Genomic DNA, 461373 nt, shown 5'->3' with positions numbered 1-461373 from the left:
TCGAAACCTTAGAGGATTATATCCAGTCCTTTGAGTTGCCAAGTCCTCCTTATTTTGGAGCAATAATTGGTCGATATGCCGGAAGAATTAAGGGTAGTAGCTTTGACTTAAACGGCAAAGCCATTAAGTTAAATCCCAATCATGGTGAGCATTTGCTGCATGGTGGAGCCTCTGGTTTTCATCAAAAGAACTGGAAAATTGAGAACACAAAGAAGGGTATCAACTCAGCAGTTACCTTGTCGTATACGAGTCCTTCTGGGGAAGAAAATTTCCCTGGTGAGTTGGCCGTAACAGTTACTTATAGTTTGACAGAGTCGAATGAATTGTTAGTGGAGTACAACGCAACTACCACAGAGGATACTGTATTGAATTTGACGCATCATAGTTATTTTAATCTGGATGGTCATCAACATGAGGTAACACAACAAGAATTATTCGTCAATGCCGGAAGAGTAATAGAGAAAAATCATCAAAATATACCAACTGGTAGGGTTTTGGATGTAGCCGAAAGTGCCTTCGATTTTTTGGAAGCTAAAAACTGTCCAACATCTATTGATGACACTTTCGTTTTAGGAAGTCAAGAAGAAATGGCGGCTTCGCTTTACAGTTCCAAAAACAACTTGCAATTATCGGTTTATACCAATCAACCTGGGGTGCATGTGTATGTGGGAGGTAATTGTTTTGATACCATTCCTGGGAAAGAAGGTGCGAACTACCATCCGTTAAGTGGTATTTGTTTTGAAACACAAAATTTTCCAGATGCACCCAATCACAATCATTTTCCTTCGGCTGTCTTAAAAAAAGGAGAAAATTATTATCATAAAACCATCTATAAATTCCAATCCAAATCAATTTAATTATCTAATTATGAAATCGCCATTAAAAACAGGTTTGTTGCAAACAAACACCTATAAATAAAGGCGATAACATATTTGACCTATAAAAAATAAATTTTAAAAATATGAAAAAAACCTTCTTAACCATAGTTATTCTTCTAAGTATTTTGTTGCAAACGGCATGCTCTAGCGATAGCGAAAAAAGCGATGGCGGAACCGTTACGCCACCTGTAGTAACAAGTGATTTTATCAAAGCGGCTGATATTTCTTTTTTACCAGAAATAGAAGCGGCAGGTGTCGTTTTTACCAACAACGGAAAAACCGAAGACATGTTGACTACATTAAAAACTGCTGGTTGTAATACCATCCGAATTCGTTTGTGGAAAGACCCTGCCAATGGACATTCTGGGTTGACTGAAGTAAAAACTCTAGCACAGCGAGTAAAAAAAGCAGGTTTAAAAGTTTGGTTAACGGTTCACTATTCTGACGATTGGGCAGATCCTGCGGTTCAAACCACTCCAGCTGCTTGGAAAAACTTATCGTTTACTGATTTAAAAGCTGCGGTAGCTTCATACACCACAACTATTTTGACCGAAATTAATCCAGATATTATTCAAATCGGGAACGAAATCAATACCGGATTGCTTTGGCCTCAAGGACATTTAATCAATCAAGAAGCACAATGTATAGATTTGTTAAAAACAATGAGTACTACCATTCGAAGCAAAGCGCCAAGTACCAAAATTATGATTCACTATGCAGGCGTTTCGGCTACAGATACTAATTGGTTTTTTACTAAAGTAAAAAGTGTTGATTATGATTATATCGGTTTGTCGTATTATCCTATTTGGCACGGGAAAGATTTGACTACGGTAAAAACCACTATCGATGCCTTAGGAAAAAACTTTTCTAAAAAAGTGGTGATAGCAGAAACTGCTTATCCATTTACTTTAGGATTCAATGATTGGACGAATAATATTGTGGGCTTAGATTCACAATTGGTTTCCGGTTATCCAGCCACTGCAGAAGGCCAAAAAAACTTTGTTTTGACGATTAAAGATTTAGTAAAATCATCTACTTACGGACAAGGTTTTGCGTATTGGGGAGGCGAATGGGTTTCTTTCAAAGGCAACCAAGCTACCAATGGATCTACCTTCGAAAACCAAGCATTCTATGATTTTTCAAATAAAGCATTGCCCGTTTTGCAAGCATTTACCAATTAGTTATGAATACTACAGTTAGCGTTTTTCAAAGAATAGTGTTACTGCTTCTTTTTATAAGTAGTACCACTGTCGCTTTGGCACAAAAGAAAAATAAATTGGCTTTCGCCAAAGGAGCCGACGTGAGTTGGTTGCCTCAAATGGAAGCCACTGGCTATCGTTTTTATGATACCGACGGAAAGGAAAAAGATTGTTTGCAATTGCTAAAAGAACGCGGAATGAATACCATTCGTTTGCGAGTATTTGTCAATCCAAGCCAAGACAAAGCAAGCGGTCATTGCAGTAAGGAAGAAACAGTAGCTATGGCTTTGCGTGCTCAAAAAGCCAAAATGCGCATTATGATCGATTTTCATTATAGCGATACTTGGGCCGATCCCGCCAAACAAGCCAAACCTGCTGCTTGGGCCAATTTATCATTCGATGCGTTACAGAAAAAAGTTTATGAACATACATTTGATGTGTTGACCGCTTTAAAAAAAGCAGGCGTTACTCCGGAATGGGTTCAGGTGGGGAATGAAATTCCAGGCGGAATGCTTTGGCCTGATGGGAGCACCAACAATTGGGCGCAACTGGCTCAATTGTTGAATAAAGGATACGAAGCGACCAAAGCTGTGAATGCCAAAATCAAAGTAATTGTGCACGTAGACGAAGGAAACAACAACGAAAAATTCCGTTGGTTTTTTGATAAAGCTACCGAGCATCAAGTAAAGTATGATGTTATTGGTCTGTCTTACTATCCGTTTTGGATTAAGAAAGACTATTCAGAAACCATAGCCGATTTACAAAACAACCTAAACGATATGGCTTCACGTTATCAGAAAGAAGTAATGGTGGTCGAAGTTGGCGGTGTTGATGAACAAGTACAAAACACCAAAGAACTTCTAGCTGCAACAATCAAAGCCGTAAAAGCTGTTCCTAATCATAAAGGCTTGGGCGTTTTGTATTGGGAGCCGCAAGGAGCCAAATCTTGGAGTGGTTATGCTTTAAGTGCTTGGCAACCAGATGGAAAACCTTCGCCAGCATTGGATGCTTTTAAAGAATAATGAATTGGACTAAAAATGTTACAACATATAAGTCATATAAGTTTTTGATTTTATTATAAGTGAAAATATCAGTTCGTTTAAGTAACTACTGTTAGCCTTAATGAGAATGGTTTTAACTTATATTCCCTTTTGAACAGTATTGGGCAAGCTAAATAACTTTCGCTTAAATGACTTAAATGTTTATGAATTGATTAGATAGTAAATAATTATACAGGTTTATAAATGAAAAAAATACCCTCTTTTTTGTTGGTTTTTATAGCCTTCACCACCATAGCTTTTTCTCAAGCCCGAGTGGTAAAGGTATTGGATACCCATTGGAAATTTCAAAAAGGAAATGTTGAAGACGCTTTCAAAACGAACTTCAACGACTCGAAATGGGAATCGGTTACTGTTCCGCACGATTGGGCAATTTATGGTCCTTTTGATAAAAAAGTAGACATACAAAATGTTGCCATCGTTCAAAATGGAGAAAATGTAGCTACCGAAAAAACGGGAAGAACAGGAGCTTTACCACATATTGGCACTGCTTGGTATCGCAATACTTTTACTTTGCCTAAAGATGCCAAAGGAAAAAAAATCCTACTACTTTTTGAAGGTGCTATGAGTGAACCTCAAGTGTATTTGAATGGAAAAAAAGTAGGAGAATGGGCGTATGGCTATAGTTATTTTTATTTTGATGTTTCTCAATTCATTCAAGAAGGCGCTAATACTGTAGCCGTAAAATTAACGAATAAAGAATTTGCTTCCCGTTGGTATCCTGGAGCGGGTTTGTACCGAAAAGTTAGTGTTATCATTAAGAACAAGGAAAGCATTGACCAATGGGGGCAATTTATAACGACACCTTTTATTAGTGAAGCCGTGGCCAAAGTGAATATTAAGACCAAAGCCTCTGGTGAAAATACACGTTTGGTGACCACTATTTTTGATGCAGAAGGTCAAAAAGTAAGTGTAGAGGAGTCTTCTTTGCGCTTCGGAAAAGAGTTTGACCAAAATTTAAAAGTAGAGAATCCAAAATTGTGGAGTCCAGAAACACCTTATTTGTACAAAGCAGTTTCTCAATTGTATGTTGGCAATGCACTAAAAGATGAGGTGGCCACCCGATTTGGAATCCGAGAAATTAAATATGAAGCCAATAAAGGATTTAGTCTTAATGGTAAGGTGACCAAATTCAAAGGGGTTTGTTTGCATCACGATTTGGGACCTCTTGGTGCTGCCGTTAACAAAGCGGCTTTGCGTAGACAGTTGACCATTTTAAAAGATATGGGATGCAATGCCATTCGCAGTTCGCACAATATGCCTTCTTTCGAACAATTGGAGTTGGCAGACGAAATGGGCTTTTTGTTTTTGGCAGAGAGTTTCGATGAATGGGTTTTACCAAAAGTAGAAAACGGTTACCATCGCTTTTTTGACGAGTATGCTGAAAAAGACATTGTGAATTTGGTGCAAGCCACACGAAATCATCCTTCTATTGTGATGTGGAGTTCAGGAAATGAAGTTCCAGATCAGTGGGGAGAAGCAGGGGTAAAACGAGCCAAATGGTTGCAGGAGATTTTTCATAGAGAAGATCCAACACGTCCTGTAACCGTAGGAATGGATCAAGTGAAAGCGACTATGGAATCTGGTTTTGGAGCTTTGTTGGATATTCCAGGATTGAATTATCGCGTGCATTTGTATGATGAGGCATTCAAAAAATTCCCGCAAGGATTCATTTTGGGTTCCGAAACGGCATCAACCGTGAGCTCTAGAGGGATTTATAAATTTCCTGTCGTGCAAGAAAAAATGAAGCAATATCCAGATTTACAATCTTCATCCTATGATTTAGAAGCCTGTAGTTGGTCCAATGTTCCCGATGAAGATTTTGTACTTCAGGATGATAAACCTTGGGTAATTGGTGAATTCGTTTGGACAGGTTTTGATTATTTGGGCGAACCGACACCTTATGACGAAAGCTGGCCGTCTCGTAGTTCTTATTTCGGAATTAACGATTTAGCAGGCTTACCGAAAGACCGTTATTATTTGTACCGAAGCCGTTGGAACACCAAGGCAACTACGCTACACATTTTACCTCATTGGAACTGGGAAGGTCGCGAAGGCCAAACAACTCCCGTTTTTGTGTACACCAGTTATAACAGTGCTGAACTTTTTATCAATGGTAAAAGTATGGGCGTACAAACTAAAAACAAAAATACTCCGCAAAACCGTTACCGCTTGATGTGGATGGATGTAAAATATGAACCAGGAACGGTAAAAGTCGTAGCTTATGATGACAATGGCAAAGTGGCTGAAGAGAAGGAAGTCCGAACCGCTGGTCAACCGTACCAAATTGTTTTGGATGCAGATCGAAAAACCATCACAGCCGATGGCGAGGATATTTCGTTTGTGACGGTTTCTGTAGTGGATAAAAATGGAGTTCCTTGTCCAACAGCAACGAACCAGTTGAAATTTAAAGTGTCTGGAGCGGGTACATATCGCGCCGCTTGTAATGGAGATGCGACTTCACTCGAAATGTTCCATAAAGACACGATGAAGTTGTTTAGCGGAAAATTGGTAGTACTTGTGAAATCGAAAACTACCGCAGGCGATATCAAATTGGAAGTAACCGGTGATGGGCTGAAGAGTGGTAAACTGAACCTGGTAACTGAGAAATAAAAACACAAAGAGTAAATATAAATTAAACCGAACAAACTCCCCTTTCCTTTAGAGAGGGGCTGGGAGTGAGGATAATATTCAAAATAATGAATGATTCATTACTACAAAAAACGACGGCTTTTTTTCAGGATGCATTTGGTAATGCACCCGAAAAAATAGTACTTTCTCCAGGAAGAATTAACATCATTGGGGAACATGTAGATTATAACGATGGCTATGTATTGCCTGCTGCTATAGATAAGATTATTTGCTTTGCTTTCGAAAAAAGTAATACGACTACTTCTCGAATCGTGGCTATCGATTTGAATCAAGAATTCGAAATCGATTTGTCGAAAGAGATTCAACTCAGCTCAACCGTTTGGCATAATTACATTTTAGGAGTTTTGAAACAGCTTCAAGACAATGGTTTTGATTTTAGTGGAGTTAATTGCGTATTTAGCAGCAACATTCCAGTAGGTTCTGGATTGTCGTCTTCGGCTGCTTTAGAATGTGGTTTTCTTTTCGGAATGCAATCACTTTTCAATCTAGACATTAGCCAACAAAATCGCGCTTTGATGAGCCAAAAGGCAGAACATTGGGTGGGAATCAATTGTGGTATTATGGACCAATTTGCTAGTGTGCACGGACTAGAAAATAAGGTCATTAAATTGGATTGCAATACCTTGGAATTTGAGTACCACAATGCTGATTTTAAAGACTATGCTTTGGTGTTGTTTGATAGCAATGTGAAGCATTCCTTGTTTACGTCGGCATACAACAAAAGAAGAGAAGAATGCGAGGAAGGTTTGGCGATTATAAAAGCTAATTTTCCTGAAATCAATAGTTTCAGAAATTGTACCGAAGCGCAATTGTTGACTTTGAAAGACAAAATGGATGCTGTTGTTTTTACACGTGTGCATTATGTCGTAAAAGAAATTGCTCGCGTGTCTAAAGCCTGCGAAGCTTTGGATGCTGGAAATATTGAACTTTTGGGACAATTACTTTTTGAAACACACGATGGCTTGTCTAGAGAATACGAAGTAAGCTGTCCTGAGTTGGATTATTTGGTCGAATTGGCCTTAGCCGATGATGCCGTAATAGGTTCCCGATTGATGGGCGGTGGTTTTGGCGGTTGCACCATTACTTTGATTAAAAAAGGAAAAGAAGAAGCGGTTAAACAAAAATTCGCTCAATTGTACCAAGAAAAATGGAACATTGAGTTGAAAATCTACGATGTTAAAATCGGAAACGGTACATCATTGTATGAACCTGTAGGGTAAATGGTAGCCACGAATGCACGAATAATTTAAAAACTTTTATGACCTTTTAAATCCAAAAATAAAAGCGTCATAAGCTTAAATGACTTATCTGTTTAATACACATTGCGACCCTTGCGGTAACAAACATAAAATGAATAGCATGAAAAATTTTGATATCAACGAAGACCCACATAGACGTTTTAATCCCTTAATCAACGAATGGGTTTTGGTTTCTCCTCACCGTTCCAAAAGACCTTGGCAAGGTCAAAAAGAAAGCATCTCAGGTACCCAATTGCCAGAGTACGACCCTGAATGTTACTTATGTCCAGGGAATGTACGTGCCAATGGTGAAGTGAATCCTGCTTATGATTCTTGTTATGTTTTCGAGAATGATTTTGCTGCGCTAAAACAAGAACCTATTGCTTTTGAAGAAAACAATACGCCTACTTTTTTTAAGGCAAAACCAGAACGAGGCATTTCTAGAGTGGTTTGTTTTTCACCAAGACACGATTTGACCTTACCTCAAATGGAGGTCGAGAATATAGAAAATATTGTAGCGACTTGGCAAAAAGAATACACCACTTTGGGCGCTATAGATTACATTAACCACGTTCAAATTTTTGAAAACAAAGGCAGTGTGATGGGCTGTAGTAATCCGCATCCGCACGGTCAAATTTGGGCACAATCGTCTTTACCTACGCAGGTCGAAAAAACGCATAATAGCTTGAAACAGTATTACGAACGACAAGGCCGAACCTTATTGCAAGATTATGTTCAAGAAGAATTGAAAGTGCAAGAGCGCATCGTTATCGAGAATGAGCATTTTGTAGCTTTGGTGCCTTTTTGGGCAATTTGGCCTTATGAAACCATGATTGTAAGCAAACGAAACGTGTCTAAAATCACAGACTTTAGTGCAGCGGAGGTTACAGATTTTGCTATTATTTTAAAACAATTAACCACCAAATACGATAACCTTTTTGAAACCTCATTTCCTTATTCTTCGGGGATTCATCAGGCACCTACAGATGGTCAAGAACATCCAGAATGGCATTTTCATATGCATTTTTATCCGCCTTTGTTGCGCTCAGCTTCGGTAAAGAAATTTATGGTAGGTTACGAAATGATGGGGGAGTCACAGCGTGATATTACTCCAGAGAAAAGTGCTGAGGTCTTGAGAGGATTATCAGTAGTTCATTATAAAAACAAATAAGATGCAAATAGTTGTCACAGGAGGTTTAGGATTTATAGGTTCGCATACGGTGGTTGAACTACAAAATGAAGGCTATGAGGTAATCGTGATTGATAATTTATCGAATTCGTCTATTGATGTTTTGGGTGGAATTGAAAGAATCACTGGAAAACAGCCTATTTTTGAACAGATTGATTTAAGAGAAAAAGCAGCCGTGCAAGCTTTTTTTGCCAAATATACTGAGGTTACAGGAGTGATTCATTTCGCTGCCTCCAAGGCGGTGGGCGAGAGTGTTCAAAATCCTTTATTGTATTACGAGAACAACATTGCTTCTTTGGTTTATCTTTTGCAAGAATTGCAAAAAAAGCCAGAAGCTCATTTTATTTTTAGTTCTTCTTGCACGGTTTATGGTCAAGCCGAAGTGATGCCTATTGCAGAAACTACGCCGATTCAAGCTGCGATGTCTCCTTATGGGAATACCAAACAAATAGGGGAAGAAATCATTTCCGATGTAACCAAAGTAAGTGGGCTCAATGCTATTTTGCTGCGTTATTTTAACCCAATTGGAGCGCATCCTTCTGCTGAAATTGGGGAATTACCTATTGGTGTTCCTCAAAATTTAGTCCCTTTTATTACACAAACCGGAATGGGCTTGCGCAAAGAGTTATCCGTCTATGGCAATGATTATCCTACGGTTGATGGGACTTGTGTGCGAGATTACATCCACGTTGTAGATTTGGCCAAGGCGCATGTAGTGGCTTTGCAACGTTTGTTGGATAAGAAAAATGAAACGGCATTAGAGGTCTTCAATTTAGGAACAGGCAAAGGAAGTTCTGTACTCGAAGTGATTACAGCTTTTGAAAAAGTGAGCGAACAAAAGCTACCGTATACCATCGTACCACGACGAGAAGGCGATGTCACCGAAGCCTATGCCAATACCGAAAAAGCCAATAAAATACTAGGATGGAAAACAGCAGCAACCCTAGAAGAAGCCATCGAAAGCGCTTGGAAATGGGAACAAAAGATTAGAAAATAAGTCCAACGGAATACCACAATAAAAAAAGTAATAACCAAATAATTATGAACCAATGAACACATTACAAATTTATGACTACCTCGTTTTTTTAATTTATTTTTTGATTGTTGCTGGCTACGGTTACTATGTTTATAGACGTAAGCAGGTTCAGTCAGTATCAGCATCACACGATTATTTTTTAGCAGAAGGCTCTCTTACATGGTGGGCAATAGGTACTTCTTTAATTGCTTCTAATATTTCTTCGGAACAATTTATTGCTATGTCTGGTAATGGATTCAAAATGGGTTTGGCTATCGCTACCTATGAATGGATGGCTGCTTTGACCTTGATTATTGTTGCAGTTTTCTTTATTCCTGTGTATCTCAAGAATAAAATTTATACGATGCCTCAATTTTTGAGTCAACGTTATAATGGTAATGTGGCCATGATTATGGCTGTTTTTTGGTTGTTGTTGTATGTAATTGTGAATTTAACTTCCATTTTATATCTAGGAGCTTTGGCTATTAATGGAATCTCAGGTATTCAATTGGATTTGTGTATGTATGGTTTGGCTTTTTTCGCAATCGTTATTGCTTTAGGAGGAATGAAAGTTATTGGGTACACCGATGTAATTCAAGTAGTTTTTTTGATTTTTGGAGGATTAGTAACTACTTATTTAGCTTTGAATAAAGTTGCAGAACTCAATGGACAAACTGGTATGGTCGAAGGTTTCAATTATATGTTCGATCAATCTGGAGATCATTTTCATATGATTTTGGACCGTAGTAATGCAAATTATCCAAGTTTGCCAGGTCTAACTGTCCTTTTGGGAGGAATGTGGATTGTAAATTTGAATTATTGGGGTTGTAATCAATATATCACCCAACGTGCTTTGGGGGCAGATTTGAAAACGGCTCGAAGCGGAATTTTATTTGCAGGTTTCTTGAAATTATTAATGCCTATTATTGTAGTACTTCCTGGTATAGCAGCTTATGTTATTCACATGAAAGGCGGATTACAAACGGAGATGTTAGATGCTGACGGTATTTTGAATCCAGACAAATCATATCCTGTATTGTTGAATTTATTGCCTGTAGGTCTTAAGGGATTGTCTTTTGCGGCTTTGACTGCTGCTGTGGTAGCATCATTAGCAGGAAAAGTAAATAGTATTTCTACCATTTTTACCTTAGATATTTTTAAGAAAAAAATAAACACGGAGGCTTCTGAAAAGCAATTGGTTCGTGTTGGGAAAATCACGGTTGTAGTAGCGATGCTTGTAGCCGCATTAATTGCTCCCTTTTTAGGTATTGATAAAAAAGGAGGTTTCGAGTTCATTCAAGAATACACTGGTTTTGTGAGTCCGGGTATTTTTGCCATGTTTATCTTAGGTTTCTTTTGGAAAAAAACAAGTTCTAATGCAGCTTTATTTGCCACAATTGGTGGCTTTGTATTGTCAGTGATTTTTAAGTTTTTACCTCAATTGATGAATTTGGAATTTCTATCCCAATACGGATTTGCAACTTTAGTGGAACAAAAAGACAAAACTATGGCATTTGAAATTCCTTTTCTAGATAGAATGGGATTTGTATTTGTAATATGCGTTTTGCTGATGGTAGTAATTAGTTTGTGGGATGAAAAACGAGGTGTCGTGGCTAAAGGTTTAGAAGTTGATACCAAAATGTTTAAAGTCTCCAATAGTTTTGCAGTTGGTACGCTTATAATTGTTGGTTTATTAGTGGCGCTGTATTCTATTTTCTGGTAGAGGTAAACATTAGTTAGTTTAAAAAAGGTGAAGCCATATGTACGGTTTCACCTTTTTTATTTGGTAACAGCATTACATTGTAATTTTTAAAATGGGTTTGTAGCCTATACTTTTTTAATCACATAAGTTACCATACCCCAAATGATCAATTGGTTTTCTTCAGTAACTAAAATGGGTTTATAGCTGGGATTTTCGGGCAGCAAATACATACAATCCTTCTCGACCTGAATGCGTTTAACGGTAAATTCACCATCAATACAACAAATCGCAATTTTATTGTTTTTGGGTTCCAAACTTCGGTCAACGACCAATACATCTTTGTCATTGATACCGGCATCAATCATAGAGTTGCCTTTGACTTTTATGTAAAATGTAGCCAATGGATTTTCGCTCAATTCTTTGTTCAAATCAATATTGGTTTCCATAAAATCTGCTGCCGGCGAAGGAAATCCTGCCGAAACGCCCTCATTGATATACGGTATTCGAAGTTCACTTTCGAAGTCTGGACGGAAGAAAGTGAGCTTTTGTTCTTTGTTTACAGACATTGTATTTCGAGTATTTCTTTAAACTTTGTGGTGTATTTTGGTGACAAATGATTTTGATTCATGTTCCAAGTCAGACTCAGATTTTGGGTAGCCAATTTGACTTTGGTCATTCCAATTTTACGATTCAGTTGGTCGATGGTTTGCATCAGAGCCAAATGTTTTGGGTTTTCTTCTTCGAATAAATGCAGTTGTTTTTTGTTTTCGTCAATCATTTCGGTGACAATTACCCCTGCTTTTTTGAACCTAATGCCTTCGTTGCCTTGGAGCAATTCTTTCAGTAAAGCGATGGCGGCGTTGGAAATGGTTAGTGTCGAATTGCTTGCATAAGGTAATGTTATGGCTTTATTGAAATAGTATTTTGAGCTAGTAACCGAATGTTTGTCAATGACCAACATCACGATAATGGTATGGCAACAGGAATGTTGTTTGCGTAATTTTTCGGTACAAACTGCGGCAAAAGTTGCGATGCGTTCTCTAAGTAAATCAAATTCCGCGATTTGTTTTGGAAAGCTTCTTGTGGTAGCAATGCTCTTTTTTTGAAGCACAACAGGTTCTAAATCTAATACTGATTTGCCTTCTAATTCTTGTTTTAATCTAAGGCCAATAACGCCCATTTCTTTCTTAATCCAAGCTTCGTGTTGGGGTTGTATAAAATCTAGTGCTGTTTGTATGTTGCGCAGTTTGGCTTTTTTGGTGGTGCGATACCCAATGCCCCAAACGTCTTCAATTTTGGTCCATTTTAGGGCTTTGATGCGTTTTTCTTCGGAGTCAATAACATAGACGCCTTGGGTGCGATCTTGAAATTTTTTAGCAATTTTATTAGCAACTTTAGAGAGCGCTTTGGTTTCGGCAAAGCCAATGCAAACCGGAATTCCCACCCATTTTTGCACTCGGGTTTTCATTTGAAGTCCGTAACTGTGGTAGTCCTCAATCGAAAGGCCATCAAAATTTAGGAAGGCTTCGTCTATACTGTAGATTTCAATATTCGGTGTGAACTGATTCAAGATATTCATTACTCGATTACTCAAATCACCGTACAAAGGATAATTGGAAGAAAAAACAGCAACTTCTTTCTCTTTTATCAAGTCTTTGATTTGAAAGGCAGGTGCGCCCATCGGAATCCCAACCGCTTTGGCTTCATTACTTCTAGAAATCACACAACCATCGTTATTGGATAATATCGCAACCGGTTTTCCGTTGAATTTCGGTTGAAAAACACGTTCACAAGAAGCATAGAAATTATTACAATCGACTAAAGCATACATAGCACAAATTTACAGCATTCGAACTGCAGTAAGTAGCTAACGATAGTTAATTTTTGTGGCTGTTGATAAGTTACAACCACTCCTTTTAGGCGTGAAAATTATCCAACCAATTGGGGTCGCTCATTTGTTTTTGAATCCTTTCGATGTCGCCAAACGTAGTCACCAAAGCGTCGTTGTTGTTGCTGTCGACCAAATCTTTCTGAAAAGCACCGCCTTTCTGGATAATATATTCGGCCATTTGTTGACCAATGACTTGCATCAAATCAAAACGATTAATATCGGCCATATCAATTGAGTTCAAGATGGAATAATCTACATCGTGCAACCATTTTGAAGGATATTTTTTGGGGTCTAATCCGTCGGTATTCGGTATTTTTTTGATAGAGAGAGGGTCTAATGAAATTTGGAATCGTCGAAAATCGATAATTTTATTGATTATTGGAGAGCGCAAGGTGTTTACTTGCATAGCGCTAGAATCTTGACCCATTTGTGTCATCAGCCATTCCAACCAAAATTTAATATCCAAACCTTTAATTTTGAGAGTAGCGTCGGGTTGTACAAATTGTCTGGAGATTCCGGTACCAAAACTGAAAATGCATAATTTGGTGATATCATAAGCAGAATCTTCTTCCTTGCCTTTGGGAAAGCTATAGGAAATGGCTTCCATAAATCCAGCAAGAACAGGATTGTTGTAGGTAGTCGTTCCACCATCTACAAAACGTTCAAGTGGATTGAAATAAGTAGGAGCACTCATCGTGGCTTCGAGTACGGCACGGAGTAATACGTCCTTGTAGGTGCCATAAAAACTACCGTCTTTTTGTTTGAAACAACTAAAAAAAGTCTCTTCAGAAGCAGTCATATCGTGCGCCGTAATCATCAAATCAATATCGGTTTTGGCACAACTTTCGGCTAGGGTAGTGTTTTGAATTTCTTCGAAAAGTAACTTTCGGTAATTGCCTTTTAGGTATTTTGGCGGATTTACAAAACGGTCTCCCAAAGGTTTTTTGTCAAATACTTCTTCGATTAGTGTACTGTATTTCTCTTCTATCGCTGCTGCGGTATAGCCAGAAGCTATGAGTCCCGCGATGATGCCTCCAGTAGAAGTTCCTGAAACCATATCAAACAATTCAAAACAAGGAATCCCAGCGGTTTCTTCTAATTTTTTGAGCAGTTGAAGGGTTAAAATTCCTCTCATCCCGCCACCATCTAGGCATAAAATAACTCTTTTGTTGGGGTTGATGTTGAGTTTTTCAAAAGCCTTTTTTCTTAAGGCTGGCATTTTTGATCCGTTTACTTTTGCCATTGTGGTTGGTTTGGTTAATAGATAGGATTAGAGCGATATAAAAATACTCAATACCGTTGTTTTATCAAAAGACAATGGTATTGAGTATAAATGTATGTATTTGGATTATGATTTAGAACTCAAAATTGAATCCTTTTTTGGTTAATTTGTCATAAATAGCTGGATCAAATTTGTACAATTTTGCTGCTCTATGCGATACATCTTGTTGCTTTTCGTCTAATGCCACAAGCAATTTCATATGCAATATTTTACGTCTAAAGTTGGATTTATCCATTTCTATCCCAAGAATTTCTTCGTAAAGATGCATAAGTTGGAGCAAGGTAAATTTTTCGGGGAGGAGGTTGAAACCTATTGGAGCTTGTCGTACTCGGTTGCGTAAATGAGTTAAGCTATAGTTTAGAATCTCGTTGTGGTCGTAAATTAAATTGGGGATTTCATTAATTCGGTACCATTTAGCGTCCGATGCTGTAAAACCGGCTTTAATGTTGTAATCTTCTTTTTTGATTAAGGCATAATAGCCAATGGTGATAACCCTTCTTAATGGAAAACGATTGGGTTCTCCAAACGCTTTTAGCTGTTCTAGGTAAATATTATCCAGTCCTGTGAGATCGGCTAGCAAACGGTGAGCCGCGTCATCAATGCTCTCTTTCTTTTTTATCCACCCTCCAGGCAACGCCCATTTTCCTTTACTAATCCCCTCAGCGTGTTCAACTAAAAGTACTTCGAGTATACCATTGTCAAAACCAAAGATAACACAGTCAATGGTAATGGCATTCATAGCGGCGTGTTCTGTTTTGGCTAATGCTTCTTCTCTTACCATTTCTTGTAGATTTTTTTACAAAATAAATAAATAAAAATGTAATCTGATGGGAACGCGTAATTATTTAGTAATGAATACAAAATAGAATATGCGGTTTTCTCTATAAAATGTAAGTAATAGATGATTTATACTGCTTTGGGTCCAATCAAGAAAACGATTTCTGAATTAAATATGTAGTGGTTTTTTTTCAGGTTTTTCAAGGGTTTTCAGTTCTTGTTTTGTTATATGTCTATTTTTTAATGCTTTAAATTATCTAATTCAAAAAAAACAACTTGTAAAATTTTGTTAATATCAAAATTTGAATTATACTTGTAGTCAAATTAACCATAAGCTTAAGGTTGATTTGACCAAAAGATTAAAAAAGGATGATTTATCATCGAAAAAAAAGAAGCATATGTACTTTTTAGGAATAGATTTGGGAAGCTCTTCGATAAAACTTTCGGTAGTGGATGCCGAAAAAGGAAAAGCCATTGCGGCAGTAAGTGTCCCAGAATTTGAAATGGATATTCACGCACCGCAATTTGGTTGGGCCGAGCAAGACCCTAATCTGTGGTGGCAGTATGTAAAAAATGGCATTCAGTTATTGTCGAGTCAACAAGGCATTGATTTAAAAAAAATAGAAGGAATTGGTATCGCGTACCAAATGCATGGATTGGTACTGACGGATGCAGCGTTGAATCCAGTTCGTTCTTCTATTATTTGGTGCGACAGTCGCGCGGCAGCTATTGGAAATTCCATTTATGATGAAATGGGACACGACTTTTGCCAGCAACAAATTTTAGGAAGTCCAGGCAATTTTACGGCTTCAAAGTTGAAATGGGTACAAACGCATCAACCAGAAGTTTTTGAAAAAGCAGTCTATATGATGCTACCTGGCGATTTTATAGCTGCAAAATTATCAGGGAAAGCACAAATAAGTACTTCGGGTTTGTCTGAAGCGGCTTTGTGGAATTTCTCTAAAGGTAGATTGGCTACAGAAGTACTTCAAGCCATGGGACTTCCTGATGCACTCATTCCGGAAATTGTTCCCAATTTTGGCCACCAAGCTACAATAGATCCAAGCGTTGCCTCAGAATTAGGATTGAATCCAACAGCAAAAATTACGTATCGAGCAGGAGATCAACCTAACAATGCTTTGTCGTTGAATGTACTTCGACCAGGTGAAGTTGCTACCACAGCGGGAACATCGGCGGTAGTTTATGCAGTAAGCAATCAAGATATTTATGACAAAGAAAACCGCATCAATACTTTTTTGCATGTAAATAATACCGAAGCCCAAAAAAATAATGGAGTAATGCTTTGTATCAATGGGTCAGGAATTTTGTACCAATGGTTGCGCAAAGTAATGTCGGTAGATCGTGACACACTCATAGCCTATGAACGATTAAATGCCGAGGCAGCCAAAGTAAAAGCAGGTAGCGAAGGCTTACGTTTTTATCCTTTTGGTAACGGTGTGGAGCGCATCTTTAATAACAAAAAGGCGACTTCGGGTATTCAAAATCTCAATTTCAACATCCATCAACCCAGCGATCTTGTTCGTTCAGCTTGCGAAGGAATTGTCTTTGCGATGAACTATGGTTTTGATGTAATGAAAGCTGTAGGTGCTTCAGGAGATGTGGTTCGTGCTGGAAAAGCCAACTTGTTTTTGAGTCCGGTGTTTAGAGAAATTTTTGTCAATACCACACAAACTACTTTAGAATTATACAATACTTCGGGGGCAGAGGGTGCTGCTCGTGGCGCCGCTTATGGCTTTGGCTTTTATGACTCTCTGGAACAAGCCTTTGAAGGGTTGCAATGTTTGGAACGAACAGAACCATCCAAAAGCGCATCCGACCAATACCAAGAGATTTATCAAGAATGGAAAAATAATATTAATACCGAAATATAATGAATACAACACAACAAGCTTATTTTAAAAATATGGATACCATCCGCTTTGAAGGCAGAGAAAGTGATAATCCTCTTGCTTTTAAATGGTATGATGAAAATAGAGTAGTGGCAGGAAAAACGTTAAAAGAACATTTGCGTTTTTCTATGGCCTATTGGCACACACTATGCAATACTGGAGGAGATCCTTTTGGTAGTTCGACAGAGAAATTCTCTTGGAATAAAAATGAAGATGCGATTTTGAAAGCCCAAGATAAAATGGACGCTGCTTTTGAATTTATGAGCAAATTAGGAATGCCTTTTTACTGTTTTCATGATGTAGATGTGGTAGATGAAGCACCTACATTGGCTGCATTTGAAAAGCGCATTCATACTATGGTGGACTATGCTAAACAAAAACAACAAGAATCTGGAATTAAATTGTTGTGGGGAACTTCAAACTTATTTAGCAATCCTCGTTATATGAACGGTGCTTCTACCAATCCTAATTTTGACGTGGTGGCTTATGCTGCGGGTCAAGCCAAAATAGCTATCGATGCTACTATTGCTTTAGGAGGTGAGAATTATGTTTTTTGGGGAGGACGCGAAGGATACATAAGTCTTTTGAATACCAATATGAAGCGTGAACTAGACCACATGGGACAGTTTTTGAACCTTTGTAAAGACTATGCGCGTAAACAAGGTTTCAAAGGTACTTTCTTAATCGAACCAAAACCTATGGAACCAATGAAACATCAATATGATTTTGATGCAGCTACTTCTTTAGGTTTCTTAAACAAATACGGTTTGCAAGATGATTTTAAACTAAATCTTGAAGTTAATCACGCTACGCTTGCGGGACACTCTTTTGAACACGAATTACAAGTTGCGGTAGATGCAGGAATGTTAGGAAGTATTGATGCCAATCGAGGAGATTATCAAAATGGTTGGGATACCGATCAATTTCCAGTTGATATTTATGAGATTACACAAGCTATGTTGGTCATCTTAGAAGGTGGCGGAATTCGTGGAGGCGGAATCAATTTTGATGCTAAAGTGCGAAGAAATTCAATCGATTTAGAGGACAAGTTTATTGCACACATAGCAGGAATGGACATTTTTGCCCGCGGACTTATTTGTGCTGATCATATACTACAAAACACCAATTACAAAAAACTACGCGCTCAGCGTTACGGATCATTTGACAGCGGAAATGGTGCCAAATTCGAAAAAGGAGAATTGTCTCTTGAAGAATTAAGCCAAATCGCTCGTGCAAACGGAGAACCTCAACCCATTAGTGGTAAACAAGAATTATTCGAGCAAATCGTATCGAATGCTTATTAGCTAAACACCTTTGAAAATTAAAAAATTAACCAATCACTCAAAAATCATGAAAAGAAATTATGGTATAGCGACAATGCTTTCCTTTTGTATGACGCTATTATTGAGCATTTTTATGCTACAATCTGGTTATGCACAAGACCGTACTATTTCTGTTACAGGAAAAGTATACACTTCAAACGATAATTTAGAAGTTTCTGGTGCAGGTATTACAATACAAGGTTCAAAAACTAGCACTAGTACTGGTTTTGATGGAACCTTTAAAATTAATGCCAAACCAAATGATGTCTTATTAGTAAGTTTTGTAGGGTATAGAACCCAACGAGTAAACATAAACAATCAAACCAATATCGATATTTATCTTCAGCAAGAAACTGCCGAACTAAAGGAGATTGTTGTTATTGGGTACGGTACTCAAAAGAAAAAAGTATCTACTGCTTCCACATCTGTAGTTGGCGCAAAAGATATTCAAAATGTAAACAGCTTAGATGTTGTTAATGCTTTGCAAGGGCAAAGTACAGGGGTGTCGATTACTTCTACTTCTGGTCAGCCCGGAGCAGGAATGGTAGTGAACATTCGTGGGGTAGGTACCGCAGGAAATAATTCTCCGCTTTATGTGGTAGATGGAGTGGTAATCGATAACGGAATTGGGTATTTGGATCCTTCTTCAATAGAAAGGGTAGATATTCTTAAAGATGCAGCAGCGGCTTCTATCTATGGAGCAAGAGCCGCAAATGGAGTAGTTTTGGTAACCACCAAAAAAGGAAAAGATGGAAAAATGAATGTGTCATTTAACAGTTACACAGGTTTCCAACAAATTGCCAAACGTTTGGATTTATTGAATACTAAAGAGTATACTACCATTATCAACGAAGGAAGAGTAAACTCAGGTATGGCGCCGTTGTATTCTCAATCACAAATTGCAGCTTTTCCAAATACAGATTGGCAAGACTATTTGTTCAATGAGGGAGCTATAAAACAAAATCACTCTTTGATGATAACAGGGGGAGACAAAAAATCAACTATTGCTACAGGTATTTCTTATTATGGTCAAGACGGTATAATTGGTAGTCAAACCAATCAGTCCAAATATGATCGTATCACTTTTAATGTAAACTCAACTTCAGAAATCATCGAAGGTCATTTGAAAATTGGTGAGAACTTCTCTTTTGCTAACATTAAAGGAAGCGGAATTTCAGATGACGGAATCTACAATAACAGTATTAGAGCGTTCTTGAATGCTGCACCTATTGATGCTGCTTATGATGCAAATGGAGGTTTTGCTAATTCTATAGTTTCAGCAGATGTTAGTAACCCGCTTGGTGCTTTATACTACAACAACTTCAACGAAAATAAAATTGACCGCTACGTAGGGAATATTTTTGCAGAAGCTAAATTTTTGAAAAACTTCACTTTCAGAACCAGCTTTGGGGTAGATATCACTAATAGCACCTACCGTTCTTATACTCCAATCTACCGTTTGTCATCGAACAATAACAACGATGTTTCTAGTGTAAATCAAAGTGCGAACAAAGGATTGGGTTGGATTTTCGAAAATACACTACAATACAAAGCTTCTATAAATGATGCACATCATTTTGACCTTTTGATTGGTACTTCAGCCAAAGACAACACTTCCGATTATGTAAGTGCAACGGGAAGAAACTTAACTCGCGAAGGATTTAAATATGCTTATTTGAGTAATGCAACGGATCAAACGTCTAATACAGTGGCGGGTAATAGAACAGATTATTCTATTCAATCGTATTTTGGTCGTTTCTTGTATGATTATCAAAACAAATATTTATTGTCAGCGACCATTCGTAGAGACGGATCTTCAGAATTTGGACCTAATAATAAATATGCAATTTTTCCCGCTTTTTCAGCAGGTTGGAATGTAGATAAAGAGAGCTTTTTCCCAGAAAACAAAGTATTGAAAAGCTTAAAAGTTAGAGCGAGCTGGGGACAAAACGGTAACGATCAATTTGCCAAACGATTTGCTTATATGTCAACGATTAGTACTTATGATAAAAACTACCATTTTGGAACTGGAGGAACAGCTTTAGAAGTTGGAGCGAGCCCAGATGCTTTAGAAAATCCAGACATCAAATGGGAAACTTCTGAGCAGTTAGATTTAGGATTCGACGCGACTTTGTTTTCTTCGCTTACGATATCGTTTGATTACTATGATAAAACTACAAAAGACTGGTTAGTACAAGCATCGGTACCAGATATTGCAGGAGCAGCAGCACCATTTATTAATGGTGGAGACGTGAGCAATAAAGGTTTTGAATTGGCATTAGGATACAGAACTTCTTTTGGTGATGGATGGAGTTTTTCAGTAAACGCCAATGGTTCATTCAATAAAAATGAAGTATTGCGAATTGCTAATACCGAAGGCATTATTCATGGAGAATCTAATTTGTTATTCCAAGGATTAGACGAAATGAATCGTGTAGAAGTAGGGCAACCTATCGGTTATTTTTATGGATTAAAAACCGACGGAATTTTTCAAAATACCTCAGAGTTGACTTCTGTTCAGCCTAATGCGGTACCTGGAGATGTTCGTTTTGTCGACTTGAACGGTGACGGAAAAATCGATGCTAATGATAAAACTAAAATTGGAGACCCTAACCCAGACTTTACTTATGGTTTGAGTATGGACTTATCGTACAAAGCGTTTGATTTTTCAATCTATACCTATGGAGTAGCGGGTGGTCAAAATGCTTTTGGAGTTCATGATTATACTCGTGCTTACAACAATTTTACTACTACTATCTTAGACCGTTGGACTACTGAAGGAACTTCAAACAAAATTCCAAGAATGACTTACGGAACAGATGCTAACGGGAATTACACTAAATTCTCTGATTTGTACATTCAAGATTCGGATTTCTTTAGAATCAAAAGTATAACTATTGGTTGCGATTTGACAAAATTGACCAAGAACTTAGGCTTCTTCAGCAAATTCAGAATTTATGGTTCGGCCAATAACCTTTTCACCTTTACCAAATATCAAGGAATGGATCCAGAGATTGGATTTGGAAATTCTAACCAATCATGGGCGAAAGGAATCGATGTTGGATTTTATCCTCAACCTAGAACATACATGTTAGGTCTTAATGTTAATTTTTAATTTTTAAAAGTCATGAAAAAATATATATATCTTTTCGCAGTATCAAGTTTGTTTGCACTGGGATCTTGTTCTGATGATTTCTTAGAGAATGAACCGTATACTGAATTAGTTACGGAGAATTTTTACTCCTCACCCAAAGATGCTTTTCAAGGATTAGTAGCGGTTTATGATATTCTACAAAGAGAAGGCTATGGTAATACGTTACTTACCAGCGAAATTGCTTCGGATAACTGTTTTGGAGGATACGGAATTGCCGATGGGCAAGGAGATTTAGAATGGGATCGTTTCTTGTTTGTTACGGATAAAGACATGAATGCTACAGCTTGGAAAACGGGTTACCAAGGAATTTATAGAGCCAATATTTTATTAGAAAATTTGGATAAAGTAAATTGGGGAACTGATACCGCATTAAAAACCAAATACGAAGCCGAAGCTAGATTTCTTAGAGCACATTTCCATTTTCAGTTGGCCAGAATGTTTGGAGACATCGTGGCTTTAGATCACACTTTAAAGACAGCCGAGTATTATTCTCCTAGAAGTTCTACAGAGGAAACCTATAAATTAATCGCTAGTGATTTGAAATTTGCTGCTGATAATTTAGGAACCGAAAATTATTCTCAAACTGGAAATGCCAATTATGGTCGTATCACCAAATGGGCGGCTGAGGCTTATCTTGCAAGAACGTTTTTATTCTACACAGGATATTATAAAAAAGCAGATTTAGCAGGTGTCGTTTCTAAAGCGCAAGCGGTTACCTACATCAATGATGCAGTAAACAATAGCGGACATGGTTTAGTAGCAGATTATGCTAAACTTTGGTTAGCAGCTTCTTTCGGTCAATTTGCTGGTGAAGACAATACGGAGATGGTTTTTGCTGTACGATTCAACGGATCAGGAAAAGGCGATTGGAACCTTCACGAAGGAAACCGTTTTCAAGTACTTATCGCTCCTCGTGGTGGAAACATAGGCCCTTACGGCACAGGTTGGGGAGGTGCAACAGTAAATAAAAAATTAGTTGATGCGTATGGCACTGGAGATACCAGAAAAGCCGCTTCGTTTATTGATTTTGCTGGCGAAGGGTTAAGTTTCGATCCTGTGGCTAGAGAACAACGTCAATACACAGGTTATGCTTGGAAAAAATATTGTCCTGTAACCAATGAACACGGAACAGGAAACTTCCAAATTGACAACGTACAAGATTATGCAGTAATTCGTTTTGCGGATGTGTTATTGATGGCTGCTGAGTTAAACTTGGATACCAATCTTGCTTTTGCCCAAACTTGTTTAGACAGAGTTCGCGACCGTGCTTACAAAGATACAACCCATCGAGTTCAGGCCACAAAAGCCAATATTATGGAAGAGCGTCGTTTAGAATTAGCTCTTGAAGGCCTTCGTTATTTCGACTTGCTTAGACAAGGTGTAGATGTAGCAAAAGCTGCTATCGATAATACAGGTGCAGGAACAACATTTAATGTTACGTTCAGAACAGAAACATTGGGTTGGTTTCCGTTGCCTCAATCTCAAATCCTACTTTCAAACGGTGCGATGACACAAAATCCAGGTTGGTAATTAACTCAAAAAACAAACGATTATGAAACGTATACTTCACATATTAGTAGCTATAATAACTTTAGGATCCGTGTTTTCTTGCGAGCCAGTAGAGGATAGAAATAGCTTGCCTGCCATAACCAAAACTGCGGCAGACTTAAAATTTACGGTAACTGCCAAAAGCAACTCCATGACCTTAGAGAATTTGGATATGGATGTTATTCCATATTGGAGTTATACCGATGCTTTAGGTAATGAATTGGGGCATTTTAATACGAACAAAGTAGCAGATATTGCTTTGCCATTTGCAGGAACTTATTATGTAAACTTCACAGCCTATACTCGTGGTGGAATTGTAGTGGCCGAACCTAAAAAAGTAGTGATTAGCCAAAATGATTTAACCTTATTTAGTGATCCAAAATGGGATTTACTAACCAATGGTGTGAAGGGTAAAACTTGGATACTAAAAATGTCGGCGCCTATGGAATTTGTAGGTCCTGGGTACATCAACAGCACAGTTGGTGGAGATTGGAATTGGTATCCTAATTTCTCAGATATTTCTTGGGCTGGAATCGAAGACAAAGATTGGGGAGAAATTACTTTTAATTTAAATGGAGGCTATAATGTTACCGTAGTACAAACGTCAACAGAGGTTAATTCTACTACTAAAACTACTAAAAAAGGAACCTTTAGCTATAACAGAACCGCCGATTTTACAAATGATAGAATTATTCTTAATGGAGGTTTAGAAATGTTACATCCGGGGCCAGCAAACAGTTGGAGTTCAGGCTTTAGTTTCTCAAATGTTCGATTGGTAGAGCTTACGGCTACAACCTTGAGTTATGCCGCCATCAGAGCCGATGGGCAAGTATTGATTTATCATTTAATTGCAAAATAATTATTTAAGTTAGTTACGTTTTTATTTGAATGAACAGCCGATAAGTGAATGAAACCACTTATCGGTATGTTTATATCAGTGATAAAACAATAATTTCATTACACATTCAGGTCATGAATAAAAGAAAATATAAAAGCAGTCCATTACTTGTCCTACTCATAGGTATGCTTTTGGTTGGAGCTTGTGGAAAAAAAAGCGAAGCTTTTAGCGATCGAAAGGTTTCTTTTAATTCGGATTGGAGTTTTCATTTAAACGATAGTTTCAAAGACAACGATACCATCAGTACTACTACTGCTTGGCGCAGTTTAGATTTGCCTCACGATTGGAGCATCGAAGGGAAATTTGACGAAAAAAGCCCAGCAGGATATGGTGGTGGAGCGCTTACCGGAGGTTTAGGCTGGTATAAAAAAACCTTTAAAGTCGCTGCTCAAGATAGCACCAAAATAACCACAATTACCTTTGATGGTGTGTACCGAAACAGCCAAGTCTGGATCAACGGGCATTATCTAGGAAAACGTCCCAACGGATACATTGGTTTTCAATATGAACTTACTCCTTATTTGAATTACGGAGATCAAAACAACGAAATTATTGTTAAGGTTGACAATTCAAAACAACCCAATTCCAGATGGTATTCTGGATCAGGAATATTCAGAAACGTTTGGTTAGAAACGACAGATAAATTGCACGTTGCACAATGGGGAACGTATATTACCACTCCAAAAGTAACCAATGAACAAGCTACGGTACAGCTTGAAACTACCGTGCAAAATCAAAATGGAACCGCTCAAAAAGCAACACTCACTACTACTATTTATAAGGAAGACACCAAAGTAACTTCGGTTACCCAAGATATCACGATTGCAGCAAATGGCCGACAAACTATCCAACAAAAAACAATTATTGATGCCCCAATTTTATGGTCTGTTGCCACTCCAGAATTGTACACCGCAATCACAGAAGTAGCCGTAGCCGATAAAATTGTGGATCAATATACCACCCAATTTGGGGTTAGGAGTTTTAAGTTTGATGCAAATAAAGGCTTTATTTTGAACGGCAAACAAGTAAAAATAAAAGGTGTTTGCATGCATCATGACTTAGGTCCTTTGGGCGCTGCTATCAACACACGCGCTATTGAACGCCAGTTAGAAATCTTAAAAAATATGGGAGTCAATGGTATCAGAACATCCCATAACCCTCCAGCTCCTGAGCTTTTAGATCTTTGTGACAAAATGGGATTTATTGTCATGGACGAAGCTTTTGATATGTGGAAGAAAACCAAAACCCCATTTGATTATGGCAATGATTGGGACCAATGGCACAAGCAAGACTTAATTGATCAATTGTTGCGTGATCGTAATCACGCCAGTATTTTTATGTGGAGTATCGGAAACGAGATTCCACAACAATGGGACGAAAGTGGAGCAACAATAGCCAAAGAACTAGCAGCCATTACCCGTCAGTACGACAAGACTCGCCCTATTACAGCGGCAATGAATCCACCTGTAAATATGAATATTGATGAGGTGACATTACAGTTTGATAAAGCAAAGGTGCAATACAATACGATTGCTGCTTCGGGAGCATTAGACATTATTGGATACAATTATGCCCATCAAACCTATGCATTTCATCAGAAGAATTTCCCAGGAATTCCTTTCATTGCTACCGAAACAACTTCGGCTTTAGCCACTAGAGGATATTATGATACTGTTTCGGATAGTCTAAAAAAATGGCCTGTACGATGGGATCTTAAATTTACGGAAGGAAATCCTGGAAATACCGTTTCATCGTATGACCAAGTTCAAGCTCCTTGGGGTTCTACACATGAAGCGACTTGGAAAATTATCAAAAAACATGACTTCCTATCTGGGATGTACATTTGGACCGGTTTTGATTATATCGGTGAACCAACGCCTTATGAGTGGCCATCAATCAGTTCTTATTTCGGAATTGTTGATTTGGCGGGTTTCCCCAAAGACGTGTATTATATGTACCAAAGCGAATGGACAGACCAAACCGTTTTGCATCTTTTTCCGCATTGGAACTGGAAAGTAGGACAAAAGGTTGATGTTTGGGCGTACTATAACAAAGCCGATGAGGTTGAATTGTTCTTAAATGGAAAATCTGTAGGGATTAGAAGTAAAAAAACAGACGATTTGCATGTTATGTGGAGGATTTCATATCTGCCAGGAACTTTAAAAGCGGTTTCGCGTAAAAACGGAAAAGTAGTCTTAGAAAAAGAAATCAAAACAGCAGGAAATCCCTATCAACTACAACTTGAAGCTGACCGAAGTACCATCAAAGCAGATAAAAACGATTTGTCATTTGTAACCGTTTCGATTTTGGACACAAAAGGAACATTGGCTCCAAATGCCAAAAATGAAATCCATTTTTCATTAAAAGGAAACGGAAAGATTGTTGGCGTTTGTAGTGGTGATCCCGTAAGTCATGAATCTTATAAAGGAACAAAACATACGGCTTTGGCTGGAAAATGCTTAGTGATTATTCAATCAGGTACTACATCCGATAAACTAGAATTGACTGCCAAAGCGAATGGACTTAAACAAGCGACAATAGTAATATCAACTGAATAAGCACAGTTCCTGCAAGGTTTTCTAAACCTTGTAGGTATTTATTAATTAGCAAAAGATAATAAAAATGCAAACCTACAAGGTTTTGAAAACCTCGCAGGAAAACTAACATCAAGAATTATTAACCAATGAAAAAAACATCACTAAAAGCATTGTTTTCGATGGCCGTGCTTGGATTTGTTTTGATGCCAAAAGCCTCAGCTCAAATTCAAAATGCGGACGTACTGAATGCACCAATAGACATCAGCAAAGATTTCCAGAATTATCTCAATACTTTTTATTTTGCTGATGAGCTGACCAATTTTGATCCAGCCACAGGAAAAGGAACCATTAAATACATCCGAAATACGTATCAAACGCGTCAGGCGTTTAATAACATGATGATGAAACCAGGAGTAGTTCCTGCTAATGAGTTTCCTGCAACAGAATATGAGGTGGCACCAGAATTACCGTTTCAAATTCAGTTTGTTTCAGACAGAACCTTGCGAATCAAAATGACTTCTGGACCACAATTTCATCCAGAAAAAGAGTCGTTGATGTTAATTAATGGCGTGGCTCCAAATCATCCGGAGTCATGGAAGTTTTCAAAAATTGAAGGCGGTTTCAAATACACCAGTCCTTATGGGGCTGTAGAAATTTTGTCTAAGCCTTGGCATGTGAAAATTTATGACCAAAAAGGGAAACTACTCACCAGTACACTACATGATACTGATTTTAAAAATACCTACACGCCAACACTTCCTTTTTCATATGTGCGCAGAAACAGCGATTATTCTAGAAGTATGGGCGCTGCTTTTAGCTTAGAGCCTGATGAAAAAATATTTGGCTGTGGAGAATCATTTACCCAATTCAATAAACGCGGACAAAAAGTTGTTTTATGGACAGATGATGCCAATGGAATTCAAAACGAAACCATGTACAAACCCGTTCCGTTTTATATGAGCAGCCGTGGATATGGAGTTTTTATGCATCATTCTACTCCCATTACTGTTGATTTTGGAAAATATTATGCTAGTGCCAACGAAATGTACATTGGTGATGACGAAGCGGATTTGTTTTTCTTCATTGGTGAACCAAAGGAAATCTTAGACGAATACACCAACCTGACAGGAAAAGCGGCAATGCCTCCACTATGGTCTTTTGGGTTTTGGATGAGTCGTATTACATATTTTTCAGAAAAAGAAGGCCGACAAGTAGCTAAGGATTTGCGTGCTTACAAAATACCTACCGATGTAATTCATTTTGATACGGGCTGGTTCGATGTTGATTGGAGAAACAATTATGAGTTTGCCAAAGCGCGTTTTCAAGATCCTGTAAAAATGATGAGCGATTTGAAAAAAGATGGTTTTCAGGTATGCTTGTGGCAATTGCCTTATTTTACACCAAAGAATACCTTGTTCAACGAAATTATGGATAAAAATCTTGCCGTTAGAGACCGTAAAGGCAATCTTCCTTATGAAGATGCGGTTTTAGATTTTTCTAATCCAGCAACGGTAACTTGGTATCAAGCCAAATTGAAACATTTGTTTGATCAAGGTGTGGGAGTGATAAAAGTTGATTTTGGAGAAGCAGCACCACCAGAGGGAATTTATCATTCAGGACGTACTGGTTTTTATGAACACAACTTGTATCCTTTGCGTTACAATAAAGCGGTGGCCGAGGTTACTCAAAAAGAAAAAGGATATACCTTAATCTGGGCCAGAAGCACTTGGGCTGGGAGCCAGCGCTATCCATTGCATTGGGGAGGTGATGCCGAAACTACAAATGGAGCGATGTCGGCTGAATTGAGAGGTGGATTGTCATTAGGATTAAGCGGATTCAGTTTTTGGAGTCACGACGTGGGTGGATTTGCGACCAAATCACCAGAAAATTTATACCGCCGTTGGGCACCATTCGGAATGTTTACCTCACATGTTAGAAGTCACGGCGAGCCTCCAAGAGAGCCGTGGTTGTACAGTAAAGAATTCTTAGAAGGATTTAGAAAAGCAGACAATATGCGTTACGAATTGATGCCTTACATTTATGCTCAAGCCAAAGAAAGTTCACAAAAAGGATTACCTATGATGCGCGCTTTATTTGTAGAATATCCAAATGATCCTGGAGCTTGGTTGGTCGATAATGAGTACTTATTTGGGTCAAGTATGTTGGTCGCTCCATTGTTTGAAGAAGTGACCGAAAGAGACGTATACTTACCAGCAGGAACTTGGATCGATTATCAAACCAAAAAAGTATACCAAGGAGGATGGCATAAGATTAAAGCGGGCGAAGTACCTATCGTAGTTTTGGTAAGAGACGGAGCCGCGATTCCTCATATTGCTTTGGCACAATCTACCAAAGATATGGATTGGAGCAAATTGACCTTAAAAGTATATGCCTCTGATGCTATTACAACGGCTACAGCCAAAGTTTTCTTACCAGGAACAGATGCCGTAGAAACGATAACAGTTGTTAAAAAAGGAAACGAGGGAGAAGTCACCTCAAATGCACTAAACGGAAAAACCACTTTCAAAACCGAGTGGATAAAATAAATAAGTTGGATTGGTTTTTAGATCGAGGGTGGTTCTTGGTTGCTACCACTCTCGATAATTTAACTGCTTAAAATAATGAAACAATGAAAAATAAATTGCTCCTATCTACCGTACTTCTATCCCTTAGTATGGGTTATGCACAAGGCAAAAAGACAACATCCTATGAATTGGCTTCGCCTGGAGGTCAAAACAAAATAAAATTTGAGTTAGTAAATAATGCTCCAAAATATACCGTTTCTCACGGAAAAACCGAAGTGATTTCACCATCAGCGATGGGGTTTTTATTGAAAGGGAATGAAGATTTCAGCTCTAATTTTGAAGTTAAAAATGTAAAAACATCCTCTTTTGATGAAACGTGGGAGCAAGTTTGGGGAGAAAAGAAAAATATCCGAAATCACTACAATCAGTTAGTAGTCGATTTACAACAAAAAACAGGGAACAAACGTAAATTACAAATTCAGTTTCGTGCTTTTGATGACGGAATCGCTTTCAGATACGTATATCCCAAACAAAAAGTGAAAGACAGTATTTTCATTATGGATGAAAAAACAACTTTCAATCTAAAAGAAGATGGAAAAGCTTGGTGGATTCCTGCCAACAGAGAAAACCGTGACGAATATTTGTTCAAAGATGCACCGGTAAGTACGTTAGACACGGTGTTAACGCCTTTAACTATCGAAAGTAAAAGTGGGTTGGCATTGAGTTTTCACGAAGCTAACCTGATAGATTTTGCGAGCATGACTTTGGTCAATACCAAAGGAACCGAGCTAAAATCGGATTTGGTGCCTTGGGCAGATGGGGTAAAAGTGCGCGTAAAAGACAGCTTTACTTCTTCATGGAGAACGATTCAAATTGGTGAACAACCTGGAGATTTGATTACGTCTTACTTGGTTTTGAATTTGAATGAACCCAACAAATTAAAAAATACCAATACCTATTTCAAACCCTATAAATATTTAGGAATATGGTGGGGAATGCACATCGGGAAATACACTTTTTGGGAAAGTGAGAAACAAGGAGCAACTACAAAACACGCCGAAGAATATATTGATTTTACCGCCAAAGAAGGCTTTCATCATTTATTGATTGAGGGTTGGAACAAAGGCTGGACGCCCGGTTGGTATGAAAACCGCATGCACATGTTCAGTTTTACAAAAAATGCAGACAATTTCGATTTAGAGAAAGTAGTGGCTTACGGAAAACAAAAGAACATTGAGTTAATAGGCTATCACGAAACAGGTTCTAACTTAATAAACTACTTAAAAGAAGTTGATGAAGGTTTTGCTTTGTATAAAAAGTTGGGCATTCACACGGTTAAAATTGGTCACGTAGGTTCTAAATTGAATATGAAACAAATGCACTTTGGCCAATTTGGAGTAAACTATTTCAGATACATTTTAGAAAAAGCGGCCAAGTATGATTTGGCTGTTTTGTATCATGAATCCATCAAAGATACTGGAGAGCGTCGTACGTATCCGAATATGGTTTCCAGAGAAGCCGCAAGAGGACAGGAATACAATGCGTGGAGCGAAGGGAATCCGCCTAATCATTTAAGTATTATTCCGTTTACGAGATTGCTTTCTGGACCAATGGATTTCACTCCCGGAATTTTTGATGTAGAAGTAAAACAAGGTTATCCAGGCAAAAGAATTCAAGGAACGGTGGGGCAGCAATTGGCTTTGTATGTTACCATTTATTCTCCAATTCAGATGCTGGCCGATCTTCCCGAAAACTACGAAGGAAAACCAGCTTTACAATTTTTAAAAGACGTTCCAACCGATTGGGAGGATACGAAGGTGCTAGAGGGAAAAATTGGAGAATACATCACAACTGTAAGAAAAGATAGAAACAGTGCCGATTGGTATTTGGGAACTTTAACCAATGAAAATCCAAGAAAAGTAGAAGTTTCATTATCATTCTTAGACCCAAATGCAACTTATGAAGCGCAGATTTATGTAGATGCTGAAGGAACCCATCAAAAAAACAATCCTGAAGGAGTAGCGATTTCAAAGAAAACCGTAAAAGCTTCGGATGTACTTACTTTGAATTTAGGTGGTGCAGGTGGTGGTGCCGTGCGTTTTAAAAAAATATAACTGAAAATTCAACCCGTTAGGTTTTTAAAAACGGTTGAGTTTATTGATACAACTATTGAAAAAATAATTTCATATGAAGCATTTTTCAGCAATAGCATTTATTCTTTTATTTCTAAACAATTGTAGTTTGTTTGGTCAAAATTCTGCTGTGATTCGAACCATAAAAGTCGATTATAATAAAACAGAAGGAGCAACGAATACCATGTTCAAAGAATGTATTGGAGCGGGTCGTGCCAATGAGGGTTTGCGTGCCGATTGGCAACAGCAATTGGCAATGGTAAAAAAAGAGTGCGATTTCAAGTACATTCGAATGCATGGTTTGTTAACCGATGATATGGGAGTGTATCGGGAAGATTCGAAAGGAAATCCAGAATACAATTATCAATATATCGATGCTTTGTATGATTTTCTTTTGAGTATCAAAATAAAACCTTTTGTCGAATTAGGTTTTATGCCATCGGCTTTGGCCAGTGGAAGTCAAACCATTTTTTGGTGGAAAGGCAATGTAACGCCTCCAAAAGATTATAAAAAATGGGAAGAGCTCATCCGCAACTTAACCCAACATTTTACAGATCGTTACGGTGTTGAGGAAGTAAAAACTTGGTATTTTGAAGTTTGGAATGAGCCTAATTTATCTCCTGGTTTTTGGTCAGGCACACAAGAGGAATATTTCAAATTGTATGAATACACGGCTCGCGCAGTAAAAAGTGTAAATCCAGCTTATAAAGTAGGTGGACCCGCTACAGCAGGTGCGGCTTGGGTTCCAGAAACAATTGAGTTTTGTGCCAAAAATAAAGTGCCATTAGATTTTATTTCGACCCATACTTATGGGGTAAAGCAAGGTTTTTTGGATGAATTTGGTACTTCAGGAACAGTGTTGAATAAAGAGGAATCGAGCATAAGTGGTGAAGTAATCACCTCTCGTCAGCAGATTGCTAGTTCGGCTATGCCAAAATTAGAGCTGCATTACACTGAATGGAGCTCGTCCTACACACCCGCCGATCCTATTCACGATAGTTATCACTCGGCGGCCTATATTCTTCAAAAATTAAAACAAGTGGGGAATGCTGCAAACTCCATGTCGTATTGGGTTTTTACCGATATTTTTGAAGAAGCGGGTCCTCGATTTACCCCTTTTCACGGAGGTTTTGGATTGTTGAACACACAAGGTATAAAAAAACCTGCCTACTTTTCGTATGCTTTTTTGAACCAATTAGGAACAACTACACTCCAAAATACTGATACTTCTTCATGGACTACCAAAAATGAAGCGGGAGATGTTCAAGTTTTATTTTGGGATTACACATATACACTTCCAGAAAATAGCATCAACAACCAACAATATTACATCAAAGATTTGCCTGCAAAATTGAAAGGTAAAGTAAAGGTGGAATTGACTGGATTGAAAGAAGGTAAATACGATTTAAAAGTCTATAAAGTGGGTTACAAGCAAAATGATGTCTTTACCGATTATTTGGCCATGAACCAACCCAAACAATTGACTACACAACAAGTCGATGTATTAAAGAAAAACAACAATGGAGCACCCATAGCAACGGCAACAGTTTCTGTTGATGCCAAAGGGATTTTAACGAGAGATTTTGAGCTTCGTGAGAATGATGTCTTCTTGCTAAAATTAGTGAAACGCTAATCATTAATTAGGATTAGAAACTAATTTTTAACTATCCAAAAACAAAAAAATAGACCTATGAAAAAGAAACTAATTCACTTATCAGCTGCAATTGCTTTTATGGCTGTTGTCTCTTGTAAAAATGAAGGAAATGTTGCTACAGCCGATACCAAAATCTATGAAGGAAAGGAAATCGGGACTGAGTATGATACAGAAATCAATGCATTACTATCGCAATTGACATTAGAAGAAAAAATAGGCATGCTTCACGGCAATAGTATGTTTTCTACAGGAGCCGTACCTCGTTTGGGTATTCCAGAACTGAAAATGGCCGATGGTCCATTGGGTGTGCGCGAAGAAATTTCACGAGATAATTGGGCTCCCGCTGGGTTGACGAATGATTTTGCAACGTACTATCCTGCTGCAGGTGGATTGGCCGCTACTTGGAATCAAGAAATGGCCTATACTTTCGGTAATAGTGTAGGGCAAGAATTGAGAGCTAGAGGCAAAGACATGCTGCTTTCGCCAGCCATAAACATTGTGCGAACACCCTTGGGAGGAAGAACGTATGAATACATGACCGAAGACCCTTTTTTGAATAAAAAAATGACGGTTCCTATGGTGGTAGGATTGCAAGATAATGATGTGATGGCTTGTGTTAAACATTTTGCTGCCAACAATCAAGAAACTAATCGTGATTTTGTAGACGTACAAATCGACGAGCGTACGCTTCGTGAAATTTATTTACCCGCTTTTGAAGCGGCTGTCAAAGAAGGAAAAGCATACAGCATTATGGGAGCTTACAACAAGTTCAGAGGCGAATACCTATGTGAAAACGACTATATGCTCAATAAAATTTTGCGTGATGAATGGGGTTTCAAAGGGATTGTAGTTTCAGATTGGGCGGCAGTTCACACTACAGTAAAATCTTTAAAGAGCGGTTTAGACATTGAGATGGGAACACCAAAACCGTTCAATGAATTTTTCTTAGCTGATAAATTAATAGCAGCTGTAAAAGCAGGCGAAATTTCTGAAGCAGAAATCGATATACATATCAAAAGAATTTTGCGCACTTTATTCCAAGTCAAAGCAATGGGTGGTAAAGACCGTGTAAAAGGAAGTATTGCAACCGAAGCGCATTATCAAGACGCTTACAAAATTGCTTCTGAGAATATAGTGTTGTTAAAGAACGAAAATAACGCTTTGCCATTACAACTAGATGGCGTTAAATCGATTGCTGTAATCGGAAACAATGCCACCAAGAAAAATGCTTTAGGAGGTTTTGGTGCTGGGGTAAAAACCAAAAGAGAAATTACACCTCTAGAAGGTTTGAAAAACCGATTGCCGTCTGCTATCCAAATCAATTATGCCGAAGGCTATTTGGAACGTTATGACGAAAAAAATAAAGGAAAATTAGGAGACATCACCTTGAATGGTCCTGTGACTATTGACCAATTAGACCCTGCCAAATTACAAGAAGCCATCGATGCTGCCAAAAAATCTGATATAGCCATCATTTTTGCCGGTTCTAACCGCGATTACGAAACTGAAGCTTCGGATAGAAGAAGTTTGAAACTGCCTTTTGGTCAAGAAGAATTGATTAAAAAAGTTTTAGCAGTGAATCCAAGAACAATTGTAGTTATGGTAGCTGGGGCACCGTTTGATATTCAGGAGGTAGCCAAAAATACCAAAGCATTAGTATGGAGTTGGTTCAATGGTTCTGAAGGTGGTAATGCTTTAGCCGATGTATTGTTAGGAAAAATTAACCCTTCTGGGAAATTACCTTGGACCATGCCAAAAAACATTATGGATTCTCCTGCACATGCTACGAATAGTTTCCCTGGAAACAAAACGGTGCAATATGCTGAAGGAATCTTGGTAGGGTATCGTTGGTTTGATACCAAAAAAATTGCACCACTTTATCCCTTTGGTTACGGATTGTCTTACACCACATTTGCTTTTGATTCGGCTAAAACCGATAAAAAAGAATACAAACCAACCGAAACAATTACAGTTTCAGTAACGGTAAAAAACACTGGAAAAGTCGACGGAAAAGAAGTCGTGCAAGTTTACGCAACTAAATCTGATTCTAAAATCAGTCGTGCTGCTCAAGAGCTAAAAGGATTCCAAAAAGTAGGGGTTAAAGCTGGAGGAGAGCAACTGGTTACAGTAAAAATTCCTGTAAAAGAATTGGCATACTACAATGTGACTAACAAAAAATGGACTGTTGAACCTGGAAAATATACGTTGCATGTAGGGAATTCTTCTAGAAATAATTCAAACGAAGTAATAATTACTATTAACTAAAAAGCACTTATAAAATCGTCAAGAACAATAGAGATTATAAGGAGATAACACATAACCACTAATTAAAACTATAGAACATATGAAAAATAATTTTATAAAAACCCTATTTACTTTATTTGTATTCATAGGAATTTCTTGTAGCAAAGACGATGCAGAGCCTACACCTACCAATCCAACGCCTGCTGAGACAACAATAAATTCTAGTGCAACCAGTGTTTCAATTGCGGAATCTAGTAGAAGTGCAGCCATTACCATTACTATGACTGGTAAAGATTGGGCTGTTGTTTCTGACCAAGCTTGGTGTACGCTATCGGTTACAAGTTCTTCTTTGCAAAGTCAAGAAGTTACAATCAATGTTACCGCCAATACGACAACTTCAGCACGCCAAGCCATTCTTACTTTTGTAATGGATGGTAATGCGCAAAAAAATGTTAAGGTTACTGTAACCCAAGCGGCAAGTTTGAGTTTGTATCCTAGTTATAATACCAATCCAATTGCAGCAGATGCAACGGGAATGAGTAGTAATGCAACAGAATTAGCTAGTAAAATGAAGCTAGGCTGGAACATCGGAAACACGTTGGAAGCAACGGGTGGCGAAACAGCTTGGGGCAATCCTAAAGTGACCAAAGCTTTGATTGATTTTGTAAAAGCTAATGGTTTTAATGCCATTAGAATACCTTGTTCTTGGAATCAGTATTTGGCGAATAGCACGAATGCACAGATTAAAGCAGATTGGTTGGCCAGAGTAAAAGAAGTCGTGCAGTATTGTGTAGACAATGATATGTATGTAATCGTTAATATCCATTGGGATGGCGGTTGGTTAGAAAACAACTGTACTGAGGCTAAAAAAGTTGAAAACAATGCGAAGCAAAAAGCATTTTGGGAACAAATTGCCACACATTTGAGAGGTTTTGATGAGCATTTACTTTTTGCTAGTGCCAATGAACCAAACGTTGAAAATGCTACTCAAATGGCAGTTTTAAACTCTTACCACCAAACATTTATTGATGCTGTTCGTTCTACAGGTGGGAAAAATGCTTATCGTAATTTAATCATTCAAGGACCATCAACAGATATCGAAAAAACCAATAAGTTGATGACGACTTTACCTACAGACAAGGTAGCGAATCGTATGATGGCCGAAGTTCATTTTTATCCTTACCAATTTACGTTGATGACTAAAGATGAATCTTGGGGTAAAATGTTTTACTATTGGGGAGCAGGAAATCATTCTACTACCGATACGGACCGTAATCCAACTTGGGGAGAAGAAGCCGATATAGACAAGCTTTTCAAATCGATGAAAACACAATTTGTAGACAAAGGAATTCCTGTGATTCTTGGTGAGTTTGGTGCCATCAAACGTGATTTAACGGGAGATGCGTTGACTTTACACCTTAAATCAAGAGCTGATTTCCTTAAATATGTAGTGAAACAATCCAGAGCCAATGGTATGATTCCATTCTATTGGGATGCCGGTTTTATGGGCGTTAACACTATGACGATATTCAATCGTACTAATAATACTGTATACGATACGCAGGCTTTAACAGCTTTGCAAGACGGATTAAAATAATTTTGAATAGCTAAGTTGTTGAGAGTTTATGATTTGCTTAAAAGACTTTCAATGGCTTAGCTGTTTTTTAAATCAAAAAAATGAAAAAATATATCTTTTTTCTTTTCTTCATTGCAGGTATAGCTGTAAATGCCAATGTCCGTATGCCGCTAATTTTTGCTGATGGAATGGTATTGCAACGTAACAAACCAATACCCGTTTGGGGTTGGGCCGATGCCAATGAAAAAATAGAGGTTCATTTTAAGCAACAAACCAAAACCATCACTGCTGATGCAACGGGTAAATGGATGGTAAAATTAGACGCTGAAAAAGCAGGAGGACCTTTTGTACTTTCTATAAAGGGTAAAAACCAAATAGTTCTCAAGGATGTTCTGGTAGGAGAAGTGTGGATTTGTAGCGGACAATCCAATATGGAATTTCAAATGTACAAATTGCCCGATTTTGAAACTCAAAAAGCCCAAGCTACTAACGTGATGATTCGTCAGTTTTTAGTGGCTCAAGACTTGAGTGGAACTCCCAAAGAAGAGCTTAAAGAAGGAAAATGGACAAATGCTAATGCTGAAAACATAAAAGATTTTACCGCAGTTGGATACTTTTTTGCCCAAAAAATATATGCTGAGTTGAAAATTCCCATCGGAATTGTCAATACGTCTTGGGGCGGAACTTGTGTTGAAACTTGGACCAGTCGTGAAGCGTTGGCCAACAACAACGAATTTAAAAACAGTGTTGACCATATACCCCAAGTTAATATGGACGCTGTTTTTGAAACCTACAAGAAATCTCTTTTAGACAATATTCAAAAAGTTCAAGGTTTTGAGGTGTCTTTGAATAATGAAAATCAATTTAAGACATCAGATTTCAATGATTCCAAATGGCCAGAAATTAAAATTCCTTCATTATGGGAAAATCAACAAATTGGCAATATTGATGGTGTAGTTTGGATGCGAAAATCCATTGTGCTAACAGCACAGCAAGCCCAACAAGGAGCTGTTTTACACTTGTCCAAAATAGATGACGAAGATGTAACCTATGTCAATGGGGTTCAGGTTGGAACCAATAAACTCTGGGATGCTCCAAGAAAGTATTCGATTCCTTCTGGAGTTTTAAAAGAAGGCATAAATGTGATTGCAGTGCGAATTACCGATTATACAGGTGGTGGTGGAATTTACGGTGATGCCTCTGATTTAAAGTTAACTTTCAATGATTCTGAAATTAAAATCGACGGCGCTTGGAAGTTTAATGTCGTTCAAGTAAAAATTGCCATTTCACCCAATTCTTTCCCCTCGTTATTATACAATGCGATGGTCAACCCATTAATTCCGTATGCTTTTCAAGGGGTACTTTGGTATCAGGGCGAAGCCAATGTTTGGAGAGCTCATCAATATAAAAAAGCGTTCCCTTTACTGATTCAGGATTGGCGAACCCAATGGGGACAAGGTGATTTTCCGTTTTATTATGTACAACTGTCCACTTTTGATGAGTTTGGCGGCAACAGTAACAAAGGAAGTAGATGGGCAGAATTGCGCGAAGCTCAATCCGAAACCTTACACATTAAAAATACAGGAATGGCGGTTACTACTGATATAGGTAATGCGAAAGACATTCATCCAACCAATAAAAAAGACGTTGGTTTGCGTCTAGCAGCTATTGCTTTGAATAATTTGTATGGTCAAAAAGGAGTTTTTGGAGGTCCAATTTATAAAGCACAGCAAATAAAAGGGAATCAGATTGTTTTAACTTTCGATGCTATTGGTGGTGGACTTGCAACACCAAACAACGTTCCACTAAAAGGATTTGAAATTGCGGGTGCCGACAAAGTTTTTTATTCAGCCAAAGCTTTTATTAAAGACAATAAAATTATGGTGTCTACCGATGAGGTGCTAAATCCTGTTGCAGTTCGTTACGGTTGGGCAGACGATGACACCGAAGTCAATCTTTTCAATAAAGAAAAATTTCCAGCTTCCCCATTCCGAACTGATAATTGGGAATTGATTACTGCCAATGAAAAATATAAAATAAATCCATAACGCAACAGACGGGTTTTAACCCGTCTCAACGTTATATTTGGATGACCCGCATCAGCATAAATTCAGATAAAAATATTTCTTTATGAAATACACCTACATCATTTTTATTATTTTTTCTTTTTTTGAAAAAGGCCAAGCCCAGTCCAATCACATTTTGTGGTACAACCAACCTGCAGAATTTTTTGAGGAAAGTTTGGTTTTAGGTAACGGAAAAATTGGGGCTACCGTTTTTGGAGGCGTCCTTTCAGATAAGATTTATTTGAATGATATTACTCTTTGGTCAGGCGAACCTGTAAATGCCAATATGAACCCCGATGCTTACAAAAATATTACAGCAATCCGTGCAGCATTGGCACAAGAAAACTACCCTTTGGCCGAAGAATTAAACAAAAAAATACAAGGCAAAAATTCGGAATCTTTTGCTCCTTTGGGAACACTTGAAATTAATTTTCATCATACAGAGAAGGCAACTAACTATTATCGTGAATTGAATCTTGCGACTGCTACTTCCAAGGTTAGTTATGTTAGTCAGGGAGTAACATATACCCGTGAGTATTTTGTTTCTGCGCCACATCAAGCTTTGATTATCAAAATAAAATCCAGTCAAAAAGGGGCTTTAGAGTTTGATATCAACAGCAATAGTTTATTACAACATCAAACAATTTGCAACAATAGAATTTTGGAAATGAATGGTAACGCACCCATTCATGAAAATGCTGGGTACACAGTTCCTGCTTCATTCTTAACTCAAAAAGAGAGAGGAACGCGATTTACTTCTTTAATAAAAATAAAAAGTACGGATGGGGTACTAACAACTACCGATACAACTTTGGGGGTAAAAAATGCTACCGAAGCGATACTTTATGTATCTATCGCTACCAGCTTCAATGGTTTTGATAAAAATCCCGCTTCAGAAGGGCTAGATGCGCATAAAATTGCAACTAAAAAGTTGAATCAAGCTTTTGCTCTTTCATTCGATAAATTAAAGCAAGCACACGTTGCAGATTATCAAAAATTTTACCAACGAGTACAATTTGATTTAGGGAAAACTACGGCACCCAATTTACCAACAGACGAACGTTTATTGCGCTATGCTGATGGTGCAGAAGATAAAAATCTAGAAATTCTCTACTTTAATTATGGTCGTTATTTACTCATTAGTAGTTCGAGAACTCTAGGGGTTCCTGCTAATTTACAAGGCTTATGGAATCCTTACTTGAATCCACCTTGGAGCAGTAATTATACGATGAACATCAATCTTGAAGAAAATTATTGGTTGGCCGAAAACTGCAATTTATCTGAAATGCATTTGCCTTTATTGGGTTTTATCAAGAATCTTTCGGTAACTGGAAAAGTTACTGCCAAGACTTTTTACGGAATCAATGAAGGTTGGACAGCAGCTCATAATTCCGATATTTGGGCGATGTCAAATCCAGTTGGTCAATTCGGAAAAGAAGACCCAATGTGGGCTTGTTGGCCTTTGGCGGGTGCTTGGCTAAGTACTCATATTTGGGAGCACTATATTTTTACTCAAGACAAAAAATATCTAGAAAAGGATGGTTATCCATTGATGAAAGGAGCAGCACAGTTTTGTAAAGCGTGGTTGGTTTCAGATAAAAAGGGTAATTTAATTACTTCGCCTGCAACTTCACCTGAAAATCAATACAAGCTTGAAAATGGTTTTGTAGGAGCAACGCTTTATGGCGGAACTGCCGATTTGGCAATGATTCGAGAATGTTTTGATAAAACAATAAAAGCTTCAAAAGTCCTAAATATTGATGCCGATTTTAGAGCTCAGCTCGAAAGAGTTTTAGCGAGATTGCATCCTTATCAAATTGGCAAAAAGGGGAATTTACAAGAATGGTATTTTGATTGGGAGGATAAAGATTCTAAACATCGTCATCAATCGCATTTATTCGGATTGTTTCCTGGTAATCATATTACACCTTCCAAAACTCCTGAATTGGCTTTAGCTTGTAAAAATACTTTAGAGATTAAAGGCGATGAAACTACTGGTTGGTCCAAAGGCTGGAGGATTAATCTTTGGGCGAGACTTTGGGATGGTAATCGTGCTTACAAGATGTTTAGAGAACTGCTTCGATATGTAGATCCAGATGGAAAGAAAAGCGAAAAACCAAGGAGAGGAGGGGGAACTTATCCAAATTTATTTGATGCGCATCCACCTTTCCAAATTGATGGTAATTTTGGTGGTACTGCTGCTGTAGTCGAGATGTTGGTGCAATCTGATGAAAACGAGATAAGACTATTGCCGGCCTTACCCGATGCTTGGGAAACTGGAACTATCAAAGGAATCTGTGCCAGAGGAGGCTTCGAACTCGAAATGCATTGGGATAAAAAGAGACTTAGTAAGCTAATTATTTCAAGTAAATTGGGCGGAAAGTCTACTCTTATTTATGAGAATCAAACCAAAGTGATACAGCTAAAGAAGGGTGAAATTCAAGAGATTTTATGGTAAAAAAAGCGACAAGTGTCGCTTTTTTTATAATTCATTTCCAACAATTTGATCCATAACCCAGTTGGTATGAGTTGCTGTTGCTCCCGTTGAGGGATGTTGTGAACGACCTAATAAGTGCTCTCTCATTTGTTGCACGTGATACAATTGAATGTTTTCTGGGTGTGCTATTTCGTGTGCTGTTGTGCCTTCTGATGTTGTGATTAGAATAGGTTCGTTTTCAAAAACGGAAAAAGTAATAGTACCCTCGCTACCATAAATAGTAACTTTGTCTTCTCGTTTTAAAGTGCCAAAATTCCAACAACCACTTCCAGTTATACCTGATTGATGTAGCCAGCAAGCTGTTGCGGCATCTTTTGCGGTGTATAACCCTTGTTGGTTGAGACTAATTCCCGAAACATTAGTTATGGTTCCAAAATAGTGCACAAACAAATCCAATCCGTGACTGGCCAAATCATCAAAATAGCCTCCTGTAGCAATTTTACTATCGGTTCTCCAATTGTATTCTCCTGAAAGGTCTTGTGCTGAGGTGGGTTTGCTCAAATGCCAATGAAGGTGTCTAATTGTGCCAATTTTATTTGTGTTAATCCATTCTCTTATTTGCTCAAATCTTGGCAAGGTACGTCTGTAATAGGCAACAAATAATGGAATGTTTTTAAAGGCAAATGCTTCGGAGATGGCAACACAATCTTTATAGTTGGGCGCTAATGGTTTTTCTATACAACAGGGTTTTCCAGCTTCGGCTACTTTTAGACCATAATATTTGTGAACATCTGGAGGCGTTGCAATATAAACCGCATCTATTTCAGCGTCGTTGATTAGGGCATCAGCATCGGTGTAGTATTTGGCTATGCCGTGTCTTTTGGCATAATCAGCCGCTTTTTCTTCATCACGACGCATCACAGCTCCGATGGTAAATCCTTCTGTTTTTTGATAGGCGGGTCCACTTTTGATTTCGGTTACATTTCCGCAACCAATAATTCCCCAGCGGATTGTTTTATTTTTTATATCCATTGGTTTTTAATTGCATCCGTCTATGCCACAACAAGAATTATCTGCTTCCGTGTTGATGCTAGTGTTTTCTACTTCTTCCCAAATTTGTTTCAAGGCATTCAAAAAAGTTTCAGGATATTGCGCTCCTGAAACGGCATATTTATTATTCAGAACAAAAAATGGAACTCCTTGCACGCCTATGGCTTGTGCTTCTTGTTGGTCTTTTCTAACGGCATCACCAAACCTATCTGAGGAAAGAACTGAGTTTACGCTTTCCTCTTCCAATCCAACTTCTTTTCCTATAGCAGTTAGCACGGCAATGTTGTTGATGTCTAATCCGTCGGTAAGATAGGCTTTGAATAATAACTCTTTTAACGAATCAGCGAGTTCTTTCTCTTTGGCCAAATGCAACAAACGATGTGCATTATAGGAATTCGCCATTTTAGCTTTTTCAAAGTGAAAATCCAGACCAACGTTTTTAGCATTCTGTGTCATATCATCGAGCATCTGTTGTGCCCAATCGGTATCTTTTCTATATTTTTCTGCTAAATGTTCAACCAAACTATCTTCTTTTGAAGCAACGAAGTTGGCATCTAATTGGAAACTTTTCCACTCGATAGTTACGGCATTTTTAAATTCGAATTGTGCAATGGCTGATTCTAGTCTTCGTTTTCCGATGTAGCAAAATGGACACATAATATCAGACCAAATTTGTATGTTTATTATTGATGACATTTTATTTTATTTAGTGATACAAAAATAACTGATTTCAAAGCAAAGCTTCGTTTTTAAAGTTTATATTATAAAAAAAACCGTCTCAAAAGTACATTGGAGACGGTTGTAATTTATATTGAATTCGGTTTTAAATCAAATCCATTACTAGGGAAGGGAAAAGTCCTAACGCTATGTTTAATAACAATGAAAGAATGGCTACAGCATAAATCAAGAATGGTTTTCCAGTTCTAGATTCGTTTGGCTCTTTACTGTACATCGCTAAAATTAATTTGAAGTAATACCCCACACTTATGATAGAGTTGATTACGGCAACAATTACGACAACTAAGTAGCCAGCATCAATTGTTTGGTTGAATAAAGCCAATTTAGCGAAGAAACCAGAAAATATAGGAATTCCTGCCATTGACAATAATGAACCCGTTAAAACAGCTGCCAATAGCGGATTGGTTTTGCCTAAACCTTGGAAATTGGTAATGTCTTCGTTGTTTTGGTTTTTGCATACGTAAAGTAGCACGCTAAAAGCACCAATACCAGCCAAAGAATAAGCAGTAGCATAGTACAATAAACTTCCAGCAGAAGTTCCGATGCTTAACAAAGTCATAATCATAAAACCAGCGTGAGATATACCTGAAAAGGCCAACATACGTTTTACATTGCTTTGTTTTAATGCCATAATATTACCCACTGTCATTGAAGCAATAGAAATAATAACAATCACCAATTGGAAGTTATAATTTAAATCGGCATTCAAAGCCGATAGTAATTTGAAAAATGTAGCCATTGCCACAACTTTTGCTAACGTACTCATCGTCGCTGTAGTCATTGATGGAGAACCTTCATAAACATCTGGTGCCCAAAAATGGAAAGGTACAGCAGCAATTTTAAATAACATACCAATGCTCAATAAAATAATACCAATTGGGAACCATATTGGTAATTCAGCCGATTGAGACATTTGACTTATTTCTGAAACATCAAAGCTTCCCATAGCACCATAAACAAGGCAGATACCAAAAAGAATGATTCCAGAAGCAAATGAACCCATCAAAAAGTATTTCATACCTGCTTCATTGCTTTTTAAGTTCATTCGGTTACTTGCAGCAAGAATGTATAATGAAATAGATAAAACTTCAATGCCTAAGAAGAACATAGCTAAGTTTCCAAAAGAAACCATCGCAACAGCTCCTGATAATAAGAATATTTTTATGGCAACAAAATCAGATAATTTTGACTGATGATTTTCGTAAAAGTTATGGCTTAATGCCACTAAAAATATGGTAAGTACAATAAATAAACTCGAAAAAGTAACAGAGAAATTATTGACCGAAATCATATTGTTGTAATAAGAAGCAGGTGCATTGTAATCGGCAACGGTTAAGCCAAGTACACCTAATAATCCAATGATGGTTACAGGAATAATTGCTTTTCTGAAATCAAGAATTTCAAATAAAAGGCATAAAACACCTAATCCTATTATAGCTATTAATGTATTCATTTTTGATTTTTTGATTCAGGATTTTTGATTTAGGATTTAAAAGTAACACTTAATTCACCATCTCAAAAGCCCTATTTTTTACTGTTATTTTTTTCTTTTATTGTTTTTATGGCAGCTGAAAAAATTGATACTAATTCATTTGCTTCTTTTATTAGTGAATCTAATACTGTTTTATCACAAGGTACTTCTAAACCCTTTATAAATTCTAACCAAAACAAACTTTCATCTGCTTCTTCATCTACAATTTTTAGTTTGTTTAAAAAATCAGCATCTGATTTTCCTCTACAAACAGCTCTGTAATTCGCTGCAACTGATGATGATGATTTAAAAAGTTGAAAAGAGACTACATCATTTGCTTTTGTTTTCTCTAGACTCATTAAAAATTTAAAAACATCCAAAGCAAATTGTTTGGTTCTATTTTTAAGTTCCTCTTTTGTCATTTTTAAAAAATCCTAATTCCTAATTATTAAATTCCTAAATCTTATTGATTTGATTTAAAATTTCTTCTAGACTTGGTGTGATTAAGTCTGTAATTGGTTTTGGATACAATCCAAAAAAGAACAGTACAGCAACTATACTTAGTAACGTTATGGTTTCGCTTAATGAAAGAGGGTAAAACGTTTTGGTATTTGTTTCACCAAGCATAACATATTGAAACATCTTAAGCATATAATAAGCCCCAAAAATAATGGTTGTACCGCCCAAGATGGCAAACCAAATATTGATTTGAGACAAGCTATACAAAACTGTAAATTCCCCAACAAAGTTGAATGTAGTTGGTAAAGCAACAGAGGCCAAAACTAAAATTAAAAACAAAGAGGTAAATTTTGGTGCTAATGCACGAATGCCTCCCATTTCTGAAATGGCTCTTGTTTCATATCTTCTGTAAATGATTTCAGCAGCAAAGAAAAGACCTACCACTACAAATCCGTGAGCAATCATTTGCAAAACAGCACCTCTAAATCCATCGATGGTTAAAGTGTAAGCTCCAGCAGCGATTAAACCAACGTGAGCTAAGGAAGAATAAGCCAGTAACTTTTTTAAATCCTTTTGTCTTAGCGCTACAATTGAGCCATAAACAACACCAGCAATACCGATAGCGATAAAAATTGGCATATATTCTTTAGCTGCAATTCTAGATAGAGGCAATTGCCAACGCAGAACGCTGTATAATCCCATTTTTAGCATAATACCTGAAAGTAACATGGTACCAACAGTTGGTGCTTTTTGGTATACATTCGCTTGCCAAGTATGAAAAGGAATTAATGGTATTTTGATAGCATAAGCTCCGAAGAAAGCTAGGAAAATCCATTTTTGTTCAGAAGCAGTTAAGTTTAATTTATATAAATCTTCTAGTAAAAAGCTTCCCGCTTGTTGGTACATATAAACAAAGGCAACCAACATAAACAAGGAACCTGCAAGTGTATAGATAAAGAATTTAACTACTGTTTTTTTGCGTTCCTCAGCATCACCATTACCCCATACTAAAGCAATAAAGTAAATAGGTAATAAAGCTAATTCCCAAAAGATGTAGTACAATAGTCCGTCTGAAGCTAAAAACGTACCTACCATTGCAAAAGCCATAAACAAAACTAAGGCATAAAATGACTTGGCATTTTTTAGGTCATTTCCAAAAGAAGAATAAATAATTATAGGAGTTAATGCTGTAGTTAATAATAGCATTGCTAATGATAATCCATCTGCCTTTAGAGCAAAAACCACTTTAGGTTGATTAATCCAGTTCGCTATTAAACTAATGTTTTCACCTGCATTATACTGATTCAAAAGCACAATAGAGGCTCCAAATGTACCTAGTCCAAACAACAAGGCTACCTTTGAAGCGAGTTTGTCACCAGCCAAATAAGTGACTAAAGCGCCAATTAAAAGTAATAGTAATATAAGAGATACGTTCATAGTATGTGTGTATTATTGTGCTAAAAATAAAAAGGAAATAATCGCGCAAAGCCCCAAAACAAAAGCAAAAAGGTATAAACCTACACTTCCATTTTGTACTTTTCTTCCATAAAATCCTAATTCGTTAGTTACTTTTCCAAGACCAAAAACAAAGCTAGAGATACCTGTTTCAACATAATCTCTAAAGAAGCGAGACAAAGTATTAGTTGTTTTTACAAAAAGCGTATCATACAACTCATCAACATAATATTTGTTGTATACGACTTTTGTAAATCCAGTGATTTCAGCATCCGCTGGCGGTACTGTATCATTTTTGATGTATTTGAAGTAAGCAATTGCAATACCTACAATTCCTCCAATCACTGCAATAGCCATTAATGCATATTCTGTTGTACCTAAATGATGTTCAGCAGTTGCTAATTTAGGTAGTATCGGAATTAAATAATGGTTCAACCAGCTATTTCCAGGTAAGCTTATCAATCCACCAAAAGTGGCCAAAATTGCTAAAATAATCAAAGGCACAGTAATCAAGGCTGGACTTTCGTGTAAGTGATGTTTTTGTTCTTCGGTTCCTCTAAACTCTTTGAAGAAAGTTAAGAAAAGCAAACGGAACATATAAAAAGCAGTCATAATAGACGCCACAGAACCAATTACCCATAAAGGAATGTTGTGGTGAAAAGCAGTTAACAAAATCTCATCTTTAGAGAAAAACCCTGAAAACAAAGGAACACCTGAAATTGCTAGAGAAGACACCAACATAGTGATGAAAGTTACTGGCATAACTTTACGTAAACCACCCATATTGCGCATGTCTTGTTCCCCGTGTAAAGCATGAATTACAGAACCAGAACCTAAGAACAAACAAGCTTTGAAAAAAGCATGAGTGATAACATGGAAAACGGCTACTTCATAAGCACCTAATCCCAAAGCCAAGAACATTAATCCCAATTGAGAAACGGTAGAATATGCCAATACTTTTTTGATATCATTTTGTGCTAATCCAATAGTTGCGGCTACAAGAGAAGTTATAGCACCCACTATTGCAATGATGTTTTGAACGTCTGGGGCTAAATCAAAGATGAAATTCAAACGAGTAATCATAAAGATACCCGCAGTTACCATCGTTGCAGCGTGAATCAAAGCCGAAACTGGTGTTGGTCCAGCCATCGCATCAGGTAACCAAGTGTACAACGGAATTTGTGCCGATTTACCACAAGCTCCAATAAATAAAGAAAATGCAGCTACTGCAACAGCGTATAAGTTAAGCTCTGAAGCACCAGAAATAATAGTTTTCAAAGAAGTGTAATCTAAAGTATTGAATTGTCTTCCTAAAATGAAGATACCAATCAATAACCCTAAGTCACCAATTCTGTTCATAATGAAAGCTTTTTTGGCAGCATCATTATAGTCTTGATTTTTATACCAAAAACCAATAAGTAAGTAAGAGCAAAGTCCAACGCCTTCCCATCCGATGAATAAAACCAATAAGTTACTTCCAATAACAAGAGTAATCATGAAAAACACAAACAGATTCAAATACGCAAAAAACTTGTGCATATTTTCATCATCATGCATATAACTAATAGAGTATAAGTGAATCAACGAACCAATACCCGTTACAAAAAGCAACCACAATACTGATAGTTGGTCAATTAAAAAACCTAAATCTATTTTAAATGTTCCTATCTGAATCCAATCAAATAATGAAATTTGTATCGCTTCTTTTGACGAAGAAACTGTACTGAAGAAAAAGCAAGTAGCGACAAACGATACTAAAACGGTCAAAGTTCCAAGAGCTCCCGAAACTGTTTTTCCTAAATTTTTTCCAAAAAACACATTGATTAAAAAGCCTACTAAAGGAGCTAGGACTAAGACTAATGCTATGTTGGTATTCATTTCCATTTATCCTTTTAAGTTTTTTAAATTATCGATACTAATCGACCCTAGATTTCTAAAAATAGAAACTAAAATCGCAAGTCCAACAGCTACTTCTGCTGCCGCTACCGCCATTGAGAAAAACACAAAAACTTGTCCTTGCGCATCTTGGTGATAAGTGGAGAAAGCTACAAAAAGTAAATTCACGGCATTCAACATAATCTCAATCGACATGAAAACAATGATGGCATTTCGTCTGTATAAAACTCCAAAGATGCCGATACAAAAAAGTATGACACTCAAAAAGATGTAGTTTTCGATCCCAATTTGGTTTAAAATATTATTCATCTTACTTTTCTAATTTTTCTTTTTTAGACAATAGAACCGTTCCTATCATAGCTGTCAATAACAAAATAGAGGCGAATTCAAACGGAACCATATATTCGTTTAATAGAATTTTACCCAAAACATTGATGGATTGGTAATCTTCACCAGTAGCTACATATTCTCCAACGATTGGTTTTGAATTGGTAAAAATTGCAATCAATACCAAGCATACTAAACAAAACGAAACAATGGCACCTAAACGTGTAATTCTTGGTTTATGTACTTCATCTTCCTTATTCAAATTCATTAACATGATTGTAAATAAGAACAAAATCATAATCGCACCAGAGTAAACAATGATATGAACTATGGCTAAAAATTGAGCATTCAATAATAAATAATGACCTGCAATCGAGAAGAAACAAATCACTAAGTAAATAGCACTGTGTATTGGATTTCGGCTAAAAACCGTTAGAAAGGCACTGGCCAATGTAATAAAGCCTAACAGGCAAAAAACGATGAGTACTGTAGACATTAGTTAGCGTTTTGAAGTTGAGTATTTTTAATCGCCATTTCTAAAGGCATTACCAATTTATCTTTTCCAAAAATAAAGTCTTCTCTATCGTAATTAGCAGGAACTAATTCTTTTGAAATAGTTAAATAAATAGCATCTTTAGGACAAGCCTCTTCGCACAAACCACAGAAAATACAACGCAACATATTGATTTCGTAGATTTCGGCATATTTTTCTTCGCGATACAAGTGTTTTTCATCTGCCTTACGCTCAGCTGCTTTCATCGTAATGGCTTCAGCAGGACATGACAACGCACATAATCCACACGCAGTACAGTTTTCTCTACCTTGTTCATCTCTTTTCAACATGTGCTGTCCTCTATAAACTGGACTCATAGTACGCACTTGTTCTGGGTAATGAATTGTGGCTTTCTTTTTAAAGAAGTGTTGGATTGTAATGATTAAACCCTTTACAATCGCCACAAGATACATACGCTCCAAAAAGGTCATCTCCTTATTGGAAACCATCTTTTTTCTACCCGATAATGATATAGTTTCTATTGACATTTTTTCTTTTTATTTAAAGCTAATCCTGCTATCCGCTATATCTTTTGTTTTTTAAAGAAAAAAACAAAAGGATGCCGCTACTATCAGGGCTAGGGCTCTTCGTAATTAAATTAGAATCCTAAATAAGCAGCAATATCTGCTCTCAAAATAACAATTCCAGTAATGATAATATTGATAATCGAAAGTGGAATCAAAATTCTCCAACCTAAATGCATCAATTGGTCGTATCTAAATCTAGGGATTGTCCATCTTACCCACATATAGAAAAAGATGAATCCGAATATTTTTGCAAATAAAACAACTATTCCGATAATATTACCAATATTCACTCCCCAGTTTTCAACAGCATACGCCATTCCTGGATAATTATACCCACCAAAGAATAAAATAGATAATATAGTCGACGAGATAAACATATTAGCATATTCAGCAAATAAGTAGAATCCCATTTTCATAGAAGAATATTCCGTATGGTAACCACCAATCAATTCACTTTCACATTCTGGTAAGTCAAATGGCGTACGGTTACTTTCTGCAAATGCACAAATCAAAAAGATTAAGAACGATAAGGGTTGATAAAATACATTCCAATTCATTCCAGCTTGTTGAGCCGAAATTTCTCTTAAACTCAAAGTTCCTGTCATCATCAATAAAGCAATCATGGATAATCCCATAGCCACCTCGTATGATACCATTTGAGAAGCCGCACGAACAGCTCCCATCAATGAGAATTTATTATTAGAAGCCCATCCACCAATCATGATTCCGTATACCCCAATTGAAACTACTCCAAAAAAGTATAAAAGGCCAATATTAATATCTGTAGCTTGTAGTAAAATGTCTTTTCCAAAAAGATGTAAACGGTCGCCCCAAGGAATAACAGCACTTGTCATTAAAGCAGTTCCCATTGCAATACCAGGACCTACAAAAAACAAAAAGCGGTTTGGCGTGTTAGGCTCAAACTCTTCTTTTGCAAAAAGTTTCAAACCATCTGCCAAAGGTTGAAATAAACCACCCCATCCAGCTCTGTTTGGTCCTACACGGTCTTGTAAAAATGCTGCAACTTTACGTTCTGCCCATGTAGAATACATAGCAACAAGCATAGTAATTGCAAATACTACTACGATTACAACACTTTTTTCTATTATAAAAGTACTATCCATTTTTGTTCGAATCTATTAAGTTGCCATCAATTTTTTCATTGTAATCAATCTCAGCCATACTGATTTTTTTACGGTCTTGAGCTCTACCTAATAAGATATTTTCTTCTGTATCGATGATTACTTTTTCTGTTTTGGTGTAATTGTTTTGGTTGATAACAGAATCTTTTTCAAAAACTCTTGGTCCTTCAATTACCCAATCATTTACATCTTTCTTATCAAAACGACAAGTGTTACAAATGAACTCTTCTACTTCGTGGTACTCGTCTTTTCTTCCAGTTACACGTTGAATTTCGCCACCAAACATCCAAACGGTAGTTTTACCACAACATCCTGGAGTAGTACATTCTCTATGTGCATTATAAGGTTTGTTAAACCAAACTCTCGATTTGAAACGGAAGGTTTTGTCAGTCAATGCTCCAACAGGACATACATCAATCATATTTCCTGAGAATTCATTGTCAATCGCTTTAGAAATACAAGTAGAGATATTAGCATGGTCTCCTCTGTCTAATACACCGTGTACGCGATTGTCTGTTAGTTGGTCGGCAACTTGTACACATCTTTGGCACAAAATGCAACGATTCATATGTAGTTGAATATTTGGACCAATATTTTCAGGTTCAAATGTTCTTTTTTCTTCAATATAACGAGTTTGAGATTTCCCGTGTTCAAAGCTTAAGTTCTGTAAATCACATTCTCCTGCTTGGTCACATATTGGACAATCTAATGGATGGTTGATGAGTAAAAACTCCGTTACTGCTTTTCTAGCTTCGGTAACTCTTTCAGAAGATTTGCTGTTTACTTCCATTCCGTCCATACAGCCTGTTACACAAGAGGCCATTAATTTTGGCATTGGTCTTGGGTCAGCTTCACTTCCTTTGGATACTTCAACTAAACAACAACGGCATTTACCACCGCTTCCTTTTAGTTTAGAATAATAACACATCGCTGGTGGAACTACATCTCCACCAATCATACGAGCGGCTTGTAGGATGGTTGTTCCTGGTTCTACTTCTATCGACTGACCGTCTATTGTTACTTTCATTTTTTATACTTTATTTCAAATCTCTATATGGAATTGATATTCTTTTTAAATGTTACTTTGTAAAGTACTCATTGTACAATTTCAAAACTTCTGTAATTTGATCTATTTTATAATAATTATTTGAATCCATCCATTTTTTATATAACTCAGGATAGTCTATTATTAATTCTCCAAAAGTCTTTCTTCTGCTAAATCCGTCTATGCTAACAAGTTTGTTTTCTTTTAGAATAAAAGGCTTCTCATAAGGAAATCCTCCTGAAAGATTAGCTTTATACAAAACGTAATATGATAAACGACCTACAATTATTTCATGATAAAAATGTTCATAATTGTCTGCTTTTAGGCTTACAAATTTATAATCTCCTTGTTTTGGACCTGTAATAAACACAGTCTTCAATTCCGAAGGTTTATATTTTACTTTTTCACCATTTTCTTTAAAAATTTTTGCTCTATTGCTTATTCCTGAATCATAAAATAGGGTTTTATCAAAAATATTCATTTCTAATGAAAATTTACACTTAATAGTATCGTTTGAATTTGTAACAACATAACCATTAAATCTTTGTTGAGCATAACTATTTAAACTAATAATTAAAGTTATAATAATTACTAAATTTTTTTTCATAGTAAAACTTTAGATTGTTACTTTACCAACTAAGTGTTTAACCTGTTCGAATGGTTCAGCAACAAAATGATCTCTGTTTTTTATTTTTTCTGGGAAACGAATATGGTATTCAAATTCGTCTCTAAAATGGCGAATAGCCGCAGCTACTGGCCATGAAGCCGCATCACCTAATGGACAAATAGTGTTTCCTTCGATTTTACTCTGAATACTCAACAACAAATCAATATCTTCTTCGCGTCCGTGTCCGTTTTCGATACGGTGCAATACTTTTTCTAACCAACCAGTACCTTCACGGCAAGGTGTACATTGACCGCAACTTTCATGGTGATAGAAACGAGAGAAATTCCAAGTGTTTCTAACAATACAGCTAGTGTCATTATACACGATGAATCCACCAGAACCTAACATCGATCCCGTAGCAAAACCACCATCGCTCAATGACTCATAAGTCATCAATCGGTCTTCACCTGCAGCGGTTTTATAGATTAAGTTAGCTGGCAAAATTGGCACCGAACTTCCTCCTGGCACAAATGCTTTCAAAGGACGGTCAGAACTCATTCCTCCTAAATATTCATCAGAATTCATGAATTCGTATACGCTTAATCCTAGTTCTATTTCATAAACTCCTGGGTTTTTGATATGTCCAGAAGCGGAGATTAATTTGGTTCCTGTAGATCTTCCTACACCTATTTTAGCATAATCAGCTCCAGAATTGTTTACAATCCAAGGCACTGCAGCAATAGTTTCCACATTGTTAACTACGGTTGGATTAGCCCAAAGACCAGAAACCGCAGGGAAAGGTGGTTTGATACGTGGATTACCACGTTTTCCTTCTAAAGATTCGATAAGAGCAGTTTCTTCTCCACAAATATAAGCTCCACCACCGCAGTGAACATGTAACTCTAAATCGTAACCTGTTCCTAATATATTTTTTCCTAACCATCCTGCAGCTTTTGCTTCAGCAATGGCTCTTTCTAAAATTTTGTAAACCCACATGTATTCACCACGAATGTAAATGTAAGAACGATTAGCGCCTAGTGCATAACTAGAAGTAATCATTCCTTCAATCAATAAATGCGGAATATATTCCATTAAGAAACGATCCTTAAAGGTTCCTGGTTCAGATTCGTCAGCATTACAAACTAAATGACGTGGTTTACCTGATTTTTTATCGATAAAACTCCACTTCATACCCGCTGGGAATCCTGCTCCACCACGACCTCTTAAACCAGACGTTTTTACTTCCTCTACTACTTCATCAGGTGTTAATGTTTTTAAAGCTTTCTCTACAGAAGCGTAGCCTCCATTTGCACGATAGACTTCGTAGGTTTTTATTCCTGGAATATTGATTTTGTCTAATAATATTTTTTGTGACATCTTATTTATCGTGTAATATTATTTTATTATCTCGGCAATCAGTAATGATTTGATCGATTTTTTCTTCAGTCAAATGTTCTTTGTAGAAGTCACCTAGTTGCATCATTGGCGCATAACCACAAGCACCTAAGCATTCCACTCCTCTTACTTCGAACAAGCCATCAGCAGTTGGTTCTCCAACTTTAACACCTAATTTATCACAAGTGTAGTCCATTAAATTTTCTACACCATTCAAGCAACAAGGCGAAGTTTGGCAAAATTCGAACATGTATTTCCCAATAGGTCTTTGGTTGAACATGGTGTAAAAAGTAACCACTTCATAGACTTCGATGGGTTTGATATGAAGAATTTCAGCTACTTTATTTTGTAGTTCAATGCTTAACCAGTTGTCATGAGCATCTTGAACTTCATGCAAAACAGGCAATAGCGCTGATTTTCTTTTGTCTTCAGGATAATGACTGATTAGTTCATTGATGCGTTCCATCAATGCTTCAGTCATGTTTATTTCTTGATTGTAATGTTTTCTTTCCATTTTTATATTGTTTGCCGCAAAGGCTCAAAGTCACAAAGTTTTTTTAAATCTTAAATCTAAAAAAGCACTGCTTTAAAATCGTTAAGCATCTAATTCTCCTGCGATAACATTTAAACTTGATAATATTACTATCGCATCTGAAAGCATAGAGCCTTTAATCATTTCTGGATAGGCTTGATAATAAATAAAACAAGGCCTACGGAAATGCAAACGATAAGGTGTTCTACTTCCGTCTGATACTAAATAGAATCCAATTTCTCCATTGGCTCCTTCAACCGGATGGTATACTTCTCCAACAGGAACTGGAACTTCACCCATAACAATCTTGAAATGATAAATCAAAGATTCCATAGTAGTGTATACATCTTCTTTTGGAGGCAAATAATATTCAGGAACATCAGCGTGGTATTCATTACCAGCTGGCATTTTAGCTAAGGCTTGTTTGATGATGCTTAAACTTTCCCAAACTTCTGCATTACGTACACAAAAACGGTCATAAGTATCACCTGATTTTCCAACTGGTACAATAAAGTCAAAGTCTTCGTAAGAAGAATAAGGTTGCGCCACACGAACATCATAATCAACACCTGCGGCACGTAAATTAGGACCCGTAAAGCCATAAGCCAAAGCTTTTTCGGCAGTAATTCCTCCAACATTTACGGTTCTATCTATAAAGATTCTATTTCTTTCGAATAAGTTTTCAAATTCTTTCCAAGCTACTGGGAAATCTTCTAGGAAAGTGTTTAGTAATTCAAAGGCTTTTGGTGACCAGTCTCTTTCAAAACCTCCAATTCTTCCCATATTGGTCGTTAAACGAGCTCCACATATTTCTTCGTAAATTTCGTATACTTTTTCTCTAAATTGGAAAACATACAAAAATCCAGTATAAGCACCAGTATCTACCCCTAGAATGGAGTTGCAAATAAGGTGATCGGTTATTCTGGCTAATTCCATTACAATTACACGAAGGTATTGTGCTCTTTTGGGAACTTCAACACCTAATAGTTTTTCTAATGTCATCCACCATCCCATATTATTGATCGGTGAAGAACAATAGTTCATTCGGTCTGTAAGTGGCGTGATTTGGTAAAACGGACGATTTTCGGCTATTTTTTCGAAGGCTCTATGGATGTATCCAATGGTAGGTTCTGCTTCTAATATTTTTTCTCCATCCATCAATAAGATGTTTTGAAAAATACCGTGTGTTGCAGGGTGAGTTGGTCCTAAATTCAGAATTGAAAGCTCACTTCCATCTTCATTATGACGCTCTTTGATTATTTTAGCATAGCGATGCTCTGGTGGTAATAATAGTTCTGACATTTATCTAATGTGAAAAATTATAAGTTCTTTTTTTAGCAATTCGAAGGTGTTCTTCCGAAGAATCGGTCATCTTTGTCTGTTCTTCCACTGTCTTCCATTGGGAATTCTTTACGCATTGGGAAAGAAACCATTTCGTCCATATTCAAAATTCGTTTCAATTGTGGATGACCGATGAAGTTGATTCCAAAGAAATCATAGGTTTCACGTTCCATCCAATTGGCACAAAGAAAAATATTAGCAATAGATTTTACTTCTGGTTGTGAACCGTTCAAAAAGGTTTTGATTCGGATGCGCTTGTTTTCGTACCAATTGTGCATGTGATATACTACACCAAATTGTCTTTCTTCCTCATTGTCTGGGTAATGTACTCCACATAAATCGGTTAAGAAATGAAAACGTAGGCTTGGGTCATTTTTTAAGAAAAGAATTACAGCAGTAATTACATCAGCTGAAACTTCAAATGAAAAAATGTCTCTATCTTGATTGAATTGAAAAACAGCGGTTCCAAAAGTGGCTACTAATTTTTCTTGTATTTCGGTTGTTTCTAATGCCATCTTTTATTTGATATTATAAGAAGCTAATAATTCTTGGTATTCTGGGGAGCTTCTTCTTCTAACCGATTCGTTTTTTACGATTTCTTGTAGTTTCATAACACCCTCAACTATTTGTTCTGGTCTTGGAGGACATCCTGGAACGTAAACATCAACTGGGATTACTTTGTCAATTCCTTGAAGTACTGAGTACGTGTCGAAGATTCCGCCAGAAGAGGCACAAGCACCAACAGCAATAACCCATCTTGGTTCAGACATTTGTTCGTATACTTGACGTAAAATTGGGCCCATTTTTTTTGAAATAGTTCCCATAACCATCAACATATCTGCTTGTCTTGGAGAGAAACTTACTCTTTCAGAGCCAAAACGTGCTAAGTCATAATGAGAAGCCATGGTAGCCATAAATTCGATACCACAACAAGAAGTAGCAAACGGTAAAGGCCATAATGAATTGGCTCTTGCTAATCCCACAACATCATTCAATTTGGTTGCAAAAAAACCTTCACCAACAACTCCTTCTGGAGGAGCGACCATTTTTGTGTTAGAATCTGTCATAATTGATATAGTATTCAATTTCTATTATTTATTCCCACTCAAGGGCTTTCTTTTTGATAATATAGAAAAAACCAACTAGTAACAAAAGCATAAAAATAATCATTTTTATCATACCTTCGATACCTAACTCTCTGAAATTGATGGCCCAAGGATATAAAAAGATAACCTCGACATCAAATAAAACGAATAGGATGGCAACCAAAAAGTATTTCACAGAGAAAGGAATTCTGGCATTTCCTACGGATTCAATTCCGCATTCGAAATTTTTATCTTTGTTTTCAGAATTTCTTTTTGGACCTAATTTCCCAGAAATAAAGATGATTCCTGCTACAAATCCAACTGCAAGAAGCAATTGCATTAAAATTGGAATAAAGTTGATTTGTTCGGTTTGCATAGTAGTTTTTTTTCTTGCTTAAACGAGCCACAAAGATAGGTTGCAAGGATTTAAAACACAAGTTAAATGCCTGAATTCACTTCTAAACGTTTGTTAATCCATCCTAATTTTTAATGATTATAAATAAAAATTATAATTATTTCTTAATTTTAGTATAAGGCAAAAAAAAACGCTTCGATAAATTTCGAAGCGTTTTGCCATTTTGCAAAAAATACTGTAATATTTTTATGCTTAAAGTACTACAACTTGAGCAGCAACTTTACCTTTTCTTCCTTCTTCTTCTTCATAGCTCACTCGGTCTCCTTCGCGTAATTCTTCCGCTTTGATTCCTGATGCATGAACAAAAATGTCTTTTCCTGTTTCTTCGTCTGTAATGAATCCGTAACCTTTAGATTCATTGAAAAATTTAACTGTACCTGTACGCATTGTAATAATAATAATAATTTATAATGTGACAAATGTAATCTTTAATACAATACAAAAATGATTCGTGTCATACTTTTTTTTCAAAAATATTGATATACAGACTATTCAGTGTTTATTTTGAATTTAATTGAATGTGTAATTCGTTTAATTGAGAATCATCAATTCTTGATGGTGCGTCAATCATTACGTCTCTACCAGAATTGTTTTTTGGGAAAGCAATAAAATCACGAATGGTTTCTTGTCCTCCTAAAATAGCTACTAATCTATCCAATCCAAAAGCTAATCCGCCATGAGGTGGTGCTCCAAATTGAAACGCATCCATTAAGAATCCGAATTGTGCTTTGGCTTCTTCTTCTGTGAAACCTAAGTATTTGAACATTAATTGTTGTGTTGCTTTATCGTGAATACGAATAGAGCCGCCTCCAATTTCGTTACCGTTCAAGACCATATCATAGGCATTGGCTCTTACTTTTCCAGGATTGGTTTCAAGCAAATGCAAGTCTTCTGGTTTTGGTGAAGTAAAAGGATGGTGCATCGCATGGTAGCGTCCGCTTTCTTCATCAAATTCTAATAAAGGAAAATCAACTACCCAAAGAGGAGCAAACTCAGCTGGATTTCTCAAGCCTAATCTTGTTGCCAATTCCATACGTAAGGCTGAAAGTTGGGCTCTTGTTTTGTCGGCAGGACCAGACAATACAAATAGCATGTCTCCAGGTTTTGCACCTGTAGTTTTTGCCCAATTACTTAAATCCTCTTGGTCGTAAAATTTATCTACAGATGATTTAAAGGTTCCGTCTTCGTTACATTTTACATATACCATTCCGCTTGCACCCACTTGTGGACGTTTTACCCAATCAATCAATGCGTCAATTTCTTTACGAGTATAGTTTCCTGCACCCGGAACAGCAATACCTACTACTAATTCAGCAGCATTGAAAACTGGAAACTCTTTATGTTGAGCATAGGCATTCAATTCACCAAACTCCATTCCAAAACGAATATCTGGTTTGTCGTTTCCGTAGGTTTTCATAGCATGTTCGTAAGTCATTCTTGGGAATTTGTCAACTTCGATGCCTTTCAATTTTTTTAATAAATGACGGGTTAGCCCTTCAAAAACATTTAAAATGTCTTCTTGTTCTACAAATGCCATTTCACAATCGATTTGTGTAAACTCTGGTTGTCTGTCGGCACGTAAATCTTCATCACGGAAACATTTTACAATCTGAAAATATTTATCCATTCCACCCACCATCAATAATTGTTTGAAGGTTTGTGGTGATTGTGGTAACGCATAAAACTGTCCTTCATTCATTCGAGATGGAACTACGAAATCTCTCGCGCCTTCTGGTGTCGATTTTATTAAATAAGGAGTTTCAACTTCGCAAAAATCTAAATCAGAAAGGTATTTGCGCACTTCCATTGCCACTTTGTGACGGAAAAGCAAACTATTTTTTACTGGATTTCTTCGAATATCCAAGTAGCGGTATTTCATTCGAATGTCTTCGCCACCATCTGTTTCATCTTCTATAGTAAATGGAGGAGTTAATGCTGCATTTAAAATTGTTAATTCTGTTACCAGAATTTCAATGGCTCCAGTTGGAATATTGTTGTTTTTGGCTTCGCGTTCAATAACGGTTCCTTTCACCTGAATTACAAATTCTCTTCCTAAGGTTTTGGCTAATTCAAATACCGTTTTGTCAGTACGACTTTCGTCAAATATCAATTGTGTAATTCCATAACGGTCTCTTAGGTCGACCCAATTCATGAATCCTTTATCACGAGATTTTTGTACCCAACCCGCTAACGTTACTTCTTGATTAATATGTGAGGCGTTTAATTCGCCACAATTATGACTTCTATACATGTTCCAAATTTTAGACTGCAAAAGTAAACACAAAAATTAAATTAACGCTAAAAGTTTGCAACATCCTTTTCATTTTTAAAAATATGTTAATTTTTTATTTTACTTGATTTTTACTCCTATGTTTGATGAGCATTAACACAAAAAATAACTTTATGAAAAAACTATGTATTGTGGCTCTTTTGGCTTTGGGAATACAAGGAAGTCAGGCACAAAAAAAAGAAGCTTTTACCCTTCAAGCCGAAATTGCTAATCGAAATAGTGATACCATTCGAATTTTAAATAGAACCAATGGGAAAGAACTTTTGAAAATTGGCGTTGACAAGAAAGGCCTTTTTAAAGGAACTGCAGCTGTTGAAAAAGGTTTCTATATGTTGTATGATGGTAAAGAATACACACAATTGTATTTGAAGAATAATTTCAATTTGAAATTAAAAATGGATGCCAAACAATTTGATGAATCAATTGTTTACACAGGAGTGGGAGCAGTAGAGAATAATTTCTTGGCTCAAAATGCTGTTTCAGAATCTAAATTTGATTACAATTCTCTTTTGGCAGCCAGCGAAGTAGACTTTGCAAAGCGTATCGAGGAGAAAAAAGCAGCTGATATTGCTAGTTTGGAAGGTAAAAAATTAGATGCAGAATTTGTTGCGCTACAAAAACAAAGTATCGAAATGAATTTGGCTTCTTTAAAACAATACCATCAACAAATAGTGGAGAGTAATAAAATGAATGGTAGTGTTTCACCAACTTTTGAATATGACAATTATAAAGGTGGAAAAACGAAGTTAGAGGATTTTAGAGGAAAGTACGTTTACATTGATGTTTGGGCTACTTGGTGTGGACCTTGTCGTCAGGAAATTCCATTTTTGAAAAAAACTGAAGAAAAATATCACGGTAAAAATATCGTATTCTTGAGTATGTCTATTGATAAAGTTAAAGATGTTGAAAAATGGAGAACTATGGTGAAAGAAAAAGAATTGGGTGGTGTTCAGGTTTTTGCTGATAATGATTGGAATTCTAAGTTTGTACAGGAGTATAAGATTACTGGAATTCCAAGGTTTATATTAGTAGACCCTAAAGGAAATATTGTAAAAGCGGATGCACCAAGACCATCTTCTGCAGAATTACCTACATTATTAGATTCTTTGCTTAATTAGTCATTTTTTGTAATAATCATTTATAAATCAGCTGTTTACAGCTGATTTTTTTTGTTCCCAAATTTTTCCAATGTTAAGTTTTCACTCAATGTTACTAAATTGTTACCAAAAAGTTTTTTTAATGTAAAGTATTCTCTAATTTTGATAAGAGTAAGATATAAATCATTAAAAACTAACGATATGAAAAGATATTTAATAGCAGTAGCATTGGTGTTCTCAGGAATGATATATGCGCAAGATTCTAAACCTGTTTTAGAACCTTTTGGAAAAAAAGTAAAAGCTACCTATTTCTATGATAACGGACAAGTACAACAAGAAGGTTATTTTGAAAACGGTAAACTAGAAGGATACTGGGTAGCATACAATGAAGATGGAACCAAAAACGCCTCTGGATTTTATAAAGAAGGTGCCAAAGTTGGTAAATGGTTCTTTTGGAAAGATGTAAATTTAAGCGAAGTTGATTATTCTAATAATGCTATCGCAATGGTTAAAAATTGGAAACAAGAAGCTATTGCAGTAAAAAATTAATTTCTTTTTTTTATTTTATTAAAAAGGCCGTCTAAATCAAATTAGACGGCCTTTTTGTTAAACAAAACAAATATTCAAAAATTAAAGGGTATGCTTTGGATTAAATCCATCTTCACTTAATTCTTTATGGTCATAATCTGCAATCATTTCAGCTTCATAATCCATTTTTTCTCCTTTAGAGAATTTGGCAATGATTTTTTCCATAATCTCATAGATTACAGGAACAATAATTAAGGTTAGGAACAATGACGAAATCAATCCACCAATAATTACCCAAGCCAAGCCATTTTTCCATTCAGCACCTGCACCAGAAGCCAATGCAATTGGGAACATACCGAATACCATCGCAATAGTCGTCATCAAAATCGGACGCAAACGAGCGTGATTCGCTTGGATTAAAGCTTTACGAATGGTTTCTCCAGCGGCTCTTCTTTGATTGGTGTAGTCTACAAGCATAATGGCATTTTTACAAACCAGACCAATAAGCATAATAATACCTAAAATGGTAAATATATTTAGCGAGTTATTGGTAAGTGCCAATGCAAGTAATGCACCAATGAATGATAATGGAATGGCGAAAAGAACGACAAATGGGTGAACAAAGCTGTCATATAGACCAACCATTACAAGATAAACAAGAATAATTGCTGCTAAAAGCGCTATTCCCAAAGTACCAAAACCTTCGCTTTGGTTTTCTTGGTCTCCGCCCCAAATATAGTCTACACCAGTTGGTTTAGGCAATTTGTCTAATCTTGCTTGCCATTGATTAACAATGGTTCCTGCTGGTACACCAACATTTTGCCCTTGTACCGTTACAGATGCAGTTTTGTCACGTCTTTCTAATTTACTTGGTCCAGAACCTTCAGTAATTGTAGCAAATTGAGACAGCTTTATTTGTTGTCCAGCATTGTTTACAAATATCAAATTACTAACATCGGTACTATTTTTTCTATCAAAAGCATTGTACTTGATGTTGATGTCATATTCGTATTCACCAGCTCTAAATTTACCATCAGTATTACCGCTATAGGCAGTTTGCATTGTCATACCCACCGTTTGAAGTGTAAGTCCAAGTGCAGCCATTTTATCGCGATCCACCTTAACGTTAATTTCAGGGTTTCCGTCTTCAACGGTTAATTTAATTTCTGTTGTACCTGGTATTTTACGTAATTCGGCCTCAGCTAATTTGGCAAATTTCATTGCACTTTCTACATTTGGTCCAGTAACAATCAATCCCAATTTTGCATCTTCGGCTGTACCTAAAATACCAACAGGAACGGTTTTTACTTTTGATCCAACCAATACTTTTTCAAGCTTTCTTTTAATTTTTGCAGCATATACTGTAGCATCATCTGTACGATCTTTTTGTTCAATCATTTTTACGTTGATTTCAGCTTTGTATGCTGTTGATTGTGCAGCACCCATTCCTTCACTAGTTTGTCCTACTGTGGTAATTTGGCTAAAAACATAAGGCTCTTTCTTCAAATAAGCTTCTGCTTTTTGAGTCATAAAATTAGTTTGTTCTAAAGAAGCATCTTTTGGCATCTCAATTTGAACTAAAAACTCGCCACTATCTGAAGAAGCAAAGAATTCACCACCAATAAATCCAAGTGGTAATAAGGCAATTGATGAAAAGAACAAAACGAGTACAATCCCAATAGTTTTTATGTAATGATTTAAACACCATTCTAAAATTACAGTTACCCAATTTGTAAAACGAGTTAACATATTTTCAAAACCAAGAATGATTCTTCCAAATGCATTTTTTCCTTCAATGTGTTCTAGTTTTCCAAAACGAGAGGATAACCAAGGAATAATAGTAAAAGAGGCCAACAATGAAAGTAATGTTGAAATTACTACTGTCATACAAAATTGTGTAATGATATTGGATACCAAACCTGTACTCATAGCGATTGGTAAAAACACAACCACAATTACTAAGGTAATAGAAGTTACAGTGCCACCAATTTCGGCTGTACCATCGTAGGCTGCACGTACTTTATTCTTACCCATTTCCATATGCCTGTAAATGTTCTCGAGGACCACAATAGCATCATCCACAAGGATTCCGACTACTAACGATAATCCTAACAAACTCATTAAGTTTAAGGTATAGCCCAATAAGAAGATTCCAATAAATGTTGCAATTAAAGAAGCTGGAATCGAAACCATTACAATCAATGAGTTTCGAACACTGTGCAAGAAAAACAACATTACTAAAGCTACTAATATTACAGCTATTAATAAATCGTGTACTACAGAGTCTGCAGCTTCTAGCGTAAATACAGTACTGTCTTTTGCTACTTCTAATTTCAGCTCATTACCTGCATAGTCTTTTTCTAATTTAGCAATAGTTTTTATTAAAAGCTCACTAACAGCAACTGCGTTAGCATCTGATTGTTTTACAATTTGAAGTACAATTGCACTTTTTTGATTTACACGAGCAATTTTCTCGGCTATTTTTTGTGTGTCTTGAACATCAGCAATATCATTTAAACGAATTTGAATTCCGTTTTGTGAAGCAACCACAAGGTTTCTAAGTTCATCGACATTTTTGTATTTACCCGCTAAACGGATTAGAATTTTTTGCTCTCTAGTTTGTATGTTTCCTGTAGGGAAATCTAGGTTTGAGCTCAAAATTGCTTGTTGAATTTGAGGAACAGAGAGTCCGTAACCTTGAATTTTAGTAGCATCAAGATTTACTTGTATTTCACGTTCTTGGCCTCCAATGATGTTTACTTGTGCTACACCTTGAACACGAGATAATACTGGTGCAATTTTTTTATCTATCAGGTCGTAAAATGCCGCCTCATCCATTTTTCCATTAGCACCAATAGTCATAATTGGTAAGTCACTAAGTGAGAATTTGGTCAATGATGGTGGGTCTGCGTCATCTGGTAAATCACTCAAAATCGCATTGATTTTTCGTTGGGCATCATTCATAGAGATGTCCACATCCGCATTTGATGTAAGTGTAATGGATACGATAGAAAGACTTTCGTAGGATTTTGAGTCAATCTTTTTGATGTTCTCTAGCGAAGCAATTGCGTCTTCGATTTTCTTTGTTACCGTATTTTCAATTTCGCTAGGAGAAGCTCCTGGATATACAGTCGAAACTGTGATTACGTTGGTTTCAAATTTTGGGATTAATTCATAGCCCAATTGGCTGTAACTGAAGATTCCCCCTAATAATAGGATTGTAAACAATACAATCACTAATGAGGGACGTTTTATGGATATTTCTGCTAATTTCATAGTTGTCTAGGTGCTCGTTACAATCAATTATTTTATTATTTCTACCGTATTTCCGTCTTGCAAGTTGATTTGCCCAGTAACGATTACGGTTTCACCAGTTGTTAATCCGTTTAAAATCTCAACTTTGTCACCTAGTATGCGTCCAGCAGTTACATTTTTTAGTTTTGCAAAACCGTTTTCAACAACAAATACTTGGTTACTGCTAACACTTCCTACGAATGCAGCTCTAGGTACAATTGTCATGGTTTGTTTTTGTTGAGCTGATTTGAAAATTGCAGTTCCGTACATCCCAGCTTTAATATCATTATTAGCATTGTTTGAAATTTCTATTTCAATAGGGAAGTTCAAATTGCTATCTGCTTTAGCTGCAATAAAAGTAATACGACCGCTAAATTCTTTGTCAGGATAAACACTTGTTTTTACGCTGATAGTGTTTCCGGTTTTTAAACTTGCTACTTGAGCTTCACTAACTGTAACCTTAAGTTTTAGTTTGCTTACATTCACGATATCGAATAAAGCCGTTGCTGGCATTGCAGATAAGATTGATCCTGGTTCAATGTACTTTTTATTGATAATACCATTTATTGGTGCTTTTATACGAGTATCTCCAACAGTTATTTTTGCTTGTTTGTAATTGGCCTCAGCATTAGTTAATCCTAGTTTTGCTTGATCCAATTGTTGTTTGGTTACCCCACCAGTTTTGAATGCATTTTCAAATCGGTTATAGTCTGATTTGGCATTTATATATGCAGCCTCTGCAGCTTGTGCGTTTACATTAATAGCATCACCACGCATTATTGCTAAGGTTTGTCCAACACTTACTCGGTCTCCTTCTTTGGCAAGTACGCTAGTTATTTTTCCAGAACGTTCTGCAGAAAAAGTTAACTCTTGTGTAGGCTCAAAGTTACCATTAGCAACAAAGTCTAGTGATACTTCTTCTGTTTTTACTGGGGCTACTTTTACAGAAACACTGGCGTTTTTTTCTGCAACAATTGCAATTTTTGCTTCGTTTTCTTTTTTATTTTTTGATAAGATAAAACCAATTAAGGCTAGCGCTCCTACGATTATTATGATGGTAATACTATTCTTTTTCATGATTTAGTTATTTAATAGTGATTTTAGTTCTCCTTTTGATTTTATAAGTTTTATTTCTGCTAGAATATAATCTAGTATTGCTGATGTGTAATTGTTCTGGGCTTCTGTTGCGGCATTTTCAGCATCTAATAAATCTGTTAATGAAGCCAATCCTTGTAAATAGTTATTATTGGTATTTTTTAGGATTTCTTCTGCGAGACGCATGTTTTCTTTTTGGTTGGTTATAGTGATAGTGCTGTTTACAATTTGAGTATTAGCATTTTTATAATCTAAATCCATTGCCAATTGAGTGTCTTTGATGTCTTCTCGAATGGTTCTCAGCTCAACATCTGCTTGACTCACTTTTGCTTTGGTTCCAAAACCTGTAAAAATGGGTATTCTTAAGTTTAGTGTTACTGATGAGAAATCGGACCAATATACTCCGTCTGTTGGCTTTTTAAACCAAGGCATTTCAGGACCTTGACCTATATAATTGTAATTTGCAGCTAACGAAAGTGTTGGATAATATCCTGCTAATGCAGCTTTCTTTTGATAGTTAAGTAATTCTTCTTGTTTTTTTAGTAATACAATTTCTGTTCTACTATCTGGATTTGGAGCGGCACTCAAGTCAACTGGTCTTATTTTGAAATCATTGTTTGGGAATTCTAACTTTGTAGCAATAGGCATTCCAATGAAAAACTTAAGGGTGTTTTCTTGTAACTGCATTAAATTCTCAATTTGTTGTTTCTGCGTGGTTACATTGGTAATTCTCACATTCATTCTATCCAAGTCGATTTTTTTAGCCAAACCATTTTCGAACTGTCCTTTTACGATATCACGTGCTTTTTCAGTTGTTTTGAAAGTGTTTTCCAAGAGTGTTAGTTTTTGGCGTAACACATAGATTTGGTAGTAATTATTTGCTACAGCCTCAATTACTTGTTCTTCGGTGAGTTGCTCATTAATTTGATAAAATTCTCTTGTAGATTTTGCAGCTTTCAAACCTGTAAAAACAGATTGATCAAATAATGCTTGAGTCAAAGAAAGTGTTCCTACAGAATTCCATTTTTGACCAAAAACCGCTTGAATTGTTGTTCCTGGTTGGCCAAAAGAACCTCCGTCGATTACGTTTGTTTGTAAAATAGGATTGTAAGTTAAGCTACCATTTGCCGAAATTTGAGGTAGTGCTCTTGAACGAACCTCTTGAATTTGGTATTCACTATTTTCGACTTTTAATTTGGCTTTTTTTGCATCTGCTTTATTTTCTAAAGCATAAACCAATGCATCTTGTAAAGTAAGCTTCTTTACTTCTTGTGCTTGAAGATTAATCACAAGTAAAAAGACTGTGAGTATTGAAAGTTGGTATTTCATAGGTTAAAATTTGTTTGATACGTAATTGATTAATGATTATATGATGGAGTGATTTTCCAATTGTTTTTCTAGTTCAATAATTCCAGCTAAAGTCGCCATGGCTCTAATGTGGTATTCAAGTGCTTCTAATTCTAGTTGTTGGGCTTCTTTTTCGGAAATTGTATTCCCGTTGATTTCAAACACCAATGTATAATAGAACTTCACATAGGTTTCTACCGGTATATCCGAACGGTACAATCCCTCTCTAATTCCTTTTTCGATGTTTTGTTTAAAAACGGTATTGCACTCATTGACTTCTCTATCAACGAGTTTGTTGTAGATTTCTGGGTAATGTTTTTTTAATTGATACATTGGAGAGGTATCACCAGCATTGAACATCTCTTTGAACATTTTTCGGATTTCAAAATTTTCCTGAATGGCATTATGGTTTTGTTGCACAATGGCGTTAATACTTTGGTGCACTTCTTTGTGCATGACTTCAGTACTTTCTTCGATTAATATTTCTTTGTTGCAGAAATATTTATAAATAGTTTTTTTTGAAATACACATTTCTCCGGCTATATCATCCATTGTGATGCTTTTGAAACCTAGTTTCAAAAACAGTTCACCTGCTTTAGCCATTATTTTTTCTTTCATAAGTACTATAACTTTTTATGCTATTTGTTGTTGTGATGTATGTTGGATAAGTTAAGATAAAAGTAAATTTAAAAACTTTTTTAAAATACTGATTATCAATTTTTTAATATTTCAAATTCTAAGTTGGCCACCAATTTAATGTCTTGACCAATAGAAATTCCGCTATGCTGATAATTGTTATTGTACCACAAATCAAAATCACTTCGTTTTATTTTGGCAGTAACCTCTACTGATGCTTTTTGTTGGCCATCATAATTATGTATTCCAATGAATTCGGTGTCTAATTCTAGTGTTTTGGTGACATCTTTGATTGTCAAATCACCTTTTATGAAATTGATGTTTTTATTTACTTTCTGAAAAGAAGTCGATTTGAATTTGATGGTAGGATGCGTTTCTACGTCAAAAAAGTCGCTTAGTTTGGCATGAGAATCCATTTGCTCCATTTTGCTGTAGTTGTTATTTACATCCAATGAGAATTCTACTGCTGCATCTTCTATAGTATCTTGGTCCATAACTACGTAGCCGCTGAAGGAGTTTGTGTTGCCACCCAAATACGCTATAACTGAATGTCTTGCTTCTATCAATACGTCGGATTGATTAGAATTGATGGCCCATTTTGGATTCATGAGGGTGTGGTTTAATTTGTTTTTGGAAACTTGGTTGTTTTAGTATTAATACAAATAATTAAACATTTTGACGAGGCAAATATAGAAAGGAAACTTTAGATACCAAAAAAGTTTCCATTGTATTTCGAGTTTCCATCGTTTTTAACAATCTAAAACGTTTTCGGTAATCAAAATTTAACAATTGTTACACATGAAATTAATGAGCACTAGCATTTTTTCTAGTGATATTATGTTCCTGAATTGTATCTTTGGTGCTTTGCTAATCGAATATATACAGTCATGCAGTCAGTTTCCGCGTATCAGTCCTTTTTTGTTGCTTATTTAGAAAATCAAATTATTCTAAAAGAACCTCGTAATCTTTATGACCCAATTCAGTACATATTGTCATTGGGTGGAAAGAGAATGCGACCTGTTTTGACTTTGATGAGTGCTGAAATATTTGATGTTAGTTATGAAAAAGCGCTTCCGGCTGCAATGGCAGTTGAGGTTTTTCATAATTTTTCTCTAGTTCATGATGATATTATGGATGCTGCTCCTTTGCGAAGAGGAAATGTGACAGTTCACGAAAAATGGGACACAAATACTGGAATCTTATCTGGTGATGCGATGCTGATTTTAGCTTACCAATATTTTGAAAAATACGAACCGAAAATATTTCGAAAGTTGGCCAAATTATTCAGCAAAACGGCTCTCGAAGTTTGTGAAGGACAGCAATGGGATGTTGATTTCGAAACAAGAACCGATGTTACCATTCCTGAGTATTTGAAAATGATTGAATTCAAAACCGCCGTTTTGGTAGCAGCTGCGATGAAGATGGGGGCAATTATTGCAAAAACGTCTAAAACGAATGCTAAACTTATCTATGAATTTGGTTTAAATTTAGGGATTGCATTTCAGCTTCAAGACGATTATTTAGACGCTTTTGGAGATCCTGCAACCTTTGGTAAACAAGTAGGTGGAGATATTATTGAGAACAAAAAAACCTTTTTGTTTCTAAAAGCAATGGAGTTTTCGAATGCTACTTTACAAGCCCGATTATTGTATTTATTTACTGAATATGCTGATAATGTTGAGGCTAAAATTGAGGAAGTGAAGCAGATTTTTAATGAGAGTGGCGCGTCTCAAGCGACTCAAGATGCTATAAAAGAGTATACTCAAAATGCATTTGCTACATTGGATAAAATGAATATTGATGCTGACAAAAAAGCTTTATTGCAATCTTTTGGCGAAAATTTAATGCAAAGAAAAGTATAAAAACCACCATCAAAATCGATTTTAAAATGCATTCTTTCAAATAGTTCTCCTATGTATATAGCTCCCAAAAATGCTGATTTACTATTAACAGAAGCTTCTGTTGAAAATTTGTATTTGAAATTGGTGGAGCAAATTAACAAGGATTTTAATTTGGCCAATGAAGGTATAGATTTTCCAATGAGTATTGCGCCAGAAGAACTCAAAATTCAATTGCAAGAAAAAATATACCGACTAATTCAGTATAAGTTTGCCGAATATTTAAATCTACTCTATATTATTGATGTGCCAGAAAACGAAATCAAGCAACTCGATGGTTCAGATATTGTAGAATTAGCAGGTCAAGTTTCTTTTTTGATTCTGAAAAGAGAATGGCAAAAGGTGTGGTTTAGGAATAACTATCGGTAAATCCTAGAAATAAACCCTCACAAAAGGCATAAAGGCTTCACTGTAAATGCTTTTATTGTCGTCGTGCAATACGTCATAACGAACCCCAAAAGTAACATTGTTGGTTCTATAACCTGCTCCAAAGTATAAAGCGGTGTTCCAAAAATTATCCGAAGCAATGTTGCCAGTTATAGTTCTATAATCGGTATTGAATCGCAATTGTTCTAGTTCTGCTGATAACTGAATTTCTGGAATTGGATTTACCAATCCAATCAAACTTCCACCATATGTATAGGTCTCATAACTATTTTTTGCATTTATATATCCAAATTGCAAACTAGCACCCATTGCGACATAAGGATTGAAATTATAAATAGCACTTGGTGAAATGGAAATGTCAGTAAATCCTGAGCCAAAATTCAATCCAACACCTCCACCAAATTGAATGTTTTTGCTAAAATTATTCGAATTGGATTGTTGCGCATACATCGATTTCGTAAAACTAAAGAGTACAAAAACCAAAATGGCTTTAAAAGCCGTAAAAAAACTATATTTTTTCATAATATTAGGTTTAATTTAACAAAAACAAAGGTAAAAGTAAGCAAAAAAATGAATTAGTTATAACTGTTTATTGTACTTTTGTCGGACTATTTTAAAAATACATTCAAACAATATTATGGATAGGTTTTCATTTTTAAACGCAGCACATACCGAATTTTTTGCACAATTATACGATCAGTATTTAGAGAATCCAGATAGCGTTGAGCCAAGTTGGAGAAGTTTCTTTCAAGGGTTTGACTTTGGAATGACAACTTATAATGAAGAGCAATCTGTTAATCAGGTTGTTACTGCTACTGTTCAAGCTTCTGGCGATTCATGTTCAGTTTCTAACGCTCAAGTTTCTGAGAAATTACAAAAGGAATTTAAAGTAATCAAATTAATTGAAGGTTATAGAACTCGCGGACATTTATTCACGAAAACAAATCCTGTTCGTGATCGTCGTGTCTATTCACCATCATTAGATATTGAAAATTTTGATTTAAAGCCATCTGATTTAGATATTGTTTTTGATGCTGCCAAAGTAATTGGTGTAGCGCCATGTGCATTACGTGAAATTATCGGGCATTTAGAAAAAATCTATTGTCAGCATATTGGTATCGAGTATGTTTATATTCGTAAACCAGAAGTTGTAGAATGGATTCGTCAAAAAATTAGAGTGAATGATAATCAGCCTAATTTTTCTGCTGATGAGAAAAAAGTCATTTTAGAGAAATTAAATCAAGCGGTTTCTTTTGAAAACTTTTTGCATACTAAATATGTAGGACAAAAACGTTTCTCTCTTGAAGGTGGGGAATCAATAATACCTGCTTTGGATACATTGATAGAAAAGGCAGCCGAAAAAGGAGTAGAACAGTTTGTAATGGGAATGGCTCACCGTGGTCGTTTGAATGTTTTAGCTAATATTTTCGGAAAGTCAACTCAAGATATTTTTGGAGAGTTTGATGGTAAAGATTATGATCAAGAATATTTTGATGGTGACGTGAAATACCACTTAGGATTAACAGCCGACAAAGTGACTCGTTCAGGAAAGAAAATCAATATCAATTTAGCTCCAAACCCTTCACACTTAGAGACGGTTGGTGCAGTTATAGAAGGAATAACAAGAGCCAAGCAAGACAAGTATTTTGCGGATGATTTCTCTAAAGTATTGCCAATTGCAGTACACGGTGATGCCGCAATTGCTGGTCAAGGTATATTGTATGAAATCATTCAAATGGCGCAATTGGATGGTTATAAAACCGGAGGAACCATTCATATTGTTATCAACAATCAAGTTGGTTTTACTACCAATTATAATGATGCACGTTCATCAACTTATTGTACGGACGTTGCTAAAGTTACCTTATCTCCAGTTCTACACGTTAATGCTGATGATGCAGAAGCAGTGGTACATGCTATGTCATTTGCGTTAGATTTTAGAATGGAATTTGGTCGTGATGTATTTATTGATTTGTTAGGGTATAGAAAATATGGTCATAACGAAGGAGATGAGCCAAGATTTACGCAGCCGGTTTTATATAAAATCATTGCAAAGCATCAAAATCCAAGAGATATTTATGCTTTAAAATTATTATCTGAAGGGGTAATTGACGCTTCTTATGTTAATGAACTTGAAAAAGAATACAAAGCAGTTTTAGAAAGTAACTTGCAAGCATCTCGTAAAAAAGATTTGACGGTTATTACTCCATTTATGCAAAATGAGTGGACTGGATTTGAACAGGTTTCAGACGATGTAATGTTGCAAAAAGTAGATACGACAGTAGCAAAAGAAACTTTAGATTCAATAATAACAACCGTTTCTACATTACCATCAGACAAGAAATTTATTAACAAGATTACCAAAATTGTTACGGATAGAAAAACGGGCTACGATAATGATACCATCGATTGGGGAACTGCAGAAGCATTAGCCTACGGTACTTTATTGACAGAAGGATATGACGTTCGTATATCTGGACAAGACGTAGAAAGAGGTACTTTTTCGCATCGTCACGCTGTGGTAAAAGTAGAAGATTCAGAAGAAGAGGTGATTTTGTTGAATAATGTAGCCAACAAAAAAGGGAAATTCAATGTTTTTAACTCTTTCCTTTCTGAATATGGTGTTTTAGGTTTTGATTATGGATATGCTTTAGCAAATCCTAATGCCTTGACAATTTGGGAAGCACAATTTGGAGATTTCTCAAATGGTGCACAAATTATGATTGACCAATATATCTCTTGTGGAGAGGACAAATGGAACAACCAAAACGGAATCGTGATGTTATTGCCTCACGGTTACGAAGGACAAGGGGCGGAACATTCTTCTGCAAGAATGGAGCGTTATTTACAATTGTGTGCGCGTCATAATATGTATGTGGCCGATTGTACTACACCAGCGAACTTCTTTCACTTGTTGAGAAGACAAATGAAAACGAAATTCCGTAAGCCATTAATTGTTTTTTCTCCAAAAAGTTTATTACGTGATCCAAGATGTGTTTCTACAGCAGCTGAATTAGCTACTGGAACTTTCCAAGAAACTATTGATGATGCAACAGTAAATAAAGCTGAGGTAAAAACATTAGTTTTCTGTACAGGTAAATTCTATTATGATATTACAGCAGAAAGAGCTAATAACGGTAGAAATGATGTAGCTGTTGTTCGTATAGAACAATTGTTCCCATTGCCAATTGAGCAGTTAAAAGCGATTATCGCTCAATATCCAAATGTAGACGATTATGTTTGGGCACAAGAAGAACCTAAGAATATGGGGGCTTACACATATATGTTAGCTAATTTTGATTTGGTAAAATGGAGATTAGCATCGCTTAAAGCATATGCGGCTCCTGCATCAGGAAGCTATACTCGTGCTAAACGTCGTCACGCAGATGCAATTAGAATGGTATTTGATAAAAATTTATTTAGATAAAAACGTTTGTGGTTTTTAGTTTTTAATAAAAACAAACCAGAAACCATAAGCCTTAAACTACAAACAATAAACTAACAGAAGATGATTTTAGAAATGAAAGTCCCATCACCAGGGGAATCCATCAAAGAAGTAGAAATAGCCACTTGGTTGGTAAAAGATGGTGATTATGTAGAGAAAGATCAAGCGATTGCTGAAGTAGATTCAGATAAAGCTACCTTAGAGTTGCCAGCAGAAGCAAGCGGTGTAATTACCCTAAAAGCTGAAGAAGGTGATGCAGTAGCAGTAGGCGCTATTGTTTGTTTAATTGATACTGGAGCAGCAAAACCATCAGGTGCAGCACCTGTGGCAGCAGCACCAGTAGCCGAAGCTCCAAAAGCAGAGGTAAAAGTTGAAGCTCCAAAAGCAGCTCCAGCAGCTCCAAGTTATGCAGCAGGCACTCCATCGCCAGCCGCTAGAAAAATATTAGACGAAAAAAATATAGCTCCAGAAACCATTGTTGGAACTGGGAAAGCAGGAAGAATCACTAAAGAAGATGCAGTTAATGCAGTACCATCTATGGGAACTCCAACAGGAGGTTCTCGTGGTGTAGAGCGTACCAAATTATCTATGTTGCGTCGTAAAGTATCTGAGCGATTAGTAGCTGCCAAAAACGATACGGCAATGTTGACTACTTTCAACGAAGTAAACATGACGCCTATCAACAACTTGCGTAACGAGTACAAAGATGCTTTCAAAGCAAAACACGGTGGGGTAAGTTTAGGCTATATGTCTTTCTTTACCAAAGCGGTAACTAGAGCGTTGCAATTGTATCCAGACGTCAACTCAATGATGGATGGCGATTACAAAGTGGCCTATGATTTCTGTGATATCTCAATCGCTGTTTCTGGACCAAAAGGTTTAATGGTACCAGTAGTTCGTAATGCAGAAAACTTGACGTTCCGTGGAGTTGAAGCCGAAATCAAACGCTTGGCCTTGAGAGCACGCGACGGACAAATTACTGTAGATGATATGACAGGAGGAACCTTTACCATTACTAATGGTGGTGTTTTTGGTTCAATGTTGTCAACTCCAATTATCAACCCTCCACAGTCAGGAATCTTGGGAATGCACAACATTATCGAGCGTCCAATTGCTGTAAACGGTAAAGTTGAAATTCACCCAATGATGTACGTAGCCCTTTCTTATGACCACCGAATCATCGACGGACGTGAGTCAGTTGGTTTCTTGGTAGCAGTGAAAGAAGCACTAGAAAATCCAGTGGAATTGCTTTGCGATAACAATCCTAAAAAAGCATTTGAGTTGTAGTCAATTCCATTTTAAATACACAAAATCCCAAATTCCAATACTGGTTTTTGGGATTTTTTTATGGAAAAAAGTTATAGTATTTGGTGGCTTAGGAGCAGAAAGATGGGGCTTTTTCAGGAAGCAAAGTCCCGCTCTTCGTTATAATCTTTTGGTGCTGAACCCCAGCCCCAAAAGGATTTCCACTACTATCGGGGCTAGTGAGGGATAAGGGGGCAATTTTTGAGGCATTTTTTATGGATGTTGATGATAATTATAATGAAGTATAGACTTTAACCAAAACTAGTATAGATTTTGGCTAAAGCCCATTCCTATTGAATTCTTGCAAAGAAATAATTTGTTTCACCTGCAAGGTCTTTTTTCAGACCTTGTAGGTGTTTTAACATCGAATACCTACAAGGTTAATGAAACCTTGCAGGAAGTACAAAAAAGCTGATACACAAATAAAAAATGCAACTCCGTTACAATGCTTTTTTGCACCTTACCGCAATAACGATAGGAGCGGCAGCTTTTGCAAAACTTCCATTTAAGGTTTTGCAAAACTATAGCGGATAGCGTGGTGCCTTGGCAATTGCCCTAAAAATCCTGTTTCAAATACAAATAATGATTGTAGTAATCAATAATTCCCTTGCCTTTTAGTAGAATATCGGCGCCAATAATGCCGTGAACGGCTTTGGCTTTGTGTTGGGTGAGCGCTTCGTTGACGTGCGATAAGTCGAAAATCACCAGTGCGGCATCATCATTTTTCCAGCGGCCTAATTGTAGCTTGTTGTCGGTAGAAAGTTGGGTTAGCATTCCAGTGGCGCCTGCACCTGCAGCTTTGGTTTTGGATTTTTTGGCCTTTAACTGAAAGAAATCGATGCCTTCAAAACCCACGCAACTGCTTGAAGCACCTGTGTCGAGTATGAAATTGCCCGCAATGCCATTGATTTTGGCTTTGACCAATAAATGCTGCGTTTTGATGATTTTGAATCGGATTTTTTGGTAGTTTTCGGTTTGTAAGATTGCGTGTAGATTTTCCATAATAAAAGTGCCTTTTCAAAAGTAGCCTAAAAATTTTAAAACTACTAGGTCAAAACGCTAACTTTGTCCTGCAAAAATGATACAATGATACTTACCGATACGCATACCCATTTATATTCTGAAGAATTTGAACAAGACCGAGGCGAAATGATACAACGTGCCATCAAAGCTGGCGTTTCTCGCTTTTTTATTCCAGCTATCGACTCGACTTGTACACAAGCTATGTATGATTTGGAACAGGATTTTCCTGAAAATGTTTTTTTGATGATGGGCTTGCATCCAACTTATGTGAAAGACAATTACCAAGAGGAATTGGCGCACGTAGCCTCAGAACTAGCCAAGCGTAAGTTCTACGCCATTGGTGAAATAGGCATTGATTTGTATTGGGACAAAACACATCTTAAGGAACAACAAATTGCTTTTAGACAACAAATTCAGTGGGCTAAGCAATACAAATTGCCCATAGTGATTCACTGTCGTGAGGCTTTTGATGAAATTTTCGAAATTTTAGAAGAAGAGAAAAGTCCAGAATTATTTGGAATTTTTCACTGTTTTTCGGGAACCTATGAGCAAGCACTTCAGGCCATTTCTTATAATATGTTGTTGGGAATTGGTGGTGTAGTAACGTTTAAAAACGGAAAAATTGACCAGTTTCTAGACCGCATTGATTTACAACACATCGTTCTCGAAACCGATTCGCCTTATTTGGCTCCGATTCCCTTTCGTGGCAAGCGAAACGAAAGCAGTTATGTGGTGAATGTAGCGGCAAAGTTGGCTGAAATTTATAACTTGAGTGTAACCGAAATTGCTCAGATTACAACAGAAAATTCGAAACGGGTATTTGGGATTTAAGCCGAAAAGTACCTTAAGTTTCCGTTTTTTTTTGTTCTTTTGTTCCCATTAAAAATGAAAATCAAAATGCAAAAATTTGACTCCATTCGGCCATTTTATGATACCGAAGTAAACGATGCGCTATCCGATGTGATTCAGCATCCGATGATGAAAGCATTAATGAATTTTTCTTTCCCTGAAGTAGCAGATGAGGTTTGGAAGGAACAACTCAAGAGAACCCACTCTATTCGTGATTTTCAGTGCAATTTTATCTATCAATCGGCACGCAAAATTTTAGAGAAAAGCTCTGAAGGATTGACTACATCTGGATTTGAGCATTTAGAAAAAAACACCTCTTATTTATTTATTTCCAATCACCGAGATATTTTATTAGATACCACCTTGCTCAACGCTACTTTGTTCGAACACGGATTGGTGATGACGGCTTCGGCCATTGGAGATAATTTGGTTAAGAAATCGTTCCTAAAAATATTAGCCAAACTCAATAGAAATTTCTTGGTACTTCGTGGGCTTTCGCCAAGAGAAATGCTGCAAAGTTCTAAGTTGCTTTCTGAATATATGAAGCAGTTGTTGTTGCACGAAAATCGTTCGGTTTGGATTGCGCAACGTGAAGGAAGAACCAAAGACGGAAATGATGCCACCAATCCTGGGGTTTTGAAAATGTTGGGAATGGCTTCGGAGGATAAAAACGTAATGGAGTATTTTAAGAAAATTAAAATTGTTCCTGTTTCTATTTCGTATGAATACGACCCAACCGATGTCCTAAAAATGCCACAATTGATGGCAGAAGCGAATAATGAAATCTATGTTAAAGAGAAAAACGAAGATTTTCAGAATATTTTGAGTGGCGTTTTAGGGCAAAAAAAGCGCATTCATATTCATATTGGAAAAGTTATTGATTCCGAAATTGATACTATTGTAGCCAATGAGGAAAATGCCAACAAGCAAGTATTAGCCTTGGCACAAACCATAGACGATGCAATTTTGACGAACTATAAATTATGGCCAACGAATTTTATCGCTTACGATATTTTGCATAAAACGAATCAATATTCACATTTGTACACGGAGAATGAGAAATCGTTATTCGAGCGTCGTTTAGAAATGCGAATCGACCACGATAATCCAGTTCTTTTAGAGGGCTTTTTATCAATGTATTCAAATCCAGTAGTTAATAAATTAAAATATACCGATGCACTCTAATACCAAAATACTTTTGATTTATACCGGTGGAACGATTGGTATGCAAAAGGATTTTGAGACAGGTGCGCTCAAAGCCTTCAATTTTAGTAAGCTTTTGCAACGCGTTCCAGAATTGAAATTATTGGATTGTGCTATTGAAACTATTTCTTTTGAAAATCCTATCGACTCATCAAATATAAGTCCTGCAAGCTGGGTAGCAATAGCCGAAGTCATCGAGCAAAACTATGCTGCTTTTGATGGTTTTGTGGTATTACACGGCTCAGATACAATGTCGTATTCTGCCTCGGCATTGAGTTTTATGTTGGAGAATTTAGGGAAACCAGTGATTTTTACTGGCTCTCAATTACCTATTGGAGATTTGAGAACCGATGCTAAAGAAAACTTGATTACCGCTATACAAATTGCATCCTTGCAAGAAAATGGGAAGCCAGTGATTACAGAAGTCGGTTTGTATTTTGAATACAAATTGTACCGTGGTAATCGTACAACGAAGATTAGTGCTGAGCATTTTAATGCATTTACTTCACCTAATTATCCTTTCTTAATTGAATCAGGAGTGCATTTAAAGGTCAACAAAGATTTATTGTTGTCTTTGGATGAAAACCAACCTTTGTGCGTTCATAAGGTGTTTGATAACAATGTGGTGATTATAAAAATGTTTCCGGGTATCAATCAAAAAGTATTGGAAACATTGGTACATATTCCTGATTTAAAAGGTATTGTTCTGGAGACCTATGGTTCTGGAAATGCGCCTACAGAGGAATGGTTTATTGAGTTACTACAACAAGCTATTATTTCGGGTATACATATTATCAACGTTACACAATGTTCTGGTGGAAGTGTCAATATGGGGAAATACGAAACGAGTTCAGAGCTGAAAAAGATTGGCGTTATTTCTGGAAAAAACTGTACGACAGAGGCAGCCATTACTAAGTTAATGCATCTTTTGGGGCAGAACATTCCAGATTCTGATTTTAAAAATACCTTCGAAAATGCAATACGAGGAGAAATGGGATAATAATTACTTTTTCCTTTTCTAACTCGTTTTTTTTTATGTTATTTGCAATCCCAATTAGAGAGGTGTCCGAGTGGTTGAAGGAGCTAGCCTGGAAAGCTAGTATATGGGTAACTGTATCGAGGGTTCGAATCCCTTCCTCTCTGCAAAAATGAAATTGAAGCTTCCTGTAAAAAGGAGGCTTTTTTTATTTAACACCATCGCTACAAGTAGCCACTCCCTAAAAATGAGTATTTTTGCAATATGGGAACAAATGGTAAAGCTGATAGAAAAGGCTATAACAATTATGGTACTTTTCTACGGGATAAATACAACGGACAAAAGGTATACAAAGTAATTGTAGACGCTGGTTTTAGTTGCCCAAACCGAGATGGAAGCAAAGGGTTTGGAGGTTGTACCTATTGCAACACCGATTCATTTACCCCAGAGCTTTCCCGTAAATTACCCAGCATTACAGAGCAAGTGCTACAAGGCATAGAACGAGCCAAAAAAGCCTATAAAGCCGAACGATTTATCATTTACTTTCAGCCCAATACCAATACGTATGGGACGGTGGAGTATTTGAAAAAATGCTATGACGAAGCCTTAGCTGTTGCGCCTGATGTGATAGTTGGGTTGTCGGTAGGAACTCGTCCAGATTGTCTCGATGCTGATAAAGTTGCCTTGCTAGAATCGTATTATGACCGATGGGATGTAGATGTCGAAATGGGAATGGAGTCCATATATGATACCACTTTGCAGCAAATCAACAGAGGATGTTCTCATCAAGAATTTGTTGATGCCGTAGCGCTTTTTGCTAATAGTCCTATTGATTTGTGTATACATACTGTGTTTGGTTTTCCCGGAGAAACAAACGAAATGATGTTGCAATATGTTCACGAAATTAATCGGTTTCCTCAAATAAAATTTGTCAAATTCCATCATCTGCATATCGTAGAAGGTTCTATTCTTGGTGTGCATTACAAACGAAATCCCTTTCCTCTCTTTACTTTAGAAGAATATACTAATTTACTGTGTCAATTGATTCCATTGTTGCGACCCGATATCATCATTCAGCGCTTGTTTGGTATTTCAGATTGGGATTTGCTTATCGCCCCGAATTGGGGACTAAAGAAAACATTGATTCAAAATTATATGGATAAGGAGATTGCTAATCGAAATATAATTCAAGGCGCTGCGTATGATTTTCAAAACCAATAGAAGTTGGTAATTGTACATCGCAATCATTTTGAGTGCAAAGTAGTATATTTGTGTTTTGGCAAAGCCAATGAATAAGTCTTGGTCATTCATTTTAACTTCTTGTAGTATGCGCGTTTTTATCTTTCTTTTTGTTTTTTTATCTGGGAGTTTGGCTTTTGCTCAAGATGTGACTGGTAATGAAGAAAAACCTAGGGTCAAAATAGATTCTTTGTATCGAGAGGACCAGTTTTACATTGGAATTACGTACAATACTATGGTCAATGGTCCAAAAGATTATTCAAAAGATAAAATATCTACAGGTTTTACGGGCGGTTTTTTACGCGATATGCCTGTAAACAAAAACAGGACTTATGCTATTGCTGCAGGACTTGGATTGACCTACAATAATTACAATCATAACTTTGGAGTGTCTGGCACCAATCAATCACCCAATTATGCTATTTTGGGAGACGGAACTTATAGCACAAACCGATTCACAACGCTTACTGCCGATTTACCTATTGAGTTCAGGTGGCGCGCTTCTACCTTTGAAAGCACCAAGTTTTGGCGCATTTACGCAGGTTTTAAATTCAGTTATTTGCTGTATGACCGTAATGTTTATGATGCCACACTAGCCAATATAATTATCCGAAACAATACCGATTTGAATAAATTGGGCTATGGAGTCTACTTGGCATCGGGTTACAATACCTTAAATGTTTATGTGCATTATGGCGTAAATTCCTTATTTAAATCAGGACAAGTTGGTACTGAAAAAGTACAACTACGAAGTCTTAATCTTGGGTTGATTTTTTACATTTTATAACCAAACGACCAAGAGCAACAACTGAGGAATACTTCCCGACAAAAAGCCAATAATCAACTCCTTTGGCGTGTGCGCTTGCATCACCAATCTCGAGGAAGCGATAACGCCATTCATAAAAATTAAAAAAGGAACAATTAGTGGAAAATGTTCCGGATGATGCAAATGTAATCCCGTTACAAATACTGTCAGCGAACTAAATGCAAGCATATGAATACTCGCTTTTATTTTTGCAAAAAGCAACAAAAGCGCAATTAAAGTGCTCATCAAGGCTGCCAAAAAGAAGAAATGCAATTCAAAATAGCGGTCAATGGTGATGCTTCTTTTCACTAATAGAATGAATAAAAAACTCTGAAGCACCAAAGGAATTTTTCGTTGACCTAAGTCGTAAGCCATCACCGAATCTATCTTATTAAGTGTTTTTAATAAAAAATAAATAAGGATTGGAACAATAACGGTCAGTATTGTGATTTGTAATAAAACAAATCCTTTTTCTTTTAGTTGAAATAGTGTTTCGTTATAATAGAAATAAAACAAGGTCGCCATCAGCGGAATAAAGACCGGATGGAATAGGTACGAAAAGAAAGGAAGTATTTTTTTCAAAGCATTTGGGTTTTCATTTACAAATATATCTAAAATAGCTTTTTGCTTCTTTTTTTTAACGTAGCAAGAAATATGAGAGAACTTCGTTAAATAAAATTAAAACCACGGTTCGGATTAGTTGTGTTTTACTAATTTTACTTTCAAACCCAATGCCTGATGAATCTTACAATTGCTACGATTTCAAAACAAATAAATGCCTCGTTCGAAGGTGATGCTTCCTTACTTATTGATGCTATTTCTATCGATAGCCGTTCCTTACAAAACGGACCGCATACTTTGTTTTTTGCTTTAATTGGTCCCAATAACGATGCGCATTCGTATATGATTGATTTAATCCAGCAAGGCGTTACTCATTTTGTAGTGCAGTACATTCCTGAGAATTGTGTAGGAAAAGCTCAATTTTTGGTAGTTCAAAATACTTTAACGGCCTTACAAGAATTGGCGAGTTATCATCGTAGTTTGTTCCATTTTCCAGTAATAGGAGTCACGGGTAGTAATGGGAAAACCATTGTAAAAGAATGGCTCAATTTCTTGCTAAGTCCCGATTATTCTATCATTCGTAGTCCCAAAAGTTACAATTCACAAGTAGGCGTTCCTTTGTCTGTGTTGGCGATTGCCAAGCAACATAATTTCGGAATTTTCGAAGCTGGAATTTCTACGGTAAATGAGATGTCACATTTAGAAAAAATCATTCAGCCCACGCTTGGGATTTTGACAAATATTGGTTCGGCTCACGACGAAGGGTTTTCTTCTATTGGTGAAAAAATTAAAGAAAAATTACAGCTTTTTAAACACTGTGATTTGTTGATTTATAATAAAAATAAAACCATCGATGCGTTTTTGAAACCGACATTGAAAACCTTTTCTTGGAGTTTCAAAGACCCTACTGCAAATGTTTTTATTCAAAAATCAAGCATTTTAGATAAAACCAAACTGCATATTCAATTAGAATCGTATGCTTTTGATATCATCATTCCTTTTCAAGATGATGCTTCTATCGAAAATGCGATTCATTGTTTGATGGTTCTCTTGCATTTGGGTTATGATAGGGTAACTATCGAACATCGAATGTATTTGTTGTATCCTGTCGAAATGCGACTAAAGGTCAAAGACGGTATCAATAGTACCACAATCATAGATGATAGTTACAGTTCCGATTTTCAGTCTTTAAAAATTGCGTTGGATTTCTTAGAAAGTCAAAAACAGTACAAGAAAAAAACATTGATTTTGTCGGATATTTTTCAAAGCGGATTGTCGAACGAAGAGTTATATTCCAAAGTTTCGCAGCTTGTTATTTCGAACAAAATCAATCGTGTAATTGGCATCGGAACGACCATAACCGCTTTTAAACACAAATTTGTCAATTGCATTACGTATCCTACTACAGCCGATTTTTTAGCTCAGTTGGACAATGCTACTTTTGGCAATGAAACGATTTTAATCAAAGGCGCACGTAGTTTTCATTTCGAAGATATTGTTTTGGCACTCGAGGAGAAAACACACGAAACGGTTTTAGAAATCAACCTCAATGCCATTAGTCACAATCTTAATTTCTTCCGTTCTAAGTTACAACCGTCTACCAAAATGATGGTTATGGTCAAAGCATTTGGATACGGAAATGGAGGTTTTGAAATTGCCAAATTATTAGAACACCACCAAGTAGATTATTTAGGCGTGGCTTTTGCCGATGAGGGAATTGCCTTGAAAACAGCAGGAATTCATCTGCCGATTATGGTATTGAATCCTGAGTCGACGAGTTTTTCTGCGATAATTCAACATCAATTAGAACCCGAAATTTATAGTTTGAAAGGCTTGCGTTCCTTTTTGAAAATTGCCGAACAAAAGAAACTAAAGCACTTTCCGATTCATATCAAACTCGATACGGGTATGCACCGATTGGGCTTTGAGAAAGATACCATCGAGGAATTAATCACGATTCTCAAAGGGAATACATTAGTTTCTGTAAAAAGTATATTGTCGCATTTGGCAACCAGTGATGACCTAAATCATCAAGCTTTTGTTGAATCCCAAATTGAGTTGTTCGAAAATTTATCCAGCCGATTGATGGCGGAGTTGAATATTCAGCCCATTCGTCATATTTTGAATACTTCGGGGATTAGTAATTTTCCGAAAGCGCAATACGATATGGTACGTTTAGGCATTGGTTTGTATGGTGTTTCTAATGATGCCGAAGAACAAAAAGAATTAGAAAATGTGAGTACACTCAAATCGGTTATCTCACAAATCCGAACGATTCCAGCAGGGGATTCTGTAGGATATGGTCGTCGTTTTATGGCTGAGAAATCTACCAAAGTGGCTACAATTCCTATTGGCTATGCCGACGGAATAGCACGACTTTGGGGAAATGGAGTAGGGTATGTGTCGATTCATCATCAAAAAGCAACCATTATCGGAAGCGTTTGTATGGATATGTTAATGGTAGATGTTACGGCTATTGATTGTCAAGAAGGCGATGCTGTAATCATTTTTGGCGAAAGCCCAACTGTAATGGAAATGGCCGAAAAGCTGCATACGATTCCCTACGAGATCTTGACTAGTATTTCCCAACGCGTTAAAAGGGTGTTTTACAGAGAATAAAATTCAACTAATTTTATTTACATTTGTTTGTATAAACTAAACTTAGAACTATTATGGGAATGATTTCAGAATTTAAAGATTTTATTGCTAAAGGCAACGCGATGGATTTAGCAGTAGGAGTTATCATAGGTGGTGCTTTTGGTGCTATTGTTAATTCTTTGGTAGCAGATGTCATCACGCCAGCTTTGTTAAATCCAGCTTTAAAAGCAGCTCAAGTGGAAGATTTAGCCGGTCTAAAAACTGATGGAGGTATTTTGTACGGTAAATTTTTAGCAGCTATTATTAGTTTCTTGGTGATTGCTTTTGTTATTTTTTTGATGGTAAAAGCGATTAACAGTATGAAGAAAAAAGAAGAAGTTCCAGCTCCAGCAGCTCCAGCTGGTCCAACTCAAGAAGAATTATTGACTCAAATTAGAGATTTATTAAAGAAATAATTCCGCTACACTAGTGTCTAACTTAACCGTCTCTTTTCCCAAAAAAGAGGCGGTTTTTTTGTGACTCTAAAGTAGAAAATAAGCATATTGTTTAAAATATAACAATTTGTTAAAAATTGTGAATCGTGTTGTTTTCTTTATCAGATTACGTACTTTTGTGGCTCAATAATAAGACACTATAAATTTATATACAATGAGAATAGCAGTTGTAGGTGCTACCGGAATGGTAGGCGAAATCATGTTGAAAGTATTAGCAGAGCGTAATTTTCCAGTAACCGAGTTGATCCCTGTTGCTTCAGAAAAATCAGTAGGAAAAGAAATAGAATTCAACGGAAAAAAATATAAAGTAGTAGGATTGCAAACGGCAGTAGATTTAAAAGCAGATATTGCTTTGTTTTCTGCTGGAGGAGGAACTTCTTTGGAATGGGCTCCAAAATTCGCAGCTGCAGGCACTACTGTAATTGATAATTCTTCAGCTTGGAGAATGGATCCAACCAAAAAATTAGTGGTTCCAGAAATCAATGCCAACCAATTAACTAAAGAAGACAAAATCATTGCTAATCCAAATTGTTCAACTATCCAGATGGTATTGGCTTTGGCACCTTTACATCAAAAATACAACATTAAACGTGTTATTGTTTCTACCTATCAGTCTATCACTGGTACGGGTGTAAAAGCTGTACAACAATTCGAAAATGAAGTAGCTGGAATTGAAGGCGAAATGGTGTACAAATACAAAATTAATCGCAATTGTATTCCTCAATGTGATAGTTTCGAAGACAATGGTTATACCAAAGAAGAAATGAAATTGGTAAACGAAACCAAAAAAATCTTAAGCGACGATTCTATCAAAGTTACTGCAACTGCTGTTCGTGTACCAGTTGTTGGGGGACATAGCGAAGCGGTGAATGTTGAATTCACTAATGATTTTGATGTGGCTGAGGTGCGTAACATTTTACACCATACTGATGGAGTAGTGGTTCAAGACAACTTGGATACGTTTACTTATCCAATGCCTCGTTATGCTGAAGGAAAAAATGAAGTTTTTGTTGGTAGAATTCGTCGTGACGAAAGCCAAGACAATACTTTGAATATGTGGATTGTGGCTGATAACTTGAGAAAAGGAGCTGCGACGAACACCATTCAAATCGCAGAGTACTTAATCGCTGCGAACTTAGTTTAAAACACTATAACCCACAACACAACCGGAACCGCTTCTAATTGGAGCGGTTTTTTTATGCTAGAGTAATTTGAGAAACATTTATGATTTCAAACAAATTATAAGATTTTTTACTCAAAGTAACCGTATTGAGATATAAACGGTTTCATCTAAACGCCACGGGAGAAGTGTATAATTTTGACATTCTCTTTCTATCCGAATGGTAAAGACTATCCTTTTTATCTGAAACCTTACTTTAAATCTTGTAGAATCTAGGTTTAAAAGGGCAAAAAAAATGCCTTACAAAGAGCATCAATGTAAGGCATTTAGATATTATTTTTAAATATTATCCACCATAAATTATTCCTTCTGGGATGTAATAATGTTCATAATCGTTTAAGATTACTTCCCATTCATCATTTGATTTTTTTGCGTTAACACTATCTCCATTTGAAGTCCACTCACCTTGGGCAAATTTTAATGTATGTTTTAAGAGTCCTTTAATCTGAACATCTATAGCTGCAGTGCCGGAGCCTCTTACAACACCAAATTTTGCAGTTGAAGAACCTTTTCTCGCATTTCCTAAAGCAGCATCTACATTTCCAGTGGCATGATATTTTGTGCCTGCAACTTTTGCATCAGTAGATTTGCTTTGAACCCCACCTCCTTTAACAGATATATTTAATCCATAACTAGCCGATGATCCTCTGCGTGCCACTGCACGATTTAAAAACACTCTAATTTTATATGTTCCAGATTGTGAAGCTGTGCCGTTAAATTTGTTAGTGCCTTCATTTTCACCAATATAAATTGCTTCACCAGTTGACCCGGGTTCCATTACATTAAAATAAATGGAAGTACTTTTAGAATTTAAGGCAATAGAGATGGTTTGATTTGCATTTACCGATAATAAATAATCGATAATTAAATCACCTTTAATTGTTCCATTAATTAACGTTCCTGATTTGCCCGGTCCAAAAGTTACTTTCTTTGATTGAATTTGAGCAAAAGATACTAACGGCAAAATTACCGCTAATGTCATAAAAATTTTAAATTTTTTCATAATGTATTTAATGTTAGAGTTTTGAAATAAAGTTAAAAATTATTTTAATTAAAAGTGGATTATTTTTTTCTAATATAGAATAAAATAAGTATCGCCATTACTGCTGATTGAGCTAAGGTTAATGCAATGGCTATTTCTAGTGTTGGCATTTCAGAGGTAAATGGTGCAACCGTTTTTAAAATATCGTCTTTTAAACCAATTAAAACAACATTTCCTAAATTATTACTCCAATGAAGTCCGATGGACATCCACAAAGAACCTGTTTTGTAAGCCGTCCAGCCAAAAAGAATACCTGAAATTAAGTATGGAGTTGCTGCAAAAATACTTCCTTTAAAAGCACTAATGTTACCAATATGAGGATAAGCAAAAATAATAGCCTGAAATAGAATAAAAACGAATGGATTTTTTACTATTCTTCTAATGGCTTGTGTCAAATACCCTCTAAATAGTAATTCTTCGGCACTTGATTGAATAAAAATCCCAAAGAAACTAATTAAAAACATAGGTATAAAAGCTTGCCAATTAAATCCAACATACTTTAAATTAAGTAATCCAATTGCATTAAGACTAAAAGACATAAGCAATTGAACAACCATAAAACCAATAAAACCAAAGGCTAAATTTCCTTTTTCAACTTTAAATGCAGGCATAGCAACAGACCAAGTGGGTCTTTTATGAATCCAATGTGTTATAAATGGTATTATGACAAAAGGAACTGCAAAACAAGCAAGTATTGTTGCATTTGAACCTAATTCTGTTTGAAGAAACTCAGGGTCAAACATCATAATGGGAAGTATTATAGCATTTGATAGCATAAAGTAAGTAAAAAAGCACAAAACCATACCAACGGCATACTGCAAAACACCAGCTTTCCCTTCATCAGACCATTGTAAATAATTTTTAACTACAGTGTCTTTCAAGTTATAATTTTGATTTTCCATTTTCATTATTTTAATTAATCTAAGATGTTTTTCCGTTACCCATTATAAAAAGAACCATCCAATAGATTGCCATAGTAATACTTGAAAAAGCAATTCCAAATAAAATTGAAGCAGTTACCCTTATGATAATATTTGCTTTACTGTATATTTTTATATCATAAAAAAATTGGTATAAAAACCAAAAGGAATAAGCAAATTGTCCTACATCAGTAATTGTTTTTACAGCTTTTAAAAACTCAATATTAGAGGTGATTAATGAAAAAAGAGCAGTAATTTTTGTTATAATCAATAGTCCAGATGCCTTGTAAATATTCAATATCAAATGCTCTGCAAAGTTGTACTTGCTCTTTTTTAATAGCAGATAAGTAAATAAAGAGATTATTGGAATGGTAATAAAAATAATTGTTTTAGGGTTGTCCCTCATAAAATTAAAGTAATCGGTAAGGATTTTTACATTAGTGTCTTTATCTGCATTTAATGACGCTTCCGATACTTTACTATATTTGTCCAAAAACACTCCTATCCCTGAAAGAAGAATAAACAAAGTCATATAGTTCATATGTCGAACTCTTTTTCCTTCAATATATTCTCTAATCGAATGACCTGGTCTTGTAGCTAACTCTTTTACAGTATAAAATGGACCATTTTTAAAAAAGGAATAATATTTACTTGCAATATCATTTTTAAAGATGTCTTTTGGTGAAAAACGAGAAGTACTGGTTTTTTGCCCACAATTTTGACAGTAAGATCCACTAGTTTCAGATCCGCAATTTAGACAATTCATATTTATAGTAATTTTAGAAGTGTTACTTTTTGTTTTTTATATATTGGATAATTGTGGCAATTATTAGGAATAGTAAAATAGGATATAGTATGAACAGATCTACTCTAATAATTGGTGTTTCTTCAGTTTTGGACCAAAACTGAACATAAGTTTCCCAAACAGCATATAGCAAGAGTGCTATAATTGTAATTTTTTGAAGTTTTGTCATTTTGCTAGTATTTTATTTGTTTATAAAAATAAATTTAAAATAGATTTTAACTTGGTTTTTTAATGAAATCTCAAATTCATTGGTAAAGGAAAAAAGTGTAATTCCATTTTGCTTAGAATATTAGAACTATCCTGATTTATAGAAAATCAGAATTGTTTTAAAGTTTTAAATATATTAAAATAATTTTAAAAGCCCCCAATGTTTTTAATTATCAATGTTTTTTCTAAATAAAAGATAAGAGTAAAGGATGTGTTTTTAGTAAACAGTTTTTTGATGAAATGGTGTTAGTTTTTTTTCAAAAGCAGTGCAACCCCAATGAAATGTTGTACTTTTAAAGCTTAATTTTTTTAATTAAAGAAAATGAAAAAGCTAAAAGTAATTGCTTTCGATGCTGATGATACGCTTTGGGGCAATGAAATGTATTTTGATGAAACCGAAAAAAAATTCTGTGGTTTGATGGAAGATTACCTTTCGCATCAAGGAATTTCATCTGAATTGTTTCAAATAGAAATTGCCAATTTAAAACTTTACGGCTACGGCATCAAAGGCTATATTTTATCGATGATTGAGGCAGCTATGAAAATATCCAATAATACTATTTCCATTGAAGCAATTGAAAAAATTGTACAATACGGAAAAGATTTACTAGAAAAACCGGTTGATTTGCTTGACGGAGTAACGGAAACTTTAGAAGCTCTGAGTGGAAAATATAAATTAGTTGTAGCAACCAAAGGAGATTTATTAGACCAAAGACGAAAGTTGCACAATTCGGGTTTAGGCCCTTATTTTCATCATATTGAAGTGATGTCAGACAAACAAGAAATCGATTATTTGGATTTGATTCAGCGTTTGGAAATACAACCCGATGAGTTTTATATGATTGGTAATTCGCTCAAGTCGGATGTTTTGCCTGTGCTTTCAATTGGTGGTTATGCAGCACATATACCGTTTCACACGACTTGGGCACACGAGAAAATAGACCACAAAGTAGAGCATCCTAATTTTACCACTTTGCAACAATTAACCGAAATAATTCCACTTTTAACATAATGAAGCAGCCGTTTGACCTTGAAAATTGGAACAGAAAAGAGCATTTTCATTTTTTTAGACAACTTAGTGAACCGTTTTTTGGTGCTACTGTAGCTATCGATTGCACTAAGGCATACGATAAAGCCAAATCCATTTCATCTTCTTTCTTTGTTTATTATTTGCACAAAACCTTACAAGCGGTCAATGCAATTGAAAATTTTAGATACCGTATTGAGAACGATACGATTGTCGTTTACGATAGAATTGATGGTTCTGCGACTATTGGCCGTGCTGATGGAACTTTTGGTTTTTCGTTAATAGAATATCATCCAGATTTTACTGTTTTTGAAAAAAATTCGCTTGAAGAAATCAAACGTATTCAAAACAACACAGGCTTGTTTACTCGTTCTTTTGATTTGGATAATTTAATTCATTTTTCGGCTGTGCCTTGGTTGGATTTTACGTCTCTATCGCACGCTCGGAGTTTTACTTTTCCTGATAGTTGCCCAAAAATTTCTTTTGGGAAAATGGTTGTTGAAAGGGATGGAAGTAAACGAATGAATATGTCAGTGCACGTTCATCACGGTTTAATGGATGGCTTGCATTTGGGACAATTTGTAGATTATTTTCAGCAAATTATGAACGAGTAAGTTTTTCAATTTCTGGTATACTCTTTGCTGTAAAAATCGTACTATTTTTAATATGCATCTTTATGAAAAAGCTATTGGTTCTTTTTATTTTTTGTAGTACTCTTTTGACTTTTGGTCAAATAAAGTTAGTCTCACATCCTTTAGAATTAAAAAAAGCAAAAGAGTACCATCAAATCATCAATACCTCTGATAGGCAAAATGATAATGTCTTTGTTTTTGCTACCGATAAAGAAAAAACAACGATTCTAAAATACAGTCCCTTTTTGTTTTTCAAAGACAGTATGGTGACCAAAAGACCGGATATTGGTTACAAATTGATGGCAGGTTACTCTTTTGGACCAGACGAAAATCCTACGCTATATTGGACTGATTCCAATTTCAAGAACATAGCTGCGGTTCATTATGATTTGGTTACAAAGAAAACGACGGCAAACTATTTTCAGTTGCCTTTACAACGAGAAACAGTGCTTCACGCCTTTAATGAGAACAATAAATTTTATGTTCTTACCAAAAAGAATACTACCGAAGTTTTATTGCTTTATGTTTTTAAAGGAGGTGAAAAAACGCAATATCTTATTGATTTTAGTGGTTTTGAGTTTGTCAATAGTAAAAAAGAAGCCATAAGTTTATCAATGATTTTGTCTGTTTTGCCTTTAGAAAAAATAGAAACACGTGCTTATAATCCTTTGTTTAAAGCCACAAGTAAATCCAAATTTTATGTACGGGAGAACGACATTCTCTTCACGTTCGACCATAATACAAATGAAACACAGTTGTTTCAATTGGATCTCAAGACCTTACAACTCGTTGAGCGTAGCATTCCACAATTTCGGTTGAAACGCCTTAATGGATTGTCGAATTCTTATTATCACGAAAACAAAATATATCAAGTAACTGCAAATGATGAAGAATTACATTTTGGATTTAAAGACTTTGAAACCAATGTGATAATCAAAGAATTTAGTGTGACAAAAAATGATACCATCACTTTCAAAAACTCACCTTTGTTCGCTCAAGTTATGAACCAGCGACCAAAAGCAATGAAAACAACTGCCAAGTTTTTGAAGCAATTATCGGGTACTGATTTGGGAGTTACGGTCTATAAAACACCCAAGAATTTGTTTCTAACTATAGGGGGTAATCAAGAAATAGAACAATTGTCTACAGGGTTTGCACCAAATGGGGGAGACTTTGTAACCAATTCTTATTTTATTCCATTGAATGTTTATTTTGAAAGTGTTTTGGACAAAAAAGGAAATCATATCAACTCAAAACCTGAGCCTTTGGCCACCGATTTTATAGGTCAGTTTTCTTTTGAAAACCCACAAGCGGTTTTGCAAAGCACTTTCAGGCATAAGAATTATTATATTAATGGATATTACGATACCAAGTTGAAGCAATTTGTGATGCAGAAATTTTATGATGGTTTTTAATATTTTGCCTTTATAATTGTGTTCTAATTGTTATCTTAGTGTTTCCCTAAATCCGTTTTTTAAAATTGTCATTAACTTAAAAAAAGAAAACTATGTTGTCTAAAAATATTGAAGTCGCACTAAATAATCAAATTCGAATAGAAGCAGAGTCTTCACAGATTTATTTGTCAATGGCTTGTTGGGCCGAAGTGAATGGACTGGAGGGCATTGCACAGTTTATGTATGCGCAATCCGATGAAGAGCGTGCACATATGTTGAAACTGATTAAATACGTCAATGAACGTGGTGGTCACGCACAAATCACCGATTTAAAAGCACCAAAAACATCCTATGACGCTTTTCAAGGGATGTTTGAGGAATTGTACAAACACGAGATTTTTGTGTCAAATTCTATCAACGAATTGGTGCATATCACTTTTGCAGAAAAAGATTATGCCACGCACAATTTCTTGCAATGGTATGTAGCTGAACAAATTGAAGAAGAAGCTACGGCTAAATCTATTTTGGATAAAATCAATTTGATTGGTGATGATAAAGGAGGCTTGTATTTATTTGACCGCGATATTCAGCAAGCTGCTGTTGCCAGTGCTGCCGCAGTAGCTGCAACCAAGTAATTCTCCTAAATAACTTTTAACCCGAATGCATTATTCGGGTTTTTTTATGCTTTTTTATGTTAAAGTTTATTTAGAATAGATAAAAACAATATATATTTGCCTTCGAAATTAAGACTCAAAATTATGAGTAAGAAAGACAAAGAAAAGGACAAAAAGAAAGGTAAAAAAGAAAAGAAAGACCAAAAGAAGAAAGCGCTTTTGGCCAAAATCAAAGTTGCCGAAAACTGCAAGTCAAAATGTTGCGGAAAATACGAAAAAGGCGAAAACAAACGTTGCGGCCGTTGTCCTATGTTTGATTTGATTAAAAAAGTAGCGTAATTCTAAAATTGCTACTACATTGCACACTCAACTGTGTGTTTTATGTTTTTTATTGCCAACCATCCCATTTACAATCATCCACTACCAGAAGGACATCGCTTTCCGATGCTCAAATACGAATTGCTTCCCAAGCAGTTACTCCACGAAGGAACCGCTGAGTTCACAGATTTCTATTCTCCTGATAGTATCGATTTATCCTTGGTGCAAGCTGTACATAGTGCAACTTATGTTAAGGCTCTCACTGAATTAACCCTCGATGCTAAAGCCATTCGTAGTATCGGATTTCCGCTTTCTGCAGCGTTGGTCGAGCGAGAGTTGCGTATTGCACAAGGTACAGTTGCGGGTTGTAATCACGCGTTGGAACACGGCATCGCTTTTAACATTGCTGGTGGAACCCATCACGCATTCTCGGACAGAGGAGAGGCTTTTTGTTTGCTCAACGATCAAGCGATTGCAGCTCAATACCTTATTGATCAGAAGAAGCGCCAAAAAATCCTCATTGTAGATCTCGATGTACATCAAGGCAATGGCACAGCCGAAATCTTTCAAAATAATGCTGATGTCATTACTTTTTCGATGCACGGTCAGAGCAATTATCCTTTTCGAAAAGAAACTTCAGATTACGATATCCCTTTGCCAGACAAGACGGATGATTCAACTTATTTGGCCATTTTACAAGAAACACTTCCAGAATTACTGAACATCCATCGTCCCGATTTTGTGTTTTACTTAGCGGGTGTGGATATTTTGGGTACGGACAAATTAGGGAAATTAGGGTGTACTTTAGAAGGCTGCAAAGCTCGAGATAGCTATGTTTTAGGTCTTTGTAAATCATTGGGGATTCCTCTACAAGTGAGTATGGGTGGCGGTTATTCCCCAGCGATAAAAACCATAATCGAGGCGCACGCTAATACGTATCGAGTAGCGAGAGCGTTGTATTAGTTTGCTTTAAATTTGAAACATATAAGTCATTGAAGTTTTGGATTGAAGGTTTTTTGAACCATATAAGGGATGTAAGGTCATTTGAGTTGTGTTGTGAAATCCTTGGCGAAGTTTAACCGCAAAGTTCGCAAAGAAGGCGCAAGGCTCGCAAAGTAGTAAACCATATAAGTCATATAAGGACATTTAAGTTCTATTGAAAATCCGTTTCATCCGTTTTATCCGCGGCATCCGTGGCCAATAATTAACCACAAAGTTCATAAAGCAAGCGCGAGGTTCGCAAAGTAGTAAGCCATCTAAGGCATTTAAGGTTATATAAGTTCTGTTGAAAATCCGTTTTATCCGCGACATCCTTGGCCAATAATTAACCACAAAGTTCACAAAGCAGGCACAAAGATTCACTAAGCACATAATATTAAACCAAAAAGACATTCAGAACATTCAAGCTTTTTACTCAGCTTTTATGTCCTTAAATGCCTTCTATGGTTTTGAAGAATTCTGCTGCTTATAGAAAACTCAATTGGCTCATATGTTTTATATTAATTCTTCCTGATTAAGATAAATGTTTTCTAATAGCTGAATGATTTCATCCGCATATTGTTGCGTTCGTTTTTCTCCAAATCCTTTAATCCATTGAAAATCGGAACTCGTTTTGGGATGTTGCACCGCTATTTGAATCAGATGGCTGTTGTGACACACCATAAATGGTTTCAAACCATTAGTTTTGGCTTTTTCGTTGCGCCATTTTTTCAAATGTTGAAACCTATCGACTTGGTCTTGGGTTAAGTCGGTGAGCGACTCTTTTTCACGGGGCGCAAGATTGATTTTCTCTTTATAATGCAACAAAACCGACCAATAACTAGCATCGGATTCTATGAAATGGGTATCGGATTGTACCAATTCTACCGAGGCGATAAAATCATTAAGCTGTTGCTGGTCTTGCGCCAAATGAGGAGCATCTACCCGAACGGAAAATACTTGTACATTCATAGCTACGGATTTTATTTACCAATCAAAAGGATTTCATTCACTATCACTTCGGTGATGTAGCGTTTTTCCCCGTTCTTATCTTCGTAACTGCGGTGGGTGAGTTTGCCTTCGATGGCTACTTCCTTGCCTTTGGTCACGTATTTCTCGATGATGTCGGCTGTTTTTCCCCAGGCAGTTACTTTGTGCCATTCGGTTTGTTCTACTTTGTCACCTTTGTCGTTGCGGTAAGTGTCGTTGGTAGCGATAGTAAGGTTGGCTAGTTTTTTACCTCCGTCGAAGGTTTTGATTTCTGGTTCGTTTCCTACGTGACCGATTAATTGTACTCTGTTTTTCATTGCATTCATGGCGTGTAAATTTAAAAGTTAGGCATATACTTAAAATGTTCGTGTCGGATGAGCAACAAGGTCGTTGTTTCATTTCGACAGGGCAAAGATGCGGTGCCGATTGATAATTAGTCGGTTGCATCCCATTTACTTTCGGTTGTAATTGTTTGTAACCGTTTGTAAATGGAAATTTTTGAGTATATTTGGGGGAATTGCTAATTAAACCTAAATAAAATGGAATTACCTAAATATCATGAAACGTTTATCCCAGTACTTGAAATTCTAAATACAGTTGAGTCGATTAAAAGTAGAGATTTAGCATCCAAGGTGAGAGATTTATATTATTCTGAACTCCCTATAGAATTAATGAACCAAAAAACTAGTTCCGGAGCAAATGTATTGATTGATAGAATACTTTGGGGGAAATCTTATTTAAAAATGGGGAAATTTGTAATGTATCCCAAAAGAGGTTTTGTTCAAATAACAGAAAAAGGAAAAAGAATTTTAGAACTAGGAAATTTACCTCTGCAAGACCTTCAAAATGATTCAGATTTTATTAATCATCGTGAGACTGTAACGAGTGAAAAAGTAAACGAAATAGAGGATGAAATCATTAAAATTGAAAATGCATCCCCACAAGATTTAATAGATTCTGGATTTTCAACAATAGAAACTGAAGTAAAAACAGAACTTTTAGAAAGACTAAAAGAAATAGACCCATATTATTTTGAGAAGGTGATTTTAATTTTGCTAAAAAAAATGGGTTATGGAGATTTTATCGAAACATCTAAATCTGGTGATGGGGGAATTGATGGAATTATTAATGAAGACAAATTAGGGTTAGAAAAAATTTATACACAAGCTAAACGATATAACGAAAATAAAGTTAGAGAAAAAGACATTAGGAATTTTATTGGGGCAATGAGTGGAGATACTAGTAAAGGAGTTTTTATAACCACTTCTACTTTTGATGATGCCGCAGTTAAGAAGGCCAAAGAAGCTCATCACAGAATTATATTGATAGATGGTTTGAAACTAGTTGATTTAATGCATCAATATAATGTAGGTGTCCAAGTAAAGACTATTTATGAGATTAAAGAAATTGATAATGACTTTTTCGAAGAAAACTAATCCATAAATGTGTCATTTAAAAAAACCAATCACTAACCCCCTAAAACCCCACACCCTATGCAAACGAAAATCAAAAAAGTAGAATTGCGCAATTTGGCGTTTGAGGATTATAAGCAACTCAAGAACTCGATGGTGGAATCCTATCCCGAAATGGCCGATTCCTATTGGCGTTCCGAGGACATCGAGCGCTTACTGGCCATTTTTCCCGAAGGACAGTTGGTGATTTTGGCCGATGGGAAAGTGGTGGGTTCGGCCTTGTCGTTGATTGTAGACGAAAAATTGGTCGACAAACGCCATAATTATTTGGAGGTCGTAGGCAATTATTCGTTTTCGACCCACAATCCGTTTGGGGAGATTTTGTATGGCATCGATGTGTTTATTCATCCCAATTATCGCGGCTTGCGTTTGGGACGCCGTTTGTATGATGCCCGCAAAGAACTGTGCGAACAACTCAACCTAAAAGCGATTGTTTTTGCGGGACGAATTCCCAATTATGGGCAGTATGCCGATAAAATGTCGCCCAAAAAATACATCGACAAAATCAAAAGCAAACAACTACACGATCCCGTATTGTCGTTTCAGTTGAGCAACGATTTTCACGTGTTGCGCGTCATCAAAAATTATTTAGTAGGCGATGAAGATTCGAAGGAATTCGCCGTTTTGCTCGAGTGGAATAACATTTATTATGACGAAAGTCCCAAGCTCATCAACACCGAAAAATCAGTGATTCGGCTAGGGCTTATTCAGTGGCAAATGCGCTCGCTCTCCAATCTCGACGCCTTGTTTGAACAATCCGAGTTTTTTATCGATGTGGTCTCGGGCTATGGTTGCGATTTTGCGTTGTTTCCAGAACTGTTCACCGCGCCTTTGATGGCCGATTACAATCATCTCACCGAGGCCGAAGCCATACGCGAATTGGCCAAATATTCGGACCCAATTCGCAAGCGGTTTCAGGAGTTTGCCATTTCGTACAACATCAATATCATCACGGGAAGTATGCCGTATTTAGAAGGCGGGAATTTGTATAATGTTGGTTTTTTGTGCAAGCGCGACGGGACTTCAGAGATGTATGCCAAAATTCACGTTACGCCCAATGAGGTTCAACATTGGGGAATGAAAGGCGGCTCCGAAATCAAAACCTTTGATACCGATTGCGGGAAAATAGGCGTGATGATTTGTTACGATGTCGAATTCCCTGAACTCTCCCGATTAATGGTCGACGAAGGAATGAATATCTTGTTTGTCCCCTTCCTGACCGATACGCAAAACGCCTACACCAGAGTCAAACATTGTTCCCAAGCGCGAGCCATCGAAAACGAGTGTTTTGTAGCCATAGCGGGATGTGTGGGGAATTTGCCTAAGGTCAATAATATGGATATTCAGTATGCGCAATCGGCGGTGTTTACGCCCTCGGATTTTGCGTTTCCGAGCAACGGCATCAAAGCCGAAGCCACACCCAACACCGAGATGACACTGATTGTCGACGTCGATTTGGATTTGCTCAAAGAGCTGCACGAACACGGCAGCGTGCGCATCCTTAAAGACCGAAGAACCGATTTGTACGAAATAAAAAAGATAAAAAACGGAGAGAAATAGTGAAGGGGGAATATTTAGGAACAGGCACAAAAGGCTTTTCAGGAAGCATCGTCCCGCTATCCGCTATATCTTTTTTCCCCCGAAAGGTGAAAAAAAGGATGCCGCTCCTATCGGGGTTAGAGAGTAACAAGGGGATTTTTTTGGTTTAAAAGGAAAATTTGTAAAAAACAAAAACACACCCCCAGCCCCTCTCAAGAGGGGAGTTAGGAACGTAAAACCATTAGTGTTTAAAAATACATTTTTGAATAATAACCAAAATATCTCTTTTTGCACAGTCGAATTCCCCTCTTGAGAGGGGTTAGGGGTGTGTCAAGTGAGAGAACCAAAGTGAATAATAGTGAAAAACATATCATTTAGCACATTTTAATTCCCCTCTCGCGAGGGGCTAGGGGTGTGTTAAGCGAGAGAACTAAAGTGAATAGAAACGAAAAACATATCATTTAGCACATTCGAATTCCCCTCTTGAAATCGAAGATTCAACGACTCCAAAATAAATATCATAAGGAGTTAGAGGGGTTAGGGGTGTGTCGAGTGAGAAAATAAAAATGAACAATACAACCAAACGCCTCATTTATTAAGATTATAACGAAATGGCCAAACGAAAAATCATTCCATACGATCCAAAGCTAAAAGAATTGGCTAGACAATTAAGAAATGATTCGACTAAAACAGAAATTTTTCTTTGGTTAAAGCTGAAAGGAAAACAGATGTATGGTTATGATTTTCATCGGCAAAAGCCTATAGATAGTTACATTTTAGATTTTTTTTGTTATGAGTTGATGTTAGGAATTGAAGTCGATGGGTATTCCCACGAGTTTTTAGAAGTATATAATAAAGACACTGTAAAAGAGAAAAGAATGAATCAGTTAGGGATTACGGTTTTACGTTTTACAGATGAACAAGTTTTGAAAGATATGGAGAATGTTTTGCGAGCTATTGAGTATTATATCATAGAATATGAAAAACACACCCCCAGCCCCTCTCAAGAGGGGAGCTAGGAACGCAAAACGTTTAGTGTTTAAAACACATTTTGAATACTAACCAAAACGTATCATTTAGCACATTTAAGTTCCCCTCTCGAGAGGGGTTAGGGGTGTGTCAAGCGAGAGAATCAAAGTGAATAATACCCAAAACACATCATTAAGCACATTTTAATTCCCCTCTCGAGAGGGGTTAGGGGTGTGTAAAATGAGAAAACAAACACAAAACCCTGTTCCCTAACTAGCCCTGATGGGAGGGAATATCCTTTTTTGACCCAATTTTTCTCGGGGCAAAAAAGATAGGAAGGACAGCAGGAACCAATGATAACCAATAAAGCCTTTTGCTGGGCTTCGAATAAAAAAGTGTCAATTGATAAAATAAATAGCGTATGAAAACCTGCCTAGAATGTGGTGAAAAAATTGTAGGTCGCGAGGACAAGAAATTTTGTAGCGATAGCTGCCGAAATGCCTACAACAATAAAATAAATAAGGATAGTACGAATTATATGCGGAATATTAACAATAAGTTGCGCAAAAATTACCGAATTTTGTCAGAATTGAATGTAGAAGGTAAAACGAAAACGACTCGAGCCAAGTTGATGAGCAAGGGTTTTGACTTTGAATTTTTTACTTCGATTTTGAATACCAAAACAGGAAATACCTACTATTTTTTGTACGACCAAGGTTATATGATTTTAGAGAATGACTATTATGTGCTAGTCAAAAAAGATATTTAAATACCACATCCCCAATGTTATGAAAAAATACGCCTCTTTACTTTCGGTTTTTGTGCTGTTGCTCGTTTTGGCAGCAGGTTACTTTTTGCAAATGCCGCAAACCATAGAATATGAAGAACAAAATCTAGCCAATTTTTCGACCAAGCGGGCTTTCAAAATGGTAGAAAAGATGACGAGGGAACCGCATTATGTAGGTTCTGCCAACCATGATGTGGTCGCACAAATGCTAGTGCAAGAATTGAAAACGATGGGTATTGCTACTCAAGTGCAAGAAGGCTACACCATGAGCGATTGGGGAAATCTGGTACAGTCTAAAAATATTATTGGGCGCATTAAGGGAACGAATTCTAAAAAAGCGTTGTTGTTGCTCTCGCATTACGATAGTGCGCCGCATTCTTTTTCGCACGGAGCTAGTGATGATGCTTCTGGAGTAGCGACAATTATTGAAGGCGTTCGTGCTTTTTTGCAGTCCAAAAAACAGCATAAAAACGACATCATTATTGTTTTTTCGGATGCCGAAGAATTGGGTTTAAACGGAGCTGCCTTGTTCGTGACGCAACATCCTTGGGCTAAAGAAGTAGGTTTGGCACTCAATTTTGAAGCGCGCGGCTCTTCGGGACCGAGTTATATGTTGATGGAAACCAACAAGGGGAATGCTGGTTTGGTGAACGAATTTTCTAAAGCAGGCGTGACCTATCCCGTTTCAAATTCGTTGATGTATAGTATTTACAAAATGTTGCCTAACGATACGGACTTAACCGTTTTTAGAGAGAAAGGTAACATTCAGGGATTGAATTTTGCGTTTATCGACGACCATTATAATTACCACACCCAGCAGGATGATTCTCAGCATTTGGCCAAAAATACTTTGGCACACCAAGGTCGTTACTTAATGCCTTTGTTGACGTATTTTTCGAATGCCAATTTGGACGTGGTACAAGCTACTGAAGATGAGGTGTATTTTACGATTCCGTTTACGTTTATCAGTTATCCGTTTTCTTGGGTAGTACCGATGACGATTATTGCGGGAGTGTTTTTTGTGTTTTTCCTTTTCATTGGCAAAGCCAAACGCATTTTTACTTTTAGAGAATTGTTCAAAGGTCTGATTCCGCTTTTGGGTGCCTTGGGTATCGCGGGTGGATTGACGTATTTTGGCTGGAAAGGATTGCTTTGGACTTATCCGCAATACAACGATTTACTCAACGGATTTACGTATAATGGCCACGATTATATAGCGGCTTTTGTACTGTTGAGTTTGTCGATTTGTTTCTTGATGTACCATTGGTTTTCTGCCAAAAAAGTGACGATGAACCATTATGTAATGGTATTGCTAGTTTGGATGGTCATTAACGGATTTATTGCTAATTCACTCGCGGGTGCTGGTTTTTTGATTATCCCAGTCTATTTTGGATTAATTGCTTTTGGGGCGTTTGTGTTAACGCAAAAATCAAATTGGGTATTAAACTTAATCTGTGGCATTCCAGCAGTATTACTTTTGGCGCCATTCATTCAAATGTTCCCCGTTGGTTTGGGATTAAAAATCTTATTTGGTAGCGCAATCCTAACGGTACTTACTTTCGCGTTGTTGTTGCCTGTTTTTGGTGCATTTTTACATAAAGGGAAATGGGCTTTGGGATTGTTTGTGTTATCGTTGTTGTTTTTTGCCAAAGGTCATTTTAATTCTGATTACGAAATTGGAAAAGCAAAATCCAATAGTTTGGTGTACTTGTACAATGCAGATACCAATCAAGCTTTTTGGGTGACGTATGATGTGAATCTTGACGATTGGACCAAAACCTATTTGGGTGCCAATCCTAAAAGCGCGAAACCGCTTAACGATATGCCGTTGTTTAGCAAATATAATTCTGGTTTTACTTATGCAGCAACAACGGATTTTGTGGGTGTAAAGAAGCCTTTAATCTTATTTACAAAAGACAGTATTGCGGGCAATTTGCGATACATTCAATTGAAAATTATACCAAATCGAAAAGTCAACCGCTATGATATTTTTGCCAATGAAGCGATGACTTTTTATAATTTTAGAGCCAATGGTGCTAGAAATTTAGGTGATACCAGTTCGACCTTAGAACGAAAAGGCAAAAAACTATTGAGCTATTACGTGGTTAACAATGCGCCTTTGGTACTCGATTTTAGTATCAATGCATCAGCGGTTATCGATATGGAATTGCTAGAATCTTCTTTTGATTTATTGCAAAATCCAATGTTTAACATCAAACCAAGAGACAATTGGATGATGCCGACACCTTTTGTACTCAACGATGCTGTAGTCATTCGTAAAAAAATTAGAAAAGGACAACAAGCTATCCCTAAAGAATTGGTTATTCCTGTTACGGATTCATTGGTTGTGGCAAAAGATAGTTTGAGGAAATAGTAGCCTGATATTTAGAGGAAATAGATATCCGAGTTTTAAAATACAATCAAATGATTTTGATGCAACTTTTAGTTAGGCTGTAACAAATGTCAAAATTAAGTTACGTTTTAACAGATTTTATTAATTGAATTTCAAAAAATCAAAAATTATGAAAATATTAAAAACTATTTTGGCACTAGTACTTTTTGTAAGTACGATTGCAATCGCTCAAACAACACCAACAAAAATTCTCATTAACAATGTTCAAATTTTTAATGGAAAAGACAGCAAAACCGTAAAAGGGAATGTGCTAATCGAAGACAATTTGATTAAAACCATCTCGACGAATCCAATTGTAACCGACCGAAGTGGTACAACCCAAATTATAGATGGACAAGGTAAATTTTTGATGCCGGGTCTTATTGATGCACACTCACATTTAATGTTTGAGTCAATGCCGCAAATGAAAGCGCTACTCTCAGATGTGGCGTATATCAATTTATTTGCTGCTAAAGCTGCTGAAAAACAACTGTTGCGTGGTTTTACAACCGTTAGAGACGTTGGTGGTTCCTCACTTCCTTTGCATAAAGCCATTCAAGATGGACTTGTTGTGGGTCCAAGGGTTTTTTCGAGTGGTGCTATTATCTCGCAAACAGGGGGCCACGGCGATTTTGGTTTGCCTACCGATGTACCTCGAAAAATTGGAGAATTATCTTATTTTGAAAGAACTGGAATGGTCGCAATTGCAGATGGAGCTGACCAAGTATTGATGCGAACTCGCGAACAGCTTCGACAAGGTGCAACCCAACTAAAATTAATGGCTGGTGGTGGAGTTGCCTCTGATTATGACCCCTTGGACGTAACTCAATATACCGAAGCTGAATTTAGGGCCGCCGTATTGGCCGCCGAGAATTGGGGAACGTATGTTACCGTTCACGCCTATACCCCTTTGGCAATCAAAAGTGCTATAAACGCTGGAGTAAAATGCATTGAACACGGGAATCTTGCGGACGAAGCGACTGCAAAATTTATGGCAGAAAAAGGAATTTGGTGGTGTCTTCAACCTTTTTTGGATGATGAGGATGCTATTCCTTTTCCCAACGGAAGTGCCAATAGAGCCAAACAATTAGAAATGACCGCAGGAACTGACAATGCTTATAAAATGGCAAAGAAATTTAATGTGAAAGTAGCTTGGGGAACCGATTGCTTATTTGATGCTGGATTGGCACAAAAACAAGGGAAGCAATTGGCAAAAATGAAACGTTGGTATACCCCTTTTGAAATATTAAAAATGGCCACTTCTACAAATGCCGAATTATTGGCTTTGAGTGGAAAAAGAAGCCCCTATCAAAAAGGGAAATTAGGCGAAATTTCAGAAGGTAGTTATGCCGATTTAATTTTGGTTGACGGTAATCCCCTAGAGAACATTGATTTAATTGCCAATCCCGATACTAATTTTAAAATTATTATGAAAGACGGAATCGTTTATAAAAATACTTTGGTTAAATAAATCCAAAATCCATTGTTCAATATTAAACCTAAGGAAAAGTGGATAATGCCAATACCTTTTGTACTCAGCCATACTGTTGTCGGTCGAAAAAAATAAAAGAACAATAAAATTTCCCCATAGAGTTAGTGTTTCCCGTGACAGTTGTATTGGCTGTAGCAAAAGATGATTTGTGTAAAGATTATTTAAACACCTTATTTCTAATTTGTTGAAGTAAGGTGTTTTTGTTTTTATTTGAATTATTTTTTTTATATTTATATGTTAATCGTTGATTTTGTGCAGATTATGTATCAAAACAAATAAACAACCTAAAAAAACAAAGCCAATGAAGAAATCTATTATTACAGTTTTTGCTATAGCGATGCTTTTGCTAGCTTGCAAAAAAGAGGAAAAAGCTACCCAGTCAAGCAACCAAGGAGTTGCAGAGGTGTATTACAACGGAGATATCATCACTATGGAAGGCGATAAGCCTACTTATGCAGAGGCTTTGGTTGTTAAAGATGGCAAAATAGCCTTCGTTGGAAGCGAAGACGAAGCGATGAAACAAGCTGGTGAAGGACATGTTATGAAAGATTTGGAAGGGAAAACTTTGCTGCCCGGTTTTTTAGACGCACACAGTCATTACATAAATTCTCTTTTGGTGGCCAATCAATGCAAATTATACGCACCGCCATCGGGTCCCGCTAAGGATGTACCTAGTATTATTGCAACATTAAAACAATATGCTGCTGAAAGAAATATTCCTAAGGGAGAAATGATTATGGGTTATGGATATGACGACAACGTAATGCCTAACGGGGTACTTTTAAATCGTGATGATTTAGATAAAGCTTTTCCAGATAATCCTGTTCGTATCGACCACGTTTCGATGCACGGAGCCGTGATGAATAGCCTTGCGCTAAAAAAATATGGTATCGATGCAAATACTAAAACACCCCCAGGAGGAGTAATTGTTCGAAAACCTGGTACACAAGAGCCTTATGGTTTGATAATGGAGACCGCTTTTTTGCCAGTGATGGAAAAAGCTGAGCCAATGACTGCAGAACAAGAAATTGAATGGACCAAAGCAGGGCAGATGCTTTATGCTGAGGCTGGTATAACTACCGCTCACGAAGGAGCTTCTCATTTGCCGCAAATCGAAACTATGAAAAGAGCTTCAGAGGCAGGGGCAAACATTATTGATGTGGTAGCTTATCCTTTTATTACAGATGTAGATAATATTTTGAAGGTCATTCCTTTGACTGAATGGACTAAGTATAATAAAGGTTTTAAAATTGGGGGTGTAAAAATTACCACTGATGGTTCACCACAAGGAAGAACGGCCTACTTTACAACTCCATATTTAACAGGTGGTCCAGGAGGAGAGAAAAATTGGAAAGGCGAATTGACATTTCCACAAGATATGATAAACAAAATGGTGAAAAAAGTGTACGATATGAATGTCCCTTTAATTTTGCATTGCAATGGCGACGGTTCAATTGATGCTTTTTTGAAAGCATATGAATTTGCTCGAGCAGGAGATTATAACAAACCTTGGAATGTTACGACGATACATACTCAATTTATGCGTAAAGATCAAATACCAAAGTTTGTTCAATATAAAGTTCGTCCTTCATTCTATACATTACACACGTATTATTTTTATGAAGCTCATTTAAAAAATCGTGGATTTAACCAAGCACAATACATAAGCCCAATGCGTGATGCCATAGCTGCAGGCTTGAAACCTACCAATCATACCGATTTTGTGGTGGCTCCTCTCGATCAAATGTTTATGCTTTGGAGTGCCGTTAATCGTATTTCACGCGCTGGTGCCAATGTTGGTTTGGATCAAAGAGTTACACCTTACCAAGCTTTACAAGCTATGACTATAAATGTTGCTGATCAATACGACGAAATAAGTTCTAAAGGTTCCCTAAAAGCAGGCAAAAGAGCCGATTTGGTGATTTTGGACAAAAATCCTTTAAAAGTAGATAAAACGGCTATTAAGGATGTAAAAGTAATAGAAACTATCAAAGATGGTAAAACAGTATTTATAAAAAAATAAAATAGCAACTATAATTAATCAATTATGAAAAAAGTAGCAGTATTAGTACTGATCACTTTTTTGTTTTTACAATGCAAAAAAAGTGAAAATACTTCAGCAAACAATACCCAAGGGAGTAATGAAAATGTGACTATGTACTATGGTGGCGACATCATTACCATGGAAGGCGATCAACCTACTTATGCTGAGGCATTGGTAGTGAAAGATGGTAAAATTGCTTTTGTGGGTGGTAAAGACGAAGCCATGAAACAGGCCGGCGAAGACCATAGTATGGTCGATTTGAAAGGACAAACCTTAGTGCCCGGCTTTGTCGATGGTCATGCACATTTTGCGAGTTTTGGTTCGCAAGCTGTAACGGCCAATTTATTGGCCAATCCAGATGGGAAGTGTGATGATATACCCACATTAATTGCAACGCTAAAGGAATGGCATGCTGTCAATGGTGTAGACAAAACCAATGGTTGGATTGTAGGAATGGGTTTTGATGACGCAGCGCTTAAAGAAAATCGCTTCCCAACCAAGGATGATTTAGATAAGGTTTCTAAAGACATTCCTGTTATTGCAGTGCATATTTCGGGACATTTTTCTGTTATGAATTCTAAAGGTTTAGAAAAAGTTGGTATCACCAAGGATACAAAAGATCCTAGTGGTGGATTAATTCGTAGAGTTGCTGGATCTAAAGAACCTAATGGCGTTTTAGAAGAATTAGCATCTATACCCAATATGCTTAAAATATTAACACCAGAAACCCCAGAATTAGGTGATTTCTATATGGATAAAGGACAAGAATTAGCACTTAGCTATGGCTATACTACTGCCAATGAAGGGAGAGCTATGGTAGGCAATCATAAAACTTTTGTAGATTATGCCAACAAAGGCAAGTTCAAACTAGATGTTAATTCTGATGTAGATTATACCGTTACAAAAGAACTTATGGCTACCGAATGGAATTCTAAAACCTATAAAAATCATTATAGAATTAAAGGCGTAAAACTAACGTTAGATGGCTCTCCGCAAGGCAGAACAGCTTGGAGAACGATTCCGTATATCTTACCACCAGATGGTCAGCCTAAAACCTACAAAGGATATCCGGCACTTCCTGAGGATAAAGAGGTAGAGCGTGTGGTGAACGAGGCTTACTCCAACAATTGGCAATTATCTATTCACTGTAATGCAGATGCTTCAATGGACCAACTGTGCAGAGCACTTGATAAAGTAGAGAGAAAATTAGGTTCAAAAGAGCGAAGAACGGCTTTAATTCATGGACAATTAATTCGAATGAATCAAATTGATAGCCTCAAAAAATATAAAATCATTGGCTCATTTTTTCCGATGCATACTTTTTATTGGGGGGACTGGTATAAAAAAATTATTGGATCTGAAAAGGCTAATCAAATTAGCCCTATCAAAACAGCTCTAAATAAAGGTGTTAAGGTCACAAGCCACACCGATGCCCCAGTTGCCTTACCTAATCTGATGATGATTATGTATACTACTGTAAATCGTTTGAGTCGAAGTGGTTCGGTAATGGGTGAGTCAGAAAGACTTACACCATATGAAGCATTAAAATCTTTAACGATTTGGGGAGCCTATCAATTCTTTGAAGAAGATAGTAAGGGTTCACTTAAAGAAGGTAAACTAGCTGATTTGGTTGTCTTAGACAAAAATCCTTTAAAAGTCGATCCAATAACCTTGAAAGACATTAAAGTTATGCAAACGATTAAAGAAGGTAAAACGGTTTATACACGTAAATAAATATTACAATGAAAAAGCACCAGGTATTCTGTGCTTCACTTGCAGTCTAAACGAACAAATAATGAAAGTAAAACTCCTTACCTTAGTCCTTTGCGGCCTTGCGTTAAGCGCCGTTTTCTCTCAGACCCCGCAACAAGCTAATGCACCTACCTCCAAGACATTTCTGATCACGGGTGCTAGTTCAGGTTTTGGTCGTGCAACGACCGAGCGACTCGCCTCGGAAGGACATCACATATATGCAGGAGCACGCCAAATGGAGGACCTCAATGCACTGGGAAAACTTGCAAACGTGACCCCGGTTCGGCTTGATGTAAACGTGCAGGCTGAAGTCGATGCCGTCGTAGCAAAAATCAAAGCCGATGGGCGCAAGCTCGACGGTTTGGTCAACAATGCTGGCGTCGCGATCCTGTTTCCTTTGAACGAGACCACGGAAGAAGACTTGCGATACGTTATGGATGCCAATGTAATAGGACCTTGGCGAGTGACTAAGACCTGTGCGCCGCTGCTGGTTGAAGCCAAAGGACGCATTGTCAATATCAGCTCCATTTCCGGAATCTTCGGTGCACCGCTCCTCGGGCCCTATTCGATGAGCAAGCACGCGGTCGAAGCCTACACCGAATCCTTACGCGGTGAAATGGCGAAGTTCGGTGTAACGGTTTGTGCGATAGAGCCAGGAAATTTCGCGACCGGAGTAGGTCAGACTGCTTTCGAAAGAATGAAGTCAAAAGGGCAAACCTACGCAGGATCACCTTTTGAAGAAGCCGCGAAACAAAATATGGAAAGACTGCGCCTGCCGGACGGAAAGGAAGGTCCTGACCGGGTAGTGTGTGCGATTTTTGCGGCGCTGCTCGACCCCGTTCCGAAGCCTCGCTCACTGGTTGTTTCCAATCAGCGAGATGCGGAGGTAGCGCTTCGTAGCCACATCCGCAAACTGGCCCAGCTCAACTATAACCAGGAATTTAGCTATACAAGGGAGCAGCTTATCGAAATGCTCGATGCAGCCATGAACGAGGTAGGTGCAGGAGCATCCCGTACTAAGAAACGAAATTGATTGTTATGAAAAAGTATGGTAAGCAAAACTCTTTGCCGCCGCTCATGTGGCTTAGCGTTCAACTATGTAATTGGCCAGATATGCTTCTAAACCATTGGCGGGATTAAAAGTTGACACAATTACTTTTAAAAGAAAGCACAGAAATGGAAACCATCAAAGAGGTAAAACAATTTATGTCAAAAAATAGTAACTACCCGACCGGAGATAAAGACTATAAAAATTTTTTTATAGAATTTCAGGTCGTGTTGTATAAAAATGAGAAAAGTTGCTGATTTTTAACAACTTAAACACACAACATTATGAAGATTAAATATTTAGTAGCGCTTGTATTATGTAATTTTTTGTCTTACGGACAAGAATCTCAAGATGATTTAGCCAAAAAGTTGGCTAATCCAATCGCATCATTAATTAGTCTTCCCTTTCAAAATAATTTGGATCATGGTATTGGTACGCTAAATGGATCAAGGTACACCTTAAACATTCAGCCAGTAGTTCCTTTAAAAATTTCCGAAAAAATGAATCTTATTTCTCGTGTAATTGTCCCCATTGTAAATCAGTACAATGTTAGTGGGGTTAGTAATCAAGAATCTGGCTTAGCGGATATAGTAATGAGCGGATTTTTTTCTCCAAGTACACCAAAAGATGGATTTACTTGGGGTGCTGGTCCAGTGTTTCTTTTTCCTACAGGTACCGATGCTTATTTAACAGGAAAAAAGTGGGGTGTAGGCCCTACCGTTGTTGGCTTAAAGCAAAGTAATGGGTGGACATACGGAGCCTTAATTAACCAAATTTGGAGCATTGCAGGCAGTGATTCTAGAGAGGATATAAGTCAAATGTTTGTCAATCCGTTTATAACTTACAACTGGAAAAGTGGTGCTGGACTTACCGGAAATTTGGAATGGACTCAAAATTGGCAATCTAATACAACTAACATTTGGTTTGCCCCTATGTTTTCAGGATTGACTTCTTTTGGGAAACAGAAAGTGAGTTTGGCCATTGGACCAAAATTTAATGTCGTTGCCCCATCGGCAATTCGCAGTGATTTTGGACTCAGAGGATCATTAGTTTTTTTATTTCCTAAATAGAAAACGCTAAATTATCGTATAGCTGTGAAACAGTAAAAAATAGGATATTCTGACTCTGAATAAATAAACGATGACTCTAAAACTTCAAATTCTTTGGTCCATCCTTTGCGTAGCCTGGAATGGGCTCGGGCTTTACCGAATTTCCCAAGGGGAAAGACCCATTGGTCCGACCGCTTCATTGGCGGTGGCAATTATGACAGCCGTATTTGCCTTTTTGTTTTGGTTTTTTTACAATCAAAAGTTAAAAATACCCTATCTACTATTGTCGGGTTTAGCGGCTTTAATGGCGGCCTATGCGGTTTATGGTGCTTTTAGTCAAGATCCTTCCTTATGGCCTTCTGAATTATGGCGTTGGGCAGGTGTTGTACTAAATGGGATGGGGTTTCTGGCTGGCATAAAAGCCTTGATGAGTGGTGTCAATTGGAATGCTAAAAGTTAAAGGTACCGTACGGAAAAGAAAGTACCAATAACAACAAATAAAAAAGCAACATCAAACAAGAGATTTTAATACAAAAAGTTTAATCTATAAAAAGTTTACATTATGAAAAATTGGATTCTATCCCTCGCGGGTCTGTTATTTTTTGGAGTTTGTATCGCAAAAACGAAAACTCCAATACAACAAACGAATCAAGGCGAACTTCCCACCTTGTATTATGGAGGCAACATCATTACTATGGAGGGTAAACAAGAAAAGAAAGCTGAGGCTGTTGTAACGATGGGAACTAAAATAGTTTTTGTTGGTAGTTTAAAAGCTGCTCAAAAAAAGTACAAAAATCTTCAAAAAATTGACTTAAAAGGACAGACCATGATGCCGGGTTTCATAGAGCAACATTTGCATCCCTTATTGGGCGCTTTGTTTTTGACTATGCCCGCCATTGCACCCGAAGATTGGCAAACACCAACCAAATTATACAAAGCTGCTTTGACTCGCGAAGCGTATATGGCCAAATTGAAAGATGAATTTGCCAACCGAAAAGACAAAACAGGGGTTTTTTATTCATGGGGATACCAGCAGTTATGGCACGGTCCGCTTACCCGAAGCATGTTGGACGAGGTAAGTGCAACAATTCCTATTGCGATCTGGCACCGCTCCTGTCATGAGTTTTTTGTGAATTCAGCTTTTTTGAAAAAATACGATATCGATGAAGCTGCAGTGGCGAAAGCTCCAGAAGATGCCCGAAAACAAATAAATTTTGAGAAAGGACATTTTTACGAAAATGGAGCTATGGTCTATTTGTTGCCTAAAATCTTTGCCGATTTTGCTTCTCCCGAAAAAATGAAAGAAGGGGTAGGTTTAATGGTAAAATACCTGCATCATAATGGGGTTACTGCCTACAATGAACCTGGCGCACTACTTGATGCCTCGCTAGCCAAATTATACAATGATGAACTTAATAAGGCCAATGTACCCATGTTGTCAACTTTTATTGCCGAAGGAAACACCACTTATATGTCAAAAGGCGATGGCGCCTTGGCGATGGCAGAGACTACGCTTAGTACTTTTCCAAAGGGAGGGAAAGTTTTTTTTCTGCCCAAACAAGTAAAATTGTTAATGGATGGATCTATTATTTCGCAATTGATGCAAATGAAAGCTGGATACACCGATGGACATCAAGGCGAATGGATGCTTAAACCGGAACTAATGGAGAAAGCAACCAAGTTGTTTTGGGATGCAGGCTATCAGATACACATTCATGTAAATGGTGACGAAGGTCTTGAAGTACTGTTGGGCTGTATCGAAAGACGTATGAAAGAAAACCCACGCAAAGACCATAGAACAGTCATTGTGCATTTTGCCAATTCAACCGATGAGCAGGTCAAAAAATTGGCTGCCTTGGGTTGTATTGTAAGTGCCAATCCGTATTATGTTACCGGATTTTCTGAAAAATTCTCCCAATACGGATTGGGGCAAGAACGTGCTGAATCGATGGTTCGCATTGGTCCTGCAGAGAAATTAGGCGTATCTATTTCGCTGCATTCTGATTTGCCTATGGCGCCATCTAATCCGCTCTATTTGGTTTGGTGTGCCGTAACTCGAAAAGCCGATGACGGTAAGCAATTTCGCCCCGATTTAGCCATTTCTCGCCATAAAGCAATTCAAGCGATTACCATTAATGCTGCTTATTCCTGGCGAATGGAAGACAAAATAGGAAGTATTAAAGTAGGCAAAGAAGCCACTTTTACCTTTTTGGACAAAAATCCCTATCAGGTTGCCATAGACGATCTTAAAAATATTCAAGTAAAGGCCACAGTGTTTCAAGGAAAAATGTTTCCAGTAGAAAACTAGAAAAGCTCGTTAGAGCCAAAAATTAAGCTCCTTCCTAGAAGAATTTCCAAAACAAAACAATACAACTTAGCAAAGAATTATGAAAGCGCCATTAACAAAAGGTTTGTTGCATACAAAAACCGATAAATAAAAACTAGCCGAGCGAAGCGAATTGGCGGAGCATACCATGTACAACTATAAAAAAATAAAATTTTTATATATGAAAAAATCAATCGCAACAATTATTTTATCAAGTATACTCATTACTTCTTGTTATACCAGCAAAACTACTACCATGGATATAACCGATAAAAAGAAAGCCAATACTCTAAAAGGCAATTTAATCGATGGAACTTGGGAAGCCAATTATATAATGAATACACCAAAAGCCTTTGGTGAATTGTATCTCAGAGTAAAACCATCAATAACCATAAATAGTTATGAAAATAGAATTGGTGGTGTTACTGGTTGCAACAATTTTACCGGGAAATGCACGATTGATGGCAACAAAATTATGATAGCAGATGCTTTGGCGGCTACGCGTAAAATGTGTCCGGATATGGCTGGTGAACAGCTTTTCTTGGAAACACTCAAAAAAGTTAATGCCTATTCGGTTACAAATCAAGGGAAAACGTTAAATCTTATTATGGGAGATATTGCAGTGATGCGCTTAGAAAGAAAATAATAAACAAATTTCAAAAGTATGGGTAAAGTAAAAATAGGATTCGTTTTCATTTTTTTAATGCTAAGTTCAATGGTTTTTTCTCAATCCTCTAGTGATGGGAATTGGATCAAAATAGCAGAAAAAATGATTGCTTTTAAATCGGATAAAGATGTTGTTACGCCTTCTGGTAATGAAAAGAAGGTAGACAAAATAAAAATAAAGTGCATTCAAGGTACCTTAAAATTGAAGAAGGTAAGAGTAGAGATGTCTGATGGAGAACGAAAAGAATTTGACGCAAGAGGAGTGGGTGTATTAACCAAAGGAATGTCTTCATTAGCTTTTACCCTTCCAGGGCGAAACAACAAATTGCGCAAGATAGAATTAGAATATGATTCTGTTGGTGCTCTTTTGGTTACCAAAAAGGCAAAAGTAGAAGTATTAGGGAGAAGATCAGATAATTAATTATTTAATCAAATACATCAAAAATTATGAATTTTAACAAAATATACTTAGTCATTGCTCTTGTTGGACTTATAGCCTACAGTCAAAATGAGGACCATCATGGAAGTAAAGGCAGTCATCGTCTTACTTTCGGTATAGGACACTCCCACCTTTCCGAAGGTGAAGTAGATGGAAAAACCGAATGGTTGGCCGTTCCCTCATTTACTTTGAATTATGATTACTGGTTATCCAATACTTGGGCCATAGGCTTACAAAACGATATCATTTTAGAATCTTTTAAAATTGAACATGGTGGTAGTGAGTTGCTTGAACGTAGTTATCCTTTGGCTGTAGTTCCTGTTGGTATTTACAAACCGGGTAAGCATTGGTCATTTATCGGTGGAGTTGGAGCTGAGATTGCGCATGAAAAAACATTGACTTTAACTCGTTTAGGAGTGGAGTATGGCTGGCATCTTCCAGGAAATTGGGAAATAGGAGGAGCTTTGGTTTGGGATAACAAATGGAACTATTATAATTCTTGGGGATTAACGCTCACTATAAGCAAAATTTGGAGTAAAAAATATTGATATTTAAAGATTTAAATGTAGTAATATGAATGCTAATGTAATAAAAGTACTTTTACTTTTTTTTGTTTTTGGAACAATTCAAGCTCAGGTTGGTATTGGGACGACAACACCTAATCCTTCGACAATATTGGATGTTTCCGCTACCAAAGCAGGGGTTCTCATACCAAGAGTGGGCCTACAAAGTACAACCGATCAATCTACAATCGAAAAAGGTAATGTTAATGGTTTATTAGTTTTTAATACAACCAGTAATAGTCAATTACAACCAGGATTTTATTATTGGTTTTCCAATCGATGGATTAATCTAGGAGAACAAAAAGCAGAAACCATTACAACTATGGTCGATAATGGAAATGGTACTTTTACCTATGTAAATGAATTGAATGATCCAGTTACAATCAATTTAGCAGCTGGACCTACAGGTCCTCAAGGTCCAAAAGGTGACACTGGAGCAACAGGTCCTCAAGGGCCCGCAGGAGCAAACGGAATAGATGGCGCTGTTGGTCCTCAAGGTCCAAAAGGTGACACTGGGGCAACAGGTCCTCAAGGCCCCGCAGGAGCAAATGGAATAGATGGCGCTGTTGGTCCACAAGGTCCAAAAGGAGACACTGGGGCAACAGGTCCTCAAGGCCCTACTGGAGCAAACGGAATAGATGGCGCTGTTGGTCCACAAGGTCCAAAAGGAGATACAGGAGCAACAGGTCCACAAGGTTCTGCTGGAGCAAACGGAATAGATGGCGCTGTTGGTCCTCAAGGTCCAAAAGGTGACACAGGCGCAACAGGTCCTCAAGGTCCTGCAGGAGCAAACGGAATAGATGGCGCTGTTGGTCCGCAAGGTCCTCAAGGAATCCAAGGCCCCGCAGGCCAAGGAGGTGTTACGACGGCTGGAACCAATGTTACTGTTACAGGAATAGGTATAGTCTCAGATCCCTATGTAATTAATGCCACTGGGTCAACAGAGACCAACACCACTTTAGCATTTGATAGTAGTACCAAAATATTGACCTATACTAATGAGGATAATGATAATCCTACCATTGATTTGTCGGTTTTACAACAAGAACCTTGGCGAGTAAATACCAGCAATGCAGTAGCTTCTTCTAATACAGAAGATATTTATCAAGCCGGGAGGGTAGGTGTCAATAAAAATACAATAACTGCTAATGTAGCTCTCGATATTGAAGGAGCTGTTAGAGGAGGAAATAGTAATTCTGGTACCATTGGTTCAAATTCTGTAGGATTTGGACTAGGTGTCACTGCCAGTGGGTCTCGAAGTGCTGCTTTTGGTTTTGGAACAGCGTCTACTGGAGATAATGCTTTTACAGCAGGAGAAGGCAATGAAGCAAAAGCACAATCTAGTTCGGCTTTTGGTAAGCAAAATACCGCTGTAGATGTCAACAGTTTTGCTATTGGTGATTTTAATATTGCAGAAGGCAACAATGCCTTTGTACAGGGTAATGCTAGCATTTCTACTTCTTTTGCAGAAACGGTTTTAGGGTATAATAATGCGATATCAGTAAGGGGGGTAGCTATAAATGGAACTGCTGGAGTTATTGATTCTGCTGATCCTAATGATCCATTATTGCAAATTGGAAATGGTACAGGTGGAGGCTCATTAGAAAGAAGAAATGCCCTAACCATTTTAAAGAACGGTAAAGTTGGTATTGGCTTGGATGCAACTACAATACACAAGCCAACGGAACGCTTAGATATCGGAAAAGGGAAGGTTAGAATTCGTGAAATTGTTACTACAACAGGATTGGCATCGGACCAATTAGTAACTGTTAGTAGCTCGGGTGTTTTACAAACGATGCCTGCAAATGCAGCAATTCAATTGCCTTCAGGTACTGATGGGGAAAGACCTGGAACACCAGCTTTTGGGCAAATTAGATACAATACTACTATTGGTAGAGTAGAGGTATATGTAGAAGACAGTGATGGGGATGGAAATAAAAATGATGCTGGCTGGAGAGCCTTATAAATTTGAGGCAATGAAAAAATTTCTATTTACTTTAGGACTGCTTATTTTATGGCAATTGCCACTATTTGCTCAATTTATCAATAATGAGCAGATGAGTATTTTACCCAATACTATTGTTTTCAGTAATGAATCTTTTACTAATGCCGCTACTGGGAAATTGTTGAATGATGGTAATTTATATTTGATTAAGGATTTACGCAATGAAGGGGATTTTTCTTTTTCCTCCAACTCACAAGGAACAACCTATTTCAATGGGAAAAATGTACAACAAATTTCGGGTCAAAGTGCCATACGATTGGTTCATACCGTTTTTGATAATCCCCAAGGTTTTGAGTTGAGTACAACGGTTAATTTTTTTAAAAAAGTAGATTTTATTGACGGAATTATTACGGTGCAGCCTACTATAGGCATTCCTGTTTTTGAGGAAAATGCTATAGCCAATAATGCAAGTAATTCTAGTTTCATCATAGGCAAGACAATTAAAAACGGCACCACTGATTTTGAGTATCCGATAGGAAGAAATTCACAGTATCGTTCGGCGAAAATTAGTAGTTTAAAAACAACCAATCAAATGTATAGCGGTGAGTTTTTCGAGGCTAACTCCAATGACCTCTATCCCCACAGCAATCGCGCAGGAATTATCAAAGAAATTAGTACTACAGAATATTGGGAAGTTTCAAGTGTTGGTGGGGTGGTGCCTATTGTACTAACCTTAAGTTTTGAAAATGCTACATCTACAGATGCTATAGTGAGAGAACCCCTTGAAGCCTTACGAATTGTCCGTTGGGATGTTTCAACACAAAAATGGGTAGATGAAGGCGGAATTGTCGATAAGGATAAGTTAACCATAACTACGCCATATGAGGTGTCTGGTTTTAGCATTTTTACCATCGGTCGAACCGATGATATTGGCATTATTTCTCCTTGCAATAAATTGGCGATTTATAATTTTGTGTCACCTAATGAAGATGGGATAAATGATTTTTTTAGAATTGATGGTTTGGTAGAATGCGGACTTGCGAATTCAGTTGAAATATTCAATAGATGGGGACGTAAGGTATATTCGACCAAAAATTATGGCAGTGCATCCAATTTTTTTTCTGGAATTTCGAATTGTAATTTAGAAGATTCCAAAGATACCAAAGTACCCAACGGCACTTACTTCTATGTTTTGAAAATTGGTGATCGCTTTTCCAAGTCCGGTTATTTGTTTATGAATTAAATTTCGCTCAACTTTGTTATCCTAAAAAGAGGGGTAACAATGACACAAATTAGTATTCTTGGTTGCGGTTGGCTAGGTTTGCCTTTGGCGGAAGCCTTGATAAATAAAGGTTTTTCGGTGAAAGGCTCCACAACTTCTTCTTCAAAACTAGCTCATTTAGAAAAGTTAGGGATTCTTCCGTATTTGATGGAAGTGCAACCCAATGCCATTGCTGGTGATATCACAACCTTTCTAAAAGGAAGCGAAATTTTGATTATAGATATTCCTCCAAAATTAAGAAGCAACAACAGCGAGGATTTTGTAGGTAAAATGCAAACCTTGATTCCGTTTATCGAACAATCTGAGGTTCAAAATGTATTGTTTGTAAGCTCTACTTCGGTCTACGGTGAAGAGAATGATGTGGTCACCGAAACTACGCCTTTGAATCCCGATAGCGAAGGCGGTCACCAATTGGTAATCGTAGAGCAACTTTTGCAAAGCAACCCTCATTTTCAAACCACTATCCTTCGTTGTGGCGGACTCGTAGGAACTGATCGAAATCCAATACGAATGTTATCGGGCAAAGAAAATCTACCCAATTCCAAGGCGCCTATTAATTTCATTCACCAAACGGATTGCATCGGAATTATTCAAAAAATTATAGCACTGGATTGTTGGAACGAAACCTTCAACGCTGTCTCGCCTTATCATCCTACCAGAGAAGAGTATTATACTAAGAAAGCACTCGAATGGCAATTGATAGCACCTACATTTGACCCAACTTCTTCGGGAACCGGAAAAAGGATTAGTAGTGATAAACTACAAATGATTTTAAAGTATACTTTTGTAGAAACTCCATAATCTTTTGAGAACAAAAATTAAAAATACCGTTACGGCTCCATTTACTACCTTGGGATTGCCTATGTTGGCCTTAGCTTGGGTAAGTATTGCTTGGGGCACGACTTGGTTAGCGTCTAAAGAAGGCGTAAAACATATGCCTGCACTTCAGTTGGCTGCCATCCGTCAGTTTTTGGGCGGCGCTTTGTATGTGGGTTTCTTTTTAGTTAAGAAAACAACTTGGCCCAAAGGCAAACAATGGAAATCCATCTTGATTTTGAGTATGCTTAATTTTGCGCTGAGCAACGGACTGAGTACGTGGGGCGTGAAATTCATTCCGAGTGGGTTAGGAGCGATTATTGGCGCAATGGTACCTATTTGGATTGCGATGATTAGCTTTTTTAAAGGGGAACGAATTACACGCTTAGCAGTGTTTGGAATTCTGATAGCTTTTGCAGGAGTATGCGTAATTTTCTATGAACATTTGGCCGATTTCATCCGACCTGATTTTCAATTTGGAATAGTCTTGTCGGTGGCTGCTACCATTACTTGGGCTTTTGGTACCTTGTACACCAAGAAAAAAGCCGCGAGTTTTAATCCCTATTTTAGTTTAGGATTACAAATGTTGATTTCAAGTGTGTGTCTTTTTGCTTTTACGGGAGCTACAGGCACAAATATTCCGCTGACACAAATTCCTGCCGCTTCTTGGTGGGCGATTGCCTATTTGGTAGGCGTTGGTTCGGTGTTGACATTCATTGCTTTCATTTATGCCTTGCAGCATTTACCTACCGAATTGAGTAGTGTTTATGCCTATATCAATCCGATTGTGGCGGTACTTTTAGGAGCTTTTTTGTTTGACGAAATCCTTACAGCTGCCATCATCATTGGCGGAACGGTCACATTAACGGGCTTGTACATCATTAATTTTGCTATGCAACGCCAACGAAAACGAATACTAATCAAAAACTAAAATAATATGAAATTCAATGCATTTATTTTAATCCCGACTTTTCTCGGCTTGACTTTAGTGCAAGCACAGCAAAAAAACACGAGTATTTTGCCTAACGAAAATTTGATTACCGAGAACATTGCTTCCATTCCCAAAGAGTTAGCGGTTCAGGTAAAAAAATACTCTGAGGCTCGTGGTGCTTCTTTGGCAGAAATTCATCCCGTAAAAAACGACATTATCATTACGACTCGTTTTGGTTCTACGGCTCAATTGCATCGCGTGGTGCAGCCTTTGGGGGCGAGAACGCAAATCACTTTTTTCGACGAACCTGTTAGTGGCGTGAGCTACGAACCTACCAAAGGCGAGTATCTGATTTATTCCAAAGACGTGGGCGGTAATGAGTTTGGCCAGTTGTACCAATTAGACCTCAAAACGCTGCAATCGACTTTACTGACTGATGGCGGCCGTTCACAAAACGGAGGCATTACTTGGAGAGCCGATGGAAAAGGATTTTATTTCTCCTCGACCAAACGCAACGGCGGAGACCGTGATATTTATTATATGGATCCCAAAAATCCTTCAGCAGCCAAAATGGTGCTGCAAGTAAAAGGAGGCGGTTGGGGTATTTTGGATCTTTCCAAAGACAATTCACAACTTTTGATTGGCGAATACATCTCGGCCAATGAATCTCATATTTGGTCTTTGGATGTCGCTTCTGGCAAATTATCCGAAGTAACCGACAGAACCAGCAAAGGCGTGATTCAAACCAGTGCCAAATTTGGAAATTCGACCAACGAAATTTGGTTTTTGACCGATAAAGACAATGAGTTTGAGCGTTTGGCTATTTTGGATGTGAAGACCAAAAAAGTGAACTATCTAACGTCTAAAATCAATTGGAATGTAGAAAGTTTTTCTTTTTCGGAAGACAAAAAACAACTGGTGTTTATCACCAACGAAGCGGGTCGCAACAAAATGTATTTGATGAATACCAAAGACCAATCCTACAGCGAAGTCAAAAATATTCCAACGGGATTGATTGGCGGAGCGGAATTTACCAAGGACAACCAAAGTTTGTTTTTCACCCAATCGACAGCTCAAACCGCTTCGGATGTGTACCGCCTTTCGCTAAAAAATGGCAAAATCGAACAATGGACCGCAAGTGAATTGGGCGAAATGCAAGCATCTGATATGGCGTTGCCTAAATTTATCGAATGGAAAAGTTTTGATGGCTTGGGTATTTCAGGATTTTATTATCCAGCAGCTTCAAAATTCACCGGAAAAAGACCCGTACTGATTCAGATTCACGGTGGGCCAGAAGCACAATCGCAAGCATCTTTCTTGGGCGCAAGTAATTTTTACACCAACGAAATGGGCGTAGCGATGATTTTCCCGAATGTGAGAGGCTCTGCGGGTTTTGGTAAAACCTATTTGGCCAAAGACAACGGAATGTTACGCGAGGATTCTGTAAAAGACATTGGTGCGCTATTGGATTGGATTGCCCAACAACCCGAACTCGACAAAGACCGTATTATGATTATGGGCGGAAGTTATGGCGGTTATATGACCTTGGCCACGGCCTTTCACTATGGGGACAAAATCCGATGCTCGGTAGATATTGTGGGGATTTCCAACTTCAATACCTTCCTCAAAAACACCGAGGAATACCGTCGCGACCTTCGAAGAGTAGAATATGGCGATGAACGCATCCCCGAAATGGCCGCTTTTTTTGATAAAATGGCGCCTTTAAACAATACCGATAAAATCAAAAAACCATTATTCATCATTCAGGGCACCAACGACCCTCGCGTTCCCGTGACCGAAGCCCTTCAAATGCGTGACAAACTCAAAGCACAAGGCAACACGGTTTGGTACCTCGAGGCCAAAGACGAAGGCCACGGCTTCAAGAAAAAAGCCAATGTCGATTACCAACGACTGGCCGTCATCCGATTTATGCAAGAGTATCTTTTAAAATAATCCAACAAAACCCATTCCTAGCGAGTGGGCTTTTTATTAGGAGAAGGTAACGGTAAAATGTAATAGTATAATAAGGAGCACCCGTGACCTGCGCACCACACGAGTCGTCCCGCTGTACGTTGCAATCTCTTGTGCCAAACCCTGGCACAAGAGGATTTTCACTGCCATCGGGGCTAGGCGAGAACGTTTGGTTTTTCATCAGCCAAGCACTGCTAATTAAAATCGTGTTTTTTAAATGATTTTCCAATTGTTTTCCTGCAAGGTTTTCAAAACCTTGTAGGTCTTCTTGGGAATGCCTAATGCCAGATTAATTGTTTGTAATCAATGCTTATTCGAATTCCAACAATTAAAACCAATTTATTACATCACATCTTGTAACGAAATGGTAATTTGATACTCAAACTGAGTAACTAAATTTTAAACATAAAAAAGATGCTTTTAACAACAACCAATTCTGTAGAAGATTATAAAATTATGGAGTACAAGGGTATTGTCTCAGGAACTGCTGTAAATGTCCAAAAAATGACTATGACTTTTAATATGCAAAAATATTATGAAGGAGTAAGTCAGAGTATTGCAGAGGTAAAAGAGCAAGCGTTGGAACAACTTAGGCAAAATGCTGAAAAAATAAACGCGAATGCTGTAGTAGGAATACTTGTGGATATTGAAGTAAAAAGCAGTGAGTACTTAATTGCCGCTACGGTAACTGGCACTGCGGTTAGTATTGTTAATCGGTAAATGATTTGATTCCCTTTAGTGTTTTCTTAAATTTTACCTAGTGGGTAATCATTACAATTTTCTATTATTTGTCTATTTCATTACAGGTAGTGAAATTTAAAATTCTTATGTTTACTTTTTGGTTTAAAATACTACGTTGTAGAATCAAATCAATTTTTGAGGTAGTAAGCCAATCAATTTTAAGAAGACAAGATGGAAAACAAATCTTTAACAGCAGCATTAGCGTCGCTTTGTGAAAATTCAACACCAATAATTCAAATGGTTAAGGCTGATTTATTTCCTCATCCTCAATCTCGCTTAGACACCACCGAAATGAAGCAACATCCTATTTTGGATGACAGTATTCCGTTTAGAGATGTATCAAATGTTGCCAGTAAAAAGGAAAGTATTTCCGTAATTATAGATAAACTAGATGTAGCCAACAATATACGGTATCAAAGAACAGTAGAAGATACCTATTGTAATGTGTACTCTTATGACTTTTGCTATTTCAGTAAAGTATACCTCCCAACTGTTTGGTGGACAGATGAAGCTTTGGAAAAAATAAAACAAGGACAGGAAGTAGAAGCTGTTTTTGAAAGAACGGTAGAGCGCATTTACTCCAGCGCCATTCACGATTGGTTTTCGCTATGGGGATTGCATTTTGGGTGGCAAAAAATGGATTCCGTTGATGAAATTCAAAACAAAGTCAATGCTAACGGTGGTGTTGGGATAATTTGTGCCAAAAGAAAGCAAAAGGGATTATCGGGACATATTGTTCCTGTGGTGCCCGAAACAAATTCCCACACAGCACACCGTGAAAATGGCAAAGTGCTCTATCCTTTGCAATCACAAGCCGGAAAATTAAATTATAACTATTTTTCTTTAGTCAGAAAAGACTGGTGGAATGATGATTTGTACTCTTCTTATGTGCTTTATTATCATGAGTAAACAAAAATAATTCTTGGTAGTATTCAAATACTTAAAATATTTATGATTATCAGGGGGTTAACTACTATGAAATGATAAAACAATGTACTACTTTTGCAGCTTGGTAAAAGTAGCGATTCCAAAAACGTGTAATTGGGTGGTTTGTTCTTTTAAAGTATTGTTGTAAAGGTAGTTGTTGTAATTCATTTGTTACATTCTCATCCCCCAAAGACTACTTTTTTTACATTTCAAAATCAATTCTACTGCGCTTTTTTAGAGACAGAAAGCAAAACCTCAAAATTTAAAGTAATCACATAATAGAACAAGTATAAATGAACAACGGCCAGAACGGAAAATTTTATTGGGGAATAGGATTAGAAAACGAAACATACCTGCAATTTGAAGAATCCCTAATCGTCTCTGGTGAATTTATACAGGAAAAAATTGGTTTTGAAAAATACAGTATTGATTACAGAAAATGCTATAAACCTGAAAGTTTAGCCCCTATTTTAAAAAAAGCGTTTGGCACAAATAAAAACTACGTGGTCAGCCGTATGATCAATAGTCATTCCCTAGAAAAACTAGATGTAAATTACCAGCACAAAACAGTAGCAGGCATTAAAACAGTAACGGATAGTCCAGAAACTACTGAACTGCTCCCAAAACCTATCGAAAATCCAAACTATCTTGGTCAATCCATTATGGAACTTTTTCTTGAAGATCAACCTTACAATATTCAAAGTATGATCACCCAACGAAACAAAACGATGGGATCGGTACATTTTGATGGGGATTCTATCGAATTTGTAACCAAATATTTTGAAAATCGTACGATTGCGGATTCGTGTAAAGAACTAAAAGCTACCAAAAAATTATTCCTCGATAAAATCAATGAATCGAGCGTACTCAAAGGCAAATTAAATTTCCCAGAGTACAACAACGGACTCAATATGTTCATGACCAATCAAGAAAATCTCGTTTTGTTTAATAACGGAACTTACCATTTTCACATTACATTGCCGTCATTAACAGAGCATAGCCGAATTGTCAACTATGAACAATTTGAGGCAACACACGCCAATGCCATTTATTTACTGCAATGGTTTGAGCCCTTTTTTATTGCTACTCTTGGAAGCCCAGATATTATGGGAGTAATAAGTGACACCTACAATTTGGACCAAAAATTTACCTTGGGCTCTATGCGCAACGCTATGTCTCGCTATATAGGCGTTGGAACATACAATAAAGCCATGCCGAAAGGTAAAATTCTAACCTACAAAGTAGACGATTTTAGAAAACTACTACGCTTTGAAAAAGAGGACAACATTTGGTGGCGCGATCAAATTGAGTCAACTATGGAGTATGAATTACTTTCGGAAGTAGGTTTAGATTTTAATCAGGAGAAAATGTACCAAAGTGGTTTTGAATTCAGAAGCTTTGATGAGTTTCCCGAAGCCTATTTAAACGATGTTCTTTTTGCTATTATCCTAATTTGTGAGCACTCTTTGCATCTACCAGATGTGCAATGGGGACACGATAGCGTGGTTTGGAATAATTTGGTTTTTAAAACCCTTAAAAACGGTTATTTAACTGAAATCAACGAAGCCGAAAAGAACGAAGTGCTAGATTTGTTACAAATATTAAATCCAACAGCTAGTAATTATACTGCACTAAAATCCGAGTTTGATGCGATCATTATGCTAGAGGATTTTTTCTTTAAAATCTTGGCCGTTTTGCATGACAACTACAAAGACAACAATGTTTGTTTGGATGCCATGTGTGGACAGAAAACAAACTTCCCTCCAAAATGGGACAATTTTAATCAATACCAAGTCGAACAACATCTGCAAAAAATAACTGCTTTCTGCGAGAATTAATGTAGCTACATTTGAAAATCCAATGGACTTACTCTCACAGATATTATAGAACAGTTTGAGGAGCACCATCACTTTGCACATCACACGAGTCGTCCCGCTGTCCGCTATATCTTGCTAGGCGAACCCCGCCAAGCAAGGATGCCGCTCCCATCGGGGCTAGGCTAGAACGTTTGGTTTTTCATAAGCCAAGGAGTGCTAATACAAAACTTCTTTTTTAAATGATTTTCCAGTTGTTTTCCTGCAAGGTTTTCAAAACACAGAATCTTGTAGGTATGTTCTTTGAATCCAAATACCTACAAGGTCGAAAAAAAGACCTTGCAGGATGGTTTTAAAGTAGTAGAATTATGATGAATTACTGTGAAATTGTACTGTTTTTTCTTCTTTTATTTACAAACAAATTCACTTATAATTCCTACTTTTAAAAGGTGTTTTTAAGCCAATATCGAACGCTAATCCAAAAGGATGTTACTTAAAAACAACAATTATTTACTACATTATAATTCAACAATTTATGAAAAGAACAATGCTTTTAGCCTTCTTGATGGTTTCTATTTCTGGAATGGCACAACAACTTAACTATGGTAGTGGAGGTACAGTATATACTTCTGAAAACAAAAAATTAACTTCTGATGAGGTTAGGCAATTATTAAGCAAAAACAGCGAGGCTTTAGCAGAGTACAATGCTGGGCGTAATAAAAAAACGTGGGGGAATGTTTTGTTTTATGGTGGTTTAGGATTGGTAACAGTTAATCTTGCAACAGCTATGACAACGGATAACACTACATCGACTTATAATCCTGGGGATTATTCTCCAAACATTAAATCTGAACGTTCTAATTTAACCGCGGCTATTATTGGCGGGGCGATGATTGTAGCTTCTATACCAATAAAGATTGGCTATCCAAAAAGAATCAAAAAAGCATTGGGTTTGCACAATAATGGTACGGCGAGTATTTATGAATCACAACCGACCACAACATTACTAGCAAGCGCTAACCAAATTGGGGTGAGAATCACTTTTTAAATAAGTTTCCTTTTTTGAGTTTTTTTCCTGCAAGGTTTTAAAAACCTTGCAGGTATTATTTGAATCCAAGTGCCTACAAGGTAAAAAAAAGGCTTTGCAATAACATTGCTAAGTAAACTAAATTATTATGTATTAGATAGTTATATGCAAATAGTCAACTAAAGTCATAGTGTATTTTTCGTTTAAAAAACATACTTTTTTAGGCATGTAACCACAAAATATTATATTTTTATGTGATTGTAATCATATTTATCATCCTGTAATGGTTTTTATGGTAAAACACATTATTGGAGAAACACACAGCAAGCTGAGATTGATTTTTTAGAGATTTTAGAAAATGAAATTGCTGCTTATGAAATCAAATATAATCCCAACAAAAAAGTACTTTTCACCAAATCATTTACCGAAAAATATCACCCAAAAAACACCTTTGTGGTCAATAAAGATAATTTTTGGGAGTATTTATAATTTACGATAACTGGTGATTTTTTACACCAACAAAAAACCCATCAGCTTTATCTGATGGGTTTTGGTATTTTTAGAACAGTAAGTCTTACCAGATTTTTACTCTTTTCTCTGGAGCGATATACATTCCGTCATTTGGTTGAATGTTGAAGGCATCATAGAATGCATCAACGTTTTGTAAAGGCACATAGGCTCTGTACATACCTGGCGAATGCGGGTCGGTTTTTACTTGTGATTTCAAGGCTTCGTCTCTCATTTTAGAACGCCAAATGGTTGACCAAGAAATAAAGAAACGTTGTTCTGGTGTATATCCGTCAATCAATCCTGGGTTGCCGTTTTCTTTTAAGTACAATTGCAAACCATCGTAAGCAGCATTCACACCACCTAAATCTCCAATGTTTTCACCTAAAGTAAATTTACCATCTACAAAAGTACCTGGAAGCGGTTGCAAAGCACTGTATTGCGCAGCTAAAGCTCCTGTCAAAGCACCAAATTTTTTCAAATCTTCTGGTGTCCACCAGTCTACTAAATTACCGTCGGCATTATAACGCGCTCCTGAATCATCAAAACCGTGAGAGATTTCGTGACCAATAACCCCTCCAATTCCACCATAATTTACGGCTTCGTCAGCTTGGTAATTGTAAAATGGTGGTTGCAAAATAGCAGCAGGGAATACAATTTCGTTGTTCGATGGATTGTAGTACGCATTCACCGTTTGTGGTGCCATACCCCAACGGTCTTTGTCTACGGGTTTTGTCAATTCAGCAAAGTTTTCTTTATTGCGCCAAATAGCAATGTTTCTTACGTTCTCAAAAAACGTTCCTCCTTCTGCTGGACTTTTGATAGTCAAAGCAGAGTAGTCTTTCCATTTGTCTGGATAACCAATTTTAACTCTTAGTTTGTTTAATTTGGCAATCGCACTAACTTTCGTTTCAGCCGACATCCAAGGTAAGTTGTTGATGCGGTTTTCGTAAGCACGGAAAATGTTTTTAATCATTTTTGCTGCCTTTTCTTTAGCTTCGGCAGGGAATTTTTTCTCTACATATAATTTTCCTAAAGCTTCACCCACAGAGCCTGTTACGGTCTGTAAAGCTCTTTCTTCAAAAGGTCTTTGTTTTACAGCACCCGTTAAGGTTTTGCCATAAAATTCCCAGTTGGCTTTTTCAATTTCTGTCGATAATTGGCTAGAAGCTCGGTTCAATAAAGACCAACGCATATACGCTTTCCAGTCGTCTACTTTGTTTTCTTTAAAAAGCGTTTCTAATGCCGTCATATATTTTGGTTGCGACACGATAATCGTTTGATTCGTTGGCAAACCAATTTTAGTGAAATACGTAGTCCAATCGATAGATGGCGTTAGTTTTTGTATTTCCGCAACGGTCATTGGGTTGTATGATTTACGACGGTCTCTTCTTTCTACACGGTCAAAACGTGGTTTAGACATTTCGATTTCTAAAGCCAAAATTTTCTCCGCATTGGCTTTCGCTACTTCAGGTTTGTCGCCTAAATATTGCAACATTTTAGCCACGTGAAGTACGTATTTCTCTCTTTTTTCTTTTGAATCTTTGTCTTCGCCTACATAGTAATCACGGTCAGGTAAGCCTACACCTCCAGGTCCTAAGTTAATTACATTGACGTTGCTGTTTTTAGCATCGGTACCTACACCAGCGCCAAAGAAACCAATGCCACCCGTAGGTTCCATTTCGATTAATAAGGCTTGTAAATCTTTTACGTTTTTAACCGCGTTGATTTTTTTCAAATAAGGTTTTAGGGGAGCAATACCTAATTTGTTACGGCTTACGGTATCCAACATGGTTTTGTACAAATTGATGGCTTTACCTTGGTCGGTATTCGATTTGTACGCTGGGTTGTTGGCGGCTTCTTTTAAAATCGCCAAAGCGTCAGTATCGGTGCGTTGACGCAATTCGTCAAAGCTTCCCCAACGGGTTTTGTCGCTTGGGATTTCGGTAGTGTTCAACCAGGTTCCGTTTACATATCGGAAAAAATCATCGCTTGGTTTGATGGTTTTATCCATATATTGGATATTGATTCCTGGCTCTTTGGTGGCCGAAGCGGTTTGTGCTTGGCTCCATCCAAAACTAAAGACTGCTGGTAGTGCAAACAGTAAGGTGGTGGACTTTTTTGGGTTCATATTAAAATTTGAATTAGTTACGATACATTCGTGTCAAAAAGCAAAAAATAGTTACATTGAAATTGCTTTTTTTGCGACAAAAAATACATTATTAAGAGAATTCATCACAATGGAATTCCTTTTTCTTGCTTACATAAAATTAGCATTACAATAAAGACGTCTTTCGAATTTTGACTCTTGAAATTTTATGCAAAGGGCAAGAATACCCTATTGGACTTCATAGTGTAGTAAAGGTTTAACGTCTTGTGAAATTTTTTTTGCGTGAGGGGTGGAGTGGAGCTCTTTTTTTATCCCGTTTTTTTGCGGGATAAAAAAAAGCGGGAACGGAGACCCGACCCGAGCCTCGTTTTTTCTACGAGGCGAAGGGGCACGCCCAAATTATTTTAAAAAGAGTAGTGCAAGGCAGACCGTTGTTTTGTAATTTTGCGCGAAATTTAAATGTTGACTTTCTATTTTATTTTAAAAACCTACAAATGAAAGCTTTCTTATATAAGTATCGTATATTTTTTGGTGTTTTATTGGTGTTTTCGGCGATTACTATTGGTTTGTTTTACAATGCGTTGAAGCCAGAAAAGACCTTGCCGATTTACAATCCTGCCGACGTGAATCCAGAATTGGTGGACAGTACGGTGCAATATGTGAGTAAGGCGCACACGATTGCTGATTTTTCGTTTGTGAATCAAAACGGGAAAACGATTACTCAAAAAGATTACGAAGGCAAAGTGTATGTGGCCGATTTTTTCTTTACGACTTGTGGTTCTATTTGCCCCAAAATGACCAAGAATTTGGCCGAAGTGCAAGCGGCTATCAAAAATAATCCCAAAGTAATGCTGTTGTCACACACCGTTTTTCCTGAGACCGACAGTGTGCCAGTTTTAAAAGAATACGCATTAAAACACGGCGTGATAGATAGCAAATGGAACTTGGTTACAGGCGATAAAAAGGAAATTTATACGATGGCTCGAAAATCGTATTTGGCCGTTAAGTTGGGGAAACCTGAAGAGTTGTACGATATGGTACACACCGAAAATTTTGTGTTGGTGGACCAAAAAAGACGCGTTCGTGGTTTTTATGATGGAACCAAAAAAGAAGATATGACGCGATTGATAGAAGATATTAATTTTTTGTGCGCGAATTAGTTTGGTGAAAATGGAACACGAATTTCACGAATTTTCACCAATTCAGCAGTGTTTATGAGCGTGATTTCCAGTTCTGAAATAGAACACGGATGACGCTGATTTAAACAGATGAACACGGATTTTTATTAAGTTTGGTAAAAAGGAACACTAATTTTTACCAATTCAGCAGTGTTTATGAGCGTGATTTCCAGTTCTGCAATGGAACACGGATGACGCTGATTTAAACAGATGAACACGAATTTTCACTAATTTTCACAAATTCAGTTGTGTTTTTTTCCTATGCTTTTTCAAGTCACAAATACTTAAAACTGTATTATTTGTGAAATTTCATTTCTATTTTGATTGTTTTATTGATGCACTTCGTGAATTCGTGGCTACTTCTTTTACAATTGTGATAATTATCATTTGAATTTCTATTATAATATGTATTTTTGCAATCTTAATTCAATCTAAATAAGGTTTGCCAACAACAATACATTCACTCAAAAAAGGAGAAAGAGCCATTATCAAAGACTTTGATATTGATGCGATTCCATTAAAATTGCTCGAAATGGGCTGTTTGCCTGGTAATGAAGTAGAGTTGCTGCAAATCGCTCCCTTCGGTGATCCGCTGTACCTAAACATTAACGGATCGCACGTTGCCATTCGAATAGCAACGGCTCAGGAAATAGAAGTGGAACGAATCCAATAAAGCTAATGATCAGCAATCACAACATCAATGTCGCTTTGATAGGGAACCCGAATGTGGGGAAAACCTCTGTTTTTAATCAATTGACGGGTTTGAATCAACAAGTAGGGAATTATCCTGGAATTACGGTAGAAAAAAAGGTAGGTTTTTGTAAGTTGCCTTATAATTTCAAAGCCAATATTCTGGATTTGCCAGGTACCTATAGTTTGAATGCCAGTTCTATCGATGAAAATGTGGTGATTGAATTACTGCTCAATAAAAACGATAAACTCTATCCCGATGTTGCCATAGTGGTGACAGATGTGGAGAATTTAAAGCGTAATTTGTTGCTTTTTACCCAAATCAAAGACCTTGAAATACCGACTATTTTGGTGATAAATATGGCCGATAGAATGGAATACAAAGGCATCAGTTTGGATATTCCTTTTTTAGAAGAAAAGCTAAAAACCAAAATTGCTTTGGTGAGTTCCCGAAAAGGATTTGGAATTGAGGAATTGAAAAATTTAATCGTTTCCTATAAATCCATTTCTAATGAACCTTGCTTGAATGCCTCTGTGATTGATACAGACTATTTTGAAAATCTTCGCAAGGCGTTTCCAAATCAATTGCTGTATAAGTTATGGTTGGTGATTACTCAAGATGTGAACTTCTTGAATTTAGAGCGAAAAGAAATTCAGAGCACGTTCACCAAATCACATTCGGATTTGAAACGCTTGCAGCAAAAAGAAACCATTAAGCGCTACCAATTCATCAACGATGTGTTGAAAGTGGGAATGACCATCGATCAATCTATTGCTAAAGATTTTAGAGCCCAATTGGATCGTGTGTTGACGCATAAATTCTGGGGTTATGTGATTTTCTTCTGTATCCTTTTTGGTATTTTTCAATCCATTTTTGTGTGGTCAGAAGTCCCAATGGATTTTATCGACAGCTCCTTTGCCAGTTTGAGCGCTTGGTCTGCTGAAGTCTTGCCTGCAGGAATGTTGACCAATTTGATTTCGCAGGGTATCATTCCTGGTATCGGCGGTATCTTAATATTTATCCCTCAAATTGCCTTTTTGTTTTTGTTCATTTCGATACTCGAAGAAAGCGGGTACATGAGCCGTGTGGTGTTTCTGATGGACAAAATTATGAGCAAGTTTGGGTTGTCGGGTAAAAGTGTGGTGCCTTTGGTTTCTGGAACGGCTTGTGCTATTCCGGCGATTATGGCGACTCGTAATATCGAAAATTGGAAAGAACGCCTAATAACGATTTTAGTTACTCCGTTTACGACTTGTTCCGCGCGTTTGCCAGTGTACGCTATCATTATTGGATTGGTGATTCCAGATCAAAGGATTTTGGGTATTTTCAACTTGCAAGGATTAACCCTAATGTTATTGTATTTGTTGGGATTTGGAATGGCCATTTTTTCGGCTTATGTTTTGAATAAAATATTGAAGATTAAAGGGAAGTCTTATTTCATTGTCGAAATGCCTAACTATAAATTGCCGTTGTTTAAAAACGTAGGTATCAACGTGATCGAAAAAACCAAAGCCTTCGTGTTTGGCGCTGGTAAAATCATTTTGGCGATTTCGATTATTTTATGGTTTTTAGCTTCGTATGGTCCAGGTGAAAACTTCAGTAATGCGGAGCAAATTGTAGTAAGCAAACACGTTGATAAACCGCTTTCTGAAACAGAGTTGGAGAACGAAGTCGCTTCACAAAAATTGGAGAATTCCTATATCGGATTGATGGGTAAATCTATTGAACCTGTTTTGACGCCTTTGGGTTATGATTGGAAAATAGGGATCGCCATTATCAGTTCTTTTGCAGCAAGAGAAGTTTTTGTGGGTACTTTGGCTACGATTTACAGTGTGGGCGACACCGACAATGAAGATACCATCAAGAATAAAATGCAATCCGAAATCAATCCTTTGACAGGCGAAAAAGTCTTCAATTTTGCTTCTGGGATTTCTTTACTACTATTTTATGCCTTTGCTATGCAATGCGTCAGTACACTCGCTGTTACTCGTAAAGAGACCAACAGTTGGAAATGGCCAGTGGGACAACTTCTTTTTATGAGCGCATTTGCTTATACGGTGGCTTTAGTAGCGTATCAATTGCTTAGTTAGGTACTAAAACAAACGTTAAAAATAATTTTTAATTTGTCTAAATAAGAATCCGAACTTACATTTGCAGTCTAGAATTAATCTAAATAAAAATGAAATTATTCTTTTCTGCGCTTGTACTAGTGACAAGTAGTTTGGCTTTCGGACAACAAGACACTAATGATGTTGCTTTAAACGACACTGTAAAAAAATTATATCCTGTAACTGTTTATTACAAAAAACAACCTGTAGAGCGCTTGAAAGAAGTGCAGGGCAATAGTTTGTTTTCTGGAAAGAAAAACGAAGTGATTTCATTATTAAATACCAATGGAAATGTGGTGACTAACAACGCAAGAGAAATTTTCGCGAAAGTGCCTGGCGTTTCGATTTGGGAAAATGAGGGGTCTGGAATTCAAATCAATGTGGGAGTTCGTGGGTTGAGTCCAAACAGAAGCTGGGAATTGAATACACGTCAGAATGGCTATGATATATCCTCGGATGTATTTGGATACCCAGAAGCCTATTACAACCCGCCATTGGAAGCAGTAGCCAATATTCAGTTGGTTCGAGGTGGCGCTTCACTACAATTTGGATCTCAGTTTGGTGGTATGCTCAACTACGAATTGAAACGCGAAACTGAAAAGGCTTTCTCTTTCGAAACGCAAAATACGGTGGGAAACTATGGCTTACTTAGTTCCTATAACGCCATTGGTGGAACCACAAAAAAAATAGACTATTACGTGTACAATCATTCCAGAAATGGGGAGGGTTGGAGAGAAAATGGGCGTTATGCGGTGCGCAATACCCACGCTTACTTTGCATACAAGTTCAACGAGAAAACCAAACTTTCGGCTGAATACACCAATATGGATTATGATATGCAACAAGCGGGAGGTTTGACAGATGCACAGTTTGAATCTAATCCGCAACAATCTCTTCGCAGTCGTAACTGGTTTGGTACGCCTTGGAATGTAGGTGCTTTGATTTTGGATACCCAATTCAGTGACCGTCTGACTTTTAATGCGAAACTTTTTGGATTAGTAGGCGAAAGAAATTCAGTAGGTTTTCTGGCAGCTCCAAATGTTGAGGACGTAATTAATCCCGCAACGAATGCTTATGCTAATCGTCAGGTAGATCGTGATTTTTATAAAAATATTGGTTTAGAAACCAGAAGTATTTTTAAGTACACACTAGGAACAGAAGAACAAAAATTAGCCTTTGGAATTCGTTTGTACCAAGCCAATATGAACCGTTTGCAACAAGGAAGAGGAACAACGGGTTCTGATTTTGATTTGAGTATTGAAGGTCGTTACAACCGTGATTTAGATTTCACCACAGACAATTTTGCCGCTTTTGCTGAAAATCAGTTCAAAATTACCCAAAGATTAAGTGTGACTCCTGGTGTGCGTTTCGAATCGATTCGTTCTACAAGTGCAGGAAGAATTAATATCACCAATGGAAATGATGTGATGGCCAGTACGCAAGACATTACCCGAAATGTAGCTTTGTTTGGTTTAGGAGTAGAATACAAATGGGAAAGAACAAACTTTTATGCTAATTTTTCGCAAGCCTTTCGCCCAGTTTTATTCTCAGATTTGACGCCATCTGCAACCACCGATGTGATTGATCCCAATTTGAAAGATGGAAGTGGCTACAATTTGGATTTAGGGTATCGTGGTGCTCTTTTTGGATTTGTAAATTTCGATGTTTCTTATTTTTATTTACTGTATCAAAACAGAGTGGGAAGTATTCGTCAATTTACCAACAACGACCCAACGCAAAGCACTTATTTATTTAGAACCAATTTAGGAGAAACCATCCACAAAGGATTTGAAGGATTTGTAAATGTGAACGTGACCAAAGCATTTCAGGTAAATGAAGCCATAGGAGATATTAACTTCTTTGCGACGCTATCTTTTATAGATGCTACTTACTCTGATTTTAGACTGACTCAAGTATCGGGAACAGCTCCGAATATTGTGATTACGCAAAGTAATTTAGCAGGTAAGCAAGTAGAGAATGCGCCACGCTACATCCACAATTTTGGTATTAGTTGGGATTTCAAAAATATTTCTACCACGTTTCAAAATCGAAGAACCAGTAAGATTTATACCGATGCCAACAACACCGAAACGCCAACTGCAAACGGTGTAACGGGAGCATTAGCAGGATTTAGCGTCTTTGATTTCTCTATTAAATACGATTTTTTAGGAAATTACAATATCAAGTCGGGAGTCAATAACCTTACGAATGTTAGTTATGCTACACGTCGTGCTGGAGGTTATCCTGGACCAGGAGTATTGCCTAATGATGGACGTACTTTTTACATTAGTATTGGTGCCAAATTTTAAATAAAGCCTACCTTTAATTCTTTAAAATGAACCTACTATGTTGGTACAAGAAATCATCGCTTTTTCCTTATTGGCCATAGCCATTGTTTTCCTTGTTCGAAAGTTTTTCTGGAAAAAGAAGTCCAAAAAAAACTGTGGAGACGGGAATTGTGGGTGTGGTTAAATCCCTATATTTGTATGTCATTTGTTCAATACAATTCTCAGTGTTGTATTCAAATGATTTGAAGCACAGTCTTATAGGTAATATTCTGATGAATGTTTCTTTAAATGATGTCATCTATCACAGTTAAAATAATCTACAAATGAAAAATATTTCAGGTGTTGAATTTAAAAGAGATGTTTCGGGTAAAGCAAAATCGGTAACGATAGATTTACAAAAACACGGAAAAGCCTTGCAGTTTTTTTTAGAGCAAGTAGGCGCTTTATCTGAAGAAGAAAATTTTGAAAAAAAATGGTCTGAGGGTATTTCAGGAGAGGAATTGGTCAAACGTGTTCAAACCCATTTACGCACTTTGCCTTGGAAAAAAGAATAGTTTATACTCCATCATTTGAAAACTATTTGATTGATTTAATTACGATTCTATTTTTTGAAGAGTATTTCAGTTATATAGAAAATGCAGAAAAATATGTAATTGCGCTTCGAGATGAAATCGAAAAATATATTGATGTAAGGCAACACTACAAAACGCCTAAATTTTTAAGTCAATATGGAAGCTACTTTATAGTAGTTTCGCTAAATAACAAAACTTCTTGGTATGTCTTTTTTGACCAAAGAGACCAGCGTTATTTGGTTCAGTATATCACTAATAATCATATGGAAGAAGCTAATTCACTTACGCTAAGTTAAATCCGCTTCACATACAAGTTTCCTGCAATTTTTGACGATACGGTAAGTGGTGTATCGTTGATGATTAAATGTAAAGACGCATCAAAATTTTCTCTTCCCAATACTTTGATAACCGCTCCCAAAGCAATCTTTTGTTTGTTCAAGTATTGCAGAAAATCGGCAGAGGAATCTTTTACTCCCACACAAATAGCAGTTTCGCTTTCGGCCAATTCCGAGAGCAGGAGCTTTTCTATTTTAGTTATTTTTCCTTGTGCGTCTGGAATGGGATCTCCGTGTGGGTCTTCGGTAGGGTTGCCCAAAAAATCATCGAGTTTGTTGATGAGTTGTTCGGATTTGATGTGTTCTAATTGCTCAGCGATGTCGTGTACTTCGTCCCAAGTAAAAGCCAATTTTTCGACTAAAAAAACTTCCCACAAACGGTGTTTGCGAACAATCATTTTAGCAGCATGCATTCCTTTTTCAGTTAAAGAAACTCCTTGGTATTTGATGTAATTGATTAGTGCTTTATCAGCCAATTTCTTAAGCATATCGGTTACCGAAGAAGCTTTGGTTTCCATCATTTCGGCAATGGCGTTCGTAGGCACTTCGGCTTCAAGCTGCACGGTCAAATGATAAATCGCTTTTAGGTAATTTTCTTCGGAGTGGGTCATCATATGAAATGGAATTTTAACCTCTTTCAGCTTTTAAAGCCAGAACGGGGTTGTTTTATTTTTTAGCATTATTAATCAATACTAATGGAATGGAAATCTTGTGGCGCAAATGATCTATTGTGGTTCCTAATAGTAAATCTTTAAATCCAGTATGGCCATGCGTACCCATAATAAGTAAATCGAATTTGCCTTTATTGACCAATTTTGGAAGTACTTTGTTGGGCTTCCCAAAACCAAGTAGGGTTTTGACATGGAAACCTTTTTCTTGGAACATTTCCTTGTATTCTAATAACAATTTTTCGTCGATTGTAGTTTCGTGATCGTCGGTTTGTTTACCGTACATCATAGCGCCTACCGTTTCTACCACATGAATCAGCGTATATCTAGCCTCTTTTCCGCCCATATTAAAGGCGTAGTTAATGGCAGTTTCATCGGCAAAAGAAAAATCGACAGCAATAGCAATTTTTTGAGGGAGATGAGCCTCGGTAGCATTGAATTGCAAGGCCATATTATGTGGTGAATGATTTTGTATGGTATATTTTGTCTTAGCTAAGAATGGTTTTATAACAATATAAAGTAGTAAAATTAAGAAACCGATGGCAAGAGGAACTACGGTTAACCATAACACCATTGGGTTTTGAGACTCCGTTAACCAACCTTGAATCTCGTCAAAAACCAATTTGGCGTTGAGCGAAACAATAATCAAAGCTATAGTCCAAGCGGCTATTTTTGTTATCGTATTGATATGGAAACCATTCATTTTGTTTTTATCGCTTACAAAATGGATCAATGGAATAATGGCAAAACCCAATTGTAAACTCAAAATCACTTGACTGAAAATAAGTAGTTTTCCTGTGACACTTTCGCCATAAATCAAGATTACAATTACTGCTGGAACTATGGCAATTATTCTGGTAATAATGCGTCGTACCCAAGGCTGAATGCGTAAATTCAAATAGCCTTCCATTACAATTTGGCCTGCTAAAGTTCCCGTAATTGTTGAACTTTGTCCAGCAGCAATCAAAGCCACGGCAAATAGGATAGAAGCCCACTTGGTACCTAAAATTGGCGCTAAAAATTTGTGTGCATCTTGAATTTCGGCTACCTCAAATAGTCCGTTTTTGTAGAAGGTCGCTGCAGCCAAAATCAAAATAGCTGCATTTACAAAAAAAGCCAAGTTCAGTGCGATGGTTGAGTCGATAAGGTTGTATTTTAAGGCTTGTCGAATGCCTTTCGGACTGCGATCAAATTTTCGGGTTTGCACCAAAGACGAATGCAAGTACAAATTGTGAGGCATTACCGTGGCTCCAATAATTCCAATGGCAATATAAAGCGCAGCTTCATTTGGAATGGAAGGAATCAATCCTAAGACCACTTTGTCCATTTCGGGTTGGGCAAAAAACATTTCGAATACAAACGAAAATCCTATGATGGCTACCAAAACTATGATAAAAGCCTCCATCTTTCGGATGCCTTTGTTGATTAAGAAGAGGAGTAAAAAAGTATCCAAAACTGTAATCAAAACGCCTTCAATCAACGGAATGTCAAACAGCAAATTAATCCCAATCGCCATTCCGAGTACTTCGGCCAAATCACAAGCAGCAATCGCAATTTCGGCCAAAAAATATAAAATGTAATTCACAAAAGGCGAATACGTTTCACGGGACGCTTGTGCCAAATCGCGTTGGGTGACAATCCCTAAACGAGCACTCAAACTTTGCAATAGCAACGCCATAAGATTACTCATCAGCAATACCCATAATAGGGAATAGCCAAATTGACTTCCGCCAGCAATATCAGTGGCCCAGTTGCCAGGATCCATATAGCCTACACTTACGAGATAAGCTGGGCCTAGAAAAGCCAAGATTTTTCTAAACTTCGATTTTTTATTTTGTGTAGTCACTGATTGGTTGACTTCTTCTAAGGAATGACTCAATTGTATAGTGTTTTAAAACCCAAATATATACAAAAAAAGTTCACTTTAAATATTTTTTTAGACTTGTCTAAATGCTTCTCTGCTTAATGTCAATTTATAAGAGTTCAATCGAAAAGAATTATAGCCCATTCCTCTTTTTTTCATCTTAGTTGTCGTAATTTTGCGCGTTTAATAGCGACAGTTGATTTTGTAAGCTGTTTATTTTTAATCATTTCTTTTTTATGAGTAGTAGTTATTCCTTTAGTTCACAAGAAGTTTCCCTTTTACCCCAAGTTAAAAAAGGTAGCAAAGTAACCGCAGTATTTTATCATTTGTGGGTCAATTTGGTACAACCGGACAATAAATTCATATTTATTGATACGGTTGAATTGCATTTTGAGAACGAACAAAAATTGTTTTTCAAAATCAATGAGGACGATACAGGATTTTCTATCGTGACCGATTATGATTTCGAAAAAGAGCAACAACAACTACATGAACAATTTAACGGTACCTTATCTTTAAAAAGAATTGACGTTGCTGCTGCGCCTTTATGGATTGAAAACATCAAAACACCATTGCTTGGAATAAAAGTAGAACGTGAAGATACACTTGGGTCTGGCGATTATGTCAGCATAACTTTCGAAGCGGGAGCTTTGGAGATTGATTATGATCAAGAATCTGGTTTGACGGTTCAAATTTTTGAAGATTTGTAAGCTAAGCAAGATAAAATTATATTAAAATCCAGTATTGAAGTTCGATATTGGATTTTTTTCGTTTGTATGTATTTATTTTTTTAGATTTGTCTAAAATATTATTTACTCTAATGAAATTATTATATAGCTATTTGTTTTTCTTTTCGTTATCTCTTGCTTTGGCACAAGAAAAAGCTACCCTTCGCGGACAAGTCATCTCCGAAAATCAACCCGTACCACAAGCGCAGGTCGAAATTATAGGCACTGCTTTTGGGACTCAAACTGATAGTTTGGGCTTTTTTGAAATCTCACAATTGCCGCTACAACGCTACACGCTTCACGTTACTGCTATCGGAATCAAAACCCATCAGCAGTCCATTAGCAGTACGGATTTTAAGCATTTACTAAAAATAAATGTGGTGACCAACGAACAACTGCTCGACGAAGTAGTCGTTTCGGGTACAATGAAAGCCGTACGCCGTTTGGAAAATCCTGTGCCGGTAGAAATCATTTCAACCACTTTTTTGAAACAAAATCCCACCGCTTCTGTTTTTGAAGGCTTGCAAAACGTCAACGGTTTACGTCCACAGAACAATTGCAATGTTTGCAACACCGGCGATATTCGCATAAATGGGTTGGACGGCCCTTACACGATGGTCACCATCGATGGAATGCCCATAGTGAGTGCTTTGGGAACGGTGTATGGTTTGTCTGGGATTCCGAATGCGATGATCGACAAAATCGAAATCATCAAAGGCGCCGCTTCGAGTTTGTATGGGAGCGAGGCAGTAGGAGGATTAATCAATATCATTACCAAAAAACCACAAAACGCCCCTCAATTTACCGCTGACTTGATGACCACTTCTTGGTTAGAAAACAGTCTCGATTTGGGTTATCGTACCAATATTGGTAAAAATGCCAATGCCCTTTTTGGACTCAGCACGTTTTATAATGACCATCTAGTCGATAATAATGGCGACAATTTTACGGATATTTCTTTGCAGAAAAGAGTTTCCTTTTTTAGCCGTTGGCATTTTGAGCGCCGTTCCAAAAAAGAAATGAGCCTCGTCGCTCGTTATTTGTATGAAGACCGTTGGGGTGGCGAAATGCAGTGGAATTCCAGCTTTCGCGGCGGCGATCAAGTTTACGGCGAAAGCATTTACACTTCACGCTACGAAATCTTAGGCAAGTACCAATTGCCTCTGGATGAAAAAATGAGCCTGCAATTTTCGATGGTGGGCCACGATCAAAACTCGGTCTATGGTACTTCCGTTTTTTTGGCGAACCAAAAAATTGCGTTTGGGCAATACCTTTGGGATAAAGAGCTCAAAAATCATTCGCTTTTGTTCGGTGCAGGTGCGCGCTTTACTTGGTATAATGACAACACGCCCGCTACGGCCACTTCCTCTCAAACCGCTATTTACAGTGGATTTCTCCAAGACGACATCCGACTTTCTAAGCAAATGGGTTTGCTGCTAGGCGCGCGTTACGATTACCACCCAGCGCACGGCTCGATTGTCACGCCTCGTCTCGCCTTGAAATGGAAACCCACCGCCACCGATATTTTGCGACTCAATTTGGGAACGGGATTCCGAGTGGTGAATTTGTTTACCGAAGATCATCAAGCGCTTTCAGGAGCTCGAGAAGTGGTGCTCAAAGGCGATTTAGACCCCGAAACTTCGTATACCGCCAACCTGAATTACCTGAAGAAATTCGATACCAACACCGCGGGCGTGCTCACCCTCGAAGCTTCAACTTGGTACACCCATTTCAAAAACCGCATCATTGCCGATTATGATACGAATCCCAACCAAATCATTTATGCCAATCTCGATGGTTTTTCTAGAATTTTCGGAAGTAGTATTTCCTTGGATTGGGTCAGTCCGTTTGGGTTAAAAGGCACTTTGGGCGGCAGTTATTTCAATCCGTTGACTGAGCAAGAAGGCCGTCGTTTTGTGCCTCTGTTTACCGAAAAAGTCAGTTTGTCTTGGGCCTTGAGCTACGAAATCCCCAACTGGTTCCTTAGTTTGGATTATACCGGAAGTTATACAGGCAGTATGCGTTTGCCCTTGTTGTCACCACTCGATCCGCGTCGTGAGTATTCCTTGCCGTACAGCATTCAAAACATCCAAATCACCTACAAGAAATTCCACAACATGGAGTTGTTTGGCGGCGTCAAAAACCTCCTGAATTGGACACCCAATCGCGGAAATCCCTTCCTGATTGCGCGTGCCAATGACCCTTTCGACAAACAAGTCACCTTCGATAGCAACGGCGTTGCACAACCCACTCTGGACAATCCCTATGCACTCACTTTCGACCCGACCTATGCCTACGGACCCAACCAAGGCATCCGCGCTTTTGTGGGCTTGCGATGGCATTTGGATTAATGTTTAGGAGCTGCTCCCTGCTGTCCACTGTATCTGTGTCTCCGAACCCCGGAGCCACAGGATGCCGTTCCCATCAGGGCTAGGAACGTTAGCGCAATATAATTTCAATTTTTAAGTACCAAATTCCAAATCCCAAAAGTGTCACCCTGTGCGTACTTGAAGGACAAATTCCAATCATTGCAGGGACCGCTCCCCTCTAGAGAGGGGCTGGGGGTGTGTTTTTTAAATTCCAATCCCGTGACTTTGAAATCAAAACAACAAACTATAAATCCCAAACTCCAAACTGAAATAGAAAGCGTTGTAGTGAAAATTGTATATATTTGAGGGAATAAAATCTGATTTTTGTAAGAATTATTAACTGTTTACCTGAAATGCAGAAAAAAACAATTAAAACCCAACCTATTTTATGAAAAAGACATCTTTATTATTTTTATTATTGATATCAAACCTATCGAGTTTTGCACAAAATAAAATTGAAGCTGAAAAATTAGTGGCTGAAGGAGTTTCATATCACGATAAAGGAGATTATTCAGGAGCAATTAATAAGTATAATAAAGCATTAGAACTAGATAAAGACAATTTATTAGCTTTATCTGAAAAAGCATTTTCACTAATTTCATTGGAAAAATATGATGATGCAATTGAGATATGCAAACAAGCCATTAAAATGCACCCTGGAGAAGATGTAAAAAACGTATATGTGAGCTATGGAAATGCTTTAGATCATTTAAAAAAAACAGATGAATCTTTGGAAGTTTATAGCGAAGGAATAAAGTTATTTCCTAATTATTATCAGTTACATTTTAACAAAGGAATTACTTATTCAAGTATTAAGAGATATGATGATGCCATTAATTGTTTTAAAAAGTCTATTTCGATTAATCCTAAGCACGCAGGTTCGTTAAATGCAATAGGAATCCTTGAAATGGAGCAAAATAGAATTCCTTCAATTTTAGCTTTTTCAAGATTTTTTATTATTGAGCCTCAGACGGCAAGATCAAAAAAGAATTTTCAATATATGCAAAAATTGCTTATGCAAGGTGTGACAGAAACAACAAAAAAATCTGTTTCGATTAAAATAGATTCAAATATGCTTAACGATTCTACCGATACAGGAAAAAAGAAGGAAAATAATTTCTCAATGACAGATTTAATTTTGTCTATGGATGCTTCTCAAGATTTCGATAAAAAAAATAAGAATAAAACTGACGTTGAGAAATTTATTAGAAAATTTGAAACTATTTGTTCTTCATTAGAAGAATATAAAAAGGATAATTTTGGTTTCTATTGGGAATTTCTTGCACCTTATTTCATCGAAATGAAAAATAAAAAGTTAATTGAACCATTTGCATACATTGTTTTTGTTGATTCAAGTAGCGAAGATGTTTCAAAATGGTACAAAAAAAATCAAGATAAACAGGATAGATTTTATGATTGGTCTAAAAATTATAATTGGAAAAAACAGTAAATATGCACTTCAGCTAATAGCCATAAGATGGTTTTAGATAAAAGGCTGAATGAAAAGTTCCTTATGTATTTTGAAGTTCTTCGCTCACAGAAATATAAATCTTACTTTAGCCCCAAATCTGATGAAATGAAGAAAATCATAATTGTATTTATTGGAATGTTTATGTCTTGTTCGACAAATAAAATCGATTTCTCTCAATTTGAATTATCAGAATTGCAACAAAAAGGATATTCAATTACTTTAGATACTAAACCAATTGATTTATCTAATACATATTTGGATATAAAAAATATCTTAAGTGTAAATCAAAATAAATCTATCAAAGTAATAGAAATTGTTCGAAAAAATAAAAACAATAGTTTTATTTCATTAGATGATTTACTTATCCAAAAAAACTTAAGTCCCAAAATTGACTATTTAGTTATAAATAACATACAAATTAATGATTCTGAGATTTCAAAAGTTAAATTCGAGAATGGCTCTATTAAGTATTTTCGATTACTGACTCATAAAGATTATCAAGGAAAAGAATTCGATGATTTACCTCAAGTGAAAGAGAGAATAGGAAATGGAATGCTTATCATAAATACAATATCGCCTTTATAATATCAATGTCACCTAGGAGCTACCGTAACAGTTCTCCAAGGAAACTGCGAAAGTAGGTTTAAAAATCTTTTTCCTAAGCCTAATGCAAAACATAAACGAATACCAAACCACCCTATGAAAAGAATCCTATCCTTTTGTTTTTTACTTTTTACTTTATTACCCCTTGTGTCTTATACTCAAGGTACTAACCTGTCGCTTGGGAATGATTTTATAAGCTCTTTATTGGTCGAAAAAAACTATGCCCAGGCCTATACTTTTTTTGATGAATCGGTAAAAAGCAAAATCGCTGAACCGCTTTTAAAAGAGACAGTAGAAAAGCTAGAAATGCAATTAGGCAAGTTTAAGTCGGTGATTGAAACCACTAACGAAAACGAAACCTATTTGTATTATGCAGATTTCGAAAAATTTAAATTAGATATAAGAATAGCCTTTAATGAGAAAAGTAAAATCATTGGTTTCTTTTTTGTGCCTCATAAAGAATTCAAAACGCAGCAGTCATTGGGGAAAGAGTATACTATAAAGAGCAATGGCATTGATTTGAAAGGGACGCTTCTGATTCCCGAAAGCGGAAATCTAAAAAAGTTAGTCCTTTTTGTGCACGGTTCGGGACCCAACGATAGAGACGAAACCGTTTTTGAGAACAAACCCTTCAAAGATATTGCAGAAAGTCTTTTTGCGAATGGGATAGCTTCTTATCGTTTTGATAAAAGAACGTATTCTAATCCTGAAAGTTTTTCGGATAAAAGTACCATAGATGATGAAGTTACCAATGACGTTTTAAATAGTATTAAGCATTTTAAAAATGATACACAATTTTCAGACTATGAGATTATAGTTTTGGGACACAGTTTGGGTGCTTTTTTATTGCCCCGAATTGCAAATCGTTCCAACCAAATCTCAAAAATCATTCTATTGGCGGGTAATGCAAGACCATTGGATGTATTGATTCAAGAGCAATTCGATTATCTATACACACTCAATCCATCAAACGAGATGAAAGTTGAAAAGGAAAAAATAAACCAACAAATTGCAAATTTGCATTCAAAATCATTCAATTTAACTACTTTAAAAGATAATCTTCCGTTAGGCTTATCCGCTCCGTATTGGAAATCAATCTTGGACTACAAACCGTTGAAAGACATTCAAAAAGTAAGCATTCCAACGTTGATTGTACAAGGCGAAAGGGATTATCAAGTCACGATGAAGGATTTTGAACTTTGGAAGTCTAGTGTGAAACACAAGAAGAAGGCAAAATGTATCAGTTATCCTAGACTCAATCATTTATTTATGACTGGGACAAGCCCATCTAATCCTCAGGAATATGGAATTAAGGGCACTGTTGATACGAAAGTAATAAAAGACATTAAAGATTTTATTGTGGCTGAATAAGTTGAATTTTATCAGCGGAACGTATTGATTTAGGTTTGAAAGCGAAAATTAAACAATAAGAAATAGTATTTTTGAAACCATTACAAGAAGTTATAAAACTTCTTCAGGATTTAAAAAAATAAGTATCAACAATGAAATTTCACTACAACACCCAAGAGCAAACCCTAGTCATTCAAGACGGATTGAAAAATCATCATTTTTTGCTGAAGCTTTTGATGATTTTGAATTTACTCAACGCGGTTCTGAATGTTTCGACTTTTAGTATAAGCACTATGGGTTTTATGCAATTGGTTTGGATTTTTCTGGGATTGGTATCGGTAGTGGTGTTGTATAATTTGACGGCGAAGAATACGACTTTAGAAAAAATTCCAGTGAACACGATTAAAGGGCTAAGGGAATATTCCTTTTTTGGAAAAAAACGCTTGGCCATTGTACTCAATAATGGAAAAAAACGCGATTTGGTGGAGGTGAAAACACCACAAGAATTTAAAGAAGCGCGCAAAATAATGAAGCAAGTAGGGGTTAAGGATTTATAAATCTAGTTCAATTCCTGTTTTTTGTTTTTCAAATAATTGAATAGGAATGGGCTTTAGCCCATTCATTAATGTTAGTTCAGTTTGGGGCTTTAGCCAAAATCTACACTAGTTTTGGCTAAAGCCCCTCTATTTTCTATAATTATTTTCTCTCTCTCTATAAAGGGAATTCTAGAGATTACCAATCATTTTTTATATTCTGAAAACGAAACGTTCTCGTCTAGCCCTGATGGGAGCGGCATCCTTGCTTGACGGGGTTCGGCAAGCAAGATATAGCGTACAGCAGGACGACTCGTGTGGTGAGCAGGTTAGTGGTGCTCCTCAAACTAGTGTAAAAAAGCATTTTTTTTTGGGGATAAAAGTTATTTTTACGGTTCAAATGCGCAAGATATGATTTTTAAAACAGCAAGTCTGGCGGATATTCCTGTGATTTGGGATATTTTGCAAGCAGCGATTGCCCAACGCAAAGAAGACGGTAGCACACAGTGGCAAGACGGTTATCCGAATTTGGAAACGGTGACCAATGATTTTGTTAAAGGATACTCCCACGTATTGGTCGAAAATGAGGTGGTGGTAGCTTATGCAGCCATTATTTTTGGGGAGGAACCGACCTACAACGACCTGCAAGGCGAGTGGTTGAGCCATTCGGATTATGTGGTCGTGCATCGTGTGGCTACCGCACCTGAGTACAAAGGAAAGGGAATTGCCACACTTTTGTTTGAGAAAATTGAGGCGTTGAGTATTTCTAAAAACGTGTTTAGCATCAAAGTAGATACCAATTTCGATAACTTTCCGATGTTGAAAATTCTCGAAAAATTGGGTTATACTTATTGTGGTGAGATTGTGGTTCGCGGTGCGCCACGAAAGGCCTTTGAGAAGTTGTTGAAATAGGATGAAACTACATAAAAAAGTCCAGCAATCGTTTATGGTTGCTGGACTTTTTGGTTTTAATTGTAAATCATTTTATAGTTGATTTCCTCAGGGGCCAACAAACGAGCCCGATGACTAAAATCGACTAGTATTTTGAGTTCCTCCAATTCGTAGCGATTCAGCAAAATGATGAAGTTGTTTTGCAGGGTTGGAATGGGGATTTTCTTTTCATAAATGGAATTTTCGTATTCCTTTTCCCAGTATGCACTGTCTATGGAGTTGAGGTACACCCTAAATCTGTCAAATTCCACCGCATCAAAGTTGAAGGTCAAATTGTTAAACGAAAGATTGTACAGCGAACTATGCGTACAATAAAATAACAGTCCGTTATTAGTTCTATTTAAAATGTTTAGGGTGCACATCGTTTTTGGTTTTAGCGAATTACAAATGCGTTAATGATTTTGGCTACTTCTTCTTTTGAAGCATCGGGTTTTAAATCGAATAGGATACTGAATAATGATTTCTTATCTACTTTTTTCTCCAAGTTTAGGTCTTTGTTTTGCCCGTAAACTTTTGCCCATTCGTTGCGTACTTTTGCCCAAAGGTCTTTGTTTTTTGCCCACCATTTTTGTGCCAATTGGCATTTTTCGTCTGGTACTTTGGTGTAAATATCCATTCCTTTTTCTTGTGCCAAAAGCACATCCGAACCTCCTTCTGTACGAATCAATTTGTCGTTGTCTTGTTCGTGTATCCATCCTTTTGGAGTGATTTCGTGTATGTTTCTTCTTTTCAAAACATTGTAATCGTTACGTTGTGTGTGTTCTCTTCTTGGCAAAGGCGCATCGGTTGTATTTTTCCAAGATGTCACGCCATCTACTGTGGCCCAAGAAGCAGAGCCTTCGTATCTTGGACTGTCGTCTACTTGGTACACTTTCTGTGTCCATTGCCCTTTTACGGTTTTAGGGTCTAACTTTTTGTATTTCCAAGTGAGGTCTTTGTGAAACTGCAACAAATCGGTGTTTTCATAGAGCCAGTCTTGTCGCCAGTGTTTTACAATGTCTTCTTCTTTGTTACCCGTAATGAGGAGGTGTTGCAAAACCAATTTGTTAGGCGTGTTTTCTACCAATTCTACCCATTCCAAAGCTGTCTCGTGTTTGGTTTTAGACGGTTTGTAACTAGCGCTATCTTTTGGATAGTCAAAGGTTTCGGTAAAATTGAATTGTACTTCATAACAACCACAAATCGCTTGTATGGCCTTGATGTCTTCTTTTTTCTTGGCATTTTGTCCAAAACTTAGAGTCGTACTTAGTGCAAGTGCACCTAGGATAAGCATTGATTTTGTTTTCATTTTTTAATTAGTAAGGGTTAAAATTATGCGGACAAAAATACTATATTAATTTAGAATAAATAAAAATAAAATATATATTTGCCGAAAATAATTAAGATTAATTCTAAATAATGAAAAAGAGTATAGCGGTTATTATCTTGTTATTGCCAGTATTTACAGGCTATTCCCAGCAAAAGGTGCAAGATTCGCTTCAGGCTAATCCGCTGCAAGAAATTGTGGTGACTGGACAAATAGAACCCCAGTCTTTGAGAAAATCGGTTTTCAATGTTCGGGTGATTTCGAGTCAGGATATCAAAAATTTAGCGGCGAATAACTTGGCCGATGCCTTGAATCAATATTTGAACATTACCGTAAGACCTAGCAGTTCCGATGGGCGTTCTACCGTTTCTTTATTTGGTTTAGACGGACAATATTTCAAAATATTAGTCGACAACATTCCATTAATCGGAGAGGCGGGTTTGGGGAATAACGCCGATTTGTCTCAGATTAACTTGGACGACATCGAACAAATCGAAATCATTGAAGGTTCGATGGGCGTGACGCACGGTGCCAATGCCGTAAGCGGTGTGCTCAACATTATTACCAAAAAAGGTTCGCGCTACAAATGGAGTTTGCGCGCCACAACCCAAGAAGAATCGGTACACAACGAATTCTCACTTTTTGACAAGGGACGCCATATTCAGGCTTTAGCACTTTCTTATGCACCCAACGAAAGATGGTTTTTTAATGCATCGCTGAATCGGAATGATTTTCAGGGTTTTTTGGATGGCAAAAAAGGGAAGGATTATTTCGAAAATGATGCCACGCGCGGCTATCGCTGGTTGCCCAAAGAACAATGGAATGCTACCACGATGTTGGGCTACCAAAAAAACGCTTTTCGAATGTTTTATAAGTTCCAATGGCTCAACGAACGTGTCGATTTTTACAACAGCACGGTGCAGTCGGGCTATTCACCAACGCTTGGTTCTTACCGCTATGCTATGGACAAAAGGTATTGGACACAACGATTTTTCCACAATTGGAATGCTTCTGGAAAACTAGAAAACGGAATGAGTTATACCGTTTCGCTTTCGCATCAAAAACAACAACGTGATACTGAAAACTTTAGGTACTATCTATTTACACAGCAAGAAAATGAATCCGTGAGACAAAAAGACCAAGCGATGGAAGTGTTGTATAGCACTGGAACGCTTAGTAATTTTTTCAAAAGTAAGAAAATAGATGTGCAATTGGGCTATGAAGTGGTGAGTAATTTGGGCTATTCTTTGGTGCAAGAAGGCAACAATCTTTTTGTTCCGATAGCGAAACGCTTGAACAATTACGATTGGTTTATGAGTTCAGAAATCAAAGCTACGCCTTCTTTTTCTATTCGTCCCGGAGTTCGTTATTCGTTGCAATCGCAATTCGACAACCAATATGCGACTTCCTTGGGCTTGCGTTATTTGTTGCTAAAAGGAATAGAACTGCGCACTTCTTTAGGGCAATCTTTCAGAACCCCAACATTCGAAGAATTGTACACCAAACAAATTTTTGATGGGCATCATTTTACGGGCAATGAAAATTTGATTCCAGAAACTAGTTGGTCTTATGAAATGAGCGCGAAGAAAACGGCATTTTTCGACTCAGGATTGCAAGTAGCGCATACGTTTACCGCCAATTATCTCAAAGTCAATGACCGCATCGATATGGCATTGGCGCGATTCAATGCCGAGACAGGTAATCCAGAATACGAATACATCAACATCAGCCGCTATCAAATGTGGAATGTTGCGACCACGAATCAGTTCAAGGGTAAGAATTGGCTGTTCAATTTGGGGGCTTCTTTGGTAGGTGTTTCCCAAAAAATCGACAATCAAGTTTTTGTGTCAGATGACCGGTTTTTGTACACCTTCAATGCCAATACTAGCGTATCGTATACTCTACCCAAATGGAAAACGATTGTTTCGGCCTACTACAAATACAGCGGAAAAACCCAGCAATTCATAGAAAGTAGTGCTGCGTATGTGATTTCCGAAATAGACGACAGCCATTGGTTGGACGCGACCATTCAGAAGAATTTTTTCAGCAATACACTCGAAACGACTATAGGCGCGAGAAACTTGTTCGACATCAAAAATATCAATCAAACTAGAACCGGAGAAGGCGCAGGACACGCCACGTCCAACCAAGTAATGCTGGCTTACGGACGTTCCTTTTTTGTAAAACTGACCTATAACCTTAATCTTTAATATAAATCAAATTGTTATGAAAAAAACCTTTTTAATTTTAGCCTTAGCCTTAGCTACTTTGAGCTCTTGTTCCAACGATGACGAGGGAAACAAACCAGAAATTCCTTCTTTAGGAGCGATTTTGCAACCCGCAGTGGGTGGGCCAAATCAACCGAATCAAGTCTATGCAGATTTGAGCACCAGTAAAACCGATGCGATTCCGAGAGGGTCTTGGGATTTCGGATTTTCAACGGGTGCAGAATACCGAGTAATCCTCAACGGAGCGTTAAAAATGGCCGTAAAAAAACTAGAAACTACTGATATTACCTTGCCTCAAACCGCAGATGCTGCTGTGGCAGTTGGCGGAGGAACAACTTTGGCCAGCAATGGTTTTGTCGATAATCCAACGGGTGTTTTAGAAGGAGCTGGAGCAGGAGTGGGAACGGCCATCGCCGCGGTTGCTGCCAACGATGCTGAGAACAAAGTCTACTTAGTCAATCTAGGTTTTGCAGTTTCGACCGCCACGGCAGGCGTTGGCTCGGTGAGTCTTGATGGCGAAGCGAGAGGCTGGAAAAAAATCAGAATTCTACGCAACGGAAACGGCTACAAAATCCAATATGCGGACTTGAGTGCCACTACTTTTACAGAAAAAACCATTGCCAAAGACAGTAATTTCAATTTTACATTTTTCAGTCTGTCCGAAGGCAAAACAGTAACGGTTGAGCCACAAAAAACCAAGTGGGATTTGAATTTTACGCCTTTTACCAATTATTTGCCCACAGGAACCGCTGAGGTAACCTATGGCTATTCCGATTTTATCGTGACCAACAGATTGGGCGGCACACAAGCCTACCAAGTTTTGGTTGCCGATGGTGGTAGCTATGCTGATTTTACCTTAGCAAAAGTAGTCGAAGATAAATTTACAACCTCCAAAACCGACCAAAGAGTGATAGGTGCTAACTGGAGAAGCGGTGGCGGACCAACTACCTTGCCGAGCGTGAGAACCGACCGTTTTTATGTGGTCAAAGATGCCGCTTCCAACTACTACAAAGTGCGTTTCCTCGCGATGAGTAACGAAGCGGGACTAAGAGGAAATCCTACGTTCGAGTATGCCAAATTACAATAACTGTCTAAAATTGTAGTTAGTTTTTTTATTTTGTTGTTGTTAGTCAAAAGGTTGCTTCGGCGGCCTTTTGTGTTTTGGGATATCGTCTTATAAAGCGTTGGAATTGTTTTTTTAGGAGCTAATCCTGCTGTCCGTTGTAATCTCCGCCTCGCGTGGCTTTTTGGGCTAGGTCGCAAAGTAGCTTCTTTTAGTCGCTCTTTCCGTCCTGCCCAAAAATAGCCACCCGAGCCAGAGGATTTCCACTCCCATCAGGGCTAGGAACGTTAGAACGAGAAAATCTCAATTTTTAAAATCCCAAATTCCAAATTTTTGGGTGCACTGCTCCCCTCTTGAAATCGAAGATTCAACGACTCCGATAAATAAATAAAATAGGGAGTTATAGGGGCTGGGGGTGTGTTTTTGTCGAATTCTATCACGCCATTTGCTCAACTATCCAAGACAACAAGATATTGACAACAAACCATAAACTAGTAAAAGGTTTGTAGTGAAAATTGTATATATTTGAGAAAGTAAAGTATCAATCTTGTTATACCATCTATTAGTTATCAGTACTAGTAAAAAGCAGCGTCAATATTGAAACAGTGAAATATTTTATTACTTTTACCCGAAAAACGATGTCATACAATTCGAACCAACTAAGAGATTTTTCAACACTTTTTTCGAGAAGTGAAGTAAACCGTTGGCTAAAAGGAGATTTTGATTCCATTGACATTAAGCTTAAAAGGTATAATCTTGTAGAGCAAAATAAAGGTAAATCGTATCTTAAATTTCTTCGAAATACATATCAAATTCTCGAAAAAAACTATCCAAATGAATATGTATTAAAGAATGAGTTTTTAAACAATTGGCTAAAGAAAGAATTAGGAACTAGCAATTCTGTGATATTCAATGAATTTAGAATTGGTAAAGCTATTGCTGATTTGGCTATGTTCAATGGAGTTTCTAAAGTATTTGAAATTAAAACTATTTTAGATAAGGAATATAGATTGTCGAATCAACTTAAAGAATATAAGAAAATTTTTAATGAAGTTTATATCATTGTTCCAAACGTACTTTTATCAAAATATTCAAGTTTTGACGATTCAGTCGGTATAATTTCCTTTGATTCTGATTCAAAAGAGTTTGAACTTGTTCAAAAAGCAGAGAGAATTAACAAGATAGATTCGAACACTTTAATGGAAGTTCTTCATACGAAAGAATATTTAGAAATTTCAAAAGCATATTTTGAACAACTCCCTGAAATGAATTCCTTTAATCAGTTTGAGATTTGTAAAGAACTCATATCAACAATACCACAAGAAGATTTGAATAATTTATTTATTACTTCTATGAAAAAACGAAATATAAACAACCAGTTTTTCAATAAGGTAAATAGTGAATTCAATCAGATATGCCTTTCTATGAATTTCAAAAAACAGGATAGAGATAACCTAATTAATGGTTTAAAAACAAATACTATTTAGATTATGTATTTCCCTTACTTAAGAGCAAGACAATTTGAATTAATTAGTTTGAGAGAGCTAGTAAATGATGGTAAATTACAAAATATTACACCAGTATTAGAACCAGTAAAAGAAGGTTTCAATAATCTTAATTTAGCCCACAAAGTTTTTCAAGAAAAAGATTTTAACGCTTATTTGATTGTTAATCCTTTTAAAGGTGAAAAAGCTGGCGATAAAGAGTTTTTTCTTACTTATCTTTCAGAATTAGAAAACAGTAAATTCTTGCCAGCATTTCATTATTCTGATAATGCAGATTATATAATTTCAAATATTGAAAAATATAATTTAGATAATTGTCTAATTATATGTCTAGATAATTTTTCAGATGAAGAAAGTTTAAAAATACTTTGTTCAAATGAAAAAATCAGTAAGATTATGCTTTTAGAACCTCATAAGTATAGAAGTTTAGACAGAAATATTAAAGGTTTAGGGAAGTTTTACATAAGATTAGATGATGTTTTCGAAAAGCAACAAAAAAATGCCGACTTTTTAGATATTAAAGCTCATAAATTTACAGAAGAACACTTGTATTATGACAAAGATGGTTATCAAGCTTTTGCTGACTTTACGGCATTGCCAAGTGAATTTGTAGAAGGAGGTAGCACACCAAGAGCTGTTGTTATACACCTTACTTATTTAAATAAAGAATTAGAAAATCAAATATGGATAAGACACTTTACTTCTAAAGATGTTGACTCCATTGCCAATGTACAGGGTAAATTTGCTCAAGCAGCTGAAAAAGCAGTCGATTTTTGCGATAGCTTACCTTTGTTGAATTCTGCAACAAATGAATTAAAAACATATTTGGAAGAAGGTAGATATCCTGGTTTAGGAACGGTAAAAAAAATTTCCATTAAAAATCATTTGCTAATTATAAGTGACTTCCTAAATTAATGCTATGCAGTTTGTATGTAAAAAATGCTTTTCTGATAAAGAACTAATTGGGTTCATTGTTTCACAAGGAAAAACAGGAAATTGTGATTGTTGCAAAAGTGTAGATGTTGAAACTGTCGAATTGATAGAACTTTTAGACTTCTTTAAAGAGCTGTTTGATAACTTCCAAGTAAAACAAGAAGGTAAAAGTTTAATATCCTTAATTCAAGGAAACTGGAACTTATTTAGCGATTTGAATTGTGGTCATAAAATATTGAATGAAGTCCTTAATCAAACTGATTCAACAATAAGTAGTTCTGAAGATTTAGTAGATTTTAGTGAAGAAATTCTTGAGAATATAAACTATTGGTCTTTCTTAAAAGAGCAATTAAAATGGGAAAGAAGGTACTTTACAAATATTGATACTTTAACGGAAGATTTAGGTTGGGATAGTTTTTTTGAGAGCAAAACTATCGTAAATGAAGATGAAGAATATTATAGAGCAAGATTACATCAAAACTCTCAAGAAGAAATTTATCCAATTGATAAAATGTCATCTCCTCCCGCACAATATGCTTCAGCTGGACGTGCTAATCCAATAGGAATACCTTATCTTTATTTAAGTGATAATCAAGAAACAATTTTGTATGAAGTTAGGGCTTCATATTTGGATGAAATTTCAGTTGCCATTTTTACCAAAAACGAAGAGTATCAGAATGAAATAATAATTTCTGATTTCACAGAAATCCCTACTTTATATCATCCAAACGACGTTAACAAGAAAATCAAATCTACATTATTAAAGCAGTTAATAAGTAGAGACTTATCTAAACCAATGAGAAGATATGATTCTGAAATAGATTATATTCCTACACAGTTTATTTGTGAGTTTATCAAGATATTTACAAATGTTCAAGGAATAAAATTTAGAAGCTCCCTTCATAATACTGGTTCTAATTTGGTGCTTTTTAATCAAGAAACTATGAAATGTAGAAGCGTGAAAAAGGTACAGATTTCCAAAGTTAATATAAAAGCAAGAGAAATATAAAAGCACTATCTATGTCACTCGCAGTAAGTAATTTGAGTATTTGGGTTATTTATGTATTTGGAAGATTTGACAAATGCGAAGAATCTTAGAGCATAACATAAATCCGATTGGAATTATAATTTTAATACAGCATAACAATGAGTAGAAGCCTAAAATCGCTATTTGTAATTTATGACATTCCAGATTGGTTTTTAATCATTTGTATTTTAATTTCTTTGCCTATTTTGGCTTGTCCTCTTGTTTTTTACTTTTCACTATTTATTTTTGATTCTCCAAAATCAGGCGGATTAGAATTTTTATACTTTCTGCTAATTAATTCTTATTCAATTGTATTGATTGCAAATGCGCTTTTAAGTTTTCATTTTTATAGAAAATCAAAAGTTATAGGAACAGTAATTCTTTTATTTCCACTGCTTCTATATTTGCTGTTTGGATACTACTTTATGAATATCTAAAAATAAACTTTTATTGACTTAAACGTATTAAGCAATTGGCTTTATGGTAAGTTGGTTTTATTTGTAAATTTGAAGTCAGGGCTTGATGTAGCCCCAAATACACTTTGGAACTACTACGATTACATCATTTAAACAAAACAGAAAACAAACAAAATATGAAAGTGCCTTTTTATCTTTTTTTAGCTATTACTTTACATTCTTTCGCTCAAGTAAAAGTGATTAACGGTGAAATAAAGGATATAGAAAATAAAGCTGCCTTACACTACGCAAATATTGGAATTGCCAATAAAAATACGGGAACGGTATCAAATTCTGAGGGGAAATTTTCTTTAAAAATGGATGAAAGTGTCAATGAAAATGATGTAGTCACTTTTTCTTATGTTGGTTATCAATCAAAAACAGTAGCAGTATCACAACTTACTCTTCCGAATAACATTATTGAATTAACGCCTTTGAAGAATCAATTAGATGAAGTAGTGGTCAAATTTGTAAAACCAAAGCCTAAAGTATTGGGAAGAAATTCGAAAGGTCTTGGACTAATGCATACCAATTTTTATACCTATTATGAAAAAGATGTTGACGACCGATTGAGTAAAGAAGTTGGGATGAAGTTTACACTAAAGAAAGATTGCAAAATAAATGATTTGAATTTTAACATCACTTCAAATGAATTCAGTTCCCTAAAATTTAGGTTGCATTTTTATAAAATTGAAAATGGATTGCCATCAAATCGTATTGTAGAAAAAGATATCGTTTTTGAAATCAAAGATGAGTTTAAAGGTTGGTTTAAGGTAGACTTGAAACCGTATGAAATATATTTGGATAAAGAAACAGCAGATGTAGCAGTTACTATTCAATGGGTGGAAAGCAAAAAGGCAAATGAGAAAAGCAAATACTTTGGCATTTCAACAGCAAAGTCAATAACTGAAACCAGTTTTTACAGAGAAAAAGCAATGGATAGTTGGAGTAAAAGTGGACAAAGTATGAGTTTTTACCTCAATTCAATGTGTAGGTAAAAAATGAACTTTTATCAACTAAAATATATGAAGACAATTGGTTGGATAGAAAGTTGTTTTTGTTTTTCTAAACACTAGGTTTCACCTAAGAGAAGCACGTTTTTTTTGTATTTTGAAAACCAAACGTTCTCGCTTAGCCCCGATGGCAGCGGCATCCTTGCTAGGCGGGGTTCGCCTAGCAAGATATAGCGTACAGCGGGACGACTCGTGTAGGAAAGTCGGTGTGGCTGCTCCTAAAAATCAAAACAATCATTAGAGTTTGTAAGGTGGATAAAATAGCCGTTGGGCGCTTGCTGTGAATTGCGGTTATTTTCCTTATTTTTGGCGTATGACTTCAGAGGCTACGGTTCAATACGATTATATTTTTACTGGTGCGGGCTTGGCGGCTTTGATGACGGCGTACAAAATGGTGTCGTCTCCTGCTTTCCAAGACCAAACCCTTTTGTTACTCGACGAAGATGCCAAAAAAGCGAATGATCGTACTTGGTGTTTTTGGAGTACTTCGCCCAGTATTTGGGATGGTGCCGTTGCGAAGCATTGGGACGTGGCTTGGTTTGCTTCGCAAGCGTACAGTCGGGATTTGACTTTGCAGCCGTATCGCTATCAAATGATTCGCGGCATTGATTTTTACCAGCAAGTGTTGGCTTTGTTGCAGCAACATCCGAAGGTGACTTTTGTGCAGGAAAAAGTAACCGACATAGAAGAAACCGAACAGCAAATTTTTGTAAAAACCTCGCAAGCGGTCTATTTTGGAAAGCGCGTGTTGAACAGTATTTACAATCCTGCTTTGGTGGCGCGTCAAAACGAGTATCCTGTGCTGCAACAGCATTTTGTGGGGTGGTTTGTGCAAACGAACGAGCCCGTTTTTACGGCTGAAAAACCTACGTTTATGGATTTCTCAGTGGCGCAAAAAGGGAATACGCGTTTTATGTATGTGTTGCCGACTTCGGCTACCGAGGCTTTGGTTGAATACACGCTTTTTTCGGCCAATCTCTTGCCTAAAGCCGAATATGAAACGGCCATCAAAGACTACTTGCAGCAACTCGGAGTGACGAGTTATACCATACAAGAAAAAGAGCAGGGGAGCATTCCAATGACTTGTTATCCGTTTTGGAAAGCAAACACGAAGAATGTCCTGAATATCGGCACCGCTGGAGGTTGGACCAAAGCGAGTACAGGCTATACTTTTAGGAATTCGGACAAGAAATCGGATGCGTTAGTTCACTTTTTGCAACGCGATTTGCCTTTTACCGCCTTGGGGAAAAGAACTAAATTTTGGTGGTACGATTTGTTGTTGTTGGATATTTTGGACCGCAGCAACGAATTGGGAAGTGTCATTTTTTCAAAGTTATTCCAAAAAGGAAAACCCGATTTGATTTTTAAATTTTTAGATGAAGAAACTTCTTTTTTTGAGGACTTACAAGTAATCTGGAAATGTCCAAAAGTGCCTTTTCTTAAGGCGTTGGTGAGGGTTGTTTTTCGATTGAAATAGTTTTTTTAACCGCGAAGCGCGCAAGGGTTTACTTTTGAACATATAAGTCAGATAAGTTTTGGATTAAAATTGCGGGTGTTTTTAGAACCATATAAGGAAGGTTAGGGCATATAAGATTTAGTCTAAAAGCAAAAAATCCAAGTGATTTAACCTTGAAGGTGCAAAGTTTTAATCTGTGTACATCTGTGCAATCTGTGTCTTTTTACCGCGAAGTTCGCAAGGGTTTACGCAAGGGACGCAAAGACTATAGCAACAGTTAGACAATCAATTAAACAGTTAAACGATTAACCGATTAAACATAGGAGTCATAGAAGTTTTGGATAAAAATTGCGAGTGTTTTTTGAACCATATAAGGAAGGTTAGGGCATATAAGGTTTAGGTTTAAAAGGAAAAAAATCTTTTGATTTAAGAGTGAAGGCAAAGATTTAATTCGTGACTATTAGTGAAATTCGTGTTTTTTTCTCTCAAAGGCGTAAAGTTTTAATTTTATTTTAATTTGTGTCAATTCGTGAAATTCGTGTTTCTTTCTTTACATTTGCAACAGATGACAAACAAAGCTTTCATATCGAGGATCTTTTTGCTGATTTTGTTGGCGACTATGGTTTTTCAAACCAAGCATAGTTATGCCCATTTGATAGAGCAGCTAGAAGCTCCGATTTGTCATCACGAAAACACGACTTCAAAAAAACAAATCACACACGCGCACCATTATGCGCAACCTTGTTCGGTTTGTGCTTATTCTGTTAACAGTTTCTTGCCACCTTCTTCCTTTTTTTGGGAAAATAGCGAGGCTGTAACCTATAGTAAAACGACTAAGTTTTATCTATCTTCAACCTTTACTTTCTATTCAGGAAGTTTATTTGCTTTACGGGCACCGCCTGTAGTATAGCTTTTTTTGGAAGTGAACGGACCTTTTGGTAGTCTATAATTTGTGATTAAAGGACATTTTGTAGTCAATTCAATAGCGTTTATCTCACTTCAATACGTCATTTTCGAGACTCGAGAATGGCGATAATCCTATTTTAATTTTTTTTGAATATCAAAATGCGAGCAAAAAGCTATAGTGTTTTCGTGTTCTTTTGGTTTACGGCTTTGGTTTTTTCACAAAACAAACTAAGCGGTACCATTACTACTGAAACGAAAAAAAACCTTGAAGGTTGTCACGTACACATTGGAAATAAAACGGTAAACACCAACAAAAATGGGTTTTACGAAATCAAAGACTTGCCTTCTGGTGCGTTGAAGGTTTCGTTGTCCTATGTGGGCTATCAAACTATTGACACGGTAATTACGTTGACATCGGATAGGGAATTGAATTTTGTTATGAAGCAAAATACAGAGGCTTTGTATGAAGTTTTGGTGAAACAAAAAAACACGACACCCAATCAGTCGGTGCTGGAACAAAAAGTGAAAGCAGCCACGATTGAGAAGTTTAGTAATCAGTCCTTGGGCGATGTTTTGCAAGAAGTAGCTGGAGTTTCAGGTTTAAAGACAGGAAGCACCGTGGTGAAACCTATTGTAAACGGAATGTTCGGAAGCCGAGTGCCTATCATCAATAACAACGTCCGTATGCAAGATCAAGAATGGGGAACAGAACACGCTCCCAATTTTGACATCAATGCTGCGGGAAAAATAACGGTGATTAAAGGCGCTTCAGGATTACAATACGGTGGCGACGCTGTGGGAGGTTTGGTGATTTTAGAACCGATTCAAGTCCGAAAAGACACTTTGTTTGGAAGAACGATGTTCAATTTGGCTTCCAACGGAAGAGGTGGGTCGGTCACTACAAGTTTACACAAAGGTAATGACCTAGGTTGGAGCTGGAACGCACTCGCTACCTTTAAGTATATGGGTGATAGAGAAGCACCTGATTATGTTTTGTCGAATACGGGTAACCGTGAATCGAATTTTACGGGTGATATAAAGTATACTGGAAAACATTATTTCCTGTCAGGATTTTATAGTTACTACAACGCCACTATTGGAATTTTGAGCGCTTCGCATACGGGAAGTATCAATGATTTGTACAACTCAATCAATAACCAAAAACCTTCGGTAATCAAAGATTTTACTTATAACATCGACAACCCAAAACAAGAGGTGCAACACCATTTGGCAAAGTTGAATTATCAGTACTATTTTGATGAAACGGCTTCTCTTTCTTCGCAATATTCTTTTCAATTCAATAAACGATTGGAATTTGATGTAAGAAGAGGTTCCTTCAATAATCTAGCGGCTTTGGATTTGGAATTGTCTACACACAATTTGAATGTAGATTTCAAGAAAACCTACCACGATTGGCATTTGAAATCAGGAATAAATGCAGGTTTCCAAAATAATTTTGCCAGTCCTGCCACGGGTATTCGTCCGTTGATTCCCAATTATGAAAAGCTAGACGCTGGAATTTACGGAATTGCGAGTGTTTCTTTATCAGACGGTTTGGTTCTAGATGGTGGTTTGCGCTATGACTTTTCAAAAGTAGATGCCAAAAAGTTTTATTTTAAAAGTAGATGGACCGAAAGAGGTTATGATGTTCTTTTTCCACAATTTGTGGTAAGAGAGGTGGGAGACCAAATTTTGGCGCACCCTACTTTTACCTTCCATAACTTATCGGCTAGTCTTGGTTTTAGAAAAACGTTTGATGAGCAATGGGATTGGTATACCAATATTAGTTTGGCGACCCGTAACCCAAATCCATCGGAATTTTTCAGCGATGGATTGCATCATTCTACTGGAATCATTGAATTAGGGGATTTGTCACTGAAAAAAGAGCAATCGTTAAAATTGTCCACTACAGTTCAAAAAGCTTGGACTGCCTTTTCATTCGAAATCAATCCCTACATCCATACGGTGCAAAACTATATGTTTCTTCGTCCTGTTGGTGCCGAAACGACTATTCGTGGTGCCTTTCCCGTTTGGGAATACCAACAAACCAAAGCGCTTTTAGGTGGTGTTGATGTACAAACTAATTGGACAATCAATTCGCAATGGCAACATCGTTTTACAATGGCTTACATCAAAGGGAATGATCTAGATAATGACGAACCGTTGATCGATATGCCTCCTTTTCATTTTACCAATACCATCGAATTCAAGAAAAAAGAATGGAATGAGTTGTTGCTGGAGTTGAAGAGTGAGGTTGTGATGAGACAACAGTCGTTTCCTAACAACAATTTCGACATTAACTTAGTGGATAGCGACGGGAATCTAACCCCAGCTTTATTAGACATTAGCACTCCGCCAGCAGGGTATCATTTGCTTCATTTTTACAGTGAAATGAAATTCAATACGTTTTACAAAACCACGACTACACTTGGGTTTTCTGTTCAAAATATATTCAATACAAATTACAGGGATTATCTCAACCGCCAACGCTTCTTCGCAGATGAAGTAGGGCGCAATTTTCAAATTCAAATAAAATTTAATTACTAATTACAACTTAATTTAAACCCAATGAAAAATTCAAAAATTTTAGCTTTAGCCTTACTTACAGTATTTACTTTCTCTTCTTGTAACAATGATGACCCAGAAGTAGTAAATGAAGAAGAAGTAATCACTACAGTTACCACAACACTTACTGCAGGTAGTTCAGTGATCACTTTAACCTCAAGAGACTTAGATGGCGATGGACCAAATAAGCCAGTTTTAACTGTTTCAGGAGATCTGAAAGTTAATACTACCTACAAAGGAACCACTACTTTCTTAAACGAAACGGTAACTCCTGCTGATGATATAACCAAGGAAGTAAAAGAAGAAGGGGATGAGCACCAATTGTTTTATCAAGTACCAGCAGCAGTAGGAACGTTCACCTACGGGGATATGGATAAGAATGGAAATCCGATTGGTCTAATTTTCGAATTGAAAACTGGTGCAGCTCCGGCTACTGGAAAACTTACAGTTACGCTTAGACATGAGCCTAAAAAATCAGCGGCAGGAGTTTCTGCTGGAGATATCACAAATGCTGGAGGAGCAACTGATGCTGCTGTAACTTTTGATGTTAAAGTAGTGAACTAGTCATTTGTCCATATAGAATGCTAAAAAGCGTTGCTTCTTGCAGCGCTTTTTTTTTTGGAGAGTATCAAAAGGGAAGTGATTCAAAATCTATCGTTTGCGTTAGTAAGTTTCCGTTATTACTGTGTTTTCAGCGGTTTTTGAGTTTGAAAAAGCCGTAAATTTGGGGAACTATGAAAAATTAAATTTGTTATGGAAGTTATAAATAAGCCCAATAAATATGAATTGGGCGAAATGCTCCTAGAAATCGGTTCGATACTGATGGTTTCTGGAGCCAATACAGAAAGAATCAAAGTAACTATCGATAGAATAGCTGGGGCATTTGGTTGTGATTCACAATTAATGATTACCAATCACGCCTTGATGATTACTTTGGTGTATCAAAACAAAAATAAAACATTTACCAGTGTTAAATGGGTGCCCAATATGCATTTAAATTTTAACTTGATTTCCGAAATCAGTATTATGAGTTGGAAAATTGTTTTGGAAGGATGGAGCGTAGAGCGCATCAATAAAGAATTGGCAACTCTGAACAGAAAGCCATTATATCCAAGAATTTTGGTGCTTACAATGGTAGCCCTTGCAGGAGCTGCTTTTTGTAGATTATTTGGTGGAGATCTTGTAGAAATGCTAGCTTGTTTTGTAGCTTCATTTGCTGGTCTTTTTGTGAGACAAGAAGCTATGAAATTGAAATTTAATTTTTATTTGTGTGTCTTTTTTGCTTCGGCTACAGCGGCTTTAGTTTCGGGATTTTATTTTTTCTTTAATCCTTCGCTTACTTACATTCATGCTTTTTCGACCTCAGTTCTTTTTCTCATTCCTGGTGTTCCAATGATGAATTCTTTTTCGGATCTGATAGATGGGAACATCTTAAACGGAATTACTCGCGGTGTGAATGTATTAATCATTGCATTTGCTATCGCTCTTGGGCTTTTAGTGGGATTGTTAATTTATAATTTCTAAATCATGGATGTCGTATTATTTTTAGAAAAAGGAATTTGGTTGGGAATTGCAGCCATAGGATTTGCTATTTTGTTCAATGTACCAAGACGCGCTTTGCTTTCTATATTCATCATTGGAGCGCTTGGAGGGATGACTAAATTTTTGATGTTAGAATATAAAATTGGAATTGTTTTGGCGGTGCTTTGTGGCGCTTCTTTAATTGGTTTTTTGAGTGTTTTTGCAGCGCACAGACGAAATTGTCCTCCCATTACTTTTGCCATACCCGCAGTAATTCCTATGATACCTGGATTGTTTGCCTATAAAGCGATGATTGGGATTATAGAATTAACCTCGGAGAAAGACCCAGTAGCGTATTCAAAAATTTTCTTTGAAGCCGTTAATAATGGATTGACTACCTTTTTTGTATTGGTGGTATTAGCGACAGGTGTAGCCATTCCGTTATTGATTACAAGAAAAAATACTGTAAAAAGAATTCAAACCGAAGAGTAGTTGGGAGTGTTTTTTGGTAATAAAAAAGGACGCTGGAGTTACTAAACTTTTGCTAAAACAGTAGCTTTTTTCTGCTGAATTGTTTAAATTTACTACATAACTTAAAAATTTTGTAACGATGAAAGTACAAATCAACACCGACAAAAACATCGAAGGACACGAGAGAGTAGAAGCTTATTTTTCTGGTGAATTAGAAAAATCATTGGCTCGTTTCGAAGATAAAATTACCCGAATCGAAGTGCATTTTGGTGATGAAAATAGTAATAAATCGGGAGTAGATGATAAACGTTGCTTGATAGAAGTGCGTGCTGCTAACAGCCAACCTATTGCGGTTACAGAACATGCTAGTAGCATCGAAAAAGCATTTCACGGCGCATTAGACAAAATCAAACGCACCTTGACTTCTACTTTTGAAAAGCAAAAAGCATACTAATAAATCTTTAGCTTAGAGCTAGTTCTAAATAAAAGGGCAATGTCGTAAAACATTGCCCTTTTTTATGTCGTTATTTTTGTAAAGTAATTTTTATATTTTATTATAAAACTTTATGTTTGTCAAAATATTAATTAAAAGAAATAAAAACATGAAAAAAATTATTTTATTGTTATCTGTTGTTTTTTGTTCAATTAGCGTAAATGCACAGGTTGACATTATTACTAAGCATAGTGGAGAAGTTGTAAAAGGGAAAGTTATAAGAATTGAAGATTACAGTGTGGTTTTTAAATATGACGGAGAGGATGCAGAGAATTCTATTGGTAAATATGCAATTGAAAAAATTGTATATGGTAAAAGTGGTAGGGTAGAAGAGGTTACGGAAAAAATTACTATTAGTTCAGAAGCAGATTGGGAAAAAGTAATTATTTTAGAAGAAAAATCATATATTTCTGGATTAAAGAAGGTTGGAGACGTTAGAGGAAAAACTGGATTGATAAATTTTCAAACAGGAAATACAGGAGATAAAAAGGCAGAAAAAAAATTAAAAATGTCTGCAGCAGCAATTGGTTGTCCTTTTGTTTTGATGACTTCTGATAAAACAACGGTTGGTTCTAATTCAAATGCATTAGGAGGAACTCAGGCTATAAAAACAGGGATTGCGTATAAGTATTAAAATTACTTTTTTGAATCAAAATGACCGCTATTGTTAGCGGTTTTTTTGTAATATTATTGTTTTAAAAAAAAAATAGTTATGAAAACCACACTTGCTATTGGATTCTTTTTGGTATTGGGACTTTTTACTGCTTCGGCTCAGTCTCCGCGTTCTGAAGAACAAAAAATTGCAGCTACTCTCGATGCTTGGCACAAAGCAGCAGCACAAGCACAATTTGACGCGTATTTTGGATTAATGACCAATGATGCCATCTTTATTGGGACAGATGCTAAAGAAAATTGGAACAAAACCGCTTTTCAAGCTTTTGCAAAGCCTTATTTCGATAGAGGAAAAGCCTGGAATTTTACAGCTATAGAGCGCCATATTTTTTTGGATACCAAGGGGAAAATCGCTTGGTTCGATGAGTTGTTGAGTACACAAATGAAAATCTGTAGAGGTTCTGGTGTGTTAGAAAAAGTAGGGAAGGAATGGAAAATCAAACATTATGTGCTTTCTATGACCATTCCAAACGAAAACGTAGACGAAGTGGTAAAAATCAAAACACCTATAGAAGATGGTGTTATGAAAAAATTGACGACCAAAGAATAAAACGTTTTTGTAAACGCATTAGTATTCAAAAAAAGTTAGCCACTACCCGAGCGATAGCGAATAGGCAAAGCAATAGCACAATTTGTCACTAATTGCTATCGAAATTGATATTGAATGACACGAATACCATCAACTATAATGATTCGTATCATTAAAACACATTGTAATTCTTTATTTATTAGTGAATTCGTGGCGAAAATTTTATAAGCTAATGCCCTTGTTTTTTGTTAACTAAAGCGAGCCTTCTAATTTAATTGCTTATTTTTGCCCGAAATAGCAAAAAATACCGTGGGAAGTAAAAATAAATTAAAAAGGTTCAAAGAAAACGAAACATTCGATAATGTGTTTCAACCAACAAGAGAAGAAGTAGTAGGTGAGTTGTTTCCTTTGAAAGGAAAATGGAATACAGAATTTTTCAAAAACGACAATCCATTAGTCCTTGAATTAGGTTGTGGTAAAGGTGAATATTCGGTTGGTTTAGCAGAACGATATCCCAATAAGAACTTTATTGGTATTGATATTAAAGGTGCTCGTTTTTGGAGAGGTGCCAAGACTGCGGTGGAAACAGGACTGCACAATGTGGCTTTCGTAAGAACCCAAATTGAATTAATCAATCATATTTTTGCCGAAAATGAGGTTGACGAAATTTGGATTACTTTTCCTGACCCACAAATCAAATACAAGAGAACCAAGCACCGTATGACAAACTCAGAGTTCTTGCAATTGTATAAAAAAATCTTGAAAAAAGAAGGTATCGTTAATCTAAAAACCGATTCGGAATTTATGCACGGTTACACTTTAGGCCTTTTGCATGGCGAAGGACACGAGGTGTTGTATGCGAATCATAACGTGTATAAAAACGAAGGAAGTCCTGAGGAGGTTACTGCGTTTCAAACATTTTACGAAAAACAATATTTAGCCATCAATAAAGCGATTACTTTTATTCGTTTTAAAATAAAATCATAAACTAGATTTTTAATTAAATCTAGTTTTTTCTTCTTAATATGCAGGTACTAGGTCTCTTTTTTCTCGGTTTTATCAGCGCTTTTGTTGGCATTTCGCCACCAGGACTGATTAATATGACTGCAGTAAAAGTGAACCTAAAAGAAGGGAAACGCACCGCTTTATGGTTTGTTTTTGGGGCTGTTATCATTATTTTTTTTCAAACATTTTTGGCGCTTTTGTTCGCAAGAGCCATTGATAAAAGTCCTTCACTTATTCTATTATTGAGGGAAATCGGTTGTGTGATTTTTGCCTTGCTTACGATTTATTTTCTTTTTGTTGCCAAAAAACCAAAGCTCAAAGGAAGTAATATCAAAAAATACAGCAACAGTTCCCGTTTTTTTCTTGGAATGTTGCTTTCGGCATTAAACTTTTTTCCCATTCCCTATTATGTTTTATTGGGAATTACCTTTGCCTCATACCAGTTATTTGCCTTTGACTTTTTTTCAATTTTAATTTTTGTTTTAGGTGTAGTATCAGGTGCTTTTGTTGTGTTTTATGGTTATGTAGTTTTCTTTAATAAAATTGAATCCAAAGCGGATTTTTTTATTCAAAATATGAATAAAATTATTGGAACAATTACTGGGTTAATAGCTGTTGTTACCTTTTTGAATATCTTGAAGCATTATGGTTTGTTATCTCTTTGAATAAAAAATGGAAGAAACCAATTTTTTTGAGCGAGTGTATGCTGTGGTAAGGCAAATTCCTTATGGCAAAGTCACTTCTTATGGCGCCATTGCCAAAGCACTAGGAACTGCGCGTTCCGCTCGAATGGTGGGTTGGGCGATGAATGCCTCACACCATTTAGAAGATGTTCCTGCACACAGAGTAGTGAACCGTAAAGGACTGCTAACTGGTAAACTGCATTTTGATGGAACTAATTTAATGCAGCAGTTGTTAGAAAGTGAGGGAATTAGTGTAAAAGACAATCAAATTGTAGATTTTGAAGCTCATTTTTGGGAACCCGAGATGGATTGCTGATTTTCACACCTTCTGTGCCTTTTTGAATTACTGTATTTGCCTATTTTTCTATCAATATTTTCAATTCATTCCTAATTGATTCCATAATTTTCCTATTATCTTTGCAATCCAAAATCAGTCTTATTAAAAGATTAGGGATTGAATAAATAATTTAATGATGAAACTAGATAGAAAAGAAATACTAAAAGCATTAGAAACAATTACTATTGCTGGAGAAGGAAAAAATATGGTGGAAAGCGGAGCTATCGCAAACGTAGTTACTTTTGGTGATGAAGTGGTGGTAGATTTAGTATTGCACACACCCGCTATGCATATTAAAAAACGTGCAGAAGACGATATCAAAAAAACGATTCTGGAGAAAGTTTCTGCAGAAGCTAAAATCAAAATTAATAGTAAAGTTGAGGTTCCAGACAAGCCAGAAGTAAAAGGAAAAGCTATTCCTGGAATCAAAAATATTATAGCCGTTGCCTCAGGAAAAGGTGGAGTAGGAAAATCTACAGTTACTGCAAACTTAGCCGTTTCTTTGGCTAAAATGGGATTTAGTGTTGGAGTTTTAGACGCTGATATTTATGGTCCTTCTATGCCAATTATGTTTGATGTAGAAAACGAAAAGCCAATTTCTATTGAAGTTGACGGAAAATCAAAAATGAAACCGATTGAAAGTTATGAGGTAAAAATGCTTTCGATAGGATTTTTTACTTCTCCAAGTCAAGCCGTAATCTGGAGAGGTCCGATGGCATCTAAAGCCTTGAACCAAATGATTTTTGATGCGAACTGGGGAGAATTGGATTTTATGTTGATTGATTTGCCTCCAGGAACAGGAGATATTCATTTGTCTATTATGCAGTCTTTGCCAGTAACTGGTGCTGTTGTAGTGAGTACTCCACAAGCTGTTGCTTTGGCTGATGCAAGAAAAGGAGTAGCGATGTTCTTATCTGACGCAATCAATGTTCCCGTTTTGGGGATTATTGAAAATATGGCTTATTTTACGCCTGAAGAACTTCCTGAGAATAAATACTATATCTTTGGTAAAGAAGGCGCTCGTAACTTAGCTACGGATTTAAATGTGCCTTTCTTAGGAGAAGTGCCAATCGTTCAATCTATCCGTGAAGCAGGAGATTACGGTCGCCCAGCTGCTTTACAAACCGGTTCAATTATTGGAACTGTTTTCGAGAACATTACACGTAATGTGGTACAAGAAACAGTAAATAGAAATGAGAGTTTGCCTGCTACAGAAGCCATAAAAATTACAACAATGGCGGGTTGTTCAGCAGTAAAAAAATAATAATTAAAAATTCAACCTTCAGGAGTTTTCTTTGAAGGTTGAATGATTAAATAATACACTATGACAACAGAAGAATTAACAGAAAATGTTATGAAAGCCTTAGATGAGATTAGACCTTTTCTAAAATCAGATGGAGGCGATATTACCTTAATTTCTATTGAGGATGAAAAACACGTCAAAGTAAGACTCGAAGGTGCTTGTACCAGCTGTAGCGTTAATCAAATGACATTGCGTGCGGGGGTAGAAACTACAATTAAAAAATTTGCGCCACAAATAGAAACGGTTGTCAATGTTATGTAATTGAACTGTTTTTTATTTCGTTCTTTTTTTGTTGATTTTATTGAAGCACGTGAAATTTTAGTAGTAGACAAGATAACGATGTAGTATTGTATTGTTATTGATTTTTGGTTTTTACACTGATTTTTTTATTTTTTTATAAAAAAAAGTGATAATAATTCAATTTTATTTCCTTTCTTTATTTAAAGAAAAAATTAAATTTGAAAGTACTAACCTAAAAACTAATCAATTATGAAAAAACAATACCTAATCTTATTCTTGTTATTGTCAATTTATAAAAGCTACGGTCAAGAACTTATTCAAGAAGCTAATGTTAAAAGAGCTTATATGGGTGTTGATGGAGAGTGGCAAGACACCTCGTTCGAGACTCCAGTTAATGTGTTTTCTAACAGACAAGGTTATTTGAAAATCACAGGAGCAGAATTTTTAACCAAACTAAGTGGTGACAAAGCTAAATTAGAAGAAAATACGGCCTATAATTCTGCAGAATTAACTTCTCAAGCGTTAGTGAATACCAAAAATGAGAAAAATGGTTTGGTAAGTGCAACTTATAAAGGTAAGTTGGTTTATAAAACTATTGATGGGGTTTACACTCCAGATGTTTCTGTAGTATATACTATAAATCAAGCCGACATACTTCGTTTGAAAATAAGTAATAATAAAAATAGTAAAGAATATATTTTAGATCTCGAGATCAAATAAATAATTAAGGAATTTTAAATAATGGATGTTTTAATAAAGATTAAAGATAGAGAAGGGGTTGTTCACGAATTACAAGCGCCAACAGATATGGCAATGAATATTATGGAATTGTGCAAAGCTTATGAGTTACCAGTTGAGGGAACCTGTGGGGGAATGGCCATGTGTGCTTCATGCCAATGTTATGTGCTCAATGATGTTGAATTACCACCTATGGGTGATGATGAAGAAGCTATGCTATCTGAAGCTTTTTATGTAAAATCCAATAGTCGTTTAGGTTGTCAAATTCCAATAACGGAAAGTCTTGAAGGACTTGAGTTAGAATTGGCTCCAGAAAATTAATAGTTTAGCCCTGTCATATGATAGGGCTTTATTTTTGAACTATTACTTTAGCTTTTGGAGCTATTCTGTCAATAAACAACGTATAGGCTTTTTCCGAGGGATGTAGCCCATCTGTAGCTACCAAATAAGTCTCTTTTAGTCCTTGTCTTGTGATGTCGGTGATATTGATAAAAGTGATGCCATTGGCGTCGCAATAACTTTTTGCGAATGCATTATAGCGATCAATTTCTGTTGAGATTTTTGTAGGAGTTCCAAATTGTTGACCAAATGGAGTGTAAGCATAGTCAGGAATCGAAACCACGATAACATTGTCTTTATTGCCTTTGGCTAATGCGATGGCTGTTTGTGCCAATTGCGGAAACTCCCTTTCATAAATGCTAAATTCCCTATTTTGATACTGATTGTTGACCCCAATAAGTAAGGTTACTAAGTTAAAATCCTTAGTTGGTTGCTGTTCTTTAATTGCATTGATTAGATTAGAAGTCGTCCAGCCTGTTTGTGCAATGATTTTTAAGTCTACCGTTAAACCAGGAATAGTGCTTTCAAGTTTTTTCTTTAACTGTTCTGGAAAACGACAAGTGAGACAAACGCTTTGACCAATAGTATAACTGTCCCCTAGTGCGATATAAGATACTTTTTTGTTAACAGGTTGTGGCTGAGGTTGAGGCGCTGGGCTGCTTTCGGGTTTGGGAGCAACCGTTGTGTTTTCGCTAGAACATTGGTTGAAAAAAAGCACCACAACTATCAAAATGAAAAGTCGTAATGCTGTTTTTATATGTTTTGAAAAGTGTTCCATTTCTGTTTTTAAGCAGGTTCCATTGTCAAACTCAGTTGCTCTTCAATAGCATTCCAAAGCTCTATTCTTTTTTCTAAAGCTAAAACAGAGATGGTTGCTACTTCTTCCCATTTTTTTGGATCGTTTTCACAAAGCTCTGTAATCATTTGCATGGCCATTGGACCGTGTTCGTCAGCATCCAGCTCAATATGTCTTTCGAAATAGTAAATTAATTGTTTTAAATCCGTTTCAGGGAAGTTTTTTTGAAAGTTTTGTAGTATTTCAGTAAACATACTCGGAATTAAATCTTCTCGACCAAAAGTGAAAGCAGCGGCAATTTCATGCGATTTACCGTGTTCAATTACTTGAAAGGTAAAATCTAAAAAGGATTTTATTTTTGGGTGTAATTGACTTTTCTTGATGGCAACAAATATGTTTTGGATGGATTGTACTTCCTCTAGAAAATTTATAATTCCTGATGTATTTGCGCCACAAGCTTCCATAGCTTCTAAGTACATTTCAAAGTGACTTAAGCGTCTACCATCAATACTGAGGTCAGTTTCTTCAGCTAAAACAATTTCGTTGATTAAATAACGAGTTTCTGGATTGGTAGTAGCAAACCATGGTGTTGTAGTACACGTTAATTTGGCTTGTAAGGCTTTCAGAAGTGACATAAAGTCCCATACTGCATACACATGACTTTCAAGAAAACAGTGTAAATCTTCTATGTTTTGTACTTTTTGGTATAGGCTGTGGTTTAGAAGCTGGTTTTTTTGTTCTGCTATTTCAGAATTGATTTGGGCAATATTCATTATCTTTTTTTTTGTAAAATTAAAAAAGCTTCCTGTTACCAAGAAGCTTCTATAATTGATTTTATCAATACTTTAATACTTGTTTATCTTATTTAAAAGCTGCAATTCCTGTGATATCCATTCCTGTAATTAATAAATGAATATCGTGGGTGCCTTCATACGTAATCACAGATTCTAAATTCATCATATGTCTCATAATAGAATATTCTCCTGTGATTCCCATTCCACCTAGCATTTGTCTTGCTTCTCTTGCGATATGAATTGCCATATCGACATTATTTCTTTTGGCCATTGAGATTTGTGCAGAAGTTGCTTTGCCTTCATTTCTCAAGACACCTAGTCTCCAAGTTAGCAATTGTGCTTTGGTGATTTCGGTAATCATTTCGGCCAATTTTTTTTGTTGCAATTGGGTTCCAGCGATAGGTTTGTCAAATTGTATACGCTCTTTTGCATAACGCAAAGCGGTATCGTAGCAATCCATAGCTGCTCCAATGGCTCCCCAAGCAATTCCGTAACGAGCAGAATCAAGACAACCTAGAGGTGCGCCTAATCCTGATTTGTTTGGCAACAAGTTTTCTTTTGGAACTTTTACATTATCAAAAATCAATTCTCCAGTAGCCGAAGCTCTTAAAGACCATTTGTTGTGCGTTTCTGGAGTGGTAAATCCTTCCATACCGCGTTCTACGATTAAACCGTGAATTCGTCCTTCTTCGTTCTTCGCCCAAACTACAGCAATGTCTGCAAAAGGAGCGTTAGAAATCCACATTTTCGCACCATTTAATAAATAGTGATCGCCTTTGTCTTTGAAGTTGGTAGTCATACCGCCAGGGTTAGAGCCGTGGTCAGGTTCTGTCAATCCAAAACAGCCCATATACTCTCCAGTAGCTAGTTTGGGTAAGTATTTCATACGTTGTTCTTCGTTACCGTATTTCCAAATTGGATACATTACCAAAGAAGATTGTACAGATGAAGTAGAGCGTACGCCAGAATCTCCACGTTCAATTTCTTGCATGATCAATCCGTAGGATATTTGATCCAATCCAGCTCCTCCATATTCAACGGGAATATACGGACCAAAACCGCCAATTTCTCCTAAACCTTTAATGATTTGTTTTGGAAATTCTGCTTTTTGAGCATAGTCTTCTATGATAGGGGATACTTCTCTTTTTACCCAAGCTCTTGCTGCGTCTCGGACTAACTTGTGTTCTTCGGTTAATAAATCGTCAAGATTATAGTAATCAGGAGATTGAAATAAGTCTGGTTTCATGGTTCGAAAATTTTATGGCAACAAATCTACATAAAGAAATATAACAAAACTATTCAAAAATGTTATAATTTTAAAAACACTTCGATTTTTTATCAGTTTTTTTAAGACGAATATAAACTTACGTCTTAATTTCGAATTGAAATAGTTACTTGTTGAAAAATTATTGCTCAATAACTTAGTGACAAAGTTGAGTGACTACATCTTCAAATAAAAATCCTTAGTTAATTCAATATATTCTTGGGTGTAGACGTGTCTTGCAGTTTCGATAACCAATTCGTCAATTGGTAAATCGGTAGTTTCATTTCGGCTAAAGGCCAGTAAGCTACGTTTGATTTCCGTAGTTGGTGTTCCTTTGACACGAGTGATTTTCAAAGGATACAATTCGAATTCGTTGGCCAAAGCAATAAAATTTTCTTCTTCTTTGAAGGGAATGATTACTGCAAAAATTCCGTTTTCAGAAAGCAATAAATCTGCAGCTTCAAGTAATTGCTCAAAAGGCATAGCGTCTTGAAATCGTGCTAAATCGCGTGATTCATTTTCAGTTTTATAATCTTCGGAATAGAAAGGTGGGTTGGAAACAATCAAATCGTATTCGTCTTCGGGTTCTTCTATAAATTCGTCCAAACCGGCATGAAAACAGAACAATCTATCGTTCCAAGGTGAATTTTCGAAATTATCTGTTGCTTGTTCGTAAGCAGCTTCGTCAATTTCTAAAGCGTCAATTTGCTGTGCTGCGCTTCTTTGTGCTAACATCAAAGCGATGATGCCAGTTCCAGTGCCAATGTCTAAAATGCTGAAAGGATGATTTGTAGTAGGAGCCCAAGCGCCCAATAAAACACCATCGGTACCAATTTTCATAGCACAACGGTCTTGTTCAACAACGAATTGTTTAAATGTAAACATAAATTAAAATTCCAATTTTTTAAATTCCAAATTCCAATACTTTTTGAGATAAATTCCAAATTCCAAACTTGAGGGCGCAATTCTTTTTGTTGGAATTTGGTATTTAAATATTGGAATTTATTCTTGTTATAATAGCAGATAATATTTTTCTTAATTCCTCAACTTCATATAGAAGTGATTCTGATGTTTCTTTATGTTCTGGATTCAGCTCGTGTAATAAGCGAATCCAATATATTGATTCTTTAGCTTCTTTTCTTGCGATTTTTAAACGAAAAACTAAGTCTTTGTCACCAAGCTTCTCATTTGCTTCTATGTAATTAGCTCCAATTGACCCAGAGGATCTTACTAATTGCTTGCTATCTTCAATATTTGAAGTAGTTTTATGTAGTTTTTGAACATAAAATCTACACTCTTTAGCGAATAAAAAAGTTCTTTCTTCTAAATCATAAGGTTTATTCATAATTACATCAAATTCCAAAAATAAATAAATTCCAAATTTTAATACTCTAACAAGGAGATAGATTCTTCTTGTTGATTTTGAATTTTAAATTTAGATTAAAATATTTGAATTTCCATTCCAAAATTGGAATTTAGAATTTCAGTATTGGAATATTCTTTTGTGATTCCCCTTTATTTGGAGTTTGGTATTTCTTTTTTTGGAATTTTAACTAAAGGTACATTTCAATCAATCCCTCAGGCAAATCCATGATTATTTTTTTGTTTTCTCGGTCTACTTTTACCAAGAAATGGTCAATCATTGGGATTAATATTTCGGCGTCGCCTTTTAGTACTTCAAATAAAGGTTGTGCAGTGGTGTCGTTGATAGATTGAATTTCTCCAACGTATCCTAAACGTTTGTCTTCTACTTCAAAACCAATTACTTCGTGAAAATAGAATTTGTTTCCGCTTAGTTTTGGAAGCATTTTTAAAGGAAGATAAAGGTCACTTCCAATGAGTGCATCAGCTTGTTCTTCGGTAGTAATGTCCTCAAAACGGATGCGTAGAAAGTCGTTTTTGTGAAGGGAACTACTTTCAATAAAAAAAGGAACCAAGTGTTTGTTGTGGTCAACAAACACTGATTCCAAGTTTTCGTATAACTCAGGTTCGTCCGTGTCTAGATAGGCTAGGACTTCCCCTTTGAAACTAAATTTTTTAGCGATTTTACCTAAATAGAAACAGTCCTCTTTACGCATTGTCGCTTGTTAAAATTAAGCCTCAGTTGTTTCGTTATTTTCTTCTGCAGCTGGAGCTTCTTCAGCTTCAACTTCAGCAACTTCTTCAGCAGGAGTTGCAGCAGCAATAGCGTCAGCTTCAGCTTGAGCAGCAGCAGCTAAACGTTTTGCATTTACTTCTTGTTCTGCTTTTAAAGCTTTTGCTTTTTCAGCAGCTTGAGCTTTAGTCAAACCTTCTTTTTTAGCATCAACTTTACCAGCTTTAGCTTCTAACCAAGCAGCTAATTTTGCATCAGCTTGTTCTTGAGTTAAAGCTCCTTTACGGATACCGCCATCAAGGTGGTGTTTCAATAAAGCACCTTTGTAAGAAAGAATTGCTCTTGCAGTATCAGTTGGTTGAGCACCATTGTGCAACCATTTCACTGCACTATCCAAATTTAATTCGATAGTTGCTGGGTTAGTGTTTGGATTGTAAGTACCGATTTTCTCTAAGTATTTACCATCTCTTTTTGAGCGAGCATCTGCTGCTACAACCCAGTAAAAAGGTTTTTGTTTTTTACCGTGTCTTTGTAATCTAATTTTTACTGACATAATCTTGTGATTAAATTTTGAGGTACACGACCTCGATTAATTAAGGGTGCAAAGATACATTTTTTATTTAAAAAAACTATAGTGGGCTATAATATTCATATTTAGATTTTTAATAACGGCTACTTATGTCTTTTTTTATTGTTTGAAATAAAAAAACTATAGATTTGTACCGAATCAAATTCACTAATTAATAGAATGAAAAAAATACTTTTTTTTGTTGCTTTAGCTTTAGTTATGAGTTCTTGCTCAGACGATGTGGTTTTCAATAATCCTTCTGTTCAAGGTTTGAAGGACAATGTTTTTTGGCGTGCTTTACAAAGCAAAGCGGTTGTGTCTAATGATGGTACAATTGCAATTGAAGCTGTAACATTGAAGGAAAATTTAACTTTGCATCTTTCTTCTGTTCAAGAAAAAACGTTTTTATTGGACAATAGTGCTGTGGATTATGTTACGTATACTTCTAGAGAGTCTTCGCCCGAGATTTCACTCACCTCTAAAAATGGAATGGGAAAAGGGAAGGTTGTTATTTCAGAATACGATGAAGTAAATAAAACAATTACGGGAACTTTTACTTTTGTTATCACTATTCCTGTAGCAGGAACACAAGAAGTTAAAGAATTTTATTTTTCGCAAGGTGTTTTTTACAAAGTGCCAGTGAGCAAAGAATCGACAACTTTGATTAAATAGCTTAATTTTGAGTAGGTTACTTTGTTGTAGCCCTTGCTGTTTTTTCACAATTATTGTATAAATATTCTAATATGTAGTAGATTAGAATAAAATAAGACTACATTTGTTGCTTTATTATAAATAAGTACATATGAACATTTTTGTTGGAAGTCTTCCATTCAGTATTGAGGAAGCAGATTTAAGAGAGTCTTTCGAAGCTTACGGAGCAGTAGATTCAGTTAAAATTATAACGGATAAATTTACTGGTAGAAGTAAAGGTTTTGGTTTCGTAGAGATGCCAAACGACGCGGAAGCTCAAAAAGCAATTGACGAATTAAACGGAGCTACCGTTCAAGGACGTGCAATTGTTGTAAACAAATCTGAGCCAAAACCAGAAGGCGAAAGAAGAAGTTTCAACAACAACCGTGGTGGTGATTCACGCGGAGGTTACGGAAACAACCGCGGTGGTGGTGACAGAGGAGGAAGATATTAATATTTTTTTCTAGTATAAAAAAAGGGAACAATTGAAAAATTGTTCCCTTTTTTGTTGTTCAAAATTTTGAACTATAAGTAATGAAGTGTTATAAATTGGCCACTAACCAATCTCCCACTTCGCTAGTTTTATAGGCTTTACTTCCTTTTGCAGCTAAGTCTTCGGTAACAATACCTTCTTCTAAAGATTTGTTGACTACGGCTCTTATCGCTTGCGCTTCTTCTTTTAATCCAAAGGCATCTTCAAACATCATTGCGGCAGATAAAATAGTAGCCAATGGATTTGCAATGTTTAGTCCAGTTGCTTGTGGATACGACCCGTGAATTGGTTCGTATAATGAAGTATGTTCTCCAACAGAAGCTGAAGGCATTAATCCCATTGAACCTGAAATTACAGAAGCTTCATCGGTTAATATGTCTCCAAATAAATTTTCGGTAATCAATACATCATAAGAGTTAGGCCATTGTACCAAACGCATAGCAACAGCATCAACAAATTCATAACTCACTTCTACTTCTGGATAGTCTTTGGCCATAGCTTGAACCGTTTCTCTCCAAAGGCGAGAGGTTTCTAAAACATTGGCTTTATCTACACAGCATAATTTCTTAGAACGCGTCATCGCTAATTCGAAACCTTTTTTAGCCAAACGTTGTACTTCAGCTCTGGTGTACACACAATTGTCAAAAGCGGTTTCGCCATCATCTCTTCTTCCTTTTTCACCAAAATAAATTCCGCCAGTTAGTTCTCTTAGGAAAACCAAATCTGTACCTTCGATACGCTCTCTTTTTAAAGGAGAATTGTTAATCAATGAAGGAAAAGTAAACGTTGGACGTACATTGGCAAACAAACCTAATTTTTTACGCATTAAAAGTAACCCTTGTTCAGGTCGAACGGGTGCGCTTGGGTCGTTATCGTATTTTGGATGTCCGATAGCGCCAAATAAAACCGCATCGGCTTTCATACATATTTCGTGTGTTTCGTCTGGGTAAGGAACGCCAACAGCATCAATGGCACAAGCACCTGTTAAGGCAGGTGTCCAAGTGATGTCGTGATTGAATTTTTTGGCAATGGCATCAGCTACTTTTACGGCTTCGTTGATGACTTCTGGTCCGATGCCGTCTCCGGCTAAAAGGGCAATAATTAATTTCATGAGTTGGAAATTGTGATAGTTATGTAATGAATCCAAAGGGTTGAGATTTGGAGTTTTATTTTTGTAATTTATACGGTTACAACATTAAGCATTTTTTGCGTAGCTACAATGGCTGCCACAGTTTGGTCGGAGTCTAATCCTCGTGTTTTGAATTCTTTTCCGTTTGCTGTCCAAGTGATAACCGTTTCACACAAAGCGTCGGAGCTACTTCCTGGAGGTATTCTTACGGCATAGTCAACGAGCTTAGGTAAAGTCATTTTTTTGCTTTTGTAAATTTTGTTCAGAGCATTCATGAAAGCATCAAATTGTCCGTCGCCTTGTGCGTTTTCTTCGATTATTTCTCCATCAATTTTAAGACAAAGTGTAGTTGAAGGGCGCATTCCTTTGGCATGAACTAAAACATAGGATTGCACCACAACACGTTCTTGATAGGACTGACTATCTAAAACATCGGAAATGATATAAGGTAGGTCTTCTTTGGTGACCGTTTCTTTTTTGTCGCCCAATTCGATGATACGTTGCGTAACGAGTTTTAAATCTTCGGCATTGAGTTGTAGCCCTAGCTCTTGAAGGTTTTTTTCGATATTGGCTTTGCCTGATGTTTTTCCAAGCGCATATTTTCGTTTTCTTCCAAAACGCTCTGGCAATAAATCGTTGAAATACAGATTGTTTTTGTTGTCTCCATCAGCATGAATACCAGCGGTTTGAGTAAAAACATTATCTCCAACTATGGGTTTGTTCGCCGGAATTCTATATCCAGTAAAAGTTTCTACAAGTTTGCTAACTGAGTATAGAGAAGTTTCTTTGATATTGATTTTTACTTGAGGTAAAAAATCATTGATAACGGCAACGGTACTCTCCAAAGGAGCATTTCCGGCGCGTTCTCCCATTCCATTTACAGTTACGTGTAAACCGCTGATTCCTGCTTTTATGGCTTCCATGACATTGGCTACACTAAGGTCATAATCGTTGTGAGCGTGAAAATCAAAGTGAATGTCAGGGTATTTTTGTGTGATTTTAGAAATGAATTCAAAAGTATCCGAAGGAATTAAAACACCTAGTGTATCGGGTAGTAAAATTCTTTTAACGGGTTGTTGCGTGATAAAATCCAAGTATTGAAAAACATAATCAGGCGAATTGCGCATACCGTTGCTCCAATCTTCTAGATAAACATTGGTAGCAATTCCGTTTTGATTCGCGAGTTCGATTGCTTGTGCAATTTCTGCAAAATGTTGTTCAGGTGTTTTTTTTAACTGGTGTGTTAAGTGATTCAAAGAGCCTTTAGTTAAAAGATTTTGAACTTTGGCTCCGGCTTTTTTCATCCATTCAATAGAAATTCCTCCATCAACAAATGATAAAACTTCTATTCTATCAGTATATCCCTTCGTACTTGCCCAGTCCATAATACCTTTTACCCCTTGAAATTCTCCCTCACTCACACGTGCCGAAGCAATTTCGATGCGGTCAATGTGTAATTCTTCTAATAATAATTGAGCAATGGTTAGTTTTTCTGCAGCCGAAAACGATACGCCCGAAGTTTGTTCTCCGTCGCGTAAAGTAGTGTCCATTATTTCAATCTTTTTCTGTTCCATTGGGGAATTATTTTCGGATTAAAGTATCCTTTTTTTATTTAAAGCGAATCCTATATCATTTTAGAAACGATATAGGACAGCACTATTGGGTTGTAAGTAACTTAGGGTTCTATATCAATTGTTTACTAGCAAAATCAACAATTTCTTCTTTGATATTGTTTAGATAATCGATGTCATCAAAACCATTAATCATGTTGTTCTTTTTGTATCCGTTGATGTCAAAAGATTCTTTTTGACCAGTAGACAATAAAGTAATGGTTTGTTCAGGTAAATTGATTTCTAGTTCAGTTTTTGGATTTGATTCTATTGCTTTAAAAATAGTATCAGCAAATTCTGGACTTACTTGTACTGGTAAAACTCCAATATTTAAACAGTTTCCTTTGAAAATGTCTGCGAAGAAACTTGAAACGACCGCTCTAAATCCGTAATCGTAAACTGCCCAAGCAGCGTGCTCTCTTGAAGACCCAGAACCGAAGTTTTTCCCTCCAATTAAGATTTTTCCAGAATAAGTAGCATCGTTTAAAACGAAATCGGCTTTTGGGGTATCGTCTCCATTATATCTCCAGTCACGAAAAAGGTTGTCTCCAAAACCTTCACGTTTTGTGGCTTTCAAGAAACGAGCTGGTATGATTTGATCAGTATCAACGTTCTCAATTGGCAGTGGCACTGCACTGCTGGTTAGTATAGTAAATTTATCGTATGCCATTTGACTTTATTTTAGATTAGCCCTCAACTTCCGAATGAGAGAAGTAAGAGGACTTATGTTGTTGTAAAATATTTTTGTTCTTTGGTAATTTTCCTTTGTGGTGAAAAATTACATCAATTCCCTCGGATCTGTTAGTTTTCCTGTCACAGCAGCAGCAGCAGCCATTATTGGGGAGGCTAACATTGTTCTTGATCCAGGACCCTGACGGCCTTCAAAGTTTCTGTTAGAAGTACTTACGGCATATTTTCCAGCTGGAACTTTATCGTCGTTCATGGCTAAACAAGCCGAACAGCCTGGCTGACGCAATACAAAACCTGCTTCTGTTAGAATGTCTAAAAGTCCTTCTTCTTTGATTTGTGCTTCAACAACATGCGAACCAGGTACTAACCAAGCCGTAACATTATCTGCTTTTTTGCGGCCTTTAACAATTTCTGTAAAAGCCCTAAAATCTTCAATACGACCGTTGGTACAACTTCCTAAGAAAACATAATCGATTGTTTTACCAATCATAGTATCAGCCTCATTGAAGCCCATATAGGCCAAAGATTTTTTGTAGGTTTCCTCGCCGCCTTCTACTTGATCTGCACTTGGAATAGATGCAGAAATTCCAATTCCCATTCCAGGATTGGTTCCATAAGTAATCATTGGTTCGATATCAGCAGCATCAATAGTTAATTCTGCATCGAAAACTGCATCAGCATCCGTTTTCAATGTTTTCCAGTATTCAACTGCTTTCGTCCAAGCTTCTCCTTTTGGAGCATATAGTCTGCCTTCAAGAAAATCAAAAGTAGTTTGGTCTGGAGCAATCATACCTCCACGAGCACCCATTTCGATACTTAAATTACAAACGGTCATTCGGCCTTCCATTGACATTTCTTCAAAAACATTTCCAGCATATTCAACAAAGTAGCCTGTTCCTCCAGAAGTGGTTAGTTTTGAAATAATGTACAAAGCCACGTCTTTTGGTCCCACACCTTTGCTCAAAGTTCCGTTTACGTTGATACGCATTTTTTTGGGTTTCGGTTGCATAATGCATTGTGTAGAAAGCACCATTTCTACCTCTGAAGTTCCGATTCCAAAGGCAATGGCTCCAAATGCACCGTGAGTTGAAGTATGTGAGTCACCACAAACAATAGTAGCACCTGGTAAAGTAATTCCGTTTTCAGGTCCTACCACGTGAACAATTCCATTTTTTTGGTGTCCTAAACCCCAATGGGAAATACCGTATTCTGCAGCGTTATCTTCTAATGCTTTCAATTGATTAGCCGATAGAGGATCTTCTACTGGTAAATGTTGGTTTATTGTCGGGGTGTTGTGATCGGCAGTAGCAAAAGTGCGTTCTGGATATAATACCTTAACGCCTCTAGCTTTTAAACCTAAAAAAGCAACGGGACTAGTCACTTCGTGAATGAAATGACGGTCAATAAAAAACACATCTGGTCCATCCTCAATTTTACGCACCACGTGCGAATCCCATACTTTGTCGAATAATGTAGTACTCATTGTTAACTATTTTTTTTAAGTGTATTGGTCTTTTTTGTTGGGTTGCTACCCAAAAAGTATAACTTGGAAGGCAAATGTAGCAAACGAATAAAAAGTGTCAATTTTGAAATTTCATTATATACGATACCCAAATTCTTTTTCTACGGCAGATTAGAATTAAAAACTTCCTTTATTAACGAAAAAGTTGGATTGGTTTTACTATTGATTTGAAAAGAGGGAACGTCTTTTTTTAAAATTAAAATCCTTTTTAGATATGGGATTTTTGTTGTGTTATTTTTAAAACAAACCGTTTTTTCAATGATTTCACTGCGTTTTTTCTATCTAAATCTTGTTTTTTGATTAAAAACAGTCAACAAAGTGCTATTTTTGTGCTAAGTGAAAGTGGTACTATTTAGAAGTAAAATCGATAAAATGAGTTCTTTAAAACACTTTTTTTTTAATTGAAAACTACGACATCCAAAAATGAGATTTGCTGTTTTTTTAATGAAAATGGCGTAGATTTCTTTGGCTATGGCGTTATAATCTTTACTGTCAGTTATAGTTGGAATAAAAAGACAAATTGCCTCTAGTTTCTTTAAAAAAAACCTAAATTTGAACTTCCACCAATTTGTATTGTACTGTTTTTTATATTCCATAAAACCAATGTTTTAAGGAGTTTTAAAATTGGATTTTGGAATTTTTAATCTTTGTTATTTTAACTTATGTACTTAATATTCGATACCGAAACCACCGGATTACCCAAACGATGGGGCGCACCTTTATCTGACACAGATAACTGGCCAAGATGTATACAAATCGCTTGGCAGTTGCACGATGATATGGGTAATTTGGTGGAGCATCAAGATTATTTGGTGCAGCCAGAAGGGTTTAATATTCCTTATGACGCTGAGCGAATCCACGGAATTTCTACCGAATTGGCGCAAGCAGAGGGAATTCCATTGGCGGAAGTATTAGAGAAGTTCAATATAGCTTTAGGGAAAGCGAAATTTATTGTAGGTCAAAATGTAGGTTTTGATGTCAATATTATGGGCTGTGAGTTCTATCGTTTGGGGGTTGCTTCGCCTATGGGTGAAATGCTGATTCTAGATACTTGTACAGAAGTAACGGCTTCCTTACTAAAATTGCCTGGTGGTAGAGGAGGAAAATTCAAATTGCCAACGCTTACCGAGTTGCATCAATATTTGTTTGACCAACCTTTCGCGGAAGCACATAACGCTACCGCTGACGTTGAGGCAACCACAAGATGTTTTCTGGAATTAATTAGAAAAGAAGTTTTTACCAAAGAGGAGTTGGAGGTAGAACCCATTTATTTCAAGGAGTTCCAAAGTAAAAATCCAGACCCTTTTCCGTTAATTGGATTAAAGCACATTAATCTTAAGAAAGCTTCTGATGCTATTCGGGAGCAACTTAAAGCCTCGGGTGTTGTTACTGATGCACCAATTTTAACTGAAACAGAAAAGAAAGATTTTTCAGCAGCAGCTTTTGCTCATTTGCATAATCATACCCAGTTTTCGGTCTTGCAATCCACCATTGCCATTGGTGGTTTGGTGGCGGCTACAGCCAAAAATAATTTCCCAGCGGTTGCGATGACGGATACGGGTAATATGATGGGTGCTTTCCATTTTGTGAGCGCTGTTATGAATCACAACAAATCGGCATCGGCAAAAAACAAAGCATTGGTAGAAAGTGGAGAAGAACCTACTGAAACAGAGATAAAACCTATTGTAGGCTGTGAGTTTAATATCTGTGATAATCATTTGGATAAAACCAAGAAAGACAATGGTTATCAAGTAGTTTTATTGGCAAAGAATAAAAAAGGCTATCACAATCTGGCCAAAATGGCTTCTATTGCTTACACGGCTGGTTTTTATTATGTGCCTAGAATTGATAGGGCTATAGTCGAACAGTACAAAGAAGACATAATGGTTTTGTCTGGGAATTTATACGGAGAAATTCCAAGTAAAATTCTGAACGTAGGAGAGAACCAAGCGGAGGAAGCTTTACTTTGGTGGAAAGCACAATTTGGAGACGATTTGTATCTCGAAATTATGCGCCACAATCAAGAAGATGAAAATAGGGTGAATAAAACACTCATTGAATTTTCTCAGAAGCACAAAGTCAAACTCATTGCCACGAACAATACCTATTATTTAAATAAAGAAGATGCCAATGCGCACGATATTTTGTTGTGTGTAAAAGATGGCGAAAAACAAGCCACGCCTATTGGTAGAGGACGAGGCTATCGTTATGGATTGCCAAATCAGGAATATTATTATAAGTCGAGTGAGGAGATGAAAAAACTCTTTGCCGATTTGCCTGATGCGATTATCAACATTCAAGAAATTGTAGATAAAGTTGAAATTTACTCCTTGTACCGTGACGTATTGTTACCTAAATACGACATTCCACAAGAATTTGTAGTGCCAGAAGATGAAGTTGATGGCGGAGTTCGTGGTGAAAATGCCTATTTGCGACACCTTACGATGGAAGGAGCAAAGCGACGTTATGGTGAAATCACGGAGTCGATTCAAGAACGATTGGATTTTGAATTATTGACCATTTCCAATTCGGGTTATCCTGGTTATTTCTTGATTGTACAAGATTTTATCGCCGAAGCCAGAAAAATGGATGTTTCTGTGGGACCTGGGCGTGGTTCGGCAGCGGGTTCGGCGGTAGCGTATTGTTTAGGAATTACCAATATTGACCCTATTAAATACGATTTGCTTTTTGAGCGTTTCCTAAATCCAGATCGTGTGTCTATGCCCGATATTGATATCGATTTTGATGACGAGGGGCGAGGACGTGTAATGGATTATGTAATCAATAAATATGGTGCCAATCAAGTAGCGCAAATTATTACCTATGGTAAAATGGCTACGAAGTCGGCTATTCGTGATACGGCTCGTGTTTTGGATTTACCTTTGTTTGAAGCGGATAGAATTGCGAAATTAATTCCAGGGATGATGCCATCAAAATGGAATTTGGCGCGTTTTATTTCTGAAAAAGAAGAGGATGTAAAAAAAGCTTTGCGTTCTGATGAGTTTGATAGTGTAAAAGAATTGATTGCCATTGCCAATGGAGGAGATTTGGCTGGAGAAACCATTCAGCAAGCCAAGATATTGGAAGGTTCGATGCGAAATACCGGGATTCACGCTTGTGGGGTGATTATTACGCCATCAGATATTACCAATTATGTTCCGGTAACTACCGCCAAAGATTCGGATTTGTATGTTACCCAGTTCGACAACTCGGTGGCTGAAAGTGCAGGATTGTTGAAAATGGACTTCTTGGGGTTGAAGACCCTTACTTTGATTAAAGACACAGTTAAATTAGTAAAATATCGTACTGGAATTCAGCTCGACCCCGATACTTTTCCTATTGATGATGTTAAAACCTATGAGTTGTTCCAAAGAGGAGAAACAGTAGGGATATTCCAATACGAGTCACCTGGTATGCAAAAGTATATGAAGGACTTGAAGCCTACTGTTTTTGGGGATTTGATTGCGATGAATGCCTTGTATCGTCCGGGACCGTTAGAATATATTCCGTCTTTCGTTCGAAGAAAAAATGGAGAGGAAGAAATCAAATACGATTTAGATGCTTGTGCTGAATATTTGTCTGAAACCTACGGAATTACGGTATACCAAGAGCAGGTGATGCTTTTGTCCCAATCTTTGGCTGGTTTTACCAAAGGTGAGGCCGACGTTTTGCGTAAAGCAATGGGTAAAAAGCAAAAAGACGTATTGGACAAAATGAAGCCGAAGTTTGTGGAGCAAGCAGCTGCAAAAGGTCATGACGCAACTGTTTTAGAAAAAATTTGGAAAGACTGGGAAGCTTTTGCGAGTTATGCGTTTAATAAATCCCACTCCACTTGTTATGCTTGGATTGCCTACCAAACGGCTTATTTGAAAGCGCATTACCCTGCGGAATATATGGCTGCGGTACTTTCAAATAACATGAATGATATCAAGCAAGTGTCGTTTTTTATGGAAGAATGTAAGCGTATGGGATTACAAGTTTTGGGGCCTGACGTTAATGAGTCTTTCTATAAATTTACTGTAAATGAAGATTACGCCGTTCGTTTTGGAATGGGAGCTATCAAAGGTGTAGGCTCTGGAGCGGTAGCAACAATTGTAGAAAACAGGAAAGACGGTAAATACAAATCCATTTTTGATTTGGCCAAACGCATCGATTTGAGAGCTGCCAATAAAAAGGCAATCGAAAACTTGGCTTTGGCAGGTGGTTTTGACTCGTTTGAAGGTACCACAAGAGCACAATATTTTCATGATGATGGCGATGGTATTACTTTTTATGAAAAAGCCATGCGTTATGGAGCGAAATACCAAGAGAATGAGAATTCCTCCCAAGTGAGTTTGTTTGGAGAAACCAGCGAAGTGCAAATTGCTGAACCAGTTGTGCCTCCTTGCGAGGATTGGAGCACGATGGAGAAATTAGCAAAAGAAAAAGAGGTAGTTGGTATTTACATTTCTGGTCATCCATTGGATGATTATAAATTTGAGATGAAATATTTCTGTAATGTTAGGCTAGAAGCACTCAAGAATTTAGAGCAACATGTTGGAAAAAACTTGTCGTTTGGTGGTATCATTAATAATGTACAACATAGAGTAGCCAAAAACGGAAAAGGTTGGGGGATGTTTACGCTCGAAGGCTATGATGAGAATTTTGAGTTTCGAATTTTTGGAGAAGAATATCTGAAGTTTCGTCATTTCTTTATTCAAAATAATTTCACCTATATAAAGATACTAGTTAAAGAAGGTTGGGTGAATCAAGAAACGGGTAAACGGGCCGAGCCTAGAATTCAGTTTGTTGAGGTGAAACAATTGCAAGATGTGCTGGAGGCGTATGCTAAAAAATTGGTCTTGTTGTTGAATATTACAGATATAGAAGCGGAATTTATTTACAAGCTTAATCAGTTGTTTTTGGAAAATAAAGGTGAACATACCGTTGCTTTTGAAGTAATGGAGTTGGAACGAGTACGCAGAATGATAGAAAGAACGACTGCCATTGAGGAAATTGACGATGCAGATTTTGCAGATAGTGTAGATAATGAAGAAGGCGAAAATCTTGAAAATCCAGTAACGGCAACAGCAGCAAAAGTTGAAGAAATAGAAGAAATCAAAGTCGTGACTAAATTGTCAATGCCTAGTAGAAAATTGAAAGTAAAGATTTCGAATGAGCTTTTGTTTGAATTAGAGAAAATGCAAATCAATTTTAAATTAAACTAATTTTTTAAAGTTAAAAAAATACGATATATACTATTAATTAACATAAAAAAAATAAATAAAAAAATTATATCTTAATTACTGTGTCAAGAAAACGTTTTCGAGAACCCCGGTCTTGTTGGCCTCTTTGAAATGGCGCAAATTATTATAAGTTTGTAACGTTAAACAAAATTACTATTATGAAAAAGAATTTATTTTTATTTGGTTTCGTTTTGATCGCTACTACTATGATGGCGCAAACCGAAAAAAACGAGAGTTGGTATTTTAAAGTAGGCGGATCTTATTTTATGCAAACTGCGGCTACTGAATTTCCAACTGTTGGAGGAAAAGATGCTTTACGCAAAGTGTATCAAGGAGGGAAATTAGTTTCAGAAGAAAGTGTAACGGGGTCTTTTGGTGAAGGTTTTAGAACAGGTGTTACTGCTGGATACAGATTTAATGCGCGTTTAGGTTTTGAAATGGGAATAAACTATTATTCTAGTAAAGATAAAACTATGGCTCAGACAATCTCTGATGTGCCATTTATTCCAACTGGTAGTGTTTACAATTTTAAATCTGTAGGTCAAATTACAGCTTTTGATTTAGCACCCTCTTTAGTGTTGTTTTTGGGAGAGCACAAAGGATTTGAACCTTACACAAAGGTAGGTGTTCTTGTTCCGGTTCATGGTGATTTAGAAATTACTACTGACGCAGTTGCTCCAATTGGAGCTAATCCATCTACTGGAGCTCCAGTATTTGGTGCTGTTCATAGTGTTGATGTGGTAAAACCAAATCCTACATTAGGTTTTTCAGCAGTTGTTGGTACATCTTATAAATTAAGTAAAAACATCTCTGCTTTTGCTGAATTAGAATACCGTAACTTTACTGTTCACGGAAAAACAAAAGAAACTACTGAATTTACAGTGAATGGAGCGGATGCTTTGTCTACTAGAACAAAATCACAAATCCATACTAATTATGTAGATAAATTAACTACTAATTCAAATAATTCTATTAATCCAAATGGAGTTGATACAACTAAGCCTTTGAATGAATTGAGTTCATATGTTGGAATTAGTGGTTTAGGATTGACTTTAGGCTTGAAATACAGTTTGTAATCCTATTCAGGAAACGATTAAAAGGAAAAGAGTTGCTCGGATAGAGCAGCTCTTTTTTTTGGAAATAAGCACAAACAATGGAATGATAGCCAAAACTAATTTGTAGATGCTTTGGGATTGGTTTTTAATTCCTAAATTTGAGCCTTATTAAAAAAATAGCAACCGATACCCAAATCAAAGAGGAGGGTTCATTTAAACAAATAGAAAATGGCTTTAGCAATAACAGATGCTACTTTTGAAGAAGTAGTTTTGAAATCAGACAAACCGGTAATGGTTGATTTTTGGGCAGCATGGTGTGGACCTTGTAGAATGGTTGGACCAATCATTGATGAATTAAGCAATGAATACGAAGGAAAAGTAGTAGTAGGTAAAGTAGATGTTGATGCTAATCAAGAATTTGCTGCCAAATACGGAGTTCGTAACATTCCAACAGTATTGGTTTTCCATAATGGAGAAGTAGTAGGAAAACAAGTTGGTGTAGCTCCAAAACAAACATATGCAGATAGTTTAGATGCTTTGTTGTAATCGACACTTGTAATATTGAAAAAAAGGTTTGACGAAAGTCAAGCCTTTTTTTATGTCCAGAAAGGAGTTTCCATTGTTTCAAAAGGGCATAATGTTTCTCTCTAGCCCCGATGGGAGCGGCATCCTGTGACTCTGGGGTTCAGAGGCACAGATATAGTGGACAGCGGGAACAATGATAGCTAAAAAAGCCTTTGTTTCTGCTTCAAAAAGAGAATCTAACGTTGATTTTTGATATATTTGGAAGATGAAGATGGAATCACAAATAGATAAGATAAGTAAGTTTCAGCATTTGGAGTTGCTGGCGAATCAAGTTGTAGAAGGCTTTATATCGGGTATGCATAAAAGTCCGTTTCATGGCTTTTCGGCAGAGTTTTCGGAACATAAGGTCTATAATGCGGGAGAGAGCACTAAGCATATGGATTGGAAATTGTATGCTAAGACGGATCGTTTGTATACTAAACGGTATGAGGAAGAAACGAACATGCGGTGTCATATTATTATTGATAATTCGTCGTCCATGCATTATCCGAAACTTAGTAGCGGGCAGTTGTTTTATGAAAATAAGATTGGCTTCTCGGTTTTGGCTTCGGCGGTGTTGATGAATATATTGAAAAAGCAAAGGGATGCGGTGGGTTTGAGTGTTTTTTCGGATTCTTATGAATACTATGCCCCTGAAAAAGGCAGTGACCGTCATCATAGAATGTTGTTGAATGTGCTCGAAAATTTACTCGAAAATCAAAAGCCAAAGAAAACGACCGATACGGTTACTTATTTGCATCAAATTGCGGAGAAAATGCACCGTAGGTCGATGATTTTGCTTTTTACGGACATGTTTCAGTCGGATGAGGTGAGTTCGTCGGATGAGAAGTTATTTGCAGCCTTACAACATTTGAAGCATAATAAGCATAAAGTGGTTCTTTTTCATGTGATGGATTTTAAAACAGAGTTGAATTTTGACTTCGATTCGGCTCCCAAAAGGTTCGTAGATATAGAATCGGGAGAAGAAATTGCAGTTTTTGCGGATACTATTAAAGAATTTTACGAGAAAAAGATGCAAGAATACTTCGAAAAAGTGGCAATGACGTGTGCACAGAACAAGATTAAGTACATTCCGGTGAGTGTAGGTGAAAATTTTGAAAAAATTTTAACTGCCTATTTAATTGAAAAACAAAGTTTTGAATAATAATTGGTTTTTTTATTGAAATTTTTTTTCAAAAACGCTTGGAAAACTAGAAATCTGTTGTATCTTTGCCACCGCAATAACGCAGAGGTTTGGTAGTTCAGTTGGTTAGAATACATGCCTGTCACGCATGGGGTCGCGGGTTCGAGTCCCGTCCAGACCGCAATATTGGGGAAAGCACTTCAGAGATGAAGTGCTTTTTTGCCCAAATACGGTATCTAAAATTAGTTGTGTTGTTTGCTACGACTTTGTAACTCGTAGCGCGGTTTAGTAGTTAGACCAATGAAAAGCTTTTCGTCTCGGCGAACGGCTTTTTTGATTTTAGGGTGTTTTGTGTTTTTGAAAACCTTCCTAAATTATACTTCCAGAGAGTCTCAATTTTTCAAAGCTTACAGTAAATTGTCTTTATACTGCCAAACAATCCAAACGAAAACCCCAAAATGCATCACGCATACAATAAATTTCAGGAAACTAGAAGCTAAAAACCCAATAAAGGAACCTGTAGCGGCTTTTAATGCGCGATTATGGTCTTTGTTGTCATAGATCATCTCACCAATAAATGCACCAACAAAAGGGCCAATAATGAATCCAAAAGGAATAGGCGCCAATAATCCAACCACTAAACCAATATTCGTTCCCCAAATTCCATACGAACTGCCCCCAAATTTTTTGGTTCCCTTGGCAGGAATGACATAATCTAAAACCGTTAAAAGTAAAGTAATTACTAAACTAATGCTGAGTATCCAATAATTCACTGGAATAGCATTAGTGCAATACAATAAAAGTAAACCTATAAAACTCAAACTAGGTCCAGGTAAGACGGGCAAAAAGCTGCCAAAAACTCCTAGAATAACAAATAACAGTCCGACTCCCAAAAGCAGTATGTCCATAAATTTATTTTTAGTAATTTTGAAAGTACATTTGTAGTGTTTTATTACGATATAACTATGAAAAAAGACCTTTTTTCAACTTTTATAGGGTTAGGTTTATGCCTCTTTTTCTCTTTGCTTTGTCATGGACAATCGCAAAACGAGAAAACTCAAGATGACCTTTTAAAAGAAAGATTGTCAATTCAGTATAAAACTAAAGTATTAAATTTTAACTTAAAAGAATTTGATGCTTTGTTTTTTGAATTTTTCACTAAGAAAGAAGACCCAAATATACTGCTGTCTAAAGAAGAATTTTATACCTATACAGTACAAATTGCTTTGTTTTCAGACCGATTGAAAGCATTGTATCCCGATAAAAAAGCAATTGCTGAAGAGAATAAAAAGAAATGGATGTCGGAGCGATACGAAGATTATCTCCAATCCAAACCAAATAAAAAATAATAAGTGTATTTTTATCCCAAAATAAGTCCAATCCAAACCACTGCTTTGAGTAAAAGTTATTGCTATTTATTGCTGCTGATGTTCGCCTCTTGTCAATACTTTGAGAAGCAAGTTCCCTCTGAAAAGGAATTGCTGCAAAAAGAATTGAAAACCATCAATTGGAAAGAAGTTGACGAATATCCCTCTTTGGTAGATTGTGAATCCGTGACCGACAAGAAGCAACAACAACAATGCTTTTTTGAGCGATTGACGCAATTGATTCAAGAAAAATTGAGCGTAGATACCTTGGCTATTTTGTATCCAGAACTAGACACTATCGAAGTCAAAGTAACGGTTTTTCCCAATTCAACGCTGAAATTTGAACCCCAATTTCCCAAAGATTCAGTAGCTTACGATACCATCAAAATCGATAGTATCCTTCGCGCGCGTTTGGTCGGTTTTCCTAAAGTCAATCCCGCGATAAAACGAGGAATTCCTGTAAAAACACAGTTTATCTTGCCGGTAATTCTAAAAGTAGAATAAATAATGCCCTTTACTTTTTCGCATCCAGCAATTGTACTTCCATTTATAAAATCTAGGAGATTATCAGCTACGGGTTTAATAGTTGGGTCTATGTGTCCTGATTTTGAGTATTTCATTAGAATGAAAGTTCAAAGCAATATTAGTCATACTCTTTTAGGCTTGTTTATTTTTAATATTCCAATTTCTTTATTGGCAGCTTTGTTGTTTCATCAAATCATAAAAAAAGGATTAATAGAAAATTCACCTTCTTTTTTTAGTTCTCGACTTGATGATTTAAAGAAAACAGATTGGATGGATTACTTGCGGAATAATTTCATTATCGTAGTACTTTCTATTGTTATTGGAGCTATTTCACATATTTTATGGGATGGGTTTACACATCAAACAGGTTATTTTGTTACTGAATTTCCTTTTTTGTTAAGTAAAATATACGCTATTCCATTGTATAAAATTCTTCAGCATTTAAGCTCTTGTATTGGAATGGCTACTTTATTTTTCTATTTATATAAAATGCCATCATCGAATATAATCCACGACAGAGTCAAAAAAAGGTATTGGGTTTTTGTCCTATTTTGCATTTCGCTTATTATGGCAATTCGATTTTGTATTGGATTATCATTTGTACAATATGGAAATGTTATAGTGAGTTTGATTTCTTCTACAATAATTGGAATTGCAATAAGTAGTTTTTGGTTTAAAAAACTGCTATAATTCTTTAGAATCGTCTCCCTTTCCATTCGTAAGAGCCAAAAACAGCATACAAAGCCACACTAGTACTAAAAAAAGGATAGAGTAAGCTACTGGCTAACCTATAGCGCATTTTGGAAGGACTCAAAAAACGATGCGTTTTGAAGAGCAATACCGAGTCTACCATAAATTTCGCTAGCCAAAGTAATATAATATAGACCAACGGTATCCAGCCCAAAAAACCGAATACTAATCCCAGAATCAAACTAAGATTGCCTGCAAAAACGACTAATCCTAATCCTATCCCAAACCGACTTTGGTAAGAGCTAGTTTTCGAAGCCCAGCGCACGCGCTGATGGAACAAGGCTTTCCAGCTGTCTGTAGGTTGCGTTCGGACAATGGTTTCTTTCGATTTTAAATAGTGTACTTTTTCTGGACATTGCGCTATGGCTTTTTGCAACAAGAAAACATCATCACCACTGGCTATTTTGTCATTACCTACGAATCCATTCAAGTCTTGAAAAAGTGATTTAGTATAACCAAAATTAGCACCATTGCACATAAAACCTTTGTTAATGCCAAAACTTCCAATAGTGGCGCCTTGTAAACTTGTCAAATCCAATTGCTGAAAATGATGCAAAAACGAAGGCTTGCAGTCATAAGTAACCGCCCCAGCAATCATTTCTACTTTATGATTTTGAATAAAAGCATCCATTGTTAGCAACCAATTTTCGGGAACAACACAATCGGCATCGGTGGTCACTATCCACTCGTTGTTGGCCAAAGGAACGCCAGTGGTGATGGCGTCTTTTTTGGGTGAATTCGATTGTCGAATAGTGTTTGTTAGGGTAATTTGGAATTTGAAATTTGGAATTTGGAATTTTTCCTCCGATGCATCATCAATCAATAGCACTTCAAATAAATCTGTCGGATACTTTAGTTTGGAAATACTTTCTAATAAAATCGGCAAATTTTCGGCTTCATTGCGAAAAGGAACCAAAATAGAGAACGTGGTTTTTGGAATTCTCTCTTTTTGGGTATACAACGGGACTTGGGAACAACCGTAAATTAGCCAACTTATAGTCAGCACATAAACGATTACTATGCCTAGTAAAACAAAAATCATTGTTTTTCTTTGAGATTAATGTTTCCACCTTCGGAGGCTAAGGGGCTTTTAAATTTCAAAACAAAATAACTTCCTATGGCTACTGGCAGCACTACATTCAAGAACCACATTAAAGTCGAAATGAAAACCACAATCCACTCGTTAACGCCCAAAATTCCAAAGAAAAAAACCGCCACACTTCCTTTTACCGCAAAATCCAAAAACTGAAAAGTAGGCAAAGACGAAGCCAGAAAATAGACCGAAGCAATCGCAGCCATCATCGTTAAATAGGGTAAATCCACATCAAAAGCCAAAAACAAAAAATAGTATTGATGCGAGAATACCAAGTAGCGACACGTGCCTAACAGTATGTTTTTTTGATGAATCGCTTTTGGAATCTCATTGATTTTATGAAGTAGTTTTTCGATAGAATAGCCTTTGATGTTGATTTTCTTTGAAAAGAAAAGAATCAGTACAACTAACAAAAGTCCTCCAAAGAGCAAAAGCACTGTTTTCGGTTTGATAATGGCGAAAATAGCATTGAAATACAACAAGCCGAAAATGCCAAAAACGATACTTAGAATCATTTGGATTCCGTTGCAAATCAGATTTAAAAAGATGATTTTTTTGGTTGATTTTTTGTTGAAATACAAGGCTTTTCCAGCGTATTCGCCTACACCGTTTGGGGTAAACAAACCCGCAGTTAAAGCGGCTAATACTTGTTTGGTAGATTCGCCTATCGAAATAGGATGCAGAAAACGGACTAAGTTTTGCCATTTCAAAATTTCGAAATAGCGATTCAAGACACTAAACGAGAGAATGAAAAGAATGCCTCCCACGGATTGATTTTTGCGAAACAGCACGATAAACTTCTCCCAATCGAGCTGGTCATTATTGGCGAGTTGGTTGTAGATAAAATAAAACGCTCCCCCTACAATCAAAAGTTTGACTAGAAGTACAAGGAATTGTTTAGTTTTGTGTGGAATTGAAATCATCTGCCCTTAATACGCCGTGGCGTGGAATTATTGTGAGTAAAATTATTTTGCAAAGAAACAACAAACTTTGTATTGGAAACGGTAAACTTGAAACTAAAAAAATTGTCAAACGAACGCATCATATTAGGCATCGACCCAGGAACTACCATAATGGGGTTTGGATTGATTCGGGTTATCAACAAGAAAATGGAATTCATTCAGCTCAATGAGTTGATTTTGTCCAAATACGACAACCATTACCAAAAATTGAAAGTCATTTTTGAGCGTACCATTGAGTTGATTGAAACGCACCATCCCGACGAAATCGCGATTGAAGCGCCTTTCTTTGGCAAAAACGTACAATCGATGTTGAAGTTAGGGCGTGCGCAAGGTGTGGCGATGGCTGCTGGACTTTCTAGAGACATTCCCATTACCGAATACGAACCCAAAAAGATAAAAATGGCCATCACCGGCAACGGAAACGCCAGCAAAGAACAAGTGGCCAAAATGCTGCAACAACTTTTAGGATTAAAAGAATTACCCAAAAACCTGGATTCAACCGATGGTTTGGCGGCTGCGGTTTGTCATTTCTTCAATTCCGGTAAAACAATCGGTGAAAAAAGCTATTCAGGTTGGGATGCTTTCGTGAAGAACAATGAAGATAGGATTAAGAAGTAGTGTTCAGTGGTCAGTTTTTAGTGTTCAGGTTGTGTAATGTAAAAAAATAGTGATTAGTTTTTAAGTGTTCATTTAAAGTATTAGTTAGATAAAACAGATGAAATTTCAAGATTTATTAAGTTATAAAAAAGGGTTTGATGTTGCTATGGCCGTGTTTGAATTATCGAAAAGTTTTCCAAAAGAAGAAACCTATTCTTTAACAGATCAGATCAGAAGAAGTTCGAGAAGCGTAACAATTACAATTGCTGAAGCATATAGAAAAAGAGAATATCCTAAGTATTTTCATAGCAAATTGACCGATGCTGATGCCGAAAATTCTGAGACACAAGGTTGGCTTGAATATGCATTAGCTTGCAAGTATATAACAATAGAGTCGTTTACTAGTTTAACTGAAAGTTCCAAAGAAGTTGGAAGATTGATAAATTATATGATACTAAATCCTGAAAAATTTGGAGTAAAAAAAGAGTAATCAGTGTTCAGTTTTTAGTATTCAGTTTATTTACTGAATATTATTTAGCGAATACTGACCACTTTTTTCTGACTACTGACCACTGAACACTTAATCTATGAGCGGCATCTACATCCACATCCCATTCTGCAAACAAGCGTGTCACTATTGCGACTTTCATTTTTCGACTTCGATGAAGAAAAAAGAGGAGATGGTTTTGGCTATTGCCAAAGAATTGCAAATGCGCAAAAATGAGCTTCTCGACTGCGCTCGAAGTGACAAAAATGATGTTGAATTCTGGGAAGTGGAAACGATTTATTTTGGAGGAGGTACGCCTTCGGTACTGACTACGGAAGAAATTGAATTTTTGATTGACGAAATTTACAATCATTACAATGTTGTTGAAAATCCAGAAATTACCCTTGAAGCGAATCCAGATGATTTGACCAGTGAGCGAATTGTGGAATTGTCCAAAAGCCCAATCAATAGACTCAGTATTGGAATTCAGTCGTTTTTTGAAGCCGATTTAACGATGATGAATCGCGCGCACAATTCGGTAGAAGCTCAAAAATGTTTGGAACTCGCGACTCAATATTTTGATAATATTTCAATTGATTTGATTTATGGTATTCCGGGTATGAGTAATGAACAATGGCAACAAAATATCGAAACTGCATTGGGTTTTGGTGTTCCTCATATTTCGAGTTACGCCTTGACGGTAGAACCCAAAACCGCTTTGAATACACTCATTCAAAAGGGTAAAATAGACGCTCCTAAAGACGAAGTAGCCGAAGCCCATTTCCAAATACTAGTCGAAACCCTCGAGAAAAATGGTTTTATTCATTATGAGTTGTCCAATTTCGGGAAAGAAAATTATTTCTCGAAGAACAATTCGGCGTATTGGTTGGGCAAAAAATACATAGGAATTGGTCCTTCGGCGCACAGTTATGATGGAATTTCGAGAAGTTGGAATGTGGCGAATAATGCTTTGTATCTGAAAGCCATTCAACAAAATCAATTGCCCAACGAAAAAGAAATCTTATCTACAGCTGACCGTTATAACGAATACATTATGACAGGATTGCGAACCATTTGGGGCGTTGCATTGGATAGAATTGAAAAAGAATTTGGAGAGCGCTATTTAGATTATCTCATCAAACAGTCAGAGAAATTCATAAAGGATGAGTTGCTTTCTATTGAAAACAACATTCTAAAACCTACCCCAAAAGGAAAATTCTTGACAGATGGAATCGCGAGTGATTTGTTTTATATAAATTCGGAGATTTAACCGCAAAGAACGCAAAGTGTTACGCAAGGTTCGCAAGAATTGAAATTTTTTCTTACATTTATTTAAAAAATAAGACAAAGCTTAGCGTCCTTTGCGTAACCCTTTGCGAACCTTGCGGTTTAAAAAAAATTATGACTGAAAACGAATTATCAAGAGTTGTTTTTGATTGTGCATTAAAAGTCCATCAAACGTTAGGCCCAGGTCTTTTGGAAAGTGCTTATGAAGAATGTTTGTTCTATGAATTAAAAAAATCAGGATTAGCCGTTCAAAAACAGAAACCATTGCCTTTGATTTATGAAGAAGTTAAATTAGATGTTGGGTATCGCATTGATATAGTAGTTGAAGATAAATTAATAATAGAAATAAAATCAGTGGACGCCTTAAATGAAGTTCATTTTGCTCAATTACTAACTTATTTGAAATTAACGAATTGCAAATTAGGTTTACTTATGAATTTTAATGTTGTATTAATCAAAAACGGAATTAAAAGAGTGGCAAATAATCTTTAGATAAATAATTACTTTGCGAACTTTGCGTAAAACTTTGCGAACCTTGCGGTTAAAAATATGAAAGCAACCATCAACAACGAATATACAATCGACTTATCAAAGCCCATTGATATTTCGATTCCTTTGACCAACACCGATGAAAATCCTATTGCTTGGTATATTGAAAAACCCGTCATTGAACCAGTAGTTTTTGGGGATTGGGTTGGGAAAGTATCGGAAGGAAGCTCATCGACCAATTTTAATAACATCTTTTTCAATCCACACGGACACGGTACGCATACCGAATGTTTGGGACACATCACGCGGGAATTTTACAGTGTGAATCAATGTTTGAAACAGTTTTTCTTTAGAGCTGAATTGATTTCTGTGGTGCCAGAAGTGCAGGGGGAAGATTTAGTGATTACATTAAAAAGCCTCTCGACTGCGCTCGAGGTAACATTACAATCGGGTATTTCTTTTGAAGCTTTAGTAATTAGAACTTTGCCTAATTTTAAATTAAAAAAACACCAAAACTATTCGAATACCAATCCACCGTATCTGACGGAAGAAGCAGCGCAGTTTATTCGTGAAAACGGTATCCAACATTTATTAATCGATTTGCCGAGTGTAGACAAGGAGAAAGATGAGGGAAAATTATTGGCGCACAAAGCGTTTTGGAATGTAAAAGATGTGAATAACCTTAATGCAGATGCAAGATTGAATTGCACTATCACCGAAATGATTTACGTGCCCGATGAAGTGCTAGATGGTCCTTATGTGTTGAATTTGCAAATTGCATCTTTTGAAAATGATGCCAGTCCGAGTAAACCTATTTTATACCAAATATGATTCGCGTTTCTACCGATAAAACAAAGTTGGATGTTCATTTTATTCAAAATTTTTTGAAGGATATCTATTGGGCGGCTGGTCGAACAATCGAAGAGGTACAAGTATGCATTGATAGTTCGGTGTGTTTTGGGGTTTATCAGGATGATGCCCAAATTGGGTTTGCCAGAGTAATTACGGATTATGTGGTTTTTGCGTACGTTATGGATGTCTTTATCGCTGAGGAGTATCGAGGTAAAGGGTATTCTTCGATTTTGATACAAGCAATGATGGAAGAGCCGCAATTACAACAAGTGAAAATCTGGCGATTGGCCACGACAGATGCCCATTTTTTATATGAAAAATTTGGATTTACAACCTTAGCTCATCCCGAAAAGATGATGGAAAAAATAAAAGTATGAATTTAGAAACATTTTATGAGTACTGCTTGTCAAAAAAAGCAGTAACAGAGCATTTTCCTTTTGATGAAGACACTTTAGTTTTTAAAGTAGGAGGCAAAATGTTTGCCCTGTCTTCGTTAAAACAATGGGAAAAGAAGGAACCCTCGGTAAATCTCAAGTGTGATCCCGAGCGCGCTTTAGAATTGCGTGCCAATTACGACGCCATCAAGGAAGGGTATCATATGAGCAAAATACACTGGAACACCGTTGCGATTAATCAAGATGTTCCAGATGCTATGCTCAAAGCATTAATCGACCATTCGTATGACTTAGTTTTTAAAAGTCTTACGAAAAAAATACAGGGCGAAATTGCTGATTTACCTATCGATTAGACGACGATATGTCCCCAGTTTTCACCAGATTTAATGCGGAAAATTTGCATTTCGCTGACACCAAATTGCTTGGCAATCATTTTAATCCTAGTTTTTCTGTTGGGATTTTGTAGCATTTTTTTGATGCGCATCACTTTGGTTACCGTCAATTTTCTTCCATCAGATTTGATGTTGTGTTCTAGCAAATTTTTTCTTGCTTGAATCACGTGTGGACTTTTTCGGTTGTGTTCCAAAAATTCTTCGCGTGTCGCCCATTTCAAGTTTCGAAGGGAGTCGTTATCACGCACATAATCTAAATGTAGCACGTGAACTTGGTCTTCGGACTGTTTTGGGATAAAATGCTCCGCAATGAGTTTGTAAAAAAAGAGATGTCGGTTGACTGGTTTTTCTCCAGAATTGATTTTGTAGCGAAAAATACGGTAGCCGTCTATGGTGCTTCCTTTTAATTCACGACCTTCTTCAATTTTGTCTTTAAAACTAATCAGCCTTCCTCGGCTGGTAATTGCATAGCGCAATTGCAAGGATTCGTGTACGTCGAATTCTTTAACTTGTTCGTTTGGATATAATCGAATCATATGTGGCTTAGATTGATTTGAAACAAATATAACTAAATATTAATGTCATCGTAAAAAAAATGCAGCACGAAATCTGTATTTTATGTTAAAATTTGGTAGGGTCATTTTCGATTTTTTTTCAACGATTTTTCAATCCTCATATTTGTTAATTAATAAATGGTTTTGAACGACCAACCAAAACATAAATAAGGGATGAAAGAGAATCGTTGCAGTTGAGAAATAATTTACCAAATCGAAACCCAAACCCAAAAGCCTATACAAATATTTACAATGGGGAATGTTATTTTAGTAGGTTAAACTACTTTCGAGAAACTAATGATGCAAATACAATTTAGTAGCTTCGAAAGTAGAATTTACCTAATTATTGATGGAGCAAAAAGGATGATGTTTGAGTTTTGCTTTTCTTTCTTGGTTTTAGTTCGAAAGGATTCTAGTAGATTCACTCTCAAAATACTCTTCGCAGAAAAAACGGCTGTATTCTTTTGCAGTAGTACTCATTTTTTGATAAAGAGCCGTGTTTTGTAATAATTCGTTCAAGCTTCTGGTGAGCAATGGGATGTTTTTGCTGTCAATCAAAAAGCCATTTTCACCCTCTTTTACTAATTCAACTACACCACCTACAGGGGGAACAATTGTTGGCAATCCATAGGCCATTGCTTCTAGAATAGTAAGACCAAAAGTCTCTACTGATGAACGAGTATCAGACAAATTGAGCACTATACTAGCTTCTCTGTAGAAAGGATGTGTATCTTCTTGTGTTGGGTAAATAACTAAATTGTCTGGAAGATATTCTAATTTAAAGTAGTTGTCAATTTCTTTTTGAGAAGCATCTAGCACCAATTTGAATGTATAATTTCTATTCAAATGTGCCAATTGCAAAAACTCGCTAACCCCTTTATTCGCTTTTAAAGAACAAATCATTAGAATAATTTTACTTTCTTTTTGAGTAGTTTTAATACCCTTGCATTGGTTTATAAAGTCTTTTTCTAGTACGTTGTAAATTACATTACTTTTTATTTTTAGAGGCTCTTGTTTGGCTAAGAAATCAGAAACATAAACAACTTCATTTGCTGTCCATTTTACAACGTTAAAAAGGAACAGTTTGAAAATTTTTGGAGTCAAGCTGGTGTCGTGAATATGGTACATAATTTTGCACCCTCTTATTTTTCCTGCTAAAGCAGCACCAAATGGCAATACCGTATTGATATAAAGCGTATCCGATTTTTTTAAAGTAAAAAGAAGTTTAGTAAATAGTATAAATTGGCTAGTTATAATAAATAGCAATTTTAATATTGGATTTTTAAAAACGGGATACCAAAAATGATTAGTAGTAGTTTGTGTCGTAGTAGACAAAAAACCTTTTCTACCTTTACCCATATAAAGCTCGGCATTGATATTATTTTTAGACCAACCTTTTACTAGTTGTTTTAAAACTTTTGAGCTTTCGCTAAAATCGTTTACTAAATGTACGGCTATAATTTTCATAATGTTATGTGTTATAAATGTTGTGTAAATAGTTTTTTTTCTTAGTTATTCATAATGACTTTTTATGCCATTGTTCTTTTAACTTATGCCAAGAATTATGCTAATGTTACAGAAGTCCCGTAAACACTGGTGTTCTTTGTTTTTTGGCATTGGAAAAATTCCAAATTTTGGATTATTGGAAGGTTAAATGGAAAAATTAGAGTGGTTTCGGTCTAAAAATGGCGTAGCCACAAAAGTGAGATTACCCTATTACAAAGTAGGTATTCATCTTTTTCAGTAATTTAAAAAATTGAAAGGGAGCCATTTGAGATGGTTTTAGTACAGCCTTATAAAGGTCATCTCCGACTTAAATTTTTGACCAACACATAGTTTGGAATTCTATTATGCAATTTTGTTGTAGATATTTTTTAGATGAGCTCCTCTACTTTCCCAGCTAAATTTTTCTTCATAGTGTTTACGTGCTCGATCACTCATTATCTTGGTAAGATGGGGGATTTTATAAAGTTTTAAAAGCGCTTGTTTTAAACCGATTATAGTGTCTGTGTAGCTTTGTTCAGGTACTGCAATTCCCATCGCTTCGGTAATGTATTGTCCAGGGCCATCATTATCCAAACATATAATTGGTAAGCCAAACGAAAGGGCCTCAGCAATCACCATTCCTGCCCCTTCATGAGAAGGAAATAAGAAGACAGTTGCGTCTTGGTATTTCTGCATCAATGATTGCTGGTCCATCCATTCTAAAATCTCTATACAATCGTTAGCATCGTTTTGGTCTATTATTTTTTGATACAATTCTTTTTCGGGTCCTGTTCCAATTAGTGTTAGTTTGCAATATTTTTGTTCACCTCTAGGCAACGAACGGACAAAACCGATAAATGCGTTGATAGTCAAATCGAAGCCCTTTAAGGCAACAAATCGACCAACACTCAAAACATTGAATTGATTGCTTTTCTCTTTTTTTGCAGAGAAAAAGTCTTCTGAAGCTACAGGTGGATGTATCGAGTAATTCTCTTCTTTTAATCCCAAATTAGTAGGAACATTGCGATTCATACACCAAATATGCGTGCTGTTATCGATTGTTTTTTGTAGTGATTGCGAATGTTTCCAAATTAAATTTTTTACTATCCAAGTCAGTTCGTTAAACAAATGGTGCTTTTTAGAATACAACTTTAGGTATTGTTTCGGAATACGAGAATTAGAACCAACGGGTCCCCAAACCATAGGCTTGTTCAGTTTCCATAAAAAACTAGGCATCCAATCTGTATTAAAGTTGACGTTGTGAACAATGTCAAAAGAGAGTGTTTGCCTTTTTATAAAAGGGACTATACTTCTCTGCCACATGTAATAATGCAGCAACCCTCCGCGGCCTTCTTTTTTCCAAAATCGCATCCAATTAGGTAAATCAAAATACAAGAATGTAATATTGTTGAATACTGGATTTTTATTTTCGTTGAGATATTTTTCAATGGGAGCCTGATTCTTTTTACGAGTTATTGCAATCACTTTTTGATAGCGAGCAATTTGAACTATGAAGTTCCAACCCATTTTTTCTTTAGAACCTCTATAAGGATTTACGGTGTAGCAAGTTGCTAAAATTGTTTTGATTGACATAACTTCTATTTTTTATTGATTTGGTGTCACACCACCAAGTGATTGTATTCTTTTGAAAAGACTTCAATATCATTATGAAGACACTTTAAAGCAACTCTTATTATGTTGCTCCGTTTTACCCTCTGATTATTAAAATTCGAGGTTGCAGATCATTTCACCTAACAACATTCCCTTTGGATTTTTATATCGAAACTACATTTTTGCAGTAAGGAATAGAGTAACCCAACGTATTCCAAAGGGACTGATGTAAGGCAGCGGTATTTATCAGGATTAAATTAAAAATGCGTATTTCCTAAATTGTATAGTATTTTATTAAGAAGCTTTAGTTCATTATCGTTAGCGTTTTCAATACTTGATTCATAGTGACATCAAAGTCCACGTTATTGATGGATTGGTAGATGCTTGAACTTCTTCTCTTTTGTTGACTTTCGAACAACTCTCTATAATCTGAAGTAAGTTCCTCAATAGCATTTTTAGTAGGTTCTTGTTTTCTTTTCATAAGGGTTGAAGCATCTGCAAAAAGCAAGAAGTTAAAGTCAGGTTGCATTAAAAAATGATACCCAAAGGCTGTTAGTTTTTTAGGCAAGAGAATATCACTTTGTTTACTGTCATTGATGAAATCAAAGTAGTATTTATCATAGACTACTACATATCCGCGAATAATGTATTTGAAATAAATCACAAATTGGCCAATCATATAATCTAAATAGTAGTAAGAAAATCGTAGCAATGAAGCGACTGTAGTTTTGTTTTTTTCTTGACTTGACTGAGTGTTAATAGTAGCTAATTCAGTTGCTTCTTTTGATTGTTTCCAATTACTTAACAACGGTAATATGGAGGGACGTTGACGTAAAACTATTACTGGCTTACGAAGCTGTTTTTGTATACGTTGGGCTATTTGTTCAATCACCGTTGATTTTTCAGCATTATTTATGCCGCTAAAAGAAATGACGTATCCACTTTTGTTAGTGTAATTTTGCAACGTATCAAGAACATACATCACGCTATTTTTTAAGTATAAAAGGGATTGGTTTTTAGGGTTTTTCTTGATGAATTGCAACAATCTAGATATGTCGCTTTTGTTGTTTTGAATGCAATAGTTAATTTGTAAATCCAATACGTTTTGTGATTTTTCTAGTAGTGGTAGGTAATGACTATATCGGCTTGGAACGTTAGTATTTGTTAACAAACTCGATAAGGCTGTAAATCTAGCAGAGTCTATAGTGCGCGCTTGCCTAATTCCAAAAGGGGATATAGGATTGTTTTTATAAACTTCGTGCGCATCCATTACTTCTAAACCACGAACTTTTATTTGCCAAATTAAATCCAAAGCCAAAATGCTTCCATCTACAAGAACAGCTTGAATTGCATACTTGAACGATTTTTTTTGAACCGAAACGCGACTCACCAAATGATGATTCATCAGAAGATGCAATAATTTTTTGGCTCCTTTTTTTTCGATTACAATGTCAATATCAGAGGCTTCGCTTAGTTTTTCTGGAGCAAAATTTGGAAATTTTAGTGCACCATATTCGCTGTTTTGGATGCTATCAAAAACTTCCATAATTACTAATTCTCTTGGCGCTTTATCTTCTTCAAAGAATAAATCCAATCCTTCATTCCAAAGATTCAATAACCTTTCGATTTTATTTTGCCATTTTTCTTGTTCAGCATATTCTTTTAGGTAATGCATGCAATTGGTTAAGAAATACCATTTTAGCTGTGTTTTGAACGTATCCAAATCATTATTGAAAAGACAGTTTCCTTTGCTATCAACACATTGTTCTTTTAGGTCTTTGTATATACTTGACCAATTTTTTCTATCAACTAATGCTCCTTGTTGAATAACAAAATGAAAATAATCAAAGGCATACGGACGGTCTACTCGTGCTAATTCCCAATCATACATTGCGATAGTTTCGCCTTGTTGAAACTGATTCCAAGGCGTGAAATCACCTTGAGAGAATCCAATGGTAACTCTTTGTCTATTGGTCACAGTATTTAATAGAAATTCTATTTTACGTACCAAGTTTTGAGGAATTCTTGAGTCTTGAATCTCTAGAAAGTTAGATTCTAATTGACGGAACCAATCCCATTTTTCTACCGCAATGGTTTGTTTTTTTATCAAGGCCATTTCATTCAATACTTTCAAATGGCTATCTGAAATTTTGGTCTTTCTTTTACCATTTATCGATACATCAGAGAGTTGTATGATTTGTTTGTTGACCATACGAACCAATGGAGTTGTAAAACTTTTTCGAGCTAGTTGTAATTCTTTCAGAACTTTGTATTCGTTTTCTATTAATTGAGTTGCAGTTTCAGTACAAGCAATTTTATAGAAGGTTTTGTTCGCATACAAAACAGCTTTGTCATTAGTTTCTTGGGAACCAGTAAATAGTGCCCAATCACCTTTGCAATCAAAAAGAGGATTTTCTTCAACAGTATAAAACCATTTTTTTTGTTTGAAGAAAAGACGTTGCAATTGTAAAGCAAAAATCACTTGAATCATTTTTGTGAATAACCAAGAACTTTTGTTTCCTGCATTATAAAATTTCAGAAACGAAGGAACTTTATTTTGAGAATTCCAAATCCATCTTGGGGAACCATCGCTGTTGGAGATATAAGATAATTTGATGCTTTCTTCGTTTCCATTTATTTTTTTTGGAGAGAAATCGTAGCCGGTTAATTTTAAAATTGCTTTCATGATTATAGTGTTTTGTACTACAATCAATTGGAAAACTGTGCCAAAACAAGAAACCCTTGATTTTACAAGGGTTTTGTGCTTTATCAGATTGATTTTTGTTCCATATTTTGGAAAAAAGTCTTTTTTTGGTAATGTTGAGTAATGAAATGTGGGTGTTTTTTGAGAAATAGTTTTTAAAACAAGTTAAGATGTAATTTGTTTCATTGCCAACTACTTAAATAAACAAATGCTCATTAGAATCAGAGTTCCAATGAGCATGAGTGGAGTTTATAATTTTTTTATTGTCAATAATTCCTAATCGAGTTGTGTCAATAATTTTCTTTCGTTTATAGAAAAAGTTTTTCCGATAATTTCTTTGTATGCAACTAAAGATTCTTTTTTAGAAAGTAATTGTAAACCTTGGCGTTTATAAAGATTTTTTGTGCTCACAGAGGTGCCATCGATTTCTACTGTAAAACTTTCTGAAAATGTAGTAGAACGAATAATGATTTTGTGATACAATTCCTTTTCAAAAAGGGGCTCTTTACATTCAAGTGCAATTAGTTGATTTTGGTTTTTGTCTTCTACAACAGTATACGTTTTGTAACTGCTTAACAATAGAAGTAATAAAATGGATAGTATAGTTGTCTTCATCCTAGAAGTAATTTGGATTTTATAAAAAGATATTGAGTAGTCGTTTGGCTATGTTTGGATTTGATTTGTTGAGTGCTATTTTGACATGATGGATTTTATCAATGATGTTTGTCAATTTTTCACACACAGCATTGTCTTTTACGACGTAGTCAAAAGCACCATGTTTTAAAGCATCTACGGCAATAACGATATTTTCTTGCCCAGAAACCATTACCACGTAGATGTTAGGATTTTGATGTTTGATTTTTTTCAACACCTCAAATCCAGATAGGTCTCCCATATCGTAATCCAAAAAAATAATATCAGGGTTTAGGTCAAGATTGTCTAAACAATCATTACCATTGCTGAAATGCGTAACATCAGTGAAGTCTTGGTTTAAAAGATACTGCTCATATATATTGGCACAAAAGATATCATCGTCAACAATAAAGAATTTGAATTGCGGTTTACTTTCCATAGGTTAAAATTTTGTATCCGCAGTACTAATTTTAAGCCAAAAACCGCGAGCCCCTATGAATTAAGGAAACTTATAATTTTTGTTTCTTTTTTTTTTCCAATATTTGGAAAATATTCCAGTGGTAAATGGAATTATTCTTTCAATTCATTGCTTTTAAGTTGTGCTATTGCCAATGTTAAAGTGGATTTTATGGTATAAAACGAAGCTTTAATTTTCTCTTTGTTCGTTTCTATTTTTACTGTGCTTTCAAAATTTATCATTTCAGGTAGTATGCGAGATATACCTAGACTTTCTACACTTGGTTTTATTTTGTGTATCAATCTGCTTACTTCATTATAGTTTTCTTCGTCAATCGCAACTTCTATATCTTCCAGAATTTTAGAAGTTTGTTCAATAAAAATGCGAATCATTTTTTGAACAAAATCTATGTTGCCTCGACTTAAATTTCTTAAAATAGATAAGTTGTAAATTATCTCTTCGGTTGTTTCTGTAGAATAATTTAAGTTGTTTTTTGTAGGATTCACCGTTAATTTAGCTATGGTTTCAATTAATAAAAATTCGTCGAAAGGTTTTGTTACATAGTCATCCATGCCTGCTTTTTTACAGTTATCTATTTCTGTTTTAAAGGCATTTGCAGTCAAGGCAATTATGGGAGTATTCAGTTTAAATTCGTTTCTTATGATTTTTGTGGCTTCAATACCATCCATTTCGGGCATTTGAATGTCCATTAAAATAATGTCATAGGTGTTCTTTTTTAATAGTTCGAGTGCTTCAATTCCATTTTCGGCCTCAGTAACTTTACAATTAAAGTATTGCATAGAATTTTGTAGCACCATTCTATTCATTTTATTGTCTTCAACCAACAATATTGATAGTCCAGAGATATTGACGTCAAGTTCTGTTTTGTATTCTTTTATTTTCTCAGGATTTCCTTTTTCTAAAGGCAGAATGATGTTAAAAGTTGTGCCTTTTCCTTTTTCACTTTCAATAGTTATTTCACCATGCATTAATGCTATTAATTCTTTTGTGATGGCCATTCCCAAACCAGTTCCTCCAAATTTTCGGGTGACTGCCTTATCTTCTTGGGAGAATTTTTTGAAAATGGTTTCGACATAACTTTTATCCATTCCTATACCTGTATCGGTAATTTTGATAAGGATTTTTTGTATTGTAGGTCGGTCAATAAGCACTTCACATTTTAAATCAATTTTTCCCTTGCTGGTAAATTTTATTGAGTTCCCAACTAAGTTGAACAAGATTTGTTCTATACGAAGGGAATCGGCGTTGAAAACGGGAAAGGTCATTTTTTCTATGTTTGCATTGAGTCGTAATCCTTTTTGTTTTGCCAATGGTTGTAGAACTTTAACAACTTTATCTATAGATTCAGCAAAAAAGAAATCTTCTTTTTCAAGTTCCATTTCGCCGGCTTCTATTTTAGAGATATCGAGAACATTGTTTAATATGGCTAATAAATGGCGTGAAGCAATTGTGCTATTGTCAATGTATTTTTTTTGTAATTCTGTTAGTTCTTGTTTTGCTAATTCTCTTAGAAAACCAATAATTGCATTTAGAGGAGTTCGGATTTCATGACTCATGTTTGCTAAGAATACCTCTTTGGCTTTAGAGGCATCTTCTGCTTTTTGTTTTTGTTTGTTGAGTTCTATTTCGAGTTGTTTTTGTTCGGTTATGTCAAGATGAATACCTACTGAGCCTACCAAATTCCCTTGATTGTCATAGTTTGGAGCACCACTGATGGCCCACCATTTTAAATCACCTCTGCGATCTCTTATGGGAATTTGATAGACATCCGAAACGCCTTGAGCACGCAATTCTTTTTTGTGTTGCAACTTGTCAAAATTTTCCCCAAAAACAAATATTTCTGATGGATTTTTGCCCAACAAATCTTCTACGTCATAACCCGACATTGCGGCAAAACTCTGATTCGCAAATTGAATTATTTCATCATTATCCACTTCAATCAGCCCAAGGTTCATATTAGAAATAATATTGCGGTATTTTTCTTCTTGGTTTTTGAGTTTGTTTTCTGCTTTTTTTCGTTCAGAAATGTCTTGAATGAAGGAGCAAAAAAAGGATTCTCCGTTTAGTTGTAAAGGAATAATGGCAATTTCAATTGGAAACTCTTCACCTTGACGGTTAACTGCGGGGAGTTCGATATTTTTATTCAATACTGGACCTTCGCCAGTAGCTAAGTAATGTTTCATACCATTATTATGCCCCTGACGGTGTTGTTGAGGTATAATCGTTTCGGTTAATGTTTTTCCTAAAACTTCTTCTTTCTTCCAACCAAAGATTATTTCGGCTTGGGTATTCCAAAAAGTGATGATTCCTTTTTGGTCAATAGTGATTATCGCATTCAATGAGGAATTCATAATGTTTCTGCTGCGCTCCTCACTTTGTTCCAAAAGAATTTGGTTATGGATGCGCTCCGTAACGTCGGTATATTTCCAAAGATGCCCTTTGTATTCTTGTTCGATGATAATTGGAATATAGTCTCTTTCGTAAAAAAGATTGTCTTTGGTTTCAATCAAATCTCGAATAACAATTTTCTTTTCAGCAATGATTTCATTTACTCGATTGACAAATTGTTCTTCATCTTTAAAAAGAAGTTTTGTGTTGTTTATTAATACTTTACAGTCTTTTCCAATCATTTCGTTTGGTGAAAGAGTAATGTGGCGCATATCACAAAATAGTTGGTTGGTAAATACAATTTTACGATCCATATCTTCTACCAAAATACCCGATTGAAGGTTTGCCAAAAGTGTTTGCAATAAAACCAAATTTTCCGAAAGTTGGTTTTCGGCTTCTTTTCTTTTGGAAATATCCTGAAGGAAGGCACAGAAAAAGGTTTCTCCATTTTGGGTAATAGGAATAATTGAAATTTCTGCCAAGAATTCGTCTCCTGATTTATGAACACCAATAAGTTCAACATGTTTGTTTAGAAATTCGTTATGCCCTTCTGTTAGGTACTGATAAATGGATTGTTCCCAAAGTGCTTTATTTCGAGCAGGAATCATGAATTCAGTAAACACTTTTCCTAATACTTCATTGGGTTTATAGCCAAATGTTTCTTCAGCTTGATCGTTCCAAAAAGTAATTTTACCTTTGTCATCTACAGTAACAATAGCATTCAACGAGGAGTTCATTACAATTCGGCTGCGTTCTTCACTTTGTTCTAATAGAATCTGATTTTGGATACGTTGGGTAACATCAGTGTATTTCCAGAGATGGCCTTTGTACTCTTCAGCGATATAGATGGGTATATAATCTCTTTCATAAAAGTGACCATCTATTGTTTCTAAAAGTTCATTGGTAACGACCTCTCTGTTGGTTAGAATACGAGTTATGCCCTCGCTAAATGCTTCTGGATCTTTAAAAAAATGTTTGGATTGCTCTGCCGAATTAGTACAGTCGACACCAACCATAGCTTCTGGACTGACTGGAATTGCAAACATTTTGCAAAACAATTCATTGGTAAAAAGAATTATTCTATTTTCATCTTCAACCAAGATACCAGAACGAAGGTTCGCTAATAGTGTTTTTAATAATTCTACATTTCGTAAGAGATTCTTTTCTGTATTCTTTCTCTTCTCAATTTGTTGGTTTAAGTATTTAGAAATAAATAGGATATCGTCTACGGCATCATCTGGTTTTATTGTTTTGTAATCGTCTTCTAAGGCTTCTAGACTATCATACAAATTAGCAATAGATTTTTGTTTGAGCTCATATTCTTTTTTTAAATCTTGATTGATTTCATTGTATTCTTTTTCACTTTCTATAAAAGAATGGTTCATCAAATCTTTATCTCTTTCATAAGACGAATAAGAGTCATTAACTGCATTCAAAAAGGCTAATACAGCCGGATCTTGCATGTAGTCGGCAGAGAGATGTTTGTTGATTTGCTTTTGTAAAAGTTTGTGAAGGTCTGCCATAGATTAGAGTTCATTAAGACACGTGATAGTCATGGTTTGATTGTGCAATTCACATCCAGAAAAAGGACGCAGCGGAGAAATCTCACCATAGGAGTAAAATCCAGTTAGCAAAGTGGTATTGCTTAATATATCAGAAACAGCCTCTACCTCTTCGTCTATGCGGTTGCTTAAAATTACCTTTCTTCCTACACAGCTGATCAGTAAAGCCAGTTTGGTAGAATTTTTATTCATACTTATGCAGTTACTAGCGGCATCACTTGCTGCATCTATGAGTTTGTCAAAGTTAGCTTTCATGAATCTGACTTTGCTACCAAGGGGCAGGTCGCCAGCAAAAGTCATGGATTGGTTTTGTTCGTCTATAGATAAAATCGTTCTAACAATTAGGTCATCTTTGTCATTAAGTTTTATTGAAAGTGGAAATAACAAAGCGGAGCCAGGCAATTCTTCCGCATATTTTCCGAGGTATTTTTTATATAAATCCAACACGTTTTTATGGTCAATTTCATAAAGAACATTTCTATCAGATTTGGTAACTGTACGTTCTAATCCAAAACTTTCCCAGCCGCCAATCGAACCGTGGGATACTTGAAGTTTTTCTCCATAAAAACCTATAGCTATAACTTTCCCCGAAGTAGGTACTTGATTTAGACCCACAAATGTTTTTTCAAATTTGGCACCATCACCAGCAAGGCCACCGGTAACCAAGACTTTACTTTCTGTAGCTTCGTTAATTCCTTTTACGAGTTCGCTACCGTTAACTTTTCCACCGTCTGAAAGTACAAAAATCAATTTGAGCGTCTCTTTAGGCAACTTAGTTACTAAAGCATGTCCGGCGTCAAAGCTATTGTTATAATCTTCTATGTTTACCTCAGAAGTAGCAATTTTTGTATCTGCAAATTCTATTGCAATAAGAGAAATAGTATTGTCAAATACTTCTTTATCAAATATTTCCCCAGCAGATGAGGCCATTGCTAAAGTGGCATTTGGGAATTTTTCTCGGATGTTTGCAAAATTATTTTCATCAGAAACTAATGCGCTGGCACCAAAACCAATAACTAAATTAGCATCTTTTACTTGTAATTGTTCTTCGTTGATTTCTTTGACAAAAATTTCATTCTCGTATAAAAAGGAAGCTACTTTCATAAAATCATTTTTTTAATTCAACCGTTTGTAAAAGATTGTATATGGTCGATTTACCAATATCAAGTTTCTTTGCAGTTTTGAGCACATCATTGTTGTTTTTTTTCAAAAAATAGAGAATGATATCTTCTGTATACTGCTTTAATGTTTTTTCTTGAGATAGGAACAGATCATTCGAATTGATGCTATTAAAGCTTAAGTCATTCGCTGTTATTTCGTTGCTGTCGCACATCACACAAGCCAAATCAATTACGGATTTTAATTCTCTTATATTTCCAGGAAAGGCATATTTAAGTAGTTTATCCTTTGCGTCTTTAGACAAGCCAAGGGTTGCCATTTTGTTTTCTTTTGCAAACAACTCTATAAAATGTTTTGCCAATAGTAAAATGTCATTTTCTCGTTCTCTCAGCGGAGGAAGTTCTATCGGTAATCCTATGATTCTGTAGTAAAGGTCTTCTCTGAAATTTCCTTTTTTAACTTCTTGAGCCAAATCTCTATGAGTAGCAATAATCAAACGGGCATTGAATTTTATTTTGGTTGTGCCACCTAATCGAACAACTTCTCTTTCTTGTAAAACACGCAATAATTTGCTTTGAAGATTCAAATCCAATTCCGCTATTTCATCCAAAAAGATGGTACCGCCGTCAGCTTGTTCAAATTTTCCAGTTTTTCGTTCATTGGCTCCAGTAAAAGCTCCTTTTTCATGGCCGAAAAATTCGCTTTCGACTAATTCCTTTGGAATAGCAGCCATATTTACTGCAACAAAAGGTTTGTTTTTGCGGTCAGAATTATAGTGTATCGCGTTGGCAACAACTTCTTTTCCTGTTCCGGTTTCTCCAGTTATAGAAACATTGATATTGTTGGATAAGGCTTTGTTTATTTTATTAAAAACATTTTTAATGGCTATACTCTGCCCAATGATTGTTTTTTCAAAACTGAATTTTTGCTCTAATTTTTCTTTTAGAATTTCAACTTCTTGAACAAGATTTCGGTTTTCTTTTATTTTTAGAATGGAATTCCAAAGTAAATCTTTTGAATGTGCGCTTTTAACAATATAGTCCGTCGCACCAGATTTTAGGAAATCTACAGCTACGCCAATATCTTCTTGTCCACTAATAATTATTATTGGAATGCTGTTGTTGATTTCTTTAATGCGTTTTAGCAATATATCACCCGTCATATCGGGTAACCCAAAATCCAAACAAATGATATCGGGTTTTTGATGTAAATTGTTAAGGCATTCTTTTGCAGACCCGTATAGAAAAACCGTAAAATCTGGATTTAACTTTAGATGGTATTTTAAAGTTTCTCCAAAGAAAGGGTCGTCTTCAACTATGAAAATTTTTAACTCTTCCATAAGATTTGAGGATAATTTCTATCTAAGTTAGTAAAAATTAAGATATTACGTCATTCTTTTGTAAGATTTTTTTTTGAGAGTAATCGTTGTTTTAAAAAAATCTTTCGATTACTTTTAATAATTATTATATTTTGATGAAGTAATAGTTTGCAAAAACGGACTATCCAATTTAGGCATTACTTTTGTTAAGGTATTTTAGTGATAACCCCAATAAGGTTTTGATAAACAAAAAAATAATTATTCTAGTAACATAGTATTATAATGAAAGAACAAATCAAAAAGTTTTTAAACGAAGAGCAAGACCCAAAGGCAATCGAGAAAATTACAACCAAGCTCAACGATATTTTAATGAAAAACGAAGAGGTAGGTTATATTGCGGTTCAAAAGAAACCCGCTTTGACTGTTTTGCCTGATAGTATCGTTTTGACCAATAAAAGAATTATCATTTGCCAACCCAAAAACTTAGGGCTTTCAATGCATTTTATTGATTATACTTGGGATGAGGTTGATGGAGCTTTTGTAAAAGAAAATATTTTAGGTTCAGAGTTTACTTTCTCTACCAAAACAGAATTGCAAGTAACGATTGATTACATTCCAAAAATTCAAGCGCGCAAAATTTACACTTATGCAAAAGAACAATTGGATAGTTTGAAAAATGGAGCAACCACTCCAATCGCCGATGCAGTAATTACTCCCGAAGCTGAAATTGTGGAAGAAGTAGAAACAGAAGAAGTAACAAATTTTGCTGAGATTATGCCAACAACAACCACTCACGAGGCTAGTTTTGTAACTGAATCAGAGCCTGTTTCTAGTGCCGGTTTGAACCAAGAAGAATTGTTTGCCAAATTACAAAACTATAAAAAGCTATTAGACAATGGTTTGATTCTGCAAGGCGAGTACGATGCCTTCAAGAAAGAAATCTTGAGTCAGATGTAATCTTTTCGAATTAAAAGGAAGTGCCCTGTTTTGTTTATTCAAAGCAGGGTTTTTTTATGACTTTTTTTGTTGTGTAACATAAGTTACTGTTCGCTAACGGTATGAAGGCTAACTTTGTAGGGTAATATTAAATCAATTCATTATGACTACAACGGTAATTATTGGTGGAAGTTTTGCTGGAATGACTGCTGCACTTGAAATAAAACGAAAAGGGAAAGACCAACACAAAGTAATTTTAATAGATAAATCACCCTTATTTTTATTCATCCCTTCTTTAATTTGGGTTCCTTTTGGGAGAAGAGATATCAAGGATATTTCATTTAAGAAAGAAGGAATATTGACCAAAAAGGGAATCGATTTTGTAAACGAAGAAGCCACAAAAATTGATGCCACAGCACAAATTGTATATACAGACAAAGGAGAATACCATTACGATAATCTTGTTATAGCCACTGGGCCAAAAGTAAAATATGACATAGCTCCTGGAGTTGAAGAGTTTTCGCATTATGTGGGTACACCCAATGGAGCGATGAAAATTAGAACAGCTTTGCAAGAATTCAAAAAGAATCCTGGACCAATCGTTATTGGTGCTACTCAAAATGCGGGTTGTATGGGTGCGGCCTATGAGTTTTTATTCAATATCGAAAAATGGTTACGAGAAGAAAACATTCGTAAAAAAGTTGATTTGTACTGGATTACACCAGAAGATTATTTGGGACATTTTGGGATAGATGGTATGCCAATGGGCGAATCTATGCTGAAAGGATTTATGAAAATGTTCAATATTCATTATAGAACCGAAGTTGGAGTAAAAGAAGTTCAAAAAAACAAAGTAATCTTAACGAACGATGAAGAACTGCCTAGTGATTTTACTATGTTGATGCCGCCTTTTATTGGAGTAGATTTGGTGACCAATTCTCCTGATTTGCATGCTACACCAGCGGGTTATATTCCTGTAGGAGATGATTATCGTCATCGTGATTACAAGAACATTTGGGCAGCAGGAATTGCTGTTGATGTGAAATTACCTTTTACACCTAAATCCGTTCCTTTTGGTTCTCCCAAAACAGGTTATCCTTCTGATGAAACTGGAAAAATTGTAGCCGAAAATATTATTCGAGTTGCCAAAGGTCAAGCCCAATTAATCAAAAAAGAATGGGGAAGAATACCTGGACTTTGTATTATGGATGCTGGAAAAAAAGAAGTGATTATCTTTTCAACTTCTTTGTTTAAACCACGAACTTTTGCCATTATGATTCCGAACATTATTTTCGATTTTAATAAAGTGATTTTAGAGAAATATTTTCTTTGGAAAAGCAAAAATGGTTATGCCTTTTTACCCTAAATCGTTGTTAGTTTTATAAAAAAAACGTCCGTAAGGACGTTTTTTTGTGAGATTATAGTAGATTACAAAGTACTTTTTTGCTTTTCCACAAAAGTATTGGATTGTAATTCCAATAAATCTGTTGCGTTTTTTCGTTGCAATTCATACAGTTTTTTATCTTCTGCAATATCCGCATATACTTTGTCGTGCATACTGGCGCTGGTTTGTACCAAAAGAGTACGTTGGTATTTGTCCTGTTCAATTGTAGCTTTTAATGCTGTTTCGAGGTCTTCTAGTTTATAATCATATTCCCCTTTGGGAGATAATAATTTGGCAATAATAGGCGAAGTTTCTATAGCTAAAAATAGCAACATAATGAAAAAAGAAGGCAACCAAGGCAAACTATTCAAAGCATTGATTCTCGCCATTAGTCCATCAAAACCATCAATAATAGGTTGGGTTTGCGTTACCTTTTTGTCCAAATCGGCTTCCAGTTTTTTGTTTTCTTTTTCTAGAACGGCAATTTTAGCCAAATTGGTTTTTTGTAAGGTATCTAATTCTTTCTTTGACATATCGTGTTTGGCAATTTTTTCCTTAAAGACAGGGCCTTTACCTAGTTTTTTGGTGCCAGCCGTTCCTTCGGCTTCAGCAATGTAGGTTTCATAAAGGGTATTGACTTCTTTCTCTTTAGTAGAAATCTCTAGTTTTAACTTATCTACTTCGGCTTTGTTTTTATCCAAATCGGTTTTGAAATAGTCAGCGACTTCTTTTTTGTTTTTCAAAGCCATCGCATTTTTCTCTTTCAAAAGCACCGTGTTGATTTCTTTTTCGAAGATTTTAATTTCTAACGGTTTTGAAATCACAATCGCAATGATGATTGCCAATAAAATACGGGGAGTAGCTTGCAAAAATTCGGCACTTAGCTTGTCTCTTTTTCTAATGGTCGATACAATAAATCGGTCCAAGTTAAAAATAAGTAAACTCCAAACTAGCCCAAAAGCGATTGCTGGATATACACTATCGAAAACAATAAATAAGGCATAGGCACTCGCCAAAAAAGCCATCACAGCTGTAAAAAACACGGTGGCTCCAATACCTACAAATTTGGTTTTTTCACCTTGGGAGCAACCTTCTAGCAGGTTTTTGTCAGCTCCTGAACATAAAATAAAAAAGGATTGTAACATGATTGATTGATTTTTTGATTGATGAGTACAAATTTAACGCCAAAAATGATTCAAACGATAAATTACTGATTGTATTTTAGTTGCAAATGCTTTTTTTGGGTATTTCCTTCAAATGTTACGGCTATGTTGTAACTAAGTTATAGCTGTGTTAGGGTTGTGTTACGAAAGTAAGCTAGTGTTGTTGAATCGTAACAAATTGTTAAAACCTGCGTAAAATTGTGTTAAATAATTCAGCTTAGTTTTGCATTTTAACCATTAAATACTTGTATGAAAACAAAATTACTGTTGCTGTTTTTCTTTACTTTTCTATTTTCTCAGGCTCAAAAAGGGGTGATTTCTGGAAAAGTTGTTGATGTCGATGATAAGTTGCCTTTGCCTGGAGCTTTGGTACAAATAGTTGGTATGAATAAATATGCGGTTACTGATTATACTGGGCGCTATGAATTTTTAAATCTATCCCCAGGAAATTATAGTCTTCAAATTAAATATATGGGATATTCTTCTGCAACCAACGAAGTACAGGTTAATGAAGGTAAAAATGCAGTTGTAGATTTCAGCCTAAAAGCAGCAGGAACAGAATTGAATGAAGTGGTGGTTGGTGATATCTTAAAAGGACAAGCGAAGGCTTTGAATCAACAAAAAAACAATAAAAACATTGGTAACATAATTTCTTCTGATCAAGTAGGACGTTTTCCAGATGCTAATATAGGTGATGCCTTAAAAAGAGTTTCGGGTGTGACTATGCAATACGATCAAGGTGAGGCTAGAAACATTATCATTAGAGGTTTGGCGCCATCTTTGAACTCAGTGAGTTTGAATGGTGACAGGATTCCTTCTGCCGAAGGGGACAATCGTAATGTACAAATGGATTTGATTCCATCGGATATGATTTCTACTATAGAGGTAAACAAAACGCTTACTTCTGATATGGATGCTGATGCGATTGGTGGTTCTGTGAATTTAATTACGAGAGCAACACCGAACAAAGAACGTATTTCTGCAACATTGGCGGGCGGTTATTTACCTATTCGTGAAAAAGGGAGTTACACTGCTGGTTTTGTATACGGTAATCGTTTTATGGATTCTAAACTTGGAGCAGTTCTAAGTGCTTCGTATAATAATGTAGATTATGGATCTGATAATATCGAAAACGAATGGGTAAAAGATGAATTCGGTAATGAATTTCTACAAGCTACAGAAATTAGAAAATATGATGTACAAAGAATTAGAAGAAGTTCTTCTTTGGCTTTAGACTATAAGTTTGATGATAACAACTCTATTTTTGCGAACGCAATCTATAATTGGAGAGATGATAAAGAAAATCGATATAGAACTACTTATGACGATATCGAAGCCATTTATGACGCGGTTGATACCCAAAAAATTATCGGTTATGAAGGAAGAATAAAACGTCAAACCAAAGGTGGAGTTGACAATAATAGAAATGATAACCGTAGATTAGAAGATCAACGTGTGCAAAACTATTCTTTGAGAGGAGAGCATTTGATTCATTCCACTCTAGATTTAGATTGGTCTGCTAACTATTCTAAAGCAAGAGAATACCGTCCAGGTGAGCGATATATTGAGTATCGTCAAAAAGGAGTGGATATGACTCAAGATTTTTCTGAAAGTAAATTTCCATTATTGACTACTTCAGGTGAATCTATCGCTAAATTCAAATTTGATTCGGTTACCGAAAATACAGACGATACTAGCGAAAGTGAGTTTGGAGCAAAAGTTAATATTCGTGTACCATTTACCGTAGTTCCTTCTCAAAAAGGAAGACTTAGAGCAGGTTTAAGATTAAGAATTAAAGAGAAATCAAGAGACAATAAGTTTTTTGCCTACGAGCCAGTGAACAGCGGTATGGGACTTTTGACTGATGTTAACACGGTTACTTTTGATGGAAAAGGATTCAATCCTGGTGCTAAATACATACCAGGAACATTTGCTTCGGCTGCTTACTTAGGAAAATTAGATTTGAACAATGCTTCATTATTTGATAAAGAAGAAGATCCTGCCGAGTTTTTGACGGTAAATTACAATGCCAAAGAGAAAATTTATGCAACTTACTTAAGATGGGACCAGGATTTTAATGATAAACTTTCTATGGTTCTAGGATTTCGTGTAGAAAATACTAAAATCGATTATACAGGAAACCGAGTATTAGATGAAGAAACTTTAGAAGGTCAAATCAATAATACCAATTCGTATACTAATCTTTTGCCTAGTTTGACCTTACAATACAAAGCCAACAAAGATTTAGTTATTAGAGCGGCTGCGACTACAGCTCTGGCAAGACCTGATTATTATGCCTTAGCGCCTTATGTAAATAATATTGCTGCTGATAGAGAAATTGCCGCTGGAAATCCAAACTTGGATGTGACCTTTTCTAATAATTATGATTTGATGGTAGAAAATTACTTTAAATCTGTTGGGATTATTTCAGGAGGAGTTTTTTATAAAAAGTTAGATGATTTCATTTATAATTTTAGTGATAATCAATATACCACCGAGAAGTTTGCAAAAGATTTTCCAGGTCAGGCAAATCCAATTCCAACAGGTGAAAATTGGTCATTCATTCAGCCAAAAAATGGAGACAAAGTAAACGTATTTGGTTTTGAAGTGGCTTTTCAGCGTCAGCTAGACTTTTTACCAGGTGATTTCTTGAAAGGTTTTGGTATCTACTTGAATTATACTTACACCAATTCAGAAGCAAAAGGAATTGCTGACGAAGATGGAAATGAACGTAAAAATATCAGTTTACCAGGAACTGCACCTCATATGTTTAACGGTTCTTTATCTTGGGAAAACAAACGTTTTTCAGCTAGAATTTCTACTAATTTCACCTCAGATTATTTAGACGAATTAGGTTCTGAGGCATACAATGATAGTTATTATGACAAACAGTTCTTCTTAGATGCTAATGCCTCATTTAAGATAACTTCAAAATTGCGAATTTTTGCCGAAGCGAATAATTTAACCAACCAACCATTGCGTTATTATCAAGGTGCGGTTGCGAATACCAAACAAGTCGAGTACTATCAAGCTCGATATAACTTCGGGTTGAAGTTAGACTTGTAGTTTGTTGTCAGTAGGTGTTTTGTTAAACAAACAGGAAGTCTTTCCTGTTTGTTTTTTTTAATTTAGAGTAATGAAGAAAATACTATTTTGTTTGTTTGTGACACAACTGCTTTGTGCGCAAACGCCAGCCCTAAGAGAATTGTCGGGTTACAAAGGAGGCTATTTGTCGCAATTGCAACAATCCGATAAAAGCTTGAATTTTTTATTGATGGGAGATTTTGGCCGCTATGGTCAGTTTTACCAAAAGGAAGTAGCTACCCAAATGGGAAAAGCAGCTGCTACTCTCGATTCTAAATTTGTGATTACAGTGGGAGATAATTTTTATCCTAATGGTGTTCGAAGCACACAGGATTATTCGTGGATGGCGTCTTTTGAATCGGTTTATACGGATTATAGTTTGCAAAACGATTGGTATGTTACTTTGGGAAATCATGATTACAGAGGTAGTTTGAAAGCGCAAATTGATTATTCGATCGTAAGTAGACGTTGGCATCTGCCTTCAACCTATTACAAAAAGATGATTGAATTAGAAGATGGTAATAAACTGTTACTTTTGGTTATGGATACTTCGCCATTTATAGACAGCTATTATAAAAAAGGTACGGATATGTATGATAATCTTATAGCTCAAGATACCACAGCACAAAAGAAATGGCTAATTAAGGAGTTGGAAACGAAAGATACTGCTGTAAAATGGAAAATAGTCGTTGGACATCATCCCTTATATAGTGGGGGCAAAAGAAAAGACAGTCCAGAAACTAAGAGTTTTGAAAGTAAATTTGCCACTATTTTTGACACCTATAAAGTAGATGCTTATTTCTGTGGACACGAGCACGATTTGCAAATTATTAAGCCTAAAAATCGTTACACCACTCAGTTTTTGTCGGGTGCTGCCTGCGAAGTAAGACCTTCTGGAACTCGTGAAGGGACTTTGTTTTGGGCTGAAAAAGCTGGATTTATGACTTTTTCTGTAACCAAAGACCAATTATTGGCGCAAGTGGTCGATGCTGAGGGTAATGTGATTTTTAAAACGAATATTGATAAAAAAAAGTAAAAAATGAATAAATATAGTAGTTTGATAGTGGTTGCCGCTTTTGTAACATCTTGTTCCAGTTCATTAGCGCCTTTGCGAAAAGATGGACTTAAACCAACAGTAGTAACCGAAACCGTTTTGCATGATACCGATGATCCAGCCATTTGGATTCATCCAACAAATCCTCAAGAAAGTCTTGTTATTGGTACAGATAAAGATACTGATGGTGGTTTGTATGTGTTCAATTTACAAGGCAAAATCATAAAAAAATCAGAAACCATCAAGAGACCTAATAATGTCGATATTGCCTACGGTTTACAGATTGATGGCGTAGTAACTGACATAGCAGTAACTACAGAACGTGAAACGAAAAAGATTCGCATTTTTAGCCTGCCCGACTTGAAGCCTTTGGATAACGGTGGTATTCCTGTTTTTGAAGGGGAATTGGAGAGAGATCCAATGGGAATTGCAATCTATACACGTCCATCAGATAAAGCGGTTTTTGCAATTGTAGGTAGAAAATCTGGACCTTCAGGTTCATATTTATGGCAATATGAATTGAAAGGAACTTCGAATGCTAAAGTAGAAGCTACTTTGGTGCGTAAATTTGGTGCTTACAGCGGGAAAAAGGAAATCGAAGCCATTGCAGTTGATAACGAGTTGGGAGCAGTTTATTATTGCGATGAGCAATTTGGAATTAGAAAATACAAAGCCGATCCTGGATTGAATGACAATCAAGAATTAGCGTTGTTTGGACAAAAAGATTTTAAATCCGATCATGAAGGAATGGCCATATATAAATCTACTACTACTACGGGATATATTTTGGTTTCCAATCAACAAGCCAATTCTTTTATGGTGTATACAAGAGAAGGAAGTAACGGCAATCCTAATGATTATAAACTATTAGCAGAAATACCAACTTCTACCATAGAATGCGATGGTGCCGATGTTACGGCTATTAATATCGGAAAACCTTTTGATAAAGGATTGTTTGTAGCTATGAGCAACGGAAAGACGTTTCACTTTTACGACTGGAAAATCATTCAAGAAGCTATTGATAAGCATAAAAAATAAAAGGCTGTGTTTGTAATAAAAAAGAGCTGTTCTTTACGGAACAGCTCTTTTCGTTTTGGTTGGTTTATTTTGGTTTTGTTTTGGTATGCTTATGCTTTTGGTGCTCCAGCTAAAATTTCTTCGTTAGCAAATTCTTCGAATTTTTCAAAGTTTGCTTTGAATTTTTGAGCTAGTTCAACTGCTTTTACGTCATATAATGCTTTGTCTTCCCAAGTATTTCTTGGATTTAAGATTTCGGCTGGAACATTTGGACATTCTTGTGGAATCGCAATTCCAAATACGTCATGATTTACAAAAGGAACCGCATCCAATTCACCATTCAATGCAGCAGTAATCATAGCACGAGTGTATTTCAATTTCATTCGGCTTCCTGTTCCATAGGCACCACCTGTCCATCCTGTGTTGATCAACCATACGGTAACATTGGCATCTTTCATTTTTTTGCTTAACATCTCAGCATATTTTGTAGGATGCAATGGCATAAATGGTGCGCCAAAACAAGCAGAGAAATTAGGCTGTGGTTCTGTTACTCCCGCTTCAGTTCCAGCTACTTTTGCAGTATAACCAGATATAAAGTGATAAGCTGCTTGACCAGGAGTAAGTTTTGATATTGGAGGAATAATTCCAAATGAATCAGCCGTTAAAAAGAAAATATTTTTTGGATTTTTACCAATAGATCCTGGTTGAATATTGTCAATATGTGTAATTGGATAGCTTACTCTAGTGTTTTGTGTAATAGAAACATCATCAAAATCTACTTCGTTGCTTCCTGCTTTAAAAACAACATTCTCTAAAATAGCTCCTCTAGTGATGGCTCTAAAAATATCTGGTTCATTTTCTTCTGACAAGTTGATGACTTTGGCATAACAACCTCCTTCAAAGTTGAAAACAGTGTTCTCGTTAGTCCAACCGTGTTCGTCATCACCAATTAGTTTTCTTTCTGGATCGGCAGATAAAGTTGTTTTTCCTGTTCCTGAAAGACCAAAGAAGATAGCAGTATCTCCATTTTTACCCACATTGGCACTACAGTGCATTGGTAACGTGTTTTTGTAAACAGGTAATATAAAGTTCAATGCAGAGAAAATTCCTTTTTTCATTTCTCCTGTATATCCTGTACCTCCTATAAGTGCAATTTTTTTAGTAAAATCTAAAATGGCAAAATTGCTCTGACGTGTTCCATCTACCGCTGGATCTGCTTCAAAGCTTGGAGCACAAACCACAGTCCATTCTGGAGTGAAGTTTTCTAATTCTTCTTCGTTAGGTCTTAAAAACATATTGTAGCAAAATAAGTTTGCCCAAGGTGTTTCGGTTACCACGCGTACATTCAATTTGTAATTTGAATCGGCACATACATAAGCATCTCTTACAAAAACCTCTTTGTTAGATAAGTGAGCCGTTACTTTTTTGTATAAAGCATCAAAAGCAGCTGGCTCGAAAGGGATATTTACTTTTCCCCACCATACTTTGTCTTCGGTAATGCTATCTTTTACAATAAAACGATCTTGAGGTGAGCGACCTGTAAATGTCCCTGTATTGATGGCTAAAGCTCCTGTGGAGTTTTCCATTCCTTCACCTGAAGCGATAGTTAAATCGTGTAATTCATCTGGAGTTAATTGATACTGAATTTTGGCATTCTCAATTCCTAATTTTTCTAACGAAATCGATTTCGTAAAAAGGGTGTTAGTGTCCATAAAATTGTAGTTAGTTTTTATTTGTTTCGCTGTAAAAGTATAAATTAATTTTTAAATACCCTTTTTTGTTTTATATTTTCTTTTTATCGTTTTTTAAAAAGTCAAATAATAAAACAATCCAGGCTAGAATGAGGAAGAGTCCTCCAATGGGAGTTATAAAACCGATTTTGGTAAAATCAAAAGAAGTTAAATTGTTGGTGGCTAAAAAATAGATCGAGCCTGAGAATAAAATAACTCCAGTTACGGTAAAATAATAAATGATTTTTTTAGATTTTTCAGATAAGGAAGTAGTCAAACCAATGAATAGAAGGAATAAAGCATGGTACATTTGATAGCGAACTCCCGTTTCGAAGGTAACAAGTTGCTCTGTTGAAAGTACTTTTTTTAAGGCGTGTGCGCCAAAGGCTCCTAAAATGATAGCAATCATTCCTAAAAGGGCAGCAGTCGAAATTACTTTTTTGCTCATAGTTCCTAATTAGAATCTATTGCAAAAGTATTTATTACATTTCAAACAAAAAGGGTTATTTATGTTTTATTTTTATTTTTTTTGTGTTTTAACATAATCTATTTGTTATAAATACAACAAAATAGTATGTTTGTGTTAAATAATCATATTTTTATGAGAACTATACTCATTATTGGAGCAGGTAGGTCAGCCTCGTCGTTGATTCAGTACCTATTGGAAAAGTCTGAAAAAGAGCAATTACATCTCATAATTGGAGATTTATCGCTTGAATTGGCTCAGAAAAAAACCAACAATCACCCTAATGCGACTCCAATAGCTTTAGATATATTTAATACCCAACAAAGACAAGATGCGATTCAAAAAGCAACAATCGTTATCTCTATGTTGCCCGCGCATTTGCATATAGAAGTTGCGAAAGATTGTGTTTTGTTCAACAAACATATGGTTACGGCCTCTTATATCAGTGATGCGATGCTAGCTTTGGATGCAGAAGTCAAGGCCAAAGGACTCATTTTTATGAACGAAATTGGTTTGGATCCTGGAATCGATCATATGAGTGCGATGAAAGTTATCGATGAGATCAAAGACAAAGGCGGAAAAATGCTTTTATTCGAATCCTTTTGTGGTGGCTTAGTCGCTCCAGAATCGGATGACAATATTTGGAATTACAAATTTACATGGGCACCAAGAAATGTGGTGTTAGCAGGTCAAGGTGGTGCAGCCAAATTCATTCAAGAAGGCGCTTACAAATACATACCGTATTGCAATTTATTTCGCAGAACCGAGTTTTTAGAAGTCGAAGGCTATGGTAGATTCGAAGCTTATTCTAATCGAGATTCATTAAAATACCGATCCGTTTACGGCTTAGATGATGTGCTGACTTTGTATCGCGGAACTATACGTAGAGTTGGTTTTTCCAAGGCATGGAATATGTTTGTGCAATTAGGAATGACCGATGATAGTTACATAATGGAAGGCTCCGAAGCAATGACTTATCGACAGTTTGTGAATTCCTTTTTGCCTTATCACCCAACCGATTCCGTTGAGCTGAAAATGCGACACATTCTCAAAATAGACCAAGACGATATTATGTGGGATAAACTAGTGGAGTTGGATTTATTCAGCCGTAGTAAGAAGGTTGGTTTAAAAAATGCCACACCCGCTCAAATTTTAGAAAAAATTCTTTCCGATAGTTGGACCTTACAACCCGAGGATAAAGATATGATAGTTATGTATCATAAATTTGGTTACGAATTGAATGGAGTAACTTCTCAAATCGATTCCAAAATGGTATGTATTGGCGATGACCAAATGTATACGGCTATGGCAAAAACAGTTGGACTTCCCGTAGCAATGGCCGCTTTACTAATTTTAAATGGTAAAATACAAACTAGTGGTGTGCAACTTCCAATTCAAAAAGAAGTTTACAAACCCATCCTTAACGAATTAGAATCATACGGCGTTGTTTTTAACGAACAAGCCATGCCTTACATGGGCTACAACCCAGATAAAGTTTTCAATTAGTTTTCTTTTTAATTATTTTTTTTGATTTAATTTGTTAACCGCTTCTCTAAACTTGTACTTGAAGAGAAGCGGTTTTTTTTATGTAGCAGCAGCATTAGGCTTTTTGGGAAGCATCGTCCCGTGATACGCTATATCTTTTCCTTTTTAAAGAAAAAAGGAAAAGGATGCCGCTTCTCCCGGGGCTATGAGGAAGCTTTGTTTTTTTAGGTTGAGAAGTTAAAATCAACCTTGTTGTAATGTTATTGGTAAGCTATATTGCACGCGAACAGGAACACCGTCTTTTTTAGCGGGAATCCATTTTGGAGAAAGTTTGATTACGCGAATTGCTTCTTCTCCAGTGCCAAATCCTATATCTCTCAAGATATTGGCATTAGTAATACTTCCATCTTTTTCGATTACAAACATTAGGTATATTTTGCCATTTCCTTTAAAATTAGTTGGAGCTTGATAATTCTCACCAACGAATTGATAAAATTTTTCCATACCACCAGGGAAGTTGGGTTTTTCAGTAACTCCAGCTGTTGTAAATAGCACATCGTTTGTTGGTATTGATGAACTTTCAGTTGGTGTGGTAGGCTTTGTTGGCGCAGTATAGGTTATTCCTTTATCCGCTGCATCTCTTAATTTTTTTTCTAGAGATTTTTCAGTCGCAGCAACCTCTATATTTATACTTTTTCCTGTAAACTTTTTGCTTTCATTTATGTTCTTGTATTTGAAATAATCTTCAGTATAAATATAGTATTTGTAGGGTTGTGGGTATTTTTTACTTTGCTCACTTTTCGGTACAGGGCCACCTCCAAATCTGACAATATTAGCAATAGGCTCTTTTGGTAGTTTTCCTTTGGCAACAGGAATATTGTTGATATAGATGGCGTATTTAGAACTGTTTTTAAAGTCCTCCCATTGCGCTTTAGATGGTGTTGTTTTGCCGAACGTTTTTGGCGACAGTGATAAATACCTGTTTCTTTCTTCTAAAGTCATATCTTCATATTTTTTGGAAAAGCTAATGTTTCTTCTTTTGTCGGTTACGTTAACAAGTACACCAGCGTAATAAGTATCCATTTCATTGTTTTGTTGTACAGTTGTTGTTTTTGGCTGTACTTGTGCAATGCTATCAATACAGAAATAGCAGAAAAGTGCCGTAAAAATTGGTAATAGCACTAGCTGTTTACCAAGGATTATTCGTTTCGAAGAATTTCGGCTCATCATAAGAAAGCGTTTTTTGGTGACTTGAAAATTTAAATTACTGGCTAGATACAAAGGCGGGTTACAACTCGCTTTGGATAACAATAGTGATTGATAAAATGGTATGTTTTTGTACGATTGCACCACTTTTTCATCGGCTAGGAATTCATGATTAAGTTGTATGGCTTTTTTGTATAAAATAAACAAAGGATTGAACCAAAAGATGGTTTTTATCAATTCTATAAAAAGAACGTCTAAGGTGTGCTTTTGATTGACATGGGTCAATTCATGTGCAAACAATTCTTTTTCAATTTTGCGTTCTTGGTATTCCGCCTCATTGATGAAAATAGAATTCATAAAAGTATGCGGTAATACGGGTTCTTGAAGCAATACTAAAGTTGCGTTTTGAAACGAAAGGGTTGCGTTGTTCTTTTTTAATTGATAAAAAGCCACAATATTTCGAATAAATCTATATACTAGAATCGAAGTTACAAGGACATAAATACCCCATACTATTTGTTCCAGATAATTGGTTTCTTCTGCAATTACCATAGTTCCACCTGAAAAGCTCATTGTAATTGGAGCAGCAACAGGAGTCGTGATTTCTTCAATAATTTCAATCGAAATAAAAGGAATTAGAAGTGAAAAAAGTAAACTAGTTAATAGGTAAAACCGATTAAAACGGTGCATTTTTTCCTTTTCTAGAAAAAGCTGATATACTACCAATAAGATAGTGGCAGTGATAGTCGAAGTTAGCAAGTACTGTATCATGATTTCTTTTTTTGGATTTCGTTATCGATGATTTTTTTTAATTCCTCTAGTTCTCTGGCGGTTAGGTTTGTTTCTTTGGTAAAAAACGAAGCAAATTGAGAAGCTGAATTATTAAAGAAATTACTAATTAATCCATTGACGTGTTTAGAGAAGTAATCGTTTTTGTCAATCAATGGGTAATACTCTCTAGAGTTTCCATATTCTTTGTAAGCTACAAACTGCTTGTCAATCATTCTTTTTAATAAGGTAGCAATAGTTGTTGTAGCAGGTTTTGGTTCAGGGTAGGCTTCAAGTAGGTCTTTCATAAAGGCTTTTTCGAGTTGCCACAAATGCTGCATAACTTGTTCTTCGGCGTTGGTGAGTTGTTGCATAGTTTATTGTTTTGTATTTTTTATTTCTTTTTCTGAGATAAGTTCTCCCTTGTCGTACAATCGGGTGATGATTAAATCTTTCTTGGTGTCGAAATACTCCCATTGGCCGGAGTAAAACCAATGAATATCTTTCCCTTTTTCAATCAACTGTGTAATTCCTTTGGCTTGAAGCGCTCCATTCGGGTGGTAAAAGCGTACTTTGCAATACTCTTTTTTATAGGTTTCTTTTTTGATGATTTTGCCATTGGCATAATATTTCCATTTTTTGACTGGCTCTCCTTCTTTGTATCTTCCAATAGATTTGTATCGAATAGTGTCCAAAGTATATTCTTCAATCCATTTGCCGTGCATTTTTTTGTCTTTCTTTTGATTGATGTGTTGTACTTGGCAACTACATAAAAGAAACAGTACAAATAGTAAGATTGGTTTGGTCATTGCTCTACAAAATAATACATTGTTCTACAAATGTAGAATAAAAAATAATATGTGCAACAAAATGGTTAACTTTTTTGCAATGAGTGGTTTAGAAACGGTTTTGCGTAAGGGGTAGGAGCGGCATCCTTTTTGGGACTCGCTTTTTCGGCGAGGGCCCAAAAAGATATAGCGTATGACCCGACCCGCTTTTTCTGCGGGTTACGCCCCAAAAAAAAAATCCGCTCATTCTGGAGAACGAGCGGATGTTTATGTAAAAAAGAGTGTTTATTTGCTTAACTCTACAAAATATTTATAGAAAAGTGGAATGGTTTCGATTCCTTTGAGGTAATTGAAAATTCCGAAATGTTCGTTTGGGGAATGAATTGCATCGGAGTCTAAACCAAATCCCATCAGGATCGTTTTGCTTTTCAATTCTTTCTCAAACAAGGCTACAATTGGAATACTACCTCCAGAGCGAACTGGAATGGCTGGTACACCAAAGGTTTCGGTGTAGGCTTTATTCGCGGCTTGATAACCAATGCTGTCGATTGGAGTAACATAACCTTGGCCACCGTGATGCGGTTTTACTACAACACTCACGCCAGCTGGAGCAATACTTATAAAGTGTTTGGTGAACAAATCGGTAATCACTTCCCAATCTTGATTAGGCACTAAGCGCATCGAGATTTTCGCATAGGCTTTGCTAGCAATGACCGTTTTGGCGCCTTCTCCTGTATAACCTCCCCAGATTCCATTTACATCCAGTGTTGGACGTATAGAATTACGTTCATTCGTGGTGTAGCCAGTTTCGCCATAGACATCATTGATATCTAATGCTTTTTTGTAATTTTCTAAGCTAAAAGGTGCTTTGCCCATTTCGGCTCTTTCTTCCAGAGATAATTCTTCGACATTGTCATAGAAACCTGGAATGGTGATATGATTGTTTTCGTCGTGAAGCGAAGCAATCATTTTGGATAAGATGTTGATTGGGTTGGCAACCGCTCCACCGTATAAACCAGAATGTAAATCGCGGTTCGGACCAGTCACTTCTACTTCTACATAACTCAATCCACGTAATCCTGTAGTGATGGATGGTTGCTGATTAGAAATCATTCCCGTATCTGAAATTAAAATCACATCGTTTTTTAATTTCTCGTTGTTGTTTTCCACAAAGGTTTTTAAGTTAACACTGCCTACTTCTTCTTCACCCTCGATCATGAATTTTACATTACAAGGTAAAGTATTGCTTTGAATCATGTATTCAAAAGCTTTTACGTGCATGTACATTTGGCCTTTGTCATCGCAGGCACCACGAGCAAAAATAGCGCCTTCAGGATGAATTGCCGTTGGTTTAATAACAGGTTCGAAAGGAGGAGACGTCCAAAGTTCGATTGGGTCGGCGGGTTGTACATCGTAGTGTCCGTAAACTAAAACCGTTGGTAGGTTTTTGTCTATTATTTTTTCACCATATACAATTGGATAACCTGCTGTTTCGCAAATTTCAACGAAATCGCAACCTGCTTTTTCTAAACTTACTTTTACGGCTTCTGCTGTGTCTAGTACATCTTGTGAAAAAGCTGTATCGGCACTAACGGAAGGAATTTTCAATAATTCGATTAACTCATTGATAAAGCGTTCTTTATTTTCTTGAACGTAACTTGTTCTATTTTCCATTTGGATGATTAATTTTATCAATTCAAAAGTACAAAAAATAGATTATTATTTTTTTACAAAATTTACTTTGAAAATTGGAACTTATGCTTATATTTGCACCCACAAACACCAGTTCAATGAACTCCTCTTAAAATAAGAGTTTAGTGAATTAATTAAGCGGATATGGCGAAATTGGTAGACGTGCCAGACTTAGGATCTGGTGCCGCAAGGCGTGTAGGTTCGAGTCCTATTATCCGCACAAAAAAGCTTCTCATTTGAGAAGCTTTTTTTATTTCATCACTATTATAAAATAGGGTTTACTTCAATTCTTCTTTATTTTCTGTTTTTCGTGCTAATTTTTCTATAAAGTTTTGCGGTATTTTTTGAATTATCATTTATTCAAAAAAAAGTCACTTTTTATTTTTCTACTAACAAAAAAGCACTACATTTAGCTTTTCAACGATAAAATGTCACACTTTATCGATTATTTAAAGCAAATTTATATAGATAACCCTGCATTAACTAAAGTTTCAATGACGAATTTGGTGAATAATTTTAAAAATTTAATTTCGAACGAATTGTTTTTGAAGTTGTTAGGTTATTTAGATGAAAAGGATGCTCTCCTTAAAAAAACGATTGAAGCAAGTATATGTGCTGTCTTAGTTGGAATAAAAAAAAGTAATGATTTGGATGTTTTTTTAAAATCTTCTCAAAACTTGAGTTTTGATTTTGAAGCCCAACTGAATAATTATTGCCCGAAAGAAAGTTTGTTTTCTTGTGGATATTTGTATTTAGATTGGCTTTTTGCCGTTAAAAAAGATAGAATATCTGAGATGATTTCAAATGAAATAGGAGTAAGAAGTGAAACAGCTAGAATTGTATTGAATGTAGTGTCGATTCTGATAATTAATGATTTAAAAAAAGATACACCAAAAAATTTAATCTCAATTTTAGAATCACAGTCTGAAATTTTTTGCAGACTATTGCCAAGAGGAGTGAAGCTAATTTTAGGTTTGCCAAATGTGGATTATGCAACAAGTGTTGCAAATGAAAATGAATCTTCTTTATTCAGTTTTTCATTTTTTAAAAAATAAAAGAAATTATTTTTTTGACAATATAGGTTTCTGATTTGTAGTTAATTATAGTAACCATTAAAGGGATGTTGAGTAGTTCAACATCCCTTTTTTATTGGCAGTGTGTAAAATAGTTGATAATTTTAATGCTACTTTTTTTGTAAATCTTACCCATGATACACTCTCGAGGCAATAATTTTTTCATTTTTTACTTCTAGCACTTCAGCTACTAATAAGTCGCTTTCATCAGTTACTATGCGAATGTATTCCATAAATACTCGATCGCCATTAGCGGTAAGCGAGGTTACTTTATACTGTAAACTTGGTAATCGTTCAAAAGCGTCCTGCCACCAAGTTCTTAAAGCTTCTTTTCCTGAGATTAGACCATGGGTTTCAGGTTGACGTACTTTGAGTTTTGGACTAAAATGGATGGCTTCATCATCATAGAGGGAAAGTAGTTTTTCTAATTCTTTATTATTAAAACAGTCGAACCATTTGTAGGCTATAGAGTTTAGTTTTTCTGGAGTCATAAATTTTATAATTAAAAAATCCCATTTCAATTAGATTGTAATGGGATTGTCTGTTTTAAACGTTTTTCAAATTGATAATTTCTTGATCCGTCAGTAATCGCCAATTGCCTCTTGGCAAATTCTTCTTGGTCAGGCCAGCAAAAGAAACACGATCGATGCGTAACACGTCATAACTGAATTGTTCAAAAATAGAACGCACCACTTTTACATTTGCAGAACGCAATTTCAAACCTACTTCGCTTTTCGCTTCATTTTCAATATAACTCACCTCTTCAACAAAAACACGGTGACCATCAATCACTAGTCCTTTGCTGATCTTTTCTAAATCTTCAAATTTCAAGTTTTTGTCCAAAGAAACTTGGTAGATTTTGGATGATTTCTGATTCGGTAAAGTGAATTTTCGAATCATATCGGTGTCATTGGTAAACAATAACAAACCGGTAGTGTTTTTGTCCATTCTACCAATCGGTGCAATTTTGGCTGTAGTAGAACCTTTTACCAATTCCAATACATTGCGGTATTCCTGACCTTCATCAAGTGCCGTGGTAAAGTTTTTGGGTTTGTTCAACAAGATGTACACTTTCTTCTCTGGAGTCAACACTTTTCCATCAAAGTTTACTACATCGGTTGGTTTTACTAAGTATCCCATTTCGGTTACGGGAACACCATTTACCTTTACATTACCTGATTGAATGTAAATATCTGCATCACGTCTCGAACAAACGCCCGAGTTCGAAATGTATTTATTCAAACGAATTTCGTCTTTTTCTTTAAGTCTTTTAGCTACTTGATTGGGTTTTTTAACCACTTTGTTTGCCTCTTCTATTTTGGCAGTAGGTTTTGCTTTTTTAGGTCCTTGTGCCCTTTTTTGCATCGCAGGTTTTGGCTTATTCGAATTGGGTCTTGAACCTGCTGGCCTTGCTCCGCCTCGTTTGTTGTTGCCTTCCTTATTATTCATAATAATCTCTAATTTGGTGCAAAGATACTATTTATATCCTTGTGAAACGATTTTCGATAATTAGAAAACGATAACTAACTAATTTATTAGTAGTTAAGTAGGTTTTTTAGTAAGTCGATTTGCTTTAGGAGCTATTTCCTGCTGTCCACTATATCTTTACTGCCGAACCCCGGCAGTAAAGGATGCCGTTCCCATCAGGGCTATGGAATTCTGCAATAAAGAACGTTTTGTTCCAAAGAAATTACTGCTTCAATAACCAATTTTTACCGTGCCAAAGCACACTTGGGTTAATCAAAACAATACAAAAAACTCCCGCTACAATCAAAAATTTCAAGATATTGTGCAGTCTAATGTAGTGTGGTTTGTTGTTGGATTGCCACAATAAAAGCAGAAAAAATAACAGTACAATTAATGAACTATAAAAGTAAATGTCCATATAGCCCACATCATAGAGTTCAATCAAAATATACACAGGAACCAAGGTTAAAACCGTTAATCCCGTACTGATTCTTTTGGACCAATTCTCTCCATAAAAAACAGGAATAGTGTGATAATTATTGGCCAAATCTCCTTTCAAATTTTCCAAATCTTTAATCAATTCCCGAATCAAAATCAATAAAAACAAAAAAGAAGCGTGGGCGATGATTACAGCAAAATGGTCTTTGTGGCGTTCCAATTCTTCAATCGAAGTGGGTTGATAGTAATACAAAAGAATGGCGAAAAAAGGCCAAACGGCCAGCAATGCCGCGGATAAATTTCCAATAAAAACGATTTTTTTCAGTTTATGGGAATAGAACCAAATCAGAAAAATATAGAATGAAAAAAACAGTAAGGCTCGCCAAGAAATAAACCAAGCCATCAACGCCACAATGAAATTCAAAGTAAAATATACCTGAAGTTTCGTTTTCTGACTCACCAATCGGTCCAACATCGATTTGTTCGGACGGTTGATTAAATCTTTTTGACTGTCATAAAAATTATTGATAATGTACCCTGAGGCTATAGCAATCGCTGAAGCAAATACTAAAATAAAAATATTAAAGTCCAATAAAATATTCAAGGCACGCTGCTCTGGAGCCATAATGAAAATAGCCGACAAATATTGCGCAATGATAATTATAGGGATGTTGTACCCTCGAACAACAGAGAACAAACTAACGATTTTTAATAACAATAGCTTTTGCTCTCGTTGCATCTTGAATGGCGTCTGAAAGTTTTTTTAGAATTGGTACACTACTTCAAGTTTGTAGTCTTTTAAAGCAGCTTTGGCACGTTCCAAGTCTTGTGTAAAACCAAGAATGTAACCGCCACCTCCAGAACCGCAAAGTTTTAAGTAGTAGTCATTCGTGTCAATTCCTTGTTGCCATACCCCGTGAAATTCCTCAGGAATCATTGGCTTGAAATGATTTAAAACGACCTTAGATAATTTCTTTGTATTGCTAAACAACGCTTTGATGTCTCCAACAAGGAAATTTTCTACACAAGCATCAGTATGTTTTACAAATTGTGATTTCAACATAGTGCGGAATCCTTGGTCTTTCAAGTTTTCCATAAAGATATTTACCATAGGAGCTGTTTCTCCTACAATGCCAGAATCTAACAAAAACACAGCGCCTTTACCGTCAAAACTTTGAGTCGGAATGCCTGTGGCTTCAATATTGTCTTTAGAGTTAATTAAAATCGGTATACTTAAGTAGCTATTCAACGGGTCTAAACCAGAACTTTTTCCGTGGAAAAAGCTTTCCATTTGAGAGAAAATAGTTTTTAAGGCTAATAATTTCTCACGCGTTAAGTTTTCTAAAACAGTGATTTTATGTTGTGCGTATTTGTCATAAATAGCCGCGACCAAAGCGCCACTACTGCCGACTCCGTAACCTTGAGGAATGCTAGAATCAAAGTACATGCCTTCGTTAACATCTTTTTGTAAAGTAGTAATGTCAAATTGTACCAAATCTGGTTGTTCCGTTTGTAGGGTTTCCAAATAGGTTACAAATCGTTTCAAATGGCCGTTAGAAGCAATAGCCTCTTGCGAAGGATTGTCCTCTTTTTTAAGGGCGCCATTGTAAAAGTTATAAGGAATAGATAATCCTTTCGAGTCTTGTATGATTCCGTACTCTCCGAAAAGTAATATTTTTGAGTAAAATAAAGGTCCTTTCATATCTTTTTTGCTTTCCTAACGGTAAATATAGGGATTTTTATTATTGTTTGATTAGTTGACTGCCAAATCCTATTTCATCGCAAAGGTACTGACCATTTTGACAATAGCCAACTAATTCACTTTGAATAAAATGTAAAACAGATTCTTTTACGTTTTCAGGGTACAAAACATGCACATTTGCGCCTGCATCTAAGGTAAAACAAACGGGTGTTTTAGTTTCGTTTCTGTACTTCCAAATGGCGTTGATGATTTGTAGCGTGTTTGGTTTCATCAAGATAAAATACGGCATAGAAGTCATCATCATTGCGTGCAAGGTCAACGCCTCGCTTTCTACAATTTTGATGAAAGCCTCCAAATCACCAGTTTCGAATATTGGAATTAATTGGTCAATATTCTCATGCGCTTGTTCAAAACGACGTGCTGCAAAAGGATGATTGTGCATTAAATCATGTCCCACAGTACTCGATACTTGCTTTTCACCTTTGTCAACCAACAAAATAGTGTCTTGATAATTCTCAAAAACCGAATGTACTTTTCCTGAAAAAGGCACTCCAAAAAGGTTGGAGCTTCCTTCAATATTCTTTTGGTCTCCCCAAACAACCAGATTTCCTTTCACACTTCTGCAAGCACTACCTGAACCTAAACGAGCTAGAAAAGACGCTTTTTGATAAAAATAATCCTCGCTCATATCTGGGTTTAATGCTTTTTCAATACTCATGAAATTCATAGCCAAAGCCGCCATCCCCGAAGCCGATGAAGCAATTCCAGAACTGTGCGGAAAGGTATTTTGTGTATTGATAGTAAAATGATAGTCTTTCGAAAAGGGCATAAATGGAGCAATTCGCTCCAAAAATTTCTGAATCTTTGGCTTAAATTCCTCTTTAGGCTGTCCTTCAAAAAGCAAGTCAAAAGAGTAATCGCTTGGATTGGTTCCGTTGATTGAATTCGAAAGGTCTTTCTTTTCAAAAGCTACACTAGTAATGGTTTTACAGTTATTTAGTGTAAAACTTATAGATGGATTGGCTGGTATTTGATGTCCCAAATCGTCTCTTTTTCCCCAGTATTTTACTAAGGCTATATTACTTGGAGCACTCCACTCGAAAAAACCTTTGTCAATATTTTGGGTATAAGCTTCAGTAGGTATAAAAGTATTCGTATTGGTCATGAAAGATAAAATTTTGGCAAAGATACTTTTTTTGGTAATTGGTTTATTTCTTTTGACAAACCTTTAGTTACTTTTGGCTATTTTTGAATCCATTTAAAAAACAATATGTAATGAATAAAATTACTCGAATCCTTACCGTAGTTGTTACTTGTCTTGCAATAGGCTATTTTTCTGGAATGGTTACACGTCAGGCTATATTGGATTGGTATCCGACTTTAGTAAAACCTTCTTTTAATCCACCGAATTGGGTTTTTGCGCCCGTTTGGAGTTTGTTGTATGTGATGATGGGTGTTGCGGCTGGTTTGGTTTGGGATAAAATTGAATGGAATCGACCGATTGTCAAAAAAGCTTTGACGCTTTTTGCGATACAATTGGCCTTAAATGCCTTGTGGTCGTATTTGTTTTTTGGATTGCATAATCCTTTTTTAGCCGGAATCGAGATTGTCTTATTGTGGTTGATGATTTATGAAACTTATCTCCAGTTTGCTAAAATCAATAAAATTGCAGGCTATTTATTGTTGCCTTATTTGGCTTGGGTAAGTTTTGCTACGGTATTAAATATAAGTATTTGGTGGTTAAATAAATAATTAGGTATATTTGTTTTTAATGAACAATTAGTGAATTAAAGACGAATATCCTTCATGCAAAAAATCTTCTTCTCCTTAACTCTTTTTTTATTTCTTCAAATAACTCAAGCTAAACAATCTTTAACTGAAACCGAAAAGTTAGCCACTACAGCCAAAGTTTGGGGTTTCTTGAAATATTATCATCCTAACGTGGCTAGCGGGAAGTACGATTGGGACAAAGAATTATTTACTATTCTACCTCAAGTAGAAAAAGCTAAAAATAAAAAGGAGTTCTCTGAAGTGATAGAAAACTGGATTGCTTCACTTGGAGAAGTAAAGAAAGTTGAACCTATTGTTGTGTCAAATGAAATTAAGTATTTTGACAAAAACTTAAATGCTGCTTGGCTAAACAATCCTCATTTTTTTTCAAAATCTCTTTCAAAAAAATTAACCTTCATATTAGAGAATCGATTACAGTCAAATCATTTTTATTATCGAAAAGGAGAGCCTAAATCAGATGCTATTTCTTATGAGTTTAGTAACGAAATAAAATATCCTAATTATGATTGGAAGGACCGAAACTTTCGGTTGTTGGCATTTTTCAGATATTGGAATTATGTAGAATATTTTTTTCCATATAAATACCTAATGGACCAAAATTGGGATGATGTTCTATATGAAATGCTCCCGAAGTTCAATACTGCTAGTACAGAAGTTGAGTATCACTTGTTAATGCGAGAGCTAGTGATTAAATTAAATGATTTACATGCTTTCCTAGGTACAAAAGTGATGTTAGAAAAATTTGGCAGATTGCAAATACCTGCTAGAGTTAGAGTTGTTGACGATGAGGTCCTAATTACTCAAATATTTAGTGATTCTTTGGCTAAAATCAGTGATATCAGAGTAGGAGATATCATTACGAAAGTGGGCGGAAAAACAATACCTGAAATTTTAAAAGAATCAAGAAGATATTTGGATGGAGGTAATGATGTCTTGCGGGCTAGCAATTCTTGGTATCATATTTTTAATGGTCATACAGATTCAGTAAAAGTAGAATACAATCGAGAAGGTAAATTGGCTGAGAAGTATATTTACCGACACTCCGCAAAATTATTCAGAAAGACCAATAAATTGCTTGGGCAATGGAAACTTTTAGACAATTCTATTGGTTATGTGAATTTGGGAGAAGTATATCCAGAAGACATTAATAACATCATAGCAAAGCTAAAAAGCACTAAAGCAATAGTTTTTGATCTTCGACTTGGGGCTCATGATACGAATTATATCTTAGCGGAATTTTTAAACCCTGAACCCAAAGAATTTGCAAAATTTATCGATCCTGATGTAACGTATCCAGGGCGATTTATTTGGAGAGAAACTGAAATGTGTGGTAAAACAAATCCTGATTACTATAAAGGTAAAGTCATTGTTTTAGTCAATGAGAACACGCAGAGCCATGGTGAATATTCTGCTATGTGTCTGCAAGCGGCTCCCAATACAACTGTCATTGGTAGTCAAACTGCAGGTGCTGATGGAGGGGTAATTAGGTTTGAAATACTCGAAGGTTTCAGTACACAATTTAGTGGTTTGGGTGTATTTTATCCTGATGGGCGAGAAACACAACGCATTGGGATAGTTCCGGATATCGTGGCAAAACCGACCATCTTGGGTCTTCGAGATGGTAAGGATGAAGTCTTGGAACGAGCGATTCAGTTTATAGAAACGGGTAAATAATTAACTTTTTTTATCGTTTTTCACCCCACCGCATTCGCCACAATAAACCCACTAGTCCAAGCATTTTGAAAATTGAATCCACCTGTAATGGCGTCAATGTTGACAATTTCGCCTGCAAAATAAAGGTTGGGGTGGATTTTACTTTCCATAGTTTTAAAGTTGATTTCCTTTAAATCAATACCACCAGCAGTAACGAATTCTTCCTTAAAAGTGCTTTTGCCATTAATCGGAAATATGCCATTGGTGAGTTGTTGTGCTAAGTTTTGCAATTGGGTTTTGGACAAATCGGCCCATTTGGTTTCAGAAGTAATGGCAGCAGCCAGCACCAAACTTTCCCACAAACGATTGGTGAGTTCAAAAGGTGATTTTTTGGCGACTGTTTTTTTAGCTTGTTCTTGTTTCAGGGTTTTCAATTGCGCGATGGCTTCTTCGGTATCGATGGTATTGAGCCAATTCACTAAAAGTGTAAATTGATAGTTTTTGTCGTGTAAAATGCGGGCACCCCAAGCGGATAGTTTCAAAATAGCGGGACCACTCATCCCCCAATGGGTAATTAAAAGTGGTCCAGTGGCTTCGAGTTTGGTGTCCTTCACTCTTACGGTTACTTTTGCTGAAACGCCTGGCAATTCTTTGATTCGGGGGTCTTTGGTGTTAAAAGTGAATAAAGAGGGTACAGGTGGAATGATGGCGTGGCCAAATTCCTGTAGCATCTCCCAAATTTTTGGATTGCTTCCCGTTGCTAAAATCAATTTCTCGGCTTGATAATTTTGATTTTGGGTATCAATTTTCCAGTAGTTGTCTTTTTTGAAAATAGATTGTACGCTCTGACCCGTGAGGACTTTGATGCCCAATTGTTGGGTGGCTTTTAGAAAACAATCAATGATAGTTTGAGAAGAATTTGAAACGGGAAACATACGGCCGTCGTCTTCAATTTTGAGGGCTACACCGTGGCGTTCAAACCACTCGATGGTGTCTCCAGAACAAAATTGATGAAAAGGACCTCGCAATTCTTTTTCGCCTCTTGGGTAAAATTTTACGAGTTCGTTAGGTTCAAAACAAGCGTGGGTCACATTGCAACGACCGCCACCCGAAATGCGCACTTTGCCTAGCACTTCGGCGCCACGTTCTAAAATGGCAACTTTGGCTTTTGGATTTCTTTCTACAATGTTGATGGCAGTAAAAAAACCTGCAGCGCCACCTCCCACAATTAAACAGTCGTACATCATCGTAATCTTTCGGGAAAATTACAAAAAATTCCATCGACACCCAATGCGATTACTTTTTTAATGTCTTCAGGTTCGTTGACGGTGTAGGTATTGATTTTAAATCCTTCTTGGTGAATACGTTTTACGTTTTCTGGCGTAAGGGTTTTGAACCAAGGATTGATGGATTGTGCCTTTAATTGATGCGCCATTGGGAGTGCGTCTAGCGGATTTTCTTCTGTTAAGACGTCAATGGCTATTTTGGAATCGAGTTTTCGATAGGTTTCTAATTCGTTCCAAAGGAAACTCGAGATGATAAAATCAGAAGTTTTCCAGCCTTTTTTGCCAAAAGCAGCAACAATTTTATGTGTAGCTTCGGCGGTATTTTTGCCTTTTAATTCGATATTCAAAGGTACTTTTCGGTCGATGGTGGTGATGATTTCTTCTAGGGTAGGAATGTGATGTCCGCCTTTTACGATTACTTTTTGCAAGGCTTCGAAGGTGTAGTTTTCTATCGGACCTTTTGCATTGGTGAGGCTATCCAAAATATCATCGTGAAATACTATAACTTCTCCTGTTTTGATGACAAACACATCAATTTCGATGCGGTCGACGCCCATCGCTAATGCTTTTTTAATCGCGGGAACGGTGTTTTGGGTTTCGTGTCCCATAGCTCCTCTATGACCTATGTTGAGTGGTTTGTGCATAGTAGTACAACTGGTTAATCCAATAAAAATAAGCCAAAGATACGGTTGAAGTTTCATTTTTTTTCTTTTGGTCTAAAATAGGAAAAAGGAATTACTTCTTAGTTAAATACGAGGTTATCATTGTTTTATGTTTTTTGTAAAATTAACCGCAAGGTTCGCAAAGATTTACGCAAGGAACGCAAAGTGCAAAAGTATTTCTTCGTAATTTCTTCTTTTTCTTTATAAAAAAACCACAAATTCACAAATTTTAATCCCTACTTGGGAAATCAATTTGCGAATTTGCGGTGTTTGAACTCTTATGAAATTTCTATTTTTTGGCCTCTAAAAGCACAAAAGTAAAATTAGAATTGATAGTTACTTTTCCATTGGTCACTTTTACTTCTTGATTAGAATAAGCATCGCGAAGAAGGGTTCCATCTGCGAAAATTGTGCCTACAGGTATTTCTTTGGCTCCAAGATTCACATCTAACGCAATGACCACTTGGTCGGTGAAGTTTCCATTTGAAAAATAACGACTGAAGGTATAAGGAGTAGCCGAGATTTGTTTGTGAACTCCAGCTCCGATTGCAGGATGGTTTTTTCTGAACTGTCCTAGTTTTTGCCAATGCGCCAATGTTTTTTGGGTTTCGGGATTGGTTTTGATGGCTTTCCAGTTCATAAACGAGCGCAAAGTGGCATCGCCTTGTGTACCTTCGATTACCAAGGAACGTCCAGATTCATCACCATAATACACTTGCGAAATTCCAGGAGAAAGCAAAAGTTTAGTCCCGCTTTCGATGGTTTTTTCTCTTTTGGCATCGAACGGGCCTCCATCGTCGTGAGAGGATAAATAATTCAGCACGCTATATCCTTGCAACTCGTTATTCAGTTTGGAAGAGTATTTAGAAAAAATGAATTCATAGTCTTTTTGAGCATCCCATTTGAACTCAAAATTGATCATATTGTTGAAGCCGTTTTGGAAGTAATTGATTTTTTTGTCTCCAAAATCAAAATCTTGTCCACCACTAATACCGTAGTTATATACCTCGGCTATGGTGTAAAAGGAGTTGTTGTCTAATACTTTTGACGGGTTGTTTTTCTTCCAAACTCCGAACGCATAATTGCATTCTTTTTGGAAGGCTGCCCATACTTTTTCGTCTGTATGTTTTACGGTATCGGCACGGTAACCATCAATTCCAAATTCAACGATGTAATCTGTCAACCATTTGATGATGTAGTATTTTGGCGCTCTTGGATAGCCTGTTCTTTTGAAAAAAGCATCTAACGAAGCCATTTCTTTTTCGTAACGGCCTTCTTTTTTCCATTTTTCGATTAAGAAAGGAGGAAGGGCTACTTCTTTTTCGCTTTCGGTTTTTACATCTGGAAGATTGGCTACTAGCGTACAAGCGGTAGTTCCTTCAAAAGTTTTGTAATCGCATTGAGGAGAAGTTCTAACCCATTCGCTTGGCCATACGGGATCATTGGCTGTTACGGGTCCGGTGTGATTGATTACACCGTCTAATACAATTCGGATTCCTTTGGCGTGTGCTTTTTTAACCAATTCTGCTAAGTCTTTTTTAGTACCAAAATTTGGATCTAAAGCCGTCCAATCTTTGGCCCAATAACCGTGGAAACCATAACTTAAACCGGTTCCTTCGTCTACACCATCGTGAATTTGTTCTACAATTGGTGTCAACCAAATGGCATTGATTCCTAGTTTAGTAAAGTAGCCTTCTTCTATTTTTTTAGTGATTCCTTTAATATTTCCTCCTTCAAAACCGCGTAGTTTTCCCGTAGTTTTGGTTCGGTCAAAGTATATTTCTTTCTTATTGTTGTCGTCATTAAAACGGTCCGTCATTAAGAAATACAAATTGGCACCTTCCCAAACAAAAGGAGTAGTTTCTTTTTTAGGAGAACTCTTTTTTTGTGCATTAGTATATCCGCAAAACAAGGAAGATAGGGCGAGTGTTAGTGCTAAAGCTTTATTTTTCATTATTTATTGAATTTGAATGATGGTTGATTTGTCTTTGGTTACAGGAATTGAAACACTTATGGTGTTCGATTCTTTTGTGAATGGTGTTACGACTCCGTTTACCTTTATTTGAGTGGTAGTAGGAGCGTTGTGCAACACTAGATTGGCTTTTTTATCTTTTGAACTATAAGCCTTTCCAATTTGTGTTGCAACGGTTATAGTAGTCATTTTGTCTTTAGAATTGGCTTTGAAATTGAGTATTTCATAATTCCCTTTTTCAAAAGCATTCGCCGTTAATCCGTCGTCGTTGTAGAGCTTGCCTTCGCTGTTTGGTGTTTTCTCATCCATAAAGTAATGCAAGTCAAAAGCATCTAAACTATATTTTGTGGTATTTTGAATGGTTTTAATTCTTGGAATAAAAGCGCCTCCACGAACAAAAACAGGAATATGATCTGTTGCTGTAGCTACTTCGGCAAAAGAACCGCCTATGTATTTGCTGTCGTTGTAAAAATCGAACCAATTGTTGTTTTTTGGAAAGTACACCGTAGCCGATGTTTTTCCAGCATCAGTTATGGGTTGTACTAAGAAATCATTCCCCCACAAATACGTGTTTGATGTAGTTTGCAATTGTTGATTTTCGGGTTCTTCAAAGAATAAAGGACGCATCAAAGGGGTGCCTTTTTGGTTATTCTCGAAAGCCAAAGTGTAATTGTAAGGCAGTAATTGGTATCTCAATTCTACTTGTTTTTTGGCATTGGATTTGGTTACAATATCTTTAAAAACAGGTTCAGAAGCCACGTCTTCTTGCGCGTGAGGTCTGAAAATAGGTTGAAAAACGCCGTACTGTAGCCATCTAGTATACAATTCATTGTCAAAATAATCACCTGCAAAACCTCCTAAATCCGAATGCATATAACCCATTCCTTGCATTCCCATTTGTAAAGAAATTTCGGTTTGCGGTTTTAATCCACCCCAAGAACGGCTTACATCACCAGACCAAGGCATCATACCAAAACGTTGTGAGCCTGAATATCCGGCACGCATCAAGATAAAAGGTCTAGTGTTAGAGAATTCTTTTTGATACCCTTCTGCAATGAGTTGTGCCCAATTATGTCCGTAAATATTATGAACTTCATCTGCCGAGCCACCGCTTGTAATTGCGGCAGAAGGGAAAACTTCGGGTTCACCCAAATCGCCCCACAAACCACCAACACCTTGGTTGATTAACGTTTTGTATATATTCCAAAACCATTGTTTGCCATCTGTTTTAAAAATATCGACTATTCCGGTGTTGCCAAAATAGAAATCATAAGTAAACGGCTTTCCATCTTTGTCAACGGCTAAGACTTTTTTGTCTGTTGCTTCTTTCCACTTTGACGAAGTCGTTAAAATAAATGGTTCGGTTATTACTACTGTTTTAACGCCTTTTTTATTTAAATCGTCCATCATTTTAGTTGGATTAGGAAAATTGTCTTTGTCCCAATCTAAATTTCCCATCGTTCCTTGCACGGTTTTTCCAAACCAATACAAATCAAGGATAATGGCGTCTACAGGAATTTCGTCTTTGATGTATTTGTCGATGGTTTTATTAACTTCAGCTTCGGTATGGTAACCAAAACGGCTAGAAAAATTACCCAAAGTCCAACGAGCTGGTAATGGTTGTTTTCCTGTCAAGTTGGTGTAGTTGTCAATCAAATCTATCCAATTGTCCCCTGCGATTACTTGATAGGTCTTTCTCCCAGAAATGGTTTCGTAAGCTAGAGTATTGTTTTTTTGGCTGTCCAAATCCAAATAGCCGATTGGTGCATTGTCAAAATGAACCGCATAGATTTTGGATGAAAGCACCAAAGGCATAGTGAAATTCATCAATTCAGAACGCGTTTCATATCCATAATGCGCTCTGTTGTATAACTGAAGGCGATTGCCACGACGGTTCATTCCCAGAACTCTTGCGCCACCTCCGTATAAAACCTCGGTAGCGTCTAAGTTGAAATCTAGGATTTCATTGCTTTCTTTTTTGAAATAGCCTGTTTTTTCCGAAATCAGTTCTTTGTTTTTGTATAAGTAGCTTATTTTAAAAGGGGATTTTTCAATAACGACCACAATACCAGTAGTTGCCATTTGAATGGAAGTTGGAGTTGTGGTAATTTTGAGGCTAACCTTTTGGGGTGATGCCACTACGGCGTGTGATTTGGAATTGGCTTTTTCTCCATTTGGAACAAATGAAGTGGAAATGATTTTGTCTGAATACGGTTGAAAAGTATACACACCATCTGAAGTAGTAACTTCAAGAGATTGATTGGTTTTTTTAAAACTTTCAAACTTTCGATTAGTATTTTGTGCCAATGCTAGTGAGCTGAATAACAGAAATACGATTATTTTTCTCATTTTTTTAAATTTTAAACCCTTTCAAAGCGGACTTTGAAAGGGTTATTATTATTAGGTGAATTGAATTAGTTGGGTTGAACCACTACTTCTTTTCCGTTGACAAATACGGTCAATGCTTTGTCTCCTTCTAATGAAAACTTGGTTTCATTATGAGTCACTTCCATTTTAAGTATTTGGTGTCTAAAGTTGATTTTAAACGAATACCCTTCCCATTCTTTTGGAATCTTAGGAGCAAAGTGTAAAGTATCTTCTTTGACACGCATTCCACCAAAACCTTCAACAATACTCATCCATGTTCCTGCCATTGAGGTAATGTGACATCCTTCTTCTACTTCTTTGTTGTAGTCATCTAAATCAAGACGTGAAGTTCTTAGGTAGAAAGTGTAAGCCATATCCATTTTGTCCAATTTAGCCGCTTGGATAGAGTGAACACATGGCGAAAGCGAACTTTCGTGAACGGTAAATGATTCGTAGAATTCAAAATTCTTTCTTAACTCTTCGGTAGTAAAATGATCTTCGAAGAAATAGAATCCTTGAAGTACGTCCGCTTGTTTGATGTATGGCGAACGTAATACTCTATCCCATGACCATTTTTGATTAATTGGTCGTTGTGATTTGTCTAGGTCTTTTACAGGAACCAAATCTTTGTCTAAGAAGCCATCTTGCTGCAAGTAGATACCTAATTCTTCTGATTTTGGGAAATACATATTGCCAGCAACTTTTTTCCAATCTTGCAATTCAGCATCCGAAAGGGCTACTTTCTCAATCACACGTTTGTGGTCTGATGGGTACTCAGTGGCTACTTTTTGAATTTGTTCGTAGGTATAATCAATACACCATTTAGCAATATAATTGGTGTAGAAGTTATTATTGATGTTGTTCTCGTATTCGTTAGGTCCAGTTACTCCTAGAATAACGAATTGGTTTTTGTCTTTAGAAAAAGAGGCTCTTTGGTGCCAAAAACGTGCGATACCAATTAATACTTCTAATCCTTTTTCTGGGATATAAGAATAATCTCCAGTATATCTGTAATAATTAAATATAGCAAAAGCGATAGCTCCATTACGGTGAATTTCTTCATGTGTAATTTCCCATTCGTTATGGCATTCTTCACCATTCATTGTAACCATTGGATACAAGGCAGCACCGTTTTTGAATCCTAAATTGTCTTTAGCATTTTCAATGGCTTTGTCCAATTGGTTGTAACGATACGTCAATAAGTTACGCGCAACTTCTTGGTCTTTGGTTGCCATGTAAAACGGAATACAATACGCTTCAGTATCCCAATACGTTGATCCACCATATTTTTCTCCGGTAAATCCTTTTGGACCAATATTTAGTCGAGAATCTTTACCTAAGTAGGTTTGATTCAGTTGGAAAATATTGAAACGAATCCCTTGTTGTGCTTTTACATCTCCTGCAATGGTAATATCTGACATCTCCCAGATTTTTGCCCAAGCGTCTTTTTGTTCTTCTAATAAAGTATCATATCCTTTTGCTAATGCTTCGTGAATGATTTTTTCAGCAGCAGATTGTGTGTTTTTATGATTTAAGGAAACAGCATATCCTCCTATTTTTTGAATAGATGATACAGTACCTTTAGCTACAATAGTCTCATAAGTATATTGTACTTTATCAGTGCCAGATTCTATTGAAGTTGGAGAAATGTGAGATGCTACACCATTAATTAAAACGGTGTTTTGCATAAAAGTTGTTACTTTAAAATGTGTCTTGAAGGTTTGTGCAGTAATAAAAGCTTCATTTGCTGCTTTTTTTACTTCCAAAGGCTCCCAGAATTTTTCTTCCCAGTTGGTGTCTTCGTTAGTAATTCCTGCGTCTATATAGGGTTTGTAAACAATTTTAGCGTCTTTGTTTAACGGTGTAATTTCATAATTAATAAATCCAACTTCGTCTAGAGTAATACTCAAAAAACGGCGAACATTTACTGCAATTTCAGTACCATTAGCTAAAGTTGCTTCAAAAGAACGGTTGTACCAACCTTCTTTCATGTTCAATTCTCTTTTGAAATTTTTTACTTGAGTACAAGTAAACAAATCGAAATTTTCACCATTAACTTCAATGTCAATTCCAATCCAATTGGGTGCATTCAATACTTTTGCAAAATATTTTGGATACCCATTTTTCCACCATCCTACTTTTGTTTTGTCTGGATAGTATATACCTGCTATGTAGCTTCCTTGAAAAGTTGGGCCAGAATAGCTTTCCTCAAAATTGGCTCTTTGTCCCATGGCGCCATTTCCTATACTGAAAAGACTTTCCGACGACTTAACTCTTTCTACATCAAATTCTTCTTCAATGATGGACCAATTGTCTGGTTTTATATAATCTTGGTTCATTTTCTTTAATTTATTTTAATTTCTATAATTACTAGACTTTTCAAAAGTCAAAGGGATTTTTTATTTTTCGATCAATTCATTCAAAAATGAAGTACCAATGAAGGTGAAATCTTTGAAATTATGTTGTGCTTCATGTAGAACAGTAGCATCACCGATTCCGACACTAGTCATATTGGCAATATTTGCAGCCTGAATTCCAGCAACAGAATCTTCAAAAACAATAGCGTCATTAGGTGAAGTATTTAATTGTTGCGCTGCAATCAAAAACACTTCTGGATCTGGTTTTGCGTTCGAAACATCATTACCATCAACTATGGCATCAAAGTAAGATAGAATGCCTGTTTTTTCTAAGATAGGTCTAGCGTTTTTACTTGCAGAACCTAGCGCGATAAGTTGTTCATTTGCTTTTAAATAGTCTAAGACAGGTACAACTCCCGGAAGAATTTCACTTTGATCCATATCTACAAGATAGGACAAGTATTCCTCATTTTTTTGAACTAACCATTGGTCTTTTTGTTCTTGAGAAGCTTCAACACTTCCAAGTTCTAGAATAATGTCTAATGAACGTACACGGCTAACTCCTTTTAATAGTTCATTGTGTTCATGCGTAAATTCGATATTTAGGCTGTCTGCAATTTTCTTCCAAGCCAAATAATGGTATTTTGCAGTGTCTACAATAACACCATCTAAATCGAAAATAAATCCTTTTTTCTTTTTCATTTTAAAATAATTTTATTGGTTAGTTGTTTTTTCTTTGATGAAAATAACACCCAAACCAGCAATCAACATTGAAGCACCAGCAATAACGATTATAGCCATTGGGAAACCGCCGAAAAGAGCGATTAAAGTACTTCCTAATAATCCAGCGGCAATCTGTGGCAAGGTAATAGTGGCATTGAATAAGCCCATGTAAACTCCCATTTTGTCAGCAGGTAACGAACCGGACAACATTGCGTAAGGCATAGCTAAAATAGCTGCCCAAGCAAATCCTACACCAATCATAGATAAGAGTAAGAGATTTTTATCTTCTATTAAAAACATTGATATTAATCCTAAACCACCCATCAATAATGAGAAAGAATAGGTTTTTTTACGACCAATAGATTTTGCAATAGATGGAATAAGTAGCGAATAAATAGCGGCAACTGCGCTGTAAAAAGCAAATAAAACTCCTGTCCAATCTCCAGCTTCATTAAATCCTATCGATTTAGCATCTAGTGCATCTGGTCCCCAAACTTGATTAGCAATGGCTCTTGTGGTATATACCCACATTAAAAACAAGGCAAACCAAGAAAAGAATTGTACGAATCCAAGTTGCCAAAAGATTTTTGGAGCAGTAGTTATTAATTTAATGATGCTTGTTTTTTCTTTTTTAACATCAGCGTCTAAATCAATTTTGTTGTAAAGTGCATGTTCTTTTGGTGCGTATTCCTTTGTTTTGAATACGGTCCATAGTACACTTAATAATAAGATTGCACCTCCAATATAAAAAGACCAAATTACTGAATCTGCTACCTTTTCTCCAGGTGCAGGAACATTTGCAATACCAGATTTAGTCAAAATCCATGGTAGTAATGATCCAAAAACGGCTCCAAAATTAATTAAAGCACTTTGTAGTGAGTAGCCTAAGTTGCGTTGATCATCATTGACCATATCTCCAACTAAAGCTCTAAAGGGTTGCATGGTCACATTAAAGGAAGTGTCCATTAACAACAACATTAATCCGCCAAAAAATAACGGTGGTAATAAATAGGCAAAATACTCAGCATTAGGCATAAAAAACATAGCAAGTGCCGATACTATTGCTCCAAAAAATATAAATGGGATTCTTCGTCCAAGTCTTGTCCAAGTTTTATCACTTGAAAGGCCAATAATAGGTTGTACAATTAATCCCGCAAGAGGTGCTGCTAACCAAAAGTATCCAATACTGTGGACATCTGCTCCTAAAGCTTCTAGAATTCTGCTGGTATTTCCGTTTTGTAGTGAATAACCAATTTGTACTCCTAAAAATCCAAAACTTAGATTCCAAATTTGCCAAAAACTTAATTTTGGTTTTTCTATATGATCCATATTATAAAGTTTAAATATTACAAACACTTATGTTTGTTGATGTCTAATGCTGTGTTGTACAAAAATATTCCAGTTATAAATCTAGATGATGAGAAAGAATTTTTGCTATTGCATTTCATTTTTAATGGATTGCTTAATTTTCAATAAAAGCTAAAAATCTATTTTTTACAGATTATAGCGCTGTTAAAAATTAAGAGTTGCCATTAGAATTAATACATATATCAAATGAATATTCTATAAACTCATTTAAGTAGATGTTCTTTCTTAATTTGTTAGAATCGTGAAAGTTACAAAAAAAATAAATTTGTTTTGCTTGTATAAGCAAGGTTTGGTTGATTATGGAAAGTACAGCGAACATTTTGTTATAAAAAAAACAAAAAGTTTGCGTAAGTAGAAAATAACAAAACTTTGCTTGATTTTCGAAGTAAAAAAAAAGTTTTGACTTGTGTAAATATAGAGAATTATTTACTTGAGGGTTTACTTCTCAAGTAAATAATTAGTACTCCAACGTTTTTTGTTGATAAATCATCAATTTAATCAGTGGATTCTCTTTCGATTAAATGGGTCTCAATGATTTCAGTTTTGTAGATTTCTTCATCGTTATCATCTTCTTCAGATTCTAATCTTTCAATAAGAATTTCTGCTGCCTTTTTGCCCATTTTAATACCACTTTGACTTACAGTAGTTATGGTTGGAGTGGAATATTTTGATATGATACCATCAGTAAATGCAATTATTGCAAGGTCTTTGGGTACATTCAAATTCATTTTGTGAGCTGTTTTTAGGATAGTAACAGCAAAAAGTTCATTAACGGCAAATACCGCATCAATTACTTTGTCAGCTAATAATTTGCTAATAGTAATTTCGCAGGTGTCTACATCTTCGATTTTGATGATAAGGTTTTCATCAAAAGCAATGTTGTTGTCTTGTAAAGCTTTGATGTAGCCATCGGTTCGTAGTTTACCTACACTTACATAATCTACTGTGGTTACTAGTGCAATTTTTTTTCTTCCTTGATTAATTAGGTATTCCACTGCTTCGTAGGCCGCTTTTTTGTCGTCAATGATTACTTTGTCACAGTGCACTTCATCAGTTATTCTGTCAAACATTACGACAGGCATTCCTTGATCAATTACTTCGGTAATGTGGTGAAAGTCTTTTTTGTATTGGGTTTCTTTAGATAAAGACATAATGAAGCCATCTGTGCTTCCATGTGCCAAAAGTTCCATATTCATTACTTCTTTATCAAACGAGTCATCCGATAAACAAATAATTACACTATATCCTTTTTCGTTGGCCACTTGTTCAATACCATTAATGACAGTAGAAAAGAAATAATGTACAATTTCTGGAATAATGATGCCAATTGTTTTGGTTCTTCTGTTTTTTAAGCTAAGGGCTATGTTGTTGGGTTTGTAATTATAGAACTTGGCAAAAGCTTGCACTTTAAGGCGTGTTTCTTCGCCAATCTCTAAGCTGTTACGTAGTGATTTTGAAACAGTTGAAATGGAGACATCTAGTTCCTTGGCAATTTGCTTTAATGTTACTTTTTTCTTCATTTTAGTTATTTGTAAAAAAAGAGTATCGTATTTGTTGCGATATTTTTTTTTGATTCTGGCAATTTTTAGTTAAAAATAATAAATATACCTCAAAGTTTTCAACACTATCACGTTTTCGTAAACTAAACTGATTTTTGTCATGTCAGCGATATTAATATTATGTTAATTTTGAAATTCGAAGTAAAACAAAAGCTTAACTAAAAACCAAAATTAAACATTAATTTAAACAAAAAGTATGAAAACAATTTATAAAAAGTTGTTATTTTTATTGCTACTCCTACCATTCAGTATTCTGGCTCAGAATACTGTTACGGGGTCTGTTGTTGAAAAAGCAACAGGACAACCAATACCAGGAGCCAATGTAAATATACAAGGAGCAGCAAACGGTGTTTCTACCGATTTTGATGGTAAATATAAATTATCCAATGTTAAAAAAGGGGATAAAATTGTATTTTCTTTCATAGGACTGAGAAGTCTTACTTTAACTTATGAGGGCCAAGCTGTATTGAACGCTTCTTTAGAAGAAGATGCAAACGAACTGAAAGAAGTTGTGGTGCAAGTAGGTTATGGTACTGTTAAAAAGAAAGATGCTACAGGTGCTGTAACTGTGCTTGGAGCAAAAGACTTTAACAAAGGACCAGTAACTTCTGCAGACCAAATGATTCAGGGTAAAGTAGCAGGTTTGCAAATTGTTAATGGTGGTGGTTCACCTGGTGAAGGGGCCACTATTAGAATTAGAAGTGGATCTTCTTTAAATGCTAATAATGATCCTTTGTATGTTATTGATGGAGTTCCAGTAGCAGCAGGAGGAATTAACGGTGGTAGAAATCCATTAACGACTATTAACCAGAATAACATTGAATCTATCACTGTTTTAAAAGATGCATCGGCAACCGCTATTTATGGTTCAAGAGCATCAAACGGGGTAATCATCATTACTACCAAAAAAGGTAAAGCAGGAGATTTACAAGTAAGCTATAATGGGAATTTTCAAGTTTCTGAAGTTACCAAAACAGTTGACGTGTTAACTGCAAATCAATTTAGAAATTTCGTTACTGCTAATGGTACTACAGAACAACAAGCTTTGTTAGGTGCTGCAAATACTGATTGGCAAAAAGAGATTTACAGAACGGCTTTAGGTACAGATCATAACATTGCTGTAAGTGGTGGTTCTGATAACATTACTTACAGAGCTTCTGTTGGATATGCTAATTTAGATGGAATCTTGTTAAGAGATAATCTACAAAGAACTACACTTTCTGCTACATTAGTTGGAGATTTCTTTGACAAACATTTAAAGGTACAAATCAATAGTAATACCTCTTATTTGAAAAACAATTATAGTAATAGAGGTGCAATTGGAGCTGCAATACAATTTGATCCTACGCAATCGATTAAGAATGCTGATGGAACATACTTTCAGTGGATGACAAATCCAACACAATTCAATCAATTGGCAGGTAGAAATCCATTGTCCTTAATCAATCAGCAAAATAATTATGGTTCTTCTTTTAGAAGTATTGGTAATATTCAATTTGATTACAAATTGCACTTTTTGCCAGAATTGAAAGCGGTTGCTAATTTTGGTATTGATGAATTGAGTGGTAGATCTTTCGGTAATACTAATTCGGATTATTTATTTGGTTTGCCTGGTTCAGGATTTAACAATACGTATGAAAATAATGGCACCAGAAACAACAAGTTGATGGATTTGTTTTTGAATTACAACAAGAAAATTGATGCCATCGATACACAACTAGATGTAACTGGTGGTTATACCTATCAAGATTTTAGAGATTTTAATGATGGTACTTCCTTTGTTTTTGAAAACAATCAAGTAAATCCAGGTGTTCCAAATGCAACAAGAGTTAATTTGCAATCATTTTTTGCTAGAGCTAATTTTACAATTGCTGACAAGTATTTAATTACAGCTTCATTTAGAAGAGATGGTACTTCAAGATTTACTGAAGAGAATCGTTGGGGTAACTTCCCAGCTGTAGCAGTGGCTTGGAAAATTAATGATGAGAATTTCTTAAAAGATGTGGAGAGCGTTTCTACTCTTAAATTAAGAGCGGGTTGGGGAGTTACTGGACAACAAGATATAGGGGTTCAATATCCATCAATTCCATTGTATTTGGTTTCAAATTCACAAGCTAAATATCAGTTTGGTAATATCTATTACAATACTTATAGACCACAACCATACAATAGTAATTTGAAATGGGAAGAAACTACAACAATAAATGCAGGTATCGATTTTGGATTCTTAAATAATAGAATCAAAGGTACTGTAGATGTGTATCAAAGAGATACTAAAGACTTGTTGTTGTTTACTGCTAATCCACCTTTCTTTGGATTTTCAAATGCTGATAATTATAACATTGGTACTATTAGAAATCAAGGTATCGAGATTTCTGGAGATGTAATTCCAGTTAAAACCGATGACTTAGAGTGGAGTATTGGAGGAAATATTACTTTCCAAAACTCTAAAATTACAGCCTTAACTACTGCTCAAGATAATACTCCAGGTATTAATGTTGGGGGTTATGCAGGAGGTACGGGAAATACGATTCAAAATCACCAAGTAGGATATGCACCTAACTCATTCTATGTTTTTGAGCAAGCTTATGGAGCAGATGGAAAACCTTTAGACGGGGTGTACATTGACAGAAATAAAGATGGAATCGTAAATGAACAAGACAAATACCGTTTCCACAAACCAGCAGCTGATGTATTCTACGGGTTTAACACGGCAGTTACTTATAAAAATTGGGATTTTGCGGCTGCTTTCAGAGGATCATGGGGTAATTTCAATTACAATAACGTAGATTCTAACAATGGTTCATTCCAAAATATTTTGATTAGAGATACGGATTTGTCAAACGGCGTTCAAAATATTTTAGAAACTGGATTTACAACTCAAGATACGAAACGATATGAGTCTGATTACTACATTCAAGACGCTTCTTTCTTGAGATTGGACAATGTTAGTATTGGATATACTTTCAATCAAAAACCAGATTCAAATTCTTTAGTAAAATTAACTTTTGCTGCTCAGAACGTATTCTTAATTACGGACTATAAAGGACTTGATCCAGAAATTTCTGGAGGTATTGACAATAATTTATACCCGAGACCAATAACTTTCACGTTAGGTTTAAACGTTAATTTCTAATGCAAATAACAAGAAAAATGAAAAAGACACACATTAAATTATTGGGTATTTCTTTGTTACTGTTGGTGATGTTATTCCCATCGTGTACCAATGATTTGGACCAAGCTCCAGAAAATACTGCTGCTGTTCCTGGAGATGAATTTTTTAAAGATCCAGCTTCCTATAAACAATTCTTAGCTAAATTGTATGCTGGTTTTGCTACTTCAGGTCAATCAGGGCCTGCTGGTTCTCCTGATATTTCAGGAATAGATGAAGGTGCTAGCCAATATATTAGAGGTTTTTGGATGATGCAAGAGCTTACCACAGATGAAGCAATTATTGCATGGAATGACGGAACAATCAAAGATTTTCACTATCAAACATGGACTTCTTTAGATACATTTATTGCTGCTACTTTTGCTCGTTTCTCTTTTCAGATTGTTAACTGTAATGAGTTTTTAAGACAAACGACAGATGAAAAGTTAAATGGAAAAGGACTAGATGCTCCAACTCTAGCAGAAATTAAAACCTACAGAGCTGAAGCACGTTTCTTAAGAGCGTTGACATACTGGCACTTAGTTGATACTTTTGGTGGTGGTTCAATTGTAACGGAAACATCTCCAAGTACATTCTATTATCCTGAATACGCTTCAAGAGCGGAGATTTATAAGTTCATCGATGAAGAGTTGACCGCTTTGACACCTGAGTTAAAAGCGCCAAAGACCAATGAATTGTATAGAGTTGATCAAGCTGCAGCTTGGATGTTGCAAGCTAAACTGTATATGAATGCAAAAGTGTATACTGGAACTGATAATTATGTAGGTGCATTACCACTAATTAATAAAGTAATTACTTCTGGGTATGCTATTCATAACAATTATAAAGATTTGTTCTTAGCTGATAACAATTCAAATGGAGCTCAAAATGAGTTTATATTTACAGTTGCTTTTGATGGTCTTAATACTCAAACTTATGGTGGAACAACATTCTTGGTTCACGCTCCAGTTGGTGGTGATATGAAAGCATCAGAATTTGGTATCAACGGAGGTTGGGCTGGTATTAGAACTACTTCTGCATTTGTTGATAAATTCCCTGCGGGTTCTACAGATGTACGTGGAAACTTCTTTACACAAGGTCAATCAAAAGAGATTAAAAATGTGGGAAGCTTTTCAGATGGTTATGCTATTCAAAAATTCAGAAATGTTACAAAAGCAGGTGTTCAAGGATCTGATAAATCAGGAAATTTTGCTGATACGGATTTCCCTATCTTTCGTTTAGCTGATGCTTATTTAATGTATGCCGAATGTGTTGCTAGAGGTGCAGGAGGTAATGTTGCTACTGCTGTAGGTTATGTTAATGCGCTAAGAACTCGTGCTCAAACAACAACTATTTCCGCAGGAGATCTTACTTTAGATTTTATCCTTGATGAAAGAGCAAAAGAATTACACTGGGAAGGACACCGTAGAACTGATTTAATTCGTTTCGGTAAATTTACGGGTGGTTCTTACTTATGGCCTTGGAAGGGTAATGTAGCTGGAGGCTCTCCAACACAATCTTTCAGAGATTTATTCCCTATTCCAGCAACAGCTTTAGTTGCTAATAACAAATTGAAACAAAACCCTGGATACTAATTAAAAAAAACCAATACAATGAAAAATATAAAAAGATCGTTAATTGCATTGTTTGCAATGTTAGCTATATCATGTAACGTTGAAGATGTACAAGATAGACCTGTAATTGAAGGAGTTGATTCTCCTGTGTTGACTGCTCCAACCTCAGGTGCAGCCTATGTTTTAAAACCTGAAAATGCTGCAGCTCAAGCTGAACGTTTTACATGGAAATCTGCTAACTTTTCTGGGGATGTTCAGATAACATACTCTGTAGAGATTGATAAAAAAGGGAATGAATTCAAAACTCCTCAAGTAATAGGATCTGTTGTTTCTGAAAATCAGGTTTCTGTGACTGTAGAGACTATGAATAAGGCTGCATTAGCATTGAAAGCAACTCCTTTTGCCCCTGCTGAATATGAAGCAAGAGTTAGTGCTGTTACTGGAAATATGGCTCCAATGTATTCTAATGTTATTGGACTTGTTTTAACTCCTTACACTACTGAAAATCCTAAGTTGTGGGTTCCAGGTGGGTATGCAGCTGCTTCAGGATATCCAAAAGATTGGGATCCTGCTTCTTCTCCACAATTATCTGCTTCAGGATTTGGAAAAGTTGATTTTGAGGGGTATGTTAATTTTGCTGGTGCTGGTGAATACAAATTCACAAGCTTCCCTGAGTGGAAAGGTGAATTTGGGGAAGGTGCTACTGCTGGAACTTTAGATCCAAAAGGTGCTAACTTGAAAATGACTGCTGCTGGATATTACAGAATAGAGGTTGATACAGAAAAATTAACATACAAAACTACAGCAACTTCTTGGGGAATTGTTGGTGATGCTACACCTGGTGCTTGGGATAATAGTACTGCTATGACTTATGATGCAGCTGCAAAAGTTTGGAAAATTACTGTAGACTTAGTTGGTGGTAAAGAAATGAAATTTAGAGCTAATAATAACTGGGATGTTAATATGGGTGATACAGGAGCTAATGGAAGTTTAGAATACGGTGGAGATAACATAAAAGTTGCTACAGCTGGAAACTATACAATTACTCTTGATTTGAGTTCTCCAAGAAACTACAAATACACTGTAACTAAAAACTAGTTTTTTGATACATACCAAGAAGGGTTGTCCTAAAGACAACCCTTTTTTCATTAATCTTTAATAGCCAAAAAGAATGAGAAAAATTTTACTTTTAGGATTCCTTTTGTTGGGTGGTATTGTTTTTGCACAGCAACAAACCGTTTCATATACTATCACTCCTGCCACTTTCGAAGAGACTACAGCAATTACTATCACTATCAATGGGTCAAGTATTAATGAAGCTACTTGGGGAGTTACAGGTAATGCTTTGTATATGTGGGCTTGGGCTTTTGATACCAATGATACTTCGCCTAAAGGAACACCATTAAACGGTTCTTGGACTGCTTCAGATGAAGCGGCTAGATTTACCTATAATGCTGGTTCAGATACCTATACCAAAACTATAACTCCTGCAACTTATTATAACGCAACGGGTATTGGTAAAATTGGATTTTTAGTTAAAGCTAAAGATGGAACTGGTGATAAAAAATCCCAAGATATTTTGGCTGAAGTTGGGTCTTTTCAAGTTACATTGAATACTCCTACTCAAAACAGTACGACAATTTTAGCCTCTGGAGGTAGTTTGAATATAACAGCAACAAATACCAATGGTGTTGCGAATTACAATTTGAAATCCAATGGAGCTTCTATCAATACTGCTTCAGCTACAGCTAGTTATGCTTTTAATCATACTAATATTACTGGAAATCAAAATTATGAATTAGAAGTAACACAAGGAACAACCACGATTGTTAAAAAGTTCACAGCTGTAGTGAGTCCAACAGTGGTTTCTGAAACGATTCCAGCAGGTTTAGTAGATGGAATCAACTATAATCCAAACGATGCTACTAAAGCTACTTTGGTATTGGATGCTCCATTAAAAGATTTTGTATATGTAGCAGGAAGTTTTAATAATTGGCAACCTACTGCAGCTTATGCAATGAAAAAAGATGCTACGGCCGGATCAACAAAATTCTGGTTAGCATTAACTGGACTTACTGCAGGAACCAATTATACCTACCAATATTGGGTGGTGGATCAAACCCCTTTGGCTGGTTCACCAAGTTTGGTAAAAGCTGCAGACCCTTATTCAACTTTGGTCTTGTCACCTTATGATGATGGTGGGATTCCAGCGGCTTCTTTTCCTAATTTACCAGCTTATCCTTCTGGACAAGAAAGAGAGGTTACTTGGTTTAAAACCGGACAAACACCCTATGCTTGGAGTCAAGCAACCTTAAATTTTGTGAAACCAGCTAAAGAAAAATTAGTAGTTTATGAAGTGTTGGTTCGTGACTTTGACGCCAGAAGAAATTACCAAGACTTAATCGATAAAATTGATTATTTCAAAAATTTAAAGGTCAATGCCATTCAATTAATGCCAGTAATGGAATTTGAAGGCAACGAAAGTTGGGGGTATAATACCTCTTTCCATATGGCTTTAGATAAATTCTATGGAACACCCGAGAAGTTAAAAGAGCTTATTGATTTGTATCATCAGAACGGAATTGCCGTAATTTTAGATGTGGCCTTAAATCATGCTTTTGGAAGAAATCCAATGGTTCGTATGTGGATGAATGATCCTGATGGCGATGGTTTTGGGTCACCAACTACAGAGAACCCATATTTTAATACCGTAGCTAAACACAGTTACAGTGTAGGAGAAGATTTTAACCATCAACAAGCTCGCACAAAGAACTATGTAAAGCGCGTGATCAAACAATGGGTTGATGAATTTAAAATTGATGGTTTCCGTTGGGATTTAACCAAAGGATTTACTCAAAATGCTGAAGGATCAGACTCGCAAACCAATGCTTATCAGCAAGATCGTGTTGATGTATTGAAAGAGTATGCAGATTATTCTTGGTCTTTAGATCCTACCCATTATGTGATTTTTGAACATTTAGGAACAGATACTGAGGAAAGACAATGGGCGGATTATCGCATCAATGATCCAATCAGTAAAGGAATTATGACTTGGGGTAAAATGACCGATGAGTACAATGAATTGACGATGGGTTGGCCTAACAAGAATATTGCAAGAATGTCTAGTAGTAGTAGAGGATTTGCTGGGCAACGCTTGATGGGTTACGCCGAAAGCCATGACGAAGAACGTTTGATGTACAAAAACTTACAATTCGGAAACAGTGCTGGAAGTTATAATGTTAAAAATTTGAGTACTGCCTTGTCAAGAATGTCGGCACTTGGTGCTGTTTCGCTTTTGGTTCCAGGACCAAAAATGATTTGGCATTTTGGAGAACTAGGTTGGGAGCAGTCTATATTCGCTTGTAATAATGGAGTTGTAAATACACCTTCTGATGCTACAGCTGGCGATTGTAAATTAGACACCAAACCACAGCCTCAATGGACAGGTAATTGGTTAGGTGCTTCAGATCGTGGTAAAATTTATAACGACTGGGCGAAAATGATTACCTTAAAAATCAATGAACCAGTGTTTTTGGGCAGTGTAACGATTTCTAGCACAAATAGTGTTACTCCAAATATTAAAATTACCAATGCTGCGCTAGCGAGTACTGAGCTAAAAGACGTGTTGATTGTTTCAAATTTTGGCGTGGTAGCCAATGCTGTAGCCACTGGTTTCCCATATACAGGTACTTGGTATGATTTGATGGATAATACGACCTTAAACGTTACCGATGTGAATCAAACCATTAATTTGCTACCTGGAGAGTATAGAATTTTAGGAAACAAAACGGCTACTTTGGCTATTGCCGATTTCGAAAAAGAAGCTACTATTAAATTGTATCCTAACCCTGCTTCAAATTATTTTACTTTAAGTGCAGAGACAACAAAAGTTGAAATATATTCTATAACGGGTCAAAAAGTTAAACAATTTGATTCAGTTAAGTCTATTGATCAACAATTTAGTATTAGTGATTTAAGTAAAGGTTTTTATTTAGTAAAAGCTTACAATGATAAAAACCAGACGCAAGTATTGAAAATGATTAAGGATTAAATCTAGTATTGTGTATTAGTGCACTTTGCTTTTTGAATCGTTTCCTTTTGAGCGGTTTTACTAGATATGAAAATGGCTGTTTCTAAATGAAAGAAACAGCCATTTTTTTTAAATTTTGCCTTCTTTTATTTCGTTGACAATTTCAGGGTTTAGCAGTGTAGAAGTGTCTCCAAAATTAGAGAAATCTCCTTCGGCAATCTTTCGAAGAATTCGACGCATTATCTTTCCAGAACGTGTTTTTGGTAGCCCTGTTACAAACTGTATTTTATCCAGTTTGGCAATAGGTCCAATGTGGTCCGAAATGTATTGGTTGATCTCTTTGCTCACGTTTTCACGAACGCGATATTCTCCTGTTTCTTTTAAGATTACAAAACCATACAAAGCATTGCCTTTTATATCGTGTGGAAATCCTACGATTGCAGATTCAGCTACCGCAGGATGCTCATTGATGGCATCTTCGATGGGAGCGGTGCCAAGATTATGACCTGATACAATCACCACATCATCTACTCGTCCTGTGATTCGATAATAACCTACTTCATCTCGCAACGCCCCGTCTCCAGTAAAGTATTTTCCTGGGAAAGCGGAGAAATAGTTTTCTTTATACCGTTGATGGTCGCCCCAAATAGTTCGAGCTATACTTGGCCACGGATATTTAATGCACAAACTACCAACAATTTGGTTGTCTTCGATTTCGTTTCTTTTTTCATTCATCAGTACAGGTTGTATTCCAGGAAGCGGAAGCGATGCGTAAGTTGGTTTTGTTGGGGTTACAAAGGCTAGAGGCGAAATAAGAATGCCTCCTGTTTCTGTTTGCCACCAAGTATCGACTACAGGGCAACGTTTACCACCAACATGATCATTGTACCAATGCCAGGCTTCTTCGTTGATGGGCTCTCCTACTGAACCAATCACTTTTAAAGAGGCTAAGGGGTATTTTTGAACGTATTCCAAACTCTCTTTTGCCAAAGCACGAATAGCAGTTGGTGCAGTATAAAAATGGGTCACACTATGTTTTTCAATCGTTTCCCAGAATCGGCTAAAGTTGGGATAGGATGGTATACCCTCAAATAGTACTGTAGTTGCGCCGTTCAATAAAGGGCCATAAAGAATATAAGAATGGCCGGTAATCCAACCAATATCAGCAGTACACCAAAACACATCATTGTCTTGGTAATTGAATACATTTTTAAAGGTGTAAGCAGTATAGACCATATAGCCTGCTGTAGTATGCACCATTCCTTTGGGTTTCCCAGTTGAACCCGATGTGTATAATATAAATAAAGGATCTTCAGCATCCATTATTTCTGCAACATGGTTGTTTGATGCTAGGTCTAGTAGAGGTTGTAACCAAAAATCACGTCCTTCTTGCATAGAAACAATCGTATTGGTTCGTTTGACCACTAATACTTGTTGTACTGAAGGGCATTTCTTTAAAGCCTCATCAATAATACCTTTGAGGTCGATTGTTTTATTGCCACGGTATCCTCCATCTGAAGTGATCACCATTTTACATTCACTATCATTAATTCTTGCGGCAACAGCGGAGTCTGAGAAACCTGCGAATACCACCGAATGAATGGCTCCAATTCTGGCGCAGGCTAATATTGAAACGGCTAATTCTGGAATCATAGGTAGGTAGATACAAACCCGATCTCCTTTTTGAATACCGTTATTTTGCAATACATTTGCCATTTTGTTGACCCTTTCGGAAAGGTCATTGTAGGTAATGTGGTCTGCCTTCTCGTTAGGATCGTTTGGTTCAAAAATAATTGCAGTACGCCCTCCATTTTTAGCTAAATGTCGGTCAATACAATTTTTGGTGATATTTACTTTAGCATTTACAAACCATTGTATTTTAGCTTCGGCCATATTAAAGTCAATTACTTTATCCCATTCTTGATACCATACAAAGTTTTCTGAGGCTACTTTATCCCAGAATTTTTTTGGTTCACGAATTGATTTTTTATAATGCTTAAAGTATTCTTCGAGTGTGTTGATTTTGAAATAGCTCATAATTGTTTTTTTGTTTTGTTAAATCAATTCGTATACTTGCTCTACTAATTTTTTTATTGAAAAAGGTTTTGAAACATAGAGATCCGCACCAAGCATCAGCCCTTTTTCAATGTCCTTTTCTTTGTTTTTAGCAGATAGAAATATGACTTTGCAGTGTGTTAGTCTTTTGTCTTTTTTGATTTGTTTTAGGGTTTCGTATCCATCTATATTAGGCATCATAATGTCTAGTATAATTATTTCTGGAAGTTGGGTTTGAAGTATGTCCAAGGCTTCTTGACCGTCTCTAGCTATAAATACTTGAAAGTTATTTTTCTTAAATGTATATTCTAGTGTCATTAGAATATTTGGTTCGTCGTCCACAAGGAGTATTTTTTTCATGACGTGCTATTATCTGATGTGATGTAATTGGGTAGGGTGAAGCTAAAAGTAACTCCTTCATCAGGAGCATTGACTACTTCGATTTGCCCTTTATGATGTTCAATAATTTGTTTGCAAATGGCCAGCCCGAGACCACTGCCTACTGGCTTTCTTAGGTTTTGGTTGCGTGATTGGTAAAATTTGTCGAATATAGCTTCATAATCTTCTTCGTTTATTTTTTTGCCATTATTGTGAATATTGACTTGTACAAATGATTGCTGCTCAGAAATGGTTATGGTAATGATGCCATTTGGAGCAGCGCAAAATTTTAAAGCGTTTGATAATAAATTATGAATCACTTGCGTGATACGTTCCTCGTCATAGAAGGCACGTATGATTTTAGACTCATGTTTGAAGTGTATTTTAATGCCTTTATTTTGTATTAATTGTGTAAGTGACCGAAGGCTGTCGTCAATAGTTTTGATTAAGTTGTTTTTTGATAAATAAATTTTCTGTTTGCCAGTTTCAAATTTTTCTAAATCCAAAATCTTATCAATCAAACGATTCAATCGATCTGATTCTGAAATAATATTTTGCAAAAATTGCTGACGAATGGAAGGCGGGATGTCCTCATCATCATGTAATATTTCGCTTGCTGCTCTAATAGCGGTTATAGGCGTGCGCAATTCATGTGTTACAGTATCCAGAAATTCGTCTTTTTGGGCATCCTTATTAAGGAGTTCTTGATTGGCTTGACGAAGTTGTTCAGAGGTTTTTTGAAGTGCGGTTGTTGTTTCGCTTAATTTTTTATTTACAATGATGTTTTCTTGCGATTCTTCTAGAATTCGTAATACCTCTGGTAAAGCGATTTTTTCTTCTTTAACCACGCTTGCAATAAGTATTTTAGACGATGCAGTTCCTATATGTCCTGTTAATAGATTCTCTGCAAACTTTATAAACCGAGGATCCGCAGTAGCAATTTTTTCGTCTATATTGTATTTGGCATGGAATAGAGAAAGTGCTCTTTTAGTTCGGACTACGCCGAGAAAGCGCTCTAATACTTTTTGAATATCGGCTACATAGGCAACCCCTTTCCAAACAAATGCATTTTCTAAATTGTTACTGTATTTGTCACTGTCGACAAACATTTCTGCATAGTTACGTTCACGATAGTTTCCTTTGAAGCTTACCGAGACAGCCAAATAACCAAAAGTATTGAATAGTAAACTCCAAAAGATAGCTTGTGGAATGGGATCTAAATAGTCTAAACCAAACAATTCAAATGGTTTAAGGAGAGCAATGCCATATGGTCCATTATTAATAAATGAACTACTAATTTGGTTGATTCCCAGGGCAAATGGAATAATTAGAGTATAGGCACATATAATGAAGCCAAGAAGTAAGCCTGTGATGGCACCTTTGCTTGAACCGCGTCTCCAGAATAAAGCACCAAAAAAAGCTGGTGCAAGCTGTGCTATTATAACGAATGATACTAATCCTATTGAGTAAAGTGTGTAATCTAAAATGAATACTTTATAAATTATGTATGCAAGAACAATCAATAAAAGAATACCAAAACGTCTGCTATTGATGATACGTCTGTTGTTTTTTTGTTGGAAATTATTTTCTAGTGAACCTATAAAACCGTAAGGAATCAATAAGTTATTGCTGACCATAGTAGCTAGGGCAATTGAAGAAACAATAATCATCGATATTGCTGCGGAAAACCCTCCTAGAAATACCAAAATAGTCAATGTGGTATTGCCGAAAAATTGTGGTATTAGCAAGGAATAGGTGTCCGAGTTAAGCTTTTGTCCTGCAAATAAAATAGATCCCCCCCATGCAATTGGAAATACAAAAACATTAAAAAGTAAAAGATACAAGGGAAACAACCATGTAGCTGTTTTGATGTGTTTGCTGTTATTGTTTTCCACAATACTAGTGTGAAATTGTCTTGGCAGTAAAAACATGGCAAACATTGATACTAAACATAAAAAGAACCAGTTCAAGGCATTTTCTATTCCGCCAATAGTGTTTTTCTCTGTAAAACTCTCCATAATTGATGCTTTTGCATAAATAGAGTCAAAGCCGTCAAAAACATAGTAGGTTACATAGCAACCAAGTATAATAAAGAAAGCAAGTTTAAACACAGACTCTATTGCTACTGCCAATACAATACCTCTTCTTTTTTCTGAGGCATCTACATATCGAGTGCCATAATAGGCCGCGAATAAACCTAAAGCCAAACATACGTAGGTAGTGGTGTCATAAAATACATTTTCATTAGATTTCGTTTTGGTAACAATATGAAAGGTATCCGAAATAGATTTAAGTTGCAACGCAATATAAGGTAAGATGCCTATAACACAAATTACCGTGACCAAAGCCCCTAAAAACCTACTATTGCCATAACGTAAAGAAATAAAGTCAGCAATACTTGATATTTTATTGACTTTAGTGATTTGTAGAATTTTTTTAAGAACTATTAACCAAGCTGGCATAACTATAATAGGGCCAATGTAAATGGGTAAATAACTTAGTCCTGAATTGGCAGCCACGCCAATACTGCCATAGTAAGTCCATGCAGTGCAGTATACTGCTAAGGATAATGAGTAGACATAAGGGTTGTTGGTCCACTTATAATGCTGTTTTTTTTCTGCCCAATGTGCAATAAAAAACAGTATTGATACGTACGCTAAAAGGATAATTAATATTACCGTACTACTCATGATACCTTTTGATTAAAATAAAACTAACAACAATAACGATTAACCATAACAGGAATAAATACGCATAAATTATAGGTATTCCTAAAAAAGAGTTAGCACTATCAAATAGCAGCAGCAACGGAAAATTGCAGGCTACTAACAGTAGTAAGCTTAGGATAACAAATTTTTGCTCGTGTCTTTTTTTCATTGGTCTCGTTAATGGGTTTTTACAGTAATGACTTAGTGCAATCTCTTTTTTTAGTGAAATTGCACTAAGTTATTAGTTATTTATCGTTTTGAATGGTCGTATTCACCCATTAATGAGTAGTAGCCAAAAACTCCCATTCCTACAACTACAAGTGGCGTTAATACAAATAAGATTATAATGCCAAACACCAAATCATCTTGTTTACCTGACATAAGCTTAGGTAATCCAAACTCAAAAATACAGAAGTAAGCGGCAGCTACAGCGGCTGCAATCCATATCATTCCAAGGGCTCTTTTTAATTGATCCATACTATTTTGATTTAAACGTGTTTATTTTTTTTAGAATTGTCTAGGTAAACCATTCCGATTATAAAGGAAACAGCTGCAATAATGATAGGATACCATAGTCCCTCTAGATAGTAGTCAGCTTGACCAGCATCTTTTGCATTAGTCACTAAATAAGTAGAGATTGCAGGAAGTAATCCCCCAAATATACCATTCCCAACGTGGTAAGGCAGAGACATAGAAGTATACCTAATTTTTACTGGAAACATTTCAACCAAAAAGGCGGCAATTGGTCCATACACCATCGTAACAAAAATAACTTGAATGAAGATAAAGAATACCAATGTCCAAAGATCTGCATCGTTAATCGTTACAGTAGTTTTTATTTCTGCTTTCGGTTTTCCATCTACAATTTTAGCAATTCCATTGTCTAAAGTTACTGTTTTTACTTCGACCCACTTGGTGCCATCTTCAAACAGCTTGGTAGTTGTGTAAATAGAGTCAATAGCTTGTTTATTTATTTTTGTTTCGGCCAATACAGTAGTTTTTGCTACTATTTCCGTTTTATTTTTAATGTTCGTAGTTTCAAACATAGCCTGATAAATTGGGCGGTACAATAATATTGCAATAAGCATCCCGCCCATCATAATATACTTTCTACCAAGCTTGTCGCTAAGCCATCCAAATACGATAAAAAAGGGCGTTCCAAGAATCAAAGCGATTCCTAATAGGGTGTCAACTTGAGAACTTTCAATATTCATTACGGTTTTTAAAAAGCTCATTGCATAGAATTGACCGGTATACCAAACGACACCTTGGCCCATTGTAGCTCCAAAAAGTGCTAATAAGACAAACTTCAAGTTGTAGCGATTACCGAAACTTTCTTTCAAAGGGTTCGTACTTGTTTTTCCCTCAGATTTTGCTTTTGCAAAAACGGGAGATTCCTCCATATTTTTTCGAATTAAATAGGACACACCCACCATTACTATAGACATCCAGAATGGAACTCTCCAACCCCAGGCATCAAATTCTTCGGGTGTTAGTGCATTTCTTGTAGCGAGTATGACCATTAATGAGATGAATAAACCAACAGTAGCTGTAGTTTGAATCCATGATGTCCAGTAGCCACGTTCTCCTACGGGAGCATGCTCCGCGACATAGGTAGCTGCACCTCCATACTCCCCACCAAGTGCTAAGCCTTGAAGCATTCTTAATATTAGTACAGCCAATGGTGCTAAAAAACCTATAGTTTCATAGCTGGGAATACAGCCAATTACAAAAGTAGCTCCCCCCATTAGGAGTAGTGTTACCATAAAAGTGTACTTTCTGCCAATAATGTCACCTAATCTTCCAAAGAAAAGTGCGCCAAAGGGACGAACGATGAATCCCACAGCGAAAGTTGCTAGCGTAGCTAAGAAGGCTGCTGTTGGATTGTCAGCTGGGAAAAATTTAGTTGAAATAACTACTGCTAAACTTCCGAAGATGTAGAAGTCATACCATTCGATCATGGTACCCATAGATGAAGCTGAAATGACTTTCCAGATTCCTTTTGTTGATTTGTTACTCATTTGGTTGTTTTTTGGGTTTATAAATAGATTTGTAGTTGCACAATAAACTCTCCTTTGCTGTTCTCTTTAACACCAGGAGCGCTATAAACAGGTCGAGTAGAATATTGTGTGGTTATTTTAGAATGATGTCCGTCAAGGAGAAAATTAGCGCCTAAATCATATTGGGTACTAGATTTTTGAAGAGCGTCAAAGTCTTTGTAGGTGACTGCGGCATAAGGTTGGATTCTAACTTTTGGTTTTTCATTTTTATTAGGTAATAAAAAACCAGCTTGGGTGTACCAAATGGATCCACTGCCTATTGTGGGTTGTGAATTTCCTGGTCCAGCAAGTGCTCTGTTGCCGGTAAAATTAGGGTCAGAAGCTCCGATATTCATGATCCCAATATTTCTTAAATAGTTAGGGCCAAAATCGTAATTATAGAAAACACTATAGGCTGTAACGGCCATTTTTTGTTCTTTTTTTCCTATAGGAAGATCTAAAAACACATCTGCGGCAAAAAGATTCATATCGTGTTTTTGAATTTGATTGTTAACTGATGATTTTGTAGCATCAGGACCAGTATAAAAACCAAGGCCAATATTGAATACTTTTTTGGTTCCTACATAAGTTCCTACTTTAAATGGAAGTAGATTCGATTCTTGATCCAAAAATTGGTATTCAAAATAACCCGCAGTAGACCATTTTGCATTTCCATTATTGTCTACCGCGATAGCATTGGCGGCATTACTCACATTTGTTGGAGTTACATTTGTAGCAAAGGGTTTATTGTGACTCAAACGATATTCGAATTTTCCGTATTTTCCTTTAGCAAAAAGGCCTACTTGACGCGCAAATTGATCGGAATTTTCAATTAATGGCCAGTTAAATATTGGTGCATCAATTGTCAGGAAGTTAAGTGTTGACGCCATTGTTTCTCTTGAAAGCCCCATGTAGTAATGTAATCCTCCTCCTAATGAAAGGCTGAATTTTTTGTCTTTTTGAGGCAAAACTACGGCATATTCATTCCACGCATCGTGAAAAAATAAGCCGGGTTTCTTTCCTGCGCCATAACCTCCAGTTCCAGCAGATCCTGAGGCACCACCACTTGTAAAGGATTGATTGTTGATCCCGAAATGAGTTACAATCATATAACGAGGTGATAATTGAGAGTAAGCCAAAAAACGCAGTCTTCTATTGCCAATATCACTTGTGCTTGTAGTAGCTTCATTGCCTACTGCTGTGCCTGGATTCATTTGCGAAGAGCGAAACCAAATTTGGTTCCATACAATAAAGCGCATGTATTTTGAACCGTTATCATTTAAATTGAATTTCATTCCGCTACCGTATTCACTTGCACCTTGAGCGAGAGCGATTGTAGTAAAAAGAAGAGCTAGTACCAGAGGAAAATTTTTTTTCATAAAAAATAGTTTTGGTTGGTTTTTACAGTGCCAAATTCTAATTTAATTTTAGAAAAAAAAATAATGCTATATTTTTTTGTAAATAAGTATAGTTAGTCTTTAAAGCGCTCCCATTTAATAAGCATGAATTTATCTCCAAGCTCGGTTATGATCATTCCTGCTCCCGCTAAGAGACTTTTATTTTTTAGGTAATCTATTAGTTCGGAATGATTTAAAATACGATAAGTAGGGTGGTAGTTAGCGTGTGATGGCTTTTTAATATTATAGGATTTAACCCAATTACTAATAGTTACGTGAGAAACGCCCAAAATACGTTCAATTTCACGATAACTTAAGCCTTCCAAATAGAGCTGCAAAGCTTTGGAAACATAATAATCGTCAATTTTTTTCCCCAATTTATTTACGGTGAAAAAATAATTGCATTTTTTGCAAGAGTATCTTTGTTTATTGCTAATAATGCCGCTTTTAATTATGCGATCACTTTGGCATTTTGGACAGCTTAAAAGTTCCATGTATATATAATTTGCATAAATATAGCAAATTAGCAACATTATAAAAGAACAATATTAATTTTAATTCCTATTTTTTTTATGCAATTCGTAATTTTAAACTAAAAAAAGTGAGTATTTATTAGCTTTGGAGGGAATGTGGGAAATTTTTGGTTTGGATTTATTTCGGTAGTAGGTAAAAACAAAAAACCCGAATATTGCTATTCGGGTTTCGTGGTACCTCCAGGGATCGAACCAGGGACACATGGATTTTCAGTCCATTGCTCTACCATCTGAGCTAAGGTACCTTTACAATTTTGAGCAGTAGTGCTTGTTGATTGCGGGTGCAAATATAGAACCATTTTTAATTTATCCAAAACAATTTTTAAAAAAAATCTATTCGTACCTTAGCTCCCGCTAATTGTTACATATGATTTTAACCGTAGACATTGGAAATACAAGGATTAAAGGCGCTGTTTTTGAGCAGTATACACTTGTTGAATTTTTTGTTTTTGAAGTAGAAGAACTTCAAAAAAAAATTGAAAATATTTTAAAGAAATATCCAAATCTCAAGTATTTGGTCGTTTCTTCGGTTGGAAATTTAGAAAAAGCCTTCTTTTTAGCTTTTGAATCTAGGCTTAAAGTTCATTTTGTAACCCATAATGATGCTTTTCCATTTGAAAATAAATACGCAACACCGAAGACGCTCGGAATTGATCGAATGGTTTTAGCCGCTGGAGCTACGCTTCAGTTTCCAAGACAGAATAGATTAGTCATTGATGCGGGGACATGTGTAACTTATGATTGTATTGATGCAAACGATAATTATCTTGGAGGTGCAATTTCGCCAGGAATTCGTTTGCGCTATGAGTCATTACATAATTATACCGCCAAATTGCCGTTGCTAACTATGGGTAATCCAGAGACTTTTATTGGCGACTCGACTGTAAATGCTATTCATTCTGGAGTTGTAAATGGATTGGTCTATGAAATTGACGGTTTCATAGAGGAATTCAAAGCAAAGTATTCAAAATTTATAATAATTTTAACGGGGGGCGATGCAGATTTTTTGGCTATGCGATTAAAAAATACCATATTTGCCAATTCAAATTTCCTTTTAGAGAGTTTGAATCAAACATTTCAATATACAATCAACAATGATTAAAAAAATCTTTATAGCAGCTTGTTTGCTTTTTTCATTAGTTTCTTTAGCTCAACAGGGGACTTCTTCACCTTACTCATATTACGGAATTGGAGATATTAGATATAGAGGGATGCTAGAAAATCGTTCAATGGGTGGTGTTGCAATAGAACAAGATAGTATTCATATCAATGTTGAGAATCCATCTAGTTATGCTAATTTAAAGCTAACGACACTTACGATGGGTGGAACCTATGGTACAAAAGCGCTTAAGGATGATGCAAATAGTGCTACTGCAAAAAGAACTACTCTCGATTATATGGTTGTTGCTATTCCTATTGGGAAATTAGGAGTAGGGTTTGGTTTGATGCCATATTCTTCTGTTGGTTACAAAATACAATCGATTAGTGCAGATGGTTCTCAAAACAACAGACGATTAGAAGGTACTGGTGGTGTTAATAAGGTTTTTTTTGGTAGCGGATATAAATTGACCAAGAACTTTAGTATTGGAGCTGATGTTCAGTACAACTTTGGTAAAATTGAAACAGACAACTTAGAATATGTAACAGGTGTTCCAGTAGGAACAAGAGAAGTAAATGTTGCTTATTTATCTGGACTTAATTTCAATCTTGGTGCGATGTATCAGGCTAAAATTAGTAAAAAAATAAACTTGTATTCTAGTTTAAATTATACTTTCAAAGGGAAATTGACTTCAGAAAATACCCGAACCATTTCAACAGTAGATTATGATGGAACTTTCGATATTGATCCTGAAGGGTTTGATGAAGTGACTGCAACTCGTGAGCTTGAGTTGCCAAGTAAAGTAACGTTAGGTTTTGGTTTTGGTCAATCAAGAAAATGGTTAATTGGTACAGAAATAGCAATTAGAGATGCGGGTAAATTAGCGAATAATTATAACAATGTATCTGGAGCTTCATTTAAAAAATATAACCGTTATAGTGTTGGTGGTTATTATATTCCAGATTATAATTCTTTTACAAGTTACGCAAAGCGCATTGTTTACAGAGCTGGACTACGTTATGAAAAAACAGGATTGGTCATTCAAAATCAAGAAATTGATGATAAATCGGTTACTTTAGGTTTTGGTTTGCCTTCTGTAGGGTCTTTTTCTAATTTTAATATAGGATTAGAATATGGTATTAAAGGAACTACAGCTGCTGGTTTAATTCAAGAGAATTATTTCAATGCTAGCGTAAGTTTCTCTTTGAATGATAAATGGTTTGTTAAAAGAAAATTCTACTAGAAAGTAGTTTCTAATTCACTACAATGACATTCTCCATAAAACTAATTTTTGCAAGGCTGCTTTTTTTGACACTACTGGTGAGTTTGTTTTCTTGTGAAAGTAATTTCAAAGAAGTTCAAAAAATCAACATTTCAGAGTTCAATCCAACTGGAGAAGCTGATTCTATCAATGTAAAATATACCGATTCAGGTCGAATTTCTGCTATTTTGCTTAGTTCTAAAATGCTCGATTTTTCCGGGGTTGACTTTCCTTTTACAGAATTTCCAAAAGGTATCGATGTTACTTTATTTGACGCCAAAGGGAAGAAAACGTTTGTGAAATCCAATTATGCAATCTCTTATAAAAGAACTGGCATTATTGATTTGCAAGGAAAAGTCAAAATTACTACCCAAGACGGTCAAGTTTTAGAAACGGAGCAATTGTACTTTGATCAAAAAAACGAATGGTTTTATACAGAACGACGATTTACTTTCTCCAGTCCTAAAGGCTCTTCTGCTGGTCAAGGGATTGATTTTAGCAAAGATTTTAAAGTTATAAATTCTCAAAAAATCTCTGGAGAGGTTGATTCCAATAATTAAAATTTACTCATAATGAAATATTTAAAATTTACTTCTTACGCTTACTTGGCTTTTGCCTTGTTTTTTGTTTATGATGGCGTAACTAAATGGGATGAGCCTACACAAGGTCCTTGGTTGAGTTTTGGAATAGCAGCAGTGGCTGTATTTATGTTCTTTTTTAGAGCTAAGTATTCCAAACGTTTCGAAGATCGCAATTCGAATCAATAGTTTTTTTACTCTAAATAGTAAAGTATAGTATAGGAAATAGTGTTTTTCTAGTGAAATGGTTTTGAAAAATAAGATAGCGTTCGTTAAAATAACTGCAATCGCATATTTTTTTTAAAACTTTAAAAAAACTTCTAAAATAAAACGCACCAAGTGTTATTATTAACTAGATAATTGTATTTTCGCAATCTGAATATAAAAATTAACAACAATAGAAATGGCAGTTTTAGCAAAAATTAGACAACGTTCCGCTTTATTGATTGGAGCAATCGCAATTGCATTGTTTGCATTTATAATTCAAGACCTTATCGGTAAAGGTGGTCTTGGTCAAAATACAAAAGATGTTGGGAGTATTAATGAAAAGGATATCGCTTTTGAAGATTTTAGACTTAAAGTTACAAATCTTGAAAAGAGTGGTCAAGGAATTACTCCAACTGAAGCAGCTAACAGAGTTTGGGAACAAGAAGTTACTTTGGCTTTGTTGACTACTGAGTTCGAAAAATTAGGATTAAGAGTAGGAGAGAAGCACATCGTTGAAGTGTTGAAAGCAGACCAAAATATTGGTAAAAATCCAATGTTCTTAAATGCTGCTGGATTATTTGACTTAGCAAAATTTAAAGATTTTTTCAAATCAAATCCAGAACAAGCACAATTCTTGAAAGACAGAGAGAAAGATGCTGAGATTAATGCAAAGTACCAAATCTACAATACGTTGATAAAGTCTTCACTTTATACTACTGAATTAGAAGGTAAATTTAAATACGAAGCAGAAGCTAATAAAGTAAACTTTGCTTATGTAGCTGGTTTGTATTCTACTATCAAGGACAGTGATGTAAAAGTTACTGATGCTGAAATTACTGAGTATATGAGTAAAAACAAAAAGAAATTCAAAGCAGATGAGTCTCGTGAAATTTCTTATATTTTAATCGAAGATAAAGCTTCAGCTCAAGATGAAGCTGAAGTAAAAAACAAAATTACAAGTTTGTTGTCAGGAAGTGTAGTTTACAATCAAGCGACAGGTAAAAATGATACTGTTCCTGGATTTAAAAATGCTAAAAATGCGATTGACTTTGTTAATGCAAATTCTGACGTTCCTTACGATTCTACTTATATAGCTAAAAAAGATTTACCAGCTGTAGATGCTGACCGTTTGTTTAGCTTACCTGCAGGTGCAGTTTATGGACCATATAAATTTGGAAACTACTACTGTTTGTCTAAATCTTTAGGGTTTAAATCTGGAGTAAATGCAAAAGCAAGTCATATCTTAATTAGCTATGAAGGTACTCAAGTGCCAAACAAACGTGAAGTAAGAACAAAAGAAGAAGCAAAAGCAAAAGCTGAGTCTATCTTAGCTCAAGTTACTGCAAACCCTGATAGTTTCTTGATGTTAGCTTTTACTGCTTCTGATGATTCATCAGCTCAACAAGGTGGAGATTTAGGTTATTTTGGACCAAATACAATGGTTAAACCTTTTAACGATTTTGTTTTTGGAAATGGAATTGGAAAAGTAGGTTTAGTAGAAACACCATTTGGTTTTCATGTTATCAAAATTACGGATAAACAAGACGGAATTCGTTTAGCAACAGTTGCTCAAAGAATAGAAGCTTCTGAAGCTACTTCTGATAAATTGTTTGCTCAAGCGACACAATTTGAAATGGAAGCTGCTGATAAAGATTTTGATAAATTAGCAAAAGATATGAAGTTGACAGTTGCGCCAGTGGTAACTGCGAAAGCATTAGACGAAAACTTTGGTTCTTTGGGTAATCAAAGAGCAATCGTAAGATGGGCTTTTGAAGACGATTCAAAGGTAGGTACTGTTAAGCGTTTTGAGGTGGCAAATGTTGGTCACGTTATTGCAAAAATTAAGAGTATCGATGATTCTGGTTTAGTTGCTGTGTCTTTAGCAAGACCTTATGTTGAGCCAATTCTTAAGAACAAGAAAAAAGCAGAATTGATTAAAGCAAAAATGACAGGTAGTTCATTAGAAGCTATTGCAAAAAGCGTTGGCGCTCCAGTGCAACAAGCTACAGGTTTGACTCTTGAAAATGCTGTTTTACCTGGTGGAGTTGGACAAGAAGCTAAAGTTGTTGGTAATGCATTTGCTTTGGCTGCAAACAAAATTTCAGCTCCAATTGAAGGAAATACAGGAGTATATGTTGTTAAAAACGTGAGCACAATTAAAGCTCCAGTTTTAAAAAGCCATGCTCAATATGTTACAAAAATGAAAGCACAAACAAGTGGTGATAGTAATAGAGCTATTCCATCATTGAAAGCTGCTGCTACAATTGAAGACAACAGAAAACAATTTGGATTCTAGTTATTACTGATTAGTTGTTTTTTTATAATATAGGCCAGAGACATTTATGTTTCTGGCTTTTTTTTGGGGTAAAACTCACCCTTTTTTGTTATTTGAATTTTAATTTGCGATATTGAAAATAGTATTGTTAATTTGCTGAGATATTACAAAATATAATTTTACTTTGTTTTAATCGAAAAAACATTGCTAGATATAAAATAATGAGAGAAAATTATTTGAATGCCTTGGTTTATAAAAATTGGTATGTTTAGTTTTTTTAAAAGAAAACCTAAAGAATATTCCAAAATTGAAAATCATATTTATGGAATAATAACAGAGCTGTTAAAAGTTAATGGCACTGATATCAATTGTGATGAGTTAGGCGGAAAGTACTATCTGAGCAATGAAGAGCAGCATTTTAAAGTTACAATATTAAGTAACGATTCTGTAATTCGATTAACAAACACTCGTGATTCTGTTGCTGAGAAATACGATAAATTTTTTGTTGAAGATGTTTTGAAAGCTGTAAAAGAAGAAAAACACCGTCGTATGGAGTTGGTCTACGATTCGATAACCAATAGCATAGAAAAAATGGCAGAAAGGCTTCATAACACGCTTATTGAGACCAATGAGCAAGAACAGTCCAAAGAGCGGGGTGTTCTAAGTAAGTTTTAAGCATCTAAAATCATCTCTTTGTATGGAATAACAGTTGAGTATCCTTTACTTGTAAAGTATGCCGTGGGGTCTTCTAAAGCTATTGCTAAGACAAAATCACCTCCCCAAGCACCCAAGCTTTTTACTACGCCATCAAAATCTGAGAAAAGGGCTTCATGAACAGTCAATAATTCCAAAATGGCGCTCAATTCGTTTTCGTGTAGCTGTAGTGCGTTAGCAAAAGATTTGATGTTTTTCGCGGTGGCAACAGCATCACTCAATTTATTAATGTTTGCAATGTTCTGTTTTAATTTCTCGTGTTTTTTATTGTAATAGGCTGCTATGGCATTTTTACTACTCTGTTTTTGATTTAAATACACAAAATACAAATTTGAAGCAAATTCAGGTTGAAATACTAGAGGGGTAACTATGGGTTTTTGATTTTCTAATTGATAGAAAATAGGAGTGTCGTTTTGAGCACAAGCAATATCATAGCCGCTTCCACCGAAACTATTGTTGAGTAATGCAAAGGCATCTATTTTTAGCCATTGAGCGATATTATTAATCAAAGTTGAGGATGTTCCTAATCCCCATTTTTTTGGAAAAGTCAATGCTGTTTCAATTTGGTAGCCTACAGTTTCTTGAAAAAATGAGGGTTGTAATAAATGCGCATGATGTAAAATAGTCAACAAGGTGTTTTTAACCGAGGATTCTGCGGCTTCTTTGTAATTAATAATGGCTTCCAATTCTAGTTCGTCTTCAAACCATATTGTGCCATCTGAATCAAAACTTTTCCATACAATTGAAGGACTTTCGAGGGTAGCTATTTGTAGATTTTGTCCCATCTTGGTTGGAAGCGCTAGCGCTTTTGCGCCATCTAAAACAAGATATTCACCAGTCAGTAAAAGTTTTCCGTTGCTATAAAAGGTTTGTCTCATGGAACATCAGGATTCTAGTCAGTCTTTATTTTCTTAATTCTTCAATATAATTCACTACGGCACTATGTGAAATAGTGTGGTGCTTGAAGTGTTTCTTAATGTTATGGCGTTCTTCTTCGGTGACATTAAATTGATTTAAAATGTTGTTCAAATGCATTTTCATATGTCCTTCTTGTATGCCAGTAGTGGTTAAAGAGCGAAGTGCTGCAAAATTTTGTGCTAAACCAGCAACAGCTACAAATTGCATCAATTCTTGTGCAGATGGTTTTTCAAGCATTTCGAGGCAAAATTTTACTAATGGATGTAGCGAGGTTAAACCTCCAACTGTTCCTAACGCTAATGGAATTTCTAGCCAAAAAGTGAATTGTCCGTTTTCTATTTTGGCGTGAGACAAACTGCTGTATTGTCCCTCTTTTGAAGCATAAGCATGAATGCCTGCTTCGACAGCTCTAAAGTCATTTCCTGTGGCTAAAACTACGGCGTCAATGCCATTCATAATGCCTTTGTTGTGTGTAACTGCTCGATAAGGTTCTACTTCTGCAATTCGAACAGCTTGCACAAAACGTTTCGCGAAATCTTCAGGATTAGGGATATGTTTTTCAGCTAAATCTTCTATTGGGCAAGAAACTTCAGCTCGAACTAGGCAATTCGGAACATAATTAGAGAGAATACTCATAATTACTTCAATTTCCTTTTCCTCAGCCGTAAATGATTCGTAGTTTTCTGCTTTTTCTTTTAAGGTTTTAGCAAATTGCTCCAAGCAAGAATTGATAAAATTCGCGCCCATGCTATCTTTTGTTTCAAAAGTAGCATGCAATTGATAGTAATCAGGAATCAATTCTGTTTTATCTCTTAGCTCGATGTCTAAAATTCCGCCTCCGCGTTGTCTCATATTTTTGGTCAACGCTTCGGTGTCTGAGAAGAAAGCGGTTTTTATGTCGGCGAAAAAATCCTTTAATTTTTTAGCATCTCCTTTGTAGATGAAATGAACTTGACCAATTTTTTCGGTGTTGATTATTGTTGCTTTGAACCCACCTCTAGTAGCCCAAAATTTGGCTGATTTCGCTGCTGCTGCCACAACGGAACTTTCTTCGATAGCCATTGGTATTGAGCTATTTTTGCCGTTGATTAAAAAATTTGGAGCAACTCCAAGAGGAATATAAAAGTTAGTGATAGTATTTTCAATGAATTCGTCGTGTAATTGCTGTAAAATACTGTCAGAATTCCAGTATTTTTTTAATAAATCAATTGCTTCAGTTGGTGTCGAAAAATAGTTATTGGCAATCCAGTTTATTTTTTCTTCTTTAGATAATTTTGAAAATCCTGCGATGGTATTGTTCATTTTCAATTGATTAATGGTTTTGACAGCAAATATACGGTTTTGCTTTTTTTTTATACCATTACTTTTGGCATTCTTGGTGGAAGTTCTTCTATGTAGGATTGGTAAGTTTTAACACATTTCATAAGGCTTTATTGCAATTTTTTTACTAAAATTGACATCGTTTTAAATATAACTCAATTGAACGTGTTTTTATGTTTTTTTGTCTGAAGGAACAAAAATGCGTTGAAAAAAAATAGTTTATGAAATCGCCATTGACAATAGGTTTGTTGCAAACAAACACTGATAAATAAAAGGCGATACCATATATGACCTATTAAAAAATAAATTTTACATATATGAAATTAAAAAAATTGGCTTTATTGTTTTTTATCGGAATGTCTTCCGTTTTTGGGCAACAAAAAATAACCGTCGAATCTATTTTTACGGGTGCTTTTAGAACCAAAGGAATGGATGCATTACAGGCAATGAATACGACCAATCAGTACACCGTTTTGAATGCAAATCAGGCTCGTAATGGTCAACAAATTGATTTGTATGATTATGCTTCATTGAAGAAAGTAGCCACTTTGATTGACACTAAAGATTTTCCACAATTATCAGATGGAATCGACAGTTATAGCTTTAGTGAAGATGAAAAACAAATCCTAATTGCTAATAACACGCAGCCAATTTTTCGTCATTCTTTTACAGCCGATTATTTTTTATACAATATAACTTCTAAGCAATTAGTCAAATTATTTGATTTTCCTGTTCAAGAGCCAACGCTTTCGCCAGATGGTAAAAAGATAGCCTATGCAAAAGACAATAATTTGTTTGTTTACGACATTGCTACCAAAGCGACAACCTCAATTACTACAGACGGAAAAAAGAATAGTATCATCAACGGGATTACCGACTGGGTGTATGAAGAAGAATTTGCTTTTGTAAAAGCTTTTGACTGGAGTGCTGATAGTAAAAAGATTGCTTTTATCCGTTTTGATGAATCCGAAGTTCCTGAGTTTTCAATGTCTATTTTTCAAAAAGAGTTGTACCCAAAAGTAGAAACATTCAAATATCCTAAAGCTGGTGAAAAAAACGCAGTAGTGTCTTTGCATATTTATGATGTTGCGTCTCAAGCTAAAAAAGAAGTGAATTTAGGCAACTACTCTGATTTTTATATTGCAAGAATGCAATGGACAAACGATGCTAATGTACTTTCGGCTCAAGTGTTGAATCGTCATCAAGATAACTTAGATTTGTTGTTTATTGATGGTACTACAGCTGCAGCTAAAGTTGTTTTAAACGAGAAAGACAAAGCCTATATTGATGTTACGGACAACTTGACTTTCCTAAAAGACAACAGCTTTATCTGGACTAGCGAAAAAGATGGTTTCAATCATATTTATTTATACGATAAAACAGGAAAACTAATTAATCAAGTCACCAAAGGCAATTGGGAAGTGACCAATTATTATGGATTTGATGAAAAAACCAAAACTATTTTTTATCAATCGGTAGAAAATGGTTCTATCAACCGTGATATTTATCGCATTGGTTTAGATGGGAAAAACAAAGTACGTTTATCTTCTAAGGTAGGAACTAGTGCAGCTACGTTTAGCCCAAATTTCCAATATTTTATTACTACATTTTCAAGCGCCACGCAGCCTCCAGTTTATACTTTGAATGAAGCCAAAGCTGGAAAGCAATTGCAAATGATTGAGGAGAATCAAACCTTATCCAACAATTTAAAAGGCTTCAATTTGCCTACAAAAGAGTTCTCTGTTTTGAAAACAGAAAAAGGAATTGAACTCAATATGTGGATGATGAAACCTAAAGATTTTGACGCTACTAAGAAATATCCTGTTTTTATGTTCCAATATTCTGGGCCAGGTTCACAACAAGTCAATAATGATTGGAACAGCGGCGATGATTACTGGTTTGCATCGCTTACACAAAAAGGATATATTGTGGCCTGTGTTGACGGTAGAGGTACAGGTTTTAAAGGCGCAGCATTCAAAAAAGTGACTCAAAAAGAATTAGGGAAATACGAAGTAATCGACCAAATTGATGCTGCCAAAGTATTGGGTTCTTATTCTTTTGTAGACAAATCAAGAATAGGAATTTTTGGTTGGTCGTTTGGTGGATTTATGGCATCGAATTGTATTTTGAAAGGAAATGATGTTTTCAAAATGGCTATCGCAGTTGCTCCAGTAACCAATTGGCGTTTTTATGATAGTATTTATACGGAACGTTATATGCAAACACCACAAGAAAACCCTAGTGGTTATGATGATAACTCGCCAATTAATCACGTACAAAAATTAAAAGGCAAGTTTTTATTAATACACGGCTCGGCAGATGATAATGTACACGTTCAGAATTCAATGCAAATGATGGAAGCCTTGATTCAAGCCAACAAACAGTTCGATTCACAAATTTATCCAGACAAAAATCACGGTATTTTTGGAGGCTATACCCGAATTCAACTTTACAATAAAATGACTAACTTTATCCTTGATAATTTATAATAACTAACCTCAATCACATAATTTAAACTAGACTACAATGACAGAAACACAAGAGAAAACAGCTCATCCAAAAGGACTTTGGGTATTGTTTGGAACAGAAATGTGGGAACGATTCAACTTCTATGGAATGCGAACCCTATTAGTACTGTTCTTAGTTAATTCTTTATTAATGAAAGAAGAAGATGCTTCTTTAATCTATGGTGGTTTTCTAGGATTATGTTATTTGACACCTATGTTAGGTGGTTTCATTGCTGACCGTTATTTTGGAAACAGAAATTGTATTTTATTAGGCGGTCTGATGATGGCAATCGGGCAATTGTTATTGTTTTTTAGTGGAAGTATTTTTCCTTCTAATATATCATTGGCTACTACATTAATGTATAGCGCATTGGGAATCATTGTTTTTGGTAACGGATTTTTTAAGCCAAATATTTCTAGTATGGTGGGTAGTTTGTATCCGAAGCAAGAAAAAAGCAAATTGGATACTGCTTTTACTATTTTCTATATGGGAATTAATTTAGGAGCATTTTTAGGTCAGTTTATTTGTCCTTATTTAGGAGATGTAAAAGATACAGGTGGAATCAGAGATATTCACGCTTTCAAATGGGGATTCTTAGCAGCAGCAGCAGCTATGTTGATTGGAACTGTTTTGTTTTATTTCTTAAAAGATAAATATGTTGTTTCTCCAGAAGGGAAGCCATTAGGAGGATTGCCTTCTAAAAATGAATCTTCTGATTATGAAGAAGGAGAAGCTCAAAGTGCTGTTTTCTCAACAAAAGCTTTAGCTCTTTCTGTAGTTGCTTTCGTTGGAATGTTTCTAGCTTTCCATTTTTCTGTAGATGGAACTAATGTTGTAAAAACAATCATTTATCCAATTATTTATGCTGCTGGTATTACTTTAGCAGGATTGATTTTATCTGATAGTTCTTTGACAAAAGTAGAACGCGACCGTATTTTGGTAATTTATATTATTTCTTTTTTCATTATTTTCTTCTGGGCAGCTTTCGAACAAGCAGGTTCTTCATTGACTTTCATTGCCGATTATCAAACTGATAGAAATTTCTTTGGCTTCCAAATGCCAGCTTCGATGGTTCAAATTTTCAATGGATTATTTGTTGTGGCTTTAGCAGTTCCTTTTAGTATGTTATGGGATAAATTAAGAGCGAATGATAAAGAACCAATTTCGCCTGTAAAGTTAGCCATTGGTTTGTTTTTGATTGCAGTAAGTTTTTATATGATTGCTACTCAAGTTAAAGATTTAGGTACTTCTGGATTGTTGGCGATTAAATGGTTAATTCTTTTATACTTAATCAATACTTGTGCAGAGTTGTGTTTGTCTCCAATTGGACTTTCATTAGTTGGTAAATTGTCTCCAAAACGTTTTTCTTCTTTATTGTACGGCGTTTTCTTTTTGTCTAACGCTTCAGGATATGCGTTGGCAGGAACTTTAGGTTCTATTCTGCCTGCTACTGGGGATAAGTTTATTAAAGCGAAAGAATTGGGAATTGATTTACAAGCAATTTTGGATAAAAAAATAGTTCCAACTCCAGAGCAATTGCAACTTTTAGAAACAAATCAAATTAGTCCAAACAACCCTGTTTTTGTAGGTTTTGAAATCCATAATCTTTTTGAATTTTTTATGGTGTTTGTTATCTCTACAGGAGTTGCTGCAATAATTCTATTTTTATTGACGCCATTTTTGAAAAAAATGATGCACGGTATCCGTTAATTTATTTATACTCTTTTTAAACCTACAAGTATTTCTTGTAGGTTTATTTTTTAATACTATTTCTATGTGGAAAAATCATCCTAAAGCCCTGCCTTATTTGTTTTTGTCTGAAATGTGGGAACGTTTCGGTTATTATTTAATGATTGGAATTTTTACGCTTTATCTGAAAGATGTAGAAGCTGGATTTTCAATGACCGAAAAAGAAGCTTCGGATTTGTATGGAACATTTATCGCTTTGGTATTCTTGACTCCCTTTATTGGTGGATTAATTGCTGACCGTTATTTGGGTTATAAAAAATCCATTATAATTGGCGGATTAATGATGGGGGTAGGGTATCTAATTATGGGAGTGCACAGCATTCCAATGTTGTACACTGCGATGACGTTAGTGATTGTTGGGAATGGTTTCTTTAAACCCAATATCTCTACCTTATTAGGGAATTTCTATAACGATGAGCAATACAAAGACCGAAAAGACGAAGGGTACAACATTTTCTATATGGGAATCAATGTAGGGGCTTTCATTTGTAATTTCTTTGGTGCGGCACTAAAAATTCTTTTTGGCTGGCAAGAAGCTTTTATGGCTGCTGGTGTGGGGATGTTTATTGGTGTTTTGGTATTTATGTTGGGCACCAAACATTATGGAGATAAAACTGAAAAGAAAGGGGTTCAAGAAGGCGATATGCCTTTTTATAAAATTGTTCTTTTTATATTATTACCTTCATTGATTTTTGGAGTAATTGGTTGGTTGATAAAAGGAATTACTTCGGATACTAATCTTGACAGTTCCATTTTTGGTTCGGATAGTACTGATGCTTTTGTGTTCGCTTGTATTCCTGTGATTTTCTTTTACGGAAGTCTTTACTTTAAAGCTAAGGTGGAAGATAAACGACCTATTGGAGCTTTGCTTTCAATTTTTGCAGTTGTGATTTTATTTTGGGCGGTTTTTAAATTGAATGGTTCTGCACTCAACAATTGGGGTGATAAATATACTGATAGAGAATTAACAGGTGTGGCACAACAAATAGGTTCAAAGTTGGTACTAACTGACACGCTAACTTATAAGAAAGATTCTGTTGCCTTGTACGATGCCGCTTTTAGAATTCAGAAAGAAGATGGAAAAGTCATCAAAGTGGTGGATTATCCTTTGTATTTTAGAAATGTAGCCAAAGAAAAATTGCCTAAAGAAGAAAGTAAAATCTATACTTGGTCGGCGAACCTGAGCCAATCGATTAATCCAGGTTGGGTAATTCTTTTGACGCCTTTGGTCGTGGCGTTTTTTACTTTTTTGCGTAGCAGAAAAAAGGAACCCTCAACACCTACCAAAATTGCTTTTGGATTATTGATTTCAGCTTTATCGGTCTTGGTTATGGTGGCTGCGGTTCATATTGGTAATAATGGAGCAGAAAAAGTTTCCGTATGGTGGTTGGTGGCCAATTATGGAGTAATAACTATTGGAGAATTATTCTTAAGTCCGATGGGATTATCTGTGGTCTCAAAATTAAGTCCCAAAAACATCACCTCTTTGATGATGGGTGGTTGGTTTTTGGCCACTTCAATTGGTAACAAATTAAGCGGCGTTTTGGCCAGTATGTGGGATTCTTATGAAAACAAAGCTAATTTTTTCTGGATTAATTTTAGTCTTTTAATGTTTGCAACATTACTGATGTTTGCTTTGGTAAAAGAATTGAATAAGGTTATGAAAGAAAAAGGAATTAATTAAATCAAGTAAATGGAATCAAATATAACATTAGAACAAATTCAGAATTTTAAAGGGAAATACCCAAAACAATTGTGGTATTTGTTCTTTAGTGAAATGTGGGAGCGCTTTTGTTTTTACGGAATGCGCGGTATGTTGGTGGTCTTTATGGTGAGTCATCTTGGGATGAACGAAAAGGTTGCCAATTTGCAATACGGAGCTACTCAAGCTTGGGTATATGCGTTTACTTTTATCGGTGGCTTGTTTGCCGATAAGATTTTAGGTCTTCGAAAGTCACTCTTTTGGGGTGGAATTCTAATGATTATAGGGAGTGTTATTTTGGCTGTCGACCCCAAGAATTTTTTCTTTATTGGTCTTGGTTTTACGATTGTAGGAACTGGTTTTTTTAAACCCAATATTTCATCAATGGTAGGGCAATTATATCCTGATGGTGACCCTAGACGTGATGCTGGTTTTTCTTTCTTTTATATGGGGGTAAATCTAGGTGCCTTGATTGGTGGTTATATCTGTATCGCTGTTGCCGAGGGGTCAATGTGGCAATCAATTGTTCCTGAACATTTGCGTTGGAATGTAGGTTTTGGTTTCGCTGCGATTGTAATGATTATTAGTTTATTGACTTTTACCCAAACCCAAAAAAGTTTAGGTCCAATTGGTCTTTCTCCATTAAAAGAGATAATGGTCTCTAAACGCAAGAAATTAGAAATAATAACTTATGTAGGGTCATTACTTGTTATTCCTTTGATTATTGTGATGGTAGCCAATACACATTATACTGATTACTTTATGATTTGTATCGGACCCGCTTCCATTTTGTATTTGTTATACGAAATGAAAAACTTCACTTTAGCAGAGAATAAAAAGTTATTTGCAGCGCTGATTTTCATTATTTTCTCCATTTTCTTTTGGGCTTTTTTCGAGCAAAGCGGAGGCTCACTGAGTTTGTTTGCTGTTAATAATTTAAACAATACCATTGGAGGAGTTGTTTTGAGTCCTAACGGAGTCAATAATTCTGCAAATTCTCTTTTTGTGATTGGTTTTGCCGCACTTGTTGGATTAGTTTGGCTTTGGTTAGACAAAAGAAAAATTGAACCCAACACGGTGGTTAAGTTTGGTCTTGCTTTTTTATTCTTAGCAGGTGGCTTTTGGGTTTTTTATTATACGAAGTTTTTTGCTGACGGTTTTGGTCGAACTTCTTTAGGTATCTTTACTTTTGGATGGTTTGTGATTACTTTGGGGGAGTTATGTTTGTCACCTATCGGAATGTCTGCAATGACGAAACTGTCACCTTCCAAAACACAAGCCGTAATTATGGGAATGTGGTTCTTGGCTAGTGCTTACGGGCAGTATTTTGCTGGTATTTTGGGGGCTAACATTGCAGAAGCTTCGGAGCAATCGAGCAATATAGAGAAGCTCAATGTTTATGCCGACGGATACTTACAATTAGCCATTTATGCTTTAATTGCTGGTGTGGTTTTGATTTTACTTTCACCATTGGTTAGAAAATTAATGCAAGAAGTAAAATAGCCGACATTTAAACGTTAGAATTTTATATATTTTTGTCAAAAATAAATCATCGTATGAAAAAAATAATTGTATTTCTGTTGTTTACATTTTGTGTTATCGAAGTACAAGCGCAAGAACTAAAATGGTTTACCAATGTAAAAGAAGCTGTTGCTATTGGCAACAAAGAGAAAAAACCTCTTATGCTTTTTTTTACAGGTAGTGACTGGTGTGGATGGTGTATCCGTTTGCAGAAAGAAGTATTGAAAACTCCAGAGTTTGCTAAATGGGCTAAAGAAAATGTTGTTTTAGTTGAATTGGATTATCCTAGAAAGCAATATCAATCAGAGGAGATTAGAAGACAAAACGCTGAATTACAACAAGCATTTGGTGTTCAAGGTTATCCAACGGTTTTTTTTGCTAAAGGAGTTACGAAGAATGGCAAAACCAATTTTGAAGGTTTAGGAAGTACTGGCTATGTAGCTGGTGGTCCAGCAGCTTGGTTGGCCGTAGCCAATGGGTTTTTAGCGCAAAAGAAAAAATAGCTTTTTAGATAATTACTCTTTAATGTAAAAATATCCCTTTTCACGAGTTGAGTGGAAAGGGATTTTTTGTTGATTACAGGTTTGTTTCCACAAGTTTACCAATGATTTGTAATTGGAAGCATCTGCAACCACTAACTTTGGTCTATTGTTTTTTATGATACGCTCTAAATTTACTTTTGGTGAAGCTGTTAATAGTAAAACATCTGTTGCTTTATTTGGAAAATAAACGCTGCTACTGTCTAAAATAAGAATGCGATTTCCATTAAAATAGGCTACATTTTTTAAAGGACTTTGTTCTGTAATCCCACTAAATGTTCCAGTTGCATAATTTTGCAAGACCATATTTTTTTGAATTTCATTACTTGGAAGGTCATTCGAAATGACTTCTATCTCTTTGCCTATTCGTTGACAAATAATCGTTTTTTTTGAAGTATTCAGTACAATCCACTCTTTACTATTACCGAAATCTAGTTTGTTTTTTATAAATATTATTTGAACTACAATTATTGTTGATAATACAAGTGCAGTTCTTTTAAAGGTTTTCTTTTTCCACCATAAAACCAGCGCTATTAGTAAGCAATAAGAAGCAAGCATTAAGTTAAACGTACTTGGAATATTGGTAAAAATGAAGCTTTCAAACGAAGCTACCCAATGAATTATTGAATTCATTACTGTAATGCCCCATTCTAAAGGTTTGATACACCAAATAGGCAAGGCTGAAAAAGCAGCTATTGTCATTACGATTACCCCAAGAAGCATTATGACACTTAATAGCGGTAACACTAATAGATTGGTTACAAAAAATAACCCAGGGAATTGATGAAAATAATAAACACTTAACGGTAATGTTCCTAGTTGTGCGGCAAAAGAAACCGTAATAATATCCCAGAAGAATTGTAGAATCTTGTTTTTAGGTGTCCAATAATTTGCCAACATTGGTTGTAGCCAAACAATAAAAAACAAAGCTGCATAACTCAATTGAAAGCCTACATCGAATAAAAAGTAGGGTTGAAATAATAGTATTAAAAATATTGAAACAACTAGAGTATGATAAATATTCGTGCTTCGTCTCCAATAGTGTCCTATGGCAACAAAAGAAAACATTGTGATAGAACGAACAACAGAGGGAGCCAATCCTGCTAAAACACCAAAAAGCGCTAAGCTAAGTAAAGAGATGGATAGCTTAAGGAATCTTCCTTTTTGAGTATTGGGTATCGGTCGCATCAAAAAATTGATGAACAGTACTATAAAGCCAATATGTAATCCAGAAACAGATAAAATATGTACAGCACCCGCGTATTGATAATCCTTTGTAATGTTGGGGTCTATATCTTGTTGTTGTCCCAATAGTAATGCCATCGCTACTGGCAAAGCTTTTTTGTCAAACCCACTTTGTTCAAGATGAGTCACAATGGTGTTTCTTAAAGTAGCGCTATAATACCAAACATCTTTTATAAGTGCTTGATGATAGTGTATGTCTTCTGTTGGAAGAAAGGCTTGAGCGTAAATTTGTTTATTTTTGAGATAAGCTGAGTAATCAAACTGATTGGGGTTTTTAGGTTTTTCAGTTTTTATCAATTTGGTCTTAAATCTCAGTCTATGCCCAACTACAATTTCTTTGGTATTGTTGGTTTTTGGGGTTGTAATTAAAATTTTGCCTTCGAGACTTTGATTGTTTACGTTTTGAACGTAAGCAATATACCTATTGTTTTGAGGTGAACTTTTGAGTTTCTCTCTGACAACAACTTCAATCCAATTTGCTTTTTCATAAACTGTCGGATGATTTGAATAATTGTTTTTGCGATTACTATCGGTATGAGTTACTAAAATACCTATTCCTACAGCAAATGAAAGGAATAGAATTGCGGCTTCAAATACTAAGTTTTTCTTTGTTGTAGCAATAGTGAATTTATTTGCTAAGAGTACAATTCCAAACGCCATTAGTATAAACACAAATGCAAAATTTGCGGATATACTTATGTAATAAGCCGTAATGAGACCTATAATAAATCCAATTGTAATTTTAATAAGTGGGAATTGTAACACATTCATACTACTAAAATACAAATTTTAGTAAGAAATAGTGTTTGTTAAATTATTTTAAGTCGGCTACAATTAATTTTGCGGTAACACTACTTGCTCCTTTTCCTCCCAATTTTTCTTCAAGTATAGTATAGTTTTCTTGGACAACTTTTCGATGTTCAGGGTCTAGAATTTTTTGTAATTCTGATGCAATATGTTTGGTGTTGCAATCGTCTTGAATCAACTCAGTAACGACCTCTTTGTCCATAATCAAATTGACAAGGGAAATGTATTTTAGAGTGATGATGCGTTTGGCTATTTGGTATGAAATCCAATTTCCTTTATAACAAACCACTTCAGGTACTTTGAATAATGCCGTTTCAAGTGTTGCTGTTCCAGAGGTAACTAGAGCTGCCGTAGCGTGTTGCAACAAATCATAGGTTTTGTTCGATAAAAATTTAATATTCTCTGAAGTAATGAATTGTTGGTAAAAAGAATATTCCTGACTTGGCGCTCCTGCGATTACAAATTGATAGTCTTTAAAATCATCGGCTACGCTAAGCATAACGCTAAGCATTTTGGTGATTTCTTGTTTGCGGCTACCTGGCAATAGCGCAATAATTGGTAAATGGTTCAATTGGTTCTCTTTCCTGAAAGTAGCATCATCGATTACGGGATGCGCTTGTATGGCATCTATAAGTGGATGGCCTACAAAGGAAACTGGAAAATGATGTTTGTCTTCGTAAAATGTTTTTTCAAACGGAAGAATCACATACATTTTATCAATATCTCTCTTAATTTCCTTAATTCTGCTTTCTTTCCAAGCCCAAATTTGTGGTGAAATATAATAGTGATTTTTGAACCCTAAGGCTTTTGACCATTTGGCAATTCTCAAATTAAAACCAGGATAATCAATAAAAACTATGACATCAGGTTGAAAGGCGAGAATATCGGTTTTGCATATTTTGATGTTGTTGAGAATGGTTTTTAAATTCATAACCACTTCAGCAAATCCCATAAATGCTAAATCTCGGTAGTGCTTTACTAAAGTGCCACCAACTTTTTGCATTAAGTCTCCACCCCAAAAACGAATTTCGGCAGTTGGGTCTTCTTGGTAAATTGATTTCATCAAGTTAGAACCGTGCAAATCTCCTGAAGCTTCTCCTGCAATGATGTAGTATTTCATAGTTGATGGGATGTTGATTGTGTTACAAAGATAGAAAACCTTTTATAGCGTAAAAATTGTTGCAATGGTCAGTACAAAAACAGCCAAAACGACACCACGAGCCATCAATTCTTTATTCATTTTAAGTAAAATCCCAAATGCTGCCAAATCTAATAAAGAGCCAACCGTGATTAGTTTTCCTAAATAGCCTTGTGATTTTAATATTCCGACTCCTTCAATAAATTCATAGTCTGTGAAAAAAGTCATAAACAAAAAAGAGCCTAGCAGTGAAGCTGCTAATCCGATAATAAAGCCGTACAATAAATCTATCTTATTCATTCCAATTCCAAGTGTTGAGTTGTTGTATTGTGTGATGTGCTGTCAAGTCAAATTGAACAGGTACTACCGAAATATATCCATTTTCTAAAGCCCATTCATCAGTATCTTCGCCTTTGTCTTGATTGATGAATTCACCACTTAGCCAATAGTATTCTTTTCCGAAAGGTGTTTTTCTTTTATCGAATTTTTCCACCCATTGTGCTTTGGCTTGTCGACAAATTTTGATGCCTTTAATTTCTTTTTCTTCTAATTTTGGAAAATTGACGTTCAAAACAACCCCAGCTGGAAGACCTTTCTCTAGGGTTTCGAGGGCTATTTTTTTTACGAAAGACAAAATGGGTGAAAAATCAGCATCCCAATTATAATCCAAAAGCGAAAATCCAATGGCAGGAATACCTTCGATGCCAGCTTCAACAGCCGCACTCATAGTTCCTGAATAAATGACATTAATTGATGAATTTGACCCGTGATTGATGCCTGAAACGCATAAATCTGGTTTTTGTTTCAAGATTTCATTAGTCGCCATTTTTACACAATCTACTGGAGTTCCAGAACAGCTGTATTGGGTGATGACATCGCCCTCTTTCGAAAGTTTATTCAAATATAAAGTGCTGTTGATGGTGATGGCGTGTCCCATTGCACTCTGAGGTTTGTCTGGAGCAACAACGATAACATTTCCAATTTGAGTCATTACACTAATCAAGGCTTGGATTCCAGGAGCTGAAATTCCGTCGTCATTTGTAATCAATATTAGTGGTTTTTTGGCTGCCATTTTTAAGTTTTAAAGATGCACAAATATACTAGCGCTTTGTCTTAAAAAGTAGCTCAAACCTTTTTTTTGTTAACTTTTTTTATAAAAATTAAATCGTATCAACATTTTTATATCTTTAACAAAAATTTATAAAGAGGCTATGTTTCTTGGCTTTATCTTTACATAAATTACACTTTTGATTGATGAATGCAATTATTACTTATATGAAAAAGAATTTTAAAATTGTACTTGCCATTTTGTGCTTGTCAGGTGCCTTGTTTGCTTTTAAAATAAATGGTTCGAAGCAGAACACAGAAGACCCCGAAAAAGACAGACTTTTGTTGGAGTTGTTGACTTTTGTAATTGAAAAAGGGCACTATGATCCAGCGGTTATGGATGACGAATTTTCAAAAGGGGTGTATAAAGATTATATCCAGGCCTTAGATCCTTCTAAACGCTTTTTCTTGCAATCAGATATCGATGAATTTGCTAAATACGAATTGGATTTAGACGATCAAATCAACAATAAAGAATTAACCTTTTTCGAGTTGACGTATTCTCGTTTAATGGTTCGTATGGAAGAAAGTAAAAAAATCTATAAAGGCTTGTTAGAAACGCCTAATGATTTCACCATAGATGAAAGCTTTGATACGGATTATGATAAAATGCCGTATGCCAAAAACAATAAAGAATTAATAGACAGATGGCGTAAGCAAATGAAGTTATCTGCTCTGTCTTCAATTACAGAGCGTTTGCGTATGCAAGAGGCTAAAACCAAATCAACTGAAACTACTGAAGCCACAAAAGCTGAAGAATTAAGCTCAGACTTGGGTATGGATGCAAATTTGAAAGCAGATAAAAACATCAAAATCAAGACTTTTGCAGAATTAGAAGCAGAAAGCAGAGTGAATATTGGTAAGTCTTTAGATGAATCTTTTGGTTTCATAAAAGAATTGACAAGAGATGATTGGTTTACGGTGTATATCAATTCAATTATGACTCGTTTTGATCCACATACAAGCTATTTTGCTCCTGAAGAGAAAGAACGTTTTGATGTAAGTATGAGTGGTAAACTCGAAGGAATTGGAGCTCGTTTGCAAAAGAAAAATGACTTTACTGAAATTAGCGAATTGATTTCTGGTGGTCCAGCGTGGAGAGGTCGCCAACTAGAAGCTGGAGATGTTATTTTGAAAGTGGGGCAGGGTAGTGCTGAACCTGTTGACGTGGTAGGAATGCGTTTAGATGATGTGGTTAAAAAAATAAAAGGGCCTAAAGGAACTATTGTTCGTTTGACTGTTAAAAAAGTGGATGGAACAATTAAAAATATTTCTATTGTTCGAGATATCGTTGAAATCGAAGAAACTTATGCTAAATCTAGCGTAGTTGAGAAAAATGGATTGCGTTATGGAGTAATTTATTTGCCTAAATTCTATATTGATTTTGAAAATCGTGATGGACGTGATGCTGGTAAAGATATCGCCCTTGAAGTTGAACGTTTAAAACAAGCTAAAGTCAATGGAATTGTTTTAGATGTTAGAGACGATGGAGGAGGTTCACTATCTACCGTTGTTGATATCGCAGGTCTTTTTATTCATGAAGGTCCAATTGTTCAAGTTAAGTCTTCTGGTAAGAAAAAGGAAATATTGTATGATACAGACCCAAAAATAGAGTGGGATGGTCCATTAGTAATTATGGTGAATAGTTTTTCAGCTTCTGCGTCAGAGATTCTAGCAGCTGCTATTCAAGATTACAAACGCGGAATTATTATTGGAAGCAAGCAAACTTACGGAAAAGGAACAGTTCAAAATGTTATTGATTTAAATCAGTTTGTGAGAAATAGTTCGGTAGGTGATTTGGGAGCTTTAAAAACTACTACTCAAAAATTTTATAGAATCAATGGAGGATCTACTCAGCGTGAAGGTGTTAGTAGTGATGTAGTAATGCCAGATCGTTATGCTTATTTAAAAATGGGTGAACGCGATGTTGATAATGCAATGCCATGGGATAAAATAGACGCTGCTCCTTTTACACAATGGAAAAACGCTCAAAATTTTGATAAAGCTATCGCTAGAAGTAAAGCTAGAATTGCTGAAAATCCTCAGTTTAAATTAATCGAAGAAAACGCAAAATGGATTGACAGCAAGAGTAATGAAAATACCTATAGTTTAAATATCGATAAATTTAGAGCAGTACAAAATAGTGTTGAAGAAACAGCTAAAAAATATAAACCAATTTTTGAGTATAAAAATCAATTGAAGTTTACTTCTTTACCTTACGAAGAAGAAGAATACAAAAAAGATCCTACACTAAAAGAAAAAAGAGAAAGATGGCATGAAAGTTTGTCAAAGGATGTTTATGTTGAGGAAGCATTAAATGTTCTTGATGATTTACAATCAAAGACGATAGTGAAATCAATGCCTTCTAAAGCGATGAATGGCAAATTAGTTAAATCTTAAATTAATAGCAATTTCAAAAAAAGACTCAAAATGAATAATTTTGAGTCTTTTTTTATATACTACTTTTCGGATTATGGTGTATAGTAAGTTTTTAGTTTTGTTTGTTTTTATTACTTCATTTTTATTTAGTAATGACGCGAAAGAGAGTTGCGATTTTCTTGAAAAAAAGGTAACTTTTTCTTCATTTGATGCATTTCAATTCAATAAAGGGCAACTAAATTTCCTTCCTAAATCTACCACCAATGCAATTGTTTATCATGATTTTTATACGTTGTCTTATAATGAAAAGTATGAGCAGGCGGAGTGGGTTGCTTATGAGTTAAAAAAGGATCAAGTTGTTAATGCCAATTTTAAGCGTCCATTTTTTATTCAAGACAAAAAAGTGAAAACTGAATCTGCCGATTGGCGTAATTATAAAAACTCAGGCTATGATAAAGGGCATTTGTGTCCGGCTGCTGATAGAGAGTTTAATAAAGGAGCTTATGAAGCTACCTTTTTAACGTCAAACATAGCTCCACAAGCACACGAATTCAATAGTGGTATCTGGAATCGATTGGAAGAAAAAATACGTTATTGGGCGGTTAAATATGATGGCTTGTATGTTGTGACTGCAGGTGTTTTGCAACCCAATTTGAAAACTATTGGTAAAGAAAAAGTAGCAGTGCCCAATTATTTCTATAAAATAGTTTTAGATGAATACCAAGGAAAATATAGAATGATTGCTTTTTTAATTCCTAATGATGAAAGTAAACGGCCTTTGTATGAATTTGTAGTCTCGGTAGACAAAATAGAGCAACTAACAGGTATTGATTTTTTTTATCAACTTCCTGATGTTGTAGAAAATCAATTAGAAAAATCGAGTAATTACAAGGACTGGAGTTTTAATTGATTACCATTCGTTAACCTTATTGGCATCCATTTTAATGAATATAAAAAGCAAAATGGTAAATCCCCATAATCCAGAACCTCCATAAGAAAAGAAAGGCAACGGGATACCAATTGTTGGAAAAATTCCAGCAACCATTGCAATATTTACAAAAAAGTGAAGAAATAAAATGGCAGCAACAGAATAGCCATAGACACGACTAAATTTTGTCTTTTGTCTTTCTGCTAAATAAATGATACGTAATAAGAGAATAACAAAGAGTGAAATCACAACTGTAGAGCCTAAGAAACCCCATTCTTCGCCAACAGTAGTGAATATATAGTCAGTATGTTGTTCAGGTACAAAACCTCCTTTAGTTTGTGTTCCTTCTAAGAACCCTTTTCCTAACCATCCTCCAGAGCCAATTGCAATTTCTGATTGATTAGTATTGTATCCAATTCCTTTCATATCTACGGCTTTACCAAGTAGAATATTAAAACGGTCTCTATGGTGTTGTTTGAATACATTGTCAAAAACATAACTTACGGATAGCACAAATCCTGAAATTAATAAAAGTAAAATTCCACTTTTAACAACGTTTCTATCAGCTAATCTAGATTTGAAATGAATGGCAACAAGCACTAATGCAGCCAATAAAATAACCACATATGCTTCTAAAACTAAAGTTAAAACAAATAGTAAAATTGCTGAAAAACCTGTCCATACATACCAAGCAGGTAATCCTTCTCTATAAAGTACAATTATAAAAATACTATATACTAAAGCACTTCCTGGGTCGGGTTGAGGTAAGATTAGTAACACAGGCAAGAAGACTATGGCTAATGCTTGAAATTGTCTGTTTAAGTCCTTGAGATTGATTTGTGGATCACTCAGGTATTTCGCTAAAGCAAGCGCGGTGGCTGCTTTTGCAAATTCTGATGGCTGTAAAGTAAAACTACCGATGGCATACCAACATCTTTGGCCTGCAATTGTTTTACCAAAAGCAAATAATCCTAATAATGAGATCAAAGAGACCACAAAAATAATTGAGGCATATTTCTCGTAAAATTTACCGTCTACATAGAGTACAGTAAAAATCAACGGAATTGCAAATAATATAAATATAAGTTGTTTGTCGGAAGTTCCTTCCTCAGAAGATAAAGATGAGGAGTAAATATTCAGCCATCCTAATACAACCAACAGGATGTATATAATAACACATATCCAATCTATATTATTTGTTATACTTTGATTTTTCATTTACGTACAAATGATTTAGTTTTTTTTAGTACTGTCTTTTTTAACAACTGCAGTAGGTGTTGGATTTTGTTTTTTTAACTTGAGTTGGGCAATAGAGTCTTTAATTCTTAATTCTCTTTTTACATCTTCATTTAATCCTCCCAATTTGGCATATTGACCTTGTAAACTTGTATTTAATATTCTAGTTTCAAGATCCGTTCTTGTGATTTTTTTCTTTAAATATTTTTCTATCATCAAACTCGCTATTGGCCCTGCGATAGTAGAACCAAATCCACCGTTTTCAATCATAATAGCGATAGCAATTTTAGGATTGTCTTTTGGAGCAAAAGCCACAAAAATAGAGTGATCTTTTAACTGAGTTCTAACACCATTAATTTTTGCAAAATTTTCGGCAGTTCCTGTTTTTCCACAAATGTCAATTCCTTCGACTCTTAAACCGGCGGCTGTTCCCATATTATAAACATCAAAAAGTCCACTAATAATAGGTTTGAAGTGACTTCTGTCTATAGTAGTAACATGTTTGGTTGTGAATTTTTTATCAATAGTGGTGCCTGCAATTTTTTTAATGATGTGAGGAGTGTAATAATATCCTTCATTCGCAACGGTAGCCATCATGTTAGCCAATTGAATAGGCGTCATTAGGACTTCTCCTTGTCCGATAGCGTTTGAAACAATAGCTGTACTTCTCCAGCCCCCGTTTGGATACATTCTTTTATAGGTTTCCGAAGTCGGGATTTTTCCTCGACGGCCTGTTGGTAAGTCATATCCCATAAACTGCCCTAAACCAAAACTTTTTACGTGCTTGCTCCAAACATCAACAGCGTAGCTTGGTTTAGCATATTTGTTAATGGTTTTCATATATGCTGTTCCAAAAAAGGCATTACAAGATTCATAGATTCCACGGTGCAATTGGAGCAGTCCACCTCTACAGTGACAACGCATAAAGCGACCTCTTGCATAGCTAAATCCGTGATGACAAGCCACAGTTGTATTTTCGTCGATTACTTGTTCCTGAAGCGCTACGAGTCCAGTCATAATTTTGAAAGGAGATCCAGGAGGGTATTCTGCAAGTAAACCTCTGTCATATAGTGGTTTTGCAATTGAATCGTGATATAATTTGGTGTAGTTTTTAGAACGTTGTCTTCCTACCAAAATACCAGGATCATAAGAAGGTGCTGTAATTAATGCTAGAATTTCTCCAGTCTTTGGTTCTATGGCAACAATTCCACCTCTTTTGTTGACCATCAATTGTTCTCCATATTTTTGGATTTCGGCATCAATGGTTAAGGTAATGTCTTTACCTGGCACCGCTACAGTGTCAAAGCGGCCTTCTTTGTAGGAACCAATTTCACGATTGTATTTGTCTTTTTGTATGTAGGTGACTCCTTTGACACCTCTTAGAATTTCTTCATAGCTTTCTTCGACACCTTGTTTTCCAATTAAATCCCCACTTTTGTAATAAGGATTCTTTTTAATGATGTTGTCGTTTACTTGGGTAATAAAGCCAAAAATATTGGCGCCATAATCGGCTTCATAGTCTCTTAATGATCTTTTTTGGAAATAGAAACCTTCATAGTTTCTTATTTTTTCTTGGAATGCAGCAAATTCTACTTTATTTAACTGTGATAAAAATACAGATGGCAGCCTCGGACTATATACTTTAGCTTTTTCAATATTCTTTATGAAATCCTCTTTTTGAATATTTAAAAGTTGACAAAATTCTAAAGTGTCTAAGTTGTTGATTTCTCTTGGAATCACCATAATATCATAGGAAGCTTGGTTGGCCACTAGGAGTTTTCCAAAACGGTCATAGATATATCCTCGCTCGGGATAATCGTATTTTATCTTTATAGCATTGTTTTCTGACTCTAGTTTAAAAGTGTCATCAATGATTTGAAGATAGAAAATTCGAAGTACAAGCAGAGCGGCTGCGATAATTATTAAAGCAGGCAACAAGACTTTTCTCATCGTTTATTTGGCTTAATAAGATAGATAATGGTTATGCTTAATAACAATGTAAATGCGGAACTCAATAAAGTTCTTAGAAGTACTTCTAGAATAAAACTAAATTCAAAAGCTTCTAAGGTAAATAATACAATATGATGTAATAGTATTGCGACTAATAAGAATGAGAAGCGTTCAGGGGTCAATACATCATTTAATTTTACGGTTTGGTATTCGTAACTTAAGCCGAAAGAGAATTTAAATATAAATGGTCTGAAATAAGCCAGAATAAGACATGCTGTTGCGTGAACTCCTCCAGAATTTGTAAACATATCTAGAAGCAATCCAAGTATAAAACTTGAGGCCAGAAGCGCTGTTTTGTTACCGTTTACAGGATATAAAATTATGAAGAGTATGTAAGGGAAAGGACTTATGTAGCCATAAAAATTCATATTATTGAAAACAATAATTTGTATTGCTAACAATAATATAAAACGGAAAAAATTGACAATTAACGTGCTATTCATCCTTCTTTCTTTGGTTTTCTAGTTGAGTCATTTCAATATTTCCTTTACTTTTAAGGATATAAACATGTCCTAAGTTGGTCATATCATTGAATAACTTAATGCTTAAAGTGTAATAATTGGTTTGTTTGTCAATATAAATTTTATCAATTGTACCAATGTTAATGTTTTCAGGAAAAATAACGGATTGTCCACCAGTTACAATAGTATCTCCTTTGCGGATTGCTGCTAGCCTCGGCAAGTCAATTAATTGTACAAATCCTGTGCTTTTACCATCCCATACCAATGAACCAAAATGATTTGATTTTTTAATCTTGGCATTGATTCTGGATTTTTTATTCAGAATACTAGCTACTGTAGCATAATTCTCTGAAGTGTCATCTGTAATACCAACGATACCCAAACTATTGATAACTCCCATATCAGGCTTTATGCCTTGTTTGGTACCTGCATCAAGGGTAAGGTAGTTTTCATAAACACTATAGGAGTTTTTGATGACTTTTGCGACAACTATATCAGAGGGTTTTACCCCTTTTATACTGTCGATTTTGGACATAAAACTAGAATCTTTTACTTGAAAAAGAAGACTTCTTAACATAGCGTTTTCTAAGGCTAAATCGTCATTCTCTTTTCTTAGGTTGAGGTATTCTTTTGCTTCGTTTATTTCTTTGTAAACACTTCCACTAACTACATTAGCAGAACTAATAACTTTGCTTCTGTGGAAAGAATGAAATTGAATTGTAAGTGTTAATGATATACCCAAAAGCAGCAAAAACAGTAATCTATAACTGTTTCTAGTAATAAAATTAAATATTTGCTGCATTTTGTAATGGTATAATTAAGTGGTTATTCGCGAATGTTTTTAATTGGTAACTGAAGAAAACGCTTACTTAATCAAGATACTTTTAAATTTAGTAATATTTTTTAAAGCCATTCCAGTTCCTCGTACAACTGCTCTCAAAGGATCTTCAGCTATGTAAACTGGTAAGTCCGTTTTTTGAGAAATTCGTTTGTCAAGTCCTCTTAACATTGATCCACCACCAGCTAAATAAATACCGGTGTTGTATATGTCGGCAGCTAACTCTGGAGGAGTTTGCGATAGCGTTTCCATTACTGCGTCTTCAATTCTCTGAATGGATTTGTCTAATGCTTTCGCGATTTCTCGATATGATACTTCTACTTGTTTTGGTTTTCCAGTTAATAAATCTCTTCCTTGAACAGACATATCATCTGGTGGAGTTTCAAGATCTTCGATCGCAGCACCAATTTGTATCTTTATTTTTTCAGCTGTACTTTCTCCAACAAATAAATTGTGTTGGGTACGCATATAATATACAATATCGTTAGTGAAAACATCACCTGCAATTTTTACAGATTTGTCGCAAACAATACCGCCTAAAGCAATTACGGCAATTTCAGTTGTACCACCACCAATATCAACAATCATGTTACCTTTTGGTTGCATAATATCGATACCAATACCAATTGCTGCTGCCATTGGTTCATGAATTAGATAAACTTCTTTTCCATTTACTCGCTCGCAAGATTCTTTTACAGCACGCATTTCAACTTCTGTAATTCCTGATGGAATACATACTACCATACGTAAGGCTGGAGTAAACATTTTTTTGTTTAGTGCAGGGATGCTTTTGATGAACATACTGATCATTTTTTCAGAAGCATCAAAATCTGCAATTACACCATCTTTCAATGGCCTAATCGTTTTTATGTTTTCATGCGTTTTCCCCTGCATCATGTTGGCTTCTTTACCAACGGCAATGATTTTGCCTGATATTCTGTCTCTTGCCACAATAGAAGGACTGTCAATAACTACCTTATCATTGTGAATGATTAAAGTGTTTGCGGTACCAAGGTCTATCGCGATATCCTCAGTCATGAAATCAAAAAATCCCATACGTTTTTATGTATTGTAAAAATTATTTAACAAAGTTAAACAAATTAATGTTTAAAATGACGAGTTCCTGTAAATACCATTGCCAAATTGTTTTCGTTGCAATAATTGATACTTAATTCGTCTTTAATAGATCCACCTGGCTGAATTACAGCGGTTATTCCAGCTTTTTTAGCTAATTCCACACAGTCAGGAAAAGGGAAGAAAGCATCACTTGCCATAGATGCTCCCTCTAAGCTAAATCCAAACGCTTTTGCTTTGTCTACTGCTTGCATTAAAGCATCAACTCTAGAGGTTTGGCCAGTACCTGAAGCAATAAGTGTGCCGTTTTTGGCAAATACAATAGTATTAGATTTGGTGTTTTTACAAACCTTTGATGCAAAAATCAAATCTTTAACTTCTTGTTCAGTTGGAGCTGTAATAGTTACCGTTTTTAAGTCTTCTGCTTGGTCTGTAATATTGTTTCGGTCTTGAATCAATAATCCATTTAAGCACGTACGAACTTGTCTCTCTGGTAAGGCTACTTCATTTTGAATTAAAATGATTCTGTTTTTCTTTTCTTGTAAAATAGTCAAAGCTTCTGCGTCATAAGCAGGTGCAATTACAACTTCGCAGAATAGTTTGTTTATTTCTGTAGCTGTTGCGATGTCTATTGTAGCATTTGCAATTAAAACACCACCAAAAGCAGATGTTGGGTCGCATGCCAAAGCTGCATTATATGCTTCACTGATTGAGGTTCTAGTTGCTAAGCCACAAGCATTATTATGTTTTAAAATGGCAAAAGTTGGTCCGTCAGTTTTGAATTCATTGATCAAGTTTACTGCTGCATCAACATCTAGTAAGTTGTTGTATGACAACTCTTTTCCGTGAACTTTGTTAAACATAGTTTCAAATTCACCAAAGAAGAATCCTTTTTGATGAGGGTTTTCTCCATAACGAAGTACTTGACCGTTCTGAATACTTTCTTTATATATAGTTTCGTCAGTATTGAAATATTTGAAAATGGCTCCATCATAATGAGAAGAAACATGAAATGCTTTTGTAGCCAAAAGTTTTCTATCTTCTAATGTTGTACTTCCATTTTGATTTGTAATCATGTCTAAAAACAAACCATACTGGTCCATTGATGAAACAATTACGGTGTCTTTGAAATTTTTGGCACCAGCACGAATTAATGAAATGCCACCAATATCAATTTTTTCAATAATATCCGCTTCGCTTGCTCCAGAAGCAACCGTTTTTTCAAATGGATACAAATCAACAATTACTAAATCTATTTGAGGGATTTCATATTCCTTCATTTGTTGCACATCACTTTCGTTGTCTTGACGATTTAAGATACCACCAAACACTTTTGGGTGTAAAGTTTTTACTCTTCCGCCAAGGATAGATGGGTAAGAAGTTACATCTTCTACAGGAATTACAGGAATGCCTAAATTTTTAATGTATTCTTCGGTACCTCCGGTAGAATAAAAAACAACGTTTTGTTCGTGTAATTTTCTAACAATTGGCTCTAATCCGTCTTTTGAAAATACTGAAATTAAGGCCGATTGTATTTTTTTAGTAGTGCTCATGTGTAGTAGTTTTTTTGAAAGTGCAAAAATAGTTAATTTTTATATATAAAATCACAGGAAATGCTGTAACATTTTTATTTAAATTCGTACTTATGGGAGTAGTATTTTAATTAGGTTTTTGAATTAAATTTAATGAATTTTACGCTAACACAATTTTTAAGTCTATGGTAGTATATCTTCGATTATTGAAAGAGAGTTTTAGCTTTGCAATGAATGCATTGTTGGCAAATAAATTAAGGACTTTACTTTCCTTACTAGGTGTAACTATTGGTATTTTTTCGATAATTGCAGTACTGGCTGCGGTAGATTCTCTAGACAGAAAAATATCGAAAGACTTGAGTAGTTTGGATAAAAATACAATCTACTTGATGAAGTTTTCTTTTGGGCCAAGCGAAATACCTCAATGGAAAAGAGAACAATTCCCAAATGTAAAATATGACGAATACGTTTATATGAAGGGGGCAATGACCGATACAGAGCAGATGGCGTATCAGATTTTTACCAAAAGGGAATCTATTAAGCATGAGTCAAAAACTGTTAGTGATGTGAATATTGTTCCTGTTTCACAAGAATTTATTGATATCCAAGGATTAGAATTTGAAAAAGGTCGTTTTTATAATGAATCCGAAGCTAATTCTGGTGCGGCAGTAATTGTTTTGGGTGATGAAATTGCGACATCGTTATTTGAAGGAAGTGATCCGATTGGTAAAACCGTCCGTTTGTATGGTAAACGTTTCAATGTAATTGGTGTTTTAAAGAAAAAGGGTTCTGGAATTTTTGATGAAGATGATACATCAGCATTTATTCCTGTGAATTTTGTTCGTCAATTGTATGGAGACAATAATGATGGTTTGACGAACGTAATTATTTTAAAACCAGAAAAAGGAGTCGATATGGAAGCTTATAAAGGAGAAATTATTCAAAAATTAAGAGCTTTTAGAGGTTTGAAGGCTGGTGAAATTGACAACTTTTTCATTAATGTTTTTTCTGGGTTTACAGATTTTATCGATGGAATTATTGGACAAATGAATGTGGTTGGCTGGATTATCAGTGGTTTTTCTTTATTGGTTGGTGGTTTTGGAATCGCCAATATTATGTTTGTTTCTGTAAAAGAACGAACCAATTTAATTGGAATTCAAAAATCTTTGGGAGCCAAAAACCGATTTATTTTATTTCAATTTTTATTCGAAGCTATAATCCTTTCTCTAATTGGAGGTTTAATTGGATTGTTTTTTGTTTGGATTATTGCCTTAGTTTTGACCAACGCTTTAGATTTTGAATTTGTCCTAGGATTTGGAAATATTCTGTTGGGAACAAGTCTTGCAGCTTTTATTGGGTTGCTATCTGGAATTTTGCCTGCAATATCAGCTGCTAATTTAGACCCTGTTGAGGCGATTCGAACAGGGATGTAAATGGAATTTAATAGTTTTTTGATGATTGAATAGTCTTGATTTTGTAGACCAAGTAAAAGCTGCATTTAGATTGTAAGATGAAAGCATTATAATAAATCAAAAGCCTTCTTGTTGGAATTAACGAGAATGCTTTTTTTAGCTTAAAAACTCAACCTCTACACTCTGTTTCTGTTCTTGAAACTTGATTAAAATCAAAATCCTACACCAAAAAGTTATTTCGGTGTAGGATTGTTTATGATTTGAGATAAAATCTATCCCCTACAAATTATACTTCACAGAGAAAATTAAGTAACGTGGCTGAACTGTGTACTGAGAAGTTCTTGTAGCGAACTGCGAAAAACTATCGTCGTTGAGTGAGGTAGTATTCAATAAATTCGTACCGCTTATTTTATACTCTAATTTGCTGTTCTTTTTTTGGTAAATCAAACTGGCGTTCAAGAAATCGTATTCATTATTTACCGTTTTGTCGTTGTTGTAATAATGATAAAACTCATACTCGGCCACAAAAGAAAAACTGTCTAAGAAATAGTAATCTAACTTCGCAAAAGGGCGGTCGGTATAAAAAGTATTATTATTATAGTCGTTGATTACCATATTGTAGCCTACTTCTAGATTAGGCAAGCTTTTATAATTTGTAGACGCTCTTAAGGTATAACTTTGAGTAAAACTCTCATTAGCGATAGTTACATTGTTCTGCTTGTTATTGAATTTCGACCAGTTCAAATTAGTGTCAAATGAGGCTTTGTAATTTTTCAAAAACGAACGTCCATAAGAGGCACGTCCCGAAATGGTTTCATCGGCAAAAGGAGAGTTAAAAGGCACCGACGTTTGGTTTACCCCGTCAAAAGTAGCATCTGTTTTAATGGCATCTACCGTTTTGGTGTAATTTACAAAAGCAGTAATGTTTTCCATATTGAACATATTGTACTTAAAGTATCGCAACGAATGTTGTTGTGCCGTAGCATTTTCTAGTGCTCTAAAACCGCGTGTTAAACTGTTGTAGTTTGAGAAAACATAGCCTTCAACCAATCTGTTGATATCGGTAAAATTGTTGGTATACGAGAAATTATAAGTCAAAGTCTCGGCTTTTTTGATTTGGTAAATCGCTACAAAATCAGGTAAGGCTCTGAAGAATTTCTGACTGAATTCGGTTGCTAATTGCGCATTGGTCATATTGTAACTGTGCAAACTTACGCCTGGCGTAAACGTAAATTTCCCCGTAAGTATTTTATAATGCAATCCCAAAAACACATCATTAAAACGATAGTCTACATCGTTGGTATTCTCCGAAGCATTCAAATCGTTTACTGTGCCATTATCCAAAACCTGAAAAATAGAAGAATTAAAATTTTGATACGAATACGTATTACCTAAAGTCAAATTAATATTGCTTTTTGGGGTCAACATATAGTAATAATCCAACTTAGCATCTATTTTGTTTGTTTTTACAAATCGGGTTTGGTTGATGTCGTTTCTATTTTGCCCTGGCTGATAACCGCTTAAAAAAAAGGGCTGAGATTGCAAATTAGCATTGTAAAAAGGGTCTTCTTCTTGATATAAACTTTGCATTTCTACCGCAAAGACATTTTTTTCATTTAAGGTAAAATACGCACTCAAATTCTGATTTACTGATATTGGGTCTTGCTCTTTTAGCGTAGCTATAGATTCCGTAGCCGAAACGTTCTGTACTATCGATTCCCGAAGCAACGAAGTGTTTTCATCTTGTTTGGACAACTTGGTCAACACATCATAATCCAACTGAAAATTGGTCGACGGCTTGTAGGTTGTGCTCAACTTGAATAAACCCAAATTACTGGTTTGGTGTGCTGCTTCTTTTCGATTTTCGGTAGAAGCTACTTCTGAGGAATTCGGTTTCAGGATATTATTTTGAGAAATGGTTTCTAAGTCGGTAATCGAAGAAGAAACAATTCCAAAACCACTAAAACTCCAAGCTTTATTTACATTGTACGAGAAATTGGTTGCGCCAAACTTGGTGTCAATTTCTTTGGCTCTATTGTTTCTTGCCAAAGCAATCCCCAAATCATTAGAAGATACGTTAAAACTAGAGCCACCTTTGGCAGACAATCCACGGAATCCTCCCGTAAACTTAAAATAATCCTGAATGGTCAAAGGCAATTCGCCTATGTTGTTGAAGTTCGAAATCAAGTTTATGCTGTACTTTGGACTGTAATAAAACAATTTCGGATTAATCACATACCTGCTTTCTTTATGAGCTACTCCAACACCAGCATTAATATCTCCAAACCAAAAGTTCTTCTTCCCAGATTTCAATTTAATATTCATTCCAATATTATCTTGATTGTTTTCCACTCCTTTTAGAATCGAATTTTCGTTGTAATTACGCAATACTTGAATCTTATCAATCGCATCAGCTGGGATATTTTTCACTCCTAATTTGGTATCCCCATCAAAAAAGTCTTTCCCTTCCACCATCAGTTTGGTTACTTTTTTGCCTTCTACTTCAATCTCTCCGTCGGCATTTACCTCCACTCCGGGCAATTTTTTCAATACATCTTCCAGTTTTCTTTCGGTACCCGATTTAAAAGAATCGGCATTGTACACAATCGTGTCGCCTTTAATAGAAACTGGCATTTCGCGAACAATTTCAACTCCATCCAATTCAATACCACCCGCGTCCAAAGCAATGTTTTTGACCAAATTAGTAGTAGCTGTAGTCACTTCTACCTCTTTATTTTGCATCCCCAAAAAACTCACTTTAATTAGGTAAGTCGTATTCGGTTTCAAATTCAGTGTGAACTTCCCTTTGTCATTCGTTATGGCATAGGCATCCATCGCTTTGGTGGTTTTATTCACCGCCATTACGTTCGCCATTTCAAGTCCTGCGTTTTTAGAGTCGGTAATCAAACCATCAAGTTTAATGGTTTGTGCAAAAGATAAAGTAGTAAAAAGAAAAAAGGCAATTCGAAGCAATGCTTTCATAGAGTGGTTATTGAATGTGTTAGTTGTAATGCTTTATTTTGGAGCGGCAACAATGGGTATTTTGAGCCAACAAAGTCCCGTCGTCAGCTATATCTTTGCCTTTTGTAAAGAAAAAAGGCAAAGGATGCCGCTCCCACCGGGGCTAGAAGGCGGCATTATTTTGTTTTTGTTTTTGTTTTTAAATTAAAAAAGGAAGTATTAACCTCCTATTCTCATTCTAAATCCGCCATTATTTCCACCTCTTCCACGGTTCATCTCACGGAATTCCTCCATTTTTTTAATCACCGTTTCGTCAAAATCTTTCTGGTTGATTACTTTACCATTCGTGGCGGGTTTTATAGCTGCTTTCTCTTTTGGGTTCAAAACAACTTTAGAACATAAAATCACGGTTTTACCATCATTAACTTCCAGAATCAAACCAGGCAATCCCCAATAGCCTTCTGGACCTTGGTTTACAGGGATTTCTGGGGTATACCACGCTGTAATCGTAACTTCTTTGGGGATGTCTAACTCATCCATAAAGCTGGTTTTCTTTGGTTCGCCCGCTTTCTCAGTGGCGTCTTTTTTAGTCTCGTCTTTTTTCTCGTCTCTTGGTCTAAAATTTCTAAAATCGGTTTTACTAACCGGACGAACAGCAGTCGCTTTATAGCAATTGTAACCGCCAATTACTCTCGTTTCGCCTTCCATTTTCCATTTTAGATTGGTCAGCGTGTCTTTTACCAAGAATTCTTTTCCCATAAATTCTTTGTCAACCGTATAGCTTTTGTCTTTTACATTTTTGTAATACGTTCCGCCGCCGCCAGTCATAGAAGCCATCATTCGCATTCCGCCGCCGCCATCTTGTCCTGGAGCGTCTAATTTTTCTTCTTCTTTATAAATAGATGCCGATTTGTCAAAATTGAGAATGAATGTTTTCTCAAACATTTTTTTCATTCGGTCCTCGATATTTTTCATCATTTCGGGAGTAATATTCTTATTTCCTTCCATTCTGGTCTTAAAATCAGCTGTACTCGTTTTAGACTCATACACTGCCATCCCCTGAAATTCCTGAGCTCTAAGCCCAATACTGCTCAATACAAGCGCGGTCAAAAGCAAAATAATTTTATACATAGTTTCCAAATTTTTCAATAAGACGAGATTCAAATTCATTTGTTACAGCATTAGTTTATAAATAACTATAGACTTAAGAAAAATGAAAAGGTTTAATTGTAAATTAGCGAAATGAAGAAGTATTTACTATTTTTAATAGCATTTTCGTTTTTTGCCCAATGCTATTCTCAAATTAAGGGGATTCCAACGCAAGAAATGCTTAACGCTCCCAAAACAGTCACGTTTTTGGCTCACGACGCTTTTGATTATGCCTATACAATAGAAAATAACGTTTTCAAGAAAAGTAAAGGCTCCGAAAACTGGGAATACAAAAACGTGACCTTAGGAAAAATCACCAAAGTTGACCTTCAAAATCCACTCAAAATAGTGTTGTTTTATGAGGATTTCAACACCGTAATCCTATTAGACAACCAACTCAACGAAAGTCAAAAAATTAATTTTTCGGAGCACCCTACGCCAATCAATGCAACTGCCGTAGGTATTGCGGGTCAAAACCAATTATGGGTGTACAACAACCTCAATCAACAAATTGGATTGTATGACTATCTCAAAAACGAGTACAAAACCATTAGTACTCCTCTTGCTGGAAAAATCAAACAGTACACCACCGCCTTTAATTCCTTTATATGGATGGATGACAGTGGAGACGGCTACGCTTGCTCGCTATTTGGTGCCATCGAAAACTTAGGAAAATTGCCAAATGCTGACCAACTTCAAATCATCAGCTCCAACCAAATACTTTACAGTTTGGACCAAAAAATAACACTATTGAGCCGACAAAAAGATAAATCGTGGGCAAATACGCTACTTCAACTTCCTGAAAAAAGGTTTGAAAAATTCTATTACCAAGCCCAAATTTTATCTATTTTTACAACCGAAGGAATTTATAATTTTAAAATCATACTACCGTAATGCACATAGCAGTAGCAGGAAACATAGGTTCAGGAAAAACTACCTTAACACAATTATTGTCGAAACATTTTAAATGGGAACCACATTACGAGGACGTAGTTGACAACCCTTATTTGGATGATTTTTACCACCAAATGGAACGCTGGTCTTTTAATCTTCAGATTTACTTTTTGAATAGCCGTTTTCGTCAAGTAATGCAAATTCGCCAAAGTGGTAAAAAAATCATTCAAGACCGTACTATTTACGAAGACGCTCATATTTTCGCTCCCAACTTGCATGCGATGGGATTGATGACCAATCGAGATTTTCAGAATTATACTTCCTTATTTGAATTGATGGAAACGATGGTGCAACCACCAGATTTGTTGATTTACTTAAGAAGCTCCATTCCTAATTTGGTAGGACAAATTCACAAACGCGGTCGCGAGTATGAAAACTCTATTTCTATTGACTATTTGAGCCGTTTGAACGAACGTTACGAAGCGTGGATTCAAAGTTATACGAAAGGAAAACTTTTAGTAATTGATGTAGATAATATCAATTTTGTGGATAACCCAGAAGACTTAGGAAACATCATCAACAGAATTGACGCAGAATTGAACGGATTGTTTTAGAAACACAGATTACCTCAGATTTATAAAAAAAACACCTCACAACAAAATAATGTTGTGAGGTGTTTTTAGTTTGTGATTATGCCAAAGCATTTACTTTGAGTTAGTCGATACTATTATTTCAAAGCTTTGATTTTCGCTTTCACTTCTTCCTCAGTTCCTTCGAAAGTTTGAGTGGTGGTCGTTCCGTTGGCTGTAGTAGTTACTGTAGCTTTGGTTTTCCCGTTTTCATTGGTCATTTCCACACGAACATCTTTCATCGTAGTCAATTTGATGGTTTGTGTTTTTTCACCCACAAATTTTCCATTGGCATCGTACATTGACAAACATTTAGCAGTACATTCTTCTGAACAACCATTTTCCTTGCACATCGCTGCGCACTCGTCTTTGGTCATAGTAGCCATTTTTGCAGGGTCACATTTTTTGGCTTCGCACATCATTTCTGTGGTAGCTCCACCTGCGCAACAAGACGCCGTAGCAGCCGTATCAGAATGGCCACTTCCTAAAATAGGAGCAATCACTAATCCAATCAAACAAGTCAATTTGATTAAAATATTCATAGATGGCCCAGAGGTATCTTTGAAAGGGTCTCCAACTGTATCTCCAGTTACCGCCGCTTTGTGTGCATCAGAACCTTTATATGTCATTTCTCCATTAATCATAACCCCAGCTTCGAATGATTTCTTAGCATTGTCCCAAGCACCTCCAGCATTATTTTGGAAAACTGCCCAAAGTACTCCAGAAACTGTTACACCAGCCATATAACCTCCTAACATTTCAGCAATCAATTGGTTGTTATCACCGTAAACTAATTTTCCAAGTAGCACAATAGCAATTGGGAAACCAATGGTCAATATACCAGGCAACATCATTTCGCGTAAAGCCGCTTTAGTTGAAATCTCCACACATTTACCATATTCTGGTTTTCCCGTGCCTTCCATAATTCCAGGAATTTCTTTGAACTGACGACGTACTTCGTACACCATATCCATTGCAGCTTTTCCAACAGAATTCATTGCTAAAGCAGAGAAAACCACTGGAATCATTCCACCCACAAATAACATAGCTAAAACAGGAGCTTTAAAAATATTGATTCCATCAATTCCTGTAAAAGTTACATAAGCCGCAAACAAAGCCAATGAAGTTAAAGCCGCAGAAGCAATCGCAAAACCTTTTCCTGTAGCAGCGGTTGTATTTCCAACAGAATCCAAAATGTCGGTTCTAGTACGAACTTCTTTTGGCAACTCGCTCATTTCAGCAATACCACCAGCGTTGTCTGAGATAGGTCCAAATGCATCAATTGCTAATTGCATAGCAGTAGTCGCCATCATCGCTGAAGCGGCTAAAGCCACACCGTAAAATCCAGCTAAAGCATAAGAAGCCCAAATGGCACCAGCAAATAATAAAACTGTTGGAAAAGTAGATATCATACCCGTTGCCAAACCAGCGATTACGTTAGTTCCAGCTCCAGTAGAAGATTTTTGCACGATTGCTAAAACTGGCTTTGTGCCTAATCCTGTATAATATTCAGTAACTGAAGAAATAGCTCCACCCACAAACAAACCTACAATCGTAGCATAAAAAACACGTATAGAATCGATGTCTTTAACTCCTTCGCCGTAAAACTCCATTTTCATAGTCGTAGGCAACATATATTGTACTAAGAAGTAGCAAGACACCAAGGTTAAAACAATAGACACCCAGTTTCCGATGTTTAAGGCTTTTTGTACTTGAGCTTCTTTGGCATCATCACTACTAATTTTCACCAACATCGTTCCGATAATAGAAAACAAAATTCCAAAACCAGCAATCGCCATCGGCAATAAAATTGGACCGATTCCGCCAAAGGCATCGTCAATTTTACCACCCATATCTTTAATCACGTAGTTTCCAAGAACCATTGCCGCCAATACAGTCGCTACATACGACCCAAATAAATCGGCACCCATACCGGCAACATCTCCAACATTATCCCCAACGTTATCTGCAATTGTAGCAGGATTTCTTGGGTCATCTTCTGGAATTCCTGCTTCTACTTTACCAACTAAATCGGCACCAACGTCGGCCGCTTTGGTGTAAATTCCACCACCAACACGAGCAAACAAAGCGATAGATTCAGCTCCTAAAGAAAATCCAGCTAAGGTTTCTAAAACAATCGTCATATCTTCAGTAGAAGTCCATTCTCCGTTCATAAAGATTCTGAAAAAGACAATAAAAAAACCGGTCAACCCTAAAACAGCTAAACCGGCTACACCTAATCCCATTACGGTTCCTCCACCAAAAGACACTTTTAAAGCTTGAGGTAAACTAGTACGTGCGGCTTGAGTAGTTCTTACGTTGGTTTTAGTTGCGATTTTCATTCCCATATTTCCAGCCAAAGCTGAGAAAAAAGCCCCAAAAATAAAGGCAATTACAATTAACAAATGGGTTTTTACGCCAGGCAAGAAAGTTATCCCTGCCAATACTGCACTTGCTAAAAGGACAAATACAGCTAGTAATCTATATTCTGCTTTTAAGAAGGCCAAAGCCCCTTCATAAATGTAATCTGATATTTCTTTCATTTTGCCGTCACCAGCATCTTGTTTGAGCACCCAGGCTCGTTTTGCTACCATGAACAGAAGTCCAATAAATGCCATTACAATTGGCACATAAATCATAAATGTATTCATAAAAAAATGTTATTTTTTGATTAATTATAAAATCTAGTTGGTAACGAATTTAAGCAAAAAAAAGCAACACTCATTGCTGAGTATTGCTTTTTTTGTAAAAAATGAAGGGTAAATTTATTTAATACTAAATAATCCCTCTGGTTTATTTTCGATATCATCAAAACGCTTGGTGCATTCTTTGATGATTGCGTATGCTTCATTCACATCTCCCCAACCTTCTACATCTACTTTCTTGTGCTCTAAATCTTTGTAAACTTGAAAGAAATGTTCAATCTCTTTTAACAAGTGTGGATTTACATCTGAAAGATTTTCTAATGAATTCCAAATTGGGTCAGAAACCGGTACACAGATTACTTTTTCGTCTGGTCCTTTATCGTCTGCCATATGGAAAACTCCAATTGGTTTTACTTCCATTACACATCCAGGAAAAGTTGGCTCGTTTACCAATACTAATACATCCAATGGGTCGCCATCTAAGGCTAATGTTTCAGGAATAAATCCGTAGTCTGCTGGATACATCATAGAAGAGAATAACATTCTGTCGAAACGCATTCTTTTGATAGCAAAATCGTACTCGTATTTATTTCTACTTCCTCTTGGTATTTCGATTAATACATCGAAAGTTTTTAATTTGTCTGCAGTCATTTTTATTAAGTCTTAGCTTTTTATAATTTTTTTGCAAAAGTATACAAACCGAACGTTTTTACAAGAAAAAAATAAGGATATATAACTATAACGTTTTCGTTAATTAGGGATTGTAAACCACTTTTCGGTTGCGTTTACACAAATAATGATGCCATAATAAATAGGTAGCAAAAGAACGGTAGGGTTTCCACTGTTGGGAGTGCTGCTCCATCATCTCTTTGTCGTGGATGTCAAATAATTCTTTGAAGGTATTTACCACGGCTATATCACCTAGAGGTAACAAATCTGGTGCTTGTAGCGAAAACATCAAATAAATATCGATAGTCCAATGACCGATGCCTTTTATTTTGATTAGTTTTTCGCGGACCACATCGGCAGAAAGCGTGGACAATTCCTCTAAAACCAATTCTTTTGAAAGGAGTGCAGCAGCCAAAGCTTTGATATAGGTTATTTTTTGACGACTAACGCCCACTGCCTTCAATTGCTCATCACTAAGTTGCACAACTGTTTCAGGAAAAAAGGGTTTTGCCACTTCTTTTAAACGTAAAAAAGTCGCTTTAGCTGAATCTATAGAAACTTGTTGTTCTAGAATCAATAGTACGAGTGTCTCGAAACCTTCGGGGCGTTGTGGAATAGTGGGCAAACCGTATTTTTCCACTATAGTTTTGAAAACGGGTTCTTTGGCAATTAATAACGAAAAAGGTTCTTGCATAATCGATTGTTTAGCCCAGATGGAAGCGGCATCCTCTAGTGGCGGGGTTCGCCACTAGAGATATAGCGTACAGCTGGATGAGCTCCTAAAAATTAAACCCAAAGGTTCCTTTGACCGTGAAATTTTGCGCATCGGGTGCATTGAGATAACTGCCACGCCACGCAAAATCTATTCTAAATACTTTGAAAATATTCCCAATTCCGGCGCTGTATTCCCAATACACTTTTTCAGGAGCAAGATAAGGGAGGCCCGAAGCATTAATGGCTCGGTTAGCATCTGAGATTGTTCCGTAAACGCTCTTTATACCTACTACTTCTCGCCAATTGAGTTTTCGCATAAATGGAATTCGAGCAAACAAACGCCCTTGGAAATTGTGATTCCATTGTAAGGTTACGTATTGGTCGCTTATAAATTCGTAGAAATTGAGATTATTAAAGGTGTTCTCGATACTGAAATACGTTTGATTTCCGGGAATAACGCTCATCAAACCTAAAGGAATGGTGCCAAATGTTTTTCCGGCTTCTAAAATTAAGTTGGTTCTTCCGAGTGGTCCAATAATGAAAGGCTGTTTGTAATACAACTGAATTTTATCATATCGAATATCGCTGTTCAAAACACCCTCGAATCCGTGACTGTAATTGATAAAAACACGACTGTACGGACTGTCGACAATATCACGTTCTACACCAAAACCAATCGTTTTTCGGTTGGGAGTGTACTCTATTTGAAGATTAGCTTCCGATTGTCTTACATCGCTTTTAATCACTCCTGCTGGATTGGCTGCTGACGGCAACGTGGTATAGTAGTCTAAACTAAAGGTCGGTGATGCCGAAACTAAGGTGCGATGTGAAATTCCGGCTTGAAAGGTCCAATTCTTAACTGGCTCTATTTCAAACGAAACATTGGTCAGATTGATGTTGGTTAATTTACCATTACTTCCCGTAGTAAACAAAGCAGAAGACGCAAAACTTCTTCCCAAGACATCATTGGTTGTGGTCAAACTGGCGCCAATTTGCTCGATGTCTCGTCGATTTCCTCCAGAAATGATGATTCGGTTTTTCTTGTCGACCATCCATTTTCCTGAAACGCCATATTTGAATTTTTGGTCATCAAAACCATAAGCCGTAAAAGCCTGAACGCGCCAAGGGTCGTTAGGTCCAAAGTAAGTTCTTCCGCCCAGACGCAGACGAATACCCTCTACTTCGTTATAACCAAAAGTTGAAAATACATTACCAAAATCAAAATTGTTGAACTCTACATAACCACTTCCTAAGATAGAAACCAAGCTATACAACTGCTTGAATTTTTTGACGGTTTGCAAGGTATCAAGCATTTTGTAAACGCCTTTTTCGTCTTTGGAGAGTTTCTCAAAACGATTCTCTTCCCAATATTCTTCGGATTTATTGTAGACTTCGTTGTCTATAAAATTAACTTCGTCTTTGTAAAAAGAAGTGGGTTTGGGCTTGTTGAACTCGTGATTGCGATAAAAAGAGGTTCTTTTACCATAAACTCCTTTTGATTTTTCTTTTTTGTTCAAAGCAAAATCCGACATTAAATAATCTCGAGTCAAGAGAAAAACAGAGTCGTTCATTACCTCAAATTCTTGCTCGATGTAAATGTCTTTTACCCAGTTAATATTGGCGCTCTTGGTTACCGCCATATTAATTTTCTTAATGGCAAAAGTGGTATCGTTTACCCAAAAATCTCCTTTGAAAGTCAATTCGTTTTTACGTCTTGGATAAAAAACAATATTAAAACACCATTTGTTGTCGATTAATGCGCTATCACGAAGCACATAATTATAGACATCAATCCCTGTTCTAGATAGTGGACTGGTAAAACTTTTGTCGAAAAAAGTCAAGTGATTGTCATAGATATTATAATCAGAATACAAATCTTTGACAAAAGCTAAGATTTGTTGATTTCCATTAAATCCAGACGTTTTGTTGGCTTTATTGATTTCTTTGACTTTCTTGATGGTATTGTCTCCATACACATCGTACAAAGCTTCGTTGATAAAAATGGGCAAATACGTTTTTCCAGTAACTTTAGAAGTATCCACTTGCTTGAAGATAAATTCCATTCCTTTGAAAATTTTATTCTTCATAAAAGCACTGTCGATAGTGTTCATATCAAATTCAATCTTCTCATACTTCTCCATTTGGTATTGATTGAATTGATACAAACCGTTTTTGCGTTTGCGTTCCCAAATTTTACGCAGAATATCTAGAGCAGGATTGTTTTTCTTTGACGTTTTCCCAGTAAAAACAACAACTTCATTCAATTCTTGCATTTCTTTCAATACAATTTTGAAATTGTAATTCACTGCTTTTTCTAAGGTCACTTCCTTGTCAGAAAAGCCAGCTGAGGTAATTACCAAAACAGTATAAGTCTGTGGAGACTCAATGTAAAAACGACCATCTTCGTTGGTTACAATGCCTACATTAGAGTTTTTAAAAACAACATTAGCGTAGGGAATAGGTTGATTGGCTTTATCCACCACAATACCACTAACCTTCGTTTGCGCCTTTGCAACAGTAACTAATGCAAATACAAGTATAAAGAAATATAAAATTGATTTTTTCATAGTAAAAAAAGGGCTTCATCGAATGCGTATCGATGAAGCCCCAAATATAATAATTAGATGACAAGTAGTAGTCTTAAACCGCCACTACGAATGTTAAAAAAAACCTATTTTATGCTTTTTAACAACTCTTATTTTTTGTACAATACTTTTTTAACTGCTTTCACAACGTCATCAGCATTAGGCAACCATTCTTTCAACAGAACAGGAGAATAAGGTGCTGGTGTATCTGCAGTTGTGATTCTTTGAATTGGTGCATCCAAGAAATCAAAAGCTTGCTCTTGAACCAAATACGTAATCTCTGAAGAGACACTAGCAAAAGGCCAAGCTTCTTCTAAAATTACCAAACGATTCGTTTTCTTAACCGATTTCAAAATCGCTTCTGTATCCATAGGACGAACCGTTCTCAAATCAATTACTTCACAAGAAATTCCTTCTTTAGCCAATTCATCTGCAGCTTTAAAAGCTTCTTTGATAATTTTACCAAAAGAAACAATTGTTACATCAGTTCCTTCTCTCACCACATCAGCTACTCCCAACGGAATAGTGTATTCTCCATCTGGCACTTCTCCTTTGTCGCCATACATTTGCTCTGATTCCATAAAGATAACAGGGTCGTTATCACGAATGGCTGATTTCAACAATCCTTTGGCATCATATACATTCGAAGGTACTACAACTTTTAGACCTGGAGTATTCGCAAACCAATTCTCGATAGCTTGAGAGTGAGTCGCTCCTAATTGTCCGGCAGAAGCTGTTGGTCCTCTAAAAACAATTGGAATATTGAATTGCCCACCAGACATTTGACGCATCTTGGCAGCATTATTAATAATTTGATCAATACCAACCATACAAAAGTTGAAGGTCATGTATTCTACAATCGGACGACATCCATTCATGGCTGAACCTACTGCAATACCAGTAAAACCAAGCTCCGCAATAGGAGTATCAATTACACGTTTTTCACCAAATTCGGCCAACATCCCTTTCGATGCTTTGTAGGCACCATTGTATTCAGCAACTTCTTCACCCATTAAGTATATGGACTCATCGCGACGCATTTCTTCACTCATCGCTTCGCAAATCGCCTCTCTAAATTGTATCGTTCTCATATTATAATATCTATGTGTGTTTTTTCGAACAGCAAAAATAAATATTTTAAACTACTTTAAAGCATAAAATAGGTTTAAAATTATTAGGAGCTAATTCCAGCTATGCGCTATATCTCTAGTGGTCTCGTTTAAAAAAAACGAGACCACTAGAGGATGTCGCTCCTATCTGGGCTAGAACAAGCTATTCAAAAGACACTTTTTGTATATATAACACGCAAGTATTAAAACAAATAAAAATAAAATTGTTAAAAACAATACAAATACAAACAATAATAAATCACGCTGGATTGTTTTTGTGTAAGTTTAACAAGGGAATATAGACCCTTCAGCGAAATCGTAATAGTTTTGAAAAAATATTATGCATGCATAGTAAATATTCCAATTATTATTTTAAATTTGTCAAGCTTTATCAAAAAAAATAAGTCTTATGAAAATATTAGTTTGCATCAGTCACGTTCCTGATACTACTTCAAAAATCAATTTCGTTAACGGTGATTCAGAATTCGACACCAATGGCGTTCAGTACGTTATCAATCCAAATGACGAATTTGGATTAACTAGAGCAATCTGGTTTCAAGAACAACAAGGCGCAACGGTAACTGTTGTAAATGTGGGTGGACCAGACACAGAACCTACTTTAAGAAAAGCATTAGCTATTGGAGCCAACGAAGCAATTCGTGTAAATGCTAATCCAACGGATGGTTTCTTCGTAGCCAAACAATTGGCAGAAGTAATTAAAAATGGCGGATACGATTTAGTAATCGCTGGAAAAGAATCATTAGATTACAACGGTGGAATGGTTCCTGGAATGATTGCTGGAATCTTAGGGTACAACTTTTTGAACTCTTGCGTGAGCTTAACTGTAGATGGAAATGCCGTTACTGCTTCAAGAGAAATCGACGGAGGTAAAGAAACTGTAGCTACAACTTTACCATTAATCATTGGAGGTCAAAAAGGATTAGTTGAGGAGAAAGATTTGCGTATTCCAAACATGAGAGGAATTATGACTGCAAGAACAAAAGCCTTAACTATTTTAGAGCCTGTAGATGCTAATGTAGCTACTAAAGCAGTAAAATTTGACAAACCTGCTCCAAAATCTGCCGTTAAATTAGTAGCAGCGGATAATTTGGATGAACTAATCAGTTTGTTACACAACGAAGCTAAAGTAATTTAGTATTCAGTAATCAGTTTTTAGTATTCAGTTTATAAATCTAAAATAATTCAGTTTTTAGTATCTGTTTTTAAGTTGCAAAACTTTAAATCTTAAACTTTAAACTCTTAAACAAAAAAATCATGTCAATATTAATATACGCAGAATCTGCAGAAGGAAAATTCAAAAAAGTAGCATTCGAGCTTGCATCTTATGCTAAAAAAGTAGCAGAAACGTTAAGTACTACAGTAACAGCTGTAACTGTAAATGCTGGTGACGTTTCGGAACTATCAAAATATGGTGTAAACAAAGTTTTAAAAGTAACCAATAGTCAATTGGACGCTTTTTCAGCAAAAGCTTACGCTGATGTAATCAAACAAGCCGCTCAAAAAGAGAATGCAAAAGTTGTTGTTCTTTCATCTACAACAGATAGTATCTATTTATCATCATTGGTAGCAGTTGGCTTAGACGCAGGTTTCGCCTCAAATGTTGTAGGTTTACCATTAAGTACTGCGCCATTTCAAGTAAAAAGAACTGCTTTTTCAAACAAAGCATTCAACACGACTGAAATCACCACAGAAGTTAAAGTATTAGGAATTGCTAAAAATTCTTACGGTATTTTTGAAAATGCAAGTTCGTTAACAGAAGAAGATTTTAATCCAACAATCGATGCTAACGATTTTGGTGTAAAAGTGACTTCAGTTGAAAAAAGTTCAGGAAAAATTTCTATTGCCGATGCTGATATTGTGGTGTCAGCAGGACGCGGAATGAAAGGTCCAGAAAACTGGGGAATGATCGAAGAATTAGCTGGTGTTTTAGGTGCTGCAACAGCTTGTTCTAAACCAGTATCCGATTTAGGATGGAGACCTCACGGAGAACACGTAGGACAAACCGGAAAACCAGTTGCTACTAATTTATACATTGCCGTAGGTATTTCTGGTGCGATTCAACATATTGCGGGTATTAACTCTTCAAAAGTAAAAGTAGTTATCAATAGCGATCCTGAAGCACCTTTCTTTAAGGTGGCTGATTATGGAATTGTTGGAGATGCTTTCGAAATTGTACCTCAATTAATTGAAAAATTCAAAGCTTTCAAAGCACAACATTCATAAAAAACAATCTTTTTAAATTATAAGCTACCTAAAAACAAGATAATTGTATCTTTGCTTTAGGTAGCTCTTTTTTTTATGCCTTTTTTTGATTAAAATTGCACCTTTAAAAAACCGAATAACTAGCAGAATCAATAGCTGTTTTTTCTATAAAAAATCCATGAGCTTAGTAAAATTAACCATAAAAGGGATATCCTACAGTCAAACACAAAACGGAGCTTATGCTTTAATTTTGAATGAAGTGGATGGCGAGCGAAAACTACCAATTGTCATTGGAGCTTTTGAAGCTCAATCTATTGCTATTGCTTTAGAAAAAGAAATCAAACCACCTCGTCCGTTAACGCATGATTTATTTAAAAACTTTGCAGAACGCTTTGATATTGTTGTAAAGCAAGTTATCATTCACAAGTTGGTTGACGGTGTGTTTTATTCTAGCATCATCTGTGAGCGCGATAAAATTGAAGAAATTATTGACGCAAGAACTTCGGATGCTATAGCTTTGGCACTTCGATTCCATGCACCAATTTTTACCTATAAAAATATTTTGGACAAGGCAGGAATCTATTTGAAATCAAACCCCAATCCTACAGATCCAGGCGCAGAAGAAATAGACAGTATTTTGTCTAATCCACAAACTTTTGGCCACGGTGAAGAAACCAATCAATCAGGTCCTACCTACGCTAATCATAGCCTTCAAGAATTGAATGAGCTTTTAGACCAAGCTGTAGCCAATGAAGATTATGAAAAAGCTGCAAAAATAAGAGACGAGATATCCAAACGTTAAGAAAAAGTTCTAAATAAATATAAGAGAAGTTTTGCCGCTTTGATGGAGCTAATTTATCTGATACATATACAAGAAACGAAAACTCTCTGTACAACATCAAAACATTAGAACAAGATTGTTTTGTAATGAAAGACGGAAAAATTTATAAAAATCAATAAAACAAGCGGTCCATACTATGAAACAATACCATGACTTAGTTAAGCACGTTTTGGAGAACGGCACACAAAAAGGAGATCGTACAGGAACGGGTACCAAAAGCGTTTTTGGGTATCAAATGCGTTTTGATTTAGCCGAAGGATTCCCAATGGTAACCACCAAAAAGCTACATTTGAAATCAATCATTCATGAGTTACTATGGTTTTTAAAAGGGGAAACTAACATTGCTTACCTACAAGAGCACGGTGTAAAAATATGGGATGCTTGGGCAGACAACAATGGAGATTTAGGACCAGTTTACGGCCACCAATGGCGTAATTGGAACAGTGAAGAAATTGATCAAATCTCCGATTTAATTACGGAACTGAAAACCAATCCCAATAGCCGAAGACTATTAGTTTCGGCATGGAATCCATCGGTATTACCAGATACTAAGAAATCCTTTGAAGAAAATGTAGCCAACAACAAAGCTGCATTACCTCCATGTCATGCTTTTTTTCAATTTTATGTAGCTGATGGAAAGCTATCCTGTCAATTGTACCAACGCAGTGCTGATATTTTCTTAGGAGTACCTTTCAATATTGCATCATACGCATTACTAACACTTATGATTGCGCAAGTCTGTGACTTAGCTCCAGGTGAATTCATTCATACATTTGGTGATGCACACATTTATAACAATCATTTTGAACAAATAGAACTGCAACTCTCAAGAGAGCCAAGACCATTACCAACAATGACGTTAAACCCCAATGTAAAAGACATCTTTGCTTTTACCTATGAAGATTTCACTTTAGAGAATTACGACCCGCATCCTACGATAAAAGGAAGTGTTGCTGTATAATAAAAAACCGCTATAAAAGCGGTTTTTTTATTATCTATAATGCTAAAACAGAATTTTCAGCTCCAGCGTAGTCATTCCATTTTAAACCATCAGCTTCAGGGTCATTTAAATAGTTTCCGTCAATTAGGTATTTAAATTCGTACGAAGAATCTTTAGGTAAATCGAAAACACCTTTGAATGTACCATTTTTCAATTTAGATAAAGCACCTTCTTCTATATTCCAATTGTTAAAATCACCAATTACAGCAGCAGAGCTTGCTTCTTTTGCTTCGATTGAAAAGGTTACTTTACATACTGGTTTTGTTTTCACAAATTGTTTTTTAATAGCCATAACACAATGATTTTTAAAATTTTAAAACAAGTTAAACATTTTTAATGTAACAACGGATAGCGTCTACTCATTTTTAAGACTAATGTCAAATCATTGTTAAAATTTAAAAAAAACAATAATTTTAAGGTGATTAAAAATTTAAATTCAAAATTATTAAATCTCTTATGCTTAATCAAAACACTGTTGAGGTTATAGTTTTTGCAAAATAAATTTTATCTTTATCTACAAAATAAAAAACTATGGATCAGGCCACGCACGAGCAATATGAGTATGCTCGTAGAAGAATTAAACAAAAAAAGAGATTGTATTTTCACTTTGTTCTTTTTGCTTTAACTAGCATTTTTTTATTCATAGCTCACCGCTTTTTTGATGTTGGCATAGAAAGCAATTGGTGTATTTGGGTAATTACCTTTTGGGCCTTTTTGTTTGTACTTCATTTTATTAAAGTCTTTATAACAGATCGTTTTATGGATAAACATTGGGAAAGAGATCAAATTGACCGATTAGTTGCCTTACAACAAAAAAAAATAATCCAGTTGGAGCGTCAAATAGAAAAAGAAATCAAATAACCTATCCATGATAATACTTATAGCCGCTGTAGCAGAAAATCTTGCTTTGGGCAAAAACAATGATTTAATTTGGCATCTCCCTAATGATTTTAAACGATTCAAGGAAATAACATCAGGCCATCATATTATTATGGGGCGCAAGACTTTTGAAAGTTTCCCTAAGCCTTTGCCTAATAGAACACATGTCATAATAACACGTCAAAAAAGTTATAAGCCCGAAGGCTGCATAGTTTTAGATTCGATTGAAAGAGCTATTGAGGTCTGTCCAAAAGACGCTCCTGTTTATGTAATAGGAGGAGGGGAAATATACAACTTGGCTATGCCTTTTGCAGATCAATTGGATATTACTAGGGTACATGGTAATTTTGAAGCAGATACTTTTTTTCCTGAAATTGATCCTGAGAAATGGAAATTACTTCATACAGAAAAACATTCTAAAGATGAAAGACATCTTTATGATTATAGTTTTGAAACCTATTCAAAAATCTAGAGAATCTAAACGTATAAAAATAAAAAAACATCCTGTGAAGGATGTTTTTTCTTTGTAAAAGATATGATTTTGTTAATGACTCACTCTTGTAAGAGAATTTGAGACAACAATATTAAAATACCAAGAAACAAAACTGATCCAGAGACTGAAATAATAATGTTTGATATTTTTTTTGAGTAAAACTCAAAGTAGCCTTTAATACCAAATACCACAAAGATACTAAAGACCAAAAAAATTAAAATTTCCAAAAACAAATTTAATCCTAAGAACGTATTTTGCGCTTCAAAAAAAGTACCGCTAGTGAAAGCGATATTTTCAAAACTGCTAACAAGAACAAACGCGACTATCAGCGCAATAATAAACCATTTGATTTGAGCCATTAAATTAATACTAACCATTTATTTTCTTTTACAAGGCAAATTTGGATAATATTTTGATATTGCACAATACCCACTTTTAGTGATATTTTTATTTTTTTTGTTAAAATAAATAAGTTACTCTAATAAATATCCCAATTGCAAAAAAGTTCCTTTGAAATTAAATCAAGTGCTGTGTTAATGGAGTTTATAGTATATTTGTGGAAATTAAAAAACCATGTCAGAAAAAGTTACTCCTTATAAAAATTCACAATTGAGCAAAAAAGAGCAGGTTGCTACTATGTTCAATACTATCTCAGGAAATTATGATAGTTTAAACCGAGTTATCTCTTTTGGTATTGATATCAAATGGCGTAAAAAAGTATTGGCTTTAGTAACAAAATCCAATCCAGAAACGATTCTTGACATTGCAACAGGAACAGGAGATTTGGCTATTTTGATGGCGCAAACTCCCGCAAAAAAAATTATCGGACTTGATATATCTTCTGGAATGTTGGCGGTCGGAGTTCAGAAAATTGAATCAAAAAAGCTATCTGATCGTATCGAAATGATTTTGGGTGACTCAGAGAATATGCCATTTGAAGATGATTATTTTGATGCCATAACTGTGGCTTTTGGTGTTCGAAATTTTGAGAATCTTGAAAAAGGACTTTCAGAGATTTTGAGAGTTTTAAAACCAGGAGGGACTTTTGTTATTTTGGAAACTTCTGTGCCGGAAAAAACACCTTACAAGCAAGGGTATCATTTCTACAGTAGAAATATTTTGCCTCTTATAGGTAAGTTGTTTTCAAAGGATAATACTGCATATGGCTATTTGTCTGAATCGTCGGCAGTTTTTCCATACGGAGAACGATTGAACAATATTTTACGAAAAACAGGGTTTATAGATGTGAAAGATATGCCTCAAACTTTTGGTGTGGCTACAATTTATTATGCATCCAAAAAATAATTAGAAGCTTTCCTCTTACCTATGAAAAAAATAACTGTAATCCTTTTTTTGTTTTGTCTAACTTTTGCTAATGCGCAATGGAATAAGCGCCTTTTTAGCAAAGACCCTATTATTAATCTAGAGAATTTTCAAAAGCAAAAATTGTACTTTGGATTCTATATGGGGTTTAATGGATATGATTTTAAAATCGATTATAAGAATGATATTCCTGATGTATTGGTAAAAAGAACTACAGGTTTTAATGTAGGATTGGTCGCTGATTTAAGATTGCAAGAGTACATCAACTTGAGGTTTGAACCAGGATTGTATTATACAAAGCGAGATATGTATTATCCGAGTTCTTATTTTCCTACCACTCCAACAGCAAGTGATCGATTAAGAGAAGTGAATAGTACTTATATTCATTTTCCGTTATTGGTCAAATTTTCGTCATTGCGAACAGGCAATGTACGACCTTATTTGCTTGGAGGAGGTTCGCTTACACTTAATTTGTCTAGTAATTCTAAATCATTAGATGATAATGCAGAAGGAAGATTTAGAATGAAATCTTGGACACCAAATTATGAATTAGGATTTGGAATTGATATTTTCTCGGAGTACTTCATTTTTTCACCTTCCATTCGTGGGGTTTTCGGCATAAATGATGAATTAATTAGAGATAAAGATCCTAATAGCCCTTGGACAAGTAATATTGAGTCAATAAAAAGTAGAGCTATTTTTATCAATTTTACTTTTCATTAATACACTCTTCTTTTAAATTCACTCAAGACTATTGCAGTTGCAGTTGCAACATTTAAGCTTTCGGTTTGTTGTAAATTTCCAAATCGAGGGATTGTAATGCGCTTAGTAACCAATGCTTCGATTTCTTTTGAAATTCCGTTAGCCTCGTTGCCTAGGATGATAATTCCCTCATTAGTAATTTCAGAATTATATATATCTTCTCCATCCATAAAAGTTCCATAAATGGGAAGTGATGTCGTTTCTAAGAAATCCTTCAAGTTTAAATAATTGACATTTACTCTTGCAATAGAGCCCATAGTAGCCTGAACTACTTTTGGGTTGTATAAGTCAACAGTTTCTTTTGAACAAATTACTTGATTGATCCCAAACCAATCGCATAATCTTAAAATCGTTCCCATATTACCGGGATCTCTGATGGTATCCAGAGCAACAATCAGCCCATTGTTAATTATGGTTTTTTCTTTAGGAATTTTAAAAACTGCCAAACAAGTATTTGGAGTAGTTAATGCGCTTATTTTTTTTAAATCTGCATCAGAAATCAACGTTTTTTGCGTTGAAGCTACAGTTCTAAAATCATCAACGGTTACATATAAATGCTCCAATTCAAAATTAGAACTCAATAACTCATGAATACCTTTTACGCCTTCGGCAATAAACAATTGATGAGCAATTCTATATTTTTTTTGATGCAAACTCGATATAAGTTTTATTTGGTTTTTACTAACCATAAAAAAATGTACTTTTGAATTAAATTTATTAAGATCACTTGAAAAAGAATTCCACAAAAGTAGTTGCATTTCTTCTAATTGCAATAATTATTTCGGCATGTAATGCTGTAAAACGAGTTCCTGAAGGCAAATTTTTACTAACAAAAAACCAAATACTAGTAAATGATAAAGCCATCAAGGATCAAACGGCATTCGATCAGATGTATCAAAATCCGAACGGAACTATTGGTCGATTTAAATTAAGATTAGCATTATACAATGCTGCTAATTTAAATCCTGACTCCACTTATCAAGCAAAATTCACCAACAATCCAGGCAAATACGAAAGAAAATCCAAGTGGTTATCTGCCAAACAAGTAGATCGCCTAGGAGAATCATTTTACTACAAAGGCATTCATCAATTTCTAAAAAAAGTCGGAGAACCGCCTGTAATTATTGACACGCTTAAAACTCAAAAAACAACTATCCGTTTAAATAACTATTATTTCAATAACGGCTATTTTAGAGCAAAAACTACTTTCAGTATCGACACAGTTGGCTTTAAAAAAGCCAAAATAAAATACAAAATTGCCTTATCAGATCCTTTTATTTTAGACACAATTTCTAAGTCGATATCTTCACCTGCTTTAGATTCACTATACAACATTTCTAAAGAAGATAGTTTTATTCTTTCAGGAAAACAATATAAAACCAATGATTTTGAAGAAGAAAAAAACAGAATCACCACTTATTTTAGAAACAACGGAGCCTATCACTTTCAACCCAACAATGTAACTTTTGATATTGATACTATCGGCAAAAAAAACAAAGCTGATGTTGAATTGATAATTAAAAATTACTCTTATCAAAAAAACGACTCAACCTATACTATTCCTTTTAAACTATTTAAAATAAGTGACATAAAAATCTACACCGATTATTCACAAAAAAACCCGCCAGAAACAGTAACCGACAGTGTTGAATACAACGGTTTTAAACTCTTCAGTCATGGCAAACTAAAGTATAAACCTTCGGCGATCACTGATGCTGTTTTTATTACAAAAGGAACGCTATTTGGTGATTACAAAACAGTTTTATCTAATCGATCATTGAATAATTTAAAGATATTTGGTTATCCAAGCATCCAATATGAAGTAGACAAAAAAGACTCGACTGCCCAATCACTTATTGCGAAAATCTATTTAACACCAAGAAAAAAGTTTAGCTTTAGCACTACCTTAGATTTAACGCACTCAAACATTCAGGATTTTGGTATTGGAGCTAGTGTCACCGAAACCATTCGAAATGTTTTTAATAGAGCCGAAACATTAGAAATTGGTTTTAGAGGCAACATTGGATCATCTAAAGATTTTGCTAATCCCAATGATGCATTTTTCAATGTAACAGAATACGGAATCAATTTAAAATTGAATTTTCCAAGAATTTTATCGCCTTTTAATACCGATAAAATTATTCCGAAACGAATGATTCCTTATACACAAATTTCCTCTGGATTTAACAAACAAAGAAATATTGGGCTAGACAAAGAAAATTTTACAGCTTTATACACGTACAACTGGAATCCAATTCGCAACAATACTGCTCGAGTAGAATTGTTGAACGTGCAGTTTGTTCGAAATCTGAATCCTGACAACTACTTTAATGTTTATGGGTCATCATACAATGCCTTAAATAAAATTGCAAAAGATTATAATAACAACAGTAGTTATGTAGACAATAAAAATAACTTAATTATCAATTCAGGTACTACAGGATTTACTAATGATGTTCTGTACACCAACACTTTAATTTTACCAACAGACAAACTTAAAGAAGTATTAAGCATTGAGGAAAGAAGACTAAGACTAACCGAAAATGATTTTATTCTCGGCACGAGTTATACGTTTACACAATCTACAAAAAAGGACATTCAGGACAATGATTTTTACCAATTTAAAACAAAAATTGAATCGGCAGGAACTTTATTGAGTTTGATTGCCAAGGCCAGTAACTTGCAAAAAAATTCATCGGGTCAATACGAAATTTTCAATTTACCCTATTCTGAATATTTAAAACTAGAATTGGATTACATAAAACATTGGGATTTTTCAAAAGAAAACATCATTGCTTTTAGAAGTTTCTTCGGAATTGCTCTTCCTTTTGGCAATGCAGACTACGTTCCTTTCTCTAGAAGTTACTTTTCTGGTGGAACCAATGATAATAGAGCTTGGCAACCATATAGTTTAGGCCCAGGAAGCACCGGTTCGATTCTTGATTTCAATGAAGCAAATATGAAAATTGCATTAAGTGCTGAGTACCGTTTTAAAATTGCTGGAAGTGTGAAAGGTGCTTTTTTTGCAGACGCAGGAAATATTTGGAATGTATCAGATGCAGTAACAATAGAGTCGGCTACTTTTACAAGTTTGAATGACTTAAAAGAAATGGCTCTTGGTACAGGCTTTGGATTGCGGTACGATCTTAACTTCTTTGTAGTTCGTTTTGACTTAGGTTTCAAGACGTATAACCCTGCTTACGAAATCGGAAGTCGTTGGTTTAAAGATTTAAATTTCACAAAATCGGTCTTAAATTTTGGAATTAATTACCCGTTCTAAAGTTAGAAATGATTAATTTTGCATTCAACATATAAAAAAGTAAATAACTTAAAAAATAAGTAAAATGGCACACAACATAAAACCAGGAGTTGCTACTGGAGACCAAGTACAAGAGATATTTAGATATGCAAAAGAGAAAGGCTTCGCGCTTCCAGCAGTAAACGTAACTGGATCAAACACCATCAATGGAGTTTTAGAAACAGCGGCAAAATTAAACGCACCTGTTATCATTCAATTCTCTAATGGTGGAGCACAATTCAACGCAGGAAAAGGACTTTCTAATGCAGGTGAAAAAGCAGCAATCGCTGGTGGAATCGCTGGTGCAAAACATATTCACACTTTAGCAGAAGCATACGGTGCAACTGTAATTTTACATACTGACCACTGTGCAAAAAAATTGTTGCCTTGGATTGATGGTTTGTTAGATGCTTCTGAAGCTCATTTCGCGGCTACAGGAAAACCATTGTTTTCTTCACACATGATTGACTTGTCTGAAGAGCCAATTGAAGAAAACATCGAAATCTGTAAAGGTTATTTAGCTCGTATGAGCAAAATGGGAATGACTTTAGAGATTGAGTTGGGTATTACAGGTGGAGAAGAAGATGGTGTGGATAACTCTGATGTTGATAGCTCAAAATTATACACTCAACCTTCTGAAGTATCTTATGCATACGAAGAATTATCAAAAGTAAGTCCTCGTTTTACAATTGCAGCTTCTTTTGGAAACGTTCACGGTGTTTACAAACCAGGAAACGTAAAATTAACTCCAAAAATCTTGAAAAACTCTCAAGATTATGTTCAAGAAAAATTCAACACAGGACATAATCCAGTTGATTTTGTATTCCACGGAGGTTCTGGGTCTACTTTAGAAGAAATTAGAGAAGCTATCGGATACGGAGTTATTAAAATGAACATCGATACTGATTTGCAATTTGCTTTCACAGAAGGAATCCGTGACTATATGGTTAACAATTTAGAGTATTTGAAAACTCAAATTGGTAACCCAGAAGGTGCTGATGCTCCAAACAAAAAATACTATGACCCAAGAAAATGGTTAAGAGAAAGCGAAGTGACTTTTAATGCTAGATTAGAACAAGCATTTGCTGACTTAAACAATGTTAATACACTTTAAAAAGTGATTCACTTTCAATAGTAAGTGTTCAGTTATCAAAACTGATAATTGAACACTTTATTGATTATTAAACAGAACACTTGATTACAGAACACTGAATACTATATAAATGGCTTGGTTTAAAAGAAAAGAAAAAGGAATTACTACTGCTACCGAAGACAAAATGGATATTCCAAAAGGACTTTGGTACAAATCACCTACAGGAAAAATTATTGATGCCGATGAATTAGCTCGTAACTTATTTGTGAGCCCAGAAGATGATTTTCATGTTCGAATTGGTAGTGCTACCTATTTTGAAATTTTATTTGACAACAACGAATTCGTTGAGTTAGATAAAAACATGACCTCAAAAGATACTTTGCATTTTGTTGACTCCAAAAAATATTCAGATCGTTTAAAAGATGTGATGGATAAAACACAACTCAAAGACGCTGTTAGAACCGGAGTAGGAAAATCTAAAGGCAAAGAATTAGTAATTTGCTGTATGGATTTTGCTTTTATTGGCGGATCTATGGGGGCTGTTGTAGGAGAAAAAATTGCTAGAGGAATTGATCATGCGATTAAAAACAAATTGCCATTCGTAATGATTTCGAAATCAGGAGGAGCTCGTATGATGGAAGCAGCATATTCATTGATGCAATTGGCTAAAACATCCGTAAAATTAGCGCAATTAGCAGAAGCTGGATTGCCTTATATTTCTTTGTGTACAGATCCAACAACTGGAGGAACAACTGCTTCTTATGCTATGTTAGGAGATATTAATATCTCTGAGCCAGGAGCACTAATTGGATTTGCTGGACCGCGTGTGGTTAGAGATACTACTGGGAAAGATTTGCCTGAAGGTTTTCAAACGGCTGAGTTTCTTTTAGAACATGGTTTCTTAGATTTCATTACACCAAGAAAAGAATTAAAAGACAAAATCAATTTGTATATAGATTTAATTCAGAATAACGAAATTCGTTAGGAATTTTTAAACAGACAAAAAGCCGTTTCATTTGGTGAAACGGCTTTTTGTTTTTATAGTAAATTGATCTTACAATCCAAAAGCATTTTTTACTTGGTCTACAGATATTAGCAAAAGTATTAATAAATAAAAACTGATTTATTTTAGTGAAAATTAGTTTGATTCATTTTTTTTTAGCTTTACATTGTAAAATTAATCTGACGGCCGTTTGTAGTTTTATCGTGTAAACCGAAAAACGAAAGAGTAGGTATTAATATTAAAACTTTGAAAATGAATAAATTTAAATTATTAGGTGTAACAGCAGTTTTAGGATTAAGTATGTTGTTTTCAACTCCTGCTAGAGCAGAAAAAATTAGAGAGTGTTATGCTGGAGAATGGATGAAAAAAACAGTTATCTCTATTTTTGGTATTGTTTTATATGAGAGTATAAACCATCTTACTGGAGAGCCTTGTTAATTGACAATGTTTTAAATTCTGGAACCTTGAGATAAGCCTTTTTGGCTTATCTCTTTTAATAATAAAATATGAGACTGACTTTTATAATGATTATTTTTCTTTTATCTAGTAATTGTTTATTAGCACAGAGTTTAGCGGGAGTTGTACTTGATAATAATAGTAATCTACCTATTGAGAAGGTGAACTTTACGATGCTTAGTGGTAAACAATCTTTTTCATCGGATAGTTTAGGTAGATTTTTAATAAGCATTAAAGACACGAATGATAAACTTTTAGTCTCTTGTGTTGGTTATCAAAGTGTTTTAGTTGATTTGAATAATTTTATTGAGGACAAAGTCTATGAGATTAATTTAAGACTAATTCCTCATGTAGAAGAATTAAAGGAAGTTGTTGTTGATGTTAACTCCAAAGGAAATTATACTGTCAAAAAAGTTGGAATAAAAAAGGGAACTTCACTTTTGTATCTTGTGCGTTCAGGTTATGAAGTTTGTACACTTGTAAAAACACCTTTTCACGAAGAACAATATGTTAAAGCCGTAATCTTGAGTATAGGAAAGAGAACTAAAAAGAATGTCTTTATGAATCATTTTAAAATTAACTTTTATGAATATAATTCAGTTCTTAAAAAGCCTGGAACCAAAATTAATACGGATGATATAATTGTTTTTCCTGAAAATAAGAATTATGAGCTCAAGGTGGATGTAAATCATATTGGCATATCTTTTCCTGAAGAAGGATTATGTGTTGGAGTAGAAATAATAAATACATACGGCATTCCTTATGATTTAGGTCCTAAAGATATTAGCTCAAAATTAAAATTAAAAAATTTCAATGATGAGAAAACTATGCCAGCGCCTTATTTGGGATTGGCTAGATCCAAAAATGATTCAGCTATTCAAACTTGGGAACGTTGTATTAGTAAACAAATAGATTGGATGATTTGTCCGGTCAAATATGGTCCAAAAGACTCAGATTTAAATTTAAAAGTAAATGTTGAGGTAAAATTAGATATGAATGAAAAATAAGAAATTATATGTAATAATAGGATTGTCTTTATTTGTTGTTTTTATTCTTTTAAACATAAAAATAGAAACAAAATTCAATAAATACGCAAAAACAACTATTGATAAGAAAATGATTGATTTTGGAACCGCTAAGGTAGGTGATACAATTATGCAGGTTTATCATATTAACAATGTTTCAAAAAATTTGTTTGTGGTTACCGAGGTGGATTCTAATGATGATGTTTCTTTTGAAGGAACCATTCTAAACAAACCCATACTTGGTGGTGAAACAAAATCAATTGTTGTACAGTTTGTGCCTGAGACTAAAGGAAGGGTACTGAGAGTAATCGAAGTAATTAGTAATTCCACCTCTGGAATAATAAAGTTAGAGCTAAAAGGAACCATAAAATGACAAACTAAAAAGCCTTCTTGTTTACTACAACAAGAAGGCTTTTGATTTATGTAAATGCTTTGATCTTATAATCCAAAAGCAGTTTTTACTTGGTCTACAAAATCTAATTTTTCCCAAGTAAATAATTCCACTTCCACAGTTTTAGTTAAACCACCTGGAGCAGAAAAAGTTTTGGTTACGGTTTCAGGAGTACGTCCCATGTGTCCGTAAGCCGCTGTTTCGCTATAAATAGGGTTTCTTAATTTCAATCGTTGTTCGATGAAGTAAGGACGCATATCGAAAATTTCTTCTACTTTTTTAGCGATTTCACCGTTAGTCAAATTCACTTTTGAAGTTCCGTAAGTTTCGATGAAAATACCCATTGGTTTAGCTACACCAATTGCATAAGAAACTTGTACTAAAATTTCGTCAGCTACACCAGCAGCTACTAAGTTTTTAGCAATATGACGAGTAGCATAAGCTGCACTACGGTCTACTTTACTTGGGTCTTTTCCTGAGAATGCACCACCACCGTGAGCGCCTTTTCCACCGTAAGTGTCTACAATGATTTTTCTTCCAGTTAAACCAGTGTCTCCGTGAGGTCCTCCAATAACGAATTTTCCTGTTGGGTTGATGTGGTATTGGATTTTATCATTGAACAAATGAGCGTGCTCTGGGTTTTTAGCGATAATTCTAGGAATCAAAATGTCAACAATATCTTTTTTGATTTTAGCTAACATAGCAGCTTCTTCATCAAAATCGTCATGTTGTGTAGAGATAACAATCGCATCGATACGAGTTGGTTTGTTATCATCGCTGTATTCTAAAGTTACTTGGGATTTAGCATCAGGACGCAAATACGTGATTTCGTTGTTTTCACGTCTCAAAATCGCTAATTCTTGTAACAATTTGTGCGATAAATCAAGCGCCAATGGCATGTAGTTTTCGGTTTCGTTAGTAGCGTAACCAAACATCATTCCTTGGTCACCTGCTCCTTGCTCTTCTTTACTCGCTCTGTCAACCCCTTGATTAATGTCAGCTGATTGTTCGTGAATAGCAGAAAGGATACCACAAGAATTGGCTTCAAACATGTATTCGCTTTTGGTGTACCCAATTTTTTTGATTACATCACGAGCAATTTGTTGTACATCTAAGTACGTATTTGATTTTACTTCACCAGCCAAAATTACTTGGCCAGTAGTTACTAAAGTTTCACATGCTACTTTGGAGTCTGCATCAAAAGCTAAAAAGTTATCAATTAATGCGTCTGAAATTTGATCAGCAACTTTGTCTGGATGTCCTTCACTTACAGACTCTGACGTAAATAAATAAGCCATAATAAAAAATGTATTTTAAAATTAAGCGAGGAAATTGTAATTGCTGTAAAAAACTAAAGGGAAGTGTTCCTGCTTTAGCATTTTTTATATCGAAGTTTGTTTTCGATATTCACAATGAAATATTTCATTATGAAGAGGTTGCAATCAGTTCAAATTTTTCCTCTGTATTCGGGCGCAAAGGTATGAAACCATTTTTAATTTCAAATTAATCTTAACTTTTTTTTGGATTTATGTTAGGTTAACCCTCTTATCTACACGATTTTGTTATTTTCAGCCTAAACATTTCTTAAAACCTTACTAATTGTTTGGTTTTTAGAATTTAAGTTTGCACATTTGTGAAAACAAAACAATAAAAAATGAATTTAGTCTCTTGTAAGATGATGAAAGCCATTCAGGATAATTCCTGCGGGTTGCCTATTGCATGTATTTAAACTCATTCAAAATATAGCAAAAGCCTCCCGCCAAAAACGAGAGGCTTTTTTATTTACAATAAAAGAAAACAATAATTAAAATTTGAATCTTATGAAGCAAATCAATCAACATCAGTCCAAATCTCTAAATGTCAAGTCTATTAAGAATGCCAAGGCAATGGTTATGGGTATGTGTATGATTGAGATGTGCTGATTCTGAAAGTAAGTTTATAAATAACTTTTTTAAACCCTTTTGGAACTATTTCTAAAAGGGTTTTTTGTTACCAAAACGATTAAAAATACAATTAAAAAAAATTAAAAAATGAGTACTACTAAATTCGCCACCAAGGCACTACATACAGGACACGATACTACTAAGACGGCTGGAACACGTGCGGTTCCTATTTTTCAAACCAGTTCTTATGTTTTTAATAATTCTGAACACGCTTCTAATTTATTCAGTTTATCAGAAGCAGGGTTTATTTACACTCGATTGAATAACCCAACAAATGATATTTTAGAGCAACGTTTAGCAGCGCTTGAAGGAGGTATTGGAGCTGTAGTTACCGCATCGGGTACTGCTGCTATTGCGACTACTTTATTGGTGCTATTAAAATCGGGTGATCATATCGTAGCTTCCAACAGTTTGTATGGAGGGACGTATAATCTTTTGAGTGTGACTTTACCAAGACTTGGAATTACTACGACTTTTGTTGACCCATCGGAAGCGGTGAATTTTACTAAAGCCGCTACAGAAAATACGAAAGTCTTTTTTGCCGAGTCGTTAGGGAATCCAAAATTAGATGTTTTGGATCTAAAAGCTATTTCGGCTGAGGCTCAATCGCTTAAAATTCCTTTCATTGTAGATAACACCGTTCCTTCTCCCTATTTGCTCAATCCGATTGAATTTGGCGCGAATATTGTAATTCACTCTTTAACGAAATACATTTCTGGAAATGGAACTTCGTTGGGAGGTGTAATCATTGATGCAGGAACTTTTGATTGGAGCAGCGGAAAATTTCCTGAGTTTACAGAACCTTCTGCTGGGTATCACGGTTTAGTGTATCACGAAGCGTTAGGGAATGCTGCTTTTATCGCCAAAGTTCGTATCGAAGGATTACGAGATTACGGAGCAGCACTGAGTCCGTTCAATGCTTTTCAAATCATTCAAGGCTTAGAAACCTTGCCAATCCGAGTCCAGAAGCACAGCGAAAATGCCTTGGCCTTGGCCCAATGGTTAGAGCAACAAGATGCCGTTGCTTGGGTCAATTATCCTGGGCTATCCTCGAGTAAATATTACGATTTGGTAACGCGCTATTTACCTAAGGGTCAGAGCGGTATCGTAACTTTCGGACTCAAAGGAGGATTCGAAGCAGCGAAAAAAGTAGCCGATGAAACGAAGCTTTTTTCACTCTTGGCCAACATTGGAGATACGAAGTCGTTAATCATTCATCCAGCGAGTACTACACATCAACAATTGTCCGATGAAGACCAAGTAACAACAGGAGTTACCAAAGATTTGATTCGACTCTCGGTCGGATTAGAAGATATAGAAGATTTAAAAGCCGATTTAAAAGCTGTATTTGATAGCTTTTCAGATTAAAATAAGATAAACATATAAAAAACAATCATCATGATAACAAATATAACCTTCCGCACAATAGTTTCTTTCTTTAGTAGAAAAAACATCAAAAACAAAATAGAAAAAGTAGACCAAACCGTACACGAGTTGATTCATCCACGTTTCATTATGGATAAATCTTCTGAAGCTACGAATGAAACTACTAAAAAATCAATGTTGTTTCATATGTATTCTAACGAAAACGATACGCTTTTCATTTAAACCCAGAATCCGCATTAGACTTCGTTGCGAAACTGAATTATTCAATAAAAGCAAGAGCTCACGGACTATTTTTGAAGAAGGAATACTTTTGTATTTTGAATTTAAAAATGGGAGTAAGTTCTTGGTTTTGAAGGAGAATTTAGTTGTAGTAGATTTCTAATGCGGAATCTGGGTTAAAGAATATACCATTCAATAAGCTAACAATAACCAAGTTCACAATTGATTTGTAACTTGGTTGTTGTTTTAAAAATTTGCGTGTTAAAAAAATAAATAGTTACTTTGCAGCTTTAAGTTCACAAACGTATTGAAATGTTATAAAGAAAGGCGGAGGGATTAGACCCAATGAAGCCTTAGCAACCCTTCGGAAATCGAAGAAGGTGCTACATTCTATTCGCCTAGCGAAAAAGATAACGCAACAAAATACCTCTAGTCTCCACTAGTTTTTCTTTCTAATATTCCAAATACAAATCAACAACATCAAAGATTTGAGATTGGAAAATAAACCCAACATACTTACCCTTACTAATTTTGCCACCGAAAGTGGTGCTTTTTATGCTACGCTAAACTTAAGTTATCAAGTTTTTGGACCTGCTTTGCACACGGCTCCTATTGTGGTTGTAAATCACGCCTTGACAGGAAACTCACAAGTGATTGGCGCAACAGGCTGGTGGAACGATTTAATTGGTTCTGCAAAAACTATCGACACTCAAAAATATACCGTTCTCGCCTTTAATGTGCCAGGCAATGGTTTTGATGGAAGTGTAATTGAATCCTATTTGGATTTTACTGCTCGTGATGTGGCGCAGCTTTTTAATTTAGGTTTGGAACAACTCGAGATTAATAGTGTTTATGCCATTATTGGAGGCTCTGTTGGTGGAGGAATTGCTTGGGAAATGGCCGCTTTGTCGCCACAACTCGCTCAGCATTTAATTCCGATTGCGACGGATTGGAAATCGACCGATTGGTTGATGGCCAATTGCTATTTGCAAGAGCAAATTCTGAATCATTCCTCTCGCCCGATTGAAGATGCCCGAATACACGCTATGTTGTGTTACCGTACTCCAGCATCGTTTGAAGCTAAATTCAACCGAACGATTAATAGCGAATTGGGTGTTTTTAATATCGAAAGTTGGTTGGCGCATCACGGAGAGAAATTGCAACAACGGTTTCAATTGGCTTCTTATAAATTGATGAATCAGTTGTTGAAAACCATTGATGTCACTCGTGGAAGAGGTTCTTTTGAAAGTGTGGTAGCGCCCATAACGGCAAACATTCACATCATTGGAATCAATACCGATTTGTTTTTTACCCCAACGGAAAACCGAAAAACAAATCTAGAATTACAACAATTACAGCTTCAAACATCGTATCAAGAAATTGAATCGATTCACGGACACGATGCTTTTTTAATAGAATTTCAACAGTTGAATCGTTTGCTTGCAACGGTTTTTGATTAGTTGAAAAAATGAGATTCCACTAAAAGTTCTTGTGGAATTTTGCGTGAGGGATAGCAGCTGGCTACCAAAGTAGCGCGTATAGCCCGACCCTGTTAAAGAAAGGGGCTTTGTAAACGGTGCTATAAATAAGCCCCTTTTTTTAACAGGGTCACGCCCAAATTAAAATGAGGGGAAATATAAAAATGAAGTAAATAAAAGGAGTTGAATGACTCGTAAAATAGAATAAAATGAAGATATTAAAATTCGGTGGAAAATCATTAGCGAATGGCGATGGATTGAATAAAGTTTTGGCGATACTTTCAGACAAAGTGTTGAAGGGAGAAGAATTTGCTGTGGTTGTTTCGGCAAGAGGGAATGCAACGGATGAGTTGGAAGATTTGTTAGCGATTGCGTCTAAGAATGAAAACTACAAACCTTTGTTCGAGAAATTTAAAGCCTACCAACAAGCGGATTTCCAAACGGTAGATTTGTCGGAGGAATTTACTGTCCTCGAAAAATTGTTCGAAGGAGTAAGTTTGATTGGCGATTATAGCGAAAAAATAAAAGACCAAGTCTTGTCGCAAGGCGAATTGTTATCGGCTAAATTGATTACGGCTATTTTGAAGCAAAAAGGAGTCAATGCCAATTTTGCTGACGCTAGAGAATTGATAAAAACCGATGGAAAATTTGGTGATGCCCAACCTATTGAGCAAGTTTCTAAGAAAAATGTGGTTCAGTTTTTTAAACAACACAGCGATAAAGTCAATATAATCACAGGTTTTATTGGTTCAAATAACAAAAATGAGGCAACGACTTTGGGTAGAAACGGAAGTAACTACACGGCATCGCTTTTTGCTAATTATTTGAACGCATCCGAATTGCAGAATTTTACGCACGTGGATGGAATTTATACCGCCAATCCAGAATTAGTAGAAGATGCTAAAAAAATTGACTTTTTATCGTTTAACGAAGCCAATGAGCTAGCCAATTTTGGCGCTACTATTTTGCACGCTAAAACTATTATTCCACTTTTGGAAAAAAATATTCCGCTACGGATTTTAAATACGTTCAATCACGAAAACAAAGGGACTTTGATTACTTCGAATGCTGGTAAAGAAGGTATTAAAACCCTTTCGGTATTGGAGAATGTGGCATTGGTGAATTTAGAAGGCCGTGGTTTGCTTGGGAAAACGGGTGTTGATGCGCGTATTTTTAGAGTGATGGGCGATAATGATATTAGTGTAAGTATTATTTCGCAAGGGTCTTCTGAAAGAGGTATTGGTTTGGTAGTTGCCGCAGACAAAGCGAGTAAAGCGATGATAGAATTGGAAAAAGAATTCGAAAATGACTTTTATTCCAAAGACGTAAATAAAATCTCGGTTACTGATGAAGTTTCTGTAATCTCAATTATCGGGCAGGATTTGAGTACGTTTCACAAACCCTACACGGCTTTAATCAAAAACAAGATTGTTCCGATTTTGTTCAACAACACCGTGACAGGGAAAAACGTGAGTTTGGTGGTGCATAAATCTGAATTGAACCGTGCGTTGAACGTAATCCACGGAGAAATTTTTGGCGTTTCGAAGAAAATTAATATCGCGATTTTCGGTCACGGATTAGTAGGTGGAACCTTGATTAACCAAATTTTGGAATCTGCAGATGCCATTGAAAAACGCAAGGACATCCGATTGAATGTTTTTGCGATTGCCAATTCTAAAAATGTGTTGTTGAACAAAAATGGAGTATCGCCGAATTGGAGAAATGAAATTCAAACTAACGGGCATTCTTATTCTATAGATGAGATTATCGCCTACGCGAAGGAGCATCATTTAGAAAACTTAATTGCTATCGATAATACCGCTAGTGCAACTTTTGTTGAAAATTATATTCCATTAATTGAAAGCAGTTTCGACTTGATTTCTTCTAATAAAGTGGCCAATACGTTGAGCTATAGTTTTTATAAAAAATTGAGAAAGGTTTTGGATGAGAATCAAAAAAGTTATTTGTACGAAACCAATGTGGGTGCAGGTTTGCCTTTGATTGATACCATCAAATTATTGCATTTGTCGGGCGAAAACATCACTAAAATCAAAGGAGTATTTTCAGGTACATTAAGTTATTTGTTCAATAATTTCTCGGCCAAAGATGTTCCGTTTAGCGAAATTTTGAAAGAAGCCATCGATAACGGTTACACCGAACCAGATCCAAGAGAAGATTTATGTGGTAACGACGTAGGTAGAAAATTGTTGATTTTGGCGAGAGAATTGGATTTGCAAAACGAATTTGATGAGATTGCCATTCAAAATTTAATTCCAGAGCATTTGCGTGAAGGCGATGTATCGACCTTCTTGAATAAACTAAAAGAGTTCGACCCTATTTATGCCAAAATAAAAGTGGAACAGCAACCCAACCACGTGTTGCGCTATATTGGAGAATTGTCTGGCGATTTGCAAAACGACAAAGGTAATCTAGAAGTAAAATTAGTTTCCGTACCTTCGGATACCGCTTTGGGAGGTTTGAAAGGCTCGGATTCTTTCTTCGAAATTTACACCGAATCGTATGGTGATAGACCTATTGTAATTCAAGGAGCAGGAGCAGGTTCAGCAGTAACGGCGAGAGGTGTTTTTGGAGATGTTTTGAGGTTGTCGGATAAAGGGTAAAATCAGTCATCAGTAGTCAGTTTTTAGTAATCAGTTTTTTTAAATAAATCCGCGTCATCAGCGTTAAAAAAAAAGCAGTAATGAAAGTAACATTAAACAGAGTAAACGAAAATTTCCATTTCGAGTTAAAAAATGACAGAGGTCATCTAGTAAATGTAGATGCGCGTCCTGAATTTGGTGGAAACGATATGGGACCAAGCCCAATGGAATTAGTATTGATGGGTGTGGCAGGTTGTAGCGGCATTGATATGATTTCGATTTTGAAAAAACAACGTCAAGAAATCACCTCTTTCAAAGCTGAGGTAGAAGGAGAACGCGTACAAGTGGGCGAAGCCAAACCCTTCAAAGACATTCACGTAGTGTTTTATTTGGAAGGTGATATTATCCCCGAAAAAGCGGCTCGTGCAGCACAACTTTCTTTTGAGAAATATTGTTCTGTTTCCAAAACCTTAGAACCAACCGCAACCATTCACTACAAAGTGGTATTGAATGGAGAGGAATTATAAATTATTCAAGCAAAAAAAACACAGATTGCACAGATTTACACAGATTTGTCAGTTTGTTTTTAAAATTTAAAACAATAAGAATTTGTGCAAATTCGTGCAATTCGTGTTAAAAACAAAAAAATAAATGAACGAACAAGATTTTGGTTTTGAAACCCAAGCCATTCGCGGTCAGATAGAACGAACACAATATTTAGAACATTCGGTGCCTTTATACTTAACGTCAAGTTTTGTGTTTGAGGATGCCGAAGATATGAGAGCTTCATTCGCAGAAGAAAAAGAACGCAATGTTTACAGTCGCTACAGCAACCCAAACACCATTGAGTTTATTGATAAAATTTGCAAAATGGAAGGCGCTGAGGCTGGATTTGCTTTTGCATCAGGAATGGCTGCCATCTATTCTACGTTTGCAGCTTTACTGAAGTCGGGCGACCATATTGTTTCGTCGAGTAGTGTTTTTGGTGCTTCGCATTCTTTGTTTATGAATTATTTTCCAAAGTGGAATATTCAAACGACCTATTTTGATATCAATCAACCGGAAACTATAGAAAGCTTTATTCAGCCCAACACTAAGATTCTTTATGCGGAATCTCCAACGAATCCAGCCATTGATATCATTGATTTGGAAGTATTGGGTGCCATTGCCAAAAAACACAATTTGATTTTGATTATCGATAACTGTTTTGCTACGCCTTATATCCAACAACCTATCAAATGGGGAGCGGATTTGGTGATTCATTCGGCTACCAAATTAATCGATGGACAAGGAAGAGTGTTAGGAGGGATTACCGTTGGAAGTTCGGATTTGATTAAAGATATTTATCTTTTTTCTCGTTTGACGGGACCTTCTTTGTCGCCATTTAATGCTTGGGTATTGTCTAAAAGTTTAGAAACTTTGGCGGTTCGTGTAGACAGACATTGTGAAAACGCATTGAAAGTAGCCGAGTTTTTAGAAAATCATCCGCAAGTCAATAAAGTGAAATATCCTTTCTTGAAATCGCATCCACAATACGAAATTGCCAAAAAGCAAATGAAATTAGGAGGAAACATCGTGGCCTTCGAAATCAAAGGCGGACTAGAAGCAGGAAGAGCGTTTTTGGATAAAATAAAATTGTGTTCGTTATCGCCTAATTTGGGAGATACTAGAACTATTGTAACCCATCCAGCCTCAACCACGCATAGTAAATTATCAGTAGAAGAGCGTTTGGCGGTCAGCATCACTGATGGTTTGGTACGTGTTTCTGTAGGATTAGAAACCGTAGAAGATGTGATTGCCGATTTAAATCAGGCGTTGTCATAAAAAGTTTTAATTATTGATTCATATACAATGACCCACGGTTTCAGCCGTGGGTTTTGTGTTTATATTGTTAAAAAGTATATTTTTGTTACCATAATAAGGTAAAGATTGTTGTAGGTAAAAGATACAATCGTTATACGTCAACCCAAAATCATTATGCTTTCAAAAAAAACGAAATACGGAATTAAAGCTCTTACTTTTTTGGCACGTCAAAAGGACAATACACCTGTGCAAATTGCCGAAATTGCCAAAGCAGAACATATTTCTTTAAAGTTTTTGGAAAGCATTTTATTGCTTTTGCGTCATTCTGGTTTTCTGGGTGCCAAAAAAGGAAAAGGTGGCGGATACTATTTAATCAAAGAACCCAAAGACATCAATATGGCCAAGGTCTATCGCATACTCGAAGGACCAATTGCCTTATTGCCTTGTGCTAGTCATAATTTTTATGAACCTTGTGATGATTGCAACGACGAGGCCACTTGCGCCGTTCGTAAACTGATGATGGAAGTGCGTGACAATACCTTAATGATTCTGGAGAACAATACCTTGGCAGACATTGCTTTTTAAAAAATTAAACACAAATTCACAAATTTTAACTAGGTTTTAAAATTTGCGAATTTGCGGTTCTTTCGTATGCTTTCAGTTACCGTTTCGGTTCTAGAAATTTATTTAGTGGTATGAGAGAATTAAAAAATTAATTTATATCCCACAAAAAACAACATTACAGCAATGGAGTTTCTAAGTAACAAGTCAGGAACTTTTCCACTGAGCATACTCCCGATGTAGATACCAGGAAGTGAGCCCATAAGTAATTGACCTAGTAATGGCCAATCCATATTACCCATCGATGCGTGCCCAAAGCCAGCCACAAGTGTTAATGGCACGGCGTGCGCAATTTCCGTTCCAACTAATTTGGGTGTAGGTAAAAGAGGGTACAAGAAAAATAAAGTAACAGTACCTAAAGCTCCAGCTCCGATAGAAGTCAATGTTACTGTTGCGCCTAGCATCACTCCAATAGCAACCGTCAGTAAATTTTGAGTTTTGCTTTCACTGTGAAATTTATCTCCCGCGTGCTTTTGTGAAAACACTAATAATTTTTGTTTGAAAACAATTGCAATTGAGGTAAACAATAAAGCCCAGCCTAAACTGTATTTAATTATAGTATTCAATCCCGTAATATCTGCCTTAAAGCTTTCCAAAATCCACAAGGTTACAGCAGCGGCAGGTACACTTCCTAGCGAAAGCCAACCCACAATGGTCCAGTTGATGTTTTTCTTTTTGTTATGGACAAAAATCCCGCCCATTTTGGTAAAAGCAGCATACAGTAAATCGGTACCAACCGCTGTAGTAGGAGGAATACCAAACCATAACAAAATAGGAGTCATCAATGACCCACCGCCAACACCGGTCATTCCCACCACAAAACCTACGACTAAACCTGCAATTACAAATCCTATATGAAAATCCATTGAAACTTTTTTTTTGCAAATGTAAAACAATTTTATAATAATCCTATGGATTAAGTAGAATTAAATTTTTTAGGAGCACGAATTGTTCTTTTTCATCACGTCTCCTCCCGTGATTCGCTATATCTTTGTTGCCGAACCCCGGCAACAAAGGATGCCGCTACTCCCGGGGCTATAACAGAAGTATATTTTTTCAATTCACTTTTTTATTCTTTTTATTACTCTTAAATCTTTTAATTGCTTAATTGACTGGGTTTTTTGATAAAAAACTCAGCCTTATTTTTTTTAAAATAAATTTTGTGTTTTAGAAAATAATAGTACTTTTGCAAAGTAATCTACAAAGCCGATAGGGTAATAGATTTTTAAATTAAAAAATATGAGTGCTTTACTAGTAGAAGAGTTAATACAAAAAACCGAAAAGCTTTCCATAGAGGAAACTTTGGCTTTTTTGGCTAATGAATTTCCAGAAAAAGTAGTTTTCTCAACTTCTTTTGGGCAAGAAGACCAGGTAATAACAGCTTTAATCGCAACCAATGAATTGCCGATAAAAATATTTACCCTTGATACTGGAAGATTGTTTCAAGAAACTTATGATGTTTTTCATAAGACCCTAAAGAAATACAAAGTGACTATTCAGACTTTCTATCCAGAAACGAGTCAAGTAGAAAACTTGTTGAATACCAAAGGACCTAACAGTTTTTATGAATCGGTAGAAAATAGAAAAGAATGCTGTTTTATCCGAAAAGTGGTGCCGTTGAAAAAGGCATTATCAGGGAATCAAATTTGGATTACAGGTTTGAGAGCAGAGCAGTCAGAGAATAGAAGTGACTTAGCCTTTTTTGAATACGATGCCCATTTTGACATCATCAAATTCAATCCTTTGTTGAAGTGGAGTCTAAAAGAAGTTCAAGAATATATTGATACCAACAATGTGCCACAAAACGCATTGCACAAAAAAGGCTTCGTGAGCATCGGTTGTGCACCTTGTACACGAGCCATAGTCGAAGGAGAAGACATCAGAGCCGGAAGATGGTCTTGGGAATCTAGTCACAAAGAATGTGGGTTGCACCAAAAATAAAAAGTTTAATCGTTTAACTGTTTAATCGATTAAACAGTTAAACAAATTACCAAATAAACAAAAAATGAGTTCAGTATTAAAAACAAATGCTTTAGAAAGCGAAGCTATTTACATATTCAGAGAAGTAATTGCTCAATTTGACCGACCTGTTTTGCTTTTTTCAGGAGGAAAAGATTCGATTACACTAGTGCGTTTGGCACAAAAAGCCTTTTTTCCAGCAAAAATTCCTTTTCCGTTGTTGCACGTAGATACGGGACATAATTTCCCAGAAACTATCGAGTTTAGAGATAAATTGGTGGCAGAATTAGGATTAGAATTAATCGTTCGCAATGTACAAGATGCTATTGATGAAGGTAAAGTAGTGGAAGAAACAGGAAAGTATTCTAGTAGAAATACGTTGCAAACCACCACACTTTTGGATGCAATCGAAGAATTTAAATTCGATGCTTGTATCGGTGGGGCTCGTAGAGACGAGGAAAAAGCCAGAGCCAAAGAGCGTATTTTCTCGGTTCGTGATGATTTTGGTCAATGGGATGAAAAAAACCAACGTCCTGAATTGTTTGATTTGTTGAATGGTAAAATTGAAAATGGTCAAAACGTACGTGTTTTTCCAATTTCAAACTGGACCGAATTGGATGTTTGGAGTTATATCGAACAAGAACAAATCGAGATTCCGTCGATTTATTTTTCACACAAAAGAAAAGTTTTTTTGAGAGACGGTTTAATTTGGTCACACTCTCCTTATGTGTACCAAGAAGAAGACGAACAAATCGAAGAACGAATTGTTCGCTTCAGAACCGTTGGTGATATGAGTTGTACTGCTGCAGTAGAGTCGTATGCCGCCACTATTGCTGAAGTAGTTGGAGAAATTCGTTCTTCCACCATTTCTGAAAGAGGTGCCAGAATCGATGACAAACGTTCAGAAGCTGCAATGGAAAAAAGAAAACAACAAGGGTACTTTTAATCCCCCTAACCCCCGAAGGGGGAATATGAATGGGGATAAAATATAAAATAAATTATTAATTAAAAACAAAACCAGGCTCCCTCCCCTTCGGGGAGGGCTGGGGTGGGGATTATGGAAGTTTTAAAAATAGCAACAGCAGGAAGTGTAGACGACGGAAAAAGTACGTTAATCGGAAGATTATTATACGATACGCAATCCTTGACTACCGATAAAATTGAAGCAATAGAAAAAAGCAGCAAGCAAAAAGGATACGATTACCTAGATTTTTCCTTAGCGACAGATGGTTTGGTGGCCGAGAGAGAGCAAGGAATTACAATAGATGTAGCACATATTTATTTTTCTACTGCGAAAAAAAGTTACATCATTGCCGATACACCCGGTCACGTAGAATATACTCGTAATATGGTAACTGGTGCTTCGACTTCGCAAGTATCGATTATTTTGATTGATGCTCGAAAAGGAGTAATTGAGCAAACGTACCGTCACTTTTTTATCAATAATTTGTTGAGAGTAAAAGACGTGATTGTAGCCATTAACAAAATGGATTTGGTGGATTATTCGGAAGAAGTTTTCAATAAAATCAAAGCTGATTTCCAAGCCTTAAATGCAAAAAGTGCCTATAAAGAACAAAACGTAAGTTACATTCCATTGAGTGCTTTGACAGGAGATAATGTAGTAGAAACTTTGGGAAAAATGCCTTGGTATACAGGACAGACTATTTTGCAACATTTGGAAAATTTAGAGCCCAAAGACATTTACGATAATGGACAAGCGCGTTTCCCAGTACAAACCGTAATTCGTCCAAAAACGGAAGAGTACCACGATTTTAGAGGATACGCTGGAAAATTATACGGAAACAATATTAAGGTTGGCGATGCGGTAACGGTACTGCCTTCTTTGACAGAATCTACAATTACGAATATTCACTTTTTCGACAAACAATTTGATGAGGCGAGCGTTGGTTCTTCCATCACAATCGAATTGGAAAATGACATCAACGTAACAAGAGGCGATATGATTGTAAAATCAAGCGAGCTTCCTAGAATTGAAAAAGACATCACAACAACCGTTTGTTGGATGGATAGTAAAAAATTAGTGGCAGGAGCAAAGTATTTTGTACAACACAACACGAACAGAGTCCTGGCCAAAATTGACAGTGTGAAAAACGTAATCGCAACCGATTATTCTGGAGTGACACCAGCTAATCAATTAGCTATAAACGAAATTGGTGAAGTAACTATAAAATTGAGCAAAGCCATTTATTTTGATGCTTACAACGATAACAAATCAAATGGAGCTTTTATCTTAATAGATGCTGCAACCAACACCACTGCAGGCGTTGGATTTATAAAATAGTTGTTAGCTATTGGCTTATAGCCTTTGGCAAACAATAGAAACAGATATACAAATCAGCTAAAAGCTAAAAGCCAATAGCTAACAGCCAAAATAAAAATGGAAAGTTTTAGAACCGAAATAGAGAATCCGATTGTCCAAAAGGATATTATCGATTTAGAAAGAAAAATTGCTTTATTCCGCGATGGAAAAATCGATGACGAACGTTTTCGTTCTCTTCGTTTAGCAAGAGGGGTATACGGTCAGCGTCAAGAAGGCGTGCAAATGATTCGTATCAAATTGCCTTTTGGTAAAGTCACGAGTGAGCAATTGCACCGTATCTGTAAAGTTTCTGAAGAATATTCTACGGGACGTTTGCACATTACTACACGTCAGGATATCCAAATTCACTATGTGAGTTTAGACAGAACGCCACAACTTTGGGCCGAGCTAGAGAAAGATGATGTTACCTTAAGAGAAGCTTGTGGGAATACGGTTAGAAATATTACCGCTAGCGAAACTGCGGGTATCGACCCAGACGAACCTTTCGATGTGTCTCCATATGCACACGCACTATTCGAATTTTTCTTGAGAAATCCAGTGTGTCAAGAAATGGGACGTAAATTCAAAATGTCTTTTTCTTCTTCTGATAAAGATACTGCTTTGAGCTATTTGCACGATTTAGGATTTATTCCAAAGATTGTTAATGGTCAAAAAGGATTTAAAGTGTTGTTTGGAGGTGGTTTAGGGTCACAACCTAGTCACGCCGAATTATTGTCTGAATTCATACCAGCCAATCAAATCATTCCAACTACAGAAGGAATATTGAGAATTTTTGACCGTCACGGCGAAAGAGCCAAACGATTGAAAGCGCGAATGAAGTTTTTGGTTAAAGAAATTGGGAAAGAGGAATTTTTGCGTTTGGTCGATGAAGAGAAAAAAGCCCTTTCGCATCAAGTAGTTGAAATTGATACAGCTCCTTTTGAAAAAGCCATTCCAACGCCAATATTGGATGCTCCACAAGTTGTGATTGATGATGTCGCTGCCTTCGAAGCTTGGAAAAAAGCCAATGTTATTCCACAAAAACAAGCGGGTTATGTAGCTATCGGAATCAAAGTCGCTCTTGGCGATTTTTATATTGATAAAGCCCGACAATTGGCCGATTTAATCAAAAATTATGCAACCAACGAATTGCGTTTTACGTTGCGTCAAGATATTTTAATTCGTCATATAAAAGAAGAAGCGCTGCCTTTCTTTTATCAAGAATTAGCCAAATTGGATTTTGTTGCCTTAGGATATAATAGCACTGCAGATATTACCGCTTGTCCTGGAACAGATACTTGTAATTTAGGAATTGCGAGTAGTACTGGAATTGCAGTAGAATTAGAAAGAGTTTTAGCGACAGAATATCCACACTATGCCAATTCAAACGAAATCACAATTAAGATTAGTGGTTGTATGAACGCTTGTGGCCAACATAATATGGCTGAAATTGGTTTTCAAGGAATGTCTATCAATGCAGGTAAATTAGTAGCGCCAGCTTTACAAGTATTATTAGGTGGAGGGAATTTAGGAAATGGCGAAGGACGTTTTTCTGATAAAGTAATCAAAATCCCGAGTCGTCGTGGTCCAGAAGCCTTGCGATTGATTTTGAATGATTTTGAAGCCAATGCCAACGGACAGTCCTTTTTGAATTATTATGATGCTAAAGGAGAGAAATATTTCTATGAATTTTTGAAACCTTTGGCCGATGTAACCAATTTAACCGAAGCTGATTTTGTAGATTGGGGCAACGCCGATAATTATGTGAAAGCAGTAGGTGTGGGTGAATGTGCTGGTGTTGTGATTGATTTAGTAGCGACTTTATTATACGAAGCCAAAGATAAATTGACGTTTGCACAAGAAGCTTTCGAGGATAAAAAATGGTCGGATGCGATTTACTTGGCTTATGCTGGATTTGTAAATGGAGCCAAAGCTTTGTTATTGGCCGAAAACCAAAAAACAAATCATCACGCAGGAATCATCGATTTGTTTGATACTGTTTTTGTGGAAACGAATAAAATTCAATTAGCCACTTCTTTTAAAGAATTGGTCTATCAAATAAAAGAAAACGAACCATCTGAAACTTTTGCCAAAGAATACATTGCGACAGCAATTGCGTTTTTTGAAACGATTGAAACATACAGAGCAGAGGATTTGTCTAAAAATTAAAGAAGAATCAGATGAGCTATAAAATAACAGGAAATAGTTCCTCCTCTCGTTCTATTGGATTGAGTAGGAGTGGTCCTAAAGTTACTTTAGTAGGTGCAGGCCCAGGTGACCCAGACCTTTTGACTATAAAAGGGGTAAAAGCTTTGGCTGAAGCCGATGTCGTTTTGTATGATGCTTTGGCTAACGAAGAGTTAATGGAGTTTGCGCCAAAATCTTCAATCAAGATATTTGTAGGCAAACGCAAAGGAAGTCACGCCTATTCGCAAGAGCAAATCAATCAGTTAATCGTTGATAATGCCTTGACTTACGGTCACGTTGTTCGATTAAAAGGAGGTGACCCCTTTATTTTTGGACGTGGAAGTGAAGAAATTGAGCACGCTGAAAGCTTTGGAATTCCTACCTTTGTCGTTCCAGGTATTTCATCATCAATTGCTGTTCCTGCTTATCAGGGGATTTCGTTGACAAAACGTGGTGTATCTGAAAGTTTTTGGGTAATTACTGGTACAACATCGGCAAGAAAATTATCAAATGATGTTCAGTTAGCAGCGAAATCAACGGCAACGGTGGTTATTTTAATGGGAATGAGTAAATTGGCTCAAATCGTGGCGCTATTTCAAGAGGAAAGCAAAGGTGAAACGCCGATTGCCATCATTCAAAACGGAACGACTCCAGAAGAAAGAATTGGAGTAGGAACTATTGATACGATAGAAGCTGTTGTAGCAGCGCATAATTTGAGCAATCCAGCCATCATTGTAATTGGCGAAGTGGTAAAAGAAAGCAATAAATTAAAAGGGTTTTACGAAGAATTTATCGTAGCGTCAAGTCGAGACCTGACTTAAAAAAATAAACAATGGAAAGAAACGAATTATATCCCGTGTTTTTAAAACTACATCAATTAAATGTATTGATTGTAGGTGGCGGAAATGTGGGTTTAGAAAAGTTATCTTTTATGTTGAAATCAAGTCCAAATGCGAATGTTGAAGTGGTCGCACCGCGATTTCTTCCCGAGTTGGAAGCTTTGGCCGAAAAACATCCTTCAGTAAAATTGACACCAAAGAAATTCAATCGTTGGATGCTTCGCAAGCGTAATTTAGTAATAGCTTGTACAGATGATTTGAAGGTAAACAAGCGCGTGTATGATTTGTCCAGAAAGCGTTATTTGCTTTGTAATATTGCCGATACACCCAATTTATGCGATTATTATTTAGGCGGAATTGTGACCAAAGGCAATGTGAAAATCGCAATTTCAACGAACGGAAAATCACCGACAACCGCCAAGCGATTGCGTGAATTTTTTGAAGAGGTCATTCCAGAAGATGTGAATAAAATGGTCGAAAATTTGAATGAATATCGCAAAACGTTGAAAGGAAATTTTGAAGAAAAAGTACAACGTATGAACGAAATCACCGAGGCGTTAAAAAATAATAAATAATACTGTAGGGACAGGTCGAGACCTGTACTTCATCACAATAAAAAAATACCCAAGTGATAATTATCACAAATCCTCAAACGAATTAATCGTTTATTTGAGCAGTTTTAGAAAAAAAAGAAGTAATAAGTATAAATAAAAAAAAATGGTTAAAACAGATATATTAATAATAGGAGCAGGACCAACAGGGCTTTTCGCCGTTTTCGAAGCAGGATTATTAAAATTAAAATGTCATATTTTGGATGCCTTGCCACAGCCAGGCGGACAATTATCAGAATTGTATCCTAAAAAACCTATTTATGATATTCCAGGATTTCCAGAAGTATTAGCTGGAGATTTGGTGGATAATTTAATGGAACAAATCAAGCAATTCGAGCCAGGATTCACCCTTGGAGAACGTGCAGAAACCATTGAAAAACAAGAAGATGGTAGCTTTATTGTAACCTCTAACAAAGGAAAAAAATTCCACGCTCCAGTTATTGCTATTGCAGGAGGATTAGGAAGTTTTGAACCAAGAAAACCTTTAATCGAAGACATCGAGTTTTACGAAGACAAAGGCATCAAGTACTTTATCAAGAATCCAGAAAAATTCCGTGACAAGAGAGTGGTGATTGCTGGAGGAGGAGATTCTGCTTTAGACTGGAGTATTTTCTTGTCGAATGTAGCATCAGAGGTAACTTTGATTCACCGTCGTAACGAATTCCGTGGCGCATTAGATTCTGTAGAGAAAGTACAAGAATTAAAATCTGCTGGAAAAATCAGATTGATAACTCCAGGAGAAGTAGTGGGCTTAAATGGTGCCGAGCATATCGAATCTGTAGTGGTAGAAGACGATAAAGGCGCTAAGCAAACCATTGCTACCGATTATTTTATTCCACTTTTCGGATTGACTCCAAAATTAGGACCTATAGGCGATTGGGGATTAGAAATCGAAAAAAACGCCATCAAAGTAAACAATGCTTTAGATTATCAAACCAACATTCCTGGGATTTTCGCCATTGGTGACGTAAACACCTATCCAGGCAAATTAAAATTGATTCTTTGCGGATTCCACGAAGCCACGTTAATGTGTCAAGCGGCTTACCAAATTATCAATCCAGGTAAAAAATATGTGATGAAATACACCACCGTTTCAGGTGTTGATGGATTCGACGGTACTCGTAAAGAAGCGCCAAAAGCAGTAGTGAAAGCTATTGTATAGTTTCGTTTTTTCCGTTTAAAGGTTTAAATTGTTTAAAAGTTTAAGTGTTGCGTCGATTCGGCGACAATCTTAAACAACTTTAAACAATTTAAGCCTTTTTTTAAACTTTTAAACTTCTAAAAAAACACTTGCAATTGTTAGCCTTATGTCGTTACTTTGCACCGTTCCTATTTTTATTGAAAGTTATCACGAAAGGCGGAGGGAAAAGACCCGATGAAACCTTAGCAACCCTTTACTTTTTTAAAGAAGGTGCTACATTCTACCAAGCATAGCGCGGATAGATAACAACAAAATACAGTCTCGTATTTTTTCAAACCCCTTTCCCGATACATTTTTAAATAATTGAATGAGCGCATCATTGCCGCTTTTTTGGTATCAACGTTCCCGCTATCCGTTACAATCTTGTATGCCGAACCCCGGCACACAAGGATTTACACTGCTATCGGGGCTAAAGAGCCTCAAATAGTGAATATTTGGAAATAATAATAAAGCTTTGCGCCCTTGCGACTAAGCGGTTTAAAATAAAGTATGTCAACAATACAAGAAGAAATTAAAAAAAGAATTCTCGTGCTCGACGGAGCGATGGGAACGATGTTGCAACGCTACAATTTCTCCGAAGAAGATTTTCGTGGCGAACGATTCAAAGATTTTCCGCATCCGTTAAAAGGGAACAATGATTTATTGTCCCTCACGCAACCACAGGCCATCAAAGCCGTGCACGCCGCCTATTTTGAGGCAGGAGCCGATATTGTAGAAACCAACACCTTCTCAGGAACCACCATCGGAATGGCCGATTATCATTTGGAGGATTTAGTATACGAACTCAACTACGAATCCGCTAAACTAGCCCGAGAAGTAGCCGATGAATTCACCGCCAAAAATCCAGACCAACCGCGTTTTGTAGCGGGTTCTATTGGACCCACAAACAGAACCGCAAGTATGTCACCCGATGTGAATGACCCAGGATACCGTGCCGTAACTTTTGATGATTTACGTATCGCTTACAAACAACAAGTCGAAGCCTTGTTGGATGGAGGTTCTGACATTCTTTTGGTAGAAACTATTTTCGATACGCTGAATGCCAAAGCCGCACTTTTTGCCATCGAAGAAGTCAAAGAAGAACGAAACATCGATGTGCCTATAATGGTTTCAGGAACTATCACCGATGCTTCAGGAAGAACCCTTTCTGGACAAACGGTTGAGGCTTTCTTGATTTCGGTTTCGCACATTCCTTTGTTGAGTGTAGGGTTCAATTGCGCTTTGGGAGCCGATTTACTCAAGCCGTATTTGCAAACTTTGTCGCATAACACTTCTTTCAATATTTCGGCGCATCCTAATGCAGGTTTGCCGAATGCCTTTGGAGAATACGACGAAACACCTGAGGAAATGCAAGCGCAAATCCGTTCTTATTTAGAAGATAATTTAATCAACATCATAGGAGGCTGCTGCGGCACCACCCCAGAACACATCAAATTAATTGCCGATATCGCCAAGGAATACAAGCCTAGGGTTTCTACTGCGGTGATGTAAAGAATTACGCTAGCAAATGAATGAAGGAAAATTTGTAATTGAAAATCAAGATTGTGAGAAATTTGTATCTAGTTTTCAAGATATAGAAGATTTTCGAATAGCATTTAGGAAAAATTTTGAGTATATAGTTGCCTTTCACGCGACTAATTTGAGTAATGAGGAGTTGCAATGTGTTGAAAAAGAGGGTCTTAAAGTGGCTTCAAAAGAATTGTTAGAAAAAAAAGCTATTCATAGATTTATAGTAAATAAATCTAAAGAAATTGAAGAGGATATAAAAGAATGGTTTATAACAGATGATTTATGTGAGAATAAATTTTATACAAAAGGGGAAATAAATTTTGGGTTATCAAAAGATGATTTATTTGAACATTATCATTATTTGTTATTTGGAGCGGAATCGCTTTTACCATTAGCTGATTATTTAAAGAAAAAGCATCGTAAACCATTTAGGCAAATTTTGGTTGATTCAGGATTGCATTATATTATTGAAGTATTAATACCAGTTGTTAAAACTGATGATGAATGGATTGATAGTATATATGATTTTTTTTATAGGGACTATTATTTTCCAGTTTATTTGGGTTATTATACTGATTTATCAAATGAAAATATTGTGAAAATAGAAAAAGTAGAAAGGCCAATTGATTTGCAAGGTTTGATTTCTATTTAGTCTTTTATGTTAAACAAGAAGTGAATTGTATGATAAAAATTGATTTGATAAAAAAATTAGGATTATCTGATGATGAAATCAATTTATATGGAACTGATTTTTTGTTACAATATTTGAAATATCATCACAATACAACATATTATGTTTCAACAATATTATTTTTAGGTTTTGAAGGTGAAGAATTAAATTCATTGAAAAGCAAGGCAAAGGGGAATGGGTTAGAAGTAAAAGAGCGTATTGGAGAATTAACTTTTGTATGTGTTAATGAAAATTTTAAAGATTCCAAAAGGATTAATAAGGCAAAAGAATACGATGTTTTCTTTATTAATAAAAATGAATTTTTAGAAATTTTTAAAGAAGGAGAATATCTAGTAAATAAGAATGAAAATGTATATATAAAATCAATTAGAGAAGAATTTAGAATTATTAAACCTTTAAGCAATTTTGATTTTACAGCTAAAGTAAAAAGTTTTTCATTTACTAGTGATTTTGAATACGATGTTAATTTATATAAAGGAACGTGTAACTGTTCGGATTATACAAATAATAGACGTTTTGGTTACCAACAAGGAGATTTAAGGCGCTATTGTAAGCATATGATTTGGTATTATAGAGATGTTTTTAAGCCAAGAGAGTTTTTTGGTGTTAAGGAGTATCTTATTGAAAACTGTTATTCCTTAAAAAAGGATTTCAGAAGAATAGATTTACCAAAAGTTGAAAAACCAATTTATTTTAGTTATGATTTAAATGGACAAGATTGTGATATTTATTTTCCGTATAAGAATAATGTCTATGAAAAGTATTGTTACGATTTTAAAAATGAATATTTTGATTTTGACGAGAAACCAAATGGTTATGTAAGGGATTTAAGGTTAGAATTAAATAAAATTTTTAGACCAGAAAAAGAATTTTATAAAAAAAAGAAAACGCGAGCAGAAAAAAAAGAAATTGATGCGAATGTAAATGGTTGTATTTATTTTTTTGTTTTCATTGTGATAGTTTTGTTTTTGATTTTTTCATAGCAAAATAAAAGTTCCCCAGCTAGCGCGAGCGTCCCGCTCGTGCACATAATATAGGGAGGAAAAATATTTTTAAGAAAGAAGAATAAGCACGAGCGGGACGCTCGCGCTAGCAGCATAAAAGTTCCGTAGGAACGACTCATTTTGTAGTAACGGATTTTAATCCGTTGGGATGTAAGAGCGAAATTCATTCCGTTGTGAATTATAAAAACGGAACCGTTTCATTGAAACAAAAATGGTGTTGTATTGCACAATGCCCGCGTGAGGGATAGTAGTGGAGCTCTTTTTTCTTGATTTTTTTATCAAGAAAAAAAGCGGGAACGGATAGCCCGGCCCTTGGGACACGCCCAAAATAGAATTGAAATATAATTGTAAGGTTTTAAAAACTTTGCAGCAAAGAAATAAGAATAAAAAACTCAGCTTCTAAGCTACTTAGCCACTGAGTAACTCAAAATAAAAAAATGGCAGAGAAAAGAAGAAACCTAGTATTATCAGGATTGGAACCCTTAATCATCACGCCGGAAAGCGTATTTGTGAATGTGGGGGAACGAACCAATGTGACGGGTTCGCGAAAATTTCTTCGATTGATAAAGGAAGAGAAATACGATGAGGCGCTTGATATTGCGCGCCAACAAGTAGAAGGTGGCGCACAGATTATCGATATCAATATGGACGAAGGAATGTTGGATGGCGAATATGCTATGACCAAATTCCTGAATCTGATTGCGGCCGAACCGGATATTTCGCGTGTGCCGATTATGATTGACAGCTCGAAATGGGAAATCATTGAGGCGGGATTGAAAGTGGTGCAAGGGAAATGTGTCGTGAATTCGATTTCTTTGAAAGAAGGCGAGGAGCGATTCATTCATCACGCGAACTTAATCAAACGTTATGGTGCGGCGGTGATTGTAATGGCTTTTGACGAAGTAGGTCAGGCCGATAATTACGAAAGACGTATCGAAATTTGTCAACGTTCGTATGATATTTTGTTTGGAATTGGATTTCCTCCACAAGATATCATCTTCGATTTGAATATTTTTCCTGTGGCTACAGGAATGGAAGAACACCGCTTGAATGCCTTGGATTTCTTTAGAGGAACCAAATGGGTTCGCGAAAATTTACCGCACGCCCATATTAGTGGCGGGGTGAGTAATGTGTCGTTTTCGTTTAGAGGAAATGATGTGGTGAGAGAGGCGATGCACTCGGTTTTCTTGTACCACGCGATTCAAAACGGAATGACGATGGGAATTGTAAACCCAGAAATGTTGTCGATTTACGATGAGATTCCAAAAGATTTATTAGAATACGTTGAAGATGTGATTCTGGACCGACGTGATGATGCTACAGAGCGTTTGTTGGATTTTGCTGAGAATGTAAAAGGAGACGGTTCTAAAACAAATGAAGCGGTAATACAAGAATGGCGTAATGGAACCGTACAGGAAAGAATCACGCACTCTTTGGTAAAAGGAGTTGATGCTTTTATAGAAATTGATGTAGAAGAAGCACGCTTGGCTGCCGAAAAACCAATCGAAGTAATCGAAATCAACTTGATGGCAGGGATGAATGTCGTGGGAGATTTGTTTGGTTCGGGTAAAATGTTTTTGCCACAAGTGGTAAAATCGGCACGTGTGATGAAAAAAGCTGTGGCTTATCTTTTACCTTTTATTGAAGCGGCAAAGCAAGTTGGAGATAAATCTGGGAACGGAAAAATCCTGATGGCTACCGTAAAAGGAGATGTTCACGATATTGGAAAAAATATTGTTTCAGTCGTATTGGCTTGTAATAATTATGAGATAGTTGATTTGGGTGTGATGGTGCCTCCAGAAAAAATTATTGCAGCAGCTATTGAGCACGAAGTGGATATTATTGGTTTGAGCGGATTGATTACGCCGTCTTTGGACGAAATGGTGTATTTGGCCAAAGAGCTGGACAAACGCAATATGAAAATTCCTGTAATGATTGGTGGAGCCACTACTTCGCGCGCGCATACCGCGGTGAAAATCGCACCTCAATACAGAGAAACGGTGATTCACGTAAACGATGCTTCGAGAGCGGTTACCGTAGCGGGTAATTTATTGGACCATAACCGAAAAATTTATGCGAGCGATATTCGTGCAGAATACGATGCGTTTAGAGAAACATTCTTGAATCGTTCACGAGATAAAAATTTCTTGTCTATCGAGGAAGCCAGAAAAAATAAATTGCAATTGGATTGGGATAATTTTACTCCAGTACAACCCAAAGTAATTGGCAAACAAATTGTAGAAGTCGATTTAGAAACTTTGGTACCTTATATCGATTGGACGCCATTTTTCAGAACTTGGGAATTATTCGGGAAGTATCCTGCAATTTTAACCGATGAAGTAGTGGGTGAACAAGCCACCTCGGTTTTTGCGGATGCGCAAGCAATGCTGAAAGTTATTTTGGAGGAGAAAAAGTTAACTGCAAAAGGCGTTTACGGAATTTTCCCTGCGAATCAAATCAACGACGACGATATCGAATTGAAAGATGAAAACGGAAATCCATTGCAAACATTCTTGACTTTACGCCAACAATCTCAGAAAACCAAAGGAGCGCCAAACATCGCTTTGTCTGATTTTATTACACCAAAAGAAAGTGGAAAAGTGGATTATATGGGAGCCTTTTGTGTGACTACTGGTTTTGGAGTTGACGAATGGGCTGCCGAATTTGAAGCCGCATTAGACGATTATAATTCGATTATGGTGAAGGCTTTGGCCGACCGTTTTGCAGAAGCTTTTGCTGAATATTTACACGAAAAAGTCCGTAAAGAAATTTGGGGCTATGCTTCAGATGAAGTGTTAAGTAAAGAGGACTTGATTGAAGAATCGTATAAAGGAATCCGTCCAGCACCAGGATATCCAGCTTGTCCAGACCATTTAGAGAAACCGACTATTTGGAAATTATTAAATGTTGAAGAAGAAATCGGTGTGACTTTGACGGAAAGTATGGCGATGTGGCCAGCTTCATCTGTTTCTGGTTACTATTTTGGAAATCCAGAAAGCAAGTATTTCGGACTTGGTAAAATCAAAGAAGACCAAGTAATTGATTATGCCAAACGAAGAAATGTTTCGACCGATGTAGCAATGAAATGGTTGAATCCGAATATAGCTGATTAATAATAGTTTAAAGTTGAAAATTTGTTTAAAGTTTAAAGTTTAAAGTTGTTCGAAAGAACCTTAAACCTTAAACCTTAAACTTCAAACTAAAGGAAATGAAAGTAACACAACATATAGAAAACGCCAAAGGAGAAACCTTGTTTTCTTTTGAAATTATTCCGCCACAAAAAGGCAAAAGCATTCAGGAATTATACGATAACATCGACCCGTTGATGGAGTTCAAGCCCCCATTTATTGATGTGACCACTTCTCGTGAAGAGTTTATCTACGTAAATAAAGGGAATGGATTATTAGAAAAGAAGTTGACAAGAATGCGACCAGGGACTTTGGGTATTTGTGCTTCAATCAAACATAAATACAATGTTGACACGGTGCCGCACGTACTTTGTGGAGGTTTTACGAAAGAAGAAACAGAATATTTGTTGGTGGATTGTCATTACTTAGGTATTGATAATGTGATGGCTTTGCGTGGTGATGCGATGAAAGACGAGCAATCGTTTGTGCCTACCAATGGAGGAAATAAATATGCTTCCGATTTAGTAAGCCAAATTTATCAATTGAACCAAGGGAAGTATTTGCACGAGGTAATGGACATTGATAATAAAGCCGATTTTTGTATTGGTGTGGCGGGTTATCCTGAGAAGCATTTGGAATCCCCTTCTTTGCAAACCGATTTGAAACGTCTTAAAGAAAAAGTAGATGCAGGAGCGGATTATGTCGTTACTCAAATGTTTTTTGATAATGCTAAATATTTCGAATTCGTAGCCAAAGCCAGAGAAATGGGTATTACTGTTCCGATTATTCCAGGGATAAAACCTATTGCGGTAGAAAGACATTTGCAAGTGTTGCCACAAATTTTCCGTATCGATTTGCCAGAGGATTTAATTGCTGCGGTAGAAAAATGTAAAAACAATGCCGAAATTCGTCAAGTTGGAATAGAATGGGCGATTCAACAATCTATAGAATTAAAAGCCGCAGGAGTTCCTGTTTTACATTATTATTCTATGGGGAAATCAGAGAACATCAGACAAATCGCTAGTCAGATTTTTTAATAAAAGGATTATATTATTTCAATTGAAAGTACTCGATAAGCTTTTTGCTTGTCGGGTATTTTTTTTGGCTTTGGCGAAAGTAATTATCTAAGGGTTAAATTTTTATTTTCTTCTGATAATATTACCCAAGAGTTCTACATTTGCAGTTCCAAAAAAGAGTATTCTTTTTTTGGCTAAAACATACTTTACGATGAGTTTCAAAATAAAAATTAATAGAATAAGAAGAAGTGTTATGCAAAGCCTAACAAGTGGTCTTGGGAACTCTTCGAATGTAAATAAGGGAACAATTAATCCACAACAAGTAAAAAGAGTCTTGATTTCGAGACCTAACCACCGTTTAGGGAATTTGTTGTTGATTACGCCTTTGGTGCAAGAAGTGCAAACGCTTTTTCCAAATGCAACTATTGATGTTTTTATAAAAGGGAATCTTGGTCCCATTGTTTTTGAAAATTTCACAAATGTAAATCAGATTATTCGTTTGCCTAAAAAGCATTTTGACGAATTAGGAAACTATATGAAGGGCTGGTTGAAACTGAAGAAAAACAAGTACGATTTGGCTATCAATGCTGATAAAAACTCTTCGTCTGGACGTTTGTCTATTCAGCTTGTCAATGCAAAGTTTAAATGTTTTGGGGAACAAGCAACTGATTTGTCTAGTCAATTTTCTGACTATGCTCATATTGCAAAGTATCCTGTGTATGATTTACGTCATTTTCTAGCTTCGGTAGGAATGAACGTATCGAATACACCAATTCCTAATTTGCTTTTGCAATTAAGTCCTGAAGAAGTAGCTAAAGGGAAAGCACTTTTGGACGCCATTGTTCCAGCATCTAAAAAAACGATATGTCTTTTCACTTTTGCCACGGGAGCCAAATGTTATTCGGTGGAATGGTGGGCCGTTTTTTATGAAAGAATTTTAAAAGAGTTTCCAGACTACAATATTTTGGAAGTGTTGCCTGTAGAAAACGTGTCGCAAATACATTTTGCTGCGCCAACCTATTACAGTAAAGACATTAGAGAAATCACAGCATTTTTTAAAAATACAGCTGTTTTTGTGGGTGCTGATAGCGGAATGATGCACTTGGCTAGCGCCGCTCAATTACCAGTAGTTGGTTTGTTTTCGGTTACCAAAACAGATAAATATGCGCCTTATGGAGCAAAAAGTGTCGCAATCAATACCAACGAAACTACTATTGAGGATTGGATTCAAGCGATAAAAAATAGCTTGGAGTAATTAGTGAATAGTATAACTAGTGAATAGTAATTAGTGATTAGTCCTTAGTTTTGATTACTAATCACTAATCACTAACCACTACTTCGTAATCTCCCTAAATACCGCTTCTAAGTTTTTGTTTTTCTGGTTGAGTTGCAAGGTTTTTAAACCATTGTCGTGAGCGAAATCGAATACGGTTGGACGCATATCTTGACTCGACAAAAAGGTCAGTTCCCATAGATAATCACTGTTTTTGATGAATGATTTTAAATGTGGAATGGTATTGATTTGGTCTTCAGTTACTTTTAAATCAAATTCTACTTCGATGACTTGTTCTTTGTCGGCTGCAATCAAAACTTCTAATTTTTTGTCAGCTACAATTTTGCCTTTATCAATAATAATGACACGGTCACAAATCGCTTCTACTTCTTGCATAATATGAGTAGACAGAAAAACGGTTTTGTCTTTCCCAACGTTTTTAATCACATTTCGAATCTCAACCAATTGATTAGGGTCTAAACCTGTGGTGGGTTCGTCAAGAATGAGTACTTCTGGATTGTGCAATAAGGCATTGGCTAATCCCACACGTTGACGGTATCCTTTGGAAAGTTGTCCTATTTTTTTATGACTTTCGGGAGTTAATCCAGTCAATTCGATTACTTCTTGAATACGCGAGGAGGGTACTTTGTAAACATCGGCGTTGAAAGCCAGATACTCTCTAACATACAAATCTAAATACAACGGATTGTGCTCTGGTAAATAGCCAATTATCTTTTGTACTTCTTTGGTGTCTGAAATAACATTTTTATCATTTACTAGCGCTACGCCTTCATCTGCCGCTAGATAAGTGGTCAATATTTTCATCAAAGTAGATTTTCCAGCACCATTTGGACCAAGAAAACCAACGATTTCTCCTTTTTTTACAGAAAAAGTAATCGAGTCTAATGCTTTTTGAGCACCATAGCTTTTTGATAAATTTGTAACTTCTATAGACATAAGAATGGTTTTGTTGCAAAAGTAAACAGAAAAACCAAGCTATGGAAGTTTCTTTGAATAGTATGAAAAAATATTGAGGGATTTTGTTTTTGCTGAATATCAATTTATCTCAGTTTTTGTCCTACCAATGCGCTAAGATTTCTATATTTACTACAAACTTGTAGTTATGAGCGAAGACAAAACAAATTCTTTTTTAGAAAATTACAGCAGTATCCTATTGCTTTTGGGTGGTATTGTACTTGGTAGTTTGGCTGGATTGCTTTTTGGTAAAGACGTTGAGGTAATAAAACCGTTGGGTGATATCTTTCTTAATTTGCTTTTTACAGCTATAATTCCATTGGTAATTTTTACTATAGCTTCCTCGATTGCTAATTTGCAAAAAAGCGACAAGCTTGGTAAACTTTTCGGAGTTGTTTTGATGGTGTTTTTGGTAACTGTAATAATTTCTGCCATAGTAATGATTATTGGGATTTTTATTTTTCCTGTTGATCAGGCTGTTTTTTTGGCAAAATCTTCTTTGGTCACTACTCATAATAGCACAACAGATTCGCCCGTTACTCAGTTGTTAACGGTGAATGATTTTTATGAAATTTTGTCTCGTAAAAATATGCTGGCGTTGATCCTTTTTTCTTTTTTATTAGGTTTTGCCACTTTGAATGCTGGCGAAAAGGGTAAAGATTTTGCTCGATTTTTGCATTCGGCCAATGAGGTGATGAAGCAGTTGTTGGTAATCATTATGAAAGGAGCTCCAGTTGGGCTTGGGGCCTATTTTGCTTATCAGGTTGGGATTTTTGGTCCCCAGCTATTTGGAGCTTATGCCAAACCACTAGCTGTTTATTATGGGATGTGTACTTTTTATTTTGTGGTATTCTTTACTATTTATGCATTTTTTTCGGGTGGTTTATTAGGAGTGAAAGTGTTTTGGAAAAACAATATCACGCCTTCCTTTACTGCAATAGGAACTTGCAGTAGTATTGCCACAATTCCAGCCAATCTTGAAGGGGCTCAACAAATGAAAATCCCTGCTTATATTCGAAATTTGGTAATTCCTTTGGGAGCGCCTTTGCATAAAGACGGTTCTAGTATGTCGTCTATTGTAAAAATAGCCGTAATTTTTGCTATTTTTGGTAAGGATTTCACAGATCCATTCACTATTCTAACAGCTATTGGAATAACAATTATTGTATCGGTAGTGGAAGGAGGGATTCCAAACGGAGGCTATATCGGTGAAATTTTAGCCATCACCATTTATGGTTTTCCAATGGAACAAGCCTTGCCCGCAGCTATGATTATTGGAACACTAGTAGATCCTATTGCGACTTTGCTCAATGCCAATGGCGATTTGATATCGGCAATGATGGTCACACGAATCGTTGAAGGAAAAAAATGGCTTTTACGAGAAAATGAAATCAATTAAATCACATACATATGAAAAAAATTAGTTTAGGATTGATGGTACTTTTTGGACTCACGGCTCAAGCTCAGAGTGGGATTCAAAAAGGCGAGGTTACTCGAATAGAAACGGAATTGTCTTCGGATGCAATGGAAGGGCGTGCTTTGTTTACACCAGGTATCGAAAAAGCGTCTGTTTTTATCGAAGGAGAGTTCAAACGAATTGGATTGACTTATTATAAAGAGTTACAATCCTATCGTCAGGATTTCTTAATTAAAGATAAAAAGGCCAATAATGTGATTGGAATTATTCCAGGGAAATCAAAGCCTAACGAATATGTGATTTTTTCAGGACATTACGACCATTTAGGAATGAAAGAGTCTGGCGATGACAAAGTTTTTAATGGTGCAAATGATGACGCTTCTGGAATTACAGCCGTAATTACTTTGGCAGAATATTTTAAAAAGAAAAACGATAATGCACGAACACTTATTTTTGTAGCGTTTACTGGCGAAGAAACGGGAGGTTACGGTGCTTCTTTTTTCTCAAATTCTATCAATGCTGATGAGGTCGTGGCGATGTTCAATCTCGAAATGATTGGAACCGATAGTAAATGGGGTAAAAACTCAGCGTATATTACAGGATTCGAGCGCTCTGATTTTGGAACTATTTTGCAAAAGAATTTAGTGGGTTCTGGATTTAACTTTTATCAAGACCCTTATCCTGAGCAACAATTATTTTATCGTTCTGATAATGCAAGATTGGCTGCTTTAGGAGTTCCAGCGCATACTATTTCTACTTCTAAAATGGATGTGGAGCCGAATTATCATAAATTAAGTGACGAAATTAGTACTTTGGATATGGATAATATGACCGAGATTATTAAGTCGATTGCCATCAGTTCGCAAACTATAATCAGTGGAAAAGATACGCCTTCACGAGTACCAAAAATGAAAAAATAGTTTTTTTGTTTCAAACTAATAAGAATAATCAATAAAAAAAGAGACTTTACTATAAACTTTTTTATTGGATTGTTAATTGAAAATCAATTTCACAAAGAAATCCTTTTTTGTTAGGGATTAATGCTGTTTTTTTTGATGACATCAAAATAAGTTTTTATCTTTGCCAAAGAATTTATTGAAAATCAGAACACAAAATGTCAAATAACCGTTTTTACTTTAGCTATACTTTTTATTTCTTCTTTGAGAAGTAAGGATTGTGCTATGGTTATTTGAATGACAAAAAAACAAATAAAACTACAATACAATCCTGATGAAAATCAGGATTTTTTTTTGAATATATGAGAACAAAAATTGCAATTCAGGGGATAAAGGGGTCGTTTCACCATCAGGTAGCCAAAGATTATTTCTACCAAAATGTGTCTGTAGATGAATGCTTGTCCTTTGAAGAATTAGTAGATAGCTTGTTGAAGGGAGATAGTGACCAAGCGGTAATGGCTATCGAGAACTCCATTGCGGGACCGATTATTCCAAATTATGCACTAATCGACAAGAATAATTTGCACATTATAGGGGAACATTATTTGGATATTATTCAAAATTTAATGGCTTTGCCTGGACAAAAAATCGAGGATATACAAGAAGTACATTCGCATCCGATGGCATTATTACAATGTATGGATTTCTTAAAAAAATATCCAAATATCAAATTGGTTGAGGATAAAGATACGGCGGAAACGGCTCGCAGAATCCACGAAAATCAAATCAAAGGAATTGCAGCAATCGCTAGTGAAACCGCTGCTGAGATGTATAATTTAGAGATTATCGCGCCTTCGATTCAAACCATCGAGAACAATATGACTCGATTTGTGATACTCAAAAAAGAGAATTCTTTTGTTTCCGAAGACGAAATCAATAGAGCCTCCATTAAGTTTGAATTGGACCATAAACGCGGAAGTTTAGCCGCTGTTTTGAATGTGATGAGTGATTGTAAACTCAATTTAACCAAAATACAATCCTTGCCAAAAATAGAAACACCTTGGAAATATTCTTTTTTTGTAGATGTGACTTTCGAAAAATATGAAGATTACGCCAAGGCCAAAGCATTAGTTTCGATTATGGCGCATTATTTTAAAGTTTTGGGTGAATATAAAAATACAAAGCCATTACTTGAATCTCCAAACTAGAAAATAAAAAATTCCAATTTAGAATAAAGCTATAAAAAATGATAACAACTGCCCAACGTTTAGCGATAGTTGAAGAATATTACTTCTCCTCAAAGTTAAGAGAAGTGCGCCAATTGGCCGCCGAAGGAAAACCTGTAATCAATATGGGAATAGGTAGTCCTGATTTAAAACCTGCTCCTGCTGTTATTGCCGCAATGACAGCTGCGATGCAAGACGAAAATGCACATCAGTATCAAAGCTATCAAGGGTTGCCAGAATTAAGACAAGCGATGGCTGATTTTTATGAGCGTAATTACCAAGTGACCCTAAATACCACCACTGAAATTTTGCCTTTGATGGGTTCCAAAGAAGGAATTATGCACATTTCGTTAGCATTTTTGAATGAAGGTGATGGTGTTTTGATTCCAAATCCTGGGTATCCGACCTATACTTCTGTGACTAATTTAGTAGGTGCGGTGCCACTATATTATGACTTGAAAGAAAGCACCAATTGGGAACCAGATTTTGAGGCTTTGGAAAAAATGGATTTGTCTAAAGTAAAATTGATGTGGATTGGGTATCCGCATATGCCTACAGGAGCCAGAGGAAATTTGGCTTTGTTTGAAAAACTGGTGGCTTTTGCTCAAAAACACAACATTCTATTGGTCAATGATAATCCATATAGTTTTGTTTTGAACGACCAACCTATGAGCTTGTTGCAAGTTGAAGGAGCGAAAGAAGTTGCATTGGAGTTGAATTCGTTATCCAAAACCTTTAATATGGCGGGATGGCGCGTAGGAATGGTTTCTGGAAATGCTGCTTGTATTGATGCAGTATTGAAAGTAAAAAGTAATATGGATAGCGGAATGTTTTACGGCATTCAAAAAGGGGCTATTGCGGCTTTGCAGAGTGATGTTTCTTGGTTCGACGAAATGAATGCGATTTACGCAAAACGCAGAATTTTAACCGAAACATTGGCAGAGAAATTAGGTTGTGAGGTGTACAAAGAAGGCGTTGGATTGTTTGTTTGGGCTAAACTCCCAGCAGGAATCACATCGGCGGAGGATTTTATTGATAAGATACTGTATGAGAAATACATCTTTATTACGCCAGGAACTATTTTTGGTTCGAATGGCGAAGGCTACATCCGATTTGCTTTGTGTGTAAAAGAAGAAAAAATTGAAGAAGCGATTCGTCGTTTTTAGCAGATAATACCTAGCCCTGATAGTAGCGGCATCCTATTGTGGCGGGGTTCGCCACAATAGATATAGCGGATAGCAGGATTAGCTAATAATAAAAATAATAATGAATATACACGTAATAGGAATAGGTTTGATTGGAGGTTCGATGGTGTTGGATATAAAAGCGGTACACCCAGAAGCGACTATTTACGGAATGGATAAAAATGAAGCCCATTTGCAAGAGGCGATGGCGCTTGGGGTTGTGGAGAAAGCCGCTACGATGCAGGATTTGGCCGATGCGGATTATGTTATTGTTTCGGTTCCTGTGGACGTGGCGTTGCAAGTGTTGCCCGAGGTTTTGGACAATATTGGCGAAAACACCATTGTTTTTGAAGTGGGTTCTACCAAATTGCCTATTTGTGAGGCGGTAGCGAATCATCCGAGAAGAAGAAATTATATTGCTACGCACCCTATTGCTGGAACGGAATTCTCGGGACCATCAGCGGCTATAAAAGGATTGTTTCAAGGAAAAACGAATATTATTTGTGAGGTGGAGAAAACGACTTTTAAGTTGCAAGAAAAAGCCATCGAATTGTTCAAAGAGTTAGGAATGCGCATTCGATATATGGACCCGAAGTCCCACGATAAACACATTGCTTACGTATCGCATTTGTCGCACATTAGTTCGTTTATGTTAGGAAAAACGGTCATTAATAAAGAGAAAGACGAACAAGATATTTTTGATATGGCGGGTTCTGGTTTTGAGAGTACCGTGCGTTTGGCCAAGAGTTCGCCCGCGATGTGGACGCCTATTTTTAAACAAAACAAAAAGCACGTAGTGAAAAGTTTGGAGGAGTATATTGCTAATTTGACGCAGTTCAAAGACTTGTTGAAAAGCGAAGAATACGATGCTATTTTTGATGAAATGCAGAGTGTGAATAAAATTAAAGCCATTTTGAATGGGATGAACACCAAAAAGTAGGTAAAAAAGAAAAGAATTAACACAAGAAACTATAGAATAATTTTAAAGATTAAAAACTAAAAAAATGGAAAACAAGAAAGAAATGAGAAATTGGTTGGAAGCGTTCAATTTGACGCATCCATTGGTGATAGCAGGACCTTGTAGCGCCGAAACAGAAGAGCAAGTATTGAAAATTGCACACGAATTGAAAGATTCTGATGTAAGTGTGTTTAGAGCTGGAATTTGGAAACCAAGAACACGTCCAGGTGGATTTGAAGGCGTTGGAGAAATAGGATTGAAATGGTTGAAAAAAGCCAAAGCAGAAACAGGTTTGTTAATGGGAACTGAAGTAGCTACTGCTGCTCACTGTAAATTGGCTTTAGAAAATGATATTGATGTATTATGGGTTGGGGCACGTACTACGGCTAATCCGTTTGCGGTTCAAGAAATTGCAGATACCTTGAAAGGGACAGACAAAATCGTTTTAATTAAAAATCCAGTGAACCCAGATTTAGCTTTGTGGTTAGGTGGTGTAGAGCGTTTGCATATGGCTGGAATTGAAAAATTAGGGGTGATTCACCGTGGTTTTTCTACTTACGAAAAAACAAAATACAGAAACATTCCAGAATGGCAAATTGCGATTGAATTGCAAAACAAATTCCCAGATTTGCCTTTGATTATTGACCCTTCTCACATTACAGGAAATCGTGATATGATTCTTGAAGTGACGCAAGAAGCTTTGGATTTGAATTATGACGGAATGATTATCGAGACACACACAGACCCTGATAACGCTTGGAGTGATGCTGCACAACAAGTTACGCCAGATGCTTTGAAACAAATTTTCAAAGATTTGAGAGTTAGAAAACAAATCGATGTTTCGGATGAGTTTATGACTAAAATGAGTAAATTAAGAGCTAATATCGATGTGTTGGATGCTAATTTATTAGAGCTTTTGAGCAAAAGAATGAAAGTGGCTGTAGAAATTGGACAGGTGAAAAAAGAAGCGAACGTAGCGGTTTTGCAAAACAATCGTTGGAATGAAATTTTAGGAAAAATGATTTTGGAAGGAGAAAAGAAAGGACTTTCGGAAGAGTTTGTTTTAAAAATGTTCAAAGCGATTCACCAAGAAAGTATCAGCAAACAAGATAAAGTATTGAATTCATAAAAATTTCTGACTTTAGATTTTATTAAATCCCAAGACCTTTGTTTAGACTGAACCCAAAAGTTTGGACAAATTTATAATTAATTTTGATAATGATGAGCTCGATATTTAGTCGGGCTCATTTTGTTTAAATTGGACTTGGTTCTGTCGTTATTGTAATAGTTTATATATTNAGATAATGCAATTATTGAAAACTTCTTCGGAATATTAAAATCAGAATTGTTTTATCTAAAAAAATACACCTCAATAAAGCAATTAAAAATGGAAATCAAAGAATATATAAACTATTACAATAACGACAGAACCAAGTCCAATTTAAACAAAATGAGCCCGACTAAATATCGAGCTCATCATTATCAAAATTAATTATAAATTTGTCCAAACTTTTGGGTTCAGTCTACGTTTGTCGAATGGGATTTTTTATTTAACAACTGTTCGCATTCCGAAACAGAAACCAAATCAAAATAAAATGCTATTTTTGAGAAACTCAAAACTATGTTTAAAACTCGTAAAGATTTTGTTTTTGTTGTTCTCGCAGGGATTTTCATTACCAATGCTGTTACTGCCGAATTGATTGGAGGTAAGTTAATCCAAATCGGCCCTTTTGTAATGAGTATTGGTATTTTGCCTTGGCCAATAGTATTCTTGACCACCGATTTAATCAATGAATATTTTGGAGAGAAAGGCGTTCGTAAACTTTCCTTTATCACGGCCTGTCTTATCGCTTATTCGTTTCTCATTCTATTACTAGCTATGAGTATTCCCGCTGCTAAAGGAATAAGCCCTGTTAACGACGATCAATTTCAAGCTGTTTTTGGACAAAGTATGTGGATTATTGTGGGAAGTATCATTGCTTTTCTCGTATCACAGCTCATCGATGTAACTGTGTTCTGGTTTTTTAAAAACCGAACGGGTGATACTAAGATTTGGCTTAGAACCACAGGCTCAACTCTAGTTTCACAACTGTTTGATTCCTTTATAGTTTTAGGAATTGCTTTTTGGCTTCCTGGAAAAATCAACTTTGAGACCTTTTTAAGTTCTGCATTAACAGGCTATACCTTTAAACTTTCTATTGCTATACTCCTCACTCCAGTAATTTATGCGGGACACCATTTGATTAAAAAGTTCTTATCAAAAGATACAGATACGCTATGAAAATTATAGATGAAAAAAATCGCTGTGGCTGGTGTAATTCTAGTGCACTATACCAAAACTACCACGATAAAGAATGGGGCAAACCTGTATTTGACGATGCTACTTTATTTGAATTTCTACTATTAGAAACCTTTCAAGCAGGCCTAAGTTGGATTACTATCTTAAACAAAAGAGACAATTTCCGTAGAGCATTTGACGATTTTGATTATAAAAAAATCGCCCAATATTCTGATTATAAAATTCAAGAATTATTACAAGATGCAGGTATCATTCGCAACAAACTGAAAGTGTATTCCGCTGTAACCAACGCTCAAAATTTCATTAAAATCCAAGAAGAATTTGGAAGCTTTTCGAAATACATTTGGGCCTTTGTGAACCATACACCTATTGATAATTACCCTAAAACCTTGAAAGACGTTCCAGCTACTTCGCCAATTTCGGATGCAATTAGTAAGGATTTAAAAAAACGGGGATTTAAGTTTGTAGGCTCAACAGTTATCTACGCACATATGCAAGCTACAGGAATGGTAAATGATCATATTGAAAGTTGTTGGATCAGGAATCGATAGGCAAATTTTATTTACCTTTTCAATATTCGTATAAAATCGTCACGCTCAATTTCTACACAACCCAAACTGGCTAAATGGTCATTATAGACTTGACAATCCAAAAGACGGTAGTTATTAATTTTAAGATGGTTTACCAACGCAATAAATGCCACTTTAGAAGCATTAGAAACCAAAGAAAACATACTCTCCCCACAAAAAATATGTCCTAAATCAACGCCATACAATCCTCCTACTAATTGATTGTCTTGCCAAACCTCAACTGATTTTGCAATGCCTAATTCGTGTAATTTGCAATAGGCCTCAATCATATCATTTGTAATCCAAGTTCCTGTTTGTCCGTCGCGTTTTACTCGTTGGCAATGAGCAATAACCGCTCTAAAATCTTGGTTAAAAGTGACTTTAAAGATATTTCGATTCAAAATGTTTCGCATACTTTTCGACACTACCAAATCTTCTAGAAAAAGTACCATTCTTGGATTGGGCGACCACCAAATAATAGGTTGATCTTCTTCGAACCAAGGGAAAATCCCACTTGAATAAGCCAACTGCAATCGCTCTGGAGATAAATCACCTCCAATAGCCAATATCCCATCAGCATTTGCCTCAGAAACAGGTGGAAAAAATAAGTTTTTAGATAAATGATACATCTTTTGCGTTCGATACTTTAATTACAAATGCCGTCAAAAAAAATTCCAAATCCCAACACATTGTAATGTTTTGGAATTTGGAATATAGAATTTGAAATTTATTCTTTTAGAAAGGTAAATCGTCTGCTTCTTCTTCATTAAAATTAGTCGCTGGAGCAAAAGTTTCTGCCGCTGGCATCGCTGGTGCTTGAGCAGGAGCTGCAGCTGCAACAGGAGCTTGTTTCTCAATTCTCCATCCCACAATAGTATTAAAGTGTTTCACTTCGCCTTGAGGACTCACCCATTCTCTCCCTCTTAAATTGATAGAAACTTTAACTGGCTCCCCAACTGCATAACTATTCAATAAATCGGTTTTGTCTTGCTGAAATTCAATCGAAATATGTTGTGGGTATTGCTCATCAGTAGTTACTACAACTTCTCTCTTTTTAAAAGAAGCACTTACTTGTTGCACAGGGTTGATTACTTTTACTCTTCCTAAAACTTCCATAATACTTAAAATTTACTTTTTGGCTAATAATAACTTCCAAGCCTCTATAGCTTTTCCGTTAACTAAATACTCTTTTGCTTTTTGAAATTTCTTATCCATATCGTCGGCACTGAGGACCGCTTTGACATCAAAATTTTCTTTTACAAATATAGTAATTTCTTCTTCTGTTGGAATTTTTTCTATGTTTCCTAATTTACCTAAGTCATTCCCGTCAAAATAAGCACTTTCTCTAATAAAATCAGGGATAGCATCGACGCCAATACCCAACGTATTTAAAGGTTTTTCAACTTCAAAAAGACCTTCGTTCGACCTAGAATACCAATTTCCTCCTAATCTAGAAACCAAATCAATTTTGTGTTGATCAATCGCTCCATTACTATCCAAAATGGCCTCATCGATATGTAACTTTACTACTTCACACAAAATTAAATTACCCGCTCCTCCTTCTGTTCCCAAAGGAATAATTTGAGTGACTTTGCATTCAAACTGCACAGGAGATTCTTTTACGCGATAGGGCTTTACGATTGTTGACGGAATAGGAGTAAATCCCGATTTTAAAAACTCATTCACTCCTTCTGGATATTCAGTACTCGACAAAGAAGTTTGCTGCACCATATCATAATTCACTACATTTATCACCACTTCACGAGTAGCTTCAGCATTTTGCAAGGTATGTTTTGTTGTATTATCCCGAACTCGACGCGCGGGAGAAAAAACCAAAATGGGAGGATTGGCACTGAATACATTAAAAAAACTAAAAGGAGATAAATTAGGCACTCCATTACTATCTATTGTACTTGCAAAAGCAATGGGTCTTGGACCAACTGAACTTTGCAAATAACCTTGTAGCTGAGCGGTAGGAATACTTTTGGGATCTATAGTTACCATAAATTGAAGTTAAAGCGCTATTTTGTTTTCACAAAAGTAAAATACAACCATCATAAATTCGTTATATTTATAGTTAAAAAAAGAAACTTATGCACTTTTCGAATAAAAGAAACACCACTCGATGGATCATTATTGCTTCCTCGTTCTGTTTGGTTTCTTTAATTTTATGGAATACTTATACCTTTTTTCAAATATTTAAAAATGAAGAACGGTTAAAAATGAATCTTTGGGCTCAAGCACAAAAGACATTAATCAATGCCGATGAAAACACCGATGTAGATTTGCCGCTACTCATTTTTAGCAATAACACTTCCATTCCTATTATGCTTACCGAGAAAGACAGTATCATAAATGCCGTCAATATCGATACTACTATCATTCAAAACACTGAAAAATCAAGACTTTTTTTAAGCAAATTAAAAGGCGAAAACGAACCTATTAACATCGTTTATGCCCCAGGAAGAATTCAAAAGCTGTATTATGGCAACTCTTCACTTTTGAATCAATTAAAATATTATCCTATTGCTTTATTGCTTATCATCGTCTTGTTTGCTGCTCTAGTTTATAATTATTACAAGAGCACTAAAATGGCCACCCAAAACAAACTTTGGGCAGGAATGGCCAAGGAAACAGCGCATCAAATTGGCACTCCATTGTCTTCTTTGATTGGTTGGATTGAACTTTTAAAAACCGAAGATATCCCAGAAAGTACGACCAAAGAAATTGAAAAAGATATCGAGCGTCTGCAAACCATTACAGATCGATTTTCAAAAATTGGTTCAGAACCCAAACTAGAACAAATGGATATCGTATCCGAAACGTTACTTTCTTATGACTATTTGCAATCTCGCTTTTCGAAACAAATTGAATTTTCTCATTCCGCTACGCAAAAAAGCATATTGATCCCGCTAAATGCTACTTTACATAGCTGGACCATAGAAAATATGGTTAAAAATGCCATTGATGCGATGAAAGGGAAAGGCAAATTACATTTAGCCATTGAAGAGGAAAACGACAGTGTAAAAATTACCATCACAGATACAGGAAGCGGCATTCCAAAAAATCAATTTAAAAAAATCTTTGAGCCTGGCTATACTACCAAAAAAAGAGGATGGGGATTAGGCTTGTCTTTAACCAAACGCATTGTTGAAGATTATCACAAAGGAAAAATCAAAGTATTACAGTCAGAAGTAGGAAAAGGTACCGCTATGCAACTCATTTTTGTAAAAAATTGATTTACTGTGATTTGCATTGATTTTTTCGTTAATTTTAGTTAATTAACTTTAAATAACAATCTTATGGAATTTTTGTATTTTCTTTTGATCGGTGCCATTTCTGGATGGCTAGGCGGACAACTATGGAAAGGTAGTGGTTTTGGCTTATTTGGAAATATCATTGTGGGTATTGTTGGTAGTATCATTGGAGGCTGGCTTGCTGGGAAATTAGGAATTGGCGGCGGCGGTCTACTATGGCAAATAATTATTGCCGCTGGAGGCGCTTGGGTACTGCTTTTCGTTATCAGTTTATTCAAAAAATAATTTCATAGTTCATAATAAAAAAGGGGATTTCAAATTGAAATCCCCTTTTTTATTTACTCAAAATAAGATTAATTTACAGGCAAACCGAACCAAGTTACTTTGCTAAACATTGATTTTCGAGCTAGTTTGCCTTTACTAAGATACTCATTTACAAATTTTTCCTGCTCTTCAATCTGTAATAACAAGTCGGCTAAATTTTTACGAAAAGCGGTCAAAGTCGCTCTATTGCTATCGTTAAGAGTCCCAATACCATCCAAATCTTTTTGACATTTTACTACTTTTGCTTTGGGTGCTGCAATCATTTCCCTAATTGTATCATCAGGCAAAGTTGGTTTAAACTTTTTATTTCTGTAAAAAATAAAATCATTGAACATAGCTGTTGCAGCATTACTTTCTTCTACAATCAAGTTCAATTTTTCTACTGCTTGATTGTTTCTTTTTCCAGACAATTCGTTCTTTTTATTTTCTAAATAGTCTTTTATTAACTTCGTTGACACACCATTCGCTTCCACTCTGCTAATACATTCAAATAGCTTAATCTCTTCTGATTTTTGTTTTAACTTCTCAATTTCATCAGCGAAATTAAAAACTGGTTTAGTTGGATTGACTATTAATTTACCTGAAATAAATTCAGCATTACTAATAGGATATCGGGACAATTGCCATAAATAATCAAAAGGCATATGGGTTTCTAACATTGCTTTTGGTGGTGTTTTAAAATAAAAATTATTGAGCTTTTTGGAAAAAACACCATTATTTACGCTGCCTGCACCCCAAGTTGGGTCAAACAACCACCACTTGCCCTCACTCTTAACTGCACACCAAGCGTGAGATAATGACGCCACTTTACCCAATTGCTTGGTATATCCTTCAATGATTTCGCCTTCAAAGCCTAATTGACTCACAATCGCATTAAAAAGTTCCGCATAATGAATACACACTCCTTTTCTGGTGGTTAACGTTTTATCTATTTTCTGTTCCGAAGTATCGCTAAATTCAATATTTTCCATATTGGCCACATCATAACTAATATTAGATGCTACCCAAAAAAAAGCTGCTCTTAGTTTCTCGTTTTCTGACTTAAAATTAGTTGCAATATAATCGGCAATACTTTTTGTGTTCTTTGTAGACAATTTTGGAATCTTTGCCATTTTTGCGTCTATCAAAACAAAATTATCTTTCGTTTGTCCAAAGGTTAGTAAGGCACAAAAAAAGAGGCAATAAGAAAAAAAGATTTTCATAATTGAGAATTGGTATAAAAAAAAACGAACAGCATTCAAAGATTGCTATTCGTGTTTAAATATATGAAAAAAAGATTTTATAAATTCTGTTGAATCTTTGTGGCCAAAGTTTCGAATTCCTCTTTTGTCAATTTGACTTTATTTTGAAAACGCATCTCGTTCATTTCATTAATCGGAATCAAATGCACGTGCGCGTGAGGTACTTCTAGTCCTATTACAGCCATACCTATTCGTTCACAAGGCACTGTTTTTTCTAGAGCAGCGGCTACTTTCTTTGAGAAACGCATCAACCCGAGGTACAATTCCTCATCCATATCAAAAAGTTTGTTAATTTCTTGCTTAGGAATACAAAGCGTATGACCAACTGCATTCGGATTAACATCCAAAAAAGCTAAAAATTGCTCCTCTTCTGCTACTTTGTAGCAAGGAATTTCGCCATTTACAATTTTGGTAAAAATACTACTCATCACTATTATTTTTAGTCGCGAGAAATTTCAATGATTTCAAACTTCAATACTCCGTTAGGCACGGTAATTTCAGCTACTTCGCCTACTTTTTTACCCAACAAACCTTTCCCGATTGGAGAAGTTACCGATATTTTTCCGGTTTTCAAATCCGCTTCACTTTCGGCTACCAAGGTATATTTCATTTCCATTCCGTTCCCTTGATTCTTAATCTTTACATTAGAATGCACCAAAACTTTAGAAATGTCCAATTGGGATTCATCAATCAATCTAGCATTAGCATATACTTCTTCTAGCTTAGAAATACGCATTTCCAACAAACCTTGAGCTTCTTTGGCTGCATCATATTCTGCATTTTCAGACAAATCTCCTTTGTCTCTCGCATCAGCAATGTCCTGCGAAGCTTTAGGACGCATCACTCCTTTTAGGTGATCCAATTCGTCTTTTAACTTTTTTAATCCTTCTGCTGTATAATAAGATACTTTACTCATAACTTTTTGCGTTAATAATTAAGTGGTTTTTTCTTGTCTCCTTGTGCATAAAACCAATGCAATACTATTGGTTTTCTTACGTTTCACATTACAATACCTGACTGATATAAAATAGAAAAAATCCCATCAGGACGGGATTTCTTTCCGCAAATATACTATAATTTTTTTTATGCTATAATTAAATGTTAACCTTAACTAATCCAAAGTTAAATAAATTAAATTTGTTTCACTAATCTTTGATGCTATTTTAAAATGATAAAAAAACTGCTTTTTCTATTCGCAATCTTGATAATTACAAGCTGTAGCGACAATGGAGTCGCGAACAAAAACCCCTATATTCCCAATTACTCCTTTACCGTAGACATCAATACTAGTTTACCCGCTTACTCCAACTTAAAATTTGCGAGTAATGCCATTTTTTATGCAGGAGCGGGAGCTCGTGGACTTATTGTTTTCAACACCGGAAGTGGTTATAATGCATTCGATGCCGCTTGTCCGAATCAAGCACTAAGCAATTGCTCTACCCTAACTATCAAAGGCATCAACGCCATTTGTCCCTGCGACAGCAAAGAATACAGTTTATTTACCGGCTTAAGCGACCTACAATATCCCCTAAAGCAATATCGCGTAGAGGTTATCGGAACTGTGATTAGAGTATATAATTAAGATTTGGGCGTGCCACCTCACAACAAAGGGGGCAACTCATTTTGCTGGTGAGTCGCCCCCTTTGTTGTGAGCTGTCGGGCTATCCGCGCTACTTCGGTAGCCAGCTCCTATCCCTCACGCGGGAAAGAGATTTCCAAACTACAATTTATAACTTACAGACAACATAAATACTCTTGGTAAAACGAAAGTACTTCGCTCGCTGATTAAGTAATCCGAAAAGGAATAATCATTTTTTACGGTGGCATTCAATACATTATTGACTGTTACTTCAAAACCAAAAGGGCTGTTTTTTTTCTGATAGCGCAAAGAAGTATTGGCAATATCATAAAAATTACGTTGCTGGTTAGCGTTAGTATTGCTTGTGTTTTCATACTCAAACTTGTAGGTCCAATATTTAAAAAACGTAATTTCAGCATCTCCATTCCAAGTATCAGATTGAAAATTAGATTGTGTTATCCCTTTAAACTGACTAAAACCTTTTGTGTAACCCATACTAACTGTTGGCCATTTCTTGTAGGCTGTTTTTATCAAAAAACCTACTTTTTGGTTATTCCTATCATTTGAAGTTGTCACTCCATTCAAGGTTTGCAAATAGTTGAACCAACTTAAACTCGTATTGAGTCGAAGGTTAAAACGGTATATTTTTTTAGTAAACGCCCCATTTACATTATAATTTGTTTCAGGATTGTCTCTCAAAAAAGGACTGTTGACTTGATTAATCCCTTGCAAAATCACTTCATTACGAATGGTCTTTTCTTTTTTAAGAAAGCTCGCCATAGCATTCCAAGTAATTCCGCGATACATATTCATTTTGGAATACCTCAAATTTGCGGAATGAAACTGTTCATTTTCCAACAAGGCATTCCCTTTAAAAACCAAATTATAATTTTGTAACGTGAACTGATCCGCTAACTGACTTACTTCAGGAAATCCCACTTCGAGTTTGTAGCTAAAATTTAAGGTTTCTGATTTATTGAATTCAAATTCACTAGTCCATTGTGGCAACCAAACTTGCTTTTCTACCACTTTATTTCCAGAGGCTTGTTCCGTTTTCATAGCATACCAATGGCTATACATTGCGGGCTTATTCGTCCATTTTCCAATTCTAAATTTGTACTCCAACCCAATATAAGCATCATTGAGTTGATACTTGATATCGTTACCAAAACCAGCAGTACTAAAATCATTAATAACATTGGTGGTCAACACCTGTTTTTCGGAGGTAAACAACTGAGAACGTCCGTTGTTGTTTCCTAAAATAGTATACAAATGATTAGCATTATTTAATACCCAATAATGCTTAAAAAGTGCATCGATGGAGTGATTTTGTACTCTTTTGATTTGATCAATGGTATAAGTGTTATCGGCTTGAATGGGAATGATACCCGTTAAAAAAGGTTGGTCCGTAAACCAACGTGTTTGCGGCGTATTTTTGTCATAAGCTTGATTCACTACAAAAGTCGTTGTATGAGTATCGTTATAACTTTTATGCCATTCTAGGTATTGCTTTATCGCGGTATTATCGGCTTGATTTAAGGTTTGAAAAACACTGCTCCCCAAATTGGTCACCGAATTAATAGTACTGTTCAAATCATTTGTACTCGATTGGTATTGCCCGTTGTAATACCATTTTTCTTTAGCATTAGGCGAATAATTCAATTTTATATTGGAAATTCCAAGTAACGAACGATTGTCCCCTTTTTGCAATTTGTTTTCAAAAGCTACAGCACTATTTTGCAAATATTCGTTGCTACTCTCCGATTGAGAAGCGGCAAACACTTTTGAAAAAATGGAGAAACCAGAAATTTCTATTTTACTTGATAAGTCATGACTAAAATTGAGCGCCGCAAATTGTGATTTACTCTGTACAAGCTCATTTGTATCATTGGTAAAACTATACAAATTGGTAAACGATTTTCGTCCCGAAAGAAAACTACTCATTCCCCCACCAAATCGTAACAAATCATCAAAAGTAAAGGTGCGTTTACCGATATTGTTGGCATCGCCTATAAAACTCAAATTGGTTTTTGGACTGTAATAAAACAAAGCGGCATGTGCCAAATAAAAACCATTATCGGCATTGCCAACTTCGATTCCGGCTTCTACATCACCAAAAACAAATTTCTTTTTATCCGCTTTAAGCTTCACATTCATGGCTAGATCATCACTATCCGACACTTGCTTCATAAATCCCACTTCATTAAAATGGTCTATAACTTCGATTTTATCGAGTGCATCGGCAGGAATATTTTCTACGGCTAATTTGCTTCCTCCTCCAAAAAAAGATTTTCCTTCTACTAACATTTTGGTTACCTTTTTGCCTTGTACGGTAACATTTCCTTTTTTGTCTACCTCAACACCTGGTAACTTTTCTAAGACCTCTTTCATTTTACGTTCATTCCCGTTCGCAAAACTCTTTACATCAAAGGTCAAGGTATCTTTTTTGATGACTATCGGTTTGAATTCATGTTTAATAACAATTTCTTTGAGTTGTTCTCCTGTGGGTTGGAGTATAAAATCATGTGTTTTTTCGGTATCATCAGGAGTCGTAATCCAAACTTGCTCTACAAACCCAATGTAAGAAACCGTGATTTCATATTTTACCTCTTTCTCTAACTCTAAGCGGTAGCGCCCTTTATTATCTGCAATAGCAAATTTCAAACTCGCTCTTTCTTGCAAAGGTTTTGCAATGACATTGGCTGATTCTAAGGGTTTATGATTAGCCTCGACTACCACACCAGTTATCACACGATTTTGGGCAAAAGCAAGTGTTGTAATAAAAAGAAAAAAATAAAGGAATTTGGACATGGGTTGGTTTAGTTCGCTTGTGGTTTAGTATGGGATATTGGCTGAAACTTTCTTTACATTCCCATTTGGGCTTTTAGTTTCTTGTCATATTCCTCCTTTGGTATAGTTTTTCCCTTTGGGAAATCTATTTTAAATTCTTTATCAGTAAGCACAATCTTGGTGGCCAAATAAGTCGTTTTGTTTTCATGTAGTTCAAGGATTAAACCTGGCAATCCATAAAAATTTTTTGGTCCAAAAGGAAAAGGCAAACTAGGTGCGAACCATGCAACCACCTGTTTAGTTTTATTTTCTCCGTATCGATCTACAAAAGGAATTAATTTAATAGCTTTATAGCAGAGATAATTACTAATTGATTTTGATTCAGTGGTAATATCCCAATTAATTTTGCCAACACCAGATTCTACTAATTGATTGTTAGCTTTGATCTCTAAGTCAATTCTTTTCGAACTGTCAATAAAAAAATCAAATCCTGAAGTCAAAGCTAATCGTGCAGTCCTATTTTCCTTTTCGTTAAACATTGGATCCTTAGACATAACATCACAAATCTTAAAAATAGAATTGCTTTTGTTGAATTGCAATTCAAATTTTTGATTATTTGCATATTCTATCATTTTATCAATTAGTTCACGATACTTTTTAATATCCTGAGATGCAGAGGAATCAATTTTTACAGAATAAATAATACTCCCTGATTGACAAAAAGCAAAGTTCGTAATAAGAATAAGGATAAAGTAAATTTTATTTTTCATAATTTATTAGAAAAAAACCTTCCAAAGTTTAATTTGGAAGGAATTAATTTATTTTTCATAATTTATTAATGGCAAACACTCAATAAGTCATTAAGTAAATCCAAATCATCTTCTCCATCATGAAAAGCATTAATAAATTCCTCATAAGAGTTTATTGCAGAGTCTTCACAAGGAGTTCCTATTACTTCTTTACTCTCGTTGTTTACTACAACTTCTTCTTTTACTTCAATAGTGTTTGCTACTGAAACAGCGCTAAACGCCAAAACTGCCATAGCAGTAAAAATCATTTTTTTCATTTTTGTAACGGTTTTAAATTTATAAAAAGTTTTTTGGTTAACCGTTACAAAAATGTAAGAAAAAAAAACATTTCACAATACCCACTTTTAGTGATATTTCAAAAAAATCCAGCATCAAAAAGATGCTGGATTTTAAAAATAAGTAAACTAAAAATTAAAATTTCAAATTCAATCCTGCTAAGAAATTAATACCTGCTTGTGGGTAATACGAAGGATAGATGTCATACATATACCCGTTAGACACATACTTTTTATCCAAAAAATTATTCATTAATCCGCTTAACACAATTTCTTTAAAGATTGTTTTGGGTTTAAAGCTGTAGCTCACATTGAAGTCATTTACAAAGTAATCAGCCAGTTTTGCAGCAGGCAACTCGATGTTGTTCATAAATTGCTCTCCTACAAATTTTTGCAACAAAGACAAATGCAAAGCTTTAATAGGCGAAAACACCAATACATTGCCCACAATTACTGAAGGAGAATAAGCAATATCCTTTGTTCCATAGTACGTTCCTGTAACATTCAAATCTACATTCTTATTAGCACTTAAAGTAAAGTTAGGACGAACCATCCACTGCTCTGACAAAGCAATAGTGGCATCCACCTCAAGACCTAAACGATAGCTTTTTTCACTATTTGAACGAATAGGAGCTCCCACATCATCTAATTTTCCAGTCAAAATCAACTGGTTTTTATATGCCATATAGTAGATATTGGTATTCAATTGTATTTTTTCATTGTTCAAACGCCATCCCAATTCAAAGTCATCTAACGTTTCAGGTTGCACGCCACCATTTTCATAATCGGTGCGATTCGGTTCGCGGTTGGCTCTTGCATACGAAAAATACATCGTGTTCTCCTGGTCGAACTTATAATTCAAACCCGCTTTGGGATTAAAAAAACGAAAGGTATCATTGACCAACCCAGTTTCTGGACTATCGGCTTTGTACTGTACGTGACGGTATTGCAAATCACCATACAAACTCAATTGCTCTGAAACTTGATAATTGGCTTTAGCAAAAAAGTTCCCATCAGTTTTCGTGGCAAAATCTTCATAATAACGATCTCCCAACTCACTTTGAGAAGCGTAACGCGCCCAAATTACTTTTCCAAAATGAAGGCCTTCATACTTATTGTAACCTCCACCCAAAATTAACTGTAAGGCATCCGTAGTATAATTAGCAGAAAAAGTAGTCCCATAAAAATCATTATCTAACCATTTTTGGCGCACCAAATCAGTTTTGTTAATGGTAGTTCCATTCACATCAATCGGATTCAAACCATAACTAGAAAACTTAGCATCTTCTTTGTAATTTTCGTAATAGCCTTTCCCTTTGGTATAATGCAAGGCAAAATTAGAACTCCAGTTATCCGACCATCTTTCGTTCCAATGCAATTGCGAGTGGTCTTGTTGGTAGTTATCGGTTTCATTATCATAAAAACGAGTATTTCCCGCCTCGTCTGTATACATTCCTGCGGAATTAAATCTGGGATTGCTATTCAGCGTTGCCCCATCAATCCCGTTCCAAGCTTGGTATGTTTTTTCTTTTCCTCCAAAAACCAAGGCTTTTAGTAATGTAGTTTTCCCCACATAAGTCCCTTGCAAGAAATACGATTTTAAGTCTGAACTAGCGCGGTCAATGTATCCGTCAGATTGCAAAACAGATAAACGTCCTGCGATTTCAAAATGGTCGTTTAATAAACCCGTACTGAATTTAACTGTGTTTTTCAAAGTATTAAAACTTCCTACTGAGCTGGCAATTTCAGCACTTGCTTCTTTGGTATACGAATCGGTTAGCATATTCAAACTCGCTCCAAAAGCTCCTGAACCATTGGTAGAAGTTCCTACACCGCGCTGCAATTGAATACTTTCAACTGAAGAAACGAAATCAGGCATATTCACCCAATAGGTACCGTGACTTTCAGAATCATTGTATGGAATTCCGTTGATGGTTACGTTTACTCGGGTGGCATCACTACCACGAACGCGTATTCCCGAATAACCAATTCCATTACCTGCATCCGAAGTAGTTACCACCGAAGGCATATAATTCATAAGCGTTGGAATGTCCTGACCTAAATTGCGGAACTGGATTTGTTTTTTGGTCAAATTGCTAAAAGAAACCGGCGTTTTAGAAGTCACACGCACTGCCGAGACCAAAACATCATCCAATTGGTTGACTTTGGTAGTGTCTTGTACTTGTGCAAAAGTGATACTAGAGAATAGAAAAAAGAGAATAGAAAAAAGACGTAAAGGAACTGTCTTTGTACTTTTTGAATAAAATAAAGTGCTCATCCGTAAATAGTTTTACGAATAAAAGGGGGAATTATTCTTTTGTTTTAAATTAATAAATGATTTGTTTCTATGACAAGACAATAGCGTGCACTCTACAATTTTGTCATTTTTTCCCTTGGCAGCATTACCCGCCCAGGTTCTTTGGGTATGATCTCAGCTCGTTATTTAGAGCACCCCTTTGAGACGGGGCAAATATAAATCATTTGTTTGAAGTTCCAAGTCTAAAGTTTAAAGTTTTTGAAACTACTAAAAATCGGGTTTCCGTCTAGATTGTTTAATATCTGACAAACTCTTTTTATCCTTAATTCGTTTTCTTATGGCCGATTTTGGAATTTTAGTGGCTTTTCTTTCTTTGGGAACAAACAATCCATCGCGGATTATCGCTAAGAAACGTTTAATCACAATAGCTTTGTTTTTGAGTTGACTTCGGTCTTCATCACAATGCAAAATCAAAAGTTGTTCTGACGTTAATCTATTGGCTAATTTGTTTTCTAATACTATTTTCTCTTCCTCGGTTAAGGCTTGAGATTGTTTCAAATCAAAAGTTAAAACCACTTTAGATGATACTTTATTGACGTTTTGCCCTCCAGCACCACTACTTCTAACCGCCTTAAATTGCAGTTCTTTTACGATTTGATCTATTTCCATACTACAAACTTTGATGGAACTGGTGCGCTGGTTTCAGTAAATCGTTTACATTTTTTACTGGATTAAAAGTCACCATTGGAACCTCAACAAAAATCGTTATCCATTTAGCCATAGCTCCATTCCATAAACCTGGCAATTCATATGATTTAATAGTTTCGTTGCCTAACTTTCTCTCTAAAATAAACCCACTAAGCGGATCAACATAACGTGTCAAATCAAATTTTTCGTTTTGATAATTCTTGATTCCACATACCAAATCTACGGGGTTAAAATGAGTAGCACTTTCTAATATAAGTTGCTGTTTTTCATTTTTTAAATCAACTTGAGACGATTCAACAATCTGCAAAGTTGTTTTTCCCTTTCCATCAATTACCCAAAAAGGACCACCACCAGGTTCGCCTTCATTAATAACCATTCCGCAAACACGAATAGGACGATCTAAAACTCGAATCAATTCTTTTATTTTATTATCAAAAGTAAACTTAGAAAAGCCTTTATCCAGTTCTATATTGAGTTCCTTTTGAACGAAAAGAACAATTTCATCAACTTCATCTTCACCTACTTCTTGACCATAAATGGCTCTTAAATAGGAAAAAACACGTTGTTGAAATCCAAGTAAAACACCTGCTAATCCCTTTTTATATAAGGCAATCGCCTCAATATGATTTTGAATAACATTATCAATGTTTTTGATAAAAACAATATCAGCGTCCAAAGCATTGAGATTTTCGATCAAAGCACCGTGACCGCCAGGACGGAACAAAAGTTCTTTATTTTGATTTCGAGCCAAACGATTATTGGTATCCACTGTAATAGAATCGGTTGATTTATCTTGATAGGAATATCCAACTTCGATAAGAGTATTGGAATCTGATTCGATTTTGCTTTTAAATTCTTGCTCTAATTTATCAAACAACAATTGATGGGATTCCGTAATAGTGAAATGCAAATGCCCTTTTTGTTGAACAGCTGCATAAGCCACACATTCGTTGAGATGCTCCTCAAATGGAGTTGCTACGTGATCTGAATATTTATGAAAAGGCAAAACACCCTTAGGTTTACTCGCAAAATCGAAATAATCAGGATATAATAAATACGTTATGAAATAATAATTTTTTTTGTCTGCTGGCCAAAACTCAAAGTCGGCAAAATCAGTCTTAAGCCTCTTATCTATCGCTTCAAAAAAGGAGAACTTATCCATCCCAACAATAAAAAGCGAGAGCTCCAAATCGCGTTTTCTGTTGATGTAAGCATTAATACTCTCCGTCTCGTAATGATAATCTCTTAGAAATTCATTCAAAAACTTAAACATTCGTGTTGCAGCTCCCGAAGCTGGAACTAACTTCATCAGTTTCAAACTTGCTTTGTTCTCATCAAAAAAAGCAGCTTTATCTAAAAAATCTTCAGTTGCAAGACGCAAAATTCCATCATTTACTGTTGCGGGTCTATCAAGAATTGCCTTCGGAATTCCGTTTTGATAAAACTCTAATTGTTCACGTACTCTTTCTAGTGGAATACCGTGTTCATAAATTTGAACAAAATTTCGAGAATCAATACCCATTTTTTTAGCAACATTCAAATCATTTAGAACGGAAACGGCTTTTTTCAAGCGTGTTTCCTTATCCCCTGATAGTGTAATAAAGGGCTTTTTATTATCTATTAGCGATTGTCTAAAAACGGAAAAAATGGAATCTCGCCCTTCAGGACTGTCTCTCAGGCCGTCATCTTCCCACGGCACATCAATATCTGTTAGAAAAAAAAGGTCGTATTGGTGAGTGCGAGCCGCTTTATCCAATAACGAATCACAAAAGTTATAATACAATTCAGAAAACACTTTGGTCACCATCAAATTTGTATCACAAAACAAATAAGTATTTGCTATAGCCGCACTTTCGTTTTCTAATTTGGTTTGACCATAAGCTATGGGTAACATATCATCAATGTCACAAACACCACGACCACTATCTAACTTTTCTTGTAAATAGTCGCGTGCAAATTCGGGTACCCAAACTGTTTTATAATACTCGGCTAATTGCTTCGCCAAAGTGGTTTTACCTGTAGATTCAGGCCCAAAAATGGCAATTCGTATTATTTCTGAAGCTCCTGTTTTTGTGTTTTGTCTAAGATTTTCTTCCATTCTAAATAACCGTAAAAGGCAATAATTGTGAATATAAAGTATTGAAGGCTGGTAAAAGTGTAGCCTTTTGCAAAATATAATGGTATTGAAATACAATCTCCAATAATCCAAAAAATCCAATTCTCTATTTTTCGTTTGGCCATTAACCACATGCCAACAAAAAATATAGCCGTCAATAAGGTATCAACATAAGAATACCAAGTAGTAAATTTACCAAAATAAAGATACACAACTATGACGAAAATAATCGTACAAACAAAAATAAAAAGTCCATACGTTTTATCTTTGTTTGTAGTCCGTGAAATCGGAAATTCTACTTCATCCCCTTTTTTGCGTGTCCAATGGTACCAACCGTAAAGACTCATCACAAAATAATACACATTGATCATCGAATCGCCCAATAACTCCCATTGCCAAAGCAAATAGGCATAGATTGAAGTACTAACCAAACCCGTTGGAAATACCAAAATATTATCTTTTTTGGCAAACCAAACACTGGCTAAACCAAAGAAAATGGCAATGAGTTCCAGACTAACCATCAGTGTGGAATAGTCTTTATATTGTGCAAAAAAATAATCAATCATTGTTTATCGGGTATTATTTATTTTCAAAAAAAGAAGGATTTTTTTCAAAAGCTGTTCCTATTACTACCAAATCAGCTCCTGCTTCATACGCATTTTGTATCCCTAACAAAGAGGTAATACCTCCGCCAACAACTAGTGGAATAGTGGTGTTTTTAGCAACTTCCCGAATCATTTCTAGTGGAACCGATTGTTTTGCGCCACTTCCTGCTTCGAGATAAATGAGCTGATGCCCTAGCATTTCGCCTGCCATCGCGGTATTACAAACCTCCTCGACATCGATTCGTGATATGGGTGTTGTTTTACTCACCCGAGCTACTGCCGTTTCGTTGCCACTTTCTATCAAAAGATAACTGGTAGGAATAATTTCTAAGTCGGTTTTTTTGAGAATTGGAGCTGCTTTTACCTGATGTTCGATTAAAAAATCGGGATTGCGACCGGATAATAAGGACAAAAACAAAATACCATCGGCGTGAATAGAAATTTGAGATGGATTGCCAGGGAAAAGCACAATAGGTAACTCACAACTGCTTTTAATCTTTAGAATTAACTCGTCTATAATATTATGAGTTACGTGGCTTCCACCAATAAAAACGTGTGTGGCTGGAGCGTTTATCACTTTTTGAATTAAAGCAGGAACCGCATTCAAATCAATTTTATCGGGGTCGAGAAGAATGGCAAGGAGCTTGCGTTTTTCTTTTTTTGCCAACAGAATATCTTGATAAATATTTTTCATAATAATCATCTTACAGCCATTTGCTGAGTTGACACAAAACTACTGAAAGAATACATACTATTGCTCGTTTTTTTCAAAAGCATAAACTAAAGTAAATGAATCGAACTCATCAAAACAAATAGTAAACCATTGCTTCTTTTTTTCGAAATCCAAAATGGCTGTGGTTTCCTTTTGGTCTAACTCAAATGGACTGACTTTGATGTGGTTCTTAAAACTAATGCCTTTTTCGTTGCATATTTTGAAAATGGCTTCTTTGGCGCCCCATTTTACTGTTAACTTGCGAATATAATCTTCTGTTGAGAAGCTTTGCAGTCGAGATAACTCAGCAGTATCGACAAATTTATCGGCGATGCGAAGGATTTTTTCTCGTTGCAATTCGATATCAATCCCGACAGTTTGATTGCTTATGATGATGGCCGAGAATTCGTGTGAATGCGTAATGGAAATGTATTTTTTGTCGTTCAAATGAGGCTTGCCTGAAGCATCATAAAACAAATCAAAGTCGGTATATCCAGCTTCGGCTAGTAATTTTCGAACACTCAAAAAGGCGCGCTGATGCAATTGCGACTTCATTCCGTTGAGTCGTTGGGTGCTAATTGTGTTCAAGTGTACTTGTTCGTATAAATCCGAGAACATCTCAGTGATGTGCCAGACATAGAGTGTAGTTTCTTGAGTATACTGGAGGGTTTTGAATAACGGCATTTGTAAATAAGGTGTCGTTTATAGTTTGGTTTTTGAATACAATTCTCTTGTTGTTTAGCACATTGCCTAGCCCTGATGGGAACGGCATCCTTGTATGGCGGGGTTCGCCATACAAGATATAGTGGACAGCAGGATTAGCTCCTTATAGTTGACCAACTTTGTATGTGCAATTGACAAGGCATTTAAAATTCTAACGCTTAAGGAATTAAACAATTCACAAATCTTATAGAAATTCGTTTATTTCTAAACTTATTACGTAAATTTGCAAAAAATTTCAATATACAAATATACTATAAATGAGTACAGCAACTATGCCTTATGTGGCTTACAAAGTGAAAGACATTTCCTTAGCAGCTTGGGGAAGAAAAGAAATTGAATTAGCAGAAGCTGAAATGCCAGGTTTGATGGCGCTTCGTGCAGAATACAAAGACGAACAACCTTTGAAGGGAGCTCGTATTGCAGGATGTTTACATATGACGATTCAAACTGCAGTTTTGATCGAGACTTTGATTGCGCTTGGAGCTGAAGTGACTTGGAGTTCTTGTAACATTTTTTCTACTCAAGATCAGGCTGCTGCTGCTATTGCTGCTGCTGGAATTCAGGTGTATGCTTGGAAAGGTCTTGACGAAGAGTCTTTTGACTGGTGTATTGAGCAAACGTTGTTCTTTGGTGAAGACAGAAAACCATTGAATATGATTTTGGATGACGGTGGAGATTTGACTAATATGGTTATTGATCGTTACCCAGAATTGGTTGCCGGAATCAAAGGATTGTCTGAAGAAACCACTACTGGTGTTCACAGATTATACGAAAGAGTAAAAGCGGGAACATTACCAATGCCAGCGATCAACGTAAACGACTCTGTTACTAAATCTAAATTTGACAACAAATACGGTTGTAAAGAATCTGCTGTTGATGCAGTTCGTCGTGCTACAGATATTATGTTGGCTGGAAAAAGAGTAATCGTTTGTGGATACGGAGACGTAGGAAAAGGAACAGCTGCTTCTTTTAGAGGTGCTGGATCTATTGTAACGGTTACTGAAATTGATCCAATTTGTGCTTTGCAAGCTGCAATGGACGGTTTTGAAGTTAAAAAATTAGATACTGTTATCGCTACAGCTGATATCATTATTACTACAACTGGAAACAAAGACATCGTTTTGGGTTCTCATTTTGAAAAAATGAAAGACAAAACTATCGTTTGTAACATCGGACACTTTGATAACGAAATTGATATGGCTTGGTTGAACAAAAACCACGGCGCTTCAAAAATCGAAATCAAACCACAAGTTGACAAATATACTATCAACGGTAATGACATCATCATTTTGGCAGAAGGTCGTTTGGTAAACCTTGGTTGTGCTACAGGTCACCCAAGTTTTGTAATGAGTAACTCATTTACTAACCAAACTTTGGCTCAAATCGAATTGTGGAAAAACAGTGCTGCTTACAAAAATGAAGTGTATATGTTACCAAAGCATTTAGATGAAAAAGTAGCGATGTTGCACTTAGCTAAATTAGGTGTTGAATTAGAGACTTTACGTCAAGATCAAGCAGAATACATTGGTGTTGAAGTTCAAGGTCCATTCAAACCAGAATATTACAGATACTAATTTAGTAATTAGTCCTTAGTGATAATTCAGAACCCTTGCAGAAATGTGAGGGTTTTTTTATTAAAATAATTTGGTTGTTATTTAAGTTTTACTTAAATTAGCTTAATAATTAATCATTTATGAATAATACCAAATTCTACATCAATACATTTAAACTTCAAAAAAGCATTGACGCTATAGTTTTAGCTATGGAAAATAGCTTTAAGGATATCCAGTCTTCTTTGGATGTTTTGAAAAAACTGTTCTATGAAGAAGACGATTGGCTAGCTACCAAAAAGTACTTAGACAATCTTTCATTAAAAGAATTAGAAGAGCTTCTTTTCTCTAATGATAATACTTTTAATGCAAACTTTAGCAAACAATTATACAACTACTATATAAATAGAACACTTTTTGAAATATCTAAGAAATCGTTTAAATCATTATCCGGAGTTTTAAAAAACATAAATAATCTTAGAAAAAAATTATTACAAAATAAAAGAGAACAGATTAGAAAAATTTGTTGTTTCAATTTCAAAAACTTAGACGACACACATTCAGTTATTGTATTTAATTAGGATTAGTGAGGTAAAGCACCTCATTATAATATTAATACAATGAAACAGATGAAACATATAATAGAAAAAATAAATGAAGCTATTGCTTCAGAAAAAACATCAGAAGAAAATAAAAAATTATTATCAGAAATTAAAGAAGAATTAACGAATGCCAAAACAGAATTAAAAATTTTGGAGATTATTGCTTGTTTAATAAAAATAATATCTGATTTCTTTTGACAATAAAATTAAATTATGAAAATAGGAGAAGTAATTAGTTCAATTATTAAGAAAAAAGGAATTACACAAATTGAACTTTCTAAAAAAATTGGAAAAAGCCCAACTGCATTATCACAAATTATCAATGGTGTTTATGAACCAAACCCAGAAACATTGGAAAAAATTTGTGAAGCTTTAGAAGTCCCAAAAGCAATTGTTTATTTCTTGACAATATCTGAAAAAGATGTCCCCGAAAATAAAATTGAACTATACAAAATGCTCGCTCCTTCAATAAAAGATTTCTTGGTAAAAGTGTTTGGAACTGAGCAAGAAGAATTAATTAATCAGTAAAAATACTTTTTTCGAAATCTCAAAACACCAAAACTCCTATTCTTTCCAAGTCTAGGAGTTTTTTTAACAATCAAACAAACAACAATAAGTTCAAATATTCTATATCTTTGTATCTTAATTGATTACTTATCAAAATGACTACATTAACGGTAAACATAAAAGACATTTCTCAAATTGCCATCATCAAAAAAATTTTGAAAGCATTTGATGTGGAAGTAATTGAGCAAAATAATGAAATTACAAATCCCGAGATAATCGAAAGGTTAGAAAAACATCATAAAAATTTTCAAGATGCTACCTACAGAGAAGAAAACTACACCAAAGTAGATGCCAAAAATATATGGGCAGATATACAATAGAAATAAGCAAAGAAGCCCTTGCTGATTTATCTAAAATAAAAAAGTCAGGTAAAAAAACAGATATTTCAAAAATTGAAAAGATATTTCTGGAATTAGAAATACATCCAACAACTGGAATTGGTAAGCCTGAAAAACTTAAATACAAAACCGAAAATGTATGGTCTAGACAAATTAACAAAAAAGACCGATTAATTTATGAAATTATTGACCACGAAGTAGTAGTGATTATCATTTCTGCTTTAGGACATTATAATGACAAATAACTATTTAAATTTCAACACAAGGTAACCTTACCCAAATCAAATAGCGCATATATTAACCCTCACATTACTGTGAGGGTTTGTTGTTTTTTGGGCAATTTCAACAATAAAATAATTTAAACTCCAATTCGTTTGTTAAAGTAATTTTTTAAAAAACCTATTTGAATACAAAACATAACTGTAGAAGCCACAATAGCATACATCGAAATTGTAGAAATTGTAAATCCTTTCAATAATCTAGTATTGAATAACTTTTCGTAGTTAATAAAATTCAACCAACTTTCGGGTGTCGTTTCACCATAAATAGAAAGATAAATTGTCAACAAACAAGTAAATCCAAAAACAGCTATAAATATTGATTTTGGAATTAAAGGTTTATACAAAGTAACCTCACTTACTTTTGTTGCCGCAACTTGAGCCATTACTTTTGAAGTAAAATCAATAGAAGGTGATTCTAAAGTTAGATCACTCATCATCTTATCTACTAATTTTTCTAGGTCTTTATTTTCGTTTGCTTCCATAACATTCAAGTATTTCGGGTTCTAAACGCATTTTTAAAATAGAAGCAATTTTTTTTCTGCTTCTATAAAGTTTCACTTTAACATTATTGGCAGTACAATCTATAATCTTTGAAATTTCCTCCAAAGATTGTTCTTCAAAATAAAACAAGATCAATAAAAAAGCTTCTTCGCTCGGCAACAAATGAATACAATCCTGAATCATTTTATTTCGATCTCTTTCATCGATAGCATCCAAAACATTTTCTAAGTTTTGTATTTGATTCTCAGAAAAATCATCTATCGGAATCGTATCCTGCACTCTTTTGTTCTTTTTGAGTTGATCTAAACAAGTATTATAAGTTACTTTGTAAATCCAAGTTGAAAATTTTGAATCCCCTTTAAAATTATTAAGTGACTTAAACACTTTTACAAAAGTATCCTGAGCAGCTTCCTCGGCTTCTTCCCTATTTTTAAGCATTTTCAAAGACAACGAAAAGACCAAATCTTTGTATTGATCGACCAATACAGCAAATGCATTCGAGTCACCTTCGAGGATTTTAGTAATATAGTATTGCTCTTTAAAACTGTTCATATTTACATCAGACGACAAGTCTTTGCTATAGGTTACAATAAAACGCAAGAAATATTTTTTTCAAAAAATGTGTAACCTAATCTTAAACAGCGTCGTCATAGCTAACAAATACATTAATCAATTTAAAATCAAAAAAATTATGATCGCAGAAATTTTAATTCCAATCAGCTTGTTCTTAGCAATTTTCGGTATTATTTACCTTTATCTATCAACAAGAAACAAAGAACGTTTGGCACTTATCGAAAAAGGTATTGATGCAAGCATTTTTATGGGCAGAGATAAAAGCTCAACCTCATTTTCAAAAATAATACTTTTAAACTTGGCATTATTACTTATGGGTATAGGTATAGGCGTATTTATAGCATTGTTACTTTCGACATACACTTCCTTAAATGAAAGCGCATTATATCCTGCAACTATTTTCACAATGGCTGGTGCCGCATTATTTATTGGTTTTACAATGACTAAAAAACTTGACCAACAGTAAATTATCATTTCTATTTTAGGATATTATAAATAACTTGTTTTCAGGAAAACGCAACTTTTGAGTAAACTTTTCCAAATCACTTAGACTACAAACAAACCCTTGCAGAAAACTGAACTAAATTCAGTTGTACTGTGAGGGTTTCCTTTTCCAATACTTTTTTCTAAGAAACCTTTTCAATTTCTTTTAACCAAAAGAAATTGATTATAAAAAACACCAAGATTCATCAACCATCAAGCACTCAAAACTTTAACAAAAGAAGAACGTTTGTTTCTTGTTCTAATTTAGTATTTTAGAAGGCAACAAAAAGAATGAGTTCGCTAACTTATTGGCCTCCAAAATATGAAACAAAAAAAAGAGCACTTTAGAATCGATTTTTATCCTTTGAACAAGTTTACTTTCAAGTCACATTGGCTGTCTTTTTTCTTATTGATTGTGTTATTGACAGTACCGCAACATCATTTTTCACAGAATAAAAAACCAAAAGTAGCTTTAGTTCTTAGTGGTGGCGGAGCCAAAGGAATTGCGCATATTCCTGTGATTCAAGCTCTCGATTCGCTGGGCATCGTACCTGATTTGGTTATTGGAACTAGTATGGGAAGTGTTGTGGGAGGATTATACGCCATGGGTTATTCCGGTGACAGTATTGCCAAAATTGCTAATAGTACTCGTTGGGACGAATTGTTAGGCGGAAAGGTTTCCCTAAACAACGTTAGCGTAGAGGAAATGGGCGAATTCAGTCGCTATTTAATAGACATCGATGTGAAAAATTACAAACCTGTCATTAAATCCTCCTTATTAAATGACCAAAATCTTAGAGAATTCATTTCGCTAATCACTTATCCCGCCTATAACGTTTCTAATTTCGACAAATTACCGATTCCATATCGAGCAGTAGCCACTGACATTTTGAATGGAAAAACAGTCATTCTTGGCGAAGGTTCCATTGGCTTAGCAATGAGAGCAAGTATGTCTATTCCAGGTGTATTCAAACCAGTACCTTACCAAAACACCATTTTGGTAGATGGCGGAATGCTAGACAATTTCCCCACTGATATTGCCAAAAATATGGGTGCCGATATCATTATTGGGAGCGATGTAGGAGACGATAAAGTAACTATTGAAAAACTAGAAAATCTTTCGACGCTTATTTTTCAATCGACTATGCTTACAAGTAATTTAAAGAATGAAAAAAACAAAAAACTCTGCGATATATTATTTAGCCATTATCCTAATTTAACTTATTCTACTGGTGATTTTAATGCCAGTAAAGAAATTTATAAAGAAGGCAAAGTTGCTACAAACCAAAACATCCGAGCCTTGGTAGCATTAGCCGAAAAACTAAAAACTTTCCCTACGACAAAACCGCAACTTCCTATTTTAGATAGAGCATTTGTATTAGACACTATTCTTTACAACAACTTTAGCGACGCTAATCTTGAATTAGTTAAAAAACGTGCTGGTATAGAAACAAACAACAAATATACTATTGAAGACATTGCCGAAGGAATTAGAAAAGCAATGGGAACTAATCTGTTCAATCAAATCAATTACACCACTTTTTCAAAAGACAACAAAACTCATCTACAACTCAACGCCTCTGAATATTACAAAAGCCAAATGAAAGCCTCGCTACATTTTGACACTTTTAGAGGCTTTGGCGCCATCATAAATTATACTGGAAGGAATTTATTAGGAGAGTCGTCTCGAATTTTAGTTACTGGTGATATTGCGCAACAACCTAGAATAAGATTGCAATACCAAAAAATATTTGGTCAAGAAAAAAATTGGTGGTGGCGCTCAGAAGCTTATGGTCAGCGCCTTACTCAAGATGTTTTTATACAACGTAAAAAAGCAGACAATCTCCAATTCAATGCCTTTCATTTTGAGAACCAAATCAATAGAAACATCAATTCTTTAAAAAACTATTTTGGCTTCGGACTCAACTATCATTATACCCATTTGCGCCCAAAAACAGATCCAGGCTTTAATACTATCTTCACGTTAAGAAGCTACTACCTCAACCAAATAGAAATGGATGTTCATTATCATACGGATAATTTAAACAAAGTATTTTTTGCCTCAACAGGTAACAAACTACAAGTAGCCTTATCTCGTTCGATTCGCCAAGATGTTGACATAAACTATGCCAACAATAGTGCTCAAAACTATAGCGGCAGCCTTAATCCCTTTACAAAATTCAACTTTAGCTACGAAAATAGAATTCCGATAAAAAATAAAGTTCTTATTATGGAAGCTAGTGCAGGGCTATTGTTTGAAGATAAAATACAATCTAATCAAATTTCTACCGCTCAGTTTGGATATGCATCTAAATACTTCATTGGAGGCTACACACCAAATCCTTTGAAAAACAGCGTAACATTTGCAGGTTTACAAGAAAACGAACTCAATGTCAGTCAATTCATAAAAGTAAACCTAAGTTTACAAACTAATCTTGCCTCCAAAATCTATTTAATCCCACATGTTGATGTTGCTGCTGTCGGCTTTCAAGACTTCAATGATTTCAAGAGAAATTTTTATGCACCAAAAGGAAAATGGCAAGATCAAGATGCCACAAGCATGTTACTGTCAAGCGGCGCTACCATTTCGTACAACACCTTTTTAGGACCTATCATTTTTGATACCTCTTGGGTGAACAATAATAAGATAAAATTGTTTTTCAGCATTGGATTATTATTCAATCCATCATAAAAAAGAAAAGCCTGTCAATTCTTGATTGACAGGCTTTGTAATAATTATAATCCTATTTCTTATGCTTCAAATGGAAGTACAGAAACGTATGATTTATTATCTTTTTTCTTTTGGAACTTCACAACTCCATCAACTTTAGCGTGTAAAGTATGATCTTTACTAATGTAAACATTAGCACCTGGATTGTGTTTAGAACCTCTTTGTCTTACGATGATGTTCCCAGCAATAGCAGCTTGACCACCAAAAATCTTAACGCCTAAACGTTTTGATTCTGATTCTCTACCATTCTTAGAACTACCGACACCTTTCTTGTGAGCCATGACGTATTGGTTTTAATATTGTTATTATTCTTTTGTATCTTCTTTTTTAGCTTTTGGAGCTTTTTTTACTTTAGGAGCTGGCGCTTCTTCAGTTGTAGCTTCAACAGCTGCTTTTTTTGGAGCTGCTTTTTTAGCTGTTCCAGATGCAGTAATACCTTCAATTACAATTTGAGTAAGATATTGTCTGTGACCATTTCTTTTTTTGTATCCTTTTCTTCTTTTCTTTTTGAAAACGATAACTTTATCTCCTTTTAAGTGTTGTAACACTTTAGCTTCTACTGAAGCACCTTCTATAGCTGGGGCGCCTAAAGTTACATTTCCATTATCGTCTAATAAAAGAACTTTGTCAAAAGAAACTTTTGAACCTTCTTCATTAGCCAAACGGTGAACATAAACCTTTAAGTCTTTGCTTACTTTAAATTGTTGCCCTGCTATCTCTACGATTGCATACATACCAAATTGATTTATTGATTTTTAAGGTTGCAAATATACAACTAAAAATTAATCCTGCAATCTAATGTCCAAAAAATATTTCAATCCCTATTACCCTCTGATTTTTAGGTCATTTACACTGTTTGAACTAATGTTAAAATCATGCAAAAACAAGATTCTATTTACAAGAACTCCTAAAATAAAGTACATTTGATGTAACATATTTTATGAAACCTAAACTAATGCAACAACAAAATTTTAATAATCTTTATGAAAAAAACAATAATGGCTTTGAGTAGCGTATTGATGCTTGGAGGCGTTGCCTCGGCTCAAAAAGTAGCGTTTGAAGAGTACGACTTAGACAATGGAATGCATGTCATTTTACACCAAGACCCGTCTGCTCCTGTAGCAATCACTTCAGTAATGTACCACGTAGGTTCTAAAGATGAAAGACCAGACCGTACTGGTTTTGCTCACTTTTTTGAGCATTTGTTATTTGAAGGAACCGAAAACATCAAACGTGGAGAATGGTTCAAGATTGTAACTGCCAACGGAGGTGTAAACAACGCTAATACTTCAGACGATAGAACCTATTATTATGAAGTTTTTCCATCAAACAATTTAGAATTAGCCCTTTGGATGGAATCCGAAAGATTATTGCATCCAGTAATCAACAAAATTGGTGTAGATACACAAAACGAGGTAGTAAAAGAGGAAAAAAGAACCCGAATGGACAACCAACCTTATGGTAGATTTCAAGCGGTAGTAAAAGAAAACCTGTTCAAAAAACACCCTTACCGTTGGGCAACAATCGGTTCTATGGAACATTTAGACGCTGCCACTTTAGAAGAATTTCAAGCGTTCAACAAAAAATTCTATATCCCAAACAATGCTGTTTTGGTAGTAGCTGGCGATTTCAAAAAAGACCAAGCCAAAAAATGGATTGCACAGTATTTTGGAACAATTCCTAAAGGAGCTCCAATTAAAAGAGAACAATTCATCGAAGAACCTATAACCGAAACTATAAAAGCTAGATTTGAAGACAACAACATTCAAATTCCAGCTATTGTTGCGGCTTACAGAACGCCTTCAATGAAAACTAGAGATGCACGCGTTTTAGACCTTATTTCTTCTTATTTAAGCGATGGTAAAAGCTCTAAATTGTACAAGAAAATTGTAGACGACAAAAAAATTGCACTACAAGTAGGTGCTTTTAGCAACAGTCAAGAAGATTACGGAATGTATATTTTGTATGGTTTACCAATGGGACAAAATTCCCCAACAGATATCTTAAAAGAAATTGATGAAGAAATAACAAAATTGCAAACCGAATTAATTTCTGAGAAAGATTATCAAAAACTGCAAAACAAGTTCGACAACAATTTTGTGAGCTCTAATGCTTCTATTGAGGGAATTGCTGAAAATTTGGCTAGCTATTATTTATTGTATGGTGATATCAACCTAATCAATACAGAAATAGAAATGATTCACTCTATCACAAGAGAAGAAATTAGAGACGTTGCCAAAAAGTATTTAAACCCAAATCAACGATTAGTTTTAGATTACGTACCAGCAGCAGAAAAGGCAAAATAACAAGATATGAACATTATGAAAAATATAAGCATCCTCTTAACCCTATTCTTAGTAACAGGAATTATGCAAGCGCAAAACAGACCACAACCCAAACCAGGAGCTTCTCCGATGGTTCAAATCAAGAAGCCACAAAGCTTTGTCCTAAAAAATGGACTAAAAGTGATGGTCGTAGAAAACCACAAACTTCCTCGCGTTTCTTTTAATCTAACTTTAGACAACCCTCCTTTTGCCGAAGGAAATAAAAAAGGAGTAGATGATTTAACTAGTAGCCTAGTAGGTAACGGAAGTCAAAAAACTCCAAAAGATGTATTCAATGAAGAAATTGATTTCTTAGGAGCTAATATCAACTTCTCTTCTCAAGGCGCTTCCGCAAGTGCACTATCTAAATATTCTGGACGTGTTTTAGAATTGTTAGCCGAAGGTTCTTTGTTTCCGCTTTTCACACAAGAAGAATTCGACAAAGACAAAGCGAAAATGATTGAAGGATTAAAAGCCAATGAGAAAAGTGTAGCCGCAATTTCTAGCCGAGTTGTTGATGTACTTGCTTTTGGCAAAAATCATCCTTCTGGTGAATACGTTTCTGAAGAGACTTTAAAAAACGTAACACTTGCTGATGTTCAAAGCAACTACGCTACTCGTTTTGTACCAGAAAACGCTTATTTGGTAATCATTGGAGACGTAAAATTCAAAGAAACCAAAGCTGCTGTTGAAAAACTATTTGGTGCTTGGGAGAAAAAAACCATTACCAAAGAAAACTATACCGCTAATCCAAACGTAGGTCAATTACAAATCAACATAGTAGATGTACCAAATGCTGTACAATCCGAAATTTCGTTGGTCAACACCTTGAATCTAAAAATGAATGACCCAGATTTTTTCCCAGCAGTGATTGCTAATCAAATTTTGGGTGGTGATTTCAATTCGTATTTGAATATGAATTTGAGAGAAAAACACGCTTGGACTTACGGCGCACGTTCTGAAATTGGTAGCGGAAAATATGTAACCAAATTTGTAGCTAATTCTGCTGTTCGAAATGCCGTTACTGATAGTGCTGTGGTTGAATTCATCAAAGAAATCAAAAAAATCAGAACCGAGAAAGTGGATGCCGAAGTCTTGAAAAACGTAAAAGCAGGATACATTGGTCGTTTTGTAATGCAAGTTCAAAAACCACAAGCCGTGGCACGCTACGCTTTAAATATCGAGACAGAACAATTGCCTGCCGATTTTTACGAAAAATACATTCAAACCATCAATGCTGTAACACCTGATGATATTCAACGCGTAGCTAATAAATACTTCTTATTAGACAACACCAGAATCGTAATCGTTGGTAAAGCAAGTGAGATAACACCTGGTTTAGAAAAACTAAAATTGCCATTGTTCTTTTTTGACAAATATGGCAATCCAGTAGAAAAACCAGTAACCAAAAAAGAAATTCCAGCTGGAGTTACCGCCAAAAGTGTTTTAGAAAACTACATCAAAGCTATTGGTGGAGACAAAGCTGTGGCCAATGTAAAAACCATCGCTATGACTGGTTCTACAACCATTCCACAAGCACCTTCTCCATTAAGCTTTACTTCAAAAATTGACAGCAAAGGAAAGATGATGGTAGAATTGGCGATGGGAGCTATGAGCTTGATGAAACAAGTAGTAAACGAAAAAGGAGCCTATGCCATTCAACAAGGACAACGCAGAGATTTCACTGGCAAAGACTTAGACGCTATGAAAGCTAGCGCAACAACATTTGAAGAAGTAACTTTACTAAAAAAAGCAGACATTACTCTTTCAGGTATCGAAACCATCAATGGTAAAGATGCTTACGGAATCAAAGACGGCAAAACAACTTATTTCTATGACACCACAACAGGTCTAAAAGTAGCCGAATCTAAAGTTTTAGAACAAGGAGGTCAAAGTATGACGCAAACCACCAATTATGGCGATTATAGAGAAGTAAAAGGCGTAAAAGTTCCTTTCAACATCATCCAAAATGTAGGTTTTGAATTAGACATTAAAATGTCTGATGTAAAAATCAACGAAGGCGTAACCGATGCCGATTTTCAATAATCACAACTTAAATTAAAACAAAAAGACTGCTCTCATCGGCAGTCTTTTTTCGTTTATACTATTTTGGGCGTGACCCCATTTACCAAAAGAGGCATATGACTAGCGCGCTATACGCCTCTTTTGGCAACTGCGGTCGGGCTATACGCGTTACTTTGGTAACTAGCTTCTATCCCTCACGCAAACCCGTTACAAAACACTTATTTTCTGGCCGATAAATATACCCCAACCAAAACAATAAAAGCTCCAAAAAGCTGCACAGGCGTTAATAACTCTTGGTCTAACATTCCCCAAAAGAAAGCTACCACTGGAATCAAATACGTAACCGAAGTCGCAAAAACAGGCGACGAAATCTGAATGAGTTTAAAGAAAATGATATTGGCAATACCCGTCCCCAACACTCCCAAAATCAAAATATACAACACCGATTCTTGAACTTCCGCCCCATAAGTAATAGCGAAAAAATCAGTACTGTATAACACCGCTAAAGCTGGAAAAAGCAAAACCAAAAAATTACCCGTTGTAATACTCAACGGAGGCAAATCCGATAAATACTTTTTTATCAAATTGACATTTGTAGCATAGCAAATCGAAGCAATCAAAACCAAAAAAGCATAATAATAATTTTGATTGGGATGATGTACCGCGCCATTCCAAATCAACAAAGCGCTACCCACTAAACCAATCAATACTCCAAAAATTTGATTGCGTCTAAAATCCAAACTGAAGAAAAGTGCTCCAATCAACAAAGTATTCAAAGGCGTTAAGGAATTGAGAATAGAACTTATGGAACTATCTATTTGCGTTTGCGCAATAGCAAACAAATACGCAGGAATAAACGTTCCAAACAAAGAAGTCAAAGCAATGTATTTCCATTGATGATGCGGAATTTTCACTAAACTTCTAAAACCAATCACCAACAAAAAAAGTGCAGCAAAAATAATACGCAACGACCCCAACTGAAAAGCCGTTAAGCCTACCAATCCTTTTTTGATTAATATGAAAGAACTCCCCCATATAAGAGATAAAAGCAGCAAATAGCCCCATTTGATTTGTTTTGATATCATCTATTTTATTTTGGTTCAAAATTGTAATTATTTTGGGAATATTTAGATGCTTTTTTAATTAATTTTGCCTCAATCAACAATTGCAAATAACATAACTATGAATATTACAAAAACAATAACAGCTATAGCCATTATCGGCCTAGCAGTGGTAAGCTGTAAACACGAGGAAAAATCTACTGAAGTAGCAACAAAAGAAACAAAAACTGAAGTAGTAAAAAAACCAATTGCAGCAGCAAATGTACAAACCGCAAGTTTCGAAATCACAGGAATGACTTGTGCTGTTGGATGCACAAAAACTATCGAGAAAAAATTAGCAGAATCTGAAGGGGTAGAAAAAGCTACTGTTGATTTTGACAAAAAGTTAGCTACTGTATCTTTTGACAAAACGGTTCAAAACCCAACGTCCCTAACTCAAGTAATTGAAGGCGTTGCCGATGGGAAAACCTATAAAGTGGTAAATACTAAGTCATAGGTAGAAAAATTCTTAAACTAAAAAGCATTCGCCATAAACGAATGCTTTTTTTATATGTATTCTTTAAACCAAGAGACAATCTATCATTTAGGATGTACAACTAACGAATGCTATCGTGTGCGTGTGTTGGTATATTATCATTCCACAAAGTCAAAATATCAGTTGCTACTGCTGCACCACTTCCTGCAGCGATTGCCAATTGACTTCTCCAACCCGCTAGTGTACCTATAACATAAATCCCTTCCGCTACTTTGTGGTCTGTGTTTCGCAATTGTATGCGTTGCTTTTCGGGCAATGCTTTTTTATGAGGCTCGACATAGTGCATCAAACCTTCAATAGCAAACGTGTTTGAGGACCCAATACCAACAATAAGGTTTCGGGTTGTATAAGAATTTTTATTAGTGATTACTTTAAATTCAGGGTAGTCGCCCTCAATTTTCAATACTTTTTCTTCAGGAATCTGAGTAATGTGCGGATAAACAGTTACTAAATGTAAGTTACTTTGCTTTAATAATTCACTGCCTAAAGTTCCAGGTGGAATTCCATAAGCATTATTAAATAAGGCTTCTTGTAAAGAAGAGGATTTTTGATGAGTGAAAATGCCAATTTTCTTAGTTGACACAAAAGGTTTATTTTGAGCTGAACCCAATACTAAAGCACAAGACATTCCAGAAACACCACCTCCAATAATTAGAACATCAAACATCTAAATGTTGTCGTTCATTTTTTCTTCAATTTTTTTAGATATTCTAAAAATAAGAAGGATTAAAATTGCACAAAATGAGGCTCCAACTCCAATAAGTGCAACACCACTGTTGCCTTTGAAGGGCTCTGAAAAATCCAATAAAGTAATATTAAAAACAATTAAAGCAGCAGCTAAGAAAATTAAAACAGTAGTAAAGATTTTCATGGTATTCATCAATTAATTTTTTAATACCTTATAACTTTAGATACAATCAAAAGGCATTAAAACTATTCAAGGGGGTAAATTTATAAAATTTTACTTTAGGCAAACAAACCTTTAACATTAGCAGCAAATAATTTAACAGCAATAGCTAAAAGCACTACTCCAAAAGTTTTTCGCACTACGCCAAGTCCGTTTTTTCCCAACATTTTTTCGATTTTACCTGAAGATTTCAAAACAATATAAACCAAAATAATGTTTAAAATAATTCCAATCAAAATGTTGATAGTATGAAATTGAGAACGAAGAGATAACAGTGTCGTCATCGTTCCCGCACCAGCAATTAAAGGAAAAGCAATCGGGACAATAGAAGCAGAATTTGCTTCTTCATCTCTATAAAGATGTATGCCAAGAATCATTTCTAATGCCAAAAAGAATAATACAAATGAACCCGCAACAGCAAATGAGTGAACATCTATTCCAATTAGGCTCAAAAATTCTTTACCAATAAAAAGAAAAACAATCATTATTAAGCCAGCAACAAGCGAAGCTTTTTCAGACTCAATATGTCCGTGTTTGGCTCTAAGATTAATGATAATTGGAATCGAACCCACAATATCAATAACCGCAAATAGTACCATTCCTACAGTTGCTACCTCTCTTAAGTTGAATTCTAACATACTTTTTTTGTTGACAAAGGTAAAACATTGAGCAGATTTTTAATACTTTGTTGCAATAAATCGAGGTTTTTTAATATTTTTTTATCAAATAACACGCTAAGTTCATCAGTTTTCCTCAGATTTGATAGTTATCAAAAATAGCCCAAAATCGAATCTTCCTCTTTTTTATTGATTACAACCGTTAAAGAAGACGCAAACTTTAATAGACTCCACTAGATTGACTAACTTTGCAGCAAAATTAAAAGTAGCACATATCCATGTTTCAATTAGGAAAAACCATCGTATCCGAAGATATACTCGAAAAAGAATTTGTATGTAATTTATCTGCTTGCAAAGGCGCTTGTTGTGTTGACGGTGATGCTGGTGCACCTTTGAGTCTTGAGGAAACTAAAATACTTGAAACCATCTATCCTAAAGTAAAACCTTTTTTACGCAAACAAGGAATCCAAGCAATAGAAGCCCAAGGCACCTGGATAAAAGGAACGGATGGCGATTTAGAAACACCATTAATCGACAATAAAGATTGTGCTTATGTTATTTTTGATGGAGCTACAGCACTTTGCGGTATCGAACAAGCCTACAACCAGGGAATAGTTGACTGGAAAAAACCAGTTTCTTGCCATTTGTACCCTATAAGAGTGAAAGATTTTAGTGATTTCGCTGCCGTCAATTACGACAAATGGGATATTTGTGACGATGCCTGTTCACTTGGAAAAGAATTAGAAGTTCCGGTGTATAAATTTGTCAAAGAAGCACTCATTAGAAGGTTTGGAGAAGACTGGTATATGGAGCTCGAAAAAGTAGCAAATGATTTAAAAAAATAAATCCAAAAAATATTATTTTTCACTTGCACAGCAGTTTAAAAATCCTATATTTTACGGCACTTTAGCTGAATTTGTATTTTACAAATAACTACAAATCAGCAAGTTAAAAAATGCCGGTTTATTATTTTGAAAATCACCCTTTGTTAAAAACTAGGGGCGATTGTGAATAAGTTTGACTTTTTAAACACACAATATTTCACAATCTTTGTAATCCACAGATGGATTAAAATTCTCTTAAAAAATCAAAAAAAAAGAAACAATAAAAATGTCACAATTAGAACCAATTTTACAAGAAAATAAAAATCGTTTCGTGATTTTTCCTATCAAGCATCATGATATTTGGGAATGGTATAAGAAAATGGAAGCTAGTTTTTGGACTGCGGAAGAAATTGACTTATCACAAGACCTTAATGATTGGAACAACAGGCTAAATGAGGATGAAAAATACTTTATCAAACACATTTTAGCTTTTTTTGCTGCTTCTGATGGAATTGTAAATGAAAATCTAGCTGAAAACTTTGTAAACGAAGTACAATATGCAGAAGCTAAATTTTTCTATGGTTTTCAAATTATGATGGAGAACATTCATAGCGAAACCTATTCTTTATTGATTGATACTTATGTAAAAGATGAATCTGAGAAAAACGAATTATTTACCGCTATCGAAGTATTCCCTGCCATCAAGAAAAAAGCTGATTGGGCGTTAAAATGGATTGAATCTGATTCATTTGCAGAGCGATTAATTGCTTTTGCCGCTGTTGAAGGGATTTTCTTTTCAGGAAGTTTTTGTTCTATTTTTTGGTTAAAAAAACGTGGCTTAATGCCAGGATTGACTTTTTCTAACGAGTTGATTTCTCGTGATGAAGGAGTTCACTGTGATTTCGCGGTGCATTTACATAATCACCATTTGATTAATAAAGTACCTAAAGAGCGAATAAGAGAAATTTTAGTTGACGCATTAAATATTGAAAGAGAGTTTATCACTGAATCACTTCCAGTAAGTTTGATTGGAATGAATGCAGGATTAATGACACAATATTTAGAATTCGTAACCGACCGTTTGTTGGTTGAGTTAGGTTGCGAAAGAGAATACAATACCACAAATCCTTTTGATTTCATGGACATGATTTCATTACAAGGAAAAACCAATTTCTTTGAGAAAAAAGTAGCAGAATATCAGAAAGCGGGCGTAATGAACACAGATAGTGACGCGCAGAAGATTTCATTCGACGCTGATTTTTAAAAAAGTTAAGTAGTATCGTTTAGTAATTAGAAGTAACTAGTTCTTTTTATTACCTATTAAATTTTGTCCTTCAATTGGGCACAGATTTTTATGGTGATAAGGAATCATTTACCTCTAACGAATCAATACATTCTAGGGATTAGTTTCCCAATTCAATTATTACAAATACCCTAAAATAGCAAAGGGATTTGCTGTTTTTTAAAACCAAAACTTATGTACGTAGTAAAAAGAGATGGCCATAAAGAGCCGGTAATGTTCGACAAAATCACAGATAGAATTAAAAAACTGTGCTATGGTTTGAATGATTTAGTAGATGCTGTAAAAGTGGCTATGAGAGTAATCGAAGGCCTTTATGATGGTGTATCTACTTCTGAATTAGACAACTTAGCAGCCGAAACAGCTGCATCTATGACTATTGCGCATCCTGATTATGCTCAACTAGCTGCTCGTATTGCTATTTCTAATTTACATAAAAACACTAATAAATCGTTCTCTGAAACGATGAATGAAATGTATCACTATGTGAATCCTAGAAACGGACAAGAAGCTCCACTACTTTCTGATGAAGTTCATAAAGTAATTATGGAAAATGCCGAATTCCTAAATTCACATATCATTTATAACCGTGATTTTAACTATGACTATTTTGGTTTTAAAACATTAGAGCGTTCGTATCTTTTAAAAATAAATGGTAAAATCGTAGAGCGTCCACAACATATGTTGATGCGTGTTGCCGTAGGTATTCACCTTAATGACCTTGAGGCAGTAATTGAAACTTACGACTTGATGTCTAAAAAATTCTTTACGCACGCTACACCAACTTTATTTAATGCTGGAACACCAAAACCTCAAATGTCTTCTTGTTTCCTTTTGGCAATGCAGGACGATAGTATTGACGGAATTTATGACACATTAAAACAAACGGCTAAAATTTCGCAATCTGCTGGAGGAATTGGACTTTCTATTCATAATGTAAGAGCTACTGGTTCTTATATCAGAGGCACCAACGGAACATCAAACGGAATTGTTCCTATGTTGCGTGTATTCAACGATACTGCTCGTTATGTAGACCAAGGTGGAGGAAAACGTAAAGGTAGTTTTGCAATTTATATCGAAACTTGGCATGCTGACATCTTTGAATTTTTGGATTTAAAGAAAAACACAGGAAAAGAAGAAATGCGTGCTAGAGATTTATTCTTTGCAATGTGGACTTCAGATTTATTCATGAAACGCGTGCAAGAAGATGGGAATTGGACTTTAATGTGCCCAAATGAGTGTCCAGGTTTGTATGATGTATACGGAGAAGAGTTCGAAACGATGTATACTGATTATGAAAATCGTGGTAAAGGAAGAAAAACGATAAAAGCTCGCGAATTATGGGAGAAAATTCTTGAATCTCAAATTGAGACAGGAACACCGTATATGCTCTATAAAGATGCTGCAAATCGCAAATCGAATCAAAAAAATCTTGGTACGATTCGTTCCTCTAACTTGTGCACCGAAATTATGGAGTACACTTCAAAAGATGAAATTGCGGTATGTAACCTTGCTTCTATTTCATTACCAATGTTTGTTGAAAACGGAAAATTCAATCATGAATTAATGTTCAAAGTAACCAAACGTGTAACCAGAAATTTAAATAAAGTAATCGACAGAAATTACTATCCTGTAAAAGAAGCTCAAAATTCAAATATGCGCCACCGTCCAGTTGGATTGGGAGTACAAGGATTAGCAGATGCTTTTATCTTACTTAGAATGCCTTTTACAAGCGATGAAGCAAAGAAATTGAATCAAGAAATTTTCGAAACACTCTACTTTGCAGCTGTTACCGCTTCTATGGAAATGGCTAAAGAGGAAGGTCCATATTCGACCTTTGAAGGTTCTCCAATTTCTCAAGGAGAGTTCCAACACAATCTTTGGGGATTGAAAGACGAAGAATTATCTGGAAGATGGGATTGGGCGTCTTTAAGAAAAGAAGTTATGCAACATGGTGTTAGAAATTCACTATTGGTTGCGCCTATGCCAACAGCATCCACTTCACAAATTCTAGGAAATAACGAAGCATTTGAACCATACACCTCTAATATTTACACAAGACGTGTACTTTCTGGAGAGTTCATCGTTGTTAACAAACATTTACTACATGACCTTGTAGAACGTGGTTTATGGAATGAAACGTTGAAACAAGAAATCATGAGAAATAATGGTTCTGTTCAAAACATCGATACCATTCCTCAAGATTTAAAAGAATTGTACAAAACAGTTTGGGAAATGTCTATGAAAGACATTATTGATATGTCCCGTCAAAGAGGTTATTTTATTGACCAATCACAGTCACTGAACTTGTTCATGCAAGATGCTAATTATTCAAAATTAACTTCTATGCATTTCTATGCTTGGCAATCAGGACTAAAAACAGGAATGTACTATTTGAGAACCAAAGCAGCAGTAGATGCTATTAAGTTCACGTTGAATAATGACAAAAAAGAAGAGACAATTCCAGAAAGTAAACCTAAAGCAAGACCCCTTGAAGCGGTTGAAATCGAAACAGTAGAAATGACTCCTGAAGAATACAGAGCCATGATTGAATTGGCCAAAAACGCAGGACCAGATGACTGCGAAATGTGTGGGTCTTAATTAAGTTAAAGAGGTTGCCATTTTAGGCAACCTCTTTTTTTTTCAAAAATTCTTAAAATAATACCCATCCTTACAAACATTCATTTATTTGCTTAAATTTGTTATCATAAAAAATAGCTAATCATGGAGATTAAGGATTTTTCAAAATATAGTAATGCTGAAAAAATTGTTTTCGCAGAACAATTATGGGATAGTATTGCTAAAAACGAATTAGAAATCTCTGATGAAATACAAAAAGAGTTGGATATACGACTTCGAAATTTAGAAGATGGCAAATCTGAATTGTATTCATGGGAGGCCGTAAAAGCGCATTTGAAAACGATTAGATAATGCGTGATATTCAATTTACAAAAGAAGCATTATTTGATATTGAGGCCGCTGTTTTATGGTATGAAGAACAGAGAACGGGTCTTTCTTATGATTTTGAATTGTGTCTTGAAGCAGGAATTGATGCAATTTTGAGAAACCCAGAAGCTTTCCAAAAGAAATATAAAGATATTAAAATCCGATTTATTTCAAGATTCCCTTATGGAATTCATTATACATACAAAGATAATAAGATTATAGTTATTGCTGTTTTTCACACCTCTCGCTCTCCAAAAAACTGGTCAAAAAGACTTGGTTTATAAGTTAAACCTTTTAACATTCCAATCCCTTTGAGTTTATTATATTTCACGGACCGAAGTAATGTCCTCCTTGAAGATGTTGTCTTTAATGAAGCCGTTTCACAACAAATTAATCAATTTTTGAAAGAGTATCAATTTCGAAAAGTACTCGAAAAATATGATTTACCAGTAGCCAATAAAATGTTGCTTTATGGCAAAACAGGTTGTGGAAAAACGATGACTGCCAAAGCCATTGCTAAAAAATTAGATAAAAAACTCATTATTGTCAACCTTTCTAGAATTGTTTCGTCTAAACTAGGAGAAACCTCTAAAAATATAGAAGGTTTATTTAAAGAAGTACAGTACGAAAGTGCCGTATTGTTTTTTGACGAGTTCGATTCTTTAGGGCAAATTAGGGATTATGACAACAAAGACAATACAGAGATGAAACGCGTGGTCAATTCCATTATTCAGTTGATTGATAGTTTTCCGAGTCGCTCTGTTTTTATCGCTGCAACCAATCAAATCCAAATGATAGATGAGGCCTTAGTGCGTCGCTTCGAATTGCAACTCGAGTTTACTGCACCCAACGCTGCCGTTTTAGATACTTATTATAACACCTTACTTCAAAAGTATCCACTTCAATTCCAAAAAATGGAACGCTTGTACGACATTACTTTTGCTGAAGCTAAAAACCATTTGCTCCAATCAGTGAAAAACAATGTGATTCAAGACGCTATTGCGAATCATCCTCAGGATTTATCCGAATAGAAATATATAACCAATCGTATTTGTATATTTGACAACTAATCATGCACAAAATAAAATGAACTGGGAACAACTATTATCATTAAAACGTCAAGGCGACACAGGAAAGCGTTTGAGAATCGAACAAGATGAAACTCGTCTAGGGTTTGAAGTAGATTATGACAGAATCATTTTTTCGTCTGCTTTTAGAAGTTTACAAGACAAAACTCAGGTAATTCCATTGTCTAAAACCGATTTTGTGCACACTCGTTTAACACATAGTCTAGAGGTTTCAGTGGTAGGACGTTCTTTAGGAAGATTAGTTGGAAAAAAAATAATTGAAAAATATCCCTACTTACAAGATATTCACGGCTATCAGATGAATGATTTTGGAGCCATTGTTGCTGCGGCTTCTCTCGCTCACGACATTGGAAATCCCCCATTTGGACATTCTGGCGAAAAAGCTATTGGGGAGTATTTTTCAATTGGAAAAGGGCAACAATATAAAAATCAATTGAGTCCTAAGCAGTGGCAAGATTTGGTAGATTTTGAAGGTAATGCTAATGGCTTTTCGGTATTGAATAGTTCTCGTCCAGGAGTCGAAGGTGGAATTCGTTTATCGTTTGCTACTTTAGGTGCTTTTATGAAATATCCAAAAGAGAGTTTGCCAAAAAAGCCTACCAAAAATATTGCTGATAAAAAATATGGTTTCTTTCAAACCGATAAAGATTTTTTTCAAGAAGTAGCTTTAGAAATGGGAATGATTCCCAACAAAAAAAATCCAGATATTGGCTTCGAAAGACATCCATTGGCGTATTTGGTCGAAGCTGCTGATGATATCTGTTATACAATTATTGATTTTGAAGACGGAATCAATTTGGGATTAATTTCGGAAGATTTTGCACTAGAATATTTAATTAAGTTGGTAAAAGATAGTATTGATTCTTCTAAATACAAAACATTAGAAACTAAAGAAGACAGAATTAGCTATTTGCGCGCCTTGGCAATAGGAAGTTTAATAAATGATGCTGTAAAAGTCTTTATCGAGAACGAGAACCACATTCTTGCTGGTAATTTTCCATTCGCTTTAATGGATAAAAGCAAATACAAAGCACAAATGGATGATATCATCAAAATTAGTGTCAAGAATATTTATCAGAGTAGAGAAGTGATTGAAAAAGAATTGGTGGGCTATCAAATTATCCAAACCCTTTTGGATAAATTTATTGTTGCTTTCAATAACAAATTTGAAGGTAAGGCTTCCAATTACGACCAACTTATTTTAAAAATGCTTCCAGAAAAGCACCATCTCGAAAAAGAAAATTTATACGAACGCTTATTACACATCTGCCATTATATTTCGATGTTGACAGATGGGAATGCCTTACTGATTTATAAAACACTTACGGCTGCAAAAAATTAACAAGTGTTATAGAGTTGCTTTTTTTGCATTTGTTATTAATGAGATTGTTGTTATAATGTTGTTAATGAAACAAAAAAAACATTGCATTCTGGAAGTTATAAACAATTAGTTGAGTATTGAAAATTCATTTTAAAAACAAAAAGATCCGCCTTACAACGGATCTTTTTGTTTTTAAAACTCATAAACAATACCTACTCCCAAGACTTGCTTTAATTGAACTTTTGGCCCCTCAGTGATTTGAACACCGTTTTCTTCTCTTTTAGATTTAATATCATCGTCATAAATTAATTGTGAACCAATATTAGCTTTGACATATTTATTAACTACAAGTTCTAACTGAAGATTCCAATCTATATCAACGTTACCAAATCTATTAATATAATCCGAGTACAAACTCAATCTGTTATCCAGATGAATGTTTTTAAAAATTTCCTTTTTAATTTGGCTTGAAAAAAGAAAACCCAGCTCTGATCTCGATCGTTTCCCTTTTTGTATAAGTACTCCATTCGTATCATAAATGGCTGCATCAACTCCAAAAGCTCCCTGATCTGCTAATGTTTGATCTAAAACTAAAGTTGTTTTTGATGTAAATGGAGAGATGTAATAAGAGTAATTCTTTTTTTTATCAATCTTTTCAGCTCCCAAACCTATGAATACATAGGCAGGTGCAAAAGCTCTAGAAATAGCCACTTCTTTATTTGGATAAGAGTAACCAGCTGTAAATTGAGTATTAAAATTAAATTTTGCCGAGTAATACCAATTGGTCAAGGTATCCTTTCGATAACCAAAAGTGGAGTTAATCAAAACCGCATCATCTGTTTTTCGCAATTCAATTCCATCTTGTTTATTGAGACCATAGCGAAAGATCAATTCATTTTGCCATTTATAATTTTCTCTGGTGTAGACTCTTATGAAATTTCCTTTTACTAATCCAGATATAGAGCTTGTACCCCCTGCATTCCAGTTTACAAAAGCAATTTGAGTAATATCAAAACCTAGCTTATTTTTTTTTATCCAGTTTGAAATTCCTAATGTATTCACAGAAGTTTTTCTAATAGTTGGTGCTTTTATAGGGGGCAATGACGTTGGAATTACAAAAGGCCTGAAAGTAGGCCCAGCAGTTGGAGTCAATAGAATAATAGAATCGTTTGTAACTTCTGGTATTGGTGTGGTTTCTTGTGCAAAAGTTTGAAAAGAAAAACTAAAGAAAAATAATAAAAGTGGTATTGATAAAAATTTCATTATTGGCGTTTTAATAAATGCAAATTAACTGATTTTGAAGGTTGAAAAAAACTGCTTCAAGCTTTTAACGTCAATTTTGCATGCGTATTGTAATTCGTTTATAGTGGCTTGTTCAATAAAAGTATCCGGGATTCCTAGTGTTTTAATTATTTTCTGATAGTTATGAAAAGCAGAAAACTCAAGTATGGCTGAACCAAAACCTCCAGTTACCACTCCATCTTCTATCGTAATTATCGTTTCAAATTGTTCAAAAATAGTATGCAAAAGTATTTCGTCTAATGGTTTTACAAAGCCAAAATGATAATGAGCAAAAAACGTCTTATTGTCTAAATCTTCAATTGCTTTTGTTACATTATTTCCAATAGTCCCAGTTGAAAGCACAGCAATTTTTGTGCCTTTATTTTGACAATTTGCTTTTCCGATAAGGATTTTTTTGTAAGGCGACTTCCAATCTACAAATTCACCTCTGCCTCTTGGATAGCGAATGGCTATGGGTTGGTCGATACCTAATTGTACAGTATATAAGATGTTTTGCAGTTCTATTTCGTTCAACGGGGCATAAATCATCAAATTCGGAATGCATCTCAAATAGGCTAAATCAAAAACACCATGATGTGTAGCGCCATCTTCGCCAACCAATCCCGCTCTATCCAAACAAAAAACAACAGGCAATTTTTGGAGAGCTACATCATGAATAAGCTGATCGTAAGCCCTTTGCAAAAAAGTAGAATAGATATTACAATAAACTATCATCCCTTGAGTCGCCATTCCTGCTGCTAATGTGACTGCATGTTGTTCAGCAATACCTACATCAAATGCGCGTTTTGGAAGTTCATCCATCATAAATTTTAGAGAACTACCAGAAGGCATCGCTGGTGTTATTCCGATGATTTTTTCATTCTTTCGAGCTAAATCTAAAAGTGTTAAACCAAAAACATCTTGATATTTTGGAGGCAAGTTAGCTTCTGATTTGGGAAGTAAATCTCCTGTCTCTGCATTAAACTTGCCAGGCGCATGGTATTGAACCTGATTTTCTTCAGCTTGTTGTAGTCCTTTACCTTTGGTGGTAATAACATGAAGGAATTTAGGTCCTTTTACGTTTTTTAAGCGTTTTAATTCTTTGATAACAGCAGGAAGATCATGACCATCAATTGGACCTGAATAGTCGAAATTCAGGGATTTAATCATATTATTTTGTCGATGGTTTTTCCCTTCTTTTACAGCTGTAAGATACTCTTTTAAGGCTCCAACACTGGGATCGATTCCTATGGCATTGTCGTTTAAAATGACCAACAAATTCGCATCAGTCACACCTGCATGATTGAGTCCTTCAAAGGCCATTCCTGAAGCGATTGAAGCATCGCCAATTACGGCAATATGTTGTTTTTCGAAATCTCCTTTTAAGTTGGAAGCAATCGCCATTCCTAATGCTGCGGAAATTGAGGTCGATGAGTGGCCAACACCAAAGGCATCATAAATACTCTCGCTTCTTTTTGGAAATCCAGAAAGACCATTGAGCTGTCTGTTGGTATGAAAACTATTTTTCCTTTCCGTTAAAATTTTATGCCCATAGGCTTGATGACCTACATCCCAAATTAATAAATCATTTGGTGTATCAAATACATAATGCAAAGCAATGGTCAATTCAACCACGCCAAGACTGGCGCCAAGATGCCCCTCTTTTACTGCCACAATATTGATTATAAAATCGCGTAATTCTTGAGCCAAAAGAGGAAGTTGCGCTTCATTTAGTAAGCGTAAATCCTTTGGATTGTTGATATGTTCGAGTAAGTTGGTTTTCATTTATAATCAAAAAGCGAATTTACGGTTTTGTTTTTTATATTTTTGCGATTCACTTAATTATTCCCGCTATGGCGGGTTAGGCGGCTATGATAGATCCTTTCACCGACGAATATTTTATGAAAAAAGCTTTGCAAGAAGCTGAAATGGCTTTTGACAAAGGTGAAATTCCTGTGGGAGCCGTTATTGTTGTGGCCGACAAAGTCATTGCTCGCACCCATAATTTGACCGAATTACTCAACGATGTTACGGCCCACGCCGAAATGCAAGCTATAACTGCAGCTGCCAATTTCTTGGGCGGAAAATATTTAAAAGATTGTACTTTGTATGTGACTTTAGAACCTTGCCAAATGTGCGCAGGGGCTTTGTATTGGAGTCAAATTGCTAAAATTGTTTTTGGGGCTAGTGATACGCACCGTGGGTATGAAAAAATGGGTACTCAATTGCATCCCAAAACTACTGTAGTCAGAGGTGTTTTAGCAGAAGAAGCAGCCGATTTGATGAAGCGATTTTTTGCAGAGAAAAGAAAGTAATTGAACTCCTTAAAGCCCTAGCCCAGATAGTAGTGAAAATCCTTATGTGCCGGTGTTCGGCATATAAGATTGTAACGGATAGCTGGAAATAGCTCCTAAAAATAAGACACAAAAAAACCGCTACTCTTTCGAATAACGGTTTTGTTTGTTTTAGTCTGTAATAACATTTCCTTTTTTGTCATAGAAATGGTATTCTAGGTACGTGTAAGCGTCACGTGGTATAATTTTCACCCACTTTTTGTGTTCAAAAAACCATCTTGAACGCAATGATGGAAAACCTTTACTGAGGTATGCAGCCACAAAGGGATGTACATTGAGTACTACTTTTTTGTGGTTTTTTAGATGTCTTTCAAGGTCGAGAGCGATTTTATCAATGATTTGAATTGGCGCTTCAATTTCGCCATTTTCATTGTTTGGATCTTCTTCTCTAGTTTTGATATTGACTTCTGGTCTTACTCTTTGTCTAGTAATTTGAACTAATCCAAATTTACTAGGAGGCAAGATCTTGTGTTTAGCTTTATCATCGCTCATCTCTTCTCTTAAGAAGTCGAATAAGACTTTACGATTATCGGGATTAGCCATATCAATAAAATCAACAACTATGATTCCGCCCATATCTCTCAAACGCAATTGTCTTGCGATTTCGGCAGCGGCTATCATATTTACTTCCATTGCGGTGTCTTCTTGATTGGTAGCCTTATTCGAACGATTACCGCTATTTACGTCTATAACGTGAAGTGCTTCAGTATGTTCTATTATCAAATAGGCACCTTTACTCATGGAAACCGTTTTCCCGAAAGATGTTTTGATTTGTCTCTCTATGTTATATTTCTCGAAGATTGGTGTGTCTTTCGATTGATAAAACTTTACGATTGATTGTTTGGATGGTGCAATTTCTTGCAAGTAATCCTTTGTTTGTTGGTACAACTCTTCATCATCTATTTGAATACCACTAAAGGTATCATTAAACACGTCTCGAAGAATTGAAGAGGCTCTATTGAGCTCACCTAATACTTTTGACGGATGATGAGCAGTTGGTAATTTCTTACACATTGCATTCCATCTGCTAAGCAGGTTATGCAAATCTTTTTCTAATTCGGCTGTATTTTTGCCTTCGGCTACTGTACGAACAATAACGCCAAAGCCTTTTGGTTTGATGGATTGTACAAGTTTTTTTAATCGATCTTTTTCTTTTTTGTCTTCTATTTTTTGAGAAATAGAAACGCGATCAGAAAAAGGAACAAGCACTATAAAACGTCCAGCCAAGGATAGTTCTGCACTAATTCTTGGTCCTTTGGTAGATATAGGCTCTTTTACTACTTGTACTAATACGGATTGATTGGCATTCAAAACATCAGTAATGGTGCCGTCTTTATCAATCTCTTTTTCAAACTGAAAGTTTTTTAGGGAGAAATCTTTTATTTTACCTGCGCTTACAAGTTTTATGAATTTCAATTGAGAAGCAAGATTAGGACCTAAGTCATGATAATGCAAAAAGGCATCTTTTTCATAGCCTACATTTACAAAAGCAGCATTTAAGCCTGCAACTGGTTTTCTTATTTTGGCAATAAAAATATCACCTACTTGAAAGTTGCTAGTTTCTTGTTCTTTGTGTAATTCAATTAGTTTTCCATCTTTTAATAAGGCAAAATCTACGGCTTCTGAACTAGAACGAATAATTAGTTCTTTATTCACGCTGTACATTTTTATCCATACGTTAAAGTTTTCAGTTTCGGCTTTCAGTTTTCAGTTTTACAACTCATAACTCATAACTTATAACTCATAACTGAATTGTAAGGATGGATTAAACAATATTTAACAGGTTTGACCCGGATGAAGTTTCAGTCGGCAGTTTTCAGAGAGCAGTATGCAGTTTAAGCTGCAATCTGAAGTCTGAAATCTAATGTCTGAAATTCAAATTTCAATGAACTTTTAAAAAGAAAAAAGTAGTTTAAAACTACTTTTTCTTTTTATGACGGTTAGCTCTCGCTCTTTTTTTACGTTTGTGCGTCGCTACCTTATGTCTCTTTCTTTTTTTACCACTTGGCATATCCTGAAGATTTTATGATTAATTAATAGATTATTTTGCTTCGTTATTTGTTTTCACACCTTCTACAAACACCTTAGCTGGTTTAAAAGCTGGAATGTTGTGAGCTGGAATTTTAATAGTGGTATTTTTAGAAATATTTCTTCCTGTTTTTTCAGCTCTAGTTTTAACGATAAAGCTTCCGAAACCTCTTAGATACACATTGTCTCCAGTTTCTAATGAAGTTTTAACTTCATTCATAAAAGTCTCAACTGTTGCTTGAACATCTCCTTTTTCAAGACCTAATTTTTCTGAAATCTTCGCTACGATATCTGCTTTCGTCATTTTCTTTCCTTTTTAATATGTTGTACTATTTTTTTTGAGGTTGCAAATATACGAATTTAAAAAACAATAAATCAACCTAATTCGTTAAAATTTAATTACATAAACTTTTACTTTTGCTTACATATAATTAATAAATGAATTTTACTAACTTACTAATTGAGTGGTATTTACAAAATAAACGTGATTTACCATGGCGAAATACTACAAATCCTTACCCAATTTGGCTCTCAGAAATCATTCTTCAGCAGACTCGTGTGGCGCAAGGAACACCTTATTTTTATGCGTTTTTAGAATCTTTTCCTACAGTAAAAGAATTAGCAAGGGCAGACGAACAACAAGTGCTTAAACTTTGGCAAGGATTAGGGTATTATTCGCGTGCTCGTAACTTACATCAAACCGCACAATACATAGCAAATGAATTGGACGGCGTTTTTCCAAACTCATATGCTGGTCTTATTCAATTAAAAGGTATTGGCGAATATACTGCAGCCGCCATTGCTTCATTTGCTTATAATGAACCTGTACCTGTAGTAGATGGAAATGTGTTTCGTGTAGTATCCCGTTACTTCGGAATCGAATCTGATATAAGCGCTGGAAAAACCAAAAAAGAATTTACTGCTTTGGCTGCCGAATTATTGTCCAAAGAACAGCCTGCACTTTTCAATCAAGCCATTATGGAGTTTGGAGCAATGCATTGCACTCCTAAAAATCCAGATTGCGAAAATTGTATTTTCAATTCTAGTTGCGTTGCCTTGCAAAAAGGACTCGTTGGACAATTGCCTTTCAAATCAAAAAAAATAAAAATCAGAAAACGATACTTTAATTATATAGTACTACAAGACAAAAAAGGCAATACCAAAATACAACAAAGAACAGACAAAGGCATTTGGCACAATCTTTATGAATTCCCATTATTTGAAACCACACAAGAAGAGGGATTTGAAACCATAGCGCCATTAATTAAAAGCGATGCAGATTTTGGGGATTCAGTTGTAAGTATTCAAGAAGCGAATCCCATAAGTTTGATTCATAAATTATCGCATCAGCATTTGTATATCAAGTTTTGGAAAGTAACCATAAACAATACATTGGCCGACGGAGTAAATCCCGAACAATTGAGAACCTTTCCTTTTCCAATAGTGATACATAATTTCATCGAAGAAGATGCTACAAAAAAGTTTTAAAAAAAATGTATCTTTGATTGAAATACCATTAAGCTATGAACGGAACATTAAATAAAGTGATGCTGATAGGACATCTTGGCGACGACATTAAGATGCATTATTTTGAAGGAGGCAACTGCATTGGCCGCTTTCAATTAGCAACCAATGAAGTATATATTAATAAATCGACCAATGAAAAAATTACTTCTACCGAATGGCACAATTTGGTAGTAAGAAACAAAGCCGCCGAAATATGCGAAAAATACCTCTCGAAAGGCGATAAAATATATGTAGAAGGACGCATTAAATCCAGACAATGGCAAGCCGAAGACGGTACTATGAAATCAACAACTGAAATTCAGGTAACCGAATTTACTTTTTTGACCACAAAAAAGGACCATGAGAACAAAAGCAATCCTACTCAAGAATCACCAAAAAATACTAACTTTGACGCCTCAAATGGCGGTTTGCCAATAAACGATTTGCCATTTTAAAGCAAATTGCAATCAAATACACAATGAAAAAAAAAGTTAGTTTATTCATAGTACTCACTATAGGTTTATTTTCTGCCGTAGGGTGCAAAGACGATGTTTTACCCAAACCTGCAGGCTACTTGCGATTGGATTACCCAGAAGCAAGATATGTTGATTACGGCAACCAATGCCCATTTACATTCGAAATAAATGACAAAGCAATTATAAAAGGAAAAAACGATTGTAGCTTAACCATTACCTACCCAAAAATGAAAGCAACAATTTATTTGACCTACAAGCCCGTAGCTAACAATATCAACCAATTGCTACGCGATGCCCAAAAACTAACCTTTAAGCACGTAATAAAAGCCGACGATATTATAGAACAACCCTATTTAAATCCTGAAAAAAAAGTTTACGGTATGTTTTATCAAGTAGATGGTAATGCGGCAACCAATTCGCAGTTTTACGCCACCGATAGCACTCGCCATTTTGTGACGGCCTCTGTATATTTCTACGCAAAACCCAATTTCGACTCTATTATGCCAGCGGCTAGCTACATCAAAAATGACATGCAGCACATCATAGAAACCTTAAAGTGGAAGTAATTTTTTTTTTTTGGAGCACAACAATTAGATTTTTCAATTACGAATCCTCCTGCTGTTCGTTATATCTTTCCCGCCGAACCACGGCAGCAAAGGATGCCACTACCATCAGGGCTAGCCAGAAATAGCTATTTTAATAACATCTAAAGACCTTTTTTAGACAAGACTTTTTTTACCATTTCATCTTGTTTTAAAACAATTTGATAAAAATAGTCTTCACCATATAACTGTCTAGCAAATTCGGCAATTATATACTGATTAATTGCTCCCCTACTCTTTTCTAATTGTAATATCAAACCATTTTTATCGAGATATTTTTGAAACAAATCAAAATAGTTATCAGAATTGTATTTTGACTGAAACTCCTGAAAACTTAACCCTTTGAATGCTTTTCGATTTCGGTCTAATTCTTCAAATACAAAATGCCCCACCATACCCGATTGTTCTAGTAAAGAAGCACTTTCCTCACCTTTTTCGGAACTAATTGGCACAAAAACATCAGGAACGATTCCGCCGCCTCCATAGACTAGTTTCCCTTTTTTAGTTTTGAACTTCAAAGTATCAGCTACCTTAATACTGTCTTTGTGGTACAATTCGCCATTCAAAAAACGATGTTCCGATTCTTTAAAATAATCGGCATTGCCTTTAGCATAAGGCTTTTGAATAGAACGTCCTGAAGGAGTATAGTACCTTGCCACGGTCAAACGCACGGCAGAACCGTCTTTAAAATCCATTTCGCGTTGCACCAGTCCTTTACCAAAAGAACGACGCCCGACTATGGTTCCTCTATCGTTGTCTTGTATCGCTCCAGCCAGAATTTCACTTGCAGAAGCACTATTTTCGTTGATTAAAACGAATAATCTGCCCGATTCAAAATTCCCTTTTTCCGTAGCGAAGGTTTTTTCTATTGTTCCACTTTTACTTTTGGTAAAAACAATCAAGTCATTATCTTTTAAAAAATGGTCAGCTATCGCAATGGCTTCTTCCATATAACCTCCACCATTGTCACGCAAATCCAAGACCAAGGTTTGCGCACCATGCTTTTTCAACTGCGCCAATCCCGAATTAAATTCAGCAAAAGTAGTTTCAGAAAAACGGTTAATTTTGATATAACCCACCGTAGGATTCAACATCAAAGACACGTCAACACTTTTCAGTGGAATTACCGCTCTTTTTATTTTGAATTTCAGCTTCTGACGTGTAGTTTTTCGGTAAACGGTCACTTCTATATCAGAACCAACGGCACCTTTTAGTTTTGCAAAAAGACTATCACTAGGCAAATGGCGCCCGAATAATTTGGTTTTTCCTGCGTATAGTAATCTATCACCTGCTTGTATTCCTGCTTTTGCCGAAGGTCCATTAACAACAGGCTTTATGACCGCAACAGTATCTTTGTACATGTAAAAATTGATTCCAATACCTACAAAATCACCTTTCATACTCTCAGCAACCTGTGTTTGTACGCTTGGCGGAATATACACAGAATGAGGGTCTAACTTTGCCAAAATATTATCTACTGTCAAATTCACAATAGAATCTGTATTGACATCGTCTACATATTCATTATTAATAAAATCAATCAAGGAATTCAACTTTGATTTGGAAGCATTAGAAGCTACCAAACCAGGGTCTCTCGAAACATTCAACCATCCGCCAATACCTACGCCAAGCGCTAAAGTAGCACTCAAAAGTATGGGCAAATATTTGTTTTCGAATTTCATTTAGTCGTCTAAATTGGGAATGTGAATTACCTCAACGCCTGCTTTGATTAAAAATTGTATTCCAGAATCATCACGATATCCGTTTTGGTACACCACTCTCTTAATTCCGGATTGGTGAATCAACTTACTGCATTCTTTGCAGGGAGAAAGTGTGATGTACAAGGTGGCTCCTTCACAAGATTGTGTCGACCGAGCTACTTTGAGAATAGCATTCGCTTCGGCGTGCAATACATCCCAACGCGTCAATCCTTCGGCATCTTCGCAACAATTATCAAATCCTGAAGGCGTTCCATTGTAACCATCCGAAATAATCATTCGGTCTTTTACAATGATGGCTCCTACTTGCTTGCGTTTGCAATACGACAACAAACTCCATTCTCTCGCAATTCGCAAGTAGGCTTTGTCGTATTTATTTAGTTTTATTTCGTTCATTTTTATCGTAACCAAAATTCACTTTCAATAATCATTGGAAGCACTACACCGATTATAAAAGAAGACATGACCAAAGTCCAATCTCTTTTGGAGAATCTAAATACTGTTTGTACAATATAAGACAGTACCAAAACTACAAAAACTACCGCAATTTGTGCCGCTTCTATTCCTAAAGCGAACTCGCACAGCGGTAATAATTTGGAATTGGCTGTTCCGCCTAATATGGTTTTGAAATAGTTAGAGAATCCTAAACCGTGAATGATTCCAAAGAACAAAGTGATAAAAAACACCAAATTAATACTCTCTTTTTTGCTGGACTTCCCAGCGGTAAACAAATTAAACAAAGCGGTAATCAAAATCGTAATAGGAATCAACAACTCGACTACATTTACTTTTATGGCAACAATACCATAAACAGATAGGAATAATGCCATAGTATGCCCCAGTGTGAATAAGGTAACTAATAACAAGATGCGCTTCCAATCGTTAAACGAATAAGGAACTGCTAAAGCGATTAAAAATAAAACATGGTCATAAGCATGAATATCTAAAACGTGACGTAAACCGATTTGAAAATAAATCCAAAATTCTGACATAGGTAATTATATAAATTTGATTAAGGGTCTGTAAACTTACGACAATTTTTGAAAAGTAGTGGTTTGAAAACTTGCCACGAATTCACTAATTTTTATTAAAAATAAACCACTATGAGTTTAAGTCCTTAGATTGGTTTGGAATACTGAAAGTCCGTGAGGTTGAAAAGTAGCATCCACCGCAAATTCGCAAATTTAAAGACTTAGAAAGAAATAAATAATTTGTGTCATTAAAACATATTGTAACTCCTGATTTATTAGTGAATTGCTTTGCCAATTCGCTATGCTCGGATTGTGGGGAAATCTTTAAAAGTGAATGCCCTGATTTCAACTAGCCATTGCTTCTTATTTTTAAAAAAATTCGTATCTTTAATACAACCATAAAAACAACTATTATGTCAATTTCTGATTTATTTGATAACGAATTCAAAAGTCGCAACAAAGGTCATTTTTCAGCTATTGTTCGTGTAGCTTTAGCAGACGGAAATGCAACCCCTGAAGAACAAGCTTTTTTGGACAAACTGGCTTCTCGCTTGGAAATTTCTGCCGAGGAATACCGCGAAATTTTAAAAAACCCATTGAACTATGACATTAATCCTCCCTATTTGTATGTGGAGCGTTTAGAAAGATTGTATGATTTGGGTCGAATGGTTCACGTTGACCATCATTTAGGTGATAAACAAGAACGACTATTGATGCGTTTTGGTTTGGCGCTAGGCTTTACTCCAGGAAATGTAGGTTATATTGTCAACAAAGCTTTGACGCTCCTTGACAAAAAAGTAGACTTAGATACTTTTATCTTTGAAATGAAGAATATGAATAAATAGTGATTAGTCCTTAGTAATTAGTGATTAGTAGCTAGTTCTTAGTCGTTAGTGAAAAATAGTTTAAAACAGAAAACCGGTGGCTTTTTACAGCTACCGGTTTTTTTATGCTTACAAAGAAGCGAATTGTTTTTCTTATAGCCCTGATCGCAGCGGCATCCTTTTGGGGCTGGGTTCGCCCCAAAAGATATAGCGGAGAGCAGGAACCTTGTTTGCTGAAAATGCCTACTGTTTCGCTCCTACTTATTTTTTGCTTTTGCCATAAATTCTTCGGCTTTTTCGACCATATTGTAGCTACCGCAAAAGAAGGGTACGCGTTGGTGCAACTCTGTAGGTTGAATTTCCATAATGCGACCAAAACCGTCCGATGCTTTGGCACCAGCTTGCTCAGCAAGGAAAGCCATAGGATTGCATTCGTACAACAAACGCAATTTTCCGTTGGGCGCTTTAGAACTCGTAGGGTACAAATAAATCCCACCTTTGATCATATTACGGTGAAAATCGGATACCAAGCTTCCGATATAGCGCGAAGTGTAGGGACGATCGCCTTCTTCGAGCTGGCAATATTTGATATAATCTTTGACTCCTTGCGGGAAATGCACGTAATTCCCTTCGTTGATAGAATAAATGGTTCCGTCTTTTGGATATTGCATATTAGGGTGCGACAGATAGAATGTACCGATAGCTGGGTTTAGCGTAAAGCCGTTTACTCCGTGCCCCGTAGTGTACACCAACATTGTCGAGGTACCATAAATTACATAACCTGCCGCCACTTGGTTGATACCTGGTTGCAAGAAATCCTCGATAGTTACTGGAGTTCCTATTGGCGTAACGCGACGATACACGGAGAAAATAGTTCCTACCGACACGTTTACATCAATATTAGAAGATCCATCAAGAGGATCCATCAATACAACATATTTGTTGTTGTGACTGCTGTCCGAACCTTCGACGGTGATGAAATCGTCGTTTTCTTCGGAGGCGATACCGCATACAATCTCTCGATTGATTAGGGTTTGAATAAATACTTCGTTGGCATAGACGTCTAATTTTTGTTGGTCTTCGCCTTGAATGTTTTGTTCTCCAGCAGCTCCAATAATGTCGACTAGACCGGCTTTGTTCACTTTGTAATTTACAACTTTGGCCGCCAAGCGAATGGAGTTGATGATTCGGGATAACTCTCCCGAGGAGTATTGAAATTGGTTTTGTTTTTCGATGATAAATTCACCTAAGGTTTTGTTGCGTTCTTCCATTACGAAATCGTTGTAGTTTAGTTTGAGGTAACAAATATCGGCTTTTTTGTGAAAATGAATTAATAATTATTTAGATAGTTGGTCACTATTGTATCTTTGTAATAAAAATGACAAAAAAAATGTATTTTTATCTGTTTTTTTAGTCAATTTAGAACCTAAACATCAAAAAAGATGATAATACGAAAAGGTACCGCTACGGATATGAAGGGTGTTTTGGCACTCATCAAAGAACTTGCTATCTTTGAAAAAGAGCCTGAAGCTGTTGTAATTACCGAAGAGGATTTGATCAGAGACGGTTTTGGTGAAAATCCTTTGTTCTCTGTCTTTGTAGCCGAAAAAGAACAAGAGATTGTTGGGATCGCTTTGTATTATTATCGCTATTCTACTTGGAAAGGGAAAACGATTCATTTAGAAGATTTGGTGGTCAAAGAAAGTATGCGTGGGACTGGTCTTGGTTCTGCATTGTACTCTGCCATAATCGAGCAAGGTAAAATCGATGGCGTGAGAAGAATTGAATGGAATGTATTGGATTGGAACACGCCTGCCATTACTTTCTATGAAAATTCAGGTGCCAAAGTATTGGACGATTGGAGAGTGGTACAAATGGATCAGAACGGAATTGATGCATTTTTAGAAAAAAATAAATAACATTAAAGCAAGTCTTTTGGCTCAAATACACAAAAGCAAGAGATTGTTTTACAATTTAAGTTGACACAATGAGAGTATTTAAATTTGGAGGTGCATCTGTTAAAGATGCCGAAGGAATAAAAAATGTACACCACGTATTGAAAACCGTTGGGTATGAAGATGTATTATTAGTGGTTTCTGCAATGGGAAAAACCACCAATGCTTTAGAAGAAGTCATCAAGAACTATTTTGATAAATCAGCTGAATTGAATTCTTCAGTACAAGAAGTAAAAAAGTACCATAACCAAATTGTTTTGGATTTGTTCGAAGATGAAAGTCATCCCGTTTTTGAAGCGGTAAATGCTCAGTTTGCCGACTTAGAATATTTCTTAGCACACAACAAATCGCCGAATTACAATTTTGTGTACGATCAAATCGTGAGTTTTGGAGAATTGATTTCGACTACTATTTTGAGTCATTTTATGAGCTTTATGGGCATAGAAACGCAATGGGTAGATGTACGCAATTTGGTAAAAACCAACTCCAACTATCGTGATGCCGAAGTAGATTGGGATCAAACTAAAAAGAACATTACCAAAACTATTAAATCAAAAAGCCTAAACATCACTCAGGGATTTTTGGGATCGGATGAAAATAACTTTACGACCACTTTAGGAAGAGAAGGATCGGATTATACTGCGGCTATTTTTGCCTATTGCTTGAACGCCGAAAGCGTAACGATTTGGAAAGACGTTCCTGGCGTAATGAATGCCGACCCAAGGTATTTTGAAAATGCAAGTTTGTTGAATCAGATTTCGTATCGTGAAGCGATTGAATTAGCTTTTTACGGCGCCACGGTAATTCACCCAAAAACCTTACAACCTTTACAGAAAAAGGAAATTCCTTTGTTCGTAAAATCATTTGTAAACCCATTATTAAAAGGAACCGCTGTTGCAAAAGGTCCCGACTTGGAGCCTAAAATGCCTTGTTTTATCGTAAAACGCAATCAGTTGATGATTTCACTTTCGTCTATTGATTTTTCTTTCATTATGGAGGAAAACATTAGTGAAATCTTTGCTTTGTTCCATAAGTACAAAATCAAAGTGAACTTGATTCAAAACTCGGCGATTAGTTTCTCGGTTTGCGTGGAAGACAAATTCGGGAATTTCGGGGAATTGAATGCTAAACTCTCTAAGAAATTCAAAGTAGAGTTTAACGAAGATGTGACCTTGTACACCATTCGTCATTTTAACGACCAAGCCGCTAAATTGGTAGAAGAAAATAAGATTGTCTTGCTCAAACAAGTCAGTCGTGAAACGATGCAAATCATCACCAAAGAGACTTTATAAAAACGAAAAAGACCATTTTGAAATTATTTTAAAATGGTCTTTTTTTATTGAAAATAAATCGCATTAATTACTAAAACAGTTCGCTTGCTAACTCCTCAAAATCTTCTCCATAGCTTTTCCATTGGCCAACTCATCGACCAATTTATCTAAATAGCGAATTTTCTGCATCAACGGGTGTTCGATGTCTTCAACACGATAGCCACAAATCACTCCAGTAATTTGGCTAGCGTTCGGGTGCAATTGAGGTGCTTGGGCAAAAAAAGTTTCAAAATCTACTTTCGTTTCCATTTGATGCTGCAAGGCTTGTGGTGTATACCTTGTTAGCCAACAAATAATGGTATCAAGTTCTTCTTGGGTGTGATTTTTTTTGAGGACTTTGGCTAAATAATGCGGATAAACACTCGCAAAAGTCATTGCAAAAACGCGTTCATAATTTTTAGGATGTGCCATAGTATTATATTTTATGCAGCAGAAAAAAAGTCAAATTAGTCATACTATGCAGCAGTAATCCCCATACAAAACCTTGTTTCAATCTCAAATTAGTAGCAAAATAACCAATCAACATTTGTGGAAGAACAAAGAATGGGTAAATCAATAGTAAAGAATAATATATCTTTTCTAAGTTATCAATATGCATCAGACCAAATGTTATTATTGAAACTATCGTTAGGCTTCTTTGTAAACGAATTGAAAACTTGATGTTGTCAATTACAAAAAAATACAGCACTACAACAACCGAAAGCGAAATTCCAACCTTTACCCAAGTAGAAAGCAAAAACAACGCATCACTAGTAACCCGAATTCCTAATGCCAACAGCAACATAAAAAATACACTAAGGCAAATTTCCTTTTTCTTGAAATTCAAAAAAAGGCGAAATAAAATCTCTTCGATTATTGGTATTATTATGACAACAAACCAAAAAGAAATAGTAGCAATCCTATCACTAGATTTTCCTATTGCCTCCATTATAGAGGGAAAACCCAATATGTCGGTAACTAAATAGTCTAGTGGTCTTAGCAAAAAAATAGCACTTAGTATGATTGCTAAATACATATAGCAATAAGACAACAAAAGGTTTTTGATTTTTGCCTTCCAATCATAAGACTCGTAACTTTCTTCAGAAGGATTAAAAACAGTAAATAAATTGAAAAACATAAAATGGTTTAATGAGTTCGTTTTGAAACTAATCCAGTGTATTAATATAGCCGATGTACTTTTCTGTATCTCTTTTCTTAAGGCAAACAAAACCTTGAATGTTATTTAATTTTAAAGTATCTGAAACAGATTTGGGAATTTCTTTACCGTTCAAAACTATTCTCAATTGTTTCAAATTTGGCTTAGGATTATGAGCATTCATATAAACAATTGCTCCATTTCTTTTAGTTTCTTCACCATACAATTCTTCCAACAAATCAGAATTCTTATTTATAATAAACAAACCTTCTCTTTTTAAATTTCTAAAAACAGAATGTTTCAAATCAATTTTTGAATAAATTTTGGCTGAATATTCGGTAATTACAATTGTAGGATTAGCACCAATTTTAGATTTATTCATTGCTTCTTCAGCAAAAGTTTTTAAATCAACTTTATCAGAATTACTTATAAAGCCCGTAGTAATCAATACGACAATTAGAATAGGAAATATTTTTTTCATAACTATTATTGGATGAAATTATTTTTTGCATCTCATTCAATTTCAAGATTCAAATTATGATGCTAGATTAGAATTTTAGCTTAACAAACTTTATTTGCTAACCAAATATACCATTAATTCCTACAAATCCAAGCTCAAAAATCGAAAGAACAGTACTCTTCAACCTTAATTCACCAATCTAATTATAATTCTTCACTACCAAAATCTATCTAATTACGAAGCACTATTCACTAATTACTAACTGCCATTCACTATTAAATACTACTTTTGAACATTGGACGTTATCGTAGCTATGTGGAATAAAATTGTGCTTCTTGGAGTCTTCTTTTGGCTTTCTGGCGTCTACGCGCAGGAAAATCAATCGTCCTATCGCACTAAAAAAATCCGCGTTACTACCGATACCATTTGGTTAGAAAAAACAAGTATCAATCCGAGTTTTTTTAAAATTACAACCGACAAAAAAGAGACACTTCCCACCACAAACTACAGCGTGAATTTTGAAAAAGGCTATTTGCTGTTACATTCCCTTTCGCAACTTACCACCGAAGAACTAACGGTTCAGTACCTAAAGTATCCCGATTTTTTAACGAAAACCTATCAAGTCTACTCGGACAGCTTAGTGGTCAACAACGAAGCGCTGAAGGGTACTTTATATCAAATGGCAGAGACAAATCCCAAAAAAACAACGCCTTTTGATGGGCTCAATACCTCTGGAAGCATCACGCGTGGGGTGACAGTGGGCAACAATCAAAACGCGGTGCTCAACTCGAATTTGGATCTGCAAATCAGCGGTAAACTCTCTGACAAAGTCAGTATTAGCGCCTCAATTCAAGACAGCAATATTCCGCTACAAGACGGAGGCTATTCGCAAAGACTGGATCAGTTTGATAATATTTTTATGGAATTGTACAGCAAAGATTGGAGAGTCCGCGGAGGCGATTTGTTTTTAGAAAATCGAACGTCTCAGTTTATGAATTTCAACAAAAAAGTACAGGGTTTGAGCACCCAATTCGATTGGGGCAACACCGAAAAACACACCAAAATCGAGGCTGCTGTTGGTTTGGTCCGAGGACAATATGCCAGAAGTGCGTTTATTGGTCAAGAAGGCAATCAAGGTCCTTATAAACTCAAAGGCAATAATGAAGAAGCCTACGTATTGATTGTTTCGGGTTCAGAGCGTGTGTATGTCAATGGCAATTTGCTAAAACGTGGTGAAAACAACGATTATGTGATGGATTACAACGCGGGTGAGTTGGTCTTTACACCTTTATTCACCATCACTTCCGAAATGCGGATTGTAGTCGAATACCAATTTACAGACCAAAATTACACCCGAATTGTTGCCTATGGAGGTGGAATGCACGAGAACAAAAACTGGCGTTTTGGTAGTTATTTGTATTCCGAAAGCGACTTGAAAAACCAACCCGTACAGCAAAGTTTGTCCAAAGAACAAGTCGCCATTTTACAAAATGCAGGCAACGACCCAAGCAAAATGAATGCGCCATCGGCCTATGAAGATTCGTATTCTGAAAACAAAATCTTGTACGAGAAAAAAAGTGCCAATGGCATTGAATACTTTGAATTTTCCACCAATGACCAAGCCGTTTTGTACAATGTTCGGTTCAGCAAAATAGGTCCAAATCAAGGAAATTATATTCTAAAAAACGCTGGAGCCATTGGCCGAATTTACGAATACATAGCGCCCATCAACGGGATTTTACAAGGAGAATATGAGCCTACAATTCCGCTCATTGCTCCCAAAAAAATACAAATCGCCACCTTTTTAGGGCAATACCATCCAAATGAAAAAAGCAGTACTGATTTTGAAATTGGCGTGAGCAACAACGACCAAAACTTGTTTTCGAGTCTTGATGACAATCAAAACAAAGGATTAGCCGCAAAACTCAACACCAAACAACGCTTGTTTACCGGAAAATGGAATTTGGATTTCATAGGCAATTACCAATACATAGCCGAAAGTTTCAAAACGGTTGAACGCTTGTTCAACATCGAATTCAATCGAGATTGGAATTTGGGTACCACAACCACTGGTAACCAAAGCTTTTGGACTGCAGGAATCCAAAGCGAATGGAACCCAAACTACAAAGGAGCGTTAAAAGGCAATGCGTCTTATCAACTGGAAAAATTAGATTTTACCGATTCTTTTTCTGGGCAAAAACACCGCATAATGGCGCACTTCCAGCTTCCGAATTGGCGTTTTCAAAACCAGACTAGCGTACTCAAAAGCGATAATTTATTGAGCACTTCTAATTTTATTCGCCAACAAACGCAAGTCCGTTTTCACAAAAAGAAAAATTGGGTGGGAGCAACCTTCCGTTTAGAAGACAACCAAGAAAAAATCAAAAGTACCCAAACGTTCACTCCCATCAGTCAGCGTTTTTCAGAGATAGGAGGATTTGCGGGTCGCGGCGATAGTACCAAAGTCTTTGTCGCTTTGGGATATTTGCAAAGAGTCAACGACAGTATTCAAAATGGCGTCTTACAACGCGTCAACCACTCGCAGACCTTCAGTTTAAAATCGAAAGTTTTTCAAACTGCCAAAAGCGATTTGTCTGTTTTTGCTAATTATCGTGTCCTAGAATACACCAATAATTCAGCCCAAAAAGAACCGTCACTCAATTCGAGAGTGGTCTACAACGACCGTTTTTGGAAACAATTGGTACAAAGCACCACGGCCTATGAAACCAATTCGGGTTCGATTGCCCAACAAGAATTCACTTTTTTAGAAGTCAATGCGGGGCAAGGTGTCTATGCTTGGAACGATTACAACGGCAACGGCATTCAAGAATTACAAGAATTCGAGATTGCGCCTTATCCCGATTTGGCCAAATACATTCGTGTGTTTTTGCCCAACCAAATCTTTATCAAAACCCATCAAAATAAGTTTTCGCAATCCCTAATCATTAACCCAAACCAATGGCAAAACGAAAAAGGAATCAAAAAAATAGCCTCCTATTTCTACAACCAAACCTCGTTTATTATGGACCGAAAAATTAAAAACGAAGGCGGGAACTTCGATTTGAATCCATTTGGAAGCCCGAAGGATGATGTTTTGGGACTCAACTCCGTCTTCAGAAACAGTTTATTTTTCAATCGAGGCAAACAAAAACACTCGGTCACTTACACCTATTTGCAAAACAAATCCAAGAGTTTATTGTCCAATGGCTCACAGGAAAACAGCAATGCCTCACACCAATTACAATACCAACATTTGTTTCAAAAAAGTTGGCTGCTGAACTTCTTTACCAAAACATTGGCTACCGCCGTGGTTTCCGAAAATTATGCTGAGAAAAATTTCGACATCAAAGGCTATCAAATCGCTCCAAAAATCAGCTATTTATTTTCTAAAAACGCCAGTTGGGAATTGTTTTACGAATTTCAACACAAAGAAAACCAACTCGCACAAGCCGAAACCTTGCAACAAAACCGATTGGGAACCGCATTTAGTTATGCGCGCAATGCCAAATTCACCCTCAACGGCGAACTCTCTTTTTATCAAAATCAATTCGATGGCAATGCACAGTCGGCCGTAGGTTTCCAAATGCTCGAAGGCTTACAAACCGGTCAAAACCTTACTTGGCGTGTATTATTGCAAAAAAACATCACCCAATTTCTCGACATTAATTTCAACTACCAAGGCCGAAAAAGCGAAACCAGTCCAGCCATTCACACCGGCAATGTGCAGTTAAGAGCTTATTTTTAATCAGAATTGAAATAGTATTATTAAAACCGTTAGGTGAAATTCAAAATATAATAAAAAATTAACCACATAGAAACATAGATTTACTTTCAATAATTTAAGAACCTATAGAAATAGCTATATTTTTCACATAGATTGACTATGTGAATAGTAAAACGTCTATTGAGTTCTTTTTAAAAACTAAAAAATTCTATGTTTCTATGTGGTTAAAAATAATTGCAGTCTACGGTTATTATTTAGCAAAAATTAAATAGAAGGAGAGCCAACAAAAGGCTTTTTCAGTCATCAGGGGTTCCTGCTATCCACTATATCTCTTGTCTTGTTGTAAGGACAAGACAAGAGGATGCCGTTCCTATCAGGACTAAAAGGAAAAATGAGGCATTCTTGCCAACAGTAACACTAAGATTTTTAGAACTTTATATCCAATTCCCAAAAATAATTAGTAGTTTTAGTATTCCATTAATTTAAAAACCTAAAACTATGAAAAGAATACTGATTTTATGTTTCTTGTTTATCGCGTCCAACACTATTTTCGCCCAAGAAACAGCCACAAAAAAGAAAACCACAAAAACTAAAACAGAAGTTTCTGCTGCCGAAAAAGAAGCCAAACAAAAAGCAGCCAACGAAAAAAGAAAAGCAACTATAGCCGCCAAAAAAGAAGCAGAAGCCAAAGCCGCTGAGGAAAAAGCTGCCAAGCAACAAGCCGCTAACGAGAAAAGAAAAGCAACTATAGCCGCCAAAAAAGCCGCTGCCGAAAAAGAAACCGCTGAAAAAGAAGCCAAAAAAGCCAAAGCAACAGCCAAAGCAGAAAAAACAAAATCAGAAAAAGCAGCAGCTGAAAAAACCACCAAAGCCAAAAAAGAAGCTACAACTTCCAAAAAAACAGGCGAAGTAAAAATCAAAGAAACTACCGAAAAAGCACCAAAAACACCAGACAAAGTAACGGGTGAATACAACGGCAAAAAAGTGTACACTGGCCCAAGAGGCGGAAGATACTACATCAACAAAAACGGAAATAAAACCTATATCGAAAACTAGTTTTCTAGTAAAACACAGTATTTCAAAGGCTTTCTTTTAGGAGAAAGCCTTTTTTTATGTAAACAGTTGTTAAATTAAACTTTTGGTAATGTTGCCTAAACTTAAAAAAATAGGAGTATTGCTACCTTGCCTTCGTATAAATTCTTAATTTTGATTGCGAAATGACTTTGGATTCTAGCTCAAAAACGATACTCATCGCTCCATTAAACTGGGGCTTAGGCCACGCCACACGCTGCATTCCAATTATAAAGGCGCTGCAAGAAAACAATTTCACGCCCATCATCGCCTCTGATGGTATAGCACTCGAATTGTTAAAAAAAGAATTCCCTTACATTCAAACCCTACAACTTCCCTCCTACCAAATAGAATATGCCAAGAATGGCAAAAATTTCAAATGGAAACTCATTCAAAGTTTGCCTAGAATGCTCGAAGCCATAAGAGAAGAGAAGAAATTAGTTCAAAAATGGGTAACCAAATACGAAATAGATGGAATCATTTCAGATAATAGATTAGGTGTGTTTAGCGCCAAAATACCCTCTGTTTTTATCACCCATCAATTGAATGTAATGACCGGAAACACTACTTGGTTTACTAGCAAATTACATCAAATCATCATTAAAAAATACAAACAATGTTGGGTCCCCGATGTGGCTGGAACACCTAACCTAACAGGCGATTTGGGCCACTTAAACGGAAAACATTTTCCAGTGCGTTACATTGGTCCACTAAGTCGTTTACACAAAAAAGACAGCCCAAAACTATACGATTTGATGATTATTCTTTCGGGGCCTGAACCCCAAAGAGGCATCCTAGAAGAGAAATTAACCGAAGAGGTAAAACGTTTCAAAGGCAAAGTGGTTTTCATCAAAGGAATTATCGAAAAGACACAAGTTAAAGAAACAGTAGGTGACGTAACTTTTTACAATTTTATGAATACCCGCCAGTTAGAACAAACCTTTAACGAAAGTGAATACGTCCTTTGTCGCTCAGGCTATACCACCATTATGGACTTGGTAAAACTAGGCAAAAAAGCCTTTTTTATTCCCACTCCCGGACAATACGAACAAGAGTATTTGGCAGTCAAACTAGACCAAGAACGCATTGTTCCTTTTGCCAATCAAAAAGATTTTACAATAGAAATGCTGTCAAAAATTGCCGATTACAAAGGCCTTTCAGAAATGGATACCACAATAGATTGGGAAGAACTTTTTGAGGTTTTTAATAAGAAAGATTAAACTCCGAATTGCGCAAATAAACTTTGATAATTAGGATTATTCCCGTCTAGTTTTTTCAATGCTACAACTGTTTCTAACGCTTTATTTGGAAGATTGGCTTGCATATAAACAAAGGTAAGCGCATAATACAATTGTGACGAAAACGGCGCTATTTCAATTCCTTTTTTAAGTATACTTTCAGCTTCTTTGTATTTTTTTAATTCCAAAAGCAACAATCCATAATTATAATACAATTTGTCATTTTTAGATTGTAGACTAACCGCTTTGGCAAAAGCTTCTTCCGAAGCTTTGCTGTTTTTCATCTCATTATACAGAAGCCCTAAATTAAAATAAGCTCGGTCGTTTTTAGCGTCATTTTTAATCGCTTTTTCTAAGGTAGCTAAGGCTTCTTGGTTGTTCCCTTGCATATTATAAACGGTGGCTAAATTTAGCAGAGCATAATTCATCTGACTGTCCTTTTTAATTCCTTTTAGATAAAAAGCTTTGGCATTTTCATAGTCGTTTACTTTTAAATAATAATCGGCTAACATCACATTTCCAACTGAAAAATCGGTTTGATAATGAAGATACTCCAGCAATTCTTTGTTAGCAGAATTGTAATCATTTAGGTAATTACTAGGCATTTGCTCTTTGGGCAAACTAGTATACAAATCTGCTGCTGCAATTCTTACAGCCCGAACTTTATCTTTGAGTAACGGACCAACCTCATTTACCCACAAATTAGGTGTAAAACCTTCAAGACTTTGAATAGCGCGGTAACGAACTTGTGCATCTTTACTTTTAATACAAACCAATAAAGCATTTAAGCTATTTGGGGTATTGACTTTTCCTAAATAAAAGGCTGCTGTAGCTCTAATAATTGGAGGAATGTTTTTACCGTTAATTAAACGTAGCAAATGCTCTTCGCTCATTCCATTCAATTGACTACCCGGAATTAAATCTTCAGCAAAATGATACGCTCTTTTTTTACCGTACCATTTTTCTACAGCTTGTGCCATAGCTTTTGCCGAAAGATTGGTATGACAGATATTACAAGCATTAGGCGTTCCATATTTTACCGTCAAATCGGGTCTTGGCACCCTAAAACTATGGTCATGACGAAAGTCATTACCCATATAAAATTTACCAGGCATATGGCAACTGATACACAAACTTCCTTTTGCGTCAGCTTTGTGAAAAGTATGAGTTGGCACATTATATTTTGAATCCAAATGGCATTGAGTACAGGATTGATTACCGGTTTTTTTCAATTTAGTAGTATGAATATCGTGACAATTACTGCACTTTACTCCTTTGCTGTACATCTTACTTTGCAAAAAAGAAGTATAGATATAATCTTCATCTTTTATTTGCCCATCAGCATAATAATATTCATCATCTGGAATTTGAGGAATGTAATTATCAAGCAATTCTGTACTTGTAATGTGTTTAGAATTAATTTCAGATACTCTTGCGTGACAAGGTGCACAGGTATTAATTTGTTCTAACTGTCCTGAATTTCTAACTAGTTTCAGAAAACTTCCTTTGATTCGTTCCCCGTCTTTGTAATCTGCTCCCTTGATGTAATCCAGATGTTTCTCCCCTGCACCGTGGCAACTCTCACAACTAACATTAATTACATCATAAGTAGTTTTATAAGAATCCGTCGTCGTGTTGTAGTTTTTTTGAAGATTAGTAGAATGGCACGAAGCGCACATCGTATTCCAATTTTGTGAATTTCCAGTCCAATGCAACCAATCGTGTGAGGCAATTTTTTGACCTGCATATTGGTTAAACCATTTTTTCTTTTGTGTATCCCAACTCAATCTTGGAACTTGCATTCTGCCGCCAGGAAATTCAATTAAGTATTGTTGCAATGGAGTAAATCCAAAAACATATTTTACTTCAAAATCATGATTTTTACCGTCGGCGCCTTCTGTATTAATAAAATACTTTGTTCCTTTTTTAAAAAATCGACTAGTAACACCATCGGCAGTTAATGTTACATTGTTGAAGTCTCCTTTGACTGTTTCTGGAGTAGGCAGTAACATTGACTTATAATGGTGTGAGGAGGTCCATTGTTTGTGCTCTTTCCCATGGCAAGAAATACAACTTTTATCGCCAACATACTTCCCTTGATGCCCGCTAATAGGTGCATATTTTTCGTCTTTTGAAGTAACGCCATCAACAATAAATACTCGAAAAAGAAGAAACAAAAGCAAAATCAGTGCAACAAGTAGTAGGTATGTTTTTTTCAAAATAAAGCTGTTTTTTAACAAATATATTCAATTTAAAAAGACGTTGAATACAATAATTAAAATTTAATCAAAACAAAATAAGCCCGATACGATATCGGGCTCAATGTGACAATTATTCAAAATAGAGCTAATCATTGAAACAATAAAATGCCCTTTTATAGACTTATGAATCTTCAATTACATTTTCTTTGTTCTATCAATTTCACCTATGAAAGGAATAGCGTTTTGTGTCTCTTCTCTAATTACGGTATGTAAAGCAGTTTCTAATTGAATAAATTTTGCTGCATTTAAAGCACCAATAACTTTCTTTGATTTTACATAATACTTGGCGTATAACTTTTCATAAGCTAAATTGTTAGCAAGACTTGCTTTAGCAATAGCGTCCGCTTTTGCGTCATCAAGTGTGGCATAATTGGTAGCATAATCACTTATAATTTGCATACGTTTTTGAGCTAAAACTTTTCGCTCTTGCTCATAAGCTTCATAGACCTTAGTAAATTCTGAAAGTTGTGGTTCTTTTAACACCATATAGGCTGAAACTAATTCTTGTTTTGATTTTCCGTAAAAACTTTGAATCAATTCAATATCTTCTTTAACTCCACTTTGAGCAAATGCAACAGAAGTAAATGCAACAGCAATAATCAATGCTAATTTTCTCATCTTTTTTTATTTAAATGGTTTAATTTTGGTTCACTTTTAATTCAGCTATAACAAGTCTATTTTTTCATCATTTCCATCGGAAAACGTTCCATTATTTTCATAACTCCACTGTTGATTACAGCGTCTGGATCTTTCGATGGCGCATCAATTTCTTTGTTTCCAATCCCTTGCCAAAGTAAGTTTTGGTCTTTTGCATCTAAAACATCAATTATTAAAGAGCCATCTTTATAATCTCTTACATCATAGGAGGTGTTGCCCATTGGATATCCAACACCACCCCAACGATACGGACGGTAATAGCCTCCATATCCGTATACATTTGTTGTTGAAGTAACCGATTGTTTGTTAACTGACATTGCTGTCGCATTTACTAAAACATCAGCGCCAGAGTTTACTTCTTTAAAACCTTTGGCTATCATTTGATTTCTTATTGCATTGACTATCCGATTTTTATTCAAATCACTCAAAGCATCATTCTTGTCACTAAGCTTATAGAAAGCAAAAGTTTTGTATTTTGAAATATCAGCAGAACGATCAAAATCTGTAGTTACGGTTAATGAAGAACATGCTGCCATCAAAACTGAAAATAAGAGTACAAATAGGATTGTTTTTAAAGTTTTCATACCATTTTTTTTAAAATATACATTAAGATAAATATTAAATACTACTAAATTGGATAACAAATGCTTAGTTTTTATTCCCCAAAAGATTTACAAACCCCAATCCCTAGCGAAAAACTATCATAAGCATTCCACTTTATATCGTAAGAAAAATTGGTTGTTAATTCCCAGTTATTCCTGATTTCTACTCCATATTCTACTCCAAAACGAGTGAGAACAAAATCTTCTTCTTTCGCAAATTCACCACCCAAGCCTGCTTGAAATGTAAAATGTTTTCCAACTTTATATCCAAGAACTACCGCACTAGCTATTGGAGTAGAACGTTCTAACTCCTTTTCATCAGCAGTGGAAACAACGAATTTTTCAATAACTACATCGTTATGAAGACCTATTTGCCATTTGGAATTGATATTAAAATTATAATCCAAAGCAAAAGAGGGTAATGAAAGCCACTTTCGATTACCCTCTTTTATCCCTTGACTAATATTTGTGTGACTAAGCATAAAACCAAAAACATGCTTATTGAACTTCTCCTCTGTTTCAAGTTCATTTGATTGTCCTAAAAAAATGCCTGAGGTCATAAGTAGTAAAAGCAAAAGGAGTATTCGCATAAATAAAATTAGGTTAAATTCATTTTATAAGGCAAAAAGTTTTCAATAGAAAAACAGCTATTTAACTACTTATCAAGCTAATATACATATTTTTAGGCTTAATAGCTGTTTTGCTCTTAGGAAATTTTAAAAACATAAAAAATGTTAAAATTTAGTTTAAAAATCATACATTTACGCAACTATTTGACTAAAAACATCTTTATTGACAAAAAATAGGAATAGAAATATAAAAACAACAAACTAAAATGGATCAAATATCAAATTGGCCTTTTGTTTTTGTATTCTCAATAGGAATATTAGGTTTACTTGTTGGGAATATTTTGTTTTGGGCCAATAAGAAGGAAACTTTTTCGGCTAGATTGTTGGCCGGTTTTATCTTTTCAATTTCTATTATGTCCATTAACTTTGGACTACAGGCTTCTGCTTTTTTTCTTTATTTCCCTAATTTATGGCGTTGCGCTGGTTTTGTTGCTTTTTGTGGACCCGCTTTTTCTTATTTGTATGTCAAATCGCTATTGTTCCCTTTCAAAAAAATTAATCGAAAATATTTCTTTTTATTCATACCTTCTTTACTCTATACCATAATTTTAATTCCGTTGTATATTAAACCGGCTTCACAAAAAATCATTATTATTAAGCAACTTTTAGCAGACAAAACTTTGATAACTTTAGAACCAGATGTTCTTTTACCAAACGGTTGGGGAGTAATGGCTAGAGTTCTTTTCGGATTAACTATGACCATTTGCCAGTTTGTTTTAATTTATAAATGGAAAAAAATAAACAATAATAACACCGATAACCCAACCTACAAATGGGCTTGTTTGTTTTCTAAAGTCTTGTCATTACTCTATGTTTTATTGATTGTAGAATTTTTTTTCCATCTTTCAAGATTCATAGATCTTACCCAACAAATAATATTTTCGCTTTCAGGTGTCATTTTATTCATTTCGTTGAATTTACTTTTCCGGCCCCATTTACTTTACGGAATGAGAGTTGATTTTCAAGATTCAAAAAATGATTCCTATTTGAAAAAAGAAAAAAAAGTGGAAAAATTGACTAACGAACAAAAGTTGATTTTTAAAAACAAAATGGAACAACATTTTATCCAAAACACTCCATTTGTGAAGCAAGGTTATAGTATAAACGATTTATCATCAGAAATAAACATACCAGTGTATCTGTTATCGGCATTAATTAATGAAGAATATCAAAAAAATTTCAATGAGTTAATCAATGACTTTAGAATTAGCCATATTACTAAGCTATTAAATGAGAACCCTAATTATTCTAATTTTACAATAGAATCCTTAAGCCAAAAAGCAGGATTCGGTTCAAGATCCTCCTTGAATAATGCCATAAAGAAAAATTCAGGTCAAACTCCTGCCGACTTTTTTCGACTCAAAAATCAAACAAATTAGTTTTTTTGATGTATTGATTTCTCAAATCAGCACAAATAAAATGTAATCACTTGACTTACAGCACGTATTAAAATGTTAAATTTGATTAACAATCCGTTAGTCAGGTTTAATTCGACAAATCTATTTGAGTATTGTAAACTCAAATAGATACTTTTTTTTATACAACTCACGAATCAACAAAGCCTTGTTTATTAATTAAAAAAATGTTTATGAAAGTTTTTTTGAAATCATCATTTAAATATGTGTTTATACTACTTACATTTTCATTGCAGACAATAGCACAAGAAGTATTGCCATTTCCAACAATTCCAAGTGCAAGTGTTGCTGGAGAAAGTCTTGCAGAAAGTAAAATGATTCGTCGTGCACAACCCGCACATTTGCCAAAAAACGCGCCAAACATTTTGATTGTTTTGATGGATGATACAGGTTTTGGAACAGCTTCTACTTTTGGCGGAGCAATAAACACTCCAACACTTTCAAAAGTGTATAACGAAGGTATTGCTTATAACAGTTTTCATACCACAGCAATCTGTTCGCCAACCAGAGCTTCTTTACTAACTGGTAGAAACCATACTAGAGTTGGTAATGGAACTATTGCCGAAAGAGCTGTCGATTGGGATGGTTATACAGGGATTATTCCTAAAGAAGCCGCTACAGTTGCCGAAGTGCTCAAGAATTACGGGTATAGCACGGCTGCTTATGGAAAATGGCACAATACACCGGCCAATCAAACTACAGCTGCCGGACCTTTTGAATACTGGCCTAATAATTATGGTTTTGAACATTTTTATGGCTTTCTAGCTGGTGAAACCTCACAATACGAACCACGTTTAGTGAATGATTTTACGCCTGTTGAACCACCTAAAACAACTAAAGATGGTAAAGAATATCATCTTACTACCGACTTAGCAGATAATGCTATAAGTTGGTTAAATCAACACAAAGCATTTGCCGCAGACAAACCATTTTTGTTGTATTTCGCTCCAGGAGCGGGCCACGCACCCCATCATATTATGAAGGAATGGGCGGATAAATACAAAGGAAAATTTGATGACGGTTGGGATGCCTACCGTGAAAAGACATTCAAAAAACAATTAGAATTAGGTGTTATTCCAAAAAACACAAAATTAACAGCTAGAGACAAAACGCAGCCCTCTTGGGAAAGTATTCCGCAAAGCCAAAGAACGTTTCAAGCTAGATTGATGGAAGTTTTTGCAGGATTTGTAGAACATGCCGATATGGAAATAGGCCGAGTTCTGAAAACTATAGAAGACAATGGTCAAAAAGACAACACTATTGTGTTCTTTATTTGGGGTGATAATGGTTCTAGTGCCGAAGGGCAAAATGGTTCTATTAGCGAACTGCTTGCGCAAAATGGAGTATCAAATACCATCGAAGACCAATTAGCCGCATTAGATAAAGTGGGTGGTTTAGACGCTTTGGGTGGACCTTACTTAGAAAACAATTATCATGCTTCTTGGGCATGGGCAGGAAATACGCCATTTAAGTACACCAAATTAATAGCGTCTCACTTTGGGGGTACACAAAATATGATGGTTGTTAGTTGGCCAAAAGGAATCAAAGCCGATAAAAATTTCCGTCAACAATTTCATCACGTAAATGATATTGTTCCAACCATTTATGATGTTTTGAATATTCCAGCACCTAAAGTGGTGAATGGGATTAAGCAAATGCCAATAGATGGAGTTAGTATGAAATATACTTTTGCCAACCCAAAAGCTCCTGAAGTTTCTAAAGTACAATTTTTCGACAATAATGGAAGTCGCGGTGTCTATAAAGACGGTTGGTATGCTTGTACTTTTGGACCATTGTACCCTTGGATTCCCGCACAACCGGGATTAGCTCAATGGGATTCTACTAAAGATGTTTGGGAATTGTACAACATCAAAGAAGATTTTTCGCAATTCAACAATATTGCAGCTAAACATCCAGCAAAACTAAAAGAACTTCAAGACATATATAGTCAACAGGCCAAAGACAATTTAGCTTTACCAACAGGTGCCGGAATTTGGTTGCGTTTGCATCCCGAAGATGCAATTTCTTCACCTTATACTTCTTGGGTTTTTGATGAAAATACCGAAAGAATGCCCGAATTCAGTGCGCCAGGATTGGGTAAAAAAAGCAATAAAGTAGTGGTGGATATGGAAGTGAAAGACAATGCTTCTGGCGTTTTGTTTGCTATGGGTGGAGACGGTGGCGGAGTTACTTGTTTTATGGAAAACGGAAAATTAGTATTTGAATATAATATGCTAATCATAGAACGCTATTTGGCCGAGTCCAATCAAAAAATTCCAGCAGGAAGGCATACAGTGGAACTTTTAACTGCTATCCCGAAACCTGGAGGTCCCGGAACTGTAACTATAACTGTAGATGGAAAACCATATGCTGTTTGCGAAATAAAAAGAGCCGTTCCAGCAGCTTTTACAGCCAGTGAGACTTTTGACGTAGGCAAAGATTTGGGTGGTTCCGTTTCGATGCGCTATCATGATAAAGCACCTTTCAAATTTGAAGGAAAAATTCATACTGTAAAAGTTGATTTAATAAAAAATAATTAAGTCTGACTTTTCAAATTTAGAAACAGTGTTTATGAAGAAAGTAATATCAAAAATTAAAGATACTGTCATCTCAGGAATTGTGTTGTTTCTGCCAATTTTTATTCTGTTAAGTATTTTCAAAAGTGTCTATACCAAATTGTATAAATACGGACATAAACTCACCGAAATACTTGGTTTAGATAATGCTGGGGACAAAAAATGGGTTCCTTTTGTGACTCTTTTTCTTGTGGTGGTATTATTTTTTATCTGCGGTTTATTGGCTCGTTTTGCAATGATTGGAAAAATGAAGGAATGGATTGAGAATAATGTTTTGCTTTACATCCCAACTTATTCCAAATACAAAGCTAAAATGACAGCAAAATTGCAACCAGAAGAAGATGTAAGACCACCCGTTTTAGTGGAACTCAATGGGGCTTGGAAACCGGGTTTTTTAATCAAAACCATTGAAGAGAAAGCCACCGTTTTTCTTCCTACTACTCCTGATATTGATTATGGTGAAGTGTGGATAGTAGAAAATACAAGAGTCTCTTTACTAGAAATGACCACGAAAGAATTCAAAACTTCATTGTTGCTTTCCGGAAAAGGAATGAAAACAGAAAAATCAACCAAATAGGATAATAAATAAATGATGATGAATAAAATATATAAATCTTCGAAGTTGCTTTTAGTTTTGGGAATCATCCTTGCTTTTGGATTTGATGCAAAGAGTTCATCTTCAGGTTTAAGTTGTATAAATGTAAACGCAACTAAAATCCACCAAAAAAATAATGTACCCAAAAACAAAATACTTGTTGGCAATTGGGTACGAACCGATTCTGACTATAAAATTAAAATTTCTGAAATTCTTGCAGATGGCAAATTGAAAGTAGGCTATTTTAATCCAAAGTCTGTTAATGTGAGTAAAGCCTCTTGGACCAATGGCAAAGGAATACTAAAAATTTATGTTGAATTACGCGATGAAAATTATCCGGGTTCCAATTATAATTTGACCTATTATCCTTAAAAAGATATGCTAACTGGAAAGTATTTCCAGGCAGTTACAGGAGAAACCTTCGATGTGTTATTTACAAGAGTAAAATAAATCTAAAACAACAAATCAATTATGGAACTAAGAAACAATCTTTTTGTAAAAAGTATACTATTAGTAGTATTCTTTTCTGCATCGGTGCAAGCACAGGATGTATTGCCATTTCCGCCAGCTCCATCAGGGTCTAAAGCAGGGCTTACTATGCAAGAGTCAACCTATAAAAAGCGGGTGGAACCAAAACATCTTGCCGAAGGCGCTCCAAACATTTTAATCATATTAATGGATGACCTTGGACCAGGAACACCGTCAACTTATGGAGGAGAAATCAATACGCCAACATTGAGTAGGGTGGCAAAAGAAGGAATATCATACAATCGTTTTCACTCGACAGCTATGTGTTCACCAACAAGGGCAGCACTCTTAACTGGTAGAAATCATACTTTTGTCGGAAACGGTCAGATATCTGCAATAGCCAATGATTTTGATGGTTTTAGTGGAACAATTCCAAAAACATCAGCAACCGTTGCCGAAGTACTCAAAAACTATGGTTACAATACAGGGGCTTGGGGAAAATGGCACAATACTCCAGAGGAACAAATCACCAATAAAGGCCCTTTTGATTATTGGCCTACAGGATATGGCTTTGAGTATTTCTATGGATTCCTTGCCGGAGAAGTGTCACAATATGAACCCGTAATGACTCGAAATACAACGCAAGCACCTTTACATCATGACCCTAAGAAACCCTACCACGTTACTGAAGATATTGCACAAGATGCCATCAAATGGTTGCGGGAACAAAAAGCATATGCACCAGAAAAACCATTCTTTATGTATTGGGCTCCTGGAGCTGCACACGGACCTCATCAAATTTTTAAAGAATGGGCAGATAAATACAAGGGTAAATTTGATGATGGTTGGGACAAATACCGTGAAAGAGTATTTAAAAATGCAAAAGCCAAAGGTTGGATTCCACAAAATGCACAATTAACACCACGACCAGAAACAATGGCCTCTTGGGAATCTATCCCAGAATCTGAAAAACCATTTCAACGCCGCTTAATGGAAGTTTTTGCCGGTTTTGCAGAACACGCCGATTATAATGCAGGCTTAATAATTGATGAAATCGAAAAACAGGGAAAATTAGACAATACACTTATATTTTATATTTGGGGAGACAACGGTTCTTCATCAGAAGGATTGTATGGAACCATTAGTGAGCAATTGGCTCAAAACGGAATACCAACCAAAATTTCTCAGCATCTTACCGCATTAGAAGAATTAGGGGGATTAGATGCGCTTGGTGGTCCAAAAACGGATAACATGTACCATGCTGGATGGGCTTGGGCTGGAAGTACACCTTATCAAGGCACCAAACTACAAGGTTCGTATTTTGGAGGAATTCGACAACCATTGGCAGTTTCTTGGCCAAAAGGTATACAACATGACGCAACACCTCGTTCTCAATTTCACCACGTTATCGATATTGTACCCACCATTTATGAGATAACAAAAATTACTGCTCCAAAAGTAGTTAACGGTTTTCAACAAGACCCAATTCAAGGCACCAGTTTGGTTTATAGCTTTGCTAATCCTAAAGCAAAAGGAACACGTACCACTCAATTTTTTGACATTATGGGAAGTCGTGGTGTTTATAATAACGGATGGTTTGCCAGTGCCAAAGGACTCCGTGAGCCATGGGTTGGCGGATTGCCAAAAGGGGCAAAAGAATGGTCTCCTCTAACGGATACTTGGCAGTTGTATAATATTGATGAAGATTGGAGTCAAGCCAATGATTTAGCAACAAAAAACCCTAAGAAATTAGAAGAATTGAAAGCCTTATTCATCGATGAATCTAAAAAATATAAAAACTTACCTATTGGCGGTGGTTTATGGTCAACTGCAATTTATCATCCAGAAGATGCACCCGCCCCTACAGCAACAGAATGGTCTTTTGATGTGCCAATAACTTTGATGCCTGAATCTGCAGCGCCAAAACTGGGCAAAAACAGTAGTTTAGTCACTATGGAAATAGATGCTACTGCCAATGCAAATGGGGTTTTGTATGCCCTTTGTGGTTTTTCTGGTGGTTTAACTTGTTATGTTAAAGATGGAATTTTAAGTTATGAATTCAACTTATTTGAAGTACAACGTACTAAAGTAAAAGCCAATAAAAAATTACCCGTTGGTAAATCTAAAATAGAAGTTGAGTCCAAATTAGTGGACAAAATTGGCGGACCAATGGATATCACGTTACGAATTAACGGAGAGGTTGTTGGAAAAGGAAATGTTCCCGCAGCTATGTCATTACACTTTGGTTCGAATGCCACTTTTGATATAGGAACCGATTTAGATTCACCAGTATCCTTAGATTATTATGATTTAGCACCATTTTCATTCAATGGAACTATTGGAAAAACAGAGATTAAGTATATAAAATAATAACAATAGATTATGAAAGCACTAATTATAGCATTAACACTGTTTACTACATTTATGGTAACAGCACAAGGCGATGGACCTCGTAATCTAACCTGGGGACCAAAAGGGGTAACCGCATTAATCCCTAAATGGATGAGTCTAAATCAGAATATTTCTCCAGGAAATATTCTGGTAAAAAATGCCGAATTTAAAATAGATGTTTTTCCAATAACACTCGTTCATAATTTTAATATTGGGGGCCATTTTGCTCAAATAATGCTTAATGCAGTTCCAGGATCAGCAACAGGAAATGGTAATTTTTCAGACATTCAAGGTTTACCAGCAAGTATTCCATCTCACGTACAAACTTCAGGTTTTTCAGATGGGTTTATTGGGTTTAAGTTTGGTATTGTAAATGCCCCAGCATTGAATGTAATGGAATTTGCCAAGCATAAGCAATCGTTTTCGATGTTTCTGTACACCCGTTTGTGGTATTCAGGAACTTATGATGAGAAAAAACCACTTAACTTAGGTACCAACAGAATGAGTTTAGATATTGGACCCGTTGTAAATATGCAGTTTAGTGATAATCCAAAAAGATCTACATTGTTAGAATCTTATGCCGCTTTGCATTTATATGGAACCAATAATTCTCCATCACTAGGCACATCAACTACACCTCCTTCCTTTTATGCTGATGAGACCAAACAGCTTCCCTCTTTCTCTTGGGAAAATCATTTTTCTCATAATTTCACAGACAAGTTATGGGGCGCAGCCACTTTGCGGTATCAATATGGAGGAGCTTTAAAAGTAGATGGTGTTAGGCAAGATAACAATATGAATATTTTGGGTTGGGGAGTGACTGCTGGATACCAGATATTACCAATGTTGGCACTTCATACCGGTTATGGCGGAATTTTGGCAGGCGATAATGGAGCCAAATCAGATATGTTTCGCCTTGTTGCTGTTTTTTCTTATGTGAATATGAAAAAAGTGAAAGCGCAACAAAACTAGTTTTTGATACTATCACTTTACAAGAATATAATTTCACTTTATAGACCTAACAAAAAATTTAAAAATGAAAAATTTACTTAAACATCCGAATCAATTTACCATTATGATTATGGTAATTGCTTTATTGCTTTCTGGTATAGAAACTTCAGCACAGCATCATCAAAGGTCTGCACCAAATAAATCAGTGCCAAAAAGGTCTGCACCTCAAAGGTCTATATCAAAACCTTCAAATTCATCTTCAAACAAATCCATTTCAAGACCTTCAAGTCCGTCTTCAAATAGATCCGTTTCTAGAGCAACAAATACTACATCTAATAGAAAAAGTTCTTCTATTTCTAACAAAAAAGATTCTAAATTGGGAGATAACAACAAGATTAGCAACAACAATAAGGTAGGCAATACAACCAATATTGGAAGCAATAACAAAAAAATTAGTGGAAATACGGTTAACATAGACAGAAGTAAAGATATTCACATAAACAATAGTCGTAATACTTCTGTAAGACGCAACAACAACATTCATTATAATCGTCAGCCCTATCGATATGGAGGGTATCGTTACAATTGCTATCATCCATATTATCCAAGACCATATCGCCCTTATTATTGGGGACCTACTTGGCACCCTTGGGGATTTTTCGTTAAAACTCTTGCAGTGACCGCTATAGTAGTTAGCGTTGCCAATCAGCCTACACCTTATCATTATGACAATGGCGTTTGGTATCAACCATCAAATGGTGGTTATACTGCTGTTGCAGCACCTGTTGGGGGAACGGTTGTCAATATACCTTCGGGCGCTGAAACAGTCAATACCGGAACTGTCAACAATTATTATTATGGCGGCACCTATTATGAAAAGTCAGGTGGAGGGTATACAGTAGTAGCGCCTACAGCGGGAACAATCGTTGATAAAATACCTGAAGGTGGCGAAGAGGTAACCATTGGAGATGTGAAATACGTAAAATTTGGAGAAACTTACTACCAACCTGTTCAAGTAGATGGTAAAGATAAATATGAAATTGCTTTAGTAGAAAAGGATTAATTACATCAAATAAGGAAATGCTATGAAAAAAATTATGATGACTTTGTTTTTCAGCTCGCTGATCACTATGTCAATTCAGGCACAAATAAGAAACAACCCACGTAACAATATCAATGTCAATAATAATAAAGGTACTTGGCACATATTGGGCACAGTTCATGCCAAACACAGCGCTGACCACGATGCGCTAACTATTAATGGACCACACGATTATTATCGAAAAATAAAATTCAAAGTTATCGACTCTCCCCTAAATATTCAAAGAATGATTGTGCGTTACGATGATGGTGCACCCGAAAACATCAATACTAGAAACGAAATTCCTAAAGGAGGCGAAAGTAGAATAATCGATCTAAGAGGAGGTAAACGTAAATTAAAATCAATTGAATTTTGGTACGACACTTCTGGTTTCTTGAATGGAAAAGCTGATGTTACGGTATTTGGAATGAAATGATCTTTCTACAATAAACTAAAAAAGCGAATGGTATTCTGAATACCATTCGCTTTGTTTTATAAGATAGCTTGATAAATCTACTCTTCTCCTGGAAGATCAAATTTCTCGTGTTTGATAATCTTAGCGTGAACCATAAAATAAACCGATTCGGCTACATTGGTACAATGCTCAGAAATACGTTCTAAATGCTTCAAAACCATTACCAAATTGGTTCCAGAAACAACCACTTTTGAATTGGATTTCATTTCACTAATAATCTCGTGAATGGTATCGTCGGTTTTGTTTTTGATTGCTTTATTCAAAACAAATATTTCTCCAATGGTATTTTCGTCTTTAGAAGTAAAACAAGCATTGGTTTTTGCCATTACCAACTCGATTTCTCGTGCCAAACCTTCAATTTCAAACTTAGCAATCAAATCGTGTTTGTCTTTGATACTTTTTGTCTTTTTGATAATACTTATCGACAAATCACCAATTCGCTCAATCTCGTTACTAATTTGCATCGCCGACATAATGAATCGCAAATCAGAAGCTACAGGTTGCTGCAACGCAAAAATATTTTGACAAATCTCATCGATTTTCACATCCAATTTATCAATCTTATGTTCCGTTTTTTTAACCTCTTTGCCTTCGATGGGTTCAGACAAAATAGCTTTTACGGCTTCACCAACTTGAGCTTCTGCCAAAACACCTATTTTGGTGATAATGTCTTTTAATTTTTCTAGTTCTATTTCAAAATGTGTCATCCTCTATTTTTTTTAGTTAAAACGTTAATCGGTCAAACAAATTGCCGATTAAATAATTAAACAATTAACCAAATCTACCTGTAATATAATCTTCCGTTTGTTTCTTCTCTGGTTTAGTAAAAATATCTTTGGTTTTACCCATTTCTATCAATTCTCCCATATAGAAAAACGCGGTATGGTCACTAGTTCTTGCCGCTTGTTGCATATTGTGCGTCACAATAATGATCGTGTATTGCTCTTTCAATTCGTGCACCAATTCTTCAATTTTTGAAGTAGAAATAGGGTCTAAAGCACTAGCAGGCTCATCCATCAAAATAATATCCGGACTTACTGCCAAAGTTCTAGCAATACACAATCGTTGTTGTTGTCCTCCAGAAAGTCCCATAGCCGAATCGTCCAAACGGTCTTTCAACTCTTCCCAAATAGCGGCTTGTCGCAAAGAAGTTTCAACAATCTCGTCTAACTGTGTTTTATCTTTAATCCCATTAATCTTAGGACCATAAGCAATGTTTTCGTAGATAGATTTCGGAAATGGATTCGATTTTTGAAAAACCATTCCAATCTTCTTTCTGATATTAACTACATCTACATTCTTATCATAAATATCAACCCCTTCAACGAGCATTTGTCCCGTAATTTTGACATCCGGAATCAAATCATTCATTCTATTAATACATCTCAAAAAAGTAGATTTCCCGCAACCCGATGGTCCAATCAAAGCCGTCACCTTATTCGCAGGTACTTGCATCGAAATCTCCTTTAATGCCTTTTTTTCGCCATAATATAACGACAAATCATTAACGTGTATTTTTATATCCTTCATAATAGTATCTAAATCAAATTTTTAAAATATAAGTTGGGCGTGACCCCATTTGCAAAAGGCTTCCTTCAGCAACCCGTTAGTTTGCGCCTTTCGCAACTGCGGTCGGGCTATACGCTGTACTTCGGTACATTGCTTCTATCCCTCACGCAAAAAAAATTACCCTTTTGCTCTTCTTCTAATTCTAGATCTTATCAATACCGCAACTAAATTCAACGACAAAGTAAGAATTAATAAAACCAAAGTGGTGGCAAACTGAATCGGCATCGTTTTCTCCACATCCGAAGATTGTGTAGACATAATATAAATATGATACCCTAAATTCATAAACTGATCACTCAATGAACCTGGTAGCGATGCTAAGTAGTAAGCTGCACCGGTAAACAAAATCGGCGCCACCTCACCAGCACCACGACTCACAGCAAGAATAGTTCCTGTCATAATTCCGGAAACAGAACCTGGCAAAACCACATTTTTGATGGTTTCCCATTTTGTAGCACCCAAAGCCAAACTCGCTTCACGCAATTCTCTTGGGATTGTTTTTAGTGCTTCTTCCACCGATACAATAATCACCGGAAGGGTTAATAAAGACATTGTCAAACTCGCCCATAGAATGTTAGGTTGTCCCCAACGTAATTCTCCTCCGTTAAAAACGGTATCAGCACCAGTACCCACAAACTGAATAAAAAAGCCCAATCCAAAAAGGCCAAAAATAATCGAAGGCACTACCGCTAAGGTACGAATTGAGAAGCGAACCGCAGCAGCAAATTTTGATTTTTCGCTGGCATATTCGGTAAGGTATAAAGCTGTAATAGTTCCAAATGGTACCGCAGCAATCGACATCACTACCACTAGAATAAAAGTACCAATCAAGGCAGGAAATATACCTCCATCGGTCATTCCGTTCGTAGGAAAAGAAGAAATAAACTCCCAAGAAAACTTGGATCTTCCTTGATATATTATAATTCCTAAAATGATAAATAAAATAGCAATGATTAGAAGAACCGCTAATTGAGTAATTCCAACAACAGCTTTTCCTTTCAAATCCTCTTTTTTATTATCTGTTTTAAAAAAAGGATGTTGCATTTCGGTTGTAGATGTTTCCATAATTTATTTTCCTTGAAATTTTTTGATCAACTTTCCTTTTACATAAAACTCTGCAATGGCATTCAAAGCAAAAGAAAAAATAAAAAGTAAGGATCCTATAAAAAACAAAACACTATAATGTGTTTCTCCAAACACCGTTTCGGCCATTTCAGAACCAATAGTAGCGGCAAAAGTACGCACACTCTCAAACGGATTAGCAGATAGTAAAGCGGCATTACCCGTGGCCATTAAGGCAATCATAGTCTCTCCAAATACACGACCAATACCTAATAACAAGGCAGCAAAAATACCTGGCGTTGCCGCTGGCAAAGTCACCAAAAAGGCTGTTTGCGATTTGCTAGCCCCTAGAGCCAAACTCGCTTCGGTATACGTTTTAGGCACAGCCGAAAGCGCATCTTCTGCAATAGTATAAATAATTGGAATAGCGGCCAATGCCATCGCTACTCCACCAATAAAGGCATTTAAACGAGAATCATATCCGAAAACATCTTGAAAAAAAGTAGCCAACACCATCAAAGCAAAAAAACCAATCACCACCGATGGAAAAGCAGCTAGCATTTCTATAATAGGTTTAATGATTTCTTTTCTTCGTTTAGAAGCAAAACAAGAAGTGTAAATTGCCGCCAAAATGGCTAAGGGTCCTGCAATAAGCATTGCAATAATAGTCACTTTTAGTGTACCTACTAATAAGGCAATCAATCCAAAACGAGGATTATCCGAAACGGGCACCCATTCTGTAGATACAAAAGTGCTCCAAGTTTTATCGGCTCCTTCTTGATTTGGTGCTGCTGTTTTGGTCACTTCTTCAGTACCCACTGCTAATTCTTCCACAGGCTCACCATACGTTTCGGGAGCTAAATCTTCAACTGCTGCTTCAGGTGTTTCCAAATCTTCTACAGGTGCTCCATAGGTTTCGGGCTCTAAATCCTCAGTGGCTCCGCCATAGGTTTCGGGTTGTGCTGTAGTAGTAGCTTGTACTTCCGTTTTAGCAGCTTCTTTACTCGAACTAAAAAGAGGTAAAGATTCTTTGAAAACAAAAATAAAGATTAAGAAAATAATAGCGATGGATAAGAAAGCTACAGTAGAAATTACCTTTTCGGCTAAAAACTCAGACCAACGGAATTGTTTTTTTAGACTGTCTTTGGTAAACTTAGAATTCGAGGGGAAAGAAGAATTCATGATAGGATTTTAGAAATTCAAATTAAAAAAAACTTCCTTCTATGATTTACATGAGAAGGAAGTTTAGCATTTTGTTATTTTACTGGATAATATCCAACTTCAACAATCACCTTCTGTCCTTCTGCACTCAAAATCCAGTCGATGAACTTCTTGGTTTCTCCTGTTGGTTTCTCTTTCAAGTACATAAACAAGTATCTAGAGATTGGATACGTTTTATTTTTGATAGTCGCTGCTGTTGGTAAAACCCCTTTGCTTTTAGCGTCTTTTTTAACTTTACAATCTTTAACTCCTTCAGCGTATGCCGCTCCACCATATCCAATTCCTAATTTGTCTTTTTTCACAGCATTGATAATAGCTGCTGTACCTGGCAAGGTTTGACAAGTAGGCGCGAAGTCCGTTTTTACTACATGCTCTTTAAAGAATTCGAAAGTTCCTGAACTACTTTCTCTTCCGTACAATTGAATTTTTGCATCTGGTCCACCCACTTGTTTCCAATTAGTAATTTTTCCAGAAAAGATAGCTCCTAATTGATCGATTGTTAATTCATTTACTGGATTAGCTTTGTTTAAGAAAACTGACAAACCATCTTTTGCGCAAGCAATTTGAATACTACTTTTATTGTATTTAGCTTTTACTTTTTCTAATTCAGCTGGTTTTATAGGACGGCTTGAGTTGGCAATATCTGTAGAACCATTGATCAAAGCTGCGATTCCTACACCTGATCCACCACCAGTAACTTGAATGGTAGTTCCTGGATTTTTCTTCATATATATTTCAGCCCACTTTTGAGAAAGAATAACCATAGTATCTGATCCCTTTACTGTGATTTTTGTTGCCATAGTAAAAGAAAATCCGATTACCATAACAATTGCTAATGCAGCGGCTAATTTTAATTTTGTTTTATACATTTTTTAAAGTTTATTTAATTTTGAGGCAAAAATAAGGGTGTAATATTAACTCTATGTTAAGACAATATTATTCAATCTTTATACTTTGATTGAAATTGTCACTATAATGTAAAATAAAAAGAGACCAATAATTCTGGTCTCTTTTTTCATCTATCTCTTTCCGTTTTTTAGAAATTGAACTGCGCTTGTAAACGCAATAAATTCCCTCTTTGTCTGTTGTTTTTTAAAGCACTATCTTCAAAAGTTCTATCAGCAATAACCCATTCAGCAACTAATTCGAAAGCTTTAAAAGGTTGCCATTCTAGTCCTAGCTCATAATCTCTTACAACATAACTACGTGCGTCTTTTTCGAATTTCTTCCCTCCATCATAATATTGAAATTTAGCAAAAGGAAACAAGTATTGTTTTTTAGGCAAATCCCATTTGTAATTCAAAGTAATATACCCTCCTTCTAAATCAGACACTTGAACTGTATTTGTTACTTTATCGTAACGTGGTCCTTTACCAATATTGTACTCTGTCTGGATTCCGAATGGTCTTGGATACAAAACAAAAGTAGCTCCAATACGTTGGTCAGTAGTTTGTAATCTGTTTGGAGTAGTCACCCCAGTTGACAATTCTGATGTAAATGCCCATTTTCCAGTATATGCCTGTAATCCTGGTTCGATAATTTGATTACCAATTACAAATGGATAAGTAATTCTAGTTACCACGTGAAGGTTTCTATTAGCTTCCGTTTTGTTAGCCGTTTGTCCATTGTATGCTCCAAAAGCAAATACTCCATAATCTCCAGAACCTTTATAACCATCTCTTACCAACATCGCAAAACGTTCTCTAATTTCTTCAGGTGCCCAATAGAAGAACACTCCCAAATCACGCTCATTGGCCGCCGCACTATTGATAGCATCATTACGGTCTAAGGATAGACGGTTTTGACTTGATTGCAAATTTTCAAAACCAAATGGTATTTTACTTTGCCCCACTCTAAAACGATATTCTTTCTTCTTGTCAATAGACAAATCAAAATAAGCATCACGCAATTGAGCAAAATTATTCACTCCTGAACTAGGTGAACTAGCAAAATCAGGTTGAAAATAAAAATACACATTAGGATGAACTTGTCCAGAAAATACAATACGCGCACGTCTTATGAAAAAACCATTATTCGCTTTTGCATCTGGAGCAGTAGAAGTAGTACCCCAAGACTTATCACATTGATCACACGAAACCTTATCGTTAGTAGAGAGCAAACCATTGTAACGCACTTGTACATAACCTCTTATCCCGATATTATCGTACCAATGTTCTTTCTTAGGTTTTTCTTTGTCTTCAGCGATTTTTGCTTTGTTTATAGAATCTAAAACATGCATTACCGCTTTTGTAATTTCGTCTTTCTTTACTTCTTGAGCACTTGTTACAAAATAACCTAATGATAACATTGCCACTAAAATTTTTCTCATTTCTTTTTGTATGATTTATTTGCGTGCAAATGTCTAGGTGTAATGTTAAGATAACGTTAACACAATATTATCAAGATAATAAATTATCATTAAATATGCGAAAGAGGCTTTTTAAAATAGGTTTTACATACTAATTTGGACTATTTTTTGTTTTTTACTCTCTTATTAATTAATTGTAAATTAATTGTTTACAAATGAATTTCAATTCTAAACAATGAATAAAAAAACAACGCTATTTGGAGATATATCACAAGGAAAAGCAATAGCTAAATAGACTAAAATAAGTCTACTTTAACTATTTTATTAGGTATTTTATTAAACTTTGGAAAATTAGGTAACACAACAGCATTACCATTTTAGAGAACAAAACTTTTTATTTATCCTCTTCAGAAGTTTTTTGAAAGGCTTTTTTATTCTTTGCCTTTTCTAATGTAAAAGAAAATTCTGAGCCAATACCAAATTCACTTTCAACGTAAATTTTTTCTTTATGAGCTTCGATAATGTGCTTTACTATGGAAAGCCCCAAACCTGAGCCTCCTTCGGAACGAGCGCCACTTTTGTCAACACGATAAAAACGCTCAAAAAGTCGGGGTATGTTTTGCTGCTCGATTCCTTCGCCATTATCTGTAACGCGAATCAAGACTTTCTTGTTCGTCAAATTAACAATGGTAACTTCAGTAGTTCCACCAACTTTACCATATTTAATCGAGTTCACGATAAGATTTTCAACGACTTGCTGAATTTTGTCTTTATCTCCGTGAACATAAACCGGCTGAATATGATAATTTTCAAAAGCAAGAGTAATTTTCTTTTTATCTGCTTTCATCTCAAGCAAATCAAAAACATTCTGAACCAAATCTACAATATCAAAATTTGAAAACTCCAAATTCAAATCTCCCGACTCCAACTTGGTAATCATATCCAAATCTTCAACAATATAAATCAATCGTTCAACTCCTTTTTCAGCACGTTTTAAATACTTCTTACGAATGGATTTGTCATCCATAGCACCATCTAATAGTGTTTCTATGTAGCCTTGCACAGTAAATAATGGCGTTTTCAGTTCGTGCGAAACATTACCCAAAAATTCTCGACGATACGCCTCACGAACTTGTAGCATTTCAATTTCTAATTTTTTATCCGTAGCAAACTTTTTAACTTCACGAGTCAGTGTTTCCATATCCGTAGTAATCGGTTGATTGATAAACGAACTCGATTCCAACAAGGCTACATCGTCGTATATTTTTTTTACTCTTCGATAAATAAAACGTTCTACACGATACTGAATGACTAAAAAAGAAAAAATATAAGTCCCTGCAAAGGCAATCAATGCAAAAGAAAAAATAATTCTAGAAGCCGGTCTAAAAAAAGCCTGAAGCAATATGGCAGAGGCAATCGCAACAAAAATACTGACATACAAGGCCGATTTTATAGCAAATTTATACGTCTTTTTAAAATTGATTTTTACCATAGTATTTAGTTCCAATGTTATGCTTTTTTAGTGTTAAAAGTAGCTACAAGCAAATAAAGGTACTTGTATTAGCGCAAAATTCACAAATTACAACCAAAAATAGATTGTCATTTGTGAATTTTTTACTCTTTATTATTTTACAAATAGGAGAAAACGGAGAGATAACGAATTATACTTCGAACTTATATCCTACTCCTTTGATGGTTTTAAACAAATCTTCTCCAATTTTTTCTCTTAGTTTTCGTATGTGAACATCAATCGTTCTACCACCAACTACCACCTCATTTCCCCAAACTTTGTCCAAAATCTCGTCGCGTTTGAATACCTTACCTGGTTTTGAAGCTAGCAAATAAAACAACTCAAACTCTTTTCTTGGTAACGCAATTTCAATATTGTCTTTTATGATTTTGTATTCTTCACGGTTAATTTCGATTCCTCCTACATTTAGTGTTTCACTATTTTGTGATTCTTCTTTCAATCTGCGTAACAAGGCTTTTACTTTACTCACCAAGAGTTTCGGCTTAATGGGCTTAGTAATGTAATCATCCGCACCTGCATCAAAACCTGCTACTTGTGAGTAATCTTCGCTTCTGGCTGTCAAGAAGGTAATGATTACATTATTTAATTCTGGGATTTTACGAATATGTTCACAGGCTTCCATTCCGTCCATTTCTGGCATCATGACATCCATAATAATCAAATCTGGCAATTCTTTTTTGGCTTTGGTAACCGCTTCTTTTCCATTGCTTGCAGTTACAATTTGATAGCCTTCCTGCGAAAGATTGTACCCAACAATTTCCAAAATATCTGGTTCATCATCAACCAATAAAATCTTTGTGCTTCTTTTTTTCATAAAAGTAATATTATTTCAAATAGGTCTTTTATGCTATTGCTGTTTCCGTTTTTTGTCAATACAATAAAGATATAGCAATCTCATAAAAAAATAGTCCAAAAACTATTAAAACAAATCAAATTTAGGCTTTTAAATCTATCAAAATCGAAAAACCTATGTAAATGTAGCGATAAACAATCCATTTCTAAAAACGCTATTCGAGGACTTAACCTTAATTTAATATGTTAACATTTGCATAATAGTAATAAAATACAATGTTAATATTTGAGTAACATCGAATTTACAGCTTGGTCTTTATTTTGCACCAACAAACAAAGACAACAAATGAAATTACAACTTTTAATCCTAACCTTATTTATAAGCGTACTTGGATTTTCTCAAAACAAAGGAACAATTACTGGTATCATTACTGACAAAGATGCTAACAATCAATCCCTACCTTTTGCAAATGTGACTTTAAAAGGAACAAAAATTGGAGTAAATACAGACATCGATGGGAAATACTCCATTAGTGCTACTCCAGGAAATTATGTTATACAATTTAGTTTCGTTGGTTACGAAACCGTAGAAGTTCCGGTTACCGTTAAAGCAAACGAAACAGTTACTATTAACAAATCTATTGGTTCAGGAAGTTACAAACTAGAAGATGTAGTAGTAAAAGCAACTGCACCGAATAGAGAAAAAGAAACTGCTATTTTATTAGATCAAAAAAATGCAGTGGTTTTTAAACAAAGTATAGGAGCTCAAGAACTAGCCCGAAAAGGAGTTAGTGATGTAGAAGAAGGATTGACCAAAATTACCGGTATTACCAAAGTAGAATCTAGAGGTTTATTCGTTAGAGGTTTGGAAGATCGTTACAACAATTTATTGATTAATGAATTACAAGCTCCCTCTAACAGCCCTTTTACTAAAATCATTCCATTAGATTTATTTCCAACAGATATCGTAGGTGTTTTGAATGTTTACAAAACATTCAATCCAAATATCGCAGGTGATTTTGCTGGAGCAACAGTAAACATTGAAACTGTTCAAGCCAAAAGTATCACTAAACTTTCTATTGGCGCTGGCTTTACTACTGAGAATAATGGTTCTGACTTTTTAATTCACAGTGATGCCAACAATACGCAAGGATTTTTTGGATTAAACGGTAGAGACCGTCAACTAAGTCCAGCATTTGGGAGTGTTCCAACAGGTAAAAAACTTACTCCAGATGAGTATAATGCTACGTATAAAAACAACACTTGGAATGTTGATAAAACCTCAAGTCCTTTAAATACCAGTGTAGGTTTTATTCACTCAGAAAAATTCAACCTAGACAATGGTGACAAAATCAACTATACTTTTTCTATCAATGGTGACAACAAATTTGTAATTAGAAAAGGGGTTGACCGTACTTTCATTTTAGGTGCGGGTGACTATGATAACAATTTACAGAAAGAAAGCTACAGTTACCAGACAAATGCCTCTGCTTTGGCAGCCGTAAACTATAAAGCTAAACGTTTTGATATTGGGTTGAATTCTTTTTACTTACGTTCAACCGACAGTAAAATTATTGATCAATTAGGATATACCAACAACCAATCAAGTAATCCGAACATCTTGATTCGTACGAACCAATTTGACCAATCAGATTACCTAAATACACAATTATTAGGAAATGTAAAACTTACTTCTGACGAAAAACATACTTTGAAAGTAGGTGGGTCATTTGTAAGAACTGCTTATGAGCAACCTGATCGTAAATTTATCATTGGTGAAAAAGTATCTCCAACAGAAATCAATACTTCCTATGGTGGAAATCATTTGAATAGACAGTATTTAGACATTAACGGAAACTACTATTTCTCTGGATTATTAGAATACAATTATAAGTTTAATGAAGAAGAAAATGGAAAAGCCAATCGTTTAACCGTAGGTTATAATGGTTTTGCCAACGACTTAAAATCAACCTATCGTATCTTCTCAGGTTTACGTTCTGTGAATAAAAACTATACTGCACCTGTAAATACCATCGATTCTTTTATCGTTGATGACATTAACAACGGAATTATTGCAGTTCGTGAAGAATCGAATGCCGATTATAAAGTAAAATTAAACCAAATGGTAAATGCTGGTTATATTAACTACTTGCACCATTTTGGCGAAAAATTAGAAGTAAACGCAGGTCTTAGATTAGAAAACTCAGACAGAACAATAAAATACAGAAGTATTGGTCAACTAATTAATGGTCCTTATCAAAACATAAACGATCAAAAATTAGATTTCTTACCTGTAGTGAATGCAAAATACGAACTTACTGAAAACAGCAATTTGCGTTTTAACGGTTCAAAAACCATCACTAGACCTGTGACTATGGAATTATTACCATTACAGTACATAAGCCCTGATGGTAAATCGATATTAGGAAATCCAAATATGAAAAATAGTGACAATTACAATATTGACTTCAAATATGAATTATTCCCTAAAAACAACGAACTAATAGCTGCTGGTTTATTTGCTAAACAAATTCAAAACCCAATAGAAAGAATTTTTATTGCTGGTGCTGGAGGTAGCGGACAATTGATGACCTACCAAAACTCAAAAGAAGCATTATTATATGGAGCTGAAATTGAAATGTTATTGCAATTAGAAAGAATTTCCCCTGCTTTAGCTAATTTTTCATTCGGTTTAAACACTTCATTAATGAAAACGGATGTAAAAGTAAACTTTGGAAACACTTCTTTAGAAAACAATCCAAGTAGAAAGTTACAAGGTGCTTCAGAATGGATTATCAATTCTGATTTAAAATATGATTTTGAGTTTAATGAAGTAATGAAAAACTCTATTTCATTAGTATATGGTGTATTTGGTCCTAGAATTTTCGCTGTAGGTTCAGCAGGAATGGATAACATCTATGAACAACCATTTCATAAATTAGACTTTGTTTGGTCTAGTAAGTTAACCAAAAACATAGATGCTAAATTTGCTATCGACAACCTTTTAAATCCACTATACAAGATGGAATTAGGAAATGAAAATCGATTTACCATCAACGAGAGCTCTTTACTTCTAGAGAGTTTCAAAAGAGGAAGAGGATTTTCATTGAATCTTTCTTATACCTTCTAAAAACTAAAGCTACCTAAATCGGGTAGCTTTTTTTTTGAAAAACGAAAACCGAAAAAGAAAAAAAAGACTTTACATAAAATTTACCTAAAGTTCAAATTTTAGCAATGGTATTATAATGTTAGGTTAACTTTCTTCTTAGAAGTCGTAGTTACATTTGTATCAAATAATCACAACAAACAAATAGTAAAAAAAATGAAAAAATTAGTTTTAAGCTTATCAATCGTAGCTTTATTTTTAGGTAGTTGTTCATCTGACAATGAAGAAATCACTACACAACCAATACCTACTGGAACTATTACAGGAGACATTACTACTGCAAAAACATATCCATTAGGAAACTACACTATACAAGGGACTGTAAAAATCAAAAGCGGAGGATCTTTAACTATCGAAGCGGGTTCAACAATCACTGCTACAATTGCTGACGGAACAGCTGATGCTCTTTTAGTAGAAAACGGAGGTAAATTATTCCTTAACGGAACTGCTGCCTTGCCAATTGTATTTACTGAAGCTTCTAAAACTCCAGGATCTTGGGGAGGAATTATTATGTTTGGAGATGCTCCAATCGTTGGTGCAAATGGAGTAACAACTGCTACATCAGAAGACGGTAACAACTTACCTTACGGTGGAACAAATGCTGCACACAATGGTGGTACTTTAAAATATGTAAGAGTTGAATACGCTGGAAAAAAATTGACTGACAACACTAGTGAAATGAACGGATTCTCATTCTATTCTGTAGGATCAGGAACGGTATTAGAAAACTTAGTAGCTTACAAAGGAGCTGATGATGGTTTTGAATTTTATGGTGGAACCGTTAGTGCTAAAAACTTAATCTCTTACGGTAACTTTGATGATTCTTTCGACTGGCAAGATGGTTGGAGAGGTGATGCTAATACTAACTGGTTAGCTTACCAAGTTGCAACTGGAAACTACGGAATGGAAATTGAAGCAAAATCTGTAAACAATGCTTTCGGTCCTAAAATTAGCAATATTACATTAACAAGAGCAGCTGGTACTGTAACTGAAGGAGGTTCTTCTGCTGCTGAATATGACGCTATCCAATTCAAAAAAGAAGGAAATGGTGAATATTCAAACGTGGTAATCTCAGGATATACTACTGGTACTACAGCCCTTCCTGCTACAGCTGTTAGAATTCAAGATAAATCAACAAATGATAACCAAGTAAATGGTGGTAAAATCAAAATGTTAAATGTAAAAATCAATGATGGTACTTCACAGTTTGCTGGTGTAGGAACAACTTTTACAGTTGACTTCAAAGGAAACTATACTACAAGTACTACAGCTACAGGAGCCACATTAACAGCTGGCGCGTGGGCAATTGTTGACGGAGTTAGCTTGATCAAATAATTTCAGGTTTCTTTTTTTGTACATTATAAAATGCCTTTCAAAATTGAAAGGCATTTTTTTATTTATTTAAAATGAATTTTATATCTTTACTATTAAATCTAAGCTAATGGTAAAAAACTACTCTTATATTATACTCTTATTGGTCTTGTTTTTTTCTGTGAGTGTTTCAGCTCAAGAGGTAAAGCAACAACCAAAGACACAAGAAAACACTTCTATCGAAGGGTTGAGCTTGTATCCAAATCCTGTGAGTAATGGTAAAGTATACATTTCTACCAAAGAGGATTTAGAAAAAGAAATCACCATTTTTGATGTTTTAGGAAAAAAAGTACTTCAAACGCAATTGAGTTCAAGAGAACTTAATGTTTCCTCGCTTTCTCCTGGAGTGTACATCATAAAAATCAATGAAAATCAAGCCACAGCAACACGCAAACTAATCATCAGATAACTATAATTAACCACCCAAAAAAAGCTCCAACAAAATTGGAGCTTTTTTTTGTCTACTCCACTTTGATTATAAACTCATAAAAGAGCAAAAAAGTATACCTTTGCCAAAAAAATACTGCATTGGTCTCAAATTCTGATCTTTTTTCGATTTCCAACCAAAAGCAATTTGAAAAAATAGCTTTAAAAACCTTTCGTTATCAATACGAAAACAACTTGGTTTATCAAGAATTTTGTGATTTATTACATACCGATGTACAAAAAGTAAAAACATTGCAACAAATTCCGTTTTTACCCATTCAGTTTTTCAAAAGTCATAGGGTTGTGAGCAATAACGAAGCTCCTCAAGCTATTTTTACGAGCAGCGGAACTACAGGTATGACCACAAGTCAACACCTAGTTACTGATGTCACTCTTTACGAAGAAAGTTATCGCCGAGGGTTTTCTCAATTTTATGGCAATATTGAAAATTATGTCGTTTTAGCTCTTTTACCTTCTTATTTAGAACGCGAAGGATCCTCTTTGATTTATATGGTCGAAGATTTGATTCAGTTATCCAATCAACCCGAAAGTGGCTTTTACCTCAACAATCACGACGAATTAATAGAAAAGTTAATCGAACTGGATAGTCTGGGACAAAATGTGATTTTGATTGGTGTTACCTATGCCTTATTGGACTTGATTGAAAAAAGAAAATTCCAACTCCAAAACACCATCATTATGGAAACGGGCGGTATGAAAGGCAAGCGCAAAGAAATGATACGCGAAGAATTACACCAACAATTATGTGCTGGTTTTGGGGTTTCTAGCATTCATTCAGAATACGGGATGACCGAATTACTCTCACAGGCATATTCGCTTGGAGAAGGCATATTTGAATGCCCTTCTTGGATGCAAATACTTATTCGAGATACCGAAGATGCTTTAAGCTATATAACCAACGGAAAGACTGGAGGAATCAACGTAATTGATTTGGCCAATCGCAATTCCTGCTCCTTTATTGCTACTCAAGATTTGGGAAAAAAATACGCTAATGGCACTTTTGAAGTATTAGGCCGTTTTGACAATTCGGATATTCGTGGGTGCAATTTGATGGTAGTTTAATTCTTTTTCAATGAGAAAAATATTGATGTTCTTTTTTTGCTTTCCACTATTGGTTGCTGCTCAATTACAAATAAAAATCAACACAATTACTACTGATAACAGTGATAAAAACCATAGAAAATTCAACATTGAATATACTCTAGAAAACACTAGTGATAAAGAAATTGCCTTTTTCTTCACTCCAAATCATTTCAATTCTGCTCACCGTGGATCCTTGCAAACAGCAATGTTATTTAAAATATTTGAAAATGACACATTAATTCCTGCCGACGGAATTCTCTCAAATTCAAAAAATAACTATTCCAAACTCTCAAACATATTAGATATTGAGGAGAAAATGAAAACTTTAGACAAAATGAAAGCAGATGAGTTAAACATCACTATAGACTCACTCCGTTCCTATCGAAAAAAAATCATCAGTGATTCTGATTTTTTTCAAAAAGAATCTAGCAAAAAATTAATGAGTAGCATAATTAGGCTGCCTTCAAAATCACACAAAACGTACCATCAAATTCTTTATTGGAACAAAAAAAGATACTTTAAAACCGATGATAACGAATATTATTTAGGAGAAACAAGTCCCTTTTTTATTGAACTTTCCTTAGTTGCACTTAAAGAAGAATTGAGTTTTAAATTAAGTTCCGAAGACTTCAAAATCATAAAAAGCGATACTTCTTTTATTAAAGGCTATTTTACATCTAACAAAACTCTCATCGATTTGTCAAAATAAAAAAAGTCCGCAATAAAAATTGCAGACTTTTTAGTGTATAAATTTCGGGTGTTACACCACTCTAATCACAAAATAATTTTTCTTACCACTTTGCAACAAGACAAATCTATCGTTGATTAAATCATTGGCCGTCAATACAAAATCTTCTTTTACTTTTTCTCTATTAACCGAAATAGAATTGGCCGTCAAAGCTCTTCTCGCTTCACCGTTTGATTTAAAGAAACCTGTTTTTTCATTTAAAACTATAATGATATCCAAGCCAACTTCCACTTCATTTTTGGCAATTTCAGCCTGAGGAACACCGTCAAAAACTTCTAAAAATGTGGCTTCATCTAATTGTTTCAAATCATCGGCAGTAGCATTTCCAAACAAAATTCCAGAAGCTTTAATTGCATTTTCTAAATCTTCCTTAGAATGTACCATAATCGTGATTTCCTCGGCTAATTTCTTTTGTAACAAACGTAAATGAGGTGCTTCTCTATGTTGCAACGTTAACTCCTCGATGGCTTCTTTGGTCAAGAACGTAAAAATTTTGATATATTTCTCAGCGTCAACATCAGAAGTATTCAACCAATATTGGTAGAATTTATAAGGTGACGTTCTAGCGGCATCCAACCAAATATTTCCTCCTTCGGATTTTCCAAACTTAGTTCCATCAGCTTTAGTAATCAAAGGACAAGTTAGAGCATAGGCTTTTCCTCCTTCTTTTCTTCGAACCAACTCAGTTCCTGTGGTAATATTTCCCCATTGGTCACTTCCTCCCATTTGTAGGGTACAACCTTTGGCTTTGTATAAATGCAAGAAATCATAGCCTTGCACCAACTGATAGGTAAACTCCGTGAAAGACATTCCCTCGGCTGCTTCTGAGGACAAACGTTTCTTTACCGAATCTTTCGCCATCATATAATTCACTGTAATGTGCTTTCCGATATCGCGAATGAAATCCAGAAACGAAAATTCTTTCATCCAGTCATAGTTGTTCACCAATTCGGCAGCATTGTCAGCATTCGAAGTAAAATCTAAGAAACGAGCCAATTGGCCTTTTATCGCTTCTTGATTATGACGTAAAGTGGGTTCATCTAATAAATTTCTTTCATTTGATTTTCCAGATGGGTCTCCAATCATTCCAGTGGCACCACCAACCAAAGCCAATGGTTTATGTCCAGCTAACTGAAAATGTTTCAATAGCATCACGCCTACCAAATGACCAATATGCAATGAATCGGCAGTTGGGTCAATACCCACATATGCCACACGCATTTGCTCCAACAAATGTTCTTCGGTGCCTGGCATAACATCGTGGAGCATTCCTCTCCAAGTCACTTCTTCAATAAAATTCTTCATTTTTTTTTCAATTTTGACAAAGATAACAATTTCGATGGCAATGACAATTTGAGTTATGAGTCAAAATAGTATATTTGCCCATATGATATTAGTAACAGGAGGAACTGGCTTAGTTGGCGCACATTTATTACTTCATTTGATAGAAAATGGAGAACAAGTTCGAGCAATCTATCGAACAGAAGCAAATTGTGTTAAAACCAAAGCGCTATTTAGCCATTACCAAAAAGAGCATTTGTTTGGTGCAATTGAATGGGTACCAGGAGATATTTTGGACATTCCTTCTCTTGAGATGGCATTCCAAAACATAAAACAAGTGTATCATTGTGCTGCTTTGATTTCCTTTGACCCCAAAGACGAAAACGCCATCCGAAAAACGAATATCGAAGGAACCGCCAATATTGTCAATTTTTGTTTGGCAAAAAAAATCGAAAAGCTATGTTTTGTAAGTTCGATTGCCGCATTGGGCGACTTAGCTCCTCACGAATCAGAAATCACCGAAACTACCGAATGGAATCCAGAAAAACCGCATAGCGATTATGCTATTTCAAAATACGGCGCCGAAATGGAAGTTTGGCGCGGTCAGCAAGAAGGACTGAAGGTCATTATTGTAAATCCAGGTGTGATTTTAGGTCCAGGTTTTCCATCGCAAGGAAGTGGGACTTTGTTTACTACTATAAAAAAAGGGTTGTCTTACCACACTTTAGGAACCACTGCTTTTATCGCCATTCCAGATGTCATAAACAGTATGTACCGCTTAATGAAAAGCGATTGTTGCAACGAAAGATTCACATTAATTGCCGAAAACTTAGTCTTCAAAGACGTTTTCTTTAGTATCGCTGATGCCTTAAAAGTAAAAAGACCGACACATTATGCCAGTCCTTTACTTACTACTATTGCTTGGAAAACAGATGCCTTTTTAGCATTTTTAAACCTTAAAAAACGTACTTTTAGTCGTGTAACTGCCAAAGCTTCGCATTCTGCAATACCTTACAGCAACCAGAAAATCGTTTCCCAATTAGAACCTACTTTTAAGAACATAAAAGTTTACATTCAAGAGATTGCACCTACGTTTTAAGTTATTGTGCTAATTTTTCTGCTCTACTTTCTGGAGATACTGGAGTTACTTTCTTTAACTTTTTCTGTTTCTGTTTGATGATGGTATCCATTTTATCACTATTGGCTTGCAGTCGTTTCTGCACCTGCTCAAACATAGCTTTATACTCCTCAATAGAAGAGGCATAATAAATATTACTCTGCGAAAACTGAGCACTATCGATTTTGTATTTTTTAAAAATGAAATCTTTAGGCGAAATTTTTTGGTACTCCGTTTTAGACATCATTTGATATTTTGAAGCTTCTAGCAAGGCCAAATCATAAAAAACATTGACCATAACCGCTTTGTCAATCAACTTTTTGGGAGTTTTGACTGTTTCTTCTTTTCGACATCCAACGAATGAAACTAAGAGTGCAAAAAATAGGATTCCTTTTTTCATTTTATCTATCAAATAATAATCGTTTACCAGCCTTCTTTGGACTTACTTTAAACCCTTGGTACACCAATTGACCGTTTACAAAAGTGTGGGTAATTCTAGATTTGAAAGTATAACCTTCAAAAGGCGACCAACCACATTTGGCTAAAATATTTTCTTTTTTTACGCTCCAAGGCAAGCCTGCATTCACGATGGCCAAATCCGCATAATAACCCACTTTAATAAAGCCTCGTTTCTCAATTTTGAAAAGCGATGCTGGATTGTGGCACATTTTCTCCACAATTTTTTCGATAGTGATTTTTCCTTGATGATAAGCTTCAAACATCGCCACTACTGCGTGTTGTACCAACGGTCCGCCAGAAGGGGCTTTGGTATACACTTGGCTTTTTTCCTCTAATGTATGAGGAGCGTGATCTGTAGCAATTACATCAATTCTTCCATCATTTACCGCTTTCCATAAAGCTTCGCGGTCATTGGCTGTTTTAACTGCTGGATTCCATTTGATAAAGTTTCCTTTGGTTTTATAATCTTCGTCCGAAAACCATAAATGGTGAATACATACTTCAGCAGTAATCATTTTTTCGGACAATGGAATTTTATTGGTAAACAAATCTAACTCCTTAGCAGTAGAGATGTGAAAAACGTGTAATCTTGCTCCCGTTTTCTTGGCCAATTCTACAGTTCGAGATGACGACAAATAACAAGCCTCTTCAGAACGAATTAACGGATGGCACTCCACTGGAATATCATCACCGTATTGTTCTTTATATTTGGCTAAATTCGATTTCACTGTACTTTCATCTTCACAATGTACAGCGATTAGCAATTTGGTACTTGAGAAGATTTTCTCTAATGAAGCGGTACTATCTACCAACATATCTCCAGTTGAAGAACCCAAAAAGAGCTTAAGTCCAGCAACATTTCGCGGATTTGTCTTTAAGATTTCCTCCAAATTATCGTTGGTTCCCCCCATCATAAATGAATAGTTGGCAAAAGAAGACTCCGCTGCAATTTGGTATTTTTGCTCTAATAACTCTTGTGTTACAGCATTTGGAACGGTGTTGGGTTGCTCAATAAATGAGGTTATCCCTCCCGCTACAGCCGCTCTAGATTCAGATTCTATGTCACCTTTATGGGTTAGACCTGGCTCTCTAAAGTGCACCTGATCATCGATAGCACCAGGAATCAAATAGTTTCCTTCGGCATCAATAATTTTACAATCGGATGACTTTGGACTAATTGTTTCAGCAATTTCTACAATCAAATCATTTTCAATTAATAAATCGCCTTCAAAAATGGTCCCCTCATTTACAATCTTAGCATTCTTTATTAAAATCTTATTCATCTTTTATGTTTTTAAAGTCTTTTGATTAATTGTCGGAGTCGGAGTGAAATTACTCCAAAAACAGCTTCTATAATAATGGAGTTACTCATTTTCGAAACCCCTTTGGTTCGATCCGTAAAAATAATTGGAACTTCGGTGATTTCAAATTTATTGCAGTACGTTCTGTATTTCATTTCAATTTGAAAAGCATAGCCTACAAATTTTATTCTATCAATATTAATGCTTTCTAAAACTTCTCTTTTGTAACAAACAAAACCCGCTGTAGCGTCGTGAATTTTCATTCCAGTGATCATTCTAACGTAAACAGAAGCAAAATACGACATCAAAACACGACTCAAAGGCCAGTTGACCACATTTACTCCCGTTACATATCGAGAACCAATGGCTAAATCTGCTCCGCCAAAATGACAAGCATCGTATAGTTTTTCTAAATCATTTGGATTATGAGAGAAATCAGCATCCATTTCAAAAATGAACTGATACTTGTGTTGTAACGCCCACTTGAATCCGTGAACATATGCCGTTCCAAGACCAGATTTTTCTTTTCTTTTTTCTAAAAATAATCTTCCTGGATATTCTTCTTGAAGCAAAGCCACCTTGTCAGCAGTGTGATCGGGTGAATTATCATCTATAATTAGAATATGAAAAGATTTGTGCTGAGAAAGTGTAGCTCGAATGATTTTTTCGACATTCTCAATTTCGTTATAGGTTGGAATTATAACAATACTATCGTTCATATTTGTAGCAATTTCACGGCAAAAGTAAACTTTTTATAGCATTTGATTCATAATAAATCTATAATAAAAAGATTGAAACAAAAAATTAGTAATTTTGTTGACTATGATGGATCCTGTACTTCACCCGAGAATAATAGAGAACAAAGACTGGGCAACAGCACTTTTTGTCCTTTCCTTAATATTAATTGCTTTGACCAAATCGGTCTTTGAAAATCGATTTAATGATTTTACCAAATTAATTTATTCGGACAAGTACATCAAAATGTATCGCGATAGTAGCCATTTAATGAGTGGCTTCACCATAGCGCTTTTTGTGGTACAAATCATTTCATTCTCTTTTTTTCTGCAACTATTTTTGAGCTATTATGGTCGTGCTTCAAAATCGGATTGGATGCTGTTCATCCAATTATTTACTTTTATCACCTATTTTATTTTGGCTAAATTCTTGATTGAGAAGATTATTGCTACTGCATTCAAAATCGAAGAATTTATGGAGCAGTTCAATCTTAAAAAAGTTACCTATCGTACTTACATTGGGCTAATTATCTTACCTATCGATTTAATTCTATATTATTTTGATGTCTTTTCCAAAAACATTTTTTTGCCAATTTTTGTTATTGCATTGATAATAAACCTCTTCACTTATTTACTCACAATAAAAAACTACCAAAGTTTAATAATGGGTAAATTGTTTTATTTTATTTTATATCTTTGCGCACTTGAAATAGCACCCTATTATTTTATGTATTATTGGTTTACAAAAGGGAATACTTAGACAATATCAACTATGAAAGTGAAAACAATTTTGGTGTCACAACCAGAACCTAAAGTAGAGAACTCTCCTTACTTTGAGTTGCAACAAAAGCATAAAGTAAAAATTGATTTCAGGCCTTTTATTCATGTAGAAGGAGTCAGCGCAAAAGAAATTCGATTGCAAAAAATCGACCTACACAATTACAGCGCTATTATTTTAACTAGTCGTAATGCGGTAGATCACTTTTTTAGAGTTGCCGAAGAAATGCGTTACAAAGTTCCCGAAGATTTAAAATATTTTTGCCAATCAGAAGCCATTGCTTTTTACCTTCAAAAATATGTAGTGTATAGAAAACGTAAAATCTACGTTGGACCAAAAGATTTCGCAGATTTATCTCCGCTAATTAAAAAATACAAAGACGAAAAATTCTTATTACCAGCATCAGACCAATTGAATGCAGATATACCAGTTACTTTAAATACTTTGAAAGTAGATTGGACTCCTGCTACTTTTTACAAAACAGTAATGAGTGATTTATCTGATTTGGCCGATGTTTATTATGATGTTTTAGCTTTTTTCAGTCCAACTGGAATTAAATCATTGTACAAAAACTTCCCAGATTTTGAGCAAAACAATACAAGAATTGCTGTTTTCGGAAGCACTACTCAAAAAGAAGCTTTAGATTGTGGTTTACGAGTTGACATTATGGCTCCAACTCCTGGAACTCCATCAATGACAA

At 35.8% G+C, this 461373-nt stretch carries 404 protein-coding genes, 4 tRNA genes, 1 pseudogene and 2 riboswitches (2 of these 411 running past the window's edge); of the genes and pseudogenes, 240 read left to right on the top strand and 169 right to left on the bottom strand.

The genetic code is table 11. From position 1 onward, the window contains the following. From FLAVO9AF_RS11170 to FLAVO9AF_RS11135, 8 genes are all read left to right on the top strand, one after another. Window positions 1–857, top strand: partial view of an aldose epimerase family protein gene (locus FLAVO9AF_RS11170; RefSeq protein WP_159688512.1) — the 3' portion only. The gene continues 175 nt to the left of window position 1, outside the view; 857 of the gene's 1032 nt are visible here — the last part of the coding sequence; the start codon falls outside the window, past its left edge; its stop codon occupies window positions 855–857. 104 nt (window positions 858–961) lie between these two features. Then, window positions 962–2059, top strand: coding sequence for a glycosyl hydrolase 53 family protein (locus FLAVO9AF_RS11165; RefSeq protein ID WP_159688509.1), 1098 nt, complete (start codon window positions 962–964; stop codon window positions 2057–2059). Between the two features lie 2 nt (window positions 2060–2061). Then, window positions 2062–3099: a glycosyl hydrolase 53 family protein gene (locus tag FLAVO9AF_RS11160; RefSeq protein ID WP_159688506.1), complete on the top strand. Its 1038-nt coding sequence runs from the start codon at window positions 2062–2064 to the stop codon at window positions 3097–3099. Window positions 3100–3321: 222 nt separating this feature from the next. Beyond that, entirely contained in the window at window positions 3322–5748 is a 2427-nt protein-coding gene (locus tag FLAVO9AF_RS11155) for a DUF4982 domain-containing protein (protein WP_159688503.1), read from the top strand. 86 nt (window positions 5749–5834) lie between these two features. Continuing rightward, window positions 5835–7007, top strand: a complete 1173-nt coding sequence (gene galK / locus FLAVO9AF_RS11150) for a galactokinase (RefSeq protein ID WP_159688498.1) — start codon at window positions 5835–5837, stop codon at window positions 7005–7007. Window positions 7008–7146: 139 nt separating this feature from the next. Then, the gene (locus FLAVO9AF_RS11145; protein ID WP_159688493.1) at window positions 7147–8196 is read left to right on the top strand and encodes a UDP-glucose--hexose-1-phosphate uridylyltransferase; all 1050 of its coding nucleotides are present in this window, start codon (window positions 7147–7149) and stop codon (window positions 8194–8196) included. A 1-nt stretch (window position 8197) separates the two neighbouring features. Beyond that, window positions 8198–9211: a UDP-glucose 4-epimerase GalE gene (gene galE / locus FLAVO9AF_RS11140; protein ID WP_159688486.1), complete on the top strand. Its 1014-nt coding sequence runs from the start codon at window positions 8198–8200 to the stop codon at window positions 9209–9211. A 52-nt stretch (window positions 9212–9263) separates the two neighbouring features. Further along, window positions 9264–10952 (top strand): sodium/sugar symporter, encoded by a 1689-nt coding sequence (locus FLAVO9AF_RS11135; RefSeq protein ID WP_159688482.1) that lies wholly within the window; start codon window positions 9264–9266, stop codon window positions 10950–10952. A 104-nt stretch (window positions 10953–11056) separates the two neighbouring features. Here FLAVO9AF_RS11135 and FLAVO9AF_RS11130 read toward each other — a convergent pair whose 3' ends face one another. The 4 genes from FLAVO9AF_RS11130 to FLAVO9AF_RS11115 form a co-directional block, all read right to left on the bottom strand. After that, on the bottom strand, window positions 11057–11497 hold the full coding sequence (locus FLAVO9AF_RS11130; RefSeq protein WP_064715334.1) for a LexA family transcriptional regulator: 441 nt from the start codon (window positions 11495–11497) through the stop codon (window positions 11057–11059). Continuing rightward, on the bottom strand, window positions 11488–12762 hold the full coding sequence (locus FLAVO9AF_RS11125) for a Y-family DNA polymerase (RefSeq protein WP_159688478.1): 1275 nt from the start codon (window positions 12760–12762) through the stop codon (window positions 11488–11490). The genes FLAVO9AF_RS11130 and FLAVO9AF_RS11125 overlap by 10 nt, the downstream gene beginning before the upstream one ends. Before the next feature lie 85 nt (window positions 12763–12847). Beyond that, window positions 12848–14065, bottom strand: coding sequence for a patatin-like phospholipase family protein (locus FLAVO9AF_RS11120; protein ID WP_159688475.1), 1218 nt, complete (start codon window positions 14063–14065; stop codon window positions 12848–12850). 112 nt (window positions 14066–14177) lie between these two features. Beyond that, a complete protein-coding gene (locus tag FLAVO9AF_RS11115; RefSeq protein WP_159688472.1) occupies window positions 14178–14885 on the bottom strand; it encodes an NUDIX domain-containing protein in 708 nt (235 codons plus the stop codon). A 394-nt stretch (window positions 14886–15279) separates the two neighbouring features. On the opposite strand from FLAVO9AF_RS11115, the gene FLAVO9AF_RS11110 reads away from it, so the two are divergent. The 13 genes from FLAVO9AF_RS11110 to FLAVO9AF_RS11050 all read left to right on the top strand — a co-directional run bounded on the left by FLAVO9AF_RS11110 (window position 15280) and on the right by FLAVO9AF_RS11050 (window position 40905). Beyond that, window positions 15280–16773 (top strand): xylulokinase, encoded by a 1494-nt coding sequence (locus FLAVO9AF_RS11110; RefSeq protein ID WP_159688467.1) that lies wholly within the window; start codon window positions 15280–15282, stop codon window positions 16771–16773. Continuing rightward, window positions 16773–18095: a xylose isomerase gene (xylA, locus tag FLAVO9AF_RS11105; protein WP_159688464.1), complete on the top strand. Its 1323-nt coding sequence runs from the start codon at window positions 16773–16775 to the stop codon at window positions 18093–18095. Before FLAVO9AF_RS11110 ends, xylA begins: the two co-directional genes overlap by 1 nt. Window positions 18096–18141: 46 nt before the next feature. Beyond that, entirely contained in the window at window positions 18142–21228 is a 3087-nt protein-coding gene (locus FLAVO9AF_RS11100; protein WP_159688460.1) for a TonB-dependent receptor, read from the top strand. Between the two features lie 12 nt (window positions 21229–21240). Further along, window positions 21241–22797 carry a RagB/SusD family nutrient uptake outer membrane protein gene (locus FLAVO9AF_RS11095; protein ID WP_159688454.1) on the top strand — a complete coding sequence of 519 codons (1557 nt, stop codon included), beginning with the start codon at window positions 21241–21243 and terminating at the stop codon, window positions 22795–22797. Between the two features lie 22 nt (window positions 22798–22819). Next, window positions 22820–23674: a hypothetical protein gene (locus FLAVO9AF_RS11090; RefSeq protein ID WP_159688451.1), complete on the top strand. Its 855-nt coding sequence runs from the start codon at window positions 22820–22822 to the stop codon at window positions 23672–23674. A 113-nt stretch (window positions 23675–23787) separates the two neighbouring features. Next, the gene (locus tag FLAVO9AF_RS11085) at window positions 23788–26271 is read left to right on the top strand and encodes a glycoside hydrolase family 2 TIM barrel-domain containing protein (RefSeq protein WP_159688447.1); all 2484 of its coding nucleotides are present in this window, start codon (window positions 23788–23790) and stop codon (window positions 26269–26271) included. A gap of 125 nt (window positions 26272–26396) precedes the next feature. Next, entirely contained in the window at window positions 26397–28796 is a 2400-nt protein-coding gene (locus FLAVO9AF_RS11080; protein ID WP_159688442.1) for an alpha-xylosidase, read from the top strand. 83 nt (window positions 28797–28879) lie between these two features. Further along, a complete protein-coding gene (locus FLAVO9AF_RS11075) occupies window positions 28880–30889 on the top strand; it encodes a glycoside hydrolase family 97 protein (protein ID WP_159688440.1) in 2010 nt (669 codons plus the stop codon). Window positions 30890–30962: 73 nt separating this feature from the next. After that, the gene (locus tag FLAVO9AF_RS11070; protein ID WP_159688437.1) at window positions 30963–32540 is read left to right on the top strand and encodes a glycoside hydrolase; all 1578 of its coding nucleotides are present in this window, start codon (window positions 30963–30965) and stop codon (window positions 32538–32540) included. Between the two features lie 57 nt (window positions 32541–32597). Then, window positions 32598–34826: a glycoside hydrolase family 3 C-terminal domain-containing protein gene (locus FLAVO9AF_RS11065; RefSeq protein ID WP_159688434.1), complete on the top strand. Its 2229-nt coding sequence runs from the start codon at window positions 32598–32600 to the stop codon at window positions 34824–34826. A 79-nt stretch (window positions 34827–34905) separates the two neighbouring features. Continuing rightward, on the top strand, window positions 34906–36402 hold the full coding sequence (locus FLAVO9AF_RS11060) for a cellulase family glycosylhydrolase (protein ID WP_159688432.1): 1497 nt from the start codon (window positions 34906–34908) through the stop codon (window positions 36400–36402). Between the two features lie 80 nt (window positions 36403–36482). Then, the gene (locus FLAVO9AF_RS11055; protein ID WP_159688429.1) at window positions 36483–38429 is read left to right on the top strand and encodes a sialate O-acetylesterase; all 1947 of its coding nucleotides are present in this window, start codon (window positions 36483–36485) and stop codon (window positions 38427–38429) included. An 82-nt stretch (window positions 38430–38511) separates the two neighbouring features. Further along, a complete protein-coding gene (locus FLAVO9AF_RS11050; protein ID WP_159688427.1) occupies window positions 38512–40905 on the top strand; it encodes a glycoside hydrolase N-terminal domain-containing protein in 2394 nt (797 codons plus the stop codon). Between the two features lie 24 nt (window positions 40906–40929). On the opposite strand, the gene FLAVO9AF_RS11045 is transcribed toward FLAVO9AF_RS11050, so the two are convergent. The 20 genes from FLAVO9AF_RS11045 to aspS form a co-directional block, all read right to left on the bottom strand. Beyond that, window positions 40930–41916: a Gfo/Idh/MocA family protein gene (locus FLAVO9AF_RS11045; protein ID WP_159688424.1), complete on the bottom strand. Its 987-nt coding sequence runs from the start codon at window positions 41914–41916 to the stop codon at window positions 40930–40932. A gap of 6 nt (window positions 41917–41922) precedes the next feature. Then, window positions 41923–42630 carry a DsbA family protein gene (locus FLAVO9AF_RS11040; RefSeq protein WP_159688422.1) on the bottom strand — a complete coding sequence of 236 codons (708 nt, stop codon included), beginning with the start codon at window positions 42628–42630 and terminating at the stop codon, window positions 41923–41925. Between the two features lie 127 nt (window positions 42631–42757). Beyond that, the gene (locus FLAVO9AF_RS11035) at window positions 42758–44125 is read right to left on the bottom strand and encodes an NADH-quinone oxidoreductase subunit N (protein ID WP_159688419.1); all 1368 of its coding nucleotides are present in this window, start codon (window positions 44123–44125) and stop codon (window positions 42758–42760) included. Window positions 44126–44196: 71 nt separating this feature from the next. Beyond that, window positions 44197–44565, bottom strand: coding sequence for a four helix bundle protein (locus FLAVO9AF_RS11030; protein ID WP_159688417.1), 369 nt, complete (start codon window positions 44563–44565; stop codon window positions 44197–44199). A 34-nt stretch (window positions 44566–44599) separates the two neighbouring features. Beyond that, complete coding sequence (locus FLAVO9AF_RS11025; RefSeq protein ID WP_159688414.1) at window positions 44600–46039, bottom strand: NuoM family protein; 1440 nt, start codon at window positions 46037–46039, stop codon at window positions 44600–44602. A gap of 12 nt (window positions 46040–46051) precedes the next feature. Beyond that, entirely contained in the window at window positions 46052–47935 is a 1884-nt protein-coding gene (gene nuoL / locus FLAVO9AF_RS11020) for an NADH-quinone oxidoreductase subunit L (protein ID WP_159688411.1), read from the bottom strand. 6 nt (window positions 47936–47941) lie between these two features. Next, complete coding sequence (gene nuoK, locus FLAVO9AF_RS11015; protein ID WP_064715342.1) at window positions 47942–48262, bottom strand: NADH-quinone oxidoreductase subunit NuoK; 321 nt, start codon at window positions 48260–48262, stop codon at window positions 47942–47944. Between the two features lies 1 nt (window position 48263). Continuing rightward, window positions 48264–48776, bottom strand: a complete 513-nt coding sequence (locus FLAVO9AF_RS11010; RefSeq protein WP_159688408.1) for an NADH-quinone oxidoreductase subunit J — start codon at window positions 48774–48776, stop codon at window positions 48264–48266. Then, window positions 48776–49321: an NADH-quinone oxidoreductase subunit I gene (locus FLAVO9AF_RS11005; RefSeq protein WP_064715344.1), complete on the bottom strand. Its 546-nt coding sequence runs from the start codon at window positions 49319–49321 to the stop codon at window positions 48776–48778. Before FLAVO9AF_RS11005 ends, FLAVO9AF_RS11010 begins: the two co-directional genes overlap by 1 nt. 110 nt (window positions 49322–49431) lie before the next feature. Then, window positions 49432–50484, bottom strand: coding sequence for an NADH-quinone oxidoreductase subunit NuoH (nuoH, locus tag FLAVO9AF_RS11000; RefSeq protein ID WP_064715345.1), 1053 nt, complete (start codon window positions 50482–50484; stop codon window positions 49432–49434). Beyond that, the gene (locus tag FLAVO9AF_RS10995) at window positions 50477–51529 is read right to left on the bottom strand and encodes a 2Fe-2S iron-sulfur cluster-binding protein (protein WP_159688405.1); all 1053 of its coding nucleotides are present in this window, start codon (window positions 51527–51529) and stop codon (window positions 50477–50479) included. The genes nuoH and FLAVO9AF_RS10995 overlap by 8 nt, the downstream gene beginning before the upstream one ends. A 52-nt stretch (window positions 51530–51581) precedes the next feature. Next, entirely contained in the window at window positions 51582–52154 is a 573-nt protein-coding gene (locus tag FLAVO9AF_RS10990) for a hypothetical protein (protein ID WP_159688402.1), read from the bottom strand. A 9-nt stretch (window positions 52155–52163) separates the two neighbouring features. Beyond that, on the bottom strand, window positions 52164–53531 hold the full coding sequence (nuoF, locus tag FLAVO9AF_RS10985) for an NADH-quinone oxidoreductase subunit NuoF (protein ID WP_159688399.1): 1368 nt from the start codon (window positions 53529–53531) through the stop codon (window positions 52164–52166). 1 nt (window position 53532) lies between these two features. Next, entirely contained in the window at window positions 53533–54063 is a 531-nt protein-coding gene (locus FLAVO9AF_RS10980; RefSeq protein ID WP_159688396.1) for an NAD(P)H-dependent oxidoreductase subunit E, read from the bottom strand. Window positions 54064–54144: 81 nt separating this feature from the next. Then, on the bottom strand, window positions 54145–55383 hold the full coding sequence (locus FLAVO9AF_RS10975; RefSeq protein ID WP_159688393.1) for an NADH-quinone oxidoreductase subunit D: 1239 nt from the start codon (window positions 55381–55383) through the stop codon (window positions 54145–54147). 32 nt (window positions 55384–55415) lie between these two features. Then, window positions 55416–55937 carry an NADH-quinone oxidoreductase subunit C gene (locus tag FLAVO9AF_RS10970; RefSeq protein WP_159688390.1) on the bottom strand — a complete coding sequence of 174 codons (522 nt, stop codon included), beginning with the start codon at window positions 55935–55937 and terminating at the stop codon, window positions 55416–55418. Window positions 55938–55940: 3 nt separating this feature from the next. Further along, window positions 55941–56489 carry an NADH-quinone oxidoreductase subunit B gene (locus tag FLAVO9AF_RS10965; RefSeq protein ID WP_159691073.1) on the bottom strand — a complete coding sequence of 183 codons (549 nt, stop codon included), beginning with the start codon at window positions 56487–56489 and terminating at the stop codon, window positions 55941–55943. 28 nt (window positions 56490–56517) lie between these two features. Continuing rightward, a complete protein-coding gene (locus FLAVO9AF_RS10960) occupies window positions 56518–56883 on the bottom strand; it encodes an NADH-quinone oxidoreductase subunit A (protein ID WP_159688387.1) in 366 nt (121 codons plus the stop codon). Window positions 56884–57114: 231 nt separating this feature from the next. Further along, the gene (locus FLAVO9AF_RS10955; RefSeq protein WP_024979890.1) at window positions 57115–57309 is read right to left on the bottom strand and encodes a cold-shock protein; all 195 of its coding nucleotides are present in this window, start codon (window positions 57307–57309) and stop codon (window positions 57115–57117) included. A gap of 112 nt (window positions 57310–57421) precedes the next feature. Continuing rightward, window positions 57422–59173, bottom strand: coding sequence for an aspartate--tRNA ligase (gene aspS, locus FLAVO9AF_RS10950; RefSeq protein WP_159688382.1), 1752 nt, complete (start codon window positions 59171–59173; stop codon window positions 57422–57424). A 152-nt stretch (window positions 59174–59325) separates the two neighbouring features. On the opposite strand from aspS, the gene FLAVO9AF_RS10945 reads away from it, so the two are divergent. Both FLAVO9AF_RS10945 and FLAVO9AF_RS10940 read left to right on the top strand, forming a co-directional pair. Then, window positions 59326–60330 (top strand): TlpA disulfide reductase family protein, encoded by a 1005-nt coding sequence (locus tag FLAVO9AF_RS10945; RefSeq protein WP_159688377.1) that lies wholly within the window; start codon window positions 59326–59328, stop codon window positions 60328–60330. Window positions 60331–60510: 180 nt separating this feature from the next. Continuing rightward, window positions 60511–60858 carry a toxin-antitoxin system YwqK family antitoxin gene (locus FLAVO9AF_RS10940; protein ID WP_159688372.1) on the top strand — a complete coding sequence of 116 codons (348 nt, stop codon included), beginning with the start codon at window positions 60511–60513 and terminating at the stop codon, window positions 60856–60858. Between the two features lie 81 nt (window positions 60859–60939). Here FLAVO9AF_RS10940 and FLAVO9AF_RS10935 read toward each other — a convergent pair whose 3' ends face one another. The 5 genes from FLAVO9AF_RS10935 to FLAVO9AF_RS10915 all read right to left on the bottom strand — a co-directional run bounded on the left by FLAVO9AF_RS10935 (window position 60940) and on the right by FLAVO9AF_RS10915 (window position 67817). Beyond that, window positions 60940–64113 carry an efflux RND transporter permease subunit gene (locus FLAVO9AF_RS10935; RefSeq protein WP_159688370.1) on the bottom strand — a complete coding sequence of 1058 codons (3174 nt, stop codon included), beginning with the start codon at window positions 64111–64113 and terminating at the stop codon, window positions 60940–60942. A gap of 27 nt (window positions 64114–64140) precedes the next feature. After that, on the bottom strand, window positions 64141–65208 hold the full coding sequence (locus tag FLAVO9AF_RS10930) for an efflux RND transporter periplasmic adaptor subunit (protein WP_159688367.1): 1068 nt from the start codon (window positions 65206–65208) through the stop codon (window positions 64141–64143). Window positions 65209–65211: 3 nt separating this feature from the next. Next, window positions 65212–66555, bottom strand: a complete 1344-nt coding sequence (locus FLAVO9AF_RS10925; RefSeq protein WP_159688364.1) for a TolC family protein — start codon at window positions 66553–66555, stop codon at window positions 65212–65214. 36 nt (window positions 66556–66591) lie between these two features. Next, window positions 66592–67191 carry a TetR/AcrR family transcriptional regulator gene (locus FLAVO9AF_RS10920; protein WP_159688362.1) on the bottom strand — a complete coding sequence of 200 codons (600 nt, stop codon included), beginning with the start codon at window positions 67189–67191 and terminating at the stop codon, window positions 66592–66594. 95 nt (window positions 67192–67286) lie between these two features. Further along, window positions 67287–67817, bottom strand: coding sequence for a YceI family protein (locus FLAVO9AF_RS10915; RefSeq protein WP_159688359.1), 531 nt, complete (start codon window positions 67815–67817; stop codon window positions 67287–67289). A 279-nt stretch (window positions 67818–68096) separates the two neighbouring features. Here FLAVO9AF_RS10915 and FLAVO9AF_RS10910 point away from each other — a divergent pair, with 279 nt between their 5' ends. Beyond that, complete coding sequence (locus tag FLAVO9AF_RS10910; protein WP_159688356.1) at window positions 68097–69071, top strand: polyprenyl synthetase family protein; 975 nt, start codon at window positions 68097–68099, stop codon at window positions 69069–69071. Between the two features lie 51 nt (window positions 69072–69122). After that, on the top strand, window positions 69123–69476 hold the full coding sequence (locus FLAVO9AF_RS10905; RefSeq protein ID WP_159688353.1) for a hypothetical protein: 354 nt from the start codon (window positions 69123–69125) through the stop codon (window positions 69474–69476). Window positions 69477–69479: 3 nt separating this feature from the next. Here the strand turns inward: FLAVO9AF_RS10905 and FLAVO9AF_RS10900 are convergent, their stop codons facing one another. After that, the gene (locus tag FLAVO9AF_RS10900; protein WP_159688352.1) at window positions 69480–70016 is read right to left on the bottom strand and encodes a hypothetical protein; all 537 of its coding nucleotides are present in this window, start codon (window positions 70014–70016) and stop codon (window positions 69480–69482) included. A gap of 115 nt (window positions 70017–70131) precedes the next feature. On the opposite strand from FLAVO9AF_RS10900, the gene FLAVO9AF_RS10895 reads away from it, so the two are divergent. Beyond that, window positions 70132–72921 (top strand): 2-oxoglutarate dehydrogenase E1 component, encoded by a 2790-nt coding sequence (locus tag FLAVO9AF_RS10895; RefSeq protein WP_159688349.1) that lies wholly within the window; start codon window positions 70132–70134, stop codon window positions 72919–72921. Between the two features lie 81 nt (window positions 72922–73002). Further along, window positions 73003–74226, top strand: coding sequence for a 2-oxoglutarate dehydrogenase complex dihydrolipoyllysine-residue succinyltransferase (odhB, locus tag FLAVO9AF_RS10890; protein WP_159688346.1), 1224 nt, complete (start codon window positions 73003–73005; stop codon window positions 74224–74226). 573 nt (window positions 74227–74799) lie between these two features. Here odhB and FLAVO9AF_RS10885 read toward each other — a convergent pair. Next, a complete protein-coding gene (locus FLAVO9AF_RS10885; RefSeq protein WP_159688342.1) occupies window positions 74800–75246 on the bottom strand; it encodes a retropepsin-like aspartic protease in 447 nt (148 codons plus the stop codon). 84 nt (window positions 75247–75330) lie between these two features. On the opposite strand from FLAVO9AF_RS10885, the gene FLAVO9AF_RS10880 reads away from it, so the two are divergent. From FLAVO9AF_RS10880 to FLAVO9AF_RS10855, 6 genes are all read left to right on the top strand, one after another. Further along, window positions 75331–76098 (top strand): TatD family hydrolase, encoded by a 768-nt coding sequence (locus FLAVO9AF_RS10880; protein ID WP_159688339.1) that lies wholly within the window; start codon window positions 75331–75333, stop codon window positions 76096–76098. 66 nt (window positions 76099–76164) lie between these two features. Further along, the gene (locus FLAVO9AF_RS10875) at window positions 76165–77301 is read left to right on the top strand and encodes a 1-acyl-sn-glycerol-3-phosphate acyltransferase (protein ID WP_159691070.1); all 1137 of its coding nucleotides are present in this window, start codon (window positions 76165–76167) and stop codon (window positions 77299–77301) included. Next, on the top strand, window positions 77291–78319 hold the full coding sequence (locus FLAVO9AF_RS10870) for an asparaginase (RefSeq protein WP_159688336.1): 1029 nt from the start codon (window positions 77291–77293) through the stop codon (window positions 78317–78319). The genes FLAVO9AF_RS10875 and FLAVO9AF_RS10870 overlap by 11 nt, the downstream gene beginning before the upstream one ends. A gap of 56 nt (window positions 78320–78375) precedes the next feature. Beyond that, window positions 78376–78462: transfer RNA gene (locus tag FLAVO9AF_RS10865), tRNA-Ser, on the top strand. 97 nt (window positions 78463–78559) lie between these two features. After that, on the top strand, window positions 78560–79516 hold the full coding sequence (locus FLAVO9AF_RS10860) for a TIGR01212 family radical SAM protein (RefSeq protein ID WP_159688333.1): 957 nt from the start codon (window positions 78560–78562) through the stop codon (window positions 79514–79516). A 106-nt stretch (window positions 79517–79622) separates the two neighbouring features. Then, window positions 79623–80321 (top strand): porin family protein, encoded by a 699-nt coding sequence (locus FLAVO9AF_RS10855; RefSeq protein ID WP_159688330.1) that lies wholly within the window; start codon window positions 79623–79625, stop codon window positions 80319–80321. Here the strand turns inward: FLAVO9AF_RS10855 and FLAVO9AF_RS10850 are convergent. Next, window positions 80316–80921: a hypothetical protein gene (locus FLAVO9AF_RS10850; protein WP_159688327.1), complete on the bottom strand. Its 606-nt coding sequence runs from the start codon at window positions 80919–80921 to the stop codon at window positions 80316–80318. The genes FLAVO9AF_RS10855 and FLAVO9AF_RS10850 overlap by 6 nt on opposite strands. A gap of 156 nt (window positions 80922–81077) precedes the next feature. Here FLAVO9AF_RS10850 and FLAVO9AF_RS10845 point away from each other — a divergent pair, with 156 nt between their 5' ends. The 3 genes from FLAVO9AF_RS10845 (at window position 81078) to FLAVO9AF_RS10835 (ending at window position 85136) form a co-directional block, all read left to right on the top strand. Further along, entirely contained in the window at window positions 81078–83519 is a 2442-nt protein-coding gene (locus tag FLAVO9AF_RS10845; protein ID WP_159688324.1) for a bifunctional UDP-N-acetylmuramoyl-tripeptide:D-alanyl-D-alanine ligase/alanine racemase, read from the top strand. 53 nt (window positions 83520–83572) lie between these two features. Next, window positions 83573–83953: a large conductance mechanosensitive channel protein MscL gene (mscL, locus tag FLAVO9AF_RS10840; protein WP_159688322.1), complete on the top strand. Its 381-nt coding sequence runs from the start codon at window positions 83573–83575 to the stop codon at window positions 83951–83953. A gap of 193 nt (window positions 83954–84146) precedes the next feature. Next, window positions 84147–85136: an aspartate-semialdehyde dehydrogenase gene (locus FLAVO9AF_RS10835; protein ID WP_159688319.1), complete on the top strand. Its 990-nt coding sequence runs from the start codon at window positions 84147–84149 to the stop codon at window positions 85134–85136. 322 nt (window positions 85137–85458) lie between these two features. Here FLAVO9AF_RS10835 and FLAVO9AF_RS10830 read toward each other — a convergent pair whose 3' ends face one another. Genes FLAVO9AF_RS10830 through FLAVO9AF_RS10820 form a run of 3 tightly spaced genes read right to left on the bottom strand, consistent with a single transcriptional unit; the run spans window position 85459 to window position 87900 of the window. Further along, the gene (locus tag FLAVO9AF_RS10830) at window positions 85459–86175 is read right to left on the bottom strand and encodes a hypothetical protein (RefSeq protein ID WP_159688302.1); all 717 of its coding nucleotides are present in this window, start codon (window positions 86173–86175) and stop codon (window positions 85459–85461) included. A 59-nt stretch (window positions 86176–86234) separates the two neighbouring features. Further along, window positions 86235–87116, bottom strand: a complete 882-nt coding sequence (locus FLAVO9AF_RS10825) for a CPBP family intramembrane glutamic endopeptidase (protein WP_159688300.1) — start codon at window positions 87114–87116, stop codon at window positions 86235–86237. 19 nt (window positions 87117–87135) lie between these two features. Further along, on the bottom strand, window positions 87136–87900 hold the full coding sequence (locus tag FLAVO9AF_RS10820) for a DUF3667 domain-containing protein (protein ID WP_159688297.1): 765 nt from the start codon (window positions 87898–87900) through the stop codon (window positions 87136–87138). A gap of 568 nt (window positions 87901–88468) precedes the next feature. On the opposite strand from FLAVO9AF_RS10820, the gene FLAVO9AF_RS10815 reads away from it, so the two are divergent. The 6 genes from FLAVO9AF_RS10815 to FLAVO9AF_RS10790 all read left to right on the top strand — a co-directional run bounded on the left by FLAVO9AF_RS10815 (window position 88469) and on the right by FLAVO9AF_RS10790 (window position 93094). Continuing rightward, window positions 88469–89158 (top strand): HAD family hydrolase, encoded by a 690-nt coding sequence (locus tag FLAVO9AF_RS10815; RefSeq protein ID WP_159688294.1) that lies wholly within the window; start codon window positions 88469–88471, stop codon window positions 89156–89158. Beyond that, on the top strand, window positions 89158–89787 hold the full coding sequence (locus tag FLAVO9AF_RS10810; protein WP_159688292.1) for a chloramphenicol acetyltransferase: 630 nt from the start codon (window positions 89158–89160) through the stop codon (window positions 89785–89787). The genes FLAVO9AF_RS10815 and FLAVO9AF_RS10810 overlap by 1 nt, the downstream gene beginning before the upstream one ends. A 62-nt stretch (window positions 89788–89849) precedes the next feature. Next, complete coding sequence (locus FLAVO9AF_RS10805; protein ID WP_159688289.1) at window positions 89850–91220, top strand: hypothetical protein; 1371 nt, start codon at window positions 89850–89852, stop codon at window positions 91218–91220. Window positions 91221–91312: 92 nt separating this feature from the next. Continuing rightward, window positions 91313–91834 carry a ferritin gene (locus FLAVO9AF_RS10800; RefSeq protein WP_159688286.1) on the top strand — a complete coding sequence of 174 codons (522 nt, stop codon included), beginning with the start codon at window positions 91313–91315 and terminating at the stop codon, window positions 91832–91834. Window positions 91835–91957: 123 nt separating this feature from the next. Further along, a complete protein-coding gene (locus FLAVO9AF_RS10795; RefSeq protein ID WP_024980687.1) occupies window positions 91958–92152 on the top strand; it encodes a hypothetical protein in 195 nt (64 codons plus the stop codon). A gap of 42 nt (window positions 92153–92194) precedes the next feature. Further along, the gene (locus FLAVO9AF_RS10790) at window positions 92195–93094 is read left to right on the top strand and encodes a histone deacetylase (protein WP_159688283.1); all 900 of its coding nucleotides are present in this window, start codon (window positions 92195–92197) and stop codon (window positions 93092–93094) included. 531 nt (window positions 93095–93625) lie between these two features. Here FLAVO9AF_RS10790 and FLAVO9AF_RS10785 read toward each other — a convergent pair. Together FLAVO9AF_RS10785 and FLAVO9AF_RS10780 are read right to left on the bottom strand one after the other, a co-directional pair. Then, on the bottom strand, window positions 93626–94081 hold the full coding sequence (locus FLAVO9AF_RS10785) for an HRDC domain-containing protein (RefSeq protein WP_159688281.1): 456 nt from the start codon (window positions 94079–94081) through the stop codon (window positions 93626–93628). 11 nt (window positions 94082–94092) lie between these two features. After that, on the bottom strand, window positions 94093–94425 hold the full coding sequence (locus FLAVO9AF_RS10780; protein WP_159688278.1) for a single-stranded DNA-binding protein: 333 nt from the start codon (window positions 94423–94425) through the stop codon (window positions 94093–94095). A gap of 213 nt (window positions 94426–94638) precedes the next feature. Here FLAVO9AF_RS10780 and FLAVO9AF_RS10775 point away from each other — a divergent pair, with 213 nt between their 5' ends. The 24 genes from FLAVO9AF_RS10775 (at window position 94639) to FLAVO9AF_RS10660 (ending at window position 124112) form a co-directional block, all read left to right on the top strand. After that, window positions 94639–95535 (top strand): restriction endonuclease, encoded by an 897-nt coding sequence (locus FLAVO9AF_RS10775; RefSeq protein WP_159688275.1) that lies wholly within the window; start codon window positions 94639–94641, stop codon window positions 95533–95535. A 57-nt stretch (window positions 95536–95592) separates the two neighbouring features. Then, the gene (locus tag FLAVO9AF_RS10770) at window positions 95593–97131 is read left to right on the top strand and encodes a bifunctional GNAT family N-acetyltransferase/carbon-nitrogen hydrolase family protein (RefSeq protein WP_159688271.1); all 1539 of its coding nucleotides are present in this window, start codon (window positions 95593–95595) and stop codon (window positions 97129–97131) included. Between the two features lie 590 nt (window positions 97132–97721). After that, window positions 97722–98129 (top strand): endonuclease domain-containing protein, encoded by a 408-nt coding sequence (locus tag FLAVO9AF_RS10765; protein WP_159688268.1) that lies wholly within the window; start codon window positions 97722–97724, stop codon window positions 98127–98129. A 371-nt stretch (window positions 98130–98500) separates the two neighbouring features. Beyond that, entirely contained in the window at window positions 98501–98848 is a 348-nt protein-coding gene (locus FLAVO9AF_RS10760; RefSeq protein WP_159688265.1) for a hypothetical protein, read from the top strand. A 19-nt stretch (window positions 98849–98867) separates the two neighbouring features. After that, entirely contained in the window at window positions 98868–101240 is a 2373-nt protein-coding gene (locus FLAVO9AF_RS10755; protein WP_370516459.1) for a M28 family peptidase, read from the top strand. 148 nt (window positions 101241–101388) lie between these two features. Next, window positions 101389–102729, top strand: coding sequence for an amidohydrolase family protein (locus FLAVO9AF_RS10750; protein WP_159688262.1), 1341 nt, complete (start codon window positions 101389–101391; stop codon window positions 102727–102729). Window positions 102730–103051: 322 nt separating this feature from the next. Then, window positions 103052–104773, top strand: coding sequence for an amidohydrolase (locus FLAVO9AF_RS10745; protein ID WP_201296294.1), 1722 nt, complete (start codon window positions 103052–103054; stop codon window positions 104771–104773). Between the two features lie 24 nt (window positions 104774–104797). Further along, complete coding sequence (locus FLAVO9AF_RS10740) at window positions 104798–106528, top strand: amidohydrolase (RefSeq protein ID WP_159688248.1); 1731 nt, start codon at window positions 104798–104800, stop codon at window positions 106526–106528. Window positions 106529–106589: 61 nt separating this feature from the next. Continuing rightward, on the top strand, window positions 106590–107579 hold the full coding sequence (locus FLAVO9AF_RS10735; RefSeq protein ID WP_159688245.1) for an SDR family oxidoreductase: 990 nt from the start codon (window positions 106590–106592) through the stop codon (window positions 107577–107579). 299 nt (window positions 107580–107878) lie between these two features. Further along, entirely contained in the window at window positions 107879–108664 is a 786-nt protein-coding gene (locus FLAVO9AF_RS10730; RefSeq protein WP_159688242.1) for a hypothetical protein, read from the top strand. A 70-nt stretch (window positions 108665–108734) separates the two neighbouring features. Next, complete coding sequence (locus tag FLAVO9AF_RS10725; RefSeq protein ID WP_159688240.1) at window positions 108735–109103, top strand: hypothetical protein; 369 nt, start codon at window positions 108735–108737, stop codon at window positions 109101–109103. Window positions 109104–109205: 102 nt separating this feature from the next. Then, window positions 109206–110951 (top strand): amidohydrolase, encoded by a 1746-nt coding sequence (locus FLAVO9AF_RS10720; protein WP_159688237.1) that lies wholly within the window; start codon window positions 109206–109208, stop codon window positions 110949–110951. Between the two features lie 199 nt (window positions 110952–111150). Beyond that, on the top strand, window positions 111151–111615 hold the full coding sequence (locus FLAVO9AF_RS10715; protein WP_159688234.1) for an META domain-containing protein: 465 nt from the start codon (window positions 111151–111153) through the stop codon (window positions 111613–111615). Between the two features lie 18 nt (window positions 111616–111633). Next, window positions 111634–112056 (top strand): hypothetical protein, encoded by a 423-nt coding sequence (locus FLAVO9AF_RS10710; protein WP_201296293.1) that lies wholly within the window; start codon window positions 111634–111636, stop codon window positions 112054–112056. Window positions 112057–112082: 26 nt separating this feature from the next. Beyond that, entirely contained in the window at window positions 112083–112622 is a 540-nt protein-coding gene (locus tag FLAVO9AF_RS10705; protein WP_159688231.1) for a hypothetical protein, read from the top strand. 25 nt (window positions 112623–112647) lie between these two features. After that, complete coding sequence (locus tag FLAVO9AF_RS10700; RefSeq protein WP_159688227.1) at window positions 112648–114603, top strand: hypothetical protein; 1956 nt, start codon at window positions 112648–112650, stop codon at window positions 114601–114603. A gap of 10 nt (window positions 114604–114613) precedes the next feature. Beyond that, a complete protein-coding gene (locus FLAVO9AF_RS10695) occupies window positions 114614–115825 on the top strand; it encodes a gliding motility-associated C-terminal domain-containing protein (RefSeq protein ID WP_159688223.1) in 1212 nt (403 codons plus the stop codon). Window positions 115826–115864: 39 nt separating this feature from the next. Then, window positions 115865–116665, top strand: a complete 801-nt coding sequence (locus tag FLAVO9AF_RS10690; RefSeq protein WP_159688221.1) for an SDR family oxidoreductase — start codon at window positions 115865–115867, stop codon at window positions 116663–116665. A 4-nt stretch (window positions 116666–116669) separates the two neighbouring features. Further along, entirely contained in the window at window positions 116670–117611 is a 942-nt protein-coding gene (locus tag FLAVO9AF_RS10685; RefSeq protein ID WP_236552313.1) for a DMT family transporter, read from the top strand. A gap of 6 nt (window positions 117612–117617) precedes the next feature. Next, window positions 117618–119564, top strand: a complete 1947-nt coding sequence (locus FLAVO9AF_RS10680) for a S9 family peptidase (RefSeq protein ID WP_159688218.1) — start codon at window positions 117618–117620, stop codon at window positions 119562–119564. A 432-nt stretch (window positions 119565–119996) separates the two neighbouring features. Further along, a complete protein-coding gene (locus tag FLAVO9AF_RS10675) occupies window positions 119997–120302 on the top strand; it encodes a heavy metal-binding domain-containing protein (RefSeq protein ID WP_159688215.1) in 306 nt (101 codons plus the stop codon). 192 nt (window positions 120303–120494) lie between these two features. Continuing rightward, the gene (locus FLAVO9AF_RS10670; RefSeq protein WP_159688213.1) at window positions 120495–121232 is read left to right on the top strand and encodes a hypothetical protein; all 738 of its coding nucleotides are present in this window, start codon (window positions 120495–120497) and stop codon (window positions 121230–121232) included. 311 nt (window positions 121233–121543) lie between these two features. After that, window positions 121544–123088, top strand: coding sequence for a hypothetical protein (locus FLAVO9AF_RS10665; protein ID WP_159688210.1), 1545 nt, complete (start codon window positions 121544–121546; stop codon window positions 123086–123088). 511 nt (window positions 123089–123599) lie between these two features. Continuing rightward, a complete protein-coding gene (locus FLAVO9AF_RS10660) occupies window positions 123600–124112 on the top strand; it encodes a hypothetical protein (protein WP_159688207.1) in 513 nt (170 codons plus the stop codon). A 553-nt stretch (window positions 124113–124665) separates the two neighbouring features. Here FLAVO9AF_RS10660 and FLAVO9AF_RS10655 read toward each other — a convergent pair. Next, on the bottom strand, window positions 124666–126729 hold the full coding sequence (locus FLAVO9AF_RS10655; protein WP_159688205.1) for a M13 family metallopeptidase: 2064 nt from the start codon (window positions 126727–126729) through the stop codon (window positions 124666–124668). A 473-nt stretch (window positions 126730–127202) separates the two neighbouring features. Between FLAVO9AF_RS10655 and FLAVO9AF_RS10650 the strand changes: the two genes are divergently transcribed. The 7 genes from FLAVO9AF_RS10650 to FLAVO9AF_RS10620 all read left to right on the top strand — a co-directional run bounded on the left by FLAVO9AF_RS10650 (window position 127203) and on the right by FLAVO9AF_RS10620 (window position 133841). Continuing rightward, window positions 127203–127868 (top strand): SCO family protein, encoded by a 666-nt coding sequence (locus FLAVO9AF_RS10650; protein WP_159688202.1) that lies wholly within the window; start codon window positions 127203–127205, stop codon window positions 127866–127868. A 460-nt stretch (window positions 127869–128328) separates the two neighbouring features. Continuing rightward, window positions 128329–128559: a FeoA family protein gene (locus FLAVO9AF_RS10645; RefSeq protein ID WP_024980713.1), complete on the top strand. Its 231-nt coding sequence runs from the start codon at window positions 128329–128331 to the stop codon at window positions 128557–128559. An 8-nt stretch (window positions 128560–128567) separates the two neighbouring features. Next, the gene (feoB, locus tag FLAVO9AF_RS10640) at window positions 128568–130667 is read left to right on the top strand and encodes a ferrous iron transport protein B (protein ID WP_159691055.1); all 2100 of its coding nucleotides are present in this window, start codon (window positions 128568–128570) and stop codon (window positions 130665–130667) included. An 89-nt stretch (window positions 130668–130756) separates the two neighbouring features. Then, entirely contained in the window at window positions 130757–132994 is a 2238-nt protein-coding gene (locus FLAVO9AF_RS10635; RefSeq protein WP_159688199.1) for a TonB-dependent receptor domain-containing protein, read from the top strand. Between the two features lie 37 nt (window positions 132995–133031). Further along, window positions 133032–133157, top strand: coding sequence for a FeoB-associated Cys-rich membrane protein (locus FLAVO9AF_RS10630; RefSeq protein WP_159688197.1), 126 nt, complete (start codon window positions 133032–133034; stop codon window positions 133155–133157). Window positions 133158–133296: 139 nt separating this feature from the next. Further along, the gene (locus FLAVO9AF_RS10625; RefSeq protein WP_159688194.1) at window positions 133297–133527 is read left to right on the top strand and encodes a hypothetical protein; all 231 of its coding nucleotides are present in this window, start codon (window positions 133297–133299) and stop codon (window positions 133525–133527) included. After that, window positions 133512–133841, top strand: a complete 330-nt coding sequence (locus FLAVO9AF_RS10620; protein ID WP_064715400.1) for a hypothetical protein — start codon at window positions 133512–133514, stop codon at window positions 133839–133841. Before FLAVO9AF_RS10625 ends, FLAVO9AF_RS10620 begins: the two co-directional genes overlap by 16 nt. Here FLAVO9AF_RS10620 and FLAVO9AF_RS10615 read toward each other — a convergent pair. Further along, window positions 133838–134491, bottom strand: coding sequence for a metal-dependent transcriptional regulator (locus FLAVO9AF_RS10615; RefSeq protein ID WP_159691052.1), 654 nt, complete (start codon window positions 134489–134491; stop codon window positions 133838–133840). The two genes, FLAVO9AF_RS10620 and FLAVO9AF_RS10615, sit on opposite strands and share 4 nt — an antisense overlap. Before the next feature lie 55 nt (window positions 134492–134546). Next, complete coding sequence (locus FLAVO9AF_RS10610; protein WP_159688191.1) at window positions 134547–136427, bottom strand: Nramp family divalent metal transporter; 1881 nt, start codon at window positions 136425–136427, stop codon at window positions 134547–134549. A 221-nt stretch (window positions 136428–136648) separates the two neighbouring features. Between FLAVO9AF_RS10610 and FLAVO9AF_RS10605 the strand changes: the two genes are divergently transcribed. The 7 genes from FLAVO9AF_RS10605 to FLAVO9AF_RS10575 all read left to right on the top strand — a co-directional run bounded on the left by FLAVO9AF_RS10605 (window position 136649) and on the right by FLAVO9AF_RS10575 (window position 144378). Beyond that, window positions 136649–137122: a hypothetical protein gene (locus tag FLAVO9AF_RS10605; protein ID WP_159688189.1), complete on the top strand. Its 474-nt coding sequence runs from the start codon at window positions 136649–136651 to the stop codon at window positions 137120–137122. 110 nt (window positions 137123–137232) lie between these two features. After that, the gene (locus FLAVO9AF_RS10600; RefSeq protein WP_159688186.1) at window positions 137233–139491 is read left to right on the top strand and encodes a TonB-dependent receptor; all 2259 of its coding nucleotides are present in this window, start codon (window positions 137233–137235) and stop codon (window positions 139489–139491) included. A gap of 406 nt (window positions 139492–139897) precedes the next feature. Beyond that, window positions 139898–140959 (top strand): tetratricopeptide repeat protein, encoded by a 1062-nt coding sequence (locus tag FLAVO9AF_RS10595; RefSeq protein WP_159688185.1) that lies wholly within the window; start codon window positions 139898–139900, stop codon window positions 140957–140959. 27 nt (window positions 140960–140986) lie between these two features. Continuing rightward, a complete protein-coding gene (locus FLAVO9AF_RS10590; protein WP_236552312.1) occupies window positions 140987–141565 on the top strand; it encodes a hypothetical protein in 579 nt (192 codons plus the stop codon). 114 nt (window positions 141566–141679) lie between these two features. Beyond that, a complete protein-coding gene (locus FLAVO9AF_RS10585) occupies window positions 141680–142954 on the top strand; it encodes an alpha/beta fold hydrolase (RefSeq protein WP_159688181.1) in 1275 nt (424 codons plus the stop codon). A gap of 131 nt (window positions 142955–143085) precedes the next feature. Continuing rightward, on the top strand, window positions 143086–143490 hold the full coding sequence (locus tag FLAVO9AF_RS10580; RefSeq protein WP_159688179.1) for a hypothetical protein: 405 nt from the start codon (window positions 143086–143088) through the stop codon (window positions 143488–143490). Between the two features lie 387 nt (window positions 143491–143877). Continuing rightward, window positions 143878–144378 (top strand): GNAT family N-acetyltransferase, encoded by a 501-nt coding sequence (locus FLAVO9AF_RS10575; RefSeq protein WP_159688177.1) that lies wholly within the window; start codon window positions 143878–143880, stop codon window positions 144376–144378. 56 nt (window positions 144379–144434) lie between these two features. Here the strand turns inward: FLAVO9AF_RS10575 and FLAVO9AF_RS10570 are convergent, their stop codons facing one another. Then, on the bottom strand, window positions 144435–144779 hold the full coding sequence (locus FLAVO9AF_RS10570) for a DUF6686 family protein (RefSeq protein WP_159688175.1): 345 nt from the start codon (window positions 144777–144779) through the stop codon (window positions 144435–144437). Between the two features lie 11 nt (window positions 144780–144790). Continuing rightward, window positions 144791–145705, bottom strand: a complete 915-nt coding sequence (locus FLAVO9AF_RS10565; protein WP_159688173.1) for a DUF6607 family protein — start codon at window positions 145703–145705, stop codon at window positions 144791–144793. 110 nt (window positions 145706–145815) lie between these two features. Here FLAVO9AF_RS10565 and FLAVO9AF_RS10560 point away from each other — a divergent pair, with 110 nt between their 5' ends. The 23 genes from FLAVO9AF_RS10560 (at window position 145816) to FLAVO9AF_RS10450 (ending at window position 167187) form a co-directional block, all read left to right on the top strand. Then, on the top strand, window positions 145816–147933 hold the full coding sequence (locus tag FLAVO9AF_RS10560) for a TonB-dependent siderophore receptor (protein WP_159688171.1): 2118 nt from the start codon (window positions 145816–145818) through the stop codon (window positions 147931–147933). A 16-nt stretch (window positions 147934–147949) separates the two neighbouring features. Then, window positions 147950–149038 (top strand): HmuY family protein, encoded by a 1089-nt coding sequence (locus FLAVO9AF_RS10555; protein WP_159688169.1) that lies wholly within the window; start codon window positions 147950–147952, stop codon window positions 149036–149038. 614 nt (window positions 149039–149652) lie between these two features. Then, window positions 149653–150501, top strand: coding sequence for a sce7726 family protein (locus FLAVO9AF_RS10550; RefSeq protein WP_159688167.1), 849 nt, complete (start codon window positions 149653–149655; stop codon window positions 150499–150501). A gap of 3 nt (window positions 150502–150504) precedes the next feature. Beyond that, a complete protein-coding gene (locus tag FLAVO9AF_RS10545) occupies window positions 150505–151434 on the top strand; it encodes a sce7725 family protein (RefSeq protein WP_159688164.1) in 930 nt (309 codons plus the stop codon). A 4-nt stretch (window positions 151435–151438) separates the two neighbouring features. Then, the gene (locus FLAVO9AF_RS10540; protein WP_159688161.1) at window positions 151439–152461 is read left to right on the top strand and encodes an RES family NAD+ phosphorylase; all 1023 of its coding nucleotides are present in this window, start codon (window positions 151439–151441) and stop codon (window positions 152459–152461) included. Window positions 152462–152598: 137 nt separating this feature from the next. Beyond that, on the top strand, window positions 152599–152916 hold the full coding sequence (locus FLAVO9AF_RS10535) for a hypothetical protein (RefSeq protein ID WP_159688158.1): 318 nt from the start codon (window positions 152599–152601) through the stop codon (window positions 152914–152916). A 155-nt stretch (window positions 152917–153071) separates the two neighbouring features. Beyond that, on the top strand, window positions 153072–153932 hold the full coding sequence (locus FLAVO9AF_RS10530; RefSeq protein WP_159688155.1) for a carboxypeptidase-like regulatory domain-containing protein: 861 nt from the start codon (window positions 153072–153074) through the stop codon (window positions 153930–153932). Between the two features lie 328 nt (window positions 153933–154260). After that, the gene (locus tag FLAVO9AF_RS10525; RefSeq protein WP_159688152.1) at window positions 154261–155424 is read left to right on the top strand and encodes a lycopene cyclase family protein; all 1164 of its coding nucleotides are present in this window, start codon (window positions 154261–154263) and stop codon (window positions 155422–155424) included. A gap of 544 nt (window positions 155425–155968) precedes the next feature. After that, window positions 155969–156313, top strand: a complete 345-nt coding sequence (locus FLAVO9AF_RS10520) for a hypothetical protein (RefSeq protein ID WP_064715427.1) — start codon at window positions 155969–155971, stop codon at window positions 156311–156313. A gap of 155 nt (window positions 156314–156468) precedes the next feature. Continuing rightward, complete coding sequence (locus tag FLAVO9AF_RS10515; RefSeq protein ID WP_159688149.1) at window positions 156469–158856, top strand: TonB-dependent receptor domain-containing protein; 2388 nt, start codon at window positions 156469–156471, stop codon at window positions 158854–158856. Window positions 158857–158877: 21 nt separating this feature from the next. Continuing rightward, the gene (locus FLAVO9AF_RS10510) at window positions 158878–159438 is read left to right on the top strand and encodes a type 1 periplasmic binding fold superfamily protein (RefSeq protein ID WP_159688146.1); all 561 of its coding nucleotides are present in this window, start codon (window positions 158878–158880) and stop codon (window positions 159436–159438) included. Between the two features lie 189 nt (window positions 159439–159627). After that, complete coding sequence (locus tag FLAVO9AF_RS10505; protein WP_159688144.1) at window positions 159628–160398, top strand: threonine/serine exporter ThrE family protein; 771 nt, start codon at window positions 159628–159630, stop codon at window positions 160396–160398. A gap of 3 nt (window positions 160399–160401) precedes the next feature. Then, window positions 160402–160887, top strand: a complete 486-nt coding sequence (locus FLAVO9AF_RS10500; protein WP_159688141.1) for a threonine/serine exporter family protein — start codon at window positions 160402–160404, stop codon at window positions 160885–160887. Between the two features lie 118 nt (window positions 160888–161005). Beyond that, window positions 161006–161320, top strand: a complete 315-nt coding sequence (locus tag FLAVO9AF_RS10495) for an HPF/RaiA family ribosome-associated protein (protein WP_159688137.1) — start codon at window positions 161006–161008, stop codon at window positions 161318–161320. Window positions 161321–161468: 148 nt separating this feature from the next. Further along, the gene (locus FLAVO9AF_RS10490; RefSeq protein ID WP_159688134.1) at window positions 161469–161993 is read left to right on the top strand and encodes a hypothetical protein; all 525 of its coding nucleotides are present in this window, start codon (window positions 161469–161471) and stop codon (window positions 161991–161993) included. A gap of 78 nt (window positions 161994–162071) precedes the next feature. Next, a complete protein-coding gene (locus tag FLAVO9AF_RS10485; RefSeq protein ID WP_159688131.1) occupies window positions 162072–162581 on the top strand; it encodes a nuclear transport factor 2 family protein in 510 nt (169 codons plus the stop codon). Between the two features lie 288 nt (window positions 162582–162869). Then, complete coding sequence (gene trmB / locus FLAVO9AF_RS10480) at window positions 162870–163547, top strand: tRNA (guanosine(46)-N7)-methyltransferase TrmB (RefSeq protein ID WP_159691049.1); 678 nt, start codon at window positions 162870–162872, stop codon at window positions 163545–163547. A gap of 38 nt (window positions 163548–163585) precedes the next feature. Then, complete coding sequence (locus FLAVO9AF_RS10475) at window positions 163586–164230, top strand: LysE family transporter (protein WP_159688127.1); 645 nt, start codon at window positions 163586–163588, stop codon at window positions 164228–164230. 7 nt (window positions 164231–164237) lie between these two features. Continuing rightward, a complete protein-coding gene (locus FLAVO9AF_RS10470; protein ID WP_159688124.1) occupies window positions 164238–164564 on the top strand; it encodes an MGMT family protein in 327 nt (108 codons plus the stop codon). 157 nt (window positions 164565–164721) lie between these two features. Beyond that, complete coding sequence (locus FLAVO9AF_RS10465) at window positions 164722–165849, top strand: Mrp/NBP35 family ATP-binding protein (RefSeq protein WP_201296292.1); 1128 nt, start codon at window positions 164722–164724, stop codon at window positions 165847–165849. A gap of 60 nt (window positions 165850–165909) precedes the next feature. Continuing rightward, window positions 165910–166149: a NifU family protein gene (locus FLAVO9AF_RS10460; protein ID WP_159688117.1), complete on the top strand. Its 240-nt coding sequence runs from the start codon at window positions 165910–165912 to the stop codon at window positions 166147–166149. Between the two features lie 228 nt (window positions 166150–166377). Continuing rightward, the gene (locus FLAVO9AF_RS10455; RefSeq protein ID WP_159688114.1) at window positions 166378–166848 is read left to right on the top strand and encodes a hypothetical protein; all 471 of its coding nucleotides are present in this window, start codon (window positions 166378–166380) and stop codon (window positions 166846–166848) included. A 21-nt stretch (window positions 166849–166869) separates the two neighbouring features. Beyond that, the gene (locus FLAVO9AF_RS10450; RefSeq protein ID WP_035717200.1) at window positions 166870–167187 is read left to right on the top strand and encodes a 2Fe-2S iron-sulfur cluster-binding protein; all 318 of its coding nucleotides are present in this window, start codon (window positions 166870–166872) and stop codon (window positions 167185–167187) included. Window positions 167188–167215: 28 nt separating this feature from the next. Here the strand turns inward: FLAVO9AF_RS10450 and FLAVO9AF_RS10445 are convergent, their stop codons facing one another. The 7 genes from FLAVO9AF_RS10445 to FLAVO9AF_RS10415 form a co-directional block, all read right to left on the bottom strand. Further along, window positions 167216–167983: an SGNH/GDSL hydrolase family protein gene (locus FLAVO9AF_RS10445; RefSeq protein ID WP_159688111.1), complete on the bottom strand. Its 768-nt coding sequence runs from the start codon at window positions 167981–167983 to the stop codon at window positions 167216–167218. An 8-nt stretch (window positions 167984–167991) separates the two neighbouring features. Further along, on the bottom strand, window positions 167992–168774 hold the full coding sequence (locus FLAVO9AF_RS10440) for a DUF3050 domain-containing protein (RefSeq protein ID WP_159688108.1): 783 nt from the start codon (window positions 168772–168774) through the stop codon (window positions 167992–167994). Between the two features lie 88 nt (window positions 168775–168862). Beyond that, the gene (locus FLAVO9AF_RS10435; RefSeq protein ID WP_159688105.1) at window positions 168863–170041 is read right to left on the bottom strand and encodes an acyl-CoA dehydrogenase family protein; all 1179 of its coding nucleotides are present in this window, start codon (window positions 170039–170041) and stop codon (window positions 168863–168865) included. A 195-nt stretch (window positions 170042–170236) separates the two neighbouring features. Then, window positions 170237–170944 carry a tRNA1(Val) (adenine(37)-N6)-methyltransferase gene (locus FLAVO9AF_RS10430; protein ID WP_159688103.1) on the bottom strand — a complete coding sequence of 236 codons (708 nt, stop codon included), beginning with the start codon at window positions 170942–170944 and terminating at the stop codon, window positions 170237–170239. Window positions 170945–171047: 103 nt separating this feature from the next. Further along, window positions 171048–171404 (bottom strand): four helix bundle protein, encoded by a 357-nt coding sequence (locus tag FLAVO9AF_RS10425; RefSeq protein WP_159688101.1) that lies wholly within the window; start codon window positions 171402–171404, stop codon window positions 171048–171050. 208 nt (window positions 171405–171612) lie between these two features. After that, window positions 171613–172137 carry a ribosome maturation factor RimM gene (gene rimM / locus FLAVO9AF_RS10420; protein ID WP_159688098.1) on the bottom strand — a complete coding sequence of 175 codons (525 nt, stop codon included), beginning with the start codon at window positions 172135–172137 and terminating at the stop codon, window positions 171613–171615. A gap of 15 nt (window positions 172138–172152) precedes the next feature. Continuing rightward, window positions 172153–172707 (bottom strand): 30S ribosomal protein S16, encoded by a 555-nt coding sequence (locus tag FLAVO9AF_RS10415; protein ID WP_159688096.1) that lies wholly within the window; start codon window positions 172705–172707, stop codon window positions 172153–172155. A 195-nt stretch (window positions 172708–172902) separates the two neighbouring features. On the opposite strand from FLAVO9AF_RS10415, the gene FLAVO9AF_RS10410 reads away from it, so the two are divergent. Next, window positions 172903–173394: a DUF6252 family protein gene (locus tag FLAVO9AF_RS10410; protein ID WP_159688093.1), complete on the top strand. Its 492-nt coding sequence runs from the start codon at window positions 172903–172905 to the stop codon at window positions 173392–173394. A 130-nt stretch (window positions 173395–173524) separates the two neighbouring features. Further along, window positions 173525–173866, top strand: a complete 342-nt coding sequence (locus FLAVO9AF_RS10405; RefSeq protein WP_064715451.1) for an RNA-binding protein — start codon at window positions 173525–173527, stop codon at window positions 173864–173866. Window positions 173867–173954: 88 nt separating this feature from the next. Here FLAVO9AF_RS10405 and leuB read toward each other — a convergent pair whose 3' ends face one another. The 4 genes from leuB to leuC form a co-directional block, all read right to left on the bottom strand. Then, the gene (leuB, locus tag FLAVO9AF_RS10400; RefSeq protein WP_159688090.1) at window positions 173955–175016 is read right to left on the bottom strand and encodes a 3-isopropylmalate dehydrogenase; all 1062 of its coding nucleotides are present in this window, start codon (window positions 175014–175016) and stop codon (window positions 173955–173957) included. Between the two features lie 68 nt (window positions 175017–175084). Further along, window positions 175085–176608 (bottom strand): alpha-isopropylmalate synthase regulatory domain-containing protein, encoded by a 1524-nt coding sequence (locus tag FLAVO9AF_RS10395; protein WP_159688088.1) that lies wholly within the window; start codon window positions 176606–176608, stop codon window positions 175085–175087. A gap of 109 nt (window positions 176609–176717) precedes the next feature. Then, window positions 176718–177314 carry a 3-isopropylmalate dehydratase small subunit gene (gene leuD, locus FLAVO9AF_RS10390; protein WP_159688086.1) on the bottom strand — a complete coding sequence of 199 codons (597 nt, stop codon included), beginning with the start codon at window positions 177312–177314 and terminating at the stop codon, window positions 176718–176720. 108 nt (window positions 177315–177422) lie between these two features. Further along, on the bottom strand, window positions 177423–178817 hold the full coding sequence (leuC, locus tag FLAVO9AF_RS10385; RefSeq protein ID WP_159688083.1) for a 3-isopropylmalate dehydratase large subunit: 1395 nt from the start codon (window positions 178815–178817) through the stop codon (window positions 177423–177425). 701 nt (window positions 178818–179518) lie between these two features. On the opposite strand from leuC, the gene dnaE reads away from it, so the two are divergent. From dnaE to FLAVO9AF_RS10360, 5 genes are all read left to right on the top strand, one after another. Continuing rightward, window positions 179519–184063, top strand: coding sequence for a DNA polymerase III subunit alpha (gene dnaE / locus FLAVO9AF_RS10380; protein WP_159688080.1), 4545 nt, complete (start codon window positions 179519–179521; stop codon window positions 184061–184063). A 176-nt stretch (window positions 184064–184239) separates the two neighbouring features. Beyond that, on the top strand, window positions 184240–185157 hold the full coding sequence (locus tag FLAVO9AF_RS10375) for an outer membrane beta-barrel protein (RefSeq protein ID WP_159688077.1): 918 nt from the start codon (window positions 184240–184242) through the stop codon (window positions 185155–185157). A gap of 207 nt (window positions 185158–185364) precedes the next feature. Further along, window positions 185365–185682 (top strand): thioredoxin, encoded by a 318-nt coding sequence (trxA, locus tag FLAVO9AF_RS10370; protein WP_024980008.1) that lies wholly within the window; start codon window positions 185365–185367, stop codon window positions 185680–185682. Between the two features lie 244 nt (window positions 185683–185926). Continuing rightward, window positions 185927–186865: a DUF58 domain-containing protein gene (locus tag FLAVO9AF_RS10365; RefSeq protein WP_159688075.1), complete on the top strand. Its 939-nt coding sequence runs from the start codon at window positions 185927–185929 to the stop codon at window positions 186863–186865. 86 nt (window positions 186866–186951) lie between these two features. Beyond that, window positions 186952–187025, top strand: a tRNA-Asp gene (locus tag FLAVO9AF_RS10360). A gap of 226 nt (window positions 187026–187251) precedes the next feature. Here the strand turns inward: FLAVO9AF_RS10360 and FLAVO9AF_RS10355 are convergent. Continuing rightward, window positions 187252–187752 (bottom strand): DUF456 domain-containing protein, encoded by a 501-nt coding sequence (locus FLAVO9AF_RS10355; protein WP_159688072.1) that lies wholly within the window; start codon window positions 187750–187752, stop codon window positions 187252–187254. A gap of 57 nt (window positions 187753–187809) precedes the next feature. On the opposite strand from FLAVO9AF_RS10355, the gene FLAVO9AF_RS10350 reads away from it, so the two are divergent. From FLAVO9AF_RS10350 to FLAVO9AF_RS10340, 3 genes are all read left to right on the top strand, one after another. Further along, window positions 187810–188193 (top strand): hypothetical protein, encoded by a 384-nt coding sequence (locus tag FLAVO9AF_RS10350; RefSeq protein ID WP_159688071.1) that lies wholly within the window; start codon window positions 187810–187812, stop codon window positions 188191–188193. Window positions 188194–188271: 78 nt separating this feature from the next. Further along, on the top strand, window positions 188272–188715 hold the full coding sequence (locus tag FLAVO9AF_RS10345) for a hypothetical protein (protein WP_370516469.1): 444 nt from the start codon (window positions 188272–188274) through the stop codon (window positions 188713–188715). Between the two features lie 3 nt (window positions 188716–188718). Continuing rightward, entirely contained in the window at window positions 188719–189426 is a 708-nt protein-coding gene (locus tag FLAVO9AF_RS10340; protein WP_159688068.1) for a DUF4184 family protein, read from the top strand. A gap of 4 nt (window positions 189427–189430) precedes the next feature. Here the strand turns inward: FLAVO9AF_RS10340 and FLAVO9AF_RS10335 are convergent, their stop codons facing one another. Beyond that, window positions 189431–190528, bottom strand: coding sequence for a glycosyltransferase (locus FLAVO9AF_RS10335; RefSeq protein ID WP_159688066.1), 1098 nt, complete (start codon window positions 190526–190528; stop codon window positions 189431–189433). Further along, window positions 190525–191502, bottom strand: coding sequence for a lysylphosphatidylglycerol synthase domain-containing protein (locus FLAVO9AF_RS10330; protein ID WP_159688064.1), 978 nt, complete (start codon window positions 191500–191502; stop codon window positions 190525–190527). Before FLAVO9AF_RS10330 ends, FLAVO9AF_RS10335 begins: the two co-directional genes overlap by 4 nt. Window positions 191503–191604: 102 nt before the next feature. Between FLAVO9AF_RS10330 and ruvC the strand changes: the two genes are divergently transcribed. From ruvC to FLAVO9AF_RS10295, 7 genes are all read left to right on the top strand, one after another. Then, window positions 191605–192159: a crossover junction endodeoxyribonuclease RuvC gene (gene ruvC / locus FLAVO9AF_RS10325; RefSeq protein WP_159691043.1), complete on the top strand. Its 555-nt coding sequence runs from the start codon at window positions 191605–191607 to the stop codon at window positions 192157–192159. 97 nt (window positions 192160–192256) lie between these two features. After that, the gene (locus FLAVO9AF_RS10320; protein ID WP_159688061.1) at window positions 192257–192628 is read left to right on the top strand and encodes a four helix bundle protein; all 372 of its coding nucleotides are present in this window, start codon (window positions 192257–192259) and stop codon (window positions 192626–192628) included. Between the two features lie 97 nt (window positions 192629–192725). Beyond that, window positions 192726–193895: a radical SAM family heme chaperone HemW gene (gene hemW / locus FLAVO9AF_RS10315; RefSeq protein ID WP_159688059.1), complete on the top strand. Its 1170-nt coding sequence runs from the start codon at window positions 192726–192728 to the stop codon at window positions 193893–193895. Between the two features lie 131 nt (window positions 193896–194026). Beyond that, window positions 194027–194404, top strand: a complete 378-nt coding sequence (locus FLAVO9AF_RS10310) for a GxxExxY protein (protein WP_159688056.1) — start codon at window positions 194027–194029, stop codon at window positions 194402–194404. A 57-nt stretch (window positions 194405–194461) separates the two neighbouring features. Continuing rightward, window positions 194462–195232 (top strand): cyclase family protein, encoded by a 771-nt coding sequence (locus tag FLAVO9AF_RS10305; RefSeq protein WP_159688053.1) that lies wholly within the window; start codon window positions 194462–194464, stop codon window positions 195230–195232. After that, a complete protein-coding gene (locus FLAVO9AF_RS10300) occupies window positions 195229–195630 on the top strand; it encodes a GNAT family N-acetyltransferase (protein ID WP_159688051.1) in 402 nt (133 codons plus the stop codon). The genes FLAVO9AF_RS10305 and FLAVO9AF_RS10300 overlap by 4 nt, the downstream gene beginning before the upstream one ends. Beyond that, complete coding sequence (locus tag FLAVO9AF_RS10295) at window positions 195627–196001, top strand: MmcQ/YjbR family DNA-binding protein (protein ID WP_159688048.1); 375 nt, start codon at window positions 195627–195629, stop codon at window positions 195999–196001. The genes FLAVO9AF_RS10300 and FLAVO9AF_RS10295 overlap by 4 nt, the downstream gene beginning before the upstream one ends. Here FLAVO9AF_RS10295 and FLAVO9AF_RS10290 read toward each other — a convergent pair. The 9 genes from FLAVO9AF_RS10290 to FLAVO9AF_RS10250 form a co-directional block, all read right to left on the bottom strand. Then, a complete protein-coding gene (locus FLAVO9AF_RS10290) occupies window positions 195998–196576 on the bottom strand; it encodes a hypothetical protein (RefSeq protein WP_159688045.1) in 579 nt (192 codons plus the stop codon). The genes FLAVO9AF_RS10295 and FLAVO9AF_RS10290 overlap by 4 nt on opposite strands. 414 nt (window positions 196577–196990) lie before the next feature. Then, window positions 196991–198061 carry a glycosyltransferase family 4 protein gene (locus FLAVO9AF_RS10285; RefSeq protein WP_159688043.1) on the bottom strand — a complete coding sequence of 357 codons (1071 nt, stop codon included), beginning with the start codon at window positions 198059–198061 and terminating at the stop codon, window positions 196991–196993. A gap of 381 nt (window positions 198062–198442) precedes the next feature. Further along, window positions 198443–199672, bottom strand: coding sequence for a glycosyltransferase family 4 protein (locus FLAVO9AF_RS10280; protein WP_159688040.1), 1230 nt, complete (start codon window positions 199670–199672; stop codon window positions 198443–198445). 322 nt (window positions 199673–199994) lie between these two features. After that, window positions 199995–202376 (bottom strand): hypothetical protein, encoded by a 2382-nt coding sequence (locus tag FLAVO9AF_RS10275; protein WP_159688037.1) that lies wholly within the window; start codon window positions 202374–202376, stop codon window positions 199995–199997. Window positions 202377–202670: 294 nt separating this feature from the next. After that, window positions 202671–203009 (bottom strand): hypothetical protein, encoded by a 339-nt coding sequence (locus FLAVO9AF_RS10270; RefSeq protein WP_159688035.1) that lies wholly within the window; start codon window positions 203007–203009, stop codon window positions 202671–202673. Between the two features lie 19 nt (window positions 203010–203028). After that, window positions 203029–203466 carry a response regulator gene (locus FLAVO9AF_RS10265; RefSeq protein ID WP_159688031.1) on the bottom strand — a complete coding sequence of 146 codons (438 nt, stop codon included), beginning with the start codon at window positions 203464–203466 and terminating at the stop codon, window positions 203029–203031. A 131-nt stretch (window positions 203467–203597) separates the two neighbouring features. Then, a complete protein-coding gene (locus FLAVO9AF_RS10260; RefSeq protein ID WP_159688028.1) occupies window positions 203598–207416 on the bottom strand; it encodes a PAS domain S-box protein in 3819 nt (1272 codons plus the stop codon). A gap of 3 nt (window positions 207417–207419) precedes the next feature. After that, window positions 207420–208559, bottom strand: a complete 1140-nt coding sequence (locus FLAVO9AF_RS10255) for an FIST signal transduction protein (RefSeq protein WP_159688025.1) — start codon at window positions 208557–208559, stop codon at window positions 207420–207422. Between the two features lie 4 nt (window positions 208560–208563). Continuing rightward, on the bottom strand, window positions 208564–209913 hold the full coding sequence (locus FLAVO9AF_RS10250; RefSeq protein WP_159688022.1) for a sigma-54 dependent transcriptional regulator: 1350 nt from the start codon (window positions 209911–209913) through the stop codon (window positions 208564–208566). A gap of 261 nt (window positions 209914–210174) precedes the next feature. On the opposite strand from FLAVO9AF_RS10250, the gene FLAVO9AF_RS10245 reads away from it, so the two are divergent. Next, a complete protein-coding gene (locus FLAVO9AF_RS10245; RefSeq protein WP_159688019.1) occupies window positions 210175–210849 on the top strand; it encodes a PH domain-containing protein in 675 nt (224 codons plus the stop codon). 142 nt (window positions 210850–210991) lie between these two features. Then, window positions 210992–212194, top strand: coding sequence for an NAD(P)/FAD-dependent oxidoreductase (locus FLAVO9AF_RS10240; protein ID WP_159688016.1), 1203 nt, complete (start codon window positions 210992–210994; stop codon window positions 212192–212194). 62 nt (window positions 212195–212256) lie between these two features. Here the strand turns inward: FLAVO9AF_RS10240 and FLAVO9AF_RS10235 are convergent, their stop codons facing one another. Beyond that, window positions 212257–213357, bottom strand: coding sequence for a DUF4407 domain-containing protein (locus tag FLAVO9AF_RS10235; protein ID WP_159688013.1), 1101 nt, complete (start codon window positions 213355–213357; stop codon window positions 212257–212259). Between the two features lie 267 nt (window positions 213358–213624). Here FLAVO9AF_RS10235 and FLAVO9AF_RS10230 point away from each other — a divergent pair, with 267 nt between their 5' ends. The 3 genes from FLAVO9AF_RS10230 to FLAVO9AF_RS10220 all read left to right on the top strand — a co-directional run bounded on the left by FLAVO9AF_RS10230 (window position 213625) and on the right by FLAVO9AF_RS10220 (window position 218551). Beyond that, complete coding sequence (locus FLAVO9AF_RS10230) at window positions 213625–216441, top strand: TonB-dependent receptor (protein WP_159688010.1); 2817 nt, start codon at window positions 213625–213627, stop codon at window positions 216439–216441. 70 nt (window positions 216442–216511) lie between these two features. Then, window positions 216512–217495 carry a metallophosphoesterase gene (locus FLAVO9AF_RS10225; RefSeq protein WP_159688008.1) on the top strand — a complete coding sequence of 328 codons (984 nt, stop codon included), beginning with the start codon at window positions 216512–216514 and terminating at the stop codon, window positions 217493–217495. Between the two features lie 3 nt (window positions 217496–217498). Further along, a complete protein-coding gene (locus FLAVO9AF_RS10220) occupies window positions 217499–218551 on the top strand; it encodes a phytase (protein WP_159688005.1) in 1053 nt (350 codons plus the stop codon). A gap of 89 nt (window positions 218552–218640) precedes the next feature. On the opposite strand, the gene pckA is transcribed toward FLAVO9AF_RS10220, so the two are convergent. Then, window positions 218641–220242: a phosphoenolpyruvate carboxykinase (ATP) gene (pckA, locus tag FLAVO9AF_RS10215; RefSeq protein WP_159688002.1), complete on the bottom strand. Its 1602-nt coding sequence runs from the start codon at window positions 220240–220242 to the stop codon at window positions 218641–218643. Window positions 220243–220312: 70 nt separating this feature from the next. Then, entirely contained in the window at window positions 220313–220708 is a 396-nt protein-coding gene (locus FLAVO9AF_RS10210; RefSeq protein WP_159687998.1) for a DUF423 domain-containing protein, read from the bottom strand. Window positions 220709–220861: 153 nt separating this feature from the next. Here FLAVO9AF_RS10210 and FLAVO9AF_RS10205 point away from each other — a divergent pair, with 153 nt between their 5' ends. After that, on the top strand, window positions 220862–222232 hold the full coding sequence (locus FLAVO9AF_RS10205; protein WP_159687993.1) for a saccharopine dehydrogenase family protein: 1371 nt from the start codon (window positions 220862–220864) through the stop codon (window positions 222230–222232). A 222-nt stretch (window positions 222233–222454) separates the two neighbouring features. Here the strand turns inward: FLAVO9AF_RS10205 and FLAVO9AF_RS10200 are convergent, their stop codons facing one another. The 4 genes from FLAVO9AF_RS10200 to FLAVO9AF_RS10185 form a co-directional block, all read right to left on the bottom strand. Further along, window positions 222455–224188 (bottom strand): M56 family metallopeptidase, encoded by a 1734-nt coding sequence (locus FLAVO9AF_RS10200; RefSeq protein ID WP_159687988.1) that lies wholly within the window; start codon window positions 224186–224188, stop codon window positions 222455–222457. Next, window positions 224185–224559 (bottom strand): BlaI/MecI/CopY family transcriptional regulator, encoded by a 375-nt coding sequence (locus FLAVO9AF_RS10195; RefSeq protein ID WP_159687985.1) that lies wholly within the window; start codon window positions 224557–224559, stop codon window positions 224185–224187. The genes FLAVO9AF_RS10200 and FLAVO9AF_RS10195 overlap by 4 nt, the downstream gene beginning before the upstream one ends. Before the next feature lie 3 nt (window positions 224560–224562). Then, complete coding sequence (locus FLAVO9AF_RS10190) at window positions 224563–224994, bottom strand: hypothetical protein (RefSeq protein ID WP_159687980.1); 432 nt, start codon at window positions 224992–224994, stop codon at window positions 224563–224565. A 264-nt stretch (window positions 224995–225258) separates the two neighbouring features. After that, a complete protein-coding gene (locus FLAVO9AF_RS10185) occupies window positions 225259–226647 on the bottom strand; it encodes a dipeptidase (protein WP_159687977.1) in 1389 nt (462 codons plus the stop codon). A 156-nt stretch (window positions 226648–226803) separates the two neighbouring features. Between FLAVO9AF_RS10185 and FLAVO9AF_RS10180 the strand changes: the two genes are divergently transcribed. Together FLAVO9AF_RS10180 and FLAVO9AF_RS10175 are read left to right on the top strand one after the other, a co-directional pair. Beyond that, window positions 226804–226885 (top strand) — tRNA-Leu (locus tag FLAVO9AF_RS10180). Between the two features lie 208 nt (window positions 226886–227093). After that, window positions 227094–227720 (top strand): hypothetical protein, encoded by a 627-nt coding sequence (locus FLAVO9AF_RS10175; RefSeq protein ID WP_159687972.1) that lies wholly within the window; start codon window positions 227094–227096, stop codon window positions 227718–227720. A gap of 146 nt (window positions 227721–227866) precedes the next feature. On the opposite strand, the gene FLAVO9AF_RS10170 is transcribed toward FLAVO9AF_RS10175, so the two are convergent. The 5 genes from FLAVO9AF_RS10170 to FLAVO9AF_RS10150 all read right to left on the bottom strand — a co-directional run bounded on the left by FLAVO9AF_RS10170 (window position 227867) and on the right by FLAVO9AF_RS10150 (window position 232510). Beyond that, the gene (locus tag FLAVO9AF_RS10170) at window positions 227867–228229 is read right to left on the bottom strand and encodes a nuclear transport factor 2 family protein (RefSeq protein WP_159687967.1); all 363 of its coding nucleotides are present in this window, start codon (window positions 228227–228229) and stop codon (window positions 227867–227869) included. 55 nt (window positions 228230–228284) lie between these two features. Beyond that, window positions 228285–229187: a pseudouridine synthase gene (locus FLAVO9AF_RS10165; protein ID WP_159687962.1), complete on the bottom strand. Its 903-nt coding sequence runs from the start codon at window positions 229185–229187 to the stop codon at window positions 228285–228287. A gap of 241 nt (window positions 229188–229428) precedes the next feature. Next, window positions 229429–230382 carry a geranylgeranylglycerol-phosphate geranylgeranyltransferase gene (locus tag FLAVO9AF_RS10160; protein WP_159687959.1) on the bottom strand — a complete coding sequence of 318 codons (954 nt, stop codon included), beginning with the start codon at window positions 230380–230382 and terminating at the stop codon, window positions 229429–229431. A 24-nt stretch (window positions 230383–230406) separates the two neighbouring features. Then, a complete protein-coding gene (locus FLAVO9AF_RS10155) occupies window positions 230407–231345 on the bottom strand; it encodes a mevalonate kinase (protein WP_159687955.1) in 939 nt (312 codons plus the stop codon). 40 nt (window positions 231346–231385) lie between these two features. Further along, window positions 231386–232510: a diphosphomevalonate/mevalonate 3,5-bisphosphate decarboxylase family protein gene (locus FLAVO9AF_RS10150; RefSeq protein ID WP_159687952.1), complete on the bottom strand. Its 1125-nt coding sequence runs from the start codon at window positions 232508–232510 to the stop codon at window positions 231386–231388. Between the two features lie 110 nt (window positions 232511–232620). Here FLAVO9AF_RS10150 and FLAVO9AF_RS10145 point away from each other — a divergent pair, with 110 nt between their 5' ends. Both FLAVO9AF_RS10145 and FLAVO9AF_RS10140 read left to right on the top strand, forming a co-directional pair. Then, window positions 232621–233097: a TspO/MBR family protein gene (locus FLAVO9AF_RS10145; protein ID WP_159687948.1), complete on the top strand. Its 477-nt coding sequence runs from the start codon at window positions 232621–232623 to the stop codon at window positions 233095–233097. A 54-nt stretch (window positions 233098–233151) separates the two neighbouring features. Then, window positions 233152–234810, top strand: coding sequence for a S41 family peptidase (locus FLAVO9AF_RS10140; protein WP_159687945.1), 1659 nt, complete (start codon window positions 233152–233154; stop codon window positions 234808–234810). A 20-nt stretch (window positions 234811–234830) separates the two neighbouring features. Here the strand turns inward: FLAVO9AF_RS10140 and FLAVO9AF_RS10135 are convergent, their stop codons facing one another. The 8 genes from FLAVO9AF_RS10135 to FLAVO9AF_RS10100 form a co-directional block, all read right to left on the bottom strand. Further along, entirely contained in the window at window positions 234831–236036 is a 1206-nt protein-coding gene (locus tag FLAVO9AF_RS10135) for an NAD(P)/FAD-dependent oxidoreductase (RefSeq protein ID WP_370516458.1), read from the bottom strand. Continuing rightward, window positions 236033–236776: a glycerophosphodiester phosphodiesterase family protein gene (locus tag FLAVO9AF_RS10130; protein WP_159687940.1), complete on the bottom strand. Its 744-nt coding sequence runs from the start codon at window positions 236774–236776 to the stop codon at window positions 236033–236035. Before FLAVO9AF_RS10130 ends, FLAVO9AF_RS10135 begins: the two co-directional genes overlap by 4 nt. A 250-nt stretch (window positions 236777–237026) precedes the next feature. Beyond that, window positions 237027–238691: an alpha-amylase family glycosyl hydrolase gene (locus FLAVO9AF_RS10125; RefSeq protein ID WP_159687937.1), complete on the bottom strand. Its 1665-nt coding sequence runs from the start codon at window positions 238689–238691 to the stop codon at window positions 237027–237029. 3 nt (window positions 238692–238694) lie between these two features. Then, window positions 238695–241058 (bottom strand): TIM-barrel domain-containing protein, encoded by a 2364-nt coding sequence (locus FLAVO9AF_RS10120; RefSeq protein WP_159687934.1) that lies wholly within the window; start codon window positions 241056–241058, stop codon window positions 238695–238697. A 65-nt stretch (window positions 241059–241123) separates the two neighbouring features. Continuing rightward, window positions 241124–243415: a glycoside hydrolase family 65 protein gene (locus FLAVO9AF_RS10115; protein WP_159687931.1), complete on the bottom strand. Its 2292-nt coding sequence runs from the start codon at window positions 243413–243415 to the stop codon at window positions 241124–241126. 60 nt (window positions 243416–243475) lie between these two features. After that, on the bottom strand, window positions 243476–244135 hold the full coding sequence (pgmB, locus tag FLAVO9AF_RS10110) for a beta-phosphoglucomutase (RefSeq protein WP_159687928.1): 660 nt from the start codon (window positions 244133–244135) through the stop codon (window positions 243476–243478). A gap of 12 nt (window positions 244136–244147) precedes the next feature. Continuing rightward, window positions 244148–245485 (bottom strand): MFS transporter, encoded by a 1338-nt coding sequence (locus FLAVO9AF_RS10105; protein WP_159687925.1) that lies wholly within the window; start codon window positions 245483–245485, stop codon window positions 244148–244150. Window positions 245486–246018: 533 nt separating this feature from the next. Continuing rightward, the gene (locus FLAVO9AF_RS10100) at window positions 246019–247044 is read right to left on the bottom strand and encodes a LacI family DNA-binding transcriptional regulator (RefSeq protein WP_159687922.1); all 1026 of its coding nucleotides are present in this window, start codon (window positions 247042–247044) and stop codon (window positions 246019–246021) included. 235 nt (window positions 247045–247279) lie between these two features. On the opposite strand from FLAVO9AF_RS10100, the gene FLAVO9AF_RS10095 reads away from it, so the two are divergent. The 4 genes from FLAVO9AF_RS10095 to FLAVO9AF_RS10080 all read left to right on the top strand — a co-directional run bounded on the left by FLAVO9AF_RS10095 (window position 247280) and on the right by FLAVO9AF_RS10080 (window position 255859). After that, window positions 247280–250219 (top strand): TonB-dependent receptor, encoded by a 2940-nt coding sequence (locus FLAVO9AF_RS10095; protein WP_159687919.1) that lies wholly within the window; start codon window positions 247280–247282, stop codon window positions 250217–250219. 17 nt (window positions 250220–250236) lie between these two features. Next, window positions 250237–251829: a RagB/SusD family nutrient uptake outer membrane protein gene (locus tag FLAVO9AF_RS10090; RefSeq protein WP_159687917.1), complete on the top strand. Its 1593-nt coding sequence runs from the start codon at window positions 250237–250239 to the stop codon at window positions 251827–251829. Window positions 251830–251847: 18 nt separating this feature from the next. Beyond that, window positions 251848–252906: a SusE domain-containing protein gene (locus FLAVO9AF_RS10085; RefSeq protein WP_159687914.1), complete on the top strand. Its 1059-nt coding sequence runs from the start codon at window positions 251848–251850 to the stop codon at window positions 252904–252906. A 73-nt stretch (window positions 252907–252979) separates the two neighbouring features. Further along, window positions 252980–255859, top strand: coding sequence for an alpha-amylase family glycosyl hydrolase (locus FLAVO9AF_RS10080; RefSeq protein WP_159687911.1), 2880 nt, complete (start codon window positions 252980–252982; stop codon window positions 255857–255859). Window positions 255860–255967: 108 nt separating this feature from the next. Here FLAVO9AF_RS10080 and acs read toward each other — a convergent pair whose 3' ends face one another. The 8 genes from acs to FLAVO9AF_RS10040 all read right to left on the bottom strand — a co-directional run bounded on the left by acs (window position 255968) and on the right by FLAVO9AF_RS10040 (window position 265193). Continuing rightward, window positions 255968–257875 carry an acetate--CoA ligase gene (gene acs / locus FLAVO9AF_RS10075; RefSeq protein WP_159687908.1) on the bottom strand — a complete coding sequence of 636 codons (1908 nt, stop codon included), beginning with the start codon at window positions 257873–257875 and terminating at the stop codon, window positions 255968–255970. 18 nt (window positions 257876–257893) lie between these two features. After that, window positions 257894–258253, bottom strand: coding sequence for a response regulator transcription factor (locus FLAVO9AF_RS10070; RefSeq protein WP_159687906.1), 360 nt, complete (start codon window positions 258251–258253; stop codon window positions 257894–257896). Next, on the bottom strand, window positions 258250–260961 hold the full coding sequence (locus FLAVO9AF_RS10065; protein ID WP_159687903.1) for a sensor histidine kinase: 2712 nt from the start codon (window positions 260959–260961) through the stop codon (window positions 258250–258252). Before FLAVO9AF_RS10065 ends, FLAVO9AF_RS10070 begins: the two co-directional genes overlap by 4 nt. 267 nt (window positions 260962–261228) lie before the next feature. Continuing rightward, entirely contained in the window at window positions 261229–261456 is a 228-nt protein-coding gene (locus tag FLAVO9AF_RS10060; RefSeq protein ID WP_159687900.1) for a DUF6814 family protein, read from the bottom strand. An 11-nt stretch (window positions 261457–261467) separates the two neighbouring features. Next, entirely contained in the window at window positions 261468–263000 is a 1533-nt protein-coding gene (locus tag FLAVO9AF_RS10055) for an MFS transporter (RefSeq protein WP_159687897.1), read from the bottom strand. Window positions 263001–263017: 17 nt separating this feature from the next. Next, complete coding sequence (locus FLAVO9AF_RS10050) at window positions 263018–264397, bottom strand: porin (protein WP_159687895.1); 1380 nt, start codon at window positions 264395–264397, stop codon at window positions 263018–263020. Window positions 264398–264489: 92 nt separating this feature from the next. Beyond that, the gene (locus tag FLAVO9AF_RS10045; RefSeq protein ID WP_159687892.1) at window positions 264490–264909 is read right to left on the bottom strand and encodes a helix-turn-helix domain-containing protein; all 420 of its coding nucleotides are present in this window, start codon (window positions 264907–264909) and stop codon (window positions 264490–264492) included. 211 nt (window positions 264910–265120) lie between these two features. After that, a tRNA-Phe gene (locus tag FLAVO9AF_RS10040) sits at window positions 265121–265193 on the bottom strand. Between the two features lie 122 nt (window positions 265194–265315). Here FLAVO9AF_RS10040 and FLAVO9AF_RS10035 point away from each other — a divergent pair. The 6 genes from FLAVO9AF_RS10035 to FLAVO9AF_RS10010 all read left to right on the top strand — a co-directional run bounded on the left by FLAVO9AF_RS10035 (window position 265316) and on the right by FLAVO9AF_RS10010 (window position 271043). Further along, window positions 265316–266050 (top strand): type III pantothenate kinase, encoded by a 735-nt coding sequence (locus tag FLAVO9AF_RS10035; protein ID WP_159687889.1) that lies wholly within the window; start codon window positions 265316–265318, stop codon window positions 266048–266050. Continuing rightward, entirely contained in the window at window positions 266043–267290 is a 1248-nt protein-coding gene (locus tag FLAVO9AF_RS10030; protein ID WP_159687886.1) for a hypothetical protein, read from the top strand. The genes FLAVO9AF_RS10035 and FLAVO9AF_RS10030 overlap by 8 nt, the downstream gene beginning before the upstream one ends. A gap of 23 nt (window positions 267291–267313) precedes the next feature. Next, window positions 267314–267868: an LPS export ABC transporter periplasmic protein LptC gene (gene lptC / locus FLAVO9AF_RS10025; RefSeq protein ID WP_159687884.1), complete on the top strand. Its 555-nt coding sequence runs from the start codon at window positions 267314–267316 to the stop codon at window positions 267866–267868. A gap of 12 nt (window positions 267869–267880) precedes the next feature. After that, window positions 267881–268075, top strand: coding sequence for a hypothetical protein (locus FLAVO9AF_RS10020; protein WP_159687881.1), 195 nt, complete (start codon window positions 267881–267883; stop codon window positions 268073–268075). Between the two features lie 214 nt (window positions 268076–268289). Then, the gene (locus FLAVO9AF_RS10015; RefSeq protein ID WP_159687878.1) at window positions 268290–270389 is read left to right on the top strand and encodes a peptidylprolyl isomerase; all 2100 of its coding nucleotides are present in this window, start codon (window positions 268290–268292) and stop codon (window positions 270387–270389) included. A gap of 219 nt (window positions 270390–270608) precedes the next feature. Next, on the top strand, window positions 270609–271043 hold the full coding sequence (locus FLAVO9AF_RS10010; protein ID WP_236552311.1) for a hypothetical protein: 435 nt from the start codon (window positions 270609–270611) through the stop codon (window positions 271041–271043). Here FLAVO9AF_RS10010 and FLAVO9AF_RS10005 read toward each other — a convergent pair. Continuing rightward, window positions 271040–271960 (bottom strand): GYDIA family GHMP kinase, encoded by a 921-nt coding sequence (locus tag FLAVO9AF_RS10005; RefSeq protein ID WP_159687875.1) that lies wholly within the window; start codon window positions 271958–271960, stop codon window positions 271040–271042. The two genes, FLAVO9AF_RS10010 and FLAVO9AF_RS10005, sit on opposite strands and share 4 nt — an antisense overlap. Before the next feature lie 25 nt (window positions 271961–271985). Then, window positions 271986–273317, bottom strand: coding sequence for a hydroxymethylglutaryl-CoA reductase, degradative (locus FLAVO9AF_RS10000; protein ID WP_255478117.1), 1332 nt, complete (start codon window positions 273315–273317; stop codon window positions 271986–271988). A gap of 320 nt (window positions 273318–273637) precedes the next feature. On the opposite strand from FLAVO9AF_RS10000, the gene FLAVO9AF_RS09995 reads away from it, so the two are divergent. The 5 genes from FLAVO9AF_RS09995 to FLAVO9AF_RS09975 all read left to right on the top strand — a co-directional run bounded on the left by FLAVO9AF_RS09995 (window position 273638) and on the right by FLAVO9AF_RS09975 (window position 281303). Then, entirely contained in the window at window positions 273638–275809 is a 2172-nt protein-coding gene (locus tag FLAVO9AF_RS09995) for a S9 family peptidase (RefSeq protein ID WP_159687870.1), read from the top strand. A gap of 37 nt (window positions 275810–275846) precedes the next feature. Then, on the top strand, window positions 275847–277538 hold the full coding sequence (locus FLAVO9AF_RS09990) for a peptide MFS transporter (RefSeq protein ID WP_159687867.1): 1692 nt from the start codon (window positions 275847–275849) through the stop codon (window positions 277536–277538). Window positions 277539–277602: 64 nt separating this feature from the next. After that, complete coding sequence (locus tag FLAVO9AF_RS09985) at window positions 277603–279261, top strand: peptide MFS transporter (RefSeq protein WP_159687864.1); 1659 nt, start codon at window positions 277603–277605, stop codon at window positions 279259–279261. A 9-nt stretch (window positions 279262–279270) separates the two neighbouring features. Next, window positions 279271–280782 carry a peptide MFS transporter gene (locus tag FLAVO9AF_RS09980; RefSeq protein ID WP_159687862.1) on the top strand — a complete coding sequence of 504 codons (1512 nt, stop codon included), beginning with the start codon at window positions 279271–279273 and terminating at the stop codon, window positions 280780–280782. A 53-nt stretch (window positions 280783–280835) separates the two neighbouring features. Then, complete coding sequence (locus FLAVO9AF_RS09975; protein ID WP_159687859.1) at window positions 280836–281303, top strand: thioredoxin family protein; 468 nt, start codon at window positions 280836–280838, stop codon at window positions 281301–281303. A gap of 12 nt (window positions 281304–281315) precedes the next feature. Here FLAVO9AF_RS09975 and FLAVO9AF_RS09970 read toward each other — a convergent pair whose 3' ends face one another. The 4 genes from FLAVO9AF_RS09970 to surE all read right to left on the bottom strand — a co-directional run bounded on the left by FLAVO9AF_RS09970 (window position 281316) and on the right by surE (window position 285601). Continuing rightward, window positions 281316–283256: a ComEC/Rec2 family competence protein gene (locus tag FLAVO9AF_RS09970; RefSeq protein ID WP_236552310.1), complete on the bottom strand. Its 1941-nt coding sequence runs from the start codon at window positions 283254–283256 to the stop codon at window positions 281316–281318. Between the two features lie 142 nt (window positions 283257–283398). Beyond that, on the bottom strand, window positions 283399–284511 hold the full coding sequence (lpxB, locus tag FLAVO9AF_RS09965) for a lipid-A-disaccharide synthase (protein ID WP_159687853.1): 1113 nt from the start codon (window positions 284509–284511) through the stop codon (window positions 283399–283401). Between the two features lie 42 nt (window positions 284512–284553). Beyond that, window positions 284554–284829, bottom strand: a complete 276-nt coding sequence (locus tag FLAVO9AF_RS09960; protein ID WP_159687850.1) for a hypothetical protein — start codon at window positions 284827–284829, stop codon at window positions 284554–284556. Next, window positions 284822–285601: a 5'/3'-nucleotidase SurE gene (gene surE / locus FLAVO9AF_RS09955; protein WP_159687847.1), complete on the bottom strand. Its 780-nt coding sequence runs from the start codon at window positions 285599–285601 to the stop codon at window positions 284822–284824. Before surE ends, FLAVO9AF_RS09960 begins: the two co-directional genes overlap by 8 nt. A 182-nt stretch (window positions 285602–285783) precedes the next feature. Here surE and FLAVO9AF_RS09950 point away from each other — a divergent pair, with 182 nt between their 5' ends. Together FLAVO9AF_RS09950 and FLAVO9AF_RS09945 are read left to right on the top strand one after the other, a co-directional pair. Then, a complete protein-coding gene (locus tag FLAVO9AF_RS09950) occupies window positions 285784–288036 on the top strand; it encodes a carboxy terminal-processing peptidase (RefSeq protein WP_159687844.1) in 2253 nt (750 codons plus the stop codon). Window positions 288037–288076: 40 nt separating this feature from the next. Continuing rightward, on the top strand, window positions 288077–288925 hold the full coding sequence (locus FLAVO9AF_RS09945; RefSeq protein ID WP_236552309.1) for a DNA/RNA non-specific endonuclease: 849 nt from the start codon (window positions 288077–288079) through the stop codon (window positions 288923–288925). On the opposite strand, the gene rodA is transcribed toward FLAVO9AF_RS09945, so the two are convergent. From rodA to purH, 6 genes are all read right to left on the bottom strand, one after another. Continuing rightward, entirely contained in the window at window positions 288926–290161 is a 1236-nt protein-coding gene (rodA, locus tag FLAVO9AF_RS09940) for a rod shape-determining protein RodA (RefSeq protein WP_159687841.1), read from the bottom strand. A gap of 15 nt (window positions 290162–290176) precedes the next feature. Further along, window positions 290177–292129 carry a penicillin-binding protein 2 gene (mrdA, locus tag FLAVO9AF_RS09935; protein WP_159687838.1) on the bottom strand — a complete coding sequence of 651 codons (1953 nt, stop codon included), beginning with the start codon at window positions 292127–292129 and terminating at the stop codon, window positions 290177–290179. Continuing rightward, complete coding sequence (locus FLAVO9AF_RS15700; protein WP_236552308.1) at window positions 292126–292632, bottom strand: rod shape-determining protein MreD; 507 nt, start codon at window positions 292630–292632, stop codon at window positions 292126–292128. Before FLAVO9AF_RS15700 ends, mrdA begins: the two co-directional genes overlap by 4 nt. Further along, window positions 292625–293452 carry a rod shape-determining protein MreC gene (gene mreC / locus FLAVO9AF_RS09930; protein WP_159687835.1) on the bottom strand — a complete coding sequence of 276 codons (828 nt, stop codon included), beginning with the start codon at window positions 293450–293452 and terminating at the stop codon, window positions 292625–292627. The genes FLAVO9AF_RS15700 and mreC overlap by 8 nt, the downstream gene beginning before the upstream one ends. A gap of 63 nt (window positions 293453–293515) precedes the next feature. After that, complete coding sequence (locus FLAVO9AF_RS09925; protein ID WP_159687832.1) at window positions 293516–294544, bottom strand: rod shape-determining protein; 1029 nt, start codon at window positions 294542–294544, stop codon at window positions 293516–293518. Between the two features lie 44 nt (window positions 294545–294588). Beyond that, window positions 294589–296115, bottom strand: coding sequence for a bifunctional phosphoribosylaminoimidazolecarboxamide formyltransferase/IMP cyclohydrolase (purH, locus tag FLAVO9AF_RS09920; RefSeq protein WP_159687829.1), 1527 nt, complete (start codon window positions 296113–296115; stop codon window positions 294589–294591). 164 nt (window positions 296116–296279) lie between these two features. Between purH and FLAVO9AF_RS09915 the strand changes: the two genes are divergently transcribed. After that, on the top strand, window positions 296280–297527 hold the full coding sequence (locus FLAVO9AF_RS09915) for an ABC transporter permease (RefSeq protein WP_159687827.1): 1248 nt from the start codon (window positions 296280–296282) through the stop codon (window positions 297525–297527). 258 nt (window positions 297528–297785) lie between these two features. Here FLAVO9AF_RS09915 and FLAVO9AF_RS09910 read toward each other — a convergent pair whose 3' ends face one another. After that, on the bottom strand, window positions 297786–300488 hold the full coding sequence (locus tag FLAVO9AF_RS09910) for a carboxypeptidase-like regulatory domain-containing protein (protein WP_159687824.1): 2703 nt from the start codon (window positions 300486–300488) through the stop codon (window positions 297786–297788). A gap of 198 nt (window positions 300489–300686) precedes the next feature. Beyond that, complete coding sequence (locus tag FLAVO9AF_RS09905; protein ID WP_159687821.1) at window positions 300687–301598, bottom strand: GLPGLI family protein; 912 nt, start codon at window positions 301596–301598, stop codon at window positions 300687–300689. A 111-nt stretch (window positions 301599–301709) separates the two neighbouring features. Here FLAVO9AF_RS09905 and FLAVO9AF_RS09900 point away from each other — a divergent pair, with 111 nt between their 5' ends. Together FLAVO9AF_RS09900 and FLAVO9AF_RS09895 are read left to right on the top strand one after the other, a co-directional pair. Then, the gene (locus FLAVO9AF_RS09900) at window positions 301710–302510 is read left to right on the top strand and encodes a hypothetical protein (protein WP_159687818.1); all 801 of its coding nucleotides are present in this window, start codon (window positions 301710–301712) and stop codon (window positions 302508–302510) included. Continuing rightward, entirely contained in the window at window positions 302510–303124 is a 615-nt protein-coding gene (locus FLAVO9AF_RS09895) for a deoxynucleoside kinase (RefSeq protein WP_064715574.1), read from the top strand. Before FLAVO9AF_RS09900 ends, FLAVO9AF_RS09895 begins: the two co-directional genes overlap by 1 nt. A 113-nt stretch (window positions 303125–303237) precedes the next feature. Here the strand turns inward: FLAVO9AF_RS09895 and FLAVO9AF_RS09890 are convergent, their stop codons facing one another. The 5 genes from FLAVO9AF_RS09890 to FLAVO9AF_RS09870 all read right to left on the bottom strand — a co-directional run bounded on the left by FLAVO9AF_RS09890 (window position 303238) and on the right by FLAVO9AF_RS09870 (window position 310882). Continuing rightward, window positions 303238–305790, bottom strand: coding sequence for a sodium-translocating pyrophosphatase (locus tag FLAVO9AF_RS09890; RefSeq protein ID WP_159687815.1), 2553 nt, complete (start codon window positions 305788–305790; stop codon window positions 303238–303240). A 114-nt stretch (window positions 305791–305904) separates the two neighbouring features. Further along, entirely contained in the window at window positions 305905–306435 is a 531-nt protein-coding gene (locus FLAVO9AF_RS09885; RefSeq protein ID WP_159687812.1) for an inorganic diphosphatase, read from the bottom strand. Window positions 306436–306538: 103 nt separating this feature from the next. Next, window positions 306539–307147, bottom strand: a complete 609-nt coding sequence (locus tag FLAVO9AF_RS09880) for a DNA-3-methyladenine glycosylase (RefSeq protein WP_159687809.1) — start codon at window positions 307145–307147, stop codon at window positions 306539–306541. A gap of 85 nt (window positions 307148–307232) precedes the next feature. After that, on the bottom strand, window positions 307233–309734 hold the full coding sequence (locus tag FLAVO9AF_RS09875) for a DUF5686 and carboxypeptidase-like regulatory domain-containing protein (protein WP_159687806.1): 2502 nt from the start codon (window positions 309732–309734) through the stop codon (window positions 307233–307235). A gap of 128 nt (window positions 309735–309862) precedes the next feature. Then, on the bottom strand, window positions 309863–310882 hold the full coding sequence (locus FLAVO9AF_RS09870; protein WP_255478116.1) for a pyruvate dehydrogenase complex E1 component subunit beta: 1020 nt from the start codon (window positions 310880–310882) through the stop codon (window positions 309863–309865). Between the two features lie 388 nt (window positions 310883–311270). Between FLAVO9AF_RS09870 and FLAVO9AF_RS09865 the strand changes: the two genes are divergently transcribed. The 4 genes from FLAVO9AF_RS09865 to FLAVO9AF_RS09850 all read left to right on the top strand — a co-directional run bounded on the left by FLAVO9AF_RS09865 (window position 311271) and on the right by FLAVO9AF_RS09850 (window position 314886). After that, a complete protein-coding gene (locus FLAVO9AF_RS09865; RefSeq protein WP_159687800.1) occupies window positions 311271–312017 on the top strand; it encodes an electron transfer flavoprotein subunit beta/FixA family protein in 747 nt (248 codons plus the stop codon). A 119-nt stretch (window positions 312018–312136) separates the two neighbouring features. Further along, window positions 312137–313105 (top strand): electron transfer flavoprotein subunit alpha/FixB family protein, encoded by a 969-nt coding sequence (locus tag FLAVO9AF_RS09860; RefSeq protein WP_159687797.1) that lies wholly within the window; start codon window positions 312137–312139, stop codon window positions 313103–313105. 157 nt (window positions 313106–313262) lie between these two features. Beyond that, complete coding sequence (locus FLAVO9AF_RS09855) at window positions 313263–313886, top strand: bifunctional nuclease family protein (protein ID WP_159687794.1); 624 nt, start codon at window positions 313263–313265, stop codon at window positions 313884–313886. 175 nt (window positions 313887–314061) lie between these two features. Then, window positions 314062–314886: a thymidylate synthase gene (locus FLAVO9AF_RS09850; RefSeq protein WP_159687791.1), complete on the top strand. Its 825-nt coding sequence runs from the start codon at window positions 314062–314064 to the stop codon at window positions 314884–314886. A gap of 34 nt (window positions 314887–314920) precedes the next feature. Here FLAVO9AF_RS09850 and FLAVO9AF_RS09845 read toward each other — a convergent pair whose 3' ends face one another. After that, window positions 314921–315217 (bottom strand): isoamylase early set domain-containing protein, encoded by a 297-nt coding sequence (locus tag FLAVO9AF_RS09845; RefSeq protein ID WP_159687788.1) that lies wholly within the window; start codon window positions 315215–315217, stop codon window positions 314921–314923. Window positions 315218–315456: 239 nt separating this feature from the next. Between FLAVO9AF_RS09845 and FLAVO9AF_RS09840 the strand changes: the two genes are divergently transcribed. After that, on the top strand, window positions 315457–315786 hold the full coding sequence (locus FLAVO9AF_RS09840; protein WP_159687785.1) for a 2TM domain-containing protein: 330 nt from the start codon (window positions 315457–315459) through the stop codon (window positions 315784–315786). 7 nt (window positions 315787–315793) lie between these two features. Then, entirely contained in the window at window positions 315794–316276 is a 483-nt protein-coding gene (locus FLAVO9AF_RS09835) for a dihydrofolate reductase (RefSeq protein WP_159687782.1), read from the top strand. 80 nt (window positions 316277–316356) lie between these two features. Here FLAVO9AF_RS09835 and FLAVO9AF_RS09830 read toward each other — a convergent pair whose 3' ends face one another. Continuing rightward, window positions 316357–316674 carry a hypothetical protein gene (locus tag FLAVO9AF_RS09830; protein WP_236552307.1) on the bottom strand — a complete coding sequence of 106 codons (318 nt, stop codon included), beginning with the start codon at window positions 316672–316674 and terminating at the stop codon, window positions 316357–316359. A 196-nt stretch (window positions 316675–316870) separates the two neighbouring features. Between FLAVO9AF_RS09830 and ubiE the strand changes: the two genes are divergently transcribed. Beyond that, on the top strand, window positions 316871–317602 hold the full coding sequence (gene ubiE, locus FLAVO9AF_RS09825; RefSeq protein WP_159687779.1) for a bifunctional demethylmenaquinone methyltransferase/2-methoxy-6-polyprenyl-1,4-benzoquinol methylase UbiE: 732 nt from the start codon (window positions 316871–316873) through the stop codon (window positions 317600–317602). A gap of 21 nt (window positions 317603–317623) precedes the next feature. After that, window positions 317624–318343 (top strand): porin family protein, encoded by a 720-nt coding sequence (locus FLAVO9AF_RS09820; protein ID WP_159687776.1) that lies wholly within the window; start codon window positions 317624–317626, stop codon window positions 318341–318343. Here the strand turns inward: FLAVO9AF_RS09820 and FLAVO9AF_RS09815 are convergent. After that, window positions 318340–319071 carry an RNA methyltransferase gene (locus tag FLAVO9AF_RS09815; protein WP_159687773.1) on the bottom strand — a complete coding sequence of 244 codons (732 nt, stop codon included), beginning with the start codon at window positions 319069–319071 and terminating at the stop codon, window positions 318340–318342. The genes FLAVO9AF_RS09820 and FLAVO9AF_RS09815 overlap by 4 nt on opposite strands. Before the next feature lie 38 nt (window positions 319072–319109). Here FLAVO9AF_RS09815 and FLAVO9AF_RS09810 point away from each other — a divergent pair, with 38 nt between their 5' ends. From FLAVO9AF_RS09810 to FLAVO9AF_RS09785, 6 genes are all read left to right on the top strand, one after another. Further along, window positions 319110–321662, top strand: coding sequence for a BamA/TamA family outer membrane protein (locus FLAVO9AF_RS09810; RefSeq protein ID WP_159687771.1), 2553 nt, complete (start codon window positions 319110–319112; stop codon window positions 321660–321662). A gap of 64 nt (window positions 321663–321726) precedes the next feature. Then, window positions 321727–322794, top strand: coding sequence for a class II fructose-bisphosphate aldolase (fbaA, locus tag FLAVO9AF_RS09805; protein WP_159687768.1), 1068 nt, complete (start codon window positions 321727–321729; stop codon window positions 322792–322794). A gap of 109 nt (window positions 322795–322903) precedes the next feature. After that, the gene (accD, locus tag FLAVO9AF_RS09800; protein WP_159687765.1) at window positions 322904–323758 is read left to right on the top strand and encodes an acetyl-CoA carboxylase, carboxyltransferase subunit beta; all 855 of its coding nucleotides are present in this window, start codon (window positions 322904–322906) and stop codon (window positions 323756–323758) included. Between the two features lie 270 nt (window positions 323759–324028). Continuing rightward, a complete protein-coding gene (locus FLAVO9AF_RS09795) occupies window positions 324029–324214 on the top strand; it encodes a hypothetical protein (protein ID WP_159687763.1) in 186 nt (61 codons plus the stop codon). Window positions 324215–324282: 68 nt separating this feature from the next. Next, window positions 324283–325239: a carboxypeptidase-like regulatory domain-containing protein gene (locus tag FLAVO9AF_RS09790; protein WP_159687760.1), complete on the top strand. Its 957-nt coding sequence runs from the start codon at window positions 324283–324285 to the stop codon at window positions 325237–325239. Further along, complete coding sequence (locus tag FLAVO9AF_RS09785) at window positions 325229–325630, top strand: DUF1573 domain-containing protein (protein ID WP_159687742.1); 402 nt, start codon at window positions 325229–325231, stop codon at window positions 325628–325630. The genes FLAVO9AF_RS09790 and FLAVO9AF_RS09785 overlap by 11 nt, the downstream gene beginning before the upstream one ends. A gap of 65 nt (window positions 325631–325695) precedes the next feature. On the opposite strand, the gene metK is transcribed toward FLAVO9AF_RS09785, so the two are convergent. Further along, window positions 325696–326946 (bottom strand): methionine adenosyltransferase, encoded by a 1251-nt coding sequence (gene metK / locus FLAVO9AF_RS09780; RefSeq protein WP_159687709.1) that lies wholly within the window; start codon window positions 326944–326946, stop codon window positions 325696–325698. 732 nt (window positions 326947–327678) lie between these two features. On the opposite strand from metK, the gene FLAVO9AF_RS09775 reads away from it, so the two are divergent. The 7 genes from FLAVO9AF_RS09775 to FLAVO9AF_RS09745 all read left to right on the top strand — a co-directional run bounded on the left by FLAVO9AF_RS09775 (window position 327679) and on the right by FLAVO9AF_RS09745 (window position 335662). Then, a complete protein-coding gene (locus FLAVO9AF_RS09775; protein WP_159687706.1) occupies window positions 327679–328959 on the top strand; it encodes an O-acetylhomoserine aminocarboxypropyltransferase/cysteine synthase family protein in 1281 nt (426 codons plus the stop codon). A gap of 30 nt (window positions 328960–328989) precedes the next feature. Further along, window positions 328990–329199 (top strand): hypothetical protein, encoded by a 210-nt coding sequence (locus FLAVO9AF_RS09770; RefSeq protein WP_159687703.1) that lies wholly within the window; start codon window positions 328990–328992, stop codon window positions 329197–329199. Between the two features lie 309 nt (window positions 329200–329508). Further along, a riboswitch (SAM riboswitch) is annotated at window positions 329509–329613 on the top strand. A gap of 77 nt (window positions 329614–329690) precedes the next feature. Next, complete coding sequence (locus FLAVO9AF_RS09765) at window positions 329691–330656, top strand: alpha/beta fold hydrolase (RefSeq protein ID WP_159687700.1); 966 nt, start codon at window positions 329691–329693, stop codon at window positions 330654–330656. Window positions 330657–330883: 227 nt separating this feature from the next. After that, a complete protein-coding gene (gene thrA / locus FLAVO9AF_RS09760) occupies window positions 330884–333295 on the top strand; it encodes a bifunctional aspartate kinase/homoserine dehydrogenase I (protein WP_159687697.1) in 2412 nt (803 codons plus the stop codon). A gap of 80 nt (window positions 333296–333375) precedes the next feature. Beyond that, a complete protein-coding gene (locus FLAVO9AF_RS09755) occupies window positions 333376–333801 on the top strand; it encodes an OsmC family protein (protein WP_159687694.1) in 426 nt (141 codons plus the stop codon). A gap of 124 nt (window positions 333802–333925) precedes the next feature. Continuing rightward, on the top strand, window positions 333926–335098 hold the full coding sequence (locus FLAVO9AF_RS09750) for a PLP-dependent aspartate aminotransferase family protein (protein ID WP_159687691.1): 1173 nt from the start codon (window positions 333926–333928) through the stop codon (window positions 335096–335098). 153 nt (window positions 335099–335251) lie between these two features. Then, complete coding sequence (locus FLAVO9AF_RS09745) at window positions 335252–335662, top strand: Rrf2 family transcriptional regulator (RefSeq protein ID WP_159687688.1); 411 nt, start codon at window positions 335252–335254, stop codon at window positions 335660–335662. Window positions 335663–335781: 119 nt separating this feature from the next. On the opposite strand, the gene FLAVO9AF_RS09740 is transcribed toward FLAVO9AF_RS09745, so the two are convergent. Further along, window positions 335782–336564 carry a sulfite exporter TauE/SafE family protein gene (locus FLAVO9AF_RS09740; protein WP_159687685.1) on the bottom strand — a complete coding sequence of 261 codons (783 nt, stop codon included), beginning with the start codon at window positions 336562–336564 and terminating at the stop codon, window positions 335782–335784. Window positions 336565–336937: 373 nt separating this feature from the next. Here FLAVO9AF_RS09740 and FLAVO9AF_RS09735 point away from each other — a divergent pair, with 373 nt between their 5' ends. The 13 genes from FLAVO9AF_RS09735 (at window position 336938) to FLAVO9AF_RS09675 (ending at window position 353418) form a co-directional block, all read left to right on the top strand. Next, window positions 336938–337639, top strand: coding sequence for a phosphoadenylyl-sulfate reductase (locus FLAVO9AF_RS09735; RefSeq protein ID WP_159687680.1), 702 nt, complete (start codon window positions 336938–336940; stop codon window positions 337637–337639). Window positions 337640–337703: 64 nt separating this feature from the next. Further along, a complete protein-coding gene (gene cysD / locus FLAVO9AF_RS09730) occupies window positions 337704–338603 on the top strand; it encodes a sulfate adenylyltransferase subunit CysD (protein WP_159687674.1) in 900 nt (299 codons plus the stop codon). A 111-nt stretch (window positions 338604–338714) separates the two neighbouring features. Beyond that, on the top strand, window positions 338715–339959 hold the full coding sequence (locus FLAVO9AF_RS09725) for a sulfate adenylyltransferase subunit 1 (RefSeq protein ID WP_159687671.1): 1245 nt from the start codon (window positions 338715–338717) through the stop codon (window positions 339957–339959). A gap of 96 nt (window positions 339960–340055) precedes the next feature. Beyond that, window positions 340056–342146: a HEPN domain-containing protein gene (locus FLAVO9AF_RS09720; protein ID WP_159687668.1), complete on the top strand. Its 2091-nt coding sequence runs from the start codon at window positions 340056–340058 to the stop codon at window positions 342144–342146. 11 nt (window positions 342147–342157) lie between these two features. Further along, a complete protein-coding gene (cobA, locus tag FLAVO9AF_RS09715; protein WP_159687665.1) occupies window positions 342158–342985 on the top strand; it encodes a uroporphyrinogen-III C-methyltransferase in 828 nt (275 codons plus the stop codon). A gap of 11 nt (window positions 342986–342996) precedes the next feature. Beyond that, complete coding sequence (locus tag FLAVO9AF_RS09710) at window positions 342997–343578, top strand: bifunctional precorrin-2 dehydrogenase/sirohydrochlorin ferrochelatase (protein WP_159687662.1); 582 nt, start codon at window positions 342997–342999, stop codon at window positions 343576–343578. A gap of 142 nt (window positions 343579–343720) precedes the next feature. Continuing rightward, window positions 343721–344776, top strand: a complete 1056-nt coding sequence (locus FLAVO9AF_RS09705; RefSeq protein ID WP_024981950.1) for an NAD(P)/FAD-dependent oxidoreductase — start codon at window positions 343721–343723, stop codon at window positions 344774–344776. 180 nt (window positions 344777–344956) lie between these two features. Further along, window positions 344957–345064: riboswitch (SAM riboswitch) on the top strand. A gap of 240 nt (window positions 345065–345304) precedes the next feature. After that, window positions 345305–346306: a homocysteine S-methyltransferase family protein gene (locus FLAVO9AF_RS09700; RefSeq protein WP_078212673.1), complete on the top strand. Its 1002-nt coding sequence runs from the start codon at window positions 345305–345307 to the stop codon at window positions 346304–346306. Between the two features lie 16 nt (window positions 346307–346322). Then, window positions 346323–346976 (top strand): hypothetical protein, encoded by a 654-nt coding sequence (locus FLAVO9AF_RS09695; protein ID WP_159687660.1) that lies wholly within the window; start codon window positions 346323–346325, stop codon window positions 346974–346976. Window positions 346977–347005: 29 nt separating this feature from the next. After that, entirely contained in the window at window positions 347006–347998 is a 993-nt protein-coding gene (locus FLAVO9AF_RS09690; protein WP_159687658.1) for a hypothetical protein, read from the top strand. 458 nt (window positions 347999–348456) lie between these two features. Then, complete coding sequence (gene metH / locus FLAVO9AF_RS09685) at window positions 348457–351132, top strand: methionine synthase (RefSeq protein ID WP_159687656.1); 2676 nt, start codon at window positions 348457–348459, stop codon at window positions 351130–351132. A 95-nt stretch (window positions 351133–351227) separates the two neighbouring features. Then, window positions 351228–352184: a methylenetetrahydrofolate reductase [NAD(P)H] gene (gene metF, locus FLAVO9AF_RS09680; RefSeq protein WP_159687654.1), complete on the top strand. Its 957-nt coding sequence runs from the start codon at window positions 351228–351230 to the stop codon at window positions 352182–352184. Window positions 352185–352374: 190 nt separating this feature from the next. Beyond that, window positions 352375–353418, top strand: a complete 1044-nt coding sequence (locus tag FLAVO9AF_RS09675; RefSeq protein WP_159687652.1) for a glycosyltransferase family 9 protein — start codon at window positions 352375–352377, stop codon at window positions 353416–353418. A 78-nt stretch (window positions 353419–353496) separates the two neighbouring features. Here the strand turns inward: FLAVO9AF_RS09675 and gldA are convergent, their stop codons facing one another. Then, entirely contained in the window at window positions 353497–354393 is an 897-nt protein-coding gene (gene gldA, locus FLAVO9AF_RS09670) for a gliding motility-associated ABC transporter ATP-binding subunit GldA (protein WP_159687650.1), read from the bottom strand. Window positions 354394–354559: 166 nt separating this feature from the next. Here gldA and FLAVO9AF_RS09665 point away from each other — a divergent pair, with 166 nt between their 5' ends. From FLAVO9AF_RS09665 to FLAVO9AF_RS09640, 6 genes are all read left to right on the top strand, one after another. Continuing rightward, on the top strand, window positions 354560–355810 hold the full coding sequence (locus tag FLAVO9AF_RS09665; RefSeq protein WP_159687648.1) for a dicarboxylate/amino acid:cation symporter: 1251 nt from the start codon (window positions 354560–354562) through the stop codon (window positions 355808–355810). An 11-nt stretch (window positions 355811–355821) separates the two neighbouring features. Continuing rightward, entirely contained in the window at window positions 355822–356748 is a 927-nt protein-coding gene (locus tag FLAVO9AF_RS09660; RefSeq protein ID WP_159687646.1) for a M28 family peptidase, read from the top strand. Window positions 356749–357086: 338 nt separating this feature from the next. Next, window positions 357087–357932, top strand: a complete 846-nt coding sequence (locus FLAVO9AF_RS09655; protein ID WP_159687643.1) for a prephenate dehydratase — start codon at window positions 357087–357089, stop codon at window positions 357930–357932. 38 nt (window positions 357933–357970) lie between these two features. Further along, entirely contained in the window at window positions 357971–359116 is a 1146-nt protein-coding gene (locus FLAVO9AF_RS09650) for a pyridoxal phosphate-dependent aminotransferase (protein ID WP_159687638.1), read from the top strand. Window positions 359117–359216: 100 nt separating this feature from the next. Beyond that, window positions 359217–360074 (top strand): prephenate dehydrogenase, encoded by an 858-nt coding sequence (locus tag FLAVO9AF_RS09645; RefSeq protein WP_159687635.1) that lies wholly within the window; start codon window positions 359217–359219, stop codon window positions 360072–360074. A gap of 64 nt (window positions 360075–360138) precedes the next feature. Then, on the top strand, window positions 360139–361221 hold the full coding sequence (locus tag FLAVO9AF_RS09640; protein ID WP_159687631.1) for a bifunctional 3-deoxy-7-phosphoheptulonate synthase/chorismate mutase type II: 1083 nt from the start codon (window positions 360139–360141) through the stop codon (window positions 361219–361221). Window positions 361222–361298: 77 nt separating this feature from the next. On the opposite strand, the pseudogene FLAVO9AF_RS15790 reads toward FLAVO9AF_RS09640, so the two are convergent. Continuing rightward, window positions 361299–361390, bottom strand: a pseudogene (locus FLAVO9AF_RS15790) (IS3 family transposase); the annotation flags it as partial. Window positions 361391–361401: 11 nt separating this feature from the next. Here FLAVO9AF_RS15790 and FLAVO9AF_RS15785 point away from each other — a divergent pair. The 3 genes from FLAVO9AF_RS15785 to FLAVO9AF_RS09620 all read left to right on the top strand — a co-directional run bounded on the left by FLAVO9AF_RS15785 (window position 361402) and on the right by FLAVO9AF_RS09620 (window position 362942). Beyond that, entirely contained in the window at window positions 361402–361584 is a 183-nt protein-coding gene (locus FLAVO9AF_RS15785) for an IS3 family transposase (protein ID WP_370516468.1), read from the top strand. A gap of 129 nt (window positions 361585–361713) precedes the next feature. Then, on the top strand, window positions 361714–362373 hold the full coding sequence (locus tag FLAVO9AF_RS09625; RefSeq protein ID WP_159687627.1) for a queuosine precursor transporter: 660 nt from the start codon (window positions 361714–361716) through the stop codon (window positions 362371–362373). Further along, window positions 362370–362942 carry a DNA-3-methyladenine glycosylase I gene (locus FLAVO9AF_RS09620; RefSeq protein ID WP_159687624.1) on the top strand — a complete coding sequence of 191 codons (573 nt, stop codon included), beginning with the start codon at window positions 362370–362372 and terminating at the stop codon, window positions 362940–362942. The genes FLAVO9AF_RS09625 and FLAVO9AF_RS09620 overlap by 4 nt, the downstream gene beginning before the upstream one ends. 11 nt (window positions 362943–362953) lie before the next feature. On the opposite strand, the gene aat is transcribed toward FLAVO9AF_RS09620, so the two are convergent. The 3 genes from aat to FLAVO9AF_RS09605 form a co-directional block, all read right to left on the bottom strand. Continuing rightward, window positions 362954–363589, bottom strand: a complete 636-nt coding sequence (gene aat, locus FLAVO9AF_RS09615) for a leucyl/phenylalanyl-tRNA--protein transferase (protein WP_159687621.1) — start codon at window positions 363587–363589, stop codon at window positions 362954–362956. Window positions 363590–363695: 106 nt separating this feature from the next. Beyond that, on the bottom strand, window positions 363696–364076 hold the full coding sequence (locus FLAVO9AF_RS09610) for a DUF3127 domain-containing protein (protein ID WP_159687617.1): 381 nt from the start codon (window positions 364074–364076) through the stop codon (window positions 363696–363698). A gap of 12 nt (window positions 364077–364088) precedes the next feature. Further along, window positions 364089–364964 carry a flavin reductase gene (locus FLAVO9AF_RS09605; protein ID WP_159687614.1) on the bottom strand — a complete coding sequence of 292 codons (876 nt, stop codon included), beginning with the start codon at window positions 364962–364964 and terminating at the stop codon, window positions 364089–364091. An 89-nt stretch (window positions 364965–365053) separates the two neighbouring features. On the opposite strand from FLAVO9AF_RS09605, the gene FLAVO9AF_RS09600 reads away from it, so the two are divergent. Beyond that, window positions 365054–366199 (top strand): PAS domain-containing sensor histidine kinase, encoded by a 1146-nt coding sequence (locus tag FLAVO9AF_RS09600; protein ID WP_159687610.1) that lies wholly within the window; start codon window positions 365054–365056, stop codon window positions 366197–366199. Between the two features lie 63 nt (window positions 366200–366262). Further along, complete coding sequence (locus tag FLAVO9AF_RS09595) at window positions 366263–366502, top strand: GlsB/YeaQ/YmgE family stress response membrane protein (protein WP_024980356.1); 240 nt, start codon at window positions 366263–366265, stop codon at window positions 366500–366502. A gap of 68 nt (window positions 366503–366570) precedes the next feature. On the opposite strand, the gene FLAVO9AF_RS09590 is transcribed toward FLAVO9AF_RS09595, so the two are convergent. The 3 genes from FLAVO9AF_RS09590 to greA all read right to left on the bottom strand — a co-directional run bounded on the left by FLAVO9AF_RS09590 (window position 366571) and on the right by greA (window position 368698). Next, window positions 366571–367653: a transglutaminase domain-containing protein gene (locus tag FLAVO9AF_RS09590; protein WP_159687605.1), complete on the bottom strand. Its 1083-nt coding sequence runs from the start codon at window positions 367651–367653 to the stop codon at window positions 366571–366573. Window positions 367654–367820: 167 nt separating this feature from the next. Beyond that, entirely contained in the window at window positions 367821–368210 is a 390-nt protein-coding gene (locus tag FLAVO9AF_RS09585) for an HIT family protein (RefSeq protein ID WP_159687601.1), read from the bottom strand. Window positions 368211–368221: 11 nt separating this feature from the next. Continuing rightward, window positions 368222–368698: a transcription elongation factor GreA gene (gene greA, locus FLAVO9AF_RS09580; protein WP_159687598.1), complete on the bottom strand. Its 477-nt coding sequence runs from the start codon at window positions 368696–368698 to the stop codon at window positions 368222–368224. Window positions 368699–368950: 252 nt separating this feature from the next. Between greA and FLAVO9AF_RS09575 the strand changes: the two genes are divergently transcribed. After that, on the top strand, window positions 368951–369364 hold the full coding sequence (locus FLAVO9AF_RS09575; protein WP_159687593.1) for a hypothetical protein: 414 nt from the start codon (window positions 368951–368953) through the stop codon (window positions 369362–369364). 138 nt (window positions 369365–369502) lie between these two features. On the opposite strand, the gene FLAVO9AF_RS09570 is transcribed toward FLAVO9AF_RS09575, so the two are convergent. The 9 genes from FLAVO9AF_RS09570 to FLAVO9AF_RS09530 form a co-directional block, all read right to left on the bottom strand. Further along, entirely contained in the window at window positions 369503–372172 is a 2670-nt protein-coding gene (locus tag FLAVO9AF_RS09570) for a carboxypeptidase-like regulatory domain-containing protein (protein ID WP_159687589.1), read from the bottom strand. A gap of 53 nt (window positions 372173–372225) precedes the next feature. After that, the gene (locus tag FLAVO9AF_RS09565) at window positions 372226–372921 is read right to left on the bottom strand and encodes a GLPGLI family protein (protein WP_159687586.1); all 696 of its coding nucleotides are present in this window, start codon (window positions 372919–372921) and stop codon (window positions 372226–372228) included. Between the two features lie 65 nt (window positions 372922–372986). After that, window positions 372987–373217: a hypothetical protein gene (locus FLAVO9AF_RS09560; RefSeq protein ID WP_159687583.1), complete on the bottom strand. Its 231-nt coding sequence runs from the start codon at window positions 373215–373217 to the stop codon at window positions 372987–372989. Window positions 373218–373371: 154 nt separating this feature from the next. Beyond that, window positions 373372–375513 carry a TonB-dependent receptor gene (locus FLAVO9AF_RS09555; protein ID WP_159687580.1) on the bottom strand — a complete coding sequence of 714 codons (2142 nt, stop codon included), beginning with the start codon at window positions 375511–375513 and terminating at the stop codon, window positions 373372–373374. 246 nt (window positions 375514–375759) lie between these two features. Beyond that, window positions 375760–376161: an alternative ribosome rescue aminoacyl-tRNA hydrolase ArfB gene (gene arfB, locus FLAVO9AF_RS09550; RefSeq protein ID WP_159687577.1), complete on the bottom strand. Its 402-nt coding sequence runs from the start codon at window positions 376159–376161 to the stop codon at window positions 375760–375762. A 1-nt stretch (window position 376162) separates the two neighbouring features. Continuing rightward, window positions 376163–378298: a DUF4301 family protein gene (locus FLAVO9AF_RS09545; protein ID WP_159687574.1), complete on the bottom strand. Its 2136-nt coding sequence runs from the start codon at window positions 378296–378298 to the stop codon at window positions 376163–376165. Then, the gene (gene pnuC / locus FLAVO9AF_RS09540) at window positions 378250–378882 is read right to left on the bottom strand and encodes a nicotinamide riboside transporter PnuC (protein WP_159687571.1); all 633 of its coding nucleotides are present in this window, start codon (window positions 378880–378882) and stop codon (window positions 378250–378252) included. The genes FLAVO9AF_RS09545 and pnuC overlap by 49 nt, the downstream gene beginning before the upstream one ends. 13 nt (window positions 378883–378895) lie before the next feature. Next, the gene (locus FLAVO9AF_RS09535; RefSeq protein ID WP_159687568.1) at window positions 378896–379615 is read right to left on the bottom strand and encodes a geranylgeranylglyceryl/heptaprenylglyceryl phosphate synthase; all 720 of its coding nucleotides are present in this window, start codon (window positions 379613–379615) and stop codon (window positions 378896–378898) included. A 57-nt stretch (window positions 379616–379672) separates the two neighbouring features. Beyond that, on the bottom strand, window positions 379673–380317 hold the full coding sequence (locus FLAVO9AF_RS09530; RefSeq protein ID WP_159687566.1) for a 4'-phosphopantetheinyl transferase superfamily protein: 645 nt from the start codon (window positions 380315–380317) through the stop codon (window positions 379673–379675). A gap of 296 nt (window positions 380318–380613) precedes the next feature. Between FLAVO9AF_RS09530 and ahcY the strand changes: the two genes are divergently transcribed. The 6 genes from ahcY (at window position 380614) to FLAVO9AF_RS09500 (ending at window position 383658) form a co-directional block, all read left to right on the top strand. Next, on the top strand, window positions 380614–381930 hold the full coding sequence (ahcY, locus tag FLAVO9AF_RS09525; protein ID WP_159687564.1) for an adenosylhomocysteinase: 1317 nt from the start codon (window positions 380614–380616) through the stop codon (window positions 381928–381930). 119 nt (window positions 381931–382049) lie between these two features. After that, window positions 382050–382487 carry a hypothetical protein gene (locus FLAVO9AF_RS09520; RefSeq protein ID WP_159687562.1) on the top strand — a complete coding sequence of 146 codons (438 nt, stop codon included), beginning with the start codon at window positions 382050–382052 and terminating at the stop codon, window positions 382485–382487. A 39-nt stretch (window positions 382488–382526) separates the two neighbouring features. After that, complete coding sequence (locus tag FLAVO9AF_RS09515) at window positions 382527–382706, top strand: hypothetical protein (RefSeq protein ID WP_159687560.1); 180 nt, start codon at window positions 382527–382529, stop codon at window positions 382704–382706. Between the two features lie 15 nt (window positions 382707–382721). Beyond that, entirely contained in the window at window positions 382722–383036 is a 315-nt protein-coding gene (locus FLAVO9AF_RS09510) for a helix-turn-helix domain-containing protein (RefSeq protein ID WP_159687558.1), read from the top strand. A 134-nt stretch (window positions 383037–383170) separates the two neighbouring features. Beyond that, window positions 383171–383395: a hypothetical protein gene (locus FLAVO9AF_RS09505; protein WP_159687556.1), complete on the top strand. Its 225-nt coding sequence runs from the start codon at window positions 383171–383173 to the stop codon at window positions 383393–383395. Next, window positions 383377–383658 (top strand): Txe/YoeB family addiction module toxin, encoded by a 282-nt coding sequence (locus tag FLAVO9AF_RS09500; protein WP_159687554.1) that lies wholly within the window; start codon window positions 383377–383379, stop codon window positions 383656–383658. The genes FLAVO9AF_RS09505 and FLAVO9AF_RS09500 overlap by 19 nt, the downstream gene beginning before the upstream one ends. 113 nt (window positions 383659–383771) lie before the next feature. Here FLAVO9AF_RS09500 and FLAVO9AF_RS09495 read toward each other — a convergent pair whose 3' ends face one another. Continuing rightward, the gene (locus tag FLAVO9AF_RS09495) at window positions 383772–384176 is read right to left on the bottom strand and encodes a hypothetical protein (protein ID WP_159687552.1); all 405 of its coding nucleotides are present in this window, start codon (window positions 384174–384176) and stop codon (window positions 383772–383774) included. Further along, on the bottom strand, window positions 384157–384795 hold the full coding sequence (locus tag FLAVO9AF_RS09490; protein WP_370516457.1) for an RNA polymerase sigma factor: 639 nt from the start codon (window positions 384793–384795) through the stop codon (window positions 384157–384159). Before FLAVO9AF_RS09490 ends, FLAVO9AF_RS09495 begins: the two co-directional genes overlap by 20 nt. Window positions 384796–384886: 91 nt before the next feature. On the opposite strand from FLAVO9AF_RS09490, the gene FLAVO9AF_RS09485 reads away from it, so the two are divergent. Then, window positions 384887–385234 carry a DUF6249 domain-containing protein gene (locus FLAVO9AF_RS09485; RefSeq protein ID WP_159687550.1) on the top strand — a complete coding sequence of 116 codons (348 nt, stop codon included), beginning with the start codon at window positions 384887–384889 and terminating at the stop codon, window positions 385232–385234. A gap of 339 nt (window positions 385235–385573) precedes the next feature. Then, window positions 385574–387943 (top strand): patatin-like phospholipase family protein, encoded by a 2370-nt coding sequence (locus FLAVO9AF_RS09480; RefSeq protein ID WP_159687548.1) that lies wholly within the window; start codon window positions 385574–385576, stop codon window positions 387941–387943. A 59-nt stretch (window positions 387944–388002) separates the two neighbouring features. Here FLAVO9AF_RS09480 and rpmA read toward each other — a convergent pair whose 3' ends face one another. Both rpmA and rplU read right to left on the bottom strand, forming a co-directional pair. Further along, window positions 388003–388263, bottom strand: a complete 261-nt coding sequence (gene rpmA / locus FLAVO9AF_RS09475) for a 50S ribosomal protein L27 (protein WP_159687546.1) — start codon at window positions 388261–388263, stop codon at window positions 388003–388005. Window positions 388264–388287: 24 nt separating this feature from the next. Next, on the bottom strand, window positions 388288–388716 hold the full coding sequence (gene rplU, locus FLAVO9AF_RS09470) for a 50S ribosomal protein L21 (RefSeq protein WP_159687544.1): 429 nt from the start codon (window positions 388714–388716) through the stop codon (window positions 388288–388290). A 249-nt stretch (window positions 388717–388965) separates the two neighbouring features. Here rplU and FLAVO9AF_RS09465 point away from each other — a divergent pair, with 249 nt between their 5' ends. Both FLAVO9AF_RS09465 and FLAVO9AF_RS09460 read left to right on the top strand, forming a co-directional pair. Further along, on the top strand, window positions 388966–390288 hold the full coding sequence (locus FLAVO9AF_RS09465; protein WP_159687542.1) for a pitrilysin family protein: 1323 nt from the start codon (window positions 388966–388968) through the stop codon (window positions 390286–390288). 15 nt (window positions 390289–390303) lie between these two features. Then, on the top strand, window positions 390304–392352 hold the full coding sequence (locus tag FLAVO9AF_RS09460; protein ID WP_236552306.1) for an insulinase family protein: 2049 nt from the start codon (window positions 390304–390306) through the stop codon (window positions 392350–392352). Between the two features lie 197 nt (window positions 392353–392549). On the opposite strand, the gene FLAVO9AF_RS09455 is transcribed toward FLAVO9AF_RS09460, so the two are convergent. Next, window positions 392550–393416 (bottom strand): DMT family transporter, encoded by an 867-nt coding sequence (locus FLAVO9AF_RS09455; RefSeq protein WP_159687540.1) that lies wholly within the window; start codon window positions 393414–393416, stop codon window positions 392550–392552. A 97-nt stretch (window positions 393417–393513) separates the two neighbouring features. Here FLAVO9AF_RS09455 and FLAVO9AF_RS09450 point away from each other — a divergent pair, with 97 nt between their 5' ends. Then, window positions 393514–393888: a heavy-metal-associated domain-containing protein gene (locus FLAVO9AF_RS09450; protein ID WP_159687538.1), complete on the top strand. Its 375-nt coding sequence runs from the start codon at window positions 393514–393516 to the stop codon at window positions 393886–393888. 100 nt (window positions 393889–393988) lie between these two features. On the opposite strand, the gene FLAVO9AF_RS09445 is transcribed toward FLAVO9AF_RS09450, so the two are convergent. The 3 genes from FLAVO9AF_RS09445 to FLAVO9AF_RS09435 form a co-directional block, all read right to left on the bottom strand. After that, window positions 393989–394594, bottom strand: a complete 606-nt coding sequence (locus FLAVO9AF_RS09445) for an FAD-dependent oxidoreductase (protein WP_159687536.1) — start codon at window positions 394592–394594, stop codon at window positions 393989–393991. Next, window positions 394595–394798: a hypothetical protein gene (locus FLAVO9AF_RS09440; RefSeq protein ID WP_159691019.1), complete on the bottom strand. Its 204-nt coding sequence runs from the start codon at window positions 394796–394798 to the stop codon at window positions 394595–394597. It lies immediately after the preceding gene. A 95-nt stretch (window positions 394799–394893) separates the two neighbouring features. After that, window positions 394894–395472, bottom strand: coding sequence for a MarC family protein (locus FLAVO9AF_RS09435; protein WP_159687534.1), 579 nt, complete (start codon window positions 395470–395472; stop codon window positions 394894–394896). Window positions 395473–395729: 257 nt separating this feature from the next. Between FLAVO9AF_RS09435 and FLAVO9AF_RS09430 the strand changes: the two genes are divergently transcribed. From FLAVO9AF_RS09430 to FLAVO9AF_RS09400, 7 genes are all read left to right on the top strand, one after another. Further along, entirely contained in the window at window positions 395730–396296 is a 567-nt protein-coding gene (locus FLAVO9AF_RS09430; protein WP_159687531.1) for a DUF3109 family protein, read from the top strand. A gap of 265 nt (window positions 396297–396561) precedes the next feature. Beyond that, window positions 396562–397539: a ribonucleotide-diphosphate reductase subunit beta gene (locus FLAVO9AF_RS09425; protein ID WP_159687528.1), complete on the top strand. Its 978-nt coding sequence runs from the start codon at window positions 396562–396564 to the stop codon at window positions 397537–397539. Window positions 397540–397752: 213 nt separating this feature from the next. Further along, window positions 397753–400176, top strand: a complete 2424-nt coding sequence (locus tag FLAVO9AF_RS09420; RefSeq protein WP_159687526.1) for a ribonucleoside-diphosphate reductase subunit alpha — start codon at window positions 397753–397755, stop codon at window positions 400174–400176. 123 nt (window positions 400177–400299) lie between these two features. Next, window positions 400300–400506, top strand: a complete 207-nt coding sequence (locus FLAVO9AF_RS09415) for an addiction module protein (protein WP_159687523.1) — start codon at window positions 400300–400302, stop codon at window positions 400504–400506. Continuing rightward, the gene (locus tag FLAVO9AF_RS09410) at window positions 400506–400805 is read left to right on the top strand and encodes a type II toxin-antitoxin system RelE/ParE family toxin (protein ID WP_159687520.1); all 300 of its coding nucleotides are present in this window, start codon (window positions 400506–400508) and stop codon (window positions 400803–400805) included. The genes FLAVO9AF_RS09415 and FLAVO9AF_RS09410 overlap by 1 nt, the downstream gene beginning before the upstream one ends. 27 nt (window positions 400806–400832) lie before the next feature. Then, a complete protein-coding gene (locus FLAVO9AF_RS09405; RefSeq protein WP_159687518.1) occupies window positions 400833–401552 on the top strand; it encodes an AAA family ATPase in 720 nt (239 codons plus the stop codon). A gap of 55 nt (window positions 401553–401607) precedes the next feature. Continuing rightward, complete coding sequence (locus FLAVO9AF_RS09400; protein ID WP_159687515.1) at window positions 401608–402951, top strand: deoxyguanosinetriphosphate triphosphohydrolase; 1344 nt, start codon at window positions 401608–401610, stop codon at window positions 402949–402951. A 171-nt stretch (window positions 402952–403122) separates the two neighbouring features. On the opposite strand, the gene FLAVO9AF_RS09395 is transcribed toward FLAVO9AF_RS09400, so the two are convergent. Together FLAVO9AF_RS09395 and FLAVO9AF_RS09390 are read right to left on the bottom strand one after the other, a co-directional pair. Then, window positions 403123–404193 (bottom strand): DUF3078 domain-containing protein, encoded by a 1071-nt coding sequence (locus FLAVO9AF_RS09395; RefSeq protein WP_159687512.1) that lies wholly within the window; start codon window positions 404191–404193, stop codon window positions 403123–403125. 24 nt (window positions 404194–404217) lie between these two features. Continuing rightward, window positions 404218–405996 carry a 1-deoxy-D-xylulose-5-phosphate synthase gene (locus FLAVO9AF_RS09390; protein WP_159687510.1) on the bottom strand — a complete coding sequence of 593 codons (1779 nt, stop codon included), beginning with the start codon at window positions 405994–405996 and terminating at the stop codon, window positions 404218–404220. 86 nt (window positions 405997–406082) lie between these two features. Between FLAVO9AF_RS09390 and FLAVO9AF_RS09385 the strand changes: the two genes are divergently transcribed. Next, entirely contained in the window at window positions 406083–406526 is a 444-nt protein-coding gene (locus tag FLAVO9AF_RS09385; protein WP_159687507.1) for a nucleoside deaminase, read from the top strand. A 150-nt stretch (window positions 406527–406676) separates the two neighbouring features. Here FLAVO9AF_RS09385 and FLAVO9AF_RS09380 read toward each other — a convergent pair whose 3' ends face one another. Together FLAVO9AF_RS09380 and FLAVO9AF_RS09375 are read right to left on the bottom strand one after the other, a co-directional pair. Then, window positions 406677–408221, bottom strand: a complete 1545-nt coding sequence (locus tag FLAVO9AF_RS09380; protein ID WP_159687504.1) for a ribonuclease E/G — start codon at window positions 408219–408221, stop codon at window positions 406677–406679. Between the two features lie 385 nt (window positions 408222–408606). Then, a complete protein-coding gene (locus tag FLAVO9AF_RS09375; protein ID WP_024981932.1) occupies window positions 408607–408897 on the bottom strand; it encodes an HU family DNA-binding protein in 291 nt (96 codons plus the stop codon). Window positions 408898–409031: 134 nt separating this feature from the next. On the opposite strand from FLAVO9AF_RS09375, the gene mutY reads away from it, so the two are divergent. The 3 genes from mutY to gldD are packed head-to-tail and all read left to right on the top strand — an operon-like array spanning window position 409032 to window position 411141. After that, the gene (gene mutY, locus FLAVO9AF_RS09370; RefSeq protein ID WP_159687501.1) at window positions 409032–410081 is read left to right on the top strand and encodes an A/G-specific adenine glycosylase; all 1050 of its coding nucleotides are present in this window, start codon (window positions 409032–409034) and stop codon (window positions 410079–410081) included. 35 nt (window positions 410082–410116) lie between these two features. After that, window positions 410117–410554, top strand: a complete 438-nt coding sequence (locus FLAVO9AF_RS09365) for a single-stranded DNA-binding protein (RefSeq protein ID WP_159687498.1) — start codon at window positions 410117–410119, stop codon at window positions 410552–410554. A gap of 23 nt (window positions 410555–410577) precedes the next feature. Continuing rightward, the gene (gene gldD, locus FLAVO9AF_RS09360; RefSeq protein ID WP_159687495.1) at window positions 410578–411141 is read left to right on the top strand and encodes a gliding motility lipoprotein GldD; all 564 of its coding nucleotides are present in this window, start codon (window positions 410578–410580) and stop codon (window positions 411139–411141) included. Window positions 411142–411281: 140 nt separating this feature from the next. Here the strand turns inward: gldD and FLAVO9AF_RS09355 are convergent, their stop codons facing one another. The 3 genes from FLAVO9AF_RS09355 to FLAVO9AF_RS09345 are packed head-to-tail and all read right to left on the bottom strand — an operon-like array spanning window position 411282 to window position 413887. Further along, window positions 411282–412859 carry a S41 family peptidase gene (locus tag FLAVO9AF_RS09355; RefSeq protein ID WP_159687492.1) on the bottom strand — a complete coding sequence of 526 codons (1578 nt, stop codon included), beginning with the start codon at window positions 412857–412859 and terminating at the stop codon, window positions 411282–411284. Continuing rightward, on the bottom strand, window positions 412860–413291 hold the full coding sequence (locus FLAVO9AF_RS09350; protein ID WP_159687489.1) for a dCMP deaminase family protein: 432 nt from the start codon (window positions 413289–413291) through the stop codon (window positions 412860–412862). It lies immediately after the preceding gene. A 2-nt stretch (window positions 413292–413293) separates the two neighbouring features. Then, window positions 413294–413887 carry a HupE/UreJ family protein gene (locus FLAVO9AF_RS09345; RefSeq protein WP_159687484.1) on the bottom strand — a complete coding sequence of 198 codons (594 nt, stop codon included), beginning with the start codon at window positions 413885–413887 and terminating at the stop codon, window positions 413294–413296. 392 nt (window positions 413888–414279) lie between these two features. Here FLAVO9AF_RS09345 and FLAVO9AF_RS09340 point away from each other — a divergent pair, with 392 nt between their 5' ends. Further along, window positions 414280–414711, top strand: a complete 432-nt coding sequence (locus FLAVO9AF_RS09340; protein ID WP_159687480.1) for a TerB family tellurite resistance protein — start codon at window positions 414280–414282, stop codon at window positions 414709–414711. Window positions 414712–414947: 236 nt separating this feature from the next. Here the strand turns inward: FLAVO9AF_RS09340 and fbp are convergent, their stop codons facing one another. Continuing rightward, window positions 414948–415961 carry a class 1 fructose-bisphosphatase gene (gene fbp, locus FLAVO9AF_RS09335; protein ID WP_159687476.1) on the bottom strand — a complete coding sequence of 338 codons (1014 nt, stop codon included), beginning with the start codon at window positions 415959–415961 and terminating at the stop codon, window positions 414948–414950. Window positions 415962–416132: 171 nt separating this feature from the next. Between fbp and FLAVO9AF_RS09330 the strand changes: the two genes are divergently transcribed. After that, entirely contained in the window at window positions 416133–416609 is a 477-nt protein-coding gene (locus FLAVO9AF_RS09330) for a GNAT family N-acetyltransferase (protein WP_159687473.1), read from the top strand. Window positions 416610–416677: 68 nt separating this feature from the next. Further along, window positions 416678–417937 (top strand): aspartate kinase, encoded by a 1260-nt coding sequence (locus FLAVO9AF_RS09325; RefSeq protein ID WP_159687469.1) that lies wholly within the window; start codon window positions 416678–416680, stop codon window positions 417935–417937. 87 nt (window positions 417938–418024) lie between these two features. Here the strand turns inward: FLAVO9AF_RS09325 and FLAVO9AF_RS09320 are convergent, their stop codons facing one another. From FLAVO9AF_RS09320 to FLAVO9AF_RS09310, 3 genes are read right to left on the bottom strand one after another with little or no spacing between them, the layout of a single operon-like run. Then, complete coding sequence (locus FLAVO9AF_RS09320; protein WP_159687465.1) at window positions 418025–418387, bottom strand: DUF2200 domain-containing protein; 363 nt, start codon at window positions 418385–418387, stop codon at window positions 418025–418027. Window positions 418388–418391: 4 nt separating this feature from the next. Beyond that, window positions 418392–419093: a CPBP family glutamic-type intramembrane protease gene (locus FLAVO9AF_RS09315; protein WP_159687462.1), complete on the bottom strand. Its 702-nt coding sequence runs from the start codon at window positions 419091–419093 to the stop codon at window positions 418392–418394. 28 nt (window positions 419094–419121) lie between these two features. Then, window positions 419122–419592 carry a hypothetical protein gene (locus FLAVO9AF_RS09310; RefSeq protein ID WP_159687458.1) on the bottom strand — a complete coding sequence of 157 codons (471 nt, stop codon included), beginning with the start codon at window positions 419590–419592 and terminating at the stop codon, window positions 419122–419124. Between the two features lie 292 nt (window positions 419593–419884). Between FLAVO9AF_RS09310 and FLAVO9AF_RS09305 the strand changes: the two genes are divergently transcribed. The 3 genes from FLAVO9AF_RS09305 to FLAVO9AF_RS09295 all read left to right on the top strand — a co-directional run bounded on the left by FLAVO9AF_RS09305 (window position 419885) and on the right by FLAVO9AF_RS09295 (window position 425586). Then, window positions 419885–423316, top strand: a complete 3432-nt coding sequence (locus FLAVO9AF_RS09305; protein WP_159691014.1) for a hypothetical protein — start codon at window positions 419885–419887, stop codon at window positions 423314–423316. A gap of 477 nt (window positions 423317–423793) precedes the next feature. Beyond that, on the top strand, window positions 423794–424351 hold the full coding sequence (locus tag FLAVO9AF_RS09300) for a hypothetical protein (protein WP_159687454.1): 558 nt from the start codon (window positions 423794–423796) through the stop codon (window positions 424349–424351). Window positions 424352–424512: 161 nt separating this feature from the next. Beyond that, window positions 424513–425586, top strand: coding sequence for a glycosyltransferase (locus tag FLAVO9AF_RS09295; RefSeq protein ID WP_159687452.1), 1074 nt, complete (start codon window positions 424513–424515; stop codon window positions 425584–425586). Here FLAVO9AF_RS09295 and FLAVO9AF_RS09290 read toward each other — a convergent pair. The 4 genes from FLAVO9AF_RS09290 to FLAVO9AF_RS09275 form a co-directional block, all read right to left on the bottom strand. Continuing rightward, window positions 425583–427823, bottom strand: a complete 2241-nt coding sequence (locus FLAVO9AF_RS09290) for a tetratricopeptide repeat protein (protein ID WP_159687449.1) — start codon at window positions 427821–427823, stop codon at window positions 425583–425585. The genes FLAVO9AF_RS09295 and FLAVO9AF_RS09290 overlap by 4 nt on opposite strands. A gap of 177 nt (window positions 427824–428000) precedes the next feature. Beyond that, window positions 428001–428483: a hypothetical protein gene (locus FLAVO9AF_RS09285; protein ID WP_159687446.1), complete on the bottom strand. Its 483-nt coding sequence runs from the start codon at window positions 428481–428483 to the stop codon at window positions 428001–428003. Window positions 428484–428539: 56 nt separating this feature from the next. Continuing rightward, window positions 428540–429106 (bottom strand): DUF4136 domain-containing protein, encoded by a 567-nt coding sequence (locus FLAVO9AF_RS09280; protein WP_159687444.1) that lies wholly within the window; start codon window positions 429104–429106, stop codon window positions 428540–428542. A 71-nt stretch (window positions 429107–429177) separates the two neighbouring features. Beyond that, window positions 429178–429714 (bottom strand): hypothetical protein, encoded by a 537-nt coding sequence (locus FLAVO9AF_RS09275; RefSeq protein WP_159687439.1) that lies wholly within the window; start codon window positions 429712–429714, stop codon window positions 429178–429180. A gap of 245 nt (window positions 429715–429959) precedes the next feature. Between FLAVO9AF_RS09275 and FLAVO9AF_RS09270 the strand changes: the two genes are divergently transcribed. The 8 genes from FLAVO9AF_RS09270 to FLAVO9AF_RS09235 all read left to right on the top strand — a co-directional run bounded on the left by FLAVO9AF_RS09270 (window position 429960) and on the right by FLAVO9AF_RS09235 (window position 439666). Beyond that, window positions 429960–431132, top strand: coding sequence for an AraC family transcriptional regulator (locus FLAVO9AF_RS09270; RefSeq protein ID WP_159687437.1), 1173 nt, complete (start codon window positions 429960–429962; stop codon window positions 431130–431132). 209 nt (window positions 431133–431341) lie between these two features. Then, window positions 431342–433708, top strand: coding sequence for an arylsulfatase (locus FLAVO9AF_RS09265; RefSeq protein ID WP_236552305.1), 2367 nt, complete (start codon window positions 431342–431344; stop codon window positions 433706–433708). 31 nt (window positions 433709–433739) lie between these two features. Beyond that, window positions 433740–434321: a DUF502 domain-containing protein gene (locus tag FLAVO9AF_RS09260; protein ID WP_159687431.1), complete on the top strand. Its 582-nt coding sequence runs from the start codon at window positions 433740–433742 to the stop codon at window positions 434319–434321. Window positions 434322–434339: 18 nt separating this feature from the next. Further along, window positions 434340–434711 (top strand): hypothetical protein, encoded by a 372-nt coding sequence (locus FLAVO9AF_RS09255; RefSeq protein WP_159687429.1) that lies wholly within the window; start codon window positions 434340–434342, stop codon window positions 434709–434711. A 99-nt stretch (window positions 434712–434810) separates the two neighbouring features. Continuing rightward, on the top strand, window positions 434811–437177 hold the full coding sequence (locus FLAVO9AF_RS09250; protein WP_159687426.1) for an arylsulfatase: 2367 nt from the start codon (window positions 434811–434813) through the stop codon (window positions 437175–437177). A gap of 12 nt (window positions 437178–437189) precedes the next feature. Further along, window positions 437190–438170: a transporter gene (locus FLAVO9AF_RS09245; protein WP_159687424.1), complete on the top strand. Its 981-nt coding sequence runs from the start codon at window positions 437190–437192 to the stop codon at window positions 438168–438170. Window positions 438171–438234: 64 nt separating this feature from the next. Beyond that, window positions 438235–439212, top strand: coding sequence for a DUF6515 family protein (locus FLAVO9AF_RS15695; RefSeq protein ID WP_159687421.1), 978 nt, complete (start codon window positions 438235–438237; stop codon window positions 439210–439212). A gap of 22 nt (window positions 439213–439234) precedes the next feature. Then, window positions 439235–439666, top strand: a complete 432-nt coding sequence (locus FLAVO9AF_RS09235) for a hypothetical protein (protein ID WP_159687419.1) — start codon at window positions 439235–439237, stop codon at window positions 439664–439666. 77 nt (window positions 439667–439743) lie between these two features. Here FLAVO9AF_RS09235 and phoU read toward each other — a convergent pair whose 3' ends face one another. From phoU to FLAVO9AF_RS09195, 8 genes are all read right to left on the bottom strand, one after another. Next, window positions 439744–440412: a phosphate signaling complex protein PhoU gene (gene phoU / locus FLAVO9AF_RS09230; RefSeq protein ID WP_159687416.1), complete on the bottom strand. Its 669-nt coding sequence runs from the start codon at window positions 440410–440412 to the stop codon at window positions 439744–439746. A 64-nt stretch (window positions 440413–440476) separates the two neighbouring features. Next, complete coding sequence (pstB, locus tag FLAVO9AF_RS09225) at window positions 440477–441235, bottom strand: phosphate ABC transporter ATP-binding protein PstB (RefSeq protein WP_159687413.1); 759 nt, start codon at window positions 441233–441235, stop codon at window positions 440477–440479. A 156-nt stretch (window positions 441236–441391) separates the two neighbouring features. Then, window positions 441392–442339 carry a phosphate ABC transporter permease PstA gene (gene pstA, locus FLAVO9AF_RS09220; RefSeq protein ID WP_159687410.1) on the bottom strand — a complete coding sequence of 316 codons (948 nt, stop codon included), beginning with the start codon at window positions 442337–442339 and terminating at the stop codon, window positions 441392–441394. 3 nt (window positions 442340–442342) lie between these two features. Beyond that, complete coding sequence (gene pstC, locus FLAVO9AF_RS09215) at window positions 442343–443518, bottom strand: phosphate ABC transporter permease subunit PstC (RefSeq protein ID WP_159687406.1); 1176 nt, start codon at window positions 443516–443518, stop codon at window positions 442343–442345. A 74-nt stretch (window positions 443519–443592) separates the two neighbouring features. Beyond that, the gene (locus FLAVO9AF_RS09210) at window positions 443593–444426 is read right to left on the bottom strand and encodes a phosphate ABC transporter substrate-binding protein (RefSeq protein ID WP_159687403.1); all 834 of its coding nucleotides are present in this window, start codon (window positions 444424–444426) and stop codon (window positions 443593–443595) included. A gap of 167 nt (window positions 444427–444593) precedes the next feature. Next, entirely contained in the window at window positions 444594–445886 is a 1293-nt protein-coding gene (locus FLAVO9AF_RS09205; protein WP_159687399.1) for a porin, read from the bottom strand. A gap of 373 nt (window positions 445887–446259) precedes the next feature. Then, window positions 446260–447372, bottom strand: coding sequence for a sensor histidine kinase (locus FLAVO9AF_RS09200; protein ID WP_370516456.1), 1113 nt, complete (start codon window positions 447370–447372; stop codon window positions 446260–446262). Between the two features lie 154 nt (window positions 447373–447526). Then, window positions 447527–448210, bottom strand: a complete 684-nt coding sequence (locus FLAVO9AF_RS09195; RefSeq protein ID WP_159687398.1) for a response regulator transcription factor — start codon at window positions 448208–448210, stop codon at window positions 447527–447529. 324 nt (window positions 448211–448534) lie between these two features. Here FLAVO9AF_RS09195 and FLAVO9AF_RS09190 point away from each other — a divergent pair, with 324 nt between their 5' ends. From FLAVO9AF_RS09190 to FLAVO9AF_RS09170, 5 genes are all read left to right on the top strand, one after another. After that, window positions 448535–451318, top strand: coding sequence for a TonB-dependent receptor (locus FLAVO9AF_RS09190; RefSeq protein ID WP_159687395.1), 2784 nt, complete (start codon window positions 448535–448537; stop codon window positions 451316–451318). 192 nt (window positions 451319–451510) lie between these two features. Further along, the gene (locus tag FLAVO9AF_RS09185; RefSeq protein WP_159687392.1) at window positions 451511–452689 is read left to right on the top strand and encodes a hypothetical protein; all 1179 of its coding nucleotides are present in this window, start codon (window positions 451511–451513) and stop codon (window positions 452687–452689) included. Between the two features lie 106 nt (window positions 452690–452795). Beyond that, on the top strand, window positions 452796–453134 hold the full coding sequence (locus tag FLAVO9AF_RS09180) for a T9SS type A sorting domain-containing protein (RefSeq protein ID WP_159687390.1): 339 nt from the start codon (window positions 452796–452798) through the stop codon (window positions 453132–453134). Window positions 453135–453253: 119 nt separating this feature from the next. Then, window positions 453254–454234, top strand: coding sequence for an acyl transferase (locus FLAVO9AF_RS09175; RefSeq protein ID WP_159687388.1), 981 nt, complete (start codon window positions 453254–453256; stop codon window positions 454232–454234). Window positions 454235–454244: 10 nt separating this feature from the next. Further along, window positions 454245–454964 carry a hypothetical protein gene (locus FLAVO9AF_RS09170; protein ID WP_159687385.1) on the top strand — a complete coding sequence of 240 codons (720 nt, stop codon included), beginning with the start codon at window positions 454245–454247 and terminating at the stop codon, window positions 454962–454964. Window positions 454965–455015: 51 nt separating this feature from the next. Here FLAVO9AF_RS09170 and tyrS read toward each other — a convergent pair whose 3' ends face one another. Further along, window positions 455016–456308 carry a tyrosine--tRNA ligase gene (tyrS, locus tag FLAVO9AF_RS09165; RefSeq protein WP_159687383.1) on the bottom strand — a complete coding sequence of 431 codons (1293 nt, stop codon included), beginning with the start codon at window positions 456306–456308 and terminating at the stop codon, window positions 455016–455018. Between the two features lie 82 nt (window positions 456309–456390). Here tyrS and FLAVO9AF_RS09160 point away from each other — a divergent pair, with 82 nt between their 5' ends. Beyond that, window positions 456391–457383 (top strand): NAD-dependent epimerase/dehydratase family protein, encoded by a 993-nt coding sequence (locus FLAVO9AF_RS09160; protein WP_159687381.1) that lies wholly within the window; start codon window positions 456391–456393, stop codon window positions 457381–457383. 1 nt (window position 457384) lies between these two features. Here the strand turns inward: FLAVO9AF_RS09160 and FLAVO9AF_RS09155 are convergent, their stop codons facing one another. Genes FLAVO9AF_RS09155 through FLAVO9AF_RS09145 form a run of 3 tightly spaced genes read right to left on the bottom strand, consistent with a single transcriptional unit; the run spans window position 457385 to window position 459880 of the window. Next, window positions 457385–457801, bottom strand: coding sequence for a DUF4296 domain-containing protein (locus FLAVO9AF_RS09155; protein ID WP_159687378.1), 417 nt, complete (start codon window positions 457799–457801; stop codon window positions 457385–457387). 1 nt (window position 457802) lies between these two features. Continuing rightward, window positions 457803–459143: a dihydroorotase gene (locus tag FLAVO9AF_RS09150; RefSeq protein WP_159687375.1), complete on the bottom strand. Its 1341-nt coding sequence runs from the start codon at window positions 459141–459143 to the stop codon at window positions 457803–457805. Window positions 459144–459154: 11 nt separating this feature from the next. Beyond that, window positions 459155–459880: a polyprenol monophosphomannose synthase gene (locus FLAVO9AF_RS09145; RefSeq protein WP_159687372.1), complete on the bottom strand. Its 726-nt coding sequence runs from the start codon at window positions 459878–459880 to the stop codon at window positions 459155–459157. 103 nt (window positions 459881–459983) lie between these two features. Here FLAVO9AF_RS09145 and FLAVO9AF_RS09140 point away from each other — a divergent pair, with 103 nt between their 5' ends. Then, window positions 459984–460655 carry a DUF4271 domain-containing protein gene (locus tag FLAVO9AF_RS09140; protein ID WP_370516455.1) on the top strand — a complete coding sequence of 224 codons (672 nt, stop codon included), beginning with the start codon at window positions 459984–459986 and terminating at the stop codon, window positions 460653–460655. A gap of 12 nt (window positions 460656–460667) precedes the next feature. Then, a protein-coding gene (locus FLAVO9AF_RS09135; protein WP_159687369.1) for a uroporphyrinogen-III synthase crosses the window boundary here: on the top strand, window positions 460668–461373 show its 5' portion. Its footprint extends 44 nt past the window's final position; only the first 706 of its 750 coding nucleotides appear in the window; it begins with the start codon at window positions 460668–460670; its stop codon lies beyond the right edge, outside the window.

The sequence above is a fragment of the Flavobacterium sp. 9R genome (genome assembly GCF_902506345.1).
GTDB lineage: Bacteria > Bacteroidota > Bacteroidia > Flavobacteriales > Flavobacteriaceae > Flavobacterium.
Note: the sequence above shows the minus strand (reverse complement) of the source record. Positions and strands in the feature narration are given on the sequence as shown.

Bases quoted from the DNA above. Each gene is read 5' to 3' on its own strand.
- FLAVO9AF_RS09975 (WP_159687859.1), top strand. From the start codon at position 280,836: ATGAAAAAAATAATTGTATTTCTGTTGTTTACATTTTGTGTTATCGAA.
- FLAVO9AF_RS10520 (WP_064715427.1), top strand. From the start codon at position 155,969: ATGACAAACAAAGCTTTCATATCGAGGATCTTTTTGCTGATTTTGTTG.
- odhB (WP_159688346.1), top strand. From the start codon at position 73,003: ATGATTTTAGAAATGAAAGTCCCATCACCAGGGGAATCCATCAAAGAA.
- FLAVO9AF_RS09285 (WP_159687446.1), bottom strand. From the start codon at position 428,483: ATGAGAAAATTAGCATTGATTATTGCTGTTGCATTTACTTCTGTTGCA.
- leuC (WP_159688083.1), bottom strand. From the start codon at position 178,817: ATGAGTACTACATTATTCGACAAAGTATGGGATTCGCACGTGGTGCGT.
- fbaA (WP_159687768.1), top strand. From the start codon at position 321,727: ATGGCACACAACATAAAACCAGGAGTTGCTACTGGAGACCAAGTACAA.
- FLAVO9AF_RS10635 (WP_159688199.1), top strand. From the start codon at position 130,757: ATGAAATTATTCTTTTCTGCGCTTGTACTAGTGACAAGTAGTTTGGCT.
- FLAVO9AF_RS09480 (WP_159687548.1), top strand. From the start codon at position 385,574: ATGAAACAAAAAAAAGAGCACTTTAGAATCGATTTTTATCCTTTGAAC.
- FLAVO9AF_RS09275 (WP_159687439.1), bottom strand. From the start codon at position 429,714: ATGCGAATACTCCTTTTGCTTTTACTACTTATGACCTCAGGCATTTTT.
- FLAVO9AF_RS10825 (WP_159688300.1), bottom strand. From the start codon at position 87,116: ATGGAAAATCAAAATTATAACTTGAAAGACACTGTAGTTAAAAATTAT.
- FLAVO9AF_RS10650 (WP_159688202.1), top strand. From the start codon at position 127,203: ATGAAAGCTTTCTTATATAAGTATCGTATATTTTTTGGTGTTTTATTG.
- FLAVO9AF_RS10185 (WP_159687977.1), bottom strand. From the start codon at position 226,647: ATGGAAAATAGAACAAGTTACGTTCAAGAAAATAAAGAACGCTTTATC.
- FLAVO9AF_RS10010 (WP_236552311.1), top strand. From the start codon at position 270,609: ATGCCTTGGTTTATAAAAATTGGTATGTTTAGTTTTTTTAAAAGAAAA.
- FLAVO9AF_RS10085 (WP_159687914.1), top strand. From the start codon at position 251,848: ATGAAAAATATAAAAAGATCGTTAATTGCATTGTTTGCAATGTTAGCT.
- FLAVO9AF_RS10785 (WP_159688281.1), bottom strand. From the start codon at position 94,081: ATGAATGTACAAGTATTTTCCGTTCGGGTAGATGCTCCTCATTTGGCG.
- FLAVO9AF_RS10750 (WP_159688262.1), top strand. From the start codon at position 101,389: ATGAAAATATTAAAAACTATTTTGGCACTAGTACTTTTTGTAAGTACG.
- FLAVO9AF_RS09495 (WP_159687552.1), bottom strand. From the start codon at position 384,176: ATGGAAGCAAACGAAAATAAAGACCTAGAAAAATTAGTAGATAAGATG.
- FLAVO9AF_RS10280 (WP_159688040.1), bottom strand. From the start codon at position 199,672: ATGTCAATCAAAACAATTTTAGCAACTTGCTACACCGTAAATCCTTAT.
- FLAVO9AF_RS10570 (WP_159688175.1), bottom strand. From the start codon at position 144,779: ATGTGCACCCTAAACATTTTAAATAGAACTAATAACGGACTGTTATTT.
- mutY (WP_159687501.1), top strand. From the start codon at position 409,032: ATGAATTTTACTAACTTACTAATTGAGTGGTATTTACAAAATAAACGT.
- pnuC (WP_159687571.1), bottom strand. From the start codon at position 378,882: ATGATTGATTATTTTTTTGCACAATATAAAGACTATTCCACACTGATG.
- FLAVO9AF_RS10395 (WP_159688088.1), bottom strand. From the start codon at position 176,608: ATGGAACAGAAAAAGATTGAAATAATGGACACTACTTTACGCGACGGA.
- lptC (WP_159687884.1), top strand. From the start codon at position 267,314: ATGACATTCTCCATAAAACTAATTTTTGCAAGGCTGCTTTTTTTGACA.
- pstA (WP_159687410.1), bottom strand. From the start codon at position 442,339: ATGGAAACATCTACAACCGAAATGCAACATCCTTTTTTTAAAACAGAT.
- FLAVO9AF_RS09435 (WP_159687534.1), bottom strand. From the start codon at position 395,472: ATGTTAGAATTCAACTTAAGAGAGGTAGCAACTGTAGGAATGGTACTA.
- FLAVO9AF_RS11160 (WP_159688506.1), top strand. From the start codon at position 2,062: ATGAATACTACAGTTAGCGTTTTTCAAAGAATAGTGTTACTGCTTCTT.
- FLAVO9AF_RS09485 (WP_159687550.1), top strand. From the start codon at position 384,887: ATGATCGCAGAAATTTTAATTCCAATCAGCTTGTTCTTAGCAATTTTC.
- FLAVO9AF_RS10535 (WP_159688158.1), top strand. From the start codon at position 152,599: ATGAGTAGAAGCCTAAAATCGCTATTTGTAATTTATGACATTCCAGAT.
- FLAVO9AF_RS10770 (WP_159688271.1), top strand. From the start codon at position 95,593: ATGCAAACGAAAATCAAAAAAGTAGAATTGCGCAATTTGGCGTTTGAG.
- hemW (WP_159688059.1), top strand. From the start codon at position 192,726: ATGAGCGGCATCTACATCCACATCCCATTCTGCAAACAAGCGTGTCAC.
- FLAVO9AF_RS10130 (WP_159687940.1), bottom strand. From the start codon at position 236,776: ATGAAACTTCAACCGTATCTTTGGCTTATTTTTATTGGATTAACCAGT.
- accD (WP_159687765.1), top strand. From the start codon at position 322,904: ATGGCTTGGTTTAAAAGAAAAGAAAAAGGAATTACTACTGCTACCGAA.
- FLAVO9AF_RS10320 (WP_159688061.1), top strand. From the start codon at position 192,257: ATGAAATTTCAAGATTTATTAAGTTATAAAAAAGGGTTTGATGTTGCT.
- FLAVO9AF_RS09985 (WP_159687864.1), top strand. From the start codon at position 277,603: ATGTGGAAAAATCATCCTAAAGCCCTGCCTTATTTGTTTTTGTCTGAA.
- FLAVO9AF_RS10690 (WP_159688221.1), top strand. From the start codon at position 115,865: ATGACACAAATTAGTATTCTTGGTTGCGGTTGGCTAGGTTTGCCTTTG.
- FLAVO9AF_RS09650 (WP_159687638.1), top strand. From the start codon at position 357,971: ATGATAACAACTGCCCAACGTTTAGCGATAGTTGAAGAATATTACTTC.
- FLAVO9AF_RS10365 (WP_159688075.1), top strand. From the start codon at position 185,927: ATGAAGATGGAATCACAAATAGATAAGATAAGTAAGTTTCAGCATTTG.
- FLAVO9AF_RS10895 (WP_159688349.1), top strand. From the start codon at position 70,132: ATGGATAGGTTTTCATTTTTAAACGCAGCACATACCGAATTTTTTGCA.
- FLAVO9AF_RS10910 (WP_159688356.1), top strand. From the start codon at position 68,097: ATGCAGTCAGTTTCCGCGTATCAGTCCTTTTTTGTTGCTTATTTAGAA.
- FLAVO9AF_RS10820 (WP_159688297.1), bottom strand. From the start codon at position 87,900: ATGAATTGTCTAAATTGCGGATCTGAAACTAGTGGATCTTACTGTCAA.
- FLAVO9AF_RS09625 (WP_159687627.1), top strand. From the start codon at position 361,714: ATGTTTAAAACTCGTAAAGATTTTGTTTTTGTTGTTCTCGCAGGGATT.
- lpxB (WP_159687853.1), bottom strand. From the start codon at position 284,511: ATGAAATACTACATCATTGCAGGAGAAGCTTCAGGAGATTTGCACGGT.
- FLAVO9AF_RS09875 (WP_159687806.1), bottom strand. From the start codon at position 309,734: ATGAAAAAATCAATTTTATATTTCTTTATACTTGTATTTGCATTAGTT.
- FLAVO9AF_RS15695 (WP_159687421.1), top strand. From the start codon at position 438,235: ATGAAAAATTTACTTAAACATCCGAATCAATTTACCATTATGATTATG.
- FLAVO9AF_RS10430 (WP_159688103.1), bottom strand. From the start codon at position 170,944: ATGTTTACATTTAAACAATTCGTTGTTGAACAAGACCGTTGTGCTATG.
- FLAVO9AF_RS10265 (WP_159688031.1), bottom strand. From the start codon at position 203,466: ATGGAAAGTAAACCGCAATTCAAATTCTTTATTGTTGACGATGATATC.
- FLAVO9AF_RS10305 (WP_159688053.1), top strand. From the start codon at position 194,462: ATGAAAGCAACCATCAACAACGAATATACAATCGACTTATCAAAGCCC.
- FLAVO9AF_RS10555 (WP_159688169.1), top strand. From the start codon at position 147,950: ATGAAAAAAACCTTTTTAATTTTAGCCTTAGCCTTAGCTACTTTGAGC.
- FLAVO9AF_RS10975 (WP_159688393.1), bottom strand. From the start codon at position 55,383: ATGTCAGAACTATTATTACCACCAGAGCATCGCTATGCTAAAATAATC.
- FLAVO9AF_RS09260 (WP_159687431.1), top strand. From the start codon at position 433,740: ATGAAGAAAGTAATATCAAAAATTAAAGATACTGTCATCTCAGGAATT.
- rplU (WP_159687544.1), bottom strand. From the start codon at position 388,716: ATGTATGCAATCGTAGAGATAGCAGGGCAACAATTTAAAGTAAGCAAA.
- FLAVO9AF_RS11050 (WP_159688427.1), top strand. From the start codon at position 38,512: ATGAAATACACCTACATCATTTTTATTATTTTTTCTTTTTTTGAAAAA.
- FLAVO9AF_RS09420 (WP_159687526.1), top strand. From the start codon at position 397,753: ATGTACGTAGTAAAAAGAGATGGCCATAAAGAGCCGGTAATGTTCGAC.
- FLAVO9AF_RS10915 (WP_159688359.1), bottom strand. From the start codon at position 67,817: ATGAATCCAAAATGGGCCATCAATTCTAATCAATCCGACGTATTGATA.
- FLAVO9AF_RS09505 (WP_159687556.1), top strand. From the start codon at position 383,171: ATGACTACATTAACGGTAAACATAAAAGACATTTCTCAAATTGCCATC.
- FLAVO9AF_RS10905 (WP_159688353.1), top strand. From the start codon at position 69,123: ATGTATATAGCTCCCAAAAATGCTGATTTACTATTAACAGAAGCTTCT.
- FLAVO9AF_RS10605 (WP_159688189.1), top strand. From the start codon at position 136,649: ATGAGTAGTAGTTATTCCTTTAGTTCACAAGAAGTTTCCCTTTTACCC.
- FLAVO9AF_RS10210 (WP_159687998.1), bottom strand. From the start codon at position 220,708: ATGAGCAAAAAAGTAATTTCGACTGCTGCCCTTTTAGGAATGATTGCT.
- cysD (WP_159687674.1), top strand. From the start codon at position 337,704: ATGAGTTCAGTATTAAAAACAAATGCTTTAGAAAGCGAAGCTATTTAC.
- FLAVO9AF_RS10055 (WP_159687897.1), bottom strand. From the start codon at position 263,000: ATGAGTAACAAATCAACAAAAGGAATCTGGAAAGTCATTTCAGCTTCA.
- FLAVO9AF_RS09815 (WP_159687773.1), bottom strand. From the start codon at position 319,071: ATGGTTAGTAAAAACCAAATAAAACTTATATCGAGTTTGCATCAAAAA.
- FLAVO9AF_RS10715 (WP_159688234.1), top strand. From the start codon at position 111,151: ATGAAAAAATCAATCGCAACAATTATTTTATCAAGTATACTCATTACT.
- FLAVO9AF_RS10680 (WP_159688218.1), top strand. From the start codon at position 117,618: ATGAAATTCAATGCATTTATTTTAATCCCGACTTTTCTCGGCTTGACT.
- FLAVO9AF_RS10200 (WP_159687988.1), bottom strand. From the start codon at position 224,188: ATGATACAGTACTTGCTAACTTCGACTATCACTGCCACTATCTTATTG.
- FLAVO9AF_RS10655 (WP_159688205.1), bottom strand. From the start codon at position 126,729: ATGAACCCAAAAAAGTCCACCACCTTACTGTTTGCACTACCAGCAGTC.
- FLAVO9AF_RS09300 (WP_159687454.1), top strand. From the start codon at position 423,794: ATGAAAAGAATACTGATTTTATGTTTCTTGTTTATCGCGTCCAACACT.
- FLAVO9AF_RS09195 (WP_159687398.1), bottom strand. From the start codon at position 448,210: ATGAAAAAAAGAAGCACAAAGATTTTATTGGTTGATGATGAACCAGAT.
- FLAVO9AF_RS09400 (WP_159687515.1), top strand. From the start codon at position 401,608: ATGAACTGGGAACAACTATTATCATTAAAACGTCAAGGCGACACAGGA.
- FLAVO9AF_RS10425 (WP_159688101.1), bottom strand. From the start codon at position 171,404: ATGAATAAACCTTATGATTTAGAAGAAAGAACTTTTTTATTCGCTAAA.
- FLAVO9AF_RS11100 (WP_159688460.1), top strand. From the start codon at position 18,142: ATGAAAAGAAATTATGGTATAGCGACAATGCTTTCCTTTTGTATGACG.
- FLAVO9AF_RS09595 (WP_024980356.1), top strand. From the start codon at position 366,263: ATGGAATTTTTGTATTTTCTTTTGATCGGTGCCATTTCTGGATGGCTA.
- surE (WP_159687847.1), bottom strand. From the start codon at position 285,601: ATGGCAGCCAAAAAACCACTAATATTGATTACAAATGACGACGGAATT.
- FLAVO9AF_RS09560 (WP_159687583.1), bottom strand. From the start codon at position 373,217: ATGAAAAAAATGATTTTTACTGCTATGGCAGTTTTGGCGTTTAGCGCT.
- arfB (WP_159687577.1), bottom strand. From the start codon at position 376,161: ATGGAAATAGATCAAATCGTAAAAGAACTGCAATTTAAGGCGGTTAGA.
- FLAVO9AF_RS09855 (WP_159687794.1), top strand. From the start codon at position 313,263: ATGAGCTTAGTAAAATTAACCATAAAAGGGATATCCTACAGTCAAACA.
- FLAVO9AF_RS09395 (WP_159687512.1), bottom strand. From the start codon at position 404,193: ATGAAATTTTTATCAATACCACTTTTATTATTTTTCTTTAGTTTTTCT.
- FLAVO9AF_RS09265 (WP_236552305.1), top strand. From the start codon at position 431,342: ATGAAAGTTTTTTTGAAATCATCATTTAAATATGTGTTTATACTACTT.
- FLAVO9AF_RS10115 (WP_159687931.1), bottom strand. From the start codon at position 243,415: ATGAACCAAGATTATATAAAACCAGACAATTGGTCCATCATTGAAGAA.
- FLAVO9AF_RS09690 (WP_159687658.1), top strand. From the start codon at position 347,006: ATGATAAAAATTGATTTGATAAAAAAATTAGGATTATCTGATGATGAA.
- FLAVO9AF_RS09250 (WP_159687426.1), top strand. From the start codon at position 434,811: ATGGAACTAAGAAACAATCTTTTTGTAAAAAGTATACTATTAGTAGTA.
- FLAVO9AF_RS10595 (WP_159688185.1), top strand. From the start codon at position 139,898: ATGAAAAAGACATCTTTATTATTTTTATTATTGATATCAAACCTATCG.
- FLAVO9AF_RS10700 (WP_159688227.1), top strand. From the start codon at position 112,648: ATGAATGCTAATGTAATAAAAGTACTTTTACTTTTTTTTGTTTTTGGA.
- FLAVO9AF_RS11115 (WP_159688472.1), bottom strand. From the start codon at position 14,885: ATGGTAAGAGAAGAAGCATTAGCCAAAACAGAACACGCCGCTATGAAT.
- FLAVO9AF_RS09860 (WP_159687797.1), top strand. From the start codon at position 312,137: ATGTCAATATTAATATACGCAGAATCTGCAGAAGGAAAATTCAAAAAA.
- FLAVO9AF_RS09790 (WP_159687760.1), top strand. From the start codon at position 324,283: ATGAGACTGACTTTTATAATGATTATTTTTCTTTTATCTAGTAATTGT.
- FLAVO9AF_RS09180 (WP_159687390.1), top strand. From the start codon at position 452,796: ATGGTAAAAAACTACTCTTATATTATACTCTTATTGGTCTTGTTTTTT.
- FLAVO9AF_RS10875 (WP_159691070.1), top strand. From the start codon at position 76,165: ATGCAAAAATTTGACTCCATTCGGCCATTTTATGATACCGAAGTAAAC.
- FLAVO9AF_RS11025 (WP_159688414.1), bottom strand. From the start codon at position 46,039: ATGAACGTATCTCTTATATTACTATTACTTTTAATTGGCGCTTTAGTC.
- metF (WP_159687654.1), top strand. From the start codon at position 351,228: ATGAAAGTAACACAACATATAGAAAACGCCAAAGGAGAAACCTTGTTT.
- FLAVO9AF_RS10070 (WP_159687906.1), bottom strand. From the start codon at position 258,253: ATGAAAAAAATACTCCTTGTGGACGACGAACCAAATATTCTAATGACA.
- FLAVO9AF_RS10955 (WP_024979890.1), bottom strand. From the start codon at position 57,309: ATGCGTACAGGTACAGTTAAATTTTTCAATGAATCTAAAGGTTACGGA.
- FLAVO9AF_RS09305 (WP_159691014.1), top strand. From the start codon at position 419,885: ATGTGGAATAAAATTGTGCTTCTTGGAGTCTTCTTTTGGCTTTCTGGC.
- FLAVO9AF_RS10965 (WP_159691073.1), bottom strand. From the start codon at position 56,489: ATGACAGATTCTAACACAAAAATGGTCGCTCCTCCAGAAGGAGTTGTT.
- FLAVO9AF_RS10455 (WP_159688114.1), top strand. From the start codon at position 166,378: ATGAAAAAACAATACCTAATCTTATTCTTGTTATTGTCAATTTATAAA.
- FLAVO9AF_RS09445 (WP_159687536.1), bottom strand. From the start codon at position 394,594: ATGTTTGATGTTCTAATTATTGGAGGTGGTGTTTCTGGAATGTCTTGT.
- FLAVO9AF_RS09785 (WP_159687742.1), top strand. From the start codon at position 325,229: ATGAAAAATAAGAAATTATATGTAATAATAGGATTGTCTTTATTTGTT.
- FLAVO9AF_RS11090 (WP_159688451.1), top strand. From the start codon at position 22,820: ATGAAACGTATACTTCACATATTAGTAGCTATAATAACTTTAGGATCC.
- FLAVO9AF_RS09640 (WP_159687631.1), top strand. From the start codon at position 360,139: ATGGAAAACAAGAAAGAAATGAGAAATTGGTTGGAAGCGTTCAATTTG.
- FLAVO9AF_RS15700 (WP_236552308.1), bottom strand. From the start codon at position 292,632: ATGAATAGCACGTTAATTGTCAATTTTTTCCGTTTTATATTATTGTTA.
- metK (WP_159687709.1), bottom strand. From the start codon at position 326,946: ATGGCTTATTTATTTACGTCAGAGTCTGTAAGTGAAGGACATCCAGAC.
- FLAVO9AF_RS10755 (WP_370516459.1), top strand. From the start codon at position 98,868: ATGAAAAAATACGCCTCTTTACTTTCGGTTTTTGTGCTGTTGCTCGTT.
- FLAVO9AF_RS10350 (WP_159688071.1), top strand. From the start codon at position 187,810: ATGAAAAAAGACCTTTTTTCAACTTTTATAGGGTTAGGTTTATGCCTC.
- FLAVO9AF_RS09515 (WP_159687560.1), top strand. From the start codon at position 382,527: ATGAAACAGATGAAACATATAATAGAAAAAATAAATGAAGCTATTGCT.
- nuoL (WP_159688411.1), bottom strand. From the start codon at position 47,935: ATGAATACCAACATAGCATTAGTCTTAGTCCTAGCTCCTTTAGTAGGC.
- FLAVO9AF_RS09210 (WP_159687403.1), bottom strand. From the start codon at position 444,426: ATGTATAAAACAAAATTAAAATTAGCCGCTGCATTAGCAATTGTTATG.
- nuoF (WP_159688399.1), bottom strand. From the start codon at position 53,531: ATGTCACAAAAAATATTATTAGACAAAATCAATATTCCAGGAATAAAA.
- FLAVO9AF_RS10775 (WP_159688275.1), top strand. From the start codon at position 94,639: ATGGAATTACCTAAATATCATGAAACGTTTATCCCAGTACTTGAAATT.
- FLAVO9AF_RS11035 (WP_159688419.1), bottom strand. From the start codon at position 44,125: ATGAATACATTAATAGCTATAATAGGATTAGGTGTTTTATGCCTTTTA.
- FLAVO9AF_RS09545 (WP_159687574.1), bottom strand. From the start codon at position 378,298: ATGGAAGAAAATCTTAGACAAAACACAAAAACAGGAGCTTCAGAAATA.
- FLAVO9AF_RS11085 (WP_159688447.1), top strand. From the start codon at position 23,788: ATGAATAAAAGAAAATATAAAAGCAGTCCATTACTTGTCCTACTCATA.
- FLAVO9AF_RS10980 (WP_159688396.1), bottom strand. From the start codon at position 54,063: ATGGAAAGAAAACATTACAATCAAGAAATAAACATGACTGAAGCATTG.
- FLAVO9AF_RS10615 (WP_159691052.1), bottom strand. From the start codon at position 134,491: ATGACCCACTCCGAAGAAAATTACCTAAAAGCGATTTATCATTTGACC.
- gldD (WP_159687495.1), top strand. From the start codon at position 410,578: ATGAAAAAAAAAGTTAGTTTATTCATAGTACTCACTATAGGTTTATTT.
- FLAVO9AF_RS10105 (WP_159687925.1), bottom strand. From the start codon at position 245,485: ATGGATCATATAGAAAAACCAAAATTAAGTTTTTGGCAAATTTGGAAT.
- FLAVO9AF_RS10575 (WP_159688177.1), top strand. From the start codon at position 143,878: ATGATTTTTAAAACAGCAAGTCTGGCGGATATTCCTGTGATTTGGGAT.
- fbp (WP_159687476.1), bottom strand. From the start codon at position 415,961: ATGGAAGAACGCAACAAAACCTTAGGTGAATTTATCATCGAAAAACAA.
- FLAVO9AF_RS10970 (WP_159688390.1), bottom strand. From the start codon at position 55,937: ATGGCATTAGAAACAACCGAAATACAAGAAAAATTAGTAGCCACTTTT.
- FLAVO9AF_RS10020 (WP_159687881.1), top strand. From the start codon at position 267,881: ATGAAATATTTAAAATTTACTTCTTACGCTTACTTGGCTTTTGCCTTG.
- FLAVO9AF_RS09365 (WP_159687498.1), top strand. From the start codon at position 410,117: ATGAACGGAACATTAAATAAAGTGATGCTGATAGGACATCTTGGCGAC.
- FLAVO9AF_RS09325 (WP_159687469.1), top strand. From the start codon at position 416,678: ATGAGAGTATTTAAATTTGGAGGTGCATCTGTTAAAGATGCCGAAGGA.
- FLAVO9AF_RS11010 (WP_159688408.1), bottom strand. From the start codon at position 48,776: ATGTCTACAGTACTCATCGTTTTTTGCCTGTTAGGCTTTATTACATTG.
- FLAVO9AF_RS09155 (WP_159687378.1), bottom strand. From the start codon at position 457,801: ATGAAAAAAGGAATCCTATTTTTTGCACTCTTAGTTTCATTCGTTGGA.
- FLAVO9AF_RS09925 (WP_159687832.1), bottom strand. From the start codon at position 294,544: ATGGGATTTTTTGATTTCATGACTGAGGATATCGCGATAGACCTTGGT.
- phoU (WP_159687416.1), bottom strand. From the start codon at position 440,412: ATGACACATTTTGAAATAGAACTAGAAAAATTAAAAGACATTATCACC.
- FLAVO9AF_RS10090 (WP_159687917.1), top strand. From the start codon at position 250,237: ATGAAAAAGACACACATTAAATTATTGGGTATTTCTTTGTTACTGTTG.
- FLAVO9AF_RS09320 (WP_159687465.1), bottom strand. From the start codon at position 418,387: ATGGCACATCCTAAAAATTATGAACGCGTTTTTGCAATGACTTTTGCG.
- FLAVO9AF_RS10260 (WP_159688028.1), bottom strand. From the start codon at position 207,416: ATGGCAGACCTTCACAAACTTTTACAAAAGCAAATCAACAAACATCTC.
- FLAVO9AF_RS10440 (WP_159688108.1), bottom strand. From the start codon at position 168,774: ATGAATATTGCCCAAATCAATTCTGAAATAGCAGAACAAAAAAACCAG.
- FLAVO9AF_RS10745 (WP_201296294.1), top strand. From the start codon at position 103,052: ATGAAGAAATCTATTATTACAGTTTTTGCTATAGCGATGCTTTTGCTA.
- FLAVO9AF_RS10740 (WP_159688248.1), top strand. From the start codon at position 104,798: ATGAAAAAAGTAGCAGTATTAGTACTGATCACTTTTTTGTTTTTACAA.
- FLAVO9AF_RS10435 (WP_159688105.1), bottom strand. From the start codon at position 170,041: ATGAAACCAGACTTATTTCAATCTCCTGATTACTATAATCTTGACGAT.
- FLAVO9AF_RS09585 (WP_159687601.1), bottom strand. From the start codon at position 368,210: ATGAGTAGTATTTTTACCAAAATTGTAAATGGCGAAATTCCTTGCTAC.
- FLAVO9AF_RS10735 (WP_159688245.1), top strand. From the start codon at position 106,590: ATGAAAGTAAAACTCCTTACCTTAGTCCTTTGCGGCCTTGCGTTAAGC.
- FLAVO9AF_RS10190 (WP_159687980.1), bottom strand. From the start codon at position 224,994: ATGACCAAACCAATCTTACTATTTGTACTGTTTCTTTTATGTAGTTGC.
- FLAVO9AF_RS11080 (WP_159688442.1), top strand. From the start codon at position 26,397: ATGAAAAAAACATCACTAAAAGCATTGTTTTCGATGGCCGTGCTTGGA.
- FLAVO9AF_RS11130 (WP_064715334.1), bottom strand. From the start codon at position 11,497: ATGTCTGTAAACAAAGAACAAAAGCTCACTTTCTTCCGTCCAGACTTC.
- FLAVO9AF_RS10810 (WP_159688292.1), top strand. From the start codon at position 89,158: ATGAAGCAGCCGTTTGACCTTGAAAATTGGAACAGAAAAGAGCATTTT.
- FLAVO9AF_RS10235 (WP_159688013.1), bottom strand. From the start codon at position 213,357: ATGTTACAATCCTTTTTTATTTTATGTTCAGGAGCTGACAAAAACCTG.
- nuoH (WP_064715345.1), bottom strand. From the start codon at position 50,484: ATGGATAGTACTTTTATAATAGAAAAAAGTGTTGTAATCGTAGTAGTA.
- FLAVO9AF_RS09520 (WP_159687562.1), top strand. From the start codon at position 382,050: ATGAATAATACCAAATTCTACATCAATACATTTAAACTTCAAAAAAGC.
- FLAVO9AF_RS11095 (WP_159688454.1), top strand. From the start codon at position 21,241: ATGAAAAAATATATATATCTTTTCGCAGTATCAAGTTTGTTTGCACTG.
- FLAVO9AF_RS10490 (WP_159688134.1), top strand. From the start codon at position 161,469: ATGAAAAAAATTATTTTATTGTTATCTGTTGTTTTTTGTTCAATTAGC.
- FLAVO9AF_RS10030 (WP_159687886.1), top strand. From the start codon at position 266,043: ATGATTAAAAAAATCTTTATAGCAGCTTGTTTGCTTTTTTCATTAGTT.
- FLAVO9AF_RS09775 (WP_159687706.1), top strand. From the start codon at position 327,679: ATGAGTACTACTAAATTCGCCACCAAGGCACTACATACAGGACACGAT.
- tyrS (WP_159687383.1), bottom strand. From the start codon at position 456,308: ATGAAGAATTTTATTGAAGAAGTGACTTGGAGAGGAATGCTCCACGAT.
- FLAVO9AF_RS10815 (WP_159688294.1), top strand. From the start codon at position 88,469: ATGAAAAAGCTAAAAGTAATTGCTTTCGATGCTGATGATACGCTTTGG.
- rimM (WP_159688098.1), bottom strand. From the start codon at position 172,137: ATGCGTAAAGAGGACTGTTTCTATTTAGGTAAAATCGCTAAAAAATTT.
- FLAVO9AF_RS10125 (WP_159687937.1), bottom strand. From the start codon at position 238,691: ATGAAAAATAAAGCTTTAGCACTAACACTCGCCCTATCTTCCTTGTTT.
- FLAVO9AF_RS10330 (WP_159688064.1), bottom strand. From the start codon at position 191,502: ATGATTTCAATTCCACACAAAACTAAACAATTCCTTGTACTTCTAGTC.
- FLAVO9AF_RS10355 (WP_159688072.1), bottom strand. From the start codon at position 187,752: ATGGACATACTGCTTTTGGGAGTCGGACTGTTATTTGTTATTCTAGGA.
- FLAVO9AF_RS10145 (WP_159687948.1), top strand. From the start codon at position 232,621: ATGAATAAAATTACTCGAATCCTTACCGTAGTTGTTACTTGTCTTGCA.
- FLAVO9AF_RS09340 (WP_159687480.1), top strand. From the start codon at position 414,280: ATGTCAATTTCTGATTTATTTGATAACGAATTCAAAAGTCGCAACAAA.
- FLAVO9AF_RS10005 (WP_159687875.1), bottom strand. From the start codon at position 271,960: ATGAGACAAACCTTTTATAGCAACGGAAAACTTTTACTGACTGGTGAA.
- FLAVO9AF_RS09710 (WP_159687662.1), top strand. From the start codon at position 342,997: ATGGAAAGAAACGAATTATATCCCGTGTTTTTAAAACTACATCAATTA.
- FLAVO9AF_RS09415 (WP_159687523.1), top strand. From the start codon at position 400,300: ATGGAGATTAAGGATTTTTCAAAATATAGTAATGCTGAAAAAATTGTT.
- FLAVO9AF_RS10515 (WP_159688149.1), top strand. From the start codon at position 156,469: ATGCGAGCAAAAAGCTATAGTGTTTTCGTGTTCTTTTGGTTTACGGCT.
- FLAVO9AF_RS10510 (WP_159688146.1), top strand. From the start codon at position 158,878: ATGAAAAATTCAAAAATTTTAGCTTTAGCCTTACTTACAGTATTTACT.
- FLAVO9AF_RS09675 (WP_159687652.1), top strand. From the start codon at position 352,375: ATGAGTTTCAAAATAAAAATTAATAGAATAAGAAGAAGTGTTATGCAA.
- FLAVO9AF_RS10495 (WP_159688137.1), top strand. From the start codon at position 161,006: ATGAAAGTACAAATCAACACCGACAAAAACATCGAAGGACACGAGAGA.
- FLAVO9AF_RS09570 (WP_159687589.1), bottom strand. From the start codon at position 372,172: ATGTCCAAATTCCTTTATTTTTTTCTTTTTATTACAACACTTGCTTTT.
- FLAVO9AF_RS09830 (WP_236552307.1), bottom strand. From the start codon at position 316,674: ATGGTTAGTATTAATTTAATGGCTCAAATCAAATGGTTTATTATTGCG.
- FLAVO9AF_RS10730 (WP_159688242.1), top strand. From the start codon at position 107,879: ATGAAGATTAAATATTTAGTAGCGCTTGTATTATGTAATTTTTTGTCT.
- FLAVO9AF_RS10550 (WP_159688167.1), top strand. From the start codon at position 149,653: ATGTCATACAATTCGAACCAACTAAGAGATTTTTCAACACTTTTTTCG.
- pstC (WP_159687406.1), bottom strand. From the start codon at position 443,518: ATGAATTCTTCTTTCCCCTCGAATTCTAAGTTTACCAAAGACAGTCTA.
- FLAVO9AF_RS10675 (WP_159688215.1), top strand. From the start codon at position 119,997: ATGCTTTTAACAACAACCAATTCTGTAGAAGATTATAAAATTATGGAG.
- FLAVO9AF_RS10925 (WP_159688364.1), bottom strand. From the start codon at position 66,555: ATGAAATACCAACTTTCAATACTCACAGTCTTTTTACTTGTGATTAAT.
- FLAVO9AF_RS09385 (WP_159687507.1), top strand. From the start codon at position 406,083: ATGATAGATCCTTTCACCGACGAATATTTTATGAAAAAAGCTTTGCAA.
- FLAVO9AF_RS10080 (WP_159687911.1), top strand. From the start codon at position 252,980: ATGAGAAAAATTTTACTTTTAGGATTCCTTTTGTTGGGTGGTATTGTT.
- FLAVO9AF_RS10405 (WP_064715451.1), top strand. From the start codon at position 173,525: ATGAACATTTTTGTTGGAAGTCTTCCATTCAGTATTGAGGAAGCAGAT.
- FLAVO9AF_RS09410 (WP_159687520.1), top strand. From the start codon at position 400,506: ATGCGTGATATTCAATTTACAAAAGAAGCATTATTTGATATTGAGGCC.
- FLAVO9AF_RS10600 (WP_159688186.1), top strand. From the start codon at position 137,233: ATGAAATTATTATATAGCTATTTGTTTTTCTTTTCGTTATCTCTTGCT.
- pgmB (WP_159687928.1), bottom strand. From the start codon at position 244,135: ATGAAAAAGAAAAAAGGATTTATTTTCGATTTAGATGGTGTTATTGTA.
- FLAVO9AF_RS11005 (WP_064715344.1), bottom strand. From the start codon at position 49,321: ATGTCAATAGAAACTATATCATTATCGGGTAGAAAAAAGATGGTTTCC.
- leuB (WP_159688090.1), bottom strand. From the start codon at position 175,016: ATGAAATTAATTATTGCCCTTTTAGCCGGAGACGGCATCGGACCAGAA.
- FLAVO9AF_RS10135 (WP_370516458.1), bottom strand. From the start codon at position 236,036: ATGATGTACGACTGTTTAATTGTGGGAGGTGGCGCTGCAGGTTTTTTT.
- FLAVO9AF_RS10015 (WP_159687878.1), top strand. From the start codon at position 268,290: ATGGCAGTTTTAGCAAAAATTAGACAACGTTCCGCTTTATTGATTGGA.
- FLAVO9AF_RS09915 (WP_159687827.1), top strand. From the start codon at position 296,280: ATGGTAGTATATCTTCGATTATTGAAAGAGAGTTTTAGCTTTGCAATG.
- FLAVO9AF_RS10415 (WP_159688096.1), bottom strand. From the start codon at position 172,707: ATGTCAGTAAAAATTAGATTACAAAGACACGGTAAAAAACAAAAACCT.
- FLAVO9AF_RS11040 (WP_159688422.1), bottom strand. From the start codon at position 42,630: ATGTCATCAATAATAAACATACAAATTTGGTCTGATATTATGTGTCCA.
- FLAVO9AF_RS10410 (WP_159688093.1), top strand. From the start codon at position 172,903: ATGAAAAAAATACTTTTTTTTGTTGCTTTAGCTTTAGTTATGAGTTCT.
- FLAVO9AF_RS09145 (WP_159687372.1), bottom strand. From the start codon at position 459,880: ATGAACGATAGTATTGTTATAATTCCAACCTATAACGAAATTGAGAAT.
- FLAVO9AF_RS09735 (WP_159687680.1), top strand. From the start codon at position 336,938: ATGAGTGCTTTACTAGTAGAAGAGTTAATACAAAAAACCGAAAAGCTT.
- FLAVO9AF_RS09500 (WP_159687554.1), top strand. From the start codon at position 383,377: ATGGGCAGATATACAATAGAAATAAGCAAAGAAGCCCTTGCTGATTTA.
- FLAVO9AF_RS10245 (WP_159688019.1), top strand. From the start codon at position 210,175: ATGAAAGAACAAATCAAAAAGTTTTTAAACGAAGAGCAAGACCCAAAG.
- ahcY (WP_159687564.1), top strand. From the start codon at position 380,614: ATGAGTACAGCAACTATGCCTTATGTGGCTTACAAAGTGAAAGACATT.
- FLAVO9AF_RS09645 (WP_159687635.1), top strand. From the start codon at position 359,217: ATGAATATACACGTAATAGGAATAGGTTTGATTGGAGGTTCGATGGTG.
- FLAVO9AF_RS10940 (WP_159688372.1), top strand. From the start codon at position 60,511: ATGAAAAGATATTTAATAGCAGTAGCATTGGTGTTCTCAGGAATGATA.
- mscL (WP_159688322.1), top strand. From the start codon at position 83,573: ATGGGAATGATTTCAGAATTTAAAGATTTTATTGCTAAAGGCAACGCG.
- FLAVO9AF_RS10505 (WP_159688144.1), top strand. From the start codon at position 159,628: ATGGAAGTTATAAATAAGCCCAATAAATATGAATTGGGCGAAATGCTC.
- FLAVO9AF_RS09845 (WP_159687788.1), bottom strand. From the start codon at position 315,217: ATGGCTATTAAAAAACAATTTGTGAAAACAAAACCAGTATGTAAAGTA.
- FLAVO9AF_RS10660 (WP_159688207.1), top strand. From the start codon at position 123,600: ATGAAAAGAACAATGCTTTTAGCCTTCTTGATGGTTTCTATTTCTGGA.
- FLAVO9AF_RS09890 (WP_159687815.1), bottom strand. From the start codon at position 305,790: ATGAATACATTTATGATTTATGTGCCAATTGTAATGGCATTTATTGGA.
- FLAVO9AF_RS09720 (WP_159687668.1), top strand. From the start codon at position 340,056: ATGGAAAGTTTTAGAACCGAAATAGAGAATCCGATTGTCCAAAAGGAT.
- FLAVO9AF_RS09510 (WP_159687558.1), top strand. From the start codon at position 382,722: ATGAAAATAGGAGAAGTAATTAGTTCAATTATTAAGAAAAAAGGAATT.
- FLAVO9AF_RS10165 (WP_159687962.1), bottom strand. From the start codon at position 229,187: ATGAATAATAAGGAAGGCAACAACAAACGAGGCGGAGCAAGGCCAGCA.
- FLAVO9AF_RS09565 (WP_159687586.1), bottom strand. From the start codon at position 372,921: ATGAAAAATAAAATTTACTTTATCCTTATTCTTATTACGAACTTTGCT.
- FLAVO9AF_RS10860 (WP_159688333.1), top strand. From the start codon at position 78,560: ATGGGAACAAATGGTAAAGCTGATAGAAAAGGCTATAACAATTATGGT.
- xylA (WP_159688464.1), top strand. From the start codon at position 16,773: ATGAATACAACACAACAAGCTTATTTTAAAAATATGGATACCATCCGC.
- FLAVO9AF_RS09750 (WP_159687691.1), top strand. From the start codon at position 333,926: ATGAACGAACAAGATTTTGGTTTTGAAACCCAAGCCATTCGCGGTCAG.
- FLAVO9AF_RS11065 (WP_159688434.1), top strand. From the start codon at position 32,598: ATGAAAAAGAAACTAATTCACTTATCAGCTGCAATTGCTTTTATGGCT.
- FLAVO9AF_RS10695 (WP_159688223.1), top strand. From the start codon at position 114,614: ATGAAAAAATTTCTATTTACTTTAGGACTGCTTATTTTATGGCAATTG.
- FLAVO9AF_RS10765 (WP_159688268.1), top strand. From the start codon at position 97,722: ATGGCCAAACGAAAAATCATTCCATACGATCCAAAGCTAAAAGAATTG.
- FLAVO9AF_RS09820 (WP_159687776.1), top strand. From the start codon at position 317,624: ATGAAAAAAATAACTGTAATCCTTTTTTTGTTTTGTCTAACTTTTGCT.
- FLAVO9AF_RS10155 (WP_159687955.1), bottom strand. From the start codon at position 231,345: ATGAAAGGACCTTTATTTTACTCAAAAATATTACTTTTCGGAGAGTAC.
- FLAVO9AF_RS11135 (WP_159688482.1), top strand. From the start codon at position 9,264: ATGAACACATTACAAATTTATGACTACCTCGTTTTTTTAATTTATTTT.
- FLAVO9AF_RS10530 (WP_159688155.1), top strand. From the start codon at position 153,072: ATGAAAGTGCCTTTTTATCTTTTTTTAGCTATTACTTTACATTCTTTC.
- galK (WP_159688498.1), top strand. From the start codon at position 5,835: ATGAATGATTCATTACTACAAAAAACGACGGCTTTTTTTCAGGATGCA.
- FLAVO9AF_RS09990 (WP_159687867.1), top strand. From the start codon at position 275,847: ATGACAGAAACACAAGAGAAAACAGCTCATCCAAAAGGACTTTGGGTA.
- nuoK (WP_064715342.1), bottom strand. From the start codon at position 48,262: ATGAATAATATTTTAAACCAAATTGGGATCGAAAACTACATCTTTTTG.
- FLAVO9AF_RS11060 (WP_159688432.1), top strand. From the start codon at position 34,906: ATGAAAAATAATTTTATAAAAACCCTATTTACTTTATTTGTATTCATA.
- FLAVO9AF_RS10195 (WP_159687985.1), bottom strand. From the start codon at position 224,559: ATGCAACAACTCACCAACGCCGAAGAACAAGTTATGCAGCATTTGTGG.
- FLAVO9AF_RS10880 (WP_159688339.1), top strand. From the start codon at position 75,331: ATGATACTTACCGATACGCATACCCATTTATATTCTGAAGAATTTGAA.
- FLAVO9AF_RS10295 (WP_159688048.1), top strand. From the start codon at position 195,627: ATGAATTTAGAAACATTTTATGAGTACTGCTTGTCAAAAAAAGCAGTA.
- FLAVO9AF_RS10220 (WP_159688005.1), top strand. From the start codon at position 217,499: ATGAATAAATATAGTAGTTTGATAGTGGTTGCCGCTTTTGTAACATCT.
- FLAVO9AF_RS11110 (WP_159688467.1), top strand. From the start codon at position 15,280: ATGTACTTTTTAGGAATAGATTTGGGAAGCTCTTCGATAAAACTTTCG.
- FLAVO9AF_RS10780 (WP_159688278.1), bottom strand. From the start codon at position 94,425: ATGAATGCAATGAAAAACAGAGTACAATTAATCGGTCACGTAGGAAAC.
- FLAVO9AF_RS09465 (WP_159687542.1), top strand. From the start codon at position 388,966: ATGAAAAAAACAATAATGGCTTTGAGTAGCGTATTGATGCTTGGAGGC.
- FLAVO9AF_RS10870 (WP_159688336.1), top strand. From the start codon at position 77,291: ATGCACTCTAATACCAAAATACTTTTGATTTATACCGGTGGAACGATT.
- FLAVO9AF_RS10565 (WP_159688173.1), bottom strand. From the start codon at position 145,705: ATGAAAACAAAATCAATGCTTATCCTAGGTGCACTTGCACTAAGTACG.
- trxA (WP_024980008.1), top strand. From the start codon at position 185,365: ATGGCTTTAGCAATAACAGATGCTACTTTTGAAGAAGTAGTTTTGAAA.
- leuD (WP_159688086.1), bottom strand. From the start codon at position 177,314: ATGGCATACGATAAATTTACTATACTAACCAGCAGTGCAGTGCCACTG.
- FLAVO9AF_RS10790 (WP_159688283.1), top strand. From the start codon at position 92,195: ATGTTTTTTATTGCCAACCATCCCATTTACAATCATCCACTACCAGAA.
- FLAVO9AF_RS10845 (WP_159688324.1), top strand. From the start codon at position 81,078: ATGAATCTTACAATTGCTACGATTTCAAAACAAATAAATGCCTCGTTC.
- purH (WP_159687829.1), bottom strand. From the start codon at position 296,115: ATGAGCACTACTAAAAAAATACAATCGGCCTTAATTTCAGTATTTTCA.
- FLAVO9AF_RS09850 (WP_159687791.1), top strand. From the start codon at position 314,062: ATGAAACAATACCATGACTTAGTTAAGCACGTTTTGGAGAACGGCACA.
- FLAVO9AF_RS09295 (WP_159687452.1), top strand. From the start codon at position 424,513: ATGACTTTGGATTCTAGCTCAAAAACGATACTCATCGCTCCATTAAAC.
- rpmA (WP_159687546.1), bottom strand. From the start codon at position 388,263: ATGGCTCACAAGAAAGGTGTCGGTAGTTCTAAGAATGGTAGAGAATCA.
- FLAVO9AF_RS09590 (WP_159687605.1), bottom strand. From the start codon at position 367,653: ATGGCAAAGATTCCAAAATTGTCTACAAAGAACACAAAAAGTATTGCC.
- aspS (WP_159688382.1), bottom strand. From the start codon at position 59,173: ATGTATAGAAGTCATAATTGTGGCGAATTAAACGCCTCACATATTAAT.
- FLAVO9AF_RS09205 (WP_159687399.1), bottom strand. From the start codon at position 445,886: ATGAGAAAAATTTTAGTGGCAATGTTATCATTAGGTTATTTTGTAACA.
- mrdA (WP_159687838.1), bottom strand. From the start codon at position 292,129: ATGAGAAAAGTCTTGTTGCCTGCTTTAATAATTATCGCAGCCGCTCTG.
- FLAVO9AF_RS10720 (WP_159688237.1), top strand. From the start codon at position 109,206: ATGAAAAATTGGATTCTATCCCTCGCGGGTCTGTTATTTTTTGGAGTT.
- FLAVO9AF_RS10150 (WP_159687952.1), bottom strand. From the start codon at position 232,510: ATGACCAATACGAATACTTTTATACCTACTGAAGCTTATACCCAAAAT.
- FLAVO9AF_RS09905 (WP_159687821.1), bottom strand. From the start codon at position 301,598: ATGTATAAAATTATTTTGCTTTTGACCGCGCTTGTATTGAGCAGTATT.
- FLAVO9AF_RS09950 (WP_159687844.1), top strand. From the start codon at position 285,784: ATGAATGCAATTATTACTTATATGAAAAAGAATTTTAAAATTGTACTT.
- FLAVO9AF_RS09770 (WP_159687703.1), top strand. From the start codon at position 328,990: ATGATAACAAATATAACCTTCCGCACAATAGTTTCTTTCTTTAGTAGA.
- FLAVO9AF_RS10855 (WP_159688330.1), top strand. From the start codon at position 79,623: ATGCGCGTTTTTATCTTTCTTTTTGTTTTTTTATCTGGGAGTTTGGCT.
- ubiE (WP_159687779.1), top strand. From the start codon at position 316,871: ATGTCAGAAAAAGTTACTCCTTATAAAAATTCACAATTGAGCAAAAAA.
- FLAVO9AF_RS10340 (WP_159688068.1), top strand. From the start codon at position 188,719: ATGCCCTTTACTTTTTCGCATCCAGCAATTGTACTTCCATTTATAAAA.
- FLAVO9AF_RS09910 (WP_159687824.1), bottom strand. From the start codon at position 300,488: ATGAAAGCATTGCTTCGAATTGCCTTTTTTCTTTTTACTACTTTATCT.
- cobA (WP_159687665.1), top strand. From the start codon at position 342,158: ATGAGCTATAAAATAACAGGAAATAGTTCCTCCTCTCGTTCTATTGGA.
- FLAVO9AF_RS09150 (WP_159687375.1), bottom strand. From the start codon at position 459,143: ATGAATAAGATTTTAATAAAGAATGCTAAGATTGTAAATGAGGGGACC.
- FLAVO9AF_RS09610 (WP_159687617.1), bottom strand. From the start codon at position 364,076: ATGGAAGTTTTAGGAAGAGTAAAAGTAATCAACCCTGTGCAACAAGTA.
- FLAVO9AF_RS09460 (WP_236552306.1), top strand. From the start codon at position 390,304: ATGAAAAATATAAGCATCCTCTTAACCCTATTCTTAGTAACAGGAATT.
- FLAVO9AF_RS10725 (WP_159688240.1), top strand. From the start codon at position 108,735: ATGACTCTAAAACTTCAAATTCTTTGGTCCATCCTTTGCGTAGCCTGG.
- FLAVO9AF_RS09430 (WP_159687531.1), top strand. From the start codon at position 395,730: ATGTTTCAATTAGGAAAAACCATCGTATCCGAAGATATACTCGAAAAA.
- FLAVO9AF_RS09895 (WP_064715574.1), top strand. From the start codon at position 302,510: ATGCACATAGCAGTAGCAGGAAACATAGGTTCAGGAAAAACTACCTTA.
- FLAVO9AF_RS10060 (WP_159687900.1), bottom strand. From the start codon at position 261,456: ATGGATCAATTAAAAAGAGCCCTTGGAATGATATGGATTGCAGCCGCT.
- FLAVO9AF_RS10100 (WP_159687922.1), bottom strand. From the start codon at position 247,044: ATGAAGAAAAAAGTAACATTAAAGCAAATTGCCAAGGAACTAGATGTC.
- FLAVO9AF_RS11075 (WP_159688440.1), top strand. From the start codon at position 28,880: ATGAAAAATAAATTGCTCCTATCTACCGTACTTCTATCCCTTAGTATG.
- FLAVO9AF_RS10285 (WP_159688043.1), bottom strand. From the start codon at position 198,061: ATGAAAATTATAGCCGTACATTTAGTAAACGATTTTAGCGAAAGCTCA.
- FLAVO9AF_RS10670 (WP_159688213.1), top strand. From the start codon at position 120,495: ATGGAAAACAAATCTTTAACAGCAGCATTAGCGTCGCTTTGTGAAAAT.
- FLAVO9AF_RS10630 (WP_159688197.1), top strand. From the start codon at position 133,032: ATGTTGGTACAAGAAATCATCGCTTTTTCCTTATTGGCCATAGCCATT.
- FLAVO9AF_RS09350 (WP_159687489.1), bottom strand. From the start codon at position 413,291: ATGAACGAAATAAAACTAAATAAATACGACAAAGCCTACTTGCGAATT.
- FLAVO9AF_RS10140 (WP_159687945.1), top strand. From the start codon at position 233,152: ATGCAAAAAATCTTCTTCTCCTTAACTCTTTTTTTATTTCTTCAAATA.
- FLAVO9AF_RS09440 (WP_159691019.1), bottom strand. From the start codon at position 394,798: ATGAAAATCTTTACTACTGTTTTAATTTTCTTAGCTGCTGCTTTAATT.
- FLAVO9AF_RS09755 (WP_159687694.1), top strand. From the start codon at position 333,376: ATGAAAGTAACATTAAACAGAGTAAACGAAAATTTCCATTTCGAGTTA.
- FLAVO9AF_RS10255 (WP_159688025.1), bottom strand. From the start codon at position 208,559: ATGAAAGTAGCTTCCTTTTTATACGAGAATGAAATTTTTGTCAAAGAA.
- FLAVO9AF_RS09425 (WP_159687528.1), top strand. From the start codon at position 396,562: ATGTCACAATTAGAACCAATTTTACAAGAAAATAAAAATCGTTTCGTG.
- FLAVO9AF_RS09160 (WP_159687381.1), top strand. From the start codon at position 456,391: ATGATATTAGTAACAGGAGGAACTGGCTTAGTTGGCGCACATTTATTA.
- FLAVO9AF_RS09795 (WP_159687763.1), top strand. From the start codon at position 324,029: ATGAATAAATTTAAATTATTAGGTGTAACAGCAGTTTTAGGATTAAGT.
- FLAVO9AF_RS09960 (WP_159687850.1), bottom strand. From the start codon at position 284,829: ATGAATAAGATAGATTTATTGTACGGCTTTATTATCGGATTAGCAGCT.
- FLAVO9AF_RS10465 (WP_201296292.1), top strand. From the start codon at position 164,722: ATGAAACTAGATAGAAAAGAAATACTAAAAGCATTAGAAACAATTACT.
- FLAVO9AF_RS10050 (WP_159687895.1), bottom strand. From the start codon at position 264,397: ATGAAAAAAAATTTTCCTCTGGTACTAGCTCTTCTTTTTACTACAATC.
- FLAVO9AF_RS09900 (WP_159687818.1), top strand. From the start codon at position 301,710: ATGAAGAAGTATTTACTATTTTTAATAGCATTTTCGTTTTTTGCCCAA.
- FLAVO9AF_RS10065 (WP_159687903.1), bottom strand. From the start codon at position 260,961: ATGAGTAGTACGGTAATATTAATTATCCTTTTAGCGTACGTATCAATA.
- FLAVO9AF_RS09705 (WP_024981950.1), top strand. From the start codon at position 343,721: ATGGTTAAAACAGATATATTAATAATAGGAGCAGGACCAACAGGGCTT.
- FLAVO9AF_RS09375 (WP_024981932.1), bottom strand. From the start codon at position 408,897: ATGACGAAAGCAGATATCGTAGCGAAGATTTCAGAAAAATTAGGTCTT.
- FLAVO9AF_RS10475 (WP_159688127.1), top strand. From the start codon at position 163,586: ATGCAGGTACTAGGTCTCTTTTTTCTCGGTTTTATCAGCGCTTTTGTT.
- pstB (WP_159687413.1), bottom strand. From the start codon at position 441,235: ATGAAGGATATAAAAATACACGTTAATGATTTGTCGTTATATTATGGC.
- FLAVO9AF_RS09695 (WP_159687660.1), top strand. From the start codon at position 346,323: ATGAATGAAGGAAAATTTGTAATTGAAAATCAAGATTGTGAGAAATTT.
- FLAVO9AF_RS10270 (WP_159688035.1), bottom strand. From the start codon at position 203,009: ATGAAGACAACTATACTATCCATTTTATTACTTCTATTGTTAAGCAGT.
- FLAVO9AF_RS09980 (WP_159687862.1), top strand. From the start codon at position 279,271: ATGGAATCAAATATAACATTAGAACAAATTCAGAATTTTAAAGGGAAA.
- FLAVO9AF_RS10450 (WP_035717200.1), top strand. From the start codon at position 166,870: ATGGATGTTTTAATAAAGATTAAAGATAGAGAAGGGGTTGTTCACGAA.
- FLAVO9AF_RS09700 (WP_078212673.1), top strand. From the start codon at position 345,305: ATGTCAACAATACAAGAAGAAATTAAAAAAAGAATTCTCGTGCTCGAC.
- FLAVO9AF_RS10960 (WP_159688387.1), bottom strand. From the start codon at position 56,883: ATGCAAACCGAACAAATCAACTTTATTCCAATTTTAATGCAATTGCTT.
- FLAVO9AF_RS09840 (WP_159687785.1), top strand. From the start codon at position 315,457: ATGGATCAGGCCACGCACGAGCAATATGAGTATGCTCGTAGAAGAATT.
- FLAVO9AF_RS10485 (WP_159688131.1), top strand. From the start codon at position 162,072: ATGAAAACCACACTTGCTATTGGATTCTTTTTGGTATTGGGACTTTTT.
- FLAVO9AF_RS10310 (WP_159688056.1), top strand. From the start codon at position 194,027: ATGACTGAAAACGAATTATCAAGAGTTGTTTTTGATTGTGCATTAAAA.
- FLAVO9AF_RS10545 (WP_159688164.1), top strand. From the start codon at position 150,505: ATGTATTTCCCTTACTTAAGAGCAAGACAATTTGAATTAATTAGTTTG.
- rodA (WP_159687841.1), bottom strand. From the start codon at position 290,161: ATGAAAAATCAAAGTATAACAAATAATATAGATTGGATATGTGTTATT.
- FLAVO9AF_RS10795 (WP_024980687.1), top strand. From the start codon at position 91,958: ATGAGTAAGAAAGACAAAGAAAAGGACAAAAAGAAAGGTAAAAAAGAA.
- pckA (WP_159688002.1), bottom strand. From the start codon at position 220,242: ATGGACACTAACACCCTTTTTACGAAATCGATTTCGTTAGAAAAATTA.
- FLAVO9AF_RS10930 (WP_159688367.1), bottom strand. From the start codon at position 65,208: ATGAAAAAGAATAGTATTACCATCATAATAATCGTAGGAGCGCTAGCC.
- FLAVO9AF_RS10205 (WP_159687993.1), top strand. From the start codon at position 220,862: ATGAGAACTATACTCATTATTGGAGCAGGTAGGTCAGCCTCGTCGTTG.
- FLAVO9AF_RS11070 (WP_159688437.1), top strand. From the start codon at position 30,963: ATGAAGCATTTTTCAGCAATAGCATTTATTCTTTTATTTCTAAACAAT.
- FLAVO9AF_RS10460 (WP_159688117.1), top strand. From the start codon at position 165,910: ATGACAACAGAAGAATTAACAGAAAATGTTATGAAAGCCTTAGATGAG.
- FLAVO9AF_RS10170 (WP_159687967.1), bottom strand. From the start codon at position 228,229: ATGACTCCAGAAAAACTAAACTCTATAGCCTACAAATGGTTCGACTGT.
- FLAVO9AF_RS10705 (WP_159688231.1), top strand. From the start codon at position 112,083: ATGAATTTTAACAAAATATACTTAGTCATTGCTCTTGTTGGACTTATA.
- dnaE (WP_159688080.1), top strand. From the start codon at position 179,519: ATGTACTTAATATTCGATACCGAAACCACCGGATTACCCAAACGATGG.
- FLAVO9AF_RS09140 (WP_370516455.1), top strand. From the start codon at position 459,984: ATGATGGATCCTGTACTTCACCCGAGAATAATAGAGAACAAAGACTGG.
- FLAVO9AF_RS10275 (WP_159688037.1), bottom strand. From the start codon at position 202,376: ATGAAAGCAATTTTAAAATTAACCGGCTACGATTTCTCTCCAAAAAAA.
- FLAVO9AF_RS09865 (WP_159687800.1), top strand. From the start codon at position 311,271: ATGAAAATATTAGTTTGCATCAGTCACGTTCCTGATACTACTTCAAAA.
- FLAVO9AF_RS11030 (WP_159688417.1), bottom strand. From the start codon at position 44,565: ATGACAAAAGAGGAACTTAAAAATAGAACCAAACAATTTGCTTTGGAT.
- FLAVO9AF_RS10935 (WP_159688370.1), bottom strand. From the start codon at position 64,113: ATGAAATTAGCAGAAATATCCATAAAACGTCCCTCATTAGTGATTGTA.
- FLAVO9AF_RS10580 (WP_159688179.1), top strand. From the start codon at position 143,086: ATGAAATTTCACTACAACACCCAAGAGCAAACCCTAGTCATTCAAGAC.
- FLAVO9AF_RS09880 (WP_159687809.1), bottom strand. From the start codon at position 307,147: ATGCAAGAACCTTTTTCGTTATTAATTGCCAAAGAACCCGTTTTCAAA.
- FLAVO9AF_RS09655 (WP_159687643.1), top strand. From the start codon at position 357,087: ATGAGAACAAAAATTGCAATTCAGGGGATAAAGGGGTCGTTTCACCAT.
- FLAVO9AF_RS10800 (WP_159688286.1), top strand. From the start codon at position 91,313: ATGTTGTCTAAAAATATTGAAGTCGCACTAAATAATCAAATTCGAATA.
- FLAVO9AF_RS10500 (WP_159688141.1), top strand. From the start codon at position 160,402: ATGGATGTCGTATTATTTTTAGAAAAAGGAATTTGGTTGGGAATTGCA.
- FLAVO9AF_RS10995 (WP_159688405.1), bottom strand. From the start codon at position 51,529: ATGAAAGTAACAATAGACGGTCAGTCGATAGAAGTAGAACCAGGAACA.
- FLAVO9AF_RS09620 (WP_159687624.1), top strand. From the start codon at position 362,370: ATGAAAATTATAGATGAAAAAAATCGCTGTGGCTGGTGTAATTCTAGT.
- acs (WP_159687908.1), bottom strand. From the start codon at position 257,875: ATGAGCTATTTCAAAATCAACACACTCGAAGAATACTTTAAGCATTAT.
- FLAVO9AF_RS09185 (WP_159687392.1), top strand. From the start codon at position 451,511: ATGAAAAAATTAGTTTTAAGCTTATCAATCGTAGCTTTATTTTTAGGT.
- FLAVO9AF_RS10035 (WP_159687889.1), top strand. From the start codon at position 265,316: ATGATTTTAACCGTAGACATTGGAAATACAAGGATTAAAGGCGCTGTT.
- FLAVO9AF_RS10445 (WP_159688111.1), bottom strand. From the start codon at position 167,983: ATGGAACACTTTTCAAAACATATAAAAACAGCATTACGACTTTTCATT.
- FLAVO9AF_RS10175 (WP_159687972.1), top strand. From the start codon at position 227,094: ATGTCACACTTTATCGATTATTTAAAGCAAATTTATATAGATAACCCT.
- FLAVO9AF_RS10625 (WP_159688194.1), top strand. From the start codon at position 133,297: ATGAAAAATATTTCAGGTGTTGAATTTAAAAGAGATGTTTCGGGTAAA.
- FLAVO9AF_RS09530 (WP_159687566.1), bottom strand. From the start codon at position 380,317: ATGCCGTTATTCAAAACCCTCCAGTATACTCAAGAAACTACACTCTAT.
- FLAVO9AF_RS09455 (WP_159687540.1), bottom strand. From the start codon at position 393,416: ATGATATCAAAACAAATCAAATGGGGCTATTTGCTGCTTTTATCTCTT.
- FLAVO9AF_RS10665 (WP_159688210.1), top strand. From the start codon at position 121,544: ATGAACAACGGCCAGAACGGAAAATTTTATTGGGGAATAGGATTAGAA.
- FLAVO9AF_RS09535 (WP_159687568.1), bottom strand. From the start codon at position 379,615: ATGAAAAATATTTATCAAGATATTCTGTTGGCAAAAAAAGAAAAACGC.
- FLAVO9AF_RS09600 (WP_159687610.1), top strand. From the start codon at position 365,054: ATGCACTTTTCGAATAAAAGAAACACCACTCGATGGATCATTATTGCT.
- FLAVO9AF_RS10830 (WP_159688302.1), bottom strand. From the start codon at position 86,175: ATGAAAAAATTTAAAATTTTTATGACATTAGCGGTAATTTTGCCGTTA.
- FLAVO9AF_RS09665 (WP_159687648.1), top strand. From the start codon at position 354,560: ATGAGCGAAGACAAAACAAATTCTTTTTTAGAAAATTACAGCAGTATC.
- FLAVO9AF_RS09660 (WP_159687646.1), top strand. From the start codon at position 355,822: ATGAAAAAAATTAGTTTAGGATTGATGGTACTTTTTGGACTCACGGCT.
- FLAVO9AF_RS10540 (WP_159688161.1), top strand. From the start codon at position 151,439: ATGCAGTTTGTATGTAAAAAATGCTTTTCTGATAAAGAACTAATTGGG.
- FLAVO9AF_RS09255 (WP_159687429.1), top strand. From the start codon at position 434,340: ATGAATAAAATATATAAATCTTCGAAGTTGCTTTTAGTTTTGGGAATC.
- FLAVO9AF_RS09740 (WP_159687685.1), bottom strand. From the start codon at position 336,564: ATGGATTTTCATATAGGATTTGTAATTGCAGGTTTAGTCGTAGGTTTT.
- FLAVO9AF_RS10990 (WP_159688402.1), bottom strand. From the start codon at position 52,154: ATGAAAAAAAATTTAGTAATTATTATAACTTTAATTATTAGTTTAAAT.
- FLAVO9AF_RS09835 (WP_159687782.1), top strand. From the start codon at position 315,794: ATGATAATACTTATAGCCGCTGTAGCAGAAAATCTTGCTTTGGGCAAA.
- FLAVO9AF_RS10470 (WP_159688124.1), top strand. From the start codon at position 164,238: ATGGAAGAAACCAATTTTTTTGAGCGAGTGTATGCTGTGGTAAGGCAA.
- FLAVO9AF_RS09245 (WP_159687424.1), top strand. From the start codon at position 437,190: ATGAAAGCACTAATTATAGCATTAACACTGTTTACTACATTTATGGTA.
- FLAVO9AF_RS10095 (WP_159687919.1), top strand. From the start codon at position 247,280: ATGAAAACAATTTATAAAAAGTTGTTATTTTTATTGCTACTCCTACCA.
- FLAVO9AF_RS09355 (WP_159687492.1), bottom strand. From the start codon at position 412,859: ATGAAATTCGAAAACAAATATTTGCCCATACTTTTGAGTGCTACTTTA.
- FLAVO9AF_RS10760 (WP_159688265.1), top strand. From the start codon at position 98,501: ATGAAAACCTGCCTAGAATGTGGTGAAAAAATTGTAGGTCGCGAGGAC.
- FLAVO9AF_RS11055 (WP_159688429.1), top strand. From the start codon at position 36,483: ATGAAAAAATATATCTTTTTTCTTTTCTTCATTGCAGGTATAGCTGTA.
- FLAVO9AF_RS09280 (WP_159687444.1), bottom strand. From the start codon at position 429,106: ATGAAAACTTTAAAAACAATCCTATTTGTACTCTTATTTTCAGTTTTG.
- FLAVO9AF_RS09390 (WP_159687510.1), bottom strand. From the start codon at position 405,996: ATGAAAACCAACTTACTCGAACATATCAACAATCCAAAGGATTTACGC.
- gldA (WP_159687650.1), bottom strand. From the start codon at position 354,393: ATGTCTATAGAAGTTACAAATTTATCAAAAAGCTATGGTGCTCAAAAA.
- aat (WP_159687621.1), bottom strand. From the start codon at position 363,589: ATGTATCATTTATCTAAAAACTTATTTTTTCCACCTGTTTCTGAGGCA.
- FLAVO9AF_RS10120 (WP_159687934.1), bottom strand. From the start codon at position 241,058: ATGAGAAAAATAATCGTATTTCTGTTATTCAGCTCACTAGCATTGGCA.
- FLAVO9AF_RS10885 (WP_159688342.1), bottom strand. From the start codon at position 75,246: ATGGAAAATCTACACGCAATCTTACAAACCGAAAACTACCAAAAAATC.
- greA (WP_159687598.1), bottom strand. From the start codon at position 368,698: ATGAGTAAAGTATCTTATTATACAGCAGAAGGATTAAAAAAGTTAAAA.
- FLAVO9AF_RS10525 (WP_159688152.1), top strand. From the start codon at position 154,261: ATGACTTCAGAGGCTACGGTTCAATACGATTATATTTTTACTGGTGCG.
- FLAVO9AF_RS09885 (WP_159687812.1), bottom strand. From the start codon at position 306,435: ATGACTGCAGACAAATTAAAAACTTTCGATGTATTAATCGAAATACCA.
- FLAVO9AF_RS10290 (WP_159688045.1), bottom strand. From the start codon at position 196,576: ATGATTCGATTATATCCAAACGAACAAGTTAAAGAATTCGACGTACAC.
- FLAVO9AF_RS10160 (WP_159687959.1), bottom strand. From the start codon at position 230,382: ATGCAACGAGAGCAAAAGCTATTGTTATTAAAAATCGTTAGTTTGTTC.
- galE (WP_159688486.1), top strand. From the start codon at position 8,198: ATGCAAATAGTTGTCACAGGAGGTTTAGGATTTATAGGTTCGCATACG.
- FLAVO9AF_RS09315 (WP_159687462.1), bottom strand. From the start codon at position 419,093: ATGTTTTTCAATTTATTTACTGTTTTTAATCCTTCTGAAGAAAGTTAC.
- FLAVO9AF_RS10585 (WP_159688181.1), top strand. From the start codon at position 141,680: ATGAAAAGAATCCTATCCTTTTGTTTTTTACTTTTTACTTTATTACCC.
- FLAVO9AF_RS11120 (WP_159688475.1), bottom strand. From the start codon at position 14,065: ATGGCAAAAGTAAACGGATCAAAAATGCCAGCCTTAAGAAAAAAGGCT.
- FLAVO9AF_RS11045 (WP_159688424.1), bottom strand. From the start codon at position 41,916: ATGGATATAAAAAATAAAACAATCCGCTGGGGAATTATTGGTTGCGGA.
- FLAVO9AF_RS09345 (WP_159687484.1), bottom strand. From the start codon at position 413,887: ATGTCAGAATTTTGGATTTATTTTCAAATCGGTTTACGTCACGTTTTA.
- FLAVO9AF_RS09995 (WP_159687870.1), top strand. From the start codon at position 273,638: ATGAAATTAAAAAAATTGGCTTTATTGTTTTTTATCGGAATGTCTTCC.
- FLAVO9AF_RS09170 (WP_159687385.1), top strand. From the start codon at position 454,245: ATGAGAAAAATATTGATGTTCTTTTTTTGCTTTCCACTATTGGTTGCT.
- FLAVO9AF_RS09330 (WP_159687473.1), top strand. From the start codon at position 416,133: ATGATAATACGAAAAGGTACCGCTACGGATATGAAGGGTGTTTTGGCA.
- FLAVO9AF_RS10710 (WP_201296293.1), top strand. From the start codon at position 111,634: ATGGGTAAAGTAAAAATAGGATTCGTTTTCATTTTTTTAATGCTAAGT.
- FLAVO9AF_RS10300 (WP_159688051.1), top strand. From the start codon at position 195,229: ATGATTCGCGTTTCTACCGATAAAACAAAGTTGGATGTTCATTTTATT.
- FLAVO9AF_RS10560 (WP_159688171.1), top strand. From the start codon at position 145,816: ATGAAAAAGAGTATAGCGGTTATTATCTTGTTATTGCCAGTATTTACA.
- FLAVO9AF_RS11165 (WP_159688509.1), top strand. From the start codon at position 962: ATGAAAAAAACCTTCTTAACCATAGTTATTCTTCTAAGTATTTTGTTG.
- FLAVO9AF_RS10225 (WP_159688008.1), top strand. From the start codon at position 216,512: ATGAAGAAAATACTATTTTGTTTGTTTGTGACACAACTGCTTTGTGCG.
- mreC (WP_159687835.1), bottom strand. From the start codon at position 293,452: ATGCAGCAAATATTTAATTTTATTACTAGAAACAGTTATAGATTACTG.
- FLAVO9AF_RS09190 (WP_159687395.1), top strand. From the start codon at position 448,535: ATGAAATTACAACTTTTAATCCTAACCTTATTTATAAGCGTACTTGGA.
- FLAVO9AF_RS10240 (WP_159688016.1), top strand. From the start codon at position 210,992: ATGACTACAACGGTAATTATTGGTGGAAGTTTTGCTGGAATGACTGCT.
- FLAVO9AF_RS09310 (WP_159687458.1), bottom strand. From the start codon at position 419,592: ATGAAAAAAATATTTCCTATTCTAATTGTCGTATTGATTACTACGGGC.
- FLAVO9AF_RS10250 (WP_159688022.1), bottom strand. From the start codon at position 209,913: ATGGAAGAGTTAAAAATTTTCATAGTTGAAGACGACCCTTTCTTTGGA.
- metH (WP_159687656.1), top strand. From the start codon at position 348,457: ATGGCAGAGAAAAGAAGAAACCTAGTATTATCAGGATTGGAACCCTTA.
- FLAVO9AF_RS10345 (WP_370516469.1), top strand. From the start codon at position 188,272: ATGTTCGCCTCTTGTCAATACTTTGAGAAGCAAGTTCCCTCTGAAAAG.
- thrA (WP_159687697.1), top strand. From the start codon at position 330,884: ATGAAGATATTAAAATTCGGTGGAAAATCATTAGCGAATGGCGATGGA.
- FLAVO9AF_RS10335 (WP_159688066.1), bottom strand. From the start codon at position 190,528: ATGATTTTTGTTTTACTAGGCATAGTAATCGTTTATGTGCTGACTATA.
- FLAVO9AF_RS11155 (WP_159688503.1), top strand. From the start codon at position 3,322: ATGAAAAAAATACCCTCTTTTTTGTTGGTTTTTATAGCCTTCACCACC.
- FLAVO9AF_RS09235 (WP_159687419.1), top strand. From the start codon at position 439,235: ATGAAAAAAATTATGATGACTTTGTTTTTCAGCTCGCTGATCACTATG.
- FLAVO9AF_RS09575 (WP_159687593.1), top strand. From the start codon at position 368,951: ATGATAAAAAAACTGCTTTTTCTATTCGCAATCTTGATAATTACAAGC.
- FLAVO9AF_RS09555 (WP_159687580.1), bottom strand. From the start codon at position 375,513: ATGAGCACTTTATTTTATTCAAAAAGTACAAAGACAGTTCCTTTACGT.
- FLAVO9AF_RS10805 (WP_159688289.1), top strand. From the start codon at position 89,850: ATGAAAAAGCTATTGGTTCTTTTTATTTTTTGTAGTACTCTTTTGACT.
- FLAVO9AF_RS09450 (WP_159687538.1), top strand. From the start codon at position 393,514: ATGAATATTACAAAAACAATAACAGCTATAGCCATTATCGGCCTAGCA.
- FLAVO9AF_RS09605 (WP_159687614.1), bottom strand. From the start codon at position 364,964: ATGGTAACTATAGATCCCAAAAGTATTCCTACCGCTCAGCTACAAGGT.
- FLAVO9AF_RS11125 (WP_159688478.1), bottom strand. From the start codon at position 12,762: ATGTATGCTTTAGTCGATTGTAATAATTTCTATGCTTCTTGTGAACGT.
- FLAVO9AF_RS10045 (WP_159687892.1), bottom strand. From the start codon at position 264,909: ATGGAACTTTTAAGCTGTCCAAAATGCCAAAGTGATCGCATAATTAAA.
- FLAVO9AF_RS10590 (WP_236552312.1), top strand. From the start codon at position 140,987: ATGGTTTTAGATAAAAGGCTGAATGAAAAGTTCCTTATGTATTTTGAA.
- FLAVO9AF_RS09270 (WP_159687437.1), top strand. From the start codon at position 429,960: ATGGATCAAATATCAAATTGGCCTTTTGTTTTTGTATTCTCAATAGGA.
- FLAVO9AF_RS10375 (WP_159688077.1), top strand. From the start codon at position 184,240: ATGAAAAAGAATTTATTTTTATTTGGTTTCGTTTTGATCGCTACTACT.
- FLAVO9AF_RS10920 (WP_159688362.1), bottom strand. From the start codon at position 67,191: ATGAAAGAAAAAATAATGGCTAAAGCAGGTGAACTGTTTTTGAAACTA.
- FLAVO9AF_RS11145 (WP_159688493.1), top strand. From the start codon at position 7,147: ATGAAAAATTTTGATATCAACGAAGACCCACATAGACGTTTTAATCCC.
- FLAVO9AF_RS09745 (WP_159687688.1), top strand. From the start codon at position 335,252: ATGCTTTCAAAAAAAACGAAATACGGAATTAAAGCTCTTACTTTTTTG.
- FLAVO9AF_RS10945 (WP_159688377.1), top strand. From the start codon at position 59,326: ATGAAAAAACTATGTATTGTGGCTCTTTTGGCTTTGGGAATACAAGGA.
- FLAVO9AF_RS10900 (WP_159688352.1), bottom strand. From the start codon at position 70,016: ATGAAAAAATATAGTTTTTTTACGGCTTTTAAAGCCATTTTGGTTTTT.
- FLAVO9AF_RS10230 (WP_159688010.1), top strand. From the start codon at position 213,625: ATGAAAACAAAATTACTGTTGCTGTTTTTCTTTACTTTTCTATTTTCT.
- FLAVO9AF_RS09725 (WP_159687671.1), top strand. From the start codon at position 338,715: ATGGAAGTTTTAAAAATAGCAACAGCAGGAAGTGTAGACGACGGAAAA.
- FLAVO9AF_RS10835 (WP_159688319.1), top strand. From the start codon at position 84,147: ATGAGAATAGCAGTTGTAGGTGCTACCGGAATGGTAGGCGAAATCATG.